Below are 461,373 nucleotides of genomic sequence, written 5' to 3'. Positions count from 1 at the left end.
CTCCAGTTACGTGCTTGATTGAAAGTGCGGCACCACCACGAGCATCAGAGTCCATTTTTGAAAGTACGACACCAGTAAGCCCTACAGCTTCGTGGAAGCTCTTAGCAACGTTTACGGCCTCTTGACCAGTCATAGCATCTGCAACCATAAGAACTTCAGGATTAAGTCCCTCAAGGCTTTGACGAACTTCTTTGATTTGTCCCATTAGCTCTTCATCAACGTGAAGACGTCCGGCCGTATCAATGATAACAATTTCTTTACCGTGCTCTTTTGCATAGGCCATTGCCTCTGCTGCAATATCTTTCGGATGCTTTCCTAGATCAGAATCGAACCAGTCCATATTCATTGACTTAGCAAGAGTAATTAGCTGATCTTTAGCGGCAGGTCTGAAAGTATCGGCAGGAACAAGAAGAACGTTCTTTTTTTCTTTCTTTGTTAGGAAAAGTGAAAGCTTACCAGAGAATGTTGTCTTACCTTGACCATTTAGACCAACAACTAGAATTGGAGTAATACCGCCTTCAACAAAGTTAAGCTCAGTATTTGTGTCTCCCATCGTTTTTGCAAGTTCATCGTGAACGATTTTAATGAACTGTTCTTCAGGATTAACACCTTTGATAACTTTCTCACCAAGAGCTTCTTCTTTAACGTTGTTAATGAAATTCTTTACAACCTTAAAGTTAACATCAGCTTCTAGCAGTGCAGTCTTTACAAGTTTTAGAGTATCCTCAATATTGCTTTCAGTAATCTTTCCCTTACCCGAGATATTCTTAAACGCTTCTGAAAACTTATCACTTAAATTATCAAACATTCTTGTCGTCCTTATTTTATTTTATTCAAAATTATATCTAAACATTCACTTGGGTGCGTGGCCCAGTAGTCAGCACTATGCTCACCAAAGCCATCTTTAGTTATCCCACTCTCCCATAGAGCGCCAATTGATTCAACCCCAAAGCCCTTTGCTCCTTGAGTATCCGTGTAGCTATCACCAATCATAAGAATCTTATTCTTTGGCATATCTTCAAGCATCTCACTTAACCCCTGCGGGTGTGGCTTAGGAGTCGTATCATCAAGACATCGTAACTCTAAAAAATGCTGAAGGACATTTTGGTCGTCTAAAATTCTTAACGTTGATCTGCGATCACGTGCCGTCCAAACATAGAGTTGAAATTCGTGATCAAGAAGATCTAAAATTAGTCTCTTCATTCCATCAAAGAGTTTGTAGTTATTGCTCTGCTTTGCCGTCACTTCTTTCCAAGTCGTCATGAGCTTGTTTCTTTGTAGTTCAGAGTTCACAGGATCAAGACCAAACTGATTTGCTGTGTAAACAAGATCTGGCCCATATTTTGAACGGGCCTCTTCGATCGTGACATCACGATTTAAAATAATCGTCATCATCTCGGCCACAGCGCAGATTACGGCCTCTTTAGATGAAACTAAAGTACCGTCGCAATCAAAAACAATATATCCTCTTGGATTTTCAAAAAACATTAGTAATTATTTCCAAATTATTGAAATATGTTGACCTAATTCTAGCTACTTGCTAAATAAACGCATGGCCAATAATCGCACTTTTTCACCATCTCTTCAAGCTAAGATTGACACTCTAATGGCACGTCGCCCAAAGGTCAAACTTGGTAATATTTCATTTGATTCACCACTTTTACTTGCTCCAATGAGTAGTATTTGCACAGCTCCATATCGTTTATTGATGGAAGAGCTAGGATGTGGTGGGACAGTAAGTGAATTGGTGAGCTGTCACGGGATTAACTACAAGAATGAAAAGACGGTGAAAATGCTTGAGATTCACCCACGAGAGAAGAATATTGGTCTGCAGCTATTTGGTGAAGATGGAACGGCCATGGCCGAAGCCGCAAAAGTGGCCGAAGAAAGACAGCCGAAATTTATCGATATCAATATGGGTTGTCCTGTTCGTAAAGTTGTCACAAAAGGCGGAGGATCTGCTCTTTTAAAAGATACTTCTAAGCTTGGAAAATTCTTCAACCAAATGAAGAATGCAATCGAAGTACCTTTAACAATTAAGATTAGAACTGGTTGGGATGAGAATTCAATTAATGCTGGGGAAGTTATTCATATTGCAAAAGAAGAAGGTGTTGAATTCGTTGCTATCCACGGTAGAACAAGAACTCAAGCCTATAAAGGATTAGCAAATTGGGATCTTTTAGAAAGTATTGCTGAAACATCTCCCCTGCCAATTATTGGAAACGGAGATCTTCACTCGGCCCCTATGACAAAGCAGCGCCTAATGGCAACTCGCTGTCAGGCACTGATGCTTGGACGTGGACCTCTTAGAAATCCATTTATTTTTCTCGAGAGCTTCTTAAACGAAGATGATGATATTACATTCACACCAAGTGACTATCTTGAAGTTATCGAAAGATTCCGTGAATACATGGAAGAGTACACTGATCGAGAAAGAACTGTTCTTATCACACTTAGAAAGAATATCGTTTGGATGGCCGCAGGCTTTCCAAATGTAACTCACTTTAGAAATGTCATGTTCCAAACACCTGATATCGAAGAAACGATGAAGGTAACTCGCGAATATTTCGATGCCATAAAAAATGATCACAAGAAATTGGATCTAACTCAAGCCTTCATGGCCGGCGGACACGGCTAAGACTCCGAAATCACTTCTCATACTAAAGTTTTCCACTTGAAATGTCGAAGAGGCGTTAGTGGAGATAGTGTAAATTACTTTATACTTAAGTTAAGAGATGAAGAGACTTTTTAAAAATATTTTCAATACAGTGCTTATCGGTACATTGGCCTTCAATGCGATGGCCTCTGATATGTGTACAGATCTTGAAAATGAAATCTCTGCCATCCATGAAAAACAAGATCAAATGAAAAAAGATGATAAGGCGGACTCTCCAACACTTATCGAACTCAAAAAAATTCGCGATGCTCAAATGGCACAAGTCGTGGCCTTGAGATCATTAAAGAAAATTCGTAATGAATACCTAAGCTTTAAAAAAGAAGCCGAGGTACTTGATGTCGCTAAACTCTTTGATACTGATACTGCACAGGCGTTAAAAGAGCTTGAAACACACACTCAAGCTGTGACAAAGTATGCAGTCATTCACTCGACTGTATCGGCCTTAGCAAAGAAGCAAGCTGCAAGTATCGCTGAGAATAACAAAGAAGAAAATGCTTTCGTAAAACTCTTTAATCATCTTAAAGATGGAAATGGGAAGGATCTCTACTCTTATGTTAAATCTGCGTGTCGTGGCAGAGATGCAAGCGTACAAAAAGAATGCGAGGTCTTCAATGATTTCACAGGAAACTTTGAGATGGATCAAGGCTATGAAGATATGGCCAAGGATACAATCAATAACTATGGTGTAATCTTACAAAAAATTTATGCTGGAAGTGCAACAGAAGATGATGCAAACAATTTCCTAGAAGCTCACCTAGAGGCCCTAAAGGACGATACTGTTAATGTTGCATTAACAACGACAAAAGAAGGAACTCCTTCTATAAAAATCAACACTTCGGGCAATAGCTTGAATTTACTTTCGCACAACGATCAATTAAAGCATTACTACGAAAATACAATTTTAAAATTATACGAAGACACTTTTGATCATAACGAAGATCCAAATATCTTTAATACTGAAAAAGGTTCTTATGCTTCCTTCTACTTAGATAGTGGTATCTCTGATCAGTCATTTAGTGACTTATCTTCAGCACTAAAAAGTCTAAAGAGCTGTCGAGTGAAAATTAAAGAGTGTGACGCGAGCAAAGACTTAGAAAAAATAAAAACCGCTATCAATGACTCTAGAGCGGCCATTGGTAATTACAATACACTTGATAGCATTTCACTCTACCCTAGCGAGGAAGAGAAGAAGGCCGACGAAAAAAGAAGAGATGATCTTAAGAATAAAATTCATTCATTCTTAAAAGATGCTAATGATAAAGTATCTGCCTTAAACAAAACAAGTAAGAGTAATCATAACTTTGGTGAAATTTTAGCAGATAATCTTGCAGAGCTTTGCCCTGGAACTCCGGGTGGTTCGACGACAGATATTTTATATGGCTGTGTTGAAAGTGAATTAAATGACGAAGCTTTAAGTCAAAAGATAAAAGAGCGTGAAGAAGCGCTAGGTGACGTTGAGAAGCAGATTGCAGCAGTTTTCACAACAAGACCAATGAAGGACTTAGAAGTTCTAAAGGCCCTTAACTTAAAAACTTATAAGCTAAACTGTAGTGGCTTTAAAGAAGCTAATATCTCTTGTATGCCAGCTCTTGAAACGGGTAATGAAGGTATTTCGATTCTCACAAAACTAAGTGATGGTATCGATGATAAGATTATTACAGAGGATTACTCTCGCTACTTTTATGGTGAGCAAGAGCCTAATGATTTTCGCATGACTGATCGCTACCTACTAGATTACTGCCATGAAAAGAAAAACAAGCGCTGTAATGGAGCTGTTGTCGAAAATGGTGCAAGTGGAAATGATGAAGATAGCCGCGGGGACGAGTTTGATTATGCCTGTCGAGCTCTTCATGTTCGAACGTGTAACTTAAAAACAAAATCATTTGCCGATAGTAGTGTTGAACTTAAAAGTAATGAGTACTTCGACTGGGACCCTGTCTCAGAACGAATGGTCAAGCGCCAGCACAGAAAGAGCTTCTGGCCTCAAGTTGCGATGTATGCTGCTCAGAATTCGTATGCCTTCATTGGGCCAATGATCTCTACTCAGCAATTAAGGGCCCAACTTCCTGGATACATTTACACGGGCCGAGTTCAACAGCAACAACTCGCCTATCAACAACAGTACTATGATTGGTACATGGAAAAGCTTGATCTCTCTAATCAGAGAATGTTTAGTGGAAGCTATAATCCTTTCTATAGCTCTTACGACTTCTACGCCAATTATGGCTATGGATTTTAGAATCTGCTAAAACACACAAAAATTTGTCGTCTCATTCAGTTCGCTCCCTTACCAAAGTGCTAAAAATGCTCCTTATTTCAACAAGTTATCGATAAGTAGGTATTTCTTACCTTTTCTTTAATATCAACAGGTTAATATAAAGAAAGGCATCGAATTTCACGAAAAGTAAATGGGTAGGAAAATGTAAACCAATGAAATTTAAAGTAAGTTTACTCACATTCATAAGCACATTGATGCTCCTTACTTCATGTATGGAAGCGGCCAACAATCGCCGCTCTAATCTAGATTCAAACGACTCAGAACAAGAGTCATCAGATTATATTATCGAAAATCCTACGAATCCTTCTTGGTACGCCAAAGGTCAGTATGTCGATGGTGCTCTAACACTAAATTCCAGCGACACAGGAAGTATTTATCTTGTTGGTGGCATTGTTAATAATTACATTGTTTCACAAGAAAAAAAGAATTCAGTGTTCTGTTTAGTTGGTTCTATTAATACTGCTAGCTCTACAGGAGTGGATAAGAAGTCACAAGTTAGATTAATGGCCACGCCAATTAAATCAAGTAAATCACAAGAAACAAGCTTAAGAATTAATGTTGCCAATGCTGGTGATAATGCTGCTTTTTGTGGTGGAGATAATATCGTAAGCTACACAAGCTCTGGATCTTCAGTGCTAGTTGACGCAAACGAGGCCGCTTACAGCCTTGCTACAATTTGCCCAGAATGTTCAACAAGTTTTACAACTATTGCACTCACTCTTCATGAGTCGGTAGCAGGTGTTCTAAAGCACTCACCTGTTCCAAGTACTTCAGTTAGCCTGTCGAATCTTTCTGTCACAATCAATGTTAATGGCTCATCAACAACACCTGGTGGTAGTTGTACAAATACTTCATGTCAGCAACAAGGCTATAACTGTTGTCTAAACGGACAATGTGTAATCGACGGTGAAGTTAGACCTGAAACAGATCAAAATAGTTCAGAATATAAAACAGCTCTTGCTGAAATCTTAGAAGATGCAAATAGTTTTAAAAATTATCCAGAACTCTTCTATGTCTGTCCTATCAACGTTAATCCGGGAGAGGATGACGATGATTCAAACGATGGCGATCCAATTGATGATGCAAATCAACAGCTATTAAAAGATATCGAAGATTACAAATGTCTTCTTGGCCAGCTCGATAGCTGTGATCCAAATCTTGACAGTGTGCGTGTGAAAGTATGGCAAAAATGTGGTTGTTCATTTGAGCCAACGTATATTGGTGGAGAACTTCAACTAGACTCTCGCTGTATTGACTACGGCCTAAAAGCTGAAAAGGACGCCAATGGTAATATTTTAAATATTCAATGTGATATTCCAGTAATTGAAAATGAAGACAGGCCATTTCAAAACCTATCAGTTTTAGTTTCTGGAAAGAGTGCTCCTCACCGCTTCTTCTCTCTTGCGGGAACTCCTTATGATGATTTATCAGAGATTCCAGAGGGAACAAATCAAGAAGGCGATACATTCTACTATCTTGATGATGCAAACAAGGCCGGTCCTTTAGAAACGTCATATAATATGAACGCTGTTATTGGTCAGATGACACTTGATCTTCAACAAGCACAACCGGCCAAGGCCTTAGATGTCGAAGTTGATAAAGTTTATATTGTCTCGGTAACAAGTGGTTACGCTACTCCTTGCCCTTACTGTCAACAAGATGCTTGGCAAAAGGTCTTTAGCTCACAGCCAGAGACAGCAAAAGGCTATGGGTTAACTTGGCGAGGGTATACAACTGATCGTGCCCAAATCGGCAGTAATACAACTTACGGAAATTATGAAGATACAATTTTTGGACGTGCTTGTTGGGTCCCTCCGACTATGCTACCGAGTTCACACATAAGCTATGCAGATGCAGGTGTGCAAAGAAGAAACCGTCTAGAAACTCAAGCGGCAATGTATGTAAACGGTTACCAAAGAGATTGGTATGGTTTTAATCAAGGTGCCCTTATTGGTTCATTTGATGGAGTGTCTTGGTTCTCTGTCGGAGCAGGAAGACGTGTACGTTCGACAACGCAAAAACTATTCTTAGCAATTAATGCTCCTTTTGCGGATCTTGCTCAAAACACAAATTATACAGTTTCTGTTGTCGAAGATCTTGGTGGTCAAACGGCAGCAGATTATGACTGGGACTTCTCAAAAGATCCTTCGGCCGCAGGTCAAGGGTACGGGGCAAGTTGCCAGTATATGCATGCTTGTAATGTTGATAGCGATTGTGTTGCAAAACTTGGATGGGAATATGCCTGTGCTCAGGTAACAGATGTGAAAACCAATTGGCCAAAATTTGATATTGATGCATTTGAAAGAAATAACTATTCAAGAGAAGGAGTTTCACTCTCTTCTATTTTAAATACAAATATTAGTAGTGGTCAAAATAAGAGATGTGTTTACCGCGGGGCCGGCTCACTATGTAAATTAAGCCCGACAACAAATGTTAAAAAGACAACACACTCAAAACTTTTAACTTGTGCTCCAAACTTCTACTGTGCGGCCCTGGACTCTGCAAGTTTTTCAAAAGAACTAATTCGCTCACCTAATGAGCCGACAGCAATCCTTTACGGACAAGCTGCAAGTATTCTTGGACGACCAATCTCTTACAGTAACCGCGGCGAAGAGCTGCCGACAAATATTCAACAAGCAATTGCTGCAAACCTTTCAATATATGCAGCTACTGGTACCTATGGGCCAGGAGATGTAGGCCTTTGTGTTCCAGGGCGCTCAACAGATACAACTAATGGATTTGAAAGTCGTCACGAGTCTGAAGATAATAAGAATCGTACTGATTATATTTCTCAAATAGCTTCTTGTAATGAAGATGCTACAGGCTTTAATCGTACCCGTTCATGTCCAGTATTCGACACAGACGGAAACTATGTGACTGTAGAAGATGCAACAATCAATGTTCCATCAGTATTACAAAATATGTGTTCAGCGGCTTCTGTTGATACAGATGAAACATCATCTTTCAAATCAATTGAAGCTGGTTTAATTAAAGATATCCTTCAGCTTCAAACGGAAACACTCGCGGCCAACGCCTGTATTAGAAGAGCGGGAGCTGTTTGTCATACTAACTTAGACTGTGGTCCAAACCGCCTTCATGCTGATGTGGCAAGAGGACTCTCTCCTTCTAGCTTTGGTGATACAATCGCTGAGCAAAAGTACTGGGAAGAAGAACTCGTTTGTGGCCAAAGTCAACAAGAGCCTCTTTTAAATACGATTCTTGCGGGTAGTTACTATAACTATGATATGGGTCAAAACCGTTGTTGTCGTGAAATTTCAAAAGACTTCACGATGTACACACAAGTCGAGACAAATACATCATTTCCTGGTTATGACTCACAAAATGAGGTTCTTAATACGAGAACAACATCAAATGTATCTCCTGATGCAACAGGACGCTACTCTCGTTACTCAGCATCTGAGACATTTAATACAAGCTCAATTGAGATGAAAGTAGAACCGGGAGTTCTTCCAGATAATGGTCAGGCCCTTATTATTAATGAAACAGGACGCTCAAATTGCTGTGGTGGTGGTTTCATTAGAAAGTTTGAAGATGGAACAAATAACTGGACAGCTGGTGGACGCCTAAACCTTTCACCAACAAAGCTAGCTTGCCTTAACTATTCAATGAAGTCATGGCGTGAAGAGCTTCAACCTCTTTACCGTAATAACTGGCTAATGGAATACTCTTTCATGAGTGCTATTGGTGGTTACCGTACTTATAATGGAGAAGTAGGACAACCATTTGTTTGGCTAAGACCAGGTGATCCTATTGGAAGTATTCAGGCAAATATTAATGCTGACTCTGCAGCAGTACCTGAAAATATTAATACAACATCACCTATCGATGGCCGTATTAGCTTCTACCCTGCCGACGAAGAAGGAACTCTATTTAATACGAAGATTGCATTTGGACTTTACCAGAACACTGGTTTTAATGACACGTTCAATGCCCCATATTCGCCAGTGGTTGTAAAACCGGCAGGATTCAATAACCCTATTGCCCCAGCACTTGGAGCAGATGATCTTGAACAACAAACTCTTGCGATTTACATTCCTGACTATGTAAATAGTGCATCGATTAACGATGTTATCCTTAACTATATTACTGATCCTGATGCGACAGACTTTTCTGATCTTTCAACTCACGATGAAGCAGCAATGACTGAAGTTATCTGCCCAAGTGTAGCAGGTGCCGAGCTAGCACTAGCTTCAATTAGTCAGCCGGCATACTGTACTGTTACTGAAAACAACTTAAGATATATGTTCTTTAGAATTAATAATGATCTTCTGTCTGCTCCAACGCCAATGCAAATTGGATGGGTATCATTTAGATACAATTTCCCTGCGAGTGCTTTTGGAACGATTCCAGGTGGACAAAAATACTACGAAAGTATCTTCGAAAGATATGAGTTACTAGGTGTTCCACAAGTTACTTATGAGGCCATTCGTTGTAATGACGAGAAGGCCAATCCGGTAGCTCATACTTCAAATGAAGGACGTCTAGTTGAAGGTATCTACAATGAAGTAAGTGATCCATTCTTTACGGATCCTGACCGAATTCCGGCAACTGATCCAAATATTGGAACAGCTGATGACATTGATAATCAAGTATATTACAAAACAGATGGTTCAACGATTGCCCTACCTCAGATTTTTGCGGCCAACGACTTTAAGTGTTGTTCAAAGCTAGGGACAAACGTTACAGACCCAGGCTCAATGTGTTGTTCAGGCTTTGGTGTCTTAAATGAAGATAATACTTATGAGTGTCGTCTACCTAGTGGGACAAATATCAACACTTATCTAAACTTATTTATCTCATCTGAAGGTATCGTAACAGAAAGTGCAGATATGTCACTTGATCCAGAAAAGCATTATGATCTAAGAACAGGATTTCCACTTGTTGAAGGTGCCAATGCTGATCAAGTAAAATCTAAACTAAATCAAATTGGTAACCGCTTCTGTCAACTTGGAAAAGTAAGAACAGGTAGCGCCTTTGATAATTACTATCCTCAACCGGCGGCCGGCTACTTTACTGAAGACACTCAGTTAAAAGGTTATAACTCAATTGTCGACTCAATGGATGACTTAACTGCTGATGACGCTAACTACTCAAGCTTTATTAAAGGTTTCCGTTGGAATCATCACTTCTATTGTGAATAAGTTTCATACACTGTTCATTTAATAGACAGTAGTTTCTTCAAACACAACGAAAATTCAATATCTTGCCCCTTCTGTTTTTTGGCACACCTATTGCTTTATACATAGTATCTAAACTTAAGAAATGAAAAACCAAATGGGGAAACTATGAAAAAGCAAAATCTATCAACACTGATTAAAGTTGCCATCTTCACTGGATTAATTCCACTTTCTGCTTATGCAAATATTTGTACTATTGTAGAAAGGAAGTTTGAAAGAAAAGGTTTTGAGAAGATTAGTGACTTCGATAAAGACTTTCAAGAAAGATACAATAAATACAAGGATAGATGTGATCTAGAAAAATATAAGATTGCTGAAGAGAAGTTTCAAAAGAAACAAACAAATATCGAAAAAGATGAAAAGAAGCATGCTGACTTCATTAAAGACCGTGAGTCAATTGAGCTTTCAACAGAAGATCTTAGAGACTACTATGATAACTCACCTATTATCGCATACCGTGCATCACTGAAATATAAAGTATTCGAAGGTAATAAAGAAATCTATCTTCAAAAAGTTTCTGATGCTGATGCCATTTGCCAGAATATCCTTGGTGACAAGAAAGCTAAAGCAAAAAGTGCACTTGTTTCTATCGCTGAAAAAGAGCATATGGGTCAAGTTCAAACACCTCAGGATGTAAGTGATCAGCTAGAATCAAGATTTGATGGCGCTGGCTCATCTGCCGCATTTAAGATCACAAAAAGAGGTATCTTTGATCTTGGAGACAATGTTGAATCAGGAACAGTTACAGAAGACTTTGAAACATCAAGAAAAGAGCGTATGGAGTTCAATGCTGATCTAAGAGTTCTACAGGCCAATGGAAGCATCTCAACATTTGCAAGTGATATTAGAGCACTAGAGTTTACTAAAATTGAGTGTGTTAATAATCCTGTAAACGACAAAGATACTTTAGAAGACATTAAGACAAAGACGACAATTGAAACAAGAGTAAACTCTGCAAAAGTTGATAGCGATGAAGATGAGCAAAAAGTAGTTGTAAAATTTGAAGCACAAGAAAAACAAAACTTTATGGCCCAAAAAGGTAATAGTGATCGTGTTAATCCAAATCAACCAACGATCAACGATATCAGAAGAGGCGAAACTACAGAAAAGTATACAGTAGATGATCAGATTGACTTTATCCTAGGTGGATCAGTTAACTCAAGATCACAATAATAAATACCCCTCCCCCCTTTAAAGGCCCGCATCATGCGGGCTTTTTTGTTTTGAGAAATATTCCAATTCCATATACAATTTAGATATGAAAAATTATTACAAAGTGCTTCTTGTTGCCACAATCAGTCATTTCTCAATGGCCCTAAGCCCTCCGCCTCCTCAGGCGCAAGTTATTGAAGAAGTAAAGTTTGAGCCGCATATGGTGGAGCATCTTATAAAAGGCTGTCCAGAAAACTCTGAATGTAATTCACAAATGGGAAAAGTATCAGAAGACTTTAAGCAAACTTTTTTAAAGGATAGCTTGATCAAGAAGAAAGAATTCGCAAACAAATATGGTCTGCCTTTCACTTTCTGGACAACTCTCCCTAAAGATAAAAATACAATTACCTATCAATCAAAGTGTAGTTTTCATCATCCTCAGAAAGATAAATTTGGAAAAATTGTAAATGACAGGCAGCCTATTTATGAAGGAATTAGATTTCTAAAGAGCACGAAGGAGCTTTCAAACAATCAAGATATCCTACCTAATATCATGTTAAGGCAAGGGCAAGAAAAACCAACGATCATCCCACGCCACTCTATTCCATTTTATACAAATGGAGCGGCCATTTACTTTCAACAAGAGTATCGCGGGGTTGATTTTAAGTTTAAAATAGAAAATGAAAAGGTCTCCCTCTTCACAGATAAACTTCAAAACTATGAGATACAAAGTGGAGCTTGCAGCGAAGAGCTCTTAACTAAGTTTAAGGAAATTAATAGTCAAAAGCTCTATCAAAGTGCATATTGTAAGCTTATCTATGATGCAAAGGCGAAGAAGTACTTTCGCTATATTTTTGGATGGAGCTGTTAATTGCAACAGAAACAATTAGAAGAAATTGAGCTTTGTGTTTACAACCTAGAAAATCTATTTATAAAGGATGCCTTTGATCATCCTCCAAACCTAAACTACTTTAAATCACCACTAAATCTCAATCAATTGCGTACAGTTTTTAGTGAAATAAATGCTGATATTTATGCTCTAACGGAGATTGGCTATATTGAAAGTCTTCATTACTTTAATGAAAATTACCTTTCAAATGAGTACGAAATTTATCACAACCAAGGAAATAGTGATCGAGGAATTGAAAACGCCTTCTTAGTTAGAAAGGGCCTGCCTTTCTATTTTGAGCATCTCTCTCACACTGATAAAGAGATTGATTTTATCTTGCACGATGAAGATGAAACAAATTACTTTCTATCACGTGACTTCTCTCACTTAAGAGTATTTAGCGATAAAAAGAAAACAAAACATATATTGAGTCTTTTGAATGTTCACTTAAAGTCCCAACGAGATGATTCCGGCCATGACTTTAGATCAGTTAGAAGAAGAAAGGCCGAGCTTGAGTTACTTGTTCACGTCTATAAACAAGAATCTTCACTCTTTAAAGAAACCCCTGTCATTTTATGTGGAGACTTTAACGGTAATGCTTCGAATGAAAAAACAGATGAAGAATTTTTATCACTATACTCAGAAACAAATCTTAAAGATGTACTTGGAATTTTTGAATTACCACTAGAGTACCGAACAACATTCTATCAATTCGTTGGCCAAGCGGCCCACCCTCTTCAACTTGATTACCTCTTTATTGATGAAAGATTTAAAAATCAAATTGCAGATGCTGCTGTCTATCGCTACCGCAACTCAGTTGGAAAGGTTTTAGGCCCGCCGCGCAAACGATCGGATATATGGAATAATCCCTCTGACCACTACCCTGTGTACGCAATTTATAAACTATTGAAATAAGATTCGAGAATTGATGATTTACGCGATGCAATTGCAAGGATGAAAAAGATCATTTAATAAATTCTCTATGCATCAAATTAAACAACACATCTTAATCTGGCTTTTTGCGTTACCTACTTTTGCAGCTTCTGTTGTTGCCATCAGTGATAACCAAATTGATATCAATCATATTGATCTTAAGGATCATCTTTTTTCTAATCGCCAAGAAATCGAAAATGGTAAAGATAGCGACGCTAATGGAAAGATTGATGATCTTAATGGTTGGAATTATATCCAAAACTCTGGAAAGGTTTTTGATGACGGCCTTATTGGAACTTTCGACCCAAGAGTTTTTGAATACTATGAAATTAGAAAGAAGAAGACACTAAAGACGGCAACTGAAAGTGAACTTAAATGGTACACGGAAATTAGAAAAGACGACGAGTTTATGGAAAGCAGAGATGAGTTCTCTTCATATACGCACGGCTCTCATGTTGCATGTCTTGCAATGAACACAAAAACTTTGCCGTACGAGCTAAAGTCAGGAGATCTCCAATATCTTCCAATTCGCTACTTAGGAGATGATCCGAAAGGTCTATTTGCTAAGAAGGAATTTATTCCTAGCAAATATAGTAAGTCATATCTAAAGATTAGAAATATCGAAAGATACTTAATGTACTATGAAAACTGGATGATTTCTAAAATGAGAGAAACTGTTAAGTACTCGTCTAAGTTTTCAAATATCTATCACGCATCTTGGGGACAAAGCTGGGAGCCAGCCTATGATATGATCAACGGGCTCTTCCAAGATGAATTTAATTTAAAAGAAAAAGAAGTTAATGATAAATATGAAAAGCTAATCACTCAAATGCGTGATAGCTATATGAAAGGACTGATGGACAAAGGTCTAGAAGTGGTAAAAGCATATCCTAAAATGCTTTTCGTATTTTCTGCTGGAAATAAGAAAGACGATACGGACTCTTTATTGCATTATCCATCTTCAATTATTGCAGAAAACGTTATTTCTGTTGCCGCAATTGATGAACACAATAAGGATAAGGCCTATTTTTCTAATTTCGGAAAAAAGACTGTGACAATCTTTGCACCAGGAGTGGCAATCAATTCATGCTCACCCGGCGATAACTATGTTCCAATAAATGGAACTTCTCAAGCAGCTCCACAAGTAACAAACACGGCCGCAATGATTTATGCCATGGCGGACTTTTACAATAAAGATATTAATGGATCTTTTGTAAAAGACATACTGGAAGACTCGGCCAAAAAACTGAGTACTTTAAGCAATCTTTGCACAAGTGGTGGACTACTCGATCAACAAAGCGCTCTAAGCCTTGCACGTTACTATTTAAAGTAAAACCTATGCTAAATTTTTAGCTGAAATTTCATACGGAATGAGCATATTTTGCCTAAACCTCTTATCTATTTTGACGATAAGAATAGATAAGAGGTGGATCATATGAACAAATTAGCAACTTTAATCTTACTATCTTCATTAATGAGCTGTGCGAGTAGTACGCACCAAACTGAATCAATTGAAAGCAAAATTGCAGGCTTTGAAGATCGCTCAGATAGTGAAGTTAATCCAATCCCTTCTTATAAAATTAGAAGCTTTAAAAAGAAGAGTCGTGGCCCAGCGAGTGTTGGTCAAGAACTGACTAAAGATATCTCTAAGCTTGATAATAAGAAAGTCTACTTTCTTTCGCTTTATGAACAATACTTAACATTCTCTGATCTCTACCCTAGTTTTAAAAAAGACGTTAAAACATGTGCTTACTTTCATCAAGAGTTTAGCTCATATAATGACAAACCAAAGACTTGGAGTTATCAGCTAAGAGAAGATATTGATGACAATATTGAAAATGTGGTTTGGCACCTTCCATATGATGGAGAGAGAGCAACAAAAGCAACTCTTCCTCTTGCAATGAAAGAACATATGGATCGTACATATTACGAAATATCAAAACTATGTGACAATGGTTTCTCTGATAATTACTACGTTTTCGAAAACTATATTTCGTTAGCAAAAAGTAATAAAGTTTATGCAGGAACAAGTGAAGGTGCAAACTCACTAGTTAAAACAAGTCTTGTTTTTAACAAATTACTAATCGACAATCTTTCAACAAAGAAGAAAGTTAATATCGGTCGTGGACTAGCTTCAAAATCAGAAGATATTGAGTATACGGAAATTTCTTTTAGAAGAATGCAAGCACTTTGGTTTTAGGAATCTTTAACTAAATTAGGCCTTACCGACCTTTTAATTAACTTTAAGTAGAACCTATGATGTTCATATGAAAGTTCTACTTTTAATTCCCCTATTCATTATTGCATTGCTATCTTGCAATCAAGATCACCCCAAGCAGGGCCGCTTATCAGAGATAACAAGAAATTTTTACGAAATCCCTTCATTCTTTGATATCGAGATTGTCTCAATTGATATACAAAGTGAAGTCTTAGATCAAAATTACAATTGCTACGAATATAAACTTGATATCAACCTTAAGGCAAAAGAAGACCTACTAACCCTAAGACCGAATCGTCCATTTGGAAAGTATCGAATTAGAACAACAAAGGGTGAAGAGTTCATTCCCATCACAAATACAAAAGTTGAATTAGAAAAAGAAATTAGATACTACGAAGAGCAAATAGATCAGGTAGCTCTTATCAGTCAATGTGTACGAATGCGAGGAAAGAAATGTATTCGCTACAGAAAGGTGAAGGCCTCTCGTCGCCATAAAGAAAGTATGATTGATCGAAAAATAGCATCAACGAAGAAGTTCTTTCCTTTCGCAATAAATAAGAATCAGAATACTATTGTAAAAGAGCTACCCATTGTTGTTTGTAAGAATGAATTAACTAATAAGTGGAATTAGATAACACCAGTTAAGAGTAAATAAACCTCTCTAACATTTGCACGAACCACAGATATTGATGTCATCATATCCGAATAATAGATATGCTTTCTTCCATCTTCATTGTGATGAACTTTCGCAAAATCTTCTCTTTCAGTCATAAGGTGCCTCTTGAGTTCACGAGTACTAACAATGACCTCATTAATTTCATCTTCAGTTGCAATCTGTCCTTTATAGACTGAAATACTTCTTTGATAGAGAGATTCAACTTCTGAAAAGTAATTTAGAAGACGATCGGTTTCATCTGCTGATAGCTTCCAATTTTCGTAATACTTTGTAAGCATAGTTGTAAGCTTATCTAAGCTATCTGCTAATTGTTCGAGGTCAGAGGCGATCTGCATGAGCTTTATAGCATTGCGACTCTCAACTTCCTCTGCACCATTAGCAATTACTTTTGAAATAAAATCATTAATTTCAAGTTGAATATTATCAATAATTTTTTCGTAATCTTTAATTTTTGCCAGAGCACGGGCCCCCTTAGTAGGACTTTCAATATACTCGTGGCACTTCTCAAACATTCTTGAAACAATATCTAAAAGCTTACCAATTTCAAGTTCGACTAAAACATATGCCATTGTCGAAGAAATATGTCTTCTTTCGCCAAGGAATTTTAACTTTGGACGATCCTTAAATTTCGCATCCGGATACATTCCCTGAATAAGTTCCGCCACAATATTCTTAAAGAAGAAGTAATTAAGGATTGCCAGTGAAATAACAAAGAATTGCCCTATGACAACAAGACTAACCGTTCCAACTGTTGTTTCAACATTATGATCAATGATCACAATTAATAAGAAACTAGCAAATGTGGCCACTAAGTAATGGACTAATGGATGGAGGGACAAACGAATTGCAAGAGGTCTTGCAACTTTTCTTGCCGTATTAAAATTTATAAAAAATGAACTTAGTGTTGAGGCGCAAATAATTGAAAAGCAAATACTAACAGGAAAAACTTTTGTGAAGATCATGACCACTGCGATGGCCAATGTCATCGTTTGGCTTCTTAAGATGAACGATACTAAAGTTCCAAAAACAAATCCAATTAGAAGGTTTGTAAATAAAGAATAATCAACAAATCGAACAACAATATCTTGAACAAGATCCCAAGTTAAAAGAGAGACAAGACTCTCATGCATTACCGATACACCAAGAAAAAGAAATGCTAGTCCAAATAGGAGCTTTGTTAGCTTTCTCACAAAGCGTTGTGTAAATACCAGACCAAGAATAAGAGCAAAGGCCATAAGATTCAGACCTATCTCCTGTCTTGAAAGCATTAGAATAAGAAAGATCGTAACGGCCCCAATGACAGAGCCAAAAAGCATAGGAATTACTCGATTCTTTTTAATCAAGTTGGCATTAACAAGACCTACCGTCACGATATTGGCCATTGTTGGTGAGAATGCTAGTAGACTCAGCCTTGCACCATTCCAGAAATTGACGACAAAGTTCTTTCCATCAATATCTGAAGCAATATGTTTGATAGCACCAGAACCCAGACTCTGAATACCTGCAGAGATAATTCGTTGTCCGTAATAAAATATAGCGAGTCCTGAGATAAAAAATAAAACCGTTTGCAAGTATTCCATGACTTATTAAATATAAATCCTTGTAAGATTTAAGAAGTGGCCTTGGCCACCCAGATAGGGATAATAATGTAGAGTATTGTATCTCGGATCAGATAAAATAGGAAAAAATAAATAAAAGCTTTTGGGCCTTTATTCCATAATCCTTCAATCCCCAAGTATTGAATCTTCTTAGACATTGCCACCATAAATTTTGTTTTACCATAGTGGGTAATGAAGAATGAAATAGCACCATCGACCTTGCGATCAAATGCCAGGAAAGGAGCCTTTAGTCGCTCCAGTAAGGACTTTAGAACAGTTTTCTGCTCTGATTGCTTATTCTTATCTACTTCGTTTGCATTATTAGTAACTGAGCTCATGATAAGCACAAATTAGCAGAGAAAAACAGTGGTGAAAAGGATTTTAGGAATCTTTGAACAACTATTAATGACACCATATAGAATTTCTATTGGCCCCGAATCAAGATATATAAGATAGTAATATTATGGAAGAAGATATTGACTAATACACTCAGACAATACAAATTAGCACAATATCTAACAAAAAGAATTAAGACGAATAAAGAAAAACAAGGTCTACAATTCCATGACACTTTTGGGTACCGATTTGGGTAATCTAAGTCACAGGGATTATAGACGACACAGTGCAAGGAAGATTTTTTGCTACAAAAAATACACCTATTAAACATTCAAACTAAGAGTGAAAATATACCTACTCACCTGCTAAAAATGCCAGGTGCGTTTGTTCTTATTACATGTCAAAGAACAATCATCCTAACAACTACTGAATTCAGTGATGAAGACAGACAACTAGGACAATACTACTTTGGAAAGAAGGCCTATCACTTTCTACTAGAAACTATTTGTGGCCTACAAAGTAAGCTTAAGGGTGAGAGCGAGATCGTTGCCCAATTCAAAGAAGCATTCTCAAATTATTTAAAAGAAGATATTCGCTCTTCTCTAATTCTTAGAGTCCTTGAAAAACTATTTAAGGATGCTAAAGAAGTAAGAAAAGAGCACTTAATTAAGATTGGTCAACAATCTTATGCAGGTATTACAAGAAGAATCATTCAATCAAAATATGACTCTGGAGATGTTCTAATTTTAGGATCAGGACAATTAGCAAGAGATTCTATTAAGCACCTAATGAAAAAGTATAATGTTTATATTAGTGCTAGAAATCCAGAGAAAGTACAAGATATCATTAATGATTTTCCAAATATCAATATCACTGCTGTTGGCTGGAAGGATTATAACGAATACTTCAAGTTTAATAGCTATGTGAACACTATCGGATGCTCAGGAAAGATCTTTGCTGAAGAGTTCTTTGCTGGCCACTGTCCAAATAACTCAATCTTTGTCGACCTTGGCTCACCTTCTGTAATTGACACAGAATTTGACAAGAAACAGGGTGTTTATCGTTTAGGAGATATTCTTAATCACGGTAAAATGCTAGATGAAGAAAAGATTGAGAAACTAGACCAAGCGAAGATGGCCATTGAATCTCTTGTTGAGAAGAGAGCTAAGCACTTAGCTACAGTACGCGCAAATCTTTAGTATTAATTAACTCAAAAGCACCGTTATCTAAGTCGATCTGTTATCTACAGTAATTTACTGTAGGAGACGACATGGAGATTAATAGCTCAAATCGAATCGGACATATACCGCTTAGTACACTTAAGTGGATTCGAAAAAACTCAATTGTATTCGATAAAGAATTTATTTCTTTAAGAATGCTATTGCTACTTAGTCTACTCATCAATATTACATCCTTTGCACTTCCAATTGTTGTGATGCAAATCTATGATCGAATGATACCAAATCATCGAACAGCAACAGCGATTATTTTATTACTTGGACTAACTCTATTCCTAATGGCCGAAGCAGCTCTGAGATACTTGCGCTACTATATTATTACCTTTGCAGGTGCCCGATTTGAAAGTAAACACTCACAAGAGCTGATTAAGAAAACAATTACAGATTCAGATTTTTATAATGTTGGTGTATTTCAGTATTCCTTAAAAGAGATTCAAAGAAATAAGTCATTCTTTGCAGGACAAGGGATAATTACATTAACAGAGCTACCATTCTTATGCCTCTATTTTGGATTCCTTTTTTATATAAATCCGTTTATGGCATTAATTCCATTTTTTACACTGTCAGTTTATATGATGACCTCACTCTATTCTTTAAAGAGGATAACTAGAATAATCCAACTCAAGCACATAACTGATATTGATCAAAATAACCTACTTTATAAAATTCTCGATAATCTTACTGTGATTAGAAAGTTTGGTAGAATTAAACTATTTAACAATCAATTTAAAAAGAAACAGGCAAGAGTTGCTAAAAATAATTATCAGCTTAATTGCTATGAGCAACAGTTAATTAACCTCGGTCAATTAACAACACAAATTACATCTGTTGCCGTTCTAGCATTAGGAGTTTATCTAGTAAGAACAGGACAAATAGGAATTGGATCACTTGTTGCTTCACTTATTCTGGCCAATCGATGTGTAGCACCAGTCACAAAAATATTTCAAGTATTTAAGAAAGTACATGAGGCTAAAGTCATGTCTGATGTAATTATTCATCCAACAAGTTCAGCTCAAGCAAAAGAAAAACAAAAGCTAGAAAGTGTTTATTCGATGGTTATCCCTATTTATATAAGAGGTAAAAAGCACGAAATTCCATTCATGAAGGGCGATACTATTTCATTAAAATATCAAGACAAGGATACAAAGGAATTCTTATTTGCACCTAATTTGAAGGCCATCACAAAAAAAGTTTATATAAATGACTATAAGTTATCAGATGTTGATGACTTAAGTCTTTACAAGAAAATTGCAATCATAAACGCAAAGCCAAATATATGGAACGGCACAATTAGAGAGAACATCACTTCTTTTGGTCTAGTCGATGAAAAAAAGGCCCAAAAATTCATTAACATTTTGGGGCTTGGTGAAATAATTCGAAATCTTCCAAACGGACTTGATACAAAGCTGACATCAGAAGTTGAAGATAATATTTCTGATGAAGTAAAATCATTAATCTATATAACCAGACAGCTTGCACTGACACCAGAGATTATTGTTTTAAACGAATTTGAAGCAGGAGTAGATAGAGAAAACTATATTAAGGTATTCGAATATATTGCAAATATTAGAGAGTCACGAATTATATTTATCAATACCAGAGATCAAAACTTACTTAAGTTATGTAATCGAGATCTTTTGAATAATCGCATTGGCGAAATAGATACTTACTTGGCCTAGGGAGAATTATGTCGAATATAAAAATGATATTTCATAATTTAATGGAGCTTAAGTATCAAGATAATTACAGCGAAGACGTCAATGAAATTTTGATGTCTTATCGGCATATGAGAGAAGTTGATCTTATTAACTCACTAGCATCGATTGGGTTAAAAACTGAAAAGCTAAAAATCAATCTTAAAAATATTGAAAATAGTGCGCTTCCATGTTTACTAGTTGCGGACCAATATATTGAAAACTTTTGCAACAACGGAGATCATCTTATACTTAGCTATGACATCCACCTAGAACAACATTATCTAATTAATGATCATGACTTAAAGAGACAAGTAGACATCGAAAATTTCTCTATCAAGTATGCTCTATTTATTAAACAAATTAACCATAACGAACTCGATAACGAAGTAATTTTTAGAAATACAGAAAAGAGTTTCCCAAAATGGATCAAGGCTTTACTTCTTCGTTTTAAGAAGGAATTCATTACTGTAATTTCTATTTCACTACTTAATACAATAACAACAATAGCATTAGCGCTCTACGCAATCATTATATATGACATAATGATTGATGCAAGAGACATGTCATTTTTCATACCGGCAACAACAGGTATTATTCTACTACTTGCAATAAACTTCACTGCTCGAAATATTCGATCAAATATAATAACCTGGTGTGTTCAGCGACTAGATTATATTCTCGAAGTTGCCATACTTGAGAAAGTATCAAATATGTCAGATCATCAAAGGGAGTTAGAGAAGATTGACTTTCAAAACAATCGATTTGAAGAGATTAGAAACTCAGTAGAGTTTTTATCATCCGAAAACTTTTTAAAGTTAATTGATATATTATGTAATACCCTACTCATCTTTCCAATTATCTTTCTTTCTTGGCAAGTTGCTTTACCTACTCTAATTTTAGCTCCTCTCTACATTTTTATTTATCTATACAATATTTCAAATATCAGATTGAAGCAGAAAGAGTTTGATAGTTTAAATGAGAACAAGAACAATCTCGTTGATGAACTTAAAAGAACTTCAGAAGAAATATACCTTGAGAATCTCTTTCCAGTCTTTAGCACTCGCCTATCCTCACTTAGTTCCAACTCATGTTACAGAGAACATAAAACTAAAATGCATTCACAGAAAACATATCTCTTCTCATATTGTTTTATGGTTGGTGTTGCAATTATCTCAATAGCAATTGGTCTTAATTTAATTTGGAATCAAGGCCTAGAAGTAGGAAGTTTCTTTGGGTTAATGTTCTTACTATGGCATCTCTTAACACCAGCTCAGAAACTCTTAGAACTGCTACAAAAAACAGATACCGTTAACTCTTCATTTAAAAAGCTACATTATCTCCTATGCTCAAAAAGTGAAACGAGGACATACCGATCAATTGAAGATCTCTACACTAAAAATTTTGAGATTCAATTCAAATCTGTATCATTTCAATATCCTGACACTCTAGAAAATATCTTTGAAGATGTGAACCTTACAATAAAGCCAAATGAAATCTATGGTATTCATGCAGGCATAAACTCAGGAAAAAATGCTTTTATAAAACTACTTAATAAAACATATCTACCAAAATCAGGTTCAATACGAATAGGAGGAATTGATCACCGCCAATTTGATACTCTCTATTTGAGACAATATATCCTGACTTTAAATCTCAAAAAGTCCTTGTTGAAGGACATGAGTATTTACGAAAATATAAAATACATTAACCCGCTTATTTCACGTGAAGATATTATGATACACCTAGGTATCTTCGGTGTTGGTGAGTTACTTGAAGAAAATGGGCTAACAATAGATACTCCTCTTAGCGGTTCAATGAAATTGAAATTATCAAACGAGCTCTATTCGACGATTGTTCTAGCGATACCATTTTGCACTCAAGCAAAAGTAGTTCTTATCGAAGATATCCCTTCAAATATGATTAACGAACAATTTAAATTATTAAAGAAATTCTTGAAACTTTCTAAAGGTAATTTCTCTGTTATTTTCTGTAGTGAACATAAAGAGATACTAAAAGAAACAGATAATATAATTTATATGGCACCTGGCTCAAAACTTTCGTCTGGAAAAAAAGAAGAACTTCTAAATATCCTCGAAGAAAGTGCACTTGTGTAGAAAGATGTAAGGAATGAGATTTATGAAAGAACAAAAAAAAATATCTCTTAAAAATATCTCGGATTATGAAAAGCAATCCGACTATATTGGACAAGACATTCTGCTAGAAGAAGCAAGGGTACCACTAGCGACAAAATCGATGATCCTACTCTCTTGCTTTACTCTTATTGCTTTTTTTGCATGGATATCGTTTTCGACTGTAAATGAACTTGTAAGTGGTAATGGAATCATCGAATCAACTCGAAATATTATCACTATTCAACATAATAAGTCAGGAATACTTAATGCACTCTATGTTATGGAGGGACAGTATGTAGAGGAAGGAGAACTCCTTTATACACTTGTTGATGATAAAACAAAGAAGAAGGATAACACTCATTATATACGTTCAAACACAAGAGGAATCATAAGAAGCGTTATGATAGAGGCCATTGGACAAAGAATTTCAACAAGACAAAGTATAATGAGACTAGAGTCTATCGCTGACAGTGTCACAGCATCTATTGAAATCACTCCCGATGATATTAACTCTATTCAAGATGGAATGCCTGTTCAGCTAAAGTTTAAAGTTGGCAACAGGTATGAAACAATCCTAGGAGAGATTACATCGATCTCTTCTAATACATTTTATTCTAACAATGGTAAGGCCTACTACCAGGCCAAAGCACTTCTCTTTAAAAATCACCTTGGAAGAGACCCTAATAAGAATTTAATTTTACCAGGTGTCAAAACAAGAGCGGATATCTTTATAACGGAAAGAAGTATTCTGTCTTATTTAACAAAACCTCTAGAGTCCTCACTTAACTATGCATTAACAGAGAGATAATTATGTTTAAAAAACTACAGCAGGCCATTCAGGACAACATGTCAGAAGCAAGTAGCAGTGATAAGTCTCACATGCCAGAACATGAGACGAAAAAACCTAAGATACTTATCATAAGCAATAATAAATATATCACTGAACGCTTGATGCAAGTATTGGACGACACTTATGATATTATACAGCGAGATAAAGTTGAAATGATCATTCAAATCTTTGCAGATGTAAAAAAAAATGACGTTGATCTTATTCTCTTCTATGACTCAAGCTTAAGTAAAGACTTATCAATCTTTTCAATGCTAAAAAAGTACCCCAGATTCTCAAGTGTTCCAATAATAGTCTTGGCACAAGAAATTACAGAAAAGAGAAAGTCACACTATTTAAGCAATGACTTAAATGATTTCATTGATCTTCAAAGTTTCTCTAACATTAAACAGTTAATTAACTCAAAAATAAAACTTCAAGCTAAGATAAAATCTATTATTAATTATTCTCTCAACCACAATAGTGGGCTTGATATCGTATCAAACGCACAAATGCACATAAGAACACTAGCTGATGTTGCCGGATGTGCAAGAACATTAAAGCTATTTACAAATTCATCAATTACTCAAGAAAGGGCATTTTTTGAAATTATTCTAAACTCTCTTGAGCACGGTCAACTTAAGATTGATAAACTCGAGCGAGAGAAAATAAAGGCCAATGGGGACTATGAAAGTTATCTTGATATCCTATGCAATAGAAATAAAGAGCCTGTTATTGTGACATATGAAAAGCTAGAAGAGTCCTATCGTATCTCTGTCATAGATGGAGGAGATGGTTTTGAGTTCAAAAAATACCTAAAGGCCAACCTTAGTAACTCTATCAAAGAATCTGAAAAAGGAATTGCTATTGCCAATAGTACTAAAGGAATCGAGTTAAATTATATTGTTCCAGGAAATATTGTTGAAATTAATATTCCACATCAGGAAAAGTTCAAACTTTGGCACTAAAAAAAGGCCCGTTATTAACGGGCCATTATTTTAAAGATTTTCTAAAGCAGAAAATAAATCGACAACCCCGCCCGTTAGGATATCTCCATCCATCGAAGACTTGGCCGTTACACTATTCATTAAAACATTTTTTAATTCAACTGCTGTTAAGTAAGGGTGTCTTGAAAGTACTTCTGCGGCTACACCTGTTGTATTAGGAGAGGCCATTGAAGTCCCTGACATATTTCCGTAGCGATTTCCAGGAGTCGTTGAATAAATTGATGATCCCGGGGCCGCAACATCAACACTTTTAACACCATAGTTTGAAAAATAAGAAAAGCGACCATAGCGAGTTGATGAAGCTACAACTAACATCCCTTCACTTTCATAAGAAGCAGGATAAGTTAATTTTGTATCAATATTTTGTGAGCTATTACCAGCACTAACAACAACAAGAGTGTTATATGTTTTTGCGATATAATCAATTGTCTCCTTTACCAGCATTCCACCTTCATTATGTGACTTACCAAAAGAGCAGTTAATTACTTTTGCACCATTCTTTGCCGCATAAAGAAAGCTTTCCGCAATATCGACATCTGTTTCATCACCATAGCTTGGAACTGAACGAAGTCCCATAATACGAACATTTGATGCGACACCTGCAATACCAACTCCATTATTTTGTGTTGCTGCTATTGTTCCTGAAACGTGAGTTCCATGTGAATGGCCATCCATCATATCCCCAGTTGCATTCCCTTCACTATCACGCTCAAGTGTATTGATTCCGTGAACATCATCGATATAACCATTGCCGTCGTCATCAATTCCATTGCCAGGTATTTCCTTAGCATTGACCCACATTACATCCTTAAGATCCTCGTGGTTATAATCAACACCTGTATCAACAACTGCGACAATAATTGGAGCATTAGATTGTGACAATCCACTATCCTCATAAACTCTATTAACACTCATGCCATGCTTGTCAGCATCTTTAAATGCCCATAACTTTGAAAGTTTTGGATCATTTAAAACAGAGCTATAAATCTCATCTCCTTCTTCAATTGATTCTGACTCAAAAGATTCAACTGGCATTGGAAGAGGCTCACGTTTTGAGAAAGTATCAAATTGTGCATCAAGAATATTTTGATGCGCTCTTAATTTATTTAAAAGTGACTCATCCCCATTTGTATAGAGAACATATGTGGATTCAAAAAAGTAAACTGATTTATTTATTCCCTTAAACGCCGGAATATCTTTACCATTCTTTAACTTTACAATAATGCGTTTTGGGTTGATGTTAAGAGACGATGCCTTAGCTGTGATGTTAAGGAAAAAACCTAATAAAATTAGGACTGTTCCTATTAAGATCGATCGATTCATTTGCAATTCCTTTTGCTAATAAAATTTCAATGACTTAAGTGTATATATAAAAAAACGATATAAAAAATGTCTTTTTCTTACATTTTCACTCGGAGATGGGACCAGTTTAGTTAAAAATCAAAGAATAGACTCATCGCGCATGCTTGGTTTTAATGACAATTTCATGACAAAAAAGTAAGTTATCTAATGTATTTTACGTTCACACCATAAACAAGGATTTATTTTGAAATACATCATCGGAACACGTGGCTCACTATTGGCCCTGACTCAATGTAATCAAGTAAAAGATCAACTTGAAGAACTAACTGGTGACGAGTTTGAATTAAAGGTAATTAAGACTCAAGGTGACCAGATTGTTGATAAGCCACTTTGGCAACTCGAAGGGAAAGACTTTTTCACTAAAGAATTAGATGCGGCCCTACTACAAGGTGAAATCGACTTAGTCGTACACTCATATAAAGATCTTGGAAGTGATAGACCGGAAGGAATAAAGCTAGCAGCAATATCGAAACGTGACTATGCTTACGATATTCTCCTAATTAAGGAAGAGACTGTTAGTAAGTTAATGGCCAAAGAACTAACAGAATTTGTTGTTGGAACTTCTTCTCCACGTCGAATTGTTAATATTGAAAGCTCTTTATCGGAGTTCTTACCTTATGGAGACAATGTAAAAGTATCAACAAAGATGCTTCGTGGAAATGTAAACTCACGTATTCAAAAACTTAGAGATGACAACTACGATGCGATCGTTCTAGCAATGCCTGGTATCGAAAGACTTGCTATTACAGAAAGCTCAAGAAAAGAGCTTGAGGTTCTACTTTCGGGAATGACTTATGCTGTTCTACCTCACAGTCAATTTCCAGCTGCCGCTTCTCAAGGAGCTCTTGGAATTGAATGTTTAGAAAACCGTGATGACAACGGAGTACTAGAAGAAAAACTTTTTAAGCTTCAAGACAAAGATACAGTAAGTGAAGTAAGCCGTGAGCGTAAAGCATTTGCAAGCTATGGAGGCGGTTGTCACCTTGCAGTTGGTATCAATGTCACAAAAAAAGGTGATTATTATATTCATACGCATAAGGGAAAAGTTGATGACAAGGTAATCTATGAAAGACACCTTGAAGGAAGCTTCCCTGCACCAGCCTCTAAGGCAAAGGCATTCATTGGTCTTCCGCATGCTGACCACAGAGAACAAGAATATATCTATTGTGAGCTAATCCACAAAGAGGCCCTAAAGAATGCTCGCGTTCCAAATAACGACGTTCTTCTTTCTGCGCGCTATGGTGTAAGCCTTCTAAAGAATCACGGTAAAGCTGTTTATACTGCTGGTACTTCAACTTGGAAGCTACTTGCTCAAAATGGCCAGTGGGTTCATGGATCATGTGATGGCCTAGGAGAAGACACACTAGACAAGATTCGCAGCTCAAAAGCCATTGAAGTTTTAAATGGCCCTAAACAAGAGCTAACAATCTTAACACATAAAGACTCTTACTCTGACTATGGACAAGTATTTGAATCATATGAAAAGAGCAATAAAGAAATTCGTGAAACATTCTTAGATGAGCTTAGACAGTGCGATGTATTCTTTTGGACTAGTTACTCACAATACAAAACTTATGTTGAACACCTTCCAGAGTTAAAAGACAAATTTCATGCTTGTGGACTTGGTAAAACATTTGAACAACTTTCAAAAGAAGGCGTTACTGTTCGTCCATTCGCGAGTATGGAAGAATTTAAAGCTTGGCTAAAAAAATAAATATAAAAGGATTACATATGAGCAATATGCACACAGAAATTTTTGAAAAAAGTAAGAAGATGGTTCCAGGTGGAGTTCACTCACCTGTTCGTTCATTCAAAGGAATGACATCAACACCAAAATTCTTTAAAAGCGCTAAAGGTGCTTACTTTACAGATATCGAAGGTAAAGAATATATCGACTTTTGCATGAGCTTTGGGCCACTCGTTCTTGGACACCAAAACGAAACTGTAAAAGAAAAACTAACTGAGGCCTTAGGTCGTGGCTGGAGTTATGGTGCTTGTGAACCATATTCAGTTGATCTAGCTGAATACCTACTTTCTCGTCTTACACATGTTGATCAAATCAGATTTGTAAACTCGGGAACAGAAGCAGTTATGACAGCACTTCGTCTTGCACGTGGTGTGACAGGAAGAAATAAAATTATTAAGTTTAATGGTTGCTACCACGGTCACGTTGATGCCATGCTAATTAAAGCGGGATCAGGACTTGCTGGTGCTGCTGAGTCTTCTTCTCTTGGTGTTCCAAAAGGTGTTGCAGATGACACTCTAATTCTAGAGCTTGAAGATCTTGAGGGTGTAAAGAAATGCTTTGAAGATCACAAAGATGAAATCGCTGCAATCATTGTTGAGCCACTTCCGGCAAATAATGGTCTCTTAATTCAAGACCAAGCATTCCTTGAAGGATTAAGAGAGATCACAAAAGCAAATGATGCACTTTTAATTTTTGATGAAGTAATTTCAGGCTTCCGTGTTGCTTTTGGTGGTATGGCAGAACTGACTGGAATCACTCCAGATATCGTTACTTACGGTAAAGTAATTGGTGGTGGTCTTCCAGTTGGAGCAATTGCGGCCAAGAAAGAAATTATGGAACACCTTGCTCCTGTTGGTGGTGTTTACCAAGCTGGAACTCTAAGTGCAAACCCACTTGCAATGGTTGGTGGACTTGGGACACTTAAACAAATGACAAAAGAGAGCTACCAAGAGCTTGAAGATAATACTCTAAGAATTGTTAATATCTTTAAGAAGTGGCTTGCTGAATATAACGATGGTCAATTTTCAAACTACAACGTAATTCACCACTCTTCTCTATTTTGGATCGTTCCAGGAGATAAGATAAAGTCAGTTGGAAATATTCCAGGCAATATTGGTGAAGACTTTGTTCCACTATTTGAACTTCTTCTTGAAAAGGGAATTTACCTGTCTCCAAATGCATATGAAGTTGGATTTGGTTCACTTGCACATAACGAAGAAGTTGCGAAGGATTTAGAGAACAGACTTTGGAACTAAAGAAAGCTTCTTCTCCATTCTTTTTAATCTCAACGATTACGACGGGACTAATTGGGCTCTTTGGCCTGTGGTGGCTCTTTTTAATTTTTAAAATGAGTGACCGCTTGGCAAAACTTAATATCACAGAGGGCCCAGACATAGGCTCACTAATTAAATGGGAAGGAATTACGTTTCTGGTCCTTATTCTCATTCTAGTGAGCTCTCACACTCTCCTCTTTATCAGAGACCAGAGAAAGAATCGCTCGATTGCAGCTTTCTTTGCAGGGCTTACGCATGAGCTTAAGACTCCCCTTGCAAGCATAAAACTTCAATCTGAAGTCATTAAAGATGAAGTTGAAAAAGACTCAAACCAAAGACTTCAAAAACTTACGACTCGCTTAATTGACGATACGATTCGACTAGAGAATCAAATGGATAAAATCCTACAGCTCTCACGTATAGAGCGAGGTGGAAACTTAAATTGTACAGATATTGAAGTAGGTCATTTCCTAGAAAATATTATTGAGAGTGGCTACCAAAATAAATTGAATGTTACGGTAACTAAGGAAGTAAAAAACATTAGCCTTCAAGCTGACGAGTTTGCTCTAAGTATCATTTTCAAAAACCTTTTAGAAAATACTATTTCACATACTGATTCGAATGAAGTTGAAATTACGATCAGTACTAAAGGACAGGCCGTAAATATCAGATATCATGATCGCGGCAGTTTTAGTGGTGATGTCAAAAAGCTTGGGAAGCTTTTCTACAAGCACCAATCGACGAAAGGCTCAGGCATAGGCCTATACCTTTCGAAGAAATTAATTGAAACGATGAAAGGTCAATTTAATATAACTTTAGATAAAGGCTTAATCTTCGATATTCAATTACCACTATCAGAACAAAGTGACGGAGGTAAAGATGAATAACTTCGGAAAGATTCTTGTCGTTGAAGATGATAACAATCTTGGTGATACACTAAGTGAATACTTAGGCGACATCGGTCACGAATGCCGACTTGCAAAGAATGTTAAAGACGCTCGTTACTATTTCGAAGACTTCAAACCAAATATCATTCTAATGGATATTGGACTTCCAGACGGAAATGGGATTGATCTTGCTAAAGACTTTAGAAAGCTTAGAAAAGACTTCATTCTTCTTTTCTTATCTGCTCTAAATGACCCTCAAACAAAAGTTGAAGGGTTTGAAGCAGGTGGCGAAGATTATATTACAAAGCCATTTGCTCTAAAAGAGCTAACGATAAGACTGGATCGACTACTAAGCTTTAAGACTAATATCGACTCCCTTGAGGAAGAAATTCTTATTGGTGATTTAAAAATTTGGCCAAAGCGATTTGAAGTACAAGATGGCGACGGCAAGATACTAAATCTAACACAAAAAGAGTGTGCCATTCTAGAAATCTTACTAAAGAAAAAGAATGAAGCTGTTGAAAGAGATTTTATTATTGATGAAGTATGGGGTGAGGATAAATTTCCATCACAACGTACTGTAGATAACTATATTGTTAAACTTAGAAAATGGGCCGAGAGTGACTCAAAGAACTCACTTGAGATTCAAAGTGTTCGCGGAATTGGCTACAAGCTTATTATAAAGGAATAAAAATGGGATTATTTAACGATCGCAAAAGTGAAAATGGAAAAGAATTTGTACCTGTATGGTTTATGAGACAAGCTGGGCGCTACCACGACCACTACCAAGGTATGAAAAAAGATCATACATTCATGGAGCTATGTAAAAAACCAGAGCTTGCATGTGAAGTAACAATGGGCCCAATCAATGACTTTAAATTTGATGCGGCCATTCTATTCTCAGATCTACTCTTCCCTCTAGAGCAAATGGGAATGGGCCTAGAGTATGCTCCAGGACCAAAGCTTGAAAAAACTCTAGAAACTGTTGCAGATGTAAAAGCACTTAAATTCTTAGATAGCGCAGAGAACTTTTATAAATTCCAAGGAGAAGCATGTACTCTTCTTAAAGATGCTCTACCAAGTAACAAGACACTTCTAGGTTTCGTAGGTGCTCCTTTCACTCTTTATACATATGCAGTTGAAGGATCTCATGCTGGTGCCTTATACAGCTCAAAAATTGGTCTATATGACGGACGTTGGGATGCATTTGTCGATCTACTTCTTCCAGAACTACTAGGAGAAATGAGAGCTCAGGCCATTGGTGGCGCAGACGCAATGTGTCTTTTTGATACAGCAGCCGGTGAGCTTAATTTTGAAGATTACACTCAAAAAGTACTACCAGTACTTAAGAAAGTAACTGCTGAATTCAAAAAAGAATTCCCAAATAAGAAAGTAATTTACTACTCAAAAATGACTCACCTTAGATACCTACAGGCGATTGAAGATGACAATATTGATGTACTAGGTATCGATTGGCGTCATGACCTTGGTCATGTTTTAAATACTCTAGGAAATGACTATTATATTCAAGGAAACCTTGAACCAGCTTATCTAGGACTTCCATGGGAGACTCTTGAGAAGAAGTGGATGGACCTATATGAGTCAGTGCAAAATGCTAATGCGCCGATGAATAAATGGATTTGCGGTCTTGGACACGGATGCCTTCAGTGGATCGATCAAGAAAATGTACGTAAAAGTGTTGATTTAATTCAAACAAAATTTCAATATTAATTATTTGGGCGCAAAGCGCCCAAACTCCCTTCCTAGACGTCTTCTCCAACATCTGTGTAAGAAGATAACAGAATCTATCTCTATTTTAATTATCTGATTGGCCCTAAAATAATTTAGTTACAGTTATAAAATAACCAAGGAAGGTTAGATGAAAATTACACGCAAGATTTGTGTTCAGTTACTAGCAGGACTCTCACTACTTACAATTAATACTCATGCGTTTGAGCACAACTACATCGTGACAGGAAAGGACTTATTCCAGTCAACGCAAAGTCTACACTCGAATCTGCAAATTGATATTATTAAGGTTGAAAAAGACCTTGTTATTGCTAAGACAAAAATTATGAGCGAGCAAGCTGAGATCTCTCACCTTGCACACGAAGAGCATCAAAGATGTGGTGGTTTCTTTGCGTTTCAAACGAAAGAAGAAGCACTTCAATTCGTAAAAGAACAAAAAGAAAACTCAAATATTAATGCATTCTTAGCTGATTACACAATCAACCAAGAAGATCTTGTTAGATCGGCCATTGCAAATGCAAAAGAAAGCTCAATAAGAAGTGTTATTGAAAAGCTTTCTAGCTACAATAACAGATATTATAAATCTGAAACAGGTGTTGATTCTCAACAGTGGCTTAAAGATCACTGGACAAGCCTAACATCACACCGTTCTGATATTAGTGTTGATTTCTTTAACCACTCTTCATACCCACAACCATCAGTTATTGCGACAATCAAAGGTAAGAGTGATGATGTTATTGTAATCGGTGGTCACGGTGACTCAATCGCAGGTTGGTGGGGACGCACAAACGCTCACGCACCAGGTGCCGATGATAACGCTTCAGGTGTGGCAACGGTTACTGAAGTTTTAAAAACACTAGCTCAAAGTGGTTACCAACCTGAAAAAACAATTATGTTCATGTCTTATGCTGCCGAGGAAGTTGGTCTTCTTGGTTCTAAAGAAATTGCACAAACTTTTAAAAGACAAGGTAAGAACGTTGTTGGTGTTATGCAACTTGATATGACAAACTTCAATGGTTCAAACGATGACATCACAATCATCACAGATTATACAAACGAAGCACAAAATAACTTCCTAGGTTCTCTATTAGATAAGTATCTTCCAGAACTATCTTGGGGACGTGATACTTGTGGTTATGCTTGTTCAGATCATGCTTCATGGACTGCTCAAGGCTTCCCTGCTTCAACACCATTTGAAACTCGCAAACGTGAAATGAATGGAAAAATCCACTCATCTCGTGACACTCTAGATAATATGGGTGGAACAGCTGATCACGCTCTAAAGTTTGCGAAACTAGCACTAGCATTCACAATCGAACTTGATAGATAGGATATCTCTCGACTTTGATCAAATAAAAAAAGCCAGCTTATGCTGGCTTTTTTTTTATTTAAATTCAATCGATAGTGGACAGTGATCACTTCCCATAACATCTGGCTGATGCCAGCAGTTTTTCACACGAGAAACAAACTCATCAGTTGACCAGAAGTAATCAATACGCCAGCCTACATTCCTTGCACGACAATCTCCGCGGTAAGTCCACCAAGTGTAGTGGCCATTCTCTTCAGCAGAAGTGTACTCGCGAAACAAATCAGTAAAGCCCTGGGCCTTAAACTCATCCATCCATTCGCGCTCAATAGGAAGAAAACCAGTCGTCTTTGTATTTGTCTTTGGATTTGCAAGATCATTTGCCGTATGCGCGGTATTATAATCTCCACAAATCACAACTTCTTTTTTCGTCTTCTTCTTTAGAGCTAATGCTTTATCAGCAACAGCACGACAAAAGTTTAACTTATATGGAACTCGAGCGTGATCTCTTTGTCCATTTGGAAAGTAACAATTAAAAAGAATGTAATCATCAAATTCAGAAATGATCGTTCTGCCTTCACAATCGAACTCAGGAATACCAAGCCCTATCGTGTGCTTAACATTGATCCCCTTTCGAACCCAAGTAGCAACACCTGAATACCCCTTCTTTTCAGCAGGAGCAATTAGCACTTCGTGGTTATCAGGATTATTTAAGCGATCACTTAATTGTTCAGGTAATGCCTTCGTTTCTTGAAGACAGATTACATCTGAATTATCTTCTAAATACCAATCGTAAAAACCTTTTTTTTCGCAGGCCCTAAGACCTGCGACGTTCCAACTAGAAATTTTAGTCAAAACTAAGCTCCTAAGATCGAGATACCAGAGTCAACGTAAAGAACTTGTCCAGTAACACCGTTAGCAAGACGAGAACCTAAGAATACCGCTGCTCCACCAACATCTTCTTGAGTAACATTACGACGAAGTGGCGACTTCTCTTCAACATCATTTAGGAAACCTTTAAGCCCTGGAACACCAGAAGCAGCAAGAGTTCTAATTGGACCTGCTGAAATACAGTTTACGCGAATTCCTTCTGGACCTAGATCATCTGCAAGGTATCTCATTGTTGATTCAAGAGATGCTTTGGCAACACCCATTACATTGTAACCATTAAGAACCTTAACTGATCCGTGGTAAGTAAGAGCGATAACTGAACAATCTTTTGCCATAATAGGCTTTAGAACATTACACACACCTAGTAGTGAGTATGCTGAAATATCTTGTGCCATCTTGAAACCTTCACGGCTTGTTTTATGGAAGCGATCTTTAAGATCAGTTTTATCAGCAAATGCTAGAGAGTGAACGATTACATCAACCTCTCCCCATTTTTCTTTTACGATTTCCGCCATCTGAGTCATATGATCTTCATTTTGAACGTCTAGTTCAAATGTAAACTCTCCACCGATTTGTTCACTTAGTGGCTCAACTCTTTTTTGAAGTGCTTCATTAAGATATGAAAACGCAAGACGTGCACCTTGTTCTTTCATTTGTGTTGCAATTCCCCATGCAATTGACTTGTCATTTGCAAGTCCTAGGACAAGAACTTTCTTTCCTTCTAAAATTCCCATTTATTACTCCATTTCTATTTAGTTATTTATTATTTAATAAATTTGTATCCGACAGATCGGATACTTATTATATGTTTTGGTTCCTTAGGGTTCTCTTCAAAGTATTTTCTAAAACGTACAATGAAGTTGTCAATGGTACGAGTATTTGAATCCTTTTTGTAGCCTAATAATTCAAGTAACTCACCGCGCGTAACCACTTCACCCTCATTTTGCGTTAAAAGTGTCAAAATCTTCACTTCCTGCTCTGTTAGAGTATATTCCTCTCCCTGGCAGAGTGCTTTAAAGTCAGAAAAGTGTATTTCATTGGCCCCAAATTTATATATAGTGACTTCCTTTTTTGTCCAACTAGAGCGCTTTAAAAGACGCTTTACTCGCAAGATGAACTCATCTAAGTTAAAAGGCTTCGATAAGTAATCATCAGTACCTAAATTAAAACAGCGCACTTTTGATTTCGAGCTATCCTTTGCCGAAAGAACAAGAACTGGTGTTTTCTCATTAATCTCTCGTATTTGCACAAGAATATCCTCACCACTTATTACCGGAAGCATGAGATCCAAGACAACTAAGTCAAACTCTTGATCCTTATAAAATTTGATTCCCAAATCTCCTCGATTTGCATGAACGACTTCATAGCCTTCTAATTCGAGGTTTAAGATAATACCTTTCGCAATATTTTGCTCATCTTCAATAAGTAAAATACGACTCATTTAACTAACCCTATTTTTAAATAATAACTTTAATGTCATCCCCTGATCGACACCTTCACTTTCAGCGCTAATGCGTCCTCCATGAATTTTCATAATTTGAGTGGCCATATAAAGTCCGACACCACTTCCCTTTGATGACTTTCCAACTTGGTAGAATTTTTTAAAAATATTTTTCAAATCTTTTTCTTCTACACCATCACCATTATCAACAAAGAAGAGTTCACTAAAACGTTTCCCTTTTTGAAAGATGATCTCCATTGTCTTCACTTCTTTGCTATTGTAGCGAATTGCATTAGTCAAAATATTCATTAATAGAATATCAAAAAGCTTGCTATCAAATTCGATTGATTCTTCATTATCAAGATGTACAAACGATATATCAAGCTCAGAGAAATTATGACGATTACGATGAACAAACTCTTCGATTGTCTGGCGGATATTGATTTGTCTTAAATCAGGCTCAACTTTCTTTTCTTCGAGACGCCCAAGTTGAAGGATTTGCTCAATATTATCACCAAGTCTTTCTGTATCATGTCTCATAATATCGAGATATTCCAACTGCTTTTCTCTCTCAAAGCTATGACGTTTTAAAGTATCAATAAAGATTGCAATCGAAGCAACGGGAGTCTTTAGTTCGTGAGTAAATCCATTAATAAAGTTTTGCTGCATACGATAGAGCTGGCGAAGTTTTTGGTAATAATAAAAAACCATACTAAAGCCAACGATAATAAGTGAAACTAAAATAGACAGAATTAAGATCATTACCCATGTTTCAGTTTGTTGGAACTGAACAAGAGGAATATTCGACTTCTTAACAAAGTCCGTTAACTTGGCATTAACCTCTAAGTAAGAAGAAATATAGAGATATAAAGAAATACCTAAGGCCACCAAGCTCGATATAAAGATAAAGAGCGGGTGAATAAAAAATGGACCGCGTTTAATAAGTGACATATTGCAAATATTAGCAATTATTGGCACTATTAGTTAAGAAAATAATAAAAGAATTTCTATCGAGGACAACTATGCAAGACATCGCTCAATTTATTGACCACACTTTATTAAAGCCTGAAGCAAGTAGCCTACAAATTAAAAAGCTATGCCAAGAAGCTAATGAGTATGGCTTTAAATCAGTTTGTATAAATCCAAGTAATATCCTCGAAGCAAGGAAGCATATTGACCCAAGTAAGTCACTTATTTGTACAGTTATTGGTTTTCCACTTGGCGCCATGACGACAGAAACAAAGGTTTTTGAAACTAAAGATGCCATCGAAAAAGGTGCTGATGAAATTGATATGGTTCTAAATATCGGAAGGCTAAAAGAAGGTAATCTTGAGTACGTTGAACAAGATATCGCCGCAGTGGTTAAGGCGGCAAACGGAAAAGTTGTAAAGGTTATCTTTGAAACATGTCTTTTAAATGAAAAAGAAATTCGTTTAGCGGCCAAAGCATCCATAAGTGCTGGTGCTAGCTTCATAAAAACATCAACTGGATTCTCAAGTGAAGGAGCTAATCCTGAAGTCGTCTCAATAATGATTGATGAGGCTCAAGGAAAATGTGAAGTTAAAGCCTCTGGTGGGGTTAGAAGTCTTGAGGATGCACGTAAATATCTAGAAATGGGTGTAAAAAGACTAGGAACGAGTTCTGGTGTCGCGATCATGGAAGGTGAAAAAAATATCACAACTTCTTACTAATGTGTAAGTTTGCATCTTAGTATGCTATTGATAGAAGTAGATGAGAGAGAGGGACTCACACAAGGAGTTTTCATGAAGTCTATTTTGCTATCAGCAACTGTAACTTTAGTTTCAATCAAGGCGTACGCAAGTCTGCCATGTGAGCAACTCGACCAAAACCTGGCTTATGAAAACACTCGCGAATTCATAAGTATCAAAAAGAAAATCACAGAAAATTCTCAAGTAAATGATGACATTCGAAATCGAATTAAATCACTTATTAAGAACACGAGAAATTACTACTTCAAATCAGGATGCCAAAACCTAAGACATCAGCAGCTTGGGATTTTATTAGAGCTTAATGAACTGAAGAAGTTATAAGATTTTCTTTACCCTTGCCTACCTACTATTGCGCCAAGCAAAGTGCCACAATGACTTTAGAGTCATTTAGGCCAAGGCCAGGAAGGGTTATATGGAGAGAGTCACACACCAATTAACAATTTCAAAACATGCAAAAAAGCGCCTGCTTGAGCGCCAAATTCACTTTAGCGAAAATGATTATAGCCGCTTAAATGAAGCTGCTCATAAATTGAAGTTAAAAGGCGTAAAGGAATCCTTAGTTATTACTGACGATGCAGCCTTTATTCTCGATATCGATCGCTACTGTTTAATAACAGCAGTAAATAAAGACGAACTTAGTGATAATATTTTCACTAAAATTGATGCAACAATGATCTTATAGCTCATTCCAATAATTTGTTGGTAATTCACCTTTTCGAGCTAACTCACTTGCAAGGTTTGGAACCGCACCGCCAAATACTAACTCATCATTTTCAATTTCAAGAACTGAAGTCGTAAGGATATTATTTCCTTCCATATTATTGACTTCCAGCACTTGCGTAACTTTTCTACGGCCGTCATCAGTACGTCCTAATTGAATAATGAAGTCAACTGCTGTCGAAATATACTTTCTAACAACATGATAAGGAAGATCAAAGCCTGCCATTAAAAAGAGGGCCTCTACTCTTTGTAAACATTCCACAGGAGAATTGGCGTGAATCGAAGTCATACTTCCATCATGTCCAGTGTTCATTGCCTGAATCATATCAAAAACTTCAGCTCCCCTTACCTCACCAATAAAGATACGATCTGGTCTCATACGAAGTGTATTCTTAACAAGTTGGCTCATCGAAAGCCCCTCTTGTCCACTTGTTAGCCCGGCCTCTAGCCTTACACAATTTGTATTAGGAACAACTAACTCGAGAGTATCTTCGATTGTAATGATTCTCTCATCAGGAGAAACTTCCTTAAGAAGCATATTCATAAATGTCGTCTTACCTGAACCAGTTCCACCAGAGATAAGAATGTTTTTCTTGGCCTTAATAAGTGATTTGAAGAAAGGAATATATTTTTCATTAATTCCAAAAAGCTGAGAGTGCTTATCGAGTTGGAAATTATTTGAAAGATATTTTCTAATAGTGATTGAAGTACCTTGAGATGCATATGGTTCACTAATAATATTGATACGTGAACCATCTGGAAGTCTTCCATCTAAGATAGGATTTTCGTTTGAAAATTTCTTCTTATTAAATAGTGCCACTTCATTTGAGAAATCGAGAATATCTTTCTTATTAAGAGGTACGTTAAGTCCAATAAACTCTCCTCCTCTTTCAACAAAAACATTCTTTGTTCCATTGATTACAATTTCAGAAATCCCCTTTTTCGTTGAAAGGTCTTCTAACATTTTCCATACACTATTTTCTGCCATACTCTTCCTTCTTCATACTGAACAAAACTGACTTACACAGTCTTAGATGCAATTAAATCAGTATCTCCAATACTTAAGGCGTAATTAATTATATTTTTTTGTAATTGATACTTTTGATCAGTAGCAAGCATCGACTCTATTGTATCAAAGCTTTGTTTCGCTCTAATTAATCCAAAGAGCTTCTCCTCTCCTAAATATTTTAGAAAGTGAACAAGCATAAGGATAAGGATATCAATGCGGATATTACGATTTTTTGAAAGAGATAAAAGCTGATCAATTCTTCTATCCGGAAAGTATGGATGATCTTCAATCTTTTCAATATCAGACTCATAACAAGATACTTTTAAATACATTCCAAGTGAAATTAGGCGCGAATACCCACTTACTGTTTTGTCACGAAAACGAGATTCTATTTTTTTAATATCTTCGATCTCTTCAATAACGACAGCATGCGGATGATTGCTATTATAGAGAAAGTTCATATAGTAGGCCAAGAGACGATCACGAATACCGTGCCAGCCATACTTCTTCACAAGAGAAGTTAAATCTGTTTCTTCACCGCCATTTAAAATACGATAAAGAATCCTACCCATAGCAGGAGATTCAAAAATAAATCTTTGCAAATCGACAGATGTGTTACTTGAACTTGAAACATCACTTATTAGTAACTGACAAAATCTATCGGGAAGCTCTACATAATCTAATTCCATAAAACTATGATAAATGAGATTTAGATGAGATTCCAGCTTTATATTAGTAAGGAGCTCCTGTTATAATGAATCTATGAAAACACCTATTCTAGAAGAATTCAAACTCAAGGCAATTGATAAGGAAGAAATTAAGACGGCACTTAAAACGTACCGAGTTGGTCATCAGCCTCTCTATCTCGATGCATCGAAATTACAGAGGGATCGACTAATAAAGCTTCTTGGGCTTTTATCAAATGTTTTAGAGGAGCAAAATCTTTCACCAAAATTCCCTTATCCTTTCTATGTGATAACGGATGTTGAAGATATTTGGACGCGCTTTCCAATCTTTAAATCTCTTGAAGATCTACCAAAGTACTATCAATTTGAAGCGGCAAGGCCAACTAATAAAGAGCAAAAAGTCTTAGACTTCATTGATATCTCAGCTTCAAATATAAGAAATGAAGATGTACAGTTATGTCTTGATGAGTTTGGACGTACAATTGCATCCCAAAGGATAATAAAAGCACTTGCAAAAGAAGGTGCAAAACTTGAGAAATTAATTTTAATCTTGGAAGACGAAAATGTCAGATAACGATAACAACGACTTAAAGAAAATTGACCAACATATTAAAAAAGTCTTAGGTGATGAATTTGCACCAATTCCTAAAAAGCAATCTTCTGGTAGTGAAGAACATAAACTGACGAATTTTCTCGATATTGAAAAGAATCGCATTAAACAGCTAAAGGACTTCTTTCAAACGAGAGTTCCAAATGTGATTGAATTGAATCAATTTGATGAGCTCATGCAAGAATTGGTTGAATATAATGACCAACTTCGTGCAAAAGTGTTAAAAAAGACAGTTCTAAAAGACTCAAAGTTTAGTCTAAACTTAAAGCAAATATTTAATAAAACTTTTATCGAATAGGAGAAGTGAATGAAGAAGTTTTTTATGATGGCGCTTATTTGTGCATCAACACTGGCAATGAAACCAGCTACAGTTGAAATTTCGGGTGAAAATGGTGGCCGTTTAAATGGTAAAGCGTGGTCGTCAACTGAATTAAAAGACAAAGTTCACGTACTCTTTTATGTTGATCCAGATGAAAAAGATTTAAATAACCATGCTTCAGAAGCACTAGCTCGTGAAAAGTTTGACCGCACTAAATATGCCTCAGTTGCAGTAATTAATATGGATGCAACTTGGCTTCCAAACTCAATCCTAGAGGGTGCTTTAGAAGATAAGCAAAAGAAATACCCAGATACAATTTACGTAAAAGATCTTGAAAAAGTAATCGTAAAAAAATGGAAAGGAATCGTAAAAGATGACGATTCGAATATCCTTGTCTTTGATAAAAAAGGTAGCTTAGTTTACAAGATCAATGGCAAAGCAAGCGAAGCTCAAGTGAAAGAGATGATTACAATTATCAAAAAGAATATGTAGTGGTAGGTGCGAAAGCACCTACTCTTTTATAACTGTCGTGGAGTTCATCAAGACAGGATAAGTTTTTCTAAGTTTCTTCCCATTTTTTAACAGATAAGGCCACTCAACAACAACTTCACTTACCTTCTCGTCACCAAGGCCAATATGTATATAAGATGTACTCTGAGGTTGGAATTGGCCAAATGATGGATAATGCTGACGAGTATATGTATTACCTTTATTCGTATCAGCTATGATTTTAGCTCCATAAGCTTCTCTATTTGAATTCTTTCCTACTAATTTTAGCTTTATATAATTCTTCTGTGGTAGTCGATTTTCAAAAAGATATACTCTAGGCTGAATTCTAAAATCACGAGTATTTGTCTGAATCGTTAAGATATCCATTCGTCCATCATCATTAAAATCAAACACTACTGTTGAGCTAGGGTTAACAATATCAATACCAAGATCCGGGCCTCGGTTAACTAACTCATGATCTCTTTCTTGCACAAAAGACACAAGCCTTGAGTGAGGAGGAAACCCTGAATTATCAACGAGTAGATCAATAAGGCCATCATTATTCAGATCAGTCCAAAGTCCTCTCATATCACCTTGGTTCCAATTCGCCTTCGCCTCATCATTTGTATACTCTGTACGAATAAATGAAATACTTTTAAGCCCTTTATTAGTTAAAATACTTGAGCGATCACGAGACTCTAAGTCCAGAGAGTGCGAGATTTCTCCCATGGCAATATCATAATAGCCATCATTATTATAATCGCCACAAATTGCAAAAGTTGAATTTCCGCCATTAAAGCGGCCACCACTTGTGATAGCATCCATACTATATCCGGAGCTCACTCCTGCATCAGTATAGACGATACTCTTTCCACGCTTTGTGGAAAGCCACAACTTATTTGGATGGCCTGCAGAATTACTTGTTAAAATGTCTGCGAAACCATCATTATTTATATCGCAAATACTTGAAGAAAATGTAGGGGCTACATTAATATAAGTATTGCCTCTTTCTTCTAATTCACTTGTTAGTGCTCCCGAGATTTCAGAAATTTTTCCATTCTTATAAGTAAAAAGTCTATTTTCAATTGTTTTGCCCTCTTCGTTGCGATCAAACCAATTGGCCACAAAGAAGTCTAAAAAACCATCATTGTCATAATCAAAGATATTTACGTTAGAGATTGGCGCTATAAAATCAAAACTAGTTTCACTAAATTTTCTAAAAACAATTCCATTATTTCGCGATGGACTACCTTTGTAAGAAACAAGTGGCTTTTTCGTCAATGCTGACTTTTGATTATGAATTCCCGTAATTACATCTACAATGCCGTCCTTATCGAGGTCTACAAATTGCATGAATGTAACCTGAACATCATCTTCAAAGTAAATATTCTTAGCTTTTACAAATCCATCGTCTGTCGCAAGATAAAATTGAGGAACAGAATAATTCCCATTTAAAAAGACAAGATCTTCTCTTCCATCACCATTTATATCGTAAACATAAACACGTGATGCCTTAATACCATCAAGACCAAGCTTTTGAGTTACATCGACAAATTTCGAACTTGCCTTTGTTGGCCCATAGTTAAGTTTGACTTGTTTTGCTTTCGATTTTTTTTCTTTCTTTTTAAAGACCTTACTTGAACATGAAGTAGCAATTAGGGCCGAAGAAAGTAGGAGTAAAGAATATTTCATATGAATATTCTAATAGGCCCTAGCATTTTTTACTAGGGCCTAAGAGATTATTTTTTAATTGTAATGAGAAATAATTAGAAATTAATGATATCTAGGCCGTATCCATCATTTGCACAAACTTGATCAGAAGTTTCTTTAACAACTTTGTCATCGTGTGAAGTCATTGCCTTAAGATTTGTCACAACTACTGCTCTTGCATCTTTTAGTGCAACACGAGCAAGGTTAAGAGCATAGTCTTTCTTATCTTGTTCGATCTTATCACTATTAAGAATTGAAGTTGTACGAGAAATTACAGCAAGCATTACATAAAGATTCATTGCCATTTCAGCAATTCTCTTTTGTGGAAGCTCGTTACCGATAATATTCTTACCATACTTCATAAGAGTGTTTTCAACTTGAATCGCGAATTGACCAAGAAGAGAGTTAAACTTCCCTGCTTCTTTATCAAGTTTTGCGTGATGCTTAGTAATTAGTCGCTGACCAATCATCTTTGATAGACGACCTTTAGCAAAGTTAGTTAAAACACCTACAGACTTAATTGGATCTTGAAGAGCTTTTGATACATCAGCTGCTTTTCCAAGAGCTTTCATACTTTCAGATGGATTTCTAATACCAGAAAGAGCAAGGAAGATTCTTAAAATTTCGTTTGTTCCTTCAAAGATCATATTAATACGAGAGTCTCTCATAATTCTTTCATATGGATACTCTTTCATATAACCGTTACCAGCAGCAATCTGCATTCCTTGGTCAACAACTTCCCAAAGAGATTCAGAACCATAGATCTTACATACAGCAGTCTCAAGGTAGTAGTCGTTAAGACCTTTACACATATTACCAGTTGTCATGTATACGATTGACTCTGTTGCATAAATTCTTGCTGCCATAAGAGCAAGTTTATCTTGGATAAGACCAAACTCAGCAATTGGTGCACCAAATTGCTTACGACCTTTAGCATGCTCAGTAGCAAGCTTTAGGATTGTCTTCATTCCACCTACACATCCAGCACCAAGAGAAAGACGTCCAGAGTTAAGAACGTTCATGGCGATTTTGAAACCTTTTCCAAGCTCACCTAGAATATTTTCTTTTGGAACGATTACTTTATCGAAGTATACTGCACGTGTTTCAGATGCACGGATCCCCATTTTGTTTTCTTTTTCACCAAATGAAAGACCTTCCATTCCTTTTTCAACGACGAAACAAGAAATTTTTTCTTTAATTTCACCGTCTACCTCATGATCTGTCTTACAGAACACAGAATAGAACTCTGCAGTACCTGCGTTAGTAATCCAAAGCTTTTGCCCTGTAATTGTATAAGTGCCGTCACCGTTATCAACGGCCTTTGTCTTAATTGAATAAGCGTCAGAACCTGATCCTGGCTCAGTTAAACAAAATGCTGCTAACTTTTCACCTGAAGCGAGTTGTGGAAGCCACTTTGCTTTCTGCTCCTCAGTCCCCTCGTTTAAAAGTGCACGGTAACCAATAGATTGGTGAGCACCGATCATCGTTGCAACTGCGCCATCAAAAGAAGCAACTTCAGCGAAAACGCGACTATAAAGAGTGTAGTCAAGACCAAGACCACCAAGATCTTCATGAACACCCATCCCAAAAAGCCCAAGCTCAGCTAAACCTTGCATTACTTCTGGTGGGATCACACCCTCATGATCCATCTTCTCACCGTCTAAAGTCCCCTCACAGAACTTGTTTACAGCGTTTACCATCTCACGACCAAAGTCTTGCTGCTCATCAGTAAAACCTGGGTATGGAAATACATTGTCTTCTTTAACTTCACCAAAGAATAGATCTCCAACAATGGAGTCCATCATTTGCTTTTCTTCACTCATCATTAAGTCCTTTTTTAAAATCCATCTATGTGGGTAGAAAATTGATTGACTGGAATTCCCTGACATTTTAGCACGACATTCGTCAAATAATCAAAGCAAACACTTACTTAAGTTTAACCGACATTTTAACTCGGTCAAAAAGCAAGAAAATTCTTACCGAATATATCAATGGTTGATGCTTTGGGTAAACAACCTTAAAATACTATAAGGTATTAAAATATAAAAACTTTCAAGAAGAAACTTAATGACGAAAAAGAAAGGATTCTTTTCTAAAATTAAATCAAAATTATCCAAAGATCAGGATGATGGGGAATTTATTGAGCATGAAGAAAATCTTCATGACGGTGAAGAGTATGAGTACGAGGAAGAGTACGAAGAAGAGTACGAAGAAGAGGACAACGGCGAAGTCTACGAAGAAGACGTCGACATTCCCCTACCTCCCGCCCCAACCCCAGACGCAGACCAGGTCTTAGAAGATCCCACTCTAGAAGTTTATATTGACGATCTAGAAGCTCACTCCGAAGAAGATGCCGGTTTTCTTTCTAAGCTAAAAAGTAAGTTAACTAACAAATCAACTAACGAAGCTGATGAAGAAGCTGACTCTGAAGATAGTGACGAAGAAGACGAAACTGAAGGATCAGAAAATAAATACAATGTCATGCAACGCATGCTTGATAAAATCAAATCAAAGACAGAAGACTTTGACTTATCAAGAGTTGGAAGTGGTCTTGGAAAAAGAACAAAAGGTCAACCAACTGGCGCACAATACTTTCTTCCTAACCTATTAAGTAATGAATCGCGCCCTAAGATTCATCATTATTTTTTAATTCTTTTAACTTGTGCCTTCTTATATCAAATTGGTAAATTTGCGGCCCTTTTCTTAAATGGCAAAGACGGTGGCGCAAAATTTCAAACAGATTTTAGTCGCCCTAATACTTACGATCACAATGCATCAATTGCTAATATTAGAAACTATAACCCATTCAATATTCAAGAAGATGAAAACGAAAAAACTGAAACAAAAGTTAAACGTCCGAAGAATGTTGTAAAGATCTGCCTTGCTGCTGATCAAGAATCAAGACTTGGTTTCAAACTCTTAAATACAATTGTTCTTCAAAACAGTGCCAAGTCTGTTGCAAGTGTTTCTAACCGTGGAAAGGTAGAAAATGTTCGTGTTGGTGGAAAGATCAATAATATAGCAGAGATTGGAAGTATCACACGCCAAAAAGTTATCTTTAAAAACTTAAGAACTGGTGAATGTGAATTCATTGCAAACGTTGACGAGAAGGCCAAGCGCTTTGCTCGCAAGGCCAACACTAAAATTCTTCCACCAAGTAGCGCCAAAGACGTAATGCCTGAATTTAACAAGGATATTAAAGTTGAAGGAAATAACTTCAAAATAAAGAAGGAACTACGTGACTCTCTTTTAAGTAATATTGGAGATGTTCTAACACAGGCCAAGGCCATTACAATTAAGAATCCAGATGGATCCCTATGCTTTAAAATGACAGAAGTGAAGCCAGGATCAATCTATTCATATCTAAATGTTCAAAACGATGACATAATTTGTGAAATCAACGGTGCAAAAATCGAAAATATGAATCAAATTATGGGAATGTTTGGAAAAATTAAGTCTACGGACTATTACGAACTCGGTATTAAGAGAAACGGAGTTCAACAAAGCTACAACTACAATTTTGTCGAATAATTATAGGGATCATGGATGAAGAAACTATTTTTAAATCTCTCAGCGCTATCTTTACTTTGTCTTGCAGCAGACCCTGCTCAAGCACAGTTTAGACAATTCAAATCAAAAACCAAGGTTAATCGCGATGCGAATCCTTCGGCAGCTAGCCTACTCGATAGCAGCAATGCAGAGTCAGGAAGTGATGCATTTGGAAGAACTGCAACTCAGCCTAAGAAAACTGATGATGCTTACGTTAACTTAAATCCAGAGACTGCTTTTGGTCCAGAGATTGTTACAAGTTTTGACTTCGAAGACACTTCTCTTCAAGACCTAACTAAGCACATGCAAAAACTTACAGGTTTAAATCTGATTATCGACAAAGACCTAAAAGGAAAGATTTCTATTTCTGCACCAACACCTATTACTGTTGGTGATGCATGGAAAGCATATTTAGCAGCACTGAATATGAATGGCCTAACGATGGTTAAATCTGGTGCATTCTACAAAATTGTACAAGCTAGAGATATTCGCTACATCCCTACTAAAATCTACACAGGTAACTATGTTCCAGAAACAGAAAACTACCTAATGAAGATTATTGCCCTTAAAAATATTGATTCGACAGAAGTTTCACGCTCGTTTAGACCATTTATGTCTCGTTACGGACGAATCATTGAAATCAAACAAACAAATACTATTATTATTCAAGATACTGGTTCTAATATTAATCGTTTAATGAGTTTAATTAAATTCATCGATGTTCCTGGCCACGAAGAAACACTACAGATCATCCCTGTTAAGAATACTTCGGCATCAGAAATTGCAAAGCTACTTGATAAGATTCTAAAAGATGATACTTCTAAGAAAACTGCCTCAAGAAGAAGCTCTGATGGTGGTGGACAGATCATCTCAAAATTAACGGCAGAGCCACGTACAAACTCGATTATTGCCATGGCAAACTCAAGTGGAGCAAAGAGACTTAAGGAACTAATCAATAAGCTAGATGTTGAATTAGTTGCTTCTAATAACGAACAAATTCATGTTTACTACCTCTACCACGGAGATGCTGAAGATATGTCTAAGACACTATCTGAGCTAGTAAGTGGATCAAAATCGAATTCTTCAAGCTCAAGAAGAACTTCTCGTTTTTCTAGAACAGCAACTGAAGATAATAACGAATTATTTAATGCAGAAGTTAGAATTACTGCAGACAAGTCTAATAATGCTCTTGTTGTAACTGCCTCTCCTACTGACTGGCTTACACTTGAAAAAGTTATTAAGAAACTAGATCAACCAAAAGACCAAGTATTTATCGAAGGTCTAGTGATGGAAACAAATATCTCAAAATCACGTGATCTTGGTGTCTCTATCGTTGGTGCATACGGATCAGGTGCTGCAGACCGTGCTGGTTCAATTCACGGAACTTCAGGTTCTGTTCTGACACAACTTATTTCTGGAACCTGGACATCAATTGGTGGTCTATTTGCCGGTGTTGGTCTAGGAAATGAAATTGAAACAGAGATCAATGGTCAAACAGTGAAAATTGATTCAGTAAACGCACTTATTTCTGCAATTGCAAGTAACGGAGACACAAACGTACTCTCTACTCCTCAATTATTAGTTCTAGATAATACTGAAGGTATTTTTGAAGTTGGTGAAAAGATTCCTGTACCTAAAGAGAGCCAGGCATCTAATGGTTCAACAACGACTTCACTAGACACACAAAATGTTACTTTAAAGATGAAGATAACTCCTCAAATTAACAAGGTAACAAGATATATCAAACTAAAAATTGACCAAAACTTTGAAGATTTCTCAAGTAGGGCCCTTCCTTCTGGTGTAGCATCAGTTGGTGTTGGTACAGTCGTAAGAAGTGCTGTAACAACTGTAACTGTTCGTGATCGCGACACAATTGCAATGGGTGGTATGATGAGAGACAAGACAACTGATTCAGTAAGTAAAGTTCCTCTACTTGGTGATATTCCAGTTCTTGGTTGGCTATTTAAGAATACGACGACACAAACTGAGAAACTAAATATGCTAATGTTCTTAACGCCAAAAATTCTTGATAACTATCAAGAAGATATTGCGAGTACAGTTAAAGAAAGCTTAAATCGTCGTGCTTCTCACCTAAAAGAGTTCCACGGTGAAAAAGATCCATTTAAGTCGACTGCTAAAGGTCTTTACAACAAGGCCCAAAAACAAGAGCAAGGTCCTCTTTATGATGAGCAACGTAACAAGTATTACAAGCAACAAAACCAAGATAGCGTGATGAATGACTCTGTTATTGAGCCTGGCTACAATGATGTCGTTCAGAAAGTAAATGCGAAGAAATCAGCTCCTAAGAAGGCCCCTGCTATAAAAGTAAAGTCTTCAGATAAAGAAGTTGTGATTAAGAAGTAATTTAAAAAGGCTTGATGTAAATGAGAAACCAAATGCTAGAAACATTTGAACACGGTAAAGAAAAGATTGGTGAGCTTTTAATTAAGCACACCTCTCTTACACGTGAGCAGTTAGATGAAGCACTAGAGATTCAACAAGAATCAGGAATGCTTATTGGTGAAATCTTACTTAAAAAGAACTATATTCACCCTCACGATATTACAAAAGTAATTTGTCACCAAATTGAAATACCATACGAGTCTGAAATTGATGTGGATACAATTGATCCTGAATTAATTACGAATATTCCAATTAATTATGCAAAGACGCAGGAGCTTATCCCAGTAATGGAAACTCCCCGCTTTGTTTCAGTAATTATTACGGATCCATTTAATTTTGATGCCATCAATGACCTAAGAGAAATTTTTAAAAAAGATATCCATATCTCAGTTGCCCAACCATTAAAAGTTAATGACGCAATTAATCGCGTGTATGAAAAAGCAAATAAGAATATGGTTCAGTCTCTTGAAGACGAATTTGATGAATCACTAGATCTTGACGGTCCGATTGATATCCTAGATGCTGGTGCGGATGAAGCCCCTGTTATTCGTTTTGTTAACTCGATTATTTTTAGAGCAGTAAAAGAGCGTGCAACAGATATTCATATTGAGCCGTATGAAAAAGAATCAATTTATCGTTTTCGTATCAATCGAGTTATGACGGAAGTCTTAAGACAACCGCTTAAAACACACTCTGCTGTAGCTTCACGTATTAAAGTTATGGCAAAACTTGATATTGCAGAAAAACGTCTTCCTCAAGATGGCCGTATTCCAATTAAGATGGCCGGTAAAGATATCGATATCCGTCTTTCAACGGTACCAGTTCAAAATGGTGAGCGTATCGTTATGAGGATTCTTGAAAAAGACAATAATATCCTTCAACTAGACCACCTTGGTTTCCACGGTAAGGTTCTTGATGATCTCGATGCCCTATCGCAAAGAAAAGATGGAATTGTTTATGTATCAGGTCCAACTGGTCACGGTAAATCGACAACTCTATTTGCGATGCTAAGTCGAATCAATACACCAGATCGAATGATTATTACAGTTGAAGATCCGGTGGAATACGAAGTACCTGGTATTTCTCAAATCCAGGTAAACCATAAGATTGAACTTTCATTTGCTAAAGCACTTCGTGCCATTCTTCGTCAAAACCCTGATGTTATCATGGTTGGGGAAACAAGGGATTACGAAACTGCAGAGATGGCGATACAAGCTTCAATTACTGGTCACTTTGTACTATCAACGATTCACACTAACGATGCATCGTCAGTACCAAACCGTCTGATTGATATGGGAGTGCAACCATTCATGATTGCCTCTTCTCTTTCTGGTGCTCTTGCGCAAAGACTTATTCGAACACTATGTAAGGAGTGTAAGAAGCCAAAAGATATTACTGACTTTGATCTAGAAGTACTAGGAATAGATAAAATACCTGAAGGTGCAACTGTGTATGAGTCCGTAGGTTGTCCAAGTTGTGACAATAAAGGCTACTCAGGTATGACTGTTGTCGCAGAACTTTTAATGATTAATGATGAAATTCGCTCACTTATTATTAACTCTGCTCCATCAGGGCAGATTAAAAAAGTTGCACAGAAATACGGGATGAAAACTCTTAGAGATGATGCCATTGAGAAAGTTATAATGGGAATCACTTCAATTGCAGAAATGAACCGTGCAATCAATATTGAAGGCGAAGACGAGAGTCAGGAACAATAAAGAAAAAGTAAAAAGAGTAAGAAGACATGGCCATATTTGATTACAAAGGTATCGATCGTACCGGAACTGAAAAGAAAGGTAATATCACAGCTGAAAACGAACAGGCGGCCAAGGCCAAAATTCGTGCTAAGGGTATTATGCTTACTGCGATAAAAGAACATAAGTCTTCTAGTAAGTCTTCTTTTGAGCTAAATTTCGGAAGTACCGTTTCAATCAACGACCTCTCACTTATGACAAGACAATTGGCCACTCTTGTTAAAGCAAAGATTCAAATTGTTGAAGCCTTCAATGCACTTATTGAACAGTGTGAGAACCCAAAATTAAAAGTTGTTCTCTCTGAGATTCGTCAAAAAGTAAATGAAGGTAGCTCCCTTGCCTCTGCATTCTCAGACTATCCAAAAATCTTTGACCATATTTATGTCAACATGGTTGAAGCCGGTGAACAGTCAGGTACATTAGATATTGTTCTACTTCGTCTTGCAGAATTTACAGAAGCGCAAGTTAAATTAAAAAATAAAGTTAAAGGTGCCATGATGTATCCAATCATCATGTTACTAGTTGGAGCCCTTGTTATGGGTGTAATTCTAGTTTTAGTTATTCCTAAGATTACAAAGATTTTTGTTTCGATGAAAAAAGAGTTACCTCTGCCGACAAAAATTTCAATTTGGCTATCAGGGTTTTTACAACAATATTGGTGGGCCGTAATAATTGGCGCCTTTGGTCTTTATTGGCTATTTAATCGCTATATTAATACAAAGAATGGCCGCGCAAAATGGGACTACGTGACTCTAAAGCTTCCAGTATTTGGTTCACTTATTACAATGGTGAACGTTTCACGCTTTGCTTCAACTCTTGCAACACTTTTAAATTCAGGTGTACCAATTCTTGCTTCAATGAAGATTGTTAAAAACCTAATTGGTAATGTCCATATGCAAGATGCAATTGAAAGCGCTCGTATTAATATATCGGAAGGTTCTTCCATGGCAGCGCCCCTTGCACAATCAGGATACTTCCCTATCATGGTTACACATATGATAAGCTTAGGTGAAAAATCAGGTGAACTCGAACCAATGCTTAACATCATTGCGGAAAACTACGAGGATCAGGTAGAATCTAAATTAAGTGGGTTAACATCTGTACTCGAACCTATTATGATGGTCGGCATGGGTGGAGCTGTTGCTTTCATTGTAATGTCAGTTGTCGTTCCAATGATGGAGCTAAACTCAATCAATTAAGCTTTTTAGAGGATATAGAAAAGAAGACATTTAAGGAGATTTTAAATGAAGTACAATTTTTTTAAACGCCAAGTAATGAAGAGTCAGGCCGGGATGACATTAATTGAAATCCTAATTGCCCTTACTCTAATTTCACTTATGGGGACATTTATTGCAGGTAAAGTTTTCGACTCACTAGAAGAAGGTCGTGTAAAATCTGCTAACATTCAAATGAAATCACTAGAGTCACTACTGAAAGACTTTAGAAGAAAGTGTAACTTCTACCCTACAACAGAGATGGGATTAGACGCACTTATCAACAAACCGTCTGGCGGACGCGAGTGTAAGAATTATCCACCAAATGGATTTATCGATGCGGATGAAATCCCATTAGATCCATGGGATATGGAGTATGTTTATACTTCAGATGGAAAGACTTACAACATCATGTCTTATGGTAATGATAACGAAGAGGGCGGAGAAGGTTTCGCTGCCGATATCTACTTAAGAGACAATAAGTAATCTAAAATAAATTAGGGAAACTATGCATAAGGCACATGGACAATCAGGTTTTACATTAATTGAAATTCTGGTATCCATGGCCTTAGCTTCCCTACTTCTTTACATGGTTGCAGGATCAACCTTTTCCTCACGCCGCAACCTAGATGATACGATTGAAAATGTTGAACGAGTTATTCGCTTCTCAAGTGATGAAGCGAGCTTAACAAATAAATTTCTACGCGTTGGTTTTGATTTAGAAGATATCGACCAAAAACTCTCTTTAGAAATGGCACAAAGTAATGACTTTGTAATTGATATGGATTCAACAAAGAATTACGATGACATGACTGATGAAGAGAAAAAAGAAGCAAATAAGAAAGGTCGCTTCATGCCTCTACCGGACTTTGATGCTAATGACTTCCGTCCAACGGGCGGTGTTCGCATTGTTGCAGTTGGCAGCACACTAACACAAAAATTACACATAACTGGCAAACCATATGTCTACTTTTACCCCACAGGTGAGAAAGATTCTGTTATAATTATTCTTGCAACTGAAGATGAAATGGTCGCACTATCAACAGAGCCATACAGTCAAGTAATCAATCGTGAGTACGTGGCCTTGGAAGATGTTAACTTCTCTAGTGACGACTTTATTGAAAAACTAACAACAAAAGCAGAAGAACTTTATAACGAATGGTTAAGCAATTAAAAAATAATTCTGGATTTACCCTCATAGAGGTTCTTATTGCACTTGCAATATTCGCTGTCTTTATAACTTCATATATCACTGCTCAAGGCCTAAATATTACAGATTCGATGGAGATGCGAACGGAGATAACTCTTCGTGAATATGGAATTGAAAAAATGAATGAGATTCTGGCCTACCCACCGGAGCTAAAAGATAGTATTACGATGAAGCCTGAAGTAGGGAAATTTGAAAGTAATGAAAATATTAGCTATAGCGTTGAATGGAAGAATTTTACGGTACCAGACTTCGAAAAGATAACGGGCTCTGAAACACCAGATGATGGTGACGATAGCAATAACTCAATTCAAAAACAAATCTTTGGTGTTGTTAAAAAGAACCTTGAAAAACTTATTTGGCAAGTTAGTGTCACTGTTAAAGATGATACTACAGAAGAAACGTTTACAATAAGTACGTGGCTTTCAAATGATAAATATAAAGTAGAGATAAACGGACTCTAGAAGATGAGAAGTTTTAAAACCGATCATATTCACAAAAATGAAAAGGGCTTCACATTAATTGAAGTTCTTATCGCTATCGCTATTTTATCAGTACTCATGACGGCCATTTATACAATCGTCGACAGCAGTGTTAACACGAACGATCGTGTTACTAAAGAAGACCGCGAGAGACTACAGTTAGAAATTGGAATGATGAGAATTGAAAGAGATATCGAACTCATCAACTCTCCTCTTTATTACGAATCGTCTAAAGCAGAAGATAACAAAGCTTTTGCAAAAATCTACAATGCCTCACAATCTCAATCGGGATCAAGGCTTGGAGGATCGTCTCAACAGCAACAGCAGCAACAACAATCAAGTAAATATGTGATGACTTCTCATATATATCAGAATAAGAATTTTGATAACTTATCGTCAGGAAATGTTCCAATTCCAATTTTACAAAATGAAGAGAAAGGTTCACTAGTTTTTCTATCTTCAGCAAACAGAAGACTTATAAAGAATATGAAGCAATCTAACTTAATGTGGGTACGCTACCGAGTGGTAACGACATCGACAGAGGGGCAAGAGGAAGAAGAAAAAAATACAGAAGCTCCATATTCCCTAACGAGAACAATCATTCCAGTTGATATTTATAATACTGAATTAGATTGGGAAAAAGCAAAAGAATATCCAGTAATAGAAAACTTAAGAGACTTTTCTTTCGAATTCTATAGTCCAGAAAAAGAAAAGTTTGTTTCATCACTTAGAGAATTAAATAAATTAAGAAATACTCCACGTCTTATTCGTATGAATATCGATTACGTCTCAAAGAATGGAGATGAAATACAAATTAATCGAACAATTAGAGTAATGTGGCCAGAGTTTGATGCAGCAGCAGACTTAAAGGAAAAGTATGACTTTAAAAAATAAGAAGACATTACTTAAGAATGAGTCTGGTATCGCCATTATTATGGTAACGACGGCCGTTGCAATTCTAACTGTTCTACTTGCTCAATTTACGTATGAGACAAAACTAAACAAAATCAGAATTGAAGGTCAAATCGATAAAGTACAAGCTAAGCTAAATGCTGAAGCAGGGCTTCATTACGCCTTGTCTGTCTTAAAGGTATATAGAGAAGCGTGGAACAAACTTGAAGATAACACTTCCCTTCAATCGACAATTTCTAAAAGTGATATTGAAGCTATTGCCACACAACCATTCGTTGTGCCAATTCCGGTTACGACTGAATTAAGTGCTCTTCAAAAAAATGCTATTGCAGAGTTTGAAAAAGAATCACTAATACAAGGATCAATTTCAGTTAGTCTTAAGCCTATAACAGGATTTCTTAATCCTAATACCCTAAGAGTAATCAAACCAATGAATGGAAGCTCTTCACAATCTTCCTCTGAGGCAAGTGGCCAACAGAGCTCGACAATAACACCTCATCAATTCATGGAGAAAACTTTTACAGAAATGCTTGAAACAACATTTAGAAATGAGATCGAAAATAATGAAGACTTCGCTCTTCACTACTCTAATCTTGATCCGAAACTACTTGTTAAAGAATTAAAGTACTTTGTTTCTGGTAAAGAAGATTATGATGAGCCAGAAAAAGCAGATATCCAGAGAACTTATCAAAACCTTGGTGTTGAAGCCAAACATGCTGCATTTGAAACAGCAGAAGAGCTTTACTCTCTTGCAGGCTGGGATGATGAGATCGTAAATCTTATAAAGGATCGAATTTCAATTCATAATGTTTCCGTAATTAATGTTAACGAAATTACAATCAATCAGCTTAAAGTTTTATTTCCTGAAATGTCTGACGTTGCTCTGGAAGAATTCTTTAAGTATCGTGATGGTGATGAGGAAAATGGAACTTCACCAAGTTCATTTAAAAGTGACAAGGACTTCAAAGAACTTATTACAAATCGTCTCGGAGCTGTCGAAGCATCAGACTTTGATAAAAGAATTAAAGAATTTGCTGACGCAGATATTATCATTGGTACAGGTGGTAAGCTTTTCAAATTAGAATCCATCGGTATGTATGCCGACACAACGTATAAGTTGACTGCTTTTATCGACTTACCAATCAAACCTCAGGCACCAACAACGACATCACAAGGACAATCTGGCCAACAAGCAGGTGGTTCACAGAATCCAGATGATGATGACGACCAAGGTAGTGGACAACAACAATCAAGTACAGGTCAACAAGGGCAACAGTCTTCAAGTAAGTACTATCTCCTGCGTCCAAGAGTTGTTGAGATACGCACCTACTAATGGCAAATTTTTCATTCAAAAAAAAACAGCAAAGTTATTGAAATTTGGTAAAATAAATTTATGAGTATTTTAGTAATAGACTGTGGTGCCTACAGTATTAAATTTGTTGAAGGCCGAGTACACAAAAAAAGATTCATTATTGATGATATTGAAGAAGTTCTACTCGAAGATGTTCGTGGGCCAAGTGACCAAGAAGTATCGATTCATGAACTTCAACAAAGAATCATCTCAGGCTTTCTAAAAGACCAGCACTACAATGGTCGAATCATTACTCAACTACCAAATGAATTCTTAACGAATCGCTATCTTGATCTTCCAGCTAAGAGCAAGAAGGATGCGGAACTAATGATTCCTTTTCAACTTGAAGAGGACCTACCATTTAATATCGCCGATACTCACTACATTGTTAATCTTTATAAAAAGATCAATAGTCAATTTTCAGCAATTGTTCAAATTGCAGAAAAGAGTGTCTTTGCGACTTATCGTAATTTTCTACAAGCCTACCATACTGTTCCATCAAACTTAACGTCGGAACTTAGTGTTTATCAGAGCTTTGTTGAAGAAAAGAAATTAGAATCAAATGTATGTATTTTAGATATTGGTCATCAGACAACGAAGGCCTACCTAATTTATAACGGTATTATCTACACTCACCATATTTCATATGTTGCTGGTTCGGCCATTGATGAGGCCATTTCAAAGACTTACAATATTGGGGCAGCAGAAGCACGTATTTTTAAACACGAAAATAGCTTCTTTCTAACGAAGTCACAACTTGATAGTGTAACAAAAGAGCAGCAAGACTTTGCTCTTATGATGCATCATACTTTTAAAGACCTACTTTCTCAAATCGACCGATGGCTACTTGGACATAGAGTAAAAACAGGTCAAAGTATCGAACATATCTACTTAACTGGTGGTTGTGCCAATATCAAAAATATTGATAACTATATTACAGAAAGACTTCACGTAAGTGTTTCACAATTTATGACACCAGGTCTTGAGAGAATGGTTTCTGCACAAGAATACAACTCTCTAACACTCGCCTACACAATGGGTGCTTCAAATACATACAGAGAGCCTGCAAAAAACTTTTTTACGAAAGAATTTGCTTCTGCACTTAAAGATGGAATTAAACTAGAAAATACAATCTTTACTTTCTATCGTCTTGCTATAGTTTGCCTAGTTTTATGTACAGGATTCTTAGTGGAATCACTCTACTTCGTAAATCAAGAAATCAAGTCAACAGATCGTGAGATCAAAAAGCTAATTAAATCGAGTAACTTGAATATTACGCAAAAACAGGAAAGATATCTTAGAAAAACTCCTGAGAAGCTAACAAAGATTATTAAACAAAAAAATAAAGCAATTGATGTTGATTTAAAAGTTTTAGCAAAAGTTCCAAAGACTAGTGCTCTTGCTAACCTACACACAATTACGAGTGCGATAAAAAGAAACGAAGAAGTATCATTAACTAAGTACAAAGGTGATCTAAACTCAGGTTTTGCACAATTTCAAAGTAAGAGTGATCGAGATACAAAACAATTATTAAAAGTCCTTAAAGGACTTAATGTTGACGATGCCAATATTGATGAATCTAATAAAGATAAGATTACTATTAGTTTTAAAGGTAAATAATGACACAAAAGAGCATGTTTAAAGAAATTGATGTCGCTATTGATAAGCAAATAGAAGAAGCTAGAAATTCTGGTGTATTTCAATCATTTGCAGACCAACTACGCTCTTTCTCTGAAACTGAGCAAAAAATTATTAATCAGTTCTTATCTGGACTAGTTGTTATTATTCCTGTCATAGCTCTACTTGGTGTCTTTATCTTTAGAACAATGAAAGTCAGTGATCTGAACACAAGAAAAGAATTAGAGAGCGCTATTGTGAGCTTTAAAGAAGGCAACGTGAAGCTCAAGGCCCAAGAAGGCCCTATTGTAATAAATGATGCAATCTACGAAAAATCTGATTTCGTAAATAAATTAACGGATGCGACTTCGAGATTAAACTTAAAAGCAAATCAAATTAATGTTGATGGCTTTCAAAAAGAAAACTTAGGTGGTTCAATCAATCGTATTGAAACAAGTATTATGATTGATAAATTTACTAATAAGGCTTTCGTTGGCTTACTAAACGAACTACACCGAAAGTTTAAAGTTATCATAACAGAAATCGATCTTGAAAAAACAGCTGATGGTAAATTTGTTTCAGGCAAATTTCTTGTCGAATTTTATGCAAAAGTTAACTAATACATAATATGGGTATCCAGAAGAATAATATGAGTGAAGAAGCAGTACAAACAGACGTATACAAGATAAATAAGAAAACAATTTTTCTAATGACTATCCTTGCATTCTTATCTCTCTTTCTTGGATTCATTTTCAATTTTTCAGTTGAAGATAAAGTAATGAGTCTCGTTTATGATGGACTTAGAAAGAATCGAAGCTGCCCTATTTATTATCAGAACGCCTCTCTTAGCTATTTTCTTCCAGGTATTAACTTAAAAGAAATCGATATCTCATCTCGATGTTTAAATGCTCCATCAGGACTAACTATTTCAGAGGCCGATATTTCTTTAGGACTTCCAAGCTTTGCACCAATGGGTCTTACATTTAATACAGAGATAAGTAAGATTTCGGGATTAAATAATAATATCAATATTAAATCGATTCACAATTTTTCAACTCAATACATTAAGATAGAGAATTCTGTAATCAGCTTTGAGGCCCTTGGCCCGCTAATGAATGCATTTAAAATAGATGGAACGATCAATCTAAACGCACTTGTTAGTACAGATTTAAAAGCAATAAAAGATCTCGATATTTATTTAACATCAAAGGATTTTACGATTCCGGCCCAAGTCATTCAAAGTTTTGAATTACCTACTCTAGCAATAAAAAATCTTTCATTTAAAGCACATGCTGAAGATGGAGGGGCCGTTGAAATCCAAGAGTTAATCATTGGAGATAGCAACTCACCTATTCGTGCCAATGCAAGTGGAACAATTTCTCTAGATAAAAGAAATATTAGAAATTCAAAAATCGATCTCGAAGCACAGGTTAAATTTACACCAGAATTTATCGAAAGTTTTGCGATTATCAACCTTCTTCTAGGCAATGGTACTCCTGACGAACAAGGTTTCTACCATATGAAAATTGATGGGACTCTTGGACGTCCAAACACGCCGAAAATGATTAAGCGCTAGTTGACTAAAGGCCAACTTTAAAGCATCTTAATTCAATGCAAAATCAATCACTACTTAAGCCAAAAGAAGCAAGGCAGCAAATTGAAGCTGACCTAAAGTTATTTATCGATCAAAATAATTATCACAATTTCTTCAGTGAGATATATGATTATTCGTTATTACCTGCAGGAAAGTTATTTCGCCCTCTGCTCGCTTATGCCACTGCAAAAGACTTTGGTATAGACTTTAGTAATCAAAAGCTTGAGAAGTCAATTAAGAGCTTCTCATGTGCATTAGAAATTCATCATACATATACACTTATTCATGATGATATGCCTTGTATGGATGATGATGAATATCGTCGTGGCAGACTTTCAACTCATGCAAAATTTGGCCAATGGCAAGCACTACTGGCCGGAGATGCACTACAATCTCTAAGCTTTAATTTAATAAACAAAATACAAGTTAGGAATAAATACGAAATTCTAAATTATGCTCATTGGTGTTTAGGCGCCAAAGGACTAATTCTTGGCCAGGCCCTCGATTTAGGCCACCATATGACAGAGAGTTTTAAGAATTTAATTCTTACTCATAAGCTTAAGACAGCACGTCTTATTCAACTCTCAATTGTTGGGCCATACCTATTTAATGACGATGCGGATTTAAAAACAGCAAAGGCACTACACCGCCTTGGACATCACATGGGAATAGCATTTCAACTTCTTGATGATCTTTGCGAATTAGAAGATGAAGTTTTAAGTGAACATGAGGAAGCTGTAAATCCTTGGAAGACACGATCACAAGAATGTTTCAATGAATTACAATCTAATCTAGAATATATGAAAGTATTTTTTGAAAAGTACGCGTGCGAAAATATCCGTTTAGTTTACGGAGAATATCTTGGAAAGATACTTAGTATTATTGAACCAAATCAAAGAACAATAACTGGTCACTTAGATGTAGAGACAGGCGCTAGGCCCGCCTCTTTAGATCCAATTATTTCTTTGTTGAATACTTTGACTCTTTAGGTTCAATTGATTCAGGATGCTCTTCGCTTGCTCTAGTTTATCTAAATCAATATTGTAATTTACAACTTTTGATTTAGAAGACTTTGCAGGCTTAGTATTTAACTTCTTCTTTGCAACAGCACTGTCTTTAGAAAGATCTAATTGACCTCTTAAAACTAGCTTAGCTTTTTCAATAGTCATCTTTTCTTCAAATAGAAGGCCTTTGATTTTTGCCAGCATTTGAATATCTTTTTGTTCAAAAAGTTTTTGACCAGTAGAAGAAACGAGAGGTGAAATTTCATCAAATTCACTTTCCCAAAATCTTAATACGTATGGCTTTACACCAACGATTGAGCAAACTTCATCAAGTTTAAATAACGATTTTTGTGGAATCGATAATGTTTCTAGCATTTAAAATCCGTTTTCACTCTCGTAGTCATCATCAGTATCATTTCTGAATGATGTTAATGCTTTCGGTGTTCCTTCCTTAGGAGCAATTGAAGTGTCTTCCTTACCTTTATCATCGATACGGTGAACGTAGCGTCCAGTAATATCTTCTTTTAGCACCTGTGAAGGTTTAAAAGTAAGAACACGTCTTGCTGAAATTTCCATCGCCTCACCTGTTTGTGGGTTACGGCCAACTCTTGATGCTTTATCGCGAATTGAGAAGTTTCCAAAACCAGAAATTTTTACTTTTTCCCCGCGGGCCAAAGTATCTTTAATTACCTTAAAAACTAAGTCAACAAGGTCAGAAGCTTCCTTTTTAGAAAACCCTGCTTCCTTATAAACTCGTTCGACAATATCAGCTTTAGTCAAGCTCATTGCATTCCTCCATGAATCAAAAGAACCTTTATATATTAATAGGTTAGCAGAATTATGAATATTTCACAAAAAAAATTTTGTGGGAAATATATTTCATTTTAATAACTTAGCCTTTTTCGGCGTAAAGATGTCAATTAAGCCAGTTTTAAGAAAACATTAAGTTGAGTAGCTAAATAAATACCATGTATTATGTTTATATCAACTTCTTCTTGTCAAATTGGCGTATTGACATGAACAATCCCCAGCACAAGTTTTGCACTTCTGCTGGGGATTTTTTTTATCAGACTATTTCACTTAGATTATTAAGACTTCTTTTTAACTGCTTTCTTCTTGGCCTTTTTCTTTCCAAGTTTCTCTTGATCTTTAGCAATCTTTTTTAGGAGCTTTTGCTTTTCCGCATCTTTCTTCTTAAGCCAGTCAGTTAATTTAGTATCAACATCATTTAGCTCTTCAATTAGCTTCTTGGCAACAAGCTTAGGTGACTTCGCAATTTTTGTATACTCATTAAGTTTTTTCGTTTCATCCTGAATAAGTAACTTGCGTTTTTCAACTTCATCTTTTGTCATACGATAAATTGGCATATCTGCTAGATAGTCAGCATAAACGTACTTCTTTTTATCAAGATACTCTACGAAAGACTTTCTGTTTTTCGACTTTGTCGCCTTTTCGTATTCTTTATTTTTGATGAATTTGATAATTTCATTATTCTTTGTAATTGAATCTTTCAGATCAAGGCAAAGAAGTTCATAACGACGAGTAACAACCTTTAACCTTTCACCAGTGAAGATTTCAATAATCTCTTCAGCTTGATCAAAGATCTTTACCCCTCTTTCTGAAATTAGAGTGTAATTTGGAGACAGAGTTGAAGTTGCACCAATTGTATCTTGAATTTCTTTAAGTGTTGCTTCTTGGCCCTTCTTTAAAAGAAGTTCAATATTGATTTCATTATCCACAGAAGCATCAACGAAATCTTTGATATAACCGCTATCAATGAATTTTGTTAGGTGACGATAAATCTTCTTAGCATCGTAACCACGAGGAAGTTCAGTAATAAAGAACTTTCCACCTTTTTCTTCAATCGACATTTCAAACGTAAGTTTTCCAGTCTTCTTATCAACATGAATTGGTAGAGAATAATTATGAACGTAAGGTTTTAACTTCTTCACCTTACCAGTTTCAATAAATGAAATCATCGACTTAATAATATCTTTGTGATGAAAACTTGGAATCGTCGAAGAGAAACCTGTACCAATCCCCTCAGCTCCGTTTAGTAACATAAGAGGAAGCTTTGGAAGAAGCCCTACTGGCTCCATCGAACGTTCATCATAATTTGGAACCATTTCAACTTGGTTCATATCATCAAATAGTAAGAGATCAGATACCTTACCTAGCTTACATTCGATATACCTTCCAGCGGCCGGATCAGTTTCCATCCTCTCTCCGAAGTATCCTTTCTTATCAATAAGAGGATAGTTATTAGAGAAAGTATAATCTTGGGCCATATTTACAATGGCCGATTCAATCGAAGCAGGTCCGTGCGGGTGAAGAGTTAAAACGAGACCAGTGGCAGCTGAAACTTTTAAAAGTCCTTTCGACTGATTTTTCCAAAGCGTATAAAGAATACGTCTTTGACCCGGTTTAAGGCCATCTTGAAGATAAGGGATCGCACGATCCATTAATGTATAGATCTGATACGTGCGGTATTCATCTCTTACGATATCTTCTAAGTTTACTGATTCAAGTGAATGAAGATAAGTTTCTTGCATTATTTATTTCCTTCCAATTTCTTTTTTAATCAAGGTAATCAATCATGTCGGCCAGACCACCAGTTGCAGCTTTTTTTGCAACGGCCTTCTTTGCCTTTTTCTTAGCAGCTTTCTTAGCGACTTTCTTTGCTGGTTTTTTTGCCGTTTTCTCAGTTTTTTTCGCAGCTTTTTTAACTACTTTCTTAGCTGGTTTAGGCTTAGTTACAACTTTATCTTCAGAAATTGCCTCTGACATAATCTCAGACTGCTCTTCATCAAGTAATAAATCTTTTCTAAGATTCGTATCTTTACCAAAGCAGATATTTAACATCTCTTTAGCTTTTGATTTTTGATCAACGATAATTTTTGTATATTCATCTTTTGATAAAACATACTTCCAGGCTTCCGGTGACATCTCACCAAGCCCTTTGTTTCGATGAATTTCTTTTATTCTTACTTCTCCAGAATTTCTAAACTCTTCTAGTTCTTTATCTGATTCGAAATACAGAGTTTTCTTATCTGTCACGACTTCAAAAAGTGGCGCTTTTGCAATTTGAATAGCACCCATTTCAAATAATTCTGGCCAAAATTGGTAGAAGAAATTTGTTAGAAGCGTATTGATGTGCCCACCGTCAACATCTGAGTCGGCAAGGAATACGATATTAGAATAACGAAGTTTCTTCTCATCAACCTCTTGTCCAAGAACAAGACCGATTGAAGCCATGATATCTGAAAATTCCTGATTATTTAAAATGTCTTTGATACCTGCTTGGGCAACGTTCATAGGTTTACCACGAAGAGCAATCCCACCTTGGTACAGTTTATTACGAGCAGATCTTAGACCGCCAATGGCCGAATCCCCTTCACAAATAAAGAGTGTACATAAATCACGTTTTTTTCTTTCGTTGGCATCAAGAAGTTTTTCAACTCTTTGTCTTTTTTGCTTACGGCCCTTAGATGCCGCTTCTTTAAGAACTTGATATTTGTGACGAGACTTAGCTCTTTCAATAACAACTTCAAGATAGTCTTTGTTTTTTCTCATGAATTTATCAATAGACTTTGCCATTAATTCTTCAAGGGCCTTTTCAAGATGTGCATCACGAACTAACTTACGTTTAGTTTGCGATTCAAACCTTGGATTTGGCATTGTCACACCAAGAACAAAAGTAAGACCAGAAAGAATATCATTATCAACTAACTTAATTTTCTCTTTCTTTGCCTGACGTTCTAACTTGTCTTTAATCGCATTAATGAAAATTCTTCTTACGCGATCGTGGTGGAAACCACCATCATAAGTAGGAGTAGAGTTAACAAAAGAAATAAATTTCTCTCTTTCTTCACTTCCCTTATCAATAGTTAGAGAAAGAGACATATCAATCTTTCCCTTAACCTTTTTCTTCTTAGTATTTACTGTTTCGTAGATATAGGCTGCTTCACCAAAATCATGCGCATTCTCTTCATCAATTCTTTGAGCTAGTTGGAAGAGACCTTTTTGATAGTGATACTTCTCACCATTAAAGTAGAAAGCTAGCCCTGGATTATTGTAAGCAAGGTCAATAATTCTCTTTCTCAGAAGGTTTTCATCAATCTTATTATCTTTGTATACTTCTTTTGACAGAGTTACTTGGATTGATACACCAGATGCACCTTTGAAGGCTTTTGGTTTTGATTGAGTAATCTTTAGGGCCCCGTCGATAAACTTCGTCGTCTGCTCTTTCTTAGAGTTATAGTGTTTAATTGTAACAATAAACTCATCTGCAGTAAGACAAGTTGCAGCAGCACCAAGTCCGTTCTGTCCTAAAGTTCTGTGTAAGAAGCCTTTCTCATCTGTTTCTTCATCCTTAAACTTAGAACCAGTTCTAAACTCAGAATAAACCTGCTTGACTTTATTTAATGGGAAACCAATACCATTGTCGGCAACAACAACAGTTTTCCCATCTTCACTAAGAGAAGTGTGAATTTCTGTAACGTGCCCGCGGTAATACTCATCAATACAGTTATCTAAAAGCTCTTCAATGGCCTTTGATTTTGCCTGATGAAATTTAACGGTTTTGAAATCTACTGACTTATCTTCGTAGACATATGTTTCTAAATCTTCAATATCATTAGAACCAAAGACGAGCGTAATACGGTTTCGACAGTGCCACCTTTGATCTTTACTCTCAATGACGGCGTCTTTCGTCTTACCTTTACGATTAACTTTTTCAATGCTGCGTCCCATGCTTAAATTTTCCCCTATCTTAGCTTCGTGCTATAATGAATTTACTATAAAGAATAAGGGAAACTTAAAGGCCTTGAAAGTTACAACGCGTCAACCATTGATAATTACAGCAGTTTTTTACTTGATTTTGGTATTTTCAAATCTTGCTATCGCCTCTGATTTCAAGGGGATTGATGCTGATATCAAAGAAATTTTAGTTGATAAAAAAAGAATTTATCGAAAGGCCATTGTTAAGACCCAAGAAAACAAACAAAGTTTAGATTACCAAATATATGGAATCCATCCAAATAAATGCAAAGTCGCTTTAAGAAAATTGTCGCGCTACGAAAAATTTAATGAATATATCGACCTAGTAAAACTATCAGGTTATTCAGAAAAGAAAAAAGAGATCTATCTGTATCTCGACCATACTCTCATGCCCTTTCCGATGTCGCTAAATTTTAAAATTCCCCGCATCACAAAACCGGGTGCCTATCCATTTACATTTGATAAGGGATTCTTAAAAGGACTAAGGGGAGAAATCAATGTGAGACAACTTTCGGATGGTAGATGCCTCTTCTTTTCAAAAAGTTATTGGAAGGGTGAAAAATCTTCGATACCAGACACTCTCTTTGAGATGTTTTCAGAAACCCTTGGAGAGCTTGCGATGGAAAAGTTATTTCGTGTATCTCGCCGACTTTAGTTCTTCTATAAAAATTTTCTCTCTTATTTGCCAGAAACGCTGTTTCTTTCGCGCAATCACGAATTTCGGTTCTCTAAAATACTTTCGATCCTTTAAGATTTTATCAAGATCATCAATATAATACTTAAGCTCAGGTGTTTTTAAGTGTTTCTTCACAAAAGCATGATAGAAGGCCATCTGTTGCGACTTACTATTTAGCTGATAATATTCTTTTAAAGACTCTCCGTTCACATCAAAGTAGCTGACTTCAAGAGAGCGTCCCTTCTTACCTTGATGTTCACTAAAGATCATCTCTTCCACACGCATAATATGGGCATCTTTAAGTTGCATTGCCTCTTTTAATTTCTTATCAGCGTCACGTAATTCATGTGAACAATGTACACATTCATGAGCACTAATATCATTACTTTGTCCGCAATTATCACAGCTTTTAAATCGAAAAAGAAAGCCACACTCTTGGACAGTCATATTACTTTCATCAATATGGATACCTTGGCACTTTCGGCCATAGTGTTCAGTAATACAACCTTCACTATCAACCTTGCCCCAAAAGATATTAGCATGCCCACAATCAGGACACATCACCTGCACTTCTTGAGTTTCTCCATGTGGTCGGATTTCACCGACTTCAGGTTTAAAAATATCGTGGTCAAGTCCAGTATAATCGAGAATTAAACAGTCTTCTTTTCCTTCAAAAAGTCTTAGACCTCGTCCAACAATCTGTTGATAAAGACTAATGGACTCTGTTGGACGAAGGATTGCAATCAAGTCCACATGAGGAGCATCAAACCCAGTTGTTAAAACAGAGACGTTTACTAAGAATTTTATTTTTTGATTCTTAAAATCATCGATGATTTGGTCGCGAACTTTTTGATCAGTTTCACCTGTTACAATGGCACTAGAGTCTTCAGGTAAAAAACTCAAGACTTCATTGGCATGCTTTACTGTAGAAGTAAAAAGCATAACCCCATTTCTCTCTTTTGCCTCTTGGACGATATGCTTAACAATCCCTGGTGTAACACGAGCGCTATCATTCAAAATTTTCTCAATTTCTTGAGTTAAAAATCGTCCAGAATTCTCATTAACTTCAAGTTTTGAAAAGTCATAGCAAGCAACAGGAGAATCAATTTTAATTGGCCTAGTTAAATAACCATTTTTAATCATATAACTAAGTGGCAACTCATAAATACAATGCTTAAAAAAGCGCTCTTCTTTTGTCCTTAGAATTTCATGATAGTGATAGTTATAAATCCATCCCATTCCAAGGCGATATGGTGTTGCCGTAAGGCCAAGAAAGAAAACCTTTTGGTTTACTTCTTTTAGTTTGTCAAAAACCTGTTGATATTGAGACTCTTCTTCTAGCGAAATTCGATGGCACTCATCAATGATAACAAGAGAGAAATCTTTGAAGAAATCATCAGTAGCACGGGCAATAGATTGAATCGAGCCGAAAATAACCTTTTCGTCCTTATCCTTTCTATTCATAGAGGCAGAAAAGATTCCCGCTTTTAAATCATAGGACTCATACTTAGCATGATTTTGTTCTACTAACTCTTTTACATGGGCCATCACAAGAACACGCCCACGTGCAATACGCGCAAGTTCAGCAATGACTAAACTTTTTCCAGCACCTGTTGGGAGAACAATAAGAGAAGGATCAGCACATTTTCTAAAGTGAGAGACCACTCTCTCAACAGCTTCAACTTGATAATCCCTGAGTTTAAATTTCATTGACGTATTGTATACAAGAATATTTGAAATGGAAAAAAAGTAGCCTTTTGATTTTAATCAACATCAAACATTTAAAGAGCATCCCCACTCGATGACTCGCGAAGTCGAAAACTTATTATTTAATTTAAAGTGTAAAATGATTACTGTTTGATGTTGTTGAAAGTGACTTAGGAATACTTATTGAAACACTAGTCCCAACACCCTGTTTACTAGATACAACTACATCACCATACATTTTGGCCAATAAATTTCTTGCAATTATCATTCCCTGGCCACGTCCAGTTTCCCCTTCAGTACCCAATACCTGCTTTGACATGCTAACATTCATCCCCTTTCCTTCATCAATGATTTTAAACACGAAAAAATCATTGATCTCCGAAATAGAGATGATGATCCTTCCATATGGAAATGAGTATTTAATTGCGTTATAAAAATAATTTGCAAGAATATTATATGTAAAGATTGGTCTATTAATATAAAAGTCACTACTCTGAGTACTTACTTCAGTAATAACATCTAGATTCTTTCGTAAAATTTTATCTTTGAAACTATCAACTAAATCATCAACGACACTAGATACATTCTCAATTGAGTAATTATTAACAATATGGTCTTCATCTATTTCATTTTGAAGTGCATTATTAGCGATAAGATTTATGATTTCGATGTGTTTCGATATTGTTGTTGCAACCTTAAGATCTTTTTCATCCTCTAAAGTTCGTAACAACCTTTCACATGAAAGTTTGATTGTGATGATTGAATTATTAATGTCATGGCCTAAAGCACGAACTAACACACTCTTTTGTTTTAGCGACTGATCAAGTTGTTCATTTAACTTTTTAAGTTCGTAATTTTGTTGATCTGATTCTTCTCTAAGCTCATTAATTAGATTTATATACATTGATTTTGCGGCCAAATGTGCAAATCTCGTTTTAAGAAAAAGACCAATTGTAGAAACAATATTCAGCTTTTGACTTGGAGATATCTCCATTGTCATTGAAGAGTTTTCAATCCTTAAGCTAACAACTTTGGCAGGTTCTCGACCAATTATCATTGGAAAGTTCCTATAAACTTCTGCATAAATCTTGAAAAATAACGAATGCACTTTCGGTGCCGAAGCTTCTTGAACAAGTCTAATATTTTTACCACGTGTCGATACATTCAAAGAAACGCCTTTGAATAAATATGTTAAAACCAATTTAGATTGAATGTTATAAAGGCTTTTAAGAGATAAAATACTAAAGACTAAGTTTTTAAATACACTTAGTTTTTCTGAATTTAGTCCATCATTGGCAATAACTCGAATAACTTCATCCTCATCAACTTTTTGTAGAAGAAGATCTGCATAGTCATTTAAAAACTTATAAGAAATATACTTATCACAAGTATTTTCATACTTAGAATATAATTCATTGAATGGAGCTTTATCGACACCAAGCTTTGTGACTGAATCTATAATCAGACGGGCCATTAGCTTGGAGCATTTAAATTCGTACATGAAAGTTAAGTACCAAAACTATTCAACAAATTCACTCCATAAATAAATTTTACACAGTTTATTGGCTTGTAAATAAATAACACCTACATTAGCTAATCTCATAAGTAACTGAAATAACGAGATAAATTAATTTGCAGTATAGATCCTCTCTAGTCGTACTACAATTCTCAAATGGAAATTCAACTAAAAATTATTCACAAGCAAGAAATGTTTAGCAGCGCTAACAAAGCACTGCTTCAAAAGGCCTTTCTAATGTATCAAGAAACATGGGCCGAAATCTTTAAAATTCAAGATAACTTTTGCTCAGATACATTTCTAAGGCAAGAGCTTCATATTCTGCTTTTAGACGCTGATAATAATGTATGTGCTTACTGTGCAATGAGTAAGCATGACTTCTCCATTCCTTTATTTAAACAGCAATCATACTTTAGAGAAATTCCAATGAAAGGCATCAGGGCAATAAAAGAGCTGGCCATAAGTAACGTCTACAGTATTGAGTTACTAACAATTTCTCCGAGTTATCGTAAGAAAAGACACCACTTAGACTTCTACAGTATCTTGCGACAAATTCTAGTGAATATTACAAGAGATATTCAAGCAAAGCATGTTATTGCACCAACTGTAAAAACTAATAGCGCAAGTAAGGAAGGTCAAAAGCATGGAGATATTATCTGCGCCAATATTATTTACAAGGGACTCTTATGTAATCTTCTATATTTTAACGAAAAAACAGCTGTCGATATAAATGATGAAATTCTTAAAAGAAAAGTTAACAAACTCTATGATGAGTATAGAGATTCAGTTCTATTTTTAAAGTTTCCAGATGAGGAGGAAAATTATGAATCATTTAGAAAGTTTGCTTAATGAATGTGTTACTCAAATAATCGAAGAAGTAAGAGCAATAAAGTTTGAAGATGAAAATGTATACGCCAATTGGCTAGCGCAAACTTACTATTATACCTCTGTCTCTGAAAGTATTTTGAGAACGAGTGCAAAGCATTGCAAGTCCGAGGAATTATCAAAGCGATGGTTAGAACATGCTGATGAAGAGTCTGGACATGAGAACCTGGCCCTTAGTGACTTAAAGAGTTTAGGTTATAACATTTGTGATTTTCAGGAGTATGAAGAAACAAAGATCTTCTACCAGTCACAGTTTTACTATGCCAATACATATGGAGGTGAAAGTGTTTTTGGTTGGGTCTTAGCACTAGAGGCATTCGCAGCAAATCTTCCTCAAATAATTGTTAATAACTTAATTCAAAAGTATGGAAAATCAGCGACAAGATTTATGAAAGTACATACAGATGAAGATATAGAACATATCAAAAAGGCATTAGAAGCAGTTAATCAACTACCAAACAAAGATATCATTATAAATAATATGAAAGAAACAACTAAACGTTATATCAGGTTATTACAAGCATGTGAAAGTAGTGCTCAGACTCTTAGCAAAGCATCTTAACAAATAGGCCCTACTACAATTTAATGAAGTAGGGCCTATTTTATAAACTAAGCAATTTTACTTAAATCATTCTCATCACCTATCGTTGCCTCTTCCTCATAAAAGCGAGGTGGTTTTTTAAAGACAAGATATAGGTTGGTCAACAAGTAGGTTTTTATCAATTCAAGGTAACCTGACGTAGAAACCTGTACTAGGTCCTCTTCATTTTCGTAATCGATTAAACTATTGCAAAAATTTTGGTACTCAATATTATTTGCCCGACTCATTTGAAACATATTTGTTTTAAATCCCATCTTCTTGCATGGAGACTTAAGAACAAAGCGATACGGGTCAATATTGCACTCTGTAGGGTCCTGAAACCATTTTTTGATGTAGAACTCTTCAAGAAGTTTTACAACGTTAATATAGTCCTTTGGTGGTTTCTTGATCTGACTCTTTGGAGATGGCCAAACTTTACGACTTATCTTATCAAAGGCTTCAATTGCAGCAGGAGTCGCTGATATATTAGTCGTATAAAAACATTTATGCTGCTTAAAATACTCCAACTTATTAAAGCATGCCATCATGGCCATCGCTTCATTACCAGTATAAGAATTTGCAATCATAATTCCGACATGAAGAATATTTACATCACCATCTTCAATAATATAATTCATTAAAAATGAAATATCTTTTCCACGTGTATGAACTATAGAAACAATAATATGACTCAAAAAACTTTTAATCTCATCGATATCTTCTAGCTGAAGGTATCTAATATTTACTTTTTTCTTAGAAGTATTATTAATTTCTATAATTGAACGATACAAACGTTTTAAATTAAAATCATCCAAATACAGGCCTGGCCTGAAATATGTTTTGAAGGAGTAGCTCCCCCACTTTACCTCATTCATAAGTGCTCCCTAGGCAGCTTTCTTTACTTGTTTTCCTTTCTTACTCTTTGAACCAGCATTCGTTAGTTGAAATTCATACTGGTCAAAAAACACCCCTAAATGATCCGTATGTGGTAGGCCACAGATAACTTTATAAGCTTCGTTGGCCATGAGAACTCCAGATAACCAAACGACAGGCGTAAAACTAGGCCTTGTTGCTTCCTTAGTTACAATCTTATCAACGAGATCTTTAGAAATATATTTGTATGGAGAAAAATGACTGAAGGTAAAATCAACCTCTTCTCTAACTGCCTGGTTACATAGTTCAGGCGTTAGATCCTCAACCGCAGTATTCTTGGTACATAAATCGAGATACTCTTCCCAGTGGGGAGAATCCGGAGTCATTACAAAGACTGATGCAAATGGAGTGATCCAAGCATCAACGATTGTGATATTTTTTCTGCGCGCTGCTCTTTCTAGAATTAATGAGTAAAACATTTCATCCATTCCATTGATAACAATATCAACGTCATCTAAAAGATCTTCGATATTATCTTTTGTAACACCTTCGTTAAATGATTCGATTTTTAAATTTGGATTTATACTTCTGAATTCTTCTTCTAAGACATCGACTTTATAGCGATCATAGTTCTTTGCATTACAATGTATTTGACGATTTGAATTATGGGGCTCGTAACGATCAAAGTCAGCAATTTTAATTTTTCCTATTCCCATACGAACAAGAACTTCACTAGCGACACCTCCCATGCCACCAACTCCACAAACTAAAACTGATGCTCCTTGTAATTTATCTTGATCCTCTTGAGTAATTAAACCAATATTTCTTGAAAACATCTCTACCCTCCAGTTAACGTGAGAGTATAAGTTAAAATGATTTTTTTGGAGAATCTGGGGAGTTACAAATGGGGCATTTTCAGAGCTCAGCAAAAATACTTGGCACACAATAGTAATAATTAATACTTATGAGACTGATTTACGACTTTGTATTTTGACCGTCTAGGAAAAGAACGTTTGTAAAATCTGTATCTTCTTGAGAAATATTTTTTATTAACTCAATTGATGTTCCATTTCCTAAACTCGATGAAATATTAACCTTGAAGCCTAGTGCGTTGGCAGTATCCATAATGATACTCATTCCATGTCCAGAACCCTTCTCACCATTAGTCCCCTTAGTTGAACCAATTAGACCAACATTTCTTTTGATAAGCTTAAGTTTTTCTTCTGGAATACCTACACCAAAATCAACAATTCTTAGACAAAGATTCTCATCACAAACAGAAGCGGAGAAAACAATACTTTCATTCTTATGTGAGAATTTGATCGCATTATACATAATATTAGAAATTAGGTTATTTTGTAGTGCGATTTTATTTGTATATAAAGTTAGGTTTTGATCAATTTTAAAGTCGTGAATAATTCGAACACCTTTTTGGATAGCAATGTCGTCATACTCTGTTACTGCTTCGATTAAAAGGTCATATAAATTATTTTCTTGAAGCTCAAAAAGTTCACCATCAATATGTGTCGTAACAATTGAGTTTTGAATAATTCCCTTAACTGAGTTTGAGAATTGATTGATCTTATTAACCGCTTGCTCATAATCACCATTCTCAATTCTTTTCTTAGCTACTTCAAGACTAAGAAGTTTATTAGCAACATCATGGTGTAAGGTACGATTACTTAAATTCAATTCTGTATTTAATAGCTCAAGGTTCTTTCGATACTCTTCAAGCTCTAAATTTTGCTTCTCAAGTAGATTCGAATACTCCACATTTTTTAGAATAACTTCGTGAAGTTTTTTCTTTGTGAAGAAGAAATTGTAAAGCAAGTTCGGAATGCTGACCTTAGCGAAGGCCGCATTACTAACAGAGAATACAACTCGGTCATCTACGACAAGATACTTCACTCTTGAATATGTACGACACCCAACGAAATTAACTGGAATCGTTTTGAAAAGTTCAACATACATATTTATGAATTCATGAAAGATCTGAGATGAATCTGAAAACTCAAAGATAATTTGAAAAGAATCTGAGCTAAGTTTCTTTGTATCAATTTTGATATTGGTATAAAGCATCTTAAAAGATAGCTTTAAAAAGAACTCATAGAGTAAGCTATAACTAATTACATATGTAATGATGTCAAAAAATGGTTTAATGATTCTGTTTGAAACACCGGTATTACTAATAATTTCAGTATAGTTCGGGTACTTTTCAGAGAAGAAGACTGTGATATCTTTAAATTCTTGCCAGCTTATACGCGACTTTACATCTAAAAGATCTTTGTCTTTAACTGGAAGCTCGGCAATAAAATCTTCAACGGAATCCCCCATCGACTTTACACCATCAAAATATGCGACTAATGCCTTATTACTAACTTCCAACCAATTACACCTTATAAAACAATAAATACTGATTATCACTACAAGAATTAAAATGGCAACTTAAGTTATTTCTTTAACTTTACACCACAATATATATTGTAACCTTTGGCCAAGATTCTTAATAGCGAAGCAGAAGTTGCCGAGAACCTAAACTATTTAAAAGTATTTCTATTTAGATTGGATTAGAATTATATTCCCTCGAAGCATTTTTGTAATAATTCACCATACTCTCTCGTAGCGATCTCAAGTAAATCACTTGAATTTTTAGGAGCATGGTAATTGTCCACAAAGTGTTGATAGACATCTTTGCGATAAGAGTCAGGGAAGTTCTTATCTTTGATATTAAAATCTTTTCCTTTTACAAAGATTGTATTGGGCGTAAATACACTCGCAAAGCTTGAAATATTTAACGTGTCTTTAAAATGAATATCGCCATCAGGAAAAAGGCGATCCTTAATTCTCTTAAGGCCTTTCTTTCCAAAGCACGTATTTTTATAGCTATTAATCCCGTGGGCCATATAGATATCTTGAAGCTTACTCTTAATTCCCAAGATGAGATCCGAAGCGGTATAACCAAAGAATTCATGGGCAGCAATATGAGCATTAACTCCAGGAATATTTTGAGAGAACCAACGCTGGGTATTCTTAAGTGCAATATCAGAACGTGTACGACTCCCCTTTATTAAAACATCAAAGTCCGCATGCATTAACTCATGAAAAATAGTCGATGCTAAGATAGTGAACTGATACTCTTGTCCAGTTGGAAAATCAGACGAGCTAACAATTCGATCTCCACGCCAATTCTTTTGTCGTAAAACAATCGTGTTCGTTTTGTCGTTATATGTGGCCTCTGCACCACTTTTATTCATTAACCATTTCTCAAAAACATTTGGTTTTCTGATTCTAATCTTTCTTACAACATCATCTAAGCGTGAAAGCTTCAATCCTAATTCATTTTCTAGTGAGTTAGAAAAATCAGATATTGCTACCGGAGAAGAGGCCAAGACATAAGTTGAAAGTAATAAAGTGAGTATCGATTTCATATCCATAATTAGACCCAATAAGCCTTAATAAGACTAGTTATGTAAGAAAAGATAAGAGTTTTAAGCGTGTGATATTACGTTGCTACCGTGGCCATCACGTTTATTATCTAAATGTTCTGATACTTGGTTAACAAAAGGGATCTTTACAATTACCTTTGTTCCACTCTTCATACTCATGAAGCTAATTTCACCGTCAATTCGTTTGATGATGTAGCAAAGTATGCTAAGGCCCATTCCACTGCCCAGTTCGTTACGAGTACCACTACTCGATCTCACTTTTGAGAAATTCGTTACTGATGAAATAATGTCGTCAGAGATACCGCCCCCTGAATCAATAACACTAAAGTACACATGAGTTTTATCGTGAATCATTGAGAGGTAGACTTTTGAACGTGGCTCAGAGAACTTCAAGGCATTAGAAACAAGATTACCTAAAATCGAGTTAACTAAACTCTCCTTACTAATGGGTAGCGAAGCTTCGATATTTTGATGGGGATAAGTGACAACCAACTGAACTCGCTTCTTGTTAAAGTCGTCTTGGTAGTGAGAGACAACAGACTTTACTATTGACGAAAGCTCCACATCATATGAAAGATTATCTTTATTAAATTGCTTACGAATCTCTGCTTTAAATTTGATGAGCTCACTTAAACGATCATAGGCTAACTTTACATAGGTCAAGTTCTCATCTTTTAACGCCCTTGAAAGACTTAAAGACAGAAAATTTAAGTCATTTGAAGTATCATGAATAACGGCCTTATAAACTGCATTAATAAGCTTTAACTCTTCTTGTAATTTATAATCACCATCAACTTTCTTTTCTAAGATCTTAACCAGAAGCCCTAACATGATTGCAATATAAGTGATGACGCCCGCACTCCAGCCCCAAGTCCCAGAGCCCTTTATTTCAAAGGTAAATGGATAGGAAAATGTGACTATTCCTGCGATAGCAAAAATAGTAAAATAGAAAAAATTCACAACATACTTTATTCGTTTACCAAAGTAGGCCAATGCATAGATACCAGGAGTGAAACTTCCGATGGCCACAGCAAGGGAATAATATTCAGACTCAACTCCAGCTAAATACAATAAGAAGCCAGCAATGCCACTTAAAACAAAAAGACTCACCAACTCAACTCGATACTGGCTTAATCGATTATTTAGAAAGAAATTACATATCAAATAAAGTGGAATGAATTTTAAGCCAAAGAATATGACGTCGAGTTCCACCCACTGAGCACAATAAAAACGTGTAGCATAGAGGAAGAAATTAAAAATTAGGGCCATTTTAAATTGCTGGTAGTCACTTTCTTTATCCACCATTGCAACAACATAAGTACTGACAACGCACAGAAGTAGAAATGATAAGAGTACGATATATAGGGCCGTCATATTATCCATACATCAAAACTAACATAGTGGAATATATGAACAATTGAAGAAAGGATAACTTAGCTTAACTTTTATTCGAAATTAGCTAATAAAAAAGGCCAGCTATAAAGCTGGCCTCTTCTATATGTAAATTTATTACTTTAATCCTAGTTACCCACCAAAATCGTCAAGCATGATATCGTCGCGCTCAACCCCTAGGTCAAGAAGCATATCGATTACACACTTGTTCATGATAGGAGGACCACATAGGTAGTACTCACAATCTTCTGGAGCTGGGTGCTTAGCAAGATACTCATCGTGAAGTACTTGGTGAATGAACCCAGTGTAACCTGTCCAATTATCTTCCGGTAGTGCATCTGAAAGAGCAACGTGCCAAGTGAAGTTATCATTTTCGGCCTGTAGACCGTCGAAGTCTTCAACATAGAACATTTCTCTAACTGAACGAGCACCGTACCAGAAAGTCATCTTACGTTTAGAGTGTAGTCTCTTTAGTTGGTCAAAGATGTGTGAACGCATTGGCGCCATACCAGCTCCACCACCAACGAATACCATTTCTTTATCAGTGTCACGAGCAAAGAACTCTCCGAATGGACCAGAGATTGTAACTTTGTCACCTGGCTTACAGCTAAAGATATAAGAAGACATTTTCCCTGGAGGAGTTCCCTTAGGAGCTCTTGGAGGAGGAGAAGCAATACGCACGTTAAGCATAATGATTCCCTTTTCTTCCGGGTAGTTTGCCATCGAGTAAGCTCTGATAGTTTCTTCGTTTACAGTTGAATTATACTGCCAAAGATTGAAGTGATCCCAATCTCCACGGTATTCTTCTTGTACGTCGAAGTCTTTGTAATCAATTGAAAGCCCTGCTGGTCTTTCGATTTGAATATAACCACCAGCTCTAAAAGGTACAGACTCACCTTCTGGAAGCTTAAGCTTAAATTCTTTAATGAAAGTCGCAACGTTATCATTTGAGATAACCTCACATTCCCATTTCTTAACACCAAAGACAGACTCTTCAACTTCAACTTCCATATCAGTTTTGATACCAACCTGACATGCAAGTCTTAAGCCTTCACGAGCTTCTTTCTTTGAGATATGTGATAATTCAGTTTCAAGAATTTCACCACCACCTGCGTGAACGTGAACTTTACACTGACCACATGTACCCCCACCACCACAGGCAGAAGATACGAATAGTTTTTGATCGGCAAGAGCGTTAAGTAGTTTACCACCAGCTGGGATATGAACCACTTTCTCACCATTGATCGTTAGCTTAACGTCACCACTTGATACTAGCTTTGATTTAGCAAAAAGAATTACTAAAACAAGAGCAAGAACCACAACGGTAAACATTAAAACACCAAGAATAATTGCATTCATAATATTTCCTTTTTATTACTTACCGTTACTAAAGTTGGATTCCTGAAAAACTTAGGAAACCAAGTGCCATTAGACCTACAGTGATAAAAGTGATCCCAAGACCTTTTAGTCCATCTGGAACATCACTGTACTTCATTTTTTCTCTAATACCTGCAAGAGCAGCAATCGCTAGGGCCCAACCGAAACCAGAACCGATACCGAAAACAACAGACTCTCCAAAAGTATAATCTCTTTCTACCATAAATAGTGATCCACCCATGATGGCACAGTTAACAGTAATAAGAGGTAGGAAAATCCCAAGAGCGTTATAAAGAGCTGGCATAAATTTATCTAGGAACATTTCTAGGATTTGAACCATCGCCGCGATAACACCGATGTAACAAATTAGACCTAGGAATGAAAGATCTGTACCAGAGATCCCTGCCCACTCAAGAGCATTTTCTTTTAGTAAGTAGTTATAAAGTAGGTTGTTAATAGGGATTGTAATTGTTTGTACAACAACAACCGCTACACCAAGACCAATAGAAGTCTTAACCTTTTTCGAAACTGCTAGGAATGTACACATACCTAGGAAGAATGCTAAGGCTAAGTTTTCAATGAATACTGCTTTAATAAATAAACTTAAATAATGTTCAAACATATTTCACCTACCCTTACATTTCTTCTACTTGATCTTTCTTCCAAGTACGTAGTCCCCAGATGAAAAAACCAATTAAGAAGAATGCAGATGGTGCAAGAAGTGCCATACCATTAGTTTGGTACCAACCACCTTCTCCAGTTGTTGCTAAAACAGATACTCCAAATAGCTTTCCTGAACCAAGAAGCTCTCTAAAGAATCCAACAAATACAAGTACGATTGAATAACCGATTCCGTTACCAACACCATCAAAGAATGACATGATTGGAGGGTTCTTCATCGCATATGCTTCCGCACGTCCCATAACGATACAGTTTGTAATGATTAGACCAATATAAACTGACATCGATTTAGCAACGTCATAAACGTAAGCCTTAAGAACTTGATCTGTCACGATAACTAGTGAAGCAATAATCGTCATCATTACGATAATACGAATTGCACTAGGAACGTGATTTCTAATAAGTGATACGAATAAGTTAGAGAAAGCTGTAACAACTGTTACCGCTAAACACATAACTGCTACTGACTCCATTTTTGTCGTAACCGCTAGAGCAGAACAAATACCTAGGATTTGAAGTGCAATTGGGTTGTTCTCAAATAATGGAGAAACTACTGTTTCTTTAAAATTCATTATTCACCCCCACCTTGTGTGAATTTGTCAATGAATGGTCCAAATGCATCGTCACCCATCCAATAGCGAACAGTTCCTGTTACACCATTAGCTGTAAGAGTTGCACCTGAAAGTCCATCAATATCAAAGCTGCTTGCTTTATTAGCTTCACCTTTAATAACTTGAATTTGAGGTTTACCTGCATCACCAAAGATTTTCTTTCCTGGCCATACTGATCTCCAGTGTGGGTTATCAATTTCACCACCAAGACCTGGAGTTTCACCGTGAGAGTAGAAACCAATACCTTTAACAGTATTAAGATCTGTCTCAAGAACTAGGAAACCGTACATTGTTGACCAAAGACCTTTACCGTGAATTGGGAAAACAACAGACTTAGTTGTCTCACCATCTTTTACGAAGAATACTTTAGAGTATTTCGCACGGAACTTGATTTTTCCTTTGTCCTCAGATGCAGGAATTGCGTAGTTCATTTTTGGATCTTTAGCAGCTTTAACAGCATCAAATTTAGTAACATCCATATCAGTTACGTAGTCACCAGTTTTAAGATCAACTAGTTTCTCTTCGATTTGCTTATAAGCTTCTAAAATTTCTTCTTTAGTAGCAGTCGCCTTTACAAGACCTGCAGTCATAAGAAGGTTTTTCTTAACGTCTAAAACTTTATTCTCATCTTGAAGTGGCTTTAGTGAAACCGCTGACCAAGATACGACAACTGAACAAACAACACATAGGATTGTTGCTACGATCAGAGTTTTTGCAGTACTATCATTACTCATCACTGCCCCCTTAAGCCGTTTTGTATCCGTTTGCACGTTTTTTGATATTTCCTTGAATTACAAAGTAGTCAATTAAAGGTGCAAAACAGTTTCCGAAAAGGATTGCAAGCATAGTACCTTCTGGGAAAGCTGGGTTAATAACACGAACAAGGATAACCATGAAACCGATTAGAGCACCATAGAACCAGTGTCCTTTGTGTGTCATAGAAGCTGATACTGGATCAGTTGCCATAAACACTGTACCAAAAGCAAAACCACCGATCACTAAGTGCCAAAGTGGAGTTACTGAGAACATCATATTTGTATCAGAACCGATAGCATTTAAAATTGCTGAAGTAACAACTGCTCCAAGAACCATTGAAAGCATAATTCTCCAAGAACCGATACCTGAGATGATTAGAACTGCTGCTCCGATTAAACAAGCAAGAGCTGAAGTCTCACCCATTGAACCTGGCATAAATCCTAAGAAAGCATCTTGCATTGAAGTTGTGATTGCACCAACACCACCAAGAGCTGCCTGAGAAAGAGCTGTTGCTCCAGTGAAACCATCTACTGCAGTCCATACTGCGTCCCCTGAAATTTGTGCAGGATATGCAAAGAAAAGGAATGCACGAGCAGTAAGTGCTGGGTTAAGGAAGTTTTTCCCTGTACCACCGAAAACCTCTTTACCGATTAAAACACCGAAAGAGATCCCTACAGCAACTTGCCATAGAGGAATTGTTGGAGGAAGAGTTAATGGAAATAGCATCCCTGTTACAAGGAAACCTTCGTTAATCTCGTGACCTCTAACGATTGCAAATAGTGCTTCCCAGAAACCACCAGCGATTTGAGTCACTAGGAAAATTGGGAAGAAGTATAAGAAACCGTGAAGTAGGTTTGCAACTAAGCTTTCTGGAGAGAAACCTGCACCAAGCGCCATGATGATATCAGCACGCCAACCTTCAGGAGTCATACCAGCCGCTGCAAGAGCAGAGTTAGCCTGGAAACCAGTATTGTACATTGCCATAAACATTGCTGGAATAAGAGCAATAGCAACTGTGATCATTAATCTTTTTAAGTCAAGTGCATCTCTAACATGAACTGAACCTTTCGCTACTCCACCTGGAGTATAAAGGAAAGTATCGATCATTTCATAAACAGCATAAAACTTTTCGAATTTCCCGCCTTTAGCGAAATTATCATGTTGAGAATCTAGAAGTTTGCGCAACATTGTAATTATCCTTCTTTCTCAATAGTAGTTAAACTTTCTCTTAGAGCTGGACCAAAATCAACTTTACCAGGACTTACGAAAGTACATAGTGCTAAATCTTCTTCATCTAGCTCTAAACAACCAAGCTCTACAGCGTAGTCATTGTCTTTTGTAACAAGTGCTCTTAAAAGTTGAGTTGGTAGCATATCAAGAGGCATTACCTTTTCGTATGACCCTACTGGAACCATTGCTCTATCAGAACCATGAGTAGCAGTTGTGAAATCGAAAATTTGCCCTGGCTTTAACCAGTGTAGGAAAGTACGCTTAACAGAGAATTTATTAAGACCTGGCTTGTGCCATCCTAAGAACTCTCTTTCACGACCTTCAGTAAGTAGAGAAATTTGGTTGTGGAAACGACCTAGGTAAGAAAAACTTCCAACCATTGCGCGACCGTTGAAAACCGAACCAGAAACAACTCTCACCTCACCTTGTCCAACTTTTCCTGAAGTAACTTCACCTAAATGAGCACCTGGAACTGTTTTAACAAGAGTTGGGTTTACAGATGCAGGACCTGCAATTGAGATAATTCTTTCAGTTGAAAGTTCACCTGAAGTGAAAAGCTTACCGATTGCGATTACATCTTGGTAACCAATCGACCAAACAATCTTCTTAGCGTTTACAGGATCAACAAAGTGAATGTGAGTTCCTGCGTTACCTGCTGGGTGAACACCAGCAAATTCCTTCACTTCAACTTTAGTCGTTGAAGGCTTTGGAATATTAACTCCAGCTGCTTTACAAACAAAAGTTCTTCCATCAGTTAGTTTTGAGATAATCTCAACACCATTCGTGAAATCTTCGCTTGCTTCAGCAATTACTACTGCTGGATCAGCTGCAAGAGGATTAGTATCCATTGCAGTTACGAAAATAGAGTGTGGCTCAGAACCTAAAGCTGGTGCCTTAGAAAATGGCCTTGTTCTGAAAGCTGGCCATAGACCTGACTCAACTAAAAGAGCTTGAACAGCTTCTTTCGTTAAATCTTTTACTCCCGTCCCTTTAAAGTTTTCAAATGTAACTTGCTCGTTACCTGAAACTTCAATTACTAAAGTTTCAAACGCTCTTCTTGCACCACGGTTAATTTCAATAACCTTACCGCTGATAGGTGCTGTATAAAGAACACCTTCAACTTTCTTACAAGAAAATAACGCCTGACCTTTTTTAACCTCGTCACCTACTTGAACAAGCATAGTTGGCTTCATTCCAACATAGTCTGGCCCAGTAAGAGCGACTTTAGTCACTTGAGGTCCTACCTCAATCTTTTGTGATGGCTTCCCACTGATAGGAAGATCCAATCCTCTCTTAATGTGAATCATAGCGACAAATCCCGTTATCTTGGTTTGTTAACAATAAAATATTTATGAAATTATTAGTTTTTTAACAGAAATACATAAAGTTGTAACCCTAATTTTAACTAATCACACCACCGCACTTAGCGACCATGACGCGTTAAAACAAAGGCTATTTAGTCGACAATTATCGACCACAACACTTCTTAAATTTCTTGCCTGAACCACAAGGACATTGGTCATTGCGTCCAACTTTAGCACCATCTCTCTTAACCTGCGCTACGATTGGCTCACCGTCAACGAAGAACCAGTCTCCATCAACCTTAACAAATTCAGAACGCTCATAATGCACATGGTCTTGGCCACCTAAACCAAAAGTCGCCTTAAACTCAACCATTCCCCAGTCATCTCTCTCAGTTCCTTCTGCAGTGTCAACGATCTCAAGACCCTTCCACTCAGATTGTGATGACCACGCCTTGATTTCATTTACATCCATATCATCTCTGTGATCAGGGTGAGTTGAATCAACGATGAAATCAATATTGCCGATTGTATAAGCAAAGTAACGTGCGCTCATAAGTTGAGCTGCAGTTTGGGCCTTGGCTTCACCCTTAACAATTGCTTCACATGTCTTTGTATCAAGACCAGAATTACTCATAATAAACTCCATTTAATATCGATATAATAAGTCGGTAAAATTTGTGTTTGTTTCATCAAAATATACCTTGCTTTCTAGTAGTCGACTAGAAATAAATGTAAAATGCTCTCTAAGCATTTTCTGGTATTTTGTACGACTTCGACGAATGGCATATTCATCTTTAAACTCAAGATCTTCGATCTGGCGATCGAGTTCTTTATCCGTTGGAACTGTTAGATAAAAATACTTTAACTTGGATGCAAGAATTGGCAGACAATACTCTAATTCCTCATCTGTGAGATATTGAAATACACTTGTGCAAACACCAAGATCAAAAGATTTCTTACTCTTCTCATTCTTGCGACACCAGCTAACAATATCCATTCTCTCTAACTTAAACTGAGTTGATTCAATTTTGTTTATTTCACGCTCTTTTACAATTTTGTAAGCGTATTCACTGGGCTCAATTCCATGGGCCTTATATGGCTTAAACTCGTCTAAAAGTGCCTCAAATAAATGACCAAGGCCAAAGCCTAAATCAATAATAGAATTGATATCAATATACTCTAATCCAAATAAATTTTTAATATAGCCAACGTGCTGCTCGACATTGCCTATTCCATCCATTTGATCAGCTTCTTCATAATTTACATCCCAATAGTCCTGGGAAAAACCAAGAGAACCTTTTTCTTTCATTTTATTTAACCTTTAGTGTCTTTCCGATTAAGTATGCATTCGAAATAAATCGGTAGATACCCACAGAGAAAATTGCCCCCCAAAGAAGCAAGAAGGATTGATTTTGATAGCTCAAATACGCCAGTGGCACAAAGCACGTAAAGAAGGCTATCACCATGTGACGACCTAAGAAATCAAAGCGATTGATTCCAAAGACTAGCCCATCATAGACATATGCAATTGAAACAGGAATTTGAGCAATGGCCAAGAAATAAATAATGCCTTTAATCGTTTCATGAATACTTTCATCGTACGTAAAAAGTGAAATTAATGGGCCATTGGCAAAAGTGAAAATGAAACAGAAGATAATTCCAATAATCCCCCCCATAAAAAGAAGCTTATGAAAGATATCTTTTAAGTGCTCATGGCCTTCATTTTTGAAAAGTGTCCCACCTATAATATTTCCAGAAGTCGCGACTCCATCAGTAAAGAAAGATGCAAATAACCATAGGTTGAGAATAACCTGATGAGCAGCGAGAGCCTTTAAAGAGATTGAGCTCGCAACTTTTGTGGCCAAGAAAAAACTTAGAGTTAAAAAAGCCGAGCGCATAAAAACATTGATAGAACTTTTTCCAATATGAAAGGCATCCGCTAACATGATTTTTTGTTTTAAAAACAAATGACGAATTTTTTCGTGAGTCAGAATAAAGTATAAACTTATTAGAAAGCCTACAGCATTAGCAAAAATCGTAGCGGCCGCAACGCTTGAAAGCCCCATATTAAGTTGATAGAGACCTAGGTAAGACAATACAATATTAATCGAAGTTGCTACCCCAATGATTCCTAAAACGATATTTACTTTCGCCATTCCTCTTAGAACTGATAAGGCCGACATAAATAAAAGAATAAATACATGGCCATATAGTCTGGTTAAAAAATAGTCATCACATAAAGAATAAAGATCCTTCGTGACACTCAAAAATTCATAAACATAGTGGCGTGCGGGAACAAAAATGAGAACGAGAAAAAGTCCAATCGAGAAAGCGATTAGGAAAGTCACCTTAATAAGCGAAACTACATTCTCATACTCACCTTTAGCTAGTTTTTGAGAGATTGCTTGGATTGGTGCATGGACCAAGAAGTTAAACATCCAGGTAATAGATGAAATAACCGAAACACCAATGGCCATCGCGGCCAGCATTTTTGTATCAAAATTTCCAACAAGTGCAGTATCAACAATTGAGCTTAGAGGCTCAAGCATTGATGCGAGTATGGAAGGGATAGAAAGGGCCCAAAGGCCCTTGTATGTTAACCAGTTGCGGTCCAAAATTTTTACTTTGTAAATTTTAGTATTTAGTTACTGCAGAGAAGATTGCAATAAAGATTAACGCAAGGATTAAACCAAGACCTGCTAGACGGTTTGATTTCATACGTTTTGCAAGGATTGGCCCAAGCGCAGAAACTGCAACCCATAGTCCAACTTTTACTTTTACCCATACTGGCCAACCAGCACCGTGGCTAACACCGATACGAGCAAGAAGCCCCATACCACCTACGAAAAGTAGGAAACTTGCAATCCCAGAAGTAATTTTAAAAAGCTTTCTGTTTTGCGCTTCAGTACTTACAAATTGTGGTGCAAATGCAGCAACCATAAGAACAACCATAAACACGTGAAGTACTTTGTAAAATTCATAACTCATTTCTTTTCTCCAATTCTCTCTTCAAGACTCGTCATTCTATCATTTAATATTGTTAAAGTTTTATTAACTTTTGCTAGCTCTCTTTCTAGCATTAAATCTTCTCTATGTAGACTTGATTGCATCCCTTCTACATTTCTTTTTAAGACTTGTACACGTCTTCCGATCGTAAGAAATTGTCGACCGAGCATGACATTTGCAAAAATAGCGGTATAAGTGGCAAATAGCCCTGTACCAAAGATCATAAGAACGACAGCAATAATACGCCCAGCAAATGTGACAGGAGTAATATCACCATAACCAACAGTTGTTATTGTCGTAAACGCCCACCAAACAGCATCCCCAAGTTCAATAACTTTTGGGTTATGCCCTTTTTCAAGATGTAGAAAGACGAAGGCGAAGATAATAACGCCAAGGTTCCCCATGATTGTAATAAACCAGAAAGCAACAGTTTTGAATAAATAAATAAAGCGTTCAACAAATACGCGAAAGCCTGTGCGCAAAACTAACCTCTTCTACAAAATTTTAATTTAATATATAATATTTAATATGAGCTATTTTGGAAACAGCAATAAAGGAGAAAAGATCCTACGCGGTGCATACAACTATTACCGCAAGGATAGTCTCTATGCTGAAGAAACATTTGAAGTTTACCGCAGACCAAAACTCCATCAAATCTACTTTGAAGGAGAAATGCTGGCGCGTGTAATGACTGGTGAGCTCTTAAAAATCAATGTCGCCTACACCGTTGATAAAGAGTACACACCTGTTAAAGTTCAAATTATTAAAAGCCTCGGGGAACAAATCTCAAAAGAGATTTTCCTATTTGATCATTCAACAAGTGAACTCAAGTACCAATTTGATTGCGATGGTGAAGTTAAGCTAGAATCTATTACGACTTCTCCAAAATTCTATGTCACAACACCGCTGAGCTGCTGTAGTATGCTTTTTCTTTGGTCAAAGAAATTTGATTCCGTTGGAAAGAATTACTATTCGTTCTTTTCTACTAATAACCAGTGGAAATACGAAGGCCCAATCATTAATAACAATATTGTTGTTGAAAGAGCTGCACAAACTTCAGAGTCCATTAAAATTGCAGGGGCCACTGTGACAGCTGTTCAGTACAAATTATTTGAGAAATTAGATTCTGATGATGCCAAAGATATGAAAGTTGATCCTGAATTCTTAAGCATCTGGTTATCCCAACACCAAACAATTCCTTATATTATTAAAGACAAGCAAGGAACTAATATAACGATAAAGTATCTTAACAACCTCGATCGAGGCTAAGAATGAAAAGGCTGTGGACAGGATTATTTCTAATCGTTTTGACATCTTCTTGCGCAGGTAAAATTTGGTTAGAAAGCACTAAGCCTGACTCGAAAGCTATCAATAGCATCCTGTCTAAAGAAAATGGTGAAAGTTCAAATTTAAATTTAAAACTTAATCACTCCGACAAAGTAGAATTTACTCATAACTTTAGGCCTTGTTGTGCTTTTGGTACTAATTTCACAGTGGCCCTCTTATCAATACCTATCCCCTTTTTTAAAGAGACAAATACGGTCAATTACGATTCTCTTGGAACCCATATATACAATATAGAAAAATTTTCAGCAGAAGAGATGGCCTCAATCGGTAAAAGAACGCCAGAGGTAAATGGCCTAATTTATACAAGAAGAGGTGGTTTAATCGATACTGCACATATCAGAGATACTGCAGATGTCACGCTTACACTCTTCTATAAAATTTATCCTAGGCTTGGAACAAATTTTGAAATTGAGTTACCTCGAGAAATTGGTAAACGATCAATTCTTTTCAATGCTTTTGATACAAGTAAAATGGAAGGAAAAGATAGAATCTTCCTAAGCTCTGCACTAGCGGCCAAACTTGCTTACGAGATGGCAGTTTCACACGAATTTGCCCAGTGGCATGGTTATAGGAATGTCTCAATATTTCCAGAGGAGCAATCAGCTTACTCACCAGAAGATCTCTATTCAAATATACTTGGTGCAAAACTTGCTTCGGCCCTAATCAACGAACAGCTCATCTTTTCAAGTATTCAGTATAATTTGAATATGACTTCTTGGCTTGAGCAAACTTTAAAAGAGTTAGGGCCTGTCGATAAAGAAGAAACTCAAAGACTTCTAATGACGACGAACAAAATATGGTGGGATCAAGATATTAGATTACCTGATAAGTTCATGCTGAGAAAAAGGGATTATAGCTTATCGTTAAGGCTCTCTCCTCTTGAAATTCCGACTTCTCCGCTAAAAGATCCAGCGACACTTGAAATTAAAGAATTTTTTAGAAATTACAACTTAGATAAAATTGCAATTCTTAAGCTTGAAATTGATCCTTCATTCGAAGATAAATTTAATCATGTTCCAAAACATATTTGGAATAAGAAGCTAACGATTAAAGACCTTAGAAAGATTGCTCAATACGATAAAGAATTTGACGACAATTACCTTAAGAATAATTAACTTCAAAAAACGTATATAATATAGATCTATGAAGAATAATCTACTTTCACCTATTCTCGCTTTACTCTTGTTGGCAACTTCATGCGCAAAACTTCCGGCCAGCAGAAGTGAAATTAAAAAGAAAAATAATACACATATTTCAAAACAATTATCACCATTCATGTCTGATGGTTGCTCAAAGTGGCCAGACGGAACAATTTCAAAACCAAATGCATGGCTGAAATGTTGCTTTGTTCACGATCAACACTATTGGCTTGGTGGAACGGAAGCGCAGCGATTTAATGCAGATCAACAACTAAAGGCATGTGTAAAAGAAGAGTTTACTGATTGGATGTCGATAGTCATGTACCTTGGAGTGCGTATTGGAGGAGGCCCTCAATACCAGACCTCTTATCGTTGGGGCTACGGTTGGAACTACGACAGAGGCTATATTCCTTTAACACAAGAAGAAATCGATTATGCAAAAACAGTCGCTCCAAAAGAGTTCGAAGATATTAACAAATATATAAGGAGAACAAATTAATGAAGCTAATCATCTCTCTAATAATTCTCCTAAGCTCTTTAATGAGTTTGGCCCAAGAAATGCCAGTTAATAAAGTAAGTGAAGAAAAACCTCGCTATTTTCCAATCTGGGGAGAAGAAGCAAAGAAGATGGGCTACACACTTCCTCGAGCTTATGGAATCAATATTTCAAGAATTGAGCACGATGAAAAATTTGGTGTAAAAAAAGCAACTCTAAATGGTGAAAATTTATTTGATGCACTCCCTGTAACAGGAGATGTAAAAGTCGATACTGAAACAAAAATAAATATGATTCGTACAGACTTCTGGCTTTTACCATTCTTTAACTTATATCTTGGGATTGGTCAGATTCATTCTGATGTACAACTTGAGTTTAAAACTCAATTGCCAATCGTTGGTGCCCAACAACATAAAATTCCATTTAAAGCGACTGGGACAGTTGCAAACCTTGGAGGAGTTCTTGTCGCTGGTTACAATAATTGGTTTGCAATGACTAATGTTAACTTAACTGACGTTATCATTGAAGATGAATTAGATGTGAGTCTTTATAGTATTGCTTTCCGAGGTGGATACAACGCTGGCAAACTTCAAATTTTTACGGGCGCTATGTATATTGATAGTGATATTAAAATCACTGGCTCACGCCAAGATATTGTCCTCAACGTAAGCCTTTCTTCATATGGATGGCACGGACTTGCGGGCCTCAATTACGAAATCAATCGTGAATTCGGATTAACCACAGAACTTAGCTTTGGCGATCGTTACATGTATCTTTTAGAATTTGGCTACCGTTTCTAAGTCCTAATCAAGGGTATTAACAAAATCTTTAGAAGCTTCAAGAGCATCCTTAAAATTTGTGCGATGAATTTGATATGGCTCCATTTGCTTTGTTAGCTTGGACATAGTCGAATTCTTCCACTTCTTAATACGAGAATCAATAACAACAACCGCTCCTGCATCCGACTCAGTTCTTAAAAGTCTTCCAAGCTTTTGATGAAGGTTTCTTGTTCTGTGTGCAAGATAGTAATCTTCAAATTCATTACCGATATTAGTTTCATAGTACTCACGACGAAGACGAATAACTTGCTCCATTGAAAGATCAGGGATTTTATCAATGAAAACAAATCTCAGAGCATCACCTGGAACATCAATCCCCTCTCCAAACGACTCCATTCCGATGAGAATACCATTACCACTTTCTTTGAATTCTTCCACAACATTGGCACCCATTCCTTGAACGAAAACAGGTAGCTTGCCCTCAAATTTATCCAGCATATATTCCACGGCCTTTTCAAAACGAGCGCGTGCAGAGAATAGTAAAAGGGTTCTACCATCAATATCCTCAATGAATGGTGTTAGACGATCACAAATAGTCTTTACAAAATCTTTGTCATAAAGCGATGGTGTATCGTCACACAAGAAAACTTTTGTACGATTCTTATAATCATATACTGAAGGTAGATAAAGCCCTGTTCTAAAGCGTCTTTCAGGCTCACTATAGAGGTAGCCCGTCGACCACTCCATGCCACGACTTCCCTGATCTCCATGCTCATTACCAAGAGTTGCAGAAGTATAGACAACAGATGATGAGGTCTGCAGAAGCTGGTCATGTAAGATACGCCCAGTGTTGATTGGGCCTGCAGTTAGTAAGAAGCCTTGTTGTTCATGATACTTCATTGATAAAGAATGAGGCTGCGATGAGCTTTCAATCTTTAATAAGACAGCTAGAGCATTCATCACATCTTCAAGCTGACCGACAAATGCTTCAAAACGAGTCCAAGCAGTAATTTCACCTTGGCCTTGCATATCACTTGCCTGCCAACGAATTGTATACGGATATAATCTTTCATAAACTGATTTTAGAAGATAGAAAATACTCTCCAGATGGTGGAAGACACTTAAGCGAAGTCCTTCTTTTTCTGTTGGCATAATCATTGGAAGCTCATTCCAAAATTTATCTGTATAGCGAGGCATCTTTTTAAAGATCATCTCAAACTTTTCTGGAAGCTCAAATAAGTGATCTCTAAGCATAGAGGCCGTATCAATTGATAACATTCGAAGAGACGAAATCTCTTCCTCTTGATTTTCTTCAATCATTGTATTGATTAAGTAGAAAAGAGAACCTAAACCTTGTAGGTTTTGAAATTGTTTGTGAAGACTTTCAAGATCACTTTGTGCCACTTCTGCAGAAAAAGCCTTTGTCGCCTCACCTTCAATTTTATGGGCCTCGTCCACAACCACGTAAGCAGGTCTAGGAAAAGACTTTGTCCAAGAAAACATCAAAGCGTGGTTTCCGATAATAATATCAGCTTCCTTAGCGTCTTTTAAACCTCGAATATAAGTACAGTTGGCGTAGAATGGGCACTGCTTACTTGAGCAAGCGCGGTAATCTACGGCCAAGTCTTTTTGAGCTTGCGTAAAGTTTTCAAGCTTCATACGAAGAACAAATGGGAGATCATCTTTAGAGATCATATGTTCAAGCGCACTATTTGAATTGTGATAGAAAAGAGATTCAAAATAGATATCTGCAAACTTATCTTTTATGTCATTACTTTGAGAAAAAAGGTCTTCCTCATTTTGTCTTTGAGTAAATAGAAGTTCGCAAAAGTGGTTACTTGAACCAATGAGCTGGCGAATCTTCAGATCTTTTGGTGAAACTCCTAAAAGTTTATGAAGTGCCGGAACATCTTTATTCATGGCCTGGGCCTGAAGAGTCTTTGTCCCTGTAGCAACAAGAACTTGCTTTTGTTCACTTAAAGCAAATAAAGCACTTGGCACTAAGTAGCCAAGAGTTTTCCCCGTTCCAGTTGGCGCTTGCACCATGGCGTGAATATGATTCTTAAAAGATTGGCCAACTTTAAGGGCCAGATCCTCTTGTGACTTACGATAGCGATAGCCATTGAATAATGTCGAAACCTTCTCTTCACTGCTAAAGATATTTTTTACGTTTTGCCCGTTAAAAGTTATATCGAAATTTTGCTCATACACCTGCTTATCTTCAAGTGTTTTAGGATATGCCCACTCTAGGGCCATCTCAATATGAGCTGCTGGATCAAAATCTATCTGCTCAGAGATTTCAAATAGCTCTTCTTCATAAAGACATAGAAACCTAAAGAACCAATAATCATGAAGTGAGTACTTATGCATTATTGACATCATGAAGTTATATTTACCGGCATCTTTCTTTGTCATAAGTGTTGCGACAATTACAACTTTTAAAAGATCAACTGAATCCTGAAACCCTCGGTGTAATTCTTTTTCAGCTAATCCAAAACCAACAATAAAGTTTTCAAGTTTAAGTGAAGACATATGAGGGAAAAGGAGTGAAAGAAAATAAAGAGAGTCTTGCCAACGGTGACCTTCTCTAAAATCGAGTGTTTCAAAGTGATGGTCTAAGAAGCCGGCTTCAAAATCTGCGTTATGAGCGAGAATGTCGTGGCCATCTAACTCAAGAACTTCTCCAATGACATCATCAAGAAGCGGAGCACGCTTTAGCATTTTGTTATCAATACCTGTGAGTTTTTGAATGAACTTCGAAATTTCAAAACTAGGACGACATAGTGATTCATATTTATGAACAAGTTTAGTTCCTTCAAACTGAAGAAAACCAACATCAATTATTTCATCAACACTACAATCTGCACCTGTTGTCTCGATATCAAGAAGTGCCCATTTGCCTAGTGTGTTATTTTCTGTATTCATCGTATCCATGCTTCTTTACTGCTCCCATAGGCCTTCGCCTTTATTTAACTTAACATTGTTAAATCGTATTGATAATCACCTTTTTATGCCTTATTCTAGGCTACATATTATTAATAATTTCATTACGTAAGGGTGCGCCATGTCTTCAGCGACATTTTTTCAAATTCAATCATTTTTGATCCTATCTTTAATGATTTATGGAGTAACCCAGAGCAAAAAACGCCAGAAGCACGTTAAGATAATGTCTGGAGCGATGATTTGGGATGTTATTTTAATTCTACAAATTGAATTAAGCCGCAGTGCAATTGATAAAGCAATGGAAGTATTCCAATCGCAAACAGCTCTAAAGATTCACCTATTCTTTGCGGTTTCAAGCGTACTTCTTTACATCGCAATGGTTATCTCTGGCCGTATGATTCTAAAAGGTAATTCTAGCTTTATTAAAAAGCACCGTTACCTAGGTATTACTACTCTAGCGTTTAGAATTTTAACTTTTATCACAAGCTTCTATGCAGCTTCTAAAGTTGTACTATAAGAAAACGCAAAATAATAAAGCGAGTTATTTATGTTATTTGAACAAGTAAAAACAATCATCGAAGAAAATATCAAAGATTCACAAGTAATGATCTACGACCTAACTGGTGGAGGCGATCATCTTGGTATCACAATCGTGAGTGATGAATTTAAAGGTAAAATGCTTTTAGCTCAGCACAGAATGGTCATGGATATTTTAAAGCAAAAGTTAAGTGAAGACTTACATGCGGTACAGCTAAAGACGCTAACTGTTGAACAGGCAAAAAATCAGGGACTAATCTAGTCCCTGTTCATATTTTTTAAATAAAAATCAAATTGATTATTTCTTAGTGGTGATCATCCATCATCGCATCATCAAAATCTTTACATGCAATTGCAAGAGACGCTGGAAGAAGGGCCCAGAAACCAACTAAACATAGTGCTACGAATACTTCTAAACTCATATATTATTCCTTTTAATTAAATTTCTTTGAAATCTAATGACCATTATAGGTCATTTAGGCTTTCCTGACTAGAAAATTCGACTTCTGGGGTTTGCCCCTTATCGATTTCAACTTCCATAATCCTCTGAAATCTCTTAGAAATCTTTCCAGTTGTTATATTAATATTATTTACATCTTTAGTAACCGTCGCTAAGTGCTTAGTTAGATCGCCCCATCTCTTCTCATAGAGGCCAAAATCAACTCCTAGCTTATTAATCTCTTCGTGAAGAATCGACATATACTTAGATCGCTCCATATTCATCAGAACTGATTGAACTGTTGTTAAAGTGGCCATAAAAGTTGTCGGTGAAGCAATCCAAACATTCTTCTTTTGAGAGTAAGCAATAATATCTTCGTGATAGGCATGGATCTCAGCAAAGATTGCTTCTGCAGGTAAGAATAAAACGGCCTGCTCAGAAGTTTCCCCCTTAATAATATATTTTGAAGAAATATCATCAATATGCTTTTTAACGTTCTTCACAAATTCACGACGAGCAACAGTTTTTTCCTCAACCGATCCCTCAAACATTCTCTTAAAATTCTCTAACGGAAATTTCGAGTCCACACAAAGTCTTCCAATTGGCTCAGGAAGATCAAGCATGGCATCCACAAGCTTGTCATTTGATAGCTTAAACTGAAGTTTGTAGTACTTATCACCTTCTCCAAAGACAGACTTAAGAAGAGAAGTTAATTGAACCTCACCAAAAATCCCACGTGACTTCTTATCTGTTAATACCTCTTGTAGACTTACAACATTCGTTGAAAGAGATTCAATTTTCTTTTGGGCCTCATCAATTTTAGCAAGACGAGCAATGATTCCAGTAAAAGTTTCGTTAGTTTTTTTGAAACCTTCATTTAAGTTTTCTTGAACCTTATTATTAATCTTTTCAAGCTTTTCTTGAATAGCATGATTAGTCTTATCAAATTTCTTTTCAAGATCTTGAGTTAGCTGATCCTTAAAACTAAACATGTCTTTATTAAGTGCGCCCTTTGTCTCCATTAAGCGCTCTACAACGATCTCTCTAAGATTTGAAAAATTCTCCGCAAGCTGATTATTATTTCTAAAAAGCGTCTCTGTCATATCGTCTTTTTGAGAGCGAATAAGATTTGTCACTTCATCAAAATTAACCGTGTGTTCTTTCTTAAAAATTAGAAATAAGAAAGCTAAGATTACAACTTGTAAAACGATGACAATAATTATTGGAGTCATTAATTCTTCCCTTCAACTTTTGGCGTAACATATTTTTGGGCCTTTTGCTCTCGCCCTTTCTCTTTAATGAACTGTAGTCCATCAATCCACTTGCCTTGCACACGAACACCCCAGTGTAAGTGTGGAGCACTAGAACGACCAGTATTACCACTTAAAGCGATGACTTGACCACGCTTAACTGTTTCACCTTGCTTAACCTTGAATTTTGACAAGTGGCAATACATCGTGATGACACCTGCACCGTGGTCAATAAAGATGGCATTTCCATTAAAAAAGAGATCTTTAACAAGAATAACTTTACCATCATTCGAAGCTTTTACAGGAGTTGGCCTTCTGGCACGCATATCTGTTCCCGAGTGCCAGCTATTTTTCTTATCATTAAAGACACGACGGTTTCCATAATAGGCAGTAATTTTTGAGTTTAGTGGTTTAATAAATTCTTTATCAGTTAATGACTTTTCAAGTTCAGCAGTTGCATAGGCTTCTTTTTGTAACTTCACCTCTTCCTGCCAACGCTTAACATCCTCAGGAGCTAAATCCACGTGTTTTTTAGAAACCTTAATATAAGACTTCTTATACTCAAATGGCTTAACTTCAAAAGTTGCAATATGATATTGAACCTCTTGTCCGTATACTTCAGACTTTAGGTAACAGTGAACCGAAGTTGGTGCGTTTGTCTCTTCACCGTCTTTTGTTTCAAAATACCAATACTGCGGTGCCCAGACTGTTTCAAGCGTATTCCCTTTCACATTGTGGCCAAGTGTCTCTTCGCCACATAGAACGCGAAATTTCTCGCCAATGCTTGGCAATTGCAAGACGATTTTATTGACCTTACCAGGATAGGCCACACGCTGCTCAACTTCATAAGTACCAAGCTTAGGTAATGGCTTAATCCCAGCACATGAATAAATAAATAGAATAAAGAAAAATAGTAATAGCTTTGTGTGTTGTCTCATAAGAAAATTATGGCAAAGAAGTCACGTTTTTTAAACGCCTATTGCTTTAAAAGTACTAAAAATCAGGGTATAAACAAATATATTTATTTCGAAGGGGTAATTTAATGGCGATTATTAAGCCGCAAAATGCAAAAGGTACAAGAGATTTTGGTCCAATTGAGTCATCAAGAAGAAATCATATTTTTGAAACAATTAAAAAGAGGTTCCAATCTCACGGTTTTATGCCACTTGAAACGCCGGCCGTTGAAAACCTGAACGTACTTACGGGAAAATATGGAGAGGAAGGAGATAAACTTCTTTTTCGTGTTCTGAACTCAGGAGACTTTTTAAAGAAAGTAAAACCAGAAGATTTAGAAGAAAAGAATCTATCAGCTGTTTCGAGCAAAATGTGTGATCGTGGCCTTCGCTACGACCTAACAATTCCATTTGCTCGTTATGTATGTGCAAATCTTAATGAGCTGGCCCTGCCATTTAAACGCTACCAAATTCAGCCTGTATGGCGAGCTGATCGCCCTCAAAAAGGTCGCTATAGAGAGTTCTATCAATGTGATGGAGATATCATCGGAACAGAATCACTACTAAGTGAAGTTTCTCTAGTTGAGGTTTATCACGATGTATTTAAAGATCTAAAAATCGACGGTGTTGAAATCGTTATCAATAACAGAAAGATTCTTCAGGGTATCGCAAGTGTTCTTGGAGTTAGTGACAAACTAACAGATATGACAGTTGCCATTGATAAGCTCGATAAAATTGGTGCTGAAAAAGTTGGTGAAGAGCTACTTGGCCGCGGATTCAATGAAGATCAAGTAAGTCGCCTCTCTACTCTACTAACACTTGAAGGTGACTCAGATAAGAAGCTTTCAACAATTAGAGAGTTCCTTGGTGCTGATGAAATTGGTAAGCTTGGCATAGAAGAGCTAGAATTTGTTCTTTCAAACGTAAGAGAGCTTGGTATTGAAAACCTAGTATTTGACCCTACTCTGGCCAGAGGACTTGATTACTACACTGGCTGTATCTTCGAAGTTAAGCTAGTTGATGGTTCAATGGGAAGCATCGGAGGCGGTGGACGCTACGATGACTTAACAAGTATGTTTGGTCAAAAAGAGAAACTCTCAGGTGTTGGTATCTCATTTGGAGCAGAAAGAATTTATGATGTGATGCTTGATCGCGGATTATTCGAAGAGATTAGTGCAAGCGTTGATTATATGATCATCAACATGAGTGATGAAGACCAAAAAGAATACCTACAAATTGCTCGTAAATTTAGAGTAGAAGGCCACTCGATTGAAATCTACCCTACTTCAGCAAAAATGAAGAAACAGATGACTTACGCTAACAAGCGTGGAGTTAAGAATGTAATCTTCTATGGTGATGCTGAGAAGGAAAGAGGCGTGCTACAAGTGAAGCATATGGAATCTGGAGAACAATCAGAAATTAAACTTTAAATAGTCGACATACCATCCATCTTGGACATAAAAAAAAAGCCACTCTAAGAGTGGCCTTTTTATTTCTAACGAAATTGATTCGTGTCGATTATCCTAGGATATCGTATGGACGAATTGTCTTTCTACCGTTAGCTGTACATCTCTTTTGAGCTTGATCAACTAGCCAGTATACGTACTCGTTCATTGCTTCAAGAGCGTCTGAAGATACGTTGTATCCTTTACCCTTAAGTGCTTCTTTAGTTTTTGAACCAACTAGTAGCATTTCTCTTTTAGATGCTTTCTTAGCTGTTTTCTTAGCTGCTTTTTTTGGAGCTGCTTTCTTTGCTGCTGCCTTCTTTGGAGCTGCTTTTTTCGTAGCTTTTTTCTTTGCCATTTTAAACCTCGTGTTTAGTGTTTTTAATGAAAAATTTGTAATAATGTAATTTTAAGTACCTGGCCTAAACTACGTCAATAAAAAAAACGGAATGCCTCTTTAATTTGTCGATAAATAGCACTAATCTCAACTAAATAAGTGGGTAAAATGGTCACCTTTGCACCGATTCCAAGCTTAAGCTAATCTTTAGTGATGGATAAACAAGCTATTAAAATTGCTTCAGAAAAAAGCAATAAATTTATATTAGCGTTTGAGAATATTACAAGTAATACAAACGTCTACGATACAGAAAAAAACCAAATACTGATGTTGGAATCACCTAGTAGTATTTGTGCAATTATTCCAAAGAAAACATGTGCTAGTGGGCACAAAATTAATCTCTACATCATTCAAAGCTCGCAGGTCCCAAAAGGTCAGCTAAGCGATATTACGAAACTTAGCAATGTCATAAAGCTTTCGAGTGAAGTCGTGGAGATTGAAGAGTATGGCCCTGAAGAAAATAAAGTTGTTTTTCGTTTACTAGAGGACAACATGAAGGAGCACAAGAAAATTGAAGCAGTGATCTTAGAAAGACAAGAGCGCTTCAATGAACTTTTAAATCAATATAGAAACACACACGAAGAATAAAAAATAAGAGACAGTTACGGAATTGAAGAAATGAATAGAGAAGCATTTTTTAACGACATGGAAGTTTTAGTAGTCGAGTCCATAGGAAACGCACGCGTGGCCTATGAGAATGCATTTAAAACTCTGGGGGTCCAGAGAAAGAATGTTCGATTTGCTAAAACTTTTGAAGATGCACTTAAAGAGATGAAAAGCTTTAAGCCTACTCTTGTATTCTCTTATGAAGTTCTAGCGGAAGGACGCTATAACCAAGTTCTTAAAGAGCACTTAAAAATACTTCCAAATCGTACAAAGAATAGTTTTATTCTCTTAACACAAAATGACTCTATTGATGCCATTTCAAGAATCGCGCAACAACAAGTCGATCTTGTTCTTCCGATTCCTTTTACAGTCGATAGCATCAAAGCACTTATGGAAGAACTTTACAAAATGAAGTCTTCCCCTAGTGAGTATAGACAATTAATCAATGAAGCCTACGAGTATGTTGGTTCAAAGCATGACAAGGTTTTTGAGATCACGCAAAAAGCCCGTGAGCTATCAAAAAATCCATTTGAAACACACTACCTTGAAGGTCTTTGCCAGTTTAAAGAAGAAAAGTATGATGAGGCGATAAAGTCACTTGAACAAGCCTATGCTCTAAATTCAACAGACTTCAATACATTAAAGTTATTCTTTAAAGCGTATAAGCACCAAAAAAATTATTATATGGCACTTCAGTATTCATTAAAACTTCATGCTGCCTACCCTATTTCTCCAGATATGCTAAGAGATCTATCGATGGTTGCAGTTGCAGCGAGAAAGCATGAGCTTATCTTAAACTACTATGAGGCGTATAAGAAAGTGAATGAACCATCTGATGATATTAAAGATGCCATTGCTGCAGCTCTTGTTATCTATGTTCAATGTGAATTGGATAAGATTGATTTCGATAATACTTCAATTCAAGAACTTCTAAGAGACAAGAAATATAAGGATTCATTAAAGCTCTTAGAAGAAGCTTCAATTATCTGTACGACAAAGCCTGCAATTTTAGAGCGTATGCTAGTGGTTCTGGCCCATACGCCAGACAATAAAACGACTAAATTTATTCAAGTAAAACAAAAAGAGAAGTTTCCAAAATATGAGAATGCACCGTTGATGGATGCCCTTGTATGTGACAAAGATTCAACTGCTTCTCAATCATTAAAGATGGCCATTGATACACTAAACAGCGGCTATAAATCAGAAATCCTTTATGAAATCATCATTAAGCGCTCTATTGAGATGAACCGAAAGAAGGAAAGCACCCAAGAGTGGTATGAGCAGGCCATTAAAATCTTTCCAAATATGAAGGTCAGGCTCGATAAATTTTATAATGCTTAATGTAATTTCGTACACTTCGCTCCGCGCCGTACTATAAAGCCCTTTGCATAGGCCCACCAAAATTATATAAGAATAGGAAATTTTTGGGGGTATTTATGTTTAGAGCAGTAATCTTGCTAGCTGCTATTGTTTACTTAACTAGTACAATGGCGCAATTTCAAGCACCACAAATTCCATCTCATACACAAGCTCAATGTGTTGAGAAATTATGTGCAAATAATCCAGGTGAGTGTAGTTCAAGAACAGAGCATCGTATGATCTTTGATGCATGTTCAAGACAACTAGACTTAGGATGTATTGATTTATCAATGAAGCTTATTTCAAGCTATGAGCAAAATGAAATTGAAGAGATGGTTTCAATTGCTCGCTCTTGTCAGTATGTATCTGGATATGCTCATCAAACAGCAATGAAGAATATGTACCGCTATGATCGTGATGAATTCTCAGAGATCACTTTTATTAACTCGAGACTTTGGCTTGTTCAAAACTCTTGTTTAGCAAGTGCTCTTTCAAGACTTCACCCAAGAGACTTTGATAGTCTTGAAGACTTAAAAGCGATTACAAATCAATGTACTGGAACTTTTGATGTAGCCTGTTTTGAAAAGCAGTGTAAGTCAAAATATTCATGTAACGATCAAGAAGAGGTTGTTGATGCACTTAGAAGCTGCATCTCAGGACCAAGTAAAGTTGATCGTCGCAGACTATAAAATTTAAAGATTAAAAAATTAAAAAAATAAATACACACAAGAACACAACACACAGGTTTTTTTAATGATTAAAATTATAATTAAAATAGTGGCCATCACGATGGTGGCCACGTTTTCTAAGGCTCAATTTAACAGCTCAATCCTTTTTAGCGGGCGTCTTGCAAACTCATGTCAATTCGTAAGTGACCAAGCAGTCCTTGAAGTTGTCGACTCACTAATCACGGCCATCAAAGATATCAATGATGAGCGCTACCGTTGTCAGTCAATTTATGCCAACTCAAAGGCCTTCCTCGCCTCTTTAAATGAACAATACCGATCAAGCTCTAGTGAGCTTTCAATTATTGACTCAAACCTTGAGACGATTTCGAGTGAAGTCTATAAGCTTGTTACAGCTAGCTCATATACGGGACAATTTGATCAAGAAATTCTAAGTCTTCAGCGCAGACGACAAGAACTACTTGATGCGGATAATAACCGTAATAATGGAATTGTTGATTCGCTTAGTATGGCCACAACGATTCTTGATGATCTTAGAGCGGCACCAGAGTGTGATGAGGATCTTGGCACAAAAATGATTCGTCCAACGATCATGCTTATGGGTCAAGTTGCAGGCGCACTTTATCCTGGATCGAACCTATTTACAGCAGCGGCTTCAACAGGTCTTGCCAATATGGTGGACAGTCTTGTTTCATACGTTCAATTTAAAGGTAATGATGCTAACCAAGCTTTAGAAGATCTCTATAATAATCGTAACTACTACGTCTCTTACAAGTGTGCTTATAAGAATATCAATGCAATGACTTGTAACCTTCGTCGCAAAAATGCAACAAGAGAAGAAGCAAAGTGGCTGTACAATTATATTAAGGAGCTTGATACTCCAACAAAAGATTTTGAAAGAGTAAAAGACTTAAGAAAGCACTACCCTCGTCTTCAACGAATCCTTAGTGAACTTCGTGATATTTACGAGACAGCAAACCAACAGGATACAATTGTAACAATTGCCACTCTACAAAAAGAGCAAGCAAAACTTAGACTCTATCAACCAAATCCTTACGAGATTGAAGAGTGGAATGATAGCTATCAAAATATTCGTCCATGGGCAGAGTGGGCCCATATGCTGACTTGGTATACAAATATCAACTCTAAACTAAAAGTTTATTGTCGAGAGTTCCAAGATGGTAAGTACTGGGTAAAAGAAAATAGTGACTGTCAGGAAGCTGCTATTGCACGTGATGAAGATCGTACGCAATATATCCAAGAAGTAATTAAGCCGGCCTTAGCTGACCTTGGTGCCGATAAGGAAAGACTTTCTGAAAAGCTTAGAAACTCAGTAAACGTTGAAAGACTTTATAAAGTAATCGAAGCCGAAGATAATTGGCGCGACAACAAGAAGGACTTCTCGATTTCTGAAGTTATTCAAATCTTTGAAGAAGACCTAGAAAACACGACAACAAGGCCAGAGGCAACGTCACTCTTTTCAATTAGAATTAAGAAAGCACTAAAGGCCCTTAAGGCACTCGTTAATTTTGAAAATGTTGTGACAGACACACAAGGACTAACGCCAGAAGATTGTGATATCGACAATCCAACATGCCAGTGTGACAGCTTCAAGGACCTTTCTCAAGCTGCTTATACGTACCTTGCAAATAACCTATCTGATGGTGATGTACTTTCAGTAGAAACAATTGATGCAAGTTTTTACAACTATATCAGGACAGTTGAAGAATTCTTCTTGTATGGCCTTCCATATGCTGAATCTCCTGAGCTTACATACCAAGATAGCTTAAACTACTCGAAGTATATTTTCTTAGTTCCAATTTATCGTGGAATGCAAGAAAGCCTTCTTCGTGGAGATAATGTGGGAGCAAGTAATATTCCACTAATGAATACAGCACGTAAAAACTTTGAAAAAGTTTTCGCAAAAGAGATTATCAAGGTTCTAAACAAGAATGTAAAAGTCGCCCTTGATAAAGGAAGCCGTGACGATATCTACCGTGACACTCTCCACTCTTGTGCCATCTACTACCCGATGATTAAACAAAAAGGTATGGGCCTAAGAGCAAAGTATGTTCTTAAAAGGTGTAAGGAGCTACTGGATAAAAGTGGCGGAATCCCGTACCTCATCCAAGGTACAGAGCGCTTTTCAACAAAGAATGAAGCTTACAAAAACCAGTGTTTCTATCGTGATTACGAAGAGGCCGTAAGCACAAAGAAAGCAGAAATCGCTCGTGAACTTGATCAAAGTGGTGATTTACCAGAATTATAATATTGCCAACCCCACCAGGGTTGGCTATTATCTTTCTACAAAATATCTCAATTGAGGGCCTTTAGCTCAGCTGGGAGAGCGCTTCGCTGGCAGCGAAGAGGTCAGCGGTTCGATCCCGCTAAGGTCCACCAAAACAAAAAAGCCCACTCGCAAGAGTGGGCTTTTTTGTTTTTGTTGATATTAGTATCAGATCTAATTGCTTTTGGCGGTCGATGGCATGGATGCCATCGTGTCGACGACGCAGGAGCTAAAGTCGACTCCTATGCATGCTTGCCAATCATCTTACCAAGATGCCAAAGTCAAATCGATCCCGCTTAAGACCCTCCATTTATCTTTAACTATTACTCAAAAATTGAAATAAAAAAGAGCACAGTAAAGTGCTCTTCATCATATTTGGTTCCAGGTCACTTTTCGTTGGCTGAGCGTAAAGAAAAAGCACCTGGAACTACAGTTTTTCTTGGGCTAATTGCCAACAACCGGACAGAATAGATCAACAGACTTTAAGACTCTAACTCAATTAGGCTATTACTCTCTCGATTGGGTTATCATAAATAAAAAAACGATATATAATTGTACAAATAATAAAAATTATTATTAATATAATTATTTTAAAAAGCTTTTTCAACACAGTCTCCTCAATATTTGGTTCCAGGTCACTTTTCGTTGACCATACACAAAGAAAAAACACATGGAACTACAGTTCCTTGCCAACTTAACCAAGAAATAAAGTGTAAATGGATGTATAACACTTAATAAGTTACCATATCTTAAACAATATAAAACTAGGTAAAAAAAATGAATGATCAAACAAATCGCAAGAAAGACCCCTTAGAGGGTGTGACTTTAAAGATGATGTTAACAGATGTTATCAATCTCTTTGGCTGTAAAGAAATCTATGCAATGACAGAGATCAATAGTTTCAATGATGAGCCTCCCATGTTTAATAAAATTTTAAAATTTATTAGAAAAAATCCATGGGCCATTCAAAAGATTGAGAAGATGTATCGTGGGAATTTAGAAACGATAGAAAAAATGAAGCGCGATGGAACGGTATCAAAAAAAGACCTTGCACTTGGAAGTGGTACTGGTGGGCGTAAGACAAAATACTGAGAGGCATAATAAGAATAATCACTAGGAAGTGTTTCTAATATCTAAAACCACATCAATTAAAGATTTTCGCCCGCTAAGCCGACTATTGAACGTTAATAAAGTGAGGAGAAAGCGTGGCTTCAACAGTTAAATCAAAAGTTATTGGATATGGCTCATCTAAGGTAAAGGGAAAAACTAGAGAGTACACATTTCTTGAATTTGAAGATGGTACCAAACTTAAGAATGTCATCACTACTACATATATCGCTGACCATATTTGTGTAGGTGAAGAAATTGAAATTTCTTATATGAATGTTAAAAAGTTTCAATTTATCATTGGTGCAAGATCTAGAAGAGGTGAATTAATGTTGGCCTCAGATGACTCCATGATTATTACGGCCGTTGCATTTTATTGTATTCGCGACAGCTTCCTCATCTCAACCTTTGTAGGTTACTGGATTGGAAAGCTTTCTTTAATACAATACGAAAATATTCAAATAGCGATTAGGCACTTTGCTTACTTTGCCATTGCTGTTTGTTCAATCTACTTATATAAGTTTATTAAGTTCACAAAAGATTATAAAAGTGGAGTTGCTGCATTAGAGGAAAGTTCCAAACAAGTACAGGCGGCATAACTTAATATATGTCTAGAAATAAGAATAAAAAGAATAACCTAAAACAACAGTATCGTATTCTACATGACGAGGCCGTCAAAAATGGTGAAGACTATTATAAGGACCCTGTTACAGGCGGTATTGTTTCAACAGAAGTACGCCTAAAGCGTATGAGAAAATGCTGTAAGTATGGCTGCCGCCATTGCCCTTGGGGCTTCAAGAAAAGAAAAAGTTAGTGGATCAAGAGTTCTAAGCAGTATAGAGCTATCCTATTTTAATTAAGTTTCAAATAAATCAATATTCAGGCCACAAACAACTTCTGTTCCAGATTCCTTAATGTCATCTTGAGTGGATTGAATTAGCTTTAAAATTTTCTCCTTCAGAGGTAAGAAATCTTTTTCATCAATCGTAAATGTAGAAGAATAATGAATATTATTAGGCTCTTCTTTGGCAATGATGTCTAACACTTGTATTCTCTTTGCCATCTGATGAGGTGTGTTTAGCCAAGACTCAAATGGAAGGTGTATAGACTTTCCGCTAAAGATGTAGTTTTGATCATGTTTTTCAACTAGGCCAAGCTTTTCTAAGTAGATAAGAGTTGATCTAACTTTTTTCTCACTTAGTGCAAAGTGATTGGCCAGATTAGGAATTGTTTGTAACTTGGGACAACTAGTCGCGATGTGTATCGCAGACGGTATCCATGAGATAAAATAGTCTTTATATTGCTCATTTTCATCGTCAATAACCATTGAATTGACTCTAGAAGCTAGATTACCTGCTTCCTCAGCAATTTTCTCGCCCTTATACTTCAAGTAACTTTTTAGTTCGTGAGTTGAGGCCCTAGCGTAGCGAATTAGATTTAAGAAATATTCTGTTTCAATTTTGGAGAAGTTAAAAAATACACTTAATTTATACGCTTGATCTTCACTTAGATCGGCCTTTTCCTTCAATACCTGCGATAGATATGCAGCTTGGCAACCAATTGCCTTTGATAACTTTGCCTGAAGTCCCCTTTGTGCATAAGCCTCGAGAATCAAGTAACGAAGAAATTTATGATAATTTTTAAACTCGAATATTTCCATTTACGAAGAATAGTATATTAAAAATAAACATTCAAGGGACAAAATGTATATAAAAAATATATACACATATTTTATTGCTTGTTAAATCTACTCCTGTTCAATATCAATTGAAACTATTTTTCTAAAGGGAGTACTTATATGAAACTAAAAATTGAAATCATCGCTTTTATCTTAATGGCATTACATCTAATTAACCCAGTATTTGCAGGCCCTATCGTTAGTGCTGGCCCTATGGCCCATCCAGCGATAAGCACAATGCATATTGATAACTCTGTAGCAGGTATCGACTTTCCAACTGATGCACCGGCTCCTCAATACGATTACGTTCTATCACTTTATAATGGAGTTAGAATTCCAGTTTATACTGACCATGCCGAGTTAGTTCGCGCAGAAGCAGGTACAGATTATCCGACAGATATCCAAGCACCATATTGGACGAAATTTCAAAGAGTCCTAGTATTAGAAAGTAAATTTCGCTACCCTGTTAGACTTACTTTTGATGTTAATGACAACCTATTATGGAAGCTAACAAGCGGTGAAGTTATTAATGTATCTGAAGTTGTAAAAATTGTGAAAGCAGAAGCTGGTATTGATTACCCTACTGATGTTCCCTACTTCTTCAATCGTGACTTCTATGTTGCAGTTATGATTGATAGCACTAGAATCAAACTTTAAAGATATATCGATTGGCCGAGAAGAGCTCCTTTTCGGCCAAATTCAACAACACATATTAAAACATAAAAAAATAGTACCCATTCACAGTACTTTTATTCTCATTTACCCATTTAAATAGTTATTGAAAAGGCCAGTTTACTGGCTTTTTTATTAGCTCCCCAAGACAAAAAGCATGTAATATCAGAATCTTAGTAACTTCCCATTATATATTTAAAAGTAATTTTTTTTACTTTTATACCGAAAAGAAAATATGTTCTATTTTATAAGCCTTCTTATATTTGCCATCTCCTTACCTACTCATGCAGGTGATCTCGATACCTATTACGAATTAGAGTTAGAAATTAATCGACTTCATTCTCAGTTTAATAAGAATCAAGAAAAGGTATCAAAGAAGAACACTCTCTATCATCGCATGCTCAAACCCCAAGAAACGGCAGCAGAAATAGCAAGACTACAAAAAGAGAATAAAGATATTATAGAAAGATTAAGACCATTAAAAGAAGAATTTGAGGCATTAGAGAGTAAGCTCGTCGTTAGATCAGTAACGGGTGAACTTAAAAATATAAATGCTGTGAAGGATAAGAATCTTTGCCTAAATAATGAACTCCTCTACTTTTCAACTGATCGAGAATTTGAAGGGTGGAATTTAAAGTATGGTAGCAGCGAAAGAAGAATCTCATACTACGCTAATAAGAGCACATATATTAAAAGCTGTCTGGAGAATCGACCTGAAGACTCGGTAGTCGAGGTCGATTATAACTCACAATCACTTTGTGATAAAAGTAGCGACCTCTTAAAGTATGTTGGAACAAAGACAAAGTATAAAACCTACATTAAAGAAGGCCTTGTCAATGTCGATGTCTCACTCTACCTAAAGTTTGACGGTAATGAGAAAGACAAAGAAGAATCAATGGCACTTGTAAGAAACTCAATGCCTTGTGTGAAAGATTTTTACGCAAGACACGGGCTAAAGCTTAATGTCGATTTAAAAGAAGAGACTGGCATCATGGATCGATTCAAATGCGATCACACGATTACCATCTCTAAGGAACACAAAAGGCCTACGGCCAAAGAATGGGCAACTCATAAATTTGCAAACGTTGCAAATATTAATGATCAAAAAAGATGTAAGCTTTATATCCATGAACTCGCCCATAATTTGGGATTAGCTGATGCATATAAAGATAGAAGATGTCCTGATCGAAAAATCATTTTAGATGATAAGAATATTATGGGTGATGGACCAAGTGGTTACTCACCATATCAAGCCGAGTTAAATGGTAGCCAACTTAGAACGATCTTATCCCCACTTTGTGATTAAAGAGGAATTTCAATTCTAAAAGTTGTTCCACCCCCAGAATTAGAATCAATGGTAATTGAACCACCATGCTCCTTGATGAAATTATGAGATAGAGATAAACCTAATCCACTTCCTTTTCCATACTCCTTAGTTGTAAAGTATGGTTCAAAAATTTTTCGTTTATTCTCTTCACTAATCCCTGCACCACTATCAGAAACTTCAATAACGGCCTTATCGTCACGACTAGTGAGAGTTACTTTGATCTGCTTTACCTCACTCTGCTCAAGAGCATCTCTAGCATTGGTAAGTAAATTCATCACAACTTGTTGTATCTTCCCAGGACTTCCTTTCACCTGTAACTCACCTAAAGAATTTTCAAATGACACGCTAATCCCATAGTGTTCATATATCTCTTCAATCATAAGTATACAGTCATTTAAGACTGCAGATAGATCAAATAAAACTAATCCTTGACCATCCTTGCGAGAAAAATTCCTTAAGCCTTTAACAATATTTTCAATCTGTGTTGCTGACGATTCTATTTTCTCTAATGACTTTACGATATAATCTTTATGCTCACTAGATTTGAAGTTCTCTTTTTTTAGTCGGGCAAGGTATCCCTTTATAATTGTTAGTGGCCCATTAATCTCATGGCCAACACCAGCGGCTAGTTCCCCAATGGCCGCAAGCTTTGAACTGTGAGTAATCACTTGATCTTTATGTTGTAGTTCTTTTAATTGATTAACAAGTTTTCTTTTAATAGGAATAAGAATTTTAAAAAATTCGTAAATTAATAGAAGAATGATTAATGAGAATAAAAGCAGCTCTATTTTACTTAAATTTAATATTTTCGTTTTAGAATAATCTGCTGACTCAAAAACTATCTTATTCATATTTTTTAAAAATAAATCTGTATCTTTGACAATCTCATCAAGGCTTTTCTTTTGATTCTCACACAAGTTTACGATACAGTTAATATTCCTATCAATACTACTTAAAATAGGATCGAGATCTTTATACTGCTGCTTAATATTTGGCGAAAATGCAGGAGCTATTCCCTTATCTTCACTACCATTTTTCAAATCCTCATGAGTAGAAAACAGTAATTCTTTTGTGACAAGGATCTCTTTACTTACTTCACTCCTTGGCTCAACACTAGTATTAAAAGAATAAATTAAGGCCTGCTTAGCAAGTCTTTGACTTAGCATACGTTGGCGACCAGCTAAGTTAATAACCTGGGAGTAACTTTCCTGTTGAAGAATGAGAAATTGCATTAAAGCTTGAGCAATTATAGTGAATAAGACAATCGATACGAAAGCAATAAGATACTTATATGTAATTCCTCTTTCATAATCAATCTTCATTAACCTCTTACCTCACGCTGCTAACTTACTTGCGACCTTTGTTTGATTATCATAAATATTCTCTAAATCAAATTCCTCCCCTAAGGTTGCAATCGTTGTCCTAAGACTTAACTGAGATTCGAGAAGAGTTTTAAAATGACTTGATGCCTTTTCTTCACCATGATTTAAAATAACAAGCTTAGGTGAAATACGTGATTCATTTAGCCATCCGATAAGATCTAAGTAATCACCATGCGCTGATAATGAATCGATATAAAATATACTAGCTCGAACTGGAAGTCTCTGTTTATGCATATGGAGTTCTTTTTCACCATCAATTAGAATACGACCTTTCGTTCCTTCAGGTTGGAAGCCAACTAAAATTATTCCACTATCTTCATCCACAATATGCTTCATTACATGATACACAACTCTCCCACCATCAATCATCCCTGAAGCACTAACGATAATACGAGGTCCAGACTTTTCCATAAGGGCCTTTGAATCTTCAACATCTTCGATTTCTTCAAATGTATCAGGATAAATATCGATATCCTCTGTTACATTATCTTTGACATGACCCTTTCGAAAACAATCATTAAATATACGGTTAGCTTTCTTAGAAAGTGGGCTATCTAAATGAACAGCTACACTAGGGATGGCCTCTTCATTCATCAATTCTTTAATAAGATAGAGAATATCTTGTGTACGACCAACTGAGAATGCGGGTATAACCGCAACTCCACCGCGCTTTAAAATTGTATTTAGATACATTCCTAAAACTTCTTTTGCAGGAATACGGGCATGTAGCCTATCTCCATATGTAGACTCTAAAACAAGATAATCAGTTTCACAGATAACTTGAGGTTCGTTTAAAAGGATATTTCTCTTATGCCCAACATCTCCAGAAAAAACGATTGTTTTCACTTCACCAGTAGCTGCTCTATAGCGGACTCGAATAAAGCTTGCTCCAAGAATATGGCCGGCCCAGAAAAAAGTAATTGCAATATTTTTAGAAACTGTCAGCTCTTGTTCGAAATCCACAACTTCAAAGTGTTCAAGAACAGCTTGAGCTTCCTGCGTTGTATATAAAGGAAGGGCCGGCTTGTGTCTTGATATTTTTTTTCGATTTGCATATTTAGCATCTTCTTCATGAATACGGGCCGAATCCATTAATAAGATCTGACAAAGCCTAAATGTTTCCCTTGTACAATAAACCTTACCTCGAAAACCATCCCGATATAGACGAGGTAAAAGGCCGGAATGATCAATATGTGCATGAGTTAAAAAAACTGCACTTAGCTTACTGGCACCATGATACGACATCCAATTGCGTTCACGATTTTCCTTGGCCCCTTGGTAGAGTCCATAGTCAACAAGATACTGCTCTTTATAATCCTTCCCAACTTTTAACAAAGTTTTAGATCCAGTAACACCTCCAGCTGCTCCAAGAAAAGTAATTCTCATCGATACATCCTTTTTATAATTAAATTTCGTGTACTACCTATCGACGTTTTAATAGTTAAGAATGTTTAATATTGATAAAAGAAAGGTTATCATAGTTGAGTATTCAATACGACTAACAAAAAACTCACAATCACTTTGCAGAAATTAGACTCGAAACAAACTTAAAAATTCTTTTTGAGACATATACTTAATTCATAGGAAATCAACTCAAGGAGAATTATATGAGAAATGCCAAAAAAATTAATCTATCAACAAAAGGGTCAGTTTAATACTGACCTTTTTTTATATCATCACACCACAATAGATTTATAATTTCATTCTTTGAGCGACTTCTCTTTGATAAGGATCATCTGAGGAACTAAGAGCAGAGATCACTCCTTGTCTATTTTCAACTGGTTGGTTTTGGCTAAGTTTCCACTGCCCTTCAAGAGAGGTTACTTCAATTTTAATTCCAATGATTGCGGCCAGAAGCTTTTGTGTATAATCACGAGGAGCATCTTCAACCTTCCAAGGATTGTGGCCTCCTTCTTCCTGTTCATTAGTAAGCATCTCAATCGAATTAAGAATCCACTCCTTATCTTCAATAAATGAAATTTTTCCACGAGCATGAACAACAATATAGTTCCATGTTGGAACAGCTTTACCAGTCTCTTTCTTAGTTGGGTAATGATTAGGAGAAATGTAACAATGAGGGCCATTGAAGGTAGTTACAACCTCACTGTTATCAAGTGTCGATTTCCAAAGAGAATTTGCTCTTGCAATATGTCCAAATAAGAATAGCTTCCCCTCTTCTTCTACAACGCAAAGTGGAAGATGATTAACCTCAATCCCTTCAGTTCCGTTTGATATCAGATTCGCAAATGTCGTCTCCTTCATCTGCTTTATTAACTCGATCCTATCTTCCTGCTTGAATAGCTTTGGTATATGCATTCTACTACCTCTAATTCATTTATTAATGCTACAATGATAACTCAATAAACACTGGAGTTAAAATGCCTTATATCCTAAGTCCAATTATTACAGAATCAATGCCTGGAATGTGGTTTGAAGGTCAAGGCTATAAGCGAGAGAATATTTACTCGATAAATGATCCAAAAGGTCCTCCAGTAAATTATGATGCTCATACTTTAAAACCACATAGTCTCACTCATATGGAAGCACAATCTCACACTATGAAAAATGGGATGAGCGTCGATGACTATTTTAAGAAGCAAATAAATTCATTTTTTGGGCCAGTAGTTGTCGTAAAACTAAAAGGAAAAAACTGGAAACCTGTAGAAGGCCTTGATGGTATTTACCATTGGGAAGTCTCACTAAGTGAGCTTAAGTCCGAGCTTGGAGATGAGATTCCATGCAAGTTGATTTTGTCAGTCGAAGAAATGCCAATAAACAAATCACAACTGCACGACCCTAATTATGTCTTAACACTTTCACAAGAAAGTGCTGACTACTTATTACAAAACCCTAACTTTGATATGTATGGTACTTCTTGGAAGTCTTCTGACTTTTGTCCAGGGAGCAGAAATAGGCCGATTCATAATACACTTTTTAAGCAAGCTGCCATTTTTGAAAATTTAAAACTAGACGACGTGCCTGCTGGAAAGTACTTCTTTTCAGGCTTTCCACTCCCACTACACTTAGCTTCAGAGTCACCGGTATGTCCGGTTCTCTTCAAGAAGGATGAAATTAATTTCTAAGATCACTTCTCTTATAAGCGTCATCGACAAAAACTTCGACTAAAGCATTTAGTGCATCTGTAACAGTAAAAATACCGTACACACGATTTCTATTATTAAGTACAATTGCTGAGCCAACTTTATTACTTGATAGCTGATAAGCTACTTCACCTAAGCTATCGTCCTTGTTAACAGCAAGAACAGATTCATTCATGAAGTCTTTAACTAAAACTCCATCACACCAGCTCTTTCCATAAATTGACATAACATCTCTTTCTGAAATGATTCCCACAATTTGATTCCCGTCACTTACAGGAAGATGCCTAATTCCATTATCTTTCATAATCTTAAAAGCGATATCGATACTGGCATTTTGATCAACAACGTGAACTGCGGGAGTAGTAAATTCTTCGACTGATATATGCTTCATACATGCCTCCTAAATTAAATTTAGATTAGCACAATGGACTAATTGGTAACTGACAAGTGTCAGTTTTTACGAAAAAAAATCTTAATTTTTGCCTTAACCTCAAGAGAGTTCTCGTCAATTTTGGCAAAAAATGGGCGTTAAAATCAAAAAAATTGGCCCTTGGTTAACTCACGTAACTATCTAGAATAACTGTATTATGTGATTTAAAACACAGTTTTTATTTATACGTTTGCCTTAGGTAGAAAGATTAAATACAATTTTTATATGTTAGCTAAGAAGAGGGTCTTGGTCGCCGAAGATGAACCGACATTAAATGATATCTACGTGGAAACCTTTGAGTCATTTGGTTATGAAACCATAGGTGTCAAAAATGGTGAGTTGGCCTTAGACTATGCAAAACATAATCCTGTCGACTTTGTCATCACTGATCTAAAAATGCCAAAAATGGATGGCCTAAAACTTTTGGAAGAAATTGGAAAGCTTAATGCTCCTACACCTCCAGTTTTAATTATTACAGGCTTCATTGACGAATTAAATGCACAAAGAGCAAAGGAGCTAGGTGCTGTTGATCTTATGACGAAGCCATTCGACTTCGACAAAGTCATTCTCTATATTGAAGAAAAACTAAAGCAGCAATCAGAATCCTAAACGCCCCATTCCTTAGAAAGTTCACCAATTCTCTTTTTAAATAAAAGCGAGAGAATCATTGAAACGATAGTAAGTCCTATTGCAAGTCCCGCCCATAAACCAGCTGCTTCCATTCCGTGTTGATAGCTTAAATAAATTCCAACAGGAATTGCAATTAGCCAATAACCACAAAACGAATAGAGCATTGGTTGCTTACTCATACCAAGCCCTCTTAAGACTCCCCACATTGCGACTTGTAGTCCATCAGGTATTTGAAATAAAGCAACATATAAGAATAGTCCTGATCCATAAAGAACAACGGCCTGATCAGTCGTGAAGAGTCCCATTAAGAATTCATGAAAGAAGAAATAGCATATTGCCGTTATGACCATATAAGATACGGCCATAAAGATACACCCATAGGCATAATTCTTAATCATCTCCATATCTTTTCTACCAAGAGCGTAGCCGACCTTAACCCCTGCCGCGCCATTGATGGCAAGAGGAACCATAAAAGTTAGTCCCGCAATTGTTAGAACAATGTTGTGAGACGCTGATGCAACAAGACTCATGCGTCCAACTAAGACAGTAACAGTTGAGAACATTAATACTTCAATAAAAGTTCCAAGACCAACTGGTATTCCAAGTTTTATCAATTCCTTAAAAGACTTCTTACTAAAATGCGTTTCAATTGGAAGTACTCGATAAGCATAAACATAAATAATTAAAGCTAGAATAAAGCGAGTTACAACAGTTGCAATTGCCGCACCTTTTATTCCCATTTCAGGAATAGGTCCAATCCCAAACATTAAACAGTAGTTCATAATGAGGTTAACGACATTCATAAAAATGATAAGAGCATTGGCAAAAATTGTTTTATCAAAAGCTTGAAGATATTCCTTAATCATTTGAAAAATAAGTGCAGGAATAATCGAGATATTTACCCAATAAAGATAAGTCTTAACAAGAGGTACGATCTCTTTATTTAAACCGATATAGTCAACAAAGTAAGTAAAGATATAAAGGGCCGTACAAATAACACTTCCTAAAAGAAGTGCTAAAGTCATTCCACTTCCCCATACGCCATTCTCGTGTGGATTCGTATCAGCTCCACGCATTCTTGCCGTAACTGCACTGACAGAAAATAACGTTGAGATCCCAATCATTATAAAAGGAGATAACATACCTGCTGCAACACCAATAGATGCTACTGCTGATGTTGAATAGCGTCCGGCAACAAAAATATCACCGACGTTAAAAAGCATCTGCCCAACCTGGCCAATAACAAGTGGAATAGTAAAATAAATAAGTTCTTTGAGTCTCTTACTCGTTGTTGCAACTACCATAATAGTTAGAGGTTATACCTTAATTTTTTAATAGATGGCATATAAAAATTGTAACCAAATATACTTTAAATCTCGGCCAAATCTTCGTAAAATATGAACACAAAGGAGTGCTTGTGAAAATTGTTTCAAATGCAGCGGAAGCTTTATCGATAGTATATTCTAATTCAAATATTTTTATTCATGGTGGTGATTCTACGCCACAGGCCCTAATTGACGGGTTACTTGAAAATGCTCATAAATTAAAAGATGTCACACTTACTCACCTACATACTCACGGTGATGCGAAATATGCAAATGAAGAATATTGTGAAAACTTTAAAATTCTCAATCTCTTTGTTGGCGGAAATGTGAGAAAACATATCGACTACCAAAGAGTTGATTATCTTCCATGCTTTCTATCTGAAATTCCAAACTTATTTCGAAGCGGTAGAATTCCTCTAGACTTTGCACTTATTCACGTCAGTCCTCCAGATCAACATGGGCACTGCACTCTAGGTACATCTGTTGATGTTGCAAAGGCTGCAGTAAGTAGTGCAAAAGTTGTTATTGCTCAAATTAATCCACATATGCCTCGTGTTCATGGTGATGGCTTTATTCATATTAATGATATTGATTATGCGATTGAAATTGATCACGAAATTGTCGGCCATCAAGAAGTTTGCTTGAGTGAAGAGGATTTAAAGATAGGACAGCTCACTTCATCTCTTATTGAAGATGGCTCAACTCTTCAAATGGGAATTGGATCAATTCCTGATGCAGTTCTGGCTAGTTTAAAGAATCACAAGAACCTAGGGATTCATACAGAGATGTGGTCAAACGGGGCTCTTGATTTAATTAAAAGTGGCGCCGTAAATAATTCATGCAAAAATGTTCACCGTGGAAAAACAGTTAGTGCCTTTATTGTTGGAGGCAAAGATGTACATGATTTTATCAATGACAACCCAAGCGTTATTCAACTTGAAGCGGACTATGTAAATAACCCAAGTATCATTAGAAGAAACCCAAAAGTATGTGCGATCAATAGTGCCGTTGAGATTGATCTTACAGGACAGGTCTGTGCAGACTCAATCGGCCATCGTATTATCTCTGGAGTTGGTGGCCAGATGGACTTTATGAGAGGCGCCTCACTTTCTGAAGGGGGTAAGCCTATTATTGTTATCAACTCACGAAGTGCTAAAGGTTACCCCAAGATCGTTCCAACATTAAGGTCAGGAGCAGGTGTCGTAACAACTCGATCACATATGCACTATGTTGTTACAGAGTATGGTATTGCTGATTTATACGGAAAGAGTCTTAATCAAAGAGCACAAGAGTTGATTAGAATTGCTCATCCTGATGATCGTGAGAATCTTGAAAAGATGTGGCATGAAACGCACTGTAGAAAATAATCTACAGTGCACTCACTGGGGATTGGCATAATAATTCTACCATACCACTCCCCTCATATTTTTCTTTTGCTACTTTTAGATCAACTCTCTTAAAGATCATATAAGAAATAAATGATCTAAGATTTAATAAGAATGGATTCTCTTGTCCATGAACAGATACATATGCATCCGAGACATAATTTTCATAAATTTCTCTAAAGCCAGGTGAGTCGATAACAAGAAGCATGACACAAATTGCGATAGCTTCCTTACCCTGTTCAACACCTTGATTGATCACTTGGTTTAGCTCATCAACAGTATCAAAGGTATGTTTTGAAATTTCTTTAATCTGCTCAGCGAGTAAGTTGATACAGTGTTCACCACATGTCGTAATAAATTCTTCTTTTGAACCAAAATGATAAAGAACTGAAGAGACATTAATCTCGGCCTTCTTTGCTATATCTCTTAAGCTTACGCCGTAGACACCATTTTTTGCCATTAAAGGAATCGCAACATCAATCAAATTCTGTTTAGTCTTATTCATCTAGCTACTACCTTTTGTTAACTTACCGTCAATTTGAATAAAATTCTTGATTCAATTTAGTTAACATGTTAACTATATAGTTAACACATTAACAAATTTGGAGTAACAATGTCAATAATAAAGAGTGAATATGTACAGGAAAGTATTATCGGACGCATGATTCGCACAACTCGAATCCTCGATAAAATGATCTCTGAAGAAGTTTCGCATTTTAAACTTACAAAGCCTCAATTTGATGTCCTTGTCATCCTACACTTAACAGATCAAGAATCAGTTACGACTACAGAGTTAGCAGAAGAGCTTCTAGTATCGAAGGCCAATATCACGGGAATCGTTAAAAGACTTGAAGCGGCCAATCTAGTCAAGAAGGCCATTGACGAAAACGATACTAGGTCAAAGAAAATTACACTTACTGAAGAGGGCCTTGAATTAATCAATAAAGTACTTCCTCGCTACTTCAGCATGGGCCATGAACTAGTTTCAAGATTTTCTCAAGATGAGAAAAGTAAACTTTTATGTCAGTTGGGAATGATTGAAGAGTTTTATCAGTCAAAAAGATAAAATAAAAAAATCTTAAAGAGAATCTAAAGAGACAGAATATACAGGAGAACCACACTCATGAGAAGGATCAAGACTTATATTGTCTTGTTTGGACTTGCTAGTAGCGTAAGCGCTGCTCAATACAGTTTAAACGAACAATCAGTAGTTGAACTTGCAGTCAAAAGAAATGAAAATGTTGGTATTGCAAGACAAGAATTAGAACAGGCCAAGGAAACACTAAGTAGTGCAACATCTAATCTATTTCCAGTCCTTTCAATATCTGCAGGCTTAACGAAAAATGATGGTAAAGGTAATATCATGCCTCACGGTTATGATTGGAATCACAATGCAAGAGTTCAGCTCACACAACCTTTATACACTTTTGGAAAGATCTCTAGTGGTGTCGATATTGCAGAATCTGCAAATAAGATCGGAAAGTTGAGAACAGTTGTAACAAAGGCTGAAGTTGAGAATGCTGCAAGACAATTATACTACAGAGTTTTATTCAACCAAGAGCTTGTACGAATAACTGAAGACTCATATAAAAATGCTGTTAAAAATAAAAATGCGCTTGAAGAACGTGTTTCTTACGGACGTATCTCACGAAATGATAATATCAAAATGCAAGCTGACCTTGCCAGTAGAAAACCAAATTGGATTATTGCAAAGAAAAACCTTAAAAATGCAATCTTAGACATCAAAAACTTTCTGGCCCTACAACCAGAAGATGACGTAAAGGTAGTTGCTGATAACTTTAATGCTAAAGATAAAATTGCAACGATACCCTCAAACTTACAAAAGCTTGATGAAACAGTTGATGTAAAGATTCTTAAAGAAAGCATTCAACTATCAGACTTCTCTGTTGAGCTTGCCAAGAGCCAACGTCTTCCCGACCTTGGATTATTTGTTGCCTACTCTCCTCTTACTTATCGTGTTGATAAACCATTCTCAGGAGATATCTCACATAACCAAAATGATATTTCATTTGGTTTACAGTTTACGTTTGACTGGGATCTTGGAGGAAGTAAGAACTCAGAAGTAGCTATAAAAAGAAGTGATGCGAATATCGCGCGCTTGAAGTTTAATCAACTAAGAAGAGAAATTAGAACTCAATACTTAAAACTTGAACAAGACTACGAAGGCCTTCAAGAAAGATTTGATGCGGAAGCTGAAGCTGTAAAACTAGCCTCTTCATCTTATAAAGTAGCTCTTAGCTCTTTTAAGTCTGGTGGAGTATCACAACTTCAGCTCAATGATAGTGAAATTCAACTTACTCAACACCGTCTAAATCTTGCTCAAACGAAATTACAACTAAAGGTAACTCGTGCTGAGATGGATCGTCTTCTTACGAGTACAGGAAAGGGAGATAAATAATTATGAAGCAAATAATCTTCGTTTTAATAGTTGGTCTTGTTTACGCAGGTAGCTTATTTGTTAAAGATTTAGACCTACAAAGAAAGAAAGGTAAAGAAACTGCGACTATGTATACAATTCGTGCTGTTTCAGGAACTCCAGTTAATACAACAAAGGTTACGAGAAGGGCCTTCTCAAACTTTGTCATTGTAACAGGTAGTAATATTGGCCCAAGAATTCATGCATCAGTTGCACCAAAAGTGGCAAATCTAATAAAGCCAGGAGCACTTGTTAGTATTCGCGTAAAAGATAAGAAAGTATACGGAAATGTAGTTTCGGTTGATGCCAAAGCTGATTATCTTTCGGGCCTGCATAAAATCGTTGTATCTTTTGCAAATAAAAAGATTCCAACAAATCTCTATATTATGAATATCGAAACACACAAATTAGAAAATGCTTTAACGATTAAAAGAGAAGCTGTTTCAGAAAGAGGTGGTTCGCATAACGTATTCATCGTTAATGATAAGAATATCGTTACAAAACGCAATATTGAAGTAAGTGATAGTAACGAAGACTTCTATGTTGTGAAAAGCGGACTAACTGAAGGAGACACTATTGTGCTAAGTGATCAACGTTATCTTAATGATGGCGAAAAAGTAAATATCATCAAAGCACTAGTGGATCAGGATTAAGGAGTTAGAAGATGATCGAAATATTTGTTAAACGCCCTGCCACAACAATCATCTTTATTGCCATCTTTATGGTAATGGGACTGGTTTCAATTGGTAACTTAATTATTGAACCGACACCTAAGGTTGAGCTTCCACTTATTACAGTACAGACGGTCTATGCTGGTGCATCACCTGAAGAAATCGAATCACAAATCTTAAAGAAGATTGAGGACGAAATTTCAGAAGTCTCTCAAATTAAGAAAATCAAATCAGATGCACGTGACAGTTTTGGTATTGTTATCATTGAGTTTGATATTGAAGCAGACGCTAATATCAAATCAATTGAAGTAAAAGATAAGGTTGAAGCAATCTTAAACGATTTTCCAGATGGAGCAGATCGTCCAATCATTGCAAAGTTTGACCCATTAATTCAGCCAATTGCAACTCTTGCTCTTTCAAGTACAAAGCATGACCTTACTCAAGTATATGAGTATGCTGATAAAAAACTTAAGTCTCGCCTATCATCTATCAATGGTGTTGCCTCTGTTGACATTTTTGGTGGACGAGAAAGAGAGATCAATATTGAGTTAGATAATAACCTTCTTATTCAAAATTATCTGTCAATTGAGGATGTTCTTGCGGCCATCTCTAGAAAGAACCTAAATATCCCAGGTGGATCAATAAATACGACAGACTCTAAGATTAGTGTTCGCTTCGTTGGGGAGTTTGCCAACGTTGACGAGATCAGAAATCTAGAAGTTGTTTCCCGAGAGGGACAAGTTTTTAAGCTTCAAGAAATTGGAAATGTTTCAGATAGCTTTAAAGAAGTTGAAACGATGGCACGCTTCAATGAAAAGGAAGTAGTCGGTCTATCAGTACTTAAGCTTTCTGATGGTGATGCTATTAAGATCGTTGAGAACTTAAAAAGCTCTCTTGAGAAAGTACAAAGTGAGCTACCTGATGGGATGCAACTTGAACTAGTCGTTGATACAACTCGAATTACACTAGATGATACAAAAGGTACAATTAACTCGATCTTCATTGGTATTGGTTTAACAATTGCGATTCTTTTAACATTCCTGGGAGACTGGCGTGGTGCCCTTATTGCGAGTATCGTAATTCCGACTTCAATTATCTCAACACTTTTCCTTATGGATATGTCATCGTTTTCAATTAACGTTATGACACTTCTTGCATTCGGTACATGTCTAGGTACCCTCATTGCAAACGCTCTTATCATTATCGAAAACGTTTACAAGCATCTAAAAATGGGAAAAGACTCTCAGTCGGCAGCCATTGATGGGACGAAAGAAGTATTACTTGCTGTAATGGCCTCTTCAGGAACAAACCTAGTTGTATTTACTCCACTGGCCTTCATGGGTGGTGTCGTTGGTAAGTTCATGCTTCAATTTGGTATGACTGTTGTATTTGCAACGATCTTCTCGATCCTAGCATCTGTTACGTTAACACCAATGCTTTGTGCCTTACTTCTAAAAGACCCTGATACTTTAAAAGGACCTTTCCCTAAGCTCGCAGGTCTTGTCGATCGCTTACTTGCTTGGGCAACAAAACAGTATCGTTGGTTCTTTGATAAATTTATGAATTGGCCTATTACTTCAATTATTGTCCTAATGGCGCTTTTCTTTACAATTGTTTATCCGGCAAAACGTGTTGGTAATGAGTTCCTTCCAAAGTCTGACCGTGATGAATTTAAGGCATTTATTCTTATGCCAGATGGTTCACCAATTGAAAAAACAGCTCAGATCACTCAACAGGTTGATGAGATTATAAGAAAGTACCCAGAGGTTGTTTCAACTCTTTCAGATATTGGTTATGACGGTGAAGAAAGATCACGTATTACCGTCAACTTAACTTCAGCAACAAAGAGAAAAAGAGACTATAAAGAAATCATGGATGATCTACTTCCAAAGGTATCTAATATTCCTGAAGCAGAAATTACTCTAACAGGTGGTAGTCGAAACGCTAGTAATGATGGTGATATTACAATAAACGTCACAGGAGATAATTTCGATAATATGATTATTGCATCAGAAAAAATGCAAAAGATCATGAAGGACTCAGGATACTTTAGTTCAATTGAAAGCTCTTACCGAATTCCAAAAATGGAGATTCAGTTTATTTCTGAACCTCAAAAAGTAATTCGTCAAAACCTATCAAGCTCGCGTCTTGGGGGTACAATCCGTGCACTTGTAAATGGTAATGATGATGCCGTTTATAAAGAAGGTGGTGAAGAATACGATATAAATGTAACTCTTGCGCCAGAATTTAAAAGAAATATCTCTGACTTTGATAAATTTCTAATTCATGGAAAGGATGGACTTATCCCAATCTCAAGCCTTGGTAAGGTTCAAGTTGTCGAAGCATCTTCGCCACTTAAAAGACGTGACAAAGAAAGAATCATTCAGATCAAAGCCTTTGTTGTAAAAGGTGTTGTTGGTGCCATCATGGGAGATCTGGGCCAGCAATTCAGTAAGGCAGAGCTACCACAAGGGACTAAGTTCATGTTTGCAGGCCAGGCAGAAAGTCAGAAAGAATCTCAACAAGAGATGGGAAAAGCCTTCATGCTAGCAGTAATCTTAACTTATATGCTACTTGTTGCGATCCTAAACTCATTTGTATTCCCAGTGTCAATTGGTTCAGCGATTCTAACATCTTTCCTAGGATCTTTTTTAATGATGTTCTACACGGAGCAGACGATTAATATTGGTTCCATGATGGCCATTGTAATGGTTGTAGGACTTGCCGTTAACAACGCCATTCTTATGATTGAATATACTCAGCAAAAGCTTGATGAAGGTGTTGAGATTAAGGAAGCATTATGGTTAGGGGCCGAGGAAAAACTGAAGCCTATTCTAATGACTTCTATTGCCATTATCGCTGGTACAATGCCACAGCTCTTTATGATCGACAAAATGAAGTCGGCCATGGGTGCGGTTTTGATTGGTGGTATGCTAGGTTCAATCTTCTTTACATACACACTCGTTCCAACGATTCACTTAGTGCTATATCGAGTGAAAGAATGGCTCTCTAAGCTATTGAAATCAAATGCATAATTTGAAAAAAGGCCTCTTAATTAGAGGCCTTTTTTACGTCTAAACTTAAGACATCTCCTGTAAATCTTCCCATCTTGAACAAACTCATCCTTAAAAGTGCTATAAATGTTCATTATTTTATTTAGCAACAAGCGAGAATTAAAGATGAGATCAATAATCCTTACCTCAGTTCTATGTTCAGGAATTTGCCAAGCTATGCCATCACAGGGTGTCGTTAAAGTATCTGACGGTGCAAGGGCAAATTGTAATGAGAAGAAGGACCTCTATCGAAATAAGCTTCAAGCATATAAAGTTAAAAATTATAGTTCCAAGCAAATTGGAGATAATATTGAACTGACATTGAACATTCAAATGCTCCAATGTAGTCAAACAGATAAAAGCTTTGCCTTTAAAGAAAAGAACATCTTTGATCTATTCACTTATAAAACATTTCGCAATATCGAAATGGAAGTAAGAACAAAGAGTGCTAATATTCTTTTCTATCAAGATGGTATTTATAAGAAACTTTCACAAGTTGATATCATAGATAACCAAGACCTTTCTAAAATTACTGCGAGCTTTAACGTTAAAGACCTCTTAACGAAAGAGAAGTATGAGAAATACTTAAATGGAGAAAAGGTTATCACTAGCCTAGACTTCAGTTTAAAAAGGTTAATTGAAGTTTCAGGTAATGACTTCAATGGAATTTACGATCAGAATTACGGTGGTTTTAGAGTGTTTTTTGAAATTAAATAATAAAAAAAGGGCCTCATAAGAGGCCCTTTCTATTTGTCTTATTTTTGATTCATACCTTTGTACTTATCTTTTGACATAGTCGTTACGTAGGCCGCAACATCTTTAATGTCTTGAGCTGAAAGACCACGAACCTTTGTCCACATCATAGAAGTATTCTTAGTTTTTCTCTTCTTTGATTGAATCGCAGTAACTTGCTCAGCAACGTAAGCAGCATCTAGACCAGCAATTCTTGGACCTTTAACAATTGCAATTTTACTAACATCTGCAGCTTTCCCCATACCATCAGCATTGTGGCAAAGAGCACAGTTAACTTTCTTGTAAATTGCTTTACCTTTAGCAGCATCTCCAGCGTAAGCACTTACACTTAGTAGAGCGGCAACAACAGTGATTTTGAATAAATTCACAATATATCTCCTTTATATTTATAGCGTAGCTATACTTTATGCAATTATCGTCAAATCGTCAGTAAATTTAAAAGAAAATATACCCTTGGGGCCATTTGTTGAGCTATACTCTCTTGCACACAGTGGCAAGTTAAAGAAACTCAAAAGAAACTTAAAAGAGAGTAAAAATGAACACAAGTGTCATAAGCCTAATTTTAGGAACAATATGCATCGGATTAGCACCTATTTTTGTTAAAAATCTCAGTGGTGACCTTTCTCCGAGCATGATTGGCGCTCTTCGTTGTTCAATTGCAGGTTCAATTCTTCTTATTTACCAACTTCTTATTAAGAAAAATTATATCAAGGACAAACGCTTCTATACTATGACGGCCGTCATAGGTTTCTGCTTTGCTATGGACTTATTTGTTTGGCATCGATCAGTTCACTTAATTGGTGCTGGCATGTCTACAATTTTAGGCAATACCCAAGTTTTCTACTTACTTGTTTTTGGCCTTATCCTTTATAAAGAAAAAATAACACTCAAAAAGCTACTAGTATTTCTCTTTGCTTTCTTTGGAGTATTTCTCATTCTAAAAGGCCAAGTTCAATTCTATCAGTCAGAGGAATTCTTTTGGGGAGTACTCTTTGGTCTGACAACAGGGTTGTGCTACTCACTTTATACAACTTCAATTAAGAAAACGTCCCTTATGACATTTAAGACGAAAATCACTGCACTAGAGATTATCACCTACTCTTCTCTTGTGACTGGAGCGATTCTCTTTATTACCGCTCAATTTGAGCACGGCCACAAAAGCCTAGCTCTTGAGCATCTGCCTTCTGTATTTGGGCTTGCTATTCTTTGTCAGGTCATTGGCTGGTCATTAATTAGCTATGGCCTTAAAAGTGCCCCACTTTCTGTTTCAGGACTTATTATTTTATTACAACCAGTGATTGCTAAGACTCTAAGTATATTCCTTTTTAATGAGCCATTCTCTTCACTTGAAATAATTGGAGCTGCAATTCTCTTAACATGTATTTACCTAGGAACTCACCTTTCGCGTCCAAAGAAAACGAAATCAAATGACAATTGAGGCCAATCTTTATAACATTTCATAAATAATTTTAATTAGGTATGGTTTAAATGAAGGTGATCTCTTTACTTGCTCTAGTGAGCATTTTTCTTATTAGTTGTTCAAATAATAACGAGACAGATCTCCTTGTCCCAAAGGATAAAGAAATTCACCAAGAGGCAACTAAAAAGGCCCTTAAAGAGATTGAAAATAATAGTGTTGTCTTCTCCCAACAACAAGCAAACCATTGGAATGGGAAGAAGAAAGTTGATTTCAACAAAGATATTAAACCAATATTTGATAATCGCTGTGTTGTTTGTCACAGTTGCTACGATTCACCTTGCCAACTAAAACTAACTTCCCGAGAAGCCGTTGAAAGAGGTGCCTCTAAAGATAAGGTCTATATGGGAGAGCGCTTAATCGTTGCTTCGCCAAGCCGACTTTATATCGATGCAAACTCAACTAAGCAGTGGAGAGAAAAAGGTTTTTTCTCAGTTTCACATAAAAATCTTAATAAAAACGTCATAGAGAAGATGATAAAGTTAAAAGAGGTTGTGCCTCTTCCGGAGACAAAGATTCTTCCGACAAGCTTAGACTTCAGTCTAGAAAATGATCGTTTTTGTCCAAAAGAAGACGAATTTGAAAACTACGCGAAGTCTTCTCCTTTTGGAGGTATGCCATATGGCCTTCCAGCACTAACAAATAAAGAGAGTGAGCTAATTACAACTTGGATAGCCCAAGGCTCAAACTTCAACAAAGAAGCTCCCCTTTCAAGAGAAGAACTAAAAAAAATAAAAGATTGGGAACTTTTCTTAAACAAGAAAAGTAAAAAACATCAACTTATGGCGCGCTACCTTTATGAGCACCTTTACCTAGCAAATCTATATTTTAGTGAAAAAAATGAAACGAATTTTTATAAATTAGTAAGATCTAAAACACCAACTGGAAAACCAATCAAAGTCATTGCCTCTCGAAGGCCATTTGATGATCCAAAGGTTAAGAGAGTCTACTATCGACTAGTGAAACAGAAAGAGACAATTGTCGATAAAACGCATATGCCTTACCTCTTTAATAAAGAGAGAATGAGTTGGTATAAGAAATTATTTATAACACCAAAGTATCAGGTAAAAGAACTTCCTAGCTACCGAGCCCTAGAAGCAGCAAACCCATTTTTAACTTTTAAAGATTTACCTGTTGAATCACGTTATGAGTTTCTTCTTAAAGAGTCTCAATACACGATTTCTAACTTTATAAAAGGTCCTGTTTGCCGCGGTCAAATTGCCCTTAATGTAATTCAGGATCACTTTTGGACTTTCTTTGTAAACCCTAAGCTTTATAAAAACCGCAATAATTTTCCACTTACAAATGAGCTAGAGCGCATGAGTCTTCCTGCACAGTTTGCAAATGTGGGTGGTGTTCAATGGTTCAAGTATAAAAATGAAGAAGAAAAATATCTTAAAAAGAAGTCAGAATTTATCGATCAAAACTCCTCTATCCTAAATCTAAATTCTATTTGGAATGGCGATGGAAACAATCAGAATGCAGCATTAACTATTTTTAGACATTTTGATAGTGCGACAGTTTTGAAAGGACTTGTTGGTCAAAATCCAAAAACAGCTTGGGTCATTGATTATCCACTCTTAGAAAGAATTCACTACCTCCTGGTTGCTGGCTTTGATGTATATGGGAATTTATCTCATCAACTCAACACTAGACTTTACATGGATTTTTTAAGACTTGAAGGTGAATTCAACTTTCTAACATTACTACCTTCAAAACAAAGATTGGAAGAAAGAGAACTATGGTACGAAAGAGCTTCTGATAGAGTTAAAGAACATATTGTAGGACGCTATGCTTGGATAAAGAAAGAGCCCGCAATTTCATATAAGACTAGAGACGCAAAAAGTGAACTATTTGAACTTTTAAAAAATAGACTAGCTCCTGCTTTAAATAAGAGGTTTGAAGTTAAAGATGATAATCTCAAAAGCTTAATGAATAACGAAGAGATGAAGAAGACTGCTGTAAATCTCTTTTCACAAGTATCTTTTATCTTGATTGAGGATACTAATGAAACATATACGTTAATTCACAACAATGCTCACTACAATATCTCTCACCTCTTAAAAGAAGGAAGTCAGAGAATTACTGAAGAAGATAACTTCACTGTAACAAAAGGAACTGTAGGGAGTTATCCGAATACTATTTTTAAACTTAAAAAATCTCAACTACCGAATTTTGTAAATGCAATTAAGAATACTACTTCACAGGCAGCTCATAGCAGGCTTCTTGATAAGTATGGTGTGAGAAGAAGTGATAAAAGATTTTGGCCAACACTAGATAAAATTCATGAGATAGCCTTTAAAACAAATCCTATTGAATTTGGTCTTTATGATTTAAATCGATTGGAAAATCGCTAAAGACATCAAAATTTAGTTAATTTTTTAAAGTAACTCTCCGACAGTTATGCCATGGATAAAGTATTAATTTCTTGGGCAGGAAACGATGAAGTCGAATCCTTCTCCCCGTACTGTGCAACTGTAAATAGAATTTTTTCATTTCTAAATATCGACTTTAAGTTAAAAACAGTCCATGTGAACTCTCAAATTCAGGGAGTGCCAGCTAAGATGAGCAGTCTTCCTGCTATTATTGATGGCGATAAGAAATACTTAGGCATTAGAAATTGTATCAACTACTTCAAAGACTTGCGTGGAGAATCTGAGCTTTTTCTTTTAAACAATGAAGAAGCAATGCAGGCCCAGCTCTTACAAGATTGGTGTATAAATTCATTATGGGCAAGTATCGTTTACTTCTCATACAAAGATACAAAAGGGCTTAGCGCTATGAAGAAAAAATTCGCTAAGCAGGCCAAGTATGTTCAAGATATAGATGAATCACCAGAAGATGTTATTTCGTCAGTAAAAGAAATTATAGTAAAGCGTATCTCAGAGTATGAAATCTTTCATAAAGATCAAGCATGTGCACTTGATTATTTTGAATCACAGATTACTTATATTAACGAAATACTGGGAACGAAGAATTTTATTTTTGGCAACGATATCAAGTATATCGATATATTACTCTATTGCCATCTGAATCGTATTCTCATTACTGGACTACCTCCTGCAGATCTAATTAAGCAGAAGTACCACCGTATCATCAGGTGGCTCCAACGAGTGGCCGCCCAAACACGTTCAAAAGATAATATCTACCCAACCCATCTAGAAAGTTAGCTGCAATATTTCAAATTATGCTCTTTTTCTATTAAACTTAGATAAAAGATTTTAAATGGAGACATTATGAAAAATATTGCCATCATCATGGCCATGGACTCGGAAGCAGCACCGCTTTTAGAGAAACTAGCTATCACAGATCAAGACAAAAAATTAGACCCAAATCTACCAATGAAATTATATCAATGTGAATATCACGGGCATAAGATTTCAGTTATTATAAGTGGTGAATGTAAGCACCATAAAGTGCAAAACGTAGGAACGTCTCCTGCGGTTGTCTCTACTCTTCTTGCGATCAGAGAACTTGGTGCAGAAATGATTATCAACGCGGGAACTGCCGGTGGCTTTAGAAAGCGTGGTGCAGAAGTTGGAGACGTCTACACGGCCGACACAACAGTTTTTCATGATCGCAGAATTCCTATTCCAGGATATGAAAACTACGGAATCTATAAGACAGCACATCCTATTGCTCAAGAATATGGAAAGCTTCTAAACCTAAAGACAGCAATTATTTCAACAGGAAACTCTCTTGATATGAGTGCTGAAGATGAAAAGTTAATTGAAACAAATCAAGCAGTTCTTAAAGATATGGAAGCTGGAGCTATTGCCTGGGTAGTTGATCAATTCAGTATTCCAACACTCTTTTTAAAGTCAGTTACTGACATTGTTGACGGAGAGCATCCAACAGAGGAAGAGTTCTTTGCCAATTTGAGATTAGCATCGGATAATTTAGGTAAGAAATTAATTGAGCTAATCGAAAAAATCTAAGGAGTGATTTATGAAATTACTAGCTGCTATGCTTTTTATCCTTCCAGCTTTAGCTGCACCATGTGCAGGACAAGAAGGTGAATATTGGATCAACAATGATGGAACACAAGGTGGATTCGTTGCTGATACAGCTTATGTCTCAAAGAATGTTTATATTGGTGAGAATGCACAAGTTTGTGACAAGGCCCAAGTAACAGGATTTGCAAAAATCACAGGTAATGCAATTATTTCAGACTACGCTAAAGTTTGGGGTAATGCTCACGTGTATGAGAATGCAAGAGTTTATGATGAGGCGTCAGTTTGGGATAATGCTGAAGCTTTTGGCGAAGCTCAAATTTATGGCTTTGCAGGACTTAAGGGTAACGTAAAAGTTTACGGTAAAGCTCGTATGTTTGATGCTACTTACTCTTCAGGACGTTATTACTAGGAATATATATGAGAAAAATCTTTTTATTTTCACTGTCTCTTTTTCTAATTGTAGGCTGTAAGGAACAAACACAAGTTAAACTTCGTGTAATTGAAACCACTGACCTACACGGTTACTACAAAGACTACGATTATTATAAGAACGAAGAAAGTAAAAGATTTGGACTTGTTAAAACGGCTACACTTATTAAAAAGTATGCCGCACAAGCAGATAATTATACGCTCATCGATAATGGTGATCTCCTTCAGGGGAATCCTATGGCCGACTTTGTGGCCACTCACGGAAAAGAAGGAGTTCACCCTGCTTTTAAACTCATGAATCACCTAAAGTATGACGTGGGTAATATTGGAAATCATGAATTTAATTACGGCCTAGAGTTTCTAGATGCCTCTCTTAAAGATGCAAAATTTCCTTATATCAATGCTAACGTTTACAAAGACGAAAATGGTAAGCCAGCATCGCCTTACTTTAAGCAATATGTAATTTTAGAGAAAAAAGTTAAGGACACAAAAGGTCTGCCACATAAGCTCAAAATTGGATACATTGGTTTTGTTCCGCCACAGATTATGGTCTGGGATAAGAATAATCTTGAAGGGAAAGTCGTGGCCCGCGATATTATTGAAGTCGCAAAAGAGCTTACGGCGAAAATGAAAAATGAAGGCGCTGATGTCATCATCGCAATTCCACATTCAGGAATTAGTACAGATGAATACAAGCTTTATGCAGAGGACTCAGTTTACTACCTAAGTCGCGTTCCTTATATCGATGCCATTGCCTTTGGTCACACTCATGCTCTATTTCCTTCAAAAGAATATGAAGGAATTCAAGGTATTGATGCGAAGAAAGGAACAATTAATGGAGTCGCTGCCGTTATGCCTGGGAAATGGGGATCACACGTTGGAATCATTGATTTAAAATTAAACTTTGATGGAAGTAAGTGGCATGTGATTGATGGACAATCCTCAGTCTACTCGATTTATGATAAAGAATCAGATTCAAGTGTAAAACCTGATCTTGAACTTGCAGAAATCATTGAAGATGATCACCAACGAACAATTAAGCTCGCAGGTGAAAAAGTTGGTTTCTCTAAGGAGGAATTTTATAGCTTCCTCTCACTAATCCAAGATGATGCGGCAACACAGATTGTCTCTAACGCTCAAATTGATTATGTGAAAAGAGCAATACAAGGCGATGCTAATTTAAGTGGGCTCCCAGTATTATCTGCAGTTGCACCTTTTAAAACAGGTGGCAGAAAGAATGATCCAAATGGATACACAACTGTTGAAAAGGGAAATCTGACATTGAGAAATGCAGCTGATCTCTACCTCTACCCTAATATGCTCTACGCTCTAAAGCTCACAGGAAAAGAAGTTAAATTGTGGCTAGAGTGCTCTGCGGGGATGTTTGCTCATATTGATCCAAACTACAGCAAGGACCAACCTCTTCTAAACTGGGGAAGCTTTCGTTCATACAACTTTGATATGATTGACGGTCTAACTTACGAGATCAATATCACAAAGAGAAGACACTACGATGAAAATTGTAAGGTTTTAAATAAGGATTCATTCAGAATTGAAAACTTAAAGTATCAAGGAAAGGCCGTTACTGATGAGCAAGAGTTTATTCTTGCAACAAATAGCTTTCGTGCAACCGGTGGTAAATTTCCAGGTGCAGTAAAAGCCAATGTCGTCTTTAGTGCTCCAGATAGCAATCGCCAAGTTCTAATCAACTACATTAGAAAAGAAACGAAAGAAAAAGGTTTTGTCGATGCTCGTCCAAATGAGAACTGGAAGATCAAGCCAATAGCTAATGCAGACAAACTTAAGGTTTACTTTGAAACTTCTCCATCAGATAAAGCGACAAAGTATATTAAGAAGAAGTCAAAATTTAAGCTTAACCGTATTAAAGGCCTTGATGATGAAGGCTTTGCAAAATACTATATCATTCTTAAATAGACACACCGCTCTTAAAAATCACCAAGGCGTAAGTTATTGAATTTACGCCTTAACGTATTAATAATATGACATTTAAATCAAGATTAGATAAAATCTAAGGTCCGGGGATTATATTCTCAAACGATTTAAAAGGATTTTATATGTCAGTATACGTCAATAGAACATTAAATATGAAGAAGATCAAGGCCATTGGTTTTGATATGGACTACACTCTAGTTCGCTATAAAACAGAAGCTTTCGAAAAATTTGTTTTCGAACTCGTGCTTCAAAAATTAGTAGATGTAAAAAATTATCCAAAAGAAGTAACAGATTTAAAATTCGATTTTAATCAAGTTATTCAAGGTTTAATTATCGATCGTCTTCGTGGAAATATTTTACAAACAAACCGCTACGGAAAAGTAAAGATCGCAAAGCATGGTACAAAGCCAATGGACTTTCATGATCAGAATGAAATCTATGGGAATAGTATCATTGACCTAAACTCAGAACAGTATCAATCACTAGATACAAACTTCTCAATTTCAAATGGTGCAATGTTTGCAAACCTTGTTGATCTAAAAGACCAAGGCTTAAAACTTCCTGATTACGAAACACTATCTCACGATATCAAAGAAGTTATCGATATCGCTCACTCTGACAATTCTCTTAAAGGATATGTCGAAGAGCATCTTGAAGACTTTATTATCAAAGACCCAGAAGTGGCAAAACTGCTAGAAAGGTTTAAACGCTTTGGAAAGAAGTTAATTCTTATCACAAATAGTGAATGGTCTTGGACAAAAAGACTTATGGAATACACGATTAATCCATTCTTAAAAGAGCATGAGAACTGGACAGACCTATTTGATATTTCAATCTGTCTTGCATGTAAGCCAAGATTCTTTAACGTAAGCAATATGTTTCTAGAAATTCAAACGGATACTGGACTAATGACAAATGCAGAAGGTCCTCTAGAGCAAAACAAGGTGTACCAAGGTGGATGGGCCGGAAAATTACAAAAAGATCTAGGCCTTGAAGGTGAAGAGATTCTTTACCTTGGTGACCATATCTATGGTGATGTTCTTACATTAAAGAAAACTTTCAACTGGAGAACAGCTCTTATCCTAGATCCTCTTGAAGCAGAGATTGAAGCGATTAGACAGTCAACACCAACACAAGCTCTTATCGATGCTGAAATGGAACAAAAAGAAAAGCTAGAACATGAGCTAAATAAGCTAGAGCTTTTAAAGCACGAAGATCCAGAAAAATATAATAAAGAAGATATTGGAAAGATCTTTAGCGAAATTGATAAGATCAACTCAAAAATCTCTCTGCACTTAGATGCTTATCGCCAATTCTTTAACCCACACTGGGGAGAAATGATGAGAGCAGGACTGGAGGAATCACGTTTTGCTGATCAAGTTGAAAAGTATGCATGTTTCTACATGGCAAAGATTACAGATCTTCTAGAGTACACTCCACGTACTTACTTTAGGCCAAAGAAAAGAATCTTGGCCCACGAAGATTCAACTATGCTTTAAATTTATATTGAACAAATTGTTGAAAGACACGGTAAACTTCATCACCGTATCCCCCGGCCATAACCCATGCTTGGGGGATACCTTTCGACTCTAATAATTCATTCATATACTTATCTCTTTCAAGACATTCTTCTAAACTTAGCTGAATTCCTTTAGCACTTTCCAAAATGTCTTTTTCATAAACATCTGCACCTTGAACTACAATACAAAGATCGTAATCTTCTTTGATAAAGTCCCCTACTTCTTTGAGTTTTACAAGATAGTCATCATCGGGAGTAACTGGGATATCAAGAGTGCTAGGAATATAACTTGAGTTAGTTTTATCAGGATTATCAAGTGGCCAACCATCCTTCATATGAATTGAAACACAATCAATCGACTCATCGTTGGCAACAATTTGTGCAGTTCCATCACCTTTATGAGCATCCATATCTACAACGAGACACTTACCAAGACCTTTTTCCTTTTGTAATTTTCTAATTGCGATAACGATATCGTTAAACATACAAAAGCCACCTGGCCCATCACTCTTTGCATGATGCATTCCTCCTCCTAAATGATAAGAAAAGCCCGACTCTAGAGCATTACAGGCAGCAAGGTATGTTCCTTCGCAATGAGAAAGAGCACGATTAATAAAATCACTTAAAGGTTTTACTGCAGCAGAAGGCTCGTAACGATGATAGCTTCCATCGTCATTAATAAGTTCATAAGCTTCAAGAACAAGTCCAATAGGATCAAGTTTAGTACGAGCACAAAAGTCGCGATCATGGGCAAGGGCCAAGTCACTTAAAAAGAAATGTGTTGATTTTCTTCTTTCAAGAAATGGAGAATTTTTGAATTCTTCGAGGATTTTGGTTACTCTCTCGTCTTTTAAAGGAACGCCAATACCATAGTCAGTATAACTTCCAAGGGAGTCTTCCATGTAATAGAGTCGACTTTTTTCTGGATGGTATTTCATATTCATTCCTTTATTAACGAAACTTAGCTTGCTTGATTATCCTAATATTATATAGTTATACATTAAAATGGCCTGTAAATCTTACAAATTTAAGAATGTGACAAGGCCCTTTGCTATAGTAATCTATTAGCTTTGCTATAAGTATACGATTTTTTTGGGAGATTAAATTTCATGACAAATAGGACAATCTGGCTTCGCCATGAAACAAAACCATTTGAAGAGCGTAGTGCACTTACGCCCCAAGCTGCCCTAATGCTAAAGGAGCTTGGTCATGAAGTAATTATTGAACGCTCACCTAGTCGTATTTTTAAAGATGATGAATTCGAAGCACTTGGCCTTAAGATGATGCCTACAAATTCATGGATAAACTTTGCACCGGCAAATGCTTTTATCCTTGGTTTAAAAGAATTAGATGTTCACACTTTTCCATTAACTCACAGACATATACACTTTGCTCATGTTTACAAAAATCAAACAGGTTCAAAAGAAATGCTTGATCGTTTTATTCAAGGAGATGGAAAATTATATGACCTTGAATACCTAACAGACCCTAAAGGGAGAAGAATTGCAGCATTTGGGAAGTGGGCAGGATTTGTGGGAGCGGCCCTAGGACTTAAGAACTGGATTTGCCAACAAAGAGGAAAAGACTTTAATGACTGTGGCCCATTGAACTCATATTCATCTCAGCATGAGTTAATTAATGAGATATCAAAGGAGCTGGATGAGCTTGGTTCAAGGCCGAGAGTTCTTGTCATTGGAAACCGTGGACGTTGTGGCCGAGGAGCAAAAGAGTTACTTGAGGCTGTTGGTGTTGAAATGACTGGTTGGGGAAGGGCCGATACACAAGTGGCCAGACCTATTAAGCAAATTCTCGATTACGATATTCTAGTCAATTGTACTTTAAATAAAAAACCGGCCGAGCCATTTCTCAATTTAGAAATTCTACAAAATGAAAGAAATCTTTCTGTAATTTCTGATGTTAGTTGTGATCCTACAGGTCCTTGTAACCCTCTTCCGATATATCCTGATATTACGACAATTGATATTCCAACGTTTAGAGTTCAAGAGTTAGATCAGCTTTTAGAAGTTACTGCAATTGATCACCTTCCATCTCTTCTTCCAAGAGAAAGTACTGAAGAATATGTGGAGCAATTACTTCCTCATTTAATCAATTTACTTAATGGCGATATTGAAGATTCTCCGTGGGAAAACGCACTTGAGATTTTCTATCAAAAAACGATTGAGCTAGGCCTAGAGAAAAAGTTAGTCGAAGAGCCTCAGCTATTGATGTAATTTTCAATAGCTCTTACTTCATCGTAATTTTCAAAATTTTCGTATTTTTCATAGCCCTTAATAAGGTATTGGCACTTTTTTAAACAAAGCTGAGTTAACACTTCAATTCTCTCAGTTGAAAGCTGGCGATTTTCTTTGGCCCAGGCCATGGCCTTAACTCTCCAGTAATCCATTGCAAAGAACTTGAAGGATAGTTGATCATCATGACCTGCATGCTTAATTACCAGAGGCTCATCTAAGAAGTCGATTTCATACAAAGAAGTTATCTTAAGCCATAGGTCATAATCTTCGCACACAATAAAGCTTTCATTAAAACCATTCATCTCTTCAAATAATGTTCTTTCAAGTAAAACGCTTGAAGGTGAAATGACACAATTTTTTAAAGAGCGAATAAACATATCCCCTCCGACTTTTTGATGAGCTTTTTTTTGTTTTACAACTTCACCATCTCTAAGCCAAAGCTCCCCTGTATGGCAGAGTCGATGTTTTGAGCTATCTAGTAAGCTTAATTGTTTTTCAAGCTTGTCTTCTTTCCACTCATCATCAGAGTCAAGAAATGCGATATATTTCCCTGAAGATTTTTTTACACCTAGATTTCGAGCAGCTGAAACTCCTCTATTTTCTTGAAAAAAATATTTTATGCGAGAATCCGAGTAGGACTCAACAGTTTGCTTTGAATTATCAGCTGAACCATCATCAATAACAATTAATTCAAAATCTTGAAAACTTTGTCTTAAAACAGAGTCAATTGCACGGGCCAAGAACATGGCCCGATTGTATGTGGGAATGACGACACTAACTAACACTATTAATAATATCTTCTAGTACTTCTTTCGTAACTTTCTTCTCAAGAGAGTTTAGGACTCCATCTAATTGGTCATGATCTCTAGCACCACAAAGAACAGTGCTTAGTTCATCATGAGAAAGATTAAAGTGAATTGCAAAGTCTAAACCAGTAAGTCCGTGCTTTTCTAGTGCAGGTTGCATTCTTGCAACAATATCATAGCGACTTTCTTTATCCATGGCCTTCCACCATGGTGCCCATGAGCGGCAGTCACTTTTGTCAAATTTTCGATCCTTCGTCACTCGTCCAGTTAGGATTCCTTTATCAAGAGTTCCCCAGCTCATAAAACTTAAGTCATTTTCATTTACGATTGGGAAAATATCTTTTTTAACGTCTTGTTCAAAAAAGTTAAATTGTGATTGGATCACCTCAACTCGATCGACTTGTGACGCTAATTTAAACTCTTCGGCCGTTGTATTACAAAGTCCGATATGCTTAACTTTTCCTTCATGCTTGGCCTTTGCAATAACCTCAAGAGTTTTTCTGATATCCACTCTTTCATCAGGCCAGTGAACCATATAGAGATCAATATAATCTGAATTTAGATCTCTTAGTGATTGTTCAATCATTTTTTGAGTGACAACTGGATCATTAGTCATATCCACTCGTTTATTCTCGTGCCAAGTCACACCTGACTTAGAAACAATAAAAACTTTTTCACGATTATTTTTAAATGCTTCGCCAATTCTCTTCTCACTCTCACCAAAGCCATAAATCGGTGCCGTATCAAAGATCTTCACTCCACGATCAAAGGCGTATTGTAAAAGACTAATCGAATCTTCTTTACTAATATCACCAAATCCATAACCCGCGCCCTCTCCAGAGATACTGGCGCCACCAAAAGCAAATTGTCCAAATTGATCTAATATTTTCATAAGTCATGAATATCTATTTCGCCTAAATGCGTAAAGACTTGACGCACCGACAAGATAAACGTTATTTCCTAGTTATGGATTTACTTGTATTTGCCCACCGCGGCGAAGCTCAAACATTTTTAAAAGAGATGGATTTTAAATCACATCCAGACTTTAATGACCTCTACTTATGTGCAGATAAGAGCTACGGCTTAATTCTGACTGGAGAAGGCCCACAGAACGTTCTCATGGCCCTCACATATGCTATGGGTATCCTTAAAAACCAGGCAATTCAAATAGGTCAAATCATCAATCTTGGAATATGTGCTTCATTTAATGCTGATCTTAAGCAGGGTGAGATTTTTGAAATCAGAACAATCTACGGGCAAGAGGAATTCAAAAGTTTTCAATGCCAACAAAGCTCATCTAAGCTAGATCTTATCACTGCAAATGAAAGAGTTCTTGATAGCGAATTAGCAAAATCACTTTCACACTTTGCCCCTTTGGCCGATCGCGAAGCATGGGCCATCGGTCTTGCTGCAAAAAAATTTCAAACACCACTTAGAGTTTTTAAATTGATTTCGGATCACGTCACTGATGCACCTATTTGTGAATATATAAAAGAGCATGCCCAGGATTATTCCCAAGAGCTTTACCGCTACTTTATTGAGTCTTTTACAAGTGAAGAAAAATTACAAAGTGACGATCTTGCTCTACTAAATGATGATGCATTTTACTTTACACTCTCACTTGAGCGCGAAGTAAAAAATCTCGTACAACAAATTCTTATTAAGTATGATATGAGTTTAAGTGATCTTTTAAACTTAAGCACATTTAAAGATATTCAAGCATTAGAGACAACCCCAAAGAAGAAGGCCCTCGAGCTTAGAGACTTCTTAAAAGAGAAACTCTATCCGACTCGTACTAAGATTATTAGACAACTAGATAACTTTATCAAAGGAACAGGACTTGATAAAAATGAATTATCTTATGATCCTTCTCTTGAAAAAGTTGTGCTAAACCTTAGAACTAAAATCAATTCTGAAAATGAAATCCTTGATCTACAAAAGAAGCTTTCAAAGATTGATTGGCAAAAATTCAACGCCCTTATGAATGGAGAAAAGCTTTGAAGATCGAGAAAATCTTTATCGAAGATTCAATTAAAAATTCTCTGATCTCAAATCAGCTTCCACTTAAGTTTCCAAAGGCTACAGTCCAAATAATCGAAAATTACGCTGATATTTGGGGCAGAGTTAAAAAGCCCTACTTACAAAAGAGAGATTCTCTAAATCTCTTTATTGCAAGAAAGCAAGGCCAACTTGTTAAAGAGGCTCCCAATGCCTACGGTATCTCAGGAGAGCCTCACTACTACTTTATCCACGCTTACAACTGTATCTATGAGTGCGACTACTGCTACCTTCAAGGTTATTTCAATACTCCTGACCTTGTTCTCTTTGTGAATCACGAAGAGATTATAAGTGAGATGCAAAAAATTGCTGAACAATCGGATGAGAATATGTGGTTTCACGCAGGCGAGTTTAGTGACTCTCTTGCCCTAACTCACCTAACTGGAGAGCTAGATTACTACCACAAATTTACAAAGAAAAATCCTCACTGCTACATTGAACTTAGAACCAAATCAGCAAATATAAAAGAGCTTCTAAAACTAGAGCCACTGCCAAACTTCATCACTTCTTTTTCTCTTTCGCCAAAGAATAAGATTAAGTCTCACGACCTAAAGACACCAAGTCTTGCGGCCCGCCTAAAGGCCATTAAAAGCCTTTATGAAGCAGGTCACCCCATCGGTATTCACTTTGATCCTGTGATACACAGTGAAAGTTTTGAAAGTGAATATGAAGAGCTAATTAGTGAACTAAGCAGTGTGATTCCCTTAAGTAAAGTTGAGTATATTTCCATTGGTGTTGTACGCTTTACGAAAGATGTCTATTCACAGGTCAAGAAGAACTATCCACAAACAACATACTTCCATTCAGAACTTACTAAGGGTGAAGATGGAAAGATTCGCTATCCAAGACCAATGAGAATGTGGATATTAGGAAAGATTAAAGATCTTTGTCTTAAAGCAGGTGCCTCTAAAAAAAGTACCTATCTTTGCATGGAAGAGTAATTAATCATTTAGATATTCAGGATAACTAATATATAGAATTTCAATTACAGACGAAGAAAAGCCTCGTTGTCTTTCGCGGTAATTACGATAGATCTCTCCAGGATTAACAACCTTTGCCTTCTTATCTGAATCTTTCATTATCCCAACTTGCGTCGCGGCCATCTCATCATAAATCGACTCAAGTTCAGAAAAGTATTCGTCATTCTTGCTTGATAAACTTCCAAGGGCCTTTAATAGAGTAAGTGACATTAAGATATTATCTTGTAAGCTATCACTTTCAAGACTTACAACTAATTTATTAACCATACTGCCCACAATCTCGGCCCTTTGGTTGTCAGTAATTTTACCTTCACTAGACATTTCAATTAGTGTTTCAAATAGAACTGTAATATTTGATTGGCGACAAACAAGTGGAGCGCGCATAATCTTTGCCATATCATCTTCACTTATCTCATCAACACTATCCAAAGCCTCTTGAGCAAGTTCAGGAAAGCGTTTTGCAATAGCTCTACCTTCGATATTTATTAATAAATCCATCGCACGATTAAGGAGACTCAAAACATTGCCGTCTTCTTTTGCGTAAAAGCCAGAATTTGGATCTATGATTTGAGCAGGAGGCATATAATCATTATAAGTCTGTTCACAATCAATATTGGCCTTTCTAAGCTCTTCTATTGAACCACTCAGCTCAGAGAAAACACCATTGTCCATACCGAGCCCAACCAACGCAACGACCTCATCGTCAGATCTTTTATAATCACTCTTTTCATGAAATTGCTTTCGCGGGACAAACTTTTTCTTTGGTAATTCACGGTTAGTGAAGGCCACCGGAGCATTCTGTGAATACTGCTCTCTTAGGGCCTCAGGATGGTATTCGTCATTGTAGTAAGTATAGAAATAGTAACCGAGGGCCATTAAGACCAAGACTGACAAAAACAATAATATTCGTTTTTTCAAATCTCTTTCCTCGAAAAAAGTTCTAACTATCTAGAATTACATTTAATAATAATTATATGATAACGATATTTCGCTGCTATGTCCAAACAACTTTGATTTTTTGCAGTAAAAACCATGGGATATTACGCAATTTGTACAAAAGTAGTTGCACTTTTACGACGTTATGTTTATATTCTACAACCTAATAACCCATATATTAATGTAGAGTTTATATAAATAAATAAGGATGAAGTGATGGCACGTACATGTGATTTAACTGGAAAAAGAAGACTTGTTGGTAACAAAGTTTCTCACGCTAAAAATAGAACAAAAATGACTCAAAAACCAAACCTACAAACGAAGAGAGTTTTTGATCCTGTAACTGGTGAAACAATTAAGCTTAAGCTTTCAACTAGAGCAATTAGAACTCTAGATAAAGTTGGTTCACTTTCTAAGTTCCTAAAGAAGTACAAGCACCTTTGGAACGCTTAATTAGATTTAACTTAAAAGTTATATAGATAAAGAAAAGGCCAGCATTAGCTGGCCTTTTTATTTGTGTGAATTTTAAAAATTCTTAGTATTGAACATCTACTTGATCAATAACAAATCCCCACTTCTGAACTGAACGGTCAGACTTGAAGATAAGCTTTAAAGTATCACCTTCAGCGAAGAAAGAAGTATAGTTCTCACCTGCTCCAGTAATTTTCTCAACTAGAACACCTCTTGCATCTCTAACTTCAATAAAGTCATAACGATTCTCAAGATCAAATTTACGAACTCTAACTCTCATAAACTTTGCACCTTCAACTGTGTAAGTTGTTTCAAGAGTTTGGTTTTCAGTATATGGATGTTCTGATTCAAAAGATGCAACATCTACAGTTTGCCAATCTTCTGGATTTGGTTCATTTCTTTCAGGAATAGTATCTGTAAGAAGATTGTAAGCATTGATACGTCCAGCGTTGATTGTCTTACCTCTAAGAGCAGCAACAGGATCAGAAGTTACCATAACTTTATTTCTTACTTGTAGTGGAGTTAGTCCTTTATTTTCTGAAAGGAAAAGTCCGATTACACCTGAAACGTGTGGAGTTGCCATTGAAGTTCCTGAGTAAGAAGCATATTTACCGTTGATAACAGTTGATAGAATCTCGTGTCCTGGAGCACCGATGTGTACAGTTGAGCGTCCATAACAAGAAAAGCTTGCTAGTTCATCAGCAGCAGTTGTAGCTGCAACAGAAATTACGTTATCAACATTGTAGTTTGATGGGTAGTGTGGACGTGAATCATTATCTGTAGAAGAGTTACCAGCAGCAGCTGTGAATACGATACCTGCAGCATTTGCTCTTTCAATTGCTTCTTTAAGAGCTTCTGAGCGGCCACCGCCTCCCCAAGAGTTAGACATAATATCAACACCGATTTTTGTTGCATAATCAATCGACTTGATTGCCGCTTCAGTTGAACCTGAACCGCTATCTGTTAGGAATTTAATCCCAACAAATTGAACATCTCTCATTACACCAGCAACACCAATTGCGTTATGTGAAGCACCGATTGTACCAGCACAGTGTGTTCCGTGAGAGTGTCCGTCCATTGGATCACCATCGTTATTTGCGAAGTCGTATCCGTGAACATCATCAATATATCCGTTTCCATCATCATCAATTCCGTTACCTGGAATCTCACCTTCGTTTGTCCACATTTGATCTTTTAGATCTGGGTGGTTGTAATCAATCCCTGTATCGATAACTGCGATTTTAATTGCACGATCACCTTGAGTGATTTCCCAAGCTCTTAGTGCATCAACGTCAGCACCTTCTACACCTGAAACACCTCTTGGAGCATTAGAACCTGTATTTTTTAGACCCCAAAGTTGTCCAAATTTTTCATCTGCTGGCGTGTAGTAAACACCTTCATCTGAAGTTGTGTTATAGCTTAAGATTTCTTCTAATACATTTGTGTTTACGATTGGCTTAACGATTTTGTAGATAAAGTTTGGCTCTGCATATTCTACTTCTGCTCTTTCATTCATCTGCTTTGCAATTGAATCAATTGATACAAGAGACTCGTTAAATTTAACAACATAAAGATCCCCTGACGTAAGCTCGATACGACGGTCAAGTGAACTTCCATGTAATGATTGTCCAAAGAAACTTTCAACTGAAACATCTTTCTTTAGCTTAACAATTAGTTCACCTGGAACGTAATCAGCAGCTAGTGGAGAAAGTGCCATCGCTGAAACAACAGCTGGTGCTAAAAATGCGTTTAATCTCATTAGATCCTCCTAATCTTTTTATCTCCCTTCCATGGGAGACCCTATGCTAAGACTTTTAAATAATTGTCTATCAAGTAGTTTAGCACCCTTTCAGAGGCAAAAATTTCAAAAGATACAAAATATTGAAAATGTGAGAAAATGTTAGTTAATGATACACGGTAAAAGTAGCGACCCAGTCCTAATTAAAAGAATCAAAGTTAACGTTTGGACACTTCGAGATGAAGTAGAAGCAGCGGTAAAACTAAGGTACAAGAATGGTGAAAAGCCTAATATTGATGACCTTATTGAGACTTATAAAGATAAAGGTGAACTTCCAATCAATGATAGTATTGAAAGTGAAGAAGCAGCACTTGATCCACAAGCTTTGGCAGATGCTGCCATGTCTGGAGACAATGTTACTCCGATAAAAGAAACGAAAATCATCAAGCAATTTATTCCTGATTTACCTCCAGAAAAGGTCTACGTCGGCAATATTCTCCTATCTGAACTTTATATGGATGGGATGTATTTCTTTTGCGAAAGACAATTTACTCAGGGCCAATCAATTGTCGTTGATATTCAAATTCCAAATCGTATCATCCTAAATGGTGTGGTTGTCTTTTCTCGTAGCTACAACATGAAAAGTCGCATTATCTCTCAAACGAGTATGCCATTTAGAACAGGGATAAAGTTCACTTTTCTTAAAGAGGGTGAACGTACACTTCTTAGAAATTTCATCAAATCTATTGAGCCAGAAGTTAGAGAAGAGCCGGCGGCAGTAGCGGCCAGCAAAGAAAGTAGCTCAGGTGGCGATGACGACTTCGATCTCTTTGACGATCTCGAATAAGAATTCTAGAATTTCTTATGCAAAATATAAAACGTAATTACTTTTCAGCTAGTCTTGTCTCAATACTCTTTATTACTCTCCTATTTGGAGCAGTTATTAGTGAGTTTTTTCAAGCACCGGTTATTACATCTAAAGAACTTTCTAATCTCCAATTTCTTTTCACAAGTGATCAGATTGATAAGGTTGAGGATATTTCACTTCAATCAAACCTTGGACGATTTAGTCTTGCTAAAAATAAAAACCAATGGATTATTACGAAGCCTAGAAGAATCAATGCTAATGAAGCAATCATTAATAAACTTTTAGACTCACTAAAAAATGTAAAGATTAAAAAGATCTTTCCAAAAGATCCAATCAACCTTTCAAACTTCTCCCTAGATAATCCAACTTCAATTGTTACATTAAAGGGTGAAAATGGAGAAGATGAAACGATCTCATTTGGACTTATCAATCCTATCGATAACTCTACATATGTTGTAAGCGATAAAGACAATGCGATCTACCACGTTAATGCCGTTAAGTTTTCACTTGAGAAAATCGACCTTCCATCACTTATTGACTCACGAGTCTTTAGTTATGCTCCAAGCGATATCAGAGGTGTTAAAGTTATAAACTCAGGCAAACTACGTTTTGAATTTAGTCGTAATGATAAAGACATCTGGGTATCAGGAAATAAGGCCCTTGATGATGAAGCAGTCCAAGAGTTCCTAGTTAAGCTAACGAGTTTTAAATCAAATTCAATCCTTGATAAGCGTACTGAAAAAATGGACAGTGCAATTGAGCGCTATCTTGCTAAGCCATATTATAAAGTTATTGTAAAAATTAAAACTGGTGAAGAGATTGAATATGATCTTTCTTGGGTATTAACTAGTCTTCCAGATCTTAATATTGAGAAAAAAGAGAACTTTATTATACGAGCTTCAAATAGAGAGCACCCTTTCTTAGTAAGCAAAGAGTATCTAAATGTATTATACAAAAGGCTTAAATCTTTTAGACCAAGCCCTTTGAATAATATTATTTACTAGTCGATTAAATTGTTAAGAATTTGAGAAGCTGCGCCTTCAACTTCATCAATGACGTGTTGGATAGCTTTTCCAATGCGGTGGTGCTTGATTGGAAACTTAGCAAAAGGAATGAACATATAATATGTCTCCCCTTTACATGTCTCAAGAGCATTTAAGTCCTTAAAGATATTCTCATCGAAATCAATTTTAACTGTTTTTGCTCTTGTACAATTTCCAATAACTTCATCAAATTCTTCGAATTTTTTCCCTGTAGCGCTGAGGAGTCCCCCAACCTCAGCACTAAGAGATATTTGGTCGGACTGCGATAGACTTAAGAAGTTCTTATGACCTTCAATTGATACAAGGATTCCCTTGCGACTCAACTGAACAATCTGTCCATCAACAGGTTTTAATATTGAATTCCAAAATGAAAATTTTGCTTTTAAATTTGTGTTCATTCTAAAGTCGCGATGACTTAGAGAAAGATTATTTAATAGACGGTCATATACAAATAATTTGTAGATATCGTAATCAACCCATCTCATTGAATGGAGATGCATGAATGGACCGGCCTTATGCTTAAGAGAAATAAGAGTTTGCTTATTAACATCAAACCATAAGTGCTTAAGCCTTGGGTCTATATAGAAGTTATAAAGATCAAATAGAGTCGTCTCCATCTCACCTTTCTTATTAACAAGCCATACAGGAATTTCTTTGAAAGTTTCAAGCTCTTCCTTCACTTCTTCAATACTCATTGAAGAATCACCATTGATATGACGCTCTTTCATTGCACAAATTAATTTCGACCAATTCGACCAGTGTAAACTGTACGAACTATCATCAAATAGTTGAATTGATTCAAATAATTTCGGATCAGCAATGTAATCTTCTAGATTCTTAAGCGCACTCATGGCCTTCTCTCTTGTCAAAATTAGCTCAACATTCGTTGTATTCAACCAATATAGCAACTTAGTTAATAAATTCGAGCCTTATTAAAATTAGCCTTTATATTCTATTGATTTCGGGCTCTTAACTTAGAACGTTAGGCTTTTTCCAAGAAATTACAAAATTGCGAAATATTGCCTATTATTCTTGGTATTTAATGATTTTAGCGACTTAAGCTATAATATGAACATGAGAGCAGAGGATATATTCCGTAAATCACATTTGGCACTAAACTTGACCCCTTTTACGATTAGGGAGCTTTTTAATATTCCGACAACACCTTGTGATGTTTATATCTTCGAAGATGGTAAGTTTAAGCACAACCTCTACCGTGGAACATATGTTTCTAATGACACTCTTAAAGAGATGATTGAAAGAGGTCACACGATTGTTTTTGCAAGCAAAGAACAAAGGCAAGAACTAAAAGAGCTGCAACAAGATTGCCTCAGGCAAGTAACTCGCTCTTTTTCAATGGGTGATACTTATCAAAATTGTAAGAATCAACTTAATCTTATTACCATAAACCTTCGATATCTCTTTGAAGATCCTACTGATGATAATGCCCTCAATCTTCAGTATCAAAGCTTAAAAGTACTGGCATCTTTCTTGATTAAGAATCCAAAAATGCACGAAGCGCTCTATCGTTTTTTTGCGGCCCAAGGTCATCATTATATTTTTGCACAACCCCTACTTTCATCAATTTTTCTTGTAGGGATATTAAAGACATCTCAACTTTATAATGACAAAGATATTGAGAACTTTTTTATCACGAGTTATTTTAAAGATATTGGAATGTCTGCCATACCAATTGATAAATATGACAAAGAGAACCTATCAGAGATGGATAAGGTACTACTTGCAAAACATCCAATAATTTCAGCGAGAATTTTACAAGGTCGTATTCAACTAAGCCCTGCTCACATGAAAGTAATAGAAAACCATCACACGTTCAGTATTCTAGATAAGTATGATTCAGATAATCAGTATCTAAAAAACTTAACAGTGACAGGTTTTGAAACAATCATGGTTAATATTTGTGATATCGTAGCGGCGATGATCTCTCCACGCCCATATAGAGAGGCTTTAACAATTTTTGATGCTCTAGAAAAAGTACGCACACATATTAGTAAAGACTACCCTCACGAGTTTAAAATTATCATTAACTATTTCAGGAATTTCTTTACAAGTTCAGTCAAGTAAAAAAAACTTTTCATTACGTTTCAAATATTTCAAAATAATAATTAACCAAGGAACCGGTTAATATATTTTTAATTACATATATTTAAATAAAACTATAGATTGCTAAATGATCCAGGGAGGGAACATGGCCAACGAAGTAAGCCCAGTTACGGGAATTATCGCAGAAGAAAACGTCTTTATCGATTTTGGTGAGCACGAAGGAAAATCAATCCTTGAAATTCAGGACACTCTACCTGATTATTACGAGTATCTCGTAAACAAAAGAGAAGAAGGAATCTGTACGATTCGTCGTAATCAAGATAAGTCCTTCAGACTTTACGTATCAAATACATTACAATAATCACGCAGGGCGACAATGTCGCCCTTTTTTTTTAACAAAATCTTAATAAACACCATATTTACCATGTGCTAAATTCAAGAAAACACTGAATTTAGGAGACACACATGATTAAGAGAATAATTGCACTTTGCCTACTGCTGGCGAGTTCAAGTACTTTCGCTTTAAAGATCAACGCAGCTGGAGCATCATTTCCATATGCTATTTACTCAAAATGGTTTTCTGAATACTCGAAAATTCATCCAGAAATTCAATTCAATTACCAACCAATTGGTTCAGGTGGTGGTATACGCCAACTTTTAAAAGAGACTGTTGATTTTGGTGCATCAGACGCACCAATGAAAGAAAAAGATAAGAAGAAAGCAAAATGGCCAGTTCTACACGTTCCGATGGTTCTTGGCGCCGTTGCCATTGCTTATAATCACCCACAAATTCCAGATGAGCTTAAGCTTGATGGTGCAACTCTTGTAGATATCTACTTAGGTAAAATTACAAAGTGGAATGCTGAGCAAATTGCAGCTCTTAACCCTGGTGTAACTCTACCATCTGATGACATTCTTGTTGTTCGTCGTGCAGACGGATCAGGTACAACGAAGAACTTTGCAGACTACCTTGTGGAAGTCAGCACAGAGTGGAAGCAAAGAGTTGGTACGGGTAAATCACTTCGTTGGCCAACTGGAGTTGGAGCAAAAGGAAATGATGGTGTAACTTCAATTGTAAGCAACACTAAGGGTTCAATCACATATATGGATCTTGCTCACGCTAGAAAGAATAATATTAAGACAGTGGCCCTTAAGAATAAGTCTGGTATCTTTATCAATCCAACTGTTGAGGCCGTATCAGCTTCAGCTAAAGAGTTTAAAACAACTGGAAAAGAGTTAACAGGTTCACTTATTAACAGCAGCGCTAAAGACTCATATCCTATCAGTGCTCTGACGTATATCCTTCTACCAATGGTAGAAAAAGACCAGAAAAGAGTTGAGATTTACAAATTCGTTGAATGGGCAATTAGTAAAGGCCAAAGTTATGCTAAAGAACTTTACTATGCTCCCCTACCAACTGAACTTTCCAAAAAGGTATTAGAAAGGGTAAAATCTCTTTAATGAACCTACTTAAAAAATTAGGGCCAATTTCTCCTTCAAAACAGGATAAGTTGGCCTATATAACACTTCGCTTTTTTTCACTTATTGTCATTATTCTACTGATACTTATGATTGGTCAGCTTTTCTATGCCAGTCGTGAAGCATTTAGTGAGTTTGGATTTAAATTTATTTTCGATGATTTCTGGAATCCAATTGATGACGAGTTTGGGGCACTTCCATTTATCTTTGGTACTGTTGTTACTTCACTTCTTGCCCTTCTAATTGCAGGTCCTGTTAGTATTGCAGTGGCCCTCTTTATTACAGAATATTTACCTAAATCAATTTCAAGTATTCTAGGAACTTTTGTTGAACTTATTGCGGCCGTTCCAAGTATCATTTTTGGTTTATGGGGCCTCTACTACTTAGCTCCTTTTGTTAAAGACCTTCTAACTCCTGCCCTAAAGGCAGTATTTGGATTTTTACCTTTTTTCCAAGGCCCAAGCTTTGGGATTGGTATTCTTACGGCCTCAATTATTTTGGCCATTATGATTATCCCAACTATCACATCTGTTGCACGAGAGGTATTTCGTTCAGTTAATATACTCCACAAAGAAGCTGCCCTAGGGCTTGGGGCCACAAAATTTGAGATGATTAAAATTGCAGTTTTAAGGCCAAGCTTTTCAGGAATGGTAGGAGCACTAGTTCTAGGTTTAGGACGCGCCCTTGGAGAGACAATGGCCGTGGCCATGGTTATTGGTAACACTCCTCAAATCACTAAATCAATCTTTGCTCCAGCTTCAACAATGGCCTCAGTTATGGCAAATGAATATGCAGAAGCAGAAAGTGATCTACACTTATCCGCTCTATGCCTCGTTGGACTTCTCTTATTTGTCGTTACTTTTGTAGTTAACTTAGTAGCACGTACAATTGTATGGAAGCAAACAAAGGGAGCATCAAAGTGAAACTCTCAAAAAGTCGTGTCATAAAGAATCTAATTTTTAAGGGACTGTTAGTTCTTTCTGCTTTATTAGTGATTCTACCGTTAATTTTAGTTTTTATTTTCCTTCTTCAAAAAGGTTCAACTTCAATAAGTTTAGACTTCTTTTTAAATGATCCTAAACCAGTTGGAGAAATCGGTGGTGGTATGAGACATGCCATCCTAGGTACTCTTATTATGGTATCAATAGGTTCACTAATTGCGGTTCCAGTTGGAACACTATGTGGTGTCTACTTAAGTGAATACGGGAAAAGTAAAATTGCAACGGCCCTTAGATTTACAATCGATCTTTTAACAGGCGTGCCTTCAATTGTAGTTGGTATCTTTTCTTATCTAATATTTGTTGTAAGCTTTAAATCATTTTCAGCACTGGCCGGAGCATTTGCTCTAAGTATTATTATTCTTCCTATTGTGACTAGAACAACGGAGGAAATCTTAAAGCTAATCCCTAGACATGTTAGAGAAGCAGGACTTGCTCTTGGACTTCCAAGATGGCGAGTTATCTTCAATATTATTCTTAAAGGATCAAGAAACTCTCTCATGACAGGTGTTATTCTAGCAATATCACGTGCGGCCGGAGAAACAGCCCCCCTATTATTTACGGCATTTGGAAGCATGTACATGAGCTACAATGTAACAGGTCCAATGGCCTCACTTCCGGTACAAATTTATAACTACGCAATCAGTCCATATAAAGAATGGCAACAACAAGCTTGGGCCGGTTCATTCACCCTAATTATTATTGTTCTTGGACTGAACTTAAGTGCAAAATTCTTATTCAATTCAAAGAAGCTTAAGAAATTCTTTGTGAGGAAATCATAATGGCAAATAGCGATATCATATTAGATGTAAAAAATATTCAAGCATGGTTTGGAGACTTTCACGCTGTAAAAGGTATTGATCTTAAGTACCATAAGAATACTGTCAATGCGATTATTGGCCCTTCAGGTTGTGGTAAATCAACTTATATTAGAACCCTAAATCGTATTCATGAAGAAGTCGAAGGTGCACGTGTTTCAGGAGAGGTTATTCTTGAAGGAAATGACATCTACGCTCCATCTGCCGATCCTGTTGAAATTCGCAGAAAAATTGGAATGGTTTTTCAAAAGCCTAACCCATTTGCGGCCATGAGTATCTATGACAATGTTGTCATCGGGCCAAGACTTTGGGGAAAGAAGAAAAAAAGTGAACTCGATGAAATCGCCTATAATTGTCTAACGAAAGCGGCCTTATGGAATGAAGTAAAAGATAAACTTCATCAAGAAGGAACTTCACTATCAGGTGGTCAGCAACAGAGACTCTGTATTGCTAGAACACTAGCGACAAACCCGCCAATCGTATTAATGGATGAGCCGACATCGGCCCTTGATCCAATTGCGACCGGAAAGATCGAAGATCTTATGAGTGAACTAAAGAAAGACTATACGGTAATCGTTGTTACACACAATATGCAACAGGCAGCACGTATTGCAGACTATACAAGTTTCTTTATCCTTGGAGAGCTTATTGAGCATGGACTAAGTAGTGATGTCTTTACCAATCCAAAAGAAAAGAAAACTGAAGATTATATCACTGGCCGTTTTGGCTAAGGAGCATTCAATGGAATTGACTGTTGAAACACTAAGAAAAGATATTACAGAAATGGCCGCAATTGTAGAAAAGATTCTACATGTTGCAGTTGATGAAAAATCAACAATGGAAAATCTCTATGAGCTTGAAAATGAAATCAATGAATTTCATAAGCTTGTGGATGATCATGTATTTAAATTTATCGCTCTTAAGTCGCCTACTGCAATTGATCTAAGAACGGCATTGGCCATCATGAAGATCAACTCTGAACTTGAAAGACTCGGAGATGAAGCAGTTAACTTAAAGCGCTACTTAATGCGAATTTCAAATAGAGAAAAACATTGCAGTATCATTCAAGCGGAAGTTTTTGAGATGGTAAGAAAGAGTTTAATTGCCTTTGCTTCTAACAATATTCAAATGGCAACAGATGTAATCAAGGCCGATCACGAAGTTAATTCTCTTCATAGAGATCTAGTGAAGAAGTTTTATCAACTTCTTAAAGATGGAAAGGCAGAAGTTGATGAAGGTTTTGCTGTCATTCGTGTTTCGAAAATATTTGAAAGATGTGGTGATCACGCAACAAATATTTGTGAAGATATAATCTTCTTAGAGTCAGGTAAAGACGTAAGACATACAGAGGATCAATAAGGCAAATAATGAAAGCACTAATTGTAGAGGACGAACAATCAATCGCAAAACTAATTGGGGTAAACCTTAAGGCCATAGGCATTGATTATGACATGGCAAATACAGGTAATGATGCCATCACTGCTATTGAGAATAATCAGTACGAGCTTTTTGTTTTGGATCGCATGCTGCCGGACCTTAGTGGTGTACAAATTTGTCAGTATATTCGAAATACTAAGAAGCTTAAGAATGTAGGAATTCTTTTTGTTACTGCCTTAACTTCTAGCGAATCCATTATTGAAGGACTTGATGCCGGTGCTGATGACTATATTACGAAGCCTTTTGATATTGGAATTCTAAAGGCAAGAGTAAGCAGTCTAAAACGACGAGTTGAAAGTCATCACACAAGCTCTCCAATCAACAACAAGAACACATATAACCATATGGGAATAAAAGTTGATGTCGATGGAGTAAAAACTATTATTGATGAAAAAGAAATTAAGCTGACAGTTTCTGAATTTAAAATTCTTTGTGTCCTAATCTCTTCTCCAGGTAAGGTTTTTACACGTAAACAAATCGTTGATCTTATCAAAGGTGAAAATATTTATGTTACAGACCGCACTGTTGACACTCATGTTTTCGCTCTTCGTAAGAAGCTTGGAAGTAAATCAAAAGTTGTTGAAACAGTTCGCGGGATAGGATATCGAGTAAAGAGTGAAGAATAACTTTTTTAACTTCCTTAAAATAAAGTTTCTAAATGATATCATCTTTTATCAAACGCTAATCTTTTGTTTATCCCTACTCTTTCTGGGCACATTCTTTATCATAAACTTTAAAGATAACTTTATTCACTCGATCGTAGATCAGGAATTACAGTCGCTACGCCAAGATGGTATTGCGAAAATGTGTGACAAACAAACAAAGAGAACACAATTTTATATTCTAAATGCAAATCGTACGATTAGATGTGCGGCTCCAAGCTTTAAGATTGAGGATTTTAAAAATATTATTATTGGCGAATATGATAGTGATGATCGATATATCTATCATCACCGTGTACTTCACTCAAAAGGAAAGAGCTATACTCTCTTTTTAAGGATTGAGTCTGATGCACTAAAACTAATTTCATCAGAAGTCTTTTCCAAACTCTTTATGGCGATGGGAATCTTAGGAATTCTCTTTATTGCAGGACAATTCTTTCTCTTCCGCCACTATTTTACTCCTCTATACGACCTCTTTCATATTTTTAGAATGAAAGGAGTTATTGATACTACTGATAGTCGTGATTACTGGGATTATATTGAGTCTAAGTCTATTAAGAACTTCAATAAGAGACGAAAGCTTCAAAGAGATCTCTTTAATACAAAACAGTATTATTCAGTCATTATTAACTCAATAGATGACCCTGTCGTTGTATCTGATAGTAAGGGCAGAGTTATTTTCTGTAATAATGCATTTAAGAAATCTTTTGCACCTTTTAATGGACGATATCGAGGCGTAGAACTTATTAGTATTATTAGAGACTATGACTTTATTAATCTTATAAGAAAGAATGGTTACCAGGCCAATCTGATCCATAATACTCAAATCGCCTTAACAAAAGTTAGTGGGAAAACAAACTCATTCCAGTTAAAGATTAGCGATATTGAATCTAAGAATAAAGACAAAGAGATTCTTTTCTACTTTAGTGATATTACAAAACTTCAAGATGTAAATAATATGAGACGTGACTTCTTTGAAAATGTTTCACATGAGATTAAGACACCTCTGACATCGATTAAAGGCTATACTCAAACTCTAAAGTCCATTAATACGGACGAAGATCAACAAGAGATTATGGATATCGTTATTCAAAACGTTGATCGCCTTGACGAGTTAATCAATGGAATTCTTTCACTATCAAAGATTGAAAATGAAGGAAAAATTGAAGTAGAAGAAATTAATCTTCCTTCGTTTATTAATGCTCTCATTAATGATCAACAGCTCAAAATAAATGCAAAGAATATGAGTGTAAATTACTCAAATACGGGAGCTGATACAATCGTTGCTAATGGTAAGCTACTATATCACTGTATTTCGAACCTCGTATCAAATGCGATTAAGTACTCGCGAGAAAATACTCAAATTACTATTGAAAGTGGTCAAAGAGAAAATCATCGTTATATTGCAATTACTGATGAAGGTGTTGGTATACCAAATGATAAAATCGCAAGAATCTTTGAACGCTTCTATCGTGTTGATCAATCTCGTAGTATCAATACTGGTGGAACAGGCCTAGGACTTGCCATTGCAAAGCACTCTGCACAAAAAATGAAGGCATCAATCGAAGTTGATAGTATGGTAGATAAGGGAACAACTTTTACAGTGCTCTTTCCAATTAAATCTTAATCGATTTCAAACTTAATAGGTGCCTGCATTAGTTGACTTAGAACTTCTTCAACGTTTGCATCATTGTATAGAACTTCATAAAGTCCTTTAAAAATTCGTGCGCGAATTTCATATTTTTCAGCTAGCAAGAAAGCCGCTTTTGTCGTCTTATAACCTTCAACAACTGTACGTTGTGAATTGATAATATCAAGAGGCTTTCTCCCCTTAGCGATCTCAAGTCCAAAAGTTTTGTTACGAGACAGTCCACCTGTTGTTGTTAGAATGAGATCCCCCATTCCACTTAGGCCATAAAATGTTTCAGGACGAGCGTTAAATACCTTACCAAAGCGTAGCATTTCGACGATTCCACGAGTAATCATAGCGGCACGCGTATTGTGATTGTAGCCTAGGCCTTCAACGATACCACCAGCAATGGCCAAAACGTTTTTAAGAGCACCACCTAGAAGGACACCTTTTATATCGTAATTTGGCAGGGCCTTAAAATATGGAGTTTCTAATTTAGTGGCAACATCCATTAACACTTTTTTAGATCGTCCTGCGATTGTGACAAGAGTAATCTGTTTTTCCATAATTTCTTTTGCGAAACTTGGGCCAGATAAGAATGTGATATTGTCACGATAATGCGGAAAGAAATCATTTAGTAGATCATCACTTAACTCAAGAGTATCAGGATCAATCCCTTTTGAAAGACTAATTAAAGGAATGCCTTTACCAAGGTAGCTATTAAAGCGAACAAGGTTTTCACTAAAGAAAGTTCTAATTCCGTGAGTAGGTAACCCTGAAACAATAAGCTCTAAACTATCTTCTTCACTAGGATCTAGCTCACTCCAATCAAGGATTGCCTTAATATTAGCGTCAAGCTTAATACCAGGAAGATAGACAGAATTGATACGGTCCTCATTAATATCTTTATAGATATCTTCTGAGCGTACCTTTAAAATTACATTTTCAAATTTATTTGCCAGAATTGATGCAATCGAAGTTCCGAAAGCACCAGCTCCAACAACTAGAGCTGTTTTATATTCAAAGTTATCTTTTGTCATAGTGCTAGTATACCATGTAGGCGCCCGACTCTTTCATAAATCGTTAACACTTCATCAGAACTATTGCACTTTACATTGAATGTGAAAGAGATGTACTTGCCTGTTTTAGATGGTTTTTCATGGTGAGGCTTTTCTCCTACGGCCATGATTAACTCATCACGATTTGTCTCATTTCCAATAAACTTAAAATTATAGACTGCTGGCCATTCATATTGGTCATCCAATAAGGCCTTTAGTTTTGTTAAATCCATACTTAATCAACTCCTACTTTGGCCATGTATCCTTAAAATCAATAGGACTTCCGTCAAAGTCTAAAACTTCAGGAACGATGCCATGGACATAGCGGAAGATATCAATAACTTCTCTAACAGCACCGTGTCCACCTTCTCTTTGCGTTACATAGTCACAATACATTTGAATCTCGTGAGATGCATGTGGCGTTGTTGCAGCAAATCCTGCTGCTTTTAGTAGAGGAACATCAAAGAATTCATCACCCATAAAAAGTACTTCTTCTTGTTTGAATCCAAGATCTAAGACTTTTTTAAATGCGACTCTTTTATCCTCGTCACCCAAGAAGGCAAAATCAAGTTTTAAGTTATTCACAAAACGCTCTTGAACACCTTTTGATGCACCTCCAGAAATAACACCAACTTTAAATCCTGCTTTCATAAGTAGTTTTAAAGCATAGCCATCCGAAGTGTGTGACGAGCGATTAAATCCCATCTCATCATCTTGGTACCAAACATGACCTGGAGTTAGAACTCCATCAATATCAAAAGCGAGTACTTTAATATCTTTTAATTTTTCTTTATATTTTTGAGCTTTTGTAAATAAATCCATTAATTATTCCGTAATAGCGTTTCTAATTCTTAATAGTCTTTGGATAATAACACCCGCTTGGTCTAGAGGCAGGCTTGTGGCCGCATCAGACTTAGCTTCACTTGGATTCGGATGTACTTCCATAAAGATTCCGTCTGCACCTGCTGCCACGGCCGCTTGAGCAAGAGTTAGAATCTGCTCACGCTTTCCACCAGTTGAAGTCCCTAGACCTCCAGGTCTTTGAACACAATGAGTAGCGTCGTGAATTGCACGAACACCAAAAGACTTCATGATTTGGAAACTTGCCATATCTACAATAAGATTATTGTAACCAAAAGATGTTCCCCTCTCAGTTAAGAGGATCTTATCCTTTGAAATAAATTCTTCGGCCTTCTTAACGATATTTCCTGTCTCTTCAGGAGATAGGAATTGCCCTTTTTTAATCTTAAGTTGAGCGTCGTATTTCTTACAAGCTTCAGCACCTGCTAAGATCATATCTGTTTGACGACAAAGAAATGCTGGAATTTGAATTGTATCAACAACACTTGCAACAGCATCGGCTTGTTCAGCAGTGTGAAAGTCTGTGATTAATTGCACTCCATATTGCTTCTTCACTTTTTCAAGGATCTGAAGACCTTTTTCAAGTCCAGGACCTCTGAAAGAATCGATTGATGAGCGGTTTGCCTTATCAAAACTCCCTTTATAAGAAAAGTTGATTTCATCCTTTACAGGCTCAAGCATTTCTAAAAGACGTCCACAAACATCCATACACATTTGTTCAGACTCGATTACACAAGTCCCCATGAATAGATCAAATTTTTTATTTTCCATATTTATCTGCCTCTTTAATAAATTCACTAAATACTGGGTGGGCCGCATATGGCCTCGATTTAAACTCTGGGTGGTACTGACATGCAAAGAAGAAAGGATGATCCTTAATCTCAATTGTTTCAACGAGGTTAAGTTCAGGATTCTTTCCACTAATAACAAGACCACACTCTTTTAATTGTTCAACATAGAAGTTGTTAACTTCTAGACGATGGCGGTGCCTTTCATTAATTAGTTTTTCACCATACATCTGTCTTGCGCGACTTCCATCAAGAAGCTCACACTCATAGCTACCAAGGCGCATACTTCCACCTTTAGCACCATCGCGAGTTTGACCTTCCATATAGTGAACTAAAAGATCTCCACCAGCATTAAATTCTTCTGATGTAGCATCTGTTAATCCACAAATATTTCTAGCATATTCAATAATTGCAAGCTGCATTCCTAGACATATTCCAAAGAATGGAACTTTATTTTCACGAGCAAAACGAATGGCCGAAATTTTCCCTTCCGTACCACGCTCTCCAAAACCACCTGGTACAAGAATACCTTGTACATCTTTAAGAAGCTTATCTGCTCCTTCTTTTTCAATATCTTCCGAGTCAACATATACAGGAACAAGCTTAAGTTGGTGAGCAAGAGCTCCGTGTCTTAAGGCCTCATCCAGAGACTTGTACGACTCTACTAATTCCGTATACTTTCCAACAACACCAATCTTCACCTCTCTTAGTGGATGATCGAAGTTATATGCAACCTTTTCAAGGTCATCAATCTTTGGCGATGAAGACCAAATCCCTAAGATCTTTGTGATCTTTTCATCTAGCCCTTGAGAATGGAAGTTAAGTGGTACTTTATAAATTGAATCCAAGTCTAGAGATTGGAATACATTGTCTTTTGGTACGTTACAAAATAGTGAGATTTTATCCATAATCGACTGATCGATCTCACGATCACTGCGACAAATAATAATATGTGGGAATAGACCTTGTGAACGAAGCTCTTTAACTGAGTGTTGAGCTGGTTTGGACTTTAACTCTCCCGCTGCAGATAAATAAGGAATTAAAACAAGGTGAACAAATAAAACATTCTCTTGTCCAACGTCATGAGCAAATTGTCTAATTGATTCAACATATGGAAGAGATTCAATATCTCCAATAGTTCCACCGATTTCTCCGATTAGAATATCTGCATCCTCTGCTGCAATATGAATACGACGTTTAATTTCATCCGTGATGTGAGGAACAACTTGAACCGTCTTACCAAGATACTTCCCTTCTCTTTCTTTCTCAATGACCTCTAGGTAAACTTGACCTGTCGTAAAGTTTGATTGTTTTGAAAGTGTTAAAGAAGTGAATCTTTCATAGTGACCAAGATCGAGATCTGTTTCAGCACCATCGTCCGTTACAAAAACTTCTCCGTGTTGAGTCGGACTCATTGTCCCTGGGTCAACATTGATATACGGATCCATCTTAAGCATATTAATGCGAATTCCACGTCTTTCTAGTAAAGATGCAATCGATGCAGCTGCTAAGCCTTTTCCAAGAGAACTTGTAACTCCACCAGTAATGAAAATATACTTCTTTTGGCTATTTGCCATTTATCACTCCCTCCACGAATGGAATATCTTCCGGAGTATCAACTCCACATAATGTCATATCTGTAATTGCGGCACCAATTGTGTAGCCGTTATCAAGTAGTCTTAATTGCTCTAAACATTCAATCTTCTCATTAGTCGACTCACCTAGAGAGCAGAAATTCTTAAGGACTTCTGGTTTGAATGAATAGATACCAATATGTAAATACCAGTTTAGCCCCGGTGTCTTTTGACGATTGAATGGATGAGGGCTTCTTGTAAAGTAATGGCAAATATTTTTCTCTTTTGAAAAGACGGCCTTCACCTTATTTGGATTTAAGTAATCCTCATGATCATTATCAATCGACATCTCTTTTATAACAGTCGCTACATCAAAATTTTGAGAATTATGAATTCGCAATAGTTCAGTTAGTAAGTCAGCTTTAATCAATGGCTCATCACCTTGCACATTGATAACGAAGTCATACTTTTCATCTTTAAAAAAACGATCGTAGGCCAAGAAGATTCTTTCACTTCCCGACGGAACATCATCATCGACTCGAACCACATTGCGGCCAGACTCATTTAACATTTTTTCAATTTCATCATTATCCGTAACGACACAAACTTTTGAACCAGGAAAATTTTCAACAATACCAGCACATCCATCATAAACATGAGAGACCATTGCCTTGCCGGCGATATTTGCTAGAGGTTTTCCGGGGAAACGAGTCGAGGCGAATCTTGATGGTATTAATACCAAAGCTTTTAAGTTCATTATTTACCTTTTTGACAGTAAATAATAACAAATACCTGTGATACTTGCAAAGTGTGATATCATAAATCTCATGAAATACTTCGCCTTAACACTCAGTGCCATTGTTTTTATTTATACGGCCTCAATTGAGAATAGACTTAATGCGCAAACTATTTCCGATTCAATTATTACTGACCCAAGTATTTCTCGTCGTTGCGACTCACTAATGAACCAAAGACAAGAAAAAGTTGAACACCGTCAAAGACTGCTTTTTCTCTTAGATCGAAACAAGAATCTTCTAAAGACGACACCTGATAATAAAAAGTCGATTTCCTCAAAGCTAAGAGACAATCAATACCGCGTCATCCAAGAATTAAAGATTACGAACTTGAAAGTTATTAAGCTCGAAGAACAAATTGTTCGCCGTGGATGTCCAGGATTGACTCTCTAGCGAGCAAGTGTTGCCATCTCATATCACGCAAGTCATAATTTTAGCAGACGCACAAAATTAGCAATTAGCTAAATGAGAGGGACTTCACTTATGACTAAAACAATAGGCTTTGTTTGCGCCTACCTATTTCTATCAAGCTTTTCTTATGCATTAGAACAATCTCCTGAAATCTTTATCCAAGAGGCCAGTGAAGATAAAGTTGATGAAAATGCTTATCGTCCACTCGATATTGGAACAGTAATCGAGCAAGGAATGAGAAGCTACCAAGACAATGTTATCCGTCGCAAAAATATTGAGATTCTAAAAAATAGATTAAAGGATACAAAAGAAGAGTTCTGGACGCCTAATCCAAAAATTAACTTGCAACTAAACCCACAGCGAATTGGAACACTTAAGAGTGGAAGTAATGACTTAACTCGCCTACCTCGTACAGCGAGCGGAAGTGTTGGACTGGAGCTTGGAGAATATACGCTTTTCAATTGGGGTAAGGACTACCTTAATTATAAGAATGAAAAAGAATCACTTGAGCGTCAAATTGACCGCGACAAAGAAACGCTTCGTGAGTTTAAACAGGAACTCGTTCGTGAATATGTAAGACTGATTCACGCTAAAGACTTGAAGATCATTGCTCGCCAATACCTTCAACGCGCTACTCTTGTTTATCGTATGAACCGAGAAAAAGTATTACAAAAGAAAATTACAAAACACGAATACTACCAATCTCGCTCAGAGTACTTAAGAGCTCAAGAAGCCTATACTGACGCTAAGACAAATGAAAATATCGCTTCAGAAGATATGGCCAAACGTTTAAATGATCCTCCGGGAACACTTTATTTCATCAAAGACGATTATCAATACGAAAAGTCGACTTATAGCAGAGACAATGCCATCGCTACAGCGAGAAAAGTTTCACCATTTATTCTTGATAAGAAAGTCGAAAGAAATATTAAGAATCGCGAGTATGAAATAGCAGTTAGAGATAATCTTCCGCTGCCAAAAATCACAGTAAATTTTGGAACTTACTCTCAAATTTTTGACGGCAGCTCTGTAACAAATGACTACTACACGACATCAGTTGGTAATTCAAATATTGATCTTGTGGCCAGCTTAAACGCAAGTTGGACAATCTTTGGGGACGGTGGACTTTTTAATCGTAGAAAACTTGCAAATGCAAGACTAGAAAAAGAAAAGGCCATGTATGATTTAAGTCTTACAAGAAGAAAGGTTGAAGAGGCCATTGTTAATATCTTCAACTTTTTAAACTCTGCAGTTGAGCATCTAAATATTATTAAATCCCGTAATGACTCGTTAAAAAAGAGAATGGAGACAGCTCTTTATCAATATACAAATCGTAAGACACGTTATCTTGAGTACCAATTAGCGATGCAGGACTACTTTGACTCACTAACGAGAGAGTCGATTATTAAATTTCAATACCTGGCCAAGAGAGTTGAACTGGCCCAAATTGTAGGTCTAGAAAATCTTCCTGACCAAGCCTTTGATAAGGCCATTATTAAGGGAGGAGGACAATAATGAAAAAGTTAAGTTTTATCTCTACTCTACTTTTATTAACACTAGCCTCAACTAGTTTTGCACAAGACTTAACAAGTTTTGAAGATATCAATATCACTGATGAAGATTATGGCTATGAACTTTCACGCTATAATATCAAAGATGATAATTTCTCACTTGAATTTAATTATGGTGGAATTACAAACTTAAGTGAATTTGCTTCGACAAATACAATCAGTGGTACAATTACATTTTACAGCGAAAGGTATTCACTAAATCTCTACGGCGCTCTTAATACACTTGATGTTGCGAGTGTAACACAATTTGATAACCTTGATGCAAGCCTAAGTGTTTACTCAGTCGGAGCAGGGCTAAGTAGACGCTCAATCCTAATCAACGACTTCATCAATATTAAGTCTATTTACGATGAAATTCAGGCACATCTTACTTATAATATAAGTGACTCAGAGGCTTTCGGTACTGAATTATCAGGGATTGGCTTTAATGCAAGCTATGGCCTAATTTATCGAGCAAGTAGTGGCCTACACTTCTCTGCACGATTTATTTATAACCTAATGGCATTAGAAAGCTCAGATGAAACAATTACGACTGAAGCATCAGCGAGTTGGGTAAGTGCTCAGCTTGGAGTTGGATTTATATTTTAATTAACTGGAAGACTTATGATTGAAAGATACGAAAAGAAAGAGATTAGTGAAATTTGGAGCGAGCAATTTAAATTTGAAAAATTTCTTGAAGTCGAAATTGCACTGACAAAGGCCCTTGAGAATGCCGGAATTATAAAAGAAGCATTTTCGAATAAGTTAAATCTTGTGACTGTTAATCCTGAGCGAATCAAGGAGATCGAACGTGAAACAAGACATGATGTTATTGCCTTTTGTACTTCAATTACTGAGCAACTAGAGACTAATGAAGGAAAGTATTTTCACTTTGGAGTCACTTCATCCGACATCATTGATACAGCTCTAACACTTCAAATAAAAGAAACACTCAATCGTATTCTACCAGCTTTTGAAATGCTTATTAAAACACTTGATGAAAAATCAAATGAGCATATGAAAACAATCTGCATTGGACGCTCTCACGGTATCTTTGCAGAGCCAATGAGTTTTGGCCAAAAACTGAGAGGACATCTTTGTGAGTTCAAAAGACGCTACAGTGATCTCAAAGATTTTTATGACAACGAACTGACAGGCCAAATCTCAGGTGCAGTTGGAAATTACACTATTTTAACTCCGGCAATTGAAGCTGAAGTTTTAAACTTTCTTGGACTAAAAGTTGAACCTGTTTCAACACAAGTCATTCCTCGCGATCGCATTGCAAAGCTAACGACAATTATCTCACTATTTGGCTGCGCCTTAGAAAGACTATGTGTCGAGATTCGCCATCTTCAACACTCTGATGTTGCAGAAGTTTTTGAAGGCTTTAAAAAAGGTCAAAAAGGTTCATCGACAATGCCACACAAGAAAAATCCTATCTCAAGTGAGAACCTTACAGGAATGGCAAGAATGCTTAGAACATATAACCAAGTAGCAATGGACAACTGCCTGCTTTGGCATGAAAGAGATATCAGCCACTCAAGTGCTGAAAGGTTCTTTCTACCTGATATGTTTGGAATCCTACTCTACTCAATTGAGCGTATGAATAGCACTGTAGAAGATCTCGTCATTGATAAAGAAGCAATGAAATCTAAAGTTACTCAAAACTTTAAACACCTTTCTAGCTTCGTTTTACATAAATTAATTGAAGTTTCTAATAATACAAGAGAAGACCTATACCGCGTGGTTCAAAAGGCTTCATTTGAAGCAAGTGATCGCCAGTCTTTTTTTACGATTTTAGAAAACGATCTTCCAGATAGTGACGACAAGAAGCTTATTGGGCAACTAAAAGATCTCAATGATCTCGAAATCTATAGTGCCCATACAAAAAGTGTTTTTTCTCGTAGCTAAAACTAAACAGTAAATTCAGTAAATGGATGCGGAAGAAGTTCTTTAAATAGAACTTTTTTCGTAATTCCTTTTAGATTTCCTAGATAAACAGGAAAGTCTGCCTTTACAAATTCAGACATGACTTGAAGGCAAAAAGCACAAGGAACTGCTGGCTCTTCTTGGTCTGTCACAACTACGATAAATTCGAAATCCTTCTTACCAAATTGTGCAACACTTGATAGAACACTTCCCCTTTCCGCACAAATTGTTCCACCGTAGCTAGCATTTTCAACATTACAACCTGGGATTGGATCATCAATACCGTTTAGTTTTAAGGCCGAACCTACTTGAAATTTTGAATACGGGGCATGTGCATTTGAGCGCGCTTTAATTGCAATGCCATATGCCTGCTTAACTTTGTCTGATACATCAATTTTATTTTCCATAGAGATCATTATAAATGAAATCACATCGAAGTCTATTTGAAAAAACCGGCCTCCTTTTAATAAAATTGAAGAGTAGAGGCCGGACAAAACCTGGAGGAGTTTTGATGAGGCTTAAAAACTTAAACTTATATTTCCAAGAACATCTCGTTGATTAATCATCCCATGTCCTTTCTCTAGTGTTTCAGTAGAGATCTCACCTAAGTCCATTGCAACAAGAGGCTTAAGCGCCCCCGCTTCAACTAAATGAGTCACCTCTCTTAAGTAATTTCCGTATTCTTCATGATCAACTATTCCACTTGAAGAAACTAAAACAAACTCTTGCTCAACTTCTGGTAAAGCGCTCACAAAATCGTTAGGTAAAAATTCATCTCGAGTCGAAAAAAGAGATACCATACGAGTTTTCTTACTTACTATTGCCCTTAGCCTACGAATGTATTGATTCGGAGAGCTAGCACAAAGAATATAATCAACTTTATCAATTCCCATTCGCTTTAATTGTGTAGCAATTGGAAGGGAGCTATTAATGGTCAAGTCTGCTCCCATCTTCTTTGAAAACTCCTTCGTTTCCATATCATCAGCAGTCGTAATAATTGTTAAATTCGTTATTTTGCTGGCCAGTTGCGTGGCCATGGCACCAATACTATTGCCTCCATCGATAATTAAAATTGTTTGCCCACGACTACGTTCGGGATCAACTTGTAATTTATCAAATAGACTATCAAAGGCCATAATTGATGCTAAAGGAAGCGTTGCCGCTTGTGCAAAGTTTAGATTACTTGGCTTATGTGAAACAAGTCTCTCATCCACAATTTGAAATTCTGAATTAGTACCACTTCTTTTCATATCACTAGTGTAATAAACTTCATCACCAACTTTAAAATCTTGAACGCCTTCACCAACATCTGCCACAATACCTGAAGCATCAAAGCCCAAAGTCTTTCCCATATGTGTTGGTCTCATTTCATTATCATATGAGCCAAGTGAGACAGACTTAACCTCAATGAGGAGATCTCGTCCCTTTGCTTTTGGGCGGTCCACCTCTATTTGAGAGAAGCTCATTGGATTGATTTCGTTCACAATAAAAGTTTTCATAAATAAGTCTCCATGTAGTAGTTGTGTGATAACCACATGCCTATTATGGAATTTTGTAGCGTAAAGTTTGTGGAGAATTAGTCAATTCGCCGTGAATAATAATTTTTATTGTGATTTTAACGAAAAGATAATTTGATTTAATGAACAAAACCTTTAAATGTTGCGTCAAATACTATAGTATTTAGCCTTACACTTAAATAGGAAGAGAGACATGTCAGCTGATAAAATCAAGCATAGTGAAGATGTGAGTGCTTCGCTTAAAAATCGTTTTATCGATTTAACAATCAAGAAACCAGAGAACTTAAAAAATGATTTTCTTTCAGGACTAACAGTTGCTTTAGCACTTGTTCCTGAGGCCATCGCATTTGCTTTCGTAGCAGGTGTTCATCCAAAGGTTGGTCTTTATGCGGCCTTTATGATGGGACTTATCACAGCAATTTTTGGCGGACGTCCAGGAATGATTTCTGGTGCGACAGGTGCCGTTGCAGTTATTTTTGCTCCCCTTGTTTATAAAGTAATGGAAATGAGCAAAGATAGTGGAATGACTTTTGATGCGGCAATGGAAAATGCATTAAGCTATCTTTTTGCGGCCGTAATTATAATGGGACTAATCCAAATTATTTTTGGATTACTAAAACTTGGAAAATTTATTCGTCTCGTTCCTCATCCAGTAATGCTTGGATTTGTTAATGGTCTTGCTATCATTATCTTCCGTGCTCAATTTTCTCAATTTACGGTTGGTGGAGAACTTCTTGCTTCAACTCAACTTCTGGTAATGTGTGGATTGATCGCTTTAACAATGGGGATCAGTGTTTTCCTACCAAAACTAACAAAGGCCGTACCGGCAACACTCGTTGGTATCGTCGCGTCTACTGTTATTGGCTACTTCTTAAATGAAGCAAATCCAGGCCTTGTTAGAACTGTACTTGATTTTGTTCAAGACCAAGATAAGACAATCACAACAATTGCAGCAGGTCTTCCAACATTTAAAATTCCATACGTTGAATTAACAATGGATAATCTAAAGCTAATTCTTCCATATGCATTCCTTGCAGCAGCAGTTGGTCTAATTGAATCACTAATGACACTACAATTAGTTGATGAACTTACAGATACTAGAGGTCAAGGTAACCGTGAATCAGTTGGTCAAGGTCTTGCCAACTTAGTAAACGGATTCTTTGGTGGAATGGGTGGTTGTGCCATGATCGGTCAATCAATGATTAATATCCGTGGTGGAGGTCGAGGTCGCTTCTCAGGTATCACGGCGGCAATCTTACTACTAGGATTTGTACTTTTTGGTGCACCTTTGATTGAGATGATTCCTCTTGGAGCACTTGTTGGTGTAATGTTTATGGTTGTTATTGGAACATTTGAATGGTCAAGCTTACGTCTATTTAAGAAAGTTCCACTTTCAGACTTCTTAGTTATTATTCTTGTTTCTGTCGTGACAATCTTAGCGGACCTAGCTGTTGCAGTACTAGTTGGTATTATTGTTTCTGCTCTTGTATTTGCTTGGGAGCACGGAAAGACAATGCATGCAAAGAAAAGAGATGAAGACGACAAGACAATCTATGAATTAGATGGCCCACTATTTTTTGGTTCAGTAACATCATTTAAAGATCTTTTTGATTTTAAAGATGACAAAGAGCATGTGTATATTGATTTTGACAACTCACGTGTTTGGGATCACTCTGGTATTGAGGCCCTACAGAATATTACTGAGCGCTACGCACAGCAAGGTAAGAAGCTACACCTTCTTAATTTAAGTAAAGACTGTCTTATTCTATTGGATAAGGCATCAAATATAGTTGAATTATCTGTTATTGAGGATTTAAATACTCATATCGCAGATGATAGACTTGATGGGTAATTGATTTTTCTGTACAAAGAAAGTCTTTTCCTAAACAATTATTAGAGACACTAATTAAAGGATTAAATTATGAGTGAAGAAAAAGGATTAAAAAAACCAGTAAAACTAAAATCAGACTTAGCAGCAATGCTTGGTGAGACTGAACTGCCAAGAACTGAAATCACTAAAAGACTGTGGGATTATATTAAAGAAAAAGGTCTTCAAACTAAGACTGAAAATGGAAAGCCAGAGAACGCAGGTAAGTTCATCGTAGCTGATGCAACTCTTCTTTCAATCTTTAAGCACACACACTCGACTTCAAAGTCTGGTAAAGTAACTGACCTTCGTAATATGAAGGAAGGTGAAACGATCAACATGATGCAAATGGCAGCTGTTGTTGGTGCAAATATCGAAAAATAATTTTCATAAAATTGCATAAAAAAAGGGCCTACTTAGTAGGCCCTTTTATATGGATATCAAGTCCAAGTTCTTTTTGAATTCTTTTAAAATATTTTTCTTCACTTGGTGAGATATAAGAGATAGCAATACCTCTTCTTCCCCCACGTCCAGTACGCCCTATTCTGTGAGTGTAATTTTCAACTTGTTGTGGAAGACTAAAGTTTAATACATATCCTACGCCATCGATATCAAGCCCTCTTGCCGCAATATCTGTAGCAACAAGAACATGCATATTACCTTTTTGAAATTCTTTTAAGTTATAGATTCTCTGGCGCTGGTCTCGATCACCATGAATGGCACATGCTTTTATTTGATTTGCTTTTAAATGCCTCTCAAGCTTATTGGCATCTGACTTTGTTTTTACAAAGACAATGATACTTTTTACTTGGCGATCTTTTAAAAACTTTAATAGGAAGTCAGCTTTTCTTTCTTCTTCGACGAGATAGGCCATCTGACGAATCCCCTCATGCCTTGCTTTAACAGGTGCAATTTCAATTTTATGAGGATTCTGTAAAAGTTTATTTGCAATAGCTTCTACTTCTTTGGCCATCGTAGCAGAAAAGAAAAGGCACTGCTTACTTTCAGGAAGTCTCTTTAATACAAATTCAAGATCATCTTTAAAGCCCATATCTAGCATACGATCCGCTTCATCAAGAACTAAGTGCGTTACTTCATCTAAAAAGATTTTCTCATCTCTTATAAGATCAACTAAGCGTCCTGGAGTTGCAACGAGGATCTGAATCCCCTTCGCAAGCTTTTGAACTTGTAACTTTTTTGCACTTCCACCATAAACAGCAAGAGTTGAAAGAGCTAGGCCCTTACCATACTCCTTAAAACTTTCTTCGACCTGCATCGCTAGTTCGCGAGTTGGTGCAATAATAAGTGATCTAATATGAAATGGTTTAAGTTTTGACTTACTCTTTGAGATTAAATCAAGAATAGGCGTCGAAAATGCGGCAGTCTTCCCACTTCCAGTCTGAGAGATCGCAAGAAGATCCTTGCCTTCTAATACAGCTGGGATTCCTTCAGCTTGAATCTGAGTTGGTTTTGTATAGCCCTTCTTTAAAAGAGCTTCTTCAATAGTTTGGGATAGCCCCAATTGCGTAAATTCTGCCATTCGTCATTTTTAGCAGAGTTTATAGGGGCCAGTCAATGTGTATTCCATTATACTAAGGATATGGAAGTTGCATTTAATAAAGAACATCTCTTAAAATTCGTCCAGACCACGATGCCATTTGGAAAGTACAGGGGCCGACTTCTTATTGATCTTCCTGATGAATACCTCGTGTGGTTTTCGCAAAAGGGCTTCCCACAAGGAGAGCTCGGCAGACTCCTTGAAGAGCTTGCCGAGATCAAATTAAATGGACTTGAATTTCTATTCAAAGACCTTCGTTAGAAACAATCCTCACCAACTCTATTTGGCATTTGATGACTTAGAGTGTGTGTAAACTTAAATCCACGAATATTTGCGTTAATATTTTCTTGAAGAGACACACGACATTGACCTTGCGCACCTTTAGAAAAGAACTTTGTCAGAGTTATTTCAAAATCAATATCTTCGACGCCAGGGTTGTTGCCAATAACATCTTCAAGGTGTTGTGTATCGTACGTGAACATACATGGTCCATCTTCACCTACGTTACGGTGATTCATAATCGTCTCACCAGCAAGCTCCGGAACAATAACTTTAACAAAGAAAGTTTCACCATAACCAAGGCTCGTCCACTTAAGTTTGGCCGTACTAATATCAACTGGTAGTGTAACAGTACGCTTTGATAAAACTTTTTGATTAGCAAATGTCATTAATGAAAATAATAAGACAAATAGGACCTTCATTTCTCCTCCTCGATTCCTTTTGATGAAGAGATAATGGCCTTCCTATTAAGATAAATAAAATAACAATTACAAACTACTGTGATAAGTAATATTTATTATAAAGCATGGTACTCCAAAATGCGAGACCGATGACATTGAGAATAATTATTTGTGTGATACGAAAAAATTTTAATTTTTCTTTGTGCTTAATTCCTAATCCGAATTTATAAAGAGATAAAAGATTCAGAACGACAGGAACAAATATCATACCAAAGATAGCAAGTCTTAATGAGTCGTGCATATAATCCACTTCTTTTTGTGACTTACTTTCTTCAAGGTTTAAAACTTCGATGCCGTTTTTCTCTAAGATATACTTAGCATCGATATAATATAATTCTTCAACAGAAATCAAATACTCTTGGGCAGCTGCAGAGTTTAAGTAAATATGCTGATTCAAGTGGCCACTAAAAGAATGTACTTTGATACCAGCGCTCTCTAACATTTCCCTTACATGCTTTGCATCTTCTAAGATTAATGTCGTATAAATTTGCTTAAGCTTCATTTTAATTTGCAATTAATTTTCTAATTGCCTCCACACAATTTGTCTTACGTGAAAACTGCTTTCCACCATAGAAGTTAGGATCAAGTGTCGCACGATTAATCTCACCTTGTTTGGCCGACTCCACGCGAAGCTCTTGAAACTCTAAAGCTTCGGGATAAATCGGCCCAGTATACGCCTTTCCTTCCGAAGCTATTGCAGAGTTCTTCCCTCTTGGCCTAACAGCTTTTTCCCAACCATCAAAAACAGGATTATTCACAAGCTGATCTTTAAGTGGACGATAAAACCTCATATTTGTGTACTGCTCTACATTTGCAAGACCTTCACCAATAATTGGACGATATTCTCGCATTTCAAGTCCTAAGTCATCTGTCATTTTCTTAAGATCTTCAATAAGCCTTGCTGGATTCTTAAGATATTCTTCATGACTTACATTTTGTAACTCCCCTGAAATCTCATCTGTTGTATTTAAGGCCTTATTTAAGATGGCCCTGAATAACTTCATTTGTAGAGCACTCTCATAAGCATCACGAGGAGCATTCATTAAACGAACCTCGGCCTTTCTGATTTTCGGATTAACTCTAAAAGCAGGACGCCATGGAACTTTTGGATTAGATATATCGAAATCATCACTAATAAATTTCTCAGGGATAACATCTTGGAAATATGCCGAAACATCTAAGTGAGTGTAACGGGCCTTACGTCCAACACGTTTATTAAAATAGCCTTCATTATAAAGTGCTTTTTTTAGTTCAGTTTCTGTCCCATTCCAATTAGCAAGTTTTTGTGCAAACTCATCTGAGATAGCAACTGGCTCCGCACTCTTAACACGATTTAAATCTTGAAACATAAATGCAATCACAGAGCGATACTCATTGAAGACAGCAAGAAATCTTGCAAACTCGTGAGGCTTACCATCAAAGACTGTTAAATCAATATTTAAGTGACCACCACCGGCCTTAATATATGGAAGTGCATTATTCTTTTGAAAAGTATCAAATACCGCCTGCATCTCATCCATATTTGGTTCAAATTTAGGTGTGACAACTTCAATAGATCCAGCTCGAACCGAGTCAATAATGACATCACCTGCTGGAGTATAATTTCGGCCAATACCATCCCACTCAACTCTCCATGATCGATCTTTAGAGTCACGGATTTTAAAAGCAATATCAAGACCGTGGCCATGCCCATCTTCATACAGTCTTTCAACTTCCCCTTCTCCACCTAAACGATCACGAAGATCAGTTGCAAGTTTTTCAAGGTATGCTTCTTTTTCATCAGGAGACATATCCACACGAGTTTGAAGCCATGACATTTTACCGTCCATAAGCCTTTGGCGATTATAACCGCCATCTTCATTTTCAATCATAGCAAAATCACCCTGATACTTAAGGGGAAATTTTGCAGAATACTCAATACCAAGATCAACTTTATTTACGTCTATTGGCATATTCGTACCTGGTTTGAATTTATGAAAGTTTTCTGTGTCAGAAAAACTTCTCTGCGGCATCATGTACTTTCTGATGTCTTCTGTGATATTTGAAGAAGCAACCCATTCTCTTTGTAAAGAGATGATGGCCTTTTTCAAGTTCTCTCGATTAGTATGTCTTAAGCTTCCAACATCAATGAGATAATCCCTTGTTAAATTTTTAAGAATCGTCTTCTTAGTTTTCCCAAGAATCGGACATTCATTATACCAATTCCAAAGGACGACATTATAGCCTTCAAGGGATGCTTGATTAAGTTTATCGGCGGCCCTCTTCGCTTGTTCCATTGTTAGACCAAAGCGATGCTTTAAATCGGAAGCTTCTGCATAATGTATCGTCTCTTCATCAATGAGAGTCCAAGAGCGAATCTTTTCAATTCCAGAAAAGTCATTACGAGAAAAACGTGAAGCAAGTGAGGCTTGAATAAAACGTGCGACTCTTGCATTCTTTGTTCCAGAGCGAAATTCAATTGAAATCGAATCATTTACAAAACGACCTTCATAATCAACTCTTAAAGGTCCTCTATTGGTTTCTTCTCCATCGATAATTCCATTTGATATTTCCCAATCATCAAGAATTTCTTTATAGTCTGCCGTTTCGATTCCTGAGCGCCCGGCAATTCCCTCAAGAACAATAAGGGCCTGAGCTACTTTAGTAAGTTCTGCAGCTTTTTGACGATTAAATTTTTTCCCAACTGGAACGACCATACGTTGATGTCCAGGGGCCTGAAACAACTCTCCATTTCTTCCCATTGTCTTTTTAAACCACGCAATCATCTCTTGGAATTCACCATATGATTTTTGAGGTTTAAATAGAATTTCCCAACCAACCGAAGTTGGCTCGATATCATCTATATATTTTTGAAAAATACCGATATTTGGAACCATACGGTAGTAAGGTTTCAATTCTGTTTCGATATGTGGAAACTCACCTTTAAAGAATTGCCTTCTCGTTAGAGGCGAAAGATAACTAAATGGACTGTTATTTGTTTTACTTCCCCACTCATTCCACATTTCCTCAAGTTCATCCAAAGACGCTTCTTCTGGATTAAAACCATTCAGAAAGGAAATATCCATGGCCTTACTTCGCCCTTTTTCATCGAAGAGCTCTTGTGCAGGATCATAGCGAGTTCCGTTTTCATCTACCCATACACGACTTGATTGACCCGGGGTATTGTTCATCCATTTTGTGAAGAATTCTTTTAAAAATTTGCGACGCTTCGACTCTTCAGTTGGAAGAATATCCATAAATGCTCTAACATCTGGACCTAGAATTCTAGTTACATACGAAGAGGAGCCTTCTTTCTCCGCCCCCCATGTAATAGAGCGTCGGCCAGAGCCTTTGACACCTATTGCTTTAGCATTATAGCCAACAGATGCTTCCATCATCTCTCCCCAAATCTCATAAGCGCTACTTTGTGTTGAAGCGGGTGTTCGCCAATCAATTTCAGGTAGATTATTTTTTACAAAATAGACCTGAGGAAAAACACCTAATAGAAGTGAAAAGATTAAGATAAAAGAAGGGTTCTTAATAAACTTCATGAACATCCTTAATAAAGATTAATTATTCATTCACTTTTCGGAAATTCAACGTCCATACTTGACCAAAAGACTATTTTAAAAATAATTCCAACAACTTACAAGCTTGCCTAAGTCTAATGAGATACATATAATCGCGCCCATGAAAAATAAAAAACCACTAAATTACTGGCGTATCAGTTTTAAACTAGTCTTACTTGTTCTAAGTATTTACATCTGGTTTGCGCTCTACCAAGGAATGACTGGTAAGTAATGAAGGCCGCAGTCATTGGAATACTTTCACTAAATATCTTAGCGGCCATCCCAAGTCCCGGATTTTGTCTTGCGGACTATGCTACGAAGAAGTATATCCAAAATGATTTTTCGGCTCCCTATCCAAAGGAAGTCATTTTTAGTTGTCAGTATGATTGTCGCGATATGGAAAGTGAATCCATTGAAAAGATCACTGGTATTTCAAAGGTAAGTGTCTCAAATATTTCTGATGATGCTTTAAAAGTTGTTTGCCAGGGTGTTATTGTAAAAAAATCAAAATGGGGATACGACTACGATCGCACACTTGAGTTCTATGCTCATCAAACAAATATAAAAGAAGTAAAGAGCTGGGCAAATCACACTATTCCAACAGAGAATAAATATACGACAAAGCTTCTCACTGATTTCAAAAATCATCTTAATAAAGTCTATCCTAGCTATAAGATCGCAGGAGAATCGAAAACTGAAGTAGCAAAAGAATTTGCACAAGCAGCTTATATTTTAGAAGAGATGGCAAAGCAATTACCTGAGAATAGAAATCTATTTGATGAATACCGACTAATGCTTGAGCAAAGAAATGGAGAAACGGGAAGTGAGCTAACGGCCAACAAGTTAGTCATGGACCAAATACTCTTTGGAGCAAGTTGGTCCATGAATATAAAAAATTAATCGCGTCGATTTAATTTTGATAGAAGTCTTAATACTTCAATATATAGCCATACAAGAGTAACCATTAAAGAGAAGCCCGCATACCACTCAAGATATTTTGGTGCTCCCTGATCAACACTTTTTTCAATAAAGTCGAAATCTAGAATTAAACTAAATGCAGCAACACCTACTACAATAAGGCTAAATCCAATTCCCACTGGGCCATTTCCGTGAATCATTGGGATCGTTGTTCCAAAGAAAGACATAATGAAACTTACGAGATAAACACCCATGATTGCAAACATCGCCGTCATGATTACCTTTCTAAACATCCCTGTTGCTCTTACAAGGCCCCAACGATAAAGAAAGAATAAAGTAATGAAGGCAGAAAAAGTAATCGTTACAGCATTAAAGACAATCCCTTGAAATTGAAATTCATAGATTGCAGAAATTGACCCAAGAAGAAGGCCTTCACATAGAGCATAAACAGGAGCTGTAAACATGGCCAACTTTGGTTTAAAGATCGTAATAAGAGCGAAAATAAAACCGCCAATACCACCAATCAACGGATACATACCCATTTGTGGTTGCATTGAATTCTCCAGAGTACCTAGAGTTACATTCCATGTATAAATAAATGTCATAAGCATTAGAGCAAAGAGAATCATCCCTTTATTAAATACTCCAGAAAAAGACATTCTTTCATCTGATAAAGTTCCCGCCTTAAAGACGTCATTTCTTAGTGTCGGGTTTGTCGACCTCATAATTCCTCTTTTGTTATAATTTTAATTTATTATATCAAAAGCACAGAGGTTTGGTCTAAGAAAACAGAGTCTTTTTAAATAACAGAGAGAATTGTGTACCGTGATTGTCAGGTGATACTGCTTTTGTTTTTGAGTGCACAGAAATACTGCCATGACTAAGTTCGACAAAGGTCTTAACTATGGACATTCCAAATCCTGTTCCTTTTTCTCCACTTGTTCCAATTTTAGAAGGAATCGCATTATTTTCAAATAATACTTCTAATAACTCTTCCTCAATTCCTACACCCTTATCAATTAGATTAACTTGAACTCCATCACTTCTTTCAGTAACGGATATTTCAATTTCTTGGCCTGTTTCTGAAAATTTAATCGCATTTGATAATAGATTGCCAAAAATTTGATATTTTAATGCTGTGGAATTCCCCATGAAGTAAACATTCTGGTTTGCATTATAATCATACTTTAAGGTGATATTCTTATCATGTAATTTTGATTCAAAAACTCGATAGAGATATTCAATGATATGATTCAGATATACTTTCTCAAATTTTAACTCAACCTTACCTTGCTTAATTGATTGTAGATCACGAATCTGAGTTAAAATATTGCTTATTCCCGAAGTACATGAATTAATACGAGTTAAGCACTTTTGAATATCAGCATCATCATTAGTGGCCAATAACTTACTAAGCCTTTTAGCAGAGAGATTAACAACTGTAAGAGGGTTACTGATATCATGTCCTACTAATGTTAAGAGAGTATCAATCTGTTCCTTTTTTTCAACAATCGCTTGGTAGAAGCGATCTCGATCAATCATGTAAACAAACATAAAAAGAGAGTTCAAAAGAATAAAGCCAATCATGATCAGAACTTGACCTAAAACTTCTCCTGTTTCATTCAAGTAACTATGTAGAACAACACCATTTAGGTGCAAGATGAATAAATAAGTTGCGGCCAGAATAGATAAAATAAACCATAGGAGTAAATCTCTCCTGGTTCCAATCAAACCTGCAATCATAGGTAAAACTGCAAACCAGATAGGAGAAACACTAAAAAATCCTCCCGTTAAAATCGACCAAGAGAACTCATGAATAAAGCCTGCTAAAATTGTAATATTAAGAGCTAGTGATAAAGAACCAAAAAAGTAATAAAAAACGGGACTAAAAAAATGTATTAAACATGTACCGATTCCAATTTGATAAAGAAGAGGGTTGTCACAAAAGAAGTAGGCAATAACCAAATGCCCCCACATTAAGGGCGCAGTTAAGAAAACTGTATAAATATACAGGCTCAATTGTGAAAGATCTCTTACAGATAGATCAGGCTCCCTAAGGGCCAAGAATCTAATGATCTTATTAATAGGGTTTACTGGATTCATAACCATTTATTAATACCACGAACACAAGTTTTGTTTAGATAATTAAGATATTAATAGTAGATAAGCGCTTAAAAATAAAGATAAATTTAAGCGCTCAGTGCTATTTGTAATTTTCCTTAAAAAAGCTGTGCAACAAAAAATATTGCCAACGATCTATGGCAAGTTAGAATTGAATACTTGCTGATATTTTCTTTAATGGCATGTACTCTATCCCCTCTATTTTTAAAGATTTATCCAAATTTTTAAGCTCCTTCTTGAAGTTTTCAGCAATTTTTCTTTGCCTTGGATCTTTAAACTTATAGCGAGCATTAATTAGCTTTGTCACAGTAGTCGGTGAAAAGAATAGATTATCGGCCATTGAGTATTTCATCTGATCGATAGCATTGACCAGCTTTGATCTCTTGATCATCTTTGTATCTTTTGTCGGTGCTGCTTGTCTTAGTCGCAGTGGAACTTTTCTTTTATCAAGGATTCCGTAATTATAGTGATCCGTAGCGTGTGCAACAGTAACGGTAAAAAGATAAGTCGTGACCGCTCGAACTAATTTATCATCTTCGAAAATTTCTTTACTCGAAGGAAATTCATTTACATGCTGATTACAGTAATCGGCCCACTTACTAATCCAAAAGTCATCGGTACTCACATCAGCTAAAATATCTCTTACGAAATTATAAAATACTTCGTAGTAGCGTTTTAAGTAAATGCCATACTTACCCTCTACACTTGGCGATTTTAGTGAATAAGAAAATGGCGGGTATGAAAGATTACCTTTAATACCTTTATATCCTTCAACTAGTAAATCTCTTAAACCTTCAGGTCCTCCTGGGTAAGGAGCATAAGTCATCCACCACTTTTCTTGTAGAAGTGAACTCTTATAATTCAAGACTGCATTCTCTAGAGGAAGAGTAAATCTGAAGTGTGGAGATAATAATCTAAAAAGAATATGATCTTTTGGAAGAGATGTTTTTGAGATGGCGTTAATTGAATCAAAAGGAAAATGTAAAAGAGGATGAACAACAAGGGTTGCACATAGAGCACCACCTTGAAGAACAAAGTATTTCGCCAACTCCCAAGCATCACATGGATTGGAAATATCAAATACCGTCTCTGTCTTTTGAACGTAAATTGCTTGAACTTTGAAACGTTTCCCTTCTTTATAAAGAAGTGTTTTTGTAGCGCTCACATGAATACCTTCTAAAGGCTTAACAACACGAACTGCATCAAGGTCAACGATAAACCAGTTCTTTTCGTCTTTATTATAATCACTAAAACACTTCCAATCTTCATCATCCAATTTATCTGTTAGAAATTTACTCATCATGGAATAGTTTAGAAGATCTTCGAATTCTTTATTTGTTACTTCTTTAAGGCCAGGAAAGATTAGACCCTTTATAAAGTAGTATGGAGAGAGAGCTAGAGTGGCCACATAACGAGAGCCAATAAACATCCACCAATCAAGAGTTTCTCTAAGTGGTACATGAATAACCGCAGGAGACTCTCCCCAAGGGTGTACAGGAGAAGGTTGAGGCCATGGCCCCTTTCTCTCATACATGAAATCCTTTTGAGAATAGAGGTGCTTTGGAGAAGTTGCACTGTTGATCTGAGAGCGGATTTTATCCTTAACTCGACTTGAGAACTTGCCTTGATTTTTCATTTTGCCTTCCTAGCTTAAAAAAATATTATTCGATTTCAATACCAAAAGGACTCAAAAGGTTGAGGACTTCAGGCATTGAAAACTTACAGTTTTTTAAATTTGTATTTGCAATATCGATATAAAAATTTCGTGCATTAAGAAATTTAGAGCCTTTTAAATTGGCCCTTGAGAAATTCGTTCCCTGAAGATCGCTTTCAGAGAAATCACTCCCCTCAAATGTTCCTTGAGAAAAGTCTGTCTCTCTAAGAGATGAACAAATAAATTGCGCCCCATGAATTGTACAGTCCTGAAAAGATGCATAATCTAGAATACAATTTTTAAACTTAAGTTCGAAAAGAGTATTACAGTCTGCGAAGTTTAAACCAATACATTTAGAATCATTGAATATAACATCACGAAATGTGGCACCTAGCAACTTCAAGTTACTTAAGTTTGAACCTTTGAAAGAACATTCGATGAACTTGGCCCCAGATACATCTATCTCACTTATATCAAGGCCGTTGAACTCACAGCAGATAAATTCACTACCCTTGAACTCACTAACCTCGCTAATATTATCAGTATCAAAAACTTCATCTTCAAAATATGGCATGAGAGCATTTTAAACTAAATTTATTAACGAGGCTATTTTAAATTTTACGAGAAAATAGGTACAGGTTTGCGATCATCATTAATAGCAACAAGAGTGAAACTCCCCTTTACTGCTTCAACTTGTCCCTCTTCGTACATACCTTCAAGCATTAGTCTTACTTCAACAACAAGACTGCTATTGCCAACCTTCGTAATCTCTCCTACAAGCTCGGCAAAATGCCCACCTGGAATAGGCATATTGAAGTCAACTCGGTCACTTGAGACAGTTACAAATTTCTTGCGGCCAAATCGAGTTGCAGTGATAAAGGCAACCTCATCCATCCACTTAAGCGTGTTACCACCAAATAATGTATCGTAGTGATTTGTACTATTAGGGAAGACGGCCCTAACTACCGTAGTTTTCGCGCGTGCAATAGCTTCGCTTAATTGCGCTTCATTCATAGATTCCTCCTCGGGATTAAAATTTTGCTAGCTTGGGATCGGACTTTACCGTTGCGGGACAGTGTTGGAATTACACCAACTTCACCTCCTAGCGCTAACTATCCTAAATCTCGATAAACTTAAAGGCAATAAGAATTACAATTAAGCTGGCTAATTAATGTGGCCGTGGTATTGAGAATCAACAATAATTAATTAAGGACACATATTATGAAGAAGTTACTATCAATTGCGGCCTTATTTCTTAGCTTCAATGCTGCCGCAGTTCAAACTACAGCAAGGCCATTTAGCTTTGATCTATATGCACCTACTAATGAGCTAAATTTTAAAGTTACTCTTGAGCAATGGTGCCGCTATGAAATTCCAGTTTGGGGAGATAGCGCGAAATTTGAAACAAAACATAAATCAACTGCTCTAGTTGAAAAGAAGTCTAATCAATCAAGTGGGTTAACTCGCTATACTTTTTCACTAAAACAAGCTCAAAGCTTAGATATGACTGGATTTTTTAAGTACGGCAAAGAGTGTACAAGTGGAATTAAAATTCTGGTTCAAAGTGCAAAGTATGCGCTTGGTTGGGCAAATCAATATGGCCGTCCAATTGAGTTTAGCTTCTTAGATGAAATGTATGCTTTTAAAGAATATGACACAGTATTTGAGCCAAGTGATGATAAGAATATTAAGCTATTTGAAGGTAATGAGATCTCGTTCGTATACGATTCGCTACCAAAGGCCAATCAGGTAAATGTAACGATTTTATCAAATGGCAAGAAAATACCGAGCGCTTTTACTAAAGGTGTTCTAAAGAATCCAGAAACTGGCTTACCTTACAAGTTAAAGAAATAAAAAAGGCCTCTTTAAGAGGCCTTTTATTTTTTAGTATCCTAATTTATCGTAAACAACTTCTTCTTGTTCAGTCACACAATCAGTAACTGCAAAGTAAAAATCTTGATTAAGTCTTGGCCAACCATTACGAGATACTTCAATCATTTGATCGTACTTTGTATATCCCTTGATTTCACATGTTGCTGCATATTCTGTTGCTGTATAAGAATCATCATCACCCCATACTTCATCAAGAATAACAAAGTCTAAAACACAAGAGTTAGTTTCTGCATTACACTTAAGAGTATCAAATCTAAAATTAAAATCACCTTCACACCAAGTATCACCACAGATATTATCAATCTCAGTAACAACTTTACTTTCTTCTTGCTTAGTTAGAGTGTTTGCAAAAACAGACGATGCAAAAAATGCTAGAATTATAATTTTTTTCATGAGTAATCTCCCAAATAATGATTTTTCGGGAATATAGGCTGAGCAGAAGTGTATGTAAATCCGATTAATAATATTTACACAATACAATAATTAGATAGATTAAAAGAGCTCTTCGATCATCTCGATTCCTCTAGCAAGCTTGGCCGAGGCATCTGAATCCCTTTCATTTCGATCTGCAATATCTCTTAAATCTTGCGATTTTATCTTCTTAGAGAGCTTAAACTTTGCTGAGAAGGCTTTTTTATCAACATAAGCAGTAATTATAGCTGTAGCGTATGCTTTATTCACTTCAGCAATGAAGCTATTAACTGGTCGATAATTATTCGCTTCTTTAACAAGCTTCTTAATTCGGCCACTATCTTGAGACACTTTAAGACCTCGATCTTTCATTTGCTTCATAAACTCTTGCATTACACCAGCACCACGTGTGGCCAGTCCAAGAAAGATAGAATCAATATTTTTTTGATTCACAGGAATTCGACTAATATTCTTATAAATAAAGAGTTCTGCACTTACTAATCCCGTTTCACTTGATAGCGTTGCCATATCTCTTAAATAGTTTGGATCAATCTCATTTTTTGGATCATAACCCCCAAGACAGATATTACAGGCCGCTACTTTTGCAGATTTCTTATCAGAGAAACAACAAACTTCACAACCATAACTCACATCAATTCCATGGCCATGTCGATATCCTAAATTATGTAGAAGCTCATGAAATACAATTCCTTCAAGCTCATCTCTAGGTGGACCATTTTTAATTGAGTTTAAAAACCCTGACTTCATTTTTGGATTAAGTGAGACATATGGGCCATCCACCCCTAAGTTTTTCAATTTGTTGTTACCAACAGATGCGTTAGCAATTGTTCCTTGCCAAGAATAATCATTTTGATGACATATAACTGATGTCGGCTTTACTTTACCACTTAATTGAATATTTAAGAGATTGATAATATTGGCGATCTCAGCTTTTGCTCCAGTCTCTTTATTATTTGTTCCAAGCTCTGACAGACAACTCATTCCTTTATCAAGAGAGTTTCTCATAAGAGTTTCAAAATTATCATCACCAAAGTTTTCTAAACAGCTCTTATGTATTTGTACTCCGGGTGTAAATTCATAAAAACCATTATTAAGTTTTTGTAGAATTGGATCAAAATCAGAAATCAAATCATCAAGCGAGTTGATGGATTTTAAAAAGCTCTCATATGAGCACGTATTTATCGCTTCGCTATGCTGAATATTTTGAATTCTTTTTTCAAAAACCAAAAGACGCTTATCGTTTTCAATACGGTAAAGTTTATAAATCGATTCTTTCTCGAGTTTCTCAATGATTTCAATTCGATCAAATTTTAAATCGAAGTTATTATCAGATTCAATCGTCGTTAGATTTCCAACAACTTTCATCTGATAATCAAATTTTCCATCGTAATTACGATCATTCAGATGCTCAACAAGTCTCTGACTTTGGTAGCGAAAAATATTATCAATCTTTCCATCTTTATTATCATCAAACTCAAAGACTTGTTTTTCTTCGGCCTTGGCCAGAAGACTAAAGAAGGCCAAGATTATAATTGAAAGTATTTTAGAATGCGATTTCATCATGATATTTATTTATCGGAAGAATCATGAAAAAAATGACAAAAAAGGCCCACAATCGTGGGCCTTAAATATATGAAAATATATAGTCTAGATTACCAAGTATTGTAACAACGCTGACGACTTAACTTCTTTTGAGTTTGGTTATAGTAGATAGTACAGCTATGGTATTCATAGTGTAGCATTAACTTAACATGGTGATCCTCTTCCTCACCTACTGGCCAGAAATTAGGTGCATGACTAACCTCTAGATCCCATAGACGATCAGCTGTACAAAAAGCTTCTACAGAATCGTAATTTAAAAGATCAGCAGTGAATTGAATTGCTTCAACCTTAACAGCATCATTTTCAAATCTTAGACATTCATTTGATCCATTAATTGCGAATACTTGTGTGCTAATAAATAGCGCCACTAGCATCATAAGTGCGTTTTTCATAATTCCCCCTTATAAAAGTGAGGAAGTTTTACCTATCAAACAATAATATGACAAAACATATTGCGTTAATTAGGCCACTTTTGCGAGGAAAGTATTATCAAAAGTCTCGAAATCACCAATAATCTCGACAAGCTGAATATTTTTGAATTCAGGAAGCTCTATTGGATAGCCTCCACCAATAACGACTTCAATCTGACGCTCAAGTCTGTCGTCAATTTTTTGAAGATATGGAATAATACTCTTAAAGTAATCCCAGCTATCAGATGAAACAGCACCTAGGATGAGCCCCTTGCAGTTTAGGGCATTGATTGCTTCAGCAAGACACTCTGCTGGATTTGCGGCACCTAGATAGTAAGTTCCAACCCTTCTTGTTCGACATAGAATATCTGCAATCATAATTGAAAGCTCATGCAAATTTCCTTCCGGAGTTGCAAGAACATAACGTCCATTTAGATCATTATTAGGAAGACGTATCTGGCTCATTTGATCGCGTATAATCGTCGAAATAATATGTTCTTGAGTAACACTGTAACTTCCTTCAAAGACAAGTCTTCCAATTTTTTGCATAACTGGTAGAACTACTGAGAAGATAAAGTCTTGGGCACTAAGACTTAACCTTAGAAACTCTATTTCATTTCTCACACTTTCAATTTTGTATATAGCTAATGCTGAAAAGAGCTTATCAATTGATTGAGCAACCTTATCTTCTTCAGAGAGACTTGATTCACTAATAGCAATACTAAGTTCTTTAAGCTCGTCTAAAGACAGCCTCGCTACTTTGGAGATGGTTTGCCCAGACTTAATGAGTGAAGCAATCATCTTGGCGCGGGCCAAGTCTTCTGGGCCATACAAACGTTGACCGCCCTCATCGCGAATTGGGCTAAAAGCATTGTATCTCTTCTCCCACATGCGAATTGTGTGAGGCTGAACATTACAAATACCTGATATTATTCGAATTGCTACATTTTGCTTCATTTTTAACCTCAATATCTCACAATTAGGTGTTTAACTGTTGTATATTATATTATATATACAAGACCTATACAAGGAGTAATTAATGGGAATTATAATTACTGGTGCAACAGGGCTTATCGGCCGTGAATTAATTCATGAATTGGCCATTCATGGCCATGAAGATATTCGAGTACTGAGTCGAAATCCTGAGAAGGCACAGGCTTCTTTTAATATTCCAATCAAATGCTTTTACTGGGATCCACAAAAAGGTGAAGTCGATAAAGACGCATTTAATTCTGTAGATACTATCATTCATCTTGCTGGTGAAAATATTGGTGCAAGAAGATGGTCTAAAAAACAGAAAGAAGAAATCGTAAACTCTCGAGTGTTATCAACTCGACTACTCGTCAACACTATAAATGAAAATAAAACTTCGATTAAAAAATTTATTAGCGCAAGTGCGATAGGAATCTATGGCAATCGAAGTGGAGATCAAGTCTTAGATGAGCAAGCAAGCTTTGGAAGTGACTTTCTCGCTAAGACTTGTATTGCATGGGAAAAAGAAACAGAGAGACTCATTAATAAGGATATCTTGGTTAATCATGTAAGAACAGGGATAGTGCTCGCAAGCAATGGCGGTGCTCTTGAAAAGATGCTCATCCCATTTAAGCTAGGAGTCGCAGGAAAGCTTGGTAGTGGAAAACAGATGATGAGCTGGATTCATCTTGCAGATATGGTGGCCATCTATCGCTTTCTTGTTGAAAATGATTTCGAAGAAAGTGCATTTAATGCGGTTGCTCCAAAAGCCTATTCAAATTCTAATTTTACAAGAGTAATGGGAAAAGTTTTAAAACGACCAACAATCCTTCCTGCTCCAGGTTTTGCTTTAAAGATAGCACTTGGAGAAATGTCGACATTAGTGTTAGACGGACAAAACGTTTACCCAAAGAATCTCTTAGATAAAGGCTATTCATTCAAATTTGAAAATCTGGAAGATGCTCTACATAATCTGGTGGGTTTAGAAAAAGAATTTAAACAAGTTCAATGGGTAGAAAGGCCACTAGATGAGGTTTTCGGCTTCTTTAGTGACGAGAAAAATCTTGAAACAATAACGCCTGATTCTTTAAGTTTTAAAGTCCTAGGAAAAAGTACTCCACAAATAGAAGCAGGAACAATTATTGATTATCAACTAAGTCTTTATGGCCTGCCATTTAAGTGGAAAACAGAAATATCAAGTTATGATCAAAATAATGAATTTACTGATACTCAGTTAAAAGGCCCTTATAAAAAATGGGTTCATACCCATGGATTTAAGGTGTACGCAAACGGTACTTTAATGACAGATAATGTTTCCTACATGGTTCCCATGGGACAACTAGGTAGTATGGTCGCAGGTGCCTTTGTCAAAAAAGATATTAATAAAATTTTTAACTATCGTAGCCAAAAATTATACAAAATTTTTGGTGAGACTAATAACCATGCTGAATAAAATTTAAGAGGAGAAGAAATGAAGAAGCTCATGTTACTTATTGCCATTTTATCAAGTTCACTAACTTTCTCTGGATCGTCACTTCCACTAGATACTGTCGATTATGTTGATCTACAAAGCTATCTTGGTAAGTGGTATGAAATTGCTCGCTTTGAACAGAGTTTTCAAAAAGGCTGTGCTGCAGTTACAGCAAATTACAGTCTACGTTCTGATGGTGATATCGAAGTTTTAAATACGTGTCGCCAAGGTTCACCAACAGGAGAATTAAAAACTGCCAAGGCCCGTGCTTGGGTTGTTGATAAAGAAACTAATGCTAAGTTAAAGGTACAATTCTTTCTACGTGGAATTAAGCTGCCAATCTTTGCAGGAAATTATTGGATCTTAGATCTAGGCGAAAATTACGAATACGCTATGGTTGGAGATAGTTCAAGAAAGTATCTGTGGATTCTTTCAAGAACAAAAGAACTTGAAGAGAAGATCTACCTTGAGCTTATTGCCAAGGCGAAAGATCTTCACTTTGATGTTTCTAAACTAATTAAAACAAAGCACTAATTGCTAAACAAGGAGAACCCAATGTCTTTGCGTCCTAAAATTGCCATAAGCTCTTGTCTGCTCGGTGAGAATATTCGCTATAATGGTGGTCATTGTCGTGAAGACTGGGTCTACTCTGAACTATCAAAATTTGTAGACTTTGTACCAGTATGCCCAGAATTTGAAATGGGCCTAGGAGTTCCACGAGAAGAAGTACATTTGTTCAAAGTTGATAAACAATCTAATGAAGTACGCTTAAGATCAAAGTTTACTAAAAAAGACCTTACGGAAGAAGCAAATCAGGTTTATCAAAATATTCATGCACGTATAGCTAACGAGGAAATAAATGGTCATATTTTTACAAGAAAGTCCCCTACTTGTGGAACTGACAACGTAAAAACAATTACCCTTAGTGATGAAAACTACGTTACGAAATCAACAGGACTATATGCTCAATATATTATGGATACGATGCCAACTCTCCCATTTATTGACAGTGGTAGAATTAAAAATCTGGAGCTACGAGAAAACTTTGTAAAAAAAATATTCTCTCATTTAAGATTTCAACAACTCGATGGATCGATAAGAGAGCTACAACTATTTCATCAAATGTATAAGTACTCTATTATGGAACATAATCAGAACAACTTAAGACTCCTAGGTGGAATAGCTGCCAATCATGAAAAACTTGATGTTAGTGAAGTCTATTCAAAATACTTTAAGCTCTTCATGGAAACACTCGATATTCTCCCTACAAGAAAGAATCGACTAAATGCGTGTTTTCATGTTTTTGGCTATTTCAAGAAAGATCTCACAGCGCATGAGAAAGATATTCTCATAAAAATGATGGAAGACTATAAGAATGGAATATCTAACTATTTAACAGTTAATTCCTTTTTGAACATACTAACGAATACACACAAGAAAACTTACCTTCAAGATCAATACATTTTTGGGCCTTATCCAAAAGACTTGAAGCTTCTAAAAAATATTGCATAGAATGAGAAAGAAAGAAGAAGTTAATATATTTTGGTTTAGAAGAGACTTAAGACTTAGAGATAATCGTGGTTTACTCTATGCCCTTCAGTCTAATAAACCAGTTATACCGATCTTTATCTTTGATAAAAATATTCTTTCCAAGTTAAAAGATGAAGATGACCTAAGAGTAAGCTTCATTCACGATGCAATTCAAGAACTCAAGGAAGAACTAATTGAACTAGGAAGTGATCTTCTTGTATATCACTCAACTCCAGAAGAAGCATACAAAGATTTATGTGAAACCTATACTATTGAGGAAGTTTTTACAAATGAGGACTATGAGCCTTATGCGATAAAAAGAGATAACAAAGTTGAGAAGATTCTAAAAAGTGAAGATATAAAATTCTCACGCTACAAAGACCACTGTATCTTTGCAAAAAATGATATTTTAAAAGAAGATGGTAAACCTTATGTTGTCTACACACCTTTTAAAAATAAGTGGCTTAGTACACTTGCACCAAAAGATATTGCAACAATTGAGACTCATAAATTCTTTAATAACTTTCACAAGTTTAAAGCGAAAGGCTTTCCAAGTTTAAATGAGCTAGGTTTTACTTACAATGAGAAGGCCAAGGATCAAGTGAAGACGATTAAAGGTAAGATCATCGATAACTACGATCAAAACCGTGATATCCCAGCACTAGATGCAACCTCAAAGCTTGGTATACATCTACGCTTTGGAACAGTCTCTCCTCGAAAGTGTGCCCAAGTGGGCTTTAAGAGAAATCAAGTCTGGCTTAGTGAGCTAATTTGGCGAGAATTTTTCATTCAAATCATGTATCACTTCCCTCACGTGGTCGATGGGCCATTTAGAGAAAAGTACGGCCAGATTAAGTGGAATAATGACAAGAGTCTATTTAAAAAATGGTGTGAAGGAAAAACCGGTTATCCAATCGTTGATGCAGGAATGAGAGAGCTTAATGAGACAGGCCACATGCATAATCGCGTGCGAATGATTGCTGCCTCTTTTCTCGTGAAAGACCTTCTCATTGACTGGCGTTGGGGGGAGGAGTACTTTGCACGTAAATTGAATGACTTTGAGCTGGCCTCTAATAATGGTAATTGGCAATGGGTTGCTGGAACAGGGTGTGATGCCGCTCCATATTTTAGAATTTTTAATCCCTATACACAGCAAAAGAAATTTGATCCTGACTTTAAATATATAAAGAAATGGGTACCCGAGTACGGAACTTCAGAGTACCCTAATGAAATTATTGATCACAAAATTGCTTATCATGAAACACTAAAAGCCTATAAGGCCTGTGAGTAAGAAACAATTAAATTGTTACACAATCAGTAATTGAACGCACTACTTTAAAATCTGAACCATAATCATCACTTAGATTATATTCAACAGTGATTTCATCATTTGAGTATTCGTCTGTCGCGAAATCTTCTTCACAGCTAAGAATCTCAATACGATCGTGTGCCCCTTGATAATAGCGCCCATTCATATCCTGTGCTGCTTGATGAATTTGACTGCATACTTGTGATGCATCACCCACAAAACAAAATTGACGTGCTCTAACAGCATCACTAACTTCATAATTAAAACTTGAATCACTAAAACCAATGATAGCACCAAGCTTTGAATCCGAAGTGATGATAAATGTTGAATTTGAAGAATGTGCAAACGCACTGACTGCACTCATCATAATGAGTGACTTAAAAATTGTTTTCATATTGAGCTCCCTAATACTAAATATGTTTTCCAACTTCTAGCATGATGATCTCAATAAATAAAACACTAATAGAATCTTAACGAAATCTAAAAATTAATGACAAAGGTAGTGTTTTCACTATCATTATCGATAAATAGCTTATATCCCGAGCGCTCAATAATCTGCTTAGTAATTGCAAGGCCGACTCCATGTCCGTTTCCGCACTTCTTCTTCGAGTGTCCTAACTCAAAGATACCTTCTTGAACTTTGGCCGGTATCCCCTTTCCACTATCGATAACTTTAACAAAGCGCTCAGTTGAAGATGCTACGACCTTGATCCATGGTGAATCCGTAGTTTTAATCTCATCTAAAGAGTTTTTAATGAGATTAACCAAGCAAAGACTAAGTTCCGTTTCATTTCCCTCAATTGCAAAATCATCCATCTCTATTTCAACTCTAACACTATGACGTGCAATCTTATCACTAACTAGTTCAAGAGCATCTTGTGTTATTTGGGAAACAGAGATCTTTTCTTTCGATGATGAATAATTCTTTTTAAAAATATTCATATAAAGGTCAGTTACTTCAAGGATCTTTCCAATATGACGACGCAGCTTTTGCGTATAGGGAGAGAGTTCCTTATCTACCATTTTATCAAGTCTATCGTTAGTCGTACCTAAGACAAAGAGATGATTTCTTATGTCATGAGCAATACTTGCAGAAGCAAAACCAAATTGAGCAACTTTAGAGAGCTTAACCATATCTTTTTCAAGGTTGTACATTTTAGTAAAGGCCAAGTCTTGATAGTACATATTAAAGCGCATTGATTCAAAGACATAACCTAGGTAATAGATCGGCACTAGATATCCAATTGTTTCAGTACCAATTAATGTATCCCAACAAGATACAAATAAAGTAAGAAGAATACCTGCTTTAAAAAGATACTCCTTGCCCTTTCTCTTATTTAACTCACTCCAAATCACAACCGTCGTATAAAGAATTGTTATAATTCCAAAAAATCCGACAACAACAACTAAAACGCTTGGATATATAGTTAAGTTTAATGCTTGAGTAAAAAGAGTTGATGGAGGAGTTGTGCGAGGAATAAACATGAGGTCGATATCTGTTAGCAGGTAAAGGAAACCTCCTATAACTTGGAAAATAGAATGACCTATACAAAAAATCTTGGCCGGCTTTAATAACTTTATATCCTGACCAAGAAAGCCTTCAATTGCCTTTATATAACAATAGTAAGTGAAATATGCGAAGAACCAGTAAGTGAGTAGAAGAAAATTTGAAAGCTTAATATCTGAAACGTGAGTATTGACGGCAATTAGGATGGCGTATGAGCCTGCTCCCAAACACATTGCGATATGCCAGAAGACCTTACGACTAAGCAACTTTCTAGAGGTATAAACCCCTATAGAAGCTTGGTATAAGAAAAACGCAAATGCGAAGGTCGTTACATATCTAGTAAGTACCTTATATTCTTCGATGCTCATACATTAAATATACTATATTTAAAATAATTAAAACACCTAAAAACATTCGAATTTATTAAAATTATCTCAAGCTAGTTGGTAAAGGTCTTATGACTCCAAATTTTGACTCAATTGAGTTCTTCTTAATACTCTGTTCCTTCATTAACTCAACGATTTCTAATGCACTCATATTAGGGTTTTGTTCCATAAGATGGGCCGCCATATTAAGGGCCATTGGCGAGGCCATCGATGTTCCCGAGTGACGTATTTTCATATCACCAAGAAGGGCCGCCTCAACTTTTGTTCCTGGAGCAAAAAAGTCAACAAAGCTAGAACTATAGTTTGAATAATCTGCCATTTCATAATTTTCATCATTTCGCCAATCACTATCTGTTGTAGCACCAATAGTCACAACATTAGGATAAGTATAGCAAGCTGGGTACATACAATCACGGCTTCCATTCAGAAAGCGCCCATCATTTCCAGCGGCCACAAAGAAGACAACCTCAGGATTGTTCAAGAATAGGTTTTGCATACTTCGATATGTTTTACGATCAACTAGCCCTAGTGACTGGTGCGGAAATGAAAAACTCATATTTACGAAATCAACTTCTGATTTCTGTAGCTTTGCTGAAATCATATCGAGATATTTCGACTCTCCAAAATCTCCAGCAAAGGCCAGAAGAGATGCCGACTTTAAACCACGTAATGCAATTGAAGAAACATGCGTTCCATGCGATGTAATTGGACCAGTTGTTCCCTTGGCCTTAATCGTTTCAAATGGGATTCCGTAAACTGCAGCTTTTTGAACAGAAGGAGCACCCGTTCGAGGTAAGAATCCTGAAAATGGATTCATAAACTTGATATCGCTATCACCATCAAAATGGACGCCCAAAATATTATCAATAAATCCATCACCATCATTATCTTCTTTATTAAAAGATTCATTTGAATTGATTAGGATATGATCTTGAATATCGACATGGTTATGATCAAAGCCAGAATCAATAACAGCAATTTTCACAGTGGCATCTTTAGGCCCACCATCAACCTCACCTACTTCATTTTGAATATAGTCACCGATTTTGACGTCATCATTATTGAAAACATCAAATCCGATAATGCGATCAGCATCGTAGATAAACTTATATTTAAAATCTTCACCGTCTGTATTAATAACTTTTCTCTCGACAATAGTACCTTCAGATATAGTGTCAATACTTTCTAAAACATGGGTTCTCTTATTAAAACCATATTCTTTTAAAATAACTTCTTGATTATTTATCTTTTGTACTAATACCTTTGACTGTACATGGTTCCCCTGAGTATTAAATACTGTTTTAAAGAATAATGAATCACTTTGATAATCAAAGGTAATACTTGAAATCTGTTCTCCCTCGATTGTATAGAAGTTCTGCTTTACTAATCTATTATCTAAATAGAACTCTTGGGAAGAAAGGCCATTAGTCTTTTCAAAATATTTTGAAATACTTTTCTTAGTACCTTCAATACATGTTTTGACATTGCCATCAAGAGTACAAGTCTGCGCAGCAAAAATATTAGTGATAGAAACTAGGGAAATAAAAAAAGGGATTATTTTCATAATCCCTTTATATCTTAATTTTGAATTTTATATTTGTTCTTTGAAAAAACTATGTCCAAGATTAAACTTTAGACACTTCTTAGTTTAACTCACAAGTGTAGTTAATTTTATTTTTCTTGAATAGAAAACAACGGTAGCTAACATTAATTGATACAGAGTTTTCGTCAATTGAAATTGTCTCTTTATAGTTAGAAGCACCACCAAAATCACCACAAGCATCTCCACCTGGACGATTAGAGTTTGTTGAAACAAGAAGAGTATCTGCATCTGTTAATTCTGCACTATCAAGGAGTGCAACTGAAACAGGATTTGCATATAGTTCAGGAGTATCAAACTCAACTCTTACAGCATCACTATCCTTCTCAACAAGAACAGTACAATTTCCTCTTTCTTCACCATTCATGATTACCTTACCAGACTTACCGTCAAAGCTTTTTAGGTCAGATACAAAGTTATTAATATCAGAGTTTGCTGATACATTCGCTCCAAATGCTGAAAGTGCAATTAAGATTGCTAAAGAAATTGATTTCATATGATTCTCCTTATTTTTAATGTCTTATAGAGAACCTTATACCTAAGAAATAAAATTTAATCAGCTTAACATGTAATTTTAACCTACCTGTCAAAAATCAATCACAAATGTCGTATTTAGCTCATCGCAGTTTAAATCGAGCCTAAAACCGGCCCGTCCCAGTAATTCCTTAGTGATAGCAAGACCTATTCCATGCCCGCCAGCACTTCCCTTAGTCGTATAGCCGAGACTAAAAAGCTCCTCTTTACTCACAGTAATCACCCCATGCCCACAATCTATAATCGACAACTTACGGGTGTCTGCATCCGTCTTAATTTTGACCCAAGGAGCATCGTACTTCCCCTCTTGAGAGACCTCCTCAAGAGCATTTTTTAATATATTAACTAAGCAAATCGTTACCTCTGTTTGATTGCAGCATAAGTCAAAGTTTTCTATGGCCACATCTAATTTTACGCCGGCCTCTTTAAATTTTGCAGAAACTAGCTCTAAGGCTTCTTCAATGACAAATTTAATCGTCGTATCAGACTTAATATTATTAGTATTCTTCTTGAAGACATCCATATAGAGATTAGTGATTTCAGTTATCTTATCTGTATGTTTATCAATTGAAAGATACGTCTCTTCAGGGTTTGTTGATCGCCCCCTAATTAAGCGCTCAATAGATATTTTAATAATGAAAATATGATTCCTAATATCATGAGCAATACTTGCGGCAGCGAAGCCAAATTGTGCAATTTTAGAAAGTCTAATAACCTCTGTTTCTAGGTTATACATTTTTCGATAACTTAAATTACGGTAGTAAATATTAAATCTAACTGCTTCAAATGCGTTCCCAAAATAATACAGAGGTAGAATTGCTCCAGTTACTTCAAGTCCAAGAAGTGAATCATTTAATACGACTAAAAAACTTATTATAATTCCTAACCGTAAGAGGCGCTCCTTCTTCTTTAATCGATTTAATTCTAACCAGACCATTGTGCATGAATAAAAGACCACAAGGGCACCGATCCCCCCAATTGCCTTCCCTAACAAATTTGGAGAAACATTAAAATTCATTGTTCTAGCGAAGAGACTATCTTTTACATAATTATGCTTATCAAAGAGAAAGTTAAAATCAAAAGCAAGTGTAGTGAAGGAACAAATAAGCTGAGTAACAACGAAGAACAGACAAAATGTCTTAGCAAATGAAAGACCTTTAACTTTATGCCCGAAATAAATCTCAACCGTTCTTAGGTAACAGTAGAATGATGAGTAGGCACATATCCAAAATACAATAAGAATAAAATCAGATAACTTCTGATTAATAAAATGCGTATTAAAAGCAAAAACAAAACAGTAGCATGCAGTTGAAATACACATGGCCGCTGGCCAAAGAATATTGCGATCACGTATCTGATAATAATTCGCAAGGCTAGCAAAGAACTGATAAACGAAGAATGAAAAAACAAAAGTCGTTAAATATCTTGTAAATGAAATATATAAGTCAAGCTCCACAAACGTTCCTCTAAGTAAATGACTTAGCGATTAGTATAATAGAGATTAAACTCCATTTAATTAGACCAACCAAATTATCTTGATATTCTCTAATTATATCAATCGGTTACCCTTTAAACCTCAATGAAGGTGAATGGCAAGAGTTGTATTCGAAAGATTTTCATATAGCCAAGAATTAAAGTCGAAACGACTAGATAAGATTCTCTCCTCCATCATCTAATTGCTCAGGACGACTCCAATAACTATACTGCGGCGTCCAGTCACTGGATGATACACCGGCCAAAGATAGAATATTCCACATAGAGCAAAATTCATCTCCAGGACCGAATGCCGCAGAATTTTTTCGATACACCTTAGTGCCAACTTTTTGGTAACAGACAATTCCAGGCATATTCTCCTCACCTGCAACGACGCTTTGATCCTTAATATATTCTCCTCCCCCATGAGATAACATATTAAAACGCCACCCTCTCTCATTTGCAAAACGACGTTGTACGTCTGGCCTGTCTTTTGATACCAAAACGAGTGAACACACGCTCTCAATATGAGAAACAAAACCGTTAATTCCATCTCCCCACAATGTACAATAACGGCATCCTTGTCCCATATTGTGTATTATAATGAGCTGATCCTTATCCCCAAAAAGATCATATAAATTCACTGCACCTGCAGTGCTTCGAAATGTATAATTTTTAACTTCTTGCGAGGCTTGATCTCTACGTAGAGCCGCAACCTTTTGAGTTAACTCAAAAAGCTCCTTTTCCGCATCTCTTAGTGCTGAAACATTTTCCATATAATCTCCAAATGAATGAATTTATATTCAAGTGCACACTAGAAGCTGTCAATTTAGGAAAGGTAAAGAATAGAAAAGCTATTTTAAACAATTGATTAATTCTTCAATAAGCCTTTTTGTATCTCTATTTTCAAGAAAGTTTTGTCGTACACAGATATATATTCCGTGACTACTGTCTTTCTTCTTATAAATTTTTAATCCACCAGAATTATTGAAACTTGATTCAGGTACGACACAAAAATGGCCACCAGCTTCACAAAGAGAAAGCATTGCCTTATGTGAGTTTACACAACCTATGATTTCAAATTTAGATCTCCAATTTTTACCTAAAGTTTTGTGTAAGAATTCTTCTGTATAAAGGTCTTCATTACGATATGTGACGAGCTTTCTTTTGCGCTTACCATCCTCTTTCTTAGGGCCAACGAGGTAGGTGCCGTCACGAAAAACTTCAAAAAAGCTCAAGCTCTTTTGAGCAGGAATAATATGAGTCATAATGATATCTAACTCTCCTGCTTGTAATTTATCGATAAGATTAATGGCCGAATCGAACTGGAGATCAAAGTGACCAATTCTTTCATTTTCATGTAAGTCATTTAGGGCCGATAAGAGATATTTTTCACCTGCCTCAAAGATACTCCCAACTTTCAGATCAATTTTCTGTTCTTTATTATGAATGGCGCCACTAATTGTATTAAAACTAGGCAGGACTTGATCAAGAAACGCCTGTCCTTTTAGAGTTAATGATGTTGTTTTGTTTGAGCGAACAAAAAGCTCATAACCTAATTCATCTTCTAGAAGTTTTATCTTTCTTGAGATCGCAGGTTGAGATGTATTTAGCTCCCTCGCTGTCTGAGAAAAATTTAAGTTCTGTCCAAGATGACAAAATACTTCAATATAATTGAGATTTATATTCATAGCTTTTAGCTACCATACAATTTTGATATACACAAAATACTTTTATACTATTTCAATATATAAATATTTCTTGTTATCAATGGCCAACAAGGAGAATTTGTATGAAAACAGTGTGTAAAAATCTTATTTCTATTTTTTGTATTACTCTTACTGCCAATACAACTTTGGCATCTCAAATTAATTACAATACATTTACGAAACTATTTTGTAGTGATGATGTTTCAGGTCACACTTATAGCGTATCACTTCTAGTCTATAAGCCTAATACGACATTTATCCTGGAAAATAGCGGTAACAGATCATACAATGGCCACGGCGCCGTTAGATCGATAGAAGATGGCGAGATGGTGATTTACTCAGAGGAATCAGATTTTGGAATCGCATATCCTATCAATGACTTAAGTGGTGCCTACTATTTCGATGGTGGCGACAGCCGTGCTATTGAGTGTAATTTCTTTGATGAAAGAAATGTAAAAAGAATGAAGCTACCAAAGAAGCTTAACTTTCTAAAAAGACATGGAAATGTCGATGCTTATATTACCGACCTAAAAGTTGGTGGCCTTGAAATTATCCAAGAAGTTTTTGAAAATAAGGTTGTCGATATGGGCGATTGGTATCCAGTAAAAGTCGATAAAGAACAGCAAAAGAAGGTACTTTATACACTTGATAAGCATATTCCAAAATTTAGTAAGCTAGTCGATAATATCAACAATTCAGGTATTCAATTTGTAGGCCTTTTATTCGGAAGAGATTGGTATTACGCCAATGGTGAAATTGCTTTCATTCTGAGACATGAAAATAAACTATTTCTTGCTCATTTCGAATTTGATAGTGATATAAGATTTGGAGATAAAGATCTTGATTATATTTATTAAAAGCAAAAGGGAGCATGAAGCTCCCTTTTTATATTCTTAGTAACAATAAGCATTTTGAGTAAGTAGAACTTTCTTAGTATCTACTAAATAAACCATTTCCTGCTCACATTCTGTTTTTACAGGAACATAAATTTGCTCACCTTCATCGTAAAAAACATCTGTCGTTTCTTCAGTCCAAAGCACGTTAAAGAAAACCTCTTTATCTTCTGCACTACTATTTGAGTAGTAAACATAAGCTTTTGGTCCAAAATATGATTTTGCAGTTTCTTCTACTGCCTTCTTTGCCTTAGCAATAACAGAGTTAGAAACAGGTGATGCAACTGCAGATAGAGATAGCATTGCTACCAGTAATAATTTTTTCATCGAATTCTCCTCATAAGTTTTTGTCTAAATAGCAAGCTTTCTATTTAGTCGTCCATGAGTTTTCTAAGGTATGTAATTTATTCTTCTAAATATTTTAATAACTTACTAGTGTCTATTTTTTAGTCTGCCCTATGATTAATTACACTTATGAAGCTTTTTTTACAGTTTCAGCTATATTGGCCTCATGAAAAATATAAAGAAAATAATTACAAATGGTCTAATCCTATCAACTCTCGTATCGAGTGCTATGGCACAAGAGAATCTCTACTTCTGGGAACAGAAGTCATTCAATCCACTACAGGAGAACTGCGAGTGGCGTTATGAAGGCTGTGTCTCAGTAGACGAAAATCAAATTGATATGCGCTCTCAAGCAAAGCGAATGCTTGATGAAATCTACAGCTGTAAAAATACAATTCAAGGCTGTAGTGAAGAAGAGCAAAGAAATATCGATGAAATGGAAGGAATTAAAGGAAGAATTGGAAACGAAACTATTCGTGGCGGGATGAATCCTAAAGAGTTCTCTGAATTCCTAAGAAAATACGACCCTAGTGATAACAAGAAGGGCTACTTCATACCACTTGGTCTAAGTGACAAAGAAGCACTTATGTTAGCAGCATCAACATCACTGGGCCTTGTAATGTTTGCATCAGATGAAGAAACGATGGACTTCATTCAAGACCACAAAAATGGATTTACTGAAAAGTTAGTATACCCAACAAATAACCACGAACGCCTGATCATGGGCGGAGCTGCCGCAGGTTCTTACTTTATGGGTGTAGTGCTTGAAGATGGAAAGTTAAAGAAAGCAGGACTTTATGTTGTAACGTCACAAATTGCGACACAAATTGTAACGGAGGGCTTCAAGAAAACTTTCGGTCGTCAAAGACCTAATAAAGACCTTGGTGCCTATGAATTTGGAACTGAAGGGAAATCATTCTTCTCTGGACACTCTTCAGGTGCATGGTCATTTGCGACAGTATTTGCAGAAATCTACAAAGATAATAAAGTTGTGCCATACCTTGCTTATGGTGTTGCGGCCCTAACATCTTACGGCCGTCTACACGATCGCAAGCACTGGCTATCAGATGTATTTGCAGGGGCCATCGCAGGTCATCTCATTACAAAGCTTGTTATCAGAATGCATGAAAGTGATGATAGCCAAGGTGGACTAATGGTTTTTCCAAGCTGGAATGCTGAATCAGGAACATTCATGGTTAATTTTGAATGGACTCCTAAGAGAAAAAATTCACAGGGTGAATTCAAATGTAAAAAGATGCCTGAAGGAAAAGAAAAAATCCGCGCATGTATCTATGAAGCTTACTTAAGATCACAAAACTAAAACTGAGGCCAGCATAGCTGGCCTTTATACGTATAAATTTTATCGAGTAACTATGATAAATTTTGATATCCCCCTATAATCAGGCAAATTGGAGATATTATGAAGAAGTTGAAATCCCTAGCTCTACTAGCTCTTATTGGAATTAGTGCACAAGCTCAAGCGGCCCGTATCTGGTCATCAATCCCTTTTGTAAGAGGAGCGGATCTGTGTGCTTATAAGCAAGCCTACTCACAAACTCGAACTGAGTATATGAGTGAGATGACTGGCCTTGCCTCAGAGCTTATGCAATCTGGAGCAAAAGGTAGTGAAGCGCTACAGATGCTTGTTACTTTCGATGCTTTATATGACAAGAACGTAAGACTAGCGACTCAACATAAGTATCTTGATGTAACTCTTGAAAATACACTAAAGGCTTACTTTGATGGTTACTACCGTGATTTTCCAGTAGTTGATAGAAAACTAGAATTCGTCCAAATGAATAATATTCGATATATTTTTAATTCAATCAACAATGGTCAAAGGCCTGGTTGGATTCCTGATAATGCTGGTGCACTTGTTGATTACATGGCCTATGGATCATACTCTTTTGCTCCAAACTGTCGTGGAAATATTCAAGTAACTCTTACTCTTGTAGGCTCAGATGGTTCTACTAAAAACTATCAAGGAATTGGGCAACCTTCTGTTGTGATGTCTCAAATTGCTTCACGTATGTTTGAAGATTTCCAAAGAACAAAATTCCCTTCTACTCTAAAAGTAAATGGTAGAAAACTGACAATCATTGGAACGCATAATGGCTCAATCGGAAGAGTAAACTCACTAAGACAAGCAGAACAAGCTTGTGACAATATGTATGCAAGACTTCCTAATGGATCAGAGCTTGAGGCCATTGATGCCTACGGAGACTGGAACGGAGGTATTTCTATCCACCAAAATATTTGGGCCCTACGTGGCGGAAAGGTTTATCATCCAGGACTAATGAATCCGTCACCAGTGCGTGATCCATGGTCAGTAAATGCAAAAGTAATGAATTACTTTTGTGTACGTTAAATTTTAAATAGTTTTTTAATATCAGTGTCGGGTTTAATTTGCCCGGCACGATAATCCATAACTCTCTTTCTCTTCTCATTGAAATAATGATGAAGATGAATGAGAACACCAAATTTATCATCTAGTTCCATTTTAGAAATAAGAAAGCCGGCCTTAAGCTTTGGGATAATAACGGCATTATTAGTAGCACAGTGGCGAGAGTAGACCATCTGAAATCCTTCTGCTTCAAGGATTGCGAGAGTTTTATCAAGCATGGCACCGTACACACCGTGTCGTCGATACTCAGGAAGAACTGCAGAGTTACACATATAGTAAGTGGTACTATTTTCTTGAAATCCCCAACTCCAGCCGATGAAATTCTCATCTTTATCGAATGCCGCAAGACAAAGTTGATATGGACTCCCCATATTCTCTTTTAGTCTTTTGATATTAGTTAATTCTTCTTCTGAGAGAATATCCCAAAGAACATAACTATGGTCTTCTTCAAAGACTGCTTCTTTGTGTGCCTGATAATACTTATCAAATTCTTTGCCTTCTAAGATTCTAATTTCAAATTCCATCATAGAAAAATGATACAGGAAATATTAACGGGTGCAAATCATTTGAGAGAATTTAAAGAGGAGGCTACGCCACATAGCCTCCCCCATTTTAGAGTTTTAGAATCTAAAACCAATACCGATACCAACAAGGAGAGGATCGATATCAACTTCAGCCTTCACAACTCCAGATCCAGTATCAACTGTTGCATCTGTTTGTAAGTAAAGTTTTTTTACGTCAAAGTTTAGATACATATTTTGTGCAACCTTGATATCTGTACCAAGCTGTAATGCATATCCAAATGAATCATCGTACTTAGTTGAGGCCATGTCTCCAGGAACTTCTCCATAAAAGATTGTGTAGTTGATCCCTGCTCCTACATATGGTTTAAACATACCAAAATCCATATGGTACTGAGCAAGTAATGTTGGAGGTAGAAGAGAAACACTTCCAAGGCTTCCTGTTCCGTTAAGATTTACATCATGAGTTGCTGTTGCAAGAATTAATTCAACAGCAAAGTTTGGATGGAAGAAGTAAGAGAAATCGACTTCAGGTACTGATTCGTTATTAATTGCAATATTACCACCGATATTATCACTAACATCAGGGCTTACACCTAGCGCTCTAACACGCACCATCGCGTTTTCCTGCGCGAATGAAAAAGAATTGAACATTAAGAAAAATAGAATTGAAATGATTGATGTTTTTTTCACAAAAACTCCTTGTGTGTTTTTTTATATAAAAAAAATAACAAAAGAGTTTTTAAATTTTTATGAGACAGATCAGAGATAAAAATAAAAATAAAAAAAAGCCTACTTTTGTAGGCTTTCATTTTTAATTCTTAGTAGTGGAATCCCCACTGTTGCATGAATGCATGATCTGAATCATCAAACATTGGCCACCAGCCTTGAGAACCTAGTTGCTCACCTGTTTCATAATCGATCGTATGGTTGATCCAACCTGTTGGCTCTGGTCCAACAAAACGACGAAGAACAATTCTTCCATCAACAATATAATCTGAACGGTGATAAGTTACAGTGAAAACAGAACCGTCAGCCTTTCTTCTAAAGAAACGAATTACTTCACGATCTGTTAAATTATCACCAAGGTTCCACATAAGAGTTGTGTCACCAAAATCTTTGGCCTTATACCAATCACCTACTAGGTAATCGTGCTTCATTGTTGAAACCATCGAACGGAATTCTTGGTATTCAGTCATAAGTGTTTTTGCGTCTGGGTGGTTATAACCAAAAACTAGGCAAGGCAGCATTGCCAGCATTAAAATGATAGATTTCATTAACTTCTCCTTTAAATTGAACGAGTATTTTCGCAATAAAGATCATGGAATGGCAATAATTGGCAACTTAAGAAAGTTAAATTTATTTATTTTCACATACTTACAATGAGATAAATAGCAGTAATTCTTATAGGATGGAAGATCGTTAGGGCCATAACATACTTATTTATGGTAGTTATAGCGCCATGCAAGTAAACGTAAAATACCTCGACAATCTAAAAATCGAAGCAAGCTTCGACGACTTTAAAATCATCTCAGACCAACCTGTTCGCTACAAAGGTGACGGTACAGCTCCTGGCCCATATGACTATTTCCTCGCATCCTCTGCCATGTGTGCAGCCTACTTTGCGAAGGTCTATTGTAATAGTCGTGATATTCCAACTGATGATATTCGTATCAGTCAGCAAAATATTGTGGATCCTGACAATCGCTATAAGCAATCATTTGTCATTCATGCAGAACTTCCCGCTACGATTTCTGAAAAAGATAAGAAAGGGATTCTAGCATCAATGGAGCGCTGTACAGTTAAGCGAGTCATCCAAAATGAAATCGATTTTAAAATAGAAGCAAAAGAAGTTTTAGGAAACGATGTTAAGCTTGAATATGAAGTTGAAAACACTAAAACGATGATTCCAGGCAAAGATTGTTCTCTTGAAGAGACAATCGCTAACATGACTGAACTTCTTGCAGGACTAGGGATTAAAATTGAAATCGCTTCTTGGCGTAACCAAGTCCCACACGTTTGGTCTGTCCATATTAGAGACGCAGACTCTCCAATGTGTTTTACAAATGGTAAGGGTGCAACAAAAGATGCGGCCCTTGCATCTGCTCTTGGGGAATACCTTGAGCGCATCAGTACAAATTATTTCTACAGTGATTACTATCTTGGTGAAGAAATCGCAAATGCAGACTTTGTTCACTACCCTAATGAGAAATGGTTTGAGATTCCAGAAGATGACTCTTTACCACTAGGGCTTATGGATGAAACACTTATCTGTGCCTATGATAACGATGGAGAGCTTTCAGCATCACATTTAGTTGATACGAACTCAGGAAATTATGAGCGCGGTATTTGTGCTCTTCCATATGAAAGGCAATCAGATGGAAAGACTATTTATATACCGGCCAACCTTATTGCAAACCTTTTTGTAAGTAATGGGATGAGTGCTGGAAATACAAAATATGAAGCCCGCGTACAATGTCTTTCTGAAATTTTTGAAAGAGCTGTAAAAAAACAAATCATTGTTGATGAAATTACTCTTCCTGATGTACCCAAATCAGTATTAGAAAAATACCCAACGATTATGGAAGGTATAAACAAGCTTGAAGAAGCAGGTTTTCCAATCGTAGTTAAAGATGCTTCACTTGGTGGAAAATTTCCAGTTATGTGTGTCACTCTTATGAACCCTAGAAATGGTGGCGTCTTTGCTTCTTTTGGTGCGCACCCTCGTTTTGAGGTTGCTCTTGAGAGATCACTTACTGAACTTCTCCAAGGACGAAGTTTTGAAGGAATGAATGATACATTCCCTCCAACATTTAATGAATTTGCGATCAAAGAGCATAATAATATTGTTGATCACTTTATTGATTCAACAGGTATCATTTCTTGGCGTTTCTTTGCAGGAAAGCCGCAGTATGAATTTAATGAATGGAATTTTTCTGGAACAACTCAAGAAGAATATGACTACCTGATGGGGATTTTAAAAGAGCTCGAAAAAGAAGTATATATTGCTGACTACAATGAACTTGGAGCAGCGGCTTGTCGAATCTTGGTACCTAATTATTCTGAAATCTATCTTCCAGAAGACCTTATTTGGGATAACCACAATCAGGCACTAGACTACAGAGAAGCGATTTTAAACCTACACGCACTTGATGAAGAGGATTTGTCAGAGTTAGTTGGTCAACTTGAAGAAAGTTCTCTTGATAACTATATGCCTGTATCAGAACTAATTGGTGTGGCATTTGACGAAAGTACGGTTTGGGGACAATTAGTAATTGGCGAGTTAAAAGCACTTACATACCTTGCATTAAAACAATTTGATGATGCAAAAGAGCTAGTAGAAATGCTTGGTACGTTTAATGACAATACTATTGAGCGAAGACGTTTTTATCAAGTATTAAATATTGCACTTGATATTGAACTTGGCGACGATCTTGAGATGAAAGATTACATTGAAAACCTAACTCGTATGTACGGGCCAGATCTGATGGAGCGAGTGAATAAAACCATAACAGGTGAAAATCGTTTCGACGGCCTAACACCGACAAGTATGAATCTTGAGGGAATCGATAAACACCTTAAGTTAATTGAAAGTTATAAAAAGCTTCAATTGGCACGCCACAACTTTCTTAAATAAATCTTTATGGTAACCTCTTATAGAAAATCTTTAGGAGGTTACCAATATGAGTACAAATCTAAATACAATTCAATTTAAAGATGCAAAAGGTCTTACAAAGACGATCCCTGACTTTAATGCAAAAGCATACCTCATCGTTAATGTTGCTTCAAAATGTGGCCTAACACCACAATATGAAGGATTACAGAAATTATATTCAGAATACAAAGACAAGGGACTTGAGATTCTTGCGTTCCCAGCAAATGAATTCCTTGGACAAGAACCTGGAAGCAATGAAGAAATCCAGCAATTCTGCTCTCTTGAGTACAACGTGACATTTCCAGTAAATGAAAAGATCATTGTTAAAGGTGAAGGTCAACATCCTCTATACAAGGCCCTTACTGAAACAAAAAAAGATGCTGTAAGAAATGATAAGCCTGACTTTGAGCAACTTCTAACTAGTAAAGGACTTATCACAGGCCAAGAGCATGATATTCACTGGAACTTTGAAAAGTTTCTTCTAAATTCGAATGGTGAAATTGTAGAGCGCTACTTTCCTGATATTGCTCCAACTGATGAAAAAATCACTTCAAAGTTAAATGAAATTTTATAAGTAAGACCTGCGTTAAGCAGGTCTATTTCTTATGTCACTAACATTTTTATTCATCAAGAAGCGAATAAAATATTTATAGAAGAATTTTTTTATTCCTTTAGGGTTTGTTCCATATTTTTGATAAAACTCATCTGGTGTTTCATATAATCCCAAATCTCTTACGATCCCTTCCTTTTGAATATAAGTTGAGTTTCCACCTTTCCAATCGACTTCAGGATTCTGTAAATCTTTACAAGCAACTCCGTAGCCACAAAACGAACGAACATCCTTACCGGCCATCTTTTGAATAGCTGTCAGGTAGTCAGAATCGAGAATAAAGCCCTCAAGGTTATACCATTGCCCTTGATACTTCACTTCGACCCAGCTATGAAGAATTTCACGAGGAGCGATTGTATAAAAAAATCCTGTAACTGCTCCGTATTGTAGTTTTTTGTCAATCGTAAAACCATGAAGCCTATTCTCAATCCCACAGGAAGTCAGTAAACTCATCAGTAGTGTTGCCTTGGTATTGCACTGACCGTAGCCGTCACGTAATACTTGAGATGCTGTAATATCATCACTTGAGTTATTGCCAAAATTAATCTCATCTCTAACATAACGGTAGCAAGCTCCTATGATTTGAGATTCGTCTCGAGAAAGCTCTAGAATTTCATCTTTCAATTTGATTATATCGGGGTGATTAAGATCGAGTAACTTTGATTTCATATATTCTCCTTAAGAAGATAATACGAATCTTGGATATTTTATTCTTGTATAAACTGGCTATTTTTAAAAATTTTTTTTGGTGAAAGACCAAAACTTTGTTTAAAAAACTTTGAGAAATGTGCAGAATCACTAAAGCCAGCAGCGATGGCAATGTCCGTAATATTTCGACCTTCTGCTTGTGCATCAACCGCCCTCTTAAGCTTTTGCCAAAGAATATACTTTCTAAATGTTACACCAACCTCTTCTTTAAATAGATGTAAAAGACGACTTTCCGAAAGTGCAAGCGAGTTTGCAAAATCCTTTAACTTTACTTCATCAAGGTTCTCATAATCTTTAATCATTTGAAATAGCTTGATAATTCTCTCATCCAATTCTTTATTAGATATTAGGCCAAGTTGTTTAAGAAAGCTTTCGACACTCTTGCGATTGATCGTTTCAAGTTTTAGAACTCTAGTATCAATATGTTCAACATCAAGTTTGAAGCTGGCTTCTTCATCAATGAGAATCGTTAAATTGTGGCAGCTTTCACTTAGGAATCTGTGCTTTGTTAAAGAAGGCAGGTAAATAAATCTCTTTTCAAACACGCCTTCTTCCGTCTCATATTTTAAAGGACAAGAATCTAGGGAGAAAGACAACTGTTGAGCAATATGAGAATGAAACTCAACATTTAGTGATTCGGATTCAATTACAGTGAAATAGTCAAAGAGATAAATTTTTCGATTCATGGCCCTATTATAAGGGCCATTTGAATCAATTACTAGCTTGTTATGCTGCGATTTTTTCTAATTTCTCAACTGCTGTTTTAATTTGTTCACTCTTCTTAACTAGATCTTCAACTTCACGAGCTGAAGACTCCTGTGAACTCTTTAGCTGCCATTGCGACTCATTTAGAGTATTAATCGAAGTATTAACATCTGCGATACCATTTTCTTGTTCAGAAAGAGCACCTAGGATTTCATTACACATACTTGAGGACTCCATTGACTGACCAACCAACTCTTCAAGAGCATCACGACAATCGGCCATTAACTTTTGCCCTTCGAGCAAATCTTTCTCTGTTACTTGAACGAGATTTTCAACAGTCTTTGTCGTCATATCAGTTAACTCTTTCACTCGACGAGTTGATTCATCAATTATTGTAGCGATCTCAATTGCTGACTCTCCACTAACCTTAGCAAGTCCCCCAATTTCTTCTGCCACAACACTAAATCCCTTTCCGTGCTCTCCAGCTCTTGCAGCCTCGACCGAAGCATTGAAAGATAAAAGCTTTGTCTGAAAAACGATATCACTAATAACTTCAGTCTTTTCTTGAATATCATTGATTGTATTCGAGATATCATTTAACTGAACACTATTGTCTCTAATGACTTGAATTACCTCTTCGTTATCTTTTTTGATGATATCAAAAGACTGCACAAGTCTTAGAATTTTTTCTTTAGACTCATTTGAAATATTTGCTGTATGTTTAGCAAGACCACTTGATCGATCAGCATTGTCCCTTGTTGAGTCAACCATAGACTTTATTTCAGTTATGGCCGCAGCAACATTATCCACAGAGTCAGTTTGCTTACTTGAAACATCAAGAATTTGTCTCGAACTAGAGTTAATATTATTAGCGATTCTCTCTAGCTCTACATATTCTTGTTTAAGGTTTCTAATGACTGACTTAATTGGAGCAATGAAATTTGCATACATTGAGTGCGCATTCCACAAAGAAAGGCCAAGAGCAATAGCAACACAAATCATAAGACCAATTAGAGTGCTCTTTTTAGCTTCAAAAACTGCGACATTAACATCATCTAGATAGACACCTGTTCCAATTACCCAACCCCATGGTTCGAAATATTTGATATAAGATGTTTTTTCAATTACATCACCTTCTTTCTTTCGAGCACGATAATAAGTTAGTTGGCCTTCCCCTTTTTCAAGACCAATCTTTAGAAATTCCTTATAAAGAAATGTTCCCTTACCGTCTTGATACTTGGCCATATTATTTCCAACTTTATATGGGTCTGCACCATGAGCAACAACATTAAGATTCTTATCACTTACAAAGAAATAATTCTTTCCATCAAAACGTAGCGCCTGAAGAAGGTTTTTAGCATGAAGCTTTGCTTGTGCTTCTGTAATCTTCCCCTCTTGTGATTCATCATAAAGATACTTAACCATACTATATGCATTATGAATCGCAACTTTAACACTTTCATTCTTTCCATTACGAGCTGTTGTGTTAATCGACGGAAGTGTCACTGCAAATAACAGAACAACAAAAACCGCTGAAGATAAAACTGAATAAACTGACGCAGAAAAGAAGTATTTGATTCTCTCTTTTAGACTAATCATTAGATTTCCTCCTAAATACCTCTTACTCCTCGTCAGTTTGCAAAACAAATTAATGAACCGAACTCAATTATTTTTATGATATTGGTCAGGGTTTACTATTTATAGGAGCGACAATTATCAAGGACAATCAATTCATCATCATATAAAGACAACTCTACTCGACTTCCCTCGATTATAACTTCTCCAATTTCTAACTCATCTTTATCTGTACTTGTATAAATACGAGCATTAGTTGAACTATAGAACTCAATTCTTCCCTTCGCTAATACTTGAGTACCGTAAGGAGGCCATCCACACATTCTTCCCGATGGCGTGGATAATTCTTTAGTGAAACTAAATTGATTATTCTCGTAAAAGAAACTGTAAAATGATGACCAACATCCAACTGATGAACCAGAAGCGCTTCTGCAAATTAGATTTGCTGGTGCCTCTTGAGCATAGGCCTTCATTCCAAAACTTGCCCCTATGGACATAAGAAGAGTAAGTTTTAATATCAATAATTTCGCATACATATATTCCTCCTTTACTGTTGGAGACAATATACAAAAGTAATTTATTGAACAAAAGTGAATATTAATATATCTTTGGTAACTAATGGATACCAATAAAATCAGACATTTTAAATCAATTGTACAGACCAAAAATATGAGAGAAGCCGCGCAAATTCTTGGGATATCTCATGCAGGGCTTTCAAAATCAATCAAAAGCTTGGAGCAAGAGCTTGGTGTTGATCTCATTACAAAAGACGGACGTGGTATAAAAATCACACAGGCGGGATTGCGAATTGCCCAAGAGATTGATCGACTATTACTAGAGGAAGAAAGGCTTTTACAACTGGCCAATCAAGAACAAATTAAAGTTGAAACAATTTGTCGGATTGGTACCTTTGAAGTTTTTTCTACTTACTTAGCACCAGATATCATGACTCAACTTGGTGACGATATTCAAGTTGAGATACGCGAATTAACACCTGGAAAAATTGAAGAGTCTATCATCAATGGTAATGTCGATTACGGCCTGACTTATATTCCAGTTCCTCATCATCAACTTGATCATTTAAAAATAGGTCACGTTCAAATGGGACTCTATGGTACAGAAAAATTTATAAAGAAAAATATAAGTGAAAAAATCGATTTTGAACTTCTACCTTTTGTCGCTCCTCTTACTTCTGTAAATGATACTCCAACAAGGGCGCAAGGACTTGATGGTTGGCCAGATGGAAGAATAAAGCGATTTATCAAATACCGTGTAAGTTTACTTGAGACGGCCTTATCAATATCACGATCAAGCTTAGCAGTTGGCTATTTTCCGACTTTTCTAGTTGATCTACACAATAAGAATGTGAAAAGTGAATTTAAACTTCATGAAATAAAGATTTCTAAACTTGATTCGACTAAGCAACCAATATATCTTGTAAAAAGAAAAGAAGATCAGGAAAATAAAATTACAAAAGTACTTGGTAAAGTTCTTCGAAAACTTAAATAGAGTAACTTGAATCAAGAATAACAAGAGGGATAATGAAAAAGTTAGTTTTCTTCGTACCGAAAGCCAATGCAGAAGTGGTAAAAAATGCGGTATTTGATGCTGGAGCAGGAACAATTGGAAATTATGATCGTTGCTCGTTTGAAGTAGAGGGTATAGGACAATTTAGACCTAATCTAGAAGCAAATCCACATATCGGAAAAGGTGGAGAGCTTGAGAAAGTTATAGAACTTAAAGTTGAAACCATTTGTCCTGATGATAAAATTGAAGATGTCATTAAGGCACTAAGAAAGGCTCATCCGTATGAAGAGCCAGCAATAGACCTCTACGAACTTATAAATTTCTAATCGTTATTGGGTAGGAGAATATATGACAATATTAAGTGAAAAAAGCTGTATTCCATGTCAAGGCGGAGTTCCACCTCTCCCACTTGATGAAAAGCTACAACTAAAAGACCAGATTGATCCACGTTGGAGCTTTTCAAATGATAAGAAGCGCTTGTGTCTTGATCTAACATGTGAAAAGTTTGAGCAACCAATGGCCATTGCAAATGAAATAGCAAAGGTTGCGGATGAGCAGTGGCATCATCCTGATCTGTATATAAGTTTTGGAAAACTAAGAGTCGACTTATGGACACATAAGATAGATGATCTTGTGGAAAGTGACTTCATATTTGCGAGTAAAATCGATCAGATCCTAAAGTCACATAAGCTTTAAAATAATATTGTATACGAATGGTATAACTTCAATAGCAATAAGAACAATGATGACAATTTCCATCAAATGACTTTTATGGTTATTTACTTCTGCCATATACATTTGTGAAACATCAAGTAAGTTTTTTAGTTTTTGATCCACAAGAGATTGCCATTGTTCTACTTGTAAACGCTTCAAACAAATACGAAATAAGCGTGCATAGTAAATATCTCCAATAACCTTAACGGAATTCTCAATTCGATCGACAAGTTCACTTGTTTCAAAATATAACTGACTTGCATCCTTAGCTAAGACAGAAATTTTACTAAAGACAGAAGGATTTTTTTCCACGACTTGGCGATATAAACCTGAAAGCTTCTTATCAAGAAGATCATCAAAGTAGCGAAGTTCTAGGAGCTGTATATTTGCAAATTCAATAACATCACAAATATCATGTCCATCAACTTCAGAATAAACGAATGCATTATCCCAATCGATTGCCACTAGATCATCCGGTCCATACGATATCGTACAATCGATAACCGGAGCGAGCATGGCCGGACTAAGCTTTACGTTCTTTTCCATTGCTAATAACTGATAAACAAAAGAGTCTTCTAGCCAATAATCCTTATTATGATATTTTGGAGAAGTAACGAAAATACTATACTCTTCACTTTGTTCCCAAGTCTTAGGCTTAATAAGAGAATCCCCTAACGACTCCACAAAGAAGTTGATTCGTTCTCGACAGAAGTTCTCTACAGAGTCTCCCTGAGACCAATTCTCTACCCATTCAATAAGCTCCTTCTTCTCAACAAAGAAAGGACATTCGATATCAACAGAAAAAGAAAGCGCACCATAACTCCAAAGTTTAACAGTTACAGCAACTTTCATATTTTCGATTGAATGATCTCCTAAGAAAACCACCAAAGGAGGATCTTGAAATAGCATATTTTTAGAAGGTCTATTTAAGCTAAACTTTTTTAAGATAGTAAGACTTTTGAGCTTTTCATAAGCTTTGTCTAATTTGACTTCGTGAGCGATATCAAAAATACGATATACTTTTAGGACACCCATTTTCTTATTCATAAGTCACCAATACCTAATTTATGGAAATAGTGAAATAACACATTTCAACTGTCCACTTCCATATTTTGCCATTTTTTCAAACTCATCAATACCTACAGGGATGTTTATATTATCGACCTTATCTTGATTATCTTTCAAATCAGGATCATTAAAATAAATAAACTCGTCATCAATATTAGTTATGACAATCCAATGCGGAACTTTCGTCTCCGTCAATCGATAGGCACTAATTAAAACTAAGGCCAATCCTCCGCCTTCTATTATCTCACGGATTTTGCTGATGCCATAATTTTTAAAGTGAGTTTTTACACCTACTTCCTTGAGTTTCTTTTCAAAATTACTTTGAACTAGCTCAATCACCTGTTTTTTCTTCTTATCCCGTACTGTGTCAGTAAAAAGGGATGACTTTCTATTGATGTAAATTTCAGTTTTAAGGCCGCGATTCGCGGCTGCAAGAGCAATCCCATGAGGGCCACATCCACCATGGCCAGAAGCCATATAAATGGTTGTGGCCTCACGCCATAGATCTAACTCTAACTCTTGATTAAGCTTAATTTTTGGACGTAAAAAGCGAAGTGCCATCATCAGTGCACTCGGTCCACAAGTGAAGTCTGTCGTTTGTTGATAATAAGGGATATTTCTCTTTGCCTTGAGCGGAGCTTTACGGATCCTCTTCTCATAGCAAAGAGCATCTTGATGATCCTCATAATAGTCATGTTTTATCTTAAATTCTTTATATCCTAACTTTTCATAAAGAGAAATGGCCCCCTTATTAGTGCGTTTAACCTCAAGGCGCAAATATGAACATGAGTGTTCCAAACCCACTTTCTCGGCCAATAACATAAGTTTTTTTGCTAGCCCCTGCCCTTGATGGGCTTTACTTATAGCAATTGAGTAAATACGTCCTAAAGAAGTCCCTCTGTGAAAAAGAACTAGGATATAGCCAGCAATTACCTTGTTAACAAGGATAACTTTTAAGGCCCCATGAGACTTGGTAATGGCGTATTTAAAATTCGTGGCGCTCAGGCGATCGCCATCAAATGACTCCTCTTCAATTGCAAGGAGTGCGTTCAGATCTTCTAAGGTTGCATCTCTAAAAATATGCATAAAAAACTCTCGCTTTTTTTTAATAATTTATATTATTCTTGTGTAAAAAAATATCTTTATTTTTATGTGGAGATAAAAAAAGATGGAAAAACTTGTTGTCATCGTTGACCGTCTAAAAGATTGGCAACCCTACTTCCCAACTGACCAGGTCATTACGGCCAAGGACTACTTATCAAAAGAAGAGTACCAACAACTTAAAAACTTAAGAGTTTTGAACCTATGTAACTCTTCCAAGTACTTATCTCTTGGCTACTACACTTCTCTTATAGCAGAAGCAAGAGGCCATAAAGTCATGCCTACTGTGAAGACTATTAACGACCTTTGTAAGAAGAAGCACTACACTTATGATCTCGACGAACTACAAAGTTTGGCACAAGAGGTGGCAACGAAGTATATCGACAATAAAGAGGAAGTTCGCTCAATTGCTTTTCGAGTCTTCTTTGGTGAAACCAAAGAGAAGCTCTTTAGGAATATTGGTAAGGTAATTTTTAATAACTACCCTGTCCCTATTTTTGAAGTACGCTTGGCCTTTAATAAGATTTGGAAGATTAACTCAATCGTACCTGTTCATATTTCTGATCTCAGTGAAACACAAGAGACATTCTTCGCTGATCATCTAGAGAAATTTAACAATCGTATTTGGCGTCTTCCAAATGCGAGGAAGCAATACAAATATGATTTAGCAATCCTAGTGGATGATAAAGAGAAGCTTCCTCCTAGTAACCCAGAAGCAATCAAGAAGTTCATCGAGATTGGTAATAAGAATGGACTCTATGTTGAAACAATTTCTAAGTACGACCTTGCACGAATCAACGAATTTGATGCTCTTTTTATTCGTACAACAACATCTCTAGTAAATCCTACCTATGCATTTGCAAAAACTGCTGTTGATGAAGGACTTATTGTCATTGATGATCCAAATGCTATTTTGAAGTGTACGAATAAGATCTATCTACACAACCTCTTTAAGAAGAATGGCATAAATACGATTAAGAGTGAAATTGTTAGTGACTACAACGAAGCAACACTTAACCTTCTTGTTGAAACGCTGAAGTTACCAATGGTTTTAAAGATTCCAGATGGAAGTTTTTCAATTGGTGTGACAAAAGTAGAAACTAGAGAGGAATTAAAAGAAGGCCTAAAAGACTTTCTACATAAGTCAGCTCTTATTTTAGTTCAAGAGTTCCTTTATACAGATTTTGACTGGCGAATTGGAGTGATTAACAAAAAGCCTTTCTATGCTTGTAAGTACTTTATGAGTAAGGAACATTGGCAGATCTATAATCACGCAAGTGGTGAAGAAGATAGCTCAGGAGATTCGCTGTGTTTAGCGATCGAGGATGTTCCACAATATGTAATCGATACTGCGACAAAGGCCTGTGCAAAAATTGGTGATGGACTCTTTGGCGTCGATATTAAAGATGACGGAAAGAAAGCTTATGTCGTTGAGGTCAACGATAATCCAAACCTCGATTTTGGAGTTGAAGACGAATTAATTGGCGACGAGCTTTATGAAATTGTTATCAAGCATTTCATCCATAAAATTGAAGAAACTAAGAATCTTCACTAGAATCATAAGTGTGGCCTAGCCACACTTTCTTTAAAGCTTCATAAAGCGCTTCATTAATATGCATTAACTTAGCATCTGAACTTTGTCCCAAGAGATATATTTGCTTAGCAAAGTCACCTATTACTGGTGCATCGTTTGGGTCTAACTTCTTTACTTCCTCAGGATACGCTTCTTTTAAGCGCTTACATATACTCATTGTTTTGCCCCCGTTCTTGTCTCGGTAAGCAGCAACACCAAATGAGCGACAGACTGCCGGCCTTGTTGAATAATTCATACAATAACCTTTAGTCCCATCTTCAGAGTTACGATGGTAGAAGACACAAGTTTTAGAAGGAGTCCCTTCAAGTTCATCTAACAACTCTTCAACTCTCTCAATTCCCTCGTCATTAAGTAGACGGAATGCACTAGGTAACATTTCTGAAGTTGAAGCAGATATTTCCTGACTCAAGCAACATGCTCCACACCCACTAAGGCAAGGTAGTTCCTTGGTCAATTGATAGCTAGAGAAAGTCTTTGCAGACTCTTCAAAGATTGATTCGATATGCTTAGAGATCTCTTTATTTAAATTCACAAAACCTTCAACATGTAAAAACCGAAGGCCATTCTATTCATAAAAATTTAATTGGCAATAAAATTCGACATGCAAAATCGCTTCAATAAATTCAACAGCTTAGCGTTTAGTAATTTATACAACACAACTACTCTAGATAAATTTTCTAGAGTATAAAGCATCCATGAAAATCATAATCACTACCCTATTTCTAAGTCTTACGACGTATGCAAAAGTTTTTAATGTTATGGCACCTCTACTTGTAGGTGATCCAAATAATTTAAACTCTGATTATTCCAAATATCAAATTGAAGACTTTAAAAGACAGTTACATGAAATAAAGGCCCTGGGGGCAACAGGTGTCAGTACAGATATTTGGTGGGGATTAGTTGAAAAAAATGATAACCAATTTGATTGGCAATACTATCAGCTCTTAAGTGATTTAATTATTCAAGCAGGTCTAAAGTGGGTTCCAATTCTTTCATTCCATCAATGTGGTGGTAATGTTGGAGATACATGTAACGTCCCTATTCCAAATTGGCTTTGGAAAAAATACGGACAAGATGCCATGTCAAAATCAGAGCAAGGTAATTACTCAAAAGAATTTCTATCTGTGTGGACAACTAAAAATGCCATCGGAGAATTTTACGATGTCATGCACTCGTTTAATTATCACTTTGGTCACAAGATGAATCAAATTTATGAAATTAATATTAGCCTTGGCCCTGCAGGAGAGCTTCGTTACCCTTCTTATAACTCCCACGATTATGGCACAGGATATCCGACAAGAGGAGCAATTCAAGCCTACTCAAATCCAGCAATTGAAAGCTTTCAAAATGCAATAAAAGAAAAATATAAGAGTGTTAATGCCTTAAATAATGCGTGGGGTTTTGGATTACAAAAATTCACACAAGTTTTCCCACCAAATCCGAATTTCTTTTTTTCAAATAACGAACAGTATACTCAATATGGGAAGGATTTTTATCAGTGGTATTCTAATAGCTTAAAACAGCATGGAAAGCGCATACTATCTGCGGCCATTGACGTCTTTAGAATGCACTCACATATTCAACTAGGTTTTAAAGTACCAGGAATCCACTGGCGTGTGGCGCCTGGAGGGGATCGCCTAGCAGAGTTAAACGCAGGCTTAATCTCTACAGATAATGATATTTATAGCGATAATACAGGTCATGGCTATAACCGTATCATTGGTCTTGTTAACGAACTTAAGGCCGAGAAAAATTTTTACAATATCAACTTTCACTTCACTTGCTTGGAGATGGATAATTTTGATGGACCTACACATGCCCAAAGTTATGCTAAGGCCCTTGTGTTTTGGGTTGCTCAAGAAGCAAATCGACAAGGAGTAAGGATTCTCGGGGAGAATGCATTGGCAGGGACTTTATACTCGCAAAGAGCATGGGATAATATCGCCGATGCCCTTTACTTTGGAAATTATGATGGTGTTACATTTCTTAGAGTGGGAACAATTTTAAGCAGTGGACTAGCAAGAGACAACTTCTATCGCCTTACTCATCCACACTAACTTTTTTAAGTAGAAAGTCTGCTCTATCGTCCAAGGCTTTGTAATTTTCGCTTGAAAGCTTCCCTCCAGAAAGAGAAAGCTTTCTTACACTATCTCCGATCACAAAGTCATGATAGTAATTATTTAAATAGATCACATTTGAGCTTACACCTAAAACCATTTGATCTCGTCTTGTAATACGCATAGACTGATCTATTGTTACCTCTTCTAAGTTAGAAAAGAATCTTAAGAAATAATAATTTCCAACAATCCTCCATTTTCCTTGAATAAATTCCGCCTTACTACTAGGCTTCTCCGAATATGAAATTGTTTTAGAGAACCAAGCATTCATCGAATCACATTTAAAATTACCGATAACTCGAGAGGCATACGTATAAAGTCCCTGCCAACGAGCAATGCTTAAAGAGCTTAAATTATCACATTCTAATTCAGATGAGTTTTCTCTTTCATTTTGTGCAAACTCAAATGGATGATAATCAAAATCAGAAGGGTTATATTCTGTTTTATTAATTACACTTTCAATCCATGCCTTATAGTCTGGTAAGAATGTATACATCCCCTTTCCTGAAGAGCAATCGAGATCCTCAACACCATCAAAAGCTGCTTTAGCATACCCTTGAGTCGCCCCAACTAAGTAAGTTTTATCATCAATCATAACCGTGGCAGGACCACCAGAGTCACCACGACAAGCTCCGTTGTCGTCTTCATAAAGTAGAATTGAGCGCTCTAAAAGATTGCGCCTTATATCCATTGCTCTTACTTCAACCTTCTTGGCCCTACCAACAACTCCATTAGCATCTTGACCAAAGCCAGTAAGCTTAATCTTTCTATTTAAAATCTTATCACTTTCCAAAGGATCAAGAATTTCTATAACTTCAGCACTCTGTGGAGCTTCTTCTTCCAATTCAAGAATAGCGATATCAAAGTTATGCCCAAAGTCTCCTCTTACTGATTCAAGGTTATGCATTCTTAGCAAAGTATCCTGTGCCAAGTGGACTTCTTTGATATTAATAAATTTAGTACTGTTAGAAACAAAGGCAACTTGCATATTCTTAAAAGAAGAGCCAATCAAACAATGGGCAGCGGTAATAATGTGATTCTTAGAAATGAGGCTTCCAGTACAAAACGATTTATCCAGATCATTTTCTTTAGTTATAGCAACCGTATATTTGAGTTCCTCTGCTTGAATCGCTAGGGACTCTCCACCAATAATGGCATTCGCTTGTGTTTTAACTTCCATCGCTCTTTGGGAACAAGAAGTAAGTGAAATTAACAGGGCAATACATAAAGGAATATTTCTCATGTAAAGAATGTAGCAAAAGAGAGCACTCGTAAGTAAAACTTCGTAAAATCCAGATAGTAATTATATGTAAAACTCTTGGCCAGTTATCGTATTTTCAGCAAGTTAGACACTCACCGAAGCAAGTAAATCTTATCTGGCACCTATTCATAACTACTTTATTTTATTACAAAGCATTATGACAAAAATAAAACTTCTACTCCTAGCACTTCTACAATTATCGATCTATGCCATATCCTTTGAAGGTAAGGTCCTCTATATCCATGATGGCGACACCATGACTGTTTATAGTGACTTCCTTGGCAAGAAAAAGAATATCCGCATGCTAGGAATTGATACTCCTGAAGTAGACTTTAATGGTAATACTCAAGGACAAATATCTCTTGATGCTAGAGACTTTCTAAGAAGTCTTGTGCCAATTGGAAGTATGGTAACAATTGATCTTGGAAGAGATGGGGATCTTAATACTCGCCGTCTACTTGGAACAGTCTTGTATAAAGGTCAGGACATAAATTATGAGATGCTAAAATCGGGGCTAGCAGTTCCTTATTTTATCGAACCTTTTGATAAAGAAATCATGTACAAATATATGGAAATTTCTGAAAGAGTCTTTCTCGAAGAAATTGGTCTTTACGCACTAGGCGTTCAGCTTCCTTACGAGTTTCGCATGAGTGTTCAAAATCGAGTTGGAACAAATTACGTTGGTGACCTTAAGACGAAAATCCTTTATTCTCCTGAAGATGGCCACCTTGTACCACCTTATCGCAGACTCTTCATCCGTTCTTTTGAAAGAGCAATGCAACTGGGCTACAAATTATTTACAAAGTAATTATTCACAAACGTGCCTAACAATTTCACTTACACCATCACCTGATTCAACTTCAGTTGTGTAGATAAATTCGTTATCCTTTGGCCCGTATGCGATAGCCTCTTGTTGAGGAAGATCTTTTGTCCTAACAATTCTAAAGTCAGACTTTGCTTCTAATTTTCTAGAATTAAATTCCGCTAACGAATTAAATTCAATATTAAATTCGAAAACTGCCCCATAAGTTAGAACAAGTAGAGTTTTCCCATCTTTAGAGATGTCCATTGCTGTCGCAATCCTTCCCCAAAGATTGTAGTTATACAAATGAAATGGAAGATCAATAATTGCAACTTCCTTTAATTCCATTTTTTCTTCTTTCTTTACACCTTCTTGGATTTTTTCTTTTTCGATTTTGAATAGCTTCGCTGGCATTGCACGACGATTTTCTTCATCGACAATTTTAGTTAAAATATAAATATCACCACTTGGATGAACAACCATACTTTCAGCATCGTACTTTTCTTTATTTGGATAAACTAATCTCAAAACAAATTCAGGATCAATCTCTTTGGCATCATCTTTAAGCTTTGCTTCATTAAGAGCTACGACAGAAAGGAACTTTCTCTTCTTCTTATTGTCACCAATGTCGGCGATGTAAACACACTTCTGCTCGCCACATGGACCTAGAGACATATCTTCCATATCGTATGGTTTGAAATTGTTGACCTTAACTTTCTTTGTATTCTTTCCAGAAATAGTCGTCCAAAAAATCTCAGGGCCAGAACCAGAATCATTTAAGTTATACATACGATCATCATAAATCTGAGAGATTGCAATTCCTGACGTCTCATTTAAAACAGTATTATCAAGCCTACCAATGACCTGTGGCCCAGACCATTTCTGACAAATAGCAAATGATGAAATTGACACTAGCGCAAGTGTGATTAGACGTAACATAGATCCCCCAAAATGTTGCTGGACTATTAAATCACCCGTCGTTTACTATGACAATACACATGCATGGAGAGATTAAATGCTAGACTTTAAGGCAAAACCAATAATTGCAGTTATTTACCTTCGTCCGCTACTTGGCTACCCGAGTCATCCTGGGCTAAATAAAGTCATCGACTATGCTCTAGAAGACCTTGAAGTCTTAAGAAGGTGTGGAGTTGATGCTGCACTCTTAGAAAATGAGCATGACAGACCTTATACAGTTGAGGCTTCAAAGGAAGTCATCGCAAGTATGAGTGTTGTGGCCAACATGGTTCAAAGACAGGCCGGTAACTACCCTATAGGCTCAGAGTTTTTAATCAATGATCCTGAGGCATCACTTGCAATTGCTAAGGCCGGTGGGAACTCATTTATTCGTACAGACTACTTTGTCGATCGCATGGCACGAGAAGAATACGGTGGTGAAATGAAAATTGATCCAAAAGGCTTACTTGATTATCGAAAAAAGATTGCGGCAGATGACATTCAGCTCTTAACAGATATTCAGGTTAAGTATGCGACGATGTTAGAAGAGAAGTCTCTTGCCCAATCAGCTCGAGAAGCTTATGAATACAAGAGTGCTGCCGCCGTAGTTTCAGGGCACGAAACAGGAATTGCTCCTAGTGTTTCAGAAATTATGGAGGCAAAAGAAGGCGCACCAGATCTTCCAATCATTATTGGTTCTGGCCTTTCTCATAACAATCTAGATGAACTCTATCCTGCTCTTGACGGCGCTATCGTTGGAAGCGCGCTTATGACAGACACTCGTATGGATTATGAAAAGATTGCACCATTTATGGATATCGTAAGAAGGCTTAGACAATAATGTATACCTTCATTGGTGATGCTGGATTTGATGTATATTCAACATCAAACGAAAAATTTCTTGGCGGCTGCTCCTTAAATGTAGCAACCCACTTTAAGAGAAACTCAAATTTAAGAGCAAGCCTTATCTATCCTGCTGCAAGTGATGGTCAAGAGATCATCAGTCATTGCCAAAAAGAAGACATCCAAGCTCATCCACTTGAACGAAGTGGTAAGACACCAATTCAGTTTATCGAAACCCTTGAAAGTGGAGAAAAGAATTTTACAGAATACCAATCAGGCGTAATTGAAGATTTTGCATTAACAACGCAAGAAAGGAACATGATTTCTGCCCTCGAAGGCTACATCATTTGTCCATTATATACTCAGATCCTTCCGTTTATTGATCAACTTATTGCTTGTTCACCTAAAGCGAAATTCATTTTCGATTTCCACGATGCTAGTGAAATTGATATTGAAAAATATCTAAAACATGCAAGTCTCGCTCAGTTCGGCTTAGTTAATGGCCATCCTCTCGAAGACTTTCTCTATGACTATGTAAAGAGTCACGAGATTGAAATTTTGATAACAAGAGGAAAAGATACGATTAGCAAGTTATCAAAAAAACAAATTGAAAACTACAACCCAATCCCATTAGAAACAGTGGTCGACTCGACCGGAGCTGGCGACGCATTCCTAGGCGCATACCTCGCCCTCAACATTATCGAAAAAGCATCTCAATATGCAAAATCTATTTTATCTGTGAGGGGCGCTGTGAGGGGCGCGGGTACCAATCGAGAATTCAAAGACTTATAGTTGAAAATTAACCAATCCAAATACAAGTGCCTAACTACTTATTAGTGGAAATCTTCATATGTACCCGCGCCCCATTTTGAAAAATATTAATATCAAAATGAAAATAAAGTGCGCAATATCGGTGTAAGACTTATTACCTCTAAAAACAAGTGAGGTAAAAATGAATCAATTACTAATTAATTTTAAAGAATCAAAAACATTAAATGAATTAACAGAAATTCTAGATAGTGGATGGCAAACATATAAATCTAATGCATTGTTATACAGCAGCTTCACATTAGGTTTTTCATTATTACTATGGGCACTTTCAATTATCCCATTTGCCTCCGGTTTACTAACACCATTTTTTTTAGCATCGTTTTACACAGCAATCATCAAATCAGAAACGAAAAAAGAAATTACAATTTATGATTTCATTGCAATTCCTAAAGAAAAATTCAATCTAATTTTTATTAGCGGCTCCTTGTCATCATTGATTACATTCTTTGGTTTTATTCTCTTTATCCTTCCAGGACTTTACTTTTTCGCTTCTTATCTTTTTGTTATGCCTTTAACTCTAGAGAAACAAAATGATAAGTCTAGTGCATGGGAGTTATTAGAAGAAAGTAGAAAAATATTTACAAACAATTATAAAATCATCACAGCAGCTGTATTTGTTTACATTGCTCTAGCACTACTTGGAGCACTAGCACTCGGTCTAGGACTTTTTATCACAATACCTTTAATAACTTGTATCAATTATCAACTTTATAAAAAAATTAAGTAACAACTTATGGCGCTTAATGCGCCATTTTTTTTAGCGAGGTAATAATGCCTAAGAAAAAATTAATTCGACAAGGAGAATTCCCCTACCACGTTACGACTCGTAACAATAACAAAGACTGGTTTAGCATTCCTATGCATGAAGTTTGGGATATTTGTAAAGAGTCCCTAATTTATGCTCTAGAGAAAGAAAAAGTCGAAATAAACTGTTTTGTTCTTATGTCAAATCACTATCATTTACTTCTGACTACTCCTGATGAAAATATCGATCGTTTTATGATGCATTTCAATTGGAGAATTAGTTATTTAATTTCTAAAAAGACAGATAGAATTAATCACAAATTTAGCAATCGCTATAAATGGTCAATCGTGGCAAATCAAAGTTATCTCTATAATGTTTATCGCTATATTTACCAAAATCCGATACGTGCAGGAATCTCTGAAGCTTGCATTGATTATCCTTACACATCACTACATTTTACTAGTTTTGAAGCACAGCTATTTAAATATCGGCCTCATATAAATTATACTGGAGCTAAACAACTTATAGAAAGGAAGTACGATACTGACTTTGATAATTGTATCAGGAATTCCTTAAAGAAAAGCTACTTTACTCCAAAACAGAATATATCTGCACTTTATCTAAAAAGATTAAAAGGCATTAAGATTGGAATGTAACAAGTGGAAATCTCGATTGGTACCCGCGCCCCTTTTTAGGAGGCATAAAGAGGCTTAAGTTTTATTTCACCTTTTTCAAATGCTATCTCATGAATTGAAGAAATAAATCGTCGCTCACTTCCTGATTCCTTTTCTTGAAAGATGATATATTTGAAAACCTCAGAAACTACCAAAGCAGCTTCTTCTAAGTTATATCCATATGAAGAAACAACAGACTGTCTGATCAAACGATCAATTACATTAACAGGACCACTACCTCCAGCACAAGCAACTCCAACAGAATTATTTCTAACAAGATCAATATATGGATAACTCAATCTTTCATCTAAGTAGCTAAGTGTAATGTAGTCACCTCTAGATTCTTCCGCTGCACTCATGACCTCGGTAATAGAATCAGCATCTTTTCCACGTGGCATAAGTCTTGTGACTAAATTTCGATAAAAAACTATCGATGGCGTTGTTTCGATAGAAACGAGTGTCTTCTCTTTTGGTAAGAGATTTAGAATCGTATTATAAAGAGTTGTCTTGCCTGAACCAAAGTCTCCTGCACAAAGAATACCTTTATTTGATCCAACAATTTCTGTAATAATATCTTTTCCTTTTTCTGTAAGCGCATTTAAAGAGACATAATCCTCAAGAGATAAAATTTTCTTAGGAAGTTTTGTTAATTTAAGCGAAGGGCCTTTAATCGATATCGGAGAAAGAACAACTGAAGCAGTTAGAACTTCTGTTATATATCTAGAGAAGGACACTTGATCTTTAGTTATACTAAAACGATCTTTAAGTGCGTTGATGACACTTTCATACTCGTCTTTACTATTGAAGCATTGTACAGGGTGCCAGCTATCATTTTTTTTAACTGATACATCGTGATAAGCACCAATGCTAACTTCATCAATAGATTCGTCACATACTAATTTATATAAATTTCCAAGTACTGCTTCTAATTGATCGTTCATCTTCTCTCCTACAGTTAATATCTACTGTAAGCTTATTTGTTATCTTAAAATTAATCACCTAGGGACTTCCCTAGGAGGCTACTAACCACCTGAATTTAAGTGCATTAGTGACGGCCTCTGTACGCTTACTTGCTTGAGTCTTTTTGAAAATAGAGCTCATATGGTATTCAATAGTCTTTTCAGATATAGAAAGAGCATTGGCGATCTCTTTATTCGTGTAACCAAGAAAGACCAAATCTAGTACTTCAGCTTCTCTTGCAGTCAAAGGATTATCAGATGAAATCGCCGACTGATCGACTGATTTTGTTAAAGACTCCAGAGTTTTAGCGACGCGATTAAGGCATAGAGATTGGTTTTTACCTCGAGAGTAAAGACGACATTCTTTTGCTAAATTGAGTAATTCTGCCTCAAGGGTTTTGATAGATGCTCCCCTAATTAAACTAAATTAGTAAAAAACAAAAAATCCGTAGTATTCCTATCGGTTAATGGCCTTGAAATAATTAGCTTATTTGATCTTTGGAGAGAGTTAAACTACTGAAATCTCGATTGGTACCCGCGCCCCTTTTAAGTAAGAATTACAGGAGGAGGTGTCATATGGTCTAAATAGAGTTAATTAAGTTGAATATTGAATAAAAAGGGACAAAGAGGGGCAAATGAAGATCTTATCACTACTTACCATTCTATTTACTCTAAATGCCACAGCAGGATGTCTTGAAGACCAAACAAGCTGTGACTACGAATTTCAAGGCTGTGTGAATTTTGCGATTCAAATGCCATATGAAAAAGATATCTCTTCAATGCTCTATCGCTGTCAGGAGAAATACTTAACAGTAATCACTTATGAACAATGTATGTCAGTGGCAGAAGAAATGATCTTCATGAGAGACAAGAATAAGGCCCGCGCAATATGTGGAACACAATTTGGTGGTGCATTTAATTTTGATCAATGCCTAGCTCATGCTGAGGCACAAGCCTATACTGAAGATATCACTCGCCTAGGACTTGAATGTTTTGAAAAACAAAAAGAAACAATCACACTAGCACAGTGCTCACAGATTGCTGCACTTATGCACTTTATTAAAGACAAGAACTATATCAATCGATACTGCTTTGAAAAGCATTTCTAAATACAAAGCCTCCGAAAGGAGGCTTTTTTATTTTCGCACTAATTCAAGATATGCATACATTGCTCTTCGCTTGAGCTTCTTCGAAAAACCAAGAACCTCGTTGGTTGAAGAGACCCCCGCATAAATCGAAACTTTCTTTTTCTTAAAATATTTCAATGCTTCATAGTATAGCAGTTTCGAAACACCACGGCCTTGAGCCTCCGGATGAACTGAAATTGACATTATATGACCTATCTTAGTTCTTGTAATACTTGGAACGATGAAACCAATTGCCTTCCCGTCCTCAACAGCAACTAACGCATCCACATCATACTTAATAAGACCATCCACAAAACCCAAAAACATCTTACGGGGAAAATTCTCACAGCGTGAAGTTGCACTAAACTTGTGAGCAAGGTACTCAATATCGACAACCTCATCTCTTAATTCTTTATTGAGTTTTACGATTTTAACATTCTTATCAAACTCATATTTTGAAAGATACTTTAGGCCATCATCAACACTTGCCAGAAGCTCCTCTCCACGGCTTCGGCCGCCTAACTCGAGCAATTGATTATATATTTGTGACTTTACTGGAACATAGAAGTGTGCTCTTTTAATGCGTTTAACATTTTTAAACACATCCTCGATCATGTCTCTAGTTTCAAGTACAGACCATTTTGGAGCAATTTGAACATCAACTTTTATTATTCTAAGACCTATATCATTTGAAGCAAAGAACTGATAAAGGTATTTATTTTTCTTCTCATCATGACGTGTGAATTTAGAAATATCACTTAAACTCTCTCTAATATCATTTTTACGAGTTGAAGTGTATTTTTTTGGTACAGGGATGTCCTTGCTTTTGCAAAATTTCACGAGAGCAGAATTATCATATAACAAATCAAGGAGCTTTCTATTCATTAATAATCCAATAAACTTTTAATAGTTGGATGATCTACTTTTTCTAGCTCTGCCTTGATATACTTCATCGAAGTTGCAAAACTACCATCATTCCAAATGCTAGAAATATTAGCTTCTTTTTCTTCTATTAATTGTTTTGACGTTAAACCAATTTTCTCAGTTTGAATTCTTGTGATGATACCAACCAGCTCACCTGTTTCACGATCAACTAATGGAGATCCTGAATCACCACCTGAAGAATCACAACCTGTAGCAATTGAATAAACCTTATCAAGCTTTCTTACTCTATCATCTCCAAAAATAATCTGACAGTCATGAGAATTCTCGTAACGTGCTAGTCCAAGTTTCTCATTATCAAAGAAACCAAATCCGACAGTAGTTAGAGGAGTTCCCTCAACGGCAACTTTATCAAAATTTAACTTCACAGGTGTTACAGTTTCCATAAGAATTGATTCTTTATCCTCCATGTCGATTGAAACAATCGAAAAATCTAAATCATCACTATAGAAAACAAGCTCTTTTGCTTTTAAAGAAAATTTTGGTCCGGCAATAAAATGAAAAAGCATATCTTTAAAGTTTTCACGATCAATAACATGGGCAGCAGTAGCAACAAGGTGCTCTCCTGCAAAATGGCCGAGATAAAAAGCTGTACCAACATTCTTCAGTGTTAATTTATTGGCAGTATTTACTACGCCAAGTCCAGTGATTAAGATTGAGCTCTTTAGTGTTTCTACATCTGGCGAATCATTTTCACTAATATGAGTACGATTCCATTCATCACCAATAATATACTCTTTAATATTTAGATCTCTTCTCTGATTCGAAAGTACATATTTAAGATAAACGCTTGGGTAATTAATATTTTCGTAGAGCTTAATAATAGCTTGATAAACTGACCTTGAAGAACAAGTATGCTCGATGCGATTAACTTTAGTTACATAAGCTCTAATATATTCTTGTCTTAAATCCATGAGATTCGTTATATATACACCGTCATCACTCATATTCTTAGTGATGCTTGTAATTTCGGCCAGAGAGCTTCTTTCTTGCTCCTCACTACACAATTGTGCTTGAGTATTGAAAGTGATTAAGAATAAAATTAGAATAATTGGTAAATTAAAGCGCATTTTCTATTAGACCTTTTTTAGCGTTTAGTTTCTTTTTAGTTAAACGAATTAGACGATTTAAGGAGATATATCTCTCCTTTCCTTTACGCATACAAAGTTCATTACTTTCACTAGCAATTTCAATAACGGCATTGCGAACTTCTTCATATGAATAATTTGAATTCTTATATTTACGATTGACTCGTTTTACAAATATATAGAATAGATTATTGTCACGACTATATTTATTCTCTTGTAACTCAAGTACTTCTTCTTCGATTTTAGAATCTATATCCTGATTAGCAATTTCTTCTTCAGAGAGCTCAGACATTTTTAAAATAATATATGTTCCAATAATTCCTTTTTCATTTTGTAAAAGATCAAAGAAAGAAGCAACAGCAGTAATTCCAAGAACAATTGGGATAGAGAATGGAACAAACGCCACAATAAATACAGCAATAGGATGACCAACAACTTTTGCTAACCAGTAGTAACCTTTTAACTTATATACCCAATCTTTATCTGTCTGATTACTTGACTGGTCTTTAGGATAGAATGTCTCAATTTTATCTTTATAGGCGTCCATACACTGATATTCAAAAGTGCTTGCCTGGGCAGTACTCCATAAAATCGAAATACATAAGAATAGGGTTTTAAGTATTTTCATCATATTTGTAGAAAAGAGAATAAATGAATTTTTTATAAAATACTTAAGTATTGAAATAAGTATCTCGGTGTTCAGGTAGTATACACCTCTACACTTACCAATAATATTAACCACTTAGACTCAACCTATATTTAAACATTCTTTAATCCAATCTAATTATCTCAATACCGAAAAAACCATTGTGGAAAATAAACTTAACTTAGACATTCTACTAGAAAATATTGATGGCATTGCCTATCGCTGCTTAAATGATAAACAGTGGACAATGCTATTTATGACTTCAGGAGTAGAAAGGATTCTTGGGTATAAACCTGAAGAATTAATCAATAACAATGAATTATCGTTCGCTGATATCTACCACCCTGATGATGCTCTTAGAGTTTGGAATGAAGTCCAACTTGCTATTGAAAATCACACATTCTTTACCATTGAATATCGAGTTAAACATAAGAAAGGTCATTATATTTATGTGTGGGAGCAAGGCATCGGTATTTATGAGAATGGCAACCTAATTGCTATTGAAGGCTATATCTGTGATATCACAATTAAAAAACTTACAGAAATGGAGCTAATGGAGATCGTTGAAAAGCAAGCAAAAGAACTTCTTAAGAAAAAAGAAGGTGAAATTGAAAGAGCGAACTTTCAACGCATTTTAGAGCTCACAAAAGGTATGGCCCACGAATTAAAAAATCCACTTACACTGACATTAAATTCTTACCAAATACTTAGAGCTGAGATTTTTAGAAAAGAGCGTCGTCCAGAGAGAATTGATATGCTCCTGTCTGTTATGAAAGATGCCAATACTCGAATAAATGATATCGTAGAAACAATTGATTTAACTTTTCGTTCCGTATCTAATATCAAAGAAATTTTCAATGTAAGTAAACTAATCGAAAAAAGTTTAACTATCGATTATAAGCAAGAAATAAAAGAACAAAATATACACTTATCAATTTCCGAAGAAACCTCTAACTATAACCTATTCATAACCGGGCAAAACTTTATTCAAGCTCTAAAAAACATAATAAAAAACTCAATCAATGCACTTCAAGAGAGTAGTAAAAACAACAAGAGAGAAATAAGTATAAATATCGAAATTGATAATAACAATCAATCGTTATTACTTAAAATTAAAGATACGGGAATAGGCATCTCACAAGAATATGTAAAAAGTGTCACTCTCCCCTTTTATTCTGCAACCTCACAAAAAACGAGTGGTGGATTGGGGCTGGCAATTGCAAAATTCTTACTACATAACGATAAAATTGATATTTCATTTAAAAGCGATATTGGTAATTGGACAGAAGTTACTTTAAGTATTCCAAAGGAAAGGTGGAGGCATAGCGATGGCGATTAATATACTCTTTGTTGATGATGAAGAAGCTCTACTTGAACTTATCGAAATGATATATGAAGAAGATGTTCTAGCAGGAAAGCTAAGTACACAATTTGCATTATCAGGAAAGGAAGCTCTTACAAAACTAGCTAGTGATAAAGGTATAGACATAACTGTACTCGTCACCGATATAAATATGCCTGATATGAATGGTATAGAACTCGTAAAAGAAGTTAAAAAGAAATATCCACATATCATCATCTATATGATGTCTGCTTATGGTGATCAAAAAACACTAGAAGAAGTGAGTAAACTTGATATTAAGCACTACTTTAATAAGCCTGTAGACTTTAGTGAACTCAAATCAACTATTGAACAAGATTTAAGCTAAACATGTAGAAGATAAATATTGCAATCAGTTCTTTTCATTATATCTAAAGTAACACTACCAAGAGAAAGGTGTTCAAAAATATAATGCTGTGGTTTTAAAACCACAAGATCTGACTTTTCTTCTTTAAGTAACTCTTCAAGACGACGTGCTGGTTCAGCATTGAGAATCATCTTTAATGTATAGCTCGCTTCTACTCCTTGTTTCTTTAACAGTGCCTGTGCCTTTTGAAGCTCATCCTCGGCTCCCTTATGAAGCTCAGACATCTCATTAGAAAGGACTTCTCGAGGAAAAGGCCCATCAGGGAATACTTCCAAATTATAGCTCACAAAATTAATTGGAACGATACAATCCATATGAACTTTAGCGTTGTTACATTTTGCAAGATTTGCAACTTTTGCCAAATCATCTTCATCGATTGACTCATAAGGAATAAGATAAGTTATTTTTTTAAATGTATCGACTCCAGATTTATTGATAAGAACATCCTTATTCAAATTAAAAAGAGATTTTTCTGCAAATGTATTGAGAAAGAATCGATGTAGGTCACCGTGATGACTGGCACCGACAGACAGGACCTCCATTTCAGGGTCTTCCTTCAAATGCTCAATTCCTTCATTTATTGATCCCTCGAAGTTTTCAAAATCAATATCTTCTTTATCAATATCAAGACGTCCAAGGGTTGCGTTCACCATCTCTAAAGATGTTTCTTCAATTCTCTTTTTCCAAATAGGATCTTCAATTCGACGCGACAGGGCCGAAGACGCGTGAAATTGTTTTTCTATCTGAGGAGAAATTGTATCGATATGGTAGAGAGAAGGTTTTAATCCTAGGGCCTTAGCAAAATTAAAACCTGAACGAATATTTTTTTCAGAACCTTCATGAAGGTCTGAGCAGATAACCAGTTTTTTCATGCTGCCTCCAAGTATATATTATTTGGCAAATGGATTTAATAAAACTTAAATTAACTCTATATATTCAAAGATTGGACTGCTATCACTTGTACTTTAGAGCCAGTTAACTTGGCGCTAGACTTGCTATGATAATACTCATGAAGTTGATGAATACTAAAAATCACATCCTTAGCGTGATGTACGTCTTATTTCTATGTCTAATTCTTGGTCAGAAGTCTACATATTGTGCAATTATTGACAATAATAGCGAGGACAATATCTACGCTTCCCAAAAAGACAAAGAGCGTTTTGAGATAAAGAATCTAGTTAACGAGACGGGATTTGATTATGGGATAGACCTCAGTGATCAAGACCTAGAAGAAATTGCTGAGAGTGTTGGGAAATTTAAAATCTCTACACTAAGCTTTTCAAAAAGTCGCTTTAATCGTGAAGGTGCCATCGAGTGGTATCATAATATTCGTAACGTTAGTAAAGTATTTTACAACGTTATAACTGATCATAAACACTACAATGAGCATACTGCGGTTAGAGCTTCAATAAATATGGCGCATCAGCTTGTTTCATGGTGGATAACTCGAACAAATTACACCCTAGTACATGAAGTTGCTCATGGTGAGGCAATAAAAGAATTCGGCGGAAAAGATATCAAGCTATGGGTTGGAAACGACTCTTTTGATAGTGTTGGTGCATTCTATCTAGCATTCATGTCAACATATAATCGAGGTGCTATTAGCTACACAGTAGATACATTAAGTCCCGAGCAAGAAGCAGCTATTTCAGCAGCTGGCATTAACTCACAACTGCGTTTAGCAGAAGAGATTGCAGAAGAAAGTATTATTAATCGCAGGTTTGATCAAAGTGATGCCCTTCACTATATATTGAATAAAGTCATCTCGACAGTTTACTATCAATACGATCCAAATTCGAATATGAGTGACCTCGCCCACTACGCGCAAGCACTTCATCAGCAAGGAATCATCCATGCAGATGAAATTGATTCTACAAAAGAGTATATCTCGAATATTTCTTTCTTAGCGACACTCTTATCAGGTAGAACATGGGAGGCCGTAAACGCTTTTAGTGACGAAATTATGTTAAATAAACACTACACTGACACGTATGCATTCAAAACACCAGTGGGCGAAGTAACATGGCCAGAATTTGCAGCATTCCTAAACAATAAAGGAGTTAGTGGAAAAATCTCAGCGAGCCTTCTAACTGAATCTCGCATGACATATCACTTTTCATTTGAAACACCACTAATTGGAGAAACAGCTAACGAAGTAGGTTTAGGATTTACATATAAGTCAGATAGTTGGCAAACAACAGTTAAGACATATTTTAACGATCAAGATGGCCGTGGTGCTACAATTAGATCTCAATACGATGTTGGAAGAAAAAATGGTTTTTCTTTCTTTGCTGAGGCCAAGGCCGAAAATGGTACACTTAACCAAAGAAGGCATCAATACAGCCTAACAGGACAAGAAAGTAATGAATTTGAAACTAGTTTTAATATTGGGGTTGAATATCGTTTCTAAGAACGATAGAAATTTACAACGCGTCCCTGTTGCTTGCGGCTTTGATGAGATTCTAACTTCTCAAGGCCAGCAAGATTGTCCAGTGCATTCAGCATAATTTCATCCCAACCAGAAATAAATAGCAGATAAAACTTGGCCCCAGAATCAATTAGATCCTTAAAGTGAGCAATAAGCCTTGGAACGTTATCTGTACCAACTGAATCGTAGAGATAGTAAACATCACGGCCGGCAAAAGCCTGAGGATTTTCTAGGAAATCACAAGTTTCAAATTTAACATTATCTAGTTTAAAATAGCTAGCAACTGAATTTGTGAACTCAACTCTTTCCTCAACTAACTCAAGACCTAGATAATCAAGCTTCTTATCCATCATTAAGGCCATATAGAGCAAAGCACGTCCTGTTCCAGAACCAAGATCACATACACTTTTTATATCACTTCTAGAATTGATAAAACTAATCAAGAGATCAAGATCATCATAGCAGGCCGTATAAACGTGATAATTTTCTCCAAAGATAACATTATCATCGTCACCATTACACTCATTCCCCTCTTCATATTCTTCAGGATAAAGATGTTCAATATCTATAATACGAAGAAGCCTGTCATAAATTAAATCACGGAAACTTGGATCAAACTCACCACGAGCAATAATTTTTTTAACAGATTTGAAGATCTCGGTCATGAGTGGGAACTCAATATTATCAAAGAACCTCTCTCTTAAAACAAGAGCATCTCGACTATTGATCTGACAAATCTTATTTAAAAACTTACTTTGTTGATCGATCGGTCCTGCTAGAACCTTTTTCCATTTTTTATCGGCTTTTTGAAAGAACATATTTTCAAACTAGCACTTATTTTTGGATGAGTTAACTAAAACTTTTGAAGAAACACTTAAACATTGAAATTATTCACTGTATTTCAAGTTCTAAGTTCAGGATAGCGTTCACTCATTAAATTAATGAGTTTATCGAAATCCACAGGTTTTTCAAAATAATCGAGGGCACCTAGCTCTTTTGCCTTATTTCTGTATGCGTTACTTGAATAGCCTGAAATCATTATCGTATCGATATTTGGAAATCTATGATTAACTTCTTTTAACAATTCAAAACCATCAATACCAGGCATATTGATGTCTGTTAATATCAAAATAATATCCTGACCTTCTTCACTCTCCAAAATCTCTAAAGCATGGGCACCAGAAGTTGAAAAAGATAGAAGCATTTTATTGGCCTTAACCCAGTCTTCAAAAATATGCTCAAAGATGAATAGCACATCCTCTTCATCATCAACTAAAAGTACATGAACCCTAATCACGAAATCTCCTTAGGAAAACGAATCTTAAAAATTGTAAACTCGCCTTCTTTTGACTCGACAAAAATCTCACCATTATTCTTCTCTATAATCGATTGTATGATAGACATACCAAGCCCAGAACCTTCCCTTCCTGACTTTGTCGTAAAAAATGGCTCAAAGATATTATTTAGGAATTTTTTTGGAATCCCTTCACCGTTATCTTTAATTTCGATTAGTATATAATGATCTTGATCAAAGGTTTGAACAGACAACATAGCCTGACCATCTATATTCTTAAACTTCTTATCTAGAGAATATATTGAGTTTTCGAAAAGATTTAAAAAGACTGATTGAATATCATTAGTGAATACATGTAAATCTTCACTTGTATTTAGAGAGTATTCAAATTTGAGATCAACACCATCCGTTTTCAATGAAGAAGCATGATAGGCATACTTGAAAGACTCTTCAATAAGCTTATGTAATGAATACTTTTTCTTTCCATTAACCCTGGTATCCAACATAACATCTAGGATATTTTTAATTCTTAAGCTATGGGTTGAAATAATATCAAGCGCTTTACTCAAATCTTTTGAAACTTTACTATCATCACCACTCAAGCGCTCTTTAAGAACCATAGCAACTTTACTTGCATTTAAAATGAGATTTAGAGGATTCCTAATTTCATGAGCAATGCCTGTAGTTAATCTACCAAGCGCGGCCAATTTTTCTTGTTGAAGCATTGTCTCATGAGACTTTTTAATGAATTCTTCTTTCTCACTTACTTCTTTTGCAATAATCTCATTTAAGTCAGCAATTTTTTGATTTGCGTTCATCATAGCAAGCTCGACACCGATGCGACTTGCAAATAAATCAACAGCTGTTGCCACAAAGGTTGGATCTTTTATTGGGGCTGTATTCAAAAGAACAATCAAACCAAGAAAATCGCCAGAAGGAAGTAAGACAGGAGCACCAATATAAGCATCGACCTCCATATTCTGAAGCATTAGATCTTGTGGATAGTCTACGCATACATTCTCAGGATGCATGCAAACTCGTTTCCCCGTAATGACATCATGACAAGGAGTCCCTTCAAGATCATATTCTAAATTATCAATAAATTGCCCATTAGATATAGCAAAATCTGTAAGAATAATATTGGGATCACCTTCTTTAGGGCGACCGACAAAAATAAAATCAATCTCTAGATAAGTAGCAATATTCTTTAAGAGACTCTTTATGTAATCTGCACCACTTAAGTGCTGATTTATATTATAAATCTCTTTAATAATTTTAATTTTATCTTTCTCATCCATTAGGCTTACCATGACGCCTCACTTTATTAACGATATTTCATTATAAAAGAAATGCATAAGACATGGGTTTAAGAAATCTAAAGAAAAGTTTGGATGATATTAGCGCCTTCGACGACCTTTGTATCGTTTCTTGGCCTTAGGTTTAGATAAAGGATAATCATGATGAAATGGATGATCTAATACTTGAGAAATATTCTTTCCAATTAGCTTTTGAACATTACGAAGAAAAGGCAAATCTTTTTCACTGCATAATGATAGTGCCACACCTTCTCTTCCGGCCCTTGCTGTTCGTCCGATACGGTGAACATAGTATGTTGCATCTTCCGGCATATTATAATTAATAACAAGATCTACATCATTGATATCAATACCTCGAGAAGCAATGTCGGTTGCCACAAGAACTCGAATGGCACCAGAAGTAAAGTCTTCAATCGCCTTATTCCTCTGTCCTTGCGTTAAATTACTATGAATCTCCCCAACACTAACATCGCTGCGTGCAAGAAGTTCGACAACTTCAGAAACGGCATACTTGGCCTTACAAAAAATTATAATTCGCGATTTTGTTTTATCCTCTAATAAACTTAAAAGGAGATAATTCTTATTTTCTGCCAATGTAAAATAAACAGATTGTTCAATCTTATCTACTGTTGAAGATTGCGCAGCGACTTCAACTTTTACAGGTTTATTTAATATTTGATTTGCTAGTGTCTCGATTTCTTTTGGCATAGTCGCTGAGAATAGAACTGTCTGATGTATACTTGGAAGCCTACTCGCTATATCAACAACACCTTCATAAAATCCCATATCAAGCATCATATCCGCTTCATCAAGGACAAAGGTTTCAACTTGGGATAATTTAATGAATCCTTGCTCCATTAAGTCGATAAATCGCCCAGGAGTTGCTACGACAATATCGACGCCTTCATTTAGAGCAACTATTTGCGGAGCACTACTGACCCCGCCCATGATAACAGTCGAACGAACGTCGCCATTTTTTGAAAAGGAGAGAATACTTTCGTTAATTTGAGTTACCAGCTCTCTCGTTGGAGCAAGAATAATAGCACGACAGTGATTAGGCATAAGTTGCACTTCACATGTCATGAATTTTTCAATCATTGGTAAAGAAAATGCCGCGGTTTTCCCAGTTCCCGTTTGTGCGATTCCCAATAAATCACGGCCTTCAAGTAAAGTGGGTATCGACTTCTCTTGTATAGGAGTAGGTTTAACATGGCCAATATCAACAAGTGCATCCTGAATACATTTGCTTAGCTTAAAAGAATTAAAATCTACCATAGAGATTTATCTCGCATTTCACTCTTCTTGAAGAAATAGATTACTTAGAAACAGCTCTTGATTTTCGAGCAGGTACAACTTCTTGTTCATCAACGACATGACCATTTTCATAGAAGTATCTAAGAACACCTGTCTCTTTTGTTGAAGGCCTATAAACGCGGCCGTCAGCTGTCGTACACTCTGACTCAGAAGCGTTTGGCTCACAGAAGACTTGGTGTTTGATTGATTCTGTCAGTCCACCGTACTCTTTTTGTATTTCTTTACATTGAGGATCTTTAGTTGGTGCAAGTTTACCGCCTTTATAGACAAACCCACACTTATTAGAAAAATTCACACCATTGATAGATTGTGTGACGGAGTTAACTCTCCCCTCATTGTCGTATGTGAATTTCGTCCTGACTTTATCAACTGTTTCCTCTAAGAGATAGTCACCGCTTTTCCAATTTGCAATTTTAAATGAGAACTTAGGATGAACCTCGCCATTGTCGGCCACACAACTAAATGTTGTTGTCTTATTCTTACCATTCACTTCAGTAAGCTTGTAGAGATAACCAGATGGACACTTTTGCGAGTGTTTATAATGATCGACCTCATTTCTAGCAGTGACTGATGTGGAAGTTATTAAGATAAGAAGAATACTTAGTTTTTTCATAAGTACTTTATCGGTTCAAAATTCAACTTACTTTAGTATTTTAGTCAATCATCTTAGTAAATATATGAAATTATTAAGTTTTAAAAAATTATGTAACAAAAGATGCTAATGCTTCGAAGGACTAGAAAACATAACTAATAAACCTGATAAGAGGAAGAAAATGAAACAAATATTATTAATTGGTCTAGTATTATTCACATCCTGCAAAACGACAAGGCCACCGTTATCCGAGTTTTTTGGAGAGAGCTTAAATAAGCTCACTTATTTTGGTGAAAATAAACCAAAAGAAGAAGTTATCTCCTTAGGGCAAAAGCTTTTTTATGACACACGCTTAAGTAAGGATGGGACTGTTAGCTGTTCAAGATGTCACCTACCACAGCTACACTTCTCTGATGGCCTTCAAAAGTCTAGAGGGACAAAAGATCGTTCTGCTCCTAGAAATGCACAAACGTTAATAAATACTGCAGGTCAAATCTCACAACATTGGGATGGAAATAGACAAGATGTTGAGGAGCAAGCAGCAAAGTCATTCTTTATCAAAGTCCCTTTTGACCTTGATAATGAAGAGCACTTAAAAGAGAAGTTAATTAGCAATAATTATGCTCAAGATTTCTTTAAAGCATTTAATATAAAACTAGAAAGTGAAGATGCGAAGTCTCTTGTTAACTTATCTGCAAAAGCAATTGGTGCATTTGAGAGAACACTTGTTGGGCCATCTCGTTTTGATGATTATCTTGATGGAAATGTTAAGCGTCTGACAGTACAGGAAGAGAGAGGACTTAAGAAATTCATCGATTATGGCTGTATTGGATGTCACAGTGGTCAACTTGTAGGTGGTGAGATGTATCAGAAATTTGGTGTTGTTGAAGATCCTTACAAGTACACAAAATCCGAAAAAAGGGACCTAGGCCGATATAATTTTACAAAGAATGAAGATGATAAAGAGTTCTTTAAGGTTCCACCGCTTAGAAATGTAACTAAGACTGCTCCATATTTTCACGATGGAAGTGTTGCAAATCTTGACCAGGCCGTCTACATCATGGGTAAGGTTCAGCTTGGAATCGATATTGCAAAACAAGATCGTGACGATATTATCGCTTTTCTATCTACTCTTGAAACAAAAGAAGAGATTATGAAGCAATTATCAGAAATACCAAGTTTGCCTTAACTTAGTTATTCTTTCCAATTTGGATTGATTTTACTAGTGAGAACATGGTCTTGCCAGCTTCCTGCAATCATAAGGTAGTTTCTAGCAATGCCATGTTCTTCAAATCCAAGGGATTTAAGAACTTTACTACTTCGAATATTTTCAGGAATATAATTGGCCTCAACTCGATGAAAATTTAGTTCATTAAACATATAATTGATCCCACAAGAAAGTGCTTCGTTCATATATCCAAAGCCTTGAAACTTCTCACCTAATTTATAACCAACACGACAATTCTGAAAAGGTCCACGCTCAAGTGTTGTGAAGTTAACCATACCTATTAATTCACCACTTTCTTTCAAAAAAATATTGAATCGAACCGAAGTCTTATTTTGAAACTCATCTTTGGCATCTTGAATCTTCTTTGCCCAGTAATCTAACATGAAAAAGTCATCGGGTTTCTTGGGATCCCATGGAGCAAGATGGTTTTCATTATTTTTGTAAAATTCAAGAGTGGCAACTTCATCACCAAGTTCAGGAATTGCTAAAAGAAGTCTTTGTGTTTCAATTTTCATTAATAAAATATAAACGAAACAAAAAATCATGACAACGAAGTCCTAATATTTCTTAAGTTCTTACTTTACCAAACTTGCTTTGAGAAAATTTCAAATTTTCAATAATCTATACTCATGAATGAGTTAATTAAAAATCATCAAGATCGATTTATCGCTCAAAATACTGGCCTATCAGAAGAAGTGATCGATGCTTATTACCGAATTCCTAGACATCTTTTCATCTCTAAATTTAAGGATTATCCAGATAACTGGGTCGACTTAGATGATGATAATTTGGAGCGCTACCTTCCTCTACTCTATGCCGACCACCCTCTGGCGATATTTGGCAACCAAGAAGTTGTCTCAACAATTTCTCAACCTTCTTTCGTTCTAACAATCCTCGATTTATTAAATTTGGAGCCAGGTCAAAAAGTCTTTGAACTTGGCTGTGGAAGTGGATGGAATGCTGCCTTGATGGGACATATTGTAGGAAGAGAAGGAAAAGTTATAAGTGTTGAAATTATTCCAGAACTAGTTAAGAGGGCCAGAATATCATTAGATAAAATGGGCATTAAAAATGTAAAAGTAATTGAAGGAGATGGAACAAAGGGCTTCCTTGAAGATGCTCCTTATGACAAAGCAATCTTTACGGCCGGAGCTTATGATCTACCTAGTGTTTTTCATAAACAATTAAGAGATGATGCTACTCTCGTTTTTGTTCTGAAAGGAAGTCTTGAGGCGGATGTGTTATACGTATTAAAAAAAGATGATGTAGAAGGGTGCTTTATTTCAACCAAAGCAATTGCCTGTAGCTTTGTACCAGTCATAACGAGTTCAAAGCATAAAGTTTCAGAATTTAATCTTTCGATGGCCCTAAATCATACTCTTAAAATCTATCCAAATATAAAGGAAGTGGATATCCCCTGCCATCACATGATGAAACAACACGATTCTCTTTTTGTATGGGTATAAATATTTTATTAAGCGACTTCTTTGGAAATAATTACTTTTGTACCACGACCTAGCTCTGAAACAAATCTTACATTAAGACCTAACTCGCGACATACTTTTCTGATGATAAAAAGGCCAAGGCCTCGCCCTTGTTCACCATGAGTTCCAAGAGTACTTTTAAAGAGTTTATCCTCATTTCTATTAATTTCGTTAACAAGACCTGAATCAATCCCGATACCACTATCTTTACATGAAAGGAAGAACTCGTTATCAGTCATTTCAATTCGAAAACAAACCTCAGAATCTTCAGGCGAAAATTTAATTGCATTTTGTAGGATATTACCCAAGATACTATCTTTAAAAGCCTCTTTATTAGTTCTGATAGTAAAGCTCTTATCAATCTCTGATTCAATTCTTAACTTAATATTCTTCGCTACTGATTGATCTTGGTATTCAAAAATTAATTCTTCTAATAAGTCCCAAACAACAACATCAGTCATCAAAAATGAGCTAGAATTATCATCAACCACATTTCGTGTATTTTCAATTATTCCCTTAACCGACTTATAATAGATATCTAGTTTTTGACTGGCCTTTTCAATTTCGCCACGTGCGATTAATCTCTTCACATGTTCAACAATGAGCATTTTATTAGCAATATCGTGACTTATGATTCTATTGGCAAGTAGAACCTCTTTATGGGCCTCGCGGATTTTCCTTTCGGCCGTCTCAAGCTCTAAATTCTTTTTTTCAAGATCATTAGTATGTTGAAGATTTTCAATTATAAGATTCTTATAATACTTATCGAGCTTAAATAACCTTAGGATAACAATTTGGAGGGATGCAAAGATTGAAGGCGCCCCCATGTGCTCATTAACGTGATAAATTAGAATATTTTTATCTTGGCTTATTTCGACATCCCATGACATCGAATCAGACACTAGCTTTGGCAAGGCCAAGAAAACGATTCGATACATATCCACAAAAACTGGAAAAATATCTTCAGGACGATCAAAGGTCAGCTTAATATCAAATGTGGTTTTGCCTGTTTCTATTAACTCGATCTTAACTGCGTCTGTATAGAACGTCTTAAATGAGTATTTTAAGATAAAGTCACCCACAAAGCGAAAGCTGATCATTCGTGAAAGAATATCTAAGACACGTTTTACGTACTTATTAGTGAGTCCATGTTTCGTCATCGCCTCGTAAAACTTTTCATATTTATCATTTAAAGCTTCAGTAATGAGACGGTAATCATTCCACGTCATATACTTTTTTTCATCGCTAATAATGTCATAGTCATGCCCTAGATTTTCAAAGAAAACCTTTGGATCATCATTATTTTCAACGATGTAATTTATGTATGCATGGACTGCTTTATTGCTGACGTTCAAATCTTCCCCAAATTTAGTGGAATACTACCCCATAAGACTTATTTAATCTAGAGTATTGAGCAATTCTTATCTCAAGGTTAACCATATAAGTAGCTGATCTTTTAATGAAAAATTAACCAAAATTAAAACTATGAATCTGTTTTACTGCTAATATAAATTTAGTGCTAGTTCTTGTTGGAGAATGACCACTCTGCGTACAGCATATCGTTGCGTGTGCGGCATAACAAAAAAGCCCTTCTCACTGAGTAGGGCTTTTTTATTTCATGACATGCCGAATACCTTACCTTAGAATTTCTAAATGAATTTGGCCCTCTTTGATTTTGACGGAACAATTACCTTCAAAGACACATTTACAGAATTTATTTTCTATTCAGTAGGTCCTAAGAAATTACGTCTTGGAAAGCTCCTATTATCCCCTTTTATTCTTGCTTATAAGTTAAAACTCTTATCAGGCCCAACGATGCGTGCGCTTATCGTTAGATATGCCTATTCAAGACAAAGCACCACAACTCTTAAGCACCAAGGCCAAAACTTTTCTCAATCATTTCTTCCAAAGGTTATTAGAACTAATGCACAAGAAGAGATCGATCGCCATAAGAAGCTAGGAAACAAAATTGTTATAGTGTCGGCTTCTTTGGATCTCTATCTTGCTCCTTGGTGTGAGGCTAATGGTTTTGATCTTATTTGCTCTTCCCTAGAATCTAAGGATGGCAAATATACAGGTGGCTATTACGGTGGGGACTGTACAGGCCATATGAAGGCACAAAGGGTCAAAGAGAAGTATGACCTATCTAGTTTCGATAAAATCTACGCATATGGTGATACGGCCGAGGATCAGCAGCTACTAGAACTTGCTGATGAGCGCTATATGTGTTGGACGAAAATCTAAGTTTTCAGTCAATAAATTATACATACATTCAACTCTACGCTGTACTTATCCTAGCTCTCTAATCTATATTAAACAAAAACTGATTGCCTAGGAATTGTTATGATTAGAAAATACATCATCATCTTTGCTCTTTCATCTTTTGCATTTGCTAGTGAAAGTGAATTAAGTGTTGCGACTAAAGAACTATGTAAGAAGATTGGTAAAAACCATGCGCAAGACACTGTTCTTTGTAACAAAATCATTAAAAATGATGGGCCTCTCGATATCAATGTTATTCCTGTCTGCTCTGAAATTGCAAACCACTCAGTAATCTATGGCATGACTTGTGTAGAAAAAGCTGCGGGTAAAAAATTTCCAAAGAATGCCACTCAAAACTGCATTAATATCGCAAAGAAAGTTAAAGAGAATTCAGTCAATGCTATTGCCTGTGTTGAAGTTTCTGTAAATAAAGAGTTTGATAATAATATTTTAAAAACGTGTGATGTATTGGCAAACTACTCAACGTTTAATGGGTACCACTGCCTAAGTTACGCAGCTAATTCGAATTTTAGTGCCCCTGCTGCCGAATTTTGTACAGCAATGGCAAAAGAGACAAAGGACTTTGCAACTTATACATTTAATTGTTTGGAACTAACGGCAGATAAGAATCTATCTGAAGACGACTTGGCCCCATGTTTTGAAGAGTTACTTAATGGTGGAGAATTCGCTCCATTCAAAGCAAAAGAGTGTCTGCTACAATTTTAAGTAATTAGTAGATCGACTGCTCAGAATAAGTTGTAAATAATTCCAAAGCTTCGATACCGGCCAGAGAGTTACCAGTGGAATCTAAAGCAGGAGACCAAGTTGAGATAGACATTTCATTTGGGATAACGCCGACAATTCCACCTCCAACTCCAGACTTAGCAGGTATCCCTACTCGGTACGCAAAATCACCGACTGAGTTGTAAAGGCCACACGTCATCATTATGGCATTCATTCTCTTATTTTGGCTCTTAGTTAATATCTTTTTTCCATTCCACGGGTTTTGCCCATTTGAGCTAAAAAGCCTAAACGATCTGGCCAGATCAACGCATGACATTTCAATAGAACAAATCGTTGTATAAATATCAATTACCTTCGATACTTCATTATTGATATTGCCATAGCTTTTCATGAAGTACGTTAGCGCATAGTTTCGATTGGCAGTAGCAAGCTCTGACATTCTAACAGATTCATTAATAAAGATATTTTCGTTTCCACTTAACTCACGAATAAATTTTAAAACTTCATTTACAGGATCTTTATAGAGATCAATAAGTGTGTCGATAACAACGATTGCACCGGCATTAATAAATGGATTGCGAGGAATTCCTTCTTCGTTTTCAAGAAGAACAAGAGAATCAAAACGATTTCCAGATGGTTCTAGGCCAACACGTGACCAAAGTTTGGCGTCTAGTTTTTGATAAGCTAGAACAAGAGAAAAAACTTTAGAAATAGATTGAATAGAAAACGCTTTTTGGGCATTCCCAATAATATACTCGTGTCCATCATTAGTACAAATAGACATTCCAAATTGATTAGGATCAATCTTTCCAAGCTCTGGTATATAGTCAGCAACTTTACCTTTTCCGATAATAGGTGAAATCTCGGAATAAATCCTTTCTAAAATATCTGTATAATTCTCTTCCATGACTAGTAATATAGCTTCAAAATCTTATTTTTTTAATTTTAATTTTTAATATTATGAAACTCTTACTTACTACTTACTTAGATTTGAGAAATCAGGCATTTCATGATTCCACTTTTGATAGATTTTTTCGAGCTCTTTTGACTTTAGAAGAGTTTCCATATTCTTATCGAAGATCTTAATTAGCTCTTCAGACTTCTTTGTGCGAGCGTATCTAACATAGAGGTTCTTTGTAATCACAGGCTTCATTACGTACTTGGAAGGGTCTAGCTTTAGCGCCTTAAAATTCGGCATAATCGTATTTTTAGAATCAATGAAGAAATCAATACGTCCCTTTTCTAAAAGCCTAAGACCATTATCCGTATCCTGAAGCTCTTTCCAGTCCATCTTAGTTTTTAAATATTTGTGATAATCATAACCACGAACCCAGTAAACTCTTTTACCAGCTAAACTCTTTTGGCCCTGCCAGTCTTTTAAAGTCCCCTTTTTGAAGACGACCAGTGTGTACTCAACATCGATTGGATATTGAGGGTAAATTGACTCTTTGACTGTATTGTATGCTCCAAGCATGGCATCTTTGTGATTTTCATTCACATACTTAACGGCCCTAGGCCAAGGAACGAAGGTATAGTTAACTTTGATATCAGAGAGTGAATAAGCTTTCCTAACAACTTCGAAGTAGAGGCCACTTCCATCCTTATTTGTAAAATCTTTCCATTCAGGCGTTGAGATCTCAATTGTTTTAATCTCACTTGCAATACTCAAATTAGACCATATAAAGAGAATAAGAAATTGTATTAGAAGGTGTTTTGTCTTAACCATAACAATTCAAAGGCTATATTAACCAAATAGTATTGACAAGAAGGTACGCGCCACTTTTTCAAGATATCAGTATGTTAGATGGATTAATTTAGTTTTAAAAACTTTTCGATCTTCTTTAACTTGGCCTTATCTTCACTAATTCTATCTTTGATTAAGGCCTTCTTCTGTTCAAGATTCTTTTTGAAATTTTCACAAGGCTTACCCTTTTTAATAAAAGAGTCCATCCCACGTTTAATCTCACTTAGTGTAAAGCCCAATTCCTTTGCACTAGAGATAAAACGAATCTCTTTCAAATTTATCTTTGTATAGATCTTATAACCATTAATATCTCTTTGCGGAGGTGATATTAATGAGATCTTCTCATAATAACGAATCGTATCTCTTGATAAACCACTAATATTCTCAAGTTCAGAAATATTCATATTTTCCCTTTACTGTGGAGTTACTCCATACCCTATTATAAATTCAAAGGAGCTTATATGTTAATAACTCAAGTGCGAAATGCAACAATTTTGATTAGCTACAAAGAAAATCTTATTTTAGTCGACCCAATGCTTGCTAATAAAGGCATGCTGCCACGTCTTCGTTTCTTTGGTTCAAGCGTAAAGAACCCAACAGTTGAACTTCCGGAAACGTTTCATCAGCAAAAGGGACAGATCACTCATGCCTTAATTACTCATTGTCAAAAAGGGCATTTCGATCATCTTGATAGTGCCGGTAGAAAATTTTTAAGAAGAAAAAATATTGCTACATTTGCGACTCAAAAAGATGCAAAATACTTAGAGTCAAAAGGAATCAAATCATGGCCACTTGAAAAAAAAGATAAATTCTTTGATGGTTCAATTCGTCAAATTCCGGCCCAACACGTAAGAGGCTTTCTCTATCCTTTCCTTGAGCATGGAGTTGGTTATTTTATTAAATTACCAAATCAACCTTCTCTCTACCTTATGGGAGACACTGTTCTTACACCTCGAATTATTGAGTTTATCAAACAAGAACAACCTGACTATATCGTAGCGCCAACAGGAGTTGCCCAATTTGATATTGGCTCACCACTACTTCTTCCTAAGAAAGACATAAAGAAATTAATCGAGATAAGCACAGGAACAATCATTGCAAACCACATGGATGCTCTTGATCATTGCCGCCTATCACGAAGGGAATTAAAGGAATTAATAGGTAAAGAAGCAAGTAAGAGAGTCATCATTCCTGAAGATGGAGAGACTATTAAACTAAATTAGGGGGGCGAAATGCCCCCTACTTCTTTATCAGCTCAATGACTTTTAGAGTTGCCTCTTTAGCAGATGCGGGGTTTTGTCCCGTCACAAGTCTTTCATCGACGATAACATTTTCACTCCAGGCCTTACCATAGATATGCTTTCCACCTCTTTGAGCAAGCTTTTCTTCTAGTAAGAAAGGAATGATATCGAGTTGCTCAATCAATGCCTCTTCTTCTCTTGTGAAAGCAGCGAACTTCTTCCCATCAATAAGATACTTTCCATTTGATAATTTGATATCTGAAAGCGCGGCCGTTCCATGACAAATTGCTGAGACAACTCCACCCATTTCATAAAGCTCTTTTGAGATGCGATTGACTTCTTTATTATTGGCGAAGTCCCACATTGCACCTGAGCCACCACTATAGATCACAGCTGCATAATCTTTTGGATTAATCTTTGCTAGTGGAATCGTGCGAATAACCTTGGCCATAAGACTCGCATCTTTTAAGAAGCGATCATTATAGCTGTCCTTTTCGGCAAAACTATTCATATCAATCGGTGCACTTCCACCTTGTGGGCTGGCGATATCAACTTTAATACCGGCCTTAATTAATTCGTAATAAGGATGTGTTAATTCCGGTAACCAAAAACCTGTCTTCTTGCCAGTATTACCTAATTTATCGTGGCTTGTGACGACAATTAGAACCCTTTGATTTGTTTTGGCCAGAGTATTAGTTCCTAGACCAAGAGTAAGTAGTAAAGCTGAAATTTTAAATAACATACGCATATTTTCTCCTTTATCGTTTGTTGATTATGGAGTTAATATAGCGTGGCCATTTTTTGATTTCCTTTACATAGGTTGAAAAGTTGATTTTTTTAAGAACGAGATGCCTTTTCTAACCACAATTCACCCTTCTGGCGCATTTCTTCGTTTCGAGCAGGGTGCTCTGGATAGTAGATCTTATCATTGTCAGGCTCACACTCCCCTGCACAGAGATAGTAAATAAAGTCGCTAGATTTATTAATAAGGGTGTGGGCAACACCTGAGCCGGCCTTAAAATCAATGCCAGTAAATGGTTTAACAACTGACTCCTGACCATCTAAGTAGACATGAGGCTCACCTTCAAGAACAAAGACAAACTCCTCTTCCACAGAGTGGGCATGTGGCCATGACGTCCTCTTCCCCACAGGAATTCGTTCAAGCCAAATTGCGATATTCTTCATCCCAAATTTTCGGCTTAAGCAAACACCATTTGAGAACGTTTCAGTATCTCCTGGATAAGAAAAGCTATCATTCGTTAGGTTATCAAATCCATTATAGACCTCAATAGAATCATCTCTTAAGCTCTCATCAAATGTACCAGGCAGTCCATCATGTCCCCCTAGAATTTGCTTGGGCATATCGTCCCACCACTTATCCCCGCACTCTACTTTCAGGCTTGGATCGAGGTGAAAATAGTATTGGTTATCGGGCCTAGTTCGATCCCCTGAAACAAATAGCTCACAAGGAGAATCATAATTATTGATAAAGCAGTGACCGACACCTGTCCCCGCAGGAAAGCCAATGCTGTCACCTTTGCTCATTTTTTTAATCTTTCCATTTAACCAAAGATCAATTTCGCCAGAGATCACATAGACAAATTCTTCTTCTAAGCTTTCTGCATGAGGCTCAGATGTTCGATACCCCGGAGGAACTTTAAAGTAATGTGCCGCTACTCTTTTTAATCCAAAGTGCTTTGACATATTTGCATTTGTTCCACCAACCTTTAATTCTTCATTAAAGTGATTATCATTGATCTCTGTAATATCAACAAAGTGGCCCACATCTTTCAAATCTCTTTCCAAATCTCAATCCTAGTTAAACTAATTTCTCTTAGTATAACCGAAACAGAAAATTTTAGAAATTAATGCAAGAAAACTTTTGTTCAGCAGTCGCCATTATACTTGGTGATTGGAAGTCAATACGATGATGAAACTTAACGTCGTCATGTAGCCTAAAGCTCTCGCCCCCACAAATATTAACAATAGAATCAAGGGCCATTTCAAATGCATCAAGCTCAGCATGCTTACCTGCTAATATATTAGCGACTCGTGAATGAGTGTGAAAGTACAGGGCCTTCCCCTTAGCGGTGAAAATATCTTGTGCAAAAGTATTTAGTGATAAGAGCGCACAGGCCATGATAATGATAGATTTCATTTTTTCCTCCATTTAGTTGAACTAATAATGATCAAACATTATGGATAAGAAAAATAAGTATTAAGTGATTATATAATAAGATTATTTTATTTCTTACGATCGTAGCAACACTATATCCAGAGGAGGTAATGGAACCCTATTTCTGGCATTCAAATTGCTCTATATATAGCTAAACTACCTATAATTAAGGGATTTATATGAAGCTTTCACTTATAAATTTGATTAGTTTAATGACAGTGTTTACTTTTAATACACTAGCAAGTGACTGCGATTTTAATAAGAAGAGCATCGACCCTTCAGCTGAGATCATCGGAAATATTAAGCTTATAGAAGTTGCGACAAATGCCCTTCGTATTAAGAGAGGCAATCTTGATATCAATACAGACCTAAGCGAAATTAAAAAGATCGATCGTAGAAAGCAAAAGAATAAGAATTCACCAAAGATATTAGATGCGGTAGGAAGAATTGATATTCGTTTTTCAAATGGAGATAGAGCGAGCTGTTCGGGAACATTAATTGCGGCCAAACCGGGACAATCTAGCCGTACAATTAGCTCCGCTGGACACTGCTTTGGAAATACAAAGACAAAGTCAAAGTATGATATCAAATATATCACATGGATAACGACGACAAAGAGTGGAAAGAAAATCGCAGCAGACCTTACTCTAGAAGACTTAAACCTTGACCATGACAATGCTCTACTTTCTATGAAGTACAAAATTCCATTTTCAACGATTACACCTGCTCTTTATGAGAATGAAGTGGCCTTCGACCCAAGTGATATGATTTTCTATAATGAGAAATCAAAAATTATCGCTGCCGGTTATAGCACTGATGACTACCTTGGAAAGAATGGAGAGGTCTTAACTTACGACGACCAAATTACTTACAACCACCTTAATAGGTCTTTATCAGACGAGTTAAATCACATCTCAAGTATTACTTTTGAAACTGTTTCATTTTCTGGTGCAAGTGGCGGTGCTCTTCTAATCGATACAGATCTTTCTGAGGAAGATATCGCAAACCCATACAAGCAAACTTACTATATCGGTACACTCATTCAGGTTGGAGGTAATGGTGCTGAGATATATGGATACAAAAATAGAAGCACAGTGGGAAGTGATATGACAATTTCAAGATCGTATCAAATGCTTAACCCTGAAATTATCAATCATTTGAATGACAAATAATAAATTTAGAGTAATAAAGACAAATGAGTTTTAATGATCACCTGGTCCTCGCCCCTATTCGCGGCGTAACCAACTATGTTTATCGCAATGCCTTGGAGCAGACCTTTTCTGGCGCTGATAGTGCCATCGCTCCTTATATCGTGACGAAAGAATCAAATGAACTCAATGAACGTCAACTCCACGATGTTCTTCCCGAAAAAAATCTCATTCCTACAACGGCCCAAATTCTTACAAAGGAAATTGATCAATTCCTATATGTGGCCAATATCTATAAAGACTTTGGTGTAAAGAAAGTTAATTTGAATATGGGCTGCCCATATCCAATGGTGGCCAATCGAACAAAAGGCTCAGGACTTCTTCTTCATCCTCAAAAAGTAGAAAAGCTCTTAACGGGAATTAAAGAAAAGTGTCCCATCGAATTTACGGTTAAGATTCGCCTTGGGCGTGAGGATGTCTCAGAAATTAAAGAGATCATTCCCATGATTAATAAATTAGAAATTAATGATTTCACAATCCATGCTCGCTACGGAAAACAGATCTATGTTGGCGGTGTTGACCTTGATGCTTTTGAAGAGTGCCTACCTCTTTTAAATACACCTCCTTGCTATAACGGTGACATTAATACAGTTGAAGACTTCAAGACTTATAAGGCAAGATTTCCGCAGATTAATCGCTGGATGGTAGGACGCGCGGGCCTTTCAAATCCTGCCCTCATGGCCCAAATCAAAGGTTCTAAATTTAACGAACAAACCTATCTGGCAAAATTCATTGAAATGCATAAGCTAATGACTGAAGAATACCTCTCAATGGACAATGCTAAATCAGACTACCTACAAAAGATGCGAGGCCATTGGCTCTACTTCAAAGATATCTTTGAGAATGAGCATAAGGTTTACAAGAAAGTGAAAAAAGCAAAATCCATCGAGCACTACAATGATGTCGTTGAGTGGATCTTTGAGCAGGATCTTAATCCTGACTTTTTGGATTAATTTTTTTGTTATTACCTAAGTAACTGCAATCGTAAAAAAATTAGCGCGAACCAGGTTAAATAGGACCTCTCCAATCAATGATTTAAAACTAAAATTATCTTCTTACAGAGTATTATTTATTTTGTTTAACACACCAATTAAAAATATCGTTTGTCATTTTACTTAAAGGATTTCTATGATGGTCAACTTCATCTCTATAAGTATTAAAAATATACTTATATAATAGATCTTCAGTAATCACATGACCTTCATCATTCAACAAGTTTTTAGTATATGATAAATCAAATAGTTTGTACTTATCAAAAACTTCAACAGCATAATCCGTAAATGGTTCATATCTCTCTTGAAGTTTTAAATCCTCGATTTGTTGATTAACTTTTATACAATCTAAACAATCCTCATGATTTTTAGAGCCGACCAATAACTTCTTTGGATAAAGAGGATCTTCCTTTGTAAAATAAAGTGAGAAGTTAAAGCATTTACTAATGTTATCTAAATGTGGATGTAGATGAGTATTGACAGAGAAAGCTGTGTTAGACTTACTCGAGGAATTACAATACTTACACGAAGGAACTAAATTATAGTAGCTTATCGCAAACATTGGAAAATCTGAAATAGGTAAAAAATGGTCCAACTCAGCTCGCTGAATTTTATTGTCACTTGAACCAACAACATAGATAAAATTAATATTACAATAAGGACAAACAAAAAGTCCCTTCTTTACCACTATTTCATACGCGTTCCAAGAGTATCCATTAGCTGTATAGCTCTGTTCGGTTAGATATTTATAAGGAAAAATCTTATCTATTATTTTTTTAAATCTATTGTCATTTTTTTTATATAAATCCTTAAAAATATATTTAGGATTATTACCAAATTCGTTATTCAAGTTTTCTAATTCTCTAGGCCTAGATAATAAAATATTTTCAAGCTGATTATCAATTTCCTTAAGAAGTGCTACATATTTTGATGCGTTTTTTCTATAATACTTATAATCAGGATAATCTTGTTTCTTGCCTCTTGTATAAAAGGTCATCATTTTGGAAGTATCTATTTTATTAAAGTTCGTACTTGTAAAATCTTTATAAATTGACTTCAGTACACTATGGTGAATATCAAAATTTAAATTACGCTTTTGTGGAGATAATATTTGTTCAAATACATGTAGATATATTTGAATAAAATAACGACAACGCTTCTCAACGGCAAAGTAGTGATTATTAGCTGATAAGTCTCGATCTCTTATTTCAATCATTTTTTAAATCTTTAATCTCTTTCATAATTTTCATTAATTCTAATTCTTTTGAACGTATCAAACTCTGAACTGACAATTTGTTTTTAATTTTCCCCCAAAAATAATTACGTAAAATATTATCTGAAATTTTTGACACAAAAACTTCTAATTCATTAATATGTTTCTCTATTCCTTCTTCAGACTCAACTAGCTTTAAATAGTGTTCAATTTTTAACTTAGCAAAGTCACCTACAAATCCATTTTTCAAGAAATATTCGTTTTTTAACAAATCGCCGATGTTTGCTGCAAAGCTATTTTTCAAACAAGGGATACTATCGTTCCCTGTTTCCAAACTGAGAATATTCACTGTGTCACCAAAAATATCACTTAGAACAAATGGGGAATGAGTTGCTAAAATTATTTGAATATTATCAATATTAGTTAAAACTTTAGAAGTTTCCTTAAGAAAAGTAGTAATAAATGATTGCTGATAAAGAGGGTGATAAAAGGCTTCAATTTCATCTAAAAGTATAATTACATTTTTTTCATGCTCACTATCTTGCTCTATTAACGTATTTACATGATTAAGTCTGTAGAAGAGTTCGAACATCTTTTTCTCCCCAGTACTCAGGCCATCAACATGGAGACGAAGTGCATTTATTCCTCTAAACAACTGTTTATATAATCTTAAAAACTCTGTTTCATATTCGTCGAAATTCTCAAAGATTAATTTATCTTTATGAACATTCAAAGATTTAAAATCTTTACGAACAAATCGAAAATTACAATAGTCTTTAATCATTCTAGGGGCTCTGTTTTCAGAGTTCTCAAATGCAGATAATAGCTCATCTAAATCATCTTCATATCTTATTTTTCTATATTCTTTTGAAGTATAAAAACAAGATAGTAGTACATTTAGATAATCTACAAATAAATTAAACCTGTCTTCTTCAGTCGCACAGGACATCACATCCTCAAAAACTGCACATAGTATTACAATCTCATCTAAAATACCCCAAAAATCATAACTGTTAAAAACTTTGACATATAGATTATCAAAATAACTAAGTACTTCTTCAAAGTTTGATATAGTTGTTTTATCTTCGTAACCACTATCATCAGATAATATACGTTTCTCAAAACTACTTAAGAATTTAATTAAATTTCCTATTGTATCAGATGAAACAAGAAGGTTCATTCTTAATCTTTTTATATGGCTGGCATTTCCGTGCCAAATAACATACTGTAAAGCAAAATCTTCTTCAGCGTTAATAAAACTTTCAATATTCCCCTTTCCAGAGTGAAGGAAAGATTCTGTAATTACAGTTCCTCCAGATCGAGCGAGGAAATTAGTTGATATATTATAGTATGTATTTTTATATGTTGATCTTGTCTCTGCAAAGTAAGAGATGTGATCGGAAAAAGCGGGAGAATGATGTATAACTGAAAAGTTTAAATTTTGAAGATCTCCATTGTCCTTTGTAATCATCGTATCAAATGAAAATGAACTATCTAATTGACTATCAATACAATAAAGCCTTTTATCCTTTTCATAAACTACGACATACTTAGTATCCAACAAGGACTTTTTGTCATAGATAACTTTATATAAAAAATCTAATGCGGTTGTCTTCCCTGAAGCGTTGCCACCGACAATAGCAGAGACATCTTGAACAAAAGGTTTCGAATTATAGCGAGTATTATAAAATCCATTGATTGTATCATTTTTTTTGACAGAGAAAAACATCTTCTCTTTTTTCACTGTATAATTGCTTGAGAAATTGAATTCTTGATCTTTTAACACCTGATAAGAATTGATCCACATATATATTAACTTCAACTAAACTCCTCGTTTCATTACAAGCAAATTTGATTTAAAGCCTCTAGATCAAATCAGACTTGATTAGTTTTATTAATGGATAGATATTATTAATATTATAGTATTTTAAGTTCTCTATCAAAAAAACACAAAGTTAATAGCTGACTTTTTACTATAAAGAAAATGAAGAGTTTTTGTTCCAGGTGCCTTTTAATTGACCTTGCATTAAGAAAATACACCTGGAACCTATTACCTCAAAAAGGCTAGAATCATTTTGGTCTGCGGCCAATAAAAGAAAAGACCATTTCTCAATGGCCGTAACTAATAATCATATTTTCTTATTATTTATTAAATTTGGGTCTAATAGGACTACTGGGACTAATCTTTTTTAATTAACTCTGGTACATGTAAGCTAATAAAATTATCGGTCAATTCTTCACCTCTTCTTGATAACAGTTCGATATCATCAACGCTCATTGGTGAGAAATTAGTTGGGTACTTATTAACTTGTTCTCGAGAAATTGAATCTAAATATAAATTTTCATATGCTGAGTCATCTTGATTTAAAGTTGTTAAAACAAACCCTTTAATACGCCCATCAGCCTTCAAGTCATTGAGCACTTTAAAATTCATACTCCTAACTCGTCTCATTGTAACTTCTACACATCTACCAAGACGGCCGAACAGGCTCCTATTTCCTTTACTATCAAATGACTCAGTTTCAGCATCAAATGCAAAAATATAATCAGGGTTCACGGGAGAATACCCGACTTTTCTATGACGAAAAAACAAAGGAGTAATTCCTAAATTTTCGTAGACTCCACCATCTGTTAAACTAACCCATTTTTTAGTTCCGCTATTGAACTCTATATTTAAGTCAAGCGGGGCTAATAATAGAGGGAATGCTGCTGAAGCAGTTACTGCTTCAGCTAATTTAAACGAATTTATAATCTCACCATGAGATTTATTATTTTTCCAACTTGTGACTTCTAAATTACTAAAACGAAATGCTGTTCCATCATCTACATTGGTTGCATTGAAGATTGCTTCTATTCCATTCCGCGTACTAGAAGATAACTCTTTATCCCTTAAAGTAGTATTTAATTTTTTTGCCAATCCTTTTGTCATTGAAAAATGCTTAGGAATAAAGAAACTTGTCTTAAATATCTTGTTAATACAGAAAAACAAAAAGATCAGTATATTGTTAAAGAATGATCCTAACAATTCATGAACCACATAGTTAGCAGCTATTGAACTCTTTAAACCTTCCTTCAGCACCCCTACAACTCTTTGCTCGAATTCCTCAAAGCTTTCTTCACTATAGGAGTACATTCCATTTATAACCGAACCACCTGAAATACTCGAAATACATTTTACATCATTTAGAATCCCATGTTTCTCGAGAGATCTCAAGCATCCAAGATGAAAAGCAATTGCCCTTGAGCCACCACCAGATAAACATACCGCAATTTTACTCATATTTATCTCCATCAAGAAAAAGATAAGAGCCGACATTTAACTTTGGAACAAAGCCAATTATAAACATGAGAAATTCATTACTATCTTCTTCTAAAAACTTCTTAGCTGCTTCAATATCTTTAGTACTCGCCTTAGAAATACTATTTGGATGAGTATGCCAAGTCCCTAAATACTGAACAGAACTATTGTATTTATAAAGTAACTTCTTAGAATATTCTTCAACACCTGCTATTCCGCAAATAAATTCTGTTTTCGAATAAGTACTATCTTTAGGTGCAGATGTTGCGCGTTCAATCCATATAGTATTAAGATGCCTAATGATCCTACCGTATAGTAAACCACCATTTTCTATATCTTCACCTCTTACTTTGTTACCAAACTCAATATGGTTTTCAAGTTGAACTCTAACATTCTCAGGTAACACAATTTTATAGTCATGATTTTTATCTAAGATAACTGAAGGGTTTTCACTTAGAAAATATTTCAACTTAGTACCTGCATCACTTCGCTCGATATATGCTAGTACATTAGTTGTTTCAGACAACTGACTTTTCAGTTGCGCTATAAACTTCAACGCTTCATTAGATATTGTTGAGACTTCCATTTCACCAGCTCTAAAAGTCGGTTCAGAACAGCCTGGTTCAGGTTGAAATAACATTTTCTCAAATTCATTCTTGTCAGGCCAAAAAGAATTAACTATCGACTTTGCAGATGGTTCATTTAGTAACTTGTTTTTCAAGCATTCATACAGATATTTTGGTCCAACTGTTGACTCCTTATGCCAACCAACAATGATTGCATTTTTAGCATAACCATCAATTGAAACTGAAAAGTTATGTTTAGCTGAAACGTCATCTTTCTTATTCTCAATAAAGTCATACACAATATTTGAACCAGTTGATTCAATAAATAAATCAGCTTCATCAAATAGATTATTATATTCTGACTCAATATTTTGAAAATCAGTAGAGTATGCAGTACCATTGACAGAATATTCCTTATTTAGTGAATTCAAAATTTTCTGAGACTTATAACCACCTACATCATCCGGCCTATATAGTTGTCTACATAAAATTGGAATAGTCACAATTCCAGAATCAATAACGTCAATCTTACTTACACCACAACGGCCTAATGTATGAGCAACATGGCTACCAACAGCTCCTGCCCCTAACAAGACAGCTTTCCTTAAAGCTCCAATGTTCTTAGACAACGTTGAGCTATCACGATAGTTAACAAGTTCATCCCTACCTTCAGTTACACAGGCCCATTTAATTTCTCGTCCCCCTAAAAGGCTTGTAAGTTTCTCTTTAACATTCTTGATCTGACTGCTACCTTCAAATTCTTTTAATTTGCTAAAGTCACAACTGACTTCCCAAAAAGTTAAATGATACTCTGTTGAGTCATTGTCACTTCTTCTTCTCATGGGTGTTCCTAGACAGATAAAAAAAGGTAAACCTTCTGACATTTGAGGTAAGGTACTGTTAATGCAATTTAACATTTCAATGCTTTCTTCACTGCTAAGAACATTTTCAATAAACTCTTTTCCATTCGTAGGATAATCATAAGGAAAATCTTTGTTGAATAATATTGTAGGTATATATGTTTCTTGCGAGGCAAGCTTATTGAGATTTTCTACTCCTTGAATAAAGTCTGTTACTCTAAAAACATTATGTGTATATGTTTTAATTTTAGTAACACCAATCCAATTGTCATCTAATACTTTAGGAGTGCTCGAATCTACATGAATCATTTTTGTAGACTTTGCTGAATTTATATTAGCAGGAGGATGCAAAGCATCTGAACTGTCGTTAAAACTATTATCATTTGCTTTTTTCAGCCATGACCATAATCTATTTATAAATCCAGCCATACCTTGTTCTATATTCCACTCTATTCTTGGAGCAAGATATAAGCAGATTTGATTGCCCCATTGAACATGTGGTAAACTATTAAAGTTTTTGTGGACACTACGAACCCAAGGAGTTTTGTAAGGATAGCCACTAGGTATATAAACCAAGAATTCTTCTCTAGCACGAATTCTATAACCATTAGAGCATTCACCATTTAATTCTGAAGTATCTAATCCTATCTCTACAGTAACGAATCCTTCGCCTTCCTTTGAGTTTTCGATAGAAATAAGTCCACCAAGGTCTTTTTCTAGACGAGTTAATTCCTCAAGCCCTTGTTCAAAGCCTAACATTTAAATCCATGTCCAACCTGACTAGTATGCCCAGCTGAAACTCCTAGAGACTTTTTCAAGGCACTATCAACACTTTCTCTTTTCGATTTAGAAGACTTCCCATCATATGTGAAGCCGTTATTATCAACACTAAATACTATTGGCTCTGGAGATTCCTTATTAGGATGTTCTTGCGTGCATAAAAAGTTGTCATTAGAGTCTAGAATAGTAAGATATTTCTTTTTTGCTTTGATATGTGGAGGATTATCGCCATCCTTATCTTCATTCCTAAATGCCTCGCTACTTGAAATAATATAACCTCCGTCCAGCATCGCTTTAGAAATCATTTCCATAATATCAGATTGGAACTCATCCTTTTTATCATCACTTCTTAAAAACATTACTTTTTTAGAACAATGGTGTGGTGCTAGCATTACATTAAAGTCAATAGACTCTTCGTTATTACCTTGGCTCGTTTCAAAAACCTTTTTGAGAGTTTCATAAGAAAGGTCACCTAAGAATAAAAACTTTCCTTTTTTATCTCCAGACTTAAGAGTTAGTTGAAACCCTATACTAGTTTCATTTCTCTCCTCTTTTTCAAGTTCATACTTAAAAGGTGAATGGACAAAAACTTCAATTTCACCCCCCAAGTCAACTTCGTTAAACGTTGTAACTGCTTCACCTGGTATCGTAATAACTTCTTTAGTCAGAATATCATCATACTTACCACTATCAAGAATACCAGCATAACCAATAACCTTGATTCTATCACCTTCCTTTAATTCCTTATCCCCTAATAGTTTAACTCGTCTCTCAGCTTCTTTTTTAAATTGATATGCTTCCTCTCCCAAATCCGTGAATGATTCTTGGAAGACTCTCGGCGTACACCAAATCTCACCTATATCTACAGCCTTTAGCAATTCACCAAAGCCCTTTACATGATCCAAGTCAGCATGCGTCAAAATAAATACATCCAAAAAGGGTTTATCAGACTTTTTAGGTAAAGAATTCTTTAACTCTTCAACTATTTCAACATATGGCTCATCTTCATCAACTGCCTTTGACATGTTGTGTAAGTCTATTTGAATTGTTTTATCCTTGATAAATACTGTAGATGAGTCTCCTGTGCCAACTGGCCAAAATACTACTCCTAAATCTGGTTTTGTGAATGACATAATCCCTCTCTTAATGTGTTGATATTGTTCAAGCGTCAGCCTCTAAATAACAAGTTGGTAATCAGATGATTTTTGTCAACCCCTGTGCAGAAAATAAAATACATTTTACATGTGGTTGTTCTTTTGCCATGGAGTATTATGTGCGAACAAATGAATTAGAAAGAATACTTAGAAGAATGCATAATTTCCGCAAGAAAGAATATAACTTTGTATTCCATGTCGATGGTAAACCTCTAAATTATGGAACAATCCAAGAGAACTATAGAGGTGCACAACGTAAGAGTAAAATCCCCTACTCTGGAACCCATATCTTAAGACATGGAATGACCAAACTAGCTAGAAAAGTTGGAGGTGGTCTTGATGCAGTTATTGCGTTGACTGGCCACAAAGATCTAAAGTTTGCTGACCATTACTCCAAACCCAACGCAGAACACCAAAGGACATATCGGTTAAGATAATGAAACATATAAACAACTACAAAAGACTGAGCAATGTAGATAGCGATAATGTAATCGTTTTAAGAAAGAGGAAGCTATGACTTTTTACTAGGGAATTTTAATACATTTGAGACTTCATGAATTTCACTCTGACTAGAAAATATCTTATCAAGGGCATCAACTGCCATATCTCTTGTTACTTTCTCATCTTCAGAGTGAGACTTGAAAATATTCACTAATGTATTTGGCCAAGAATAAGATGAGTTCCAAACGTACTCAAGTACCTCTTCATATTCTTTAGTCAATGCTAACTTTTTCAAATCAAGATCCTTGAATGGATTAAAATAGATATCTTTCGGTTTAGCTGTTTGAACAGACGTATGAATGTGAACAAATGCATGCTTAAGATTTCCAGAATCAGGATGGAAATGAAACTTTAATTCATATTGCTTATCAATTACGAGAGAATATTCAAACTCGACCAGCCTAAAGGGTTTCTCATATTCATAACCAACTTGGTAAAAAGTTTCCTTAATACCTACTGATCCATTTCCTCCCTTAAAATAAGAGAAAGTAACATAACCTATATCATGACCCAAAATAGTGCCATTAAGTTTATCTAAGCGAATTACGCCATCCAAGTCTTCATATCTTTCATGTAAAGATTCAATTGTAAAGTGACCTAATGAGCTCACGATGAATGGAGATAATTTAATACATTTCTCTAAAGGATAAGATGGCATATAGCCATTTTAAGATATTAATCCAAGTTTTGAAACAACAGAATCATCTAATACAACTTCTTTGCTGATTACTTTATCAATCAATTCTTGTGGTGTATCAACGCTATACTTTTTCTTCATAGTTGCGAATAAAGCCCACAGCTCTTCCTCACTCACGGACGTTGAGAATCGATTTAGATGTTCAGTGTATGTTAATTCTGCTTGAGTATCCATTTTCGAATATTCCTTTTTTTCTACAGCACCCATTTATACACCTCATTTTATATCAGACAATTCACAATGTAATTATAACAGACCGCAGTATAAAAACAATACACCCGGAATAGCTTGCAGTTCATAATTACAACGGGTTACAAAGTCGTGACATTTTGGTTCTACTAGGGTCTAATTTGTTAATATGACAAGTTTTTACAAATAATTTTAATAAGTTAGGTGCCCTATTCCAGAACTACCAGAAGTCGAAACCATCAAATCACAAATCTCACACGTTCTCCCAATGGAGATCGAAGACGTCGCATACTCGGACGTGAGTGATTCGATTGTGAAAGATAAGGACTTCAATCCAAAAGGTATGACTCTTGAACGAGTGGAGCGCCAAGGAAAAGTTCTGCGCTTTTTCTTCACTGACACCCATGGAAATGAGTGGCGTGCAATTTCTGGTTTAGGGATGTCTGGATCGTGGCGAATTGCTACGCAAGAAATTACAGAAAAGCACACCCACATAAAACTCATTGGAAGAAATGCAAAGGGGCCTCTGCACTTGGGCTACATCGACCCGAGACGCTTTGGAGTTTTTCATCTCTACTCTCCACCAAATGAAGCGACTTGGCTTACGCGCTTAGGACCAGATGTTTCTAAAGCAGAGTTTACACTTGAGTATCTTTTGATGCTTAAAAAAGAAAGGCCTAATAAAGTTTTAAAGCCGTTTCTTTTAGAGCAGAACTTTTTTTCTGGTGTTGGAAATTATATGGCCAGTGAAATATGCGCCCGTGCGGGAGTTCGCCCGACTCGTCGTATGAAGACACTTACAAAGCTTGAGCTTGAAAAAGTTTTCATGGCCGTAAAGATTGTTTTAGATGATTCCATTAGTACTGGTGGCACGACTTTCTCTGGTGGCTATCAAGATGCCTTTGGTGAAAAAGGAGAAGGTGTAAAAAATCTTGTGGTGTTCTATCAAAAGATTTGTGGACTTTGTAAAGAGACAGAAGTTAAGAAGATCACACTTGCTCAACGTGGGACTTACTACTGTCCTCACTGTCAGAAATAAGACTTACTCCACAATTAGATAATCTTCAATCTTATAGTGATTTAATTGATTTACTAAATAGAGTCTTCCCTTCTTTGTGATGATACGAAAGAAGTCATTTCCTATTTCAGGGTCGCGAAGTTTTTTTCTAAGACGACTTAAACTCACATCCATTGTGTTCTCACTAGTTGAACCAAAGAGAATATCTGTAAGCTTTCCCTTTTCTCCGTTACCCGCGCGATTGATGAGACGAAAGAGTTCCATGTCAGTTCGGCTTATGATGTGAAAGAGTTTGTAAATTTCCATTAAGTGAAAGCGGCCATAGAGGGCGTCGATAAACTCCTTCTCCCCCATGCTCTTTAGCACACACAGGTTTCCTCCAAGCGGTAGAAAGCGATTAAGGTTTGGCTGAGTAAAGTCATCGATCACATAGACAAATTTTAGAGTGGTATATTTGATTTCTTCAATGAGCTCATCTGGAATTGTATCGAGTTCAATAATAAGAAGTTCTCCAACTCCTGTTTGAGAAGGTAGGACATCTAAGTATTCAATGGTAAGTCCGAACGCTTCTTCAATAGCATCCGCATGAAAGAGTTTTCTCTTATCACTTGTGTATGCCAAAATTTTCATTTCTACCTCTAAGTAATTTTACTTGAAACGACTAGGTAGGAATCTTAATTTTTTCTAATAAATGTTTTGGTATTTCGTAATTCGTTAAACGACTGACCACATAGAGTCTTCCGCTCTTTGTGATAATACGAAAGAAGTCATCGCCGATATTTGGATCACGCAGCTTCTTTCTTAAACGACTTAAATTTACGTCCATCGTACTTTCACTAGTGGAGCCAAAAATAAGTTCACTTAATTTAGACTTCTCTCCATTACCGGCCCTTAGGATAAAGCGAAATAATTCAACATCGGTATGACTAACTAGGTGAAGTATCTTAAACATCTCCATTTGATGTATGCGACTTGTGAGAATTTCTATGAAGTCTTCAAATGGTGTGCCCTTAACAGCAAATAAATTTCCACCAATAGGAAGCAATCGATTTAAGTTGTGCTGCTTAAGCGTATCAACCAGCGTCACGAACTTAACTCTCGTATACTGCGCCTTCTCAATAATATCATCAGTGATCTCATCGAGGTCTAAAAGCAGAATTTCTCCAGGGCGAAGGTCAAATGGTAATTCATCTAAATACTCAAACTTGGCACCATAGAGGGCCTCGATTTCCGCCTCCCTAAAGATTTTCTTATGATTAGATGTGTAAGCCTTTAATTTTATTGACATAGTAAACCTTACGTATTTGTAAGTAAATAATATTGCCTAAACATATTATCATCATGTTGTACCAATAACAATAGTTGGTAAATAATAAAACTGGAGGTTATGGATGAAAGAAAGAAGAGTGTTTGAGAACATCGCTGAATTAATTAGAGTCAAAAGACGTTCTTTATCACCTAAGGTGTCACAACAAGGATTGTCGTACCGCCTAGGTTATAAGAACGGGCAATTTATAAGTAATATTGAACGTGGGCTTTGCTCAGTACCACTACGTTCACTAAATACTGTATGTAGTGTTCTAAAAGTATCTAAGGAAGAACTTAAAGAAGTACTACTAAAAGACTATGAGCAAACTATTGATAACTACTTTGCAGAAGCTGCCCAAGAAGAGGCAAGCACTATTGTAGAAGCGAGGGACGCTTCTTCAAAAGATAAGGAACGAAAGGGAAATTTTGAATTTGCCAGCAGTTTAGTAATCTAAGTAAGTCACTAGGAAAGGTGACTAAATTCCCCTCAGGTGTACTTAAAAAGCACTTCGATTCAATATAATCTGAGTACACCTGAGGAACTTTTTTCAAATTGAGAATAATAGGCCATAATGCATACACATAAAAGTACACGCATACGAGGTCTAAATGGAAACTCAATCCCCATTACAAAAACTAATCAATCATTTTAAAAATAAGCGCGGCCAAATTTATACGGCCACGTTCTTTTCAGTTTTAAATAAAGTATTCGACATTGCTCCTCCCCTTTTAATCGGTCTTGCCGTTGATACAGTCGTCAAGCAAGAAGACTCATTCCTTGCAGGCATGGGAGTGACAGACAAAGTTGAACAAATCTACATTCTAGGTTTTCTCACATTTGTGATTTGGGCCCTGGAGTCATTATTTGAATACTTATTAAAACTATGGTGGCGTGGACTGGCCCAAGAAGTTCAACACGATCTTCGTATGGAAGCCTACGATCATCTTCAAAACTTACACATCTCTTTCTATCAAGATAATAACTCTGGGAATTTAGCGACAATTCTAAATGACGACATCAACCAACTAGAGCGCTTCTTAGATGTTGGGGCCAATGATATTATTCAAACCCTAACAACAGTTGTCTCTATCGGTGGAATCTTCTTTTATCTTTCTCCGCAAATTGCCCTATTATCATTAACACCTGTCCCATTTATTCTTTGGGGAAGTTTCTACTTTCAAAAGAAGGTACAACCTCGCTATCAAAATGTTAGAAGTGAGGCCGGACTACTTGCGAGTATGCTTGTAAATAATATTGCAGGGATGATGACGATTAAGTCATACGTTGCTCAAACATTCGAATATGACCGCTTAGAGAAGCAATCAAATCAATATGCTAAGGCCAATAAAGATGCCATTCGCGTCTCTTCTTCTTTTAGTCCAATCATTAGAATGGCCGTTCTTTGTGGGTTCCTATTCACTCTAATCATCGGTGGTATCGATGTTCTTGATGGTAAGCTAGAAGTTGGTTCTTACTCTGTTCTAATCTTCTTAGTTCAAAGACTACTTTGGCCACTAACAAGACTTGGTGAAACTTTTGATCTTTACCAAAGATCAATGGCCTCAACATCTCGAGTGATGGAGCTAATTGAAACAGAAGTTAAAGTAACTGATGGTGATAAAGAGCTTGAAGAATTTAAAGGAGCTGTTGAATTTAGTGGTATTAACTTTAAATACGATGAAGAAGACAACACTGGCCTTAAAGATATCAATCTTAAAATTGAAGAAGGACAAACTATTGCACTTGTTGGGCCAACAGGCTCAGGAAAGTCCACAATGCTTAAACTTCTTCAGCGTTTTTATGATCCACAAATTGGTTCCGTTAATTTTGATGGCCACAATATTAGAGAGCTAAAGCAGAATTCACTGCGCTCTCACATTGGGTTTGTCTCACAAGAAACTTACCTCTTTCATGGGACTGTCTTAGAAAATATCATCTACGGCTCGCAAGGAGCATCTGAAGTTGATGCCATGAGGGCCGCAAAACTTGCAGAGGCACATGACTTTATCGAGCTTCTACCTAACGGCTATCAGACAATCGTTGGTGAGCGCGGCCAAAAACTTTCAGGTGGTCAAAGACAGCGTATTGCCATTGCACGTGCCATCTTAAAGGATCCGAAACTTTTCATTTTTGATGAGGCCACAAGTGCCATTGATAATGAAACAGAAGCGGCCATTCAGCGCTCTCTTAAAACGATCACAAAAGGACGCACTACTGTCATGGTTGCCCATAGGCTTTCAACAATTATTCATGCGGATCAGATTTGTGTTTTAAATGAAGGAAAGATTGAACAACGTGGAACTCACGAAGAACTTATCGCTCAAGAAGGTCTTTATAAAGCACTATGGAGTGTTCAGACAGGAACTGCTTAGAAAGCAAACTTCAAAGACGAATAGATGGTGTCGTTAGCTCGGTAAGCCGACCAATAAGAATTCTTATTTGGCGACTTAATCAGCTCGGCACCTAAATTTAAACTAGCAGCGCCACGCCAAAAAGCATAAGTCGCTTCAGCCTTTAGGATGATATCATCGCGATCAAAGTCATACTTTAAGTCCCCCATCACATTGATGAAGTCATTAAAATAATAACGCCCACGCATACCAAGAGCATTACTCCACTTCGCAGTATCAGAGAAGAAATCATCTGATCCACGCTCATTATTTGTCAGAAGGTTGATATAGTTTAAAGAAAACATATAGTAACCTTGATTGACGTTAAATGAGACAGAGGCGTAACTTTCTTTTTCGTAGTTAGGCTCAATATTGAAATACTCAGATTCGAATTTCTTATTTTCTTCACGGCTAAAGTCAACAACCTTAAAGTCGTTTCCAAAAGTCGCCGTCGGATCACTCATATCAACACCGGCAACCATTTGCACGTCACCTAACTGCTGCTTATATTGAATCCCATAATAAAGATGGTGGTTAACAACCGGTGAAGCATCAACTGCAATAACGTCGCGATCTTGGTCAAAGCGAGCATCAGCATTCATCTGAAGACTATTTTGTGGCTTATAGATAAAGAAAGCTGAAAGCTCAGAACTCTTCTGCTCATTCGTTCCAGAAAGTCTAAAACCAAGAGACTTATTCTTTACAACATCATTATAGATATTAGGCATATCGATCGTGTAATAAAGAGGAAGAACATTTCCTTCAAGCACAGTGTACTTTGGTGGAAGTCTTACCCACTCACTCTTACTCGACACATTCCCATCTTCAATTTCAAGCCCTGGATTCATTCCTGGAACAAAGAAGTATGAGAAGAAAACTGAAAAATTTAAATTCTTATTAAATTTGCGATCGTATTGAATACCAACTAGACCTTCTTTCTTTTCAGAAAGTAAGTAGAAACCTTGGTTTGGATTTAGAGTACTAAGTAGCCAGTAATCTTCGTTCTCATTCCATCTAAGAAGCTGGCGGCCAAGAGAGATACGATTATCTTCATCTTTAAACTCAATATAAGCTTCAGGCATTGAAAAGTTGAAAGCAGGCTCTTTTGTAACATAGGCCCTAGCAGCAAATTCACCATAAACCTTACCATTCCACGCTCTTGTCTCGTAATTTCCTTCGATTTGGGCCCAGTCGTCATACTCAGACTTTTTAGCTGGGTCATTTAATCGTTGAAATTTCTCATATGACACACTTCCATCTAGCTGTGCGTAGACAGCAAGGCCAGAAAGCGACACGCATAGTAATGTAATTTTTTTGATGAATTTATTCATTAAAGTTAATTAAATCAGAAAAGATTCGTAAATAGAAGTCTTTAACTCGGATTTGGTATCTATTACCTTGGGTGTTAACACTTTTGACAGTATAGTGTTAGGAATTGTGCACACTTTTAACGCATTACGTAAAAACATTTCAAAATATTCGGTTATTCCTTTTCATTTAACTAGAAATTTTCTAGAATTTGGGTGAGGGAATTATGATTAAACACAATAAGTTATTGAAATTACGAGATTTCATTACCTACCTTCTGGTAGCACTACTAGTTTCGTCTTGTGGTTTCGTCAACGATGACCCTGTCGAAGGTGCAGACATCGCCGAGTATGACGGAATTTCAGCTAGTTGCAAAATCGACACGGATCGTATCAAAAAATTATTCGAAGTTAATATCGAAAAAGACCTTAATTGCGTTCAAGATACACTAAATAAATTCAAATATGTTGAGTCCAGAGATAATCGTTTCTTCTTCCGTGAAGATATCGTGAAATTTGCTCGCAAGTATATGGATAACCCAGCAGGTTCTGCTGACGATATTATTGAAGGCCTTGATCTTCTTTTTAAATTAAACACTCTTTTACAAAGAGATATTCCGGGACAAATGTCTCGCACGAAGATTGATTCTTTCTTTCAAATCCTAAAAGAGTTTAACCGTTCAGCTGTTAAGATCGTTGCAACAGTTAAAGACCTACAAGATGTTAAATCAAAAGAAGATTACTATAAGACCTCTGCCATCTTAAGAGCACAGGCCGATGCGTTTTCTTCAAACTTAAATGAAATCCTTCAACAAATTCCTGGACCTGCACAGGCCATCGATATTCAAAGTCTAATCCTCGACATTACAAGAGACCTAAAAGACTTCAAACTTGGTAAGGAACTTCTAAACTCTCTTCTATTTGCTAAGAAACTATTTCTTGGTGGTTCACGTATCTACGTTGACTCAGATGAGTTTGCCCAACTTTTTACTTTCTTCCCAGTTTTCCTACAGAATACAATCGATATCTTCTTCCTTAAAAAGGAATACTTCGAAGATGGATCAGAATACTTCAACAAGCTTGCTAATAACCTAGAAGAGCTTAAGCTCTATGTTTACGAGCACCAAAAAGAAGAAAATATCATCACGATTGCCGATATCAACAATATCATTGATGAATTCTTTAACGAAGATGATGACTTTATTTCAACAATTCTCGGTACGACTAAAGATACCAACGTTAAACTTAAGTCACTTATTCGTTTTGCAAAGAGAGATCTAATTCGTGGAAACCCAGAAGTTTTCTCTTATGCAGACGTTGAGCTATCTCTTGGAGTTGTTAACGTTGCACTTAGATCTTTTGAGTCAGTAAATGTCTTAAATGATCTAGTTAAAGACATTGAAGAGAAAGACTTCAATAGAAAAGTTGAGATTAAAAAGCAATTCCGTGCCGAAGTTGGGCGCCTAAGTGAGAATGCAAAGAAGTTATTAGACGAAGATATTTCAATCCCTCGTGACCACGAGATGAATGTTCTTAAGTTCGCTAATGATACGATCAAGCTTTATGACATCGACCTAATCGAAGATGTTGTTAAGTCATTTATGGCACTGAAAGTAGTAACAACTGGTGGTAGCCGTGAAACTCTCCTATTCCCAGAGTTAATGACACTTCTGACAAAGACAGATCCACTTGCGGCCCTATTCTTTGACCTTAAGTTTCTTGCAAAGGAATACCTTGAGAAGACTCCACTAGAAAAGAACAACTTTTTCTTAGCTCAAGTTAGATCAGTTCAAGACCTTATTCTAAGTGATCTTGAAAATGACCAAGTAATTACTGTTACAGATATTAATAAGCTAATTGAACAATTCTTTAGTAAGCCAGAAGACCTTGATAAGGGAATCGCCATTAAGAATCTTGTTCTTAACTATAAAGATAATATTCTAAGGCTTGCTCCAGAAATTGATTATCTTTCATTTAAGCAATTTAAATCAACTGTAAATGTTGTTGCAATCGTTTACCGCTACCTAGCATTCCTTGATATGCACATTGAGAATGTTAAGCTGTTTAAAGACGAAGACTCAAAGACAGCAAGAAAAGTTATTTCGAGAAAGGAATATGTAAATCAATTCCTTTCGATTAAAACGGAACTAGCTAATTACCTACTGGATAAAGACTTTGTTAACCAAGATGGTCTTATCAAGTCACTTATTGCTCGTCTTAAAGAATCAAGCGGAATGTTTAAAGAACCATTTAACTGGAAGCTTTACTCAGAGGCCATGGCACTTAAAGGTCTAGTACTAGGTGGAAATAACCTTATTCTAAATCGTGATGATCTTTATTATTTAACTGAGAAATCAGAATCTCTAGCAGAAGTACTTTATGATGCCTTCTTTACGGACTTCTCTGATGATACTCAATCAGTTCAAAATATTGCAAAAGTTCTTGAGCTGCTTCGTAAGACTCGCTCAATCTTCCACCCTATTGAAGAGAAGAAGAATTATTTTACAGCAAAAGAGATCCTTTCATTTGGTGATGAGCTAATTAAAGAGCTTAATCGCAAGTCGGATAATCCAAAGGATGAAAGTGAACTTCTTAAAGTTTCAAATTTTAAGCGTACACTAATCGACTTTACTCAGCGTATTTTTGATCCAATCCCTCGCTCAGAGCTGATGTATCCAATTCCATGTAAACCAAACCCAGCTTACGATGCCGATAAGCAAGGTAGTTCTAAGTGGATTTGTTCAGAGCTTGATCCTCCGGGAAGTGAGAATTTTGACCTAATGATTACAAGTGATGCTGTTAATCGCATCCTAGATATTGCAGATAGTGCTTTTGAGACACTTTTATTCTCAGACTCAACTTTCCAGTTCTTTGACGAGAGAATGAATTCGCCTAAGCCACTTTATATTGATCGTCGTGAGTACCCAACGGAGAGAGAAGTTCCAGAGTATAAGTACATCACTAAGAAATCATATGTTGTTCTTATTGAAGAGTTTACTAAAGTTGCTCGTGACTATCGCTACTTTAGAAATAAAGACGGATTCCCTACTTATCAGGCGAATATCGTAAGAAACAAGACTGGTTTCAATTCGATCATGCTCTTTAGAAATGTGCTTCCACACATGCTAGAGGGTTATAAGACAGAGGGTGATACAACTCCTCCAAGACAGTCAAAAGGTTTATCAGATAACCAACTTAACAACGCACTAGTTGGACTTAAGGCCGCTCTTGAAGAAATGGGACTTTGGACTGAAGACTTTAAAACTTTTGGTGAAAATATTCTTCTTCTATCGGATCTTTTCCAGGCAACTTCTGGTGGTGACCTATTCATTAACCTAGATGAAGTAAGTGAGTTTATCGAACTTATCTTTACTGCAGCTAAGATCACGACTCTTTTAGAAGAAAATCTTTATGAGAAGAAAGAGTGTGACACTAGAGTTGATGAAGCAGGCTTCTCTGTAATGGACTCAAAGTGTATTCGTACAAAATTCTTTGATAAATTATTTGGTGAGAGCGAGCTGAATCTTTCAAAGTACTTCCCTCGCCTGAAAGAGTATGTAAAGAACAACAGCAGAGAGCATGTTGTTGAATTTATCAAAGGTGTTGAGATCTTCTCAAGAAGTGTTGAAGATGTTGATAAGATTTGGTGGAGAAAGAAAGACTTCACACTTGTTATTGGCGCAATGTTAAATATCGAATCGACTTATATTCGTTTTGATAGAAATGCAGATAATAAACTAGACCGCGGTGAATTAGATCGTGGTTATAAGGATGCATATAAGAACGCAATCATTAGTATTGCTAAACTAAAAGGTAAATTAAAGACCTTTGGACGTACAGCATTTTTCTACCTATTAAAGTACCATAAAGACCCAGGTGTAGTTAATATCGCTTGGACTCACGTATGGTTTAAGAAATACTTCAATGATTTTGAGGCCAAGCGTCTTGATATCAGTGAGCTATTGAGATTCTTAGTTGACAAGCGTAAGCCAGAAGATCCTTCTATTATGTTTAAAGAAGAATTAGCTGCTTGTGCTCTAGGTAGATCTGACGTTGATGAAGATGAGCTAAACGAGATTTTCAAAGGAATGAGTATTGAAATGATCGAAGCACAAATTAAGAAATGTCACGCTGACTACGTTCAATCAAACGGAAGTGAAGCATTTTATGGAAATTTTCATTAATCAAACTGTTGCCATCCTAATCGATGGCAACAATATCGAAAGAAGTATTCACAGCGTAACAAATAACTCAAATACCATGGTTAATTTTGATACGCTCATCCCAAAACTCTTAGATAATCGAGGGCTAAATCGCCTCATCTATTTTAGAGAAGGAAAGAATATCTCTTCTAAACTAACTGAGCGTCTGCACAATCACTACTATGGATCAGTAATTCCATGTCATAAGAGTGCCGATATCCCTCTGACAATTAAAGCGACACAGCTTGCCTCGAAGGTTGATACGATTATTATCCTTTCAGGTGATTCTGATTATATCGAATTAGTTCGCCACTTAAGAGCAGAAGGTGTCCGTGTTGAAATCGCCTCAATCCCTGAGACGACTTCGAGCCTGCTTGTTGAAGAAGCAGACTATTATCACGAAATTGATGAAAGTGATTGGTTTGAACTTCAAGGCCAGACAAGACAAACAAGACCTAAGAAGTATAGCAAGAACAAAAGAAACTAAGACTTAAGTAGGTATCGACTTAGACAAAGCTCCGAAAGAGAGTGATCTATTTCCTGTAGTTTATCTTTTAGATCATTTACAGCAACAAGCTCTAGCTCGATATCTTCATCTTCATCAAAATTTTGCTTCCCATCTGGGCGACAATTCTTTGCGAGATAAAAGTGAGCAGTATTGCTCATAAAGGCAGGGTTAACACTTACAGGCCCTAGGCTTTCCCACTCGTCACTAATATAGCCAGTCTCTTCTTCTAGCTCTCTTTTAGCTGCAGCAAGTGGATCTTCTCCGCGCTCAACTGCACCGGCAGGAGTCTCGATTGTGATTACATCTTTTCCAAAGCGATACTGCTTAACAAGAACAACTTTATTGTCTTCGGTAATGGCAACAATATTTACCCAATCAGCAAGACGGATAATATCATAAGGGCCTGCACCAATTGGTTTTGTAGGATGATTGGCAACAATGGTTTCATACAAAAAGATATTTCCGCGGTAAACGTTCTTTCTCTCTTTAATAATCCATTTTTCCATTTCGGCTCCTAAAACTCCATTAGCATGGCGGCGTCATTTGCCTTTGTCGCCTCTAAGATTTTCTCATTTGTGCGATCTCTTAGTTCAAGATACTTAATGAAAGCATCTTTTCCAATTTTTTGAAGTAGAAGATCGTCATACTTTTTTTGAATTTCACGATCAAACGCCATTTCTTCTTCAGTTGGATTATATGTATAGTTTTCACCATACTTTTCTTCTAATTGATCATGCATTTCTTCAAATGCAGAAACCTTATCATTGAAAAGACCCTCTCTCATACTGAGGTAATCTTTATATTCTTTCTCAGTAAGCCCAAGGTCATTAATAAATAACTCTTTTACATTTGTAAGCCACTCTTCTTCAAGGCGATCAAATTCTTCTTCTTTTGCCTCTAGCCTTCTTTCAAGTTCTTCATCATCAACAACATCAAGATCTAGGTTAGGAGTTCCCTCATTGGCACCAAGTGCTTGGGCCTCCTCACTTCCTGCAGCAACTTTCTTAGCAGGAGTATCCTCAAATTCGACGACATTAACTTGAGAAGTCATCACTTCTAGAGAGTTTTTATCGTTAGCAATATTTGTCTTAGATTGTTTTGTATTGAAAAAGTAGAAACCACCAGCTGCGATGGCAAGTATGATAATTGTAATTACGATTTTTTTCATAAATTAACTCAAGGTTTAATATTCTCAAATATAATATTAGCACCTAATCGCTTAGCTGTCCTCATTTGTTCTTTAGTTCTTACTGTCCAAAAGACAATATTATTAAAAGTAAAATGCTTGATAATGCTAAGCTGTAGCTTTGAGTATGTATCGATATCTAGTCCAATATAATCTGGCCTGATAACTGGAATAAAAGTCATATTCTCAAGAATCTTTTGCTTGAGAGGATTAAGGCTTGTATCACTAAAATCTCTTGTTACAAGTAGGCCCAAAATAACGGCCGGATAGTGCTTTCGAAACCACTTTAAACAAAATGGATTAAAGGATTGAATCGTATAATCCCCTTCATAGCCTTGAAGAAGTTTCATGACTTCAGACTCAAGCTCTCCATTGTGTTCGATAACCTTCAATTCAATGATAAGTGGAACTTGTCCATTAACAAGATCGAGGACTTCCTTAAGAGTAGGAATCTTCTCTTTTGTTTCTTTGATATAGAGCTGTTTTAGGCTATCGAGAGTGTATTGAGATACTTTGCCATTGCTGCCCGTTAGACGCTCTAGGGTTTCGTCGTGAAAGACCACCACATGGCCATCACTTGATAAGTGTACGTCTAACTCAATAGCATAATTATGTTTAATGGCCGCCTTAAAAGCGGCCATCGTATTTTCAGGTTTTTTTTCGTCGTGTAAACCACGATGAGCAATATAAGTATCGAGATAAAATGTCATTATAATGTTCTTAAGAACATACGAAGATCCGATTTATCCTCATCACTAAGTAGTTCATTACCCTCTTTATCCGTAAAGATTCGTTCGTAGTGACCTGAGTTTGAAAGCCCTGGTAACTTTGTATTGTAGTAAGCTTCTCTAATTCTGCGCTCCTCAGGAATATCCATTCCAACAGGAAAGCCATTACAATCATAATCAAAGTCTAGCATCGGATCAACTGCTGGGATCTGATAGAACTCTTTTACTCTTTGCGCTGGCGGAGTCATTAGCTCACAAAGATTTGGAATTGAATTATTGTGCATATATGGCCAACGGGCCCAGATTCCGTTTAGTGGTGGTGGTACATATCCTTTTTGTGGCTCCACAACAGTTTTCATCCATTTAGAAATTGCTAATTCATTTAAAGCCTCAGCAAAGTATGCTGTACCTTGATAGCGAAGAGGATCTGTTCCAACATCCTTAACAGGTGTCTTTTCATGATAGATAAGCTTTTTCGTCTTAATTTGTTCACTCTTGGACATAAGTGCAGAAAAAGGAAGATCCCAATTCTTCTGGTATTCTCCGTGACATTTCTGACAACGATTCTCAAAATGCTTTTGTCCTCGCTTTGCTGATTCAATATCAATACGTGACACATCAAAGAAATCATCAATACGTGGTGCTTTTGTTGAGAAGGCCGCTGCCGTAAGCTCTTTAATAATTTCAGGATTATCTTGTAACCATTTTTCTAATTCATATAAATCTGTTCCACGCCCAAGTTCATTCCACAGGAAGTTTGTGAAGATTGGGTTACCTGCAACAATTGATCCATCTGATAGCCAACGAGTTTTATACTTAAGCGTCCACCATGGCATTGGCTTAGAGTCGGCAACTGTTGAAACAAGAGGATTAAATCTTGGAAAGACTTCATTAAGTTTAGACTTTGATGCGTACTCATCTTGTTTACGATGAGCAAGAGAGAGAGCAACTTGAGGAAGTGAAGTATCAAGTCCAAGTACCATTGGTGATGTTGCTCCAACAGAGTGGATATTCTTCTTTGTTCTCTTAAGCATTGCAACTTCACCATCTGTTGCATTTGTTACTTTTTGAAATGTCTTCGTCGGAATAAATGGAAGAAGTTTTTTTGCTTTAACAAAAAGTTCATTGGCCTTCACTGTTTTATTTGTTAGGCCCATAACAGTTGTTCCAAAAAGGCTTGCTGAGTGACAAGTGGCACAGCTAAAAGTTAGCCCTTTTCCCCACTGAGTATCAACAATACTAGCTCCCATATAATAATCAGGCTTGTGCCCTTCTGGATAAGGGATACGATAAATCCCCGTTGCATCTTCATTATTATATGGATTAAGTCCTAGCCATTGATAGAAAGATTCAACACTATTAACACCAAACTTCTTTTCACCAAGTGTCGTTAAAACAAAGTTTACAAATTTTTCGTCGCGTAGTTCAAAGAAATTATTAAAAGCTTCATATGGAATAAGAAGTCCTGTTACACTAACTGGCCAAACCAGTGCGTGCTTTAGTCCATCTTGAGTTACTTGTTCGTATTCATCTTGAGATAGTTGGTAGAGGTTTTCGCGATTCTTACCCTTTTCAATTTTAGCATCACGTCCCCAATCTGGTGCGTATGAAAATGCAGATAAACTAATTAGTAGTAAAAGTAGTGATTTCATCCTCTCTCCCCTCTAAATTTTTAGAATAAGATTAACTTCTTTCGAGTGTAATCTTCCATCGCATACGCGATCCCCTCACGTCCAAGTCCAGAATCTTTTATCCCTCCATAAGGCATGGCATCCATGCGAAATCCTGGGACGTTATTGAAGATAATTCCTCCAACATCGATTCTTTGACTTGCTTCCTTCATATTTACTAAGCTGTTTGTAAAAACACCAGCTTGGAGTCCATATTTTGAATCATTTACAAGCTCAATGGCCTCTGAAAATGAGTCATAAGGCTCTAAAATCACGACAGGACCGAAGATTTCCTCTGAAACAACCTTCATATCCAAATCTGTATTAGTTAAAACTGTTGGAGCATAAATATGGTGGTCTTCATCAATAATATGCCCACCACACAGAAGCTCGGCCCCATTTGATATGGCCTCTTGTACCCACTGATGAATTCTCTCAAGAGCACCTTCATTGATGACAGGGCCATTAATCACACTCTCATCTTTTGGGTCACCTGAACCAATTGTCTCGACCTGCTCAAGAAATAATTCAACAAATTCATCAAAGATTTCACTGGCAATAAAAACTCTCTGAGTTGAGATACAAATTTGTCCTGAATATAAGAAAGAGCCATTAACGATTTGAGCTGTCACAGCTTCCATATCTTCAACGTCATTAACGATAACGGCCGCATTACCACCAAGCTCAAGAAGACACTTCTTCTTTCCACTTAAGGCCTTTAGCGCCCAACCAACTTTTGCACTTCCCGTAAAAGAGAAAACACTAATTCTTTCATCTTCTAAAAATCTTTGTGCAAGAGCATCTTCACAAATAACAATATTCACAACTCCTTTTGGAAAACCAACTCTTGAAAGTAGCTTTGCAAAAGCAAGTAGAGTAATTGGAGTTTGTGGTGATGGTTTAACAATAATGCTACATCCGACAGCAAGTGCAGGAGCGATTTTATGAAGTGCAAGGTTTAGTGGAAAGTTAAATGGAGAGATACCAAAAATAATCCCTTCCGGTTCATGGCGAATAATGGCCATCTTATCTGCACCAGGCCCATATGAAAGGTCAGGCGTTTCACTGCTGTGATGACGAGCTTTTTCAGCAGAGAGCCTAATTGTTTCCACACAACGAGCAACCTCACCCTTTGCATACGATATTGGCTTTCCCGCTTCCATACATATTAAATGAGAAAAGAACGAAGCCTCTTCTTCTAAAAAGTCAGCAAGCTTAAATAGTAATTTACTTCTTTGGGCACTATCAAAATTTTTATATTCTTCGAATGCATTTTGTGAAGATTGAATAACCTTTTCGTATTGGTGAGAAGCTAAGAGATCAACTTCATTTAAAATACTTTGATCGTATTTATTAAGGACTTCAATAGAGCTTTCACCATAGAGAAATTCATCATTCACGAACGAGGAACGAAATTGCGAAAAATTTTGCATAAAAAAACCACCTTGCTAAGGTGGTATTGTATCTATTCTAAAAATAATGGGTCAATTAATATTGCTTAAAAATCAAATTCACTACCAGCGTGTTGAGTCGATAATTCATAACTTAATGAAGGATTATCTTTTAAAAAGAGTTCTTCTCCACCCATAAATAATTTGATGGAACACAGATAGCAAAGTTTAATTTTAACTTCTCTTCCATTGAAGCTTGAGTATAGTCTTGCCTTAATCATTTTACTTCTGCGAGGTCCGTTGGCCAAAGACCAGTTACGCCCTGCAGCTGAACACGCATCACACATAGCTATCACCTTCATGTTATTTCAGATACATAAAAACTGTTTAACAACGATTTCTATAGATTTTATCGTCATTCTAAAATAAAACTTAATAAATTTATAGTTACTGTATTTTCAAGCATTTAGGTTTTACACATTTGGCCTAAAGTGCCAATCTAATGGGTCAGCAAATATTCTCTGGCCAGAAAAAATTCCCTCATGATACCTTTTATAAGTTATTGAAAATCAACGAATTCGGAGAAGTTAATGACTGCAACTATCAGCCCATTAAAAGTAAAAAATCATCTTGCAACGGCACCAACAAATGCCCCAATCTATGCAACTAAAATTCATAACTTAGCGGGAGAGGAAATCACTCTTGCAGACCCAAAAGCAACAAGAGCTCTTGTGGCCCTAATGAATCAACACGCAGTTATTGGTGGAGCAGCTTGCCACTGGGGTGGACCTGCGGCCTTCGCAGAGATGATGAGTGCTCTTCACTCGATTATGTTCTCACAAGGACCAAATTGGTTTGAGAAATTTAACTTCGTAAACGATGCTGGTCACGCAGAAAATGGAATTTACGCTCTTCGTGCAAATCTTGGTTTTGATGGACTTACATTTGAAAGTCTAAGAGGCTTCCGTTCAATAACATCAAAACTTACTGGTCACGGTGAAGCTCACTTAAATCCAGAAGGTGTTTTCATTTCAAATGGCCCACTTGGTTCAGGACTTCCTCAGGCACAAGGTCTTGCTCTTGCAGATAAGGCAATTGGAAATGATCGTGTAACTGTTTGTACAATCTCTGATGGTGGTTGTATGGAAGGTGAAGCTCGTGAAGCGATGGCCGCAATTCCTGGTCTTGCACAAAAAGGTAAAATGAATCCATTTGTTATGATTATCAGTGATAATAATACAAAACTTGGTGGGCGTATTACTGAAGATAGCTTCGATATGAAAGGAAGCTTCCTTGCTCTTAGAGAAATGGGTTGGGATCTTGTAAGAGTTGAAGAAGGACACGACCTAGAAAGAGTTTATCAAGCAATCGAAGAAAATATTGCAAAAGCAAAATCAAATGAACTTAAGCCAATTGCTCTTGTTATCAAAACAATCAAAGGTTACGGTGTAAAATCAACTGAAGAAGCAAAGTCTGGTGGTCATGGTTATCCTCTTGGAGCATATGATGAAAAATTAATTTCATTTCTTGATGAAATTTATACTGGTGAAACTTGTCCAGAAGAGTTTAAAAATTGGGCAAATGAAATCCTATCTTCAAAGCCAGCTCCAAAAGAGGCTTCTAAGTCTTCGGCCCCTTCAGACAAGGTTCAGCCAGGTCTTGCAAATGCTATGATTAAAGCAACAAAAGAAGGGCTTCCAGTTTTTTCTGTAACTTCAGATCTTGCAGGTTCAACTGGTGTTTCAGGCTTCCATAAAGAATTCCCTAATCACTATGTTGATATTGGTATTGCAGAATCGAATATGGTTTCAACAGCAGTTGGTATGGCAAAACAAGGATTCATTCCTGTTGTTGATACTTTTGCACAATTTGGTGTAACAAAAGGAAATCTTCCTTTAATCATGTCTCAGCTTTCTCAAGGTGCTGTGATTTGTTTGTTCTCACATACAGGTTTCCAAGATGCTGCTGACGGTGCTTCACACCAAGCAACAACTTACTTCTCTGCTGTAGCAGGAATTCCAAACACAACAGTCATTGCTCTTTCAACGAAAGAAGAAGCTGAAAGCCTAATGTATCAAGCAATTAAGAGATACGAAGAAGCAGTAAACAAAGGAAAAACACCAGAAACAACTGTATTTTTCTTTGGCCGTGAAAAACATCCAGTTTCATATATTGATGGTGCAAACTACGGTTGGGCCAAAGCTCAAGTTCTAAGACAGGGTACGGACGGAATTATCGTAACTCACGGTCCACTTGTACAACAAGCTCTTAAAGCTGCGACAGAACTTGAAGCAAAAGGTAAAAATATTACTGTTATCAATAATCCATTTATTAACAAGATTGATGTTGAAACATTCAAGGATCAGCTAGCAAAGAATGGAAATAAAATTGTAACTGTTGAAGATCACCAACTAACAGCTGGTGCTGGAGCAATGCTTTGTCATGCTCTAAAACAAGAGGGACTTGAATTTAATCTGAAGTCACTTGGAAATGATGGCCACTTTGGTCAGTCTTCATACACTGCACTTGAGCTTTATAAGAAATTTGGCTTTGATGCAGATGCAATGATTAATCAATTCTAATTAAATATAGGCCTCAGAAATGAGGCCTTTTTTATTACCTTTCTTAGGCCATTTTAAAATACGCTAAAACCGATATCCCCTTCAAGTAACTCTAATAATGCAATAAGGAGGAATCGTGTTTCATTCCAAAAAATTACTCTATTTCATTACCCCCGCCCTACTCTTAATCTCACTACTAGGTTGTACCCGAGCTGAAAGATATTCATTCACTAATGATCCTAAGCCTGCATCAAGGCACACTCTGGATTCTCACAAGGCCGTTTCCCAAGAGTTAAACTTTGATGATGATCGAGACTTTAAAGATTCTCAAAAGGGTTTTATTGCAAAACTTGAAGGGCCAATTAAATCAAAAGATGGAATGAAAGAGATTTTTGATCCTGCTAAATTTCCTTCCCTCACACAAGGAAAGCCACCTGAAACAGTAAACCCAAGTCTTTGGCGTCAATCGCAACTAACATCAATCAATGGACTCTTTCGTGTCACTGACCATATCTACCAAGTAAGAGGAATTGATCTTGCAAATGTTTCCTTTATTCGTGGTAAAAAGGGTTGGATTATTATTGATCCCTTAATGACAACAGAGACTGCGAAAACTGCATTAGAGCTAGTTAGAAAAAATGTAGAAAATCTTCCTGTGACAGCAGTTATTTTCACTCACTCTCATATCGATCACTTTGGTGGAGTTTACGGAGTTGCGAGTAAAAGTGAACTTGAAAGCGGCAAGATTCAAGTTATCGCTTCCAAGGATTTTGTCTATGAGTCAGTAAGTGAAAATGTCATTGCAGGAACGGCCATGAGTCGACGAGCTGAATATATGTATGCACGAACATTAGACTTCGGGCCTCAAGGCTCTGTTGGGACAGGACTAGGAAGCTACACTGCTAATGGTGAATACGCCATTGCTAAACCCACAACAATAATTGATAGAGATAAAAGCTTAGTCGTAGACGGAGTAACTATTGAGTTCATGTTTACACCAGGAGCGGAAGCTCCAACAGAGATGATGGCCTACTTCCCAAGAGACAATGCACTTTGTGGTGCAGAGATCTTAAGCCATACAATGCATAATATACAGACCCTAAGAGGAGCTCAAGTAAGGGATAGTCTTGCGTGGTCTAAGCATATTCAAAGGGCTCTTGAAAAATATAACAAGGCCGAAATTCTTTTTAATTCACATCACTGGCCGACCTTTGGAAATGATCGCGTCGTCTCACATATGGCCTCGCAAAGAGATCTGTATAAATTCATTCATGACCAGTCCGTCAATCGCTTAAATAAAGGTCTTTCTGGAACCGAGCTATCTGACAGTATTAAATTAAATAGAAACCTCGCCAAAAACTTTGCCAATCGTGGCTATTACGGAAGCCTAAGTCACAATACACGTGCAGTATACGATAAATACCTTGGCTTCTTTGATGGTAATCCTGCTCACCTAAATCCGCTCCCAGAAGTAGAATCAGCAAAGAGAACGATTGCTTATATGGGAGGAGCCGGAGACGTCTTAGAAATGGCCATCAAAGATTATAAAATTGGGGAGTATCGCTTTGTTGCAGAAGTCTTAAATAAACTTGTCTTTGCACAACCAAAAAATGTGAAAGCAAAGCAACTTCTGGCAGACACTTATGAACAATTGGCCTATCAATCCGAGAATGCGACTTGGAGAAATTTCTATGTTCAAGCAGCTCAAGAATTACGTTACGGAGTTGGTCGGCCAGCACCGGCAACGGCTTCACCTGCAATTTTATCTCAAATGGATACTGAATTACTCTTAGATTATCTCTCTGTTAGAGTTAATTCTGAAAAGGCCAATGGCACAGACTTAACACTGGAATTAAATATTACAGATAGGAATCAAAGGTACTACTTAACCCTTAGAAATAGTGTTCTTAACTATTCAAAGAAAAGACCTCAAGAGCAAAATCGTCAACTCGCTTCAGATGATAATGCATCAATTAACTTAAAGCATGGACAATTAGTTAAACTTGCAATGGGAGCAGTTTCCTTTGCTGAGCTTGATGAGAAAAATATTAACTATAGTGGGGATAAGAAAGTTTTCGATGCCCTTAATGAAACATTAGATACTTTTCCTAATACATTTAATATCGTGACACCTTAAAAAAAAGCCTCTGTTTTACAGAGGCTTTTTATATTCAACGACCATTTTTTCTTCTAGATCTTTATAACAAAAGTTTTCAGGTGTAATAGAAGGTAGAATAACTACTTTGATTTTTCTACGTTTTAAAAAATTCCAACGGATTCCTTTAAAAACACCTTTTCCAGAAAAAGAATAGAAACTTCCCCATAGACCTTTAATAACAATTGGAACGACTTGAGCATTCGTTTGCTCTACAACCTTCTTAATACCAGGCTGATACTTTCTAGGCTCACCATCACGAGTAATCCACCCCTCAGGAAAGAAGCCTACACAGCGCTCTTCATTTAGAGTGCTATTTAGTTTTGAATAAGCTTCATCAAGAACCCTTGGGTCCTCTCTTCTTGTAGCGATCGGAATCAAATGTCCCTGCATAAAGAATTGCTTAAGCCCTGGAATATTATAATAGCGGTGGTCAATTACCCAGCGAATAGGTCTTGGAGAAAGACTCATGACAACACCCCAGTCAACAAATGATGTGTGGTTGGCAGCAATAACAAGCCTTCCTTCTTTTGGAATATTTTCTTCACCTTCAATTTGAATATCATAAAGAAAAGTCGTAAAAAGCTGCACAACAAAGCGCCACATTTCTTCATGGAAGAAGTAGTAGCAAATTCCTGCATAGATCAGATTAAGGCCACCAAGAATGAGTAGATTATCTAGAGCCGTTGCGCCAGTACTCTTAAGAAGAATAATTGAAACAGCTGCAACAACCATAAAGATAGCATTCCAAATATTATTGGCCGCGATTGTTCTCGCAAGCTTCTCAAGAGGTGCACTATGCTGCATAAAAGTTAATTGTGAGATATAGAAATTCCCACCAAATATTGTAATAAGTAGAAGATCAATAATTGCTCTTAGAGCAAGTGGTTGTGCAAAAAACTCAGCAGGTGGCATCAAAGCGCCTGTCACTGACATTGGCCACTGTGTAGAAACATAGTAAAGATCAAAAACAGCTAGCGACATCCCCACTGCTGCAACAGGAACCATTCCCACTTCAATTCTCTTACCAGATAGCTTTGAGCAAATCCAAGAACCAAGCCCCATCCCTACTGTAAATGTCGCCATAAAGATTGAGGCAACCATTTCACTTCCGTAGAAAACATTTTTAATAATGGCCGGCATAACTGAAAGAACAAATGAGCCTAGAAACCAGAACCATGAAACTCCCATCATTGCACGGAAAGAGTTCTTCTCTTTTACAGAGTTAATGAGAAGTTGAAATGTTGGTTTAACAAATGTGTAATCAATTTTTACATCATTATTAATATCGTTAATTTTATTTTGAAAACGTGCTGTAATAACACCAAGTACCGCAAATATTAGGATTGCAAAAGCGGCCGTATCAGTAGCATCAGGTGCTGCAGCGGCAAGCCCTCCAATGATTGTACCAATAAGAATTGCAATAAAAGTTCCTCCACCAATAAGTGCTGTTCCTGTCGTTAGCTCTTCATCTTTTAAAATTGTCCTTAAAGACGAGAACTTAACTGGTGAAAAGAATGACGACTGAGCACCCATTAAAAAGAGTGTAAACATTAACAGTCCGTAACTCTCTGTAACGAAACCAATCGCTCCACAAAGCATAAATGCAAGCTCAGTAAATTTTGTTACCTTAATAACTTGCGCCTTGTCGTAGTGATCTGAAATTTGACCAGATGTAGCAGAAAATAAAACATAAGGAAGAATGAAAGCACCACCAGCAAAGGCAACTAATGATTCTGCACCAAGTCCAAATAGTGAGACATTCTTATATGTAATTAAGATAATTAGAGCATTTTTAAATACGTTATCGTTTGCGGCACCAAGGAACATCGTCCAAAATAGAGGCCAAAATTTTCTTTCTTTATAGAGCATTGCTAATGACATTGTTTTTCCTTAAATAATTCTTAACAATATTGTACTATTATTTACTAATACGTAATGACGCATAAACCCGAAAGGAATTTATATGAAACTATATCACTATATCCATTGTCCATTTTGTGTAAGAGTTCGCATGGCACTTGGTTTCTTCGAAATCGAGTATGAATCAATTGTACTAGATTACAATGATGAGAAGACACCTGTCGAGCTTACTGGCACAAAGATGTTACCAATTATGGAAATTGATGGCGTCATTATGAACGAATCACTTGATATTATCAAGGCCCTTGCAATTCACAGCGATAAAGATTTGAATCTGTCAAAATTAGATAGCGAAAGCTTTAAGCTGCTTAATGATTACCTCGATCAACTTGGAAAAGATGTTCATAACTTATGCATGCCTTACTGGGCGTGGTCAAAAGAGTTCACTCCAGAGGCAAGAGAATACTTTATTAATAAAAAGTCTGCTAAGCGTGGCCCATTTCACTTACTTGCGCAAAATAAAGCAGAATACTTACATAGCTTTGAACAAACGCTGACTCAGCTTCCAGCAAAACTTTTACCTTACTATGAAAGCGACAAGTTTACGATTCTAGATATCCTTCTAGCATCACATATATGGGGAATGTACATCTTTCCAGAGTATCAATTTCCTCCGCAAATTCACATCTACCTTCAAAAGGTGAAAGAGCTAACAAACTTTAATTATCACGAAGATTTCTGGCGCAACTAGCGCTAGGACTTCTTACCTAGAAAAATCCAAATAGGTCCAATAAGAAGGAATTGAAGATCTTCAAAAAAAGAAGGCTTCTTTCCTTCTATTTTGTGACCAATAAACTGCCCAACCCAAGCAACAACAAAGACAACAATCCAAGTAATAAAAAAATATTCCGCTAAAAAATTAACAAGAAAGAATTGTGTTAAGAGCATAAATGGAATCACTAAGCTAAGAGCGACAGTGATGGCCTTTAAGTTTTTTAGTGAAAGATAGAAAAGACTAGCAAGAATAACAAAGGCCCATGCCCAATTAAAATAGCCAAAGAGTGCAGGCTTTGGAATCGCCCAAAGCATTCCTAATAGTGACCAAGTAATCAATGGAACACATACTTCGTGAATGCGTTGATTTGTTTTATTCTGATGAGATTCACCGTACATCTCAAGCCACGTTTCTAAACTTCTCATTGAGTATGCTCCAAAAAACAAAGGGAGACCATTTGGTCTCCCCTCATTATATCATAATTGATTTTTAAATTATGAAGCTGCTTCTTCTTTTTCTTCAGCTGCGTCAGCGTGAGTCTCAACAACCATTTCAGTTTCTTCAACTTCTGGCTCAACGACAACTTTCGGAAGGTGACAAGATACAACTGATGCAGTTGGATCGATTGACCAAGCTAGACCCGTTGGTAGAGAGAAGTGCTCAAGTGCCCAGTGTCCATCAAGCTCAAGACCAGTGATATCGAATTCTAAGAATTCTGGCATATCTTTTGGTAGACCTTCTACTTCAACTTCATGCATATTGAAGTTAACTAGACCACCTGCTTTTGTACCAATAGCTTCACCTACAAAGTGGATTGGAAGAGAAATAACTACTTTCTCTTTTGCAGATACTTTATGGAATGAGCAATGTACAAAGTCTGTCCCGAGGTGACCTCTTTGAACATCTGCTAGAGTTACAAGGTGCTTCTTACCTTCAAACTCTACTTCAAATACCTTTCCAGAAGTATGTAGGAATTTTGAAAGACCTTGCTTTGGAACCATAAATTGAGCTCCTGCAAAACCTTTTCCATAAATAGTTCCTGGAATATATCCGTCTTTTCTCATTTGAGTTGTTGATCTTCCCGGTTTTCTTGTTTCAACTTTTAAAATACTAGTTGTTGACACATTTTCCTCCTGTGTTCCGTGGATTCAATAGATAGTATTCTATCGACCGTTCATAAAAAAAATTTAGAATAAACTTGAATAAAAACACACAATCACCTATTTTTCTCCTATGAAAACTGACTTAAACACACAACTACTAAACTCTTTTTATATCCCTGCAAGTGACATCACACCTACTAATGCCCAGAAGGTTATGATTATCTTACACGGCCTAGGCGATAGCCTTGAGTCTTACAAAATATTCACACAAGAAATAAATGTAACCGGTCTAAGCTACTTGCTCTTAAACGCGCCAAAGAAGTACTACTTCGGTTACAGTTGGTACGATATTCCACCTAATAATCCAGTGCCTGGTATTGAAAACAGCGTCAAAACTCTAACGAAGATTATTGATGAGATCGTAGAAAAAAATAGCAATATCGACTACTCGGACATCTTTATCGGTGGCTTTTCTCAAGGTGGTTGCGTGAGCCTTGAGACGGCCTATCAACTCGATCACAAACTAGGAGGAATTGTTCTAATGTCCCCTAGAATTTATCCAGAAAGAAGACCTCAGCAATTGTCAAAATGCCTCAAAGAAACGGCCATTTTTTGCGCTCATGGAAGCCTTGATCCAGTAATTGACATTAATCAAACAAAGGCCGGAATTGATCATCTTGTAAGCCTAGGGGCCAATGCACAATTCCATGCCTATGAAATGGAGCATGAAATTGATATTGATGAAGTGATTCAGCTACGTAACTGGTTGAATGAACATCTATAATTTCTGACACTTGCCCTAAGCTATTTCCAAAACTACCATTATTAGGTAAGATAGGAGCAAATGAAACTCAGGAAATAAAGGAATCAATATGAGCGATAATCCATTCAACATTCTAGGTAAAGAATCTACTCCTATCAATCAAGGAGAAGCTGTTTCTGGTGCCGATAAATCAAAAGAACTAAATGAGCAAATCGAAGCACTAATTGGATCTGCTGACCTTTTCTTATTCATGAAAGGTACACCTGATATGCCAATGTGTGGTTTTTCAGCAAATACAATTGCAATGCTAAACTCTGTTGGTAAACCTTATAAGACTTTTAACATTTTAGAAGATATGGATATTAGAGAAGGTGTAAAAGTTTACTCTAACTGGCCAACTTACCCACAACTTTACTTCAAGGGTGAGCTTGTAGGTGGTAATGATATTATCACTGAGATGTTCCAATCTGGACAACTACAAGAAGTTCTAAATAGCTAATTGATTATTTAAGCATCGACGCTAGGCCTTACTATGTTTTGGCCTAGCGATATTGAAAACGTTGTATACTCAAAGTCTTTTTCAAAATCTAAAATCATATTATTTTCTAATGCTAACTTTTTCGAAATACTAAGACCAAGACCTGTTCCTTCACCGACATCTTTCGTTGTGAAGAATGGTGTGAAGATATCTTTAGCAACATTATCTTTAATCCCATCACCACCATCCTGTACGTAGATAGTGAACTGATCTAACATTGACTCTTCAACCCAAATTTTTATCCAACATTTCTCAAGAGATTCAAATTGATGAACCGCCTGATAAGAGTTAGTGAGCAAGTTTAAAATGATTTGATAGAACTCATTTTTTTTACACGCTACTTCTAAGTCACTAAACGGATTTTTAAAATCAATATAAATTTCTCGACCAGTTTGGGCCTGAAATAATCCCAATGAATCCTGTATTAAGTTATCAAGGTTATGTATCTCTTTAGTAATTGAATTTGAGGAGCGAGAGTAAATCTTTAAACTATTAGCAATATTTTCAATGCGATCCACTTGCTTAATAATACTCTCTAACTTTTTCATATAAGAAGGATCGGAATCCTTGATCTTACCAGCATAACGATCTTTCAACTGTTCGGCCTGAATGCGTATGATACATAATGGATTATTTATTTCGTGTGCAATTCCTGCAGACATTTGTCCAAGAGAGCGCCATCTTTCAAATTCTTCAAATTGCTTTTCTTGCATTTTCAAAGTTACGCGATTGATATGTTCTTGATGAACATCGCGAATTTGAACCATATAACGTCCAACACCTTGAATAACAATATAGGTTACACTAATACGACAAAATCTTTTTTTAGAACGACGCTTGCGATAAATAGGATGAGTAACTTTTAAGGCCACGCCGTCCAAACGTTTTGCTTGTTCAAAAGTATTTAAGAAGAACAAATACTCTTCATCATCAAAGATAACTTCTGAAAACTTGTTTCCCACAAGACTTTGCTTTGTCACCTTATTTATATCTAAGATCACAAGTTGATTATTAAGAATGAATAAATCATCATCGGTGGCGGTATAGAAATTTTTGAACAGAGTCGAGATAAAATTCTCAGCTCCGGCATTAATATTACGACTGTAAACCTCAATAAATGACGGGCTTGTCCCTGTAGCTGAATAACCTGGCTGTAACCAAATCTCCCACTGATCTCTTTCACCTAACAAATTGATTGACTCAGAAAAGAAGTGGCAAGCTTCACCCTTCTTTACTCTTTCGACTTGTTCAAGAAAGAACCCCTTCTTTTCATCAGGAGTATATTGAAATAAATTAGTGCCAACAGTTAACCCATAACCGAGATATAAATCATTCACATAAATGCAATCTCCATCAAAATCGATGTGACAGTAATGGATATTCGAATTTAATAGCTCCTTGCGAAAGCTACTATTCGGTTTATTCACTTGGCGTCTCGTCTCAATCATAGCGATAATGATTGTTTTAAATCAACTTCTTCTAAATATAAAATCGCCTCTATTTTATTAGAGGCGATTTATGTAAAAAAATATTAATATGTATTTTCTGAAACAGAATTATCACTGTCATTAGAACTAGATGAAACATTTGACTCATCTGAACTTGCAACTTTTTCATATGTATCAGGAATAAGTGACCACTTACCGCCACCTTCTGAACGAATAATATAACCGTAATCATGAAGCTTTCTTCTTAGGTTATATAAGTGAACATCCACTGTTTTTGGGTGAACAGTTGTATCTCCCCAAACATTATCTAAGATATCATCGCGACTTACGATACGATGTGGAGAATTAATAAATAGTCCCAGTAGTTGTTTTTGTTTACTAGTTAAGTGCTCTACTTCTTTACCATCTAGCAGCATCGACTTGTGAGCAATTGGTTGAACCATTCTTCTTGGACTACCATTGAATACATTTTCAATCTTAACGATTAACTCATTTTTCTTAAATGGTTTTGTTAAGTAATCAAGTGCACCTTCCATAAAACAGAATCTCAGTGCATCAATATCATCGATACTTGAAACGATGATAAATGGAATCACCATTAAACGACGATCTTTTGAATGATTTAAGTAAGTCATGAAGTTACCATCATCAAGCATAAGATCTGCAATGATTAGTGCTGGATTCTTTTCAGTATTTGATAGAGCATTTTGAAACTCTTCAATAGAAGTAAAAAATCTTAAGTTGTTGTAGCGGTGAACGAGAGTTTGTTCGTAAACAAAACGACATCCCTCATCATCCTCTAAAATCCAAATTTCCTTGTCCGTTGCCATTGTCATAATTCAAACCTCACCGATAAATTGTTGTCCCCATCAAGAATTTCGTAATCCTTTCCCTTTGCTAAAAAGTTATGAATTCCGATGTATCTTCTTAATGATTTTTCGTTTTCGTCACCTAAGTTTAAGATGGAATCTAACTCTTGTCTTAAGTATTTGTTTAATTCTGACTTAATAAAAATTAATTTTCTTAACTCGTCTTTAATTTCTAAGGTGATATGGAATGTATCTCTTCCTTCTTTTTTTGCCAAAGTTGAGAATAAGTGGGCAAAAGAGAACAAGATTTCACATAAATCGTTAGCTTGTGAACCTTTTACGGTTACATCATTAGCAATATTCCAAGTTAAATCTGCAAAATGTTTCTTTAAGTAGATACGTGCTTGACCGAAGGCCCTAGTAGCGATTTTGCTAATTGGAACTTCTTCATCTAAGAAATAAGGTGTTGATTGCTTAAGAAGATTTAAATCATTCTCAAAGCGTTCAAGACCTTGATTTAATTTTTTAACAAATGGGTTATTTTCATCCTGATCCTGCATCAATTCATCAATACAAAACCTAATTAAATGCATATGACCCGAGTAATCATGGGATAAAACTCTTAGCGTTTCGTTAAAAGCTTCTCCTCTATCCAATTCATTATTCATAGAACCTGCGCTGTTTTTTAATATATATTTTGTTTACATACCAATAAATATTGCTTATTCATAGTAAAAAATCACGCGTATCAGTAAATCATTGAAATTAAAGAAGAAAGAAGGAGTATTTTTTATACTAGATTGGACAATATCCAAAAGATATTCTAGTTTCGCCACATGGAAAATAAATTTTTAAACGCTGGCAAAGACGAAGTTTTTGCAAAGAAAATTGAAAAGATATCAGATTTTGAATTCAATCAAGATGTGGCCTCTGTATTTGATGACATGGTATCGCGAAGTATTCCAAATTATCATGAGATTCATAAAATCATCATCGACCTAACTAGACGCTTCTATCAATCTGGAACAGTTTATGACTTTGGTTGTTCGACAGGAACGACGATGCTTTTAATGGCCGATTACTTTCGCCAAAACGACAAAGAGCTTCCACAGTTTATCGGTATTGATACTTCAAGACCGATGCTTGAAAAGGCAGCACAGAAGCTTAAGTCTCACGGTCTACAAGATAATGTTGAGTTATTAGAAGAGTCGATCACTGATGTAAAAATTGAAAATGCCGGTATGGCAATCATGAACTACACTCTTCAATTTCTACCAGTTGAAGAGCGCCTTAATGTTCTTAAAAATATCTATAACGGGCTTAATGATAATGGCTGTTTTATTTTGGCCGAAAAAATTATCTGCAAAGATGAGCAAATTGATAATCTTTTGATTGATCTTTATTATGATTTCAAACGTAGAAATGGATATAGTGAGATGGAGATTGCTCAAAAACGAGAGGCCCTAGAAAATGTCCTTAGGCCCTTAACTCCACAACAACAACTCAAAATGTTAGATGAAGCAGGCTTTAAGAAATCTGAAATGATTTTTAGATGGTATAATTTTGCTTGTTACCTATGTATCAAATAGGAAGAGAATGGATAGTTTAGAGTATTTAGAAAAATTTGGTAATCGTGTTGATATTGAATCTTTAAGACAACTTAAAGCAGACAAGCTTCAAATGTTTCGCACAAAATATCAAAAAGAATACAAAGAGATCTTTGATGTCATCCCATCTCTTGAAGAGAACTCGAGCGAAACCCTTGAGACTGCGACAAAGCTTATTCCATGGCGAAAAGGACCTTTTCAAGTTGGAGAGCTTGATATTGATGCCGAATGGCGCTCAGATAAAAAATGGGAAAGACTAAAAGAATCTCTTCCAAATTTAAAAGATAAGGTTGTTTTAGATGTAGGCTGTAATAACGGCTACTATATGTTTGAGATGGCCAAACAAGAACCAAAGTTAGTTCTTGGAATTGATCCTGTCTTACACAATCAGGCCCAATTTGAATTCATTAATCACTTTAAGAAATATGATAATTTAAAATTTGAATTATTTGGTATCGAAGATCTTCCAAACTTTAGATCATTCTTTGATGTTGTTTTCTCGATGGGCGTTCTCTATCATCACCGTCATCCACTTGAGCAATTAATCTCCATCAGAGAATCTCTTGTTCCTGGAGGAGAAATGATTATGGAAACAATTGGTATTCCAGGAGAGGAGACAATCTGCCTATTCCCAGAAGATCGTTACTCAAAGATGAGAAATGTATGGTTTCTTCCAACTCTAAGCTGTCTTAAGAATTGGATTAATCGAACAGGCTTCATTGATATGGAAGTTGTCTCTGTTTCAACGACAAATTTTGAAGAACAAAGACAAACGAAATGGTGTCCTCCACCACATCAATCCCTTGAGGACTTCTTAGATACTGAAGATCAAACGAAAACAGTAGAAGGCTATCCTGCTCCAGTAAGGTTTTGTATTAGAGCAAAGAAAAAGCCGAATTCACCAATAAAGACTTTTTAATGATTAATAAGAGCAGAAAGGCCATTTACCTTAGTTTCGGAATTGCATTTGTGATTCTTGCTTTTATTGGTATTTTTCTTCCTCTTATTCCAACAACTCCTTTTCTTCTTTTAAGTGCCTACTTCTTTTCGCAAAGTAATGAAAAGTACTATCAGTGGCTACTAGATCATAAGATTTTTGGCCCAATTATTACTGACTGGAATAAATATGGAGTTGTGAGTGTAAAATCTAAAATCATTGCCATCTCAATGATCGTAGCACTCTTTTCATATACGCTAATTTACGTTGAAGTGAATCCGACGATAAAAGTTATCGTTTCATTAATTGGTATTGGAGTTATTGTTTTCTTGCTAACAAGACCGAGTAAAAGAAAGTTATAGTTTATATTTTTGGCCCTTTTCAAAAATATAGCACTCTCCATGAACAACAATTTCTTCATCAGTAACGACTAGGCCACTCCCATCAGGACAAGCATAAATTGGAAAACGAGAGAATATAGAATGTCTCTTTAACTCGTCATCGTAGCGTTTTGATTTACGATAATGAGGAAAAAACTCGAAATCAATAATATTCATGGCCTTAAAGTCTGTGACATCATCGTCATTATCATCACGATCCCATGGCGGAAATGATGCTGTCATAATATTTGGAGTCGTAATAATTGCACCAGCTGAAAGGCCTGTTAAAATTCCACCATTTTCGACATAATCGATGAGTTCTTCAAACATCCCACTTTCTTTTAAGTGCTTTAAGAAATAAAACGTATTACCTCCACCGAGATGAATCACGTCACTTTGAAGTGCCTCTTCTTTGAGAGTTCTGTCAAATTCATGATCAACAGGAAGATGGATAAACCTTTTAAAACCTATTTTCTTATAGGCCATAATTAAATCGATAAAATCTAATTCTGATTCGTAGGAACCTGCTGGAATAAAAGTTATACTTGGAGATTCACTATTACAAAGCTCTAAGATATGTTCGTCAATTTCGACATTATCACAAAAGTCGCCACCACCATATAATCCAATTTTCATTTCTTAGATGCCTTCTCTATAGTCTCTTACAATTTTAAGAAGTTCTTTTACAATTGGTTTTAAATGTTTTTTCTCGTTTGCCACACGATCACTCTTTGGACTTACATTATCAGGGTCAAACGTTTGGTGTTCTCTAAAGTCACGAACAACATTGAAGATAGTAAGTGGGTCAAATTTCTTATACTTCTTCATCATAGAATCGACGATACGAGCAATACTATCACCTGTTACTCTTTCAAACTTGTTTATAATCGATGAGCGCATAACAACTTCAAGAAGAATATCATCAAATCTCTTCTTAGATTTTTTAGCAACAAGATGTAATAATTCAATATAGGAATCTTGAAATGCATCGATTTTATTTGCACGATATGTATTAATCTCTAAATCAGATTGACTCGCATAACTAGACTTAGCGATATTGATAAATTCATCTCGTGTAATCCATTCACCACGGCTTAAAATAAGCTGAGGATATTCACGTAGAATATCTCGCATACTAAAAATGGCATCCCAGCAAATACCATCACTCACCTCATAAAGACCAAAGCTAGATTTTGCCTTTTCAAAGTAATAGAATGGCTTTTGTAAATTTTCAATCTTATGTGAGTGCTTCTTTACCAGCCAATCATGATACTTCGGAGAAATCCCAATTTTAGAAATTAGGTTATACTTCTTTTGAGTTTCAAAAATTTCATCAAATTGTTCAAGGTACTCACTAGTTGAAAAATCAGCTATCGCTTTCTTTTCTTTTGTTTCTAAAAAGTCCACAATTTGAATAAAGGACTGAACAATATACTTCGCCTTATCTTTTTGTTCTTTAATGGTAGTGGAATAACGTTGAACATCATCGAATCGGTATTCATGATGATAAAGACCAAACTGTCTAATCGAACCATAATCGATGATACCACCATTCATAAGAATATTATCGCCATCCCAATCAAGCCAACAAAAGATATAATCATCTTCAAAATTAGCAGCAAGCTTTGCAAATACTTCCACCTGTTTCTTTAAAAAATAACGATATCTTGCCTTCGCAGTTTTTGGGACTCTTTGCCATTCACCATTAATCTTTTGGCGATCAATATAGTAATTAACAATATTTTTTAAAGCATCATAATTGGCCTGCTTTAGATGATTAAACATATGAGAAGGTCTAATTAAGTTACTATTGGCCCTAACATTAATTGAAATATTGTCTTTAAATTTAATGATGGCCAAACATCTCTCTGTCTCATAGTTATTCTTTTGCATAACTTCAGAGAACATTAGAGTTGCTAGTCCTTCATCAAACTCAGAGTAGCCACATCCATACGAAATAGATGGATCACCTGTTTTAAAGTATTTATTTTGTATATGGGTTGCAGGTGATAACTTTGTTGCTCCAGTCCCCTGACTCGAGATATCCCAAGTAAGCCCATTGTGATCAACTGTACCATTCCAGATCGAGCGTCCATCACCCGAAGTCTTTCCCTGCTTATTTGGATGCTGTAGCTGCAAGTAGCGAGTAGCCATATAGCGATTTGGTAAAATCTCATCTTCTGGATACTCGATCCCATTTTCAATATCGTATTCATTGATAATCACAATCGAGAAAGTCTCAAGAATTCTTTGGGCCAAATCTTTAGTCAAAGTATTATCATGGCCTTCAGAAATTAAACCCATCTCTTTCGCCAATTCAAAATTAAAGTAAGCAACACTTCCCCCATGTCTTTTTCGGACTTGATACGTGATAAACGAATCCGGACAACTTTGCTGCAGAGGATGTTTTCCATTAATTTGACTAAATTTAGAATAATTTAAATTCGATTTACTAGATAACTTATTATTTGTTTTGCTACTTATCTTTAATGAGCCCATACCCAGATTATATCTTAACTAAATCAGCAAATTCTTCCCTACGAAGAATTTGCTATTTATAAATGCTATATCTGAGTATTCTGGTTTGTTTTAAGAATTAAGGTAGGACGTAAACCTTCTTAATCTCAATATTTGAAGCTGGAAGATTTTGAAATGGACCATTTCTTCCAGTTTTTGACTTCTTGATTCTATTAACAACTGCCATTCCACTAACAACCTTTCCAAATACAGCGTAACCATACTGAGATGGAGTCGGCCCTGAGTGATCCAGGAAGTTATTATCTTTTACGTTAATAAAGAATTGAGAAGTTGCAGAATTAATCACAGAAGTTCTTGCCATTGCAATTGTTCCAAGAACATTACTTAGGCCATTTGTTGCTTCGTTCTTAATTGGCTTTTCTGTTTTTTTCTTCTTAAGACTTGTATCGTATCCCCCACCTTGAATCATGAATCCGTCAATAACACGGTGAAAAATAGTTCCATTGTAGAATCCAGAATTAACGTAGCTTAAAAAGTTTTTTACTGTTTCGGGTGCCTTTTTATCATACAGCTTAATAGTGATGTCCCCATAATTTGTCTGCATCATAACCTTAGTGTCTGCATGAACGCTTAGGCCAATTAAGATAATAAAAAGTAGTTTTAATTTCAATTTCATTTTTCTTCCTCGAAGAATTTTTTAAAGTTAATAAATTCTTCGTGTTCATTATAATCTAAAAATTTATTTTTAGCGAGAAAGTCTATATTGTGGTTCCCCCAATAAAAATCATCGTCAACTTCAAATGTTGGAACACCAAAGACGCCTTTATCAAACGCTTCATTGATAACAAGCTTTAATTCTTTCTTCAAATTACGATCACTATCTAAACGTTCATACTCTTCTAGTGTCAAACATTTTTCAGTAATAAATTCTTTAAACTGATCATAGTCATTAAAATCATGACCATATTTCCAACCAAAATGAAATGTATTAAGAATAAAGTTTGCCTGTTTTAATTTATCATCCCTAAGTCCAAGGGCCATTCTTAAGTAAGGTAAAGAATTGAACGGAAGCATTTTTGGTGAAGTAAGTTTTACTTCCATTTTATCCGCTGTCCTTAACGCCTCTTTAAATAAGTAGAGTGCTTTATTCTTAGTTTGTGCAGGAGCACTCATCTCATTTAATGCAAATAGCCTTCCCACCATCACTGGACAGAAGTTAATTTCATATTTCTCAGAAAGAAGCCCTGCGTCTAACTGCAACATACTTAAGTATGAGTAAGGAGATGTAAAATCAAAGTAGAAATTTAAGTTTTTTTTCATTTATATACACAATTGTTATTTAAAGATTGGTTCAAAAAAATTATACTCTCTTCGTGATCAAGTTCATTTATCGTTTCTTATTATTGCTTCTTCTTTTCATTCCAGCAAAAGAAATTCTCGCTACAGAGTCAATTGTACAAATTAATAAAGAGACTTTCAAAGATCAAAATCATAATATTTCAAAATATGTTGAATATAAGCTATCTGATAATAAAGAATACACACCAGATGGATTCACGACGAACGATAAAAGTGTTTTAAACTTAGAATACACAAATAAAAATATTTATCTACGCGTTCAATTTAAAAACTCACTCGAGCATTCTGTACATAAAGAGCTGTATTTTAATACTCACACTTTTAGATTAAATGAAGTTTACTTTCTCAATCAAGACAGTAAGCAACTTTCTAATTTTCCTAAAGATAAAATCAATTCAAATACGACACTCCATAAATCGCTAAGTATCGATCTAAATCCAGGAGAGAAAAAAACGATTGTTATCAAAACTCATAGTCTTCATAAGTTTGATACAAAGGCCTTGCTTGCTGATACTAAATATATTCAAAAGACAGAGCAAACCAGGATCATTAGCTTATCTATTTATCTAGGCTTTATGTGTACGTTATTAATATATAACCTGATTCTTGGAATGATAAATAAAGAATCAATCTATATTGTCTACTCAGTCTTTATCTTTTTTATGATTAACTCTGTCTTAGCATTATCTGGATACACACAAGGAGTTCTTTCTTTAGACAACCATATTAAATACCTTGGTGTCTATGCCATGATTTCATGTAACTACTTATATAAGTTTACAAAAGATCTCTTGAGTATCGACTTCTTTAAGAAGCCTATTATTAAGAAGACAGAAAAAGTTTATGCTCTGATATCAATTACTCTAATCACCTCAATCGTCTTCTCTTTCTTTGATTCTTATAATTTTATCATTGGACCACTTGTCGATATTTACATCTTAACACTTGTGATCTTCATTATTTATATTTCGATATATACAAATATTACAAACCCAACGATTGAATCAAAAGTCTATCTTCTTTCATGGCTCATCATGAACGTTGGAATCTTTGCTTATTTTGCGACTATCTATGGATTCTTTACCGATAATGACTTCACTCAAAACTCTATCCTCTTAGGAAATATGGTTGAATCATTTACTCTTTCAATTGCCTTAAGCCTTAAGATAAACAGGCTACAAAAAGAGAATGAAATTAGCTTTATAAAGAATCTAGATAAGCAGAAATATATTCGCTTACTAAGAGTTCTTTCACACGATATTGCAAATTCTTTATTTGTTATCATTGGTTATTCAAGCCGTTATATTCGACGTGGTTACGTTGAAGAAGCTAGAGCGTGGCCAAAAGTCTATTCGGCCTGTATGCACATTAAAGATATTCTCGATAACGTTAAGGCCGAACAGGAATTAATTAATAATGAGCCACAGCTTGATTATGTAGAGATTAAGAGTTTACTGGATAATATTCAAACTATCTTTACACCTCAATGTGAACGAAAGAAAATCTCAATCGAGGTTCCTGAGATTAAACAAGAGCTTAGAGTTTATTCAAATCTCGCCATCCTTACTCATCAGATTCTTGGAAATATCATCTCTAACTCAATAAAATTTACTCAAAACAAAGGAATGATAAAGATCTCATGTACGCAAGTGGATCAAGCTTTAAAGCTAGAAATACAAGACAACGGTATAGGGATAAGTAAAAAGAAGCTTGAACAAATCTATAATAAGATTGATACGGGAATAAGTTTTGGAACTTTAGGAGAAAAAGGTTCCGGTTTTGGTTACTTCATTATTCGCTCATATTGCGAATTACTTAAGATAAAGTTCACAATTGAGCGAAAACCCGTAGGTACTCTAGTCGCACTTTATATCCCCCTTAATAGTCCACAGAAGCTATAAGTTCAGATAGTTGTATAAATTCCTAATTCACCATAAAATTAAATTAATAGACTTTATTATTAGTTTTAATGAAATAGGATTTATGAATTACTACCCTCTAAGAATCACAACGATTGAGCCAGAAAGCGTTATACCGTTTGATTTGTATATTTACTTCAAAGAGACTTATCTTAAATATCAAGATGCTGGTACGGCCATATCACAAGAGAAGCTTGAAAAGCTAAATAAACAACAAGTAGCAAAGTTCTATATTCTTGAAAATGAAGTTGATAAATATCAGCAATATATTAAAGATCTTCTTGATTCAAAAGTTCAAGACTTTGATCTTCCTCTAGAAGAGAAAGTTGAAATTGTAGATGGTGCTTGTAAAACAGCGATTGAGCAGTCACTCAATGCACCAGAAAAAGAAGAAAATTACCAAATGACTGAGATAGCGGCAGCACAGCTTAAAAAAGTTCTCTCATCTGGCCCTGATGCTTTGAAGAAGTTCTTCGAAAAGAAAACAATCGATTCAAATTTAATTATCGAACACTCAATGAATGTTGCGACTCTTGCAACGAGACTTGCAATAAGAGTTGGTTGTAATGATAGTGACATCTCAAATATAGCCACAGCTAGCCTACTACACGATGTTGGTATCACGCGATTAAATAGCCAAGACCAAGAGCTATTTAAGAAACCAAAAGATGAACTCAGCGATGATGAAAAAAGAGTTTATGGCCTTCACGTAAAAGATGCAGTTAGTGCATTGAAAGACAAACCATGGGTAACAAAAGGTGTTCTTGATCTAATCGTAAACCACGAAGAAGTAAAAGATGGTTCAGGACCAAATAAACTTAAGACATTGAGTTTGCCGATCATGATTATCTCACTCGTAAATACATACGACAAAATGGTTACAGTAAGTAAAATGAATGCTCGAGACGCACTTACAGAACTTACAATGAATCAACTTAATCACTATGAGCATGATGTGATTAATAAATTTAAGGATGTCTTAATTGATGAAGGTATTGTCTAGTCTATTCGTTTTAGTTCTTCTTCTCTCATCTTGCGACACAAAAGTCGTCGATGAGAATACTTGTGATATTGAGTCGATGAAATGCTATCGCGGTTATCCTCAATCATGTGACTTTATAAAAAAATGTAGTGGAATAAAGCACAAATTTACAAAAGCAGTATGTTCTAATGCTTTCAATGAACTCTTTAGAGGAGCAAATTCTAAAGATGTAATAAAAAAATACTCCCCTAAGATTCTTCATTGTTTCAACGATAAAGAGTTTCACAACTTCAATATCGATATGAAGCTAAGACCTAAAGATTGAATCTCTAAGTCTTTTAAATAGTGATCGCTGAGTTTTGATACGAGTTCTCGACTTGAGCATATTTTTAGATGAATCTAAATTAACAAATTCTTTTTCACGATTTTCAATATACTGATTAATCTCTAACTCTTTTTGTGCACTTGTGAAATTCTGACGAAGCTCTTTTGCGTGCAATTCATTTTTAGCAGTTATTTCTCTAGCTCTTTTTACGGCCTGATTAGCAACAGAACTCTTTTGGGCCTGAAATTTTCCGTCCCAAGGCCTTTGCTGCTTCTCTAATACTTCCTCAACGGCCGAAACAACTTCAACTTTCTTGGCCTGCTTCTTAGCTGTAATATCATTTAAACCAATGGCCATAATTAAAACCTATTACTTAAATTTCCAAAGTTAGCTTGCCCAAGTCCACCAAAAACTCTTGCCTGATGGGCCGGAAGTTCCTCTTGCTCAGACTTTCTAGTGTGATAGTTCGAAATCGCATGATGAATTTGCTTAAATAGCTCGACTGTATCTTTTGCAATGGGCTTTCCTGCTGCATGTTCCGCAATTGAAAGATTAAGGGCCATTGCCTCTTCAGCAGATACAGACTCTTTAATACCAACAGTCGTACAGCCTGCAACATTCTGATAGTACCAATTTAGAATATCGTTACTAAGTTTCTTATTCGTAGAATACTTAGTTGGAACAAAAATTGATTCAAAATCGAGTCTCATTTCATCTTTAAATTCTTTTAAAAAGTGAGAGAAAACTCTGAAGTTTCTAAAATTATTAATTTTACATTCAAGTGGAGAAACAAGAGCATCACTTGCTACAAGAGCATTAGTTGTCAGCTTGTTCCAGTTTGGTGAACAGTCCATAATCACAAGATCAAAGTGTTCTTTTAAAGGATCGATAACTCTTTCCTTTAACCAAAATTCACGACGGTTAATATTATTAAGAGAGTCGTTTAAGGCAACAAGCTCAGGTGTCTCAGGAATAATAAAAAGATTTGGTAATCCAAGCTGAACAATGACTTCATCAAGAGTTGCCTCACCAGAGAAGTAATCACAAAGACCTTTTGTTTGATCTAATTTTTGAATTAATTCATCAAGGCTACCACTGTCATCAGACTCAGTGTCATAACCAAGTGACGTCGTCACATCTCCTTGAATATCAAGGCCTACGACACAAACGCGCTGTCCGTGAAGAGCAGCTGTGCGTGCAAGATTTAGTGCTAGAGTCGACTTAAGAACTCCACCTTTTGTTGTGAATACACAAACAGAAGTAGGCTTATCAAATTTTTTGAAATAACCAATTTGTTCACCAATTTGTGGAAGTAAATTAACCGGCCAACCTTTTCTAAAAATTGCTCCACTTCTATACTTGCGAGAAGCTGGAATTTGCCCCGAAGATTCAAGATCTTGAATATCAAATTTTAGATTTGGGTCACCATATATATCGGCCACTTTTTTAAGTGGGTAGAAATTATCCATTATTAAGTCTCCTCCATAAGTACTTTACTTATAATTTTACGCATTTAGTGGAGGCTGTGTCAAAAAAATCATACTCACAAATAAAGCTATGATACTATTTGGATGTGGAAGCTCTAGCTCTTGATCATATTTACGACTTTAAAGGACACAAGGCGCAGATTCGCGAGATTAGTCCATTTGACAAGAAAATGCTTCTTGAAGGTCTGCACGAGATGGAGCCCAAGTCTATCTATCATCGTTTCTTTGGTGCAAAGAAAGGTTTAACAGCAAAAGAGCTTATCAATTTAACTGAATTTGATAAGAGATTTCATTATGCCATTGGCGTGGCAACGATTACTTCCCCTGCTCATCCAATGGGGGTTGCCCGTTTTGATATTCACCGAGATAATTCAAAAGTTGCAGAATTTGCGATAACAATCATTGATAAGTATCAAGGACTTGGTATTGGAAAGGAGCTACTAGGTTTATTAATCTTAGAAGCAAAGTCTCGAGGGATTAAAATTCTTGAAGGTGAAATGTTAAATACGAATACGAAGATGATTGCCTTGGCCCAATCCATGACAAAGACGCATGGATGTGAGCTCAAGTTATCACGAAGTGAGCAGGGAGTTCAGACCATAAGCCTGATCCTTCCCTCTTAATCACCTACTGGCGGTTACGCCCTTTAAGAACTTCTTTTCCGCCCATATATGCTCTAAGTTTTTCAGGAACATAAACAGATCCATCTTCTTGTTGATGATTTTCAATAAATGGAACAAGAATTCTTGGCGTAGCAACCATTGTATTATTTAGAGTGAATACGTGCTTAACGTTTCCATCTGCATCTCTGTAGCGAGTATTTGTTCTTCTTGCTTGCCAGTCATGAAGTGCTGAACATGAGTGTGTCTCACGGTACTTTTCTTCACTTGGTACCCAACATTCAATATCGTACATACGGAATTTACCTGCACCCATATCACCCGTACAAACTTCAAGGATTTGATATGGAAGCTCAAGCGCCTTACAGAATTCTTCTGCTGCTTCAAGAAGTGACTTGTGCCATTTTTCAGACTCTGCTTCATCACCTTTACAGATTACGAATTGTTCTGTTTTTTGGAATTGGTGTACACGGATTAGGCCCTTTACATCCTTTCCATAACTTCCTGCTTCCCCTCTAAAACATGGAGAGAAACCTGCATATAAAATTGGAAGATCTGATTCACTTAGAATCTCACCACCGTGTAGACTATTTAATTGAACTTCAGCTGTTCCTGAAAGATAGATATCGTGCTCAGGAATATAGTAAGCATCTTCTCTTCCTGTCGGGAAGTGACCTGTACCATATAGTGCATCTTCTCTTGCCATCGATGGAGATGAAACAAGTGTAAATCCCTTTTCAGTTAGCATATCTAGAGCAAGACGGTGCATGGCCATCTCTAAAAGAACCATGTCATTTCTAAGAGAGTAAGAACGTGAACCACAAACTTTTGCGATATTTTTAAACTCTGCCCACTCATTCATTTCTAAAATTTCAACGTGGTGTCTTGGTGCAAATGAGAAATTTGGTTTATCACCTTCAACACGACTAACTACGTTTTCACTATCGTCTTTACCAACTGGTGCATCTTTTGATGGAACCATTGGAACAACGTACATCAGTGCCTTAAGTTTTTCTTCAAGATCACTAATTTCTGGATTCATTTCCTTAAGCTCGTTGGCAATTTCCTTACCTTCAGCAATAAGTTTTGGCCTGTCTTCGTTAGATGCCTGAGGGATTAATTTTGAGTGAGCATTTCTCTTCTCTTGTAAATCCTGCTGCTTTGTCTTTAATTCAGAGAGTTTCGAGTCAATTGTCAGTAGCTCATCTAGGTCTAGACCGATACGCTTATTTGCAATTACCTCTTTCATTAAATCAACATTTTCTCTGATAAATTTGATATCTAACACTATGCACTCCAGTTTATTTTTATAGTTGTTAGAATAACCTAAAACCACTAAAATTGACACTCTAAATTGCTTTAAAATCAGGGAGTTACTCATGGCATCATGTCGTTATTGTGGAAAGGAAATTACTTGGATGAAAGATGGGCGTAAAAACGTTCCAGTCGAAGGAGACGGTGCTGTCCACAAGTGTGAGAATATGATCAATGCCCGTAAGAGCTTCCGCAAAATCACTCCAACAGAGATCGATCCAGAACTACTTAAGCAGTATGAGAACGCGATAAATGAGAAGGCCAAAAAATAATAGCGGCCCCAATCAAAATCATTGCTAGACAATAGAATTGTCCCACAGAAAACAGGTTAAAGAAGAGCCCAATTTGTGGATCAGGAGTTCTAAAGAACTCAACAATGAAGCGACCAATTCCATAAATGATAAGAAAAAGGCCAGAGTTTAAAGCTGGTCTTTTTAAATTCTTTTTCAAAGTAAATAAAATGAGAAATAGGACAAATCCTTCGAGGAAGGCTTCATAAAGCTGTGAAGGATGGCGAGGGCTTGAGTCGTAAAGTCTTGGAAAAATCACTGCCCAAGAAACATCTGTCACTCTCCCCGCAAGTTCTCCATTGATAAAATTTGCGATTCGCCCAAACATAATGGCCGGGCCTACACTTGTTAGGACAATATCTGTTAGGGCAAAGAATTTAAGTCCGTGCTTTTTAGCGTAATAATATGTCCAAAGAGCTCCACCAATAAGTGCACCATGAAAGCTCATGCCACCTTGCCAAAAATAGAAAACGCGCTTTAAGTCTTGTGCATAGTAATTAAAATTATAAAAGAAGATATAAAAGAGCTTTCCACCTGCAAGCATCATAAAGAAGCCAGTGAATAAATAATTTAGATAGTGATGAAAAGAGACACTTAGTCCCTCTCTTTTTATGAGGTATTTTCCTAAATAAAGTGTCCAGAAGTAGCCAAAGAAGTAGGCCAACCAATACCAAGCAATCTTAACTCCCAAAAAATCGAGAGCAATTGGATTAAGATTGTGGACATAGTATTGCATTAATTAACCGTGAGATTTGTGATTAGCTTATTACACTCGTTAGTTAAATTATCCATGTGTTTGTCTTCAATTGCAAATCTCTCTTTATCTTGTGAGAAACGCTCTTGTTTTGATAGCTCTTTTCGAGATTGGTGAGTTGGGAAATGTTTAATTTCCTCATACATTGAAAAGATAATCGGATACTCTTCGTTTTCAACAAAGTCCACGCGGTCAATAAGCATTCTTAAACGAATACAGGCTTCACTTGCCTCACATTGTTTTTGAACAAAGGCACGAGCAATTGTAATAAGACTATCGCGCACGAATGCCTGGCGCTCTTTTTCCTTTGCTTCCATCTTGTCATGTTCAGCAATGCGCTTTCTCGTCTCTTCTTTAAGCTTAATATAGAAAAAGCCTACCCCCATTGAAAGGATAAATACTAAAACTGATAAAATGATAAATGCGATATTGTACTGTTCTTGAGTCATGGCCAATTTATACTGCTAAATCCTACATATGTGAAGGTTTTGGTGGATATGTTCCCTCTGGAGCTTCAACAAACCACTGCTTAACCTGCTGAATTATCGTGGACTGATCTTGAGGAAGACTCCCTCCAATTGGATACATATTTGAGACGTGATTAATTCTAAGTAAAATTTCTCGAGAGGCTTTTATCCCAGAGAGAATGTCGTGCATCTCCCCTAGTATCTCCTTAGTCGTAAGCATTTCAAAGCCTCGTTGTACCATTCGGTAATACGGAGTCCCCTCAACCGCCATTGTCGTAAGAAATGACAGGTAATCTGGTGAAATTTCAGAAAGAACTCTCGCCGTCTCGGCCACATGGGTCTCTGTATGTTTCTTCCCACCAAGCCCAAGCATGGCAATCACCGATAATTTCATCCCTGCATCCATGACTTTTTTTGATCCATCAATCATATCTTGGGCGCTATTGCCCTTAACCGTCATATGGAGAACCTTGTCACAACCAGACTCCATCCCAAGATAAGCGATTCCAAGCCCTGCTTCCTTTAGGTAACGAAGCTCATCTTCTGATTTATCCAGCATATTCTGAGCTGTTGCGTAGACACCGACGCGAATATCCCCAAACTCCTCGCCAATTGCCAAAAGACTTTTGTAGAGGTCTTCAGTTGGTGCCCCAAGCGCATCTCCATCACATAAAAATACTTTAGAGGGACGCATCTCAAATCGACGATAGTAAGCTGCCGCCTTTCTGATATCCTCGATTACCTCGACGCTGTTTCTCTCTTTATAAGTCTTAGATCGATACATATTGCAATATGTACATTTATTATTGGAGCAACCAATGGTTTGTTGTATAAGGAGAGAACGCCCTTCAGATGGAGGACGGAAAACAGGTTCGTGATATTTTATCGGGAAATCGTAAAACATGGCGCTACCTTAATCGATTTGGATTATTTATGAAAGAATATATCATTGAATCATATGCAGAGAAATACCTAGTTACTTCTAATATTGAACCTGAGTTCAATATTCTTTGTGATACGAAGTCGATTGCTCACCACCTGGCCCTATCTCTTAATTTAGGAACAATGGAGACTCCACTTCAAGGCCCTGAGCTTTTCACATTAATTGGAAATGTTCGCGGTATAAAAACATATAGCCTATCTCTTGTTTCACCAAACCTTAGAATTGATGAAGAGGCCGATATTAATGACTGTTGCCAGAGTGGATGCAGCGGTTGTCCTTACTTTAACGGATATTAATTTATGACTAAATTTAGCATTACGGCCAAGGCCAATACAGATACAACAGCAGCGGACCTACTTGCAGAAAAATGTGCGAAGTCAGGAATTGAGCTTTCAAAAATTAAGATCAAAAATCTTATGAAACAAGGTGCTTGTTGGACAAAGACTGCAAAGCCAGAACGTATTCGCAAGGCCAAGACAGAAATAAAGCGCGGCCAAACAATTAAATTATATGTCGATCCAAATATCGGTGAATTCGATATGAGTTCAGTTCAATGTATGCATGAAACTCACCACTATGGCGTTTACTTCAAACCTGCTGGACTTCTATGTCAGGGGACAAAGTATGGCGATGAATACACAATTCTTCGCGAAGTTCACAAGCGCACTGGTCGCGAACCTTTTCTCATTCACAGGCTAGATAAAGAAACAGCAGGCCTTATGATGATTGCATATACAAAGAAAGCTGCTCGAGCGTTTTCTGATCAAATTAAGAATCACAAAATTCAAAAGACGTATCAGGCCGAAGTCAAAGGGAAGCCAGAAAAAATTAAGCGTCTTGAGAGTGTTATTGATGGAAAAGATGCTGTTCTAGAATATGAAGTGAAGAAATACCTCGATAAAACTGCTCTTGTAGAAGTTAATCTTATCACAGGCCGTAAACACCAGATTCGTATCCAATTTACTGAACTTGGTTTTCCAGTTATGGGAGATAATCGTTATGGTAAAGGTAATGGAAACGACACAGGTCTTGCCCTTATCGCTTCAAAATTAGTTTTTGATGATCCGTGGAGAAGTGGAAATTTAGTGACTGTTGAGCTTCCTGAAGAAAAGAGATTATTTTAATTACTTCTTTGTATTTTTAATACTATCTAACGAGATATTCTTAACTTTCAAGTTAAGCTCTTTCGCAATTGATTTTTTAACGAGTTCATTTTTATAGTCGACGATTGGATTCTTACTTCTTCTATTGATTGGAAATAAGTATTGGTCTTTTTCAAAAAATGCGATGTCGATTCTTCCGGCTTTCATACGCCAAAACTTAACATAGATTAAACTGACGTGCATCTATTACTTAGACTTATGCTACGTGTTCATTTTTAGAATGTAATATCAAGCTATTGAACATTGAATTCTAAATCAACTTTGTCGTGAATAACCTTATCTGCCACAGTGCCCAATAAAGATGATCGATATTTAATGCCAAATTTTGTTCGGTCAAAGCTAACTTTCCCCGTGGCCTTCTTTCCATCGTAGATCATATCGAATGTTAGTGGACGTGTAATTTTCTTAATCTTAAAGTCAGCAACGACTTTATATTTATTCTTTGCAATCTTTGTAATTGATTTTGTTTCCATCATCGCCGTTGGATATTTTTCGATCTCAAAGAAGTCACTTTGGCGAAGATGATTTTGTAGCTTATCCTTCCACTCACCTTCAAGATCACGCACATCGATTGTATTCATCTGCACAGTAAAAATTCCCTTAACAGGTTCTCCTTTATCATTGTGCTCAATCGTTCCTTTTTGAAATTTAACATGGCCCCAGTGCTTGCCACCAACTTTACTTGCATGCCATTTCAAAAAGCTTTTATCTGTATCGATCTCTTTAGCGAACGCTAGAATAGAAAGTAAAATACAAAAACCGATAATCAGCAACTTCATTCACTATCCTCCAAAAACATAACAACGTTAATAGTTGTAAGTATTCTAAGAGAAAACGAGATGCGCTAATAACTAAGTTTTCTTAAAGTTTGGTTAAACCGGTAAAAGAAAGGCATTCTCAAGATCAATAGCTAGTTTAACTTGTGAGCCAATGCTCACTTGAGAAGAGTCGGCCAATTGGAATCTTAGAATTTTTGCGTTCATTGTCGCAACTTCAACAAAGTCATACTCTCCGTGCCTAATTATCGACTTAACTCGTCCTTTTAGTTGTCCCTCACCTTCAACAAGCATTAGGTATTTTGGACGAAAGGCCAGATAAACAAATTGATTATTTGTTTTGAGATTATCAGTTACTTCAAATTGACCAAAGTCGTTCTTAACAACGACACGCTCACCTTTCCTCTCTGTGATTGGTCCTGCAACGAGATTAATCATTCCCCCGAAACGAGCGGCATCAATTGAGAGTGGCCTGTCATAGAAGTCTTGAGGCCTTTGATATGTTTGAAGTTTTGCACCACTAAGATAAATAATTCGATCACTTAATGAATAAGCTTCTTTCAAGTTGTGAGTGACAAAAAGTAATGAGATTTCATTTTCTTTGAAAATTTCAAAAATTTCATGGCACAAGGTAGCCTTTAGAAATTCATCAATATTAGAAAATGGTTCATCTAGTAAAAGAACGTCTGGTGCGACAACCATTGATCTCGCAAAAAGAAGTCTTTGCAATTGTCCCGCCGAAAGTTGATCGAGCTTCTTATGATCTTTATATTCAAGGCCAAAGATTTCAATCATATCACGTACGCGATTCGTATCAGCACTTGGCTCATGGGCCAGTAAATGACTTTCAATATTTTCAAAAACCGTTAGGTCCCAGTTAAGATTATCAACACCTGAAACCATCTCAATTTTTAAGTTCTCGGCCTTCTCAACTTCTCCACTTAAGGGAGTTAGCTTTCCCGTAAGAATATTAAATAAAGTCGTCTTGCCTGTTCCAGAAGGACCAAGAAGTGTTAAAACCTCACCCTTATGGAGATCGAAAGAGATCTTATCAAACTGACAAATTGATTTTTGATCAAAATTATAAGTTAAATTATTTACCGCTAATACTTTCATTAACCCTAGACTCTCCCAATGAAGACAATCTGTAAATACAGGGTTTAAGCAGAATTTAAGAAATCTTTGTTCAAAAGAAAAAATGTTGCCTACGACAAGTAAATTAAACCCCTAAGGAGTCTTTATGAATTTTGACAAGGATCTGATTATTGAATCATTTGCGAGAATTGAGCCCAATTTAAAAAATTTCACAAATGCTTTCTTTGATAATGTCGTTATTCTCGAACCAGGTATGCAGAAAGTATTTGCTCATGCTGATCGAGAGCAACTAAAGGCATCCTTTATTAGGGCCCTAAGTATAACAATAAATAATTTAAAGAACCCGGAATACCTGAAATACTACCTGCAGGGACTTGGCGGAAACCAGATTAAATACGAAGTTTCAGAGACTTTTTTTCCAATATTTGAAGAAGCCTTCATTCAAACATTAATGCTTTTTCATATGAATTCTTGGACTCCTAAACTAGAGACAGCATGGCGCGATTGCTTCTACTATATCGCAGAGTATATTTCTGACGGCATGGTGGATGCGACCCTGCGTAGAGAGTTTGAAGAATTTTTAGAGAAGAAAGAACATGTCGACTCTTTTAAAAAGGCAGCCTAACTACTTTCTAAAAAGTGTTGATTTGATTGTTAAATAATCACTACCTTCTTGCCACGTTTCACTTACTTCAACTTCATCTTCTGCAACGAAGTAGAAACGTAAAGTAAAGCCGTCTTCTTTTGAATAAATTGTAAGCTCGTCATTGTTAATGAAGCCAGAAACCTCTCCTTTGTAATAAAGAAGCGGCCCTCTTACCTCAAAGACAGAATAGGGATATTCAGCACTAAGGCCATTACAATTATATCCACCCTCTTGTATTTTAAATTTCGAAGCATCGTAAAAAAGCTTAAAATAGATTTGAGAACATTTTTGAGTTGATTTTGGAGTTTTTGCAACACCTTCACCAATCCATTTCCCACCAATACTAGCAAATGATAATTGAGTAAATAAAAAGAGAGTGATTAATTTCATGAGTTAATTATCTCTAGCTCTTGCCCTATAGTCAAAGGCCAACGACTTAAATATAATAATTGCTATGAATAAATTATTCCTTACCACGCTAATTTTTATTTTAACTTCTTGTGGCAGTTCAAAAACATTTTTGGGCCAAAAACAAGGAAGTGTATACTCTTCGACAATATTAAAGAGAAACCCTAGTGATGGTGCAGAAGTTGCTTTAAAAGCACGAATTCATAAGAAGCTCAAAAATAACTACTACCTCGTTCAAGACCAAGAGGGCATGATTCTCGTGAGAATTCCTGAGAAGTTATTTGGCCTAGATACTGACTATAATTATCAAACCCTCTTTCTACTGAAGGGTGAAACAGATAACGAATCAAAGCACTTCTATGTTGAAATAGAAGATCTTGAAGTCATTAAGCCTTAGTCAGCTATTTGCCTACTAATCCTCTGAGCGACAAATATCATCTCCGTAGCGACGACATTCACCATCTGAAGCACGAGAGTCGCAATAAGGAGTACAGGCCGCATTGATTCCACAGAAATCTTCTTTATACCTACGACATTCGCCATCAGAAGTTCTTGAAGCACAATGGGCAACGCATCGCCACTGACGATCCTGAGGTGGCCTGCCATCTTCAGTACAATAATAACGAGTACCATCCACAACGACAGTTACATCTGCACTCACATTGGAGGCTAAAAAGAATAGAAATGTAATAAGAATGAGATTTTTCATCCATCCATTAACTCACAACCCTGACATTTTGTTTAGACTGGCCGCACATAAAGTTATGAATGACACTTTAGCTCAGGCATTTTATATTGAGCGAAACAATAAGGAGATCACATGGTTTCAGATATTTTTGACCCAAGTGCTTGGAAAGAAGTTGAAGGCTTCGATTTCAAGGACATTACATACCACCGCGCTGTAGATCAAGGGACAGTTAGGATTGCATTCAATCGCCCAGAGTGTCGCAACGCATTTAGACCTCAAACAGTTGATGAGCTATACCGCGCCTTAGATCACGCAAGAATGTGGAGTGATGTTGGTGTTGTTCTTATTACAGGAAACGGACCATCACCAAAAGATGGTGGTTGGGCATTCTGCTCAGGTGGCGATCAAAGAATTCGTGGAAAAGACGGATATAAATATGTTGATGGTGACGGAACTCCAGACCCAGCAAAACTTGGAAGACTTCACATCCTTGAGGTGCAAAGACTAATTCGTTTTATGCCAAAAGTAGTTGTTGCAGTAGTTCCTGGTTGGGCAGTTGGTGGTGGACATTCACTTCACGTAGTTTGTGACATGACGATCGCTTCAAAAGAGCATGCAATCTTTAAACAAACGGATCCAGACGTTGCTTCATTTGACTCTGGTTACGGTTCAGCATATCTTGCTCGTCAATGTGGACAAAAACGTGCACGTGAAATCTTCTTCTGTGGTTTCAACTATAGCGCCGAAGAAGCATTTCAAATGGGTATGGTAAATAAAGTTGTTCCTCATGCAGACCTTGAGAAGGTTGCGCTTGAGTGGGCCAAAGAGATGAATTCAAAGTCACCAACAGCAATGCGTATGCTTAAATTTGGATTCAATCTTCTTGATGATGGTTTAGTTGGTCAACAGCTTTTTGCTGGTGAAGCAACTCGACTAGCTTACGGAACTGCTGAAGCACAAGAAGGCCGTGATGCTTTCGTTGAAAAGCGTGAAAAAGACTTCTCACAATTTCCTTGGCATTACTAAAATAAAACGGGGGCCTCCATGCCCCCTCGTTCTCTCTACTTCCATGAGAAAATTGTTGATAAATATTCTTTTGTTGCATTTTGACCTCGATCAATTATTGTCACCCCTATTTGATAGAAACCTTCAAGATCATATTTTCTTTTAAAAAAATTCTCGCTGAAATGACTTGATACAGTAAATTCATCGATCGTTTTACGGTCCAATATTTCGGATTCATTTTCACCAGAGAGGATCACTTGATAAAGAGTGTACTTATAAAATAGTTTATCAGCACTCACACAATTATCATCGGCATCTTTAAAGTGGAATTTTGGTAATTGTTTTCTAAATAATGGTGAATAATCAATTCGAGCAACTTCTTTTTCATCAGGAGGGGTAAAATCAAAACGTATAGGATTTGTCTCGATAATGACTGATTTTCGATTCCTCTTATCAACTGATTGAAAGTATACTTGAACCTCTTCACACTCTTTATAACCTAATCTAATTAAATCATGGCCATCAAGAAGTAGTTGATTTGTATTTTGCGGGAGTTTCTTCCATTCAACTTGTAGATAACTTTCTTTAGAGTAGTATCCGTAGTAAATCTCATTTACCTCTGACTTGTATTGATGATTCCAATAAAACCTTAACGGAGCCACCTTTGAGCCCCAGTTAGGAACCGGAGATTCATGAATAAAGCGATATGGAAATGCGACGGAGTAATTATAGTTAATATCAATCACCTGCTTTGCACCTTGATAACTTTCAAAGAGATTTACTTCATAAATTTCATATTGATTTCTAGAAAGCATATGAGAACTAGAGTTGATCATCGAGTAATGTCCATTAAGACAATTAACCTGTTCAACATTTTCATTGCTCACATCAAGTAAGCGAACATAGCTCCCTTGAGAACAGTCGCCTTCGATTAGATGATCCATCGAAAAGATATCAATTCCCTTAGGGGCAAGTCTAATATCATCTGAAGGAATATAATCAAATGAAGTTGAAAAATTATTTGTTTTATAATCAATATAGAAGTCATGGCATTCTGCAAAGATGGTTGTCTCCCCCTCAAGATCATATTCTTCAGGATAAACAATAAATGCGCCATCATCTTGTCTTAGAGGGATGTTATGGCCATTAAGAATAATATTCTCTGATTTTTTTGTGTATAACCTTACATGACCATTGAGATAAGAGCGACCACAGGTCCCACTGATAATATGACGACCTCTTGCCCCTTCATCGTACTTTCCTTTAGGAGCAATAAAGTGAGGTGAAGTTTCGGCTTGCTTAAAATAATAAAACAACATTCTAAGATTTGATCGAAAGTCCCCATTTAACCCTTCGATAGGAACCTGGTAAAGCATTTGTCCAGACTTCTTTCGTGCCAAAATATCAAGTTTATAACTGAAGTTTCCATTAAGACAGTCAATAATATTTCCATCAACACTAACGCGATCAAAACCTTTACAAGTACCGATGATATCGAGGTTATCATCAAAGACACCGACGATAGTCTCACTTAGAAAAATTGAATGATCATCATTTCTAAATTTAATTGGCCTAACAGTAAAATCAGAACTGTTACCATATTCATCAACTTGATTAATATAAAGATAAGTCTCAATACTTTCGGCATTGATTTTTGAAAAATAGATTGGCGCAAGAAATATACCGTTAGAACAACCTGCAGTTTTCACAAAGTCTGCAATATAGCTACCTCTTATAAAGACCGTTCCTTTTTTCTTACATCGACCAGAAACGTAAATAGTACGCCCGTAGTAATATCCGGCCATCGGCGTATCAACGACAACTTTTCCAGGCTTCTTTGTCACCACATTAGGAATTGAAATGGTAATTGAATAACCATCTTGAGTAATAAAAACGTCCTGGCGACCTTCGATATTATCTTGAAAGAATAAAACCTTGCGATACTTGTCATCAAAGCATTGAGAAGTGTATGCCTGATCTCTTGCCAAGTTATTTGAAAAAAAAGATATCAAAAGATTATTTGTACATTCCCCTTCAATAACAACTCTTTGTCCATTTAATCTTCTAGAGACTAAATGTGCTGTAAGGGATCCTTTTACAAGTTGCTGAGTAGTATTGACAGAACTAATCGTACGACTACGTTCTTGGCAGCCTTCAAGAAGAAAGATGAGAATAAGAATGGTGTAAATATACTTATATTCCACACCATTCTTATCGAGATTACGTCATTTTATCGAACTTAAAATTGATTAAAAATTGCCGTTAAAATTAATACGATAATTAAGTTACCAAAGAAAATTATATCTCTGAGGCTTATCGTTAAATTCAAGGCCTTAACAATCTCACTTTTTGAAGGAGATTTACCATTCTTTAACTGAAGTTGTTTAAATAGCTTTGATTCGATTTTCTTTTTAAAGTGCTGATCTTTAAAAAAAGCGATCCTGAGTCCAATTATAAGACAAACAAAGTATAACCACAGATTAGAAACCCCTAAATCTTTAGCAAAAATGTAAGTAATAATCATTGGTATTTGAACTACGATCAAATAAACAAAGAGAGTTAGAATATTATTTTGTATGCCAATAGTGAGCATTACATTAGCCTTTTAACGACTTCTAAAAATAAAAGCCAAGTCTTTTCAACTGAAGCAATTGAAACTTGCTCATCAGGAGAATGGGCACCAGTAATCGTCGGGCCAAAGCTAATGATGTCTACATCTGGCATCGCTTTAGAAAGGATTCCACATTCAAGGCCTGCGTGAATAGATGAAATCTTAGGAGCTTTACCTCTTAAGTCTTTAAAGACCTCTCCTGTAATTGAAAGAATCTTAGATTCTGGATTTGGTTTCCATCCAGGATATGCTCCTTCAAGAATGGCCTTCCCATCGAGATCTTTTTGAGCTGAAATCATTTCTTGAGCAAAGTTATCTCTCGCCTCTTCACTCGCACTACGAATGAGATTTGCCATATTAAACTTTCCAGCTTCAAGAGTGATAACACCTAAGTTTGTCGATGTCTCCACGACACCTTCAAAGTGTTGATCCCAAGCTTTTACACCGTGTTGACAATTACTAATTGCAGATAGGACTAGCTTAGAGTCCTCAATTGAAAGAGCATTTGCTTCTTCATTTAAAGTGGCCAATTCAAATTTTAGGCCACCTTCTGCATGTTGATTTTTCTCCCAAAGAGATTCAAAGTTTTCACGAATCTTTGGAAGGTTCACTTCGCTTGTATAGAAGTCAACAAAAGCTTCTCTTGCAATAGCATTTCTTAAAGAGCCGCCCTTTATTGATACAAGTTGGATATCATCAACGCCTGCAAAAACATTTGGGATTAACTTATTTGCATTAAGACGGCCACGGTGAATATCAATTCCAGAGTGTCCACCTTTTAAACCTTTAATTGCAATTCTTTGACGTACGCCTTTAGCAGCTATTTGATTAAATTCTTTTTCAAAAATTAAATCAACACCACCGGCACATCCAATAATTAGCTCATCTTCTTCTTCGGTATCAAGATTAAGCATAATCTTACCTTCAAAGTGATCACCCTTTAGCCCAATTGCTCCATGCATTCCAGCTTCTTCACAAGCTGTAAAAACACATTCTAATGGAGGGTGTGCAATATCTTTACTTTCAAGAAGTCCCATCGCAAAGGCACAACCAATACCATTATCCGCACCTAGAGTTGTTCCATTTGCACGTACCCAATCACCATCGATAATCGTCGTGATAGGATCTATTTTGAAATCATGTGAGTTACCTTCATTTTTTTGAGCAACCATATCAAGATGGCCTTGAAGGATAATAGGAGCCGAGTTCTCCCCCCCTAGCTGACCAGGCTTTTTGATAATGACATTGTTTACTTCGTCACGATATGTTTCTAAACCTAAACTCTTTCCAAATAGAAGTAATAAAGTTTGTACTGCCTCTTCGTGGTAGCTAGGCCTAGGAGTATCTAGTAATTTTTGAAAATTTGACCAAACATATTTTGGACTTAATTGATCGACACGTGATTGATTCATAAAATAACCTACTTGTTATGTTTATAAACAATCTACTATGAAGATCAATTTTAGCAAAGCCCAAAAGCTATGCTGCTTCTTCGCCATCATCTTCCTGTGAAAAAGGAAAATGTGGAAATTGAGGGTGATTTTGCGCTTCTTCAATTAAGTACTTATCGACAATATGTGGACGCCAACTCAAGTAAACACCATCAAATTTATCGAGACTTAAGTTTTCATCGTAATGGGGGCTTCTCTTCACATCCATATGATAGATATCGATACTGCCTTCTTTTTCAAAGTAATTTCTAAGGTTAGAGCCTCGAGATAAGTAGAGTTTGCGCACCGTCGACACGTCTGCAGCAGATTCAATATTCAAAATGATATTATAGTGGCGATAATCCACTGCTAGATTGATCGAATTACACTTTAAATCTGGCTTATAGTCATATCTTTTACAATCACTTGTCCCCAAATTATGAATGAGCAATACTTTTTCAAAGATTGCTCCACCATGCTTTTGTGCTGCTCTTGCGCGAGATTTCGAAATCGTTATGGAAGCGGCCCCTTTATAGCGCAAAAAGTCAAAATCAATTCCTGCAACAAAACCTGGTCGCAAGACATCATTAAGTAAGAGAGTAAAATCACTCTCATCTGACATGGCCACTAAGTGAGACAACTTAGAAGTGCTTATGGCCAAGTAGCGTTTTTGGCCATAGATATTCTTTAGCTCAACAATCGCCTTTGTCCCTGCATAAACTTCAATCCAATTTACTTGTTTTCTTGTTTGAAGCGCAATGTCACCAAAGATACCTGAATCAGGCCCTCCCATTAGGACATTACAGCCAAGACTTTTCATTAAGAGCTTAGAAAAATGCTGCACATAAGATTTATGTACATTTATATATTCTAACAACTCCTCTTTAAAAAAGATTTGTTCACATAATTTTTCCAACTCTAATTCGAATTCTTGCTTTTTCATGTCTGACCTATCGTCTTCCAAACGATACGCACTGAGTTAAAAAAAGTTAATTTAGTCAAGCCTCCTTAAAGCTGATAACGACTAGCAAAAGGCCCGAAAAGATGATAAAAAAGCATGTATAAATCAAATACAAAAAACTGAATTTAACTCAAAAAGTCGAGGATCTATGTCTAATTTTCTAGAAGATTATCACGCACATGTTGAGGAAAGGGCCAAAGAAGGTATTCCTCCATTAGCATTAACAAAAGAACAAGCAACAGAAGTTGTAAAACTTCTTGAATCTGAGCCAACTCAGGAGCTTTTAGATCTTTTAAAAGATCGTATCAATCCAGGTGTTGACCCTGCTGCACAAGTAAAGGCAAGCTTTCTAATTGGTATTACAAAAGGTGCACACACTTGTTCACTAATTTCAAAAGAATATGCAGTTGAATTATTAGGTACAATGGTTGGTGGTTTCAACCTTCAAGGCCTAACTGATATCGTAGCAGGAAGTGATGAAGCACTTGCAAAGCTTGCTGCTAAAGAATTAAAAAACCTTCCTCTTGCAGTAAACGTTTTTGATGACGTTAAAAAACTAGCAGATGGTGGAAATGCTATTGCTAAAGAGATCATCGAATCTTGGGCAAATGCAGAATGGTTTACTAATAAGCCACAAGTTGATGAGTCAATCAAAACTGTCGTTTACAAAGTAGACGGTGAAATCAATACAGATGACTTCTCTCCTGCTCCATTTGCATTTACAAGAGCGGATATCCCTCTTCACGCAAATGTTATGGGTGGATCACTTTTCCCAGAAGGTCCAAAGCAAATCTCAGACCTTAAAGAAAAGTTTAACCTTCCTGTTACTTTCGTTGGTGACGTTGTTGGTACAGGTTCTTCTAGAAAGTCAGCAATCAACTCTCTTCTATGGTGTATTGGTGACGATATTCCTTTCGTACCTAACAAGAGACGTGGTGGTGTTATTATCGGTCAAACAATTGCTCCGATCTTCTTTAACACTGCTCAAGACTCTGGTGCTCTTCCAATCCACGGATTTGATGTATCAGCGCTTACAACAGGAACAGTAATTGAAGTTCGTCCACTTGAAGGAAAGATCCTTGATGAGAAAGGTAGCGAACTTGCAAAGTACGATGTTGCCCCAGAAACAATTCTAGATGAGTATAGAGCTGGTGGTCGTGTTCCTCTAATTATCGGAAAAATGCTAACAGATAAAGCAAGAGCGTCTCTTGGACAAGGAACTGCTGATGATTCAGGAATCTTTGCTAAGCCACACACAACTCTTGCACACGAAGGTCAAGGTTATACTCTTGCTCAAAAAATGGTTGGGAAAGCATGTGGAGTGACAGGAATTCTTCCAGGTACTTCATGTCTTCCAAAAATGACAACAGTTGGTTCACAAGATACAACTGGGCCAATGACAAGAGATGAGATGACTGAGCTTGCATGTCTAAAGTTCAATGCTGATCTTGTAATGCAATCATTCTGTCACACAGCTGCTTATCCAAAGCCAAGTGACGTTATCACTCACGCAACTCTTCCAGAATATATCAGAAACAGAGAAGGTGTAGCACTAAGACCAGGTGATGGTATTATCCACTCTTGGCTTAACCGTCTTCTAATTCCAGATACTGTTGGTACTGGTGGTGACTCTCACACTCGCTTCCCTCTTGGAATTTCATTCCCAGCAGGATCAGGGCTTGTCGCATTTGCTGCGGCACTTGGTGTTATGCCACTTGATATGCCAGAATCAGTTCTTGTACGTTTCACAGGAAAGTTACAACCAGGTATCACTCTTCGTGACGTTGTTAACATGATTCCTTACCAAGCAATTCAAGAAGGTCTACTAACTGTAGAAAAGAAAGGTAAGAAAAATATTTTTGCTGGTCGTATTCTAGAAATGGAAGGTCTTCCAGATCTTAAACTTGAGCAAGCATTCGAACTTACTGATGCAACTGCAGAAAGAAGTGCTGCTGGTTCAACAATTAAACTAAGCCGTGAAACAGTAGTTGAATACTTAAGATCAAACGTTGCTCTTATGCAGTCAATGATCGCAAACGGTTTTGGACACGTTGGAACACTAGAGAGACGTATCGCAGAAGTTAATGATTGGATTGAAAATGGTGAGCTGATGGAAGCGGATGCAAACGCTGAGTACGCTGCTGTTATCGAAATCAATCTTGATGAAATGAAAGAGCCAATCGTTGCTTGTCCAAACGATCCAGATGACGTTAAGAAACTAAGCGATGTTCAAGGTGATAAAATTGATGAAGTATTCATCGGTTCTTGTATGACAAATATCGGTCACTTCAGAGCGGCCGCAACTGTTCTTGAAGGTCAAGGTCAAGCTGATGCAAGACTTTGGATCTGTCCTCCAACAAAAATGGATCAAGATCAACTAACAAGAGAAGGTTTCTACGCGAAGTTCGCTGCTGCTGGTGCTAGACTTGAAATGCCAGGTTGTTCACTATGTATGGGTAACCAAGCACGTGTTAAAGATGGTGTAACAGTGTTCTCAACTTCAACTCGTAACTTCAATAACCGTATGGGTAAAGATGCTCGTGTTTACTTAGGATCTGCTGAGCTTGCTGCTATCGCTGCAAAACTTGGTTACCTACCAAAACCAGATGAGTACCTAGAGATGATGCAACCACTTCAAGGTAAGGACGATTCAATCTATCGTTACCTAAACTTTGATCAGATGGAAAATTTCTCAATTGATGAAGCTTAATAAAAGCAACATAGATAAAAAAGAAAGGGAGCTTAATAGCTCCCTTTTTTTTATTCGCAAAATTCTTTAATTACTTTCTTAACTCTTTTGATCTCAACTCTCCTTCCCGTGTACGGAGCAAACTCTCCATACCAACGATTATAGTGAAAGAATTTATCTCCATAATTGTAGCGAACCTTTTGCAGCTCTCCAGGAAAATTACTATCAACTGCATAAAGAGTATAACCTGTTCTCGTCTTCTTCATATCCACAACAAGCCAAGCGTGAGCATCGATTCCCTTAATTTGTAATTTCTGATAAGTCACATCACCTTGATTAACAACGCGATCATAAAGTCCATCCATCATCTTTCTCATACCATTTTCGCTTCGCTTAGCTGTTCCAAGTAAACCAATCACCCACTGCTGATTAATAAACCCATCAGTTCTTTGCCAGGCCTCAAGTTCATTTTGAATTAAGTGATCATTATCAATTGAGAACTCTCTTAAGTTTCGATAACCAGGAATCTCAACGACACTACGGCCTCGACGAATTGCTTTTATGATAGTCTTCGCTTCATCTTCTGATGGTTTCGAATACTCTGGCCTAAAGATTCCAAGATAAAGGGCATTACGATGAAAGCGCGAGTGCCACCAACAAACACCACCATTAAGAAGGCCTCCGTAATTTCTAAAGCCCATGTGAGCACTTATCTTTGTCATCATCTGATTCCTAACAAAGTGCTTATTTTCTCTTTCTTTACAGAATTTCTGCTTAGTCGTTTGGGCCATGGCAGAATGTGCGCTAAATGTTGTTAACGCTATCAAAAGTGATAGATAAATAGATCTCATAGAATCGTCCCGTGTTTTTGTTCTAGATGGATTTTTATAACGCATCGCCACCAAACTCAAGGGAGCCTATAAAATCTTCTGTAAAACCATGGGAGTCTTTTGTAATTACGACTACTTAGATTGTTTACTTTGACAAATCTTCGCTTTCGGATTCATTTCACAAAGAGCTTGCTTAAGCATCTGATTCTCTTCTTCAAGCTTTTTAGTTCTGGCCTCAAGAGAAGCAATATCTCTTCCCTGATCCTTTGAAATAGAAAATAAACTCTTAACGGCTTCAATAAGCGGCGCAACTAATTTTGCGTAAGCAACACTTAAATAACCATTCTCATCTTTTGATACGGCCTCAGGAAATACCTTCTCTACGTTTTGAGCAATAACACCGATATCTCTTCCTTCTTTAAAGTTCTTTTGAGGGAATTCATCTTTTCTCCACTCGAAATAAACTCCATCTAGAAGAGAGAGCTTATCTAAAATTGAGATTTCACTAGAGATCGATGTCACTTTCTTTTTGAGACGCTCATCAGATGTTGAGTCAAAGGCTGCTGTCCCTCTAACTGATCCATTTACATCTAAGGCAAAGGACCCACTTGGCGTAGTTGTAAGAATCCCTACGTTTCCATTTGTTCCGTTTACATTTAGCACATCAGTAAGAATGGCATCCCCAACTGAAAGATTAATGTCTCCAGCAAATGCATGCATGCGCATTCCATTAGCTGTTTCAGGTGCTGAGTGAAATAGCATGACATCAGACCATGAAGCATCAGGAAAATCTGCGGCCCAGTCATAATTTGAATTAAGAAGCGCAAAACCGGCTTCTGAACCATCCGCAAGGAGTGTGAAGTTTACTTCAGAAGAAATTCCAACATTAGAATCTTGAATTTTCATTTCCGCATGAGAGTCCGAAATATGAAGATCGGCCGCTGGTGTATTTGTTCCGATTCCAACATTACCACCAAGGTTTACATAGAGACCTTCATCTAGACCAGAATAAGAAATATAATTGGCCCCAATTTGAAAGTTCTGCGTGGCCATGTGACTTCCAAGATCATCACCAGATACTGTAAGATCCGCAGGTTCCCACTCAGAAAAAGTACCATTCCAAGTTAAGACTTGTCCGTTAGAAGGAGGATTTGGAGATACACTTCTAGATTGTAATGTCGTATCACTTGCAGGAAGATTATACAGGTTTGTTGCATCTAAGGAAGGCAGTTTACCATCTAATTCAAGACGAAGTAACTCTCCACCCGCATTTGATGTTAATAGAGTTATATCGTAATAGTCACCAACATCAGAAATACTAAAGTCAGTGCTAAAGTTAAAACCTTTAAATTGAAGTTCGCTACCATTCTTTTGTGCAAATACCCCGTAAGAACCACCGAGATTACTGGCCGTATTGACTTCACCTGCGGCAGCAATACCTGTTAATTGTGAGCCATCGATAGCAGGTAGTCGTCCAGAAGCATCAAGACGTAGTAATTGGTTTGCTCCATTAGAAGTATTAACTCCCACTTGAACATCATTTACATTTTCAGTAATAGCAAGGTCACTCGTTACTGTCAGACCTTTTAATTCAAGATCAACACCTGTCTTTTGTTTAAATAAGCTAGCACCACCGACACTAGAAATCGTATTAGACTCCCCACCTGCTCCCGCACTTATTGTTTGCGGCTCCCATTGAGAAGCAGTGTTATTCCACACAAGGGCCTGCCCATCAGTAGGAGCAGTAGAAGCAACGGCACGAGATTGAATTGTATTATCCGATGTAGCAATACCAGTTAACTGTGAACCATCAACAGCAGGTAAACGTCCGAAAGCATCAAGTCTTAAAAGCTCGTTGGCCGCATTTGCAGTTGTTACATTAATTTGCACATCATTAGTATTACCTGTCAGAGTAATATCACTTCCACCAGTTAAACCTTTAAAGACGAGATTCGTTCCAACTTTTGCTTGGAATAAACCTTCTCCTCCAGCACTAGAAGCAGTATTGGCTTCACCACCGGCACCACCAGTAACAATTGTAGTTGGTTCCCATTGAGAGCTTGTACTATTCCATAAAAGAGCTTGTCCATTGGCAGGAGCAACAGCAGATACTGTACGAGATTGAATTGCTGTTGCATCAGAGCTTCCACCAGCAATTCCTGTTAGAAGAGATCCATCAATCGCAGGTAGACGACCAGAGGCATCCAGTCTTAAAAGTTGATTTGCACCATTTGATGTATTGATCTGTAGATCAACAGTATTCGTACTACCAGAAACAGTGAAGTCTGTAGATCCTTGAAGACCTTTAAGAATTAAATCAACACCCGATTTTTGCTTGAAAAGTGAAACTCCTCCAGCACTTGAGATTGTGTTATTCTCACCAGACCCACCACCAGAAATAATCGTTTGTGGCTCCCACTGTGAAGTTCCGTTATTCCAAACAAGCGCCTGTCCATCGGCAGGAGCAGTTGTCGCAACATTGCGAGTCTGAAGAGTTGTCGCATCAGAGCTTGCAGCAGCAAGTGTTTGAGGCTCCCACTCTGAAACAGAATTATTCCAAGTAAGAACCTGGCCATCAGTTGGCGCAGTTGATGAAATATCTCTCGTTTGTAAGCTAACAGCATCACCTGATGCAGAAGCCGCAATACCAGTTAAAAGAGATCCATCTAGTGCAGGAAGACGTCCGAAAGAGTCAAGACGAAGAATCTGTCCCGCTCCATTTGAAGTATTTATTCCGATTTGAATATCATTTGCATTTCCTGTTAAAGAAATATCAGTAGTATTTGATAGCCCTTTAAAGACTAAGTTTGAGCCTACTTTATTTTGATAAATTGCTTCGCCACCTGCACTTGAGGCCGTATTAACTTCACCACCAGCACCTCCAGCAGTAATAGTGGCAGGCTCCCACTGCTGACTTACATCATTCCATAAAAGTGCCTGACCATTTGTAGGTGCGGCAGCAGAAACATCTCGTGATTGTAAAGTTGTATCCCCACCACCTGCTGCGATTCCAGTTAGCAAAGAACCGTCGAGTGCCGGAAGACGACCAGAAGAATCTAATCTTAGAAGTTGATTGGCACCGTTGGCCGTATTGATTTGAAAATCAACTGTATTTGTACTCTCATTAATAACGAAATCAGATGAACCTAAAATACCACGCATAACAAAGTCCACACCAGACTTCTGCTTAAAGATAGAAGCACCAGATGCTGTCGACATCGTGTTAGTTTCACCACTTCCACCACCTCCACCAGAGATGCCTGTTAACTGGGAACCATCAAGAGCAGGTAGTCTTCCAAGAGAATCAAGTCTTAGAAGTTGGTTTGCACCATTTGCTGTGCTTATTTGAAGACCAAGAGAGTTTGATCCTTCAGTAATATTAATATCAGAAGATGGAGAAAGACCTTTAAACTGAAGCTGACTACCAACTTTTTGTTTGAAGATTGAAGTTCCACCAGTTGAGTAAACTGTATTGGCCTCTCCAGTTCCACCTCCACCACCGCTTGCGATAGTTGAAGGAACCCAAGAAGAATTACTACTGCTCCAAACAAGTGCCTGGCCATCAGTAGGAGTGATATTCGAAACGAGTCGATTGTGAATTGAAGTTGCATTTGTTGAAGAACCACCTTCATCTGTACCAATAACCCAATTTGTTCCATTGAACTTTAAAATAGAGCCTGAGATTGCTCCACTTGTATCTGTATCGTAAAGATCATCAACTGTGAGATTAACCGCACCTAACTTTCCATTAACAGAGGTAACGCTAGAAGTTGGTTGATTAGCAGGTGCCCACTTTCTTGTGATGGCATTGTATTGGAGTATCTGCCCATGAGAAGCACCAAGATCTGGAAGATCAACATTAATCGTAAACGTGCTTGCACCATTTGCACTTTGCAAAGTCATCGTAAGAATTTGATTTAGAGGAAGAAGAGTATTTGAAAGAGCATCTGCAATGATTTCTCCCTCATTTTGCGATCCAATTGAAAAGTCTGAAGTCGTCCCACTCTTATCAGTGATGCGAATATTTTCAACCTTATGAAGACTTGAACCTACAATTCTAAGCTTATCACCTTGAACACTAATATTGCTTACCTGAACTTCTCCACGTGAATTTTCACGACGTTGAATCTCAGGCACACAACTAGTAACCAGTAGCTGTAGGCATAAAATATGAATGTATGATTTCTTAAATATCTTCATCATTTCGCCTCTTTATCGACGAGCTCAATTAAATTCGTATGAGAATTTTAATACAAATTAAAAATCGGCAAATAAAGTACTGAAATGATAAGAGGTAGACTAAAAAGATGGGGCATTGCTGCCCCAAAAATACGGCATTTTAAATACTTATAAAATTATGAATTTGTACAAAGACGCTCTTCCACAATGAGATGAGAAATATTGTACTTAGCTAAAATTTTCTCGCGGTAGTATTCACTCCCCTTCAAATTACAATTGTAAATCATCACTTCACAAGCATGAGCATTTGGAGCAATTCTCCAGAGGTGAAGGTCTGCTATTTCTATATCATCATCGTGAGAGAAAAGTTTTCTAATCTCTTCCTCATCAAATAATTTAGAGTTCCCATCAAGTAGTTCCCAGACTGTATCTTTAGCAAGTCCCCATGCCCATTTTAAGATAACGATGGCACCTAGAATTCCAATAATAGGATCGGCCCAGTTCCAACCAAAATACTTTCCAGCAAAGAGTGCCGCAATGGCCATGACAGAAGTTAGAGCATCGGCAATAACATGAAGAAGTGCTGAGCGGTGGTTGTGGTCATGAACATGGTTATGGCCATGACTGTGATCGTGACTGTGACCGTGATCATGTCCATGATGATGATCATGGGAGTCCCATAGAAGAACTGCACTTAGGATATTTACAATTAAACCAATGATGGCCACAAGGATGGCCGTTTCAAATTTAATTTCCATTGGATTTAAAAAGCGGCCAATAGATTCAACTCCCATCACAATAGCAACAATTCCCAACATAAGCGCACTTGTGTAGCCTCCCAAAGGAATCATCTTACCTGCACCAAAGCTAAGCTTTTCATTTATTTTTTCTGAGCGGGCCAAGCGGTAAACGATAACAGTTATCCCAAGTGCACCAACGTGAGAGCCCATATGCCAGCCATCAGCAAGTAAGGCCATTGACCCCGTAAAATAACCATAGCCAATCTCTGCTACCATCGTGACAAATGTTAAAAGAATAACAAGCATCGTTCTCTTTTCATTTGAGCCTAGACGATCATCTTCTAGGACATAATTATGTGGTTCTAAATGTTCTTTATGTTTCATACTTTACTTCCAATAAGTTTTTATTAAATTTACTAATTCAATTGCAGCTTCATCCTGAGGAGTCTTTGGATCAAGTGGTGAAACCATCACATGGTTCTTCACATGTTCTTCAATCAACTCTCCAGTTAGGCCATTAAGTCCACCGCGACACGCGGCCAGAGTTTGTAGAATGCTGTAGCAATCCTTATCTTCTTCAAGAGCACGCTCAACCGCTTCAAGTTGTCCCTTGATACGTCTTATTCGCGTGATAATTTTTTTCTTATTTTGATGAATATGGGCCATCGTTAACCTCCGCTCACCATACTATACCCCAGTATAATATATAAAGATAGAGCGAAGAAATACCCTGTAAAATCAACCACTTAAAAAACATTGTTAATCAAAGCTTTGTCTAAAGTATGAACGAGGAAATTTTAAAAGCTCAAGTTTAGGAATATTGAAGTCCCCAATTTTTGTATCATTGAGTGTTACGGCATAGAACTCATTCTTGCCTTCTTTTCCAATAACGAAAACATTTAACTCCTCACCTTGCATGAAGAGCTTGTGTTCACCAAACTTACGGTATTCACCAAAGGTAGTCTTTTGATCTTCAAGTGGAAGTGTTTCCGGTCCTAAAGGTAGACGAAAACGATAACTACTAACAAGGTTTCCAGCAACAATCATAGCATTACCGCGATTAAGTTTCGTTGTGGCCTTGTTAATGAAGTAATCCATAATATAAGCGATAAGATCGACATCTTTTAAATTAAGGTCATAAATCTTTTGTTCGTTACCTTCTAAACGAGACTGACGATTTAAAATCACTTGTGAAATAAAAACATTTCCTGAAGGATGTAAAATACGAACCGTATTACCTTGATCCTTTGAAATATCCCATGCCCATTCTGTTGTTGGAAAAAGTGGTGTTAGTGTTACAGTTTTTGAATTCATATTTGGATCCTAATCACATTGTTCCAAGTAGTAAAGATCTTGGTAAGTTTCTCGCTTTCTTATTAAACGATTTTTATCGCCATCAACAAGCAACTCACATGCTCTTGGTCTTGAATTATAATTACTAGACATCGTAAAGCCATAAGCTCCACAAGAGCGAATTGCTAACAACTCTCCCTCACTTAGTTCAAGCTCCCTATCTTTTGCAAGATAATCCCCTGTCTCACATACTGGGCCAACGATATCAAAATTTTCTTTTATTCCTCTAATTGATTGATCGACTTTGATGACTTCTTGCCATGCTTGATAAAGGGCCGGTCGCATTAAATCATTCATTGCCGCATCAACAATAGCAAAATGCTTCCCCTCATTTTCCTTAATGTACTCAAGCTTTGTCACAAGTATTCCCGCATTAGCAGCAATCGCTCGACCAGGTTCAAAGATAAGTTCTAACTCAGGATAGTCCTCAAGGCTCTTAATTACTTGAGCAAGATATTCACTTGGATGAGGAGGAACTTCATCACGGTATTTAACTCCTAATCCCCCTCCTAGATCAATATGTTTAAGGGGCGTACCGTTTTTTCTTAGAGTATCAACTAATTGTTTTAGCCTCTCTAATGCCTCTAGAAAAGGACCGATATTAGTAAGCTGCGAACCAATGTGGCAGTCAATGCCTTCGACACTGATCGAGTCTAATGAATGTGCGATGTCATAGACTTCTTGCGCTTTTTGAAATGAAATACCAAATTTATTTTCTTTTAAACCTGTTGCAATATATGGGTGCGTTTTAGCATCGACATCTGGATTCACTCTAATTGAAACCGGTGCCTTCTTTTTCATTTTTTTAGCAACTTCATTAATTCTTCTAAGCTCAGCTACTGATTCGACATTTAAGCATTTAATACCTTTTTCAAGTGCAAACTCAATTTCATCATAAGACTTTCCTACCCCAGAAAAAACCGTCTTTGATGCTTGTCCACCTGCTGCCAATACTCTTTCAAGTTCACCACGAGAAACGATATCAAAACCACTGCCCATTGCGGCCAGTTCTTTTAAGATATTAATATTTGAATTCGCCTTAACTGCATAACAAATTAAATGACGATGCTCTTTTAAAGGTTCTTGAAAAGCTAGAAAGTGTCTCTTAAATGTTTTCAAAGAATAGATATAAAGTGGAGTTCCATACTTTTGAACAAGATCGGCTACTTTATTATCCTCTGCAAATAATTCATTTTCTCTATAATTGAAAAAATCCATTTTAGTCCTTATCTACTTCTCTAGTTATTAAGCTGCATTCATACAGCATTCCTAATCCGCCATTAAATGATATTTTTAAGAAACCTTGGCCTTCTTCTTTTAATTTAAAACCGTACTTCTCATGCATCTTAATAGAGGTTTTATTTTTTGCATTAACAACATAATAAGCTTTCGTTGAAATTTGCCCAATGTGTTTAAGTCGCTCTTGAGTTAAGAGATCACCAATACCACGGCCACGATATTCTGGAAGAACAGTAAGTCCCATAAGATACCAACCGACAGGTGCTTTGTACTTATACTGATTGACCATTTCTTGTGTATAGAGAATTGATCTTCCATAACCAACTATTTCTTCATCAAGAATGGCAACAATCAGATGAAAACCTTTTAAGTTTCCACCACGGGCCAACTCTTTTTTCGTTCTTTCAAAAAAGAAAGAATAATCAAGGTTTGGATCAATATTATTTTCATTAATAATACGAGCAATGGCCTGAGCATCATCATACCTAGCATATCGTGTTTTTATTTCGTCAGGTACAGGCCTAGACTTATGATCCACAATATAAGGACAGTATGAATTATACTCTTTATATGTTTTAGACGATGACTTCAATGTTTGAGTAATTAACTTTTTAAACATAATTTAATCTATTATAGCTCATCCATAAAAGTGGTGGAGATTATTAATTCAATTAATAAAGTTTTTATTTTAGATGATGTTCTTATGTGTTTTAATTGTGACAAATACAAACTATTTAACAATGACCGACCAATTTACTCATGAAAAAAATATATAAAAAGATATTCATAGGCTTGGCCCTTACTTTCATCACTGGCCTAGTCATTCTTATCCTAAATTATAAATGGGTGATCAAAAAGTCTCTTGCCATGGCGGGAGTAAGAATAGAGCAAGTTGAAAAAATCAGTATAGGCCATTGGGCCCTCCATAACTTGAGCTATCAAATAGATGAAAAGAATATATTAAAAATCAAAACTGTTAATATCGACTTTTTAGAAATTGATGTCGATGCAAAAAATATCGATCGCTATTTGCAGGCGCTAAATTCCAAAATAAAAGTGAGGGCACAAGAAATTCAATTACAAAAATTCAAACTTAAAAGCATGAATTGCTTTGTTCATAAGAAAGAAGGGACAATAATTGAAGTAAGCCAAATTTTTATTCCTGACTTTGGTTCTAAGAATCGAGGTAACCTAACTTTTAACTTAGTAAATCTAGAAGATATTCGTTTCAAATATAACGATCTTGATATTAACAATGTCATTAAATACTTTGATGCATCTTTAGGGCTCTCTGGATTAATTAACATCAATGCACAAGTGAATGGTGATATCAAAGCAAGTGTTTCAGGAAAGAACTTAGTCTTAAAAGGCTTTAGGGTTGATGATGTTATTACAAATTTTTTAGACACTCGCAATATTGGAATCATCGACGCCGCGGCCGTCTTGGCCTTAGGACCAATAGGCCTTCTCTATACAAGTGCGGCCAGCCTTGGACAAACGATTGGAGGTTTTCGAGGAGGAGACACAAACCTTAAGCAAGTCAATGCTGCAATAACACTTACGGGAGATCTTATAATCTTTGAAGATGTTGCAGTGGCAACACAAGAGCACTTAATCATTGCTCAAGGTGGAGCCAATATTGAGAAGCAAACTTTTAAAGATCTCGTTGTTTCAGTAATTGATGAAAAATATTGCCCGGAACTGCAACAGATAATTAAGGGAACATTTTCAAAACCAGAAATTTCAAAAACCAAGGCCTTCCTCGACACGGCCACGGCCCCAGTCTCAAGTGTAACTAGTTCAACATTCCAATTTGTCGGCGTTGGAAAATGTAAGCCAATCTATAAAGGCGTTGTTAAGCATCCTGAGCTAGAGTGAACAGTTTGCAAAGAGCGCAAAATTTAAAATGACACATTACACATAGTGAGAAAAATCATGGAGGAAAGCGGCTCCTTGAGGTATATTTGATTCTAATTGTTAAACTTAAACGAGGATAAGACTATTAGCGTTATATCTGTACTTATTTTTCTCTTTCTTTTTGGTATTGCCTCAATGGGCTATGTCTACGCTTACCGTGGAACAGAAAGATATGAGAGCTTAAACTTCTATCTCCGCAAAGGCTGGCCAATTTTTGCACCACTTAACTGCCTACTTTATATGTTCACTAAGAAGAGAGCAGCTAAGCCAATAATGAATCTTGCAGACTTTCCAGAGTTAAAACTAGTTCAAGATAACTGGGAAACAATTCGCGATGAGGCGGTAAAGCTTAGAGAAAATGGATATTTTGATAAAGTAAAAGATCCAACTTCAAGTGCATATTACGACATTGGTTTTAGAACTTTTTATAAATACGGTTGGTCTAAATTTTATCTTACTTGGTATGGAACGACTTTAAAGTCAGCAAAAGAGCTGTGTCCAAAAACAGTTGAACTTGTTTCTAAAGTTCCTGGTGTAAACGGTGCCATGTACTCAATTCTTCCAGTAGGATCAAAACTAACAAAGCACTTAGATCCAGTTGCCACATCACTTCGCTACCACTTAGGTTTAAAAACACCTAACGATGATCGTTGTTATATTAATATTGATGGAACTGACTATTCTTGGCGCGATGGAGAGGCCCTACTATTTGATGAGACCTATCTTCACTTTGCTTTCAACAATTCTGAAAATGAAAGAATTATCCTTATGCTTGAAGTTGATCGCCCAACGAATATCATAGGAAAAATCATTAACTTTATCTTTAAGCTGATTATGAGAATTACTCTCGTTCCAAATGTTCCGGGAGATCAAAGAGGACTAGTTAATGCCATCTTTGGAGCGGTAACACCTACTCTTTTAAAAGTAAGAACTCTAAAAGAAACAAACCTGGCGCTATATAAAATTATTAAACATACAGTAAATCTAACATTACTAGCAATTGCATTTGGTTTAATTTACTTAGTGCTAACTTTTATTCAATCGTTATTTTGAAAAACTAGAAGCAACATAAGCGGCGACGTATTCTTCAAAGTCTACGTCGTCTAATTTCTCAAAGTCCACCTGACGCTGCATCGATGCATTCTTCTCAAGCTCTAATTCTTCTTGAAATACATGATTTACTTCTACAGCGGCCAGCTCCTTACGATGCTCTAGCGCAAGATCCTTCATCGCCTGAATATGACCTTTCTTTGAAACAAGATCAAATACTTTTTGTGAAAGAGTGTTAGCAGGATCAATTAACTTACGTTGCTCTTCAATAGCAAAAAGTAATGCTTTCTTACGCTCACCATCTGATATAGCATCAATGACTTCGGCCATTTGATTAAAGAATGTTGCTAGATATTCTTGGTAATTTCTTTTCTCACCATCAACGCTAATTTCTAGGCCAGGCTTTCTTCCCTGCCTAACAATAAGCTGATTATTATCCTCAATCTCATTATAAATTTCACGATTGCATCTATCCGCTCGCAAGAATAAGCACGACAATAAGAATGCATCTAAGAAGTCCATTTGAACTTTGGTAATTCCATTCTTTGCAAATGGGTTAAGATCGAGAAGTCTAACCTCAATATATTCAATCCCCTTGCTTCTTAGGCTAGCAAGAGCACTCTTGCCAGGAGGAGCAATTCTTTTAGGTCTAATGATTGAATAGAATTCATTTTCAATTTGTAGAATGTGAGTGCTAATTTGCTGAAGCTCTCCTTTCTCATTCCTTAAACCAATCTTATCAAAATCTGCAAAATTCATTTGCAGAGCTTCTTCTAAACTATCGCAATAACTATCAAGACCGTTGTAACAAATTCGAATACCGTTTTGAGAAGCACCTGTATAACCAAGTCCCCCCATCCTTAAGCATGTCCCTTCTTTCGAGCCAAAAGTTTTGCCATATTTCTCATCTTCATGAATCACATCTAGTGAATGTTTCTTACCACTTAGGAAGGACTCATGAACAGAAACAGAGTTTCCAAAAAGATATAAGAGAATATTTGAATAACTTCTAAAGTTTCGACAAAGATTTAAGTATTCCTCATTAATAAAAAGTTGAAGCGATAAAGAGCTTCCACTTAACTCATGCCAATTTTTCCAAAATTCATCTGTCATTGAAAAATTGTAATGAAGTCCCGCAATCGCCTGCATTGATCTTCCATAGCGAAGGCCAAGACCAGAGCGATAAAGAGTCTTTAAACGGCCAGAGTTACTCTCTCCGTAGTAAGCAAGCTTAATATCTTTATCTTCCGGTAAGATACAAGGCATTGATGATGGCCAAATGACTTCACTTGAATCTTGTTCTAAAACATAGTGTTGAAGATTTCCCAGAGTTTTTAAAGTTTCATCATTTGATTTTGAAACAGGAGTGATGAACTCAAGAAGACTTTCTGCAAAGTCGGTAGTTATCCATTTATGAAGAAGTTTTGAACCAAATTTTGGGTCATGATCGGAACTTGCAAGCTTGCCATCTTCAACCATTACACGAAGGCCCTCTTTCTCAAGTCCTTTATTTACATTAAGGATTGAATCACTTCCGTATTTTTCTTGATAGTTTTTGAGTGCTTGCTTATTAATTTTAACCGTCATAAATCGTCCTATATTTCGCATCTATAGTACGCTTTCAGCATTACGCAAGCAAGCTAATCTTAACCTAGTTAAGATTCCCAATACTTATTGGCAGCTCATAATTTATTCCAAAGGCAAAGTCATCATTCTTCGTTTGCCCTAGCATTAGAGCGAAGTTAGACGCGCTATCAGCATAGAAATGAAATAATGCAGGATATAGATTTAAACGAACCCTAAAGTCTTCAGAACTGTTCATCAATAGTGACGCAGCTTGTCTTCCCATGGTTTCAAGAAAGTAACCATAAGCAAAGCGCCCCTTCTGCTCTAGTGGATCAGTAAAGGCCATCCCCGCAGCAACAGAATGAGAAAGATCTCCGTTATCGTAAGTAAGCCCTACTAGATTCATCATTCCCATATAAAGGAGCGGCCTAAACTTATTAAAGTGTAGAAGCTTAGGACGCATAATATAATTTAGACCAACGTTAAAAAAGTCCTCATGCTCAACATCATAGACTGGCATGAAGTGCCAAGTTGTCATCCCCATTTCATCAACCATGAAATTCATAAATGGATCATTTAATCCAAGTAGAAATGCCGCCACGTCATAGATATATAAGTCTGCAATATGATCAAGTGCAGATACTTCAGGTTGAGTTGTTTCATTGGCCTCATTACCAAAGTGCATCGCATAGGTCACAATAAACGAAAAAGTCTTGGCCCATTTAATTCCATAGTAATCAGAATATTCCATGAGCTTCTTAGTCTCGTAAGCTCCACCGAATGTATGTAAAAAAATATTAGGTAGGACGCGATTACTTAGAAACTCTTCCTTTAATAAAGTATCAAGGCCACCATTCTTCTTAATCGAATGAATAGGATCTTTTACCTTGTTCCAAACAATCTTATGTTTCTCAAAATAGTCCTTCTGATTGAACCAGTAAGGATTTTGAATGACATCAAATGAACCGTTAATATAGAGCTGAATTGGAAACCAAGGACCATCGGTTTTCTCATTAAAAATAAGATAATTTGAGTTTTGAGCTATAACTTGAACAGAGGTAAATAAAATTATTAAAGAATAGATTAATTTTTTCATATTTATGATTAACTGGCTTAATTATCGCAATGTATTATTGGCCATAATGTAGCTTAATTTATATAAGAACACATCGTGAAAAGCTTTATTATTTCTATATCTTTTACATTACTTGCCCTGTCACTGCAAAGAACTTCTTTTGCAAAAACAGAGTATTTCTACCAAGATCGAGACCATACTAAAGAAGAAATTTTTAAAGATGTTGGATTCGTCTTTGGTATCTCTTTAATCGCTTATCCACTAACTCAATGGGATACAGTAAGAGAAGAAGGTTCATGGGATGTTTACCGAAGTAATTTTGGAAAAATAGTTTTTGATCGTGATGAGCCTTTTTGGAACTATATGGTTCACCCTTACACAGGCTCTCAAATGTTTCTTTACTATCGTGCCCGAAATTATCGATACGCTGATGCTCTGGCACTAACTTTTGTATCAAGCACAATCTTTGAGTTTCTCATCGAAGTTTATACTGAACCAGCTTCTGTTCAAGACCTTTATCAAACACCTGTACTAGGTGCGGTTATGGGCTATGGATTCGAAAAACTATCAATGCAACTCCTTAACGGAGATAGTAAAGTTGGGCATTTCTTTGGTCACCTTATTAACCCGATGACTTTATTTCCTTCAATTTTTGAAGGGACATCATACGCAGTCATTGCGCCAAATATTGATAAGAAATCAATTGGATATTACTTTCATGCAGAATTTTAAACTGATCATAATATTCATACTTTCTATAACTTCTGCCTATGCACAAAAAGGACCTTATGAGTTTTATCTAAGAGCAGGGGTAACTTTTCAAAATACTATCTTTAACGAGCTAGATGACGATCAGTACGAAAATAAATACGATATCGAAGACCGTGAAGAATCAAAGGCGCTTGGAATATACACACAATTTTCATTTCGCTTAGAAAGAATTGAGATTGGACTTGAGTCACATACAACATTTGGGCGAGGACGAGACTTACGTTTCGCATACGAGAATAGAGTTCTTGAAGGCGAAGGAAATTTTAGATCCTTTAATATCACTCCTACGATACGAATTAACTCAGATGTTTACGAAATTGATTTTTTAGACTTTATTGGATTCAAAACTTTCAAAGCATATATCAAATTTGGCCCTAGCTGGCTTCTAAACTCACTTGACCTAGATGACTTTAATATTAATACTAATGGTAAGTCACTTAAGATTAATTATGATTCATTTGGTGGAGCACTTGCGATCGGCGTTGAACAAGTAAAGACAGTTGATCACTTTCCATTCTTTGCAGAAGTTTCAGTTGCCGCTTATCGATCTTACAAGGCTACATTAGTCGATCGTACAAACCGAACGAAAGTAGAAATTCTGCAAGAACAAAGTGCACGAGAAGATATTAATTCATTCTCAATTTTTTACACAATAGGAGCATCTCTATTTTGAGCACACAAGTAACTGATAAAGATATTGAACAAATTGAAGCTTTTCTAAAAAGAGAGGCCAGAGGTATTCTTGAGGTTTCAGCAAGAACAGCTGATGCAAGGCCTGCTTCAATAAAGGTTACTCCAGTTGTTGATAAGGTTCCATTTCCAACAATCTACTGGCTAGTTGATCCTGTTGTTTACAAGGCCATTAGTCAGATTGAGGGACAAGGATTTACAAAAGAACTTCAAGCAATGATTGATACAGATGAAGAACTTAAAGAGAAAGTTAAAGCTATTCATGAATCATATCGTGATGAAAGAGTAAAACTCTTTAAAGAAATGAATCTCGAATTACCAGATAATATGATGCCGATGATTACAGATACTGGAATCGGAGGACTTAGAGACTTTTATCACCTTAGGTGTCTTCATATGTTTTACGCCTACCACTTAGTTCGCCCTCACGTAATTGGTGAAATGGTTGATCGTAAGCTAAAACAGTCTTAATTCAATTTAACGATTTGCTGTAATGTGATGGTAAGTAAAGCCAATACTCCACACTAAAGATACTCCTAGGTGGATATAGGCCGACCATTGCCTTAAAAGATCATTATCACTTACCTGAATTAGATAACCCGATAAACTCATAGCAACAAAGAGTCCTATAAGAAAAATTCCTGATGTACGAGATTTTTTATAACCACTTAGAATTCTTTTGTAGATATGATTTGAAAAGATTGTACCGACAAAGAATAGTAGAAAAGGTACCGACAAGATATGTAGTTTTTGCATCCAAATAGAAAGAGGATGAGTTTCAACTCCCCACTCTCCTTGAATCTCCATAAAGTACTTGGCCACAAAATAGATTGTACCAGTTACAACAATGAAGTAATTTGAGGTAAATAGGTTATTCTTTTCTGAAGGAGTCATAGCTTAAACTAGATTATATCTTTTTGGAGATATAGCGACAACCATACTAAAAATTTTGTACTATTTGAAGAAAGCGTTGCCCCCGAAACAATATCAATTGAATCAGGCTTCTGAGATTTAAATCGAGATAGCCAATTTGATTTCACCTTATATTCTGAAGGCTCTTCAAATTTAACAATCGCTAAACTTTCAATATTATTTTTAACCACGTGAACATGGAGAACTTGATTCTTCGTTCGAACAGTATCTGTAAAGACGAAGTCATAAGACGTTTCATTCTTACATTCTCTCTTAAAAAACGAGTAAAAACGACGAATATCACGTGTAGGATACTTCGATTTGATTGTCTCAAACTCTTTATCTGTTAAGAATTTAGACTTCTCAACAAACGAACAATCAGGATACTTCTTTGAAAGAGTTTCCTTGATTCCAGCAAAAGCTTCTCCCTTCGCCAGAAATAAAAAAACAGTAAAGAGGAAAATCCCCTTTACTGCCTTTATATTGAATAGATTTGAAAATCTTAGTATTCCCATCCGATCCCGAAGTTTACTTCTTCTGATTCACCTGCATTAGATGCATTGTTTAGTTTTGTGAAATCAGCTTTGAAAGAAACTTTATCAAGTGGCTTATACATAATACCAGCTGTGATATTTTCTTTATCGTTTGCTTTATCAGCTACACCAACAGATGAGTCAACTTCATCTTGAGTGTTATAACTTTCGTATCTTACATATGGCATAATTGAGTAAGTTTTACCATGAGTAATATTGTAAGCTAGATCAACATAGTAACCTTGCATTACGTCAGCTACAACTTTTGATGTTGCTGCTGAGAATTCTTTACCATCAAGAGTTGAGTAAACATATAATGCCTTCACTGTTAGGCCTTTGTAGTTATATGCTAAATGAACATCGTAGATATTGTGCTCACCTTGTGCTGCACCGTTAGTTGTACCTACATAGATTGATGTCCCTAGATCTAGACCAAAGTCAAAACCATAGTCAACTCTAGCAACGTGTGACCAGTGACCAGCAAGAGCTTGAGCACCTTTTTGACGTCCACCACGTACACCTGTCTCAGAGAAACCATTCGTTCCATCCCAAGACTTTAGAGAGTTCATGATATAGTACTTATATTCAAGATTATTCCAAGTACCGTAGATCCCTAGACCGTTTTCACGCATTGTTGTTGGAATAATTGCATTTTCAAGTCTTGGACGCTTAACACCAATAAAACGAGTTGGCTCGTGCTCAGTGTTTACGATACCGATTGGAGTAAGTAAAAGACCTGCTTTAAAATTTAAAAGATCAGAGTGAGCATAACGAATTTCTGCAAATTCAGTATAGATTTCGTCAGCGTGCTCAATTTCGATCTCAGTCATGAAAGACCACTTATCACTAAATTGGTAACCTACGTAAAGAACATTTCTTAACGTATCCCACTGTGCCGTACCTTCACTATTGTCAGTGTAGATAATCTCACCGTAACCACCAAGGCTAACCTTTGACGAAAGGCCCTTAGCTTGCATGCTTTGTACTTCTTTTGAAAGAATATCAATTCTTCTTTCTAGCTCTTGTGTTGTAGCAGCACTAACTGTAGTTGCTGCAATTAAAGCGATAAACAACTTCTTCATTTATTCTCCTATTAAACTTTTTGTTTGAATTACCAAACGGATGTTAATGAGAATTAAATAAAAGGTCAAGTCACTAAACTAGACAATATTTTTAGTTGTTTCTATTCGCGCTACGCTCGAGAATGAAGACAAACAAGAAGCCGATGACAACTAGAGCAACAGCAAGAATATCTTCTGTTGTCAGGGCCGTTGGAAAATAAAGGCTCTCTGATAAGACCTTCGTCTTGCCACGAATCACAACAGACTTTGTCACTTCTCTCCAAGGCCAAACCTTAGATAAAGTTCCAAGAAGAATCCCTACTAAAAATGCCATTGTGCGCTCGCGGAAATTCTTCATAAAGAAGTTTAAAACCTTAGAAAAGCTCACAAGACCAGTTAAACAGCCAAGAGCAAAGACACCAATGATAATGAGAGCACCTTCTTGAAATGGATTTTTTAGAGCACCTGTTACGTATTCATACTTTCCTAAAATTAAAAGAATGAATGAACCTGAAATACCAGGAAGGATCATGGCCGTAATTCCGATAAGGCCACAAATATAAATAAACCACAAGTCAGTTGGAGTTGTTACCGGAACAAGTTGTGTAATAGCAAAACCAATAGCTCCACCTAGGGCCACCATCGCTAGGGCCACAGGGCTCTTACGATCCTTTAAGTCTCTTGCAATCACAATGATTGAAGCTGAGATTAAACCTAGAAATAATCCCCATGTAGGAACAGGGTGATAATTGATTAGATAGTGCATTAGCCTTGCTAAAGAAAGCATGGCACCGAGTATCCCTATTGCCAAAGGTATAATGAATTTTAAATCGATCTTCTCTGAAACATTTTTAAAATTTAATGTCACCACATCTTTGATAAGATTTTTATCAATGGCCGCAACAGTCTCAAGAAGCTTGTCATAAATACCAGTTATAAATGCAATTGTTCCCCCAGATACACCTGGGATTAGGTCGGCAATGCCCATAAGAAAGCCCTTGCAAAAAACAAGGGCCATATTTTTATTGATCATATTATTTACTCTTTATTCTCTTGTGCTTCTTCTTTTGCAAATGGAGTATCTTCCCAATCAACAGAGTGTTTACACTCAGGACATTGAAGCTGTTTTCCCCATCTCTTTGTTTCTTTAACGCCCATTACGCCAAATCCACAAGCAGGACAATCCATTACTTTAGGCTCATTCCAAAGAGCTGTTTCACATTCAGGATAATTCGTACATCCGTAGAAGATCTTCCCATAACGAGATTTCTTCTCAGCAAACTTTCCTTTTTTACATTTTGGACAAGTTACATCGATTGTATATGGAAGTGTCGTTTCACATTTTGGATATTCTTCACAACGAACAAAGCGACCAAACTTACCTTTTTTAACCTCAAGACGTTTTCCACACTCAGGGCACGGATCTCTAAACCAATCTTTTGGAAGTATTTCAATTTTACCGTCAAGGTGCTTTTTAAAATCGTGAGTAGAAGTACAATCCGGGTAGTTACGACAAGCAAGGAACTGACCATTACGTCCCCACTTAATCAGATACTCTCCGTCTTCACATTTTTCACAGTGAATTCCAGTTGGGATTTCTTGCTTCTTGAGGTTTTTCATTTCCTCTTTTGCTTTTTCAAGAGTCTTTTCAAAACCTTGCCAGAATTCCTTAAGAACCTTCTTCCACTTAATTTCACCGTCTTCAATCTTATCAAGTAGCTTTTCTACATTGGCCGTAAAAGCAACGTTCATGACATCTGGGAATGATTCGATAAGCATTTTACAAACAACAGTTCCAAGCTCAGTTGACATGAAACGGTTTTCAACCTTTTCAACGTAACCACGATCTTGAATATTTGAAATAATTGAAGCATATGTCGATGGACGTCCAATTCCCTGCTCTTCTAAAGCCTTAACAAGTGAGGCTTCATTAAAGCGTGGAGGAGGAGAAGTCCAATGTTCCTGCTCAGCAGGTCCATTTTTTGCTGGCATTTGTTCGCCGACCTCAATAACTGGTAGCTCACCTGTTGCCTTTGGTGTGTCGTTATCATCCTCATCATCATTTCCACCACGACGAGAAGCTTTCTCTGCAGCAGCTTCCATATAAACAGTTCTAAAACCTGGAAACTTAATGATTGAACCATTGGCCTTAAAGAAGTGACCTTCACATTCAAAAGTTACGGCCGTTTGATCAATAACAGCTTGGCTCATTTGAGAAGAGATGAATTTATTCCAAATAAGCTCATAAAGTTTTTGTTCATCTGGCTCTAAATCACCTCTTAGCTGATTTGGAGTATATTCAAGAGATGTCGGTCTGATGGCCTCGTGGGCATCTTGAACCTTACTACTTCCCTTCTTCTTATATTCAATAGGCTCCGGTGATAAATACTTTTCACCGTATTGATCTTTTACGTATTCGCGTAGTGCATTTAATGATTCAGGCTCAGTTCTAACAGAGTCCGTTCTCATATAAGTAATAAGACCGACTGTACCAAAGTCAGTTGTTGCAATCCCTTCATAAAGTTTTTGCGCAACCATCATAGTTCTTTTTGCCGTGAAGCCTAACTTATTGGCAGCTTCCTGTTGAAGCTTTGATGTCGTAAAAGGAGGTGTTGGGTTTTGTTTTCTCTCACGTTTCTTAACGTCAATTACTTCAAACTCTTTCCCATTAACATCTTTTACAATTTGTTTTGTGAACTCTTCATCAGTTAGTTCTGTTTTCTTCTTGGCATCTTCACCATAGTATTTGAATTCAAAAAGAGTTCCATTTTTTTCCATTTCACCATGGATAGAAAACCATTGCTCTGGAACAAAAGCTTTAATTTCGTCTTCTCTTTCAACAATAATTCTAAGGGCAACCGACTGAACTCGCCCAGCAGAAATACCACGTTGAACCTTATCCCAAAGGATTGGTGAAATCTTATAACCCACTAGACGATCAAGAACTCGACGAGTCTTTTGGGCATCATACATATTAACATTTAGCTCTACTGGATTCTCAACGGCATTCGTTACAGCATTCTTAGTAACGGCGTTGAAGATTACTCTTCTAATCTTTTTACGCTTACCAATTTCTTCAGCAAGATGGAATGCAATGGCCTCTCCCTCACGGTCCAAGTCGGGTGCCAGGAAGATTTCACTTGCATCTTTTGCTAATTCTTGAATTCTTTCGATTTTTGCTGCTTTACCAGCTATAGGAACAAGGTCGATCTCGAAGTTTTCTTTGATATCAACACCTAGTTTAGACTTTGGAAGGTCTTTAATGTGTCCGTTTGAGGCAACAACTTGAAAACCACGGCCAAGATATTTCTTAATCGTTTTGGCCTTTGAAGGTGATTCCACGATGACTAGTTTGTAGTCTTTTTCTTTAGATGAAGAAGCTTTCTTTGCTGTTTTTTTGGCCGTTTTTTTAGCAGCTTTCTTTGCTGTTTTTTTGGCAGTTTTTTTGGCAGTCTTCTTCTTTGTTGTTTTCTTTTTACTTGTTGTTTTTTTTGCTACTTTTTTCGAGGCCTTGTCAGAGGCAGCATTTGTTGTAGCTTCACTCACAACTTCTGATTGTGTCATGACGTTCACTTTCTCCTGTTATAAAAAAACAAGGTGCGTTACAGGAACGCACCAAGGGTATCTTAACATATTTTTTGCTAGCATAGATTAATTTGAGTCACTATTCAATAGTTCTTCAATTTCTTCGATGTCATATGGAGTCAATCCGTAAGGGTTTTCCTTAGTGTTCAGATCTTCATCCATATATTTTAGACCTTCTTGTGATTCAATTTCATTCATTGAAGGTAGTGCGTTAGGATCTTTAGCCTTCACACCTTTCTCAATTAAATTCAGGTCTTGACGCTCTAAGTAAGTATCTTCGTCGATCTTTTGCTCATTTAATTTTGTTTCAGCATCAATCAATTCTTTCTCAAGCTTCTCTAGTTCTTTAAGATCTCGAGCTTGTTCCTTAATGATCGACTTCTCTCTTTCTTGGCGTTCAAGTTCTTCAAGTTCATCCTCTTCAAGACGAATTTCATCAACTTGTTTAAGCAGATCTTCCCCAAGATTGTCTAAGTTTAGCTCAACATCAAGTTCTTCAAGAGCAAGGTTTTCTTGCTTACCAAGATTCTTTGCACGTGTGTTATTGCGTAACTGCTCGGCCATCTTTGCTGTCGCTTCAGATTTTGTCAGAGCAATATCTCCAAGATCAAGCCCTGAGTTACTATAAGAAACAACTGCCGTAGCAAAGTTATCAGTTACAGTAATAACAGTTGCCTCACCTTTTACATAAGTAGGTTGTGAACTAATTTGTTTTCCTGTTCCTCTATCCATAAAAGAGTAAACTTCAAAAACATTTCCAAGCTCAACTCCGTCAACTCGACCTCTGTCTAAATAGACAACACTTCCAAGGGCAAGCCCACGATCTTGTTGCTTATAAGAACCGATAATCGCAGCTTCAATACGACGTGGGTTATAAGTCTTAAAGATCTTAGCAATCTTTGGAGTATAAACAGTTAGCCTAGCTCCACGCTCAATTGTTTCAACAATTTCGTCAACAGCAACTTCCCACTTATTATCTTCTAACTCACGAATTGCCTTAACTTGACCAAGAATTGTATAGCGTAAACCTTCACGATCCGAGATACGGTGAGATACTTTTCCATCTGGTTGATAAATTGAAAACTTATCACCTGGCCTAACCTGTACACTCTTATCAAACTTAACGTAGATATGTTGGTCTTTGTGAATTAAAACCGACTCGTCTTGCTTATCTGAGATATAACCTAAATCTTGAATATGATTAGTTGTAAGAAAAGTATTTAAATAGAATCCATGAGAAACAGTGATCTCTTGTCTTTCAATCGAAGAAATACCATTTTTGTCATATTGAGTATCTGGCTCTTCAATAATGATACGAGAAATTGGTGGCGCATACTTTTTATAATCAGTATTTAACTCAATCTCAGTCATTGAAAGAACATCATCATAAGAAGACTCTGTTAGTGATTGAAAGAATGCACCTTTGTTTACAAGTGTCCTTCTCTCTTTTAACCAATCTGATTTTATATCGTCACCATATGCTGAGAATGCACCAGATGAAGCAACCTTAACGTTCTCAGAACGACGAACTTGACTTCCATCATCCTCAAAAGAACCAAAGGCAACTTTTGGAAAAGAACTCTCACTACCAGTAGAAAATACTAGAACTTGTCCTGGCTCAATTTCGTGTGGATTTGTAATCTGAGGGTTCATCGACCAAATTTTTGAATAATAAAAACCTGATCCAAAAAGATTTTGTGAAATCTTCCAAAGCCAGTCGCCATCTTGCACGATATACTTATCGACTTTTGCAGCTGTTGCAAGCTCATTCCACTCTTCTTCTGGAATTTTCTTTTCAACAAATTTTGCAAGATCTAGAAGCTCTTTCTCTTCCTTTCCTACATTAAAAAGATTTTTATCAATTGTTACATTTTGATTACTAACATTTTTTTGTGCAGCTTTTTCAGGCTCTACAATATCAACATTAGACTCTTGTGTTTTTGTATCAACATCTTTTGCAAGTATATCAATCTCTTCAAGATTATCTGCGTTCTCTAAATTATTAGCATCAATCTTTTTAAGATTTTCATCAGTAAGAACTTCCTCGCCAGGAAGTGTTTTCTTTTGATCACTTTTAATTGAATTTAATTCGTCTGAAAGGACTTCATCTGAAACATCCGTTTGCTGAGGCTGATCTGTTTCTTCCTCTAAAAGCATAAGAAGGTCTTTATCATCTAAAAGCTCTAGATCCTTAAGATCATCTTGCGCACGCACTTGTCCCATGCTCATGAGAAGAGATACGATACAAAAGAATAAGCTTAGATTTTTCTTCTTCAAACTATGCCCTATGCTTCACCAAAGAAATCGTGAAGGATTGAATAATACTTCTCTTTCTTCTTTGCTAATTTTAATTTATCTGTACAAACAATTAGTCTTCCTAAACTCTTAATAACAAGACCTGAAAAAGCGTGTTGTCTAAGAATTTCTTCATATAATTGCATAGCAAGATCAAATTCTTGTTGTGCAAAAAGCATTTCTGCTAGATAAAACTTTGCTCTTACTTTAATTTGGCTATGTCTTGACCCCTCAAGATCTTTTAAAATTGTTAACGATTGATCAAGGCGATTTTGGGCCATTAAACCTTCGGCCTGTTTTAAAAGATTTAATTCTTTTTGTAGAAGAACATCGTCAGTTTGTTCTTGCTTCTTTTGTGCTACCACTTCATTAGCAAAAACATCTACAGTCTCAGCAACATTATTACCTTTTGCACCTTGTAGATCATCAATCATACTCAGCTGTACTTGCTCGGCAGACTCTTTGCCACCTTTGGCCTTGTATTGCTCTGCTAAGCTTGGTGCTTTAGTATCTTTTAAAAGCTTGTCGTACTTTTCTAGAAGTTGATCGTACTGGGCCTTTGGAACCATTTGTTGTTTAGCTGCTACTTGCTTATCTTCTTCAATTGGATAGCCTTCTTCATCAAAAAGAGTTTTTCTTTTTGACCACGAACAAGATGTCGTTGCCAAAGCTAAAATTAATACTGAAGTGAGTGGAAATCTCTTCCTGAAATCTTTCACTTGTAGTCCTCCATGACTTGATAAAAGAGTGGCCTTTAATAATATTTTAGGTTACAAAGCGTTTAAGTCAATGAAATTTCGTGCATAGGCAAAGACTGCCAAGCCAAATAACTAAATAAAAAACAAACTTGTCGAGTATTTTATGAGTGAGATATTTAAAACAATTGTAAGAGTACCAAAGAAAGAATCAGCATATTTCTACTTTCAACTTGAAGCAAATGAAGGCCTATGTTTCTACTCAACAATCGAAGGCGACAAGCACGAAGGCCATCGCGACATTGTTGTTCAAGCACACCCTAGTCTTGTGCCTGAAGTTAAGTACTTACTGAATAAATTAGCTCAAGAAATTGATCTTCAATTTATTGACTAAATTTTGTACATCTACGAGAAGTTTTCAAACCCGACTAACTCAATCAAATTAAATGATATAACTCCCAAAAAACCGTAAACCAAAAAACGGAGAGAGATTATGTCACCAGCAATTAAAAAAGTTGCTAATACTACCCTATGTGTATTGGCCTGCCTTCAAATGGCATCTTGTAAGGTCGTTACCAATAAAGGCATCAACAATCATTTTAATGATTTCAAGCTAAGCCTTGAAAGCTCTGAAAAATCAAACTTATCTGACTCTAAACTTATGATGGCAAATGAGTTACAGATTAAATCTGAGCAAATTGCGAAACTCATTAATAGTGCTCCAAAGCTTGAGACATGGACTGATTCGAAACAAACTTATGGCTCTAACGATCGCAAAAGAAGAGTTCGTACAGTTGAAAAATATAATGAGAGTAAAGAGAAAATTCGTAATTGGATGAAGCAAGTAAAAGATCTAACACTTGATATTCACGCGATTACTTTTGATGCTGGAAAAGACTCTTACCGTAAAGATGAAAATAATCGTCTCATTAATACACCAGAACAAATGGCGCAGAATGAAGTTCTTGCACTCTACTCTCTTACTTATATGAGAAATCTAAGTGAAGGCTATTCAAAACGTTCAATCGGTTATATCGAAGAGATCTCTTCTGATAAAATGCAACGTTTTACTGAAAATGATGAAGCATTCAAACTTGAAGTTCTTCAACAGCATATGGCCTATATCGGAATGATGAAAATCATCGACCAAGATGCTAAGAAGACTCTTACTAAGCTAAAGGCGATGAGAGATGCAAATATTCTTTCTCCAGAATTAAGTGAAAATATCAATAATCTTCTTAATACTGGGAAGCAAGAAAATGCTGAAAAACTTGAAAAATTCAGTGAGTATAAAAAAGAAGCTCTAACACAAGAGCAAAGAGCTGAATTTGATAAGGCCCTAATGACTTACGAAAATGTATTTGGAAAGAAGTCACTTTTATTTGACCCAGCGAATCCAGATCACCCTCTTATGCACCTATTTGTTGTTGCCTCAAACCTTTCTTGGGGTCTAATTAACACAATGGTTGGTGGAGCATTTGTTGCAACTAAAGTACTACTAGTTCCAGTAAGCCGTGGAGTTAACTTATTCATAAACTTCCTTGAAGCAGTAACACCATACCGTTATGCAAGAATGATTGAATTTGATCTTCCACGTATCAGAATTGCTGCTTCAAAAATGCAGATCTACGCTGACGTATGTGGACTTGGTATTGTTCCAGGTAAAATGTCTGCAGGACTTTTTGAATTAGACTTCTGCTCAGGATACCGTTTCGCTTCTGGACACGAAGCTGGTCATGCTAAACAATCGGCACTACTTGGACCTCTATACTTCCCTGCTGCGATCCTATCTTATGCACTAGTTGGTGGACATGGTGGTTTTATTGAAGCATGGGCAGATATTTGGTCAGCTCACTACCACTAAGAAATGGACTAACTAGCTAAATGATTTTCAATAAGAAAAACATATTTAAGAATTCTCTAAGGGGCCAACTCTGGCCCTTAGGGATTTTCGCTATTTCGATGCTTTTTGCAAAAAGTGCATTTTCAATAACTTTTAATCTCATTTCTATTAATGAAAAGCTTCGCTATACAATTAATCAAACTTTCGTAGAAAAAGATGTGATTAGAAATGATAACTACTTCATCTTTCTCGATCAAGACTTCGATGGAATCCCAGATGCTATGGATAATGACATTGATGGTGATGGTTACGACAATATCATTGATGAATTTCCAGAGGATAAATCAAAAGTAGGAAGTGATATCAATAACAATGGCATTATCGACTTTGTTGATTTTGAGTTTAGCGACAATATTACTGACGAAGAGAGATCTGAGGCAAGTTCATTACAACTTGAGATTTATGATGATTATAATGTCCTAATCATCCCAGCTGCAGAAATTAGTTTGAAACAAATCCGTCTTGTTAAAGAGTTACTCGACATTGGCTTTACTGAGACAACGCAAAATTTAAAATTCGTCATTTTTGAAACAACACATCCAACGAACTGGCTTACAAAAGGTAAGTATGATGAAGAGTGGAAACAAGTTGTTATCTATAAAGATCAATTAAAGAATGATGAAGAAATCAATCTAACACTTACACATGAGTTCTTTCACTTTGTTCAAAAAGAAAATCCAAAGCTATATCAAGATTTCATCAGCTCTGTTGGTTGGTCTTTAAATGAAAGATACTTTACATATCAGCATAATAACGACCAACATTATCCAGAAATTAATCTTTCTGAAGCCAAACTAAGATTAACAAATACTAATGATTTATTAGTGTATGATAACTTCCCTTCTGCATACTCAACAGTATCACCTGAAGAAATGTTTGCAGAAGCTGCAACAGCTTACCTGTATCAAGAAAATTCAAAAGAAAAAAGTTTTGAAAAGAGATTTACTAACTTTGAAGCATTCACAAAAAGTTATGCTTTCAAAATTTTTAATGATTTATTCTCTATTTTTTAAAATCACTATTTAAAACAAAACGCTCCCATTTATTCTTAATGAACCATTCAGTTACACTTTTAAATGGGGGTAAATTCTCTCGTTTTCGTGCAGCATTTAGCTTTCTTAGATCTGGCCTATAATAGGTACCGATGACCTTTCCAGAGCGCTCGATAACTTGAAACTCGTTTGAAACTGGATTGTAGCGATAAATATCATTCTTACTTCTAAATGAGATGATGTTATCATCACTAGAGCGAGCAAACTTCTCTGCATTTTTTAAGTATTGCTTATCACTTACAAAGTTAAATTCATCACCGTGCTTCTTTGCGTGCCCCACAAGAAGGCCTTTGTCTTTAAAGCCACTTGTTTTGAAACCTTTACGATAAATCATCTGTTGAAAAAACATTGGATCGATCTCAACACCTCGATCAAGAAGACTTGTCATCTCCTGTCTAATCTCGCCTTTAATTCCTCTTTGACTCATTATCTTTTGAGACTCGATCGCTCTTGTAACCTTTTCATCTAGGTCCTTGCACTTCTTTCCTGAAGCAGCAATATTGAAACTAGAAGTGATGAGTATTGATATAATTAAAGCGCGCATGCTGCATACTCCACTGTAAGGTTTACGTAATTAGCTGATGAAAGAGAATTTACCTTATCAAGACCCTCTTTATTATTTGTCGTAAGAACTTTATTAATCAATTCCCCGACTTTATCCTTTCCTAACTTTCCAACATTCTTTAACTGATCAAGAAGTTGGAGAAATTTTGCTGATGATGTCACCCTTTTTGATAAGTCCGCTAACGAAGTCATAGCATTAGCAAGACCTAGTGGACCTTTCATAATAACATTAAGAAGAACGTTAGATCCTAAATTCCCCACAAGTGCACAAACTAATTGAACTTGCGACTCAACTGACATAGCGCCAAGGGCATCCCCAAGAGCGGCCAACCTTTCATCAATTTGTGTAATGAATTCTTTTGTTGTCTCATAAGTATCGACTGCACTATTCCAAAATTTCTTTGCTGACTTAACTGGAGATTTTATAAAATTCCAAACCCCACTTCCAACATCTTGAACAAGCCCGCCAGTCCTTGCCCATGCAGCACTAAGCGCCTTCTGTACACAGCCACTTGCTTGTGACATCAGATAGTCTTTATTGAACTTATCAATTGGAGCTTGGAGATCATTGATATTAACAATCTCTTCAAGCTGATTTTCACACTCTAATGCGTGGGCCTTTGGAATAATTAGATCTAAGAGAGTGTACTTCTTAAAGCTACCTTTCTTAATCTGTTTTGCAACAAAGCCCTTTACACTTTTTACGATCTTATATTTTTCAACTTTTGAGATATTTTCAAAATAGATAGATACTGGAGTGCTATTAACATTGAAGTTTACAACCTCTCCTCTTTCAAGTTCTATAAATTTATTTAAATGATTAGGATCTGCCTCTAGTCCAAGCTTAATTAAGAACCTTTCACTTCCTTTAGTAAAAACTTGATTGGCCAAGAAGTGCTCTGAGTAGTTTTGATAAAAGCCACTGAAGTCCTGATACTCATATTCAGCAATAAGGGACTTAGCTAACCCTTTAAAATCATTCGAACGATCTTGGTATTTAAAGTCATTTGATGAATATGCACATAGGCCGTAAATAGTTAAAATTAGAATTAAAATTCCCCTCATTCAACTATTTTAACTTAATTTTATCTGTAAAAATTGAGGAAATATATTACCGCCATCTAACTGTCTAAAATTTGTAGCCCCTATGTAAATACAACAAAAACACACTAGTGATTTACCTATCAAGATATAATGGCACAAATATAATTTTGTTTAGGGAGAATTTATGAGAGGACGTAAGTTTTTAAGAATATTGGCATGCCTAGTATTCGTAATTAATGCTCAAGCCGAATGCTTAGTAGAAGATTTCTTAAGAGATGGTCACTGCCCAGGAATGGGAGAAGATAGTGTATTTCAACCTCGCTACGCCGAAGATGGAATTATTAACCGTTACGGTGAATATACTTTCGCTCCTTCTTATCAAACGCTTCCTGTTGGCCTTACAAATGGAGAGCTTGCACTGATTGGAGCAACTGCTGGTACGGCAATTTTACTATTTAATAACGATGAAGAGTTAATGCAATTTGCTCAAGACAATCGTACAGAAGTTTCAGAAGAAATTGCTTTTTGGGGTGAAAAAGCTGGAAGTTACCCTATCCAACTTTCTGCCGCAGGTTACGCTCTGGGTGTTGTTATTCAAAATGATGAGATCAAAAGAATCTCAAAAGTTGCACTTAAGGCAACTGTATTATCGGGACTAATCACAAGAGCTGCTAAGATGACTTTTAGCCGTGTTAGACCAAACAAAACAGAAGATAAGAATGATTTTACTGGATTTAATTGGGATAACGATAACGTTTCATTTCCTTCGGGACATACTACGACAGCTTTTACATTTGCGACAGTAATTGCAGAACACTACAAAGATGAATCAAAATTCATCCCTGTTCTTGCGTATACAGCAGCAGCTATTGGTGGTTGGTCACGTGTTCACGACCGTGCACACTGGGCAAGTGATGTTGCTATTGGTGCTCTTGTAGGTCACATAACAGGTAAACTAATTTATGCAAGTGAGTACAACCCAGAAAGAAACGAAAAGTGGGATATGTCGATTCACCCAGTTGTTGCTCCTGATTACGTTGGTTTTCACTTTGAATTTCGCGGAAGAAAAAAGAAAGATACTTATGCTCAAGACTTCATGAAAAAGTGTAAGGATTTCTATCAAGAGAACCCAGCTGGTGTTGATCCAGTTAGAGAATGTACAAGACTATATTTTAACAGCGTATTTGATAAATAAAAAAAGGCCCTTTTAAAGGGCCTTTTTTTTTTAGTAATTTAATTCGAAAACAAGTGGAAAGTGATCAGAATATCCGGCCTTAGCTTTCTTAGTTGCTAAGTGATCATAACGATTCGGTGCTGTTTGCACTTTCTTTGTCTCTACTTTAAATCCGCGATCTCTCATCTCTTCAATGTCTTCTTCATAAACACTTTGAGGTTGAGGTTGGCGAATAAAATCTGGTGCATAAATCTTGTAAGATTTTAAATCAACTCTAATAGGATGCTTATCACCTAGCATAACCTTTGGTACAAAGACGCGGTCTAAGTGATTCCACTGAGAATTTTTAGCATAGTAGTAAGTCCCCGGTGGCATTTCTTGCACTTTCTTTGCATTTGATTTTTCTGAGCGAAATACCTTTTCAACATCCACTATCGTTCCATCCTTTAAAAGAACGTCACGCATTGGGTGCTTATTGCCAGCTTCCTTTAGCTCTGGAATCGTATTGAAGTCACCGACAGCAAGAACTGATGCCTTAGCATTTTTCTTCATGATTTCATCAATTCTAGTTTTTAAAGTTGTTGCCGCTGTTACTCTTGCCTCATCAGGGTTTCCTAAACTTGGCCAGTGGTTAGCAAAAACATATAAGTCATTATTTCCTAACTTAAATTGTACTTCAAAGATATTACGAGAAGGTCTCTTCTTTAAGTAATCACTCTTTAGAACATGCTCTCTTTTTGAAACATACTTGAAATCTTTTGTTTCATTAAAAAGAACAGCAAGGTCAACTCCACGGTAGTCCGGTGAATTAGATGTATAGAATTTCTTATAACCTAAAACTTTCGCAAGTTGTCCGATTACGTTTTCATTTTCAATTTCTGAAACTACTAATAAATCTGGAAGTTTTTTTCTTTCTTTAAGAACAACGTCTTTAATTTGAGATAGCTTAAGATCAAGTTTCTCTTGAGTCCAATCTGCAGAATAACATTCTTCACGACGGTACTTAGATGAAACCTTCTTACAAGCTTCAACTTTTCCTTTAGTATTCTTTGGAAGGTATGACCAGTCGTTCTTTCCTTCATCTTTTTGCGTATCGAATAAGTTTTCAACGTTATAAGACATCACTTCAATTGTTGCTGCATAAGTCGTTGAAAATAATAAAAATAAAATTAGGGCCTTCATATACTTCCTCTTCTAAAAATTCAAAGACAGAGTCTATAGATTCTCTTTAATCCAGTTAAGTACGTCTTCATGGTGTGACTTAGTTTTCACTTTATCCATTACATATTTCAGACGACCGTCTTTGCCAATAATAAAAGTCGTTCTGATAACACCCATGTATTCTTTACCCATGAATTTCTTAAGTCCCCAAACACCATACTTATCCATCGACTTGTGCTCTGGATCTGATAGAAGGTCAAAATTCAGTTTTTGTTTTTCAATAAATTTCACAAGACGTGCTGGCTCGTCTGGAGACACACCCAAAACAACTGTATCGGCCTTTGCGAACTCTTTCTTATAATCACGAATACCGCAAGCTTGTGTTGTACATCCTGGTGTCATCGCCTTTGGATAGAAATAAAGAACAACGTTCTTCTCACCTTTAAAATCTTTAAGGCTTACTTTTTGCTCATCTTGGTTAAGCATTGTAAATGCTGGCGCCATATTTCCAACTTTTGGAAAACTCATATCAACTCCTTTAATTGTTTTTAATTTACCAATTATCTCTTTTCTTTCTTAAGTCTTTAATTCTTTCTTTATCACTCGTCATCAAGAAGAGGTTAACTCTCCTTTCTGTTTCAAAATTGGTTTGAAATCCAATGCTACCTTCAGATTGCACTCGCTCAAGTAACTCTTTAGCTGCCTCATTCTCCGGGTCATTGGCCAAGGTAAAGTTTAGATTATTAATAATGTAATCATGGCCAGGCCATAAAATAACCTGATCCTCGACTCTTTCATTAAGTGCTAAAATAGTCTTAACGAAGACTTCAAGATTGCCGCCATTTTTACAATTTCCAATGCCTGCATTAAAAATCGTATCCATTGTAATGATCTCAACCTGCTTAGCTGATTCAAAAAATAGAAAGCATAAGTGGTCCATCGTATGTCCTGGAGTCTCGATGACTTCCATTTCCCCTAATGCGGTTGAAATTCTTTCTCCATCAACGAGTATGCGGTCAATTGTTTCAAAACTATCTTTATGGCCCCAAATCTGAGCGCCATGCTCTTTTACTAATGCCTCAACACCTGCCACGTGATCATAGTGTCCATGCGAGAGTAAAATCACTGCAAGTTGACGATCATTATTGGCCAACCATTCGTTGATTAATTCGGGATAGATAGGATCAACTACAGCAACTTCTGCATTGCCCATTTCGACAATGTAGTTGTAATTGCGTAGAGGTGAATCGGTATAAATTTGGTGAACATTCATAGGCAAATACCTTTTTTTTTGTCATGATATAGAGGTCATAACAAATATAGAAGTTAAAAAAAAGGAAGCATATGGTCAATCTTACGATCGCATCAAAAGTATTTATTTCAGTCCTTTGTATCAAAGGATTAATTGAGGCTTACCTAGATAAGAGAAATATTAAACATATCGGTAAACACTTTAATGCTGTACCGGAAGAATTCGCTGACAAAATCTCACTAGAAGAGCATCAGAAAGCTGCTCGCTACACTATGGAGAAGCTTAATAAGGGACAACTGTTCAACTTCCTGGGCTATATTATTCTTGTTGTTTGGACTCTAGGTGGTGGACTTGACGCACTTAACAAATCAATTCTGACACTTGGATTATCACCGCTATTAACTGGTACGGTTTTCATTTTGGCATTCAGTTTCATTAATTCAATACTTGGCCTACCAGAGGCCCTTTACTCAACTTTCGTTATCGAAGAAAAGTATGGATTTAACAAAACAACTTTTAAAACTTTCGTAATGGATATGATTAAAGGCTCACTGCTAGGACTAATTATCGGAACTCCACTAATCTATGGAATTCTTTGGATCATGGAATCTTTAGGACAGTATTGGTGGGCATATGCATGGGCATTTCTAAGTGTGTTCCAACTATTACTTATGTGGATTTACCCAACTTTTATCGCACCAATTTTTAATAAATTTACAGAACTTGAAGAAGGAGAGGTAAAAGAGCGAATTCTTGATCTTTTAAAGCGTGTCGATTTTGAAAGTAAGGGGCTTTTTGTGATGGATGCTTCACGTAGGAGTGGACATGGAAACGCTTATTTTACAGGCTTTGGAAAGAATAAGCGTATCGTCTTCTTTGATACTCTGATTAATACATTAAGCGCTTCAGAAGTAGAGGCCGTACTTGCTCACGAGCTAGGTCACTTCAAGCGTAAGCATATCCTTAAAATGATGATTAAAGCTTTTGTCTTCAGCTTCATTGGTCTTTTTATCCTAGGTCAGCTGATGCAAACATCATGGTTCTTCGAAATGCATGGAGTACATACAACTCAAACTTACATGGCCCTAACTCTATTTTTACTTGTTAGTGGTATCTATACTTTCTTTATTACTCCAATCTCATCTTGGGCATCGAGAAAGTATGAATTTGAAGCTGATGAATTTGCATCAATTCATTCAAATCCTCAGGAGCTTATTAACGCTCTAGTGAAGATGTATAAGGATAACGCTAGTACATTGACTCCAGATCCAGTTTACAGCTCATTTTACCACTCTCACCCACCAGCACTGACAAGGGTGAAGTTTCTAGAAACATTTATCAAAAAATAATAAATATTCAGGGTAAGTTTGGCACCGCTTAAACTTACCCTCACTCTTAAAAATGTCCTCTCCATTGTAAGAATCCCATCTCAATCTTACATGTTTAAAAAAATTACTACACCGGACCGATTCTCTTTGTCTAAGGCCTAAATCCTTCCTATTCTAAGCATAATTCTATACGTGAGGAAATTATGAAACTTTTACTAGCAATGGCCGTAATCGCATGTCTTGGTATTAACATGAATGTATCTGCAACTGAGATCTTAAAGAGTATTCCAGTTGAAGACCAAGGGCCTGAAAAAGATGAAAAAGATTCTAAAAAAGAGGGTGACTCAAAGAAGACAAAAGAAGATAAGCTACTTCAAATAGCAAGTCGCTAATTCCAGCTTATTTTACGGACCTGGCCTTCTCAAGAATCTTTTCAATATTAGAAAAGTCTTTAACAACTTTCCTCATTTGAAGAAGATACTTCTTAGACTGTGGGCTTTGTTTGTGAATTGCATGAATATACTTATTCAGCTCGCCCTCAAGTAGTCTGGCCTCAGATACAAAAAGGGCGATTAACTTCACCTGTGCCTCAAGCACATCCACTTCAGTTGAACTTTTTGCTAAATTTAAGATTTGTGTATGAGTGATATCGCCTACTGGCTTAGCACTTAGATCAAGATTATTTAAACTACCAGTGCTCTCTTCAGAACTTTCACCTAACTTTGATAAATCAACACTTTTGATCTGATTCGTAATAGAAAACTCTAGAACATTAGATGGATTTTCATCTTTAGAAGAAGCTGAAACCTTTGACACTTCTGCAGAAGTTGCTGGCTTCTCAATATTGTCTTGATCTAATTTCTTGGCAGTTGACAAGATATCCCCCCGAATTAATCTTAATTTATTTATCGGTTAACTCTTAGCTTAACTTTAACCTGTTTTTAGTTAGATTCTATATAAAATTAGCCCTTTAACTCATATCAACAAAGTATTTTTTTTTTAGATTCGAGACAAAATTGAAAGGTATTGAATTCACATTTAGGCCCTACCAAGTCTTGGTAAGTTATAAATTTCAAATGTTTTTCATTGTATTTAAATATTTGGCCTTTAAAAATACTGATTTTTCAAACTTTAATTTGAAAAGTGCCAAAAGTTTGAGGTGTAACGGAACTTATTAAAGTGTCAATTTTCATAAGAAGTAATTTCTTTTTTCGACAAACTTCTTTTAGCTTTTTAACAATTTTGTTAGATTATGCCCTCATTAATTAACGCATTTTTATTCGAGCTTAGAAGGTGAAATAATGAAGAAGCCTATTGCTATCATTGACTGTGCTATCAACAATCCGTCTTACAATTGTATGAATCAAATGATTCAAAAATTTAATATACCGACGACATATCATTGGGTATCTCAATTTGGATGTGACTCACTAGATAAAATTGAAGAGGCCAGTGGCTATATCATTTTCGGCTCAGACTCAAACGTCTACCAAAGACTTGATTGGCAAGTCGATCTTGCTAAACGTATGAAAGAAAAATTAGAACAAGATATCCCTGTTATGGGAATTTGCTTTGGCCATCAACTCATTGCCGATATCTTTGGCTCAACAGTTGATATGGTTAAACCTGATAATCAGCTTTTTGAAGGGACCAGAAAAACAAAAATTCTCATGGATAAATTTGGTTTTAATAAGGGTGAAGAATTTAGTCTCTTTATTACCCATCACTACGAAGTGAAAGAGCTTCCAAAAGGTTTTGTTCACCTAGCAACTTCAAATGATTGCTTCCTTGATGGGATTGCTCATGAGACTCTTCCATTCTTTAGCTTCCAAGGCCACCCTGAGGCATCGCAAGATTTTGTCGATAGTCATATTGAGATGACTCTTTCAGATGAAGAGCTAAAGTCAGGTTACGAAGGTGGACGTAAAGTAATCAAAAATTTTATCGACTATATTCAAACTCGTTAGAAAATTAGTTTTTTAACTATTTCCCTAAGATAGTTAAAATAAGGTGTACGATACTTTTCAATTTCTTGATATTGTTCGTGTCGTGCGCCTTCTATCTTTGTAATCGTAAAACTTGTGTCTACTTCCTTTAAGTACCTTTCAAGTTCAGGAACACTAACTAGCTCATCAGCAGTTCCATAAGAAATATATTTCTCCACTTCATCATTAATAGGCTTTGAAAATACCTTCTTACTACAGGAAACCATTTCAAGTAGAAGTTTAGTGTGAAGCTTTTGAAGATTAAACGGATCGTTCTTAAATTCTTCAACAACTTGATTACGGTGAGATAATGTATTTAAGTCAACAAGGCCACCAAGTGGTATCGACATTTTAATCGAGGCCAGCTTGCTAAAGTACTTGCCTTTCACTTTATTAACAAACTTTGCGAAGGGACCACCTACTCCAACAGGAGGAGCGTTTACAATTATAGCTCTAGGTTTTGGGCCATCTTTTAAGTTATTCTGAGTGAAGCCACAAGTGATTAGAGCACCCATCGAATGCCCATAGAGAATATAATCTTCCATTTTATAATTCTCTCTTAAATGCTTAAGGCAATCTTCAAGGTCTAACATATACTGCTCAAATGGATCGATATATGCTTTTTCTCCACCACTTCGGCCATGACCACGAAGATCATATTGAAAAACGTTTACATCAAAGCCAAAAATTTCTTGCAGGTATTTATGTCGACCTAAATGCTCACCTATTCCATGAGTCGCTATTAGCCAGTACTTTGCACCGTGCTCAACGACTTCGGTATACAATTTGACACCGTCACGCATAGGAATCGCTCTTTTAATTGGCTCCATATTTTACCCTTTGATTAATTTTTATTTAGCTTTTATAATTATACTTAAATTTAAGGAAAAGTAATGTTTTGTCCAAAGTGTTTAAGTAACAGTGTACATCTAAAAGAAAAAGGCGTCATTCATATATTAGTTAATGGCCGCCAAAAAGATACTGGCCGCTTTCTATACAACTTAGAAAGACGTAGTGAAATAGCTCAGAATATTTCAAATAAGATTCTTGAGCATTTCAAATGGATGGCAAGCTTTCAAAATACGAAGCCAGTGGAACATGTGAACATCATCACTTCTGATGCTAAATGCGACAATGGTTGTGCGATTCCTCTAACGCAGAAGTTTTCGCTTCTTGACCATTTAGTTTCAACAAAAGAAGTGAGGAATATGGTTCAGCTCCACGCTAAAGAATGTGGCCTAGACGTCGACCTCGACATTTAAAAAGTAACCACCATGCTTTCGCATATTCACACAACCTGTATCTAAAATAAGATACTGACCTTTTATTCCCATTAAAGTCCCTTCAATAACAGGATTCTTATCGAAACCAAGAGACTTAACCTTCTTTGGAAATTCAATTACTGGATACTCAATATGAGTCACTTCTTCTTCAATATCATCAAGACCAAAACTATCAATTAAGTCTGCAAAGTCATCATAGATCTGATCGCGAAGCATTTCTAAATCTTCATCTGCAACTTCATTCATAAGCATTTTGCGCCAATTAGTCTTATCCGAAAATGCTTTTGCAATCTCAACCTCGATCTCTCCGGAAGTTTTTCTATCAGGTACCTCTAAAATAGGTAGAGCATACGATGCTCCTTGATCAATCCAACGAGTAGGAATTTGCGTGTGACGTGTGATCCCTACTTTCACATGAGATGATACAGCAAGATAAACATAGTGAGGAATCATACAATTCTTCTCTCCCCACTCTGGCTCGCGACATGTTCCTTTATGAAAATGGCATAGCTCAGGCTTTACGATACACGTGTCACATTGTGCAAGTGTAATCATTTCTTTATAAGAGTAGCCTTGGGAATATGACTTCTTAATTAACTCACCAGAGTAGACAGAGTTTATCTGACCATCAAAACTTAGCTTGATCTTCTTTTCAAGAAGATCATTCATATAAAGAAGCTCATCACCTAAAGGTAAATGATAGTGAGCTAGTCCGTCCTCAAGAGACGTTTTCATTTTGCGAATATTTCCACTTAACATATTTCTACTTTCCTAAAAAATCTTTTAACTTTTGAATAACTGGCATTGGTATTTCATGGCCACCTTGGAATGGGTGGAATTCATATTCATTAACCTTCTCAAGATAACTCTTAAGCTTCTCACTCAGAAAATATGGAAGAATAGGATCAACACTTCCATGCGATTGAAAAATTGGAATATGCTTAATATGCTTTGTATTTTCTGCAATATGCGCTTCATCAAATAAAGTAGATGAAAGTAAGAAGAGACGCTCAATTAAATGAGGTTCTTTATATGCAACGGCAAGACTTAGCATTGAGCCTTGTGAGAATCCCCCTAGGAATACTTCTGTGCTATTCTTTTTAATCTCTTTGATCAAATGAACTAAGCGATCACGCATATCTTCGATTCCATCAGGAACACTCTGAGAGAAGAAATCTTCGATTCGTCCTTCCATCGAAGCTTGTTGAAGTCCCATCATATCGATTGGAAACCAGGCACTTCCCTTCATTCCCATTCCAATATCAACTTTCATCGGTCCATCGACAAAATACCAATTGAATTCATCCTTTGGATCTAGATACTGATATAGAGGAGCTAAATCTTGAAAACTTGCTCCATATCCATGAAGTACTACGATTGACTTATTTGTACTTCCTTCTTGTAGTAAAATATCAAAATCATTAATTCTTGTTACTCTCATTTCTTTGTCTCTACTTTTGATTTACGATTTGGATATACATAGCGACAGATTGGACATTCGAGTCCAAAACATGATCTCGCCTTACAATATTCGCGGCCATAGAAGATAATTTGCAAGTGAAGTTTATTCCAAAGATCTCTTGGAAAGAGTTTCTTACAATCCTCTTCTGTTTGTTCGACATTCTTTCCCTTTGTTAGGCCCCAACGCTGAGCAAGCCTGTGAATATGAGTGTCCACAGGAAAAGCTGGTACATCAAAGGCCTGGGCCATAACAACAGAGGCCGTTTTATGACCGACACCAGGAAGCTTTTCAAGATCTTCAAAACTTGCTGGAACTTCTCCATCATGTTCATTAACAAGAATTCTTGAGAGATCATAAATGGCCTTAGACTTTCTTGGAGAAAGTCCACAAGGTTTAATGATTTCTTTAATTTCTTCTTGTGTTAACTTCATCATGTCGCGTGCGTTATCGGCCTTTGCAAAAAGTGCCGGCGTCACCTGATTAACTCGTTCATCTGTACATTGTGCTGATAATAAGACAGCTATCAGTAAGGTGAACTCATTCGTATGATCTAGAGGCGTTGGAGTCTCTGGATAAAGCTCCTCAAGTGCCTCGACAATATAGTCTGCTCTTTCTTGTTTTAACATCTTCTTTCCTATTAATTTGAACCATAAAAATTTAGCAAATTATCCATGAAAATGCTAAAATAACGCGTAATGAGATACATTTTCATCAAATTAATCCGCTTTTACCAAATAGCAATCTCCCCATTTCTCGGGGCAAATTGTCGCTATACTCCAACATGCTCTCAATATGGCATTGAGGCCTTTTCCAAACTGCCATTTCACATAGCATTTTGGAAAACAACAAAACGTATTGCGAGTTGCCACCCATGGTCAAAAGGCGGATATGATCCTGTAACTCTAGACTGTTGCCATAAGGATAAGCACAAATGAAGTTTTTAGTTTTAATATTTTTTTCTCTAGCATCTCTTGCCACAACATCAATCGACAATTTAAAGAAAGAATTTTTAGATAAGGGTGACGAATTAAGTTACTTCTTACAATGGGATAGTGGTAAATCAAGATCCCTCGATTCAAAAAACTCTTTTATCCCCGCTTCGATTTTTAAAATATTTTCGGCTTATTACATCCTCGATAAATTAGGTACAGACTATCGTTTTAAAACATCGATTGCCTCAAGAGGACATATTTCAAACGGGACACTAAAGGGAGACCTTATCCTAAGTACTTCAGGTGACCCCTACTTTCTAACAGCACAAGCCTATGATCTCATTGATGCAGTAAAGGCAGCTGGAATAAAAAAAGTAGAAGGAAAACTCATTGTTGTTAATAATTTTGTCGATCTAAATCGTATAGGAAATGTTGGACTAGATGACCAACCATATAACCAAAGTATTTCAGGCCTTAACATAAATTTTAACCGTTTCAAGTCGATCGGACGTGACGATAAAAATATTTTCCCAACTCACAATGGCCTAGAAATTAAAAAGTCACCTAAGCCACTAGGGCCTGGAGAAGTTTTTCGTCATATCAAAAATAATGAAAAGGAATCATGGGTTTATACAAATTCCAAAGATTACTTTCTAGAAGTACCTATAAGAGACTCTCTACAGTTTAATGCTAATTATTTTAATCATCACTTAAAGATTGCGGGCATTGAAACAAAAGGCGTGGCGTTTGAAGAAAGTTTTACTAAGTCTAAAATTTTAAACACTGTCTACTCTGTGCCTTCTTTAGATATGGTAAAATTATCTCTCGAGTACTCAAATAACTTATTTATTGAAACACTAGTCTTAAAAGCGACAAAAAAAGATAATTTGAAAGATGCTGCTCAAAAAATGGTTAGCGACTTAAAGCTACCTGTTAAAGGCGAGCTTACTAATAGTTCTGGACTGAGTGTTAACATAGAAATGTTAGCTCAAGATATTGTTAATTTCATCAATAAGAACGCTTATAAGAAATTTGGAAATAACTACTTCATTAACCTACTTTCAATTACTGGTCACAGTGGTTCTCTACATCGCAAGTACTTAACTAATGAAGGGTTTGAGAAGTACCGCTATAAAACAGGAAGCCTCGACTTCGTTTATAATATTTGCGGAAGAAGCTTTGAAGCCGATCCTGTTACTTTTTGTGTCATGATCAATAATCCAAAAAAGAGACAACTTCTAATGGGTCCAAACTCTGCAAAGAATGAGAAGTTAAGACAAGAAGCAAAAGCTTGGAGACGTTCTAAAGAACGCTTTAGTGAGCTCTTAATGTATGAGTTAAACTAAAGATTTGAAAACTGACGACAACAAGGGCGATCTTTAATTAGCTTTAAGAAATGATAAAATTTTTCGCTTGTGATAATAGAATCTTGAGTGACTAATGCTCGGTGAGAATACTCTTGATCGTAGTGAGTAGAGATAATGAGTTTATCTTTTAAATTTTTATTATCTTCCAAAAATTGAGTTAGATAAGACTCTGTTATGACGGCAATATCTCCACGTCCCTTTAAGATACTTAAAATATTTCCTTCATGTGAGTTGGTATAGATTAATTTCGCATCGTATTTCTGATCAATATCAAAATCTAGAAAACCATAGTGATAACCATCATAAAGCAAAATGCTCTTCTTTTTTAAATCCCTTAAGTAAGCATGAGTTCTATTCTTATCTTTTTTAGCGATAAATTTTTCCCCACCTTTTAAAAAAGAAGGAGTCATATCATATTTTATGCCACGTTCTTCCCATCCCCACTTAGGACTTTCAAATAAAATCAAATCAAAGCGCTTCGTTGTAAAGTCTCGATAGCGACGTCTTGCAGATGTTTCCACAATCTTAAATCGATATTCACTCTGAACCTTATTAAGCTCTTTTATAACCTCATAAACGAGTCCAGACTTCTTTCCATTTTTAGAAATATAAAATGGTGGGAATTGATAAGCACCAACATGAACTTCCTTGGCAGCAAAGAGAGAAGTAGAAAAAGCAAATATTAAAGCGTACTTAGTGAAGTAATTCACTAGCTTCTCCACTATATCTAGGTAACGATAAGATAAACTTCGTATTTTCAGACTTCGAATCATATCTAAGATAGCCATCATTATTTAACATCATCTCATAAGATAAACTAAGTCCTAATCCTGTTCCCTTATTTACATCTTTAGTCGTGTAAAAAGGCTCCATAATACGGCTTTCGATTCTTGGATCAATCCCTTTTCCACTATCAATGACTTCGATATAAAGATTTTCGAAATCTTGTTTTATAGAAACGATAATTAATCGTTCGTCTAATTCCTCAATCGCATCAATCGAGTTATTAATTAAATTAACAAGAACTTGGCTAATTTGAGTTTTATTAGCATAAATTAAATTATCAATAGAAGATTTATCGTAAGAGAATTCTAAACGGATATCTTTTTCCGCCAAACGTCCTCGACAAATAGATGAAACAATTGATTCTAATTCTTCACACCTAATAATCGTTTTTAAATCCTTTTGACCATCACGAGACATTGTCGACATACTCTTAACAATATCAGTAATTCGATCTGCAGCAAGCTCAACCTTTTCAAGAATGTATTCACACTTTTCGCCATTAACACATTTCTTTAATCGATTTAGATTTCCAAGAATGACAAATAATGGGTTATTAATCTCGTGAGCGATCCCAGCGGCCATTTGCCCTAGGGCAGCGAGTCTCTCTGATTCGTGACTTCTTTCTCTTTGCTCATATAATTCCTGAGTTCTTGTCGTAACTATCGCCTCAAGCTCTTCATTATATCTCTTTAGCTTTACGTCTCTTAAAATAATTTCGGTTAGAGTTTTATTAAGTGTTTTTGCAAAGAATGATAATTCATTAAGAACAAATTTTTCACGTATTGGGCGGAAGTCACCACTGGCAATACGGCTTGTTCTATTTACAAAGTGCTTTAGAGGATTAAAGAATAAATAATAGTAAGCAATTGATGTCACAATCAAAGATAGAACAAGTCCCGATATAAACCATACCCCAATCATCTTCATGATATTGTGAACATAGATAGCATTTAATTGATTCGAAAATCTAATTTCAACACTTCCTATCTTCTTGCCCTCATATATAACTTCAAAATTTTCAATGACTATTTCAGGGCTTACATATTTTGGGGCCGCTGCTTCAACTAATGAAATCTGACTCAAAAGACTTTCATTCTCATCTCTAACAGTAATAGCAGTAACGGCCTGGTCGCTTGAGTTAACAAAGACATTAGAAATTTTCTGAATATATTCTTTATTTAAGTTCCAGATAGGAAGTTTTAGAGAATTTACAATCTGTCTTGAAATGATTTCTCTATCATTCTCAAAACGAACCCTTTCCTGATTACTATGAATACTGTAAGTAGCTGCGCCCATGACAAAGAAGCTTATTGTTAGTACTACCCCCATAACAATCGGAATAATAAATGAAAAGCGAACAGGTGACTTGTGCATGTCCAATATCTACATGCGTTATTTAGATTTAGCAAGTACTTTGTAAATAGAAATCGTTTTAAGACAATTAGGTTAGACTAATATAACTAGTAATATCAACTACTTAGAGATAGAAGTTGAAATCATCCAAATCCCTACTGCGATTAATAGGATACTAAAAAAGTACTGGGCCTTCTTCCCGCCTAAAACGTGGGCCAGACGATTACCCATAAAAAACCAGAGCAGATGAGCACTAGCTCCACCAAAAAAAAGCACGGCACTAAAAAGTGTTAGAAAGAGTTTCCCCTCATTTAAAAATGGTGAGTAAACACTAATTGTGAAAACTAGGAATTTGGGATTTAGGGCCTGAAAAATAGCCCCTTCTAGAAATGAAGGACCTTTATTATTTTCTTCCTCATTCTTCACCTCTACTTTCTTCACATTAGTAAGGCTTTTATAGGCCATAAAAAATAAATAAAAGGCTCCAAAAACAGGAAGGTATCTCATGAGCTTCTCATGTTTCATGATGAAGTCTGTTGCACCATATAGACAAAGTAGAAGTCCTGAAATAGTTGAAAGCCATAACCCAAGTATGAAAGGTAGAGTTTTCTTAAAACTATAAGTTCCCCCAAGGCCGGCCAAAGTTATATTTGCAGGGCCAGGTGAATAACAAAGAGGGGCCACGATAAAGAAGAAGCTAGTAATTATTTTTGAAAGCATAAATTAAGTATCCATTGGATCGACATCGATTTTTACAGAGAAAGAATAGTCGATCTTATTTTGAGCGCGAAAAATCTGCAATACTTGATTGAGCTCGCCCCCATTCTTACACATTAAAGACATGCTCCATGTGAACATATTCGCACGCCTTTCAATCATAGCAGGAGTAGGGCCCCATACTTGGCCATCGATTCCCAACTGATCCATTAGCCCACGAAGCTTTTGAATTTCACTTGAGAGATTGGCAATTATTTTGTCGCGATCTCTACCAGAGACGTGAATATTTGCCATCTTTGTATAAGGAGGAAATAGACCAAACTCACGCGTTGTTAATTCGAAATCATAAAAACCAGAAAAACTATGTGATTTGATAAAATCGAACATTGTATTATCTGGAAGCATCGTTTGAATTGCAACCTTAGCGTGATTTGAATATCGCCCTGCTCGTCCTAAAATTTGAACAATCATTTGGTAAGCTTTTTCCATGGCCCTAAAGTCAGGGAAGTTTAGCATTGAATCAGTTCCTAAAATTAAAACGAGATTAACTTTTTTAAAGTTGTGACCTTTAGAAAGCATTTGTGTTCCGACAAAGATATCAATATCACCTTTATGGAAACGCTCAAGCTTATCTTCTAGCTTATCAAGATTTGTGATCTCATCGCGATCAAAGCGCTCAATCTTCTTAGTAGGATAAAACTCTTGTAAAACTTCTTGCAGTCTTTCTGTACCGAATCCCTTTTGTAGCAGATTCATATTTCCACATTCAGGACAAATTTCTGGTCTTGGAATTTGATAGTCTGAATGAGAGCTTGAAAGAATATTTTTATTTTTAAAATACCTTAGTGGTACACCAGTATTAGGATCTTCGAATTTATAACCACAACCTCGACACTGAAGATAATTTGAAAAACCTAGGCGATTTACAAAAACGAGAACTTGCTCGTCTCTATCTAAAGCTTCACTAATCATATCTAAAGACTTCTTTTCAAATGGCCAAATCGATAAGGCATCCATATCTTTCTTAGCACCATGAGAGCGAGAGTCTAATAATTCAATCTCCGGAAAGCCGCCGGCAACTCTCTTTTCCAATGAAAAGTAATTCTCTGGTTTAAGCTTTGAAAAAGTGAAGTAATTTTCTAATGAAGGCGTCGCACTACCAAGAACGACAGGTGCATTGAATAGCTGTGCTTTCTTAATGGCAACATCGCGCCCATTATAAGGACAACGATCTGTTTGCTTAAATGAGCTATCATGTTCTTCGTCAACGATCACAAGGCCTAGGTTTTCAACAGGCAAGAAAACACTAGAGCGCACTCCCATTAAAAGAACTGGCCGATCAGATTTCTTTAAAAACTTCCAAATAGCATTCTTGTGAGAAGGTGTTACACCCGAGTGATACGGAAGAATTGGACAATCCAAATATTTTTTAAACGTCTCCATAAACTGAGGCGTTAAGTTAATTTCAGGTAGCAAGAAAAGTACACTCTTTCCCTTCTTTAATACATTCTTTATCAAGTGAAGATAAATTAATGTTTTTCCTGATCCTGTAACACCATGAACGAGAAAGCGATCAAATCCATTATCAAGCTTAGCATTGATACTTTCATATATGGGCTTTTGTAGCGGAGATAGTTCATGTTCAAAATCTTGGTTATCACCAAATTGAGTTTCAACTTCGCGAGGACGTTTTAAAATTTTTGGCAAGCAGTCCCAAGCAAGTTGCCCAAGATTGTAGTGATAGTAACGAGACATCCAATCGTAGAGCTTCATCTCACTTTGTGATAATGAAAACTCTGGCGCGAGAACTTCGTTGATTGGCCTAAGCTTATACTTAGTAATCGTTTCTTCTAATTCTTTTTGCGTAATTGTAAATGGTACGACAACACCTTTAGCCTTCCTTCTACCAAGAGGGACTTCCACAAGGGTACCAACAGGAATCTCCTCTCCTAACGTCTTATAAGTAAGAACACTTGGTAGTTTTGGATAATCAACCGCGACTTGGCAATAATGTTGAGCGTTTAGTGTATTAACGTCTTGCATAAGATTTTAAAGTAAAAAGTAAGTGTAAAACCTACACTATCATCATACAATAAGTATATGATTACATGGAATGTTGATCCAGAAATATTTAGAATCGGACCTATTGCCGTTCGTTATTACTCACTAATGTTTATCGTTGGTTTCTTTATTGGTGAGCGCTATTGTCGCCGCTACCTAATCAAAGAAAAAAACTTTACTAAAGACGAAGTAAGCTCATTATTAAACTACATGATTGTAGGTTGTGTCGTTGGTGCACGTCTAGGTCATTGTCTCTTCTATGAGCCAGGTTATTACTTAAGTAATCCCCTTGAGATTCTCTATGTATGGAAAGGTGGACTTGCAAGTCACGGTGGATTCCTTGGTGTTATCGTTTCAATTTACGCCTTTAAGAAAAGAGTTAAAGATGTCCCACTGATGTGGCTTCTTGATCTTGTTGCAGCACCGGCCCTTATGACAGGTGGATTTATTAGACTTGGAAACCTAATGAATTCTGAGATCTTTGGTCATCCAACAAATCTTCCATGGGCGTTTAAATTTGTTCGTGCAGATAATATTGCTCGCCACCCTACTCAGCTCTACGAAGCACTTGGCTTCTTTGCAGTTTCAGGACTTGTTTACTACCTCTATTCAAAATTTCACAATAAGTGGCAATCTGGACGCTTTTTAGGAATTATCTTTATTGGTGGTTTTGCATGGCGATTCTTTGTGGAATTCTTTAAAGAAAACCAAGTGGCATTTGAACAAGGTATGGCCCTAAATATGGGACAAATTCTAAGTATCCCACTTATTATCGTTGGTATTATCTTAGTTCTTTATAAACCTGTTACTAAAGGTTAAGCCCAAGTTCTAAACCAGTACCAATTTCTTTATTTTCTGTTGCATGAATGTAGTGAACAAATGGCTTAATACGTACTTTTTCATATAAGGTAAAAAGTGGATAGAATTGGCCATAAACTCCAGAACAAGATTTAAAATTTGCACGGAAGCTACTACATTCGACAGAGCCATACTTATCGGTACTAGAAAACATATAGCCTCCTCGTACACCTAGGCTTATTTGTAAACTCTCATCAGACCAGCTAAGCATTGTCTTTTCAATTCCAATATTAGGAATAAAAACATTGTCATCATCTTTAGATTCTTGAAAGTCCATAACAGAATTTAGCATCAATCCAACACCCCAGCGCCAACTCTTTATCGATCTTGAAAAGTCGTCAATTGCACGAGTGTACGAAATTTCTGCAAGAGTTCCTAAATCAATTGAGAAGTACGACTCATAAGGAATGTAGTAAATAGAATCAAGATAGGCTTTTGAACCTAATTTTGCGACAAATTTTTCGGTAGCGTTGAGTTTATCAGTATAAGACTCAATAGATGTATGTAGTTTGTTTATAACCAAATATGGCGCATCACTTCGATTTATTCTCTTCTCTGTTTTATGAAGCTCATTAAAGAGAAAGTCTTCATCCTTTAGTTTTCTAAGTGTGTATTGAGTTATATTTTCTTTTTCTTTGAATCTAAATTCCCCATATCGATTTTCATATAAACGACTCTTTTTAAATGATTCCGTTCGATGACACAATTTTAGCTCTAGCTCTTGCTCACAGTTTTCAATAACCTTTGCTACAGAGATTTTTAAAATTGTCTTTAAATTCTTATTAAGTCCTTCAAGACAGATATGATTAAAGTCCTTTCTTTCAACAACTTCAACAATACAAGCTTCATCTTGATCAAATTGGATTCTTTTAGGCATCTTAAATTTTCGTCCCGAGTGATTCTTTGCAATATAGTCACTAGTAAACTTTTTAGAATCCGCATAACCAACTAAGAAATCAAAACGTCTAAAATCTTCTTCAAAGAAACCAAAAAAGGCATACATCGGAGAAGAAGCCAGAGGCAGTGATACAGTTGAGCTCATAGAATTAGAAAAACTAGGAGACTCATAAAAAGCAATTGTTTCACGAGAACGGGCCGTTCCTATAAAGCTATCAAAAATATCAAGAACATACTTTGCGACTTCCTTTCCATTCTCTTGAAACTCACGAGTTTCATAAAGTAAGTGTTCATCGCTTGGATCAATAATTAAAAGCAAATTATCCTTAGCGACTTTGTGCCTAGATACCTTATTAACGATTGTTAATGGAATATTATTAAACATCCCACCATCGATAAATGTTCTTTTTGTAATTGAACTCAATGGACACTTTTTCTTCGATTTAAAGTCCTCGTACTTACAATACTCAATATCAACCGGTTTAAAGGCCAAAGGAAAGGCTCCAGAAGCCTCGATTACCTGTAAGAGTTTTGTTAAGTTATCATTTTGATTCTTAGTGAATGGTAAGTAGATTTGTCTCGTCGAATTTGTGGCAATTGGATAGTTTTCGATGATAGGAGGCTTCCCCTCACCTTGACCACGAATTCTAAAAATGGCCTCATTTAGCATTTGAGGAAATTTTCTTCCACCTTTGTATACTTCAATAATCTCAGGCTTCTTTTGAGTAAGAGTGATTCCAAAAACAATATCGATATCAGCTCGTAAGCCTTCATTCCAGATTTGGCGTGCATCTTTATACATTGATTGAATCGGCTTTTTAGATAAAAAGTTAGTCATGGACATTTGCTTATTATCCGCTAGTCGATCAATTCCTAAAGGCACCCAAAGTCGCCAAAAGAGTGAGTCCTTTACAATATACTCTCCACCGTGAACTCTTCCGGCTTCAAGAAAAGTAATCAAAGCGTTCATACTACCAGCAGATGCTCCAGCATAAATTTGTGGCGTACGCTGTACTTGATAATTTAATTTTTCAAATTCAGTTAGATAACTTAAGAATCCGCCCTCATAAGAGCCTAGTGAAACACCACCACTTACAACAAGGGCCGTATTGACTTGTTTTGCGAAAGGTTGAAAACAAAAGAGGAAGCTCAATAGTAGGATAAAACGTTTCATTCTAGTATTGTATTTGCTTCCTCTATTTGTGCCAAGTAAAGCTTAAGCTTACTTGCAATATGATAGATCTAAGTCATTCAAATTTTTGTAAATACTTGGACTAAATGCTTTATCCCAAAGATCTTGGCCGGCCATTTTATCCAGCGCCAGATCTGTTAATTTTAAGTTTTTATTATAAGCAAATGTATTTGCCAGAGCTCCAAATAGAGATCCGCCTTGTCCTTCGACTGCGTTACCATAGCAATTCATATCATCTTTAATATAGTCGTAGATATCGATCATACGCTCTTTACCCATACTATCTGCTGAGTAATACTTAAGTTCTCCACCTTCAATTACAGTGAACTTTTCAATTAGGCGATCGACCATCTCTTGCGAGAGCTCTTTACAAAGCCTCTTCTTCTTACTCTTTGACCCATTCACATGAAGATCTGCAATCACTTCATTTGTGGCCTTAACAAAGCAGTCTACAAATTGTTTTGAGTTAATTTGGGCCATTGAACTTGATGAAATAAGTACTAAAGCTGTTGAAATTACTAGATTTTTCATGAAAATCTCTCCTCGTGTCAATTGCGTATATAAATAAAATTACCACAAGGAGAGAATATAAAGGTCTTTTAAGAAACAATTACAATAGGTGTTCGGTCATTAGACACGAACAGACCACGTCACTTCATCACCACTTTCTTGGAAATCAATTCCTAAAGCGTTTAATTCGTCACGGGCCGCATCTGCTGCATCCCAATCCTTAGCAGCACGTGCATCCGCTCGCTTTGCCAGAAGCTCATTAACTTTATCAAGGGCAATCCCCTTTCTTCTGATTTGAACTTCCTTAATTTCATTTAAGAATATCTCAGGATCCATTGCAAAAAGAGCACTCATTTTTCCATACTTTGCAATCCACTGTGAAAATGCAATTGCAGTAGGTGCAGAGTTTACATCCTTTGCTTTCTTTTCAAGATTTAATGTATTGAAAGTTTTAACTGCTTCATAAACCGCAGACATCATCTCACTTGTATTGAAATCGTCATTACATGCTTTCTCAATCTTTGCATCTAAACGCTTTAGGTCTTCTGCAAGTTTCTTATTAACTTTTGCACTTTCATTAGTTTCAAAAGTAGCTGCATGTTTGGCCACTTGAAGTGCGCGGTAAACACGAATTGCACCACCAAAAGCCTGATCAATTTTTTCATCAGTCACATCAAGCATTGAACGGTAGTGAGTTGAAAGCATAATATATTTTAAAATTTCTGGATGATACTCATCCATGAAAGCGCGAGCAGTGATGATATTGCCAAGGGACTTACTCATCTTCTCTCCACTCATATTGATGAAGTTATTATGCATCCAGTAGTTTACGTATTTACAAGAATTACATCCTACACCTTGAGCTATTTCGTTTTCATGATGTGGGAAAATTAAATCAATTCCACCGCCGTGGATATCAATAGATTTTCCAAGAATCGACTTGATCATCGCCGAACATTCAATGTGCCAACCTGGACGACCCTTCCCCCATGGAGAATCCCAAGACGGCTCACCTGGTTTAGCAGGCTTCCAAAGAACAAAGTCCTTAGGATCTTTTTTGCGCTCATCAACTTCGACTCGCTCTCCCGAATTGAGTTCCTCTAGATTTACACCTGAAAGCTCACCATATGATTCAAGCTTTGTTGTTTCGTAGAAAACTTCTCCGTCCACAACATAGGCCATGCCATTATCGATGATACCTTGAACGTATTCAATAATTTCAGGAATATAATCCGTTACTTTTGGATTATGCGTATGAGGACGAAGTCCTAGGCGCCCAAAGTCTTCTTGAAAGTATTTAATATAGCGCTCTGAGATTTCAAGGGAATCAACACCTTCCTCATTTGCTTTATTAATAATCTTATCATCAACGTCAGTGTAATTATAAACGAAGTTCACATCGTAACCGATATGCTCCATCCAATTTCTTGCGAAGTTAAAAAAGATAGGCCCACGAAAGTTTCCAATATGAAGCGGTCCATAAACAGTTGGTCCACAAAGATAAAGCTTAACTTTGCCTTCTTCTAATGGCGTAAAAGTTTCTTTCTTCTTTGTTAAAGTATTGTAAACTACTAGTGACACTATCAACTCCTCTATTTTTTTATGCAGATAGAATAACCGAAAAAGGGAAAACTGTCATGAATATCCGTGAATTCGACCTAATCATCAAAAACGGCACTCTACACTCTTCACAAAAAAGCTGGCAAGAAGATATCGGAATAAAGGACGGTAAGATAGTAAAATTAGCTAAATTTAATGATTCTGATCTAAAAAGCGCTGCCGAAGTTATTGACGCACAGGGACTCGATATTCTTCCAGGACTTATCGATTCACAAGTCCACTTCCGCGAGCCAGGTCTAACACATAAAGAAGATATCGCTCATGGCTCAAAGGCCGCCGTTCTTGGTGGAATTTGTACTTTCTTTGAAATGCCAAATACAAAACCTGCAACAACAACTATTGAGGCAACCCAAGTTAAAGTTGATATTGCAAAAGAAACTTCATATGCAAATTTTGGCTTCTTCATTGGAGCAAGTGGAAAGAATCTCGACGAGCTTGTAAAGTCACAGGATATGGTTGGATGCTCGGGAGTAAAAATCTTTCTAGGTAGCTCAACAGGTGACCTTCTCCTTTATGATACTGACAAACTAGTTGAAATCTTCAAGACTTTAGACTGCCATATTTCAGTTCATAGTGAGAGTGAGGAAAGGCTTCATGCCAATGTTGCCATCCGTGATAATGCAAATGGAGACGTTCACGCTCATTATAAGTGGCGTGATGCTCAGACGGCCCTTGAATCGACAAAGATGATTATCGAAGTTGCAAAGAAAGCAGGACGTAAGGTTCACATCCTTCACTTAACAACAAAAGATGAAATTGAATTTTTAAAGGATCAAAAAGAGCATTGTACAATTGAGGTCACTCCTCAACACTTAACTCTCTTTGCTCCAGATATCTATGACAAGATCGGAACTCTTGCGCAGATGAATCCACCAATTCGCACAAAGGATCACACAGATGGACTTTGGGAAGGACTTAAAAGTGGTGTGATTGATGTTTTTGGAAGTGATCACGCTCCTCACACTCTAGAAGAAAAAGCTCAACCCTACCCAGCTTCTCCTTCGGGAATGCCTGGTGTGCAAACAATGCTTCCAGTAATGCTTACTCACGTTGAAGCAGGACGACTAACTCTAGAAGATATTGTTAAGTATTTAGCAGAGAATCCGGCCAAACTTTTCAAGCTTAACAAAGGCTTTATTCAAGAAGGAATGGATGGTGATCTGACAATCCTTGATATGAACAAGCGCTTTACTATCAGAAACGAAGACCAGGCATCTAAAGTCGGTTGGACTCCTTTTGATGGAATGGAAGTAAAAGGATGCCCTACTTATACAATCGTTAGCGGACAAGTTGCTATGGAGCATGGAAAGGCCATTAAAGTTCAGGCCCAGCCGATTGTAAGGACAAAGTAAGCGATAACCAAATCTTAATAATTAAGAACTACTCGATTCATTACGAAGTTTGTCATAATAGGATATTATTTAAAATATAGGAATGTAATGAAGAAGAATATCCTCTTTCTATGTACAGGAAACTCGTGTCGCTCGCAAATGGCCGAAGGCTGGGGTAAGGCCCTAAAAGGCGACAAGTATAACTTCTACTCTGCTGGCACAAAGAAGCATGGGCTTAATCCTTATGCCGTGGCCGTTATGAAAGAAGTTGGTGTCGATATCTCAAATCACGAATCAAATACAACGGACGAAATTGAAGCAAAGATGGATATTGTCATCACAGTTTGTAGTGACGCCAATGAGAACTGTCCCTACTTTCCTGGAGGTAAGATCATTCATATTGGTTTCGATGATCCTCCTCGTCTCACTAAAGACTTTAGCGATGAAGAAGAAATACTTCAGGTTTATCGCCGCGTGAGAGATGAAATAAAGACAATGGTAATTAATTTAGAAGAGAGAATATAAGATGGGATTTTTTGAGCGCTATTTAAGTATTTGGGTAACTATCTGTATCGTCGCAGGTATTATTCTAGGAAAGGTCCTTGGCCCATCAATTTCAATTTTAAGTGAAATGAATATAGCAACGGTTAATATCCCTGTTGCAATTCTTGTGTGGCTTATGATTTTTCCGATGATGGTACAAATCGACTTTAATTCCATCGCAGATGTTGGAAAGAACCCAAAAGGTCTAAGCCTAACTCTTATCATCAATTGGCTTATTAAGCCTTTTACTATGGCCTTCTTTGCATGGTTATTCTTCTCAAAAATTTATGCTGCTTACTTAAGTCCAGAGCTCGCACAAGAATATATTGCGGGAGCAATTCTCTTAGGTGCTGCACCATGTACCGCTATGGTCTTTGTTTGGTCTTACTTAACAAAAGGTGATCCGGAGTACACACTTGTTCAAGTTGCAATTAATGACCTAATTCTTTTAGTGGCATTCATCCCTATCGTTCAATTCTTACTAGGTGTCACAAGTATTTCAATTCCATACGATACACTCATAAGTTCAGTCGTGATCTTTGTCGTGATTCCTCTACTTGCAGGTTATATCGCAAATAAAGTCTTGATCAAAAAATTTGGTATGAAATGGTTTAATGAAGTTTTCATGGCCAGACTTAAGCCAATTTCAATTGTGGCCCTTCTTACAACTCTTGTTCTTCTCTTTGCCTTCCAAGGGGAGAAGATTTTAGCTAATCCACTACATATCCTACTAATAGCAATTCCTCTAACAATACAAACTTACTTCATCTTCTTTGTCAGTTGGGCAATTGGCCGCAAGATGTGCTTACCACATAATATTTTATCACCTGGTTCAATGATTGGTGCCAGTAACTTTTTTGAACTTGCTGTAGCCGTTGCCATCGCCCTTTTTGGTCTCAACTCAGGAGCGGCCCTAACAACAGTTGTGGGAGTTCTTATTGAAGTTCCAGTCATGCTTAGTCTTGTTAAGATTGCAAATAAATGGCGCTATTAATTTAAGAAAGTAGAGATTTTATTTCTACTTTCACTTCAGTTAAGTCAAGATCATCAATATTAGTCGTATTAACAGTGAGGCTTTTACAATCTAATTCTAACTTTTCAATCTTACCTTTTGAAAGTGAGTCTTTGAATTCATCGAAGTTTAAGTGATCTTGATGCCCTGGATGTCTTTTCCCAGACAAGGCCCTAGTCTTAAAACGTTCAAATAAGACGGAGCCATCACACTCACAATATATCGTAAGCACCCTTGCATCATACTTTGAGATAAAGTCTTTTAAAATTGGTGTATCGAATTGATTCGAAAAATTACTTTCTACCAACAAGCTTTTATTGGCATTAAGCTGTGCTTTAATAAAAGAATATAAAATTGGGTAACTTGCTTTTCCAAGTTCTTTTGACCAGGCCCTATCCTTCACTCCCAAGCTATTAAATAGGCTTTCTTTGATTATATCTTTTCCAATCAATGGTAATGAGAACTCTTTTGCGAGTTCTTTTGAAATCGTCGTCTTTCCTGTTGCAGGTAAGCCAGATACGATAATGAGAAGAGGACTATTCATTTTAATTCTCAACAAGCTTGGCAACTCCTACGAGCTTTCCATCATCGTAGTAATTTGCCATCTTCATTCCACGATCAATAATGAAGTGAAGGAATGTATTATCGACGATACGAATAACAAATGAACCATCGCTACCTTCTAATATATTGCGATTGCCACCGGTACCGCGAGAGTGAGAGTAATTCTTTCCATCTTCATCATACAAAAGAATCTCTGACTGGCCATCTGTTCCCTTTCCTTCACTATCTTTGAAATATTCAATATTGATGACAATACGGTGGGTTTGACCTTTGTACTTGCCTTCTAAAATTTTAATATTTCCTGCATATGAACCATTCATACGTTTGAATCTTTTTTCATCTTCAATGACTTTAGTTCGCGCTAAATAGACAAGGGGCTCTTTAATTGCCGGGATCGGAGAGAATTTTACATTCTTATATATTGAATCAGCGACTTTTGGTTTTACCTCAGCTTTTTCTTTTTCTCTTCTCCAACGTGATTCATTCTGAAACACAGGCTTATTTTTATTAGGTGCTAATTTTTCTTTTATTGAATTTCGAGCAATAAAGCCCGTTGGATCTTTCATGATCTCATTTACTTCATCTTTATCTACCTTAATTTTTTCAAGACCAAGGGCCGCTAAGAATAAAGTAAAGGCTTGTGCCAAGGCTTCATCCCCGGCCTTATCAATGACAGGAACTTCCTTAATGACTTCAACTTTCTTTTCTTTGATGACTTCGACTTCTTTGATTTGAATTTCAGGATTTTGTCTTTGGGATTTTCCAACAAAAAAACCAACCGTAAGGCTGGCGATGACAGCAATAATTAATGTGTACTTCACTTAATCTTCCTTAATTAAATTAGTTCAGTATGTGGAGTGTTTCCTCAGTTCCATAAGTGCAGTTTTCACAAGTCACCTCTTCATGGATATAGAGGTTGTCGTGATCGGCCAAATGAGTAACAGTGAACTTGGCCCCACATTTAGGGCAACACTCAATCTGTTTTTTGACGTCCTCAATCTCACCAAAGTATCTGATGAAATTTTCGACTCTTAGGGATCTTTCCTTCATATCAAGCTCCTCGTCATTTTCCATTTTACCTTATTTAAAAAAAATAAGCTTATTAAATGAGGTTATTTCCCAGAAATCAGTAACTTACGTTCATAAAGAACCTATACAAGTAGTGTATAGCCTTATAATTACTACGGAGTTCGTTTGCCAAAAGTGCTTGAACACGTTAAAACGTGCTATTATTAATGAAACCAAGGGTTGGACCACACCTACCTCTGTATAAGGAACAAAAGGACTCACATGAAAAATATTGAAGCACTTAGAAATAGCCGCGAAGATATCCTTAATTGCCAAATCAAAGATGAAACAGGTTTAAATGACTTTCAAAAGACAGCTAATGAAGTTCATATCGCCATTCCAAAAGTTGGTATTGAAAGATTTCGCATCCCTCTAAATTTTGAACACAGAGATGGAACTGTTAGATCAACAGATGCACAAGCGTCGATGTTCGTATTTCTAGAAGCACATAAGACAGGTGCAAACATGTCTCGCTTCTGTAATATTCTTCAAGCGGAAGGCTTAGAGAAAAATGTTAACAATGAATTCTTTGCGACAGTACTTAGAAGATACCGTACAGATCTTCGCGACTACGATACTGAACCACTAATTCCACAGGCCCACCTAACTCTAGACTTTAACTACCCTGTTAAACAACAGTCACTAAAGTCAGGAAACTGGGGATGGCAATACTATAAAGTATCAATGGAAGGTGTTGAAGGACGTGATGGTATTCCTCTAATCAACCTAACAATGGAATACGAATACTCATCAACTTGTCCATGTTCTCTTTCAATGTCGAAGCAGTACGAAGAACAGTATAGAAATGGAGAGACAACTGAAGGAAGTGGTATTGCTTCTGCTCACTCACAAAGATCTGTAGCGACGATTACTGTAACTTATAAGGCAGAGTCAAAGTTTCACTTAGAAGATTTAGTAGATCTAATGAGAATTGCTCTTCCAACTGAAACTCAGTCTCTTGTTAAGAGACTTGATGAGCAAGCATTTGCTATTCTTAATGGCGATAATCCAATGTTTGTTGAGCACTCAACAAGACGTATCTCAGAAGTTCTAAACTCAGCAGAAGAGATTCTAGACTGGCAAGCAAAGGTTGAGCACTTAGAAAGTCTTCACAGCCACAATGCTGTTGGTTATATCAGAAAAGAAAATCCAAAAATTTAATCATAAAAACAAAGGCCTCTAAATAAGAGGCCTTTATATTTCAAAAAAAATTAATTTTTTTTAAAACTTTTTAAATTTTAGTATTGACAAGTGAGAGTGAAATCCTTATTCTAACTCCACTTCAAATCGGAGGGCGATTAGCTCAGCTGGGAGAGCGCTACCCTTACAAGGTAGATGTCGGCAGTTCGATCCTGTCATCGCCCACCACTTTTTTGTGGTACATTCAAAAGAAAAAAATCGGAACTCTACAGAGTTCTTTTTTTTTGCCTTTTTTCTTCCTTAAATATTCAGCCCCGAAAAATAGATAACCTCATTACTATCGACTTAGTATTTTTACAAAAACAAACTCAATACAATCCATTTGTCTTCTTTCGAGCCAATTTGTCATAAAGAATTTGTCACAATTGGACATTGTCGAACGAAATAACATTCAAACAGAGAAAAAATTTACGGCCAATAATAACTATTTTAATTTTTCCTCATCAAAACAACTAAAAAATATAGAAATTGATAAATCAATTTTTGATAACAAACTAACGGAGGAATTTATGAAAAAAATTATCGCACTTGCTGCTGCACTACTAAGCGTTTCATCTTTTGCACTATCTGCAAACGATTCATGGGATACAATCAGAGCTGAGGTAAAAGCTAACCCAAGCCTAGAAATCTCTTCAGGATACTCAGTATTTGTTGGTCGTATCGTAACTGCGTTTGATGTATGTGTTGACGGTGACAACTTTGTTACACTAAGCCAATACCCAATTTACGAAAGAAAGTGGATCGGTGGAAGTAAAGAAGGTGACAGATATAAAGACATCGTAGTTGGTTACGAAACACTAACTTTCCCAATCTCAAGAGAAGTAACAAGAAAAGTATGTCGTGGTAAAGAAGATAGAAACTGTAAAACAGTTACTTCAACTGAAACTCAACAAGTTGTTAGAGATATCACTGTTTCAAAAATCACTCGTGTTGCGGGACGTGACAGAGATGACAAGAAAGTTGAGCTTTTCTCAAAAACTTTCGAAATCCCAGCTTGTCTATAATTTCAAGTATATATAAAGTTTGAGGCCGAGTTTATGCTCGGCCTTTTTTATTTTCTACTGACATCCTTCTTGGATGACAGTTAAAAACCCTACTTCTACTGCCGTTGTCACAAAAAAAATAAATATCCTTTGTGTTTTTTAGACATCTTATTTCATCAAAAATATAACCTCTACATCAAAACAACTTAATTAATTAAAGGCTTCAAACTAAAACTGAATGTCTAATAAACCGGAGGAATTTATGAAAAAAATTATCGCACTTGCTGCTGCACTACTAAGCGTTTCATCTTTTGCACTATCTGCAAACGATTCATGGGATACAATCAAAGCTGAAGTATCTGCTGATTGGGATCTTTCATTCACTGGAACAGCTGTATTCGTTGGACGTCCAGTTAGCGCATTTGACGTATGTCTAGATGGTGACCAATTTGTTACTACTAGAGAATTCCCAATTTACGAAATCGTAAAAGTTGGTAAAGGTCACCCAGAAGCTGATGAAGATGGATATGCATCTGTAATCGTTGGTTACGAAATCCTTTCTTTCCCAACTACTTACACTTCATACAAAGAAGTTTGTAGAAATGATGACAAAAACTGTAAAAGAGTTGCTTATACTGTAAACCAAGATCTTGTTAAGAACGTATCTGTAAAAGAAGTTGTTAGAAGAAACGTTGGTAAAAACGATCGTACGATCGAGAAAACACTATTCTCTAAAGAATATGTAATCCCAGCTTGTAACTAATAAATTCAATAGCTTAAGTATTTCCCTAAGGTACTTAAGCTATACTTTTTATAGTATGAGTAGATAACGGCATCTACTCATGCTATTCAAGCCATCTATGGATAAAATGAACACTCCACAACTATCTCAAGCGCCTCTTGGGCCTATTGAGCAAGTAAGCTTAGACCTAGCTAAAAAGCTAGATGAGTATAAGAGCGTAAAAATTGGAGTTCGTCTTTTATCTGAAAAAACAGGAGTTAGTGAAAGAACACTCTATCGAATCCTGGCCAAAGAGAATAAGCCTACATATCAAACACTTTATAAAATCTATCGAGTCATTCACAACACAAGTAACGAGTCTCTCCTCTTAAATCTTGTTCCAGATGTTATTCGAAAGGAAATTGAAAAGTGTAATCCGAATAAAGTCTCAGAAAAAATACAGTATCACCAAGATATCGAAACTCAAATGAGTTACGATCGTACTTTTGCAGAGATTTATATACTGGCGGCATGTGCACCTATAACAAACGAATTAATTCAATATCGTTACGGAATGAGTGGCATGTTAACAGTGGAAAAGATGCTTGAAATGAAGGCCCTTAGAGTCACAAAGAGTGGTCACTATAGTCTAGGGGAAAACCAAGCTAATTTTAGTGCTAAGACCCTAAAGCGTATGGGTCTATCACTAGTAGAAAAATATAGTAAGGTACAGAATGCAGAATCATATGGTGAAAATATCATCGCATTCTTTGCAGAAGGCTTAAGTGAAGAAGCTTATGATCGATGGCTACAAGTAGATGCAAAGGCATTCGAAGAAAAAGTTGCAATTGCAAATGAAGACAAATCAAAAGGAACAAAGAGGGCCTTTACCTTTATGGTAACGGACACTTTGAATGAAAAATGAAAAATAATATGAAGAACAATATGAAGAAATTTATAGTAATAGTTTCGACTCTTTCGATTTACGCAGGAGTTGGAGGTGTTTCAGGTGGCCCTAAACCAACTAAAGACGACTTCTCAAAGCTTGGACCACAAACTTCGTGGCAAAAAATTATCGATGTCACAAAGAGAAATGATGACGTTAAGCTTGAAGGGACAACTGTTTTTGTATCAAGACCAGTTAGCGCTTTTGAGACATGTATTAATGGAGACGAAATTCAAACAACTAGAAAATTTCCTATCTATAAGACTAAATACGTTGGAAAAAATCAGATGGGAGCCGATAAAGATGGCTTTAAAACTGAACTAGTAGGAAGCAAGTACCTAACATATCCAATTAACTACAAAACACGCGAAAAGGTATGTAATAACCATGGTAAGCGCTGTCGTGAAGTAATGAAAGATGTATCTACTGAGACAATCAAAAACGTTAAAGTAAAGAAAGTAGTAGTCTATAAACCAAATAGTGATCGACCAAGAGAGGTCGAGCAAGACTCTTTTAGCAAGGAATACATCATTCCATATTGCCAGTAAAATTCAGATTAAATAAATAAGAGGGCCGCTAATGCGGCCTTTCTTGTTTTATAAGAGATTGCTAAATCTCAACAAATTTGTCCATTTGTCATAATTAAGGCCACTAATTTGGACAATGTCGGACAAAATTCTCATGTGAATTAGAAAAAATTGTCACCTCATATCAATCAAATTAATTTCATTTCATCAAAACAACATAAAAAAGTATTGAAATTGATAAATCAATTTTTTGATAACAAACAAACGGAGGAATTTATGAAAAAAATTATCGCACTTGCTGCTGCACTACTAAGCGTTTCATCTTTTGCACTATCTGCAAATGATTCATGGGATACAATCAGAGCTGAAGTAAAAGCTAATCCAAGCCTAGAAATCTCTTCAGGATACTCAGTATTTGTTGGTCGTATCGTTACAGCATTTGATGTATGTGTTGACGGTGATAACTTCAATACACTAAGCCAGTACCCAATCTACGAAAGAAAGTGGATCGGTGGAAGCAAAGAAAGTGACAGATACGAAGATATCGTAGTTGGTTACGAGTACCTATCATTCCCAATCTCAAGAGAAGTAACAAGAAAAGTATGTCGTGGTAAAGAAGACAGAAACTGTAAAACAGTTACTTCAACTGAAACTCAACAAGTTGTTAGAGATATCACTGTTTCAAAAATCACTCGTGTTGCGGGACGTGATAGAGATGACAAGAAAGTTGAGCTTTTCTCAAAAACTTTCGAAATCCCAGCTTGTAACTAATTATAAGCCAGGGACTTGGTAAGCGTCTTTCCCTAAGGGACGCTTACTTTATAGAACGATTGGCCGAGGCATTGCTTCGGCCTTTGTAATTTTTACTGCTTAACTGCATAAAATTATGAATAGTGCTAAACTCGCCAAAAAATACTGAGGCATAATGAGAGAAGAGAACTCCAATATAATCAACGAGTTACCAAAGAAGGCATCCCCTACACTTGGTCTCAAAGAGCAAGTAGCTCTAGATTTAGAATCGCATCTAAAGCAATTTAGAAGTGAATCTATTGGTCTTCGTAAACTTTCTGAAAAATCTGGTATTCACCAAAGAACACTTAAGCGTCTTTTGGCCCAAGAAAATAGACCTGGTTATCAAACTCTTGTAAGACTTTATTCTTGCTTAGTTGATAGTCCAAATGGTGGCCTTCTCTTAAAGAACCTTCCTGAAAAAGTTGCTAACGAAATTCAAAAGAAATCTCCTACTTCAACAGCAGGAAAACTTGAATATAGTGAAGAAGCTAACAAGGAAATGCTTTACGATAAAGTTTTTGCTGAGATCTATTGTCTGGCCTCGATGTCTCCTATAACTAGCGAATATATTCAATATCGTTATGGCTTAAGTGGAGCTGAAACTGCAGATCGTATGTTAGACCTTGGCGTTCTCAAGCTTACAAAGACAAATATGTTCACTACTGGTGACAAACAAATTGAATTCTCTCCGAAACTTGTAAAAAGACTTGGACTTAATTTAGTTGAAAAATATGTAAAAACTCAAGATGTCGATCTTGCAGAAAAGAACCTTATTGCATTCTATGCAGAAGGACTAAGTCCTGAAGGATATCGTGCATGGTTAAAAATCGATCAAGAAGCTTTTTACAAGAAGATTGAAGTAACAAAAAAAGAAGGCATGTTAGGTGATATCAAAACATTCACTTTCATGGCCACAGACACAATGAGAAAGGAATAAGGTTTTATAATGAAATCAATAATGACTATATTATTTCTGGCCCTTGCAATTAATGCATTCGCAGGAACAGGCGGAATTAGCGCATTTACTGGAAATAATGGTGGCGTTGATGCTGGTACAGGTGGAATTGTTGGCGGAGTTGATGATTTAAAAGAGTTAAAACAATACGACTGGAAAACGATTAGAAAGTACGTTAAGAAAAACTACGATCTAGAGTTATATGGAGATATTGCTTATGTAGGAAGAAATATTTCTGTATTCGATGTTTGTATTAACAATGATCAAATTCAATCGATTTCAAAGTATCCAGTTTATAAAAGAGTTTGGCTTGGTGGAAGTAAAGAGTCTGATCGCTACAAAGATATCGTTGTAGGAAAAGAAATTCTAACTTACCCTCTAGAAGTCGAAAAAGAAGAGAAGATCTGTTACGGGCGTAAGGATAGAAACTGTCGAATGGTAAAGACTGTTCATAGGCAAAATCCTACTCCAGAGATCGCTCTTAAAAAAGAAGTTAGCCGCAACGGAAGACGCGGTGACAGAGAATACAAAGAGATATTCACAAAAAAATATGACATCCCATATTGTCAGTAGTGTGTGTTAAGCCTAGGCCCTTGCGCCTAGGCTTTTTTCCTGAGTAAGAATCTCTACTTTTATTTGCCCATTAGAAATTTTAAAACGAAGTCCTTTCTTAAACTTCCCTTTAACATTATCTCTTAACAATTCTTTTGTTAGCTCCGTATCACAGCGAAGATCACCAAGAGTACTAATTCCAATAGCATTTTCTGAAGTTACATTTATTTTAACTTCATTAATTTTCGAGAAAACAAATGGTAGTGATTCTATATAAGCAGCAACTTTAACAAGAATATTCTCATCACGAATTAAAATCAAAGCATCATCTTCAGCAAATAGATTTGCATCAAATTCAACACGAGTAAGGGCCATCTCTAATTTATTTAAAAGATTTCCTGCTTCAACTTGTCTTTCAACATATGCCAATTCATCAACAGCTGGCTTAATATTCTCTTTTAAATTCTCTAGCTGTTGTTGCTCATTTAATTGTCTAGTTTTTAAGTCTCTCGCCTGACTTCTAAGAATATCAATTGAACTAACAATCGACTTAGACTTCTCCAGTTCTTCATTATAGCTGATCTCAAGTTGGCTGCACTCATTCTTAAGACTTGAAATTTCTAGAGATAAACCTGATAGTGTATTACGACTTTCTCTATTTGCATCTCGGATCTTAGAGATTTCCTCAGACAATTGATCTTTCTTTAGTAATAGTTCACCTTTAAACTTAGTTGAGTTCTCAATTCCCTCTTCAAGCATCTCTTTTTCAGATATAGCACTACTAAGTTTACTCTCAACTTCACCTAAAAGTGTTTTAGCTACATTTAGCTTATTTTGACGAGTTGAGTGTTCTTTAGTGACAAGCTCTTTTTCAGCTAATTCTTTCTGTAATATGTCTTGTTTTACTTTATGTTCTTCTTCAACAAGCTTAAGTTCATTAACACTTTGCTCGATTTCTGAGTTAAGCTTTACAATATCTGCTTTAGCAATTCGAGTATCATTTTCAAGCTTCTTTGCTTCCTCACTTAGCTGGACTTTGCGTAAGATATTTGATTCTAAATTCTCTTCAATTGTATTAATTTCTTTTTCTAAATCAGATAGTGATACTCTTAAAGAGTAGCAATCATTTTCAACTTTTGTTAATTCCTCATTGCTTACAATTTGCTGATTATTTAAGTCTTTATGTTGTTCCAATAGACTTAATCTAGACTTTTCTAATCTATCTAAAACTATGCCTTGGTCAACAATTGAACTCTCTAACTGCTTAATTGTTTTTTCATCACTTTCAATCATTGCTTCTATCGAAGAGATTTCAGCTTGAAGTTTAGTAGATTTTTCTTGTCTCTGAGATACTTCCAAATTTAATGAAGATAGCTCATCATCAAGCTCTCTCTTTCTTGATAGGGCATTATTGTAAAGATTCGTTTCAGTTTCGATACCTGAATTAAGTTCACTCAACTCAATTTTCATATTCTCTACTAATGATACTTTCTTATTGGCCAATCGCTCATATTTCTTTCGTGAAGATGAGATAGCCTTAAGTCTATCCGTTTTACGAATAACACTGTCCTTAAGGTCTAAAGTTATGGCATCCATCTCTTTTATTTTCAATAGAGCATCGTCGTATGATGTTTGATTAGTTTTTATCTGAAAGTCTAACGCTTTAATCTGACTTTCAAATGTTGATATTTTCGAATCCAATGACTCAATCATTCTTACAGTTTTATTCAATTTATCACATAGACTCTCTGAAATATTATTCAGGCGTTGGTTTTCTTTAGCGAGCTCTTCAATTTCAAGTCCTTTGGCTTCAATTCGATTCTCACCAATTTGAATGCGCCCTTTAAGACTTCCAATTTTTAAAAGTAATTCATTATTAGTATCACTTAATGAGTTCTCATCATCAGCAAGTTCTTTAATAAGATTATTTTGGGCTTCACAGTCAGAGTTTAATAACTCATATGCTGCTTGAGACTTTTCAATTTTCACATTTAAAAGTTCAATACTTTTTCTTAAATTATCGGCCTGATCTTGAAGTACTTGCTTTTGGTACTCTACATTTTTTTGCTCTAGACCAAGATCGATTAAAGTTTGTCTTGCTTCAACATCACGTCCATTTAATTCTTGAATCTCAAGACGAATCTCACTTAATTGAGAACTCCCCTCTTCAATTTGTTTTTGAAGCGTGATAATTTTCATCTCACGATTTTCATTATTAAGAATTGCTTTTTGTTTTTTAGTTAAAAGTTCTTCAACACTCGCATCTAAGCGGTCAACTTCGCTCTGATAATTTTGAACACTTTTTTCAAGCGCAAGAGATTGAGTAAGAACAGCATCATGTTCTTTCTTAGTTTTTTTATACTCTCTATCAAGACGATCTATTTCAATTAATGAAATACTTTCTTTTTCTCTAAGCTCATTTATCTGAGCTTCTAATTTCTCAGACTTTGTCGTATTTTCTTCGATCTTATCTTTAAAGTTTTGTGATTCAATTTTAAGAAGTTGAATATCCTGAATTAATTCTTGCTTCTTCTTTTCTCGAGAAACTATTTCTGATTCGAGGCTAGCAACTATCTCGAGCTCACTCATCTCTTGTGTGCGTAGTGTTTCTGATTCTCTTTCTAGCTTTTTAATACTAGTTTCAACTGCAATGATATCTTGATTTATCTTTGCTTGCTTAGAAGAGATCATTTTAAGATCAAGAATCTGTAATTCTAAATCCTTTTCTAAATTTTGCTTATCTTGTCGAACATCTTTAACTTTAACTGATAATTCTTCTAGTCTTTGAGTTTCCTTGTGCTTCTTTTCGACAACCTCTTGAGTTTTCTCAATAAGCTTACTAATTTCAGTATCTAGTTTTATTCTTTCTGATTCTAATTCTGAAATATTCATATCACATTTTTTAATTGTGTTACTATCTTCTTCAATGGACTGTCTTAATTTTGAAATACGCTTATTAGCTTCTTCAATCTCCACCTTCAAGTGAGTACGAGAATCTAGATGATAGGCTTTATCACCGTTAATAACTGATGCCTTATTCTTCAGTGCAAGCTCTTCACCTCTTAAATTACCTAACTCTACTCTAATGCGACCAAGTTCATCTAAGTTTGAGGAATGTGATTTATTAAGATCTGTAATCTTCTTTTTCAACTGAACAATTGAACTTAAAATGAGTTGTTTCTCTTCAACTAGTTCTTTTAAGTTCGATTCCTGGTTATCATTCAATTGTTGAATTTTTACAATTCTCTTTTCTAGGATTTCCTTATCAGCGTGCTCATCAGTTAAAGCACTCTGTAATCTCTTAAGCTCTACTTCAGTTTTTTGAAGCTTTATCTTTTGTAATTCAACTTCTTTTCTTAGAGATTTATTAATCTCTTCATACTCTCCTATTAGCTTCTTCTCTTCACTAACTTGAATATCTAAATTGGCCTGTGTTGTTTTAATATCAACAATAGAGTTTATTTGAGATTGGTTATTTTTAGTTTTACTTTTAAATAGATTCATAAGGTCCTCACTAACCTCTATTTTCTCATTAAAAGCCTTTAAAATAAGCATGTGGCAACTTTTGCGTTGACGCAGACCTAAGTAAAAATATGTTTCGAAGAATCAATAATTTCCCCTCAATCTCTGACAATAATGAACAAGTATACTTCTTGTCTTACCCAATATATGAGTGCATATTGATAGCATGATTTTCTTACTATACTTACTTGTTGGTGCATTTGTTGGAACTCTTTCTGGCCTTTTTGGTATCGGAGGAGGAGTTGTTATTGTCCCTACTCTCTTATTCTTATTTCAAAAACAAGGTTTCTCACCAGATATTAGAATGTATATGGCCCTAGGAACATCGCTTGCGACAATTGTTATCACTGCCGCCTCTTCAACACTTAGACACTATAATATGGGAAATCTACTTACTGATGTAACAAAGAGATTTATTTTACCAATTGTTGTCGGTATCAGTACTGGAGCTTATTTGGTCAATATAGTCGAGGCCCAAACACTTGAGCTCATCTTTATCTGCTACCTTTATCTTGTTTCATTAAAGATGATTTTTTATAAATCTAAAGTGGAAGAGCCAAAAGAAACTTCTAATATGCTTTTTAACTTTACTGGCTTTATTATTGGTCTCAAATCAGCAATCCTTGGAATTGGTGGTGGTACGATAAGTGTTCCATTTCTAACTTGGAGAGGCTACCAAATGAAAAATGCAGTTGCTATCTCGGCTTCAATTGGGGTTCCGATCGCTCTTTTTAGTACTTCATTTTATATTTATAACGGTCTTAGTAAACCTACTCCACAATACTCACTTGGCTATGTTTACTTACCCGCCTTCCTTGGGATCTCAATCGCAAGCTTCTTTTTTACTAAGCTTGGAGCAAGAATATCAAGTGTTGCCAACCAATCAATACTAAAAAAGCTCTTTGCTCTTCTCTTAATCGGAATAGCCCTGAAGAAGACATTGACTTATTTAGGTCACTAAACGTTTAAGCTCTTGTTAATCACTTGTTTTAAACTAATGAAAGATTCTGTTGATTGAATTTCTTTAATCATTTGAATCTTACCGATAAGAAACTCGTGAAAATGATTTATATCCTTAACGATGATCTTCACAATTAGAGCATAATCCCCTGTCGTATAATAAGCTTCAACGATTTCATCCATCTTCTCGAGCTTCTCAATAACCTTGTGAATATCACGTGCATTCACTAGGTGAAGGCCAAGTAAAACAACTACATTATGTCCTAATTTTGTATAATCGACCTTAATTGTACTTCCGACGATTACACCGGCCTCTCTCAGTTTTTCAACTCGTTGATGAATTGTACCGCCGGAAACCCCTATTTTCCTGGCCATTTCAAGAAATGGCATACGGGCATCCTTTTCCATCAATTTGATTATCTTCTTATCAATACTATCAATTTCATAATTATTGGCCATATCTCACCTCTAAAACTATCAATTTATCACCATTTTATAGTATTTATTAAATAACTCATAGTTTTACATGTTCAATATTGAGAATTTATTAAAAAAAGCCGAATATTACTAAAAATATGGAGGTTTTCATGTGCGGATTTAGTGTATTTACGGGAAAAGTTGAAGAAAAAGAATTTGAAGAGAAATTTGATCTAATCTCTCACCGAGGGCCAGATCAAAGAGCAATCCACAAGTTATCAGAAGGAACAATGGGCTTTCATCGTCTAGCAATTATGGACTTAAGTGAAGCCGGCTCACAACCTTTTATCTCAAAATCTAAAACACACCTTGTTTGTAATGGAGAAATCTACAATCACCGCACTTTAAGAACTGACTATATTGACCGCTATGACTTTAAGTCTGATTCAGACTGCGAAGTTATAATTCCAATATTTGAGGAGTATGGCATTGAAAAGCTTCTCACATCACTTGATGGGGAGTTTGCATTTGCAATTGAACAAGATGGTAAATTCTATGCTGGCCGTGATCCAATTGGTATCCGTCCCCTCTTCTATGGATATGGCCTTGAAGATGGAAAGATAGCATTTGCTAGTGAAGTAAAAGCACTACAAGGTCTATGTAAGGACATTAAACCTTTTCCTCCAGGACACTACTATGCTGATGGTGAATTTACACCATACTTTGATGTTCGAAAAATTAAGTCTCGTGCAAAAGAAGATTTAGAACTTGTGTATCAAGGTATTCATGATCACTTAGTTGAAGGAGTAAAAAAACGCCTTGATGCAGATGCACCAGTAGGTTTCCTTCTTTCAGGCGGACTTGATTCGTCACTAGTATGTGCCATTGCGGCCAAACTTAGTGATCGACCTATTAAAACATTTGCCGTTGGAATTGACACAAACCCAATTGATTTAAAGTATGCACGAATTGTTGCAGACTACCTTGGCAGTGAACACCACGAAGTCATCTTTACAAAAGAAGAAGCCTTTGAGCATCTTGGAGAACTTGTTCACAAGCTTGAAACATGGGATATCACGACAATTAGAGCATCTATGGGAATGTCTCTAGTTTGTAAATACATCAAAGAAAAAACTGATGTTAAGGTTGTCCTAACAGGAGAAGTTAGTGATGAGCTCTTTGGCTATAAGTATACTGACTTTGCACCAAGCCCATTAGAGTTTCAAAAAGAAGCACAAAAACGAGTTCACGAATTATATATTTACGATGTTTTAAGAGCTGATCGCTCGATTAGTTCTCACTCACTTGAGGCCCGTGTTCCCTTCAGTGATAAGGCCTTTATCGAGTACGTCATGGGAATCGCTCCTGAGCTTAAAATGAACTGGTCAGGAGAGGGTAAATACCTTCTAAGAAAAGCATTTGACCACAGTGGCTACCTTCCTGATGAAATCCTATGGCGTGAAAAAGCGGCCTTCTCAGACGCTGTTGGGCACGATATGGTGGATTGGCTTAAGGCGCTTGCTGAAGAAAAATATAGTGAAGAAGAGCTATCTAAAGCTAGTGAAAAATACCCATATGCAACTCCATTTACGAAAGAGTCTCTTATGTATCGTGACCTCTTTGAAGGGCACTTTCCAGGGCTTTGCGGCCTTATTACAGACTTTTGGATGCCTAATAAGGAATGGGAGAACTGCCAGGTTGATGATCCATCAGCGCGAGTTTTACCTAACTATGGTGCATCTGGAGAATAAAAAAACACCTCAAAAGAGGTGTTTTTTATTTATTAAGTTTTTCTAAGCTAACACAAATTAATCGATCGCCTTTTTTTGCCTCTTGGCACTCTCCACTTATAGATTTTTCTTTTACTTGATAAGTACAGGCTGAGTTCACTGACTTATCAAGGCAAGCTTTTAACCTAGAACGATAACCGAAATTCTTAGGTAAGCTAAAAGCATTACTAGTGGTCACTAGAGAAATAATAATTAAAAGCTTCTTATTCATATCAACTCCTATTCCACCTATTATACGCGATATTTCGCTATTTCTATAACTTCTTGAAATAAAAAAGGCCCCGCATAAGCAGGGCCAAATTTAACAAGTATTAATTTTTTTAATAGGAGGCAAGCAGCTTAGTTAGCTACTTCCATCCCTTTCCCAGAGTCAATAACCTTCAGCCCTACATGCTGCATGAACTTTTCTGGCTCAGATAGATTTAGAGCAAGCTTTAGTACATCCTCAACATGTGAAACAGGGTGAATTGATAGTCCTTGCTTGATTTCCGGTGGAATCTCAAGAAGGTCTTTCTTATTCTTTTCAGGAATAACAACTGTTTTTACTCCTGCTTGCTTAGCAGCTAGCATCTTCTCTTTTAGGCCACCAATTGGAAGAACACGTCCTCTAATTGTCACCTCACCTGTCATTGCAACATCTTGCCTTACAGGAATTCCAGAGATTGCTGAAGTAATCGCTGTAACCATTGTAATCCCCGCAGAAGGACCATCTTTAGGTGTTGCTCCTTCTGGTGCATGAATATGGATATCATGCTTATCAAACCACTCAGAATCAATTCCTAAGCGACCTGAAATTGAACGAACGTAGCTCATTGCTGCCTTCGCTGATTCAGTCATAACCTCACCTAGCTTACCAGTGATTTGGATACCACCTTTACCAGGAACTGCAATAACTTCGATATGTAGAAGACAGCCACCAACTGAAGTATAAGCTAGACCATTTACTAAACCTACTTCTGGTTGTTCTTCAATTACATTATCATCAAATTTAACTGGACCTAGATACTTTTGAACTAGTTTCGAAGTGATTGAGAACTTCTTACCTTTCTCAACATCTTTCGTAACAACGTCTGTAGCAATCTTTCTAGCAATTGTATTGAACTGTCTTTCAAGCCCACGTACACCAGCTTCTTTTGTATAACCACGAACAACTTCCATGATTGTGTTATCAGTAATTGTGTATTCGTAATCTTTAAGTCCGTTATCTTTCCATGCACGTGGTGCAAGGTACTTCTTAGCGATCTGAGTTTTTTCAATTGGAGTATAACCTGCAAGGTTAATGATCTCCATTCTATCTCTAAGCGGCCCAGGGATTTGTCCTAGATCATTTGCAGTCATAACAAACATTACTTTTGATAGATCGTATTCAACTTCAATATAGTGATCACCAAAGTTTTTATTTTGAGCTGGATCTAGAACTTCTAGCATTGCTGCTGCTGGATCCCCTCTCATATCAGATGTCATTTTATCAATTTCATCTAAAAGAATAACTGGATTTGATGTTCCTGCTTTCTTAAGTGCAGAGATGATTTTACCTGGCATTGCACCTACGTAAGTACGACGGTGTCCGCGAATTTCAGATTCATCTCTTACACCACCAAGTGAAACTCTTTCAAACTTTCTACCTAGTGATTCTGCAAGTGACTGACAAATTGATGTCTTACCAACACCTGGAGGACCTGCTAAACAAAGGATCGTTCCCTTTCCTTCTGCACCAACAAGACTTCTTACCGCAAGATATTCAAGAATTCTTTCTTTAACATCTTTCATTCCAAAGTGATGATCATCAAGAACAGTTCTTGCATGAGTTACATCATTGTTATCTTCTGTATACTCTCCCCATGGTAGAGAAAGCATCCAGTCAATATAGTTTCTCACAACCGCAGATTCTGCTGACATTGGAGACATTGACTTAAGTTTCTTAATCTCTTTTTGTACCTTAGTAACAGCTTCTTCAGGCATTACTTTCTTAGCTAGGCGCTCTTCCATTTCTTGAACTTCAGATTTCTCATCTTTTTGTCCAAGCTCTTTTTGAATAGCGTTCATTTGCTCGTTTAGGTAGTACTCTTTCTGAGACTTTTCCATTTGAGACTTAACGCGAGTTCTGATTCTTCTCTCAACGTTAATGATCTCGATCTCTCCTTGCATTTTTTCAAGAAGAAGTTGAAGACGTGCTTCAATATCTACAGCTTCAAGAATTTCCTGTTTTTCAGGAATTTTCATTGAAAGGTGTGCAACGATAATATCAGCTAATCTTGATGGATCAGTGATCGATGAAATGCTCATAAGTAATTCTGGTGGAATTCTCTTATTAAGTTTCACGTACTGTTCAAATACATTTTTGATTGATCTTACTGTTGCTTCAATCTTTACTTGTTCAGGAACAGCTGGAACACACTTAGTTACATCTGCCCAGTAACCTTCAGTTCTTGCTTCAAATTCCTCGATTGTTGCTCTGTACTTCCCTTCAATAAGTACCTTTACAGTATTATCTGGGAGTCTAAGCATTTGAATGATATTTACAACAGTTCCTACGTTATAAACATCTTCACGATCTGGGTTTAGGATACTAGCATCCTTTTGCGTAACTAGAAAAAGCTCGTTACCATTTTTTGATGCTTCCTCAAGGGCGTTGATTGACTTCTCTCTTCCTACAAATAGTGGAACAACCATGTGTGGAAAAATAATCATGTCTCTTAGTGGAAGTAACGGTAGGCTCTTCGACTCAGTTGACTTCTTGTCTGACATAGCACCTCCTGCACTATTAATACTTGTCAAAAAAATTCTGGGAAAAGGAAAGATTGGAAGACTTCATGTCTAATCTCTAACCCTTTTATAAATTGTATCAAGAACCTATAAATATTTTGAAACTTTTTTTGGTCGGAATCTTATGCCCCTCAATAAATTCACAGTGCATAGGCCTATATTTACAACCACTTAAGTTATCCGACAAGAGAAGACCGGTTAGCTAAAATATTCTGACATTTGAAAACTAGTGTAATTTCTACACCGCTTAAACGAACAAGGGCCAGACAAAATGCCTGGCCCTCTTTACTTATTTATTAATTTTTAAATAATTAACTATTAAGCTGATTCGATATCTTTCTTAGCTTCTAAAGTTGAGCTAGCAGTTGATTTCGTGTCTTTTCTTGGACCCTCTTCAACGCGTGGTGATTCCTTACCTGCAATAGATGCAGCAGTAATCACAACTTTATTGGCCTTATCATTTGCTGGAACATCATACATTACTTCAAGCATTGTTTGCTCGATGATGGCACGAAGTCCACGCGCACCAGTTTTTCTCGTAAGAGCTGTTTGAGCAATTGCTTTCAGAGCTTCTTCTTCGAATTCTAGTTCGATTCCATCAAATTCAAATAGTTTTTGATATTGCTTAGTAATCGCATTCTTTGGTTCAGTTAGAATTGAAACAAGTGCTTCTTCATCTAGCTCTTCAAGAAGTGCGTTTACAGGAAGACGTCCGATAAATTCAGGAATAAGACCAAACTTTGTTAAGTCTTCTGCTTCAATACCACCAAGCTTTTGAATTACTGATTCTTCGGCTTCAACAGTTTGTTTTGCAACAAGCCCCATTGGTCTCTTCGTCATACGTTTTTCAATAATCTTATCAAGACCTACGAATGCACCAGCTACAACGAAAAGGATATTTTTCGTATTAACTTGGATGAACTCTTGTTGAGGGTGCTTACGTCCACCTTTAGGTGGAACAGATGCGACAGTCCCTTCAACGAGCTTAAGTAGTGCTTGCTGTACACCTTCACCAGATACGTCTCTAGTGATTGATGGGTTTTCAGACTTACGTGCAATTTTATCGATTTCGTCAATATAAACAATTCCACGCTCTGCTCTTTCTACATCGTAGTCACATGCTTGAAGAAGGTTAAGAATAATATTCTCAACATCTTCCCCTACGTAACCAGCTTCAGTAAGTGAAGTTGCATCAGCAATAGCAAATGGTACGTTTAGAAACTTTGCTAGTGATTGAGCGATAAGAGTTTTACCAGAACCAGTTGGACCAGCAAGTAGAATATTCGACTTTGCAAGTTCTACTGAGTCGTCTTTTCTTTTCGTATCACCGTGAGCAATTCTCTTATAGTGATTATGAACGGCTACAGAGATAATCTTTTTTGCACGATCTTGTCCAATTACATATTGGTCAAGGTGTAGCTTAATCTCGTGTGGCTTTGGAACATTATCAAGAGCGGCTTTAGAAACAGACTTAACCGTATCTTCGTAAATGATTTCATTACACAATTCAATACACTCATCACAGATATAAACACCAGGTCCTGCAATTAGCTTTTTAACTTCTTTTTGAGATTTCCCACAGAAGTTACAAGAAAGTGAACTATTGTATGATCCATCTTTTTTAGTCATTCATTGTCCTTTAGTTTTAATTCTAAAATAGAATTATATCTTACTTCTTATTTGATTCAATAACACCATCAATAATACCTAGCTCAATTGCATCTTGTGGAGATAGGTAATTGTCGCGGTCAGTTGCTGCAACAATTTTTTCCATCGTCATATCAACTGACGAGTGCTTAATATAGATACCATTTAGTTGGTCTTTTAGTGTTTGGATTTCATTTGCCTGAATCTGAATATCAGAACACTGCCCTTGAGCTCCACCTAGTGGTTGGTGAATCATAATACGAGAGTGTGGAAGTGAGTAACGGTGTCCCTTCTCTCCAGCAGTAAGAAGAAGTGATCCCATTGAAGCAGCAAGCCCTACACAGTAAGTATAAACTGGGCAAGATACGTGTTGCATAATATCGTAAATACCAAGTCCAGCATAAACGCTTCCACCTGGTGAATTGATATAGAAATGGATTGGATCTTCTGGGTTACTCTGCTCTAGAAACATCATCTGAGCAATAAGTAGGTTGGCAACTGTATCATTAACTTGTGTACCTAAGAAAACAATTCGATCAAGAAGTAGTCTTGAATAAATGTCGTATTGTCTCTCACCTCTTGCCGTTTGCTCAATAACAATTGGGTTAGGTATATGTGCCTTTGGATCCATCATTTTTTCTCCCTAGATATATATTTGGACTCTTTTCCAATTAATTTGTCTAATGCATTCAGCATTTCGGTGGGTTGGGACTATTTCTTTAGATAAATATTTGCGATTTTCTGATTAAATTCCAGCTTAAGCAACTGAAATTATTTACCCAACTTTTTCTATATTTAACAAAAAGATGAACAGATTTTAACATTGCAGGTCTTGAATTTCCCCCACCCCTGCGGTTTAATTTAGCGCAAGAATTTATAAACTATTCAATAGTTATACGCGCAGAAAACAGGAGAATATTATGACTGAAACAGTTTACCCAACATCATTAGTTTCAAAAGCAGCACCAGAATTCAAAGGTAATGCAGTAGTAAATGGTGAAATCAAAGAAATTTCACTTTCAGACTTCAAAGGAAAGTGGAAAGTTCTTTTCTTTTACCCACTAGACTTCACATTTGTATGTCCAACAGAAATCACAGCATTTTCTGACAAGATTCAACTTTTCAAAGACCTTAACACTGAAGTTATCGCTTGTTCTGTTGATTCAGCTTTCTCTCACCTAGCGTGGACTAAGCAATCAAGAAATGAAGGTGGACTTGGTGATATCAACTTCCCAATCCTTGAAGACCTTACAAAAGAAGTAGCTAGATCATACGGTGCACTTATGCCATCTGGTGACGTTGCGTTTAGAGCAACTTATATCATTGATGACAACAACATCGTTCAACACGTTTCAATCAACAACCTATCAGTTGGTAGAAATGTTGAAGAAGTTGCAAGACTTGTAGACGGTTACCAATTTACAGCTAAGCACGGAGAAGTTTGTCCGGCAGGTTGGACTAAAGGTGCTGATACAATGAAGCCAGATCCAAAAGGATCACAAGAATATTTCAATAAGCTATAATTTTAGCTCGAAATATGAAGGCCCTCAAATGAGGGCCTTTTTTAATAATAAAATCCTACTCCGATTCCCAAGCGAGTGATACTCAATTGTCGATAATCATTTTTCAATTCATGACGTTTGGCAAAGATGTTGTACCACATATTCTCACTATACTTCTGACTGTAATTGATCTGATAACGTTGACCGCTTAAGCCTCTTTGCGAATTCACAGATTGAGAAAAGCTCAAATTAAGTACAAAAGGTGTAATTATCTTTTGAGCAAATGTTAGTCCTAAGGTGCCATAATAGATGCGCTTAACCTCAGTATCTAGAGATTCACCATCCAAGAATTTACTTGAGTTATAAAGATTGAAGACTTCGTAATCAACACCACCAAAAAAACCTGTCGAATTGCGATGTGTATAAGACTTATGAGCATAAAAACTTGCTCCAAGCTCTGGTTTAAGCTTTAAATTATTTGAAAAGCTACTTCCACTATCACTCTCAATTTCTGAGGCAACAAGATATGAAATACTACCAAGGGCGACAAGAGAGAGCTTCTCAATTGATACAGGAAAATACGAAATCCCTGCTGTTAATGTCATTGGTGAATTCTTTTGTGTTTTTAAAACTCGATTAGATGTTTTTTCTTTAAACATTCCAAGAGAAGCAGAGGTTTGAATAAAGTAGTTATGGTTGTCCCCTTTAGACTTTAAGAAGAAATCCAAGCTCTTTCCATATACTTGGTTCGTATTTAAACCAATGTAAAAAATAATGAGTGATCTAAAAATTCTCTTTTTCACGGCCCTAATATTACCAGAGAAACATCTTAAATTTGAGAGAGGAAAAATACGCTGATAACTAATGCATATTGAATCAAATTAGGATATTCTTAACGTAATTTTTTTACAGTTATGCTAGGAGATAAAATGGAATTCATTGATCAGATCATGCTCTATATCAACACTCACGTGCACATGGCGCCATTTATAATTTTTGGACTACTCCTCTTAGCAGGCTTTAACATTCCAATTTCTGAAGATGTAATGTTATTTACTTCGGCCATTTTAGCGGCCAAGAACCCAGACTACCTATACCCACTTTTCTTTGGGGTATTTCTTGGAGCATATCTTTCAGATTTAATTTGTTACGGATTTATTGGACGCTACTTAGGCCCGAAAATTTTTAAAATTAAATTCTTTGCCTCAATGGTTACGCCAGAGCGCCTTGATATGGTTAATGCCTTCTTTAAAAAGTATGGTGTATTCACATTAATTTTTGGTCGTTTTGTTCCATTTGGATTTAGAAATGCACTCTTCCTATCAGCGGGTCTAGGACGCATGAATGCTTGGAAATTTGCCCTGTCAGACCTGCTGGCAGCAACAGTATCATGTGTTGTTTACTTCACTGTTTATTATAAATTTGGTGAGACAGCTATTGAGTATATCAAGAAGAGCAATTACGTTATCGGTGCAGTAGCACTTGCTGTAATTCTTGGTGTAATCGTCTCAAAATGGAAGAAAAAGAACGTAAACGCCTAAAATCATTAAAGTCAGAAAAAATTACAAGGCCCGTCAATTACAGTTTACAGCACGGGCCTCTTCCTCCATAATCCCGCTTGTTCACAAAAGTTGTGAAAAAAAATGAACAGTATTTGATTATTGGAGTACCGCTAAATGTTAAATTCAATCACGCAAAATAAAGTTATCAGTTTCAACGCATTTAAAAGCGAAAGAGCTAACCGTTGTGAAAGTACTGTTCAAAGAGATTATTTCTCTAAGCTAGACTTCTCTGCCCTAATCAATGAGACAAACTCTCTTGTTGCAGAAATCAACAGTGACGACGTTATTAATAACGAATTATTAATTAAAGTAGATCAGCTAACAGCTGAATTTAAAAGCCGCATCCTTGATAATGAATCGCCTATCGACAAATATCTTTTAGCGACAATCAAGGATCTTAAGTATTCGATAAAAGCAAAACTATAGTTTTGTTCTTTATATTCTTCTCTTTTTATTTTTTGTTTTTTTGTTTTAAGGCCCGTCATAAGATGGGCCTTATTTTTTTGCTTCCAGCAGACTTTAGAGGGATTCTAGCGATTGATAATCGTGTAGAACTTTGGCCCTAAGAAGTGGCAACTTCATTTCAGAATCATATCCTAGCAATGATGCCGTCTTTCTAAGATGTACGATATTCCCATTTTTCTTAGAAGAATTCTCAAATTGAGTTAGTAAGTAAATCATATTCTTTGAAAAGGTTGTCACGTATGAGCGTATCAGGGCCATATTCCCTGAAGTTACATGTGAAAACTTAGCACCGATAGATGGTAATAAGATTTTTTCTACTTCCGACAATCCTTCAAATGAACGAACAATATCAACTTCACAACGAATAACTTCAATATCAAAAGCGCTGTGGTCGATACTAATAAGTTTTTGAGAACTTAACTTTGAAAATTCTGGATATTGAATAAGAGATACCATGGTATGAAAGCGTGTACTTGAAGGTACACGCCCCATATCGGTAATTAACATTCCACCTTCGGAAATATTAGAACAGCGGCCCTTTAAAACATAGTCATCACAAAGATAGAGCATCTCTTGATTTACAGGTGCTCTTAAATGTTGACGATTAGCTCTCGACACTCGCTATTCCTCTATTAAAGTAATTTTGAAGCTGTTTCAGAAAGCGCAGAACGCTCACCAACAGTTAACTTCGTATGAGAGATGATCTCTTCTGTTTTCAGTCTTTCTACAACATAGCTTAGACCGTTATTAATCTCATCAAGGTATGGACTATCAATCTGCTGAGGGTCACCTGTTAAGATGATCTTAGTTCCCTCACCTGCACGAGTTACAATTGTTTTAACTTCGTGTGGAGAAAGGTTTTGGGCCTCATCAACAATTAAGTACTGACCAGGAATAGAACGACCACGAATATAAGTTAGTGGTTCGATATGTAGTAGTCCATGATCCATTAGATCAACATATGAAGAACTTGTTCCAGCTCTTCTTTGATCAAATAGGAAGTCCATATTATCAAAGATTGGTTGCATCCAAGGACCTAACTTATCGTTTACATCACCTGGAAGATAACCAAGGTCTTTCCCCATTGGCTGAATTGGACGAGAAACAAGAAGTCTTGAATATTTTTCTTGATTAATTGTCATCTCAAGTCCTGCTGCAATTGCAAGAAGAGTCTTACCTGTACCGGCCTTACCAACAAGTGATACTAACTTGATATCGTCATTTAAAAGAGCATCAAGAGCAAATTGCTGTTCCATATTTTTTGGATAAATTCCCCAAACACCTTCTCTCATTGGAATTAAAGGTACAACTCCAAGTTTACTTTTAGAGAAACGTCCCAGAAGTCTTCTTCTATCATTTCCTTCTTCATGAACAACTAAGTATTCATTTGGAAAAATTTCAAGTTCTTCCCAGTTTTCAAGCTGTAAGAAGCGATTCTTTTCATATTCTTCAAGCTTATCTTTTGGAAGTGGTAGAAAGCGATAACCTGAGTAAATTTCCTCAAGCTTAATATCTTTCATTCCGTAGTCTTCAGCATTGATACCTAAGATATCAGATTTAATTCTTAAGTTGATGTCCTTAGTGATAAGAACAACATCTTCTCCCTGCTCCTTTAAGAAGATAGCTGAGGCAAGAATTAAGTTATCATTAATAGTAAGATCAATTGTGTCGTGTTGATTTTCAATTGTCTTATCAACAGAGATGATCAGGGTTCCACCATTGTCTAACTCAACACCATCCATAAGTGATCCCTTCTTACGAAGATCATCGATGATTCTTGAGAAATAACGAGCGTTACGCCCATTCTCATTCTGATCTTTCTTAAAACGATCTACTTCTTCAACTACAACTAGTGGGATGAAGACGTCGTTAGGACCAAATTTGTTAATAGCGTTAGGATCAAATAATAATACGTTCGTATCGAGTACAAAGGTTTTTCTTGTCAAAATGCCCTCCATGACATTTAGATTGATGCGAGGAAGCCTCTCTTAATTAAATTTTAAGTTATGGTAAAAAGGGATGTCAAAGAAAAAGGGCCGTTCACCTTTGTGCGTCATGAAACTCACACAAAAGCCTAAAAAATATCCATGGATGTATCAAATAAAGAGATAAAAACAAAAAGGCGATCACCTTTTGTTTCTTGATACTCAGAACCTATTTCTACATTATTAAATCCAGCAGTAATCGTAACTGGCCATAGGCGAATCTCAGCTCCATAATTCAGATAGCCTTCGCCAAGTCCTGCAAAGAAACCAAAGAAAGGGATATTGAGCTGGGCCCCAAAGTGAATCATTCGACCAAAGCTCAAACCTTGATTGATTGGCTTAACATCAAGAGCAAGAGAATAATCAAATGCCTTCCAGTCTTGTTTTACAGCAATTCCAGTGTTAACGGCCATATTGATGCGAGGAACTTCCCCATCCCCTTGAGTCTTTTTAAAGTATGTATCACCAATATCAAGAACTGCCATTGATGCGACAAACTCTGTATTTCCCCATCCATTGGCATATTCAATACCAATATCGTGACCTGCACCAGAACCTTTGGAATAGCCAAATGTATTTTTAATATCATCAATTGAGCCTAGGCCATTTTCAATTTTTGTAATGATATTTGTCGAGAAAATATCAAATTTATCTCGCGTCCCTTCTCTTGTTAAATATTTGAAAGAGTATCCTAGCGAAAGACGCTTACCTTTCATAATTTTCTTTTTCTGCTTATTGCGACTGCCACCAATTAGATTGAAAGCAAAACCAGCTATAAATCCACGATCATAAGAGTAATCAACATTAAAGGCCGGATTTACACGGTTCTTCAAAACGATATTGGCACGATTCTTAGTAAAATAAGAAAATGAAAAATGATGGGCCTTAATCGTTGAAAAGTTAGAAGCTTCTAAATAAAGAGGGTAACCCATTAGCTGATCAGCAATGCCAGCAGCATCACTTGGAAGATTATTAAAGCGATCCATATCATCGATCGCATTTGGCCCAGCTAGAATAAAATTAACAGGAGATATATCAACATCATAATTTGCACCTAAGCTAGCAGGATTGTAAAAAACAGTAAATGAATCCTGATTAGCAAGCCCCATCCATGCATTTCCCATTAACATGGCACGAGGACTCTGACCTAAAAAGAATTTCTCAAAGGCCAAAACATTGATGCTCAAAAGAGTAATGAATAGGAGCTTAAGCGTCTTTCCCATTACCTACCTTGAATGAAGTGTTTCAAAAAGTGCTGCCATATAGTAAGCAATTTGAAGTTCACTACCTGTAAAATCTGTTACACATTGAGTTTGATTTTTTATTGTCACAAGACTATTTGAAAAGCCTTTAGGTGTAATCACATTGTCGACAAAGTCTTGCCTAACAGTACTAATGTCGGCCAGAAATGTTGTTAAATCAACATCAGTAATATCACCAAGAGTGATATTTTCAAGAACATCTAATAAGTTATTAAAGTCAGTAACCAATGCGCAAGCACGTTCTAGATGTAGGCTTGAATCACCATTAGTTAAATCAATACTACCTGTATCAGCACCATCATCACATGCACCTGTCACGCCACCTGCTTGAATATATGCATCAAGATCACCATCTCCGAAGTAAGAGTATGCGAAGAGACATTCATTAGTTCCTACTGTCCCCGCCCCTTTCGAACCAAGCGCATCAGAATTTCCAAAGAAGGCCATGCTCATACCGTTTCGAACAAAGAGCATATACATTAGAAAAGAATTTATATCGGCCGCTCCATAACTTCCAAATGTTGCTTTACGAAGCGTAGCAGACGGATCTTTTGTTGCTGGGCCAACTCCTCCAGAATAAGTTAAAACATCGATTGCTTTGCCAAGATAGTAGTAAGAAAGATCATCAATGTCAGTCATGGCCTGGGCCAATGTAAATGTTGACATTGAACTTAGGAGATCTCCACCTGTTGTAATTTTTGTGATTTCATTTAAGAAGAACTCTGTTACAGAAAAGCCTGCTTTACATGCATAAGAAGAAGCAAGTAACTTATAATAAGTTGCATCTCCACTCTGCTCTTTCATCGCAAGCATTTTACTGAGGGCCTTATCACAATCCCCAGTCGATAAATGATCTTCAACAGAAAGATAACTTCTTTCAAGTTCGATATCTTCATCGACACCACAAGAGGTGAAAAGAATTGATGTTAAGAGATAAATACTGAAAACAATTAGTTTATTCACAGCTTAATTATCTCTTAACTTAACCTTTAATTCATAGTGGGAATGAGATACCAATCTTAAATAGCTTATTCCTGAGTTAAATACTCGGCGACACTAACAATTGCGTCTTTAAAATCATCTTTTGGTAGAACAAGAGAAATTCTGGCACAATTTGGAAGACCAAAATCCCCACTCGGGACCATTGCCACACCTTTTTGCTCAAGAACTTGTTCGCAGATCTCAACAGAGTAATCCGACTGATCAGTATCCGATTTTTTAAATCGGCCAATGACAGGAGCGCTTGAGAAATCAAAGAGAAAATAAAAAGCTGACGTTACCTGATACCAGCACTTTTCTAACTTATACTCTCTTAGAACTTCTCTTAATATAAGAGCATTCTCACGTAAGTGTTTTTTAACTGGAGTTAGATACTCATCAACATGATTCATATTATAGCGAAGTAGCGCACGCTGAATTAATGAACAAGAACCTGAAGCTGTATGGCCTTGAATCTTTTTAACAGCATCAATCACATCTTCGTGTGCAATACAGTAGCCAAGTCTTAGGCCAGTTGCTGCAAGACTTTTTGAAATACCGTCGACAATGATTGTACGTGACAATAACTCACGATCATATTGATAATAATATGTTGGTTTTGGGTCGTAATAATTTAATTCGTAATATATTTCATCAGAAATAATAAAAGTATTTTCATATGGCTTCACAATTTCAGCAAATTGCTTCATCCACTTTTCATTATAGAAAATCCCCGATGGATTATTTGGGCTATTTAAAACAATTGCTTTCGTTTTATCACTAATCAATTCTTTTAATTCCTCTAGGTCTGGTTCAAACGCATTAAAAACGGAAGCCTTAACTTCTTTTAAGACACCACCATTAAGAGAGATCATTTGTGGATATGAAATCCAGTATGGAGCAAAAACTATTACTTCATCACCTGGATCAACAATACTTGCAAAAATATTTGCAAGAACATGCTTTCCACCATTACCTACAACGGCCTTGAAATTATGGTCAAACTCATCAAAGCTAATGCCTCGAGAAGTTTCAACATATTCGATAATTTTTTCTAGTAACTCACTATCGCCTGCAACTGGGCTGTATTGAAAACTTTTTAGAAAGTCTAACTCTCCCCTTATCGATTCGACTAACTCTCTTGGTGGTCGATAAGGTAGTTGTCCTGCTGTAAGGTTGTAAACTTTCTTACCTTCTTGTGCCATAGCTACTGCTTTGGCATTAAGCTTTAAAGTAATACTCTCATTAATTTCTTGTGAACGCTTCGAAACATTCATTAGATCTTCCCTTTTTTAGCAATCCAGTTATAAATTGTATCTGGAACGAATTCCTTAATTACTTTTCCATGCTTATGAATTTCTTTAACAAGCGAGCTTGAAACATAGTAGTTATCTCTTTCAGTAATAAAGAAAACTGTTTCAATTTCTGGGTATAGTCTCTTATTCATTGAGGCCATCTGAAACTCTGCTTCGAAATCCCCTGTAGGTCTAAGTCCTCTAATAATTGAGCCAATGTCGTTTGCTTTTGCATAATCGACAATTAGTCCTTCCCACTTATCTGCTTTAATACGAGGCTCATCTTTAAATGTTTCATTTAACATCTCAACTCGCTCTTCAGCTGTGAAAAGAGGTTTCTTATTGCGATTGTGGGCAACAAGTATAATCACCTCATCAAAGACTGTTAGTGACCTCATTAAAATATCCTTGTGGCCATTTGTGAATGGGTCAAACGTTCCTGGGTAAATTGCTCTTTTCATTGAGTACCTAATTCCTATTATAAATTTAAATCAATTTTATACGACACCGGATTACAATGCAATTTTTGCAATATAACTTGTGCCTTGCTTGTAGACTTTAGAGAAAGTAAGAGAATGTTTTTTTAAATCTGCTTCAAGGATTCCCTTTTGACGATCGGATTCAATCCAAATCTCTCCAGAGAATGAAGATTCTTTAAGTAATTTGAGACATTCTAAGTAGACATCCTTTAATTCATATGGCGGGTCGATGAAGATGAAACTCTCATCGTATTCATCTGATGTTGACTCCAAATAACTTATACTTGTTTTTAGATAAGCTTGAGCTTTTTGCTTAATAATTGATAAATCTTCTGTGTCTACTTTTTTAGAAATCTCTATCTTATTCTTTTTTAAGACATTAAGAACTTTTGGATGGTCATCAACAAGTACGACTTTCTTCGCCCCTCTTGAAAGCGCTTCAAACCCCATAGCACCACTACCTGCGAACAAATCCACAAACAGACAATTCGTTAAGTCTTGATGAGCATCAAAGAATTTTCGTCGAAGCATAACACTCGTTGGACGAGTAATTGATTCAGGGGGAACAAAAAGGGCATGCCCTTTAGCATGCCCACCAAGTATATTTATGGCCATTTATAACCTTTTTAGTTTAAACAACATCAAATAATGTTAAGCGACTTTCTTCGCTTCTTCGGCCGAAGGAAGTGGAATATTAAAATTAGCTCCACCTTCAATACATGCCTTAAAGCCTTCTTCAGTTATTGAAACGTCTACACCATTCATTGTCAGAGTAAAGCGTCCATCAACTACACTTAATGTTGCTTGCGACCCAGCGATCGTCAAGTTTACATTAAAATTCATATTACCTGCTGCACTAAAAGTAACGTCACCACTTTCGCTAGTTGTTGGCGCAACATGCGTGAAAGAAGGCGCAGGAGTTTCTTTAGGCGCTTGATTTATCACAAGTATATTTTCATTGTCTTCATCTTTTATCACTGTTGATTGTGCATTCGCTGCCGGCTCTTCTTCCATTTCGAGAGTTGTCGTAGGTGATACTGCGTCAATTTCTTCAAGATCTTTCATTATGGCATCCATTTCAGCTTCATCAAAGCCTTCAGTAAATGCTTCTTCGAGTGATGGAGATGAATCCCCAGCAACTGCTTCTTCAATATCTTCTTGAGCAACGATTTGTGTTGTCTCTTCTTCGAATACTTCTTCCACTTCTGCAACAACCTCATCAAGAGGGTTTGACTCAGCAACCATTTCATCAAGAGGATTTGATTCCGCAACCATCTCATCAAGAGGATTTGATTCCGCAACCATTTCATCAAGAGGATTTGATTCAGCAACCATCTCATCAAGAGGATTAGCTTGCGCCTCTAGGGCATCTAGCGGGTTTACTTCTACAGCAAACTCTTCTACTGGTGCAGATTCTGCAACGCTTTCTTCGACGACCTCTGCTACTGGCGCGCTATCAAGTTGTCCTGACAGTTCTTTATCCAGACTTGCAAATTCTGCCATGATGTCATCTAGTTCATTCTCAGAAAATCCACTTTCTACACTTTTTGCTGCTGCATCTTGAGGTTTATTTCCACCCATATAAACTCCGTCTATTGATCCAATATCACTTGTGCTTTTCGACACAGATGACAGAAACTTTAAGAAATAAACATTGTTATAAAATCAATGACTTACAAAGCTTAAGTCGAGAATATCTATTTTTAAGCATGACAATATGAGTGGCCATCGTTATATTTTACTACCAATTTAAAAGACGCAACACACGACTTTCCTTACATAGTTTAGAATGTTAACCATCTTAAAGTTTTGAGGACTGTCGATTATTATACGGAACAACAGGCGAAGTGAAAGATTCATCGTTTTCAGCTAAGAATTGGCTGATTAACAATATTCCTGGTCCTAGTACCGAGGCAGATAGCCTTGAGGAGCCTAAGCATGCAGTAAATGCAAGCGGACCTACTCCTGTTCCTTCAATTCAAAGCGGACAATTTCTTGTTAGTGACCACATTATTCCGAAGTGGCGTGGTGAAAGCTTACTAACTAAAGGAAGCATGAAGTTCAAAAAAATTGTATTTGAACTTTTCAATGAAGCAAAAACTCAGGTTAAGTCTTTCAAGCACCGCAACCGCAGTCTTAAGCAATCTTTATTTCAAGAATTTATTGAATATACAACTCACAACGGTATTCACCCTGAGGGAGTTAGCGACTTTAACCAATTTTGGGCACAACTTGATGACAAGAACGGCCCAAGTTACGAATGTATCCAAGACTTTTTAAAAGTTTACTGCCTTCGTTCTATTAGCGTCTATATCTTAAAGGTTCGCTTTCTAACTCAACTGAGCTCTTTCTATTCAAAGACTCTTACTAAGAATGAGATTTTAAATCCAAACTCAACGCTAAGTAAGATCTTTAAAGTATCAAGCTCACGTGAATTATCGAGTCGTGCACTAGGAACGAATGAATACAGCTGGTTTAGACCAAATGAAAATTTTGGTGACAGCATTTTAGAACTTAGCTCTATCCTTAAAGACCTTAACCCTATTGAGTTCTTTAAAGTTCTAAATCATGAAATTCCAAATGAGTTATCAGTAGTTTTATTCCACAACGAAACTGATAAGTATTCTCATGCTTTCAGTAATCGTAACTTTGGACTAATGACTAATAATCTTTTAATCAACTTTCCAAAGTGGATTGAAAATCATGGTGGGTATTTCAATTTTAATACTCAACCACAATGTTTAAGTACCCTATTTACAGGTAACTTTCTAAACTCACTAACGATCTCTCACTGGATTGCTCAAGAGAATAATTCAACAGAGGCTTGGCAAGAAATTATCTGCCCAGAGTTTAGAGGTGATAATTATGTTAACGGACAATACTTAAAGATATTCCAAGAAATTCAATTCATGACTTTCTTAGTATATCTAGCTCCAAGACAGAATAAAGACCCTATCTCTTTAATCGTTTCTCTTTTTAAGCAGAAATCGAATAAATCGAGAATTACGGCCAGCGGTCAATTTGCCCTGCTTGATGCTACAGAGGTACAGCAAAGTATCTACGATAGAATTCTGGTTAACTTAGTAAATATTCCTAAGAAGAACCCACACCACTACCTCATTACAAATATAATGCAAAATGGGGAGCATCTATCTAATAGTGGTTATATGTATGTCTTCTCTAATCAGAAGCTCTTTGTTCCTTCTCATGCAGCAAAGAACGAAGCACTATTTAAGCAGTACAAACTACTGATGCGCTTTAATCTTGAAGGCCTTAAAGGTAAGGGTGAAATCCCACGCTACTTCTATATCTTCTCGAAGCGTGTGGTAGAGAATAAATTAGATATTTTTGGTAACCCAGATGTTAACTCAACTCTTCTTAAGGAGTCGTGTCTTTCTGTAAATATGAATGGTGATCTGACTCACTTTTCGAAATTTGATTTCTTCGTTGAAGAAATTGATAAGCTATTTGCAAATAAGAAGGCCATTGATGCTCCACTTTTTTCAAATGAAACAAAGTGTGGATTATCATTTGAGTTTCACCAAGATGCTATCCTTAACGGAAAGCTTCTAAGTAACAACAGTGAAAGTGATAAGATCACTCACCCACAATATTTTAGAAACCTAACAAAGAGTTGTATCCCATTTGATCAATTCTTTAGTGTTGAGTCTCTTTCAAATTACCGTGAAGATGACAACTACGACCTACTAGGCTTCAACCTTAACCCTCAAGAGAGATATCCATATCTTCTGATTGTGGACTTCACTAATGAGAACGATATTAAGCTTGAGCTGACGACAATTGATTCACTTAAGGCGAAGATTGAGGAGTATGGTAACGCTTACTTCCAATACTTTGGATTACTACCAAAGATCTCAAATCTAAATATCAATCTATTTAGAGAGTTCTTTAAAACGACAATTGGTAAGCAGATTACTCAGCTTACTTTTAATGGTGGACTGAAGAAAACGAAGGCAAAACTAAATGCCATGTTAATTCCAAAATTCCTTGAGAAGACGGAATTCTTACCTTCACACCATATTGAGTCTCTACAAGATATCACTCTTTCGAAAGAAGATGTCCAGACAACAGATTTTTGCATGTACACGCAAAAACTTGCTTCTAAGATCGATACTATCAACTTACTTGCTAAGCGCTGGCCATGGCATACAAGTTGTATCCTTTCTCACCTAAAAATTATCATTGGTAATTACCGTGATCAGGTAAATAGTGGAAAGGTTCAAATGAAGTATGATTACTCTTCAAGTGCACTCATTGGAAAGATTGTTGGTCTGCCAAAGACACCTATCTATCCAAACAACCAAGATATTTATCTTGAAACACTTATCACTGAGAGAAATGATATTCACCTTCCACTAACAAGTGCAATCTTTGAAAAGTCTGAACACACAACAAAGCTTAGACTTATTTCAAATGATAGAGAAGTTCTTAACCTACATGGTGAATTACAATTACTTCAATTCATCCAGTTCATTCTGACAAGTGCAGTTGGAACTCCTATTTCAACTATTGTTCAATCTCTTGAAGTACCTGCTGCTAAAGAGCTTAACTCTCTACTTGCTGAGCAAGATCAGGTAGCACATAACGTGAATGAAACGTTTGCACTAATTAATAACACTCTAAACAATATCATTATTGGTCAAATAAATAATTAGTGATATCATAGACTTATGCAATTGAAAGTCGATGAGACTCACTGGAGTATCTACCGCTATTTTAAAAATAAGGCCAACTCTCTTGAAGGAGAGCCATCAGCTTTACTAAAAAAATATCGTCAAGATCAACAGCGCTACGCTCGCCGAGACTTTCAAACTTCAAGCGTCAGTCAACTTTATGATTCAATTGATACCTCTGATATCATCTACCTTGGAGACTTCCATACTTTTGACCAGAGTACGAGAAACCTCGAACGTATCATTCGCATCCTAGCAAAGAGTGATTATCAATTTTCAATTGGTGTCGAATTCATTCATATCAATCATCAATTCTACATTGATTCATATCTTAAAGGGGCCATTACTGAGCTCGAATTTCTAGAATCAATCAACTATAAGAATTCATGGCGCTTCCCTTGGACCTTTTATAAGATCTTCTTTGATCTTGCTAAGGATCACAATATTTCAATAATTGCGCTTAATACTAAGGGAAATCTGGAGCAAAGAGACAAGAAGGCCGCAAAGAAAATTGCGACTTATCATAAAGAAAACCCAGAACAAAAGTTACTTATTTTATTTGGAGAACTTCACATTGTTCCAAATAAACTGCCACAAAAAGTTTTTGATCTGGCCAATAAGGATATTGTTCAAACAATCATTCATCAAAATACTGATGAAGTTTACTGGAATTTAGTTAAAACCAACAAGCTAAGATCTGATCAAATTGTTAAGTACAATATGAGAGAATTTGTTCTGGTAAACTCTCCTCCTTGGTTAAAGTATGAATCTCAAATTTACTGGTATGAGCACTTAGCTGATGATCCTGACTTTGACATTCACGAGTATATTATAGAGACAGGTGCACTTAAGTTTTCAGACAATATCTTGGATAACTTTGCTTACTTTTGTCATGAAATTAATAATACCCTTAATCTTGATATACCAATTGGTGAGATTGAAGATTTTAGAATCTTTGATCAGCAAAACCTAAAAAAAGTAAAAACAACAATCAATAAACTAAAGTCAAAGAAGGCCATTAGTTTTTACAATAAGCTCATCGAACATGGTAAGACGTTTAAACTTCCATGTAAGAAAGCTTATTACTGTTCAAGTTATTCAATTAATCGCATCTCGTACCTAGCAGGGATTCATATTCATCAATCAAAGTTAAAGATTCCGGAAAAAGAGATTGTTGACTTCTTTAATAAGAGAGATCGTACGAATTTATTTGTTTATCTTATTCATAATTATATTAGTGCTTACTTCTGTTCGAAGCTTTTTAACCCCTATCGAAAGTGTAATATGTATAAAGACTTTCAATACATGGCACGTAATAATAAACAACTTAAGAAGACTGATAAGATGGTCTTTAAAGCATGTTTAAAGCTTTGTAATAAACGAGCCAATGTTAATGAAGAACTAAAAGGACTAAATCTCTACCAGCTTCATAAAGCTTCACGTAAAGTATCACACATGCTTGCAGATATTATTTTTGACTACTTCTTCGCTGCTAATCGAGTTGAGTATAAAGATGTATACAGGCTTGTAGCATCAGATGATTACTCAAATGAAAACTATCAAAGCCTGTTGAATGAAATTGGAAATTTAGTAGATATTAAAAAGCTAAAAAAACGCGAATTCTAATTACATTAGTCTTTGCATAATCTCGCGCTTAGTACCTTTTTCAATACGAGTAACTTTCTTAGAAGTATCTTCCTTCACCTCTTCAGTCACTTTATCAGCACTTTCTACTTCAGCTACTGGAGCAGCAGTAACAACATCTTTTGTTTTAAAGATTATCTTGTACTTACGTCCAACTGGTTGTAGATCGTCATTGTAAAGGTTTGCAAGCTCTAGACGTCCCGAAATGTCTTTTAAAAGCTCTCTTACGATTTGAACTGAAGTTTCAAGTTCAGTTGAATTCTTACTCTCACCGTACGAAGAAATACTTAGATAGTAGATTGCTCCAAGTGTCTTACCTTGAACTTCAATCGTTCTCTTATCTTCATCAGCATTAATTGAGTTCTTAGCTGCATCTAAGAGAATATTATATTGAATTTGCTCAATCGTTTCTCTCTCACCGATGATTTCTTTTTCATTAGTATCAATTTTAAATTCGATCCCCTGCTCTTTGTACTGATCTTGTACTTTACAAGCAATAAAGCGGTTTACCGAAGAAATCTCACAACTTTGTACCATTGGTACATTAGTTTCATTTTCACTACTTTCATTTGATTCACTCATAGACCAAATTTGATCCGCAACTTGTTTTGCATCTTGATCATCATTAGAAAGAACCATTCCGAAAGTTTTATTTTCATTAGAAGAGATCGTCGCTTTTCTCTTCTCTTTTCTGAAGTTTTGCTTTTGTGCAGAGTAAAGCTTTGAGCAATGCTTCATCTCATTAAGCTCAAGAGCATTAATGATAACGCTTTCAATCTCATCGAAGTTATCTTCTTGATTAAGCATAAGAAGACTTAACGCCTCATCTTCAAGTTCTTTTCTTCTTTGCATAACAATCTTCTTGAAAATTAATTCCCATGCAAAAGTAAATAAGAACACTCCTGCAACAAGAGCAAGAGAGATTTTAATATTTGAAAGTGAACTTGAAATCGTTTCGAAGTGATTTTCAATAAGAATTGAGCCAGCATCTGCAGCATCTTCAAACTGAGAGAACTTTTCGTCGATATTGCTAGAGAAATTCTTGTCAGTTACAGAAAATCCCTTCCCTGTACTTCTAAGACTCTCATGAAACCAATGAACATTTGAACTCACTGTATTAAATTTTTTAACAATTGCTGAAGAGAATTTTCCATACTCAGTCATTAGGTCAGAGACTTGAGCAAAGCATTCTCCTGTTTGCGCCGTAAAATTACTATCTAAATATGTTGAATTCATATCCCCTGCAACTGCAGCAGTGTAGGTTTGCTGAACTCTTGTACTACAAATTTGAATTCCGTTTTGAATTGTTGAGACCAGTTTATAACTATTCGATACACCACTTAGCATATAAGCAATGACTAAAATTGAGACAGAAGATAGACCTAATATTCCTAATCTCACCTTTGAAAATTTGTATTGAACTGGTTTACTCATCCATAAGTCCTTAAAATTGCGTAATTCATTTACTTTTGCGCCAATTAGCACACTTTAATTCTACCTATTGATTCAACTAGAAGAAAGAGTAGACAAATTTTACCAGTTTAAAGGAGATTCCTTTGTCCCAAACCAAGTAAAATGGTACAATTTTTATAGATAAATCCGGCCGGAGAAAAATGATCAACTATATTACAATCCTATTTTCCCTCGTTTTACATGCATTGGTACTAAGTTTAGTACTCGATGCTGACAATTCGAAGAAACTGGCCCAGGAAGAACCAATTAAGCTCAAGTTCAAACAAATTGAAGTTAGAAAGATTGGACTCGATAAGGCCCAGGATAACCAAAACCTTTTTGGTCAACTTGCCTATGGAAAACCTTCTTATACTGAAAAAGAAATCAAACGCGTTGATCAGGAAGTAAAAAGTCGATCTTCTGCCCTATCAAAGAAAGAAGAAAAAAGAATTGTTGAAACAGTTAAAAAGGAATCCGTTCAAAAGAATCAGATTACCCAAAGAAGGATTTCAAAAGAAAGCTTCAAAGAAGCTAATTGGACTAATGAACTATCACACGTTCAAGAAGCAACTGTAAGTTTTCTACCGCCTAAAGGTATTAGCCCCGACAAACTGAATGAGTTCGAGAAGGTTTTCTATGCTTTCTATAAGCGTGTTGCTGTTCAGTATATCAACTCTGTTCAAATTTCGGTGAGAAATCGAGTAACAGAAAGGCCTTATGTTCAAGAGAGTCTACGCTCAGCTTCAGCGCAAGAATTAAGGGCCGTTGTACGTTACGATGAAGAAGGAAATGCTGAAATTGTAAAAATTCTTAAGTCATCAGAAGATGATGATATCCATAAAATCTTTGAAACAGCTTTAGGGAAAATGAATAAGATTCCTAATATTGTAAAAGATCTAAAAGACGAAGATGGAAAGTACTATGCTATCTTCACTCTATCAGTAAATACACGCCGCTAAGATTATCGTTGCCACGATAATCAATTGTAATTTTCTTGGAATACCAAAAGTAAGAAAGATAAAGAAGTCTTTTACTGAGAGTTTGTACTGACGCTTTTTTAAGACAGGACTCCCCTTTATTTGTTCTTCTTCTAAATCAGGTATCAATTCATCTAACTCTCTAAAAAGCAGCTCCTCAACCTCAGAGTTAGCTTTATAAGAATTAAAATCATTGATCAAATCTTGTTTTTTTAAATCGTACTCAAGAAGTTTTTGGCGACAGTCTAGACATTGAGAAAGATGTTGTTCATTTTTCACAAAGTCACGACTTTCTAAATAAGTCATTTGCTTTGAGAAGAAGCACTTTTTAAAATTATTATTAATTAATTGTTCTTCCATCAAAGCTCTCATTTAAATGTATTCTATTATGGGATAATTGATCAATATAAGATAGAACCTCTTGTTGAGATATCTTAAGAGTTTGTGCAATACTCTCAACACTCTCCCCTTTGAACTCAAAAAGATAAACACAGGCCCTTTTCTCAACACTATCGATTTCGCTATTCTTTTTATTTAAGATTTGCTCACTTCGTTGTTTAGCTAGACCAATTAATTTTATTAGAAATTGATGTTCAAAATATTCGTTATCTATCTTGTATAGAACTTGATTACCTTGTTGAACATGGCCAGTGGCCACATCAATAATAAGTTGCATTGCCTGCAATTGATCTTGAATCAAGTAATTTGCCACTTGATAAAATTCATCCACTAATTTTCGAATAAGTTCTTTTTTAACTAACACATAATAATTTTAGCAAGCTTTAGAAAAAATGCTACTGCGATTTTAAACACTTAAGTGAAGATTAAAGTATATTCAATAGATTACCGATAAAATAGTGAGGAAATGTAAGAACGAGGATTACATGAGAAAATTTATATTATTGGGAACTTTAGTACTCATGACATTAACGAGTTGTACTCAACCGACTAATTCTAGAGCTAATTATAATAACTCTAACGGAAATAGTTGGGATAACGGTAACTCAGGAAGCGGCGGAAATGGCGGCTGGGACTGGGGTAACGGTGGAAGTGACAGCGATGATAGTGGCAATAATGAACAAACCGATAGTGGTGATGGTTATGGAGACGGTAACGAAGAAGGAACAGCTGATGGCGATGGCCAGACGACAAACTTCTACACTGTAGGAACTATTGTTCTTCGTGGTAGCTCACGTGTATCTTCTGGATCAAATGTGATGTGGTCTTCGACTTCTCTTGGAAATGGTCAGGCCATGCTCTATACAGACTCTCGATTTAATATTCGTGTACGTCCAAGAACAGCTCCTACACAGGGAACGACAGATGCCTATGGAGAAAAATGTCACTATAATCCACAACAATATAAGAAATTAAGAATTAAGTTATGTATTCGCGCTCAAGGTGAAAGCTGTGAATCAAATATGATTAGAAGTGTAACTTTTGGTGATATCGCAAACGAAGAAGTTTCGAAAGTTAAAGAGTTTTCTAGCTACTCACTTCCAACAACAACAGGCCCAATCATTGTGGATGTTCTTGATGTTCAATGGGACTGGTCTTGTCAGTTCTATTTAAATCAAGGTTATAGTCAAAGTAGCGCTGAAGTGAATGGTTACTGCCCAATGGCCCGAGTATGGGATAATGACTGTGTAGGCTTCGATCTTCAATTTTCAACTGACTATACAAAAGACTTTCCGGCTTCAGCTCCAAGAATGTAATTATCTAAATAATTCAAGTGCGAGGTTTCTTTTCATAGCAGAAGAAACCTCCACCATTAATCCCGGACACGTTACGTTTACTTCCGAAATCTTTCCACCAAGAATATCAAAAGCAATTAAATCAACTCCGTCGGCCATAAGCTTTTCGCAAATATGCTGACATTCTGCTTTTACTTCAGGATCTAATTCGACGGCAGAATACTTTGCTCCTTGAGCAATATTGGCAAGGAACTCGCCTTCTTTTGGGACCTTTAGGATTGTTCCCAGTTCGTTAGCACGATAGAAAATTGTGCGAATTTCACCTTCAATAACAGAAGCATCAAACTCTTGTACAACAACTGGCCCTTTAAACTCATCGCATTTGGCCTTAAAATGCCCTTCAAATCCGTCCAAGCCTACTTTTTGCACACCAATACCCTGATAAAGATCAAGAGGCTTTAAAATCAATTCTTGGACCCCACGAGAAGCAAGAGTTGCAACAAACTTTTTAGCACCAGCAAGAGAAGTTCCTACATAGCTATCAAGGCTAAGCTCTCTTGTATAGGCCGAAAGCTTTTCATTATGTTTCATAATTCCTAATGGATTATTTAAAACCTGAACACCATACATCTCAGTTAAGAAATTAAGCATCCAAAGGTAGCGCTGATAGCGCGAATCATATGGTGGATCAATTCTCATATGAATTGCTGTATTTGAATCAATTGAAACAACTTGTGAATCATCTTCTACTTTGAAATCTTCAACATAGAAACTTTCATTGATCTTTCCACTAATGCGGTAACAGTCAAACTGAATGCCATTAGCATTTTGGACAAAGAAGTCTTTTTCAAAAAGAACATAAACATCCTCGCCTCTTTCTTGCATCGTTAGAGCAATTAAGATTGTCGAATCTTTCTTTGTGACAAGTTTTTCAATTGGATCAATAAAGAATAAGTGTTTCTTGTTTTTCATATCAAGAAAGATAACATTAATTCAGCGATTTGAAATTAAAAAGATAGTCCTCAAAGCTACCTTCCACGTCATCTTCAAGGTACTTTTGATAGCGTTGTTCAATATTTGCAAAGAGTGCTTTTAGATCACCATTAAATCTCTTAGCATATTCGCCAATTTGAGACTGACTTTTCTCATAAGTCATAAAAGCTGCCAAAGATGCTGTGTTCCACTCCATTTTTGCAGGCCAACAATTTGTGACCTCAAGACTAGAACAAAGCATACTTAGTTCTTTGGGCATTGTTATCGTAAGATAATCTTTCTTCTTACTCTCCCAGGCATCTTGTTTAAGAATTTCCTTGAGGTTTTTAGCGTGAATCGTAACGGCCTTCTTGAGCTTTGCATTTAACTCGAGATTCTTGAAATATTTGACCAGTTCTTTATCATTCTTGTAATACTCAATAAGCATTTGCTCACCAAAGTAGTTGGCAAGGTTTTCATTTAGGTCGACTTCATTCTTAGCAAAGAAGATTGTATGAAATAGTTCATGAAAGACTGTTTCAGTTAAGCTGTACTTTCCATATTCAAAAAAAGAAGAAAGAATTGGGTCATTGAAGTTTCCAAGTGTCGAATAGGCCAGTACATCTCTTGTATAAGTTTCATATCCGTCTCTTTCAAGCTCCTTTGCAAACTCCATTGCAGATTCCTCTTTGAAAAATCCAAGATAAGGAAAGCATCCATAGAAAGTGAAGCACTCTTTGCGGGCCTTTATCTCATTAGGTCTAGAAGCTATAACGAGATAAGTAACTGCACGAGATTTTAAAAGTGTCGTCTTAGAATAAATATCTGTAGTAGGCCTTTTCCAGTATTCATAGAAATACTTTTTATAGGTTTCGATTTGTTTAATTTTATTCTTATATTCTTCACTAACCTTCGGGTCTTTTAAGACATCCTGATTAGCTCGAGCACTCCAAAGAATATCAACTTGTCCTATGCCCTGCTCAGTTAGATAACTTATTTTGGCACAAGATAAACTCGTGAATAAAATTGAGAGAAGAAAAAGTCTGTTTAGAACAACCATGAGATCCCAGCATTGTAACTTAACTGATCTCTCGCTTGTTCAAATTCAAAAGCACGAAAGACCGTTCTTACTGAGCCCTTTATTGAGAAAGTTCTTGTTAGCATGACCTTTAAAGCAAATGCCCCAAACATTGCATCGTAACTAGACTTCTCTTTTCCGGACTTGATGAGATATTCGGTCGAAGTATCTAAGTCCTTAACTAAAGTTGTTGAATAAAGAGTATACTGCTGGCGACTCCAACCAAGAGAGATTAGCGGTTGAAGAAATGATTTACGACTTGAAAGAGCTTGTCTTATCCCGATACCAAAGCTTTGAGTTTTAATATTGGTGTATTCATTTTCAATTACAAGTCCTGTTGAAAGACCTGAGTTATCATATTTTCCGATAATTTCATTTTCTGACTGAGAAATATTAAGTTCGATACCTGTCTTTGAAAGAAAGTAGAAAGTAACAGAGCCTGCATACATACGAGTCGTTTCGTAAGACTCACGATCGAGACCAAAAATATTCTTCTTGTAATTAAAGTCGAGATCAAGTTCTGTTAAGGCCTGTGAATTAATCGTTAACAAAGCTAAGAACGTCATTTTGCAAAGTAAAAGTAAGCGTAATTTCATAATATCCCCAAAAAATACTCAAGGATATTTTACAACTTAGGAAGTTACTAATGCTTATTTAGGCAAAGAACTCCATTTCACTTCGTAATTACAACTACTTACTTAAGCGACGGCCATGATCTTGAAGTAGTTCACCCTGACAAGAAAGTGCAGTAGTCGACGTACACTTAACATCAACCCAGTGCCACTTAAGGTTTAACTCTTCATTTTCCTTAGGACCTTTAAAGTGAATCAGACGATTACAATTCGTTCTTCCCTTCCATTTAGTCTCACCTTTCATTGTATTTGAGCCTTCGACTAATACGCGGTACTCATTACCAACCATCTTAGCGCGAATCTTTTCTTGAATAGCAAGTTGAAAAGCTTGTACTTCGTGAAGACGTGACTTACGAATCTCTTGAGTTAGAAAATCTTCCATCTTAGCTGCACGAGTTTTACTTCTTTGAGAGTAAACATATGAGTAAATGAAATCAAATTGTGCTCTTTCTAAAAGATCTAAAGTCTCTTTGTGTTCTTCATCAGTTTCATTTACGAAACCACAGATAATATCTGTCGAAAGAACGATATCTGGTTGAGCGGTACGTAGTTTTTCTAAAAGACCTAGGTAATGCTCTTTTGTGTACTCACGATTCATTCTTTGAAGAACTGTATTTGAACCAGATTGAACTGGAAGGTGTAAATGTTTTGATAATTTCTTTGCCGCCCCATGAGCTGCGATTAGATCATCAGATACATCGTAAGGATGTGATGTTGTATATCTTAAAATCTCTAGGCCATTGATTTGATCTAGATCCATAATTAAATCAGACAGACGCTCCCCATTTTCCTTTCCAAACGAGTTTACGTTTTGGCCAAGAAGCATCACCTCTTGAACACCTTGATATTCAACAAGTCTTCTTACATCCTCAACAATCTCGGCCTGCTTTCTTGAGCGTTCGCGTCCACGAGTATAAGGAACAATACAGTAAGTACAATATTTATCACAACCCTTGATGATATTAACGAATGCTTGTGGAGTTCCATGATTAATTTTTGTTTCAATGGAAAAGTTACTAGAACGATCCCAAGTATTTACTGAAAATTTATCATCACCTGCATAAGTGCGATAAACCATATCGTTAATTGTATCAATTGTATCTGGACCAAAGGCGAAGTTTAGATGCTTGAATTTTTTTACAAGATCTTTTCCCTCTGTTTGGGCAACACATCCACCAACTCCAATAACCAGGTCATCACCTTTTTGCTGCTTTAGATGTTTAAGTTCACCTAATTGTGAATAAAATTTATTATTTGCTAGTTCTCTAACTGCACAAGTATTGAAAAGAACCAGACTGGCCTCTTCTAATTCTTCAGTATGAGAGAAATTTAAGTTTTTTAAGTGAGAAAGAATACGTTCAGTATCATGATAATTCATCTGACAACCGTAAGTTTTCATCCAAACCTTACGTGGAGGAAACGATACATCCCCTAGTTGAACAATGCGATCACCTGACTTTTCATCTATAAATGATGAAGCTACGTGATTTTGCTTACTTACGCCTAAACCAGTTGGAGAAATATCTGTTGTCATGAATTTTCCTTCTATCGCCTTTCTTTTCATTTTCCCTGCCCTACCTACGGGCAAAATGAGGAGATGAAATATATATAAGTAGCTGAAATAACGACAAAACCAAGGAAAATACTACAACGTTAAAAGTTGTAACATGTTGAAATCATTGAGTTCTTTTTATCGTAACAGCTGTAAAATCTGGCGATAATATGGTCTTTTTTTAGATGTTTTTAGGTGGAATGTAAATAGATTTGAAAATAAGAAGGCCCGCTATAAGCGGGCCCACTCATTATTGAATTAAGAAAAGTGCTTCTTACTTCTTTTTAGCAACTTTTTTTGTAGCTTTCTTAGCAGCTACTTTTTTAGTCGCTTTTTTTGCAGTTGCTTTCTTAGCTACTTTTTTTGTAGCTTTCTTTGCAACTTTTTTTGTAGCTTTCTTAGCAGTTGCTTTCTTAGCTACTTTTTTCGTAGCTTTTTTAGCTACTTTTTTTGTAGCTTTCTTAGCAGTTTTCTTTGCTGCTTTCTTTGCTACTTTCTTAGTTGCTTTCTTTGCTACTTTTTTAGTAGCTTTCTTTGCAACTTTCTTAGTTGCTTTCTTTGCTACTTTCTTTGTAGCTTTCTTAGCAACTTTTTTCTTAGTAGCTTTTTTAGCTACTTTTTTTGTAGCTTTCTTTGCAGTTTTCTTTGCTGCTTTCTTAGCTACTTTTTTTGTAGCTTTTTTAGCTACTTTTTTCTTAGTTGTCTTTTTAGTAGTTTTCTTAACTGCCATTGACATCCTCCTGGTTTTTTCAATACTTATGTTTATGGTAAACATAATTTTATTTGTGTGCAAATAAAAAATTACTTTTTGATAAGCATAAGCATCTTTTTTATTTCCCTATGTTCTTTTTTAACTTCGGATTAAATTTGAAATTACTTTACATTATTTTTAAAGAAAACGTCGAAACGAGCCGACAGCACGGCTTTTCATAAAAAGATAAAACATTCAAATCTTCCTGATAGACGTTAGTTTCGAGCTTACTCTTATAAAAAAATTAAGCGAAATTTTTTTTCATTTTTTTTTCAAAGAATAAGCAAAAACTGCCCTTTCAGGGCAGTTTCATCATTTAAAAAATGTAAGTTTGATTGTTTTTAGAATGTTAAAAAGATTAGAATTTCAATTTTAAGTCATCATTTTCAACGACGACTTCTATTTTTCCACCTTGAGTTAGACTTCCGAATAAAACCTCAGTAGAAATTGGCTTCTTAAGCTTCTGATCTATGATTCGAGCGATTGGTCTAGCACCCATTTTCTCATCAAAACCATTTTCTGCTAGCCAAATTTTTGCATCTTCACTTAAAACGATCTCAATATTCTTGGCCGCTAACTTAATTTCTAGTTGTGAAACGAATTTTTCAACAATTTTAACAATGTATTCTGTAGAAAGTTTCTCAAAATGGACAATTCCATCCAAACGGTTACGAAATTCTGGGCTAAAAAAGTTCTTAATGGTCTGATCTCTCTTTCCAATATTCTTTGAAGATGTCTTGGCAAGGCCAATAGAGCCACTATCCATCTCTTTTGCACCAGCATTTGTAGTCATAATAATGACTGTATTAGTAAAGTCTGTTGTTCTACCTTGTGAATCTGTTAGTGATCCATGGTCCATAACTTGTAAAAGAATATTATAAATATCGACATGGGCCTTCTCAATTTCATCAAGTAAAAGGACAGAATGTGGGTTTTTCTTAACAGCATCTGTTAATAATCCACCTTGATCATGACCAACATAGCCCGGAGGAGAACCAATTAACTTACTGACAGAATGTTTTTCCATATATTCTGACATATCAAAGCGTTCAAGGTGACAACCAAGCTGAATTGAGAGCTGCTTCGCTAGTTCTGTCTTACCCACTCCAGTCGGCCCTGCAAATAGGAAACTCGCAATAGGTTTGCCTTCATCACCAAGACCTGACTTAGACATATAGATGGCCTGTGATACTTCATCAACTGCATGATCTTGTCCGAAGATAAGCATCTTAAGATTTTTATTTAGATCCTTTAGCTTATCTTTTTCAGTAGTTTCAACTGTTATTTTTGGAATATTGGCCATTTTAGCGACAACATCCTCAATATCCTTCTTTGTAATTGAAGACTTCTTTTTATTTTCAGGTCTAATTTGGTTTAAAGCACCTGCTTCATCAATGGCATCAATCGATTTATCAGGATTTTTACGATCCATAAGATAGCGCGATGTTAAAGCAACGGCTTCTTTAATGACACTGTCTGAGATTTTAACTCCGTGATAAGACTCGAACTTTGGACGCAATCCTTTTAAGATAGCAATTGTGTCTTCATTTGAAGGCTCATCCACATCAATTTTTTGAAAACGACGATTAAAAGCAGGATCTTTTTCAATAAACTTTCTATGTTCTGCGTAAGTAGTGGAACCAATAATTCTAACAACTCCACGACTTAAGGCCGGCTTTAACAAGTTAGATGCATCCATACTACCACCAGAGGTAGCACCTGCACCCATCACGGTATGCATTTCATCGATAAAAAGTATGGCCTTCTTACCATCTTTATCTAAATTCTCTAGATCTTTGATGACACCTTTTACTCTTTGCTCAAAATCACCTCTAAATTTTGCACCTGCAACCAAGGCGGCCATATCAAGATTAAAGATAGTTGTTCCCTTTAAAATATCTGGAACTTTTTCTTCTACAATCCTCTGGGCCAGTCCTTCAACAATTGCTGTTTTCCCAACACCAGCTTCACCAACTAAAAGAGGATTATTCTTACGACGACGACAAAGAATTTGAACAATTCTTAAAGCTTCTTCTTCTCTACCAACAAGAGGATCTATTCGATTTTCTCTGGCAAGTTCATTCAAATTCACAGTGAACTTAGCTAAGAAAGAGTCGCCTTTCTTATTTCGTGATTGAGGCTCCTCGCCTTCAACATATTCAATGCGAGGAACTTCTTCTTCATCCTCAGGGCCAAGACCGTGTGAGATGGCCTTAACAATATCAAATCTTTCAATACCCTGCTTTTGAAGAGAGTAAAGTGCGAAACTTTCTTTCTCTTGGAACAGAGAAACTAATAAATTAATTCCTAATATCTGACTTTTTCCGCTTGATTGCACATGAATCGCGGCCCTTTGAATCACTCTTTGAAGTGACATTGATATTTCTGGTTGATAGACAATACCATTTTCTCGTGCCAACTCTCTTAACTCATCGTTAACGAATTGTTGTTTAGAAAGTGTTTCAATTTGATCATCTGATAGAATACTAAAATTTGAATCATCGTGGATAAATTCATTTAGCTCACTTTCAATTTCTTCAAGATCGCCACCACAATATTCAATTACTTCTCTTACATTTTCATCTGCAAGAAGAGATAAAAGAACATTCTCTAGAGTCAAATATTCATGCTTCAAAGAATTTGCTCTTTGAATTGACTCATTAATGATGGTTTCTAGCTTTTTTGACATCATTTATATTTCTCCTGTGCCTATTCAGGCTCAACAGTACAAAGCAGTGGGTGACCCTCTTTCTTTGCTTCTGACATAACCTTATTCATCTTTGTCTCAGCAACCTCGTATGAGTAGGTTCCACATACTCCTCGACCATTATTGTGGACATCTAACATTATCTTCATGGCCTCTTCTTGACTCCTGTTAAAGACATGCATCAATACCCAAATGACAAACTCCATTGTCGTATAGTCATCATTATGTAGGATGACATGATATTTTGAAGGCTTCTTTACCTTTACTTTATCTTCTAGTGCTACATCACCATCCTCTTGTGTACTAAAGATGGTATTCATTTTTCTAATGTCAATATCGCCAACTTCAAACTTATTCAAATTACTTCCTCGACTTTGCTAAATTTATTTTCTTTTTTTCCATTATCGCCTATCTGTGTTACTCTTTACAAGGTATATACGACTGAAAATCTCTAAAAAAGGTCCATAATGAACTTCTTCGAATTTTTCAAATCTCTGAAGGCCGATCACGAATCAAATTCGATTAATCAGATACATTCCTATTTAAATAAGAAATTTCCTACAATGAACGATGAAAGGAAAGTTATTATATCTTGTATTTGTGGATTACTTGCTCGTATTGCCTACTCTGATTTTCACGTTAGTCAGAGTGAGATAACGAAAATGCAAAAGATCATTACAGGAATGACTCAATTAAACTCGCAAGAAGCTGAGTTAATAACTGAATACTCAATTGAAAAAATGAAAGAGCTCTCGGGCCTTGATACGAGAAGTTACTGTAAGCCTCTTGTGGATATCATGTCTCAACAAGAGCGCTACCAAGTCCTAAAGGCCCTCTTTGCAATTGCTGCAGCTGACGGTGAAGTTGATAATGTTGAATCAAATGAGATTAGCTATATTGCCAATGCACTCGTTCTAGAAAAGAAATATTTCTTAAGCGCGCAAGCGGATGTGAAAGAGTATTTAAAAACTTTTCAAGTTTAAAACTATTCTCTACACTCTTTAAGTAATTAAAATTTATGACAAGGAAGTTTAATGAAAGAGAGTGTTGATTCTAAGAGAAATCTAGAAAACTCGTTAAAAAAAGCCGCACAATTTATGAATGATGATTTTCAAGGGAATTTCAACTTTTCAAGCCTGCTTGAAAAGAATGAGAAGAAAGCATCAAGTGGCCCTATTTCTAATCTATTACAATCCACAACACAAACGGTAATCGCCTCAGATGTTGAAACTCATGTAGCTAATATAAATAGAGAAGATAAGAAAGATAATCTCTATAAAAAGATCGAAGACCTAGAAAGAAGATTCGAAACAAAAGAAGTAAATGAAAAATTTGAAAGACTTGAGTCGCTTCTTCAATCTATTATCATTAATCAAAAGAATGTTCGTGAGCAAATTGAGATGAAGCCAGCTCAAGAAGCTGATTCTTCAAATCGCCAAAAAGATCAAAAGCCCCTTTATATAGCGGCTTCAATCATTGCGACTTCGCTATTGGTTAGTGCAATGATCTTTAAGTCTGAACCAAAGACACAAGTTATTACCAAAGAGATAGTTAAGCCAGTAGTAGCAGCTGTTGAAAAAAAATATCATACGCCAGTTAAGTATCTTAACCTTAGAGCAATCCCAAGCACAAAAGGTGAAAAACTAGAGGTTGTCGCACCAAATACACGCGTAGAAATCATAAAAACTGATGGTGATTGGGTTCAAATTGAATTCAAAAACTATCTTAAAGGCTCAACTCATAAAGGTTGGGTTTACGATTCAAAGAACTTAAAATCTATTTAATTTCAATAAGATATCAAGGGAATTTCGAGCTTTCGAAATTCCCAACCTTGACAATAATTTCTTTCATCCCATCTTATAGGTACACAAAAATAAATGAGGTACCATGTTTCCAATATTAGTAATGTTATTCACAGTTATTCCAGCAATTGAGATTTACCTACTCTTTTCGATAGGTGGTCAAATTGGTGGAGGAAATACTTTTCTACTAGTTCTGATTACAGGTGTAATTGGAGCAGCACTAGCGAAGTCACAAGGAGCGGCCCTTCTCGCAAAAATTCAAGGAGAACTTTCTCAGGGGCGAGTTCCAGCAAATAGTTTTATCCATGGACTACTTGTTTTTGGAGGTGGACTACTGCTCTTAACTCCGGGTTTTTTAACAGATGTTCTAGGTCTTTCAATGGTACTTCCGTTAACTCGCCATCTTTGGCTGATCTACCTAAAGAAGTTCTTTATGAGTTCAATCGAAAGTGGCAATGTTCAATTCTATTCATTTAAAAATGGTGGTGGTTTCTCGTCATATTCTGGCAACGCCTATAATGCTCAGGCCCGTCATGAGGGGACTAAAAATGGCCCTATTCAAATTGATGAGAACACATTTGAAGTTGATTACGAAAAGAAGTAAGATCTCCTTATGACAACAACCAATGTAACGCTAAGTGATATTCAAGATGCAAGACTTGCAATTGAAAATCGTATTATAAAAACACCACTAACCTACTCAACAACTTTAAGTGAGAAGTTTGATTGCCAGGTTTATTTAAAGCTAGAAAATCTACAGTTAACTGGAGCCTATAAAATCAGAGGGGCCCTTAATCGTCTTTCTAAGCTTACAAAAGAGGAAAAAGATAAGGGAGTCATCGCATCTTCAGCAGGAAATCATGCTCAAGGTGTTGCTCTTGCGGCAAAGCAGCTTGGGATTCAAGCAACAATTGTTATGCCAGAGTCCACTCCTCTTGCAAAAATTCAAGGAACAAAGAAATTTGGTGCTGAGGTTATCTTACACGGAAATTTCTATGATGATGCTTATCAAAAAGCCTTGGAGATTCAAAGAGAATCCGGCCAGGTCTTCATCCATCCTTTCAATGATAAAGATATTATCGCAGGTCAAGGAACTATCGGTTTAGAGATTTTTGATGAACTACCAGATGTTGATCTTGTAGCCATTCCAATTGGTGGAGGTGGCCTTATCTCGGGAATCTCAACCGCCCTAAAAGAAAGTGGTAGCCGAGCAAAAATTGTGGGCGTTGAAGCAGTTGAAATGCCAGCAATGAAAACATCAATTGAACAAGATAAAATTGTTACAATTGATAAGAGAAAAACAATTGCTGATGGAATTGCTGTAACGACAGTTCTTGATAATACATTTAATACTGTAAAAAAATATGTAGATGAAATTGTAACGGTTAAAGAAACCGAAATTTCACATGCTATTGTTACACTTCTTGAGTATGAGAAGGTTCTTTGCGAAGGTGCAGGTGCAACTTCAGTAGCGGCCCTTTTATATGATCAATTCAAGGATATTAAAGGTAAAACAGTTGTCCTCGTCGTAAGCGGTGGAAATATTGATTTAAATATCTTAGATCGAATTATCGAAAGAGGTCTTATAACTTCTGGTCGCTCATGTTCGATTATTGTCAATGTTCCAGATACGCCAGGAACAATTGCTAAAATTTCTAATATTATTGGTTCTAAACAAGCTAATATTCTTGAAATTCACCACAATAGAGCATTTACGACTAGTGTACTTGGAGAAACAGAAGTTGAATTTTCACTTGAAACCAGAGGACATCTTCATATAAAAGAAATCGTTGATGAACTAACCTCAATGGGCTTTAGTGCAAAGAGAGTCTAGGAATTCTAATGAATGAATTAAATTTCTTAAAGCTTACTCGAAAAAATGAAAACGGACTTGCGCCAAAATCATTTAATTCTAATTTTAGTGAATTTGAAATTCATGATACGGGTATTATTGAAGTTACGCCAAAGTCTATTGAGACAGATGATACTTATATTATTTCATGTGGAATTCACGGAAATGAAACGGCCCCTATCGAATTTACGAATGAGATATTAGAGAAAATATACAATGACGAGATCGTACTTACTTCCCCTACTCTTATTATCTTTGGTAATCCGAGAGCAATGAATATTGGTGAGCGTTTTAGTGAATATAATCTAAATCGCTGCTTTAACGGAGCCTATAAGAAGTTATCTGATAATTATGAAGCAAGAAGAGCCAATGTGATTGAGCAACGTTGTTATCAATTTGTAGCCAAGTATAAACAAAAACAGCTCTTTCACTTTGACTTACATTGCGCCTTAAAGAAGAGTGAAATGGAGCGCTTTGCATTAGTGCCAAAGTCTAAAGATCGTAAACGAGATGAAGAGTTTAATCTGGCCCTGGCCAATATGGAAGTTGAAGCATCTCTATTTTCACATAAAGAGTCGACGGTCTTTAGTTCGTTTACTTTCGAAAAATTCAATGCTTTTAGTGCAACAGTTGAACTTGGAAAAGTGTATCCTTTTGGCAAAAATCCAGAAGGTAAATTTAAAGCAGCACAAGAAACTATTGAAAAGCTCTTAAGTTCAAAAGAACTCGTGCAGAAACCTTTTCCTAAAGCTTTTTCAATCTATGAATCAATCAATAAAGAATATGATGACTTTAGTTTCACATTTGATGAAGAAGAGAGCGCAAATTTTACGCCTTTTAAAAAAGGACATCATATTTTTACGCAAAATAACGAAGAGTACAAAGCTCCGGAAGACAATTTACGAATGATTTTTCCAAACTCTAAGGTTATCTTAGGGCAAAGAGCATTATTACTTATAAAAGAATTAGAATAACGAATCAGGAGAGAAAATGAGTGATTTTTTAATCGTCACTTCAAGTGACGGAATGAACCTTAAGATGGCAGATAAGATTCTTGAGCTAGCACAAGAAACGGGGAAGTCATTTGAAATCGTAAAACTAAGTGACTATAAGTTACCTCTATATACAGCTGAAGAAGAAAAGAATGGAATCCCGGCCGACGGTGTAAAACTTACTGATAAATTTATCGCTGCAAAAGGATTTGTTTTCTTAACTCCGGAGTATAATGGATCAGTTACTCCTTCATTTATTAATGCAATTGCATGGATATCTCGCTCAGGTGGTGAATCTTGGCGTGAGGCATTTGTTGATAAGCCAGCAGTATTAGGAACTCACTCTGGTGGCGGTGGTCAATACGTTATTCAGGCAATGCAAAATCAACTGTCATTTATTGGTCTACATATTGTTGGACGTAAACTTCTAACAAACTACAGTAAACAATTAAATGAAGATGGTGCAAGAGATGCACTAGCTAGCCTAGTAAAGCTTGCTTAAATTTCTGATAAACAAAAAGCTCCGAAAGGAGCTTTTTTATTTCTTACATGATTTTAATAAAATTAATTTCTTTGCAGGCTCTATGACTGACGCACAACCATCACCTTGCTGTGCTCTTTTTGAGACATTAATGTAGAAACGAATGCTATCTTTCACGACACTCTTCTTCCCTTTTAAATCTTCTACATTAACAGAGTAATTTGCTTCATATGCATGAACATCTTTATCAATAAGCTTCACATCTGAAATCTTTATTGCTTTTTCTGACGTGGCCAAATATTGTAATGATTTTGGCGCATCGTAATCAGGGTCCTTATTGAAACGATAATATTTTTGATACTTTGATTTCAGACAATCATCTTTAGCACCATCTATTAACCTGATACCGCTCATCTCAATCTCTACTAATTGCGCTGCGACCTTTTTAACATCCTTATTAGATGGACAAATATCGTTAGCAAAAGCAAATTGAGCTAATATAAATGTAGCAAATAATAACCTAAACATTTTTTGCCTCTTTTAATTTGTCTTGAAGACACTGATTAATACAGCTCTCACCTTTAAGTTTTGCCGGTTCATCATAGTAGCATGCAGCGTCTTCAGAATTATGTCTTAAAATACTAAAACGTCCAGACATCATCTCATTTGAATATTCTTGTTCAGATAAAATCGCCTTACATGAGGCAACTGCTTGTGCTCTTAAATTAGCAAACATAGTCGAACGATGAGTTGCATGAGTTCTTGCATCAACTCTTGCCGGGCCATAATTCTTTAAGGCCCCACTATGAATATAAGTGAAATTAAAGTCACTGATTGTAATATCATCACATCGACCGAGTTCAGAAAACTTTCTAATGGCCAGAGGGTCTTCCCCAATCGTATCAACCATAATTACGTGGCTCCCCTTCACATTAATGATATCACCTGATCGAATTGAATATGGTAATTTAAACTTAACCGGCTTAATACATGAGTTCTTACTTCTAACAGTATCATGCAAAGAAGTTGTCGTTAGTGAACGATAGTCTCTATCGTTACTAGTAAACTTAAGCCCCTCTGCTGCATATGCTGCTGAGATGAATTCTGAACAATCAATTCCTGATGCCCTAGCACCTTCTCTTGATACCCCTTGGCCTCGAGTGAACAGGTTAATCTCATTACTGCGCAGTCCTTTACGTGAGCCATAACCGTAAACAGGTGGAACCTTAGTTGCATCAATACAACCCTCACCAGGATAGCCTGAGTCTTCATCAAGTTTTCTTAAAACCTCATGAGAACGAACCATTGCTCCTACATCATGAACAACTCTTTGCTTAAAATCTGTTCCATCGCTGAAAGTCGCTTCTTGAGTTGAAACACCACTTAAGCTAGGAGTGCGCGAATCAATAACTGTATCAATTGGCTCACATGACTGATAAATCGTTGCCAAGACTTTACGTGCTCCAATAGATCCTGTTCCAACACTTCTAACAAATGACCACTCTCGCTCATGATCAGTCATTGCACACTGTGTTCCTAGTGCACTGACATTGCCATTGATGTAATCTGTAATATCGTAAGAAGTTGGAAAGTTTGTATAATTATCAGTGAGGCCACGTAGGTCTTCATTAACACCCTGGCCTTCTTCTTCACGCACGACATCGTCTACAACATCAAGGATATCACTTTCACGTGAGACTCTCTTTGCCATTCCCTGTGCCTTTCCACTTAAAAAATCACCACTAGTTAACTGACATGATGTATTTAAGGTAGCTAAAAATATAAAAATTAAAATTGTATTTTTCTTCATAAGTCTCTCATCTCAAGGACTTATCGGCTTCTCGTCCATTGAACTTTAGACGTAATTTTAGATAGTTATAAGCAAGCATAAATAATTTACATATAATGTAAGGATTTGTAATTTTTTATTGAGGGCCCTTTTCTGTACTTTTTAATGTGTCATTGATTTAATGCGCCACTCACATAATAAGGATAAATAAATGAACTTTTCACTTGCCCTGCTAGCTGCTGTTTTTACTGTTAACTTTTCAACGATGGCCATTGATAAAGTTGTTTACGGTGAAGATAATCGCCTTGATCAATTCGAAGTAACGGATCAAAACAAATTAGATGCTCAAATGTCTACTTTAGCGATGATCCCTAAGTCTAAATTAACAAAAAAGACTGAAAACACTTACCTTGCTGATGATTCAAAAATTGAATTATGTGATGGTGAGAGATTTAATAAGCAAGTTGATGTTGCTGACTGTTCAGGCTTTCTAGTAGAAAAAGATAATAAGCAATATGTTGTAACTGCTGGTCACTGTATGACTTCAAAATCAGACTGTTACGATAACTTTTGGGTATTTGATTATTCAAAAAAATCTCCAAAAGATGATGCTAGAACAATTCTAGAAAAAAATGTTTATAGCTGTAAGAGAATTGTTGCTCAAAGACTTGGACGCACAAGTGGTGAAGACTTTGCTGTTATCGAACTTAATCGTGAAGTAACTGATCGCAAGCCTCTTGATTATCGTAAAAGAGATGAAATCCAAAAAGGTGAACAAGTATATGTTATCGGTCACCCTTCTGGTCTACCATCAAAAGTTGCTGATGGTGCATTTGTTCGCAAGGCAAATGAATGGTTTAGCTTTTCAACTAACCTAGATACTTTTTCTGGAAACTCTGGTTCAGCAGTATTCAATGAAAAGACAGGTCTTGTTGAAGGAATCCTTGTTCGTGGTGATCAAGATTATAACTATAATCCAAGAAAACAGTGCTACGAAGCAAACAACTGTCACATGAACGGTTGCGGTGGAGAAGACGTTTTCAGAATCACAAGAATTCTATTCTTAAGAGATCCAGTTCAAGACTAATTTTAAAAACTAAATTTACCATCCAAGCAAGAGTTCACTCGTTCTTTTGCTTGGTTGATATCTTCGTTAAAGACTGCCCCAACTTCCACAGTTAAATTCTCTAAAAGCATTTCTAAATACTTTGATTCGGCCGAGCCTTTGTCCGTTATCTGAAGTAATTGTTGGATATTATCAATGAACGTTTCAATATCTTGCTTTTGAATATTTGATTTAAAGAAATTAATTCGATCCTTTTTAGAATCAAACTGCCTAATCTCTCTGTCTTGCGAAAGCTTATCGAGAGTTTCTTCTAATTCTGTTGGACTACTCAATGGTCTAAACGCATCCTTCTTAACAGTTGGAATCATTGTTGTTGAACGACCTTGAGATGATTCAATAATATAAAATTCTGAACCGCTCATATCCTTGATTTCAGTAATTACGCCAACTCCAAAGTTAATCGATACTACCTCTTGTCCTATTTCTAATTTTGGCATAAATCCCCTTTCGTTAGATATGTATTATAGCACAAGTAAGTTAGAATTTCTTGAAGGCAATCTATTCGTTAATAAGCAGCGTCAATTGACGCTCAATCCTTTTTACTTCATTACATTGGTGGTATAAACCTTCTAAAATACTTTATTTTAAGGGGATTTAAGAATGAGTACTAGTAGTTTTAAAGAAGCTATATTAGAGGGTATTCCTAAGACTTTACCAAAATATAAGAAATATGAAGAGGATATTAACCACGCTCCAAAACGTAAACAAATTCTATCTCAAGAAGAAGAAAAGCTAGCGTTAAGAAATGCACTTCGCTATTTTCCAAGTGAGCTTCATGCTGAACTACTTCCAGAATTTAAAGAAGAATTAGAAAAATACGGCCGTATCTATATGTATCGATACCGCCCTGATTATAAAATTCACGCACGCTCAATTGAAGAATATCCACATAAGTCAAAACAAGCAGCGGCCATTATGTTGATGCTTTCAAATAACCTTGATTACGCTGTTGCTCAACACCCGCACGAGTTAATTACTTATGGTGGAAACGGCGGCGTTTTTTCAAACTGGGCGCAATATCTATTAACGATGCAATACCTTGCAACAATGACTGATGAACAAACGCTTGTTCTCTACTCTGGTCATCCAGCAGGATTATTTCCATCGCACAAAGATGCACCAAGAGTTGTTGTCACAAACGGGATGATGATTCCTAATTACTCTAAGCCAGATGACTGGGAAAAGTTTAATGCATTAGGAGTAACTCAATACGGACAAATGACTGCTGGGTCATTCATGTATATTGGGCCACAAGGAATTGTTCACGGAACAACAATTACTGTACTCAATGCTCTAAGAAAAATTTCTAAAGAAGCTATTACAGAAACGGCCGGAAAAGTTTTTGTTACAGCAGGACTTGGTGGAATGTCGGGAGCACAACCAAAAGCTGCGGTTATTGCAGGTTGTATTGGTGTCGTTGCTGAAGTAAATCCAAAAGCGGTTAAAACAAGACATGAGCAAGGATGGGTTGATGAAGTTTTCACTGACCTAGACGAAATCATTGCTCGCATTAAGAAAGCTCAAGAAAATAAAGAAGCTGTCTCTCTTGCTTACCAAGGTAATATTATTAACCTATGGGAGAAGATTGCAGAAAGTGATCTGCAAATTGACATTGGTTCTGACCAAACTTCTCTTCACAATCCATGGGCCGGTGGTTACTACCCAGCGGATCTTTCATTTGAAGAATCAAATGAGATGATGGCAAGTAACCCTGAACAATTTAAGAAAGAAGTTCAAAAAAGTTTAGTGAGACACGTAAACGCTGTTAACAAACTTGCGGATAAAGGAATGTACTTCTTCGATTATGGAAATGCATTCTTACTAGAAGCATCTCGCGCAGGTGCTGATATTATGAAAGAAGGAAGCACTGAAGACTTCAAGTATCCTTCATATGTTCAAGATATTATGGGGCCAATGTGCTTTGATTACGGCTTTGGACCATTTAGATGGGTTTGTACATCAAGCACACAAGAAGATCTTGATCTAACAGATGAACTGGCAACACAAGTTCTAGAAAAACTAATGCAAGAGTCTCCAAGTGAAATCACGCAACAGATGCAAGACAATATCACGTGGATTAAAGGTGCAAAAGAGAACGACCTAGTTGTTGGCTCAAAAGCACGTATTCTTTATGCTGATAGTGATGGAAGAATTGAAATCGCTCTTGCTTTCAACAAAGCACTTCGCGAAGGAAAACTAAAAGCACCTGTTGTTCTAGGTCGTGACCACCACGATGTTTCAGGAACAGACTCTCCTTTTAGAGAAACTTCTAATATCTACGACGGCTCACGTTTTACAGCAGATATGGCCGTTCAAAACTTTGTTGGTGACTCATTTAGAGGCGCAACTTGGATTTCACTTCACAACGGCGGCGGCGTTGGATGGGGAGAAGTAATCAATGGTGGTTTTGGAATGGTTCTAGATGGTAGTGAAGATTGCGATCGTCGAATCAAGTCGATGCTTTTTTGGGATGTAAACAATGGGATTAATCGTAGAAGTTGGGCCCGTAATGAAGGAGCGACTTTTGCAATTAAGAGAGCTATGGAAAAAGAGCCTCTTTTAAAAGTTACACTTCCAAATTTAGTTGATGATTCTTTATTATAAGAAAAAGAAAAGCTCCCACTATGGGAGCTTACTCTTATGCCGCAGTTTTGTAGTTTAAACTAAAGGGGTAGTAAATTTCCTGGGCATCTTTATTAATAATATCCTCGACCAAGGATATAAATTCAAATTCGTCTAGGCCATTTAATGAAGCCGCTGTCCAAATTGGCGATAATTTTTCAGAAAAAAGGTCTGCATTGAAATCTCCGTCTGATGTTGTTTCTAAATAAATCCCTTGCACCTCATTTCTTGTTTCATTTAAAAAAGTTTGTTTAAAATTGTCTTTTTGCATTCGAACGTCCCCCGTAAAGGTAAGTAACAAAGAAAAGTAACGTGTACTTTATTACTACTCATCCATTTTGCAGCAATTTTGAATTTCTAAGAATTAATTCATGCAATTCAATAAATTCAATGACTTAAATTAACTCAGATGAATAAAAATACATGATATTATCGTGAATTATTGTCAGCTTTCCTTGGCAATAAATAAAAACTAATGAACTCGTCCATCTGTCGAAACTCTTCATTGTGTTCTTTTTAAAAGCGAACTATATTGAGGCCATGAAAGGTATCATTTTATTAAGTATTGCTTGTGCAATCTGGGGTCTTGGCTTTGCTGGAACTCGATTTACACTAACTGACTATTCTCCTGTTTGGTCAAATTCACTACGCTATATCTTTGCTGGTTCATTTGCCTTTGTGATTTTATTTTTTAGAAATGATTTCAAAAAACTAGCGGGTAATAAAAAAGAAGTTATGGGTGGTCTAATTTGCTCTGCACTTCTTATGATGGCCCTTCAGCTCCAAACTGTTGGTATTGCCATGACAACAATGGCAAAGGCCGGCTTCTTTACTGTTTTCTACGCTATTATTACGCCGATTATCTCCGTTCTCTTTCTTGGTCAAAGAGTTCGTAAAACATTCTGGCTTCTACTATCAACTTCTATGCTTGGAATTATGATGATGAACGGAATGGACTTTAGTAATTTTAATATGGGAGATATTTTTGTTATTGCTTCGGCAGTCTTCTTCTCTCTTCATATTATTGCTACAGATCGCTACGCTAATGATGTTGAAGCTGTTCGCTTCAATTTTCTGCAGTGTATTTTTATGGGACTTATGGGCCTAGTATTTGCTCTGATCTATGAAGGGCCGACTAGCTTATCTGTTCTTTATACAAACTCACCATTTAACTTCCCATCACCACTATGGGGATTCTTAATACTTTCGATCTTTTCTTCTTTGATTGCATTCTCGCTGCAAATAACGGCCCAAAGAAGTATCCCTGCTCACATTGTAGGGTTAGTCTTCTTAAGTGAATCAATCTTTGCAGCTTTATTTGGTTATATTTTATTTGGGGAAACGCTAGATCCTACAGCGATTGCTGGATCAGTGGTTATTGTTATATCTGTCGCACTTGTGCCAAAATTTACTAATATTAGAAAAGATGAAAGTGAATCTGAAGAATTATTAGAAAATACCGGGGCATCGTCTGTTGTCAACGATACCCGAGCATAAGTAATAACGACCTTAAGCCGCTAATGGTATATCGTTTGAAAATGGAAAAATAACGTTATCTATTTGAGTTGGGATTACTTCTTCAACGATAGTTGCGAACTCGTCCTCTGTGAGGCCATTGATTTGTGCCTCTGACCAAATGATTTCTAATTTTTCATTAAAGACATTACAATTAAACTCGCCTTTAATTTTCGATTGAGAAACGATTGATTTAATCTCATCTCTTGCATGGGCAATAAACGTCTCTCTAAAGTTTTCAATATTCATTTGTGTTCTCCTCGTCATTTAACCAAGGGGCAACCCTCTCTGGAACCCTTTTGGCTATTTAGCTATTATGCAAAGGTTTCGCTAAACTCTAACGAGAAAAATAATTTGATCTAATTTCAGATAGTTAAAATATGAACAAAGGGGTCAATCGTAGTGATTTTATTGAATTAGGTAATTTAAAAGTGCCATAGTAATATGCCAGCTTCAATAAAAACATAGACTTATAAATTCACGTAAATTTATAGCGAACAACTCGTAAGTCCTTTCTTTTTCAAGTACTTTTGGTGGTACTCTTCGGCAACGACATAATTATTCAACAATTCAAGTTTAGTAACAATTGGATTTTTAAAGCAACCACTTTCTTCAAGCTCTTTAATGGCCTTTGCTCCAGCTTCTTTTTGTGCTTCGTTACTATAAAAAATCACACTACGGTATTGAGATCCAACATCAACGCCTTGGCGATTTAAAGTAGTTGGATTATGGTTATTAAAGAAGATATCTAATAGGTTTTCAAACTTTATTATTGATGGATCATAAGTAATTTTAACTACTTCAGCGTGACCAGTTGTATCAGTACAGACTTCTTCATAAGTCGTTTGGTCGCTTTTTCCACCTGCGTAGCCAACTTCAGTTTCAATGACTCCCGCAAGCTTTCTAAAGGTTTCTTCGACACCCCAAAAACACCCTGCTCCAAAAACTGCGACTTCGATATTGTTCATTGCAAACCTCCGATTTATTTCGTAATTTAACCGACATATGAGCAAGAAAACAAGAAAATTCTTAGAAAAGAAATTTGAAAAAGAACTAGAAATAGCAAAAGAAAAGGCCGTTCACGGACAACATGAGATCATCATTATTTTAGATCATCTAAAGGGTGGCTTTAATATTGGAAAGATACTCAGGTCATGTGAGATCTATAGTGTTCACGAAGTTCACATTGTTGGAACAAAGTTCTTCGATGTAACCATTGCCAAAGGTGCACTCAAAAGAGTAAAGACATTCTTCTATGATAATATTGAAGATTCGATTGAGCGAATTAATGAACTTGGCTACACTCCTCTTACTCTCGATTCAAATGCACAGACATTTTTAAATGAAAGTGAACTTCCTAAGAAGTCTGCCTTTATCTTTGGCCATGAAGAATTTGGTCCACTAAAAGAAATGCCTGGAATTGAAAGACTAAAGATCAAGCAATATGGAATGACAGAATCTTTAAACGTCTCTATTGCTGCAAGTATTGTCATGTACGAATACACTAACCAACACGCTAGCGAGTAAAGTAAAAATGATTGAAACAAATAACCTCACAAAGAAATTTACTAGTTATAAAAAAGAAGAAGGATTTAAAGGAAGTATTAAATCGTTCTTTAATCGTAACCCTATAACAAAATATGCCGTTAATGACTTTAGCTTCAAAGTTGAAAAAGGTGAAATAAAAGGCTTACTTGGTCCTAACGGAGCAGGAAAAACAACACTTATGAAAATGCTTACGGGAATTATTGTTCCCTCAAGCGGAGAAGTTACAATTGCAGGCTACAAACCTTGGCAACGTGACAAAGAGTTCAGAAAGAAGATAGCTCTAGTTATGGGGCAAAAATCTCAACTTTGGTGGGACATTCCGGCCATGGACTCTTTTCAATTACTTCAAAAGTATTATGAAATCCCAGACGACCAATTCAAAAAGAAGCTTGGTTACATGGGTGAACTTTTAGATGTAACAGAATTATTTCATATTCACGTAAGAAAGCTTTCTCTTGGGGAAAGAATGAAGCTTGAGTTAATGGCATCTCTACTCCATGAACCAGAAGTATTATTCTTAGATGAGCCAACGATTGGACTAGATTTAGTAGCACAAGAGAATATGAGAAATTTCTTAAAAGAATATCACGCAAAAAATGAGCTATCGATTATTCTAACATCACACTACATGGCCGATGTTCAGGCGCTTTGCAAAGACCTCGTTCTAATCTCAAAAGGTCAAAAAGCATATGATGGCCCACTTCAGAATCTTGAAAAGATCCTTGGAGATAAGAAATCAGTATACTTCAGCTTTGATAGGGCCATTGATACAAAAGAAGAGTTCTGGTCAAAGCTTGATTGCGACTTCTTAGATAATGCTTCAAGTGTAGAGTTAAGAGTTGATAAGGAAGAGCTTTCAGAGATTTCTGCGGCAATTCTTTCAAAATATCCAGTTGTTGATTTTCATACGGAAAAACTTCCAATTGAGAAAGTAATGAAGAAGATCATGGAGAATCCGGAGATTCTAAGTAATGTCTAATCTTATAAAATGGTGGCAAACCATTAAGATCTCCATTGTAAAGTACACGGCATACCGCCTAAATTTCTTCCTCCAAATAATTGGACCGGCACTGGTGTTTCTCTTTATCAAATACAACTTGTGGACGGCAATTTTTGAAAGTACAGGAAGTGATACAATTAAGGGCTATACGCTTAAGGCGATGCTTACGTACCACGTCTGGGCCTTTGTGGTTTCACAACTTGCCCAAGGTCATACTGCTCTTAACTTGGCCCTTGATATTCGAATGGGAAGGATTTCAACATATCTAATCTACCCTTTTAATTTTTGGGAGTTTCATACCGCTTCATTTATTGGCTTTCAAATTATTCAATTATTTGTAACAGGTTTTGCAATATTCTTGTTTTCGATAATTGGTATTTTACCAAGTGTCGACTTACCGACACTACTAAATGGTGTTGGGGTTTGTCTTTTTGTAAGCCTCTTTTGGTTCTCGCTACAATACTTAACGGGTGTTATGGCATTTTGGTTAGAAGAAACATGGATATTGAGAGTTATGCTTCAGATGATCACAGTTTTCTTATCAGGTGCAATTATTCCGCTAGAACTATATCCGGACTTCTTTAGAGAAATCCTTATGTATACACCATTTCCCTATCTAACTTACTATCCAATTAAGGTTTTCATGGGAGAGGCCGTAAGCTATGCAACTTTTTTTAGTGTCCTATCTCCATGGCTAATCCTTGTTAGTGTTATCAGTGCATTAACGTGGCGTCGTGGGATTAAACTTTACACAGCGGCGGGGATGTAATGAGTTTTAGTTCGGAAATTAAACACTATCTTTCAGTATATAAGAAATTTATCTCTACAAGTACTGCCGTGGCCATGAGCTTTCGTACGAGCTTTGTTCTTATGGTTATGATGGATCTTATGTTCTTTGGTTCGGCTTACTTCACTGTTGATTTTATTTTTGATCACGTGGATATGGTCATGGGTTGGAATCGAAACCAATTCATGCTCTTTCTCTCATATGTCTTATTAGTTGATGGCTTCCACATGATTATTTTGAGTCAGAATTTTTGGCGCTTTAGCGATGATTTAAAATCAGGTCAGCTAGACTACACAATCTTAAGGCCACTAAGTTCTATCTTTAGTGTCTTCTTTAGGAATGTAAGGCCTTCCTCAATTCCGACTTTAATTCCTGCAATTGTAGTATTTAGTTATTATGCAAATATAAACAATTTCTCTCTTTTTCAGTGGTTATTAGTTCCTCTGCTGTTAATCCTATCTTTGGCCCTACTGGCAGTTGTCGAGTTTGTCATAAGCTGTGCAATGTTTTGGTTGGTAGAGGGTGTAGGTATTAACTTCTTTAGAATGCAGATGCAGCAACTTTCGCGTTGGCCAGATCTGATATATGGTGCCGCAACGAAGAGAGTCTTTTCAACTCTTGTTCCAATTTTACTTGTAGGCTCGGCCCCTATTCATTTCTTACTAGATATGAGTAAGTGGCACTACCTACTTTTAATGGTAGTTGCCACTGGTGTATTTTGGTTTATCTTGTTAAAGCTTTGGGAACGTGGACTTCAAGTCTACGACTCGGCTTCTTCATAGGCCATATTCAAGCAGCTTGTCTTCTTTCACTTTCTTCACCCAAGAAGACAAGCTCGATCTCTCCAATTGAACGATTCACAAAGCTAACTTCATTTAAAAGCTGATCTGCGATATTTGATGCTCCTTTAGCAATTCCAGTATTTGACTTAGAAGAGACATCGATATTTGAAATTGAATTTTGTAACTCAGAAATCCCCTTTGATTGCTCATACGTTGCAGTAGTAATTTCTGTAATTGAGTTAGTAACATTCTCAACACTATCGACAATTTCTTCAAGAATTTGCCCACACTGATTTGCTACTTCAGAGCCAGAAGTCACACTATTTCTAACTTTTTGAACAAGATCAGTAAGCCTCATATTAGACTCTTCAACAATTGAGTTTACTTCATTAACACTTGTGCTAACCATATCTGAGATTTCAATTGAAGCATTTCCACTCATTTGGGCCAATTTACCGACTTCTTCAGCAACTACGGCAAACCCTTTTCCAGCTTCTCCTGCCCTTGCAGCTTCAACTGAAGCATTAAAAGATAAAAGCTTTGTTTGAAAAACGATATCATTAATAATTTGAGTTCTTTCCTCAATGCGATTAATTAACTCAACGATATGAAGCATCTTCTTATTGTTATCCGTAAATTCACCAACCATCACATCAATATCACTATCAATACCATTCATAGAATGAATCATTTTCTTAACAATTTTCTTACCAACTGCGGCCTTACCTAAACTCTCCTGTGCTAAATTATTTGAAACCTTAGCATTATCAGCAGTCATCCTGACCATAGAACTAATCTCTTCTAGAGAGCTTGAAGATTCTTGTAATGATGAATCTTGTCTTTCACTAGATAGCGATAGTTCATTAGATGTCGATGCAATACTCTTTGCACTCTTTGTCAGTGATCGAGATGTATTAGTTAGAGCAGTGATCGTTGCCTTTATTTTTTGCGATATATTAGATGCATAAGCAACACCGATAGAGAAGCCAAGGATAATTCCAATAAAAGAAACGACGACTAATGTAATTTGTAAGCTACGAGCTGTTGAACTAACCACTGATGCGGAAGTGAGAACTTCTTTAGACAGTCGTTCATTGTATTTATCTAAAACTCTTTGGTAATTTTCAGCAGCTTCTGGACAGTGAATTAAGAAAATTTCTTGAAGTTCAGATCTCGCCTTCTCGTTATTAATCTTTGCAAGTTCAACTGCTCTACCACCAACTTTCTTGAAGTCATTCCACTGCACTTGAAGTTCATTAAATATTTTTTGTTCTTCTGCATTAGAAATAAGACGACTTAGTTTATTAGCAGCTAATTCATAATTATCAATCATCTTTAGAGTGTTAGAAATAGCGCTTTCTCTATTTCTTCGATCCAAGTCCTCAAGCCCAAGAGTTCTAACTTGAATTCGCGTTTTCTGATAACTAACATCCATTTCACTTAGTAATGAATTTCGAGGAATAATATTCTCGTTAAAGAAGCTTGATTGCTCACTCAATTCACTTACACCGAAGTAAGAAACAGTACTTATAACAATACTGACAACTGATAAAAAGAAACATAGTAGAATTAACTTAACTTTAAAATTCTTATTCTTCATTTATCCTCCATAACCACTTGAAGTATCGTACAGAGGCAAGTTTAATTAAAGTTTAGTATTTAAACTAAACCTATACAGAATAAAAATAAATAGAATTGGATATGTTGAATTCTAACAATTTAAGCAATAAAAAAAAATCAAAAAAAATCAAAAGTAAAATTAGTGGGACTCAATTTTTTCGCACGCGCCTTGATGTTTTATTTGCACTTTTTGGCAATTTGCGTTGCAAGCACTACCGTAAGTCTTTCCATCAACTCCACACACTGGCATCCAAATCATCGGACAGATACATGGTGCTTTCCCCTGTGGATGATGAGGCTTCATCGGAGAAGTAGCGTCGGGCCTTAGTTGTTTTTTATTTGTAGTCTTATTTTCTTTATTATCACATGCACCGTCAGAGATTTCAGTGGCCCCTGATGCTTGTGCCATACAACGATTTGAGTAAGTCTTCCCATTCCCACAAACAGGACTAAATTCTTTTGTACACTTAAATGCGTAACTATTAATTGTTAGAACAATCGCTAAAAAGAATTTCATATCTACCTACTTTTTTCGAAGTTTACACATGTACAAAGGACCTATTTCTCCCTTCGCATCCGGTAGAAATATTGTACCATATTCAGTTTTTTCTCCAAAACCGAAAGTATTTAGTTCTTGAACAAGCTCAACTTGGTCAGCTCTTTTTTTAAGAACCTTAGCTATAACTTCATCATTTTCAAGACTAGATATAGAACATGTTGAATACAGAACTTCTCCACCACTTTTAAGGGTCAAAAGGGCCGAACACAGAAGCGAGTATTGAGTGGCCGCAAGATTCTTAGTTCTCTTCTTAGACCACATATTGAGATATTTTTGATCATTTAAAGTATGACGCTCTCCGGAGCATGGTGCATCGAGAAGAACAAAATCGAATTCATCTTTTAGGTTTAGGCCATACTTATTGCCATCAAAGCCGCGAATATCAATGACATCCCTCATCTCTTCTGGCACATACTCTGAAATAACACGGCGTAGGCGCTCTTTTCGATTTCGAGAAAGCTCATTTAAAACAAGGTGTCCCTTTCCTTGCATTTCTTCAAAAAGAACTAAACTCTTACCTCCAGGGGCCGCACACATATCAAGAACTTTGGATCCCGGAGTTGGATTTAGATTACGAGCAACGATAACGCTAGCAGCATCCATGATATAGTGGGATTTAATTTGCTGATTTTCACTCACTTCGCCATTAGCATAAACACCTGCAATGATTTCATCGGAATCAATAAAATCACCTTCAAACCAAATATTACGACGATAGGCCTTTTCCTCTTTCTTTGTGAAAGAGTCCTTTAATGAAGGCCATCTCTGGCCCCACATTTGTGAGTAAAAATATTCAAAGCCCTCTGGGCCTTTCGTTGGTGCAGCTTGGTTTTTCATGCGCATCATGTTACTAAATAAGGCCTAAACAGCAAAGTAAAGGATCGTGAAATGGAAAAATTTATTGATCAAATTATCAAAAATTTAAGTGCCAATGGCTTCCCTGAAAAGAAAGTCTCACTTCCAACTGAAAAAATGTATGAAGTTGCAGATAATAAAGGTTTAAGCCTTAATAAAGTTCTCGAAGAATTAAGAGAAAAGAAAATGATCGACAGTGAAATCGGTCCAGAAAAGATCGTCTTTTCAATGCAAAAATTTGAAAATCAACAAGATATGTACGCTAAGGCACAAGAGATGATGTCTCAAATGTCACCAGAAGAGCTACAAAAAATGCAAGATATGATTCAAAACATGTCTCCAGAGCAGCGTGAACAAATGATGGAACAAGCAAAGAAAATGGGGATGATCTAATAGAATCATTTTTTTCTACTCCACTTTCAAGTCTAGAAGACTTCATCACAGAGCATGGATTCACAAAAGTTCATGCTCAAACGATCTATACTCAGATCTATAAGCACGGTGCAAAATCCTTTGAAGAAATTTCTGGATTACCACAAAAGCTTTATTCGTTATTAGAAAAAAAGTACTGCTTTGATTTTCTTGAGATCGCCAAAATTCAAGAATCAGTTGATGATAAAACAGTTAAGCTCTTATTCAAGTTAAGCGATGGGCGCACTGTTGAAACAGTCTGTGTCCCTTTTCAAAAGAAGTATACTCTTTGCCTCTCTTCACAAGTTGGTTGTGCAATGAAGTGTTCATTTTGCTTTACTGGAACTCAAGGACTAACACGCTCTTTAGAAAAGAAAGAAATTATTCTGCAATACATACAAGCATATGCCTATATCAAAGAGAAATTTGAGGGCCACCAAGCAGCTCCTAATATTGTTTTTATGGGTCAAGGAGAGCCTCTTCATAATATTGATAATGTTGCAGATGCCATTGAGATTCTAAAAACCACAGAGGGCATGGGACTAGGTCCAAGGCAAATTACTCTTTCAACGGCCGGCTATCTTCCGGGAATTAAAAGATTTAGTGAATTAGGAAGCGTTAACTTTGCCCTAAGCTTTCACTCTCCATTTAATGAAGAAAGAAATGAGCTTATTCCATTAAATAAAGCCTACCCTATTGCGGACCTCATCGAAGAGCTTAAGTCTATAAAGCTCATGAAGCGACAATTTCTAACTTTTGAATATTTAATTATTCGCGACTTAAATCATACGAGAAAACACGTTGAAGAAATTGGAAGGCTATTAAAAGATATGCCTGTAATTTTCAATCTAATTCCTTTTAATGAATTTCCAGGTGCACCCTATAAGAGGCCAGAGATGGCAGCAGTCGAAGAGTTTAAAGCTGGGCTTATGGAGTTGGGGTTTCATGCAATGATTCGCACAACTAAGGGCGATGATATTCTAGCAGCTTGTGGCCAATTAACATCACAAGAAACGCTTAGCTAATTCACTATCAGGAATTGGACAAGTATCCATTTCCTCACCAATTCGATATCGATTATTAGCAACTAGTTCATATAGCCAATTTCTTATCACCTTGGGAACGATCTTAAATATATTGAAATACCCATGGCCAAGCACATCCATCACAGCAATGACCGCATCCGACTTAGTAGAAAGCTTACCATTTTGATAAAAAACTACTGTCGACAGATTCTTAACAAAATCTTGTTGAAGATAATTCAAGGCCTTTGGGTCCTGTAAATTACAGAATTTTACCTTTTTCTTGTGGTCAATTCGATAAATAAACTTGACGAGCCTATTACATATTAAGCACTTACCGTCGATGAAGATGATATTCATACTATCCATTCTACACCATCTGCCAAATTGTAAAAATTATATTTGCTGAGTTAGAACTACATTGTTCATATTAAGTATGTTAGATTTTGCCAACTTTTACCCTATTATCGAGAGAGCAATCTATGAAGAAAATTCTACTTCTTGGTGTTAGTGCCATAACCCTTTTAAATCTTACGTCATGTGGGAATCGTTCAAGTATTTATGACGACAAGGGACCAACTATTAACAGTCAAGGCCTAAAAGGTGATGCTGTTGCTTCAGAAGTTTCAAATGCAAACTTTGTTTGTGACAGATTTTCAAAAAATGGATGTATTGATCAAGTCCTACTTATGGGTAAATTAAATCGTGGAAAACTTCAAACATGTGCAGCTTTCTTTGTTGGTGAAAATTTAATTGCGACAGCAAAGAAATGTCTTCCAAGCAAGCAAAAAGATCAGTCGTACTCTGACTGGCTTGACTCAGCTTGTTCGGCAGTTGCTTTCAAAGACCTTAAAGGTTTCACATATACTTGCTCATCAATTGAAAATCAAAAATATTCTGAAATTGCTCTAATCTCAACAAAGCAAAAGTCAAAAGTTGGATTTCTTGAAACAACTAATGAAGGTATTAACTTTGGTGGAAAGAACCAAATCTTTGAACTTACAAGCTTTAAAAAAGGTTTTGAAATTAACTATGCTTTATCAGAAGGTAAATACACGAGAGCAAAGAAAGAGTGTAATGGACTTACAGATTCACTTCTGACAACAATTAACGGATCAAAAGATTCTAAGAACTTTGTCCTTTCAAATTGTGCAATTGATTGGAACTCAACTGGTTCTCCAGTTCTAGTTGATGGAAAAGTTGCTGGTATGCTTCATGGTAAAATCGAAGGTGATGCAGATTTTGGAACAAAAGTGAGTGATAGAGATGGTGTTGCAGTTGCTGAAAACTTTGCATGTCAAACTAAGTTTAACGCTAATACTCCAGCTGCTTGTGATCTTCATAAGCTTGGAGATAAAATTAACAGCCTAAAAAAGACTCTAAAAAATGCCCTTGTTAATAATGGGACAGCTTTTGATGCAAATACTCAAGATATTACAATCTTTAGAAAAGATTCAAATCTAATGGTTCTAGCAACTGAAAAAGCAACGACTTGTGCAACAGAAGGTGAAAAAGGAAGCTTCCAAGCTTGTAAGGTAAACTTACCACTTAAGAACAAATTCCTTTCAACTCTTGATCTTGCAAATGTCGCTCTTGATTGTGACAACGCCGTGACAACAAATTGGAAAACAATCAAAATTGATGAGAAGCTAACAAGACAATTTAGCTTTGAAGACTATACTTTAGATGGATACCACGCTGATAGATTTTGGATAGAAATTCCAGCTTGTGAATAAGTAGTAAAAAGAAAAAAATATAAAGGCCGCTCAATCAGCGGCCTTTTTTATTTAAAGTGTATTTTGTAGAAACTCTCTCATTAATTCCCAAGACTCTTTATCTGCTTTTTCATTATAGGCCAATGGAAGATTAAATTTCTTCCCATTCTCAGTCGCCTTAGGATTCGTGAAGGCATGAGTTGCACCTGGTAGGTTCACAAATCTCATAGGAAGCTGCGATCTTCTTATAACCTTCTTAAAATTAGCGATATCGTCTTTTGACACTAACGGATCATCTGCACCATTTATTACAAGTAGCTTTGCCTTTGAGTTCTTTGTGACTTTTTTAATCCCACCTAACGAGCCGTGAAAAGAGACAACTCCCTTCAAGTCTGCTCCTTGGGTAGCATTGAAAAGAACCACAGCACCACCAAAGCAGTAACCGATCGCTCCAATTCGTTCAGCATCGACACTTGGCTGCTCTTTTAAAAGCTCCATGGCCTTATTAAATTTGGCCTTTAGAAGAGTTGGATCCTTAAAAGCTTCAGTAGCAAATTTCATTGCATCCTTAGGATGATTTGCCTGTTTTCCATCTCCATACATATCCAGTGCAATAGCATTGTAGCCAAGCTCAGCAAGTTGATCTGCTCGCTTACGAGCATATTCATTATGTCCCCACCATTCATGAACAACGACTATTCCAGGTCTCTTATCATTCTCATTTCCAGTCAGGGCCATATAGCCCTTAAAAGTCTTATCCCCTACTGTGTAATCAACATTCTCCGTTGTAACAGATGAACAGCTTACAAAGCCCATCATCATAAAAATTGGCAGTAAAATTCTCATTTTTCCTCCTAAAATATTGACTGCCACAACGCAATCAGATAATTATGCATTATGACAAAAACAAGCCTATATAATTTAACTTTAGAAAGTTTCCCATATGATGAAGCAAAAATCATGGGAAAGTGGGTCTATAAAAAGTTAAATTTTAATCCTGACACCTGGGAGAATGCTCCACGTGTACTTAGAGAAAAGGCAAAAGAATATGACCTATCACTGCTAAAAATTCTTTGGCAGGGACTTTCGAAGGACGGAACACGTAAGTTTCTTCTTGGTTTAGGTGATAAGAACTCAATTGAAGCGGTTCTTATTGAAAGTGAAAATGATAAGCGTCTAAGATCGACTCTGTGTATTTCGTCACAAGTCGGATGTGCTATTGGTTGTACTTTTTGTCACACAGCAACTCAAGGGCTCACAAGACACCTGCAAACTTCAGAAATCGTAGGACAATACCTAACTGTCTCTAAGTGGATGCAAGAGAATGTCGATCCGAAATATCAGATTTCAAATATTGTTTTTATGGGTCAAGGTGAACCACTTCATAACTTCGAGAATGTGAAGAAGGCTTGCTATCTTTTGACTGATCCTCTTGGAATAGCTCTTAGTAAGCATAAGGTTACAATTTCAACATCAGGTTTAGTACCAAAGATCAAACAATGGGAAGAACTACCAGATGTGAATGTTGCCATCTCTTTGCATGCAATTAGAAATAATCTACGTAGTGAGCTGATGCCAATTAATAAACGCTACCAAGTTGATGATCTTCTTGAGGCTCTTAGATCAATTCCAGTTAAGAACTCTCGTCGTATAATGTATGAGTACCTCTTAATTAAAGATCTTAATGATACGCAAGAAGATATTGATGGGTTGATAGAAAACCTTCCGAAGAAGGAATCAAAGATTAATATCATCCCATTTAATGAATATCCTGAAAGTAAGTTTAAACGCCCAAGTGATGAACATATTGAATGGTTTCAAAGATCACTTCAAGCTGCAGGTCTTACTTGTACAGTTAGAGAAACTAAGGGTGATGATATTCTAGCGGCTTGTGGCCAACTGAAAACACAATACGAAAAACTTAATCTTCCATCGTAATTAGATTAGCGAGTCTTTTACAAGTGCAAGAATATCCTTTACAAGCAAAGAGTTCTTCTTCTCTACTCGATAAACTAACGCAATTTGGTCCTTAACTATCGGTGAGTTATTTACAGGAACGAGGTTCTTATAATTAGAGGCCACACGACTTGGAAGAAGACCAATACCAAACCCTTCATTTGTGAGCTTGGCAATCACTTCTAAGTTATCGCTTTCAACATGACCATCGATTTCAATCGAGTCATTTTTAAGCTTTCTTAGTAAGTCCTGACTTTGTGCTAATTGAGGATTAAAAATTAATTTATTATTTTTTCTTTTTGGTCGGCTCGACTCAAAAAGCTTAACCTCATCGAGACCCATCTCATTAATAATAAGGTCTGGATGTTTTATAGGATTAACGACAATTCCAAAATCAACTTCAAAATCAATAACTTTTCCAGTAATGATGCGTGAAGAATCGTGAATTAAATTGAAATTTAAACGAGGATACTTCTCGTATATCGAAGGTAGAATATGTGGGAGAGAATATATTGCAACTGAAGGATGAATACCAACCTTGAACTCTCCAATAATTTCTCCACCTTCTTGATTAAAGATATTCTTAGCATCTTGCCAGTCTTGTAAAAGCTTATTTGCACGATGATGAAATTCTTCACCAAATTTAGTAAGTTCAATTCCGCTTTTAAGTCGAATAAAAACAGGAGCACCAAGCTCCTCTTCTAATCTTTTAATTGAATAACTTAATGCCGGTTGTGTTAACCCAAGTTGTTCTGAAGCTCTAGTGACATTCTTAAGCTTGGAAACAATAAGAAAATTTCTTAAGTCATCTAATTTCAAAGACATTCGATACCTACTTTATTAATTCATTAATTAATTTTTTATAATCCATTCCTGCTAATTTTGCGGCCATGGCAAATTCATCTTTTGTTGCGACATTTGGATTGGGGTTGGCCTCAATTATATAAGGAATACCTTCTGGACATACTCGCAAATCAATTCGTGCATAACCTGTTAGCTCTAATACTTTATAAGTTCTTTTACAAATTTTTATAATCTTATCTTCCAGCTCTTTTGTTATCTTAGCTTTTCCAGTCTCAATACCTTTATCCTGTCTATATTTAAGACTCCATTTAGCTTTTTCAGAGTAAAGCTTAGCAAGTGGATTATCGATATTATTAAAAGCAAGCTCTAAGATGGGAAGAACCTTCAGTCTTTTTGCTCCCATTACTCCAACGAAGAACTCACGACCTTCGATAAATTCTTCAATAATTACATCTTCCTCATATTTATCCATAAGATAAATAATGCGCTCAATTGCCTTTTCAGGAGATTTAACTATAGATGCCGAACTAATTCCAAGAGATGCATCTTGATAGAGGCATTTTACAATTAATGGATACTTTAATTTCTTAGATATTTTCGTAACTTTGGCTTTTGAGCGGCTTGTGAAAACCTGAAACCCAGGTGTCTTAATCCTGTGGTACGAAAGAAGTTTTTTGGCCAACGCCTTATCTCTTGCTATCATGAGCCCGCGTGGATTGGCCCCTGTATATTTAACTTTCAGTAATTCAAGGTAAGAAACAACGTTTTGATCAAAGAGTACTTTTCCATCAAATTCCTCTAAGAGATTAAACACAACGTGTGGCCTAAACTCTTCAATGGCCTCTCTTAATGGCATAAGATCAGAGTAGACACCAACGATATTAACTTCATGACCTATTTCTTTTAGTGTTGAAATAACATTATATTCCGTAATCCACGGTTTAAATTCAAAGTCGTCTTTTTTCTTATCTTCTTTAGATATATCAGCTGGAGGAATGAGATCAGAATGAACAAGAACTAACACTCTTTTCTTTCTTTTATGACTTTTTTCTTTCTGGCTCACATGACTATCCTGTCGCGCCCCTCTCTAAAGTATTTATCAGCATGCGATAACACAATATTTTGTATGATTTGAGGGCCATACTTATTTGGAATCATAAGCTTTTTAGAACTTGAGATACTTTCCAAATCATTTACAACAGATTCTATTTTATATTGATATTCTTTTGTCAGCAAGGATATATCCCTAACGAGCTCTCTCCTTAAACCACCGATTACTTTATCTAGCTCTATTCCTGTCGTTTCATTATGGATAAGGTACTTTTGAATATGATGTATACTACGACGTGCTTGAGAGCTTTTACGTAATTTCTTTCTTTTAAGCTTAAGATACTCTCTTACTGTTAATTCACTTTCTTCAATACTATCAATCTCTTTATAACAAATGACGTTTGGCTTTTTATTACTTAAGGCCTTCATCATATTATCAACATACTTTAATTTTTTAAGAGCAGGCCAATTTTCATAGACTCGTTTCCAATTAGAACGTGGAGTTAGCCATACTGAAAATGTTTCAGCAAAATCTTCTTCTGGATGAGCTTGTGCATAGTTGTCTTCGAGATGGTACACAAACTTCTTTGAGAACTTCTTGGGTTCATAAAAAGTAGGATATGTGATTTCATGATCGCCAAAGATTGATTTTCTCTGTTTGTCGTCTTTTAGAAAATATGCATTATCCATGACATGACCACATTCATGTCTCAAAAGCTTCATGAACCAGTCATGAGTCTCCCCCTCACAAGCACCTGTAAATTCTTTTTCTAATTCAATTAGTTTTGGATGCATGAGGGTGAAAGGAACGGCAATGCCAGAGATTGAATCTGGACAAAACCACTCGTCACTTAGCCAAACTTTTGGCTTTACGAGTAATTTCTTTGCCGAGAGCTCGCCAGTAAGTTGATCTAAACAAGGAGCAAATTTACTTTTTTCAAAGCAAATATCAAGCTCCCACAACTGAGCGTTGAGAATGTCTTCACGACAAGCGAGGTCCAAATTCAATTTAATCATATTAATCTCTTCAAAGTAGTGGCGATTATAGCCCTAACCAGAAGAAATTAAAGAGATTTTAGCGACCTATGAATTATTTATCAGTTCATAAGTCGTTAATACAAACTTGGCCGTTGCGATTGATTTTTATTTTAAAATCAACGCCTTTAATCTTTGCACGAATATGGGATAAATGCGTGTTAATTGTCTTGTTTGTAACAACAACAGGGCCCCATGTACCAAGAACTAGCTCTTCTAATGTATAGATTCGCTTTTGACTTGAAATTAAGAAATTTAAAACTTTGAATTCTGTCTTAGTTAATGAAACCTCTCCATCATCAACAAAGACTGTCTTTGTGTTGGTGTTGATTCGTAAATTACGAAATCCGATCCACTCATTTTGAAAAACAAATGACATATTTCTTTTCTCCTCCCCCCTCATTTATTTACCTTAAGGGCAAGTGAGATATTACACAAGCTGTAAAATCAACAAGTTACGAATCTTATCGCTACTAATTAAAATAAGTTTGTTTAGGCTAACAATTTTAGCCATTTGACGCTTTATTCTTTAGAGATCGTGCAAACAGATTTGATTATTTCGATTAATTCTTATTCTAAAGTCAACGCCTTTTGTTTTATGACGAAGATGAGTTAAGTGAGTATTGACAGTTTTATTTGCCACTTCCACATCACCCCAAATATATTCAACTAGTTGCTCACGCGGATAGATTCTTTTTCCGCCACTTAATAAGAAATATAGTATTTTATATTCCGTCTTTGTTAATTCGATTTTGCGATCATCCACTAGAGCAAAACGATTTTGTGGATCGAGAGTTAAATTTCGAAAACTAAGTTGCTTTTCACCCGTGGCCTTGTCATTGTCATAAGCGTGCATATTCATTCTCCTCTAAAACTGTAGTTGAGAGAATTTTATTCCATTGAACAAGTCCATGTTTTTGAGGTAAAAAAAGACACATAAAGAATATTCAGTTATTAATTTATATTAAATATTATTAATCAAAAGATAAGAGAGTTTGATGGAAAACAAGAAGGCACTTTTTTGGAGTGGTGGGCTTAGCTCACTAAGTTGCTTAAAACTTTTAATAAAAGAAGGCACAAGCAAAAGTGATATTGTTCTCATTACTCTACTTTCAAAAGAAGGTAATGAAGTTGGCCATACTGGTATACCAGAGGAAATCATCTCTCTTCAGGCCAGGTATATGGGCATCAAGCTTGTCAGGCTCTACAATGATGAAATAAGTTCTAAGGTCTTAAATAAATTGAGTGAACAGGGTTACAATTTTTATAGTGGCCAAAGAAATGATAAATTTTCAAAAAATCCTATTATTGCAAATCTAAAAATAAATACACCATTTCTCGGTTTATCTTATATAAAGCTTCTTGAAGATCAAATTAATCGAGCAATTTTAACAAGTGTGGATAGAGAAGATCATCAACGTTTTCTAGGAAAAGAACTTAAAGATATTGAGATAAATTTTGATGAGATGGATATTGATACTTTTGTTGTTTTTGACCCACTCATGAGAATTCGTATTCCTTTTTCTAAAAATATCATTATCGAAAAAGATAACCACTTTATTTGTAAAATAAGAAATGTCTAATGCCAAAGTATCATCAGAGACTTTGAAATTTCTTTAACATTACTATCATACTTGCTTGCCCCTTCAGTCATATAATCGTTAGTGATCATATTTGGAGGTCTTATGAAGAATAAAAGAAAATTCTTATTTGTAGGTGCGCGAATACTTATGGGAGCCACCCTACTTTTGGGAGGAGTTACTCCAGGACTTGGCTTACTTACAGAATCTCAATACACACCTGAAGCGTTAGCTTTCATTAATTCGCTTCAAGACACCGGATATTTATACTACATGATTAAAACACTTGAGATTGTCTTAGGTACAATGTTCTTGTTAAACTTATTTGTTCCACTAACCGCTGTTATCGCTGCACCATTAGTAATTAACATTTTATTCTTTGAGCTTTTTCTTTGTAATTCATATTTAATTGCACCGATTATTCTCATCGCTTGCGAACTTATTGTTTACCGCGAACATCGAAAATTATTTAATTGGCTATTTAAATACCAGATTCATACACACACGAATGATCTCGATGCACCAGATATGATAATTCTATCTGATTTAAAAGAGAAAGATCCAAAGATGTACCAGAACGTTGTTGATTCTCAGTATTATCATAATATTTAAAACAAATATTGAGTTGGCCCGTTATCTGTTTAATTGACAGATAATGGGCTTCTTGTAACTATCTTCCTAAATAATTTATAAAGATAAAGGTGAACTCTGTGAAATTCAGAGACTGTCCCGCAACGGTTAGAGTCCGAGCCCTTCAATTTTATTATGTCTCGGAGGAAGATCATAAAAACACTACTTTATTACGCCACTGCATTCTTACCATTAACATCAATTGCACAGATTACAATTAAGGCCACAAAGCTCGACACAAGTTCAGAAAGAATAACGAGTGCTGTTACTGTAATCACTCGTGAAGAAATTGAAAACACTGATGCCACAACACTTCAACAGCTCTTACAAAGTAAAGCAGCTATCTTTATTGGCCAGACAGGTCAAATTGGATCTGCTTCTAGTCTTCGACTACGTGGGTTGCCTAGCGGTTTCTCAAAAGTTCTCATCGACAATATTGAACTAACTGATCCTACTGATATCAATAATTCATATCAGATTAATCATCTTAATCTGGATAATATTGAGAGTATTGAAATTCTAAAAGGTAGTCAGTCAATTTTATACGGATCAAATGCCATTGGTGGTGTTTTAAAGATCAATACAAAGAAAGGTATAAAGAGCTCTAGTGTTAGAGCTGAGTATGGAAGTTATAATACGGCAAAGCTTGCGGCCCAATCGAGTGGTCACATGGAAAGGCTTAGTTACGGTGTTAATTTTTCATATCTTCAATCAGATGGATATTCTTCAGTAAATGAAGATCGATTAACAAATGCTGAAGATGACTCTTATAAGAACCTAAGCTTCTCATTAAACACGAGCTATCTAATAAGTAATCAAATGGAACTAAACTACCAAGGTCAGTTCATTGATTCAGAAATCGAAATTGATGGCTTCAATTTTGTTCCACCATTTAACCCTATTGATGTGGCAGACAATGATCTAAATAAGTACAAGCAGTACAATAACTATCTGGGGCTTCGCTATAATAGCTCAGATGAGAGATTCAGCCTTACTCCAAGCATTAGGTATTCGACAATTAGAAGAGAGGATCCTCAAGGCTTCACTCCACTATTTCGCGGTGAAGAAACTGATGTAAAGCTAGATGCCACTTATGAATTCTCTAAGAGCTTAAATTCATTCTACGGTATCCAATATCTCAAACAAGATGACTTAACACTTGGAAACTATAGTGAGCTCTTCTCTGTTTATACAACTTTCAATTACGCTTACAAGAACTGGTTTTCAGATCTAGGTGTACGCTTTGATAAATTCTCAACTTTTGATTTAAATACTATCGCTAGTATTGGCCTTGGTTATAACTTCACAAGAGAACTTTCTCTAAAGGGTCATTTCTCTGGTGGATATAAACTTCCAACTCTTTATCAGATAGCAAATCAACTAGAAAATTTAGATCCAACAGACAGTATTAATAGCGAACTAACGCTCTCTTATAAGAAAATCACATATCAAGTTGAACTTACACTATTCAACTATGATTTAAAGAACCAAATTGACTACGATGCAATCAATATGGGTTATCTAAATATTGCAAAATCTGAGATTCAGGGTATTGAATTTAACTTTAATCAAGAGTTTCAAAACTCATTTACACTCGCAACTTCTTTAACAATTCAGAAAGCGACAAATAAGGTTACTAATTTGGATCTTGCTAGAACACCAAAGGCACTTGCAAGTGTAGAGTTAGGATACAGAATAAACGATTCTCAAAGAATTACAAACTGGTGGCAATATGTAGGAAAACGAGAAGACTTTGGAAGTATGCCTTCTTATGTAATCGGAAATCTTAACTATGAATATCAGAACTTTAATTTCAAAATCATTAATATCCTCGACAAGGATTATGAAAATATTCGTTACTACGGAACGATGGCACGTAGTTATTTCCTAGGCTACAAGCTCGACTTCTGATGATATTTCTTTACCATCGCAATAGCGATGGTAAAGAATATTATTGATCCAATATTTAAAAAGTAGAAGAAATTAATCGCATCCTTTGCGCCAAAATTGTCAGCAATAACACCAAAAACAAAGTGCATAATAGCAATACTTACTCCGATATAACTCATCGTCTGGGCCAATACCACGTGATTCTTTTTTGGAAAGTTATTTGAAACCCAATCAACGATAACAGGAAAACAAAAAGACATGAACAAGGCCGTCATTGGATAAAAGATATGGTGAAATTGTCCTAAACTAAAACATATCAAGCTTGTTAATAATGAAATGTAGATTAACTTATTCGATGATAATTTAATATTTAAGAAGGCAAAGCCTAGCCTTCCTAACATAAGAAATAAAAAGAAGTAAGACAGATAATTATTAGCGTTAATATCTGAATAATTATGAGCTTCAACAAGATAGAATTTCAATCGAGAAGAGAGCATGATTTCAGATGCAACATAGAAACCAGCAAATAAACCAATCATCAAATTCATTAAAAAAGCATTTGGCATTGAACCATCGTTCTCTTTTATTTCGTCATGATGAGTGTCTTCAATAAAGAAAGAATAAATAAATACTAATGCACATGGTATTAATAAGAATTTAAAGAAGTGAATCCAATCAGAATTTAAGAAATAAAATAGGGAAAGAATTTGTGGGGCCAATAAAGAGGCTACACCGTAGACACCGTGAAGTCCTGATAAGTAGCGCCTTTTATGTTCTGAAGGTGCACCATTATCAACCATGAAATTCATGGTGATACCAGTAATACCGAAACCGAATCCGGCCCACGCACCAAAGAAGAGACTCAAGTCAAAATTTAAAAAGTCTCCACCTAGTCCAATTCCAAACGTCCCTATCCCCATCATAACCATGGCCATTCGAGTTGCTCTCACAGGGCCAAAACTCGGAAGCCAAAATGAAGTAGTAAGGTATGCAATGAAAGAAGTTATGGACATCAAAGAGAATATCAATGAACCTTTATCAGGTCTAATTTGAAAATATTGTAAAAGCTCAGGATAAACACTACCGCGTCCATTATCAATAAGGCTTAAGGCCACAAGTGATAAGTATCCTAAAGAAACATAACCAAAATTTTTCAAATCAACTTCCTTCTAAATCAATTAAGCAATTAGTGACTTATCTTTGAATAGAATCCAAAGCTGATGAATTGCTCTAGTTGCAGCAAGGTGCAGTCTTTTTCTTGCAGTATTATTAACTGGATAAACATCCTTATCACAGTCAGGAATAATAACGTAATCAAACTCAAGACCTCTAATTTGCTCAACTGTTGTCACATCTACACCTGGTCTCAACGAAAAGTTCTCATCAAGTACAAGTCTAATACTTCCAACTTCTTCAATCTCTGAGTATAGCTCTCTTGCAATACTTTCTTTCGAACAAATAATAGCAATTGAAGCTTTCGGTTCACGGTTCATTAGTTCTACAAGTGCACTACTGATGAGCATTGAAGCATGCTCAAGGTGCTGCACAGACGTTTCAATGATCGGTCCTCCATCTCTTTTCGATTCAGGAAGCTCTTTTGGAGCCAATGGCCCAAGAACATTATGTGCAAAAGAAACAATTTCTTTTGGAGAACGATATGAAACATTAAGTTCTTCAACTTGCATATCATCCACATCAAGCTCAAGTGTATGACAAACATCGTGCCATGAAGTGAATTCAAAAGTGCTATCAATTTGTTGAACACTATCTCCTGCAATCGTGAAGTTTCCTTCTTGATGTTTAATTTGCCCAAGCATAATTAGTTCTGATTTTGAAAGCTCTTGTGCCTCGTCTAAGAAGATATGGCGATACGATTTAAACTCACGTCCAAAGTAGCGAAGGTGACCAAATTGCTTAACAATTAAGTAATTAAATAGCGGAAGATCATACTTATCAACAAATCCTGAAACATCTTGTCCATGATTTGCATAATCCGAATCTTTATCTAGTCCTTGAATTTGTTTGGCCGTATAAAATTTTAAATCATTTAACATGTGAGTCGTTACCATACGATTTGTCATCTCAGGTAGCCTCTCCATACGCTTTGAATCAGAAAAGATATTAAGTAATTCTTCTCTTACATTTTTAAAGCCATTTAAAATCTTTTTCACTTCAACTTTTAAAACAGAGTCACGTGTATTTTCATAAAGGTTCTTAACACGAACATAAAGTGGACGAGTGCGATCTTTAGTAAAAAACTCAAGGTCTGTCCCTTTAAGCTTCTTTTCAATATTTAATTCTTTTTCTGCTAAGTACTCATCAATAAGCTTTAGTAGCTTTGGATTTCTTTTTATTGTAACGATTGAATCAAGAGGATTATCTTCGATCTTCTTAGGAACCGAGCGCATATTTTGGAAGACAATCTTTTTAATTAGATCATCAAGAGTCGATACACGTACTTTTTCAAGTTGTGATTCAATTAAGAGTTTCTTTGATAATTTCACAAGTCCGTTATTTGGAACGATTACCATAACTTCTTCTTGGCGAATTCCATCTTCACGACAAAGCTTTGCAATTCGATATAAAGCAACTGTCGTCTTACCACTACCAGCACCACCTGTAATAAGAAGAGGTTTTTTAGCACTTTGATTAACGAGATCGTACTGAGTCTTATCAAGTAGAGAAATAACTTCTGGCCCATCAAATCCAGTGCGTCCACTACCAAGACTCTGGTTAGCACTCCCTTCTCCACCAGCAAGTTTTTGTGTTGATTCACTTAAAGAAATCCATTCTCTATCTCTTAGAACATTTGTGTTTCCTTCTCGATCAATTCGCACAAGTTGCTTGTCTCTAACAGTTAGGATTGATTTTTCTAATATATGCCCTTCGATAATTCGATCATCTAAGTCGAAATCAAAATCATCCCCCTCACCAAATTGATAGAAGATTCTCGCCATCGGTGACTTTTTCCAGTCAATAATTTTAAACTTTAACTCTTTATGTGAAAAAGGCGTATGCCCAATAAGAAAGTCTTTTAACTTTCCATTTTGTTCAATCTTAAAATGACCAAAGAACGGCGACTCTGCATTAGGTAAACTCTGGTGTTGCTCATAACGATCTGCTAGTTGATTAAGAAGGTTCATTTGCTGGATAATTCCAGGAAGGTCATCTTCCTTACAATTAAGAGATTCATCTCTAAGGGCCTTAATATTCGCTGCAATATCGGCTAATGCTGCAGCATTTAAATCTGGAACTCTATTAATTAAATCAACAGTTTGCGCAAGGAAATCATTGATCTTTTGGATATATTCTTGATTTACTAATTCACTCATTCTTTATTTGCCTTTAATCATCTAGCTTGTTAGTGTTGACCTTTAATTTTTTATATTAATAATCAACAATTAGAGGGCCCTATTATGCCAAAAGTTATCGGATTTCACTACACATTAACGAACTCAAAGAACGAAGTTTTAGACAATTCTGCTGAACATGGTCCACTAGTTTTCTTAGAAGGTGTTGGTCAGATCATCCCAGGTCTTGAAAAAGAAATCGTAGCAATGAATGTTGGTGATAAGAAAGTTATCAATGTACCTGCTGCTGACGCATACGGTAATATAAATGATGAACTAGTTATTACTGTGCAACGCTCACAATTCCCAGAGGATGCACAACTTAATATTGGTGACGTATTCCAAGTTAACCAAGACCAAGGACTTCCTCCATTTGCAGTTATTGCAATTGAAGGCGATGAAATTACTTTAGATGGTAACCACCCACTTGCAGGTGAAGACCTAAACTTTGATATTGAAATCACTGAAGTAAGAGAAGCAACAGAAACAGAACTTGCTCATGGACATGCTCATGGACAAGGTGGATGTGGCCACTAATCAATCTTTACCTTTTTTAAGTTAGAATATCGCATAGAACCTTACTAAAATTAATTTATCGATTATTGATTTGAGTGAGGATTCTATGTGGGTTAATAATTTAAGAAGGTCTCTCGCATTTTCTATATGCGCGAGTTCATTTCTTTATTCAAGTACAATCACAGCTAAGAACCTCGGCGATGACTTCAGTCTCTACGGTAAAATATCCATGGCGGCCATTGGTCAAGATGGAGCTCAATCATTAAATAATAACTCTTCTCGATTTGGTTTTAAATATAAGAGAGATGGCCTAATCGAGAAATTCACCACTGGTCTTCGTGCTGAGTTTGGAATCAATACCAGCAATACGAGCCAGAGCATACAAAGCATCCCCAACACCACGGGACGCTTTCAAGTTGACAATACTAGCGACCGGCCCTTTTCTACTAGGCTAGCTTATCTTTGGATTGAAAACGGAGATTTCAATGCCACAATAGGAAAGAACTGGTCTGTCTGGTATGACGTAACAGAAATGACTGATATCTTTATGGTCACTGGTGCCTTTGCCTCCTCTACTTTTACTGCTAATAGTGAAGTCATTGGAACTTCTCGTGGTGTAGATCTTTTGGAATTTCGCTACAAAATTGGTGACCTACATTTTGGGGCCCAAACAAAGTTTACAGGAGATGAAACGGCCGAATACGATTCTGATGGCGATGGAATTGACGATGCAGTCCTCACTCTTGAGCATTCAATTGCCGCCTCTCTAAGAATTGTTAAAAAAAATTACAAAGTTGGAATTGCAGCGATTAATTTAAATTCAAATAATAATGGAGTTGAAATTGCGAAACTTTCAGTTACCGTTGGAGCAAATTATTATTTTAAAAACCTTTTTATCGCCGCAGTCTACGGTGACACAAAAGACCTCGAATTAATTGATGGCAGATTCGTAAGAACTGATAATGTCGAGGCAATTATGGGTTGGCGCTTCAACCCATTTCACCAGATAATGATTGGATACAATTGGCAAACTTCTGATGACGATGGACTGGATGATTATGAAATGTCTAAAATTCTTGGATCATATATGTATACAAATGATCAGTATGAATTAGGTATTGAGTATGTATTTGATGATAGTGTCGATGTCAGTGGAATGCGCCCAAAGAACAATCAGCTCATTTTAGGCGCAACCATGTATTTCTAATAATTTTCAGGTGGAACTTTTTTAAACATAAAGGCCGGTATTACACTTGAAACAAGAGTGTAGATAACAAGACCTGAAATAATCTCTAAAGGAACTTCAAAGCGCTCCTTAGCAATCTGGGCCATTACTAAACCAAAGATAAGTGTCGGTAGTAATGAAACAGTAATCTCTTTACGGTCTGGCCAGAAATCCTGCATAAAGAATTTCATATTTGAGTATGTATTGAAGATTCTAAGAGGAATGAAAATTCCTAAGAATGCTAATCCAATATATAGTCCATCCATTGTAAATAGATCTTCAGTAAAGCCTACACCGGCCTTAAAGAAGTAGAATGGAATGAAGAAAGAAAAGAACATCTGTAGGTTCTTTAAAATTTCTTCTGACTTCTCAGATTTTCCAAAGTGCTTAAATTCTGAAGCAATAAATCCAACAAGGAATGCCCCTACTAGATAGTAAGTTCCGATTTTCTTTGTGATAACACCACAAATAAGTGCAGTAAGAATTAAGAAACCAACTTCTGAATCCTTTGCATATGGAGCGATATATTTGAAAAATAATTTGTAAGAAAGGGGTAAAAAGACACTAAGGGCAACTAAAATAAAGGTAGAACTACCAAGGTTAACTAAGCTCTCCGACTGAAGAGTAATAAATAGCAGTAAGATGGCAGAGATCTCCTTAGAAATTGCTTTTGATCTAATCCAGTACTCCTGCCCTTCACTAAATCCATAATTCTTTAGTGAGTTTAAGATGAAGCCTGTTGAAGGAGTCATGATACCAAGTGCAATTAAAGTAGCTGCACGGAAACTAATTGAAAAGAAGAAGTGAATCCCAAAAGCAACTATAAGTGTGATGGAGATAGTCTGGGTAACCCCGGATAGGAGCTCTTTCCAATTCTGCTTCAGTTCTTCAAATTCAACTTCAAAACCAGCGAATAAGAATAAAGATGTGATCCCCAAGCGAGAAAGCATTAGTAGTAGATCATCATTTTGAAACCATCCAAGCCCAAGACCAGCAGCAATCCCTAAGAAGATTGATGAGATACCAATTGGGATTTGGAATCGAAGTAAAAGTTTTGGAAGAATGAGAAGAATTGTAAACAGTAATAAGTACTGTACTTCCGTATTCTGCAAGTTAACCATTATTGTCTCTCCATGTATTCAACGTATGATCCCGGGAAGATGCGAACTTCCCCCTTATCCACTTCGTAAACATTTTCAGCTAATTCACTAAGAAAGTGTCTATCGTGGGATACAAACATTACTGTTCCCTCATAACGTTTAAGTGCATCCAGTAGAACCTCTCTTGATTTAATATCAAGGTGGTTTGTCGGCTCATCTAGAACTAAGAAATTATTATTTTGCGAAAGTAGTACGGCCATAACAAGACGAGACTTCTCTCCCCCTGAAAGGTACTTAACTTTCTTATCAACGTCTTGGCCTCTAAATAAGAAGGCCGCAAGTAGGTTTCTAACATACCCATCACTTGCCATTGGTAGATCTTTTCTAACTTCATCAAAAACACTTGATTCTGGATTTAGAACTTCCAGTGAGTATTGAGAGAAGTATCCGATCTTGATACTAGGGCCAATCGCTACTGTTCCAGCAGTTGGTTCAGTATGAGCAGTAATACACTTTAAAAGCGTTGACTTACCCGCACCATTTACACCAACTACGGCGATTTTATTTGTTCTTTTAACTGTTGTTGATAGTCCATGAAAGACTTCATGCGCACTTCCGTCAGACAGTGGCCATGATTTTGAAAGATCTTTAATGATAACAACATCATCCCCACCTCTTGGAGGCGTTGGGAATTGAAAGTTAATTGTTTCTTCCTCAGCAGGAACTTCAATACGATCAATTTTTTCAAGCTTCTTCACTCGAGATTGAACTTGAGCAGCATGTGAAGCACGTGCCTTAAATTTTGCAATGAACTCTTCTTCTTTTGCTAGCATATCAGCTTGACGAGAAGCTTGAGCAATTAATTGTTCACGACGAAGGTCTCTTTCTTTCTCGTAGAAGTCGTAATTACCTGTATAAGTCGTAATTCTCTTATGAGCAATTTCCACAATCTTATTACAAACATTATTCATGAAATCACGATCGTGGGTCGTCATAAAGATTCCGCCCTTAAAATTCTTTAGCCAGTCTTCAAGCCAAAGAATCGATTCCATATCGAGGTAGTTGGTAGGCTCATCCATTAGGATAAGTTCAGGATTAATTACAAGAACACGAGCAAGAGCAATACGCATCTTCCATCCACCAGAGAAGTCTTCAATCATCTTATTATGATCAACAGGCATAATCCCTAGTCCTGTTAGAACTTCCTCAGCACGTGTTTCAAGATCATAGCCACCACGCTTTTCAAACTCTGACTGAACGTCTCCCATTTTCATCAGGACATCATTCATCTCATCGTCACTCATATTGGCACAATCAGCTAACTTGTCTTCAAATTCTTTAAGCTGTTGTGCTAGCTCAACAACTTTTACGTCTCCAGACATAACGACTTCTTTTGCCGTCTGTCCTGCCATCTCCCCTACTTTTTGAGAGAAATAGGCCCAACGCAATTTATCAGGAAAAGAGATTTGACCTTCATCAGGTTTCTCCTCACCAATAATCATACGAAATAAAGTTGTTTTCCCAGCTCCGTTTGGACCAACTAGCCCAACCTTTTCGCCTGGATTTATTTGAAAGCTTCCACCGCTATATAAGGTTTCACTACTTTGGATTTTTGAAATATTGGAAACATTTAACATATGCTGTAAATCCCACTCAACTTTTAATATTTATTTAGCTGCTATTTAATCTGAATATACGAATAAGTTCAGTCTAGCATGGCACTTCTAAATATGTCTTTAAGATTCGACACTTTTAACGCATTTAATCGTTTGGAAATCAGCTATTTAGCCTTATAATTTGCCTATGACTTTAGAAAATATATTCGTTGATACACAAGGTGAAATTAAAAAATCAGTTTATGTCACATTAGTACTGATTCTTTTCTATTTAACTAACCATATCTTTTCTTTCATTTTGAAAAAGACTAGTAGCATAAATATTGAAACGAAAAGACGCTATGTTGTTAACACAAATATTTCGTTAACGATTATCTTCGTCTTTATTACTCTTTATATTTATTCAACTGAGTTGAAAAACCTGGCCTTCTCACTTGCCGCCCTAATGGTTGCCATAGTCCTCATCACAAAAGAACTCTCTCTTAATATTATGGGTGGTATCTATAAGACGTTTTCTGGTGGATTTATTATTGGGGATACTATTGAGATTGATGGCAAGCGCGGAAGTGTTATCGACCGAGATCTATTCACGACAACTCTATTAGAAGTTGGACCAAATAAAACATCTCACAACTATACAGGACGCTCTGTTATTATTCCAAACTCAATATTCTTAACAAATCGAGTAACGAATGAATCATTTTTAAAGAGTTTTGTTCTTCATACTTTTAAAGTTGTTCTCTCTCCAGATTGTGATTGGGAAAAAGCGGAGAGAATTCTTCTTGAGAAATCAGAATTCTATTGTTCTGAATATTTTGAGCAGGCCCAAGTTGTTTTAAACAAACTATTCACAAAATCTCACTTAGAAACACCTATTCTAAAACCACGTGTTCAAATCAATTTTACTAGTAAAGATGAGATCGAACTCAATGTTAGAATAACGGCCCCAGCAAGAACGAAAGGCTCTGTAGAACAGAAGATTCTTAAAGATTTCTTGCGAGAGTTTTATAAGTAAGAGACTGGTGCCAAACTGTCTCTAGACAGCGACTTTCAATATAAGATATTTAACCCCTACAATTTCAGTAGGGAGAAATTATGAAAAATATCTTAAGAATATTCTTATTCACACTAATCTCAATTACGTGTATTCAGGCCAATGGAGCTCCTACAGAGCTTGCCCCATTTGATCAAGCTGGTTCATATTTTGATGAAGACCAAGGGCTTATCATCGGAAGTGATGGACTTAGATACTGGCACCAATCTAACAATACAATGAAGAATGAGAATGGTGTTATTTTCAAATTCAGACTTTTCTCGATTAAAGCATCCGATGGTAAAAGATATAGGAAAGCATCAAAAACTCATATCAAAGAAAATTGGGAAGCTAAGCGCTATCCAGTAAAACTTAGTCAACGTATGCTAACAATTAGAGAAGATGCTGGAGTTGATTTTAAAGAACTATCTAATGCCATTGAAAATGGAGATAGCATCTATCTTTCTAAGCAAGAAAGAGATTCACTATCGGCTTACTTAAGGGTTAGACAACATGAGCAAGATAGCTGGGATGGTAGCTTTAGAACGAATCGTACAGGTAGAACAACATGTACAACTCATGGAATGAATACAGTTTGCACAACAACTTCATATTAAAAAAAAGCCTTCTTACGAAGGCTTTTTTATTTTTTAATTTAAATCTTTATTTAATTTTTTAAATTCTTCACCAATTCGTATTTCAAGCTTCTTATCTGATTCGTTAAACTCTTTTACGATAGCATCAGTTGTCGTTAGACGATAGGCAAAGACAGTAAGCTTATTCGCTTTATTATTCTTATACTCTTTATCCATACTCTTCATATGCTTTAGACGATCATCTAAGAAGAAGACTGCTTTATACTTCTTGTTAATCCCTGGACGATTAATTAAGTGAGTAAGCATTTGGCCCTTATTAAGTCCTGAAGTCATAAAGATACCATCAGCATAACGTACTTCTCTTCCTTGTAACTTTGTCATAAATGGAAGTCTTGGGGCATTTACTTTATTAAGATTAATTCCATTCTTATTCATTTCTCGAACTGTTGCAGGATAATTAACAGGACCTCTAGAAGTGATAGAAGTTACTCCGTAACCTGTCTCTTGTAGTTTTTCGATCAGTCTTGGAATTTCTTTTTCAACTAGAATCATATCAGAAATAAATGTTGCTTTATAAGAGTACTCAAGCATTTCATTAACTGACTTGGCAATACAATGAACCGGACAACCATTGTTAATTTGTTCCTTCTGCCAGTTATACCACTGATCACTACCGAAGCTTGTTTTGAATCTTAAAAGAGTGTTATCGATATCATAGACAACAAGAACATCACTTGTTTTTAATTTATTCTTCTTAGTATACTCAACAATCTTCTTATAAAAGTCAGAGTGAGAAGCTATCTCCTGATAAGATAGGGCGCTAAAAGCGATTAAAATAGAAATTATATATTTCATCATGTCTCCTTTTCTTGACCAGCAAGCATACCAGTAAAGGAGGCAAAATAAAAGCCTTCCATAACGGAAGGCTTTATATGCAAAATATACAGAAAGTATGTTTATATTGACTGATTAAGACGCCATATCATCATAGTCCATCCACGCATCGTTTGGTTCGAGGATTTCCATGTCTTTGTGAGCCATCTTTTTCTTATTAAGCATTTTTTCTTTCTTTCTTTGTACCTGTTTTTCAATCTTAGCAACAACAAGATCAATGGTCTTATATAGGCTATCAGAGTGAGCTTTCGCATGGTAATCGAACTTCGGTCCAATTACTTCGACTTCGGCATAGTGTTCGCGACCATCCCTAACCTCACAACTCCATTTTAGATGTAGATTTCCATCAAGGTACTTTGCGATTTTTTCTGACTTTTCTTGGATTCTCTCATCAAGTGCTGGCGTATGATCTAGGTGTCTAAAACTTACTGTTACTTTCATAAAATACGTTCTCCTCTATGTGTATAGTATCTTGGCTAAACCTATCGGCAGTTTCTCCAAAATATCGAGCTATTTTACTTTTCTTTTTGACGACGACAAAATCCCAAGCATTTCTCTATACTTAGCGACTGTACGTCTCGCAACCTTCACATCTTCTTGGCTCAAAAGGTCGGCAATCTTTTGATCCGATAAAGGTTTCTTCTCATTTTCATTGTCGATAAGTTCCTTAATTTTTAATTTTAGAACTTCACCTGCAACGTCGATTCCACCTTTGTCTCCACCGATTCCCGCATTGAAAAAATACTTCAATTCAAATAGGCCAATTGGTGTATGCATATACTTATTTGAAGTAGCACGAGACACTGTTGACTCGTGAACTCCCAGCTCATTAGCAACATCTTTTAGAACCATAGGCTTTAAATGTTTTGGCCCCTTCTTAAAAAATTGCTGCTGCTTTTTCACAATTGATTTTGCCACTTGATCAATTGTACGCTGTCTCTTATTTATAGACTTTATTAGCCATAAAGCCGACTTAAGTTTTTCTTCTACGAATTCTTTAGCTTCTTTATTTTTCAGGGATTCTGCTTGATTAAGCATATCCTGATACATTTTAGAAATTCTTAATCTTGGTACACCATCGTCATTAACCTGAACAACGAACTCTCCCCCTACTTCAACAACAAATACATCTGGTGTTACGTAATGAGTATCTCCACCACCTACAAGACGTCCTGGTTTAGGGTGAAAATTATGAAGCAGTTTTGCTGTTTCAATAATCTGTTCTTCTGATACTCCAGTGTCTGCAGTGATTTTCTTATAATCTCTATTTTTTAGATTTGTTAAATGAAAACGAATTAGCTTCTCTAAAAGCGGTGAACGCTCTTCTGCAATTCTTGCTTGAGCTAGCAGACAGTCAACAAGGTCTTGAGCACCACAGCCAACTGGATCAAGACGCTGAACAATTTCTAAAATATCTAGACAGTGCTCACGCTCTAATTTTGTTTTTTCAATAAGCTCATCAAATGGACATGACAGATAGCCATCATCATTGATATTTCCAATAACCTCAATGGCAAAATCAATTTCGACATCGTTTAAAGCTTCCATACGAAGCTGCCATTCAAGGTGTTCAGCAAGGGACTCTCCCTTTGAAACCATATTTTCATAATTGGGCATATCGTCTGGACTAAGAGAAGGTGCGGCCATATTTGGCTCGTATGTCGTCGAGTTATAACTATCGACATACTTTTGCCAATCCATATCATCGCCACTACTCATCATGGCCTCTTCTTTAAAATCGTCGGCCTTAGCTTCTTTAGTTTGACTCTCTAATTTATCAAGTTTGTAATCACTTTCACCAGGTGAAAACTCTTCCAGCATTGGATTTTCTACCATCTCCTTAGCGATGACATCTGTCATTTCTAAATGGCTTAATGTCAGTAATTTAATCGCCTGCTGAAGCTGCGGCGTCATCACGAGCTGCTGAGTTTGACTGAGATTCTGCGAAAGTTTTGTGGCCATATTGGTTCCTTATTCTTAGTAACCAGACCAGCTTATTTGCTTGGTCTAGCTACATTCTAAATTCTTCACCAAGATAGAACTTCCTTGCTCTTTCATTGTTTACAATTTCATCCGGTGTCCCACTTACAAGTAATTCTCCACTACTCATAATAAACGCGCGATCAACTACTCCTAATGTTTCTCTCACGTTGTGGTCGGTGATTAGTACACCGATATTCCTTCTCTTTAGACTGTTAATAACACTTTGAATGTCATTAACTGCTAACGGGTCAACTCCAGCAAAAGGCTCGTCGAGAAGAACAAACTTAGGCTCAAGTGCCAGAGTTCGTGCAATCTCAACTCTTCTTCTTTCACCACCGGAAAGAGCTGAACCAAGAGATTTTCTAATATGTCCAAGTCCAAAGTCTGCTATCAAGTTATCAAGAAGTGTCTTCTTCTTGGCCCTTGGTAGTTCTCGATTTTCTAGTACCGAGAAGATATTGGCCTCAACTGTTAAATCTCTAAAGATGCTGGCTTCTTGTGGAAGATAACCAACTCCCTTTAATGCCCTAATATGAATTGGTTGCTCTGTTAAGTCTTCGCCAGATAAATCTATTGTTCCTTCATCTGCCTTAACTAGCCCTACCATCATATAAAACGATGTTGTCTTACCAGCACCGTTTGGGCCGAGTAGTCCTACGACTTCTCCTTGCTTAACATCGATTGAAACGCCTTTTACGACTTCTCTGCCGCCGTAGACTTTCTTTAAACCATGAGCTGATAATTGTGCGATTTCTTCAACCATGCTGCTATTACCTTATTTTAAAGTTCGTATTAGCATCATCAACTTCTATGGTCTCGATGTCACGCCTAAGAACAATTGTATTTCCTTTTAAAACGTCTTTCTTTTGATAAACCCGTGGGAGACCAAGCAGAACAATTTTATCCTCTGCCATATATCCCTCAAGTCGCTCACTAAAAGCCTTTCTTTTAAAAGGAACTTGTCCCTTAGGAGAAACAGTTTCCTCAATGACCACATCGTCATATAGTGCATAATACTTGAGTTTTTTATTGTAGTTATCTAGATAGATTTCGCCATTTCGGGCACTTGCAAGTAGTTGAGATTTCTGAAATTTTACATTTCCACTCATGTTGGCATTGCGATTGCTTTTATCAACAATAATTGAGTCTGCAAAAAACTTAACCGAGTCCTCATAGGCCCTCACTCTTTGCACCCTTCCCTCAACATTTCCGTCATAAGTTCCAACTTCTGTCACAAGATTATAACTTAGCTCATCTGCATTTACCGCGACTTCATAAGCCGAATCAAAATCTTTTGAAATCGATTCTGTCTTGCCACGGAAATTCACAACCTGAGAATTATCTGAATAATTCATACTCTCTGACTTAATACTCATATTGCGATTTCTAAGAACGACCTTTCCTCTAAGAGAAAGATATTTTTCCTTTGCGTTCAAGACACCAGTGTAAGCATCGTAATACATTGGCTCTGCTTGATGATCGTTAATAAGAACCCCATTAGGCTCTGTTAGAATAAGAACATCTGTTGTTAAATTTTGAGAAACCTCTGCCGCTTCAAGGTGATAGCGAGCATCTTTATCTGTCTTTTTAAAGTACTTAACATTTTTAAAATACGAATAAATATCTTGGTTCAAAAGATCCGTCATCGACTGTTCTAAGTCCTCGTCTTCGTAACGGCTAAAGAGTCCAAATAATGTTGATGTCATGATGCCAATAAGAAATAACCAGATTGACAAACGTTGTCCAACGCTTAGCAAAAACAACTTCCTTCAGTTTATGTAAATAATCAGCTATTTACGTCCTTCTATTTTACGACAAATAAGTGCGTCATGCCAATTGTAAGTATTGAAGTCTTTTCCATTGGTGGTGTATTTGGTAGACTTAATCGCTCAAGAATACACAACACTTAAGGGAATCAATAACATGACTTTAGAGATTGAAAAAATCGTTGCCGAAGGCGTAAAGCTTACACCAATGATGGCCCAATATCACGAAATCAAAGTGAACTATCGTGACCATATGCTAATGTTTCGCATGGGTGACTTTTACGAAGTCTTCTTTGAAGATGCAATCAATGCATCTAAAATTCTAAATATTGCACTCACTCACAGAGGAAAACTTGGTGAACACAAAATTCCTATGGCAGGAATTCCACACCATGCAGCTGCAACTTATATCGATCGCTTCTCAAGCGAGGGTCTTAAAGTCGCAATTTGTGAACAAGTCGAAAACCCAAAAGAAGCAAAAGGGATTGTTAAAAGAGCTGTTACTCAAGTTGTCTCTCCAGGGATGCCTTACGATCTCGATAAAACAGATTCAAAAGAAGACCAATTCATTCTTGCCTGTAATGAAGTAAATGGCCGCTTTGAAATTGTTGCCATTGATTTTACAACTGGATTCTTCAAAGGTTTTATTCTTGATAGCTTTGAAGACTTTATTGAAAAAATTCGCGTCCTTCATCCTAAAGAGTTCATTACATACTTAGGACAGTGGGATAAGTATGAGAGTGTCGCTACTCTTAATGAGCACAATGGAACTCTTGTCACTCACCTTTCAAAAGAATATTTTAATGAAAAGTACTCAAGTGTTTATCTTGAAAAGTTAATTCCAACTTATAAACGTGATCAACTTTTAAATGAAAACCAAAGTGTTCTCGGCCCAATTGGAGCGCTTTCATATTATATTTGTTCGACTCAAAATCATGAAGAGTTCACTCACCTCCACGCTTTCAGTCTATCTGATCGCACGGGTAGCATGAAGGTTACAATTCCTACTCTTACAGGATTAGAGATACTTCCAAAGTCACGTGAAACTTATAAAGACTCACTTCTTGGCTTTATGGATAAGACAAAAACATCAATGGGTTCAAGAAAACTAAAAACTGTTTTCACAAACCCACTAACAGATCGAAAAGAAATCACAAATCGTCTTGATACAATTGAGTTCTTTTTAAAACATGATGATCTTTTACAAGATACTCGCGAGGCTTTAAATAACGTTCGCGATCTTGAAAGAATCCTAGCGAAGGCTGCGACAAACCGTGCAAATGCTGGGGACCTTTTAAATATTTCAAGTGCAGTGGATGTGTACGAAGAATTAACAAATTCGCTAAGTGAGCTTCCAACTAATGTCTTTAAAGAAATGAAGACGGAAGATAAAACGAATTTATTCAAGCTTCGTGATGATATTAAAAAGACAATTAACGATGAAATAGGTGCAAATCTCGATAAGGGTAACTTAATCAGAGAAGGCGCAAATGAGACACGTGACCACCTTGCAAAGATTTCTCAAAATACGGCCCAAGCTCTAGTCGAACTAGAAAATCGCTACCGCGAAGAAACAGGAATTCAAAAGCTACGTATTAAATCAAATAATGTTGCTGGCTACTTCATTGAAGTTTCTAAAACTCATTCAGATAAAGTTCCTGCAAATTTTATTCGCAGACAAACTCTTGTTAACTCTGAGAGGTACGCAACTGAAGAGCTAACTCAATTTGAAAAAGAAGTTGTTGTTGCACGCGAAAAGCTAGAGAAACTTGAAAGAGAAATCTTTAAAGGACTAATTAAGCAGATCACGGATTTAAGCCATGCAATTCAAATGCTAGCAAATATCCTATCTGCAACAGATACTCTTCAATCACTTTCTTGGATTGCACGAAACGAAGAATTCTCAAGACCAACTATTTCTGAAAAGTCTCGTGACATGGATATTCGCGGAGCATGGCACCCACTAATTAAAGCTGCCATCAAAGATCAATTCATTCCGCACGACCTTAAACTTAATGATGAAACATACTTCGGTCTTATTACTGGTCCCAACATGGCCGGTAAAACAACAGTTATGCGTGAGATTGCTATTATCCAACTTCTAACACAAATTGGATCATTCGTTCCTGCAGACAATGCCAAAGTTAGTATTTGCGACTTCCTATTCAGTCGTCTTGGTGCAAGTGATGACATCCTAAAAGGACAATCGACTTTTATGGTGGAAATGGCCGAAACAGCTGAGATCCTAAGACACGCAACAGATAAGTCACTTATCATTCTTGATGAAGTGGGACGTGGTACTTCAACTTATGATGGCCTTTCAATCGCTTGGGCCCTAGTTGAACACTTCATTGAGAACACAAAAGCACTTTGTCTATTTGCAACTCACTACCATGAGCTAATTGATCTTGCGGATCGCTACCCAGAGGCAAAAAACCTTACAGTAGAAACGCAAAACCATAGAGGAAATGTTAAATTTCTATACCGTCTCGTTGAACAAGCCGCTTCACAATCATTTGGTATCTACGTTGCCAAACTTGCAGGCCTTCCTCCAACTGTACTTAAGCGTTCACAATCAATTCTTAAGAGCATGGAAAAGGAATCAAGCGTATCTCAAGCCTTACTTGATAGTGATCATAGCGAACAATTAGATTTCTTCAGTGTACAAACACCAGCAGAAATACCTGAGTACTTGAAACAAGTTGAGGATCACTTATCAAAAGTCGATATCAACAACTTAACTCCTATTCAGGCCCTTAATAAGCTTAATGAATTAGTTGATCAAATTACTTTAAACTAGAAATATTTGCCAAGGGCGCTTTCTTAAGCGTCCTTTTTTTTACTCTCCTGCGTTCATACCGATAAACACTGTATGAGCACGAATAATAAGCTATCTGAAATTTACGATTACTACAAAAAAAGCAAAGCCGCTAAGAAGATAAGACAAGATCGTCTTAGAAAGAGATTCTACGCTTTTATCCTAGATATTTATCTTGTGGTTTTTGCCAATAAGGCACTAACTTTTATTTGGCTTTCATTTGTAAATAATTTCATTTCAAATATTTCGACTTCGCCAAAGGTTTCATCAATGGCATTTCAGAGTCAGACAACACAATTGTCATTAGCTATTATGTTCTTTAGCTACTTCTTCTTTTCTTACTACTTAGGAAATGGACAGACTTTAGGGAAAGCATTTTTCAAGTTAAAGGTTGTGAAGTCACACGATATAACTGAGCCATTAAGTGCCCTTGATTGCTTTGGACGCTCAATCGGCTATGTTTTCGCTAACCTACTTTTCTTTTTACCACTTGTGATCAACTTCTTAAGGCATGATCAAAAAGGTGTGCAGGACTTCATCTCTCAAACTCATGTGATCAGTACAGAAGAATTCGCTTATGCACTAGCAGAGATCCAAGCAGATACCGAGCCAGTTGAAGAAGTTGAACAAATCAGCCTATTCGGTTAGGGGCGCGGGTACCAATCGAGAATTCGGATACTTAACTAAGAATTACTTCTTAAATTCACAAAAATACAATAACGAACACTCCATAAAGCGATGCTTCGAGGCTAATTCATTAAAAATTTCATGGAAAAGTGAGAATTAGATATGATTCTCTCTTCTATATAATTGAATTCTCGATTGGTACCCGCGCCCCTAAAGTTCGAGATTGGCGAAGATCTCGCTGGCACGGCCCACGACACGTGACTTTAGTTTTTCGTCACAGCTCACTGACTTACTCGGACGACTCCCCTCACACTCTTTTTGATATGGCTTCATAACTGTCTTATTAGCAACCTTAGACTTGTTATAGCCTTCACTACTTCCATTAAAGAGATCACGCTGAGAACTATCACTTGAATCCCACGGTCTTTTCACACAGGCCTTATGCTCACCTTTTTGCGTACGACGAGAACGCTCCTCTTTATGATCGAGTATAATCTCAAGTAAAGATTCATCAGAATTTTCAATACGATTTTTAATCTTATTCTTTGTCGTTTTAACAAAAGTTTTTTCTAAACTAAGGGCCATAATATTCTATTTTATCTGCCCCTATGATTTCGTGCAACAAAGAACTTACTGGTCTCCGTAAAGGCTATTAATACTGGCCTTTAGCTTCTCCATGCTCTTGGTTCTTAAAATTACTTCATCACTATTTAAGAGAACTTCAACTTCTCGATCAACTGTCTTTCCACCTTTTCTCACAATATTATCTAGAACAGAAATGCTACAACCATTTCTCCCCTCAATATAATTGTGTTTTACATTTGAGTTTTCTGTACGCTCAGACATTTGAAGATTTCGCCTGGTCTGTCTTTCAAGAATATATGCAATTGAAGCAGCATCACATAACTTCGCTAACTCAAGACGAGAAACATCTTTGTAGCAATCATCCTGAACAAGTCCAAGGATGATGAGCTCTTCTTTCGCAAAATTATCAAGAAGCCCTTCTCTATGAGCAACTTCGAGGTAATCCCTTGGGTACATACCATCAGCACAAACCGTATCAATACTTCCACCTAGGGCCTGGTAATGAAGAAGATTATTCATATTATTAAAAATGGCAGAGCTTTTGAGATCTTCCATGATGGCCTGCTGCTCATAAGAGCCAAATAAATTACTAGAAGTGGCCATTGCTGGATATGTAGAACTTATCGTTTCTTTCATATGATTAGTATTGAGATAAATCCCTTTAGCAAATTCACATGCCAGATTATCTCCTAACCCATTTCGATAAGACTCTGCCACATCAATATGCTTTGATATTAAATCAGAAATCGGAGATGGTTTCCCTCCAAGTGATCTTGAAAGAATCTCTTGTCTAATTAACTCCATAACCTTTGTATCATCAAGTCCCCCAGATTCGAGAGAAAGCTTTAATAATTTATAATAGTCGTCTGAAAGGTTTCCATTGGCATCCATACCTATATAACGAGGATATTGATTTGCAGCCTTTGCAAGTTTGGCCCCTTTGTAATTTTCTTTAAGATAACTAATTAGTCCATCCACATCACCTTCGAAAGTAATATAGGCCTTTGCTAACTCAAGATCTTTATACGACTCATTATCGACAATATAGCCAGAAGCTTGGGCCGAACGAATAAGACGTTCGATAGCGGGATTTACTTTATAGAAACCAGTATTTGTTTCTACATTATATTCATAGTATGGAGCTGTGGAATTACTTATAATCTCAGTTACCAATTTTTCACGCTCACTACGACTTAACTCATTCTTTGGATCAACACTTGCGAAATAACTTTCTAAGTCCACTGTATCATTAGCTGAATGGGATATATGATACTGTAATTGATTTTTTGCAAATGCAGATGCAATCGCTTTTTTATCTGGCATTTTCAGATTAACACCGTAATTCGTAAAGCTGCCCCCCATGCCCATTCCCATACCAGGATAGCCACCCCCAGAAGAGTTCATATTTTGATTCTGTTCTTGAACCATGACACATTCAACACATGCATCCATCTCGGCAAAGTCTTCGAACTTATCATCAAAGGCAAAGGTTAAAAGAGAACAAATTGATATCGTGGCGATTTTAAGTGCTTTCATACTCGACTATTCGGAGTGAGTAATTTGTACGCTTAAATAATTAATGAACTAAATAAAATTAGGAAAAATCATCCAAGCTAAGACATTATCACAATTAGGGACAAACTAATAAATGCCACAATATTGAGAATAACGCCAAAGCTAATCATACGATTCATAGGGACGAGACCTGTTCCATAGACAATTGCATTTGGTGGTGTGGCAACTGGTAACATAAAGGCCATATTACAACTAAAGGCCAC

457 protein-coding genes, 2 tRNA genes and 2 riboswitches (2 of these 461 only partly in view) are annotated in these 461,373 nt (G+C 36.3%); of the genes, 216 read left to right on the top strand and 243 right to left on the bottom strand.

Annotation, left to right across the window (positions count from 1 at the left end; translation table 11 throughout):
- Both ffh and ACMAWV_RS06570 read right to left on the bottom strand, forming a co-directional pair.
- A protein-coding gene (gene ffh, locus ACMAWV_RS06575; RefSeq protein ID WP_392991479.1) for a signal recognition particle protein crosses the window boundary here: on the bottom strand, positions 1–808 show its 5' portion. The gene continues 635 nt to the left of window position 1, outside the view; 808 of the gene's 1,443 nt are visible here — the first part of the coding sequence; it begins with the start codon at positions 806–808; its stop codon lies beyond the left edge, outside the window.
- Positions 809–819: 11 nt separating this feature from the next.
- Complete coding sequence (locus ACMAWV_RS06570; protein ID WP_103216856.1) at positions 820–1,488, bottom strand: HAD family hydrolase; 669 nt, start codon at positions 1,486–1,488, stop codon at positions 820–822.
- Positions 1,489–1,552: 64 nt separating this feature from the next.
- On the opposite strand from ACMAWV_RS06570, the gene ACMAWV_RS06565 reads away from it, so the two are divergent.
- The 9 genes from ACMAWV_RS06565 to ACMAWV_RS06525 all read left to right on the top strand — a co-directional run bounded on the left by ACMAWV_RS06565 (position 1,553) and on the right by ACMAWV_RS06525 (position 15,976).
- Entirely contained in the window at positions 1,553–2,638 is a 1,086-nt protein-coding gene (locus ACMAWV_RS06565) for a tRNA dihydrouridine synthase (RefSeq protein WP_392991477.1), read from the top strand.
- 97 nt (positions 2,639–2,735) lie between these two features.
- Positions 2,736–4,916, top strand: a complete 2,181-nt coding sequence (locus tag ACMAWV_RS06560) for a hypothetical protein (RefSeq protein ID WP_412469705.1) — start codon at positions 2,736–2,738, stop codon at positions 4,914–4,916.
- Positions 4,917–5,107: 191 nt separating this feature from the next.
- Positions 5,108–10,117 (top strand): hypothetical protein, encoded by a 5,010-nt coding sequence (locus ACMAWV_RS06555; RefSeq protein ID WP_412469706.1) that lies wholly within the window; start codon positions 5,108–5,110, stop codon positions 10,115–10,117.
- A 144-nt stretch (positions 10,118–10,261) separates the two neighbouring features.
- Entirely contained in the window at positions 10,262–11,326 is a 1,065-nt protein-coding gene (locus ACMAWV_RS06550) for a hypothetical protein (RefSeq protein WP_103216852.1), read from the top strand.
- Between the two features lie 85 nt (positions 11,327–11,411).
- On the top strand, positions 11,412–12,176 hold the full coding sequence (locus ACMAWV_RS06545; protein WP_412469707.1) for a hypothetical protein: 765 nt from the start codon (positions 11,412–11,414) through the stop codon (positions 12,174–12,176).
- Positions 12,177–13,109, top strand: a complete 933-nt coding sequence (locus ACMAWV_RS06540) for an endonuclease/exonuclease/phosphatase family protein (RefSeq protein WP_412469708.1) — start codon at positions 12,177–12,179, stop codon at positions 13,107–13,109.
- Positions 13,110–13,176: 67 nt separating this feature from the next.
- A complete protein-coding gene (locus ACMAWV_RS06535) occupies positions 13,177–14,460 on the top strand; it encodes a S8 family serine peptidase (protein WP_412462773.1) in 1,284 nt (427 codons plus the stop codon).
- Positions 14,461–14,562: 102 nt separating this feature from the next.
- On the top strand, positions 14,563–15,327 hold the full coding sequence (locus ACMAWV_RS06530) for a hypothetical protein (RefSeq protein WP_103216848.1): 765 nt from the start codon (positions 14,563–14,565) through the stop codon (positions 15,325–15,327).
- 67 nt (positions 15,328–15,394) lie between these two features.
- Complete coding sequence (locus tag ACMAWV_RS06525; protein ID WP_392991468.1) at positions 15,395–15,976, top strand: hypothetical protein; 582 nt, start codon at positions 15,395–15,397, stop codon at positions 15,974–15,976.
- Here the strand turns inward: ACMAWV_RS06525 and ACMAWV_RS06520 are convergent.
- Together ACMAWV_RS06520 and ACMAWV_RS06515 are read right to left on the bottom strand one after the other, a co-directional pair.
- Positions 15,973–17,601: a PhoU domain-containing protein gene (locus tag ACMAWV_RS06520; protein WP_412462774.1), complete on the bottom strand. Its 1,629-nt coding sequence runs from the start codon at positions 17,599–17,601 to the stop codon at positions 15,973–15,975. The genes ACMAWV_RS06525 and ACMAWV_RS06520 overlap by 4 nt on opposite strands.
- A gap of 29 nt (positions 17,602–17,630) precedes the next feature.
- On the bottom strand, positions 17,631–17,957 hold the full coding sequence (locus ACMAWV_RS06515) for a hypothetical protein (protein WP_103216845.1): 327 nt from the start codon (positions 17,955–17,957) through the stop codon (positions 17,631–17,633).
- A gap of 300 nt (positions 17,958–18,257) precedes the next feature.
- Between ACMAWV_RS06515 and ACMAWV_RS06510 the strand changes: the two genes are divergently transcribed.
- The 5 genes from ACMAWV_RS06510 (at position 18,258) to ACMAWV_RS06490 (ending at position 24,816) form a co-directional block, all read left to right on the top strand.
- A complete protein-coding gene (locus ACMAWV_RS06510) occupies positions 18,258–19,154 on the top strand; it encodes a hypothetical protein (RefSeq protein ID WP_146037768.1) in 897 nt (298 codons plus the stop codon).
- Positions 19,155–19,225: 71 nt separating this feature from the next.
- Positions 19,226–20,872, top strand: coding sequence for an ABC transporter transmembrane domain-containing protein (locus ACMAWV_RS06505; RefSeq protein WP_412469709.1), 1,647 nt, complete (start codon positions 19,226–19,228; stop codon positions 20,870–20,872).
- Between the two features lie 8 nt (positions 20,873–20,880).
- Positions 20,881–23,004 (top strand): ATP-binding cassette domain-containing protein, encoded by a 2,124-nt coding sequence (locus tag ACMAWV_RS06500; protein ID WP_412469710.1) that lies wholly within the window; start codon positions 20,881–20,883, stop codon positions 23,002–23,004.
- 22 nt (positions 23,005–23,026) lie between these two features.
- A complete protein-coding gene (locus tag ACMAWV_RS06495) occupies positions 23,027–23,830 on the top strand; it encodes an HlyD family efflux transporter periplasmic adaptor subunit (protein WP_412469711.1) in 804 nt (267 codons plus the stop codon).
- Positions 23,831–23,832: 2 nt separating this feature from the next.
- Entirely contained in the window at positions 23,833–24,816 is a 984-nt protein-coding gene (locus ACMAWV_RS06490; protein WP_392991461.1) for a hypothetical protein, read from the top strand.
- A 30-nt stretch (positions 24,817–24,846) separates the two neighbouring features.
- On the opposite strand, the gene ACMAWV_RS06485 is transcribed toward ACMAWV_RS06490, so the two are convergent.
- The gene (locus tag ACMAWV_RS06485; protein ID WP_103216839.1) at positions 24,847–26,178 is read right to left on the bottom strand and encodes a S8 family peptidase; all 1,332 of its coding nucleotides are present in this window, start codon (positions 26,176–26,178) and stop codon (positions 24,847–24,849) included.
- A 223-nt stretch (positions 26,179–26,401) separates the two neighbouring features.
- On the opposite strand from ACMAWV_RS06485, the gene hemC reads away from it, so the two are divergent.
- From hemC to ACMAWV_RS06455, 6 genes are all read left to right on the top strand, one after another.
- Complete coding sequence (hemC, locus tag ACMAWV_RS06480) at positions 26,402–27,931, top strand: hydroxymethylbilane synthase (RefSeq protein ID WP_412469712.1); 1,530 nt, start codon at positions 26,402–26,404, stop codon at positions 27,929–27,931.
- A gap of 17 nt (positions 27,932–27,948) precedes the next feature.
- Positions 27,949–29,220, top strand: coding sequence for a glutamate-1-semialdehyde 2,1-aminomutase (locus ACMAWV_RS06475; protein WP_412469713.1), 1,272 nt, complete (start codon positions 27,949–27,951; stop codon positions 29,218–29,220).
- A complete protein-coding gene (locus ACMAWV_RS06470; RefSeq protein WP_103216837.1) occupies positions 29,211–30,125 on the top strand; it encodes a sensor histidine kinase in 915 nt (304 codons plus the stop codon). The genes ACMAWV_RS06475 and ACMAWV_RS06470 overlap by 10 nt, the downstream gene beginning before the upstream one ends.
- Positions 30,118–30,816: a response regulator transcription factor gene (locus ACMAWV_RS06465; protein WP_103216836.1), complete on the top strand. Its 699-nt coding sequence runs from the start codon at positions 30,118–30,120 to the stop codon at positions 30,814–30,816. Before ACMAWV_RS06470 ends, ACMAWV_RS06465 begins: the two co-directional genes overlap by 8 nt.
- Positions 30,817–30,818: 2 nt before the next feature.
- A complete protein-coding gene (locus ACMAWV_RS06460) occupies positions 30,819–31,856 on the top strand; it encodes a uroporphyrinogen decarboxylase family protein (RefSeq protein ID WP_103216835.1) in 1,038 nt (345 codons plus the stop codon).
- Between the two features lie 148 nt (positions 31,857–32,004).
- Complete coding sequence (locus ACMAWV_RS06455) at positions 32,005–33,204, top strand: M20/M25/M40 family metallo-hydrolase (protein WP_103216834.1); 1,200 nt, start codon at positions 32,005–32,007, stop codon at positions 33,202–33,204.
- Between the two features lie 54 nt (positions 33,205–33,258).
- On the opposite strand, the gene ACMAWV_RS06450 is transcribed toward ACMAWV_RS06455, so the two are convergent.
- The 4 genes from ACMAWV_RS06450 to ACMAWV_RS06435 are packed head-to-tail and all read right to left on the bottom strand — an operon-like array spanning position 33,259 to position 36,463.
- On the bottom strand, positions 33,259–34,035 hold the full coding sequence (locus ACMAWV_RS06450; RefSeq protein WP_392991453.1) for an exodeoxyribonuclease III: 777 nt from the start codon (positions 34,033–34,035) through the stop codon (positions 33,259–33,261).
- 2 nt (positions 34,036–34,037) lie between these two features.
- Positions 34,038–34,805 carry an enoyl-ACP reductase FabI gene (locus ACMAWV_RS06445; RefSeq protein WP_103216832.1) on the bottom strand — a complete coding sequence of 256 codons (768 nt, stop codon included), beginning with the start codon at positions 34,803–34,805 and terminating at the stop codon, positions 34,038–34,040.
- 29 nt (positions 34,806–34,834) lie between these two features.
- Complete coding sequence (locus ACMAWV_RS06440; protein ID WP_103216831.1) at positions 34,835–35,512, bottom strand: response regulator transcription factor; 678 nt, start codon at positions 35,510–35,512, stop codon at positions 34,835–34,837.
- Positions 35,513–36,463, bottom strand: a complete 951-nt coding sequence (locus ACMAWV_RS06435; protein WP_392991450.1) for a sensor histidine kinase — start codon at positions 36,461–36,463, stop codon at positions 35,513–35,515. It abuts the gene before it with no gap.
- Between the two features lie 71 nt (positions 36,464–36,534).
- Here ACMAWV_RS06435 and deoC point away from each other — a divergent pair, with 71 nt between their 5' ends.
- The 3 genes from deoC to ACMAWV_RS06420 all read left to right on the top strand — a co-directional run bounded on the left by deoC (position 36,535) and on the right by ACMAWV_RS06420 (position 37,924).
- Positions 36,535–37,203 carry a deoxyribose-phosphate aldolase gene (gene deoC, locus ACMAWV_RS06430; protein WP_412469714.1) on the top strand — a complete coding sequence of 223 codons (669 nt, stop codon included), beginning with the start codon at positions 36,535–36,537 and terminating at the stop codon, positions 37,201–37,203.
- A gap of 72 nt (positions 37,204–37,275) precedes the next feature.
- On the top strand, positions 37,276–37,563 hold the full coding sequence (locus ACMAWV_RS06425) for a hypothetical protein (RefSeq protein ID WP_103216828.1): 288 nt from the start codon (positions 37,276–37,278) through the stop codon (positions 37,561–37,563).
- A gap of 91 nt (positions 37,564–37,654) precedes the next feature.
- Positions 37,655–37,924, top strand: coding sequence for a TIGR02530 family flagellar biosynthesis protein (locus ACMAWV_RS06420; RefSeq protein ID WP_103216827.1), 270 nt, complete (start codon positions 37,655–37,657; stop codon positions 37,922–37,924).
- Here ACMAWV_RS06420 and ACMAWV_RS06415 read toward each other — a convergent pair.
- Together ACMAWV_RS06415 and ACMAWV_RS06410 are read right to left on the bottom strand one after the other, a co-directional pair.
- On the bottom strand, positions 37,919–38,950 hold the full coding sequence (locus tag ACMAWV_RS06415; RefSeq protein WP_412469715.1) for a CpaF family protein: 1,032 nt from the start codon (positions 38,948–38,950) through the stop codon (positions 37,919–37,921). The genes ACMAWV_RS06420 and ACMAWV_RS06415 overlap by 6 nt on opposite strands.
- Positions 38,951–38,982: 32 nt before the next feature.
- The gene (locus ACMAWV_RS06410) at positions 38,983–39,660 is read right to left on the bottom strand and encodes a hypothetical protein (protein ID WP_103216825.1); all 678 of its coding nucleotides are present in this window, start codon (positions 39,658–39,660) and stop codon (positions 38,983–38,985) included.
- A 73-nt stretch (positions 39,661–39,733) separates the two neighbouring features.
- Between ACMAWV_RS06410 and ACMAWV_RS06405 the strand changes: the two genes are divergently transcribed.
- The 3 genes from ACMAWV_RS06405 to ACMAWV_RS06395 are packed head-to-tail and all read left to right on the top strand — an operon-like array spanning position 39,734 to position 41,078.
- Positions 39,734–40,231, top strand: a complete 498-nt coding sequence (locus ACMAWV_RS06405) for a hypothetical protein (RefSeq protein WP_412469716.1) — start codon at positions 39,734–39,736, stop codon at positions 40,229–40,231.
- Positions 40,221–40,565: a hypothetical protein gene (locus tag ACMAWV_RS06400; protein WP_103216823.1), complete on the top strand. Its 345-nt coding sequence runs from the start codon at positions 40,221–40,223 to the stop codon at positions 40,563–40,565. The genes ACMAWV_RS06405 and ACMAWV_RS06400 overlap by 11 nt, the downstream gene beginning before the upstream one ends.
- Before the next feature lie 9 nt (positions 40,566–40,574).
- On the top strand, positions 40,575–41,078 hold the full coding sequence (locus ACMAWV_RS06395) for a YtfJ family protein (RefSeq protein WP_103216822.1): 504 nt from the start codon (positions 40,575–40,577) through the stop codon (positions 41,076–41,078).
- Between the two features lie 18 nt (positions 41,079–41,096).
- Here the strand turns inward: ACMAWV_RS06395 and ACMAWV_RS06390 are convergent, their stop codons facing one another.
- Positions 41,097–42,767, bottom strand: coding sequence for a CRTAC1 family protein (locus ACMAWV_RS06390; protein ID WP_412462779.1), 1,671 nt, complete (start codon positions 42,765–42,767; stop codon positions 41,097–41,099).
- A gap of 74 nt (positions 42,768–42,841) precedes the next feature.
- Entirely contained in the window at positions 42,842–44,608 is a 1,767-nt protein-coding gene (locus tag ACMAWV_RS06385) for an acyl-CoA dehydrogenase family protein (RefSeq protein WP_158246782.1), read from the bottom strand.
- Between the two features lie 244 nt (positions 44,609–44,852).
- On the opposite strand from ACMAWV_RS06385, the gene ACMAWV_RS06380 reads away from it, so the two are divergent.
- Genes ACMAWV_RS06380 through ACMAWV_RS06320 form a run of 13 tightly spaced genes read left to right on the top strand, consistent with a single transcriptional unit; the run spans position 44,853 to position 59,857 of the window.
- On the top strand, positions 44,853–46,316 hold the full coding sequence (locus ACMAWV_RS06380; RefSeq protein ID WP_412462780.1) for a hypothetical protein: 1,464 nt from the start codon (positions 44,853–44,855) through the stop codon (positions 46,314–46,316).
- 15 nt (positions 46,317–46,331) lie between these two features.
- On the top strand, positions 46,332–48,698 hold the full coding sequence (gspD, locus tag ACMAWV_RS06375) for a type II secretion system secretin GspD (RefSeq protein WP_103216817.1): 2,367 nt from the start codon (positions 46,332–46,334) through the stop codon (positions 48,696–48,698).
- A 20-nt stretch (positions 48,699–48,718) separates the two neighbouring features.
- Positions 48,719–50,455 (top strand): GspE/PulE family protein, encoded by a 1,737-nt coding sequence (locus ACMAWV_RS06370; RefSeq protein ID WP_103216816.1) that lies wholly within the window; start codon positions 48,719–48,721, stop codon positions 50,453–50,455.
- Between the two features lie 26 nt (positions 50,456–50,481).
- Positions 50,482–51,690 (top strand): type II secretion system inner membrane protein GspF, encoded by a 1,209-nt coding sequence (gene gspF, locus ACMAWV_RS06365; protein ID WP_412462781.1) that lies wholly within the window; start codon positions 50,482–50,484, stop codon positions 51,688–51,690.
- A gap of 45 nt (positions 51,691–51,735) precedes the next feature.
- Positions 51,736–52,191, top strand: coding sequence for a type II secretion system major pseudopilin GspG (gspG, locus tag ACMAWV_RS06360; protein ID WP_412462782.1), 456 nt, complete (start codon positions 51,736–51,738; stop codon positions 52,189–52,191).
- A 22-nt stretch (positions 52,192–52,213) separates the two neighbouring features.
- Positions 52,214–52,879, top strand: coding sequence for a prepilin-type N-terminal cleavage/methylation domain-containing protein (locus ACMAWV_RS06355; RefSeq protein ID WP_392991439.1), 666 nt, complete (start codon positions 52,214–52,216; stop codon positions 52,877–52,879).
- Positions 52,864–53,376 carry a prepilin-type N-terminal cleavage/methylation domain-containing protein gene (locus tag ACMAWV_RS06350; RefSeq protein WP_392991437.1) on the top strand — a complete coding sequence of 171 codons (513 nt, stop codon included), beginning with the start codon at positions 52,864–52,866 and terminating at the stop codon, positions 53,374–53,376. Before ACMAWV_RS06355 ends, ACMAWV_RS06350 begins: the two co-directional genes overlap by 16 nt.
- 3 nt (positions 53,377–53,379) lie before the next feature.
- Positions 53,380–54,288 carry a type II secretion system protein J gene (locus ACMAWV_RS06345; protein ID WP_412469717.1) on the top strand — a complete coding sequence of 303 codons (909 nt, stop codon included), beginning with the start codon at positions 53,380–53,382 and terminating at the stop codon, positions 54,286–54,288.
- The gene (locus tag ACMAWV_RS06340; RefSeq protein WP_103216810.1) at positions 54,272–55,639 is read left to right on the top strand and encodes a hypothetical protein; all 1,368 of its coding nucleotides are present in this window, start codon (positions 54,272–54,274) and stop codon (positions 55,637–55,639) included. The genes ACMAWV_RS06345 and ACMAWV_RS06340 overlap by 17 nt, the downstream gene beginning before the upstream one ends.
- 60 nt (positions 55,640–55,699) lie before the next feature.
- Positions 55,700–57,277 carry a pilus assembly protein PilM gene (gene pilM, locus ACMAWV_RS06335; protein WP_412469718.1) on the top strand — a complete coding sequence of 526 codons (1,578 nt, stop codon included), beginning with the start codon at positions 55,700–55,702 and terminating at the stop codon, positions 57,275–57,277.
- Positions 57,277–57,894 (top strand): hypothetical protein, encoded by a 618-nt coding sequence (locus tag ACMAWV_RS06330; protein ID WP_103216808.1) that lies wholly within the window; start codon positions 57,277–57,279, stop codon positions 57,892–57,894. The genes pilM and ACMAWV_RS06330 overlap by 1 nt, the downstream gene beginning before the upstream one ends.
- Positions 57,895–57,923: 29 nt before the next feature.
- A complete protein-coding gene (gene gspN / locus ACMAWV_RS06325; protein ID WP_412462785.1) occupies positions 57,924–58,850 on the top strand; it encodes a type II secretion system protein GspN in 927 nt (308 codons plus the stop codon).
- Between the two features lie 35 nt (positions 58,851–58,885).
- On the top strand, positions 58,886–59,857 hold the full coding sequence (locus ACMAWV_RS06320; RefSeq protein WP_392991433.1) for a polyprenyl synthetase family protein: 972 nt from the start codon (positions 58,886–58,888) through the stop codon (positions 59,855–59,857).
- On the opposite strand, the gene ACMAWV_RS06315 is transcribed toward ACMAWV_RS06320, so the two are convergent.
- The 4 genes from ACMAWV_RS06315 to ACMAWV_RS06300 form a co-directional block, all read right to left on the bottom strand.
- The gene (locus tag ACMAWV_RS06315) at positions 59,816–60,247 is read right to left on the bottom strand and encodes a MerR family transcriptional regulator (RefSeq protein ID WP_103216805.1); all 432 of its coding nucleotides are present in this window, start codon (positions 60,245–60,247) and stop codon (positions 59,816–59,818) included. The genes ACMAWV_RS06320 and ACMAWV_RS06315 overlap by 42 nt on opposite strands.
- Entirely contained in the window at positions 60,248–60,652 is a 405-nt protein-coding gene (locus ACMAWV_RS06310; RefSeq protein ID WP_392858006.1) for an integration host factor subunit alpha, read from the bottom strand. It lies immediately after the preceding gene.
- A 308-nt stretch (positions 60,653–60,960) separates the two neighbouring features.
- Positions 60,961–62,424 (bottom strand): DNA gyrase subunit A, encoded by a 1,464-nt coding sequence (locus ACMAWV_RS06305; protein WP_103216804.1) that lies wholly within the window; start codon positions 62,422–62,424, stop codon positions 60,961–60,963.
- A 25-nt stretch (positions 62,425–62,449) separates the two neighbouring features.
- Positions 62,450–64,624 carry a toprim domain-containing protein gene (locus ACMAWV_RS06300; protein WP_412469719.1) on the bottom strand — a complete coding sequence of 725 codons (2,175 nt, stop codon included), beginning with the start codon at positions 64,622–64,624 and terminating at the stop codon, positions 62,450–62,452.
- A gap of 73 nt (positions 64,625–64,697) precedes the next feature.
- Here ACMAWV_RS06300 and ACMAWV_RS06295 point away from each other — a divergent pair, with 73 nt between their 5' ends.
- Entirely contained in the window at positions 64,698–65,306 is a 609-nt protein-coding gene (locus ACMAWV_RS06295) for a hypothetical protein (RefSeq protein ID WP_146037766.1), read from the top strand.
- On the opposite strand, the gene ACMAWV_RS06290 is transcribed toward ACMAWV_RS06295, so the two are convergent.
- Together ACMAWV_RS06290 and ACMAWV_RS06285 are read right to left on the bottom strand one after the other, a co-directional pair.
- Positions 65,280–67,037 (bottom strand): DEAD/DEAH box helicase family protein, encoded by a 1,758-nt coding sequence (locus ACMAWV_RS06290; protein WP_412469720.1) that lies wholly within the window; start codon positions 67,035–67,037, stop codon positions 65,280–65,282. The genes ACMAWV_RS06295 and ACMAWV_RS06290 overlap by 27 nt on opposite strands.
- A gap of 124 nt (positions 67,038–67,161) precedes the next feature.
- The gene (locus ACMAWV_RS06285) at positions 67,162–68,535 is read right to left on the bottom strand and encodes a sensor histidine kinase (RefSeq protein WP_412475799.1); all 1,374 of its coding nucleotides are present in this window, start codon (positions 68,533–68,535) and stop codon (positions 67,162–67,164) included.
- Positions 68,536–68,706: 171 nt separating this feature from the next.
- Between ACMAWV_RS06285 and ACMAWV_RS06280 the strand changes: the two genes are divergently transcribed.
- Both ACMAWV_RS06280 and ACMAWV_RS06275 read left to right on the top strand, forming a co-directional pair.
- Complete coding sequence (locus ACMAWV_RS06280; RefSeq protein ID WP_412469722.1) at positions 68,707–69,399, top strand: hypothetical protein; 693 nt, start codon at positions 68,707–68,709, stop codon at positions 69,397–69,399.
- Positions 69,374–69,997 carry an iron-containing redox enzyme family protein gene (locus ACMAWV_RS06275; RefSeq protein ID WP_158246779.1) on the top strand — a complete coding sequence of 208 codons (624 nt, stop codon included), beginning with the start codon at positions 69,374–69,376 and terminating at the stop codon, positions 69,995–69,997. Before ACMAWV_RS06280 ends, ACMAWV_RS06275 begins: the two co-directional genes overlap by 26 nt.
- Before the next feature lie 47 nt (positions 69,998–70,044).
- On the opposite strand, the gene ACMAWV_RS06270 is transcribed toward ACMAWV_RS06275, so the two are convergent.
- The 16 genes from ACMAWV_RS06270 to ACMAWV_RS06195 all read right to left on the bottom strand — a co-directional run bounded on the left by ACMAWV_RS06270 (position 70,045) and on the right by ACMAWV_RS06195 (position 85,173).
- The gene (locus ACMAWV_RS06270) at positions 70,045–70,890 is read right to left on the bottom strand and encodes a hypothetical protein (RefSeq protein WP_103216797.1); all 846 of its coding nucleotides are present in this window, start codon (positions 70,888–70,890) and stop codon (positions 70,045–70,047) included.
- Positions 70,891–70,899: 9 nt separating this feature from the next.
- Positions 70,900–71,724, bottom strand: a complete 825-nt coding sequence (locus ACMAWV_RS06265; protein WP_103216796.1) for a ThiF family adenylyltransferase — start codon at positions 71,722–71,724, stop codon at positions 70,900–70,902.
- A gap of 139 nt (positions 71,725–71,863) precedes the next feature.
- Positions 71,864–73,273, bottom strand: a complete 1,410-nt coding sequence (locus ACMAWV_RS06260; RefSeq protein WP_103216795.1) for an ATP-binding protein — start codon at positions 73,271–73,273, stop codon at positions 71,864–71,866.
- Positions 73,274–73,461: 188 nt separating this feature from the next.
- The gene (locus tag ACMAWV_RS06255; RefSeq protein ID WP_412469723.1) at positions 73,462–74,316 is read right to left on the bottom strand and encodes a hypothetical protein; all 855 of its coding nucleotides are present in this window, start codon (positions 74,314–74,316) and stop codon (positions 73,462–73,464) included.
- 60 nt (positions 74,317–74,376) lie between these two features.
- On the bottom strand, positions 74,377–75,717 hold the full coding sequence (locus tag ACMAWV_RS06250) for a sensor histidine kinase (protein ID WP_412469724.1): 1,341 nt from the start codon (positions 75,715–75,717) through the stop codon (positions 74,377–74,379).
- Positions 75,718–75,858: 141 nt separating this feature from the next.
- Positions 75,859–77,085 carry an NADH:ubiquinone reductase (Na(+)-transporting) subunit F gene (gene nqrF, locus ACMAWV_RS06245; RefSeq protein WP_103216792.1) on the bottom strand — a complete coding sequence of 409 codons (1,227 nt, stop codon included), beginning with the start codon at positions 77,083–77,085 and terminating at the stop codon, positions 75,859–75,861.
- 28 nt (positions 77,086–77,113) lie between these two features.
- Positions 77,114–77,725: an NADH:ubiquinone reductase (Na(+)-transporting) subunit E gene (nqrE, locus tag ACMAWV_RS06240; RefSeq protein ID WP_103216791.1), complete on the bottom strand. Its 612-nt coding sequence runs from the start codon at positions 77,723–77,725 to the stop codon at positions 77,114–77,116.
- A 13-nt stretch (positions 77,726–77,738) separates the two neighbouring features.
- Positions 77,739–78,356: an NADH:ubiquinone reductase (Na(+)-transporting) subunit D gene (locus ACMAWV_RS06235; RefSeq protein WP_103216790.1), complete on the bottom strand. Its 618-nt coding sequence runs from the start codon at positions 78,354–78,356 to the stop codon at positions 77,739–77,741.
- Positions 78,356–79,129, bottom strand: coding sequence for a Na(+)-translocating NADH-quinone reductase subunit C (locus ACMAWV_RS06230; RefSeq protein WP_199177507.1), 774 nt, complete (start codon positions 79,127–79,129; stop codon positions 78,356–78,358). The genes ACMAWV_RS06235 and ACMAWV_RS06230 overlap by 1 nt, the downstream gene beginning before the upstream one ends.
- 10 nt (positions 79,130–79,139) lie before the next feature.
- On the bottom strand, positions 79,140–80,345 hold the full coding sequence (locus ACMAWV_RS06225; RefSeq protein ID WP_103216788.1) for an NADH:ubiquinone reductase (Na(+)-transporting) subunit B: 1,206 nt from the start codon (positions 80,343–80,345) through the stop codon (positions 79,140–79,142).
- Positions 80,345–81,688: a Na(+)-translocating NADH-quinone reductase subunit A gene (locus ACMAWV_RS06220; protein ID WP_103216787.1), complete on the bottom strand. Its 1,344-nt coding sequence runs from the start codon at positions 81,686–81,688 to the stop codon at positions 80,345–80,347. The genes ACMAWV_RS06225 and ACMAWV_RS06220 overlap by 1 nt, the downstream gene beginning before the upstream one ends.
- Before the next feature lie 160 nt (positions 81,689–81,848).
- Positions 81,849–82,319 carry a YchJ family protein gene (locus tag ACMAWV_RS06215; RefSeq protein WP_199177506.1) on the bottom strand — a complete coding sequence of 157 codons (471 nt, stop codon included), beginning with the start codon at positions 82,317–82,319 and terminating at the stop codon, positions 81,849–81,851.
- A 12-nt stretch (positions 82,320–82,331) separates the two neighbouring features.
- Complete coding sequence (locus ACMAWV_RS06210; RefSeq protein WP_103216785.1) at positions 82,332–82,994, bottom strand: class I SAM-dependent methyltransferase; 663 nt, start codon at positions 82,992–82,994, stop codon at positions 82,332–82,334.
- A 1-nt stretch (position 82,995) separates the two neighbouring features.
- Positions 82,996–84,300: an MATE family efflux transporter gene (locus ACMAWV_RS06205; protein ID WP_412469725.1), complete on the bottom strand. Its 1,305-nt coding sequence runs from the start codon at positions 84,298–84,300 to the stop codon at positions 82,996–82,998.
- Positions 84,301–84,319: 19 nt separating this feature from the next.
- Entirely contained in the window at positions 84,320–84,673 is a 354-nt protein-coding gene (locus ACMAWV_RS06200; RefSeq protein ID WP_103216783.1) for a SirB2 family protein, read from the bottom strand.
- The gene (locus ACMAWV_RS06195; protein ID WP_392991408.1) at positions 84,670–85,173 is read right to left on the bottom strand and encodes a potassium channel family protein; all 504 of its coding nucleotides are present in this window, start codon (positions 85,171–85,173) and stop codon (positions 84,670–84,672) included. Before ACMAWV_RS06195 ends, ACMAWV_RS06200 begins: the two co-directional genes overlap by 4 nt.
- Before the next feature lie 46 nt (positions 85,174–85,219).
- On the opposite strand from ACMAWV_RS06195, the gene ACMAWV_RS06190 reads away from it, so the two are divergent.
- From ACMAWV_RS06190 to ACMAWV_RS06175, 4 genes are read left to right on the top strand one after another with little or no spacing between them, the layout of a single operon-like run.
- On the top strand, positions 85,220–85,960 hold the full coding sequence (locus ACMAWV_RS06190) for a hypothetical protein (protein ID WP_392991406.1): 741 nt from the start codon (positions 85,220–85,222) through the stop codon (positions 85,958–85,960).
- Positions 85,961–85,962: 2 nt separating this feature from the next.
- Positions 85,963–87,153, top strand: a complete 1,191-nt coding sequence (locus ACMAWV_RS06185; protein WP_412462791.1) for a DUF4056 domain-containing protein — start codon at positions 85,963–85,965, stop codon at positions 87,151–87,153.
- Positions 87,154–87,181: 28 nt separating this feature from the next.
- Positions 87,182–87,676 carry a hypothetical protein gene (locus tag ACMAWV_RS06180; RefSeq protein WP_412469726.1) on the top strand — a complete coding sequence of 165 codons (495 nt, stop codon included), beginning with the start codon at positions 87,182–87,184 and terminating at the stop codon, positions 87,674–87,676.
- The gene (locus ACMAWV_RS06175) at positions 87,676–88,473 is read left to right on the top strand and encodes a hypothetical protein (RefSeq protein WP_103216778.1); all 798 of its coding nucleotides are present in this window, start codon (positions 87,676–87,678) and stop codon (positions 88,471–88,473) included. Before ACMAWV_RS06180 ends, ACMAWV_RS06175 begins: the two co-directional genes overlap by 1 nt.
- Before the next feature lie 3 nt (positions 88,474–88,476).
- On the opposite strand, the gene ACMAWV_RS06170 is transcribed toward ACMAWV_RS06175, so the two are convergent.
- Complete coding sequence (locus tag ACMAWV_RS06170) at positions 88,477–91,386, bottom strand: helicase C-terminal domain-containing protein (RefSeq protein ID WP_412469727.1); 2,910 nt, start codon at positions 91,384–91,386, stop codon at positions 88,477–88,479.
- Between the two features lie 130 nt (positions 91,387–91,516).
- Between ACMAWV_RS06170 and ACMAWV_RS06165 the strand changes: the two genes are divergently transcribed.
- Both ACMAWV_RS06165 and ACMAWV_RS06160 read left to right on the top strand, forming a co-directional pair.
- Positions 91,517–91,912 carry a hypothetical protein gene (locus ACMAWV_RS06165; RefSeq protein WP_103216776.1) on the top strand — a complete coding sequence of 132 codons (396 nt, stop codon included), beginning with the start codon at positions 91,517–91,519 and terminating at the stop codon, positions 91,910–91,912.
- A 30-nt stretch (positions 91,913–91,942) separates the two neighbouring features.
- On the top strand, positions 91,943–92,194 hold the full coding sequence (locus ACMAWV_RS06160; RefSeq protein ID WP_392991396.1) for a BolA/IbaG family iron-sulfur metabolism protein: 252 nt from the start codon (positions 91,943–91,945) through the stop codon (positions 92,192–92,194).
- Between the two features lie 203 nt (positions 92,195–92,397).
- Here the strand turns inward: ACMAWV_RS06160 and ACMAWV_RS06155 are convergent, their stop codons facing one another.
- Complete coding sequence (locus ACMAWV_RS06155; protein WP_103216774.1) at positions 92,398–93,603, bottom strand: DNA recombination protein RmuC; 1,206 nt, start codon at positions 93,601–93,603, stop codon at positions 92,398–92,400.
- Positions 93,603–94,559: a M23 family metallopeptidase gene (locus ACMAWV_RS06150; protein ID WP_412469728.1), complete on the bottom strand. Its 957-nt coding sequence runs from the start codon at positions 94,557–94,559 to the stop codon at positions 93,603–93,605. Before ACMAWV_RS06150 ends, ACMAWV_RS06155 begins: the two co-directional genes overlap by 1 nt.
- A gap of 104 nt (positions 94,560–94,663) precedes the next feature.
- Between ACMAWV_RS06150 and hisS the strand changes: the two genes are divergently transcribed.
- A complete protein-coding gene (hisS, locus tag ACMAWV_RS06145; protein WP_412469729.1) occupies positions 94,664–96,004 on the top strand; it encodes a histidine--tRNA ligase in 1,341 nt (446 codons plus the stop codon).
- Positions 96,005–96,092: 88 nt separating this feature from the next.
- Here the strand turns inward: hisS and ACMAWV_RS06140 are convergent, their stop codons facing one another.
- Complete coding sequence (locus ACMAWV_RS06140) at positions 96,093–96,377, bottom strand: hypothetical protein (RefSeq protein WP_103216771.1); 285 nt, start codon at positions 96,375–96,377, stop codon at positions 96,093–96,095.
- A 192-nt stretch (positions 96,378–96,569) separates the two neighbouring features.
- Here ACMAWV_RS06140 and ACMAWV_RS06135 point away from each other — a divergent pair, with 192 nt between their 5' ends.
- The 8 genes from ACMAWV_RS06135 to ACMAWV_RS06100 all read left to right on the top strand — a co-directional run bounded on the left by ACMAWV_RS06135 (position 96,570) and on the right by ACMAWV_RS06100 (position 103,275).
- Positions 96,570–97,004: a hypothetical protein gene (locus ACMAWV_RS06135; protein ID WP_412469730.1), complete on the top strand. Its 435-nt coding sequence runs from the start codon at positions 96,570–96,572 to the stop codon at positions 97,002–97,004.
- A gap of 30 nt (positions 97,005–97,034) precedes the next feature.
- Positions 97,035–98,363: a tetratricopeptide repeat protein gene (locus ACMAWV_RS06130; RefSeq protein WP_146037764.1), complete on the top strand. Its 1,329-nt coding sequence runs from the start codon at positions 97,035–97,037 to the stop codon at positions 98,361–98,363.
- 95 nt (positions 98,364–98,458) lie between these two features.
- Entirely contained in the window at positions 98,459–99,070 is a 612-nt protein-coding gene (locus ACMAWV_RS06125; protein WP_103216768.1) for a hypothetical protein, read from the top strand.
- 64 nt (positions 99,071–99,134) lie between these two features.
- Positions 99,135–101,336: a hypothetical protein gene (locus ACMAWV_RS06120; RefSeq protein WP_412469731.1), complete on the top strand. Its 2,202-nt coding sequence runs from the start codon at positions 99,135–99,137 to the stop codon at positions 101,334–101,336.
- Between the two features lie 55 nt (positions 101,337–101,391).
- A tRNA-Ala gene (locus ACMAWV_RS06115) sits at positions 101,392–101,467 on the top strand.
- A 664-nt stretch (positions 101,468–102,131) separates the two neighbouring features.
- Positions 102,132–102,446 (top strand): VF530 family DNA-binding protein, encoded by a 315-nt coding sequence (locus ACMAWV_RS06110; protein WP_103216766.1) that lies wholly within the window; start codon positions 102,132–102,134, stop codon positions 102,444–102,446.
- A gap of 113 nt (positions 102,447–102,559) precedes the next feature.
- Positions 102,560–103,060: a hypothetical protein gene (locus ACMAWV_RS06105; RefSeq protein ID WP_412462800.1), complete on the top strand. Its 501-nt coding sequence runs from the start codon at positions 102,560–102,562 to the stop codon at positions 103,058–103,060.
- A gap of 8 nt (positions 103,061–103,068) precedes the next feature.
- Positions 103,069–103,275 carry a DUF5522 domain-containing protein gene (locus ACMAWV_RS06100; RefSeq protein WP_103216764.1) on the top strand — a complete coding sequence of 69 codons (207 nt, stop codon included), beginning with the start codon at positions 103,069–103,071 and terminating at the stop codon, positions 103,273–103,275.
- A 42-nt stretch (positions 103,276–103,317) separates the two neighbouring features.
- On the opposite strand, the gene ACMAWV_RS06095 is transcribed toward ACMAWV_RS06100, so the two are convergent.
- Positions 103,318–104,121, bottom strand: a complete 804-nt coding sequence (locus tag ACMAWV_RS06095; RefSeq protein ID WP_103216763.1) for a TIGR02147 family protein — start codon at positions 104,119–104,121, stop codon at positions 103,318–103,320.
- A 138-nt stretch (positions 104,122–104,259) separates the two neighbouring features.
- On the opposite strand from ACMAWV_RS06095, the gene ACMAWV_RS06090 reads away from it, so the two are divergent.
- Together ACMAWV_RS06090 and ACMAWV_RS06085 are read left to right on the top strand one after the other, a co-directional pair.
- Complete coding sequence (locus ACMAWV_RS06090) at positions 104,260–104,796, top strand: hypothetical protein (RefSeq protein WP_392991372.1); 537 nt, start codon at positions 104,260–104,262, stop codon at positions 104,794–104,796.
- Between the two features lie 250 nt (positions 104,797–105,046).
- Positions 105,047–106,117 (top strand): hypothetical protein, encoded by a 1,071-nt coding sequence (locus ACMAWV_RS06085; protein ID WP_412469732.1) that lies wholly within the window; start codon positions 105,047–105,049, stop codon positions 106,115–106,117.
- Here the strand turns inward: ACMAWV_RS06085 and ACMAWV_RS06080 are convergent.
- The 3 genes from ACMAWV_RS06080 to ACMAWV_RS06070 all read right to left on the bottom strand — a co-directional run bounded on the left by ACMAWV_RS06080 (position 106,114) and on the right by ACMAWV_RS06070 (position 109,836).
- Complete coding sequence (locus tag ACMAWV_RS06080; protein WP_412469733.1) at positions 106,114–107,460, bottom strand: ATP-binding protein; 1,347 nt, start codon at positions 107,458–107,460, stop codon at positions 106,114–106,116. The two genes, ACMAWV_RS06085 and ACMAWV_RS06080, sit on opposite strands and share 4 nt — an antisense overlap.
- A gap of 12 nt (positions 107,461–107,472) precedes the next feature.
- The gene (locus ACMAWV_RS06075; RefSeq protein WP_103216759.1) at positions 107,473–108,906 is read right to left on the bottom strand and encodes an MBL fold metallo-hydrolase RNA specificity domain-containing protein; all 1,434 of its coding nucleotides are present in this window, start codon (positions 108,904–108,906) and stop codon (positions 107,473–107,475) included.
- 306 nt (positions 108,907–109,212) lie between these two features.
- On the bottom strand, positions 109,213–109,836 hold the full coding sequence (locus ACMAWV_RS06070; protein ID WP_412469734.1) for an FMN-binding negative transcriptional regulator: 624 nt from the start codon (positions 109,834–109,836) through the stop codon (positions 109,213–109,215).
- A 62-nt stretch (positions 109,837–109,898) separates the two neighbouring features.
- Between ACMAWV_RS06070 and ACMAWV_RS06065 the strand changes: the two genes are divergently transcribed.
- Positions 109,899–110,603, top strand: a complete 705-nt coding sequence (locus ACMAWV_RS06065; protein ID WP_412469735.1) for a hypothetical protein — start codon at positions 109,899–109,901, stop codon at positions 110,601–110,603.
- Here ACMAWV_RS06065 and ACMAWV_RS06060 read toward each other — a convergent pair.
- Entirely contained in the window at positions 110,593–111,012 is a 420-nt protein-coding gene (locus tag ACMAWV_RS06060; RefSeq protein ID WP_103216756.1) for a CBS domain-containing protein, read from the bottom strand. The two genes, ACMAWV_RS06065 and ACMAWV_RS06060, sit on opposite strands and share 11 nt — an antisense overlap.
- Positions 111,013–111,276: 264 nt before the next feature.
- Here ACMAWV_RS06060 and ACMAWV_RS06055 point away from each other — a divergent pair, with 264 nt between their 5' ends.
- Positions 111,277–111,660 (top strand): response regulator, encoded by a 384-nt coding sequence (locus ACMAWV_RS06055; RefSeq protein ID WP_103216755.1) that lies wholly within the window; start codon positions 111,277–111,279, stop codon positions 111,658–111,660.
- Here ACMAWV_RS06055 and ACMAWV_RS06050 read toward each other — a convergent pair.
- Positions 111,657–112,985: an MATE family efflux transporter gene (locus tag ACMAWV_RS06050; RefSeq protein WP_103216754.1), complete on the bottom strand. Its 1,329-nt coding sequence runs from the start codon at positions 112,983–112,985 to the stop codon at positions 111,657–111,659. The genes ACMAWV_RS06055 and ACMAWV_RS06050 overlap by 4 nt on opposite strands.
- A 113-nt stretch (positions 112,986–113,098) precedes the next feature.
- On the opposite strand from ACMAWV_RS06050, the gene ACMAWV_RS06045 reads away from it, so the two are divergent.
- Positions 113,099–114,373 (top strand): acetyl-CoA hydrolase/transferase family protein, encoded by a 1,275-nt coding sequence (locus ACMAWV_RS06045; RefSeq protein ID WP_103216753.1) that lies wholly within the window; start codon positions 113,099–113,101, stop codon positions 114,371–114,373.
- Between the two features lies 1 nt (position 114,374).
- On the opposite strand, the gene ACMAWV_RS06040 is transcribed toward ACMAWV_RS06045, so the two are convergent.
- Positions 114,375–114,896: a TetR/AcrR family transcriptional regulator gene (locus ACMAWV_RS06040; RefSeq protein ID WP_103216752.1), complete on the bottom strand. Its 522-nt coding sequence runs from the start codon at positions 114,894–114,896 to the stop codon at positions 114,375–114,377.
- 108 nt (positions 114,897–115,004) lie between these two features.
- Here ACMAWV_RS06040 and ACMAWV_RS06035 point away from each other — a divergent pair, with 108 nt between their 5' ends.
- The 5 genes from ACMAWV_RS06035 (at position 115,005) to ACMAWV_RS06015 (ending at position 121,269) form a co-directional block, all read left to right on the top strand.
- A complete protein-coding gene (locus ACMAWV_RS06035) occupies positions 115,005–115,457 on the top strand; it encodes a MarR family winged helix-turn-helix transcriptional regulator (protein ID WP_103216751.1) in 453 nt (150 codons plus the stop codon).
- 57 nt (positions 115,458–115,514) lie between these two features.
- Positions 115,515–116,810, top strand: a complete 1,296-nt coding sequence (locus tag ACMAWV_RS06030) for a TolC family protein (protein ID WP_412469736.1) — start codon at positions 115,515–115,517, stop codon at positions 116,808–116,810.
- Between the two features lie 2 nt (positions 116,811–116,812).
- Entirely contained in the window at positions 116,813–117,481 is a 669-nt protein-coding gene (locus tag ACMAWV_RS06025; RefSeq protein WP_103216749.1) for an efflux RND transporter periplasmic adaptor subunit, read from the top strand.
- 11 nt (positions 117,482–117,492) lie between these two features.
- Positions 117,493–120,534 carry an efflux RND transporter permease subunit gene (locus ACMAWV_RS06020; RefSeq protein ID WP_103216748.1) on the top strand — a complete coding sequence of 1,014 codons (3,042 nt, stop codon included), beginning with the start codon at positions 117,493–117,495 and terminating at the stop codon, positions 120,532–120,534.
- A gap of 144 nt (positions 120,535–120,678) precedes the next feature.
- Positions 120,679–121,269, top strand: coding sequence for a hypothetical protein (locus ACMAWV_RS06015; protein ID WP_146037762.1), 591 nt, complete (start codon positions 120,679–120,681; stop codon positions 121,267–121,269).
- A 38-nt stretch (positions 121,270–121,307) separates the two neighbouring features.
- Here ACMAWV_RS06015 and ACMAWV_RS06010 read toward each other — a convergent pair whose 3' ends face one another.
- Positions 121,308–121,673 (bottom strand): c-type cytochrome, encoded by a 366-nt coding sequence (locus ACMAWV_RS06010; protein WP_158246778.1) that lies wholly within the window; start codon positions 121,671–121,673, stop codon positions 121,308–121,310.
- A gap of 167 nt (positions 121,674–121,840) precedes the next feature.
- On the opposite strand from ACMAWV_RS06010, the gene ACMAWV_RS06005 reads away from it, so the two are divergent.
- The 7 genes from ACMAWV_RS06005 to ACMAWV_RS05975 all read left to right on the top strand — a co-directional run bounded on the left by ACMAWV_RS06005 (position 121,841) and on the right by ACMAWV_RS05975 (position 130,619).
- Positions 121,841–122,743 (top strand): DMT family transporter, encoded by a 903-nt coding sequence (locus tag ACMAWV_RS06005; RefSeq protein ID WP_103216745.1) that lies wholly within the window; start codon positions 121,841–121,843, stop codon positions 122,741–122,743.
- A gap of 77 nt (positions 122,744–122,820) precedes the next feature.
- Positions 122,821–125,139, top strand: coding sequence for a fatty acid cis/trans isomerase (locus ACMAWV_RS06000; protein ID WP_412469737.1), 2,319 nt, complete (start codon positions 122,821–122,823; stop codon positions 125,137–125,139).
- Positions 125,140–125,190: 51 nt separating this feature from the next.
- Positions 125,191–125,952, top strand: coding sequence for a glutathione S-transferase C-terminal domain-containing protein (locus ACMAWV_RS05995; RefSeq protein ID WP_412469738.1), 762 nt, complete (start codon positions 125,191–125,193; stop codon positions 125,950–125,952).
- A gap of 66 nt (positions 125,953–126,018) precedes the next feature.
- Positions 126,019–126,720 (top strand): 5'-methylthioadenosine nucleosidase, encoded by a 702-nt coding sequence (locus ACMAWV_RS05990; protein ID WP_103216742.1) that lies wholly within the window; start codon positions 126,019–126,021, stop codon positions 126,718–126,720.
- A gap of 10 nt (positions 126,721–126,730) precedes the next feature.
- Positions 126,731–127,147, top strand: coding sequence for a hypothetical protein (locus ACMAWV_RS05985; RefSeq protein ID WP_412469739.1), 417 nt, complete (start codon positions 126,731–126,733; stop codon positions 127,145–127,147).
- Positions 127,148–127,155: 8 nt separating this feature from the next.
- A complete protein-coding gene (locus tag ACMAWV_RS05980; protein ID WP_412469740.1) occupies positions 127,156–129,102 on the top strand; it encodes a bifunctional 2',3'-cyclic-nucleotide 2'-phosphodiesterase/3'-nucleotidase in 1,947 nt (648 codons plus the stop codon).
- Positions 129,103–129,242: 140 nt separating this feature from the next.
- On the top strand, positions 129,243–130,619 hold the full coding sequence (locus tag ACMAWV_RS05975) for an HAD-IG family 5'-nucleotidase (RefSeq protein ID WP_392991334.1): 1,377 nt from the start codon (positions 129,243–129,245) through the stop codon (positions 130,617–130,619).
- On the opposite strand, the gene ACMAWV_RS05970 is transcribed toward ACMAWV_RS05975, so the two are convergent.
- Entirely contained in the window at positions 130,609–131,577 is a 969-nt protein-coding gene (locus ACMAWV_RS05970; protein WP_412469741.1) for a hypothetical protein, read from the bottom strand. The genes ACMAWV_RS05975 and ACMAWV_RS05970 overlap by 11 nt on opposite strands.
- A gap of 171 nt (positions 131,578–131,748) precedes the next feature.
- Between ACMAWV_RS05970 and ACMAWV_RS05965 the strand changes: the two genes are divergently transcribed.
- On the top strand, positions 131,749–132,870 hold the full coding sequence (locus ACMAWV_RS05965) for a saccharopine dehydrogenase (protein ID WP_412469742.1): 1,122 nt from the start codon (positions 131,749–131,751) through the stop codon (positions 132,868–132,870).
- Here the strand turns inward: ACMAWV_RS05965 and ACMAWV_RS05960 are convergent.
- Both ACMAWV_RS05960 and ACMAWV_RS05955 read right to left on the bottom strand, forming a co-directional pair.
- On the bottom strand, positions 132,855–133,676 hold the full coding sequence (locus ACMAWV_RS05960; RefSeq protein WP_412469743.1) for a glycosyltransferase family 2 protein: 822 nt from the start codon (positions 133,674–133,676) through the stop codon (positions 132,855–132,857). The two genes, ACMAWV_RS05965 and ACMAWV_RS05960, sit on opposite strands and share 16 nt — an antisense overlap.
- Complete coding sequence (locus ACMAWV_RS05955; RefSeq protein WP_412469744.1) at positions 133,666–134,589, bottom strand: aldo/keto reductase; 924 nt, start codon at positions 134,587–134,589, stop codon at positions 133,666–133,668. Before ACMAWV_RS05955 ends, ACMAWV_RS05960 begins: the two co-directional genes overlap by 11 nt.
- Positions 134,590–134,663: 74 nt before the next feature.
- Between ACMAWV_RS05955 and ACMAWV_RS05950 the strand changes: the two genes are divergently transcribed.
- A complete protein-coding gene (locus ACMAWV_RS05950; RefSeq protein ID WP_412469745.1) occupies positions 134,664–135,698 on the top strand; it encodes a hypothetical protein in 1,035 nt (344 codons plus the stop codon).
- The gene (locus tag ACMAWV_RS05945; protein ID WP_103216733.1) at positions 135,695–136,696 is read left to right on the top strand and encodes an SPL family radical SAM protein; all 1,002 of its coding nucleotides are present in this window, start codon (positions 135,695–135,697) and stop codon (positions 136,694–136,696) included. Before ACMAWV_RS05950 ends, ACMAWV_RS05945 begins: the two co-directional genes overlap by 4 nt.
- On the opposite strand, the gene ACMAWV_RS05940 is transcribed toward ACMAWV_RS05945, so the two are convergent.
- Positions 136,697–137,653, bottom strand: coding sequence for a hypothetical protein (locus ACMAWV_RS05940; protein ID WP_412470792.1), 957 nt, complete (start codon positions 137,651–137,653; stop codon positions 136,697–136,699).
- 234 nt (positions 137,654–137,887) lie between these two features.
- Between ACMAWV_RS05940 and rpmB the strand changes: the two genes are divergently transcribed.
- The gene (gene rpmB / locus ACMAWV_RS05935) at positions 137,888–138,124 is read left to right on the top strand and encodes a 50S ribosomal protein L28 (protein ID WP_103216731.1); all 237 of its coding nucleotides are present in this window, start codon (positions 137,888–137,890) and stop codon (positions 138,122–138,124) included.
- An 82-nt stretch (positions 138,125–138,206) separates the two neighbouring features.
- Here rpmB and ACMAWV_RS05930 read toward each other — a convergent pair whose 3' ends face one another.
- Complete coding sequence (locus tag ACMAWV_RS05930) at positions 138,207–139,901, bottom strand: S8 family serine peptidase (RefSeq protein WP_103216730.1); 1,695 nt, start codon at positions 139,899–139,901, stop codon at positions 138,207–138,209.
- 148 nt (positions 139,902–140,049) lie between these two features.
- On the opposite strand from ACMAWV_RS05930, the gene ACMAWV_RS05925 reads away from it, so the two are divergent.
- Positions 140,050–140,727: a hypothetical protein gene (locus ACMAWV_RS05925; protein ID WP_103216729.1), complete on the top strand. Its 678-nt coding sequence runs from the start codon at positions 140,050–140,052 to the stop codon at positions 140,725–140,727.
- A 17-nt stretch (positions 140,728–140,744) separates the two neighbouring features.
- Positions 140,745–141,752, top strand: a complete 1,008-nt coding sequence (locus tag ACMAWV_RS05920; RefSeq protein WP_103216728.1) for a DUF4340 domain-containing protein — start codon at positions 140,745–140,747, stop codon at positions 141,750–141,752.
- Here the strand turns inward: ACMAWV_RS05920 and ACMAWV_RS05915 are convergent.
- Positions 141,749–142,687 (bottom strand): hypothetical protein, encoded by a 939-nt coding sequence (locus tag ACMAWV_RS05915; protein WP_103216727.1) that lies wholly within the window; start codon positions 142,685–142,687, stop codon positions 141,749–141,751. The two genes, ACMAWV_RS05920 and ACMAWV_RS05915, sit on opposite strands and share 4 nt — an antisense overlap.
- A gap of 178 nt (positions 142,688–142,865) precedes the next feature.
- On the opposite strand from ACMAWV_RS05915, the gene ACMAWV_RS05910 reads away from it, so the two are divergent.
- From ACMAWV_RS05910 to ACMAWV_RS05870, 9 genes are all read left to right on the top strand, one after another.
- Positions 142,866–143,876, top strand: coding sequence for an HD-GYP domain-containing protein (locus tag ACMAWV_RS05910; RefSeq protein WP_146037759.1), 1,011 nt, complete (start codon positions 142,866–142,868; stop codon positions 143,874–143,876).
- A gap of 124 nt (positions 143,877–144,000) precedes the next feature.
- Positions 144,001–144,216: a hypothetical protein gene (locus ACMAWV_RS05905; protein WP_103216725.1), complete on the top strand. Its 216-nt coding sequence runs from the start codon at positions 144,001–144,003 to the stop codon at positions 144,214–144,216.
- A gap of 104 nt (positions 144,217–144,320) precedes the next feature.
- A complete protein-coding gene (gene pstS / locus ACMAWV_RS05900; RefSeq protein ID WP_412469747.1) occupies positions 144,321–145,316 on the top strand; it encodes a phosphate ABC transporter substrate-binding protein PstS in 996 nt (331 codons plus the stop codon).
- A complete protein-coding gene (gene pstC, locus ACMAWV_RS05895; RefSeq protein ID WP_103216723.1) occupies positions 145,316–146,257 on the top strand; it encodes a phosphate ABC transporter permease subunit PstC in 942 nt (313 codons plus the stop codon). The genes pstS and pstC overlap by 1 nt, the downstream gene beginning before the upstream one ends.
- Positions 146,254–147,114 (top strand): phosphate ABC transporter permease PstA, encoded by an 861-nt coding sequence (gene pstA, locus ACMAWV_RS05890; RefSeq protein ID WP_103216722.1) that lies wholly within the window; start codon positions 146,254–146,256, stop codon positions 147,112–147,114. Before pstC ends, pstA begins: the two co-directional genes overlap by 4 nt.
- Positions 147,114–147,881 (top strand): phosphate ABC transporter ATP-binding protein PstB, encoded by a 768-nt coding sequence (gene pstB / locus ACMAWV_RS05885; protein ID WP_103216721.1) that lies wholly within the window; start codon positions 147,114–147,116, stop codon positions 147,879–147,881. The genes pstA and pstB overlap by 1 nt, the downstream gene beginning before the upstream one ends.
- Positions 147,882–147,891: 10 nt before the next feature.
- Complete coding sequence (gene phoU, locus ACMAWV_RS05880; protein ID WP_392991318.1) at positions 147,892–148,509, top strand: phosphate signaling complex protein PhoU; 618 nt, start codon at positions 147,892–147,894, stop codon at positions 148,507–148,509.
- An 8-nt stretch (positions 148,510–148,517) separates the two neighbouring features.
- Positions 148,518–149,213, top strand: a complete 696-nt coding sequence (locus ACMAWV_RS05875; RefSeq protein ID WP_103216719.1) for a response regulator transcription factor — start codon at positions 148,518–148,520, stop codon at positions 149,211–149,213.
- Positions 149,203–150,876, top strand: a complete 1,674-nt coding sequence (locus tag ACMAWV_RS05870) for an ATP-binding protein (RefSeq protein WP_412469748.1) — start codon at positions 149,203–149,205, stop codon at positions 150,874–150,876. The genes ACMAWV_RS05875 and ACMAWV_RS05870 overlap by 11 nt, the downstream gene beginning before the upstream one ends.
- Here the strand turns inward: ACMAWV_RS05870 and ACMAWV_RS05865 are convergent.
- Genes ACMAWV_RS05865 through ACMAWV_RS05840 form a run of 6 tightly spaced genes read right to left on the bottom strand, consistent with a single transcriptional unit; the run spans position 150,873 to position 155,917 of the window.
- Positions 150,873–151,919 carry an NAD(P)H-dependent glycerol-3-phosphate dehydrogenase gene (locus ACMAWV_RS05865; RefSeq protein WP_103216717.1) on the bottom strand — a complete coding sequence of 349 codons (1,047 nt, stop codon included), beginning with the start codon at positions 151,917–151,919 and terminating at the stop codon, positions 150,873–150,875. The two genes, ACMAWV_RS05870 and ACMAWV_RS05865, sit on opposite strands and share 4 nt — an antisense overlap.
- Entirely contained in the window at positions 151,916–152,170 is a 255-nt protein-coding gene (locus ACMAWV_RS05860; protein WP_233189678.1) for a DUF493 family protein, read from the bottom strand. The genes ACMAWV_RS05865 and ACMAWV_RS05860 overlap by 4 nt, the downstream gene beginning before the upstream one ends.
- Positions 152,171–152,183: 13 nt before the next feature.
- On the bottom strand, positions 152,184–152,759 hold the full coding sequence (locus ACMAWV_RS05855) for a KdsC family phosphatase (RefSeq protein ID WP_103216715.1): 576 nt from the start codon (positions 152,757–152,759) through the stop codon (positions 152,184–152,186).
- A 3-nt stretch (positions 152,760–152,762) separates the two neighbouring features.
- Positions 152,763–153,569: a 3-deoxy-8-phosphooctulonate synthase gene (kdsA, locus tag ACMAWV_RS05850; protein WP_412469749.1), complete on the bottom strand. Its 807-nt coding sequence runs from the start codon at positions 153,567–153,569 to the stop codon at positions 152,763–152,765.
- Complete coding sequence (locus tag ACMAWV_RS05845; protein ID WP_412469750.1) at positions 153,559–155,163, bottom strand: CTP synthase; 1,605 nt, start codon at positions 155,161–155,163, stop codon at positions 153,559–153,561. The genes kdsA and ACMAWV_RS05845 overlap by 11 nt, the downstream gene beginning before the upstream one ends.
- Entirely contained in the window at positions 155,153–155,917 is a 765-nt protein-coding gene (locus tag ACMAWV_RS05840) for a 3-deoxy-manno-octulosonate cytidylyltransferase (RefSeq protein WP_103216712.1), read from the bottom strand. The genes ACMAWV_RS05845 and ACMAWV_RS05840 overlap by 11 nt, the downstream gene beginning before the upstream one ends.
- Before the next feature lie 70 nt (positions 155,918–155,987).
- Between ACMAWV_RS05840 and ACMAWV_RS05835 the strand changes: the two genes are divergently transcribed.
- The 4 genes from ACMAWV_RS05835 to purB all read left to right on the top strand — a co-directional run bounded on the left by ACMAWV_RS05835 (position 155,988) and on the right by purB (position 159,826).
- A complete protein-coding gene (locus tag ACMAWV_RS05835) occupies positions 155,988–156,347 on the top strand; it encodes a hypothetical protein (RefSeq protein WP_103216711.1) in 360 nt (119 codons plus the stop codon).
- 90 nt (positions 156,348–156,437) lie between these two features.
- Positions 156,438–157,880, top strand: a complete 1,443-nt coding sequence (locus ACMAWV_RS05830) for a TolC family protein (protein ID WP_392991311.1) — start codon at positions 156,438–156,440, stop codon at positions 157,878–157,880.
- Positions 157,880–158,524, top strand: a complete 645-nt coding sequence (locus ACMAWV_RS05825; RefSeq protein ID WP_103216709.1) for a hypothetical protein — start codon at positions 157,880–157,882, stop codon at positions 158,522–158,524. The genes ACMAWV_RS05830 and ACMAWV_RS05825 overlap by 1 nt, the downstream gene beginning before the upstream one ends.
- A gap of 15 nt (positions 158,525–158,539) precedes the next feature.
- The gene (gene purB, locus ACMAWV_RS05820; RefSeq protein WP_412469751.1) at positions 158,540–159,826 is read left to right on the top strand and encodes an adenylosuccinate lyase; all 1,287 of its coding nucleotides are present in this window, start codon (positions 158,540–158,542) and stop codon (positions 159,824–159,826) included.
- A 2-nt stretch (positions 159,827–159,828) separates the two neighbouring features.
- Here the strand turns inward: purB and cdd are convergent, their stop codons facing one another.
- The gene (gene cdd / locus ACMAWV_RS05815) at positions 159,829–160,251 is read right to left on the bottom strand and encodes a cytidine deaminase (RefSeq protein WP_412469752.1); all 423 of its coding nucleotides are present in this window, start codon (positions 160,249–160,251) and stop codon (positions 159,829–159,831) included.
- A gap of 111 nt (positions 160,252–160,362) precedes the next feature.
- Positions 160,363–161,343, bottom strand: a complete 981-nt coding sequence (locus ACMAWV_RS05810) for an alcohol dehydrogenase catalytic domain-containing protein (protein ID WP_412469753.1) — start codon at positions 161,341–161,343, stop codon at positions 160,363–160,365.
- 211 nt (positions 161,344–161,554) lie between these two features.
- Here ACMAWV_RS05810 and ACMAWV_RS05805 point away from each other — a divergent pair, with 211 nt between their 5' ends.
- Positions 161,555–163,213 (top strand): SulP family inorganic anion transporter, encoded by a 1,659-nt coding sequence (locus tag ACMAWV_RS05805; RefSeq protein WP_103216706.1) that lies wholly within the window; start codon positions 161,555–161,557, stop codon positions 163,211–163,213.
- Between the two features lie 69 nt (positions 163,214–163,282).
- Positions 163,283–163,612, top strand: coding sequence for an SWIB/MDM2 domain-containing protein (locus tag ACMAWV_RS05800; RefSeq protein WP_103216705.1), 330 nt, complete (start codon positions 163,283–163,285; stop codon positions 163,610–163,612).
- Between the two features lie 28 nt (positions 163,613–163,640).
- Here the strand turns inward: ACMAWV_RS05800 and ACMAWV_RS05795 are convergent, their stop codons facing one another.
- A complete protein-coding gene (locus ACMAWV_RS05795; RefSeq protein WP_103216704.1) occupies positions 163,641–164,768 on the bottom strand; it encodes a DEAD/DEAH box helicase in 1,128 nt (375 codons plus the stop codon).
- A 60-nt stretch (positions 164,769–164,828) separates the two neighbouring features.
- Between ACMAWV_RS05795 and ACMAWV_RS05790 the strand changes: the two genes are divergently transcribed.
- Entirely contained in the window at positions 164,829–165,047 is a 219-nt protein-coding gene (locus ACMAWV_RS05790; protein ID WP_103216703.1) for a DUF3820 family protein, read from the top strand.
- On the opposite strand, the gene ACMAWV_RS05785 is transcribed toward ACMAWV_RS05790, so the two are convergent.
- The 3 genes from ACMAWV_RS05785 to ACMAWV_RS05775 all read right to left on the bottom strand — a co-directional run bounded on the left by ACMAWV_RS05785 (position 165,044) and on the right by ACMAWV_RS05775 (position 169,056).
- Positions 165,044–165,487 carry a hypothetical protein gene (locus tag ACMAWV_RS05785; RefSeq protein WP_412469754.1) on the bottom strand — a complete coding sequence of 148 codons (444 nt, stop codon included), beginning with the start codon at positions 165,485–165,487 and terminating at the stop codon, positions 165,044–165,046. The genes ACMAWV_RS05790 and ACMAWV_RS05785 overlap by 4 nt on opposite strands.
- Before the next feature lie 73 nt (positions 165,488–165,560).
- The gene (locus tag ACMAWV_RS05780; RefSeq protein WP_412469755.1) at positions 165,561–166,040 is read right to left on the bottom strand and encodes a hypothetical protein; all 480 of its coding nucleotides are present in this window, start codon (positions 166,038–166,040) and stop codon (positions 165,561–165,563) included.
- Positions 166,030–169,056, bottom strand: a complete 3,027-nt coding sequence (locus ACMAWV_RS05775) for a hypothetical protein (RefSeq protein WP_412469756.1) — start codon at positions 169,054–169,056, stop codon at positions 166,030–166,032. The genes ACMAWV_RS05780 and ACMAWV_RS05775 overlap by 11 nt, the downstream gene beginning before the upstream one ends.
- A gap of 249 nt (positions 169,057–169,305) precedes the next feature.
- Between ACMAWV_RS05775 and ACMAWV_RS05770 the strand changes: the two genes are divergently transcribed.
- Entirely contained in the window at positions 169,306–169,974 is a 669-nt protein-coding gene (locus ACMAWV_RS05770) for a hypothetical protein (RefSeq protein ID WP_412469757.1), read from the top strand.
- Here ACMAWV_RS05770 and ACMAWV_RS05765 read toward each other — a convergent pair.
- The 5 genes from ACMAWV_RS05765 to ACMAWV_RS05745 all read right to left on the bottom strand — a co-directional run bounded on the left by ACMAWV_RS05765 (position 169,971) and on the right by ACMAWV_RS05745 (position 174,781).
- Complete coding sequence (locus ACMAWV_RS05765) at positions 169,971–170,717, bottom strand: Bax inhibitor-1/YccA family membrane protein (protein ID WP_103216698.1); 747 nt, start codon at positions 170,715–170,717, stop codon at positions 169,971–169,973. The genes ACMAWV_RS05770 and ACMAWV_RS05765 overlap by 4 nt on opposite strands.
- Before the next feature lie 55 nt (positions 170,718–170,772).
- Complete coding sequence (locus ACMAWV_RS05760; RefSeq protein ID WP_412469758.1) at positions 170,773–172,095, bottom strand: sensor histidine kinase; 1,323 nt, start codon at positions 172,093–172,095, stop codon at positions 170,773–170,775.
- A gap of 163 nt (positions 172,096–172,258) precedes the next feature.
- Positions 172,259–173,749 (bottom strand): hypothetical protein, encoded by a 1,491-nt coding sequence (locus ACMAWV_RS05755; protein WP_412462823.1) that lies wholly within the window; start codon positions 173,747–173,749, stop codon positions 172,259–172,261.
- A gap of 25 nt (positions 173,750–173,774) precedes the next feature.
- A complete protein-coding gene (locus ACMAWV_RS05750) occupies positions 173,775–174,341 on the bottom strand; it encodes a pentapeptide repeat-containing protein (RefSeq protein ID WP_412469759.1) in 567 nt (188 codons plus the stop codon).
- Between the two features lie 44 nt (positions 174,342–174,385).
- Positions 174,386–174,781, bottom strand: a complete 396-nt coding sequence (locus ACMAWV_RS05745) for an acyl-CoA thioesterase (RefSeq protein ID WP_392856563.1) — start codon at positions 174,779–174,781, stop codon at positions 174,386–174,388.
- A gap of 17 nt (positions 174,782–174,798) precedes the next feature.
- Positions 174,799–174,903: riboswitch (cobalamin riboswitch) on the bottom strand.
- Between the two features lie 85 nt (positions 174,904–174,988).
- On the opposite strand from ACMAWV_RS05745, the gene ACMAWV_RS05740 reads away from it, so the two are divergent.
- Positions 174,989–175,621 (top strand): hypothetical protein, encoded by a 633-nt coding sequence (locus ACMAWV_RS05740; protein WP_412469760.1) that lies wholly within the window; start codon positions 174,989–174,991, stop codon positions 175,619–175,621.
- Between the two features lie 30 nt (positions 175,622–175,651).
- Here ACMAWV_RS05740 and ACMAWV_RS05735 read toward each other — a convergent pair whose 3' ends face one another.
- The 4 genes from ACMAWV_RS05735 to ACMAWV_RS05720 all read right to left on the bottom strand — a co-directional run bounded on the left by ACMAWV_RS05735 (position 175,652) and on the right by ACMAWV_RS05720 (position 179,061).
- Positions 175,652–176,053 carry a hypothetical protein gene (locus ACMAWV_RS05735; RefSeq protein ID WP_412462825.1) on the bottom strand — a complete coding sequence of 134 codons (402 nt, stop codon included), beginning with the start codon at positions 176,051–176,053 and terminating at the stop codon, positions 175,652–175,654.
- Between the two features lie 99 nt (positions 176,054–176,152).
- On the bottom strand, positions 176,153–177,655 hold the full coding sequence (locus ACMAWV_RS05730; protein ID WP_412469761.1) for a hypothetical protein: 1,503 nt from the start codon (positions 177,653–177,655) through the stop codon (positions 176,153–176,155).
- A gap of 89 nt (positions 177,656–177,744) precedes the next feature.
- Positions 177,745–178,086 (bottom strand): hypothetical protein, encoded by a 342-nt coding sequence (locus ACMAWV_RS05725; RefSeq protein ID WP_103216690.1) that lies wholly within the window; start codon positions 178,084–178,086, stop codon positions 177,745–177,747.
- Between the two features lie 69 nt (positions 178,087–178,155).
- The gene (locus tag ACMAWV_RS05720; RefSeq protein WP_412469762.1) at positions 178,156–179,061 is read right to left on the bottom strand and encodes a MerR family transcriptional regulator; all 906 of its coding nucleotides are present in this window, start codon (positions 179,059–179,061) and stop codon (positions 178,156–178,158) included.
- An 82-nt stretch (positions 179,062–179,143) separates the two neighbouring features.
- On the opposite strand from ACMAWV_RS05720, the gene ACMAWV_RS05715 reads away from it, so the two are divergent.
- The 4 genes from ACMAWV_RS05715 to ACMAWV_RS05700 are packed head-to-tail and all read left to right on the top strand — an operon-like array spanning position 179,144 to position 183,368.
- Positions 179,144–180,529 carry a TIGR01777 family oxidoreductase gene (locus ACMAWV_RS05715; protein ID WP_412469763.1) on the top strand — a complete coding sequence of 462 codons (1,386 nt, stop codon included), beginning with the start codon at positions 179,144–179,146 and terminating at the stop codon, positions 180,527–180,529.
- An 18-nt stretch (positions 180,530–180,547) separates the two neighbouring features.
- Positions 180,548–181,081, top strand: coding sequence for a lipocalin family protein (locus ACMAWV_RS05710; RefSeq protein WP_412469764.1), 534 nt, complete (start codon positions 180,548–180,550; stop codon positions 181,079–181,081).
- 21 nt (positions 181,082–181,102) lie between these two features.
- The gene (locus ACMAWV_RS05705; protein ID WP_103216686.1) at positions 181,103–182,059 is read left to right on the top strand and encodes a YbgA family protein; all 957 of its coding nucleotides are present in this window, start codon (positions 181,103–181,105) and stop codon (positions 182,057–182,059) included.
- A 1-nt stretch (position 182,060) separates the two neighbouring features.
- On the top strand, positions 182,061–183,368 hold the full coding sequence (locus ACMAWV_RS05700) for a cryptochrome/photolyase family protein (RefSeq protein ID WP_412469765.1): 1,308 nt from the start codon (positions 182,061–182,063) through the stop codon (positions 183,366–183,368).
- A gap of 7 nt (positions 183,369–183,375) precedes the next feature.
- On the opposite strand, the gene ACMAWV_RS05695 is transcribed toward ACMAWV_RS05700, so the two are convergent.
- From ACMAWV_RS05695 to ACMAWV_RS05665, 7 genes are all read right to left on the bottom strand, one after another.
- Complete coding sequence (locus tag ACMAWV_RS05695; RefSeq protein WP_412462826.1) at positions 183,376–183,780, bottom strand: hypothetical protein; 405 nt, start codon at positions 183,778–183,780, stop codon at positions 183,376–183,378.
- An 86-nt stretch (positions 183,781–183,866) separates the two neighbouring features.
- Positions 183,867–185,261: a sensor histidine kinase gene (locus tag ACMAWV_RS05690; protein ID WP_412469766.1), complete on the bottom strand. Its 1,395-nt coding sequence runs from the start codon at positions 185,259–185,261 to the stop codon at positions 183,867–183,869.
- A 61-nt stretch (positions 185,262–185,322) separates the two neighbouring features.
- Positions 185,323–186,843: a S8 family serine peptidase gene (locus ACMAWV_RS05685; RefSeq protein ID WP_412469767.1), complete on the bottom strand. Its 1,521-nt coding sequence runs from the start codon at positions 186,841–186,843 to the stop codon at positions 185,323–185,325.
- 79 nt (positions 186,844–186,922) lie between these two features.
- Positions 186,923–187,375, bottom strand: a complete 453-nt coding sequence (locus tag ACMAWV_RS05680; protein ID WP_412469768.1) for a hypothetical protein — start codon at positions 187,373–187,375, stop codon at positions 186,923–186,925.
- A 90-nt stretch (positions 187,376–187,465) separates the two neighbouring features.
- Positions 187,466–188,869 carry a sensor histidine kinase gene (locus ACMAWV_RS05675; protein ID WP_412469769.1) on the bottom strand — a complete coding sequence of 468 codons (1,404 nt, stop codon included), beginning with the start codon at positions 188,867–188,869 and terminating at the stop codon, positions 187,466–187,468.
- Positions 188,870–189,059: 190 nt separating this feature from the next.
- A complete protein-coding gene (locus ACMAWV_RS05670) occupies positions 189,060–189,662 on the bottom strand; it encodes a DUF899 family protein (protein ID WP_392991273.1) in 603 nt (200 codons plus the stop codon).
- A gap of 78 nt (positions 189,663–189,740) precedes the next feature.
- Positions 189,741–190,577: a LysR family transcriptional regulator gene (locus ACMAWV_RS05665; protein ID WP_103216677.1), complete on the bottom strand. Its 837-nt coding sequence runs from the start codon at positions 190,575–190,577 to the stop codon at positions 189,741–189,743.
- Positions 190,578–190,678: 101 nt separating this feature from the next.
- On the opposite strand from ACMAWV_RS05665, the gene ACMAWV_RS05660 reads away from it, so the two are divergent.
- A complete protein-coding gene (locus ACMAWV_RS05660; protein WP_412469770.1) occupies positions 190,679–191,452 on the top strand; it encodes a hypothetical protein in 774 nt (257 codons plus the stop codon).
- Positions 191,453–191,488: 36 nt separating this feature from the next.
- Here the strand turns inward: ACMAWV_RS05660 and ACMAWV_RS05655 are convergent, their stop codons facing one another.
- The gene (locus ACMAWV_RS05655; protein ID WP_103216675.1) at positions 191,489–191,815 is read right to left on the bottom strand and encodes a hypothetical protein; all 327 of its coding nucleotides are present in this window, start codon (positions 191,813–191,815) and stop codon (positions 191,489–191,491) included.
- Positions 191,816–191,999: 184 nt separating this feature from the next.
- On the opposite strand from ACMAWV_RS05655, the gene ACMAWV_RS05650 reads away from it, so the two are divergent.
- Together ACMAWV_RS05650 and ACMAWV_RS05645 are read left to right on the top strand one after the other, a co-directional pair.
- Positions 192,000–193,154, top strand: a complete 1,155-nt coding sequence (locus tag ACMAWV_RS05650) for a phosphatase PAP2 family protein (RefSeq protein WP_412462831.1) — start codon at positions 192,000–192,002, stop codon at positions 193,152–193,154.
- Positions 193,155–193,253: 99 nt separating this feature from the next.
- Complete coding sequence (locus ACMAWV_RS05645) at positions 193,254–194,201, top strand: hypothetical protein (RefSeq protein ID WP_412469771.1); 948 nt, start codon at positions 193,254–193,256, stop codon at positions 194,199–194,201.
- Here ACMAWV_RS05645 and ACMAWV_RS05640 read toward each other — a convergent pair.
- The 3 genes from ACMAWV_RS05640 to ACMAWV_RS05630 all read right to left on the bottom strand — a co-directional run bounded on the left by ACMAWV_RS05640 (position 194,198) and on the right by ACMAWV_RS05630 (position 196,035).
- Positions 194,198–194,764 carry a GNAT family N-acetyltransferase gene (locus tag ACMAWV_RS05640; protein WP_392991269.1) on the bottom strand — a complete coding sequence of 189 codons (567 nt, stop codon included), beginning with the start codon at positions 194,762–194,764 and terminating at the stop codon, positions 194,198–194,200. The two genes, ACMAWV_RS05645 and ACMAWV_RS05640, sit on opposite strands and share 4 nt — an antisense overlap.
- Before the next feature lie 93 nt (positions 194,765–194,857).
- On the bottom strand, positions 194,858–195,451 hold the full coding sequence (locus ACMAWV_RS05635) for an OmpW/AlkL family protein (protein ID WP_412462833.1): 594 nt from the start codon (positions 195,449–195,451) through the stop codon (positions 194,858–194,860).
- 128 nt (positions 195,452–195,579) lie between these two features.
- Positions 195,580–196,035: a hypothetical protein gene (locus ACMAWV_RS05630; protein WP_021266502.1), complete on the bottom strand. Its 456-nt coding sequence runs from the start codon at positions 196,033–196,035 to the stop codon at positions 195,580–195,582.
- Positions 196,036–196,220: 185 nt separating this feature from the next.
- On the opposite strand from ACMAWV_RS05630, the gene ACMAWV_RS05625 reads away from it, so the two are divergent.
- Both ACMAWV_RS05625 and ACMAWV_RS05620 read left to right on the top strand, forming a co-directional pair.
- Positions 196,221–198,395 carry an OsmC domain/YcaO domain-containing protein gene (locus ACMAWV_RS05625; protein WP_412469772.1) on the top strand — a complete coding sequence of 725 codons (2,175 nt, stop codon included), beginning with the start codon at positions 196,221–196,223 and terminating at the stop codon, positions 198,393–198,395.
- A 46-nt stretch (positions 198,396–198,441) separates the two neighbouring features.
- Positions 198,442–198,987: a glutathione peroxidase gene (locus ACMAWV_RS05620; RefSeq protein WP_103216669.1), complete on the top strand. Its 546-nt coding sequence runs from the start codon at positions 198,442–198,444 to the stop codon at positions 198,985–198,987.
- 12 nt (positions 198,988–198,999) lie between these two features.
- Here ACMAWV_RS05620 and ACMAWV_RS05615 read toward each other — a convergent pair whose 3' ends face one another.
- From ACMAWV_RS05615 to ACMAWV_RS05600, 4 genes are all read right to left on the bottom strand, one after another.
- Positions 199,000–199,692, bottom strand: a complete 693-nt coding sequence (locus tag ACMAWV_RS05615) for a transglutaminase-like domain-containing protein (RefSeq protein ID WP_412469773.1) — start codon at positions 199,690–199,692, stop codon at positions 199,000–199,002.
- Between the two features lie 38 nt (positions 199,693–199,730).
- Positions 199,731–200,417: a helix-turn-helix domain-containing protein gene (locus ACMAWV_RS05610; protein WP_412469774.1), complete on the bottom strand. Its 687-nt coding sequence runs from the start codon at positions 200,415–200,417 to the stop codon at positions 199,731–199,733.
- A 40-nt stretch (positions 200,418–200,457) separates the two neighbouring features.
- Positions 200,458–202,035 carry a methyl-accepting chemotaxis protein gene (locus tag ACMAWV_RS05605; RefSeq protein ID WP_412469775.1) on the bottom strand — a complete coding sequence of 526 codons (1,578 nt, stop codon included), beginning with the start codon at positions 202,033–202,035 and terminating at the stop codon, positions 200,458–200,460.
- Positions 202,036–202,130: 95 nt separating this feature from the next.
- Positions 202,131–202,547, bottom strand: a complete 417-nt coding sequence (locus tag ACMAWV_RS05600; protein ID WP_412469776.1) for a hypothetical protein — start codon at positions 202,545–202,547, stop codon at positions 202,131–202,133.
- Positions 202,548–202,629: 82 nt separating this feature from the next.
- On the opposite strand from ACMAWV_RS05600, the gene ACMAWV_RS05595 reads away from it, so the two are divergent.
- From ACMAWV_RS05595 to ACMAWV_RS05585, 3 genes are read left to right on the top strand one after another with little or no spacing between them, the layout of a single operon-like run.
- A complete protein-coding gene (locus ACMAWV_RS05595) occupies positions 202,630–203,520 on the top strand; it encodes a LysR family transcriptional regulator (protein ID WP_412469777.1) in 891 nt (296 codons plus the stop codon).
- 32 nt (positions 203,521–203,552) lie between these two features.
- A complete protein-coding gene (locus tag ACMAWV_RS05590) occupies positions 203,553–203,864 on the top strand; it encodes an NGG1p interacting factor NIF3 (RefSeq protein ID WP_412469778.1) in 312 nt (103 codons plus the stop codon).
- Between the two features lie 22 nt (positions 203,865–203,886).
- Positions 203,887–204,234: a 4a-hydroxytetrahydrobiopterin dehydratase gene (locus tag ACMAWV_RS05585; RefSeq protein WP_412469779.1), complete on the top strand. Its 348-nt coding sequence runs from the start codon at positions 203,887–203,889 to the stop codon at positions 204,232–204,234.
- Here the strand turns inward: ACMAWV_RS05585 and ACMAWV_RS05580 are convergent.
- Positions 204,220–205,299 (bottom strand): hypothetical protein, encoded by a 1,080-nt coding sequence (locus ACMAWV_RS05580; RefSeq protein WP_103216661.1) that lies wholly within the window; start codon positions 205,297–205,299, stop codon positions 204,220–204,222. The genes ACMAWV_RS05585 and ACMAWV_RS05580 overlap by 15 nt on opposite strands.
- An 18-nt stretch (positions 205,300–205,317) precedes the next feature.
- A complete protein-coding gene (locus tag ACMAWV_RS05575; protein WP_412462841.1) occupies positions 205,318–206,406 on the bottom strand; it encodes a GNAT family N-acetyltransferase/peptidase C39 family protein in 1,089 nt (362 codons plus the stop codon).
- 82 nt (positions 206,407–206,488) lie between these two features.
- On the opposite strand from ACMAWV_RS05575, the gene ACMAWV_RS05570 reads away from it, so the two are divergent.
- Positions 206,489–207,976, top strand: a complete 1,488-nt coding sequence (locus tag ACMAWV_RS05570; protein WP_103216659.1) for a RimK family protein — start codon at positions 206,489–206,491, stop codon at positions 207,974–207,976.
- On the opposite strand, the gene ACMAWV_RS05565 is transcribed toward ACMAWV_RS05570, so the two are convergent.
- The gene (locus ACMAWV_RS05565; RefSeq protein WP_412469780.1) at positions 207,960–208,547 is read right to left on the bottom strand and encodes a YkgJ family cysteine cluster protein; all 588 of its coding nucleotides are present in this window, start codon (positions 208,545–208,547) and stop codon (positions 207,960–207,962) included. The two genes, ACMAWV_RS05570 and ACMAWV_RS05565, sit on opposite strands and share 17 nt — an antisense overlap.
- 163 nt (positions 208,548–208,710) lie before the next feature.
- Between ACMAWV_RS05565 and ACMAWV_RS05560 the strand changes: the two genes are divergently transcribed.
- Positions 208,711–210,072 (top strand): family 14 glycosylhydrolase, encoded by a 1,362-nt coding sequence (locus ACMAWV_RS05560; protein ID WP_412469781.1) that lies wholly within the window; start codon positions 208,711–208,713, stop codon positions 210,070–210,072.
- On the opposite strand, the gene ACMAWV_RS05555 is transcribed toward ACMAWV_RS05560, so the two are convergent.
- A complete protein-coding gene (locus ACMAWV_RS05555) occupies positions 210,056–211,375 on the bottom strand; it encodes a S1 family peptidase (protein ID WP_412469782.1) in 1,320 nt (439 codons plus the stop codon). The genes ACMAWV_RS05560 and ACMAWV_RS05555 overlap by 17 nt on opposite strands.
- A 175-nt stretch (positions 211,376–211,550) precedes the next feature.
- Here ACMAWV_RS05555 and ACMAWV_RS05550 point away from each other — a divergent pair, with 175 nt between their 5' ends.
- Positions 211,551–212,201 carry a thermonuclease family protein gene (locus ACMAWV_RS05550; protein WP_412469783.1) on the top strand — a complete coding sequence of 217 codons (651 nt, stop codon included), beginning with the start codon at positions 211,551–211,553 and terminating at the stop codon, positions 212,199–212,201.
- On the opposite strand, the gene ACMAWV_RS05545 is transcribed toward ACMAWV_RS05550, so the two are convergent.
- On the bottom strand, positions 212,202–213,134 hold the full coding sequence (locus ACMAWV_RS05545) for a hypothetical protein (RefSeq protein ID WP_412469784.1): 933 nt from the start codon (positions 213,132–213,134) through the stop codon (positions 212,202–212,204).
- Positions 213,135–213,210: 76 nt separating this feature from the next.
- Between ACMAWV_RS05545 and ACMAWV_RS05540 the strand changes: the two genes are divergently transcribed.
- The 4 genes from ACMAWV_RS05540 (at position 213,211) to ACMAWV_RS05525 (ending at position 216,227) form a co-directional block, all read left to right on the top strand.
- Positions 213,211–213,993, top strand: coding sequence for a BtpA/SgcQ family protein (locus ACMAWV_RS05540; RefSeq protein ID WP_412469785.1), 783 nt, complete (start codon positions 213,211–213,213; stop codon positions 213,991–213,993).
- On the top strand, positions 213,993–214,787 hold the full coding sequence (locus ACMAWV_RS05535) for a PfkB family carbohydrate kinase (protein ID WP_412469786.1): 795 nt from the start codon (positions 213,993–213,995) through the stop codon (positions 214,785–214,787). The genes ACMAWV_RS05540 and ACMAWV_RS05535 overlap by 1 nt, the downstream gene beginning before the upstream one ends.
- A 160-nt stretch (positions 214,788–214,947) precedes the next feature.
- Positions 214,948–215,553 carry a hypothetical protein gene (locus ACMAWV_RS05530; RefSeq protein WP_412469787.1) on the top strand — a complete coding sequence of 202 codons (606 nt, stop codon included), beginning with the start codon at positions 214,948–214,950 and terminating at the stop codon, positions 215,551–215,553.
- Between the two features lie 44 nt (positions 215,554–215,597).
- Complete coding sequence (locus tag ACMAWV_RS05525) at positions 215,598–216,227, top strand: transposase (protein ID WP_392991239.1); 630 nt, start codon at positions 215,598–215,600, stop codon at positions 216,225–216,227.
- 35 nt (positions 216,228–216,262) lie between these two features.
- On the opposite strand, the gene ACMAWV_RS05520 is transcribed toward ACMAWV_RS05525, so the two are convergent.
- Together ACMAWV_RS05520 and ACMAWV_RS05515 are read right to left on the bottom strand one after the other, a co-directional pair.
- On the bottom strand, positions 216,263–217,186 hold the full coding sequence (locus tag ACMAWV_RS05520) for an ATPase, T2SS/T4P/T4SS family (RefSeq protein WP_412469788.1): 924 nt from the start codon (positions 217,184–217,186) through the stop codon (positions 216,263–216,265).
- A 70-nt stretch (positions 217,187–217,256) separates the two neighbouring features.
- Positions 217,257–217,451, bottom strand: a complete 195-nt coding sequence (locus ACMAWV_RS05515; RefSeq protein ID WP_158246772.1) for a response regulator transcription factor — start codon at positions 217,449–217,451, stop codon at positions 217,257–217,259.
- Between the two features lie 388 nt (positions 217,452–217,839).
- Here ACMAWV_RS05515 and ACMAWV_RS05510 point away from each other — a divergent pair, with 388 nt between their 5' ends.
- Positions 217,840–218,313, top strand: coding sequence for a hypothetical protein (locus ACMAWV_RS05510; RefSeq protein WP_412469789.1), 474 nt, complete (start codon positions 217,840–217,842; stop codon positions 218,311–218,313).
- Between the two features lie 27 nt (positions 218,314–218,340).
- Here the strand turns inward: ACMAWV_RS05510 and ACMAWV_RS05505 are convergent, their stop codons facing one another.
- The 3 genes from ACMAWV_RS05505 to ACMAWV_RS05495 are packed head-to-tail and all read right to left on the bottom strand — an operon-like array spanning position 218,341 to position 220,992.
- The gene (locus ACMAWV_RS05505) at positions 218,341–219,216 is read right to left on the bottom strand and encodes a GNAT family N-acetyltransferase (protein WP_412469790.1); all 876 of its coding nucleotides are present in this window, start codon (positions 219,214–219,216) and stop codon (positions 218,341–218,343) included.
- Positions 219,216–220,343, bottom strand: a complete 1,128-nt coding sequence (locus tag ACMAWV_RS05500; RefSeq protein ID WP_412469791.1) for a S1 family peptidase — start codon at positions 220,341–220,343, stop codon at positions 219,216–219,218. Before ACMAWV_RS05500 ends, ACMAWV_RS05505 begins: the two co-directional genes overlap by 1 nt.
- Positions 220,333–220,992, bottom strand: coding sequence for a hypothetical protein (locus tag ACMAWV_RS05495; protein ID WP_412470818.1), 660 nt, complete (start codon positions 220,990–220,992; stop codon positions 220,333–220,335). The genes ACMAWV_RS05500 and ACMAWV_RS05495 overlap by 11 nt, the downstream gene beginning before the upstream one ends.
- A gap of 178 nt (positions 220,993–221,170) precedes the next feature.
- Between ACMAWV_RS05495 and ACMAWV_RS05490 the strand changes: the two genes are divergently transcribed.
- Positions 221,171–222,346 carry a PAS domain-containing protein gene (locus tag ACMAWV_RS05490; RefSeq protein WP_392991225.1) on the top strand — a complete coding sequence of 392 codons (1,176 nt, stop codon included), beginning with the start codon at positions 221,171–221,173 and terminating at the stop codon, positions 222,344–222,346.
- Positions 222,336–222,716, top strand: coding sequence for a response regulator (locus ACMAWV_RS05485; protein WP_103216642.1), 381 nt, complete (start codon positions 222,336–222,338; stop codon positions 222,714–222,716). Before ACMAWV_RS05490 ends, ACMAWV_RS05485 begins: the two co-directional genes overlap by 11 nt.
- Here the strand turns inward: ACMAWV_RS05485 and ACMAWV_RS05480 are convergent.
- Complete coding sequence (locus ACMAWV_RS05480) at positions 222,713–223,627, bottom strand: universal stress protein (RefSeq protein ID WP_103216641.1); 915 nt, start codon at positions 223,625–223,627, stop codon at positions 222,713–222,715. The two genes, ACMAWV_RS05485 and ACMAWV_RS05480, sit on opposite strands and share 4 nt — an antisense overlap.
- 137 nt (positions 223,628–223,764) lie before the next feature.
- Between ACMAWV_RS05480 and ACMAWV_RS05475 the strand changes: the two genes are divergently transcribed.
- Positions 223,765–225,165 carry a hypothetical protein gene (locus ACMAWV_RS05475; protein WP_412469793.1) on the top strand — a complete coding sequence of 467 codons (1,401 nt, stop codon included), beginning with the start codon at positions 223,765–223,767 and terminating at the stop codon, positions 225,163–225,165.
- On the opposite strand, the gene ACMAWV_RS05470 is transcribed toward ACMAWV_RS05475, so the two are convergent.
- From ACMAWV_RS05470 to ACMAWV_RS05450, 5 genes are all read right to left on the bottom strand, one after another.
- The gene (locus ACMAWV_RS05470; protein ID WP_412469794.1) at positions 225,162–226,001 is read right to left on the bottom strand and encodes a methyltransferase domain-containing protein; all 840 of its coding nucleotides are present in this window, start codon (positions 225,999–226,001) and stop codon (positions 225,162–225,164) included. The two genes, ACMAWV_RS05475 and ACMAWV_RS05470, sit on opposite strands and share 4 nt — an antisense overlap.
- Positions 226,002–226,084: 83 nt before the next feature.
- On the bottom strand, positions 226,085–226,480 hold the full coding sequence (locus ACMAWV_RS05465; RefSeq protein WP_103216638.1) for a response regulator: 396 nt from the start codon (positions 226,478–226,480) through the stop codon (positions 226,085–226,087).
- Positions 226,477–227,787, bottom strand: a complete 1,311-nt coding sequence (locus ACMAWV_RS05460) for a sensor histidine kinase (RefSeq protein WP_412469795.1) — start codon at positions 227,785–227,787, stop codon at positions 226,477–226,479. The genes ACMAWV_RS05465 and ACMAWV_RS05460 overlap by 4 nt, the downstream gene beginning before the upstream one ends.
- Before the next feature lie 87 nt (positions 227,788–227,874).
- Positions 227,875–229,068, bottom strand: coding sequence for a DEAD/DEAH box helicase (locus tag ACMAWV_RS05455; protein WP_412469796.1), 1,194 nt, complete (start codon positions 229,066–229,068; stop codon positions 227,875–227,877).
- Between the two features lie 40 nt (positions 229,069–229,108).
- The gene (locus ACMAWV_RS05450) at positions 229,109–229,720 is read right to left on the bottom strand and encodes a hypothetical protein (protein ID WP_412469797.1); all 612 of its coding nucleotides are present in this window, start codon (positions 229,718–229,720) and stop codon (positions 229,109–229,111) included.
- A gap of 160 nt (positions 229,721–229,880) precedes the next feature.
- Here ACMAWV_RS05450 and ACMAWV_RS05445 point away from each other — a divergent pair, with 160 nt between their 5' ends.
- Positions 229,881–230,888 (top strand): cytochrome-c peroxidase, encoded by a 1,008-nt coding sequence (locus ACMAWV_RS05445; RefSeq protein ID WP_412469798.1) that lies wholly within the window; start codon positions 229,881–229,883, stop codon positions 230,886–230,888.
- A 5-nt stretch (positions 230,889–230,893) separates the two neighbouring features.
- Here ACMAWV_RS05445 and ACMAWV_RS05440 read toward each other — a convergent pair whose 3' ends face one another.
- On the bottom strand, positions 230,894–231,442 hold the full coding sequence (locus tag ACMAWV_RS05440; protein WP_158246771.1) for a GNAT family N-acetyltransferase: 549 nt from the start codon (positions 231,440–231,442) through the stop codon (positions 230,894–230,896).
- Between the two features lie 114 nt (positions 231,443–231,556).
- On the opposite strand from ACMAWV_RS05440, the gene ACMAWV_RS05435 reads away from it, so the two are divergent.
- A complete protein-coding gene (locus ACMAWV_RS05435) occupies positions 231,557–232,393 on the top strand; it encodes a protein-L-isoaspartate O-methyltransferase family protein (RefSeq protein ID WP_412462860.1) in 837 nt (278 codons plus the stop codon).
- 8 nt (positions 232,394–232,401) lie between these two features.
- Here the strand turns inward: ACMAWV_RS05435 and ACMAWV_RS05430 are convergent, their stop codons facing one another.
- Positions 232,402–233,766, bottom strand: coding sequence for an ATP-binding protein (locus ACMAWV_RS05430; RefSeq protein ID WP_412469799.1), 1,365 nt, complete (start codon positions 233,764–233,766; stop codon positions 232,402–232,404).
- Between the two features lie 298 nt (positions 233,767–234,064).
- Here ACMAWV_RS05430 and ACMAWV_RS05425 point away from each other — a divergent pair, with 298 nt between their 5' ends.
- Both ACMAWV_RS05425 and ACMAWV_RS05420 read left to right on the top strand, forming a co-directional pair.
- Positions 234,065–234,655 carry an HAD-IB family hydrolase gene (locus ACMAWV_RS05425; protein ID WP_103216630.1) on the top strand — a complete coding sequence of 197 codons (591 nt, stop codon included), beginning with the start codon at positions 234,065–234,067 and terminating at the stop codon, positions 234,653–234,655.
- Between the two features lie 99 nt (positions 234,656–234,754).
- Positions 234,755–235,399: a hypothetical protein gene (locus tag ACMAWV_RS05420; protein ID WP_412469800.1), complete on the top strand. Its 645-nt coding sequence runs from the start codon at positions 234,755–234,757 to the stop codon at positions 235,397–235,399.
- Between the two features lie 4 nt (positions 235,400–235,403).
- Here ACMAWV_RS05420 and ACMAWV_RS05415 read toward each other — a convergent pair whose 3' ends face one another.
- The 3 genes from ACMAWV_RS05415 to ACMAWV_RS05405 form a co-directional block, all read right to left on the bottom strand.
- Positions 235,404–236,324 carry a glutaminase gene (locus ACMAWV_RS05415; RefSeq protein ID WP_103216628.1) on the bottom strand — a complete coding sequence of 307 codons (921 nt, stop codon included), beginning with the start codon at positions 236,322–236,324 and terminating at the stop codon, positions 235,404–235,406.
- 69 nt (positions 236,325–236,393) lie between these two features.
- On the bottom strand, positions 236,394–237,086 hold the full coding sequence (locus ACMAWV_RS05410) for a substrate-binding periplasmic protein (RefSeq protein WP_412469801.1): 693 nt from the start codon (positions 237,084–237,086) through the stop codon (positions 236,394–236,396).
- Positions 237,087–237,226: 140 nt separating this feature from the next.
- On the bottom strand, positions 237,227–237,565 hold the full coding sequence (locus tag ACMAWV_RS05405) for a MerR family transcriptional regulator (RefSeq protein ID WP_392991200.1): 339 nt from the start codon (positions 237,563–237,565) through the stop codon (positions 237,227–237,229).
- 57 nt (positions 237,566–237,622) lie between these two features.
- On the opposite strand from ACMAWV_RS05405, the gene ACMAWV_RS05400 reads away from it, so the two are divergent.
- On the top strand, positions 237,623–238,384 hold the full coding sequence (locus ACMAWV_RS05400; RefSeq protein ID WP_412469802.1) for an MBL fold metallo-hydrolase: 762 nt from the start codon (positions 237,623–237,625) through the stop codon (positions 238,382–238,384).
- Positions 238,385–238,400: 16 nt separating this feature from the next.
- Here the strand turns inward: ACMAWV_RS05400 and ACMAWV_RS05395 are convergent, their stop codons facing one another.
- The 3 genes from ACMAWV_RS05395 to ACMAWV_RS05385 form a co-directional block, all read right to left on the bottom strand.
- Entirely contained in the window at positions 238,401–239,150 is a 750-nt protein-coding gene (locus ACMAWV_RS05395; RefSeq protein WP_412469803.1) for a type 1 glutamine amidotransferase domain-containing protein, read from the bottom strand.
- An 89-nt stretch (positions 239,151–239,239) separates the two neighbouring features.
- The gene (locus ACMAWV_RS05390; RefSeq protein WP_412469804.1) at positions 239,240–240,208 is read right to left on the bottom strand and encodes a cupin domain-containing protein; all 969 of its coding nucleotides are present in this window, start codon (positions 240,206–240,208) and stop codon (positions 239,240–239,242) included.
- Between the two features lie 52 nt (positions 240,209–240,260).
- Positions 240,261–240,560, bottom strand: a complete 300-nt coding sequence (locus tag ACMAWV_RS05385) for a hypothetical protein (protein WP_392991193.1) — start codon at positions 240,558–240,560, stop codon at positions 240,261–240,263.
- Positions 240,561–240,757: 197 nt separating this feature from the next.
- On the opposite strand from ACMAWV_RS05385, the gene ACMAWV_RS05380 reads away from it, so the two are divergent.
- Both ACMAWV_RS05380 and ACMAWV_RS05375 read left to right on the top strand, forming a co-directional pair.
- Complete coding sequence (locus ACMAWV_RS05380) at positions 240,758–241,750, top strand: hypothetical protein (RefSeq protein WP_412469805.1); 993 nt, start codon at positions 240,758–240,760, stop codon at positions 241,748–241,750.
- A 23-nt stretch (positions 241,751–241,773) separates the two neighbouring features.
- Positions 241,774–242,739: a tRNA-dihydrouridine synthase gene (locus ACMAWV_RS05375; RefSeq protein ID WP_392991190.1), complete on the top strand. Its 966-nt coding sequence runs from the start codon at positions 241,774–241,776 to the stop codon at positions 242,737–242,739.
- A gap of 112 nt (positions 242,740–242,851) precedes the next feature.
- Here ACMAWV_RS05375 and ACMAWV_RS05370 read toward each other — a convergent pair whose 3' ends face one another.
- The 5 genes from ACMAWV_RS05370 to ACMAWV_RS05350 form a co-directional block, all read right to left on the bottom strand.
- Positions 242,852–243,994, bottom strand: a complete 1,143-nt coding sequence (locus ACMAWV_RS05370; protein WP_412469806.1) for a hypothetical protein — start codon at positions 243,992–243,994, stop codon at positions 242,852–242,854.
- Complete coding sequence (locus tag ACMAWV_RS05365) at positions 243,987–245,813, bottom strand: AAA family ATPase (RefSeq protein WP_412469807.1); 1,827 nt, start codon at positions 245,811–245,813, stop codon at positions 243,987–243,989. Before ACMAWV_RS05365 ends, ACMAWV_RS05370 begins: the two co-directional genes overlap by 8 nt.
- A gap of 357 nt (positions 245,814–246,170) precedes the next feature.
- Positions 246,171–247,271 carry a patatin-like phospholipase family protein gene (locus tag ACMAWV_RS05360; RefSeq protein WP_412469808.1) on the bottom strand — a complete coding sequence of 367 codons (1,101 nt, stop codon included), beginning with the start codon at positions 247,269–247,271 and terminating at the stop codon, positions 246,171–246,173.
- Positions 247,264–249,474: a ThiF family adenylyltransferase gene (locus ACMAWV_RS05355; RefSeq protein WP_412469809.1), complete on the bottom strand. Its 2,211-nt coding sequence runs from the start codon at positions 249,472–249,474 to the stop codon at positions 247,264–247,266. Before ACMAWV_RS05355 ends, ACMAWV_RS05360 begins: the two co-directional genes overlap by 8 nt.
- Positions 249,468–250,628: a hypothetical protein gene (locus tag ACMAWV_RS05350; RefSeq protein ID WP_412469810.1), complete on the bottom strand. Its 1,161-nt coding sequence runs from the start codon at positions 250,626–250,628 to the stop codon at positions 249,468–249,470. Before ACMAWV_RS05350 ends, ACMAWV_RS05355 begins: the two co-directional genes overlap by 7 nt.
- A gap of 176 nt (positions 250,629–250,804) precedes the next feature.
- Between ACMAWV_RS05350 and ACMAWV_RS05345 the strand changes: the two genes are divergently transcribed.
- The gene (locus ACMAWV_RS05345) at positions 250,805–251,086 is read left to right on the top strand and encodes a tyrosine-type recombinase/integrase (RefSeq protein ID WP_412469811.1); all 282 of its coding nucleotides are present in this window, start codon (positions 250,805–250,807) and stop codon (positions 251,084–251,086) included.
- Between the two features lie 74 nt (positions 251,087–251,160).
- On the opposite strand, the gene ACMAWV_RS05340 is transcribed toward ACMAWV_RS05345, so the two are convergent.
- Both ACMAWV_RS05340 and ACMAWV_RS05335 read right to left on the bottom strand, forming a co-directional pair.
- Positions 251,161–251,808: a hypothetical protein gene (locus ACMAWV_RS05340; protein ID WP_412469812.1), complete on the bottom strand. Its 648-nt coding sequence runs from the start codon at positions 251,806–251,808 to the stop codon at positions 251,161–251,163.
- Positions 251,809–251,817: 9 nt separating this feature from the next.
- Entirely contained in the window at positions 251,818–252,054 is a 237-nt protein-coding gene (locus ACMAWV_RS05335) for a hypothetical protein (RefSeq protein WP_412469813.1), read from the bottom strand.
- A 193-nt stretch (positions 252,055–252,247) separates the two neighbouring features.
- Between ACMAWV_RS05335 and ACMAWV_RS05330 the strand changes: the two genes are divergently transcribed.
- Positions 252,248–253,075, top strand: coding sequence for an Fpg/Nei family DNA glycosylase (locus tag ACMAWV_RS05330; protein ID WP_412470043.1), 828 nt, complete (start codon positions 252,248–252,250; stop codon positions 253,073–253,075).
- Between the two features lie 3 nt (positions 253,076–253,078).
- Here the strand turns inward: ACMAWV_RS05330 and ACMAWV_RS05325 are convergent, their stop codons facing one another.
- Together ACMAWV_RS05325 and ACMAWV_RS05320 are read right to left on the bottom strand one after the other, a co-directional pair.
- Positions 253,079–253,684: a hypothetical protein gene (locus tag ACMAWV_RS05325; protein WP_412469814.1), complete on the bottom strand. Its 606-nt coding sequence runs from the start codon at positions 253,682–253,684 to the stop codon at positions 253,079–253,081.
- Positions 253,685–253,715: 31 nt separating this feature from the next.
- A complete protein-coding gene (locus ACMAWV_RS05320) occupies positions 253,716–254,342 on the bottom strand; it encodes a hypothetical protein (RefSeq protein WP_412469815.1) in 627 nt (208 codons plus the stop codon).
- Positions 254,343–254,445: 103 nt separating this feature from the next.
- Between ACMAWV_RS05320 and ACMAWV_RS05315 the strand changes: the two genes are divergently transcribed.
- Positions 254,446–254,817, top strand: coding sequence for a hypothetical protein (locus ACMAWV_RS05315; RefSeq protein WP_103216611.1), 372 nt, complete (start codon positions 254,446–254,448; stop codon positions 254,815–254,817).
- A gap of 154 nt (positions 254,818–254,971) precedes the next feature.
- The gene (locus ACMAWV_RS05310; RefSeq protein ID WP_412469816.1) at positions 254,972–256,735 is read left to right on the top strand and encodes an ABC transporter ATP-binding protein; all 1,764 of its coding nucleotides are present in this window, start codon (positions 254,972–254,974) and stop codon (positions 256,733–256,735) included.
- Here ACMAWV_RS05310 and ACMAWV_RS05305 read toward each other — a convergent pair.
- The gene (locus ACMAWV_RS05305; RefSeq protein WP_146037754.1) at positions 256,732–258,084 is read right to left on the bottom strand and encodes a hypothetical protein; all 1,353 of its coding nucleotides are present in this window, start codon (positions 258,082–258,084) and stop codon (positions 256,732–256,734) included. The two genes, ACMAWV_RS05310 and ACMAWV_RS05305, sit on opposite strands and share 4 nt — an antisense overlap.
- 203 nt (positions 258,085–258,287) lie before the next feature.
- Here ACMAWV_RS05305 and ACMAWV_RS05300 point away from each other — a divergent pair, with 203 nt between their 5' ends.
- On the top strand, positions 258,288–262,244 hold the full coding sequence (locus ACMAWV_RS05300; RefSeq protein ID WP_412469817.1) for a hypothetical protein: 3,957 nt from the start codon (positions 258,288–258,290) through the stop codon (positions 262,242–262,244).
- Complete coding sequence (locus ACMAWV_RS05295; protein ID WP_103216607.1) at positions 262,228–262,749, top strand: NYN domain-containing protein; 522 nt, start codon at positions 262,228–262,230, stop codon at positions 262,747–262,749. The genes ACMAWV_RS05300 and ACMAWV_RS05295 overlap by 17 nt, the downstream gene beginning before the upstream one ends.
- Here ACMAWV_RS05295 and ACMAWV_RS05290 read toward each other — a convergent pair.
- From ACMAWV_RS05290 to ACMAWV_RS05265, 6 genes are all read right to left on the bottom strand, one after another.
- A complete protein-coding gene (locus ACMAWV_RS05290; protein WP_103216606.1) occupies positions 262,746–263,276 on the bottom strand; it encodes an NUDIX hydrolase in 531 nt (176 codons plus the stop codon). The genes ACMAWV_RS05295 and ACMAWV_RS05290 overlap by 4 nt on opposite strands.
- 8 nt (positions 263,277–263,284) lie before the next feature.
- Positions 263,285–263,938, bottom strand: a complete 654-nt coding sequence (locus ACMAWV_RS05285) for a hypothetical protein (protein ID WP_392991156.1) — start codon at positions 263,936–263,938, stop codon at positions 263,285–263,287.
- 8 nt (positions 263,939–263,946) lie between these two features.
- The gene (locus ACMAWV_RS05280; RefSeq protein WP_103216604.1) at positions 263,947–264,666 is read right to left on the bottom strand and encodes a glycerophosphodiester phosphodiesterase family protein; all 720 of its coding nucleotides are present in this window, start codon (positions 264,664–264,666) and stop codon (positions 263,947–263,949) included.
- Positions 264,666–266,336: a hypothetical protein gene (locus ACMAWV_RS05275; RefSeq protein ID WP_412469818.1), complete on the bottom strand. Its 1,671-nt coding sequence runs from the start codon at positions 266,334–266,336 to the stop codon at positions 264,666–264,668. The genes ACMAWV_RS05280 and ACMAWV_RS05275 overlap by 1 nt, the downstream gene beginning before the upstream one ends.
- A 20-nt stretch (positions 266,337–266,356) precedes the next feature.
- On the bottom strand, positions 266,357–267,787 hold the full coding sequence (locus tag ACMAWV_RS05270; protein ID WP_103216602.1) for an aldehyde dehydrogenase family protein: 1,431 nt from the start codon (positions 267,785–267,787) through the stop codon (positions 266,357–266,359).
- A 65-nt stretch (positions 267,788–267,852) separates the two neighbouring features.
- Entirely contained in the window at positions 267,853–268,092 is a 240-nt protein-coding gene (locus ACMAWV_RS05265; protein WP_103216601.1) for a hypothetical protein, read from the bottom strand.
- A 243-nt stretch (positions 268,093–268,335) separates the two neighbouring features.
- On the opposite strand from ACMAWV_RS05265, the gene ACMAWV_RS05260 reads away from it, so the two are divergent.
- Together ACMAWV_RS05260 and ACMAWV_RS05255 are read left to right on the top strand one after the other, a co-directional pair.
- On the top strand, positions 268,336–270,327 hold the full coding sequence (locus tag ACMAWV_RS05260; RefSeq protein WP_392991150.1) for a transketolase C-terminal domain-containing protein: 1,992 nt from the start codon (positions 268,336–268,338) through the stop codon (positions 270,325–270,327).
- Positions 270,328–270,442: 115 nt separating this feature from the next.
- Positions 270,443–272,443, top strand: coding sequence for an alkyl/aryl-sulfatase (locus tag ACMAWV_RS05255; protein WP_412469819.1), 2,001 nt, complete (start codon positions 270,443–270,445; stop codon positions 272,441–272,443).
- Positions 272,444–272,458: 15 nt separating this feature from the next.
- Here the strand turns inward: ACMAWV_RS05255 and ACMAWV_RS05250 are convergent, their stop codons facing one another.
- Positions 272,459–274,345: an MFS transporter gene (locus tag ACMAWV_RS05250; RefSeq protein WP_412469820.1), complete on the bottom strand. Its 1,887-nt coding sequence runs from the start codon at positions 274,343–274,345 to the stop codon at positions 272,459–272,461.
- A gap of 82 nt (positions 274,346–274,427) precedes the next feature.
- Here ACMAWV_RS05250 and grxB point away from each other — a divergent pair, with 82 nt between their 5' ends.
- Positions 274,428–275,075, top strand: a complete 648-nt coding sequence (gene grxB, locus ACMAWV_RS05245) for a glutaredoxin 2 (protein WP_103216597.1) — start codon at positions 274,428–274,430, stop codon at positions 275,073–275,075.
- A gap of 2 nt (positions 275,076–275,077) precedes the next feature.
- Here the strand turns inward: grxB and ACMAWV_RS05240 are convergent, their stop codons facing one another.
- Entirely contained in the window at positions 275,078–275,524 is a 447-nt protein-coding gene (locus ACMAWV_RS05240) for a DUF962 domain-containing protein (protein WP_103216596.1), read from the bottom strand.
- A gap of 69 nt (positions 275,525–275,593) precedes the next feature.
- On the bottom strand, positions 275,594–276,223 hold the full coding sequence (locus tag ACMAWV_RS05235; RefSeq protein WP_103216595.1) for a 50S ribosomal protein L25: 630 nt from the start codon (positions 276,221–276,223) through the stop codon (positions 275,594–275,596).
- 109 nt (positions 276,224–276,332) lie between these two features.
- Here ACMAWV_RS05235 and ACMAWV_RS05230 point away from each other — a divergent pair, with 109 nt between their 5' ends.
- Together ACMAWV_RS05230 and grxD are read left to right on the top strand one after the other, a co-directional pair.
- Positions 276,333–276,986: an alpha/beta hydrolase gene (locus ACMAWV_RS05230; RefSeq protein ID WP_392991145.1), complete on the top strand. Its 654-nt coding sequence runs from the start codon at positions 276,333–276,335 to the stop codon at positions 276,984–276,986.
- Between the two features lie 88 nt (positions 276,987–277,074).
- Positions 277,075–277,464, top strand: coding sequence for a Grx4 family monothiol glutaredoxin (gene grxD / locus ACMAWV_RS05225; RefSeq protein WP_103216593.1), 390 nt, complete (start codon positions 277,075–277,077; stop codon positions 277,462–277,464).
- 8 nt (positions 277,465–277,472) lie between these two features.
- Here grxD and ACMAWV_RS05220 read toward each other — a convergent pair whose 3' ends face one another.
- From ACMAWV_RS05220 to ACMAWV_RS05210, 3 genes are all read right to left on the bottom strand, one after another.
- Positions 277,473–278,930, bottom strand: coding sequence for a two-component system sensor histidine kinase NtrB (locus ACMAWV_RS05220; protein WP_412469821.1), 1,458 nt, complete (start codon positions 278,928–278,930; stop codon positions 277,473–277,475).
- 104 nt (positions 278,931–279,034) lie between these two features.
- On the bottom strand, positions 279,035–279,787 hold the full coding sequence (locus ACMAWV_RS05215; protein ID WP_103216591.1) for a response regulator transcription factor: 753 nt from the start codon (positions 279,785–279,787) through the stop codon (positions 279,035–279,037).
- Entirely contained in the window at positions 279,784–280,428 is a 645-nt protein-coding gene (locus tag ACMAWV_RS05210; protein WP_146037753.1) for a hypothetical protein, read from the bottom strand. The genes ACMAWV_RS05215 and ACMAWV_RS05210 overlap by 4 nt, the downstream gene beginning before the upstream one ends.
- Before the next feature lie 168 nt (positions 280,429–280,596).
- On the opposite strand from ACMAWV_RS05210, the gene cmoA reads away from it, so the two are divergent.
- From cmoA to ACMAWV_RS05195, 3 genes are read left to right on the top strand one after another with little or no spacing between them, the layout of a single operon-like run.
- Positions 280,597–281,349, top strand: a complete 753-nt coding sequence (gene cmoA / locus ACMAWV_RS05205) for a carboxy-S-adenosyl-L-methionine synthase CmoA (protein WP_412469822.1) — start codon at positions 280,597–280,599, stop codon at positions 281,347–281,349.
- Positions 281,350–281,356: 7 nt separating this feature from the next.
- Positions 281,357–282,286, top strand: coding sequence for a tRNA 5-methoxyuridine(34)/uridine 5-oxyacetic acid(34) synthase CmoB (cmoB, locus tag ACMAWV_RS05200; RefSeq protein ID WP_412469823.1), 930 nt, complete (start codon positions 281,357–281,359; stop codon positions 282,284–282,286).
- Positions 282,286–282,666: a YbaN family protein gene (locus ACMAWV_RS05195; RefSeq protein WP_103216587.1), complete on the top strand. Its 381-nt coding sequence runs from the start codon at positions 282,286–282,288 to the stop codon at positions 282,664–282,666. The genes cmoB and ACMAWV_RS05195 overlap by 1 nt, the downstream gene beginning before the upstream one ends.
- Here the strand turns inward: ACMAWV_RS05195 and ACMAWV_RS05190 are convergent.
- The 4 genes from ACMAWV_RS05190 to ACMAWV_RS05175 form a co-directional block, all read right to left on the bottom strand.
- Entirely contained in the window at positions 282,661–283,320 is a 660-nt protein-coding gene (locus ACMAWV_RS05190) for a Type 1 glutamine amidotransferase-like domain-containing protein (protein ID WP_103216586.1), read from the bottom strand. The two genes, ACMAWV_RS05195 and ACMAWV_RS05190, sit on opposite strands and share 6 nt — an antisense overlap.
- Positions 283,321–283,323: 3 nt before the next feature.
- Positions 283,324–285,183, bottom strand: coding sequence for a hypothetical protein (locus tag ACMAWV_RS05185; RefSeq protein WP_103216585.1), 1,860 nt, complete (start codon positions 285,181–285,183; stop codon positions 283,324–283,326).
- A gap of 97 nt (positions 285,184–285,280) precedes the next feature.
- The gene (locus ACMAWV_RS05180; RefSeq protein WP_103216584.1) at positions 285,281–285,838 is read right to left on the bottom strand and encodes a peptidylprolyl isomerase; all 558 of its coding nucleotides are present in this window, start codon (positions 285,836–285,838) and stop codon (positions 285,281–285,283) included.
- On the bottom strand, positions 285,835–286,482 hold the full coding sequence (locus tag ACMAWV_RS05175) for a DsbA family protein (protein ID WP_103216583.1): 648 nt from the start codon (positions 286,480–286,482) through the stop codon (positions 285,835–285,837). The genes ACMAWV_RS05180 and ACMAWV_RS05175 overlap by 4 nt, the downstream gene beginning before the upstream one ends.
- Before the next feature lie 53 nt (positions 286,483–286,535).
- Between ACMAWV_RS05175 and ACMAWV_RS05170 the strand changes: the two genes are divergently transcribed.
- From ACMAWV_RS05170 to ACMAWV_RS05160, 3 genes are all read left to right on the top strand, one after another.
- Positions 286,536–288,422, top strand: a complete 1,887-nt coding sequence (locus ACMAWV_RS05170; RefSeq protein ID WP_412469824.1) for a 7TM diverse intracellular signaling domain-containing protein — start codon at positions 286,536–286,538, stop codon at positions 288,420–288,422.
- Between the two features lie 82 nt (positions 288,423–288,504).
- The gene (locus tag ACMAWV_RS05165; protein WP_103216581.1) at positions 288,505–289,443 is read left to right on the top strand and encodes an HD-GYP domain-containing protein; all 939 of its coding nucleotides are present in this window, start codon (positions 288,505–288,507) and stop codon (positions 289,441–289,443) included.
- On the top strand, positions 289,424–289,747 hold the full coding sequence (locus tag ACMAWV_RS05160) for a hypothetical protein (RefSeq protein WP_146037752.1): 324 nt from the start codon (positions 289,424–289,426) through the stop codon (positions 289,745–289,747). The genes ACMAWV_RS05165 and ACMAWV_RS05160 overlap by 20 nt, the downstream gene beginning before the upstream one ends.
- Here the strand turns inward: ACMAWV_RS05160 and ACMAWV_RS05155 are convergent.
- Both ACMAWV_RS05155 and ACMAWV_RS05150 read right to left on the bottom strand, forming a co-directional pair.
- Positions 289,730–290,104, bottom strand: coding sequence for a hypothetical protein (locus ACMAWV_RS05155; protein ID WP_103216579.1), 375 nt, complete (start codon positions 290,102–290,104; stop codon positions 289,730–289,732). The two genes, ACMAWV_RS05160 and ACMAWV_RS05155, sit on opposite strands and share 18 nt — an antisense overlap.
- Positions 290,105–290,106: 2 nt before the next feature.
- Positions 290,107–291,216: a ParA family protein gene (locus ACMAWV_RS05150; protein ID WP_392991130.1), complete on the bottom strand. Its 1,110-nt coding sequence runs from the start codon at positions 291,214–291,216 to the stop codon at positions 290,107–290,109.
- A 104-nt stretch (positions 291,217–291,320) separates the two neighbouring features.
- On the opposite strand from ACMAWV_RS05150, the gene ACMAWV_RS05145 reads away from it, so the two are divergent.
- Entirely contained in the window at positions 291,321–291,857 is a 537-nt protein-coding gene (locus tag ACMAWV_RS05145; protein ID WP_146037751.1) for a GNAT family N-acetyltransferase, read from the top strand.
- Between the two features lie 4 nt (positions 291,858–291,861).
- Here the strand turns inward: ACMAWV_RS05145 and serS are convergent, their stop codons facing one another.
- Entirely contained in the window at positions 291,862–293,142 is a 1,281-nt protein-coding gene (gene serS, locus ACMAWV_RS05140; protein ID WP_392991126.1) for a serine--tRNA ligase, read from the bottom strand.
- Positions 293,143–293,233: 91 nt separating this feature from the next.
- Between serS and ACMAWV_RS05135 the strand changes: the two genes are divergently transcribed.
- Positions 293,234–293,440 carry a hypothetical protein gene (locus tag ACMAWV_RS05135; RefSeq protein WP_103216575.1) on the top strand — a complete coding sequence of 69 codons (207 nt, stop codon included), beginning with the start codon at positions 293,234–293,236 and terminating at the stop codon, positions 293,438–293,440.
- On the opposite strand, the gene lgt (ACMAWV_RS05130) is transcribed toward ACMAWV_RS05135, so the two are convergent.
- Genes lgt (ACMAWV_RS05130) through ACMAWV_RS05120 form a run of 3 tightly spaced genes read right to left on the bottom strand, consistent with a single transcriptional unit; the run spans position 293,397 to position 295,583 of the window.
- A complete protein-coding gene (gene lgt / locus ACMAWV_RS05130) occupies positions 293,397–294,194 on the bottom strand; it encodes a prolipoprotein diacylglyceryl transferase (RefSeq protein WP_103216574.1) in 798 nt (265 codons plus the stop codon). The two genes, ACMAWV_RS05135 and lgt (ACMAWV_RS05130), sit on opposite strands and share 44 nt — an antisense overlap.
- A complete protein-coding gene (locus tag ACMAWV_RS05125; RefSeq protein ID WP_103216573.1) occupies positions 294,194–294,661 on the bottom strand; it encodes a DUF2489 domain-containing protein in 468 nt (155 codons plus the stop codon). Before ACMAWV_RS05125 ends, lgt (ACMAWV_RS05130) begins: the two co-directional genes overlap by 1 nt.
- Before the next feature lie 22 nt (positions 294,662–294,683).
- Entirely contained in the window at positions 294,684–295,583 is a 900-nt protein-coding gene (locus ACMAWV_RS05120) for a radical SAM protein (RefSeq protein ID WP_103216572.1), read from the bottom strand.
- Between ACMAWV_RS05120 and ACMAWV_RS05115 the strand changes: the two genes are divergently transcribed.
- Together ACMAWV_RS05115 and ACMAWV_RS05110 are read left to right on the top strand one after the other, a co-directional pair.
- Complete coding sequence (locus ACMAWV_RS05115) at positions 295,532–295,918, top strand: hypothetical protein (RefSeq protein WP_103216571.1); 387 nt, start codon at positions 295,532–295,534, stop codon at positions 295,916–295,918. The genes ACMAWV_RS05120 and ACMAWV_RS05115 overlap by 52 nt on opposite strands.
- A gap of 3 nt (positions 295,919–295,921) precedes the next feature.
- Positions 295,922–296,746, top strand: a complete 825-nt coding sequence (locus ACMAWV_RS05110) for an RluA family pseudouridine synthase (RefSeq protein WP_412469825.1) — start codon at positions 295,922–295,924, stop codon at positions 296,744–296,746.
- Here ACMAWV_RS05110 and ACMAWV_RS05105 read toward each other — a convergent pair whose 3' ends face one another.
- From ACMAWV_RS05105 to ACMAWV_RS05095, 3 genes are all read right to left on the bottom strand, one after another.
- Positions 296,747–296,932 (bottom strand): hypothetical protein, encoded by a 186-nt coding sequence (locus tag ACMAWV_RS05105; RefSeq protein WP_392991121.1) that lies wholly within the window; start codon positions 296,930–296,932, stop codon positions 296,747–296,749.
- An 86-nt stretch (positions 296,933–297,018) separates the two neighbouring features.
- Positions 297,019–297,564 carry a YceI family protein gene (locus tag ACMAWV_RS05100; protein ID WP_103216568.1) on the bottom strand — a complete coding sequence of 182 codons (546 nt, stop codon included), beginning with the start codon at positions 297,562–297,564 and terminating at the stop codon, positions 297,019–297,021.
- 93 nt (positions 297,565–297,657) lie between these two features.
- Positions 297,658–298,677: an ABC transporter ATP-binding protein gene (locus ACMAWV_RS05095; protein ID WP_412469826.1), complete on the bottom strand. Its 1,020-nt coding sequence runs from the start codon at positions 298,675–298,677 to the stop codon at positions 297,658–297,660.
- 124 nt (positions 298,678–298,801) lie between these two features.
- Here ACMAWV_RS05095 and ACMAWV_RS05090 point away from each other — a divergent pair, with 124 nt between their 5' ends.
- Positions 298,802–299,281: a globin domain-containing protein gene (locus tag ACMAWV_RS05090; RefSeq protein WP_412469827.1), complete on the top strand. Its 480-nt coding sequence runs from the start codon at positions 298,802–298,804 to the stop codon at positions 299,279–299,281.
- Here the strand turns inward: ACMAWV_RS05090 and ACMAWV_RS05085 are convergent, their stop codons facing one another.
- Entirely contained in the window at positions 299,282–299,692 is a 411-nt protein-coding gene (locus ACMAWV_RS05085; protein WP_103216565.1) for a hypothetical protein, read from the bottom strand.
- Between the two features lie 64 nt (positions 299,693–299,756).
- Between ACMAWV_RS05085 and ACMAWV_RS05080 the strand changes: the two genes are divergently transcribed.
- A complete protein-coding gene (locus ACMAWV_RS05080; protein WP_412469828.1) occupies positions 299,757–300,107 on the top strand; it encodes a NirD/YgiW/YdeI family stress tolerance protein in 351 nt (116 codons plus the stop codon).
- A 15-nt stretch (positions 300,108–300,122) separates the two neighbouring features.
- Here ACMAWV_RS05080 and ACMAWV_RS05075 read toward each other — a convergent pair whose 3' ends face one another.
- Positions 300,123–300,419, bottom strand: a complete 297-nt coding sequence (locus tag ACMAWV_RS05075) for a hypothetical protein (protein ID WP_103216563.1) — start codon at positions 300,417–300,419, stop codon at positions 300,123–300,125.
- Positions 300,420–300,530: 111 nt separating this feature from the next.
- Here ACMAWV_RS05075 and ACMAWV_RS05070 point away from each other — a divergent pair, with 111 nt between their 5' ends.
- The gene (locus tag ACMAWV_RS05070) at positions 300,531–301,424 is read left to right on the top strand and encodes a 1,4-dihydroxy-2-naphthoyl-CoA synthase (RefSeq protein WP_103216562.1); all 894 of its coding nucleotides are present in this window, start codon (positions 300,531–300,533) and stop codon (positions 301,422–301,424) included.
- Positions 301,425–301,459: 35 nt separating this feature from the next.
- Here the strand turns inward: ACMAWV_RS05070 and ACMAWV_RS05065 are convergent, their stop codons facing one another.
- The 4 genes from ACMAWV_RS05065 to ACMAWV_RS05050 form a co-directional block, all read right to left on the bottom strand.
- A complete protein-coding gene (locus ACMAWV_RS05065; RefSeq protein ID WP_412469829.1) occupies positions 301,460–303,607 on the bottom strand; it encodes a hypothetical protein in 2,148 nt (715 codons plus the stop codon).
- 35 nt (positions 303,608–303,642) lie between these two features.
- Positions 303,643–303,996, bottom strand: coding sequence for a hypothetical protein (locus ACMAWV_RS05060; protein ID WP_412462893.1), 354 nt, complete (start codon positions 303,994–303,996; stop codon positions 303,643–303,645).
- Positions 303,996–305,426 (bottom strand): beta-Ala-His dipeptidase, encoded by a 1,431-nt coding sequence (gene pepD / locus ACMAWV_RS05055; protein ID WP_103216559.1) that lies wholly within the window; start codon positions 305,424–305,426, stop codon positions 303,996–303,998. Before pepD ends, ACMAWV_RS05060 begins: the two co-directional genes overlap by 1 nt.
- Before the next feature lie 67 nt (positions 305,427–305,493).
- Complete coding sequence (locus tag ACMAWV_RS05050) at positions 305,494–306,387, bottom strand: hypothetical protein (RefSeq protein ID WP_103216558.1); 894 nt, start codon at positions 306,385–306,387, stop codon at positions 305,494–305,496.
- A 166-nt stretch (positions 306,388–306,553) separates the two neighbouring features.
- Here ACMAWV_RS05050 and acnB point away from each other — a divergent pair, with 166 nt between their 5' ends.
- Complete coding sequence (gene acnB, locus ACMAWV_RS05045; protein ID WP_103216557.1) at positions 306,554–309,115, top strand: bifunctional aconitate hydratase 2/2-methylisocitrate dehydratase; 2,562 nt, start codon at positions 306,554–306,556, stop codon at positions 309,113–309,115.
- Between the two features lie 50 nt (positions 309,116–309,165).
- Here the strand turns inward: acnB and ACMAWV_RS05040 are convergent, their stop codons facing one another.
- The 7 genes from ACMAWV_RS05040 to ACMAWV_RS05010 all read right to left on the bottom strand — a co-directional run bounded on the left by ACMAWV_RS05040 (position 309,166) and on the right by ACMAWV_RS05010 (position 318,054).
- Positions 309,166–309,945 (bottom strand): hypothetical protein, encoded by a 780-nt coding sequence (locus tag ACMAWV_RS05040; protein WP_412469830.1) that lies wholly within the window; start codon positions 309,943–309,945, stop codon positions 309,166–309,168.
- Between the two features lie 111 nt (positions 309,946–310,056).
- The gene (locus ACMAWV_RS05035) at positions 310,057–314,127 is read right to left on the bottom strand and encodes a tail fiber domain-containing protein (protein ID WP_412469831.1); all 4,071 of its coding nucleotides are present in this window, start codon (positions 314,125–314,127) and stop codon (positions 310,057–310,059) included.
- A 152-nt stretch (positions 314,128–314,279) separates the two neighbouring features.
- The gene (gene dmeF / locus ACMAWV_RS05030; protein ID WP_103216554.1) at positions 314,280–315,227 is read right to left on the bottom strand and encodes a CDF family Co(II)/Ni(II) efflux transporter DmeF; all 948 of its coding nucleotides are present in this window, start codon (positions 315,225–315,227) and stop codon (positions 314,280–314,282) included.
- Between the two features lie 3 nt (positions 315,228–315,230).
- Complete coding sequence (locus tag ACMAWV_RS05025; RefSeq protein WP_103216553.1) at positions 315,231–315,509, bottom strand: metal/formaldehyde-sensitive transcriptional repressor; 279 nt, start codon at positions 315,507–315,509, stop codon at positions 315,231–315,233.
- Positions 315,510–315,602: 93 nt separating this feature from the next.
- Positions 315,603–316,157, bottom strand: coding sequence for a hypothetical protein (locus tag ACMAWV_RS05020; RefSeq protein ID WP_103216551.1), 555 nt, complete (start codon positions 316,155–316,157; stop codon positions 315,603–315,605).
- 9 nt (positions 316,158–316,166) lie between these two features.
- The gene (gene lysA, locus ACMAWV_RS05015; protein WP_392991102.1) at positions 316,167–317,414 is read right to left on the bottom strand and encodes a diaminopimelate decarboxylase; all 1,248 of its coding nucleotides are present in this window, start codon (positions 317,412–317,414) and stop codon (positions 316,167–316,169) included.
- Between the two features lies 1 nt (position 317,415).
- The gene (locus ACMAWV_RS05010) at positions 317,416–318,054 is read right to left on the bottom strand and encodes a GNAT family N-acetyltransferase (RefSeq protein ID WP_103216549.1); all 639 of its coding nucleotides are present in this window, start codon (positions 318,052–318,054) and stop codon (positions 317,416–317,418) included.
- A gap of 140 nt (positions 318,055–318,194) precedes the next feature.
- On the opposite strand from ACMAWV_RS05010, the gene ACMAWV_RS05005 reads away from it, so the two are divergent.
- Both ACMAWV_RS05005 and ACMAWV_RS05000 read left to right on the top strand, forming a co-directional pair.
- Complete coding sequence (locus ACMAWV_RS05005; protein WP_412469832.1) at positions 318,195–319,313, top strand: hypothetical protein; 1,119 nt, start codon at positions 318,195–318,197, stop codon at positions 319,311–319,313.
- 96 nt (positions 319,314–319,409) lie between these two features.
- Positions 319,410–320,405, top strand: coding sequence for an aspartyl/asparaginyl beta-hydroxylase domain-containing protein (locus ACMAWV_RS05000; RefSeq protein WP_412469833.1), 996 nt, complete (start codon positions 319,410–319,412; stop codon positions 320,403–320,405).
- Here ACMAWV_RS05000 and gshA read toward each other — a convergent pair.
- Complete coding sequence (gene gshA, locus ACMAWV_RS04995; protein WP_412469834.1) at positions 320,397–321,989, bottom strand: glutamate--cysteine ligase; 1,593 nt, start codon at positions 321,987–321,989, stop codon at positions 320,397–320,399. The genes ACMAWV_RS05000 and gshA overlap by 9 nt on opposite strands.
- A 64-nt stretch (positions 321,990–322,053) precedes the next feature.
- Positions 322,054–323,064, bottom strand: a complete 1,011-nt coding sequence (locus tag ACMAWV_RS04990) for a hypothetical protein (protein ID WP_103216546.1) — start codon at positions 323,062–323,064, stop codon at positions 322,054–322,056.
- A gap of 75 nt (positions 323,065–323,139) precedes the next feature.
- On the opposite strand from ACMAWV_RS04990, the gene ACMAWV_RS04985 reads away from it, so the two are divergent.
- The 3 genes from ACMAWV_RS04985 to ACMAWV_RS04975 are packed head-to-tail and all read left to right on the top strand — an operon-like array spanning position 323,140 to position 324,975.
- Entirely contained in the window at positions 323,140–323,775 is a 636-nt protein-coding gene (locus ACMAWV_RS04985; RefSeq protein ID WP_392991094.1) for a DUF3943 domain-containing protein, read from the top strand.
- The gene (locus tag ACMAWV_RS04980) at positions 323,762–324,487 is read left to right on the top strand and encodes a hypothetical protein (RefSeq protein WP_412469835.1); all 726 of its coding nucleotides are present in this window, start codon (positions 323,762–323,764) and stop codon (positions 324,485–324,487) included. The genes ACMAWV_RS04985 and ACMAWV_RS04980 overlap by 14 nt, the downstream gene beginning before the upstream one ends.
- Positions 324,484–324,975 (top strand): DUF501 domain-containing protein, encoded by a 492-nt coding sequence (locus ACMAWV_RS04975; protein ID WP_412469836.1) that lies wholly within the window; start codon positions 324,484–324,486, stop codon positions 324,973–324,975. Before ACMAWV_RS04980 ends, ACMAWV_RS04975 begins: the two co-directional genes overlap by 4 nt.
- A 6-nt stretch (positions 324,976–324,981) precedes the next feature.
- On the opposite strand, the gene ACMAWV_RS04970 is transcribed toward ACMAWV_RS04975, so the two are convergent.
- From ACMAWV_RS04970 to ACMAWV_RS04940, 7 genes are all read right to left on the bottom strand, one after another.
- Positions 324,982–325,398 (bottom strand): hypothetical protein, encoded by a 417-nt coding sequence (locus tag ACMAWV_RS04970; RefSeq protein WP_103216542.1) that lies wholly within the window; start codon positions 325,396–325,398, stop codon positions 324,982–324,984.
- A gap of 8 nt (positions 325,399–325,406) precedes the next feature.
- On the bottom strand, positions 325,407–325,931 hold the full coding sequence (locus ACMAWV_RS04965; RefSeq protein ID WP_412462902.1) for an FMN-binding protein: 525 nt from the start codon (positions 325,929–325,931) through the stop codon (positions 325,407–325,409).
- Positions 325,919–327,031, bottom strand: coding sequence for a hypothetical protein (locus tag ACMAWV_RS04960; protein ID WP_103216540.1), 1,113 nt, complete (start codon positions 327,029–327,031; stop codon positions 325,919–325,921). The genes ACMAWV_RS04965 and ACMAWV_RS04960 overlap by 13 nt, the downstream gene beginning before the upstream one ends.
- 91 nt (positions 327,032–327,122) lie before the next feature.
- Positions 327,123–328,043 carry a DUF368 domain-containing protein gene (locus ACMAWV_RS04955; RefSeq protein ID WP_412469837.1) on the bottom strand — a complete coding sequence of 307 codons (921 nt, stop codon included), beginning with the start codon at positions 328,041–328,043 and terminating at the stop codon, positions 327,123–327,125.
- Between the two features lie 5 nt (positions 328,044–328,048).
- The gene (gene topA, locus ACMAWV_RS04950) at positions 328,049–330,574 is read right to left on the bottom strand and encodes a type I DNA topoisomerase (protein WP_392991087.1); all 2,526 of its coding nucleotides are present in this window, start codon (positions 330,572–330,574) and stop codon (positions 328,049–328,051) included.
- An 87-nt stretch (positions 330,575–330,661) separates the two neighbouring features.
- A complete protein-coding gene (locus ACMAWV_RS04945) occupies positions 330,662–332,872 on the bottom strand; it encodes a LysM peptidoglycan-binding domain-containing protein (RefSeq protein WP_392991085.1) in 2,211 nt (736 codons plus the stop codon).
- An 8-nt stretch (positions 332,873–332,880) separates the two neighbouring features.
- The gene (locus ACMAWV_RS04940; RefSeq protein WP_103216536.1) at positions 332,881–333,609 is read right to left on the bottom strand and encodes a tetratricopeptide repeat protein; all 729 of its coding nucleotides are present in this window, start codon (positions 333,607–333,609) and stop codon (positions 332,881–332,883) included.
- Between the two features lie 142 nt (positions 333,610–333,751).
- Between ACMAWV_RS04940 and ACMAWV_RS04935 the strand changes: the two genes are divergently transcribed.
- From ACMAWV_RS04935 to ACMAWV_RS04925, 3 genes are all read left to right on the top strand, one after another.
- Positions 333,752–333,979, top strand: a complete 228-nt coding sequence (locus ACMAWV_RS04935) for a DUF4911 domain-containing protein (RefSeq protein WP_392991082.1) — start codon at positions 333,752–333,754, stop codon at positions 333,977–333,979.
- A gap of 99 nt (positions 333,980–334,078) precedes the next feature.
- Positions 334,079–335,449, top strand: coding sequence for a hypothetical protein (locus ACMAWV_RS04930; protein WP_103216534.1), 1,371 nt, complete (start codon positions 334,079–334,081; stop codon positions 335,447–335,449).
- Between the two features lie 98 nt (positions 335,450–335,547).
- Positions 335,548–336,501 (top strand): thrombospondin type 3 repeat-containing protein, encoded by a 954-nt coding sequence (locus ACMAWV_RS04925; protein ID WP_412469838.1) that lies wholly within the window; start codon positions 335,548–335,550, stop codon positions 336,499–336,501.
- Here the strand turns inward: ACMAWV_RS04925 and ACMAWV_RS04920 are convergent.
- A complete protein-coding gene (locus ACMAWV_RS04920) occupies positions 336,491–337,084 on the bottom strand; it encodes a hypothetical protein (RefSeq protein WP_392991080.1) in 594 nt (197 codons plus the stop codon). The genes ACMAWV_RS04925 and ACMAWV_RS04920 overlap by 11 nt on opposite strands.
- Positions 337,072–338,169, bottom strand: coding sequence for a hypothetical protein (locus ACMAWV_RS04915; RefSeq protein WP_412469839.1), 1,098 nt, complete (start codon positions 338,167–338,169; stop codon positions 337,072–337,074). The genes ACMAWV_RS04920 and ACMAWV_RS04915 overlap by 13 nt, the downstream gene beginning before the upstream one ends.
- A gap of 163 nt (positions 338,170–338,332) precedes the next feature.
- On the opposite strand from ACMAWV_RS04915, the gene ACMAWV_RS04910 reads away from it, so the two are divergent.
- Positions 338,333–339,343: a phosphatase PAP2 family protein gene (locus ACMAWV_RS04910; RefSeq protein ID WP_103216530.1), complete on the top strand. Its 1,011-nt coding sequence runs from the start codon at positions 338,333–338,335 to the stop codon at positions 339,341–339,343.
- Positions 339,344–339,373: 30 nt separating this feature from the next.
- Here the strand turns inward: ACMAWV_RS04910 and ACMAWV_RS04905 are convergent, their stop codons facing one another.
- The 3 genes from ACMAWV_RS04905 to ACMAWV_RS04895 are packed head-to-tail and all read right to left on the bottom strand — an operon-like array spanning position 339,374 to position 341,756.
- Positions 339,374–340,504 carry an endonuclease/exonuclease/phosphatase family protein gene (locus tag ACMAWV_RS04905; protein ID WP_412469840.1) on the bottom strand — a complete coding sequence of 377 codons (1,131 nt, stop codon included), beginning with the start codon at positions 340,502–340,504 and terminating at the stop codon, positions 339,374–339,376.
- A gap of 33 nt (positions 340,505–340,537) precedes the next feature.
- On the bottom strand, positions 340,538–341,011 hold the full coding sequence (gene bcp / locus ACMAWV_RS04900; protein ID WP_103216528.1) for a thioredoxin-dependent thiol peroxidase: 474 nt from the start codon (positions 341,009–341,011) through the stop codon (positions 340,538–340,540).
- Between the two features lie 25 nt (positions 341,012–341,036).
- Positions 341,037–341,756 (bottom strand): MBL fold metallo-hydrolase, encoded by a 720-nt coding sequence (locus tag ACMAWV_RS04895; RefSeq protein ID WP_392991075.1) that lies wholly within the window; start codon positions 341,754–341,756, stop codon positions 341,037–341,039.
- Between the two features lie 71 nt (positions 341,757–341,827).
- Here ACMAWV_RS04895 and ACMAWV_RS04890 point away from each other — a divergent pair, with 71 nt between their 5' ends.
- Both ACMAWV_RS04890 and ACMAWV_RS04885 read left to right on the top strand, forming a co-directional pair.
- The gene (locus tag ACMAWV_RS04890) at positions 341,828–343,084 is read left to right on the top strand and encodes a M48 family metallopeptidase (protein ID WP_103216526.1); all 1,257 of its coding nucleotides are present in this window, start codon (positions 341,828–341,830) and stop codon (positions 343,082–343,084) included.
- Between the two features lie 182 nt (positions 343,085–343,266).
- Entirely contained in the window at positions 343,267–343,455 is a 189-nt protein-coding gene (locus tag ACMAWV_RS04885; protein WP_103216525.1) for a hypothetical protein, read from the top strand.
- A gap of 7 nt (positions 343,456–343,462) precedes the next feature.
- Here the strand turns inward: ACMAWV_RS04885 and ACMAWV_RS04880 are convergent, their stop codons facing one another.
- The gene (locus ACMAWV_RS04880; protein WP_103216524.1) at positions 343,463–343,939 is read right to left on the bottom strand and encodes a hypothetical protein; all 477 of its coding nucleotides are present in this window, start codon (positions 343,937–343,939) and stop codon (positions 343,463–343,465) included.
- A gap of 425 nt (positions 343,940–344,364) precedes the next feature.
- Between ACMAWV_RS04880 and ACMAWV_RS04875 the strand changes: the two genes are divergently transcribed.
- Positions 344,365–345,030 carry a type 1 glutamine amidotransferase gene (locus tag ACMAWV_RS04875; protein WP_412469841.1) on the top strand — a complete coding sequence of 222 codons (666 nt, stop codon included), beginning with the start codon at positions 344,365–344,367 and terminating at the stop codon, positions 345,028–345,030.
- On the opposite strand, the gene ACMAWV_RS04870 is transcribed toward ACMAWV_RS04875, so the two are convergent.
- On the bottom strand, positions 345,027–345,878 hold the full coding sequence (locus tag ACMAWV_RS04870) for an alpha/beta fold hydrolase (RefSeq protein ID WP_412462907.1): 852 nt from the start codon (positions 345,876–345,878) through the stop codon (positions 345,027–345,029). The two genes, ACMAWV_RS04875 and ACMAWV_RS04870, sit on opposite strands and share 4 nt — an antisense overlap.
- Positions 345,879–345,941: 63 nt before the next feature.
- Here ACMAWV_RS04870 and ACMAWV_RS04865 point away from each other — a divergent pair, with 63 nt between their 5' ends.
- A complete protein-coding gene (locus tag ACMAWV_RS04865; RefSeq protein ID WP_392991071.1) occupies positions 345,942–346,310 on the top strand; it encodes a hypothetical protein in 369 nt (122 codons plus the stop codon).
- Here the strand turns inward: ACMAWV_RS04865 and ACMAWV_RS04860 are convergent.
- Genes ACMAWV_RS04860 through nth form a run of 3 tightly spaced genes read right to left on the bottom strand, consistent with a single transcriptional unit; the run spans position 346,287 to position 348,419 of the window.
- Complete coding sequence (locus tag ACMAWV_RS04860; RefSeq protein ID WP_103216941.1) at positions 346,287–347,066, bottom strand: DUF2797 domain-containing protein; 780 nt, start codon at positions 347,064–347,066, stop codon at positions 346,287–346,289. The genes ACMAWV_RS04865 and ACMAWV_RS04860 overlap by 24 nt on opposite strands.
- A gap of 28 nt (positions 347,067–347,094) precedes the next feature.
- Positions 347,095–347,772, bottom strand: coding sequence for an alpha/beta hydrolase (locus tag ACMAWV_RS04855; protein WP_103216520.1), 678 nt, complete (start codon positions 347,770–347,772; stop codon positions 347,095–347,097).
- Positions 347,769–348,419: an endonuclease III gene (nth, locus tag ACMAWV_RS04850; RefSeq protein ID WP_103216519.1), complete on the bottom strand. Its 651-nt coding sequence runs from the start codon at positions 348,417–348,419 to the stop codon at positions 347,769–347,771. Before nth ends, ACMAWV_RS04855 begins: the two co-directional genes overlap by 4 nt.
- A 69-nt stretch (positions 348,420–348,488) precedes the next feature.
- Between nth and yidD the strand changes: the two genes are divergently transcribed.
- Positions 348,489–348,728, top strand: a complete 240-nt coding sequence (gene yidD, locus ACMAWV_RS04845; protein ID WP_103216518.1) for a membrane protein insertion efficiency factor YidD — start codon at positions 348,489–348,491, stop codon at positions 348,726–348,728.
- Positions 348,725–350,071, top strand: coding sequence for a D-alanyl-D-alanine carboxypeptidase (locus ACMAWV_RS04840; protein WP_103216517.1), 1,347 nt, complete (start codon positions 348,725–348,727; stop codon positions 350,069–350,071). The genes yidD and ACMAWV_RS04840 overlap by 4 nt, the downstream gene beginning before the upstream one ends.
- Here the strand turns inward: ACMAWV_RS04840 and ACMAWV_RS04835 are convergent.
- The 4 genes from ACMAWV_RS04835 to priA all read right to left on the bottom strand — a co-directional run bounded on the left by ACMAWV_RS04835 (position 350,068) and on the right by priA (position 354,991).
- Positions 350,068–350,802 carry a substrate-binding periplasmic protein gene (locus ACMAWV_RS04835; RefSeq protein WP_412469842.1) on the bottom strand — a complete coding sequence of 245 codons (735 nt, stop codon included), beginning with the start codon at positions 350,800–350,802 and terminating at the stop codon, positions 350,068–350,070. The two genes, ACMAWV_RS04840 and ACMAWV_RS04835, sit on opposite strands and share 4 nt — an antisense overlap.
- On the bottom strand, positions 350,786–352,252 hold the full coding sequence (locus ACMAWV_RS04830) for a sensor histidine kinase (protein ID WP_103216515.1): 1,467 nt from the start codon (positions 352,250–352,252) through the stop codon (positions 350,786–350,788). The genes ACMAWV_RS04835 and ACMAWV_RS04830 overlap by 17 nt, the downstream gene beginning before the upstream one ends.
- A 99-nt stretch (positions 352,253–352,351) precedes the next feature.
- Positions 352,352–352,951 (bottom strand): LysE family translocator, encoded by a 600-nt coding sequence (locus ACMAWV_RS04825; RefSeq protein WP_412469843.1) that lies wholly within the window; start codon positions 352,949–352,951, stop codon positions 352,352–352,354.
- A gap of 3 nt (positions 352,952–352,954) precedes the next feature.
- Entirely contained in the window at positions 352,955–354,991 is a 2,037-nt protein-coding gene (gene priA / locus ACMAWV_RS04820; RefSeq protein WP_412469844.1) for a replication restart helicase PriA, read from the bottom strand.
- A gap of 57 nt (positions 354,992–355,048) precedes the next feature.
- Between priA and lgt (ACMAWV_RS04815) the strand changes: the two genes are divergently transcribed.
- Positions 355,049–355,828 (top strand): prolipoprotein diacylglyceryl transferase, encoded by a 780-nt coding sequence (gene lgt, locus ACMAWV_RS04815; RefSeq protein WP_103216512.1) that lies wholly within the window; start codon positions 355,049–355,051, stop codon positions 355,826–355,828.
- On the opposite strand, the gene ACMAWV_RS04810 is transcribed toward lgt (ACMAWV_RS04815), so the two are convergent.
- From ACMAWV_RS04810 to cysS, 3 genes are all read right to left on the bottom strand, one after another.
- Complete coding sequence (locus ACMAWV_RS04810) at positions 355,818–357,938, bottom strand: patatin-like phospholipase family protein (RefSeq protein ID WP_392991062.1); 2,121 nt, start codon at positions 357,936–357,938, stop codon at positions 355,818–355,820. The two genes, lgt (ACMAWV_RS04815) and ACMAWV_RS04810, sit on opposite strands and share 11 nt — an antisense overlap.
- 48 nt (positions 357,939–357,986) lie before the next feature.
- On the bottom strand, positions 357,987–358,487 hold the full coding sequence (locus ACMAWV_RS04805) for a hypothetical protein (protein ID WP_103216510.1): 501 nt from the start codon (positions 358,485–358,487) through the stop codon (positions 357,987–357,989).
- Between the two features lie 99 nt (positions 358,488–358,586).
- Positions 358,587–360,047 carry a cysteine--tRNA ligase gene (cysS, locus tag ACMAWV_RS04800; RefSeq protein WP_392991060.1) on the bottom strand — a complete coding sequence of 487 codons (1,461 nt, stop codon included), beginning with the start codon at positions 360,045–360,047 and terminating at the stop codon, positions 358,587–358,589.
- A gap of 56 nt (positions 360,048–360,103) precedes the next feature.
- Between cysS and ACMAWV_RS04795 the strand changes: the two genes are divergently transcribed.
- The 3 genes from ACMAWV_RS04795 to arsB all read left to right on the top strand — a co-directional run bounded on the left by ACMAWV_RS04795 (position 360,104) and on the right by arsB (position 362,954).
- On the top strand, positions 360,104–361,438 hold the full coding sequence (locus tag ACMAWV_RS04795; RefSeq protein ID WP_103216508.1) for a dihydroorotase: 1,335 nt from the start codon (positions 360,104–360,106) through the stop codon (positions 361,436–361,438).
- A gap of 87 nt (positions 361,439–361,525) precedes the next feature.
- On the top strand, positions 361,526–361,942 hold the full coding sequence (locus ACMAWV_RS04790; RefSeq protein ID WP_412469845.1) for an arsenate reductase ArsC: 417 nt from the start codon (positions 361,526–361,528) through the stop codon (positions 361,940–361,942).
- Position 361,943: 1 nt separating this feature from the next.
- On the top strand, positions 361,944–362,954 hold the full coding sequence (arsB, locus tag ACMAWV_RS04785; RefSeq protein WP_412469846.1) for an ACR3 family arsenite efflux transporter: 1,011 nt from the start codon (positions 361,944–361,946) through the stop codon (positions 362,952–362,954).
- 1 nt (position 362,955) lies between these two features.
- Here the strand turns inward: arsB and ACMAWV_RS04780 are convergent, their stop codons facing one another.
- From ACMAWV_RS04780 to ACMAWV_RS04770, 3 genes are read right to left on the bottom strand one after another with little or no spacing between them, the layout of a single operon-like run.
- Positions 362,956–363,516: an AAA family ATPase gene (locus ACMAWV_RS04780; protein ID WP_412469847.1), complete on the bottom strand. Its 561-nt coding sequence runs from the start codon at positions 363,514–363,516 to the stop codon at positions 362,956–362,958.
- A 1-nt stretch (position 363,517) separates the two neighbouring features.
- The gene (locus tag ACMAWV_RS04775) at positions 363,518–364,357 is read right to left on the bottom strand and encodes a hypothetical protein (protein ID WP_412469848.1); all 840 of its coding nucleotides are present in this window, start codon (positions 364,355–364,357) and stop codon (positions 363,518–363,520) included.
- 19 nt (positions 364,358–364,376) lie between these two features.
- Positions 364,377–364,610 (bottom strand): hypothetical protein, encoded by a 234-nt coding sequence (locus tag ACMAWV_RS04770; RefSeq protein WP_412469849.1) that lies wholly within the window; start codon positions 364,608–364,610, stop codon positions 364,377–364,379.
- 216 nt (positions 364,611–364,826) lie between these two features.
- On the opposite strand from ACMAWV_RS04770, the gene folE2 reads away from it, so the two are divergent.
- From folE2 to ACMAWV_RS04725, 9 genes are all read left to right on the top strand, one after another.
- Complete coding sequence (gene folE2 / locus ACMAWV_RS04765; RefSeq protein WP_103216503.1) at positions 364,827–365,765, top strand: GTP cyclohydrolase FolE2; 939 nt, start codon at positions 364,827–364,829, stop codon at positions 365,763–365,765.
- A 131-nt stretch (positions 365,766–365,896) separates the two neighbouring features.
- Positions 365,897–365,972 (top strand) — tRNA-Val (locus ACMAWV_RS04760).
- A gap of 341 nt (positions 365,973–366,313) precedes the next feature.
- Complete coding sequence (locus tag ACMAWV_RS04755; RefSeq protein ID WP_146037747.1) at positions 366,314–366,808, top strand: hypothetical protein; 495 nt, start codon at positions 366,314–366,316, stop codon at positions 366,806–366,808.
- A gap of 241 nt (positions 366,809–367,049) precedes the next feature.
- Positions 367,050–367,550, top strand: a complete 501-nt coding sequence (locus ACMAWV_RS04750; protein WP_103216501.1) for a hypothetical protein — start codon at positions 367,050–367,052, stop codon at positions 367,548–367,550.
- 97 nt (positions 367,551–367,647) lie between these two features.
- Complete coding sequence (locus ACMAWV_RS04745) at positions 367,648–368,433, top strand: helix-turn-helix domain-containing protein (protein ID WP_146037746.1); 786 nt, start codon at positions 367,648–367,650, stop codon at positions 368,431–368,433.
- A 20-nt stretch (positions 368,434–368,453) separates the two neighbouring features.
- Positions 368,454–369,002 carry a hypothetical protein gene (locus ACMAWV_RS04740; RefSeq protein WP_412469850.1) on the top strand — a complete coding sequence of 183 codons (549 nt, stop codon included), beginning with the start codon at positions 368,454–368,456 and terminating at the stop codon, positions 369,000–369,002.
- A gap of 255 nt (positions 369,003–369,257) precedes the next feature.
- A complete protein-coding gene (locus tag ACMAWV_RS04735; RefSeq protein ID WP_103216498.1) occupies positions 369,258–369,752 on the top strand; it encodes a hypothetical protein in 495 nt (164 codons plus the stop codon).
- A 154-nt stretch (positions 369,753–369,906) separates the two neighbouring features.
- Complete coding sequence (locus ACMAWV_RS04730; RefSeq protein WP_103216497.1) at positions 369,907–370,710, top strand: hypothetical protein; 804 nt, start codon at positions 369,907–369,909, stop codon at positions 370,708–370,710.
- 21 nt (positions 370,711–370,731) lie between these two features.
- Positions 370,732–371,301: a hypothetical protein gene (locus tag ACMAWV_RS04725; RefSeq protein ID WP_412469851.1), complete on the top strand. Its 570-nt coding sequence runs from the start codon at positions 370,732–370,734 to the stop codon at positions 371,299–371,301.
- 12 nt (positions 371,302–371,313) lie between these two features.
- Here ACMAWV_RS04725 and ACMAWV_RS04720 read toward each other — a convergent pair whose 3' ends face one another.
- A complete protein-coding gene (locus tag ACMAWV_RS04720; protein WP_412475795.1) occupies positions 371,314–374,835 on the bottom strand; it encodes a hypothetical protein in 3,522 nt (1,173 codons plus the stop codon).
- Positions 374,836–374,968: 133 nt separating this feature from the next.
- On the opposite strand from ACMAWV_RS04720, the gene ACMAWV_RS04715 reads away from it, so the two are divergent.
- Positions 374,969–375,763, top strand: coding sequence for a sulfite exporter TauE/SafE family protein (locus tag ACMAWV_RS04715; protein WP_392991042.1), 795 nt, complete (start codon positions 374,969–374,971; stop codon positions 375,761–375,763).
- Here the strand turns inward: ACMAWV_RS04715 and ACMAWV_RS04710 are convergent.
- The gene (locus ACMAWV_RS04710) at positions 375,760–376,221 is read right to left on the bottom strand and encodes an Lrp/AsnC ligand binding domain-containing protein (protein ID WP_103216493.1); all 462 of its coding nucleotides are present in this window, start codon (positions 376,219–376,221) and stop codon (positions 375,760–375,762) included. The genes ACMAWV_RS04715 and ACMAWV_RS04710 overlap by 4 nt on opposite strands.
- A gap of 128 nt (positions 376,222–376,349) precedes the next feature.
- Between ACMAWV_RS04710 and asnB the strand changes: the two genes are divergently transcribed.
- Positions 376,350–377,930 (top strand): asparagine synthase B, encoded by a 1,581-nt coding sequence (asnB, locus tag ACMAWV_RS04705; protein WP_412469853.1) that lies wholly within the window; start codon positions 376,350–376,352, stop codon positions 377,928–377,930.
- Positions 377,931–377,955: 25 nt separating this feature from the next.
- Here the strand turns inward: asnB and ACMAWV_RS04700 are convergent, their stop codons facing one another.
- The 4 genes from ACMAWV_RS04700 to ACMAWV_RS04685 all read right to left on the bottom strand — a co-directional run bounded on the left by ACMAWV_RS04700 (position 377,956) and on the right by ACMAWV_RS04685 (position 383,016).
- Positions 377,956–378,180 (bottom strand): hypothetical protein, encoded by a 225-nt coding sequence (locus ACMAWV_RS04700; RefSeq protein WP_392991034.1) that lies wholly within the window; start codon positions 378,178–378,180, stop codon positions 377,956–377,958.
- A gap of 128 nt (positions 378,181–378,308) precedes the next feature.
- On the bottom strand, positions 378,309–380,717 hold the full coding sequence (gene lon, locus ACMAWV_RS04695; protein ID WP_103216490.1) for an endopeptidase La: 2,409 nt from the start codon (positions 380,715–380,717) through the stop codon (positions 378,309–378,311).
- A 336-nt stretch (positions 380,718–381,053) separates the two neighbouring features.
- A complete protein-coding gene (clpX, locus tag ACMAWV_RS04690; protein ID WP_103216489.1) occupies positions 381,054–382,364 on the bottom strand; it encodes an ATP-dependent Clp protease ATP-binding subunit ClpX in 1,311 nt (436 codons plus the stop codon).
- A gap of 40 nt (positions 382,365–382,404) precedes the next feature.
- The gene (locus ACMAWV_RS04685; RefSeq protein WP_021266245.1) at positions 382,405–383,016 is read right to left on the bottom strand and encodes an ATP-dependent Clp protease proteolytic subunit; all 612 of its coding nucleotides are present in this window, start codon (positions 383,014–383,016) and stop codon (positions 382,405–382,407) included.
- A 286-nt stretch (positions 383,017–383,302) separates the two neighbouring features.
- Here ACMAWV_RS04685 and ACMAWV_RS04680 point away from each other — a divergent pair, with 286 nt between their 5' ends.
- Positions 383,303–383,905: a peroxiredoxin gene (locus ACMAWV_RS04680; RefSeq protein ID WP_103216488.1), complete on the top strand. Its 603-nt coding sequence runs from the start codon at positions 383,303–383,305 to the stop codon at positions 383,903–383,905.
- Positions 383,906–383,946: 41 nt separating this feature from the next.
- On the opposite strand, the gene ACMAWV_RS04675 is transcribed toward ACMAWV_RS04680, so the two are convergent.
- Positions 383,947–384,687 carry a hypothetical protein gene (locus tag ACMAWV_RS04675; protein WP_392991031.1) on the bottom strand — a complete coding sequence of 247 codons (741 nt, stop codon included), beginning with the start codon at positions 384,685–384,687 and terminating at the stop codon, positions 383,947–383,949.
- Positions 384,688–384,813: 126 nt separating this feature from the next.
- On the opposite strand from ACMAWV_RS04675, the gene ACMAWV_RS04670 reads away from it, so the two are divergent.
- The gene (locus tag ACMAWV_RS04670) at positions 384,814–385,425 is read left to right on the top strand and encodes a DedA family protein (RefSeq protein WP_233189674.1); all 612 of its coding nucleotides are present in this window, start codon (positions 384,814–384,816) and stop codon (positions 385,423–385,425) included.
- Positions 385,426–385,560: 135 nt separating this feature from the next.
- Positions 385,561–385,872, top strand: a complete 312-nt coding sequence (locus ACMAWV_RS04665) for a hypothetical protein (protein ID WP_412469854.1) — start codon at positions 385,561–385,563, stop codon at positions 385,870–385,872.
- A 93-nt stretch (positions 385,873–385,965) separates the two neighbouring features.
- On the opposite strand, the gene ACMAWV_RS04660 is transcribed toward ACMAWV_RS04665, so the two are convergent.
- From ACMAWV_RS04660 to ACMAWV_RS04625, 8 genes are all read right to left on the bottom strand, one after another.
- The gene (locus ACMAWV_RS04660) at positions 385,966–386,529 is read right to left on the bottom strand and encodes a PilZ domain-containing protein (protein ID WP_103216485.1); all 564 of its coding nucleotides are present in this window, start codon (positions 386,527–386,529) and stop codon (positions 385,966–385,968) included.
- A gap of 14 nt (positions 386,530–386,543) precedes the next feature.
- On the bottom strand, positions 386,544–387,869 hold the full coding sequence (locus ACMAWV_RS04655) for a PhoH family protein (protein WP_103216484.1): 1,326 nt from the start codon (positions 387,867–387,869) through the stop codon (positions 386,544–386,546).
- Between the two features lie 116 nt (positions 387,870–387,985).
- Positions 387,986–389,119 carry a hypothetical protein gene (locus ACMAWV_RS04650; protein WP_392991029.1) on the bottom strand — a complete coding sequence of 378 codons (1,134 nt, stop codon included), beginning with the start codon at positions 389,117–389,119 and terminating at the stop codon, positions 387,986–387,988.
- Between the two features lie 3 nt (positions 389,120–389,122).
- The gene (locus ACMAWV_RS04645) at positions 389,123–390,121 is read right to left on the bottom strand and encodes a hypothetical protein (protein WP_103216482.1); all 999 of its coding nucleotides are present in this window, start codon (positions 390,119–390,121) and stop codon (positions 389,123–389,125) included.
- 65 nt (positions 390,122–390,186) lie between these two features.
- Positions 390,187–391,413: a pyridoxal phosphate-dependent aminotransferase gene (locus ACMAWV_RS04640; protein ID WP_412462921.1), complete on the bottom strand. Its 1,227-nt coding sequence runs from the start codon at positions 391,411–391,413 to the stop codon at positions 390,187–390,189.
- Positions 391,413–391,892, bottom strand: coding sequence for a pantetheine-phosphate adenylyltransferase (gene coaD / locus ACMAWV_RS04635; protein WP_103216480.1), 480 nt, complete (start codon positions 391,890–391,892; stop codon positions 391,413–391,415). Before coaD ends, ACMAWV_RS04640 begins: the two co-directional genes overlap by 1 nt.
- Positions 391,893–391,943: 51 nt before the next feature.
- Positions 391,944–392,525 (bottom strand): RsmD family RNA methyltransferase, encoded by a 582-nt coding sequence (locus ACMAWV_RS04630; RefSeq protein ID WP_103216479.1) that lies wholly within the window; start codon positions 392,523–392,525, stop codon positions 391,944–391,946.
- Between the two features lie 36 nt (positions 392,526–392,561).
- Complete coding sequence (locus ACMAWV_RS04625; protein ID WP_412469855.1) at positions 392,562–393,536, bottom strand: hypothetical protein; 975 nt, start codon at positions 393,534–393,536, stop codon at positions 392,562–392,564.
- Between the two features lie 221 nt (positions 393,537–393,757).
- Here ACMAWV_RS04625 and ACMAWV_RS04620 point away from each other — a divergent pair, with 221 nt between their 5' ends.
- A complete protein-coding gene (locus ACMAWV_RS04620) occupies positions 393,758–396,586 on the top strand; it encodes a hypothetical protein (RefSeq protein ID WP_103216477.1) in 2,829 nt (942 codons plus the stop codon).
- A 15-nt stretch (positions 396,587–396,601) separates the two neighbouring features.
- Positions 396,602–398,230 carry a ChaN family lipoprotein gene (locus ACMAWV_RS04615; RefSeq protein ID WP_103216476.1) on the top strand — a complete coding sequence of 543 codons (1,629 nt, stop codon included), beginning with the start codon at positions 396,602–396,604 and terminating at the stop codon, positions 398,228–398,230.
- On the opposite strand, the gene ACMAWV_RS04610 is transcribed toward ACMAWV_RS04615, so the two are convergent.
- A complete protein-coding gene (locus ACMAWV_RS04610) occupies positions 398,231–399,682 on the bottom strand; it encodes a hypothetical protein (protein ID WP_103216475.1) in 1,452 nt (483 codons plus the stop codon).
- 179 nt (positions 399,683–399,861) lie between these two features.
- Between ACMAWV_RS04610 and ACMAWV_RS04605 the strand changes: the two genes are divergently transcribed.
- A complete protein-coding gene (locus ACMAWV_RS04605) occupies positions 399,862–400,659 on the top strand; it encodes a hypothetical protein (RefSeq protein WP_103216474.1) in 798 nt (265 codons plus the stop codon).
- Here ACMAWV_RS04605 and ACMAWV_RS04600 read toward each other — a convergent pair.
- Positions 400,639–401,037, bottom strand: a complete 399-nt coding sequence (locus ACMAWV_RS04600) for a hypothetical protein (protein ID WP_103216473.1) — start codon at positions 401,035–401,037, stop codon at positions 400,639–400,641. The two genes, ACMAWV_RS04605 and ACMAWV_RS04600, sit on opposite strands and share 21 nt — an antisense overlap.
- On the bottom strand, positions 401,018–401,440 hold the full coding sequence (locus ACMAWV_RS04595; RefSeq protein WP_392991017.1) for a hypothetical protein: 423 nt from the start codon (positions 401,438–401,440) through the stop codon (positions 401,018–401,020). The genes ACMAWV_RS04600 and ACMAWV_RS04595 overlap by 20 nt, the downstream gene beginning before the upstream one ends.
- Before the next feature lie 121 nt (positions 401,441–401,561).
- Between ACMAWV_RS04595 and ACMAWV_RS04590 the strand changes: the two genes are divergently transcribed.
- Positions 401,562–402,392, top strand: a complete 831-nt coding sequence (locus ACMAWV_RS04590) for a hypothetical protein (protein ID WP_412469856.1) — start codon at positions 401,562–401,564, stop codon at positions 402,390–402,392.
- Here the strand turns inward: ACMAWV_RS04590 and ACMAWV_RS04585 are convergent, their stop codons facing one another.
- The 7 genes from ACMAWV_RS04585 to clpS all read right to left on the bottom strand — a co-directional run bounded on the left by ACMAWV_RS04585 (position 402,393) and on the right by clpS (position 410,422).
- Complete coding sequence (locus tag ACMAWV_RS04585; RefSeq protein ID WP_392991013.1) at positions 402,393–403,343, bottom strand: hypothetical protein; 951 nt, start codon at positions 403,341–403,343, stop codon at positions 402,393–402,395.
- Positions 403,344–403,359: 16 nt separating this feature from the next.
- Positions 403,360–404,403: an aminopeptidase gene (locus tag ACMAWV_RS04580; protein WP_103216469.1), complete on the bottom strand. Its 1,044-nt coding sequence runs from the start codon at positions 404,401–404,403 to the stop codon at positions 403,360–403,362.
- A complete protein-coding gene (locus tag ACMAWV_RS04575) occupies positions 404,391–405,017 on the bottom strand; it encodes a hypothetical protein (RefSeq protein WP_103216468.1) in 627 nt (208 codons plus the stop codon). Before ACMAWV_RS04575 ends, ACMAWV_RS04580 begins: the two co-directional genes overlap by 13 nt.
- A gap of 94 nt (positions 405,018–405,111) precedes the next feature.
- A complete protein-coding gene (miaB, locus tag ACMAWV_RS04570) occupies positions 405,112–406,617 on the bottom strand; it encodes a tRNA (N6-isopentenyl adenosine(37)-C2)-methylthiotransferase MiaB (protein ID WP_412469857.1) in 1,506 nt (501 codons plus the stop codon).
- A 262-nt stretch (positions 406,618–406,879) separates the two neighbouring features.
- Positions 406,880–407,335: a histidine biosynthesis protein HisIE gene (locus tag ACMAWV_RS04565; protein WP_103216466.1), complete on the bottom strand. Its 456-nt coding sequence runs from the start codon at positions 407,333–407,335 to the stop codon at positions 406,880–406,882.
- 379 nt (positions 407,336–407,714) lie between these two features.
- A complete protein-coding gene (clpA, locus tag ACMAWV_RS04560; RefSeq protein ID WP_103216465.1) occupies positions 407,715–410,048 on the bottom strand; it encodes an ATP-dependent Clp protease ATP-binding subunit ClpA in 2,334 nt (777 codons plus the stop codon).
- A gap of 17 nt (positions 410,049–410,065) precedes the next feature.
- The gene (gene clpS, locus ACMAWV_RS04555; RefSeq protein WP_255407607.1) at positions 410,066–410,422 is read right to left on the bottom strand and encodes an ATP-dependent Clp protease adapter ClpS; all 357 of its coding nucleotides are present in this window, start codon (positions 410,420–410,422) and stop codon (positions 410,066–410,068) included.
- A gap of 204 nt (positions 410,423–410,626) precedes the next feature.
- On the opposite strand from clpS, the gene ACMAWV_RS04550 reads away from it, so the two are divergent.
- The 6 genes from ACMAWV_RS04550 (at position 410,627) to ACMAWV_RS04525 (ending at position 415,211) form a co-directional block, all read left to right on the top strand.
- Entirely contained in the window at positions 410,627–411,046 is a 420-nt protein-coding gene (locus ACMAWV_RS04550; protein WP_412469858.1) for a TerB family tellurite resistance protein, read from the top strand.
- A 51-nt stretch (positions 411,047–411,097) separates the two neighbouring features.
- Positions 411,098–411,847 carry an SH3 domain-containing protein gene (locus ACMAWV_RS04545; RefSeq protein WP_392991008.1) on the top strand — a complete coding sequence of 250 codons (750 nt, stop codon included), beginning with the start codon at positions 411,098–411,100 and terminating at the stop codon, positions 411,845–411,847.
- Between the two features lie 103 nt (positions 411,848–411,950).
- Positions 411,951–412,469 (top strand): FxsA family protein, encoded by a 519-nt coding sequence (locus tag ACMAWV_RS04540; RefSeq protein WP_103216462.1) that lies wholly within the window; start codon positions 411,951–411,953, stop codon positions 412,467–412,469.
- Positions 412,470–412,478: 9 nt separating this feature from the next.
- Positions 412,479–413,699 carry a threonine ammonia-lyase gene (gene ilvA / locus ACMAWV_RS04535; protein ID WP_412469859.1) on the top strand — a complete coding sequence of 407 codons (1,221 nt, stop codon included), beginning with the start codon at positions 412,479–412,481 and terminating at the stop codon, positions 413,697–413,699.
- A gap of 8 nt (positions 413,700–413,707) precedes the next feature.
- A complete protein-coding gene (locus tag ACMAWV_RS04530; RefSeq protein WP_412469860.1) occupies positions 413,708–414,691 on the top strand; it encodes a succinylglutamate desuccinylase in 984 nt (327 codons plus the stop codon).
- 16 nt (positions 414,692–414,707) lie between these two features.
- Positions 414,708–415,211 (top strand): NADPH-dependent FMN reductase, encoded by a 504-nt coding sequence (locus ACMAWV_RS04525; RefSeq protein WP_103216459.1) that lies wholly within the window; start codon positions 414,708–414,710, stop codon positions 415,209–415,211.
- Between the two features lie 36 nt (positions 415,212–415,247).
- Here ACMAWV_RS04525 and ACMAWV_RS04520 read toward each other — a convergent pair whose 3' ends face one another.
- Together ACMAWV_RS04520 and ACMAWV_RS04515 are read right to left on the bottom strand one after the other, a co-directional pair.
- The gene (locus ACMAWV_RS04520; RefSeq protein ID WP_103216458.1) at positions 415,248–415,718 is read right to left on the bottom strand and encodes a hypothetical protein; all 471 of its coding nucleotides are present in this window, start codon (positions 415,716–415,718) and stop codon (positions 415,248–415,250) included.
- Complete coding sequence (locus ACMAWV_RS04515; protein ID WP_412469861.1) at positions 415,711–417,000, bottom strand: hypothetical protein; 1,290 nt, start codon at positions 416,998–417,000, stop codon at positions 415,711–415,713. Before ACMAWV_RS04515 ends, ACMAWV_RS04520 begins: the two co-directional genes overlap by 8 nt.
- Positions 417,001–417,190: 190 nt before the next feature.
- Between ACMAWV_RS04515 and ACMAWV_RS04510 the strand changes: the two genes are divergently transcribed.
- Complete coding sequence (locus ACMAWV_RS04510) at positions 417,191–418,066, top strand: trypsin-like serine peptidase (protein WP_412469862.1); 876 nt, start codon at positions 417,191–417,193, stop codon at positions 418,064–418,066.
- 2 nt (positions 418,067–418,068) lie between these two features.
- On the opposite strand, the gene ACMAWV_RS04505 is transcribed toward ACMAWV_RS04510, so the two are convergent.
- Complete coding sequence (locus tag ACMAWV_RS04505; RefSeq protein ID WP_103216455.1) at positions 418,069–418,542, bottom strand: CarD family transcriptional regulator; 474 nt, start codon at positions 418,540–418,542, stop codon at positions 418,069–418,071.
- A gap of 163 nt (positions 418,543–418,705) precedes the next feature.
- Between ACMAWV_RS04505 and ACMAWV_RS04500 the strand changes: the two genes are divergently transcribed.
- Complete coding sequence (locus ACMAWV_RS04500; protein ID WP_412469863.1) at positions 418,706–420,709, top strand: urocanate hydratase; 2,004 nt, start codon at positions 418,706–418,708, stop codon at positions 420,707–420,709.
- A 34-nt stretch (positions 420,710–420,743) separates the two neighbouring features.
- Here ACMAWV_RS04500 and ACMAWV_RS04495 read toward each other — a convergent pair whose 3' ends face one another.
- Positions 420,744–420,998 carry a hypothetical protein gene (locus ACMAWV_RS04495; protein WP_103216453.1) on the bottom strand — a complete coding sequence of 85 codons (255 nt, stop codon included), beginning with the start codon at positions 420,996–420,998 and terminating at the stop codon, positions 420,744–420,746.
- Between the two features lie 269 nt (positions 420,999–421,267).
- On the opposite strand from ACMAWV_RS04495, the gene ACMAWV_RS04490 reads away from it, so the two are divergent.
- Positions 421,268–422,224: a DMT family transporter gene (locus ACMAWV_RS04490; protein ID WP_412469864.1), complete on the top strand. Its 957-nt coding sequence runs from the start codon at positions 421,268–421,270 to the stop codon at positions 422,222–422,224.
- Between the two features lie 12 nt (positions 422,225–422,236).
- Here the strand turns inward: ACMAWV_RS04490 and ACMAWV_RS04485 are convergent, their stop codons facing one another.
- Entirely contained in the window at positions 422,237–422,491 is a 255-nt protein-coding gene (locus ACMAWV_RS04485; protein WP_103216451.1) for a hypothetical protein, read from the bottom strand.
- A gap of 239 nt (positions 422,492–422,730) precedes the next feature.
- The gene (gene msrA, locus ACMAWV_RS04480) at positions 422,731–423,210 is read right to left on the bottom strand and encodes a peptide-methionine (S)-S-oxide reductase MsrA (protein WP_412462930.1); all 480 of its coding nucleotides are present in this window, start codon (positions 423,208–423,210) and stop codon (positions 422,731–422,733) included.
- Between the two features lie 37 nt (positions 423,211–423,247).
- On the opposite strand from msrA, the gene ACMAWV_RS04475 reads away from it, so the two are divergent.
- From ACMAWV_RS04475 to ACMAWV_RS04460, 4 genes are read left to right on the top strand one after another with little or no spacing between them, the layout of a single operon-like run.
- Positions 423,248–423,769 (top strand): TrmH family RNA methyltransferase, encoded by a 522-nt coding sequence (locus tag ACMAWV_RS04475; RefSeq protein ID WP_412469865.1) that lies wholly within the window; start codon positions 423,248–423,250, stop codon positions 423,767–423,769.
- Positions 423,770–423,776: 7 nt separating this feature from the next.
- Positions 423,777–424,769, top strand: a complete 993-nt coding sequence (locus tag ACMAWV_RS04470; RefSeq protein WP_103216448.1) for an ABC transporter ATP-binding protein — start codon at positions 423,777–423,779, stop codon at positions 424,767–424,769.
- Positions 424,762–425,559: an ABC transporter permease gene (locus ACMAWV_RS04465; protein ID WP_103216447.1), complete on the top strand. Its 798-nt coding sequence runs from the start codon at positions 424,762–424,764 to the stop codon at positions 425,557–425,559. Before ACMAWV_RS04470 ends, ACMAWV_RS04465 begins: the two co-directional genes overlap by 8 nt.
- Positions 425,559–426,359 carry an ABC transporter permease gene (locus tag ACMAWV_RS04460; protein WP_103216446.1) on the top strand — a complete coding sequence of 267 codons (801 nt, stop codon included), beginning with the start codon at positions 425,559–425,561 and terminating at the stop codon, positions 426,357–426,359. The genes ACMAWV_RS04465 and ACMAWV_RS04460 overlap by 1 nt, the downstream gene beginning before the upstream one ends.
- A gap of 7 nt (positions 426,360–426,366) precedes the next feature.
- Here ACMAWV_RS04460 and ACMAWV_RS04455 read toward each other — a convergent pair whose 3' ends face one another.
- The 3 genes from ACMAWV_RS04455 to ACMAWV_RS04445 form a co-directional block, all read right to left on the bottom strand.
- Positions 426,367–427,959 (bottom strand): methyl-accepting chemotaxis protein, encoded by a 1,593-nt coding sequence (locus ACMAWV_RS04455; RefSeq protein ID WP_412469866.1) that lies wholly within the window; start codon positions 427,957–427,959, stop codon positions 426,367–426,369.
- Positions 427,960–428,118: 159 nt separating this feature from the next.
- A complete protein-coding gene (locus tag ACMAWV_RS04450) occupies positions 428,119–428,496 on the bottom strand; it encodes a Kazal-type serine protease inhibitor family protein (RefSeq protein WP_103216444.1) in 378 nt (125 codons plus the stop codon).
- A gap of 6 nt (positions 428,497–428,502) precedes the next feature.
- Entirely contained in the window at positions 428,503–429,375 is an 873-nt protein-coding gene (locus ACMAWV_RS04445; protein WP_158246759.1) for an RsmB/NOP family class I SAM-dependent RNA methyltransferase, read from the bottom strand.
- 51 nt (positions 429,376–429,426) lie between these two features.
- On the opposite strand from ACMAWV_RS04445, the gene ACMAWV_RS04440 reads away from it, so the two are divergent.
- Both ACMAWV_RS04440 and rlmN (ACMAWV_RS04435) read left to right on the top strand, forming a co-directional pair.
- Complete coding sequence (locus ACMAWV_RS04440) at positions 429,427–429,786, top strand: hypothetical protein (protein ID WP_392990989.1); 360 nt, start codon at positions 429,427–429,429, stop codon at positions 429,784–429,786.
- The gene (gene rlmN / locus ACMAWV_RS04435; protein WP_103216441.1) at positions 429,786–430,829 is read left to right on the top strand and encodes a 23S rRNA (adenine(2503)-C(2))-methyltransferase RlmN; all 1,044 of its coding nucleotides are present in this window, start codon (positions 429,786–429,788) and stop codon (positions 430,827–430,829) included. The genes ACMAWV_RS04440 and rlmN (ACMAWV_RS04435) overlap by 1 nt, the downstream gene beginning before the upstream one ends.
- Here the strand turns inward: rlmN (ACMAWV_RS04435) and ACMAWV_RS04430 are convergent.
- The gene (locus ACMAWV_RS04430) at positions 430,809–431,195 is read right to left on the bottom strand and encodes a thiol-disulfide oxidoreductase DCC family protein (protein WP_412472273.1); all 387 of its coding nucleotides are present in this window, start codon (positions 431,193–431,195) and stop codon (positions 430,809–430,811) included. The two genes, rlmN (ACMAWV_RS04435) and ACMAWV_RS04430, sit on opposite strands and share 21 nt — an antisense overlap.
- Positions 431,196–431,308: 113 nt before the next feature.
- On the opposite strand from ACMAWV_RS04430, the gene ACMAWV_RS04425 reads away from it, so the two are divergent.
- A complete protein-coding gene (locus ACMAWV_RS04425) occupies positions 431,309–432,562 on the top strand; it encodes a hypothetical protein (RefSeq protein WP_412462934.1) in 1,254 nt (417 codons plus the stop codon).
- 51 nt (positions 432,563–432,613) lie between these two features.
- On the opposite strand, the gene ACMAWV_RS04420 is transcribed toward ACMAWV_RS04425, so the two are convergent.
- Positions 432,614–433,387 (bottom strand): dienelactone hydrolase family protein, encoded by a 774-nt coding sequence (locus ACMAWV_RS04420; RefSeq protein ID WP_103216438.1) that lies wholly within the window; start codon positions 433,385–433,387, stop codon positions 432,614–432,616.
- A gap of 51 nt (positions 433,388–433,438) precedes the next feature.
- Between ACMAWV_RS04420 and rlmN (ACMAWV_RS04415) the strand changes: the two genes are divergently transcribed.
- Entirely contained in the window at positions 433,439–434,479 is a 1,041-nt protein-coding gene (gene rlmN / locus ACMAWV_RS04415; protein ID WP_412469868.1) for a 23S rRNA (adenine(2503)-C(2))-methyltransferase RlmN, read from the top strand.
- Here rlmN (ACMAWV_RS04415) and ACMAWV_RS04410 read toward each other — a convergent pair whose 3' ends face one another.
- From ACMAWV_RS04410 to ACMAWV_RS04390, 5 genes are all read right to left on the bottom strand, one after another.
- The gene (locus ACMAWV_RS04410) at positions 434,480–435,322 is read right to left on the bottom strand and encodes a LysR family transcriptional regulator (RefSeq protein ID WP_103216436.1); all 843 of its coding nucleotides are present in this window, start codon (positions 435,320–435,322) and stop codon (positions 434,480–434,482) included.
- Positions 435,323–435,329: 7 nt separating this feature from the next.
- Positions 435,330–436,364: an ATP-grasp domain-containing protein gene (locus tag ACMAWV_RS04405; RefSeq protein WP_412462935.1), complete on the bottom strand. Its 1,035-nt coding sequence runs from the start codon at positions 436,362–436,364 to the stop codon at positions 435,330–435,332.
- On the bottom strand, positions 436,361–437,368 hold the full coding sequence (locus ACMAWV_RS04400) for a putative zinc-binding metallopeptidase (RefSeq protein WP_412469869.1): 1,008 nt from the start codon (positions 437,366–437,368) through the stop codon (positions 436,361–436,363). The genes ACMAWV_RS04405 and ACMAWV_RS04400 overlap by 4 nt, the downstream gene beginning before the upstream one ends.
- Positions 437,369–437,453: 85 nt before the next feature.
- Positions 437,454–437,765, bottom strand: a complete 312-nt coding sequence (locus ACMAWV_RS04395) for a winged helix-turn-helix domain-containing protein (RefSeq protein ID WP_158246757.1) — start codon at positions 437,763–437,765, stop codon at positions 437,454–437,456.
- 150 nt (positions 437,766–437,915) lie between these two features.
- The gene (locus ACMAWV_RS04390) at positions 437,916–438,242 is read right to left on the bottom strand and encodes a winged helix-turn-helix domain-containing protein (protein WP_158246756.1); all 327 of its coding nucleotides are present in this window, start codon (positions 438,240–438,242) and stop codon (positions 437,916–437,918) included.
- A gap of 142 nt (positions 438,243–438,384) precedes the next feature.
- On the opposite strand from ACMAWV_RS04390, the gene ACMAWV_RS04385 reads away from it, so the two are divergent.
- The 3 genes from ACMAWV_RS04385 (at position 438,385) to ACMAWV_RS04375 (ending at position 441,507) form a co-directional block, all read left to right on the top strand.
- Positions 438,385–438,969, top strand: coding sequence for a hypothetical protein (locus ACMAWV_RS04385; RefSeq protein ID WP_412469870.1), 585 nt, complete (start codon positions 438,385–438,387; stop codon positions 438,967–438,969).
- A gap of 102 nt (positions 438,970–439,071) precedes the next feature.
- Positions 439,072–439,578 carry a hypothetical protein gene (locus ACMAWV_RS04380; RefSeq protein ID WP_103216430.1) on the top strand — a complete coding sequence of 169 codons (507 nt, stop codon included), beginning with the start codon at positions 439,072–439,074 and terminating at the stop codon, positions 439,576–439,578.
- Between the two features lie 71 nt (positions 439,579–439,649).
- Positions 439,650–439,776: riboswitch (adenosylcobalamin-variant (AdoCbl-variant) riboswitch) on the top strand.
- A complete protein-coding gene (locus tag ACMAWV_RS04375) occupies positions 439,732–441,507 on the top strand; it encodes a TonB-dependent receptor plug domain-containing protein (protein WP_412469871.1) in 1,776 nt (591 codons plus the stop codon). (Overlaps the previous riboswitch by 45 nt.)
- Here the strand turns inward: ACMAWV_RS04375 and ACMAWV_RS04370 are convergent.
- Both ACMAWV_RS04370 and ACMAWV_RS04365 read right to left on the bottom strand, forming a co-directional pair.
- Positions 441,489–442,643, bottom strand: a complete 1,155-nt coding sequence (locus ACMAWV_RS04370; protein WP_392990974.1) for an MFS transporter — start codon at positions 442,641–442,643, stop codon at positions 441,489–441,491. The genes ACMAWV_RS04375 and ACMAWV_RS04370 overlap by 19 nt on opposite strands.
- A gap of 21 nt (positions 442,644–442,664) precedes the next feature.
- Positions 442,665–444,818, bottom strand: coding sequence for a UvrD-helicase domain-containing protein (locus ACMAWV_RS04365; protein ID WP_412469872.1), 2,154 nt, complete (start codon positions 444,816–444,818; stop codon positions 442,665–442,667).
- A gap of 84 nt (positions 444,819–444,902) precedes the next feature.
- On the opposite strand from ACMAWV_RS04365, the gene ACMAWV_RS04360 reads away from it, so the two are divergent.
- Together ACMAWV_RS04360 and ACMAWV_RS04355 are read left to right on the top strand one after the other, a co-directional pair.
- Complete coding sequence (locus ACMAWV_RS04360) at positions 444,903–445,373, top strand: FKBP-type peptidyl-prolyl cis-trans isomerase (RefSeq protein WP_103216426.1); 471 nt, start codon at positions 444,903–444,905, stop codon at positions 445,371–445,373.
- Positions 445,374–445,458: 85 nt separating this feature from the next.
- Entirely contained in the window at positions 445,459–446,559 is a 1,101-nt protein-coding gene (locus tag ACMAWV_RS04355; protein ID WP_103216425.1) for a porin, read from the top strand.
- Here the strand turns inward: ACMAWV_RS04355 and ACMAWV_RS04350 are convergent.
- Together ACMAWV_RS04350 and ACMAWV_RS04345 are read right to left on the bottom strand one after the other, a co-directional pair.
- Positions 446,556–447,698: a cation:proton antiporter gene (locus ACMAWV_RS04350; protein ID WP_412469873.1), complete on the bottom strand. Its 1,143-nt coding sequence runs from the start codon at positions 447,696–447,698 to the stop codon at positions 446,556–446,558. The genes ACMAWV_RS04355 and ACMAWV_RS04350 overlap by 4 nt on opposite strands.
- On the bottom strand, positions 447,698–449,314 hold the full coding sequence (locus ACMAWV_RS04345; protein WP_412469874.1) for an ABC-F family ATP-binding cassette domain-containing protein: 1,617 nt from the start codon (positions 449,312–449,314) through the stop codon (positions 447,698–447,700). The genes ACMAWV_RS04350 and ACMAWV_RS04345 overlap by 1 nt, the downstream gene beginning before the upstream one ends.
- A gap of 166 nt (positions 449,315–449,480) precedes the next feature.
- On the opposite strand from ACMAWV_RS04345, the gene ACMAWV_RS04340 reads away from it, so the two are divergent.
- Together ACMAWV_RS04340 and ACMAWV_RS04335 are read left to right on the top strand one after the other, a co-directional pair.
- Positions 449,481–450,308: a mechanosensitive ion channel domain-containing protein gene (locus ACMAWV_RS04340; RefSeq protein WP_103216422.1), complete on the top strand. Its 828-nt coding sequence runs from the start codon at positions 449,481–449,483 to the stop codon at positions 450,306–450,308.
- Positions 450,309–450,388: 80 nt separating this feature from the next.
- Entirely contained in the window at positions 450,389–450,943 is a 555-nt protein-coding gene (locus tag ACMAWV_RS04335) for a hypothetical protein (RefSeq protein ID WP_103216421.1), read from the top strand.
- 33 nt (positions 450,944–450,976) lie between these two features.
- On the opposite strand, the gene ACMAWV_RS04330 is transcribed toward ACMAWV_RS04335, so the two are convergent.
- From ACMAWV_RS04330 to ACMAWV_RS04310, 5 genes are all read right to left on the bottom strand, one after another.
- The gene (locus tag ACMAWV_RS04330; protein WP_412469875.1) at positions 450,977–451,777 is read right to left on the bottom strand and encodes a DUF2608 domain-containing protein; all 801 of its coding nucleotides are present in this window, start codon (positions 451,775–451,777) and stop codon (positions 450,977–450,979) included.
- Between the two features lie 114 nt (positions 451,778–451,891).
- On the bottom strand, positions 451,892–452,257 hold the full coding sequence (gene hpf, locus ACMAWV_RS04325; RefSeq protein WP_103216419.1) for a ribosome hibernation-promoting factor, HPF/YfiA family: 366 nt from the start codon (positions 452,255–452,257) through the stop codon (positions 451,892–451,894).
- 69 nt (positions 452,258–452,326) lie between these two features.
- A complete protein-coding gene (gene rpoN, locus ACMAWV_RS04320) occupies positions 452,327–453,778 on the bottom strand; it encodes an RNA polymerase factor sigma-54 (protein WP_103216418.1) in 1,452 nt (483 codons plus the stop codon).
- A 49-nt stretch (positions 453,779–453,827) separates the two neighbouring features.
- Positions 453,828–454,562 (bottom strand): LPS export ABC transporter ATP-binding protein, encoded by a 735-nt coding sequence (lptB, locus tag ACMAWV_RS04315; protein WP_103216417.1) that lies wholly within the window; start codon positions 454,560–454,562, stop codon positions 453,828–453,830.
- Between the two features lie 7 nt (positions 454,563–454,569).
- Positions 454,570–455,505, bottom strand: coding sequence for an LptA/OstA family protein (locus ACMAWV_RS04310; protein WP_392990962.1), 936 nt, complete (start codon positions 455,503–455,505; stop codon positions 454,570–454,572).
- A gap of 166 nt (positions 455,506–455,671) precedes the next feature.
- Here ACMAWV_RS04310 and mutS point away from each other — a divergent pair, with 166 nt between their 5' ends.
- Together mutS and ACMAWV_RS04300 are read left to right on the top strand one after the other, a co-directional pair.
- A complete protein-coding gene (mutS, locus tag ACMAWV_RS04305; protein WP_103216415.1) occupies positions 455,672–458,365 on the top strand; it encodes a DNA mismatch repair protein MutS in 2,694 nt (897 codons plus the stop codon).
- Positions 458,366–458,437: 72 nt separating this feature from the next.
- Positions 458,438–459,031, top strand: coding sequence for an RDD family protein (locus tag ACMAWV_RS04300; protein ID WP_412469876.1), 594 nt, complete (start codon positions 458,438–458,440; stop codon positions 459,029–459,031).
- 189 nt (positions 459,032–459,220) lie between these two features.
- On the opposite strand, the gene ACMAWV_RS04295 is transcribed toward ACMAWV_RS04300, so the two are convergent.
- From ACMAWV_RS04295 to ACMAWV_RS04285, 3 genes are all read right to left on the bottom strand, one after another.
- Entirely contained in the window at positions 459,221–459,595 is a 375-nt protein-coding gene (locus ACMAWV_RS04295; protein ID WP_103216413.1) for a hypothetical protein, read from the bottom strand.
- A gap of 45 nt (positions 459,596–459,640) precedes the next feature.
- Positions 459,641–461,131, bottom strand: coding sequence for a hypothetical protein (locus tag ACMAWV_RS04290; protein ID WP_392990960.1), 1,491 nt, complete (start codon positions 461,129–461,131; stop codon positions 459,641–459,643).
- Between the two features lie 77 nt (positions 461,132–461,208).
- On the bottom strand, positions 461,209–461,373 hold the final stretch of the coding sequence (locus ACMAWV_RS04285) for an SLC13 family permease (protein WP_412469877.1). It continues 1,296 nt past the right edge of the window; only the last 165 of its 1,461 coding nucleotides appear in the window; its start codon lies off the right edge, out of view; its stop codon occupies positions 461,209–461,211.

The organism is Halobacteriovorax sp. RT-1-1 (assembly GCF_047085455.1).
Taxonomy (GTDB): Bacteria; Bdellovibrionota; Bacteriovoracia; order Bacteriovoracales; family Bacteriovoracaceae; genus Halobacteriovorax_A.
Note: the sequence above shows the minus strand (reverse complement) of the source record. Positions and strands in the feature narration are given on the sequence as shown.

Coding starts and splice junctions, on each gene's coding strand:
- ACMAWV_RS06570 (WP_103216856.1), bottom strand. CDS start 1,488: ATGTTTTTTGAAAATCCAAGAGGATATATTGTTTTTGATTGCGACGGT.
- ACMAWV_RS06565 (WP_392991477.1), top strand. CDS start 1,553: ATGGCCAATAATCGCACTTTTTCACCATCTCTTCAAGCTAAGATTGAC.
- ACMAWV_RS06560 (WP_412469705.1), top strand. CDS start 2,736: ATGAAGAGACTTTTTAAAAATATTTTCAATACAGTGCTTATCGGTACA.
- ACMAWV_RS06555 (WP_412469706.1), top strand. CDS start 5,108: ATGAAATTTAAAGTAAGTTTACTCACATTCATAAGCACATTGATGCTC.
- ACMAWV_RS06550 (WP_103216852.1), top strand. CDS start 10,262: ATGAAAAAGCAAAATCTATCAACACTGATTAAAGTTGCCATCTTCACT.
- ACMAWV_RS06545 (WP_412469707.1), top strand. CDS start 11,412: ATGAAAAATTATTACAAAGTGCTTCTTGTTGCCACAATCAGTCATTTC.
- ACMAWV_RS06535 (WP_412462773.1), top strand. CDS start 13,177: ATGCATCAAATTAAACAACACATCTTAATCTGGCTTTTTGCGTTACCT.
- ACMAWV_RS06530 (WP_103216848.1), top strand. CDS start 14,563: ATGAACAAATTAGCAACTTTAATCTTACTATCTTCATTAATGAGCTGT.
- ACMAWV_RS06525 (WP_392991468.1), top strand. CDS start 15,395: ATGAAAGTTCTACTTTTAATTCCCCTATTCATTATTGCATTGCTATCT.
- ACMAWV_RS06520 (WP_412462774.1), bottom strand. CDS start 17,601: ATGGAATACTTGCAAACGGTTTTATTTTTTATCTCAGGACTCGCTATA.
- ACMAWV_RS06515 (WP_103216845.1), bottom strand. CDS start 17,957: ATGAGCTCAGTTACTAATAATGCAAACGAAGTAGATAAGAATAAGCAA.
- ACMAWV_RS06505 (WP_412469709.1), top strand. CDS start 19,226: ATGGAGATTAATAGCTCAAATCGAATCGGACATATACCGCTTAGTACA.
- ACMAWV_RS06500 (WP_412469710.1), top strand. CDS start 20,881: ATGTCGAATATAAAAATGATATTTCATAATTTAATGGAGCTTAAGTAT.
- ACMAWV_RS06495 (WP_412469711.1), top strand. CDS start 23,027: ATGAAAGAACAAAAAAAAATATCTCTTAAAAATATCTCGGATTATGAA.
- ACMAWV_RS06490 (WP_392991461.1), top strand. CDS start 23,833: ATGTTTAAAAAACTACAGCAGGCCATTCAGGACAACATGTCAGAAGCA.
- ACMAWV_RS06485 (WP_103216839.1), bottom strand. CDS start 26,178: ATGAATCGATCGATCTTAATAGGAACAGTCCTAATTTTATTAGGTTTT.
- ACMAWV_RS06475 (WP_412469713.1), top strand. CDS start 27,949: ATGAGCAATATGCACACAGAAATTTTTGAAAAAAGTAAGAAGATGGTT.
- ACMAWV_RS06465 (WP_103216836.1), top strand. CDS start 30,118: ATGAATAACTTCGGAAAGATTCTTGTCGTTGAAGATGATAACAATCTT.
- ACMAWV_RS06460 (WP_103216835.1), top strand. CDS start 30,819: ATGGGATTATTTAACGATCGCAAAAGTGAAAATGGAAAAGAATTTGTA.
- ACMAWV_RS06455 (WP_103216834.1), top strand. CDS start 32,005: ATGAAAATTACACGCAAGATTTGTGTTCAGTTACTAGCAGGACTCTCA.
- ACMAWV_RS06445 (WP_103216832.1), bottom strand. CDS start 34,805: ATGGGAATTTTAGAAGGAAAGAAAGTTCTTGTCCTAGGACTTGCAAAT.
- ACMAWV_RS06440 (WP_103216831.1), bottom strand. CDS start 35,512: ATGAGTCGTATTTTACTTATTGAAGATGAGCAAAATATTGCGAAAGGT.
- ACMAWV_RS06435 (WP_392991450.1), bottom strand. CDS start 36,463: ATGTCACTTATTAAACGCGGTCCATTTTTTATTCACCCGCTCTTTATC.
- deoC (WP_412469714.1), top strand. CDS start 36,535: ATGCAAGACATCGCTCAATTTATTGACCACACTTTATTAAAGCCTGAA.
- ACMAWV_RS06425 (WP_103216828.1), top strand. CDS start 37,276: ATGAAGTCTATTTTGCTATCAGCAACTGTAACTTTAGTTTCAATCAAG.
- ACMAWV_RS06420 (WP_103216827.1), top strand. CDS start 37,655: ATGGAGAGAGTCACACACCAATTAACAATTTCAAAACATGCAAAAAAG.
- ACMAWV_RS06415 (WP_412469715.1), bottom strand. CDS start 38,950: ATGGCAGAAAATAGTGTATGGAAAATGTTAGAAGACCTTTCAACGAAA.
- ACMAWV_RS06410 (WP_103216825.1), bottom strand. CDS start 39,660: ATGGAATTAGATTATGTAGAGCTTCCCGATAGATTTTGTCAGTTACTA.
- ACMAWV_RS06405 (WP_412469716.1), top strand. CDS start 39,734: ATGAAAACACCTATTCTAGAAGAATTCAAACTCAAGGCAATTGATAAG.
- ACMAWV_RS06400 (WP_103216823.1), top strand. CDS start 40,221: ATGTCAGATAACGATAACAACGACTTAAAGAAAATTGACCAACATATT.
- ACMAWV_RS06395 (WP_103216822.1), top strand. CDS start 40,575: ATGAAGAAGTTTTTTATGATGGCGCTTATTTGTGCATCAACACTGGCA.
- ACMAWV_RS06390 (WP_412462779.1), bottom strand. CDS start 42,767: ATGAAATATTCTTTACTCCTACTTTCTTCGGCCCTAATTGCTACTTCA.
- ACMAWV_RS06385 (WP_158246782.1), bottom strand. CDS start 44,608: ATGAGTGAAGAAAAGCAAATGATGGACTCCATTGTTGGAGATCTATTC.
- ACMAWV_RS06380 (WP_412462780.1), top strand. CDS start 44,853: ATGACGAAAAAGAAAGGATTCTTTTCTAAAATTAAATCAAAATTATCC.
- gspD (WP_103216817.1), top strand. CDS start 46,332: ATGAAGAAACTATTTTTAAATCTCTCAGCGCTATCTTTACTTTGTCTT.
- ACMAWV_RS06370 (WP_103216816.1), top strand. CDS start 48,719: ATGAGAAACCAAATGCTAGAAACATTTGAACACGGTAAAGAAAAGATT.
- gspF (WP_412462781.1), top strand. CDS start 50,482: ATGGCCATATTTGATTACAAAGGTATCGATCGTACCGGAACTGAAAAG.
- gspG (WP_412462782.1), top strand. CDS start 51,736: ATGAAGTACAATTTTTTTAAACGCCAAGTAATGAAGAGTCAGGCCGGG.
- ACMAWV_RS06355 (WP_392991439.1), top strand. CDS start 52,214: ATGCATAAGGCACATGGACAATCAGGTTTTACATTAATTGAAATTCTG.
- ACMAWV_RS06350 (WP_392991437.1), top strand. CDS start 52,864: ATGGTTAAGCAATTAAAAAATAATTCTGGATTTACCCTCATAGAGGTT.
- ACMAWV_RS06345 (WP_412469717.1), top strand. CDS start 53,380: ATGAGAAGTTTTAAAACCGATCATATTCACAAAAATGAAAAGGGCTTC.
- ACMAWV_RS06340 (WP_103216810.1), top strand. CDS start 54,272: ATGACTTTAAAAAATAAGAAGACATTACTTAAGAATGAGTCTGGTATC.
- pilM (WP_412469718.1), top strand. CDS start 55,700: ATGAGTATTTTAGTAATAGACTGTGGTGCCTACAGTATTAAATTTGTT.
- ACMAWV_RS06330 (WP_103216808.1), top strand. CDS start 57,277: ATGACACAAAAGAGCATGTTTAAAGAAATTGATGTCGCTATTGATAAG.
- gspN (WP_412462785.1), top strand. CDS start 57,924: ATGAGTGAAGAAGCAGTACAAACAGACGTATACAAGATAAATAAGAAA.
- ACMAWV_RS06320 (WP_392991433.1), top strand. CDS start 58,886: ATGCAAAATCAATCACTACTTAAGCCAAAAGAAGCAAGGCAGCAAATT.
- ACMAWV_RS06315 (WP_103216805.1), bottom strand. CDS start 60,247: ATGCTAGAAACATTATCGATTCCACAAAAATCGTTATTTAAACTTGAT.
- ACMAWV_RS06305 (WP_103216804.1), bottom strand. CDS start 62,424: ATGCAAGAAACTTATCTTCATTCACTTGAATCAGTAAACTTAGAAGAT.
- ACMAWV_RS06300 (WP_412469719.1), bottom strand. CDS start 64,624: ATGGGACGCAGCATTGAAAAAGTTAATCGTAAAGGTAAGACGAAAGAC.
- ACMAWV_RS06290 (WP_412469720.1), bottom strand. CDS start 67,037: ATGAAATTTAAACTCAGGGATTATCAAGTTGAAGCTGTTGAGAGAGTG.
- ACMAWV_RS06285 (WP_412475799.1), bottom strand. CDS start 68,535: ATGTACGAATTTAAATGCTCCAAGCTAATGGCCCGTCTGATTATAGAT.
- ACMAWV_RS06280 (WP_412469722.1), top strand. CDS start 68,707: ATGGAAATTCAACTAAAAATTATTCACAAGCAAGAAATGTTTAGCAGC.
- ACMAWV_RS06275 (WP_158246779.1), top strand. CDS start 69,374: ATGAATCATTTAGAAAGTTTGCTTAATGAATGTGTTACTCAAATAATC.
- ACMAWV_RS06270 (WP_103216797.1), bottom strand. CDS start 70,890: ATGAATGAGGTAAAGTGGGGGAGCTACTCCTTCAAAACATATTTCAGG.
- ACMAWV_RS06265 (WP_103216796.1), bottom strand. CDS start 71,724: ATGTTTTCAAGAAATATTGGTTTAATTACTCAAGAGGATCAAGATAAA.
- ACMAWV_RS06255 (WP_412469723.1), bottom strand. CDS start 74,316: ATGAAATCGATACTCACTTTATTACTTTCAACTTATGTCTTGGCCTCT.
- ACMAWV_RS06250 (WP_412469724.1), bottom strand. CDS start 75,717: ATGGATAATATGACGGCCCTATATATCGTACTCTTATCATTTCTACTT.
- nqrF (WP_103216792.1), bottom strand. CDS start 77,085: ATGAATGCAATTATTCTTGGTGTTTTAATGTTTACCGTTGTGGTTCTT.
- nqrE (WP_103216791.1), bottom strand. CDS start 77,725: ATGTTTGAACATTATTTAAGTTTATTTATTAAAGCAGTATTCATTGAA.
- ACMAWV_RS06235 (WP_103216790.1), bottom strand. CDS start 78,356: ATGAATTTTAAAGAAACAGTAGTTTCTCCATTATTTGAGAACAACCCA.
- ACMAWV_RS06230 (WP_199177507.1), bottom strand. CDS start 79,129: ATGAGTAATGATAGTACTGCAAAAACTCTGATCGTAGCAACAATCCTA.
- ACMAWV_RS06220 (WP_103216787.1), bottom strand. CDS start 81,688: ATGATTCACATTAAGAGAGGATTGGATCTTCCTATCAGTGGGAAGCCA.
- ACMAWV_RS06215 (WP_199177506.1), bottom strand. CDS start 82,319: ATGAGTAATTCTGGTCTTGATACAAAGACATGTGAAGCAATTGTTAAG.
- ACMAWV_RS06210 (WP_103216785.1), bottom strand. CDS start 82,994: ATGAAAGAAAAAGGTTCTCTTGGTTTTTCCCAGGACTATTGGGATGTA.
- ACMAWV_RS06200 (WP_103216783.1), bottom strand. CDS start 84,673: ATGAGTTATGAATTTTACAAAGTACTTCACGTGTTTATGGTTGTTCTT.
- ACMAWV_RS06190 (WP_392991406.1), top strand. CDS start 85,220: ATGAGCTATTTTGGAAACAGCAATAAAGGAGAAAAGATCCTACGCGGT.
- ACMAWV_RS06185 (WP_412462791.1), top strand. CDS start 85,963: ATGAAAAGGCTGTGGACAGGATTATTTCTAATCGTTTTGACATCTTCT.
- ACMAWV_RS06180 (WP_412469726.1), top strand. CDS start 87,182: ATGAAGAATAATCTACTTTCACCTATTCTCGCTTTACTCTTGTTGGCA.
- ACMAWV_RS06175 (WP_103216778.1), top strand. CDS start 87,676: ATGAAGCTAATCATCTCTCTAATAATTCTCCTAAGCTCTTTAATGAGT.
- ACMAWV_RS06170 (WP_412469727.1), bottom strand. CDS start 91,386: ATGGATACGATGAATACAGAAAATAACACACTAGGCAAATGGGCACTT.
- ACMAWV_RS06165 (WP_103216776.1), top strand. CDS start 91,517: ATGTCTTCAGCGACATTTTTTCAAATTCAATCATTTTTGATCCTATCT.
- ACMAWV_RS06160 (WP_392991396.1), top strand. CDS start 91,943: ATGTTATTTGAACAAGTAAAAACAATCATCGAAGAAAATATCAAAGAT.
- ACMAWV_RS06155 (WP_103216774.1), bottom strand. CDS start 93,603: ATGACTCCAATAATTATTGTCATCGTTTTACAAGTTGTAATCTTAGCT.
- ACMAWV_RS06150 (WP_412469728.1), bottom strand. CDS start 94,559: ATGAGACAACACACAAAGCTATTACTATTTTTCTTTATTCTATTTATT.
- hisS (WP_412469729.1), top strand. CDS start 94,664: ATGGCGATTATTAAGCCGCAAAATGCAAAAGGTACAAGAGATTTTGGT.
- ACMAWV_RS06140 (WP_103216771.1), bottom strand. CDS start 96,377: ATGGCAAAGAAAAAAGCTACGAAAAAAGCAGCTCCAAAGAAGGCAGCA.
- ACMAWV_RS06135 (WP_412469730.1), top strand. CDS start 96,570: ATGGATAAACAAGCTATTAAAATTGCTTCAGAAAAAAGCAATAAATTT.
- ACMAWV_RS06130 (WP_146037764.1), top strand. CDS start 97,035: ATGAATAGAGAAGCATTTTTTAACGACATGGAAGTTTTAGTAGTCGAG.
- ACMAWV_RS06125 (WP_103216768.1), top strand. CDS start 98,459: ATGTTTAGAGCAGTAATCTTGCTAGCTGCTATTGTTTACTTAACTAGT.
- ACMAWV_RS06120 (WP_412469731.1), top strand. CDS start 99,135: ATGATTAAAATTATAATTAAAATAGTGGCCATCACGATGGTGGCCACG.
- ACMAWV_RS06110 (WP_103216766.1), top strand. CDS start 102,132: ATGAATGATCAAACAAATCGCAAGAAAGACCCCTTAGAGGGTGTGACT.
- ACMAWV_RS06100 (WP_103216764.1), top strand. CDS start 103,069: ATGTCTAGAAATAAGAATAAAAAGAATAACCTAAAACAACAGTATCGT.
- ACMAWV_RS06095 (WP_103216763.1), bottom strand. CDS start 104,121: ATGGAAATATTCGAGTTTAAAAATTATCATAAATTTCTTCGTTACTTG.
- ACMAWV_RS06090 (WP_392991372.1), top strand. CDS start 104,260: ATGAAACTAAAAATTGAAATCATCGCTTTTATCTTAATGGCATTACAT.
- ACMAWV_RS06085 (WP_412469732.1), top strand. CDS start 105,047: ATGTTCTATTTTATAAGCCTTCTTATATTTGCCATCTCCTTACCTACT.
- ACMAWV_RS06080 (WP_412469733.1), bottom strand. CDS start 107,460: ATGAAGATTGATTATGAAAGAGGAATTACATATAAGTATCTTATTGCT.
- ACMAWV_RS06075 (WP_103216759.1), bottom strand. CDS start 108,906: ATGAGAATTACTTTTCTTGGAGCAGCTGGAGGTGTTACTGGATCTAAA.
- ACMAWV_RS06070 (WP_412469734.1), bottom strand. CDS start 109,836: ATGCATATACCAAAGCTATTCAAGCAGGAAGATAGGATCGAGTTAATA.
- ACMAWV_RS06065 (WP_412469735.1), top strand. CDS start 109,899: ATGCCTTATATCCTAAGTCCAATTATTACAGAATCAATGCCTGGAATG.
- ACMAWV_RS06060 (WP_103216756.1), bottom strand. CDS start 111,012: ATGAAGCATATATCAGTCGAAGAATTTACTACTCCCGCAGTTCACGTT.
- ACMAWV_RS06055 (WP_103216755.1), top strand. CDS start 111,277: ATGTTAGCTAAGAAGAGGGTCTTGGTCGCCGAAGATGAACCGACATTA.
- ACMAWV_RS06050 (WP_103216754.1), bottom strand. CDS start 112,985: ATGGTAGTTGCAACAACGAGTAAGAGACTCAAAGAACTTATTTATTTT.
- ACMAWV_RS06040 (WP_103216752.1), bottom strand. CDS start 114,896: ATGAATAAGACTAAACAGAATTTGATTGATGTTGCGATTCCTTTAATG.
- ACMAWV_RS06035 (WP_103216751.1), top strand. CDS start 115,005: ATGTCAATAATAAAGAGTGAATATGTACAGGAAAGTATTATCGGACGC.
- ACMAWV_RS06030 (WP_412469736.1), top strand. CDS start 115,515: ATGAGAAGGATCAAGACTTATATTGTCTTGTTTGGACTTGCTAGTAGC.
- ACMAWV_RS06025 (WP_103216749.1), top strand. CDS start 116,813: ATGAAGCAAATAATCTTCGTTTTAATAGTTGGTCTTGTTTACGCAGGT.
- ACMAWV_RS06020 (WP_103216748.1), top strand. CDS start 117,493: ATGATCGAAATATTTGTTAAACGCCCTGCCACAACAATCATCTTTATT.
- ACMAWV_RS06015 (WP_146037762.1), top strand. CDS start 120,679: ATGAGATCAATAATCCTTACCTCAGTTCTATGTTCAGGAATTTGCCAA.
- ACMAWV_RS06005 (WP_103216745.1), top strand. CDS start 121,841: ATGAACACAAGTGTCATAAGCCTAATTTTAGGAACAATATGCATCGGA.
- ACMAWV_RS05995 (WP_412469738.1), top strand. CDS start 125,191: ATGGATAAAGTATTAATTTCTTGGGCAGGAAACGATGAAGTCGAATCC.
- ACMAWV_RS05990 (WP_103216742.1), top strand. CDS start 126,019: ATGAAAAATATTGCCATCATCATGGCCATGGACTCGGAAGCAGCACCG.
- ACMAWV_RS05985 (WP_412469739.1), top strand. CDS start 126,731: ATGAAATTACTAGCTGCTATGCTTTTTATCCTTCCAGCTTTAGCTGCA.
- ACMAWV_RS05980 (WP_412469740.1), top strand. CDS start 127,156: ATGAGAAAAATCTTTTTATTTTCACTGTCTCTTTTTCTAATTGTAGGC.
- ACMAWV_RS05975 (WP_392991334.1), top strand. CDS start 129,243: ATGTCAGTATACGTCAATAGAACATTAAATATGAAGAAGATCAAGGCC.
- ACMAWV_RS05970 (WP_412469741.1), bottom strand. CDS start 131,577: ATGAAATACCATCCAGAAAAAAGTCGACTCTATTACATGGAAGACTCC.
- ACMAWV_RS05965 (WP_412469742.1), top strand. CDS start 131,749: ATGACAAATAGGACAATCTGGCTTCGCCATGAAACAAAACCATTTGAA.
- ACMAWV_RS05955 (WP_412469744.1), bottom strand. CDS start 134,589: ATGAAAATATTAGATCAATTTGGACAATTTGCTTTTGGTGGCGCCAGT.
- ACMAWV_RS05950 (WP_412469745.1), top strand. CDS start 134,664: ATGGATTTACTTGTATTTGCCCACCGCGGCGAAGCTCAAACATTTTTA.
- rpmB (WP_103216731.1), top strand. CDS start 137,888: ATGGCACGTACATGTGATTTAACTGGAAAAAGAAGACTTGTTGGTAAC.
- ACMAWV_RS05930 (WP_103216730.1), bottom strand. CDS start 139,901: ATGAGATTAAACGCATTTTTAGCACCAGCTGTTGTTTCAGCGATGGCA.
- ACMAWV_RS05925 (WP_103216729.1), top strand. CDS start 140,050: ATGATACACGGTAAAAGTAGCGACCCAGTCCTAATTAAAAGAATCAAA.
- ACMAWV_RS05920 (WP_103216728.1), top strand. CDS start 140,745: ATGCAAAATATAAAACGTAATTACTTTTCAGCTAGTCTTGTCTCAATA.
- ACMAWV_RS05910 (WP_146037759.1), top strand. CDS start 142,866: ATGAGAGCAGAGGATATATTCCGTAAATCACATTTGGCACTAAACTTG.
- ACMAWV_RS05905 (WP_103216725.1), top strand. CDS start 144,001: ATGGCCAACGAAGTAAGCCCAGTTACGGGAATTATCGCAGAAGAAAAC.
- pstS (WP_412469747.1), top strand. CDS start 144,321: ATGATTAAGAGAATAATTGCACTTTGCCTACTGCTGGCGAGTTCAAGT.
- pstC (WP_103216723.1), top strand. CDS start 145,316: ATGAACCTACTTAAAAAATTAGGGCCAATTTCTCCTTCAAAACAGGAT.
- pstB (WP_103216721.1), top strand. CDS start 147,114: ATGGCAAATAGCGATATCATATTAGATGTAAAAAATATTCAAGCATGG.
- phoU (WP_392991318.1), top strand. CDS start 147,892: ATGGAATTGACTGTTGAAACACTAAGAAAAGATATTACAGAAATGGCC.
- ACMAWV_RS05875 (WP_103216719.1), top strand. CDS start 148,518: ATGAAAGCACTAATTGTAGAGGACGAACAATCAATCGCAAAACTAATT.
- ACMAWV_RS05865 (WP_103216717.1), bottom strand. CDS start 151,919: ATGACAAAAGATAACTTTGAATATAAAACAGCTCTAGTTGTTGGAGCT.
- ACMAWV_RS05860 (WP_233189678.1), bottom strand. CDS start 152,170: ATGGATTTAACAAAACTAAAGGCCTTATTGGATGACCAATATGAATGG.
- ACMAWV_RS05855 (WP_103216715.1), bottom strand. CDS start 152,759: ATGGATTTATTTACAAAAGCTCAAAAATATAAAGAAAAATTAAAAGAT.
- kdsA (WP_412469749.1), bottom strand. CDS start 153,569: ATGGAAAATAAAAAATTTGATCTATTCATGGGGACTTGTGTAATCGAG.
- ACMAWV_RS05845 (WP_412469750.1), bottom strand. CDS start 155,163: ATGGCAAATAGCCAAAAGAAGTATATTTTCATTACTGGTGGAGTTACA.
- ACMAWV_RS05840 (WP_103216712.1), bottom strand. CDS start 155,917: ATGAACTTAAAAGCTTTGGTATTAATACCATCAAGATTCGCCTCGACT.
- ACMAWV_RS05835 (WP_103216711.1), top strand. CDS start 155,988: ATGAAATACTTCGCCTTAACACTCAGTGCCATTGTTTTTATTTATACG.
- ACMAWV_RS05830 (WP_392991311.1), top strand. CDS start 156,438: ATGACTAAAACAATAGGCTTTGTTTGCGCCTACCTATTTCTATCAAGC.
- ACMAWV_RS05825 (WP_103216709.1), top strand. CDS start 157,880: ATGAAAAAGTTAAGTTTTATCTCTACTCTACTTTTATTAACACTAGCC.
- purB (WP_412469751.1), top strand. CDS start 158,540: ATGATTGAAAGATACGAAAAGAAAGAGATTAGTGAAATTTGGAGCGAG.
- cdd (WP_412469752.1), bottom strand. CDS start 160,251: ATGGAAAATAAAATTGATGTATCAGACAAAGTTAAGCAGGCATATGGC.
- ACMAWV_RS05810 (WP_412469753.1), bottom strand. CDS start 161,343: ATGAAAACTTTTATTGTGAACGAAATCAATCCAATGAGCTTCTCTCAA.
- ACMAWV_RS05805 (WP_103216706.1), top strand. CDS start 161,555: ATGTCAGCTGATAAAATCAAGCATAGTGAAGATGTGAGTGCTTCGCTT.
- ACMAWV_RS05800 (WP_103216705.1), top strand. CDS start 163,283: ATGAGTGAAGAAAAAGGATTAAAAAAACCAGTAAAACTAAAATCAGAC.
- ACMAWV_RS05795 (WP_103216704.1), bottom strand. CDS start 164,768: ATGGCAGAATTTACGCAATTGGGGCTATCCCAAACTATTGAAGAAGCT.
- ACMAWV_RS05790 (WP_103216703.1), top strand. CDS start 164,829: ATGGAAGTTGCATTTAATAAAGAACATCTCTTAAAATTCGTCCAGACC.
- ACMAWV_RS05785 (WP_412469754.1), bottom strand. CDS start 165,487: ATGAAGGTCCTATTTGTCTTATTATTTTCATTAATGACATTTGCTAAT.
- ACMAWV_RS05775 (WP_412469756.1), bottom strand. CDS start 169,056: ATGAAGTTTATTAAGAACCCTTCTTTTATCTTAATCTTTTCACTTCTA.
- ACMAWV_RS05770 (WP_412469757.1), top strand. CDS start 169,306: ATGAAGGCCGCAGTCATTGGAATACTTTCACTAAATATCTTAGCGGCC.
- ACMAWV_RS05765 (WP_103216698.1), bottom strand. CDS start 170,717: ATGAGGTCGACAAACCCGACACTAAGAAATGACGTCTTTAAGGCGGGA.
- ACMAWV_RS05760 (WP_412469758.1), bottom strand. CDS start 172,095: ATGAATCCAGTAAACCCTATTAATAAGATCATTAGATTCTTGGCCCTT.
- ACMAWV_RS05755 (WP_412462823.1), bottom strand. CDS start 173,749: ATGAAAAATCAAGGCAAGTTCTCAAGTCGAGTTAAGGATAAAATCCGC.
- ACMAWV_RS05750 (WP_412469759.1), bottom strand. CDS start 174,341: ATGCCATATTTTGAAGATGAAGTTTTTGATACTGATAATATTAGCGAG.
- ACMAWV_RS05745 (WP_392856563.1), bottom strand. CDS start 174,781: ATGAATGAAGCGCAATTAAGCGAAGCTATTGCACGCGCGAAAACTACG.
- ACMAWV_RS05740 (WP_412469760.1), top strand. CDS start 174,989: ATGAAGAAGTTACTATCAATTGCGGCCTTATTTCTTAGCTTCAATGCT.
- ACMAWV_RS05735 (WP_412462825.1), bottom strand. CDS start 176,053: ATGAAAAAAATTATAATTCTAGCATTTTTTGCATCGTCTGTTTTTGCA.
- ACMAWV_RS05730 (WP_412469761.1), bottom strand. CDS start 177,655: ATGATGAAATCGCATTCTAAAATACTTTCAATTATAATCTTGGCCTTC.
- ACMAWV_RS05725 (WP_103216690.1), bottom strand. CDS start 178,086: ATGAAAAACGCACTTATGATGCTAGTGGCGCTATTTATTAGCACACAA.
- ACMAWV_RS05720 (WP_412469762.1), bottom strand. CDS start 179,061: ATGAAGCAAAATGTAGCAATTCGAATAATATCAGGTATTTGTAATGTT.
- ACMAWV_RS05715 (WP_412469763.1), top strand. CDS start 179,144: ATGGGAATTATAATTACTGGTGCAACAGGGCTTATCGGCCGTGAATTA.
- ACMAWV_RS05710 (WP_412469764.1), top strand. CDS start 180,548: ATGAAGAAGCTCATGTTACTTATTGCCATTTTATCAAGTTCACTAACT.
- ACMAWV_RS05705 (WP_103216686.1), top strand. CDS start 181,103: ATGTCTTTGCGTCCTAAAATTGCCATAAGCTCTTGTCTGCTCGGTGAG.
- ACMAWV_RS05700 (WP_412469765.1), top strand. CDS start 182,061: ATGAGAAAGAAAGAAGAAGTTAATATATTTTGGTTTAGAAGAGACTTA.
- ACMAWV_RS05695 (WP_412462826.1), bottom strand. CDS start 183,780: ATGAAAACAATTTTTAAGTCACTCATTATGATGAGTGCAGTCAGTGCG.
- ACMAWV_RS05690 (WP_412469766.1), bottom strand. CDS start 185,261: ATGAGCATCGAAGAATATAAGGTACTTACTAGATATGTAACGACCTTC.
- ACMAWV_RS05685 (WP_412469767.1), bottom strand. CDS start 186,843: ATGAAAATAATCCCTTTTTTTATTTCCCTAGTTTCTATCACTAATATT.
- ACMAWV_RS05680 (WP_412469768.1), bottom strand. CDS start 187,375: ATGAAATCAATTTCTTTAGCAATCTTAATTGCACTTTCAGCATTTGGA.
- ACMAWV_RS05670 (WP_392991273.1), bottom strand. CDS start 189,662: ATGGAAAATGTTTCAGCACTAAGAGATGCGGAAAAGGAGCTTTTTGAG.
- ACMAWV_RS05665 (WP_103216677.1), bottom strand. CDS start 190,577: ATGAATATAAATCTCAATTATATTGAAGTATTTTGTCATCTTGGACAG.
- ACMAWV_RS05660 (WP_412469770.1), top strand. CDS start 190,679: ATGAAAACAGTGTGTAAAAATCTTATTTCTATTTTTTGTATTACTCTT.
- ACMAWV_RS05655 (WP_103216675.1), bottom strand. CDS start 191,815: ATGAAAAAATTATTACTGGTAGCAATGCTATCTCTATCTGCAGTTGCA.
- ACMAWV_RS05650 (WP_412462831.1), top strand. CDS start 192,000: ATGAAAAATATAAAGAAAATAATTACAAATGGTCTAATCCTATCAACT.
- ACMAWV_RS05645 (WP_412469771.1), top strand. CDS start 193,254: ATGAAGAAGTTGAAATCCCTAGCTCTACTAGCTCTTATTGGAATTAGT.
- ACMAWV_RS05640 (WP_392991269.1), bottom strand. CDS start 194,764: ATGATGGAATTTGAAATTAGAATCTTAGAAGGCAAAGAATTTGATAAG.
- ACMAWV_RS05630 (WP_021266502.1), bottom strand. CDS start 196,035: ATGAAATCTATCATTTTAATGCTGGCAATGCTGCCTTGCCTAGTTTTT.
- ACMAWV_RS05625 (WP_412469772.1), top strand. CDS start 196,221: ATGCAAGTAAACGTAAAATACCTCGACAATCTAAAAATCGAAGCAAGC.
- ACMAWV_RS05620 (WP_103216669.1), top strand. CDS start 198,442: ATGAGTACAAATCTAAATACAATTCAATTTAAAGATGCAAAAGGTCTT.
- ACMAWV_RS05615 (WP_412469773.1), bottom strand. CDS start 199,692: ATGAAATCAAAGTTACTCGATCTTAATCACCCCGATATAATCAAATTG.
- ACMAWV_RS05610 (WP_412469774.1), bottom strand. CDS start 200,417: ATGAATCGAAAAATTTATCTCTTTGACTATTTCACTGTAATTGAATCC.
- ACMAWV_RS05605 (WP_412469775.1), bottom strand. CDS start 202,035: ATGATTAGTCTAAAAGAGAGAATCAAATACTTCTTTTCTGCGTCAGTT.
- ACMAWV_RS05600 (WP_412469776.1), bottom strand. CDS start 202,547: ATGTATGCGAAATTATTGATATTAAAACTTACTCTTCTTATGTCCATA.
- ACMAWV_RS05595 (WP_412469777.1), top strand. CDS start 202,630: ATGGATACCAATAAAATCAGACATTTTAAATCAATTGTACAGACCAAA.
- ACMAWV_RS05590 (WP_412469778.1), top strand. CDS start 203,553: ATGAAAAAGTTAGTTTTCTTCGTACCGAAAGCCAATGCAGAAGTGGTA.
- ACMAWV_RS05585 (WP_412469779.1), top strand. CDS start 203,887: ATGACAATATTAAGTGAAAAAAGCTGTATTCCATGTCAAGGCGGAGTT.
- ACMAWV_RS05580 (WP_103216661.1), bottom strand. CDS start 205,299: ATGAATAAGAAAATGGGTGTCCTAAAAGTATATCGTATTTTTGATATC.
- ACMAWV_RS05575 (WP_412462841.1), bottom strand. CDS start 206,406: ATGCATATTTTTAGAGATGCAACCTTAGAAGATCTGAACGCACTCCTT.
- ACMAWV_RS05570 (WP_103216659.1), top strand. CDS start 206,489: ATGGAAAAACTTGTTGTCATCGTTGACCGTCTAAAAGATTGGCAACCC.
- ACMAWV_RS05560 (WP_412469781.1), top strand. CDS start 208,711: ATGAAAATCATAATCACTACCCTATTTCTAAGTCTTACGACGTATGCA.
- ACMAWV_RS05555 (WP_412469782.1), bottom strand. CDS start 211,375: ATGAGAAATATTCCTTTATGTATTGCCCTGTTAATTTCACTTACTTCT.
- ACMAWV_RS05550 (WP_412469783.1), top strand. CDS start 211,551: ATGACAAAAATAAAACTTCTACTCCTAGCACTTCTACAATTATCGATC.
- ACMAWV_RS05545 (WP_412469784.1), bottom strand. CDS start 213,134: ATGTTACGTCTAATCACACTTGCGCTAGTGTCAATTTCATCATTTGCT.
- ACMAWV_RS05540 (WP_412469785.1), top strand. CDS start 213,211: ATGCTAGACTTTAAGGCAAAACCAATAATTGCAGTTATTTACCTTCGT.
- ACMAWV_RS05535 (WP_412469786.1), top strand. CDS start 213,993: ATGTATACCTTCATTGGTGATGCTGGATTTGATGTATATTCAACATCA.
- ACMAWV_RS05530 (WP_412469787.1), top strand. CDS start 214,948: ATGAATCAATTACTAATTAATTTTAAAGAATCAAAAACATTAAATGAA.
- ACMAWV_RS05525 (WP_392991239.1), top strand. CDS start 215,598: ATGCCTAAGAAAAAATTAATTCGACAAGGAGAATTCCCCTACCACGTT.
- ACMAWV_RS05520 (WP_412469788.1), bottom strand. CDS start 217,186: ATGAACGATCAATTAGAAGCAGTACTTGGAAATTTATATAAATTAGTA.
- ACMAWV_RS05510 (WP_412469789.1), top strand. CDS start 217,840: ATGAAGATCTTATCACTACTTACCATTCTATTTACTCTAAATGCCACA.
- ACMAWV_RS05505 (WP_412469790.1), bottom strand. CDS start 219,216: ATGAATAGAAAGCTCCTTGATTTGTTATATGATAATTCTGCTCTCGTG.
- ACMAWV_RS05500 (WP_412469791.1), bottom strand. CDS start 220,343: ATGCGCTTTAATTTACCAATTATTCTAATTTTATTCTTAATCACTTTC.
- ACMAWV_RS05495 (WP_412470818.1), bottom strand. CDS start 220,992: ATGATGAAAATACTTAAAACCCTATTCTTATGTATTTCGATTTTATGG.
- ACMAWV_RS05485 (WP_103216642.1), top strand. CDS start 222,336: ATGGCGATTAATATACTCTTTGTTGATGATGAAGAAGCTCTACTTGAA.
- ACMAWV_RS05480 (WP_103216641.1), bottom strand. CDS start 223,627: ATGAAAAAACTGGTTATCTGCTCAGACCTTCATGAAGGTTCTGAAAAA.
- ACMAWV_RS05475 (WP_412469793.1), top strand. CDS start 223,765: ATGAAGTTGATGAATACTAAAAATCACATCCTTAGCGTGATGTACGTC.
- ACMAWV_RS05470 (WP_412469794.1), bottom strand. CDS start 226,001: ATGTTCTTTCAAAAAGCCGATAAAAAATGGAAAAAGGTTCTAGCAGGA.
- ACMAWV_RS05460 (WP_412469795.1), bottom strand. CDS start 227,787: ATGGTAAGCCTAATGGATGAGAAAGATAAAATTAAAATTATTAAAGAG.
- ACMAWV_RS05455 (WP_412469796.1), bottom strand. CDS start 229,068: ATGGTAGATTTTAATTCTTTTAAGCTAAGCAAATGTATTCAGGATGCA.
- ACMAWV_RS05450 (WP_412469797.1), bottom strand. CDS start 229,720: ATGAAAAAACTAAGTATTCTTCTTATCTTAATAACTTCCACATCAGTC.
- ACMAWV_RS05445 (WP_412469798.1), top strand. CDS start 229,881: ATGAAACAAATATTATTAATTGGTCTAGTATTATTCACATCCTGCAAA.
- ACMAWV_RS05440 (WP_158246771.1), bottom strand. CDS start 231,442: ATGAAAATTGAAACACAAAGACTTCTTTTAGCAATTCCTGAACTTGGT.
- ACMAWV_RS05435 (WP_412462860.1), top strand. CDS start 231,557: ATGAATGAGTTAATTAAAAATCATCAAGATCGATTTATCGCTCAAAAT.
- ACMAWV_RS05425 (WP_103216630.1), top strand. CDS start 234,065: ATGAATTTGGCCCTCTTTGATTTTGACGGAACAATTACCTTCAAAGAC.
- ACMAWV_RS05420 (WP_412469800.1), top strand. CDS start 234,755: ATGATTAGAAAATACATCATCATCTTTGCTCTTTCATCTTTTGCATTT.
- ACMAWV_RS05415 (WP_103216628.1), bottom strand. CDS start 236,324: ATGGAAGAGAATTATACAGATATTTTAGAAAGGATTTATTCCGAGATT.
- ACMAWV_RS05405 (WP_392991200.1), bottom strand. CDS start 237,565: ATGAATATTTCTGAACTTGAGAATATTAGTGGTTTATCAAGAGATACG.
- ACMAWV_RS05400 (WP_412469802.1), top strand. CDS start 237,623: ATGTTAATAACTCAAGTGCGAAATGCAACAATTTTGATTAGCTACAAA.
- ACMAWV_RS05395 (WP_412469803.1), bottom strand. CDS start 239,150: ATGCGTATGTTATTTAAAATTTCAGCTTTACTACTTACTCTTGGTCTA.
- ACMAWV_RS05385 (WP_392991193.1), bottom strand. CDS start 240,560: ATGAAATCTATCATTATCATGGCCTGTGCGCTCTTATCACTAAATACT.
- ACMAWV_RS05380 (WP_412469805.1), top strand. CDS start 240,758: ATGAAGCTTTCACTTATAAATTTGATTAGTTTAATGACAGTGTTTACT.
- ACMAWV_RS05375 (WP_392991190.1), top strand. CDS start 241,774: ATGAGTTTTAATGATCACCTGGTCCTCGCCCCTATTCGCGGCGTAACC.
- ACMAWV_RS05370 (WP_412469806.1), bottom strand. CDS start 243,994: ATGATTGAAATAAGAGATCGAGACTTATCAGCTAATAATCACTACTTT.
- ACMAWV_RS05360 (WP_412469808.1), bottom strand. CDS start 247,271: ATGAGTAAAATTGCGGTATGTTTATCTGGTGGTGGCTCAAGGGCAATT.
- ACMAWV_RS05355 (WP_412469809.1), bottom strand. CDS start 249,474: ATGTTAGGCTTTGAACAAGGGCTTGAGGAATTAACTCGTCTAGAAAAA.
- ACMAWV_RS05350 (WP_412469810.1), bottom strand. CDS start 250,628: ATGTCATTCACAAAACCAGATTTAGGAGTAGTATTTTGGCCAGTTGGC.
- ACMAWV_RS05345 (WP_412469811.1), top strand. CDS start 250,805: ATGCATAATTTCCGCAAGAAAGAATATAACTTTGTATTCCATGTCGAT.
- ACMAWV_RS05340 (WP_412469812.1), bottom strand. CDS start 251,808: ATGCCATCTTATCCTTTAGAGAAATGTATTAAATTATCTCCATTCATC.
- ACMAWV_RS05335 (WP_412469813.1), bottom strand. CDS start 252,054: ATGGGTGCTGTAGAAAAAAAGGAATATTCGAAAATGGATACTCAAGCA.
- ACMAWV_RS05325 (WP_412469814.1), bottom strand. CDS start 253,684: ATGAAAATTTTGGCATACACAAGTGATAAGAGAAAACTCTTTCATGCG.
- ACMAWV_RS05320 (WP_412469815.1), bottom strand. CDS start 254,342: ATGTCAATAAAATTAAAGGCTTACACATCTAATCATAAGAAAATCTTT.
- ACMAWV_RS05315 (WP_103216611.1), top strand. CDS start 254,446: ATGAAAGAAAGAAGAGTGTTTGAGAACATCGCTGAATTAATTAGAGTC.
- ACMAWV_RS05310 (WP_412469816.1), top strand. CDS start 254,972: ATGGAAACTCAATCCCCATTACAAAAACTAATCAATCATTTTAAAAAT.
- ACMAWV_RS05305 (WP_146037754.1), bottom strand. CDS start 258,084: ATGAATAAATTCATCAAAAAAATTACATTACTATGCGTGTCGCTTTCT.
- ACMAWV_RS05300 (WP_412469817.1), top strand. CDS start 258,288: ATGATTAAACACAATAAGTTATTGAAATTACGAGATTTCATTACCTAC.
- ACMAWV_RS05295 (WP_103216607.1), top strand. CDS start 262,228: ATGGAAATTTTCATTAATCAAACTGTTGCCATCCTAATCGATGGCAAC.
- ACMAWV_RS05290 (WP_103216606.1), bottom strand. CDS start 263,276: ATGGAAAAATGGATTATTAAAGAGAGAAAGAACGTTTACCGCGGAAAT.
- ACMAWV_RS05285 (WP_392991156.1), bottom strand. CDS start 263,938: ATGAAAAAAATCGTAATTACAATTATCATACTTGCCATCGCAGCTGGT.
- ACMAWV_RS05280 (WP_103216604.1), bottom strand. CDS start 264,666: ATGACATTTTATCTCGATACTTATATTGCTCATCGTGGTTTACACGAC.
- ACMAWV_RS05275 (WP_412469818.1), bottom strand. CDS start 266,336: ATGAAATCACTACTTTTACTACTAATTAGTTTATCTGCATTTTCATAC.
- ACMAWV_RS05270 (WP_103216602.1), bottom strand. CDS start 267,787: ATGCAAAATTTTTCGCAATTTCGTTCCTCGTTCGTGAATGATGAATTT.
- ACMAWV_RS05265 (WP_103216601.1), bottom strand. CDS start 268,092: ATGTGTGATGCGTGTTCAGCTGCAGGGCGTAACTGGTCTTTGGCCAAC.
- ACMAWV_RS05260 (WP_392991150.1), top strand. CDS start 268,336: ATGACTGCAACTATCAGCCCATTAAAAGTAAAAAATCATCTTGCAACG.
- ACMAWV_RS05250 (WP_412469820.1), bottom strand. CDS start 274,345: ATGTCATTAGCAATGCTCTATAAAGAAAGAAAATTTTGGCCTCTATTT.
- grxB (WP_103216597.1), top strand. CDS start 274,428: ATGAAACTATATCACTATATCCATTGTCCATTTTGTGTAAGAGTTCGC.
- ACMAWV_RS05240 (WP_103216596.1), bottom strand. CDS start 275,524: ATGAGAAGTTTAGAAACGTGGCTTGAGATGTACGGTGAATCTCATCAG.
- ACMAWV_RS05230 (WP_392991145.1), top strand. CDS start 276,333: ATGAAAACTGACTTAAACACACAACTACTAAACTCTTTTTATATCCCT.
- grxD (WP_103216593.1), top strand. CDS start 277,075: ATGAGCGATAATCCATTCAACATTCTAGGTAAAGAATCTACTCCTATC.
- ACMAWV_RS05215 (WP_103216591.1), bottom strand. CDS start 279,787: ATGACAATGGCAACGGACAAGGAAATTTGGATTTTAGAGGATGATGAG.
- ACMAWV_RS05210 (WP_146037753.1), bottom strand. CDS start 280,428: ATGAATAATGAATTGGATAGAGGAGAAGCTTTTAACGAAACGCTAAGA.
- cmoA (WP_412469822.1), top strand. CDS start 280,597: ATGGAAAATAAATTTTTAAACGCTGGCAAAGACGAAGTTTTTGCAAAG.
- cmoB (WP_412469823.1), top strand. CDS start 281,357: ATGGATAGTTTAGAGTATTTAGAAAAATTTGGTAATCGTGTTGATATT.
- ACMAWV_RS05195 (WP_103216587.1), top strand. CDS start 282,286: ATGATTAATAAGAGCAGAAAGGCCATTTACCTTAGTTTCGGAATTGCA.
- ACMAWV_RS05190 (WP_103216586.1), bottom strand. CDS start 283,320: ATGAAAATTGGATTATATGGTGGTGGCGACTTTTGTGATAATGTCGAA.
- ACMAWV_RS05185 (WP_103216585.1), bottom strand. CDS start 285,183: ATGGGCTCATTAAAGATAAGTAGCAAAACAAATAATAAGTTATCTAGT.
- ACMAWV_RS05180 (WP_103216584.1), bottom strand. CDS start 285,838: ATGAAATTGAAATTAAAACTACTTTTTATTATCTTAATTGGCCTAAGC.
- ACMAWV_RS05175 (WP_103216583.1), bottom strand. CDS start 286,482: ATGAAAAAAAACTTAAATTTCTACTTTGATTTTACATCTCCTTACTCA.
- ACMAWV_RS05165 (WP_103216581.1), top strand. CDS start 288,505: ATGAATTACTACCCTCTAAGAATCACAACGATTGAGCCAGAAAGCGTT.
- ACMAWV_RS05155 (WP_103216579.1), bottom strand. CDS start 290,104: ATGGCCATTGGTTTAAATGATATTACAGCTAAGAAGCAGGCCAAGAAA.
- ACMAWV_RS05150 (WP_392991130.1), bottom strand. CDS start 291,216: ATGGATAATTTCTACCCACTTAAAAAAGTGGCCGATATATATGGTGAC.
- ACMAWV_RS05135 (WP_103216575.1), top strand. CDS start 293,234: ATGGCATCATGTCGTTATTGTGGAAAGGAAATTACTTGGATGAAAGAT.
- lgt (WP_103216574.1), bottom strand. CDS start 294,194: ATGCAATACTATGTCCACAATCTTAATCCAATTGCTCTCGATTTTTTG.
- ACMAWV_RS05125 (WP_103216573.1), bottom strand. CDS start 294,661: ATGACTCAAGAACAGTACAATATCGCATTTATCATTTTATCAGTTTTA.
- ACMAWV_RS05115 (WP_103216571.1), top strand. CDS start 295,532: ATGGAGGACGGAAAACAGGTTCGTGATATTTTATCGGGAAATCGTAAA.
- ACMAWV_RS05120 (WP_103216572.1), bottom strand. CDS start 295,583: ATGTTTTACGATTTCCCGATAAAATATCACGAACCTGTTTTCCGTCCT.
- ACMAWV_RS05110 (WP_412469825.1), top strand. CDS start 295,922: ATGACTAAATTTAGCATTACGGCCAAGGCCAATACAGATACAACAGCA.
- ACMAWV_RS05105 (WP_392991121.1), bottom strand. CDS start 296,932: ATGAAAGCCGGAAGAATCGACATCGCATTTTTTGAAAAAGACCAATAC.
- ACMAWV_RS05100 (WP_103216568.1), bottom strand. CDS start 297,564: ATGAAGTTGCTGATTATCGGTTTTTGTATTTTACTTTCTATTCTAGCG.
- ACMAWV_RS05095 (WP_412469826.1), bottom strand. CDS start 298,677: ATGAAAGTATTAGCGGTAAATAATTTAACTTATAATTTTGATCAAAAA.
- ACMAWV_RS05090 (WP_412469827.1), top strand. CDS start 298,802: ATGAATTTTGACAAGGATCTGATTATTGAATCATTTGCGAGAATTGAG.
- ACMAWV_RS05085 (WP_103216565.1), bottom strand. CDS start 299,692: ATGAAATTAATCACTCTCTTTTTATTTACTCAATTATCATTTGCTAGT.
- ACMAWV_RS05080 (WP_412469828.1), top strand. CDS start 299,757: ATGAATAAATTATTCCTTACCACGCTAATTTTTATTTTAACTTCTTGT.
- ACMAWV_RS05075 (WP_103216563.1), bottom strand. CDS start 300,419: ATGAAAAATCTCATTCTTATTACATTTCTATTCTTTTTAGCCTCCAAT.
- ACMAWV_RS05070 (WP_103216562.1), top strand. CDS start 300,531: ATGGTTTCAGATATTTTTGACCCAAGTGCTTGGAAAGAAGTTGAAGGC.
- ACMAWV_RS05060 (WP_412462893.1), bottom strand. CDS start 303,996: ATGCTCACTATTGGCATACAAAATAATATTCTAACTCTCTTTGTTTAT.
- pepD (WP_103216559.1), bottom strand. CDS start 305,426: ATGAATCAATCACGTGTCGATCAATTAAGTCCAAAATATGTTTGGTCA.
- ACMAWV_RS05050 (WP_103216558.1), bottom strand. CDS start 306,387: ATGAAAAAGCAAGAATTCGAATTAGAGTTGGAAAAATTATGTGAACAA.
- acnB (WP_103216557.1), top strand. CDS start 306,554: ATGTCTAATTTTCTAGAAGATTATCACGCACATGTTGAGGAAAGGGCC.
- ACMAWV_RS05040 (WP_412469830.1), bottom strand. CDS start 309,945: ATGAGATCTATTTATCTATCACTTTTGATAGCGTTAACAACATTTAGC.
- ACMAWV_RS05035 (WP_412469831.1), bottom strand. CDS start 314,127: ATGATGAAGATATTTAAGAAATCATACATTCATATTTTATGCCTACAG.
- dmeF (WP_103216554.1), bottom strand. CDS start 315,227: ATGAAACATAAAGAACATTTAGAACCACATAATTATGTCCTAGAAGAT.
- ACMAWV_RS05025 (WP_103216553.1), bottom strand. CDS start 315,509: ATGGCCCATATTCATCAAAATAAGAAAAAAATTATCACGCGAATAAGA.
- ACMAWV_RS05020 (WP_103216551.1), bottom strand. CDS start 316,157: ATGAATTCAAAAACTGTAACACTAACACCACTTTTTCCAACAACAGAA.
- lysA (WP_392991102.1), bottom strand. CDS start 317,414: ATGGATTTTTTCAATTATAGAGAAAATGAATTATTTGCAGAGGATAAT.
- ACMAWV_RS05010 (WP_103216549.1), bottom strand. CDS start 318,054: ATGTTTAAAAAGTTAATTACTCAAACATTGAAGTCATCGTCTAAAACA.
- ACMAWV_RS05005 (WP_412469832.1), top strand. CDS start 318,195: ATGAAAAAAATATATAAAAAGATATTCATAGGCTTGGCCCTTACTTTC.
- gshA (WP_412469834.1), bottom strand. CDS start 321,989: ATGACGGTTAAAATTAATAAGCAAGCACTCAAAAACTATCAAGAAAAA.
- ACMAWV_RS04990 (WP_103216546.1), bottom strand. CDS start 323,064: ATGAAAAAATTAATCTATTCTTTAATAATTTTATTTACCTCTGTTCAA.
- ACMAWV_RS04980 (WP_412469835.1), top strand. CDS start 323,762: ATGCAGAATTTTAAACTGATCATAATATTCATACTTTCTATAACTTCT.
- ACMAWV_RS04970 (WP_103216542.1), bottom strand. CDS start 325,398: ATGACTCCTTCAGAAAAGAATAACCTATTTACCTCAAATTACTTCATT.
- ACMAWV_RS04965 (WP_412462902.1), bottom strand. CDS start 325,931: ATGGGAATACTAAGATTTTCAAATCTATTCAATATAAAGGCAGTAAAG.
- ACMAWV_RS04960 (WP_103216540.1), bottom strand. CDS start 327,031: ATGAAGAAGTTGTTTATCGCTTTAATTGCAGCAACTACAGTTAGTGCT.
- ACMAWV_RS04955 (WP_412469837.1), bottom strand. CDS start 328,043: ATGATCAATAAAAATATGGCCCTTGTTTTTTGCAAGGGCTTTCTTATG.
- topA (WP_392991087.1), bottom strand. CDS start 330,574: ATGACACAATCAGAAGTTGTGAGTGAAGCTACAACAAATGCTGCCTCT.
- ACMAWV_RS04935 (WP_392991082.1), top strand. CDS start 333,752: ATGAGTGAGATATTTAAAACAATTGTAAGAGTACCAAAGAAAGAATCA.
- ACMAWV_RS04930 (WP_103216534.1), top strand. CDS start 334,079: ATGTCACCAGCAATTAAAAAAGTTGCTAATACTACCCTATGTGTATTG.
- ACMAWV_RS04925 (WP_412469838.1), top strand. CDS start 335,548: ATGCTTTTTGCAAAAAGTGCATTTTCAATAACTTTTAATCTCATTTCT.
- ACMAWV_RS04920 (WP_392991080.1), bottom strand. CDS start 337,084: ATGCGCGCTTTAATTATATCAATACTCATCACTTCTAGTTTCAATATT.
- ACMAWV_RS04915 (WP_412469839.1), bottom strand. CDS start 338,169: ATGAGGGGAATTTTAATTCTAATTTTAACTATTTACGGCCTATGTGCA.
- ACMAWV_RS04910 (WP_103216530.1), top strand. CDS start 338,333: ATGAGAGGACGTAAGTTTTTAAGAATATTGGCATGCCTAGTATTCGTA.
- ACMAWV_RS04905 (WP_412469840.1), bottom strand. CDS start 340,504: ATGAAGGCCCTAATTTTATTTTTATTATTTTCAACGACTTATGCAGCA.
- bcp (WP_103216528.1), bottom strand. CDS start 341,011: ATGAGTTTTCCAAAAGTTGGAAATATGGCGCCAGCATTTACAATGCTT.
- ACMAWV_RS04895 (WP_392991075.1), bottom strand. CDS start 341,756: ATGAATGTTCACCAAATTTATACCGATTCACCTCTACGCAATTACAAC.
- ACMAWV_RS04890 (WP_103216526.1), top strand. CDS start 341,828: ATGGTCAATCTTACGATCGCATCAAAAGTATTTATTTCAGTCCTTTGT.
- ACMAWV_RS04885 (WP_103216525.1), top strand. CDS start 343,267: ATGAAACTTTTACTAGCAATGGCCGTAATCGCATGTCTTGGTATTAAC.
- ACMAWV_RS04875 (WP_412469841.1), top strand. CDS start 344,365: ATGAAGAAGCCTATTGCTATCATTGACTGTGCTATCAACAATCCGTCT.
- ACMAWV_RS04870 (WP_412462907.1), bottom strand. CDS start 345,878: ATGGAGCCAATTAAAAGAGCGATTCCTATGCGTGACGGTGTCAAATTG.
- ACMAWV_RS04865 (WP_392991071.1), top strand. CDS start 345,942: ATGTTTTGTCCAAAGTGTTTAAGTAACAGTGTACATCTAAAAGAAAAA.
- ACMAWV_RS04860 (WP_103216941.1), bottom strand. CDS start 347,066: ATGAAAACGTCTCTTGAGGACGGACTAGCTCACTATCATTTACCTTTA.
- ACMAWV_RS04855 (WP_103216520.1), bottom strand. CDS start 347,772: ATGAGAGTAACAAGAATTAATGATTTTGATATTTTACTACAAGAAGGA.
- nth (WP_103216519.1), bottom strand. CDS start 348,419: ATGTTAAAACAAGAAAGAGCAGACTATATTGTCGAGGCACTTGAGGAG.
- yidD (WP_103216518.1), top strand. CDS start 348,489: ATGAGATACATTTTCATCAAATTAATCCGCTTTTACCAAATAGCAATC.
- ACMAWV_RS04840 (WP_103216517.1), top strand. CDS start 348,725: ATGAAGTTTTTAGTTTTAATATTTTTTTCTCTAGCATCTCTTGCCACA.
- ACMAWV_RS04830 (WP_103216515.1), bottom strand. CDS start 352,252: ATGCACAAGTCACCTGTTCGCTTTTCATTTATTATTCCGATTGTTATG.
- ACMAWV_RS04825 (WP_412469843.1), bottom strand. CDS start 352,951: ATGCTTTCAAAAATAATTACTAGCTTCTTCTTTATCGTGGCCCCTCTT.
- priA (WP_412469844.1), bottom strand. CDS start 354,991: ATGCAAGACGTTAATACACTAAACGCTCAACATTATTGCCAAGTCGCG.
- lgt (WP_103216512.1), top strand. CDS start 355,049: ATGATTACATGGAATGTTGATCCAGAAATATTTAGAATCGGACCTATT.
- ACMAWV_RS04810 (WP_392991062.1), bottom strand. CDS start 357,938: ATGAAACGTTTTATCCTACTATTGAGCTTCCTCTTTTGTTTTCAACCT.
- ACMAWV_RS04805 (WP_103216510.1), bottom strand. CDS start 358,487: ATGAAAAATCTAGTAATTTCAACAGCTTTAGTACTTATTTCATCAAGT.
- ACMAWV_RS04795 (WP_103216508.1), top strand. CDS start 360,104: ATGAATATCCGTGAATTCGACCTAATCATCAAAAACGGCACTCTACAC.
- ACMAWV_RS04790 (WP_412469845.1), top strand. CDS start 361,526: ATGAAGAAGAATATCCTCTTTCTATGTACAGGAAACTCGTGTCGCTCG.
- arsB (WP_412469846.1), top strand. CDS start 361,944: ATGGGATTTTTTGAGCGCTATTTAAGTATTTGGGTAACTATCTGTATC.
- ACMAWV_RS04780 (WP_412469847.1), bottom strand. CDS start 363,516: ATGAATAGTCCTCTTCTCATTATCGTATCTGGCTTACCTGCAACAGGA.
- ACMAWV_RS04770 (WP_412469849.1), bottom strand. CDS start 364,610: ATGGAAAATGACGAGGAGCTTGATATGAAGGAAAGATCCCTAAGAGTC.
- folE2 (WP_103216503.1), top strand. CDS start 364,827: ATGAAAAATATTGAAGCACTTAGAAATAGCCGCGAAGATATCCTTAAT.
- ACMAWV_RS04755 (WP_146037747.1), top strand. CDS start 366,314: ATGAAAAAAATTATCGCACTTGCTGCTGCACTACTAAGCGTTTCATCT.
- ACMAWV_RS04750 (WP_103216501.1), top strand. CDS start 367,050: ATGAAAAAAATTATCGCACTTGCTGCTGCACTACTAAGCGTTTCATCT.
- ACMAWV_RS04745 (WP_146037746.1), top strand. CDS start 367,648: ATGGATAAAATGAACACTCCACAACTATCTCAAGCGCCTCTTGGGCCT.
- ACMAWV_RS04740 (WP_412469850.1), top strand. CDS start 368,454: ATGAAGAAATTTATAGTAATAGTTTCGACTCTTTCGATTTACGCAGGA.
- ACMAWV_RS04735 (WP_103216498.1), top strand. CDS start 369,258: ATGAAAAAAATTATCGCACTTGCTGCTGCACTACTAAGCGTTTCATCT.
- ACMAWV_RS04730 (WP_103216497.1), top strand. CDS start 369,907: ATGAGAGAAGAGAACTCCAATATAATCAACGAGTTACCAAAGAAGGCA.
- ACMAWV_RS04725 (WP_412469851.1), top strand. CDS start 370,732: ATGACTATATTATTTCTGGCCCTTGCAATTAATGCATTCGCAGGAACA.
- ACMAWV_RS04720 (WP_412475795.1), bottom strand. CDS start 374,835: ATGCTTATTTTAAAGGCTTTTAATGAGAAAATAGAGGTTAGTGAGGAC.
- ACMAWV_RS04715 (WP_392991042.1), top strand. CDS start 374,969: ATGATTTTCTTACTATACTTACTTGTTGGTGCATTTGTTGGAACTCTT.
- ACMAWV_RS04710 (WP_103216493.1), bottom strand. CDS start 376,221: ATGGCCAATAATTATGAAATTGATAGTATTGATAAGAAGATAATCAAA.
- asnB (WP_412469853.1), top strand. CDS start 376,350: ATGTGCGGATTTAGTGTATTTACGGGAAAAGTTGAAGAAAAAGAATTT.
- ACMAWV_RS04700 (WP_392991034.1), bottom strand. CDS start 378,180: ATGAATAAGAAGCTTTTAATTATTATTTCTCTAGTGACCACTAGTAAT.
- lon (WP_103216490.1), bottom strand. CDS start 380,717: ATGTCAGACAAGAAGTCAACTGAGTCGAAGAGCCTACCGTTACTTCCA.
- clpX (WP_103216489.1), bottom strand. CDS start 382,364: ATGACTAAAAAAGATGGATCATACAATAGTTCACTTTCTTGTAACTTC.
- ACMAWV_RS04685 (WP_021266245.1), bottom strand. CDS start 383,016: ATGATGGATCCAAAGGCACATATACCTAACCCAATTGTTATTGAGCAA.
- ACMAWV_RS04680 (WP_103216488.1), top strand. CDS start 383,303: ATGACTGAAACAGTTTACCCAACATCATTAGTTTCAAAAGCAGCACCA.
- ACMAWV_RS04670 (WP_233189674.1), top strand. CDS start 384,814: ATGGAATTCATTGATCAGATCATGCTCTATATCAACACTCACGTGCAC.
- ACMAWV_RS04665 (WP_412469854.1), top strand. CDS start 385,561: ATGTTAAATTCAATCACGCAAAATAAAGTTATCAGTTTCAACGCATTT.
- ACMAWV_RS04655 (WP_103216484.1), bottom strand. CDS start 387,869: ATGGAGGGCATTTTGACAAGAAAAACCTTTGTACTCGATACGAACGTA.
- ACMAWV_RS04650 (WP_392991029.1), bottom strand. CDS start 389,119: ATGGGAAAGACGCTTAAGCTCCTATTCATTACTCTTTTGAGCATCAAT.
- ACMAWV_RS04640 (WP_412462921.1), bottom strand. CDS start 391,413: ATGAATGTTTCGAAGCGTTCACAAGAAATTAATGAGAGTATTACTTTA.
- coaD (WP_103216480.1), bottom strand. CDS start 391,892: ATGAAAAGAGCAATTTACCCAGGAACGTTTGACCCATTCACAAATGGC.
- ACMAWV_RS04630 (WP_103216479.1), bottom strand. CDS start 392,525: ATGGCCATAAATATACTTGGTGGGCATGCTAAAGGGCATGCCCTTTTT.
- ACMAWV_RS04615 (WP_103216476.1), top strand. CDS start 396,602: ATGCAATTGAAAGTCGATGAGACTCACTGGAGTATCTACCGCTATTTT.
- ACMAWV_RS04610 (WP_103216475.1), bottom strand. CDS start 399,682: ATGAGTAAACCAGTTCAATACAAATTTTCAAAGGTGAGATTAGGAATA.
- ACMAWV_RS04605 (WP_103216474.1), top strand. CDS start 399,862: ATGATCAACTATATTACAATCCTATTTTCCCTCGTTTTACATGCATTG.
- ACMAWV_RS04600 (WP_103216473.1), bottom strand. CDS start 401,037: ATGGAAGAACAATTAATTAATAATAATTTTAAAAAGTGCTTCTTCTCA.
- ACMAWV_RS04590 (WP_412469856.1), top strand. CDS start 401,562: ATGAGAAAATTTATATTATTGGGAACTTTAGTACTCATGACATTAACG.
- ACMAWV_RS04585 (WP_392991013.1), bottom strand. CDS start 403,343: ATGAAAAACAAGAAACACTTATTCTTTATTGATCCAATTGAAAAACTT.
- ACMAWV_RS04580 (WP_103216469.1), bottom strand. CDS start 404,403: ATGGTTGTTCTAAACAGACTTTTTCTTCTCTCAATTTTATTCACGAGT.
- ACMAWV_RS04575 (WP_103216468.1), bottom strand. CDS start 405,017: ATGAAATTACGCTTACTTTTACTTTGCAAAATGACGTTCTTAGCTTTG.
- miaB (WP_412469857.1), bottom strand. CDS start 406,617: ATGAAAAGAAAGGCGATAGAAGGAAAATTCATGACAACAGATATTTCT.
- ACMAWV_RS04565 (WP_103216466.1), bottom strand. CDS start 407,335: ATGGCAGTTAAGAAAACTACTAAAAAGACAACTAAGAAAAAAGTAGCT.
- clpA (WP_103216465.1), bottom strand. CDS start 410,048: ATGATGTCAAAAAAGCTAGAAACCATCATTAATGAGTCAATTCAAAGA.
- ACMAWV_RS04550 (WP_412469858.1), top strand. CDS start 410,627: ATGAACGATGAAAGGAAAGTTATTATATCTTGTATTTGTGGATTACTT.
- ACMAWV_RS04545 (WP_392991008.1), top strand. CDS start 411,098: ATGAAAGAGAGTGTTGATTCTAAGAGAAATCTAGAAAACTCGTTAAAA.
- ACMAWV_RS04540 (WP_103216462.1), top strand. CDS start 411,951: ATGTTTCCAATATTAGTAATGTTATTCACAGTTATTCCAGCAATTGAG.
- ilvA (WP_412469859.1), top strand. CDS start 412,479: ATGACAACAACCAATGTAACGCTAAGTGATATTCAAGATGCAAGACTT.
- ACMAWV_RS04530 (WP_412469860.1), top strand. CDS start 413,708: ATGAATGAATTAAATTTCTTAAAGCTTACTCGAAAAAATGAAAACGGA.
- ACMAWV_RS04525 (WP_103216459.1), top strand. CDS start 414,708: ATGAGTGATTTTTTAATCGTCACTTCAAGTGACGGAATGAACCTTAAG.
- ACMAWV_RS04520 (WP_103216458.1), bottom strand. CDS start 415,718: ATGTTTAGGTTATTATTTGCTACATTTATATTAGCTCAATTTGCTTTT.
- ACMAWV_RS04515 (WP_412469861.1), bottom strand. CDS start 417,000: ATGAAGAAAAATACAATTTTAATTTTTATATTTTTAGCTACCTTAAAT.
- ACMAWV_RS04510 (WP_412469862.1), top strand. CDS start 417,191: ATGAACTTTTCACTTGCCCTGCTAGCTGCTGTTTTTACTGTTAACTTT.
- ACMAWV_RS04505 (WP_103216455.1), bottom strand. CDS start 418,542: ATGCCAAAATTAGAAATAGGACAAGAGGTAGTATCGATTAACTTTGGA.
- ACMAWV_RS04500 (WP_412469863.1), top strand. CDS start 418,706: ATGAGTACTAGTAGTTTTAAAGAAGCTATATTAGAGGGTATTCCTAAG.
- ACMAWV_RS04495 (WP_103216453.1), bottom strand. CDS start 420,998: ATGCAAAAAGACAATTTTAAACAAACTTTTTTAAATGAAACAAGAAAT.
- ACMAWV_RS04490 (WP_412469864.1), top strand. CDS start 421,268: ATGAAAGGTATCATTTTATTAAGTATTGCTTGTGCAATCTGGGGTCTT.
- ACMAWV_RS04485 (WP_103216451.1), bottom strand. CDS start 422,491: ATGAATATTGAAAACTTTAGAGAGACGTTTATTGCCCATGCAAGAGAT.
- msrA (WP_412462930.1), bottom strand. CDS start 423,210: ATGAACAATATCGAAGTCGCAGTTTTTGGAGCAGGGTGTTTTTGGGGT.
- ACMAWV_RS04475 (WP_412469865.1), top strand. CDS start 423,248: ATGAGCAAGAAAACAAGAAAATTCTTAGAAAAGAAATTTGAAAAAGAA.
- ACMAWV_RS04470 (WP_103216448.1), top strand. CDS start 423,777: ATGATTGAAACAAATAACCTCACAAAGAAATTTACTAGTTATAAAAAA.
- ACMAWV_RS04465 (WP_103216447.1), top strand. CDS start 424,762: ATGTCTAATCTTATAAAATGGTGGCAAACCATTAAGATCTCCATTGTA.
- ACMAWV_RS04460 (WP_103216446.1), top strand. CDS start 425,559: ATGAGTTTTAGTTCGGAAATTAAACACTATCTTTCAGTATATAAGAAA.
- ACMAWV_RS04455 (WP_412469866.1), bottom strand. CDS start 427,959: ATGAAGAATAAGAATTTTAAAGTTAAGTTAATTCTACTATGTTTCTTT.
- ACMAWV_RS04450 (WP_103216444.1), bottom strand. CDS start 428,496: ATGAAATTCTTTTTAGCGATTGTTCTAACAATTAATAGTTACGCATTT.
- ACMAWV_RS04445 (WP_158246759.1), bottom strand. CDS start 429,375: ATGAAAAACCAAGCTGCACCAACGAAAGGCCCAGAGGGCTTTGAATAT.
- ACMAWV_RS04440 (WP_392990989.1), top strand. CDS start 429,427: ATGGAAAAATTTATTGATCAAATTATCAAAAATTTAAGTGCCAATGGC.
- ACMAWV_RS04430 (WP_412472273.1), bottom strand. CDS start 431,195: ATGGATAGTATGAATATCATCTTCATCGACGGTAAGTGCTTAATATGT.
- ACMAWV_RS04425 (WP_412462934.1), top strand. CDS start 431,309: ATGAAGAAAATTCTACTTCTTGGTGTTAGTGCCATAACCCTTTTAAAT.
- ACMAWV_RS04420 (WP_103216438.1), bottom strand. CDS start 433,387: ATGAGAATTTTACTGCCAATTTTTATGATGATGGGCTTTGTAAGCTGT.
- rlmN (WP_412469868.1), top strand. CDS start 433,439: ATGACAAAAACAAGCCTATATAATTTAACTTTAGAAAGTTTCCCATAT.
- ACMAWV_RS04410 (WP_103216436.1), bottom strand. CDS start 435,322: ATGTCTTTGAAATTAGATGACTTAAGAAATTTTCTTATTGTTTCCAAG.
- ACMAWV_RS04400 (WP_412469869.1), bottom strand. CDS start 437,368: ATGATTAAATTGAATTTGGACCTCGCTTGTCGTGAAGACATTCTCAAC.
- ACMAWV_RS04395 (WP_158246757.1), bottom strand. CDS start 437,765: ATGTCATTTGTTTTTCAAAATGAGTGGATCGGATTTCGTAATTTACGA.
- ACMAWV_RS04390 (WP_158246756.1), bottom strand. CDS start 438,242: ATGCACGCTTATGACAATGACAAGGCCACGGGTGAAAAGCAACTTAGT.
- ACMAWV_RS04385 (WP_412469870.1), top strand. CDS start 438,385: ATGGAAAACAAGAAGGCACTTTTTTGGAGTGGTGGGCTTAGCTCACTA.
- ACMAWV_RS04380 (WP_103216430.1), top strand. CDS start 439,072: ATGAAGAATAAAAGAAAATTCTTATTTGTAGGTGCGCGAATACTTATG.
- ACMAWV_RS04375 (WP_412469871.1), top strand. CDS start 439,732: ATGTCTCGGAGGAAGATCATAAAAACACTACTTTATTACGCCACTGCA.
- ACMAWV_RS04365 (WP_412469872.1), bottom strand. CDS start 444,818: ATGAGTGAATTAGTAAATCAAGAATATATCCAAAAGATCAATGATTTC.
- ACMAWV_RS04360 (WP_103216426.1), top strand. CDS start 444,903: ATGCCAAAAGTTATCGGATTTCACTACACATTAACGAACTCAAAGAAC.
- ACMAWV_RS04355 (WP_103216425.1), top strand. CDS start 445,459: ATGTGGGTTAATAATTTAAGAAGGTCTCTCGCATTTTCTATATGCGCG.
- ACMAWV_RS04350 (WP_412469873.1), bottom strand. CDS start 447,698: ATGGTTAACTTGCAGAATACGGAAGTACAGTACTTATTACTGTTTACA.
- ACMAWV_RS04345 (WP_412469874.1), bottom strand. CDS start 449,314: ATGTTAAATGTTTCCAATATTTCAAAAATCCAAAGTAGTGAAACCTTA.
- ACMAWV_RS04340 (WP_103216422.1), top strand. CDS start 449,481: ATGACTTTAGAAAATATATTCGTTGATACACAAGGTGAAATTAAAAAA.
- ACMAWV_RS04335 (WP_103216421.1), top strand. CDS start 450,389: ATGAAAAATATCTTAAGAATATTCTTATTCACACTAATCTCAATTACG.
- ACMAWV_RS04330 (WP_412469875.1), bottom strand. CDS start 451,777: ATGAAATATATAATTTCTATTTTAATCGCTTTTAGCGCCCTATCTTAT.
- hpf (WP_103216419.1), bottom strand. CDS start 452,257: ATGAAAGTAACAGTAAGTTTTAGACACCTAGATCATACGCCAGCACTT.
- rpoN (WP_103216418.1), bottom strand. CDS start 453,778: ATGGCCACAAAACTTTCGCAGAATCTCAGTCAAACTCAGCAGCTCGTG.
- lptB (WP_103216417.1), bottom strand. CDS start 454,562: ATGGTTGAAGAAATCGCACAATTATCAGCTCATGGTTTAAAGAAAGTC.
- ACMAWV_RS04310 (WP_392990962.1), bottom strand. CDS start 455,505: ATGACATCAACATTATTTGGACTCTTTAGCCGTTACGAAGACGAGGAC.
- ACMAWV_RS04300 (WP_412469876.1), top strand. CDS start 458,438: ATGAGCACGAATAATAAGCTATCTGAAATTTACGATTACTACAAAAAA.
- ACMAWV_RS04295 (WP_103216413.1), bottom strand. CDS start 459,595: ATGGCCCTTAGTTTAGAAAAAACTTTTGTTAAAACGACAAAGAATAAG.
- ACMAWV_RS04290 (WP_392990960.1), bottom strand. CDS start 461,131: ATGAAAGCACTTAAAATCGCCACGATATCAATTTGTTCTCTTTTAACC.